This is a genomic window from Thermotoga sp. SG1, from assembly GCF_002865985.1.
In the GTDB taxonomy this organism is placed as follows: domain Bacteria; phylum Thermotogota; class Thermotogae; order Thermotogales; family Thermotogaceae; genus Thermotoga.
Genome location: NZ_LNDD01000001.1, coordinates 1 through 438,062, shown reverse-complemented (window position 1 = coordinate 438,062; position 438,062 = coordinate 1). Strand labels below are relative to the sequence as shown.

Sequence of the window (438,062 nt, the reverse complement as noted above, 5' to 3'; positions counted from 1 at the left end):
ACGTACGTCACTATCGTTCCAAAGGTCGCTTTCCTTCCTTCTGAAAGTAGTTCGCTCAGGTATCCTGTCGAGAAGATGTAAAAGTCGTATCCAGGTACTTTTGCCCAAACTGTGTATTTCTTCTCTCCGTCGTATTCGTACTCTACGTACCTTTCTCCTCCACTCTTTGCTTCATTGAACGCTTTCTCGAATTCCCCAAGTTCTTTCACGTCTTTCATGAAGTTTCCCATGTCTTTGTGAATCAGTACTTTCCCATCCCCCAACACGAGTATGCCGTAGCCGCTTTTGCTCGCTTTCCCCTCTTCTACTATAGTGCGCCAAAGAGTGGAATCTTCTGCAAGGGAAACACCTAAAGCAATCAATCCTGATGGCTCTGTTCCAAAAGTGGTAATACCTTCCATGAAGAGTAAAATCGGGCTTTCACCGATCTTCTCTGCCAAAACAAGTGATGTCTGGTTAGCCTCTTTCAAGAGTTTGAGATATTTCTCGTATTCTGAATAGTTCTTTTCTTCTACCTTTTCAGGCAAGACAAGATAAGCAGATTCGCTCATTTCATCGAGAACAAGGCCCAAAGAAGCTGTATCAGTAGCCCCCTGAAGAACAGATTGAAGGTTTGACGCAATCGTATAACCGCCTATGAGGGAACTGCCAAGGAGAGTCCTCAAGCTCTTTTGAACCTCGTTCAACTTTTGAGAGATATATTTTGAAAGAGATACCACGGACTTCTCCATGTACTCTCTTGCGTTGTTCACAAGAAGGTTCGATGTGTTTTTTTGAATCAAAATGGCACTCAAAACAAAGGACAGGAGAACAACGATCATTACGAAGATGATTCTTACTCTTATGTTCACTCTCAATCTCCCCTTTTTGATTCAGTTTAAAAGCCCCGGCGTTACCGCCGGGGGGAAATCATTGAGGAGTCACTGAAACGTCGTCAAAGTAAATCGTGGTTGGAGCTTCTTTTCCAAGTTCGAAACTGATCTGAACGACTTCATCTGCGTCACTTGGATGTGTATAGGTGAAGGTAAAAGTCTGCCATTCCGTTGTGAGATTGACCGTCTGCGCAAAGTAGTTGATCCATGGATCGTGATTCTGTAGGATCTTCACGTTTATCGGTCTTGGTGTGTCTGCCTTCGCTTTGAAAGAGATGGTGTAGGTCTTTCCTCTATAGAGTCCTATCCACTGGTTGAACTGTATGTGCCAGGTATCTGTTCCAGAGTCAGCTATTGTGATGTACGCATAGCCGTTTGTGACACCATAGTCGGAAACTCTGGCACCACTGATCCCGTAATCGCCAGCCTGCCATATGAACCATTCGTCCGGATTGTTGGCCTGATCGTTCACTATCGGCTCATCGAACGTGCCGTTGTTTATCTGCTCGTATGTCACTTCAGGACCTGTTTGCTCTTGAGCCTGCTCGTACTCACAATCGTCCACTTCTCCTGTGATCGTTTCTGGATTCACATCTTCGTAGACCCTAATGTAATCGATGTACATTCTCTGTGGGAACTGTGTGGTCTCATCTGGATAGCCCGGCCAGTAACCTCCTACCGCAACGTTCAGTATGAGGAAGAACGGATGATCGAAGACCCATTCGAGTCCGAGTTCAGCAAGTTCGTCCTTGCTGAGAACATGATACAGTTGACCATCTACGTACCATTCCACTTCATCTTCATCCCATTCAATGGAAAAAACATGGAAATCATCGGAGAAATCCGGTACCCCTTCTGGAAGATGATAAGCAACACCTATACTCGCACCACCAGAATATCCAGGCCCGTGCGCTGTTCCATAAACGGTTCTGGTATCATGCCCCAACATTTCCATGATGTCTATCTCACCACAGGTGGGCCATCCAACTTCACTGATGTTGTTTCCAAGCATCCAGAGGGCTGGCCAGATACCTTGTCCTTTTGGAAGTTTTGCCCTTATCTCGATCTTTCCGTACTTTATTTCGAATTTCCCTTCGGTGGTCATCCTTGCAGATGTGTAATCGTAGGTTCCGTATTCATCGGATACTTGCTCTTTTCTTGCCTCGATCACAAGACAGCCGTTTTCGATGAACGCGTTTTTGTCTGTGTAATATTCGAGCTCACCATTCCCCCACCCAGGGATTCCTTTTGCATGACCGTTTCCTATTTCAAAGTTCCACACGTTCGGATCGATGCCTCCAACATCGAATTCCTGACTCCAGACAAGTTGCCAGTCTTCCACTTTGTCTTCATCCTCCTCGGTGTAGATCTCGTTCTCCTCACCACTGACTTCGAGTACCCCCACGTCTTCCATCACCACATCGTCTATCCAGACTGTACCTGTCGATCTTCCAAGCTGAAACTCAAAACGAGCGTTTTCGTCTGTTTCCTGCCTCATGACAAACTCGAACTCGTATGTCTGCCAATCCGTTCCCAGTTCAATAACTATTCCACCTGACTCGTCTGTACCAGGATTGTAAGCTGCCCAACCCCTTTCTGCCGTTCCTCCTATTTTCACCCCTATGTTTCTTTGAATGGACGATTTTGCCTTGAAAGAAACTCTGTACTTGTGGAGTTTTTCAACACGTATAGGGGCCTGAATAACTTGAACAGACCAGGTGTGGTCTCCTCCGTTTGCTACTTCAACCACGAGAACACCATTTTCTACTCGCACAGTTCCTTCTCCATTTGAATTTGTGAAGAATATCCAGTTACCTCGGGTGTTTATGGTACCATCCGGAGCAGGTGCTTCAATGTCAACACCGGCGATGAAAACTGGTTCATCGAAGGAAGAGTTTCTCAAGAGGTTTTGAGCGAAAATGAAAACGGGGAAAATCAAGAAAACCAGGATGAATTTACGCATCTTACTCCCCCCTCTTCATGGTTCAAATATCTTCTCTTCCTCCACCAAGAAAGTTCCCTTCAACCTTATGTCCCTCGAAGACGCACCGACTCTGACTTCGTACTCTCCCGCCTCAACAACCCATTCTTTCCCATCGAAACTTGCAAGATCTCTGACGGGTACTTCAAGCACTACTTCTTCAGATTCTCCAGGATTCAAAAGTCTGGTTTTGTGAAAAGCCTTGAGTTCCTGGAAGGGTTTATCTATTTTTCCTTTTGGTGCCTTGATGTAAACCTGCGAGATTTCCTTTCCCGCACGATCGCCAGTGTTTGCTATTCTGTATTGAACCCTGAGTGTTTCACCGTCGAACGAAACGTTCAAATCGCTGTACTCAAAGGTCGTGTAAGAAAGGCCGTAACCGAATTCGTACGCCGGTTCTACTCCAAAGGTGTCGTAGTATCTGTATCCTACGTAGATGTCCTCTTCGTAGATCACTTTCTGAGGATTGTCTTTTGGCTCTCCGGGAAAGGTCCAGGATGGTACGTCTGAGTAATCCTTTGGAAATGTTGTTGGAAGTTTTCCAGATGGGTTGATCCTACCGTTGAGAACGTCGGCAATGATTCTACCAGTTTCCTGTCCTGCCTGCCACACAAGAAGAATTCCATCTACCAAATCTCTCCAGCTAACAACTTCTATGGGACTTCCTATGTTGAGAAGGACAACTACTTTCTTGCCTTGCTCATGAAATTCCTTGGAGACAGTTTTTATGAGATCCATTTCATCATCGGAAAGGTAAAAGTCCCCTTTCACCGGTTTTCTGTCGTAGCCTTCACCGGAAATCCTGCTGATCACGATGACCGCCACGTCGTTCTTTTTCGCCAGTTTGTGTATTTCCTTCTCCGAAAGGAAGTTTTCCGGAAGTTTTGGTTTTATGATCGTTCCCCAGGAGTCTGTTCTTGGTTTGTACTCTTCTGTTTTTCTCATTCTTTCCACGTACTCTTCATAAGTTTTTGCGAGTTCTTCGTCGAAATCCAAACCCCTTTCTTTTATCCCTTCAAGAATGGAAATAGCGTACCTTGGATGAGTATCACCGCTTCCCGTTCCACCTTTTATCGTTTCGATCTGGCCTGTTCCAAAGAGGGCTATCTTCGAGTCTTCAGAAAGAGGCAGAGCCTCTTCGTTTTTCAAAAGGACAACACCTTCTGCACCTGCTTCATAGGCAACCTTTGCGTTTTTTTCAAGATCGGGCTTGTTGGAGTATCTGTATTTTTTGAAAGAAGGAGCGTTCACAAGGACCTTCAGGATGTTTCTCACGCATTCATCGAGAACTTCCTCGCTGAGTTTTCCTTCTCTCAAAGCTTCCATGATCTCTTCTATTTCGTCTCTTCGTTCTGTGTTCACCTGATAGGTCTTTCCAGGCATGATGAGGTCGTTGCCTGATTTGAGTTGTTCCACCGGGTTGTCTCCTGCGTACCAGTCGCTCATCACAAAACCATCAAATCCCCATTCTTCCCTGAGCACCTTTTTCAAGAGCCATTCGTTTTGAGAACAGTGCTTTCCATTGAGTTTGTTGTAAGCACTCATCACGCTCCAGGGTTTTGCCTTTTTCACAGCGATTTCGAACCCTCTAAGATATATCTCTCTGAGAGCACGCTCGGATACGATTGTATCCACAACCATTCTGTTTGTCTCCTGATTGTTCGCCACAAAGTGTTTTATACAAGCCCCAACCCCCTGCGACTGAACACCTTTCACAAAAGAAGAAGCCATTTCCCCAGAAAGAACGGGATCTTCTGAATAGTATTCAAAGTTCCTTCCACAAAGGGGATTTCTGTGTATATTCATCGCAGGAGCAAGGAGCACGTCCACACCGTACTCTCTCACCTCTTCCCCCATTGCCTTTCCCACTTCTTCGAGAAGCTCTTTATTCCAGGTAGAAGCGAGCATGATTTCAACGGGAAAAGCTGTTGTGTAGTATGTATTATCGTCGTTTTCCCTTGTGGGGTTTATTCTAAGACCAGCCGGACCATCTGCTAGAACAAAAGCGGGAATCCCAAGCCTTGGAACAGGATGTGTCTCTCCGGCAGCGCCCGCCACTCTAGAATGAGGATTTCCGAACAGTCCAGGAAGTCCTACCCCCACTACAAGCTTCACTTTTTCCTCCAGAGTGAGCTGAGACAAGAGTTCATTCACCTTTTCCATCTTCATCCCTCCTCTTTTTTTCCCTGACCGCTAGGAATACCAAAAAAGGTACTGTGAAAGCAAGGAGTCCAAAATCAAGATAGAACTCCACAGGTCTAAATCCACGCCAGAGGTAGTACACAAGAACGATAACTTCAAGAACGAGCGCCCAGGAAAAGAGTGTTATTACAGCCCGGGTGAACATCACAGGTCCTCCAGTTTCCTGTAGAGTTTCGGTATACTGCCCACGAGCACTTTCGTGTAATCATGAGAAGGTTCCAGCACCACTTTGTCTGGATGGCCTCTTTCCACGATTTCGCCGTCTTTCATAACGAATATGTTGTCAGAAACGTAGTAAGCAAGCCCAAGATCGTGGGTGATGAATATTATAGAAGTTCCCTGTTCCTCTCTGAGCTCTTCGAGAAGCTTTATGATACCCCCTCTGGAAGATGCGTCTATCATGGAAGTTGGTTCGTCTGCAACGATCAGAAGAGGCCTCAAGATCCAGCATCTTGCAATCATGATCCTCTGTTTCTGACCACCGGATATTTGATGGGGGTACTTACCTAGAACATCTTTGGGGTCTATTCCCACTCTGAAGAGAGATTCTTTTATGAGTTCAAGGGCTTCTTTTTTGTTGGAAGGCTTGTTCTCCAGAAGATTTATCGCTTGCCAGAGAGTTCTTTCGACCGGATAGAAAGGGTTGTAACTCGCGAATGGATCTTGAAACACAGCGTGAACCTTTCTTCTAAATTCAACGAGAGATTCCCTGTCTTTGAGATCCCTCCAGATGTCTTTTCCCTCGAACAGTATCTCTCCAGATGTGGGAGGAAGGAGTCTCAAGATCATCTTTGCGGTTGTCGTTTTTCCAGACCCACTCTCACCCACAAGGGACACTATTTCCTTTTCTTTTACCTCAAAAGAGACGTTTTTCACCGCTTCTACACGACGTTTTGAAAAGAATCCAAGAGAAAAGATCTTCGTAAGATTCTTTACCTCTAGTCTGCTCATACTCTCTCCTCCGTGTAAAGCCAGCATGCTACTTTACGTGAAGGTTCTATTTCCATCAAGGGTGGTTCCTTTTCTCTACATATATCCATCACATGCGGACATCTTGGATGAAATCTGCATCCCGAAGGTGGGTTTATAAGATTCGGCGGTGCTCCGGGAATAGTTGTGATTCCTCTCTTTTTAATCTCTGGCTCTGGTGTTAAAACGGAATTGAAGAGCCCCTGTGTGTAAGGGTGAAGCGGTTTCTCCAGTATAGACTCTACCGGAGAGAATTCCACTATCTTTCCAGCGTACATGATGATCATCCTGTCTGCGATCTGCCTTACAGTCGCTATATCGTGCGTGATGAATATTATACTTTTCACAATTCCTTGCCTTTTCATTTGCATCAGAACTTTCAGGAGGACTTTCTGATTGACAACATCCAGGGCAGAAGTTGGCTCATCTGCTATGAGAAGGCTTGGGTTCAGAATAGTTGCGATTGCGATCACAGCCCTTTGCCTCATTCCTCCACTGAGTTCAAACGGGTACCTTTTAAGCCACATGGGTTTCAATCCAACTTCCTCGAACCTTCGTTTTGTTCTCTCGAGAAGATCGTGCTCATCTATGCCGTGAGATTCGGCAAGATGTCTTACATACTTTTCCATTCTGATCGTTGGCATCAGTGCGTTCATTGCTGCTTGAGGAATGATCGTGATTTCCTTTCCCCAAAATCTCCTTTTCACTTCGTCTCTCGTCATCGAAGAAATTTCTTCGAATTTTCCATTCACTCGAAGGAAGATCTTTCCTTCAACAAGCGTCAAAGGTTTCACCATGTTCATGAAGATTACGTTTGAAAGAGTTGTCTTACCACAACCAGACTCTCCGACAACTCCTATGACCTCATCTTCCAGTATTTCAAAAGACACCCCATCTACGGCCTTGACAGAGGCTTTCTCCAATTTATAGTAAGCTCTCACATTCTCGGCTTTGAGAAGCACTTCTTTCATCTTCACTCCTCCCTCAAGCGTGGATTGAAGACCTCATCCATTGCTGTGCTGATCACAAGCAAAGAAGCGGTAACTGCCACAATGGCCAATCCCGGCGGTACGAACCACCACCAAAGCCCCCTCCTCACTGCTTCCATAAGAACTGCCCACTGAAGCATGATTCCAAGAGAAATTCCTTGGGTTGGACCAAGCCCGATCAAACTCAAGCCAGCTTCTCCCATGATTCCTCCGTTTATGAACAGAACAAACGACATGAAAGCGTACGTTGCTATGGTGGGTATGAGGTCCTCTATCACAAGTCTGAGATCAGAGTAGCCTGCCATTATGGAGAGGTAAACGTACTCCCTCGACATCACACTCATGAGCTGGGCTCTTATGGCCCTTGCAAACCATGGCCACTGGAAAAGTCCGAGAATAACAGCGACCATCTCCATACTTCGTACTTTCAGATAACTAGCTATGAGTATTGCTATAAGTATGGAAGGTGTTGTGAGCACGATATTTGTTATTGCCATCAATGCGTCATCCACTATCCCTCTTTTTACCGCTGAGAGACTACCTATGACCGTTCCTATTACGAGCGAGATGATGGCGGAAAGAAAACCAATGTAGAGAGATGATCGAATTCCATGGAACAGCTGTGCAAGGACATCTCTTCCGTACGTGTCTGTTCCAAGTGGATGCGCAGAGGATGGAGGTTGTTCGTAATCCCATGTCATCTCAGTGGGATCGACCTTGTAAAAAACCGGACCCAGTATTCCAAGAAACAGAAAGAACAGAAAAATGGAAAAGCCTATTATGAACTTTTTGTTCTTAAAAAGCGGTTTTACCATCGTCAAGAACATATCTCATGCCTCCTGTCCCAGTCTTATTCTTGGATCTATCAAAGCATAGACAAAATCGACTACAAAGTTAGCAAGGTAAATGGACGCTATCAGTATTACAAAAATCCCCTGTATCAATGGATAATCGAGTGTTGTTAACGCTCTAAACAATAGATACCCCGTTCCGGGGTAATTGAACACGATTTCAGTGATCAACGCTCCTCCCAAAACTCCTCCTAAGCTCAAAGCAAGTCCCGTGATCTGCGGAAGAAGTGAGTTCCTGAACACGTATCTGAAAATTCTTTTATCTTTCATCCCGATATACTCAGAAAACATCGCATAATCGCTTCCAAGTTCATAGATAACCATGAGTCTCATACCTATCGCCCAGCCACCCATTGCAGAAACAACGATGGACGCAAATGGCATGATGTAATGTTTCAAAACATCTATGAAAAACGCCCAACTGAGATTTGGTATTGTTCCTTGAGAATATGCTCCCTGAACAGGAAGCCATCCAAGTCTCACACCAAAGAAGAATATGAATATCATTCCAAGCCAGTAGTATGGAATCTGGGAAACAATGAGGGATGCTGTGAGTACCCCTTTATCTATCCAGGTATTTCTTCTGTAAGCCGCCAAAGCACCGAGACTGTTCCCCAAAATCCACGCAACAATTGTTGCTGGGAGGAGAAGAACAAGCGTCCATGGAATAACCGGTATGATAAGGTCGATCACTTTCCTCGGATAGAAAGTAATAGATGTTCCAAGATCTCCTCGAAGTGCCTTGGTTATGAATTCAAAGTATTGAACATACCAGGGCTTTCCGAGCCCAAACTCTTCCATTAGTGTTTTTTCAGCTGCCCTTATGGCTTCTGGATTTGCCTGAGCCACTCTTGATAAGTTGGAAAGAATCTGAGAGAGAGGGTTCCCAGGTATGGCTCTTGGAAGTATGAAAACGATTGTTGTTGCGACTATGTAAGTGATCAGGAGGAATATGAAACGCCTTAGAAGGTACTTGAACATAGACTTGGATCCCATTCAATTCTCACTCCCCGCTCGATTTTTGTGAAAACCCGGCCCCGAAGGGCCGGGGGAAGATCACATGGCTGCCTTTTGAAGGTCTTCGAAGATCTTTGCAGTGGGTATTTCTATTCCTCCCTCATCGACCGTTCCAAGCCAGGATGGAACAGGTTGTGGATCGCTCTTTTTGGAGATCACAAACAGAGTCGGCCAGGTGTCTGCGTGCCATGGAGATGGCCTGAACCAGACTGGATTGCTTTCGTTCGGCCAGTTGATCCAGTACTTAGTCGAGTACTCGTACCAGTGGGCCGTGTAGAATGCTGGCACGCTCGGCATGTCCCTGTAGATGATCTGCTGGATCTTGAAGTAAGCCTGTTTTCTCGTCTCAGGATCGAGGGTAGAAACTGCTGTGTCAAGAAGTTTCAGAACCTCATCATTATCGTACCTTTCCCAATCTCCAGCCCAGGTAACTTCTCCAACGGGAGCAGAAAGCCTCTTGTCGAGCACGAATCTGTAGATGTTGAATGGATGATCAAAGCTCGGTCCAACGCTCCAGGAAATGATGAGATCGAACGTTCCTTTGGTCATCCTGTCTGCCCAGACGGAGTAGTCCGGGAACTCTGTTTTCACATCGATACCGATGCTTCTCAGGTTCTTTGCTATCATTTCGCACATCATCATCCAGTCTGTCCATCCGTACGGAACAGAGATCGTGTAGGGGCCAAGCTTTGTTCCATCTGGTCCTACCCTCACACCGTCTGGTCCTTTCTTGTATCCTGCTTCGTCCAGGATCTTGCTTGCCATTTCGAGATTGAACGGTATTCTACCATCCTCTGTTTCGAAGGTCTTCCTTGCGAGGTCATAGTCTATGTATTGTTTGTACGGTTCAAACAGATCGATCACCATGGATGGATGAGCCTGGCTTCCATATCCGAAGTACGCTTTCTTGAGCATTTCGTTGTACGGAATGGCGTAAGCAATTGCTTTTCTCACAGCAGGATCACTGAGGCCCGGCTTGGTGTTGTTCACGTACACAAATCCGACACCGTCAGGAATGAAGTACGGTTCCTTGCTGTACCATGTTCCAACTGGAAGTCCTTTCTTTTCCCAGAGCTCCCACACGCTCGGAATGAAGAGACCGTTCCAGTCGATGTCTCCTCTTTCAAACGCAAGACTTGCACTCGGATTGTCTTTGTAGATGACGTGAGCGATATACTTCGGTCTTGGAAGTCCAAAGATATCTTTGCCCCACCAATTGTCAACTCTCTGGTAAACGACTATATTCGGATCATAATAGTAGAGTTTGTAGGGTCCGGAAACAACCTGCTCTTCGGGCTTGTCGTTGATCCAGTCTTTTATGTTCATCTGCGTTCTGACTCTTTCGTAGACATGCTTCGGCATCGGCTGGGCTCCAAGAGAGTAAGCAAGAAACTGGAAGTAGTTGAGATTTTCTTCTTTTGCCTTGAACTCAACTACTTTGGTGTCAACAGCTTTAACGTATTCAATGTAAGTGTCCCATCCTCCACCGGGTCCTATGCCGAGTTCTTTTGTCAATTCCAGCGCATAGACAAAATCTTCTGCTGTGATCGATACACCGTCACTCCATCTTGCTTCAGGCCTGATGTAGATTCTCAGTGTTTTGTCGTCCACAAATTCGTACTTTTCTGCGATAACGGGTATCCAGGCGTCTCTTCCGAGGTCGTACTGGAAAGCCGGAAGGTACATGAACTGATCAGTACCCCATGTGGACTGCGGTGCATAAAGGTTCCAGGTTGTGGCAGGCCCCCAGATAGCACCACCGACGTAAACGGTATCTTCGCGTGGCAGAGAGACTTGCGCCATCAAACTGGATAGAGCAACGAGGACCAGTAAAAATACCAGGAACTTCTTCATAAAAACACCTCCCTTAAGATAAAGTGAGTTAACCTACATTTTTCAAAAATTCCTCTATCACCAGTACATTTCCACCAACAAGAGATGGTGCTACTTCTTTGAAAATCGTATCTCTTATGAGAACGTCGGAAATCTCTTTATCTGCTATCTTTTCAATCTCTTTCTTTATAAAAGAACCAAACGTTTCCCACAGATCGTTTACAACCCCTCCAAGAACGATCACGCCCGGGTTCAAAAAGTAGATAACGTTTTTCAAAACAACTGCCACACAGCGAAGATAATCTTCCATGATCTTTCTCACGCGCTCTTCTCCGGAAAACCACAATCTTTTGATATGACGAAATTTCTCGTCGAGGAACTCACCTTGTAGATTCACCTTCTTTTCCACTTCAGCGACAAGCTTCGATATGGAGAGAAAATCTTCCACTTCTTTGTTACTGGAGATGTCCAGAACAACGTGCCCTATTTCACCAGCAGCGAAGTTCTTCCCCCTGACGATACTTCCATTCACCGAAATCGCACCGCCGATACCTTCACCAAAATAGAGAAAGAATGAAACACTGGAACTTTTTACATCCTGGGAAAAAAACTCCTCGGCAAGAAGAGAAAGATTTGAATCGTTCTCTACCAGCATTTCAAGATCCAATTCTTCAAACTCCTTTTGAAAATCAATATCCCGCCAGCCAATATTCGGTGCGTGGATCAAAGTTTTTTTCTCGGTATTCACAATTCCTGGAAGAGAGAAAACTACCTTTGAAATTTTTTCGTTTAAGGTGTGGCTTTTGAGTATATTCTCATAGGAAGTAAACACTCTCTGCTTGAATTCTTCGAAATCCTTTGGAGTTGGAAATCTTTCAACTATTCTCCAGGCACCATCTAAGAAACCAACCGCAACGAGGGTTTCAAGTACCTCTACGTTGTATATGACAGATGTGATGAATGATCTTGTTGGACCATAGGTTGTTGCTCTTCTACGTCGTCCTGTGGCCACTCCTTTTTCCTCTATTAAGTCTTCGTTCATCAACTCTTCGACAATTCTCCATATCGCACTCTGTGCAAGCCCCGTCTTTTTTGCGATCTCTACCCTGCTATGTGGACCGCTCTCTATGAGGTATCTCAAAACCATTTTTTTGTTTTCCTGTTTCATGGATCTGGGATTGAGCTTTTTGTGCAAGTCAAGTTTCCTCCTTTCATTCATCCCTTGACTGAACCGGCAAGTAGTCCTCTTATGAAATATTTGCCAAGGAAAATATAGACCTCTTCCGCGATTTTCTTGTTGTAAAACACAACATTTCCTCTGTGAACGTTAACTGGAATGGAGTATATTTCACCATTGTAACTGCACATCTCAAGGATACCTTTGGGGAATTTGTCTATGACACCCCATTCTTCGAGAAGGTCAGTTATGGGAGTCATGTATCCTGGTATAACGTATGTATCGATGAGTTCCATTCCCGCATGAACTTGGAAAGAGTCAGGAGGATTGCCACCAAGCATTCTGGTCTTCAACACTGCCTTGGCATTTGTCCCGGCCCCACCCGCAACGGTTGCGTTTATAACCTCAACATCTGGGTAGTACTTGTTGAAAACTTTTATGAGCGCTTCCAATGCTTCAGCTTCTCCCCCGGCTGTCCACCAACTGAAAATTTCAAGTTGTGATGCTGTTACAACTGCTGAAAGAAGAACTACCATCAAAAGTAAACCCACAAAGCGCTTCATGAAAAACACCTCTCCGTATAGAACTATCTTCCTCAGAAAGAAATTATAGTGCTAAGTATCAGAAAATACAAACACAATTAATGACCATTTTGAGTATTTATAGGAAAATACGGAGAATTATTTGGAATTATCATTTGAATTCTCATGTTTTCTTTGAGTTACAACTGACTTCATCTCCGGAAGATCATTCAACGAATGATATCATTGATTTGAAACAAAGGAGGGGTAATTATGAAGATTACTCTTATCACAAAGGTCTTCCCCGAAGGTGAGAAAGTCTATGCCGTTGTAATCGAATATCCTGTCGAGATCGATGGGTGGAAGCTCTCAGTGGATCAGTTCTCGGTGAAGGTAAAAACGGGTGATACGTACTCTTCAAGAACGATCACAAAGGTGTACGCAAACAACACCGGTGATATTTCATTCAGCATCTTCAGCAATCGAGGAAAGTTTGTGATCCTGGAACTCTCACCCGAGGATCCAAATGCAGGTACTCTGGTGCCCACAGAAACATTTCTCAACACTCGTGTGAAACTGAACCACATCGTTTCACAACTTGTTCCTATTGTGGATGTGAACGGAAACGAAGTGGAACCATTTACGGCAGAGCAGACAGGAGAAAAACACCTTATCATCGACGACTTTCTTTCTTTCACCTTCAAAGATCCAGAAACAGCAATTGAAATACCCTACAGACTCTTTGTTCCAGAGGCAAAATCAGACAAGAAATACCCCCTAGTGGTCTTCCTGCACGGAGCAGGTGAGAGAGGAACTGACAACTACTTGCAACTTGCTGGAAATCGTGGTGCCATTGTCTGGGCACAACCGAGGTACCAGGTGATACATCCAAGCTTTGTTCTTGCTCCACAGTGTCCACCAAACAGCAGCTGGTCCACCTTGTTCACCGATAGGGCAAATCCGTTCAACCCGGAAAAGCCCCTTCTTGCTGTCATAAAAATCATCAAAAAACTTCTTGAGGAATACAACATAGATGAAAATCGAATTTACATCGCGGGTCTTTCCATGGGAGGATACGGTACCTGGAGTGCCATCATGAACTTCCCTGACCTTCTCGCAGCCGCAATACCAATATGTGGCGGGGGAGATATCGGCAAGGTTGAGAAGATAAAAGACATTCCCGTCTGGGTGTTTCATGCGGAAGATGACCCTATTGTACCGGTAGAAAATTCACGCACACTGGTAAAAAAGCTTTCAGAGATAGGTGGAAACGTTAGATACACCGAATACGAAAAAGGATTCATGGAATCTCACGGCTGGGATCCCCACTGGTCATGGGCACCAACTTATGAAAATCAACAGGTCATAGAGTGGTTGTTTGAGCAAAGTAGATAGTTGTGGTAGAATTTAAATGGAAATACAATACCAAGAGAGCCCATCCGGGCTCTCTTTTTGATTCCTGAAGAAGGAGGTATAAACATGCCGGCAAAGGTGTACTTCACCGACATGACGACAAACCCGAACATGAACATGCTTCAAAAGTTAGAACTTCTTTTGAAGAAAGTGGAACTGGAGAAAATTATTGAAAAAGGAAAGTTTGTGGCTGTGAAGTTGCACTTCGGTGAGTATGGAAACCTTGCCTTCATCAGACCTCAGTACGTGAAAGTGATCGTCGATCAGATTAAAAAACACGGGGGCAAACCCTTCCTCACCGATGCGAACACACTCTATACCGGCCACAGATCGAACGCCGTTGATCACCTGATAAACGCTTATTTGAACGGTTTCACATACGAAGTAACGGGAGCTCCTGTTATCATCGCGGACGGTTTGAGAGGAACCGATGAGGTGAAGGTTCGAATCGATGGGAAATATGTGAAAGAAGCAAAAATAGGAGCTGCGATCGCTCTGGCTGATGTGATAGTCGCGGTGACACACTTCAAAGGACATGAGGCAACCGGGTTTGGAGGCACGATAAAGAACGTCGGAATGGGAAGCGCTTCAAGGGCAGGAAAGATGGAACAGCACTCCGATTCGAAACCGTACGTTGTGGAAGAAAAGTGCGTTGCCTGTGGAACGTGTGCGAGATTCTGTCCGGTTGGTGCCATCACCGTTACAAACGTTGCAAGGATAGACTACGATAAGTGTATCGGGTGTGGTCAGTGTATAGCCATGTGTTCTTACGGTGCCATGTCGCCGAGGTGGGACAGTTCAACGGACTCTCTCAGCAAAAAGATGGCCGAATATGCAAAGGCTGTTTTGAAAGACAAGAAGGCAATCTTCATTTCCTTCATCATGAACATCTCTCCGGACTGTGACTGCTGGAACATGAACAAGCCTCCTGTAGCACCAGACATCGGTATCGCGGTGAGCACGGACCCTGTTGCCCTGGACCAAGCATGTATGGATCTTGTGCTCCAAAAGACAGGGAAAGATCCTTTCCTCGAGGTCCATCCGAACGTCACCTGGAAAACCCAGCTCGAATACGCAGAAGAAATAGGTCTTGGAACAAGAGAGTACGAATTGGTTAAAGTGGCTTGTAATTTGAAATAAAAAGTGGTTTAATAGTGTTGTCAACTCACATGAGGAGGTTTTACTGTGCGAAAATTTCTTTTGATCAGTATGGTTTTTCTGACGGCTTTTGTATTTTCCCAGGAAGGATGGGTTACGGAAAGTTTCGGTCCGATCACGTGGCAGCAGCCATCGGACTGGCAGAAGACTCCTTCGCTGGGTTTGAACTCAGAAGGTGTATTCAAAGGAACCAGTGACGGTCAGACTCTCACACAGGGTGTTGGTGTGTTTTTCATCTACGACGTCGGTGTTGAAGAGTCTTTGATTTCGGGTCTTTCTCAGGATGCGTCCCTTGTCGATCAGAAAGAAGTCTCTTGGAACGATTTCAAAGGTCGTTATTACAGGTTTGAAGGAACAAATCTTGTCTTCGATGTCAGGGTGTTTCCAATGGGAATGAAGGATCTCGCCATCTGGAGTTTCATGGCTGGAAATCCTCCAGAAGAAGATCTACAGAGCCTGGAAAGGATTCTTTCTTCCGTTAATGTGAGCGAACACGTCAGTTTCAGCAACTGGAAATCATCAAACGATACCCTCGAGATTTTCCAGAGTAGAAACCACATTGAAGGATTCCTCGGAGAAAGAGTGATAGAAGGGATCATGATCGAAAACAACATCTTCGGCTGGTGGAAGAAGGTGGATTCATTAGGAACGTTGGGGCCTTCAAATTTCTGGGACGGTGTCTTCAGTGGTAGAGTTGAAAATGGCAAGCTGAATCTTTTGTTCTCCGATGTGGAAGACCCGTTTTCCATAACGGATGGTACTTCCGTTGTTTTTGAAAACACTTCTGGCGAAATAAAGCACTTTCCCGAAGAGACTGTCTCCCTCATCGAATCTCTTTTCTGTAGAAGCGTCTACGAAAACACTCCCTTCGCCACCGACGACACGTTCACCCTCTTTGACAAAAGAATCGTCATGTGGAGCAACGCAGATCCCTTTGAAAATTCCCACATATTCAAGTGGGAATGGTACGATCCCAGTGGAAGTCTGAGAGAAACCGTTTACTACATAGTTGCTCCGGCAGTTGAAACAGGGTACGATTACTACGACAGCGTGTGGGGCTGGATACCAGCAGATAGTCTTGGTGAAAACGACCTTGGAAACTGGAAAGTGATGCTCTACATCGATGGTGAAAAAACGGCAGAAGGGTCTTTCAAACTCTCCAGGGATATTTCGATGAAAACCATCGAAACGGATACCTTCAGAGTGGATGTACCAAGTTACACCTACTACGAACTCTCCGAAGGTATTCACTATTTCATATTCGACATCGCTAACTTGACTTTCGCGGAAATCCACTATGAAACCGAACCCCTCGAGAATGGAGGAACCCTCAAAACATCAAATTACGAGGTCAACTTCATAGAAAGCTCCATGCCCGATTACGAAACGGGAAGGAACTTTCTTTTCTGGATTGTACAGTTTCCAGAGAAAGAAGGGCAGTATCTCTACATGAGTTTTTATGCCCCTGAAGAAGATTTCAAGAGACTGGAGAGTGTGTTTGAGAGTATTCTAAACAGTCTGGAACTGAAATGAAGATCCTGATCACCGGAAGGCCAGGTGTTGGAAAGACCACACTCATCAAAAAGATCTCACGCCTCCTGCAGAACGCAGGAGGCTTCTACACTGAAGAGATGAGAGAGAAGGGAAAAAGGATTGGCTTCAAAATAGTCACCCTCGATGGAAGAGAGGGAATCCTTGCAAAGGTGGGATTTCCCTCTCAGCACCGGGTAGGAAAGTACGGAGTGAACCTGAAAGATCTGGAAGAACTGGGAGTCGATTCGGTGGAAAGGGCGCTTGAAGAAAAGAGTGTTGTAATCATAGACGAGATAGGTAAAATGGAACTTCTCTCCGAAAGATTCAAAAGGGTTGTTGAGAAGGCTTTCAACAGCGAAAAAGATCTCGTTGCAACGATTAAAAAATCAAGCGATCCGTTTGTGGAAAAGATCAAAAGCAAAGAAGATGTTATCATCTTTGAGTTGAACGAAAAAAACAGAGACCTTCTCCCCAAGAGAATACTGGACATGTTAAAATTTAATCGAGGTGTCGGAGAATGATAAAGGTCCTCTTCAATTTACTCAAGACCATACCACCCCTGGGAAAACATGCTTTTCAGGTTGCCTTTCTTGCCTTTCAAATCGCCGAAAAACTGAATCTGAACGCCTCAACTGCTCTCCTCTCTGGCTTGCTTCACGATCTTGGTCTGATCCTCCCATACGATGGTGAAAAGACCATTTTGGACGATATGGACAGCACTTTCATCATTGTGAAGGACACCCCCGGAAAACCTCTGCATCTTCACTCCATACTGGGCAGTTTCATAACGGACTATGTGGAAAAACTCAAGCCTCTGTCTCCTATCGTTTTGAAGCACCACTTTCCTGCGTTTTATCTGGATCCATCTAAGGAGGAGGATATACTTGCAAATGTAATTTTTATATCAGATCAGGTCTCAAGATACGTGATGATCAACCACGATACCGAACCAAAAGAGATACTGGTTCCTCTTGAAGAAATGAAGAGTTTTTTCTTCCCGGAAGTTTTTGAAGCCTGCCGCGAAACCCTTCTGAAAGAATTCACCCAGTGGCAACTTGAGTACATCCTCACCGAATCCATGGTTGATTTCCTTCAAGAATACGTGACGAACTGTCCGGAATGCACTGCGGAAGATATGACTCAGTTTGGAAAGATCGTTTCTTTCATAATAGATGCCAAGAGCGAGTTCACCAGCGAGCACACGTGGAGGGTTGCAAACATCGCAAGGGAAATGGGAAAAGCAGCCGGAAAAGATGCCGAAAGCCTCTTCAGAGCGGGGCTGTACCATGACATAGGAAAAATCAGTGTGAACTACAGGATTCTGGAAAAACCAACGAAACTGGATGAGGAAGAGTTTCAGGTGATGAGAAAACACGTGTACTTTTCCTATCTCATACTTCTTCCTGTGAACAAGAAAGAATGGTTTCTGCCCGCTGTAAGACACCACGAAAGGATCGATGGTTCTGGATATCCCTTCAAATTGAAAGGAGAAGAGATGAGTCTTGATGACAAAATCTTACAGGTGGCAGACGTGTTCAGTGCTCTCATGGAAAAACGGCCCTATCGTCCCGCAATGGATGTAGAAGAAGCCATGGGCATCATCCGAGACGAAGTGAAAGAGGGAAAACTGGACAAAGAAGCCTTTGAAATCCTTATATCAACAGTGAAAGATCTGAATTTTGAAGACATGGAAATTGGAAAAAAGCTGAGGCAAGAGATAAGGTCTTTTCTGGACAGAGTCGTTGAAAGGTTTGGAGACTACGTTCTCTAGCAGGGGTGAAAAACATGATTCTAGTGAAAAAATTCTCTTTTGAAGCGGCTCACAACCTGACCAGATATCATGGAAAGTGTGAAAGACTCCACGGTCACACCTACAAACTCATTGTAAAAGTTGAAGGTCCACTGAACGAAGAAGACATGGTTATCGATTTTGCAGAACTGAAAAGAATTGTCGAAGAAAGTGTGTTGTCAAAAATGGATCATGCCTATCTCAACGAGATGTTCGAACAACCCACCACTGAAAGAGTGGCGATATGGATTTGGCAGGAACTTTCAAAGGCTTTTGAAAAAACTAGTATCAGATTACACGAAATAGAACTTTGGGAAACGGAGACAAGCGGTGTTGTGTACAGGGGTGAAGAAGTTTGAAAGACGTTCAGAACGAAAAGGATCCGAGAATGGTACCTTTGAAGAAAGTGGGGATAAAGGATCTGAGCTGGCCCCTCAAGGTGCTTCTCAAAAACGATGGATACCAACCAACGGTTGCGAAGATAACTTGTTCCGTGGATCTTCACCGAGAAAAAAGGGGAATACACATGAGTAGGTTCATAGAAGTTTTGAACAAACTGGAGACTATCACCCCTGACGTCTTTGAAGAGATTTTAGACGATCTCATAGAGATCATGGAAGCGAAAAGAGCACACTTGGAGATTCATTTCCCTTATTTCGTTTGGAAAGAATCGCCCGTCTCTAAAAAGAGATCCCCTCTGAGCATAGAGTGTTTTGTCGAAGCGGAAAAAGATGAGGATTTTTCCTTCAAAATAGGAGTAAGAGTTCCTGTACATACACTGTGTCCATGTTCGAAAGAGATCAGCGACTACGGTGCTCACAATCAAAGAGCGTTCGTTGGAATACATGTGAAGACGAGAAAGTTCATATGGTTCGAAGATCTCGTCGAAATAGCAGAAAGGAATGCAAGTTCCCCTTTGTACACCCTTCTTAAAAGAATTGATGAGAAGTTCGTCACAGAAAAAGCCTACGAGAATCCAAGGTTCGTAGAAGATGTAGCAAGAGACGTTGCCCTCGATTTGGAGAAAGACACCAGAATTGCCTGGTACAGAGTTTACGTAGAAAGCATGGAGAGCATACACAATCACAACGCATTTGCCTGTGTGGAGAAAGGAGATTTCGTTCTGGAGGGTTGATGAACGTGGTGTACACGACTCCTTGGGAGAGAGAACTTGTATTCGACAGAACTCTGATCATGGGTATAATAAACGTTACACCAGATTCCTTCTACGCAGGTTCAAGGAAACAGAGTGTGTTGGAAGCCGTTGAGGCGGCAAAGAAGATGGTGGAAGAAGGAGTCGACATAATAGACGTTGGAGGAATGTCCACTCGCCCCGGCTCAGAACCTGTTGACGAGGAAGAAGAAATGAAAAGGGTTATTCCGGTGGTAAAAGCGATCAGATCTATAACCGATGTACCAATCTCGGTAGATACTTACAGATGGAGGGTAGCGATGAAAGCACTCGAAGCTGGAGCAGATATCATCAACGACATCAGTGGATACCAGTTCGAGCCTGATATAGTGAGAGTGGCAAGTGAAAACAAAGCTCCATACATTCTCATGCACATAAAAGGAACCCCAAAAACAATGCAGGAGAATCCCTTCTACGAAGACGTTGTGAAAGAGATAAAGGAGTATTTCCAGAAAAAAATAGACCACCTCAAAGAGAAGGGTGTAGACCAGATCGTACTGGACCCAGGTATTGGATTCGGCAAAAGATACGAGGACAACCTTGAAATTCTACACAGGATAGACGAATTCAAAGAATTTGGCCTTCCTTTGCTCATCGGTGCTTCAAGAAAATCTTTTATAGGCATCACACTGGGAAACGTTCCACCGGAAGAAAGATTAGAAGGTACTCTCGCCGTTACCGCTTACTGCACAATGAAAGGTGTTGACATCCTCAGGGTACACGATGTACTACCGAACAAAAGAGTCGTAAAAATGCTGGAGGCGATACTCTGGCGAAAGTGGTGATAGCACTGGGAAGCAATCTGGGAGACAGGGAGTTGAACTTGAAAACAGCCCTTGTGAAGATGAAAGAACGCGGTATGTCCATCGAAAAACTCTCCTCGTTCGTTGAAACAGAACCCTATGGATACACCGATCAGCCAAAGTTCCTGAACGCCGTGTGCCTCGTGGAAACGGATCTTTCACCTCGAGCGCTTTTGAACACTCTTCTTGAGATAGAAAGAGAAATGGGAAGGGTCAGAACGATCAAATGGGGACCCAGGGTGATCGACCTCGATATCGTGTTCTATGAAGATCTCGTCGTGAACGAAGAGGGACTGACCATACCGCATCCCGATGCTCACAACAGACTTTTCGTTCTGGAACCCCTGAGCGAAATAGCCCCGGACCTCGTTCATCCCGTTTTGAAAAAGACCGTGCGGGAACTACTGATGGAACTCAAACAACGAATATAGATCTCGGTAGAGTGGTGAGGATTTCGCATCCCTGCTCCTTCAGAACCACATCTTCCTCTATTCTTATGCCGAACTCTCCTTCCAGATAGATTCCGGGCTCTATGGTGACGACCGCGTTCTCGGGAAGGGAAGACTCGTTTCTGAAACTCACCGCCGGTCCTTCATGGACCTCCAGACCTATTCCATGTCCCAGACTGTGTCCGAAGAACTCTCCATATCCCTTCTCAACGATGAACTCTCTTGCGAACGAGTCGAGTTGTTTCCCTGTCAGTCCCGCTTTTGCGTTCTTCAGGGCTCTCTCCTGAGCCTCGAGAACGATTCCGTGTATCTCTTTCACTCGATCAGAGGGTTCGCCTATGCAGACGACGCGTGTGATATCAGCACAGTAGTTCTCGTAAACTGCTCCAAAGTCGATGACGATCACGTCTCCTCTTTCAACGACCTTTTCAGTTGGCTTTCCATGAGGCAGAGCAGAACGCCACCCTGAAGCCACGATGGAGTCGAAAGCCGTTTTTTCTGCCCCTTCTTTCTTCATCGTGTACTCGAGAAGTGCGGCTATTTCCTTTTCCGTCATTCCTGCTCTTATCTGCTGGATCGTCTCGAGGAAGGCCCTCTCAGATATCTCTATCGCCTGCTTGATCCTTCCGATCTCTTTTTCGTCTTTGATCATCCTCAGGTTTTTCACCTCTTCATCAAGACCGATGAACTTTCTCTTTCCAAGGGCGGTTGAGAGCTTTCTGAACATGGAAAGGGAAAGTCTTTCTTCCTCAAGGGCGATCACCTTTATGTTGAGATCCTTTATCACGTTTTTCAAAACTCCGATGAAATCACCGTCTCTTACCTCCCGGACTTCAAAATCCGTTTCCTGCTTGGCCTGACTGGTGTATCTCGGATCGGTGATGAGGAGTCTTGCGCTTTCAGAGATCAGAATGATGGAAAAGGACCCCGTGAAACCAGAAAAGTATATTGAAGAAGCCCTCGAGGAGTTTTCAACGTTCACGATCAGAAAGGCATCCGCTCCTTTTTTCATGGCCAGTTCCATCGCCCTGTCTGCTCTTTCCATCTCGTTTCCCTCCTCAGACGTTTTCAAACTGGATCCGATAGAGCCTGTAATACACACCTTTTCTTCCGAGCAATTCGGAATGAGTCCCTTTTTCCACTGCTCTGCCATCATGAATCACCACTATCTCGTCTGCGTCCCTTACGGTTGAGAGTCTGTGGGCTATCATAATCACTGTTCTTTCTTTTGAGAGTTCTTTCAGGGATTCTTGAATCTTCATCTCCGTTATCACGTCCACGTTGCTTGTGGCTTCATCCAGGATAAAGATCTTTGCATCGAACAACACCGCTCGTGCAAGGGCTATGAGCTGTCTTTCTCCAGCCGATAGAGTGGTCCCCCTCTCCACGATCTCGTAATGAATTCCCCCCGGTAACCTTTCGATTATATCCATTGCGTGTACCTTTTCCAGAGCCCTTAAGACCTCTTTTTCTGATATTCTCTCATCGAAAAGCTTGATGTTATCCAGTATCGTTCCACTGAAAAGCATCACATCCTGAGGAACCGCAGCGATCTGTCTTCTGGCAACTTTCAGATTGTACGCAAGCAGGGGTATTTCATCGATGAGGATTCTTCCCTTCTGAGGAATGTAGAGACCATTTATCAAGCTCATCAGGGTGGACTTCCCTGCACCCGTTTCTCCAACGATAGCGTAGAGTTTTCCAGGATGGAACTCCAGATCAATGTCCTTCAAGATCCAGTTTTCACCATCGTAAGAGAACCAGACGTTTTCAAAACGAAGATACCCTTTTGAAATCCGATCAGGACCATTTGGGTTTCCCTCTGTTTCCCTCTCCTCCTTTAGAAGGTTCAGGATCTTCTCAGAGGATGCCATGGAATTCTGTATTATATCGTACTTTTCAGAGAGATCCCTGAGCGGCCTGAAGAACATGTCAAGGTAAGAAACGAAAGCATAAAGGGCCCCAAAACCCAGGGTACGATCTGCGATGTATCTGGCACCGTACCATATGACCAGACTGACTCCCAGAAAATAGAGGAAGTCCATGAGAGGTCTGAAGATTCCAAAGACATAAAGTTGCTCCATCAGGGATCTGTAATAAGCCTCCGAAACGTGAGAGAACTCTTCTTCTTTGTGTTTTTCGAGATTCAGGATCTTTATGATGTTCACACCCGCTATGTGTTCTGCCAGAAAGGCGTTGAGACGGGCAAGATTGGTTCTGACTTTTCTGTAAGCCCTTCTGTCGAAGTATCTAAAAAGCAGAATCGAAATGGCTATAATTGGGAGAAGATAGTAAACATGACCAAAAAGTTCCTTGCTGATCTGGACGAGAGAAAAAATCACAGCCCCGAGCAGAAGAACATCCATGATCACACTCGTGACGACAGAAGAGAAAAACTCCTGTATGTTCTGAGTATCGTTGACGATTCTGGTGGTGACAACGCCAGAAGGTACCTTCGTGAAGAAAGAGTATGGAAGAGAAACGACGTGAGAAAACACATCCCTTCTCATAAGAAGAACGATCTTTGCACCGGCGTATCCTGTTACGTAAGTGCTGGCGAACCCAAAGAGAAAGGAAAGCCCTCTTATTCCCAGTATGATGAAAGCGGTCGTAACGATTCCCTGAAAACGTTCAGCGGCCGATAGGTCCTTTCCTGTCAGGAAGGTATCGATCGCCGTTTTCATGAGACGGGGTGGAAGAATTTCCAGTACCGTGAGGACAAGTGACAGAACGGTTCCCACAAAAAAAAGGTACCAGTATTTTCCTGCGTATCTCAGCAGAAATTTTTCCGGACTCAATCTCACCACCTCTGACTTGATATTTTACCACTTTCGTGTGCTATAATTGAACGTGAAAAATCTATTACAGGGAGGGAGACAGCATGAAAAAGCTTCTTGTGGTTTTCCTAGCAGTGATCGCAGCTGGTGTGTTTGCCTTCTCGATGGAGGATCTGAAGGTCACAGTTTTTGGAAACTACAACTTTGCTGTTAATGTTTCTTCCACTCCAACAACCGTTGAGGCTTCTGCTGCTAGTTATTTGGATTTCGGCCTCGATCTCACTTATCCTGTGGCAGAAAATCTGGATCTCGGTCTTGGTCTGGGTTTTGCCTGGCTTCTCAAACCTGAAGCAACTCCTCTTCTTTCGGTGGATAGTACACCCAGCCAAAATGCCCTTGATCTTTTTGCTGTTTTCAAGTACTCCGTCGAACTCGACAGGGAGTCCAAGATCGTCATAAGAGGCTTCGGCGGTGCCAGCTGGCCAATGAATGAATTTGCTTTTGACAAATTTGGATGGGTTTTTGGAGCTAGCGCAAATTACACAAGGTATTTTGAGGACTTTGTTGTAGGATTCGGCGCTGGTGTCGAAATGAGGATCTATGGCAAAAACAGTGTGATAGCCGTTCCTGTGGGAGCCAACTTTGAGATCAACTTCTGAGTCACATTCGATACAGATAAAATTGGGGGGCGCTTGCCCCCTTTGTTTTGGGTAGGTGATGGAATTTGGACAAAGAGAAATATATAAAAGGTATTGAAAAAGCTCTACAGAGAATAGCTGTTCGGGATTTGAAAGATGTGGATATCTCCGAGATATGGATAGAGACGGCTCTACCCAGAGATCTCATTAGAGAGATCCTGAAGGAAGAAAGTTTGAATATTCCACCGGGAATTGAGAGCATAAGAGACGGGAGGGAAATCCTCTGGAAAAAGTCTGGTTCCTGAGAACAGAAAACTACGAAGATGCATACTCGAAACTCAAAGATCTTCTTAGCAAGCATTTCTCAGACCTTTTCTCTCCGGGAGATCGCGTGTTTGTCAAACCAAACCTCATCTCCGCAAGAAAACCAGAAGAAGCCGTCACCACACATCCTCTCATTCTAAAAGGTGTGCTTGAGTTTCTGATCGATCTTGGAACAGAGCCCTTCGTGGGAGACAGCCCCGCCTTCAGCAGTTTCAAAAGGGTGATAAAAGTCACGGGTGTTGAGGATGTCTGCGCAGAACTGAAGGTTCCATGTGTTCCTCTGGACGATCCTGTGGAAGTGAACGGCGAAATATTCCAGAAGATAAAGATCTCAAGGAAAATGCTGGAAGCAGACAAAGTGGTAAATCTTCCAAAGCTCAAGACCCACTCTCAAATGGTGATGACCCTCGGTGTGAAAAACACTTTCGGATGCGTGGTGGGACTTGAAAAGTCCTCTTGGCACATGAGAGCGAAAAACTATGACGATTTTGCAAATCTCCTGATAGACATTCACCGCATCGTCTCGCCGGTCCTTACGATACTCGATGGAGTTGAAGGCATGGAAGGAAATGGGCCAACGAACGGTAAAAAGAGATTCTTTGGCATTGTGGGTGTTTCAAAGAACGCTTTTGCACTCGATGATGCCGTCTGCAAGGCACTGGGAATTGATCATCTTGTGTACACCGTGAAACATTCAAGAAGAAGGAAACTGGTTCCTGACTATGAGGTAGTCGGCCACTTTCAGTCCACCATAGAACTCCCTTCTACTGTCTCCACACTCGACAGACTTTCCAGAACTTTTTCAAGATTCTTCGTGAAGTACCCTAGGATAGATACAAACAAATGCATGAAGTGCCGTCTGTGTGAGGAGAGATGCCCCGCCTCAGCGATTGACATCTTCTCCCAGAAAATCGACTATCACAAGTGCATAAGGTGTTATGTCTGCCACGAAGTGTGTCCTCACGACGCCATAAAACTTGTCAGAAATTTCCTGTGATAGACATTATATAAGAAACGTATATATTGAAGACTCCAGAAATTTGATGATATAATTATTCAGGATTTGTTGAGAATGGTTCTCAAAAAGGAGGAAAATCGATGAGACTCTCCAAACTCATACCGGGCGTTCGAGCAAAGATCAAACATCTGGGAATTTCCGGAGAACTTCATGAAAAACTTGTGGGGATGGGATTCATACCGGAAGAAGAGGTAGAGATTGTCCGAGTAGCACCTTTCGGGGACCCAATCGTCTGTAGAATAGGGGAAAGAAACATAACCCTGAGAAAGAAAGAGGCAGACTTCATAGAGGTAGAAGTGTTATCTGAAGAATTGCCATTGCTTCTTACGGAAGATGGAAACTACGAAATCATCGATTTGAAAGGCGGAAGAAGGTTTCTATCCAGAATGAAAGGCCTTGGAGTGGAAAAAGGAAAGAAGATATCAGTTTCAAAAGGCAGGTACTATGTTGAGGGAAAAGAGATACCTCTAGGGCGTGGAGAAACCATGAAGATCTGGGTGAGGAGGATCAATGATGCCAGTGAAAAATACGATTCGCAAAAGTGAGACAGCCACCATCAAAATTGCACTTGCAGGCTGTCCAAATGTTGGAAAGACGAGTCTGTTCAATGCCCTCACGGGCACAAAACAGTACGTTGCGAACTGGCCCGGCGTGACTGTGGAGAAAAAAGAAGGTGTTTTCATACACGATGGCTATAGAATAGGCGTCGTCGATCTTCCTGGTACTTATTCCCTCGGATATTCCTCAATAGATGAGAAGATAGCGCGGGATTACATCCTGAAAGGAGACGCAGATCTAATCGTGGTCGTTGCAGATTCTGTAAATCCAGAGCAGAGTCTCTACCTTTTGCTTGAAATACTCGAGATGGAAAAAAAGGTGATACTCGTCTTAACTGCCATAGACGAAGCAAAAAAACTCGGCATAAAGATTGACCGCTACGAACTTCAAAAACACCTTGGAGTACCTGTAGTCTTCACCTCCGCCGTCACCGGTGAAGGCCTGGAAGAACTCAAATCAAAAATCATTGAATACGCCAGAAAAAATGAGATTCCTCACAGGGTGATCATAGACTACGGGGAAAAAATGGAATCAGAAATATCCAGAGTGAAAAATTTTCTTCAGAACAAGAAGATAAGGGTGAGTCCACGGTACTTTGCTTTGAAATATCTTTCGGGAGATCCGGAATTCTACAGTGAAGGAGTGAAACTTGGGCTTCCAGAGTTGAGCGAAGAAGAAAGAATAGCCTATCAGCTTCTTATCTCAAAGAAAAAACGAGAATACATTGAAAGTGTTGTGAAAGAAGCATACTACAATGCAAAGGGAAAATCTCTGTCTTCGTCAGAAGCGATCGATCACGTCTTGACACACAAATTTCTGGCCTTTCCCCTTTTCTTTGCCCTGATGTATCTTGTGTTTAAATTCACTTTCGACATAGCACAGGTCTTTGCAGATCTTCTCGATCTTCTCTTCTCACATCTTAGCTCTCTTGTGATGACAACTTTCGGAGAAAACCCCGTGACCTCTCTCATCACTGATGGCATCGTAGGGGGCGTTGGAAGCGTTCTAGTGTTTGTTCCCAATATCTTCGCGATGTTTCTTGCTCTTGGTTTTCTGGAGGAGAGCGGGTACCTCCCAAGAGCTGCCTTCGTGATGGACAGGATCATGGAGAAATTTAAATTGAGCGGGAGGGCGTTCATGTCACTCATTCTTGGATTTGGATGCAACGTACCTTCCATCATGGCCACCAGATCTATAGACGACCCGAAAGAAAGACTCGTCACGATACTCATCACTCCATTCATGAGTTGCAGTGCAAGGCTTCCCGTGTACCTTCTCATCCTGAGGATTTTCTTCCCCGATTCTTCTGCCGCCATGCTGTTTTTGATATATTCTTTGAGTATACTCGTTACACTTCTCTCGTCCATTGTCATAAACTGGCTGTTCTACAGAGGAAGAACCTCTCCCTTGATAATGGAACTTCCAAGGTACAGGATGCCCACCTTCAAAAACCTGTACATATACATGTGGAACAGAGGAAAACACTTCTTAAGAAAGGCCGGAACGATCATCTTTGTTTCGGCGATTCTCATATGGATTCTGAGTTATTTCCCGGCAGGCGGAGACGTCGAAAAGAGTTTCTCCGCAATGATAGGAAAGTCTCTGGAATGGGTTTTTAAACCGTTTGGATATTCGTGGAAGATTGTAACATCTCTTTTCTATGGAGCGGTGGCCAAAGAGGTTATCGTCTCAACGATGGCGATGCTTTACGGTTTTGAAGAGGAAACGCTCCTTGGGGCAAAAGAGGCGCTTTCTTTGGAGATGGATCCCGCCACCTCCATTGCCTTTCTTGTCTTTGTGATGGCTTACATTCCGTGCTTTGCAACGATCGCAACGATATACTCTGAGACGGGTAGTTTGAAATGGACTGTCTTTTCAGTTGGATATTCTCTGGCGGTTGCGTACGTGCTGTCTCTGATAACACTCTACGTTGGTAAAATGGTGGTGATGCTGGTATGAATATAGTAATGTTCATTCTGACGTTGATTTCAGGTATTCTTTACTTGAGAAGTGACCTCCTATTCGGTATTTTCCTAGGAGTGATTTCGATGGTTTTTCTCTATGGAACGTTCGAAATTTCCAGAGAAAAATACAGAGCACACCTGTTCGTTGGAAGCCTTATAGTTCTGTTTTTTGCCGGAATCAGTTTTCTTGAGTATCTCACAGGATTTTTGAAACCACTCCTAGGTGAAGAGAAAAGTACACTGACTTTTGGAAACTACGTTCTCTTTCTCACCGGTGCGATTGCCCTCTTCACAGTACTAAAAAGAAAGGTGAAGACGAAATGAAAACGTTTCTCATCGTGACTGTTTTTCTCAGTGTTTCGATGTTCAGTTTTGAACTGATTCTGGAATCCACTCCCACTCTGTACGATGTGGTGGAGTACTATGCGGGCAACTGGTGTATATTCAGGATGGTCTACGATGGAACGATAGATCCAAGTAATCCTCCCCTTCTGGATACAAACGCAACGGTCGTTGGAAAGGTGATAAAGTGGAAAATCCCCGAGGAAAAACTGGTGGAAGTCTACAAAGCTGATTCTTCGATGAACATTGTGGTGATACATGGAATGGATGCCAGAGAGTACACAGAAGAGATGACGCCTTACAAAAGGGAGATCGTGAAAGTTTTCAAAGAGATAGGTGAAAGACTGAAAGTGAACGTTTTCCTCTTTGTGTATCCAACCTTAGTGGCAGATCCTGAAAGATCGGCAGAAAAGTTTCTTGAGATGACAAAAAAGATGCAAAATATCCTCATCTTTGCCCACAGCATGGGAGGAATTGTAGCAGAATATATAGCAAGTAAAAAACCGGAGAATATAAAGGGGATCATCTTTTCTGGAACACCACACCTTGGAAGCCCATTGGCCGACATTCTGTTCACTGACCCGAATAGATACGAAGAAGAACTTTTTGTCTCCAGAAAAGAAGCAGAAAACCTCAGAGCCGCTTTACTCGTCTCTTACACAGGATTCAGTGTGACCTATGCACCTGGATACAGATACCTTTTATGGAGAAGAAAACCTGAAGATTTCACAAAGGTACCGTTTGTGAATCTTGTAGGGATCATTCCTCTTAACGGCATTGAAAGTGTCCCAGAAGTTCTGATGAACATGATCACTACGTCTACATGGGACACGCTGGGACTTGTTGGTTTAAAACTTTTGGCAGATAGCTTATCTGTTTTGAAAGACGAATTCAAAAAGACAGACGGAATGGTTCCTTACGCCAGTGCATCTTACGGTGGAAACGTTCTTGTTTTCAGTGCCGATCATGAGGATCTGTATAAAAAGAAAGATATTGTCTTTGAAGGATTATCTTACCTGCTTTTGAGAATTATGGAAAAGTGGTAAAATAGTTCTTGAACGAAAAGGGGGGATTACTATGAAAATAACTTTGATTTCCATTTTTTTGTTCGGAATTCTTCTGGCAGGTTGTATGCTGACAACAGTTTTTCAAACGCCATCCATCTCTAACCTAGTTCAGGAAGAAGAATTAGTGGAAAGTGTGGTGGAAGAACAATCACCAGAATCAACAACTAGCATCATCTCTGCAGAAGAAAAAGACCTTCCTGAGGCAGGCGATCACGGAACGGTTCTTTATGTCTCCCCTGCCTCAACAAACGTCACCGGATTCATCAGTGTGTGGTTCGATCTCAAAGAAATACTGGAGGATGTCTTTGAAGGTGATACCGTGCGTTTCTACATTGATGTTCTTCAGATCAAAACAGAATCGGCAACCGTCACCATGAACATCTACGAGGAAACATCTGGGAGCACATCCCTCACAGTGATAGCAACTTCCCTTCTAAACAAAAACACATGGACGACCGTGGAGGGGTCCACGATCGTCCCTGATCTTGATGATGTCCAGCGATATCTTCTCGGTATCAAAGCCAGTGAACCTGCTACGCTCGACTTCTACATCGACAATCTCAGGTGGGAAGTTGTACACTCTCAGGAAGGCGGTGCGATCTGATCACGGATATATCTTTCTTCCCCTTTTATCGGGAATACCCGTTCTTCTGTAAAAGTACGTGTTGATCACATCGCGCCATTCCTTTGCGTGTTCAAGCTGCATGTGAAGACGTTCTTTTACCCTTTCAAAAACCTCGGATGGTACTTTGTCTTTCAGTTCTTCCCACTTTCTTATGAACTCTTCAACCTCTTCCACACCTTCGAAATGAAGGTCATATATCGCCTGAATTAGGGTCTTTCCGGATTTCAGTCGATGGTTGTATTTCACCCGATGGAAAAAAAGAAGAAGATCCTCAGGACACGTCTTGATGTCATCGAAGATCTCTCTCCACGGTGAATGGTACTGAAGGGTGTAGCCAGTTCCTCTGGAAGTTCTGTCGACACCTATTGCCTCCCAGTTCGCTCTGTGGTAGGTTCCCCATTTTGAGTACTCATAACCCTCAGGATTTGGTCCATAATGATGTCCTGGATTCACCATCCATCCCAGACCAAAGGGAGTGGTGTACTTTTCGTAAGTTCTGTGCGATTTCAAAAGCATGTAAGAGACGTTCTCCAGGACTTTTTTGTCGTCTCCAAAGGTGAGTCTTATCCACTCTTCAACGATCTTTTCTATGTCTTCGTCAGGATTCCAGGAGAGTTTTCCGAAAGTGTAGAGATTTGCCTGTGCCAGGTCGTGGCCTGTCCAGTTCACACTGTCTCCAACATTGGAAACGCCGGCAAAACCGTTGTTTTCACGACCAAAGAGGGTACCATCAACGATTCTTTTCACATAGGAACCTCTTCCCTTTGCGAACGTGTCGAACTCCAGTATTTCTTTCCAGAGAGTACCAAGGAAACAAAGATGAATCTGCTGTCCTGTGTATTCTTGTGTGATTTGAAGTTCAAGGATTTGATTCGTCTTTTCCAAACCACCGAAAAGAGGATTAACGGGTTCTCTCACCTGAAAGTCCATTGGCCCGTACTTTATCTGAACGATTACGTTATCGTCGAACTTTCCATCCAAGGGTTTGAAGTTATCGTAAGCTGCCCTGGCTCTGTCTGTTTTGTAGTCTCTCCAGTCCTGAAGACAGTTGTAAACGAACGCCCTCCATATCACCACACCCCCAAACGGAGCAAGGGCTCTTGCAAGCATGTTTGCCCCATCTGCGTGGTTTCTTCCAAACATGTGAGGACCAGGATTGAACTCAGAATCGGCTTTGACAAGAAAGCCACCGAAATCTGGGATATAGTCGTATATTTCTTTTATCTTCTCTTTCCACCAACGTGCCACACGCTCATCAAGAGGATCTGCCGTGTCCAGCCCTCCCAGGTACATAGGAGAAGCGAAATTTATACTCAGGTACAACCTGATTCCATACTCTCTGAAAAGATTTGCAAGTCTCTTCAACTTCTTCAAATAAACAGGTTCTATCAACAAAACTTCCTGTTTTTTGACGTTCACGTTGTTTATGACCACACCGTTTATACCGATCGATGCAAGAAGTCTTGCGTAGTCTCTTGTTCTCTGGTTCACAACGATCTTGTTGCCCTTGAAGAAGATGGAGCTACCCGCATATCCTCTCTCGATCGATCCATCGAGATTGTCCCAGTGATTCAGCATACGAAACTTCGCCTTTGGTTTTTCCAGAACGTTCATTTTCTCTATATCCTCACCGAGTCTTATCCTCCTTATCAGATCGAAAACAGCGTACACAAGAGATCTCTTCGTCTTTCCGGTCACAACAAGAATCTTCGATCCGCTCCAGTTTTGTGTTCTCAAAATGAACCCTTCTTCGCCGGGATCTCCTTCGATCTCGAAGGGTAGAGAGTCCAAAGATCCTATCATGATGTACTCTTTCTTTTTTAAAGGTCTGGTGTAGAACCTTGGAGTGATGCCGAGTGATTTTTCAGAAAACTCTCTGATCTCACTCTTTAAAGAAGAAACGTCAGAGTCCAGGATAGAGACACTCGAAAACCACTCCTTCAAGTTCGAAACGATGTTTTCTGGAAATCTTCTGTACTCCAGCCAGCACATCGTGTAGTCCACGTTCCTTCCCTCCCCGAAAAGTTTGAAAACCCCCGGCGAACGCCGGGGGGTTGTTTCATTTCTGTTCGATGAAGAACTGCATCGGCATGGCGTTCAACGGCGATCTCAGTACGTCGTCTGTGACGAGGAACTCAGGTACGTTTCTGAAGTTGTTTTTGACGATCGCAGGCGATAGGTCCTCACCAACGGTTCCTATCATCCAGAGGTTTTCCCTGTGAATCTTCGTTACCTCTTTCATAAGTTCCTTGATCTTTTCAGGATCTGGTGTGGTAGCTATCTGATAGTAGAGGTCGACGAGTCTGTAAACGATCTCGGGTGGTTCGGGCCCTTCTGGAATCTCTTCAGGCTCTTCTCCTCTTATGTTCTTTTCGACATAATAGGAGATCCATCCGCTCCATCCAATGTACCAGAAGTCCGCGATGTCTTCAGAGCCCGGGAAGATGACCATCGGTGAGGACAGCGGCTGGGCTGCCCTATCCATGTTCCAGACCATCGCATCGAAGTTTCCAGCATCCGCCCTTTCATAGAAGAGGGATCTTTCAACATTTTCAACCTCTACCCAGACACCGATCTGTTTCCAGTACTCCTTCACCATCGTCCAGACGTCAACATGGAACTGCCCGGTTACGGTGATCGTGAACCTCAAAGGTCTTCCATCCGGAAGGAGTCTGTACTCGTGCTTATCATCCCACTTCAGTCCCATCTCATCGAGAAGTTTGTTTGCCCTGTCTGGATCGTACTCAACGTACGCTTTTTCCCACTCAGGATCGAAGTAGGGAGATCCACTCACGAGGGACGCTTGTCTTGGTTCCGCAAGACCGTTGAAGAGTATCTCGTTTATCTCTTCTCTGTTGATGGCAAGTGAGAGAGCCTGTCTGAATCTCACATCGTTGAAGACTTTCCTCAGAACTTCATCGGAGTGTGCGTAGTTTAGAGAGATTCTGCTAGCTGAACCATTTGCGGCAATCCATTTCAACACTCTGTAGTCTCCACTCTGGGCGTTCTCCATGAGCAGTGTGAAGTTTCCTGCTCCTGCTCCCAAACCTCCGATGTGTCTCCACTGCATGTCGATTTCACCGGAGATTGCCTTCAGGAGTATGACCTCGTCGTTTTTGACATACTCGTGCCTCACATAGTCAATGTACGGAAGCTGGTTTCCTTCGGTATCAACTGCCCAGAAGTATGGGTTTCTCTCGAGGACGTAGAACTGGCTTGTTGGATCGGTGATCGGTTTCCACGGTGAAAGTGTTGGAAGCTCGAGGTTCTCAAGGAAGTCGTTCTTGTCATCGAAGAGATCCACCCACGTGTTGTGCACACCAGGTACCATCTTTTTCTCTATCTCTTCCATCGGCGTGTACTTCGGATGGAACTGTTTCAGATAGTGCGCAGGAGCTCCGGTGAAACCACCGTAAGGAACCTTCAGAAGGAAGAGGCCATAAGGTTTACTGAATTCGAACTTCACTGTGTAGTCGTCGAGTGCCTCAACCTTGACACCTACATTGTACCAATCGGGTTTCGATGGTGTTATCTCGTCGTTTCCTATGATGTCTTCGATCCAGAACACGATATCGTGGGCCGTATAGGGGTGACCATCTGACCACTTCACACCCTTTCTCAAGTGGAAAATGTAGACTCTTCCGTTTTCAAGAACTTCCCAACTCTTTGCAAGTCCCGGTACGAGCTTTCCTCCTTCTTTGTCCCAAAATGCAAGCTTCACCTCGATGAGTTTGGAAATACCCCACCTGTCGGATGGACCTTTCCATACCCTTCTCCAGGTACCACCGTACTGCCCGATCTTTTCCACTGGCTGGACCACGAGCGGCTCTTCCGGAAGCCTCTGTTCAACAGGTGGGAGTTTTCCTTCTTCAACGAGTTTTGCCAACATTGGTGCTTCGTGGTACTCTGTGATTCTCTTTCCCGTGGCTTTGTAGTAGTCCTCCGGTGTTGCGTAGAAGACCCATGTGTCGTTGGTAGCAAGAGCTAGAACAACTAAGAACACAAGTAACGACAAGACAAACAACCTTCTCACAGTTAACACCCCCTCACAGTGAGATTTTCACACCTCTCAATTTCAAGCTCTCGGCAAAATGACACGCTACATAATGTGGATTTTCCTCCGTTCCAATATTTTTGAACTCCGGGTATTCTTCTTTGCAGATGCTCTTCGCATAAGAACACCTTGGGTGGAAGTAGCAACCAGACGGCGGATTTGCCGGATTTGGAACCTCCCCTTCTATCGGCACGAGTTCTTCTCTGAAATCTGGATCAGGTTTCGGTACAGACCTCAGAAGAGTCTCTGTGTATGGATGCTTGGGATTTTCGAAGATCTCTTCTGTGCTCGAAAGTTCCACGATCTTTCCGAGATACATCACGGCAACCCTATCGGAGATGTGCTCCACCACACTCAGATCGTGCGTGATGAAGAGATAAGTGAGATTGAACTGTTCTTGAAGATCCATCAGAAGGTTCAGTATCTGTGCCCTGATGGAAACATCCAGGGCGGAAGTCGGCTCGTCACACACCACTAGTTTCGGTCTCAAAGCGATTGCTCTTGCTATAACGATTCTCTGTCTTTGACCGCCTGAGAAAGCGTGTGGATACCTTATCATGTACTCTGGTCTCAAACCAACTGCTTTCAGAAGTTCCGCCACACGATCTTCCAGTTCCTTTCCTTTTGCAATCCCGTTCACTAAAAGCGGCTCTCCGATGATTTCTTTGACCTTCATTCTGGGATTCAGGGAGGTGTACGGGTTTTGAAAGATCATCTGCATGTACCTTCTGTATGGTTTCAATTCGTCTCTTTTGAGTTTTGCAAGGTTCACGGATTTTCCATCCACATGGAGGATAACGTCCCCATCTGTAGGATCTATCGCCCTGAGAATGCTTTTGGCGGTGGTTGTCTTCCCACATCCACTTTCACCAACGAGGGCTAAGGTCTCACCCTCTTCTATATCGAAACTTATACCATCAACTGCTTTGACGTATCCCACAACCTTCTTGAAGAATCCTTTTGTCAACGGAAAGTATTTCTTTAGTCCTTTCACTTCGAGTAGTTTCATTCTTTTTCCCCTCCATAAAGGAAACACTTGACTTTGTGTCCGGGCACTACTTCTACCTCGGGAGGCTCCTTCACATCGCACAAACCTTTCATGAATTTCTCACACCTGTTGTGAAATTTACAACCAGTTGGTAGATTGTATGGGTCCGGGACCATACCTTTTATGGTTTCAAGCCTGGTCTTTCTCACACCAATCTTCGGAATGGATCTCAAAAGGGCCTGAGTGTAGGGATGGAGTGGATTTTTGAAGAGTTCAAAGACCTCGGCAGTTTCTACAATGTTTCCAAGGTACATTACGGCAACTCTATCTGCCATCTGAGCCACAACACCCATATCGTGTGTGATCAGGAGGATAGAAGATTTGTATTCTCTCTGCAATTCTTTCATGAGATAGAGTATCTGAGCCTGAATAGTCACGTCCAAAGCGGTTGTGGGTTCGTCAGCAAGTAGCAATGTCGGATTCAAAGACATCGCCATCGCTATCATGCAGCGCTGAAGCATTCCTCCGGAGAGTTCAAAAGGATACATATCCACAACCTTTTCAGCGTTTGGTATCTTCACCTTTTTGAGCATCTCAACAATCCGCCGTCGTGCCTCTTCCTTTGAAACGTTCTCGTGCAGCAAGATCGCTTCCATCATCTGAGCTCCAACTGTGTAAACCGGAGAAAAAGACGCCATTGGTTCCTGAAAGATCATGGATATATCCTTACCTCTTATGTCCCTTATTTCTTCACCTTCAGGATCCAGTTTTGCCAGATCTATCATTTTCCCATTCCTAGAAAACACGATCTCACCCGTTACTATTCGTGCGCTCTCTGGAAGAATCCTCAAAATGGACTGGGCGGTGACACTCTTTCCGCATCCGCTTTCTCCAACCAGTCCCAGGATCTCTCCTCTTCGAATGTCAAACGATACACCATCGACAGCCTTCACCGTTCCTTCTGTCAGATCGAAATAGACCCTCAGATTTCTTATTTCAAGAACTTTTTCCATGACTCTCCTCCCTTCACGTCTTGTATGGATCGGCAGCGTCTCTTAATCCATCCCCAACGAAGTTGAAGCACAAAACGGTGACGATCACAAACAAACCAGGTATCAAAAGCCATGGATAAAGCGCAACGCTTCTGATGTTCTGAGCCTCCTGAAGAAGCACTCCCCAGCTGATCGCAGGCGGCCTCAAACCCAGACCGAGAAAACTGAGTCCCGTCTCACCCAGTATCATTCCAGGAACAGCGAGTGTAGCAGATGCTATGAGATGACTAGTCAGAGATGGCAGCATGTGTTTGAATATGATTCTCCACTCTGAGGCTCCCGCAAGTCTTGCCGCAACAACGAAGTCCTCCTCTTTGAGAGAAAGGAACTTACTCCTCACAACCCTTGCAAGTCCAGTCCAACCTATCAGTGAAAGAATCACGGTGATGGCAAAGTAGACCTTTATCTGAGACCAGTATCTTGGAAGAGCCGCAGCGAGAGCCATCCAGAGAGGGATCGTTGGAATACTGATGATGAACTCTATTACCCTCTGTATGAAGTTGTCTATTTTGCCACCGTAGTATCCGGAGATACCCCCTATGATGATTCCCAGAACCATACTGATGAACACACCCACCAATCCGATCGTGGTGGAGATCCTTGCACCGTACAGGATTCTAGAGAAGACATCTCTTCCGAGCCTGTCCGTTCCAAAGAGAAAGACTACTCCGTCTTCTACTCCAAAGAAATGTATATCTGATTCCCAGACGTTCCAGAGTTTGTACTTGTCACCACGGACAAAGAACTTAATTTCATATATCTTTGTTCTGTCCTCTTTGTATATCCTTCTGAAAGTTTCCGGATCCCTTTCCATCTTGTAGCCATAAACGAACGGGCCTATGAATTTTCCCTCGTGGAAAAAGTGTATCCTCTGAGGAGGAGCGTACACGTATCTTGAAAATATCCGGTTTGGATCGTATGGAGAGAAGAACTCACAGAAGATTCCCAATACGTAGAGAATTCCAAGGATGATCATACCAACGATCGCGAGTTTGTTCCTTTTGAACCTCCACCACATCAATTTCCACTCGGACGCAAGATATAACTCTTCCACTTTTTCTTTGTTCTTCCGCTTCTTCCACACACCTATCACCTCATTCAAATCTTATTCTGGGATCGAGCCAGGCAAGTAGTATGTCAGATATGAGAGTACCTATGATCGTGAACACGCTCAAAATCAGAACAAGACTACCGGCAAGGTACATGTCCTGGGACGTGAGCGCATCGAGAAGGAGTGTTCCCACTGTGGGAAGGTTCAGCACAATACCGGTAATCACCGCTCCCGAGACTATCTGTGGAAGCGCCCAGCCTGCGGTGGAAGCGAATGGAATAACCGCCACCCTCAGGGGATATTTCCAGACAAGCTCCTTTTCATGGACACCTCTAGCTCTTGCAGCGATCACATAGGGTTTGTTTATCTCATCCAAAAGATTTGCTCTCAGAACCCTAATGAGGCCCGCCATGCTTCCTGTTCCTATAACAATCACAGGGATCCATATATGCTTCAAAAGGTCAACGAACTTCGCCCAGGACCAGGGAGCGTGTGCGAACTCTGCAGAAAACAAACCTCCCAGACTCACACCTGTTGTTACAAACACTACCCACAAAAGTATCAATGCGAGCAGGAAGTTCGGTGTAGCAAGTCCTATATAACCCAGTACCGTGAAAACGTAGTCACCTAGAGAATATTGATGTGTTCCAGAGTATACACCTATGAGAAATCCAAAAACCCAGGCAAAAGCAGTTGAGAGAATGGAGATCAGTATTGTCCACCAGACCCTCTGATTCAAAAGTTCGCTAACAGACTTTTCCCACATGAATGAGTAACCAAAATCTCCTCTCAAAATACCGCCTATCCAGTAAAAGTAACGAACTATCACTGGTTTGTCCAGACCATACCTTCTTTTCAGGACTTCCAAAGCTGCCTGATCGATAGTTTCCCCACTCTGCCTGAGAGTCATTACATAGGTAGTTAGATAGTCTCCTGGAGGAAGTTCAATGATGATGAACGAAACGATTGAGATGACAAATAACAGTGGAATAGCATAGAGTACTCGTTTGAATATGTAGGTAAGCACCCAGTACACCTCCTCAGAGGAAGATCAGGACCGAGAAATTACAGTCGTAAGCATTATCTTTTCTTTCTTGTAATAAATTCTATATCATCTCATCTAAAAATTTCAAGTGCGATTATCGTCGATTATTTGTAATTATCTGCGAAAAATACCAATTATTTGAAAATATCATCGCTTTTCTAATTTGAAAGCCTTTTTCACAATTATGGTATAATTTTTCACCGGAGAACGTCATTATTTCTTAGTAAGAAATAACTTAACAATAGGGAGGTGTGTGGGTTCATGCGAAAGAAGAGATGGGGTTTTTTGGATGCTTCGAGCGTAGTTCTGATTGGTATCTTGGCAGGTTTTCTCGGAGTGGTTCTCGCAGCCACGGGTGTTTTGGGATTCGGTGGTGAGGAAGTCTCTCCCTTTGAAACGGCTCTTGCCCTGAGTTTTGAAGGAAACACAGACGGTGCTTCCCCCTTTGGAAAAGACGTGGTTGTCACCGCTTCACAGGATGTTGCAGCAGATGGAGAATATTCACTGAAGGTGGAAAACAGAACCTCCGTGTGGGATGGAGTAGAGATCGATCTGACTGGAAAAGTCAACTCAGGAGCCGATTATCTGCTTTCCTTCCAGGTCTATCAGACTTCCGATTCTCCGCAACTTTTCAGCGTTCTTGCAAGAACAGAAGACGAAAAAGGTGAAAGGTACGAGATACTGGTCGACAAGGTTGCGGTGCCGAATTACTGGAAGGAAATCCTCGTTCCATTCTCACCAACCTTCGAAGGTACTCCAGCGAAGTTCTCTCTGATCATCACTTCACCCAAAAAAACTGATTTCATCTTCTACGTGGACAACGTTCGGGTTCTCACGCCAAAGGAAGCAGGTCCGAAGGTTGTTTACGAAACCTCCTTTGAAAAGGGCCTTGGAGAATGGCAGCCAAGAGGCGGTGACGTGAAGATTTCCATTTCTTCAAAAGTAGCACACTCTGGAAAGAAATCACTTTTCGTCTCTAACAGACAGAAGGGCTGGCATGGTACTCAGATCAACTTGAAAGGAATCCTGAAAACCGGAAAGACCTACGCTTTCGAAGCATGGGCCTATCAGGAATCCGGTCAGGATCAGACGATCATCATGACGATGCAGAGGAAGTACTCCTCCGATGCCAACACACAATACGAGTGGATTAAATCCAGCACGGTACCTTCCGGACAGTGGGTTCAGCTGTCCGGAACGTACACGATCCCTGCCGGTGTGACAGTGGAAGATCTCACACTTTACTTCGAGTCTCAGAATCCGACCCTCGAGTTCTACGTGGACGATGTGAAGGTAGTGGACACCACCTCTGCTGAGATAAAACTCGAGATGAATCCAGAAGAGGAAATACCAGCCCTCAGGGAAGTTCTGAAAGACTACTTCAGAGTGGGCGTTGCTCTTCCATCCAAGGTATTCATCAACCAGAAGGACTTAACGCTCATCACCAAGCACTTCAACAGCATCACCGCAGAAAATGAGATGAAACCTGATAGTCTGCTTGCAGGCATTGAGAATGGCAAACTCAAGTTCAGATTTGAAACAGCAGACAAATACATCGAATTTGCACAGCAAAACGGCATGGTTGTGAGGGGCCACACACTGGTATGGCACAATCAGACGCCCGAGTGGTTCTTCAAAGACGAAAATGGAAACCTCCTCTCCAAAGAAGCGATGACAGAAAGACTCAGAGAATACATACACACCGTCGTTGGACACTTCAAAGGGAAGGTCTACGCATGGGACGTTGTGAACGAAGCGGTCGATCCGAACCAGCCAGATGGACTGAGAAGATCCACCTGGTATCAGATCATGGGGCCTGACTACATAGAACTTGCCTTCAAGTTTGCAAGGGAGGCAGATCCCGATGCGAAACTCTTCTACAACGACTACAACACCTTCGAACCCAAAAAGAGAGACATCATCTACAACCTTGTGAAGAGTCTCAAGGAAAAGGGTCTCATCGATGGAATCGGTATGCAGTGTCACATCAGTCTTGCAACGGACATCAGGCAGATCGAAGAGGCCATCAAAAAGTTCAGCTCCATCCCTGGTATAGAAATCCACATAACAGAGCTCGATATGAGCGTCTACAGAGATTCTACTTCCAACTACCCAGAGGCACCGAGGAACGCACTCATTGAACAGGCTCACAAGATGGCTCAACTCTTTGAAATCTTCAAGAAATACAGTAATGTGATCACAAACGTCACGTTCTGGGGTCTCAAAGACGACTACTCCTGGAGAGCAACAAGAAGAAATGACTGGACATTGATCTTTGACAAAGATTATCAGGCAAAACTCGCTTACTGGGCGATTGTCGCTCCTGAAGTGCTACCACCTCTTTCAAAAGAAAGCAAGATCTCTGAAGGAGAAGCGGTGGTAGTGGGTATGATGGATGACTCCTACATGATGTCTATGCCGATAGAGATCTACGACGAAGAAGGGAACGTGAAGGCGACGATCAGGGCGGTATGGAAGGACAGCACGATCTACGTTTACGGAGAGGTTCAGGACAGGACGAAGAAACCTGCAGAAGATGGCGTTGCGATCTTCATCAACCCAAACAACGAAAGAACACCATACCTGCAGTCAGACGACACGTACGTTGTGCTATGGACGAACTGGAAGAGCGAGGTCAACAGGGAAGACGTAGAGGTGAAGAAATTCGTTGGGCCTGGTTTTAGAAGGTACAGTTTTGAGATGTCGATCAAGATAGCCGGTGTGGAGTACAAGAAAGACAGTTACATAGGATTCGATATAGCAGTGATAGACGACGGGAAGTGGTACAGCTGGAGCGACACGACGAACAGCCAGAAGACGAACACGATGAACTATGGAGTGTTGAAGCTCGAAGGGGTAATGGTGGCAACGGCGAAATACGGAACACCTGTCATCGATGGAGATATCGACGAGATCTGGAACACGACGGAAGAGATAGAGACGAAGTCTGTAGCGATGGGGTCACTGGAGAAGAACGCGACGGCGAAGGTGAGGGTGCTTTGGGACGAGGAGAATCTGTATGTTCTTGCGGTAGTGAAGGATCCGGTATTGAACAAAGACAACAGCAATCCGTGGGAGCAGGATTCGGTGGAGATCTTCATAGACGAGAACAACCACAAGACGGGCTACTACGAGAATGACGATGCACAGTTCAGGGTGAACTACATGAACGAACAGTCGTTTGGGACGGGAGCGAGTGCAGCAAGGTTCAAGACGGCTGTGAAGTTGATCGAAGGAGGGTACATCGTTGAAGCGGCGATCAAGTGGAAGACGATCAAGCCGAGTCCGGACACGGTGATAGGTTTCAACGTGCAGGTGAACGATGCGAACGAGAAGGGTCAGAGGGTTGGTATCATCTCCTGGAGCGATCCTACGAACAACAGCTGGAGAGATCCTTCGAAGTTTGGGAACCTCAGGCTCATCAAGTGAGGGGGACTCCCTCCCCCTCTTTTCTTCTGATCATCATCTGAAATCATGTGGCAGGGGGGTAGATATACATGAAAAAGTGGTTTTTGGTGAGTGTACTGGGAGTTTTTGTCTTTCTTGTGATTCTTTCAGGGTGCGTTTCTATGCCTGGAGCGGAAGGAGGGGTATCGAACAGAGTTCTCAAGGTGGAAACAGGTGACGAAACTTGGAAAACAGCATGGTTCTACAATATAGAAAATTACATCAGCACAGATGCCACTTATACCTACAGCGTCAGGATCTACCATGAAGAGGCTACCTCCGTGAAGTTCAACCTTACACTGAAAACTGCAGAGAATCAATACAAACCCGTGTTCCACGAAAGAGAAGTTCCTCCGGCAACATGGGTGACTATTGAGGCAACCTACATGCTCAATTCCGCCGACGGGGCTCCATCGGACATCTACATCGAACCTCAGACTTCTGGTATCGTCTTTTACTTCGATGACTTTGTGATCAAAGACGAAGCTGGAGAGGTTGTGTTGAAGACCGACTTTGAAGATGGTACACCCCAAGGATGGCAAGGAAACAATTCTACCATTGAAGTTGTGTACGATCCTGCTCAGTGAAGAACAAAACCCCCGCACGAGCGGGGGTTTTTTATATGGTATGGAGGCGCTCACTTCTCAGATACCTGGAGGAGACAAGAAGAAGGGTGCCTGCGATGAGTTTTGAGAAATAACTCACGGCCTCCGATGTTCCTAATTTGTAGCCAACGGAGAAAAAGAACGGTGCCTGAAAACCTGCCCAGACGAGCATGAGCATCCCGGAGACCATGAGAAACGCCCTCAGAAGATCTTTTACACCGCCCTTTGCCTTCTTTCTGAAATAATCCTCACTGAACATGAAAACCCCCAGAAAGACAATGCCAAGAACGATCACCACGAACTTGTCCACGGCGTTTATAGTCTGAACACGAGCGTTTGTGAGCCCAAGAACCGTGAAGAAGAACCTTCTTCCTTCCATGAAAATCACGTAGAATCCAAGTGCCCCCGTCACCACGAGGAAGAGATAGGCGAAAACGTAATTGAGGACCTTTCTCATGTTTTCCCTCCTCATCCGAAGAAGAGCGCCTTCGGACCGTCGTAACAGACGTGTTTCACCAGTTCCTTCGCTTCCCTGATGGGAATCTGGCCCCTTTCGACCATCTCACCGACAACACTCGAGAGAACCCTTCTGAACATCTCCGTTCTGGAACCAAAGGAGAGAAGTTTTCTCGAATCCGTCACCATTCCGGCAAGGTTGTAAAGAAGATCAACTGAGGCAACGTACTTCAGGTGCATCTCCATACCGAACGGGCTGTCGTTGAACCACCAGGGAGCCCCTATGTAGACGTTCGGAAAGGCACGGGCAATGGTCGTCACAGTTGGAAGATGCGTGGGATCGAGCACGTAGAGAACGATCTTGAGTTTTCCGTCGAACTCGTTCAGGAAGTACCTCAGCCCCTCTGCGATCTTCAGAAAGTTCGTTGAGATATCTCCTCCGGAATCCAGTCCAAGCGTTTTGAAAAGGCTGTCCCTGTAATCTCTCAATGCACCTATATGGAGTTGCGTCACCCAGTTCGTTTCCTGGTTCATCTTCCCAAATTGAACCATCATGAACGCCTTGTAGTCCCTGATTTCTTCAGGATCGAGCTTTTTTCCTTTGAACGCCTTTTCGTGGATTTTTCTAGCGCTCTTTTCATCAACAAAGTGTATCGATGGCTCCAGAAGGGCGTGATCACTCGCCACACATCCGTGCTCTTTGAAGTGTTCGTGTGATTTCCAGAGAGCGTTCAGAAACCCTTCAAGCGTGGAGGTATCTTCGTTGTACCTTTCACCGAGTTCTCTTACATATTCTTTCCAGTCATTCTTTTCCACGTTCATCGCCCTGTCAGGGCGCCAGGTGGGAAGTATTGTCACGTCTTTTACCGTCTCTCCGGCCTTTCTGTGATATTCCAGGGTCGAGATGGGATCGTCCGTTGTACAGAGGATCTCCACTTTCATTTCTTTGAGAAGTTTCTGGGGGGGCATTTCGGGGAGCATTCTCTTCGTTTCCTCCCAGATCTCTTCGGCTGTTTCCTCCGAAATCACCTTCTTCACATTGAACCTTCTCCACAGATCAAGATGAATCCACTCGTAGGTTGGATTTCCCACAAATTTTGGAAACACCTTCGCAAGCGCAAGCCACTTTTCTTTGTTGCTTCTGGAGCCCGTTATGTACTCTTCCGAAACCCCACACCTTCTCATGAGTTCCCAAACGTAGTGATCCGTTGCACCTTCTACCTCCCAAATGTCGTTCCAGGGTTTGTTCTCGACGATGTCTTTGGCATCCAGATGGTTGTGCGGATCCACGATGGGAAGATCCTTCACCTCATTGAAAAGCCTCACCGCTGCTTTGTTCGTCAAAAGGTAGTCCTCTCCGAGGAACATAGATCCACCTCCACTGTGAAAATGATTTTCTCAAAAAGAAAATCTTCATGGTATTATTATAATTGATTGTGTTGTGTGAACGAAACCAAGGAGGCGAAAAGTTGAACACTCTCAGAAAAGCCCTGGAAATACTGGATTTTATCGTGAAGAACCCTGGAGATGTGAGCGTCACGGAAGTGGCTGAGAGATTTGGCATGAGCGTTTCGAACGCGTACAAGTACCTCGTCGTTCTTGAAGAAAGAGGTCTTGTTCTCAGAAAGAGAGACAAAAGATACATCCCGGGATACAAACTGGTGGAGTATGGTTCTCTTGTTCTGAGAAGGATCGATCTGAGGGATATCGCCCACGATCATCTGGTTGAGGTGATGAAAAAAACCGGAGAGACCGTTCACCTCATCCTGAAAGATGGACTCGAAGGAGTGTACATCGACAAAGTAGAAGGAGAACACAGTCTTCCTATGGTGTCGAGGGTGGGAATGAAGATAGATCTTTACTCCACGGCCTCCGGAAAAGCGATACTCGCTTTCTTACCAAATGATGAGCTCGAAGAGTATTTGAATCTCATTGAATTGAAACCGAAAACACCAAGCACTATAACGGATCCCAGAGTGTTGAAAAGGGAACTTGAAAAAATCAGAAGGCAAGGATACGCGGTGGACAACGAAGAGAACGAGATAGGTATCATGTGTGTGGGTGTCCCCATCTTCGATCACAGAGAGTATCCCATCGCCGCCATGAGCATCTCAGGAGCAGCGCGGAAGTTCACAAAAGAAAAGATAGAAGAGTACGCGAATCTTCTCGTGGAAGTCGCAGAAAAAATCTCGAAAAAACTTGGATATTGAAGCGTGAAGTTTTTCTGGTATCTTTTTCTATGACCATCAATTAAACATCAAATATCAGGAGGGATGAAGATGGAGGAACTCTTCAAGAAACACCGGATCGTGGCTGTGATGAGAGCAAGCAGCGTAGAAGAGGCGAAAGAGAAAGCACTGGCCGTTTTTGAGGGCGGAGTCCGTATGATCGAAATCACTTTCACAGTCCCGGATGCGGACAAAGTCATCAGGGAAATTTCCTTTTTGAAAGAAAAAGGAGCGGTTGTGGGAGCAGGAACCGTCACAAGCATTGAGCAGTGTAAGAAGGCCATAGAAAATGGAGCAGAGTTCATCGTCAGTCCTCATCTGGATGAAGAGATCTCCAGATTCTGCAAGGAAAAGGGAGTTTTCTACATGCCGGGAGTCATGACACCCACCGAACTCGTGAAAGCCATGAAACTAGGTCACACGATCCTGAAACTCTTTCCCGGTGAGGTGCTGGGGCCCACCTTTGTGAAATCGATGAAAGGACCCTTCCCGGGTGTGAAGTTCGTCCCGACAGGAGGAGTGAACCTGGACAACGTGTGCGAGTGGTTCAAGGCAGGGGTTCTCGCTGTGGGAGTTGGGAGTGCTCTTGTGAAGGGAACGCCAGATGAAGTGAGAGAAAAGGCAAGAGCGTTCGTGGAGAAAATCAGGGGGTGCACAGAATGAAGGTAGTGACGTTCGGAGAGATCATGCTGAGACTTTCACCACCCAATCACAAGAGAATCTTCCAGGCAGACTGTTTCGAAGTCACTTACGGCGGTGCGGAGGCAAACGTGGCTGCATTCCTTGCACAGATGGGAGTTGATGCGTACTTTGTAACGAAACTTCCAGATAACCCGCTGGGAGATGCTGCGATTGGCCATCTGAGAAAGTTCGGTGTGAAGACAGATTACATAGCAAGAGGTGGAAGCAGAATAGGTATATATTTCTTAGAAATTGGTGCATCCCAGAGACCCAGCAAAGTCGTGTACGATAGGGCACATTCAGCTATCTCAGAAGCAAAAAGAGAAGATTTCAATTGGGAAAAGATACTGGACGGTGCGAGCTGGTTCCACTTCTCTGGAATCACCCCTCCTCTTGGAAAGGAGCTTCCTCTCATTCTTGAAGACGCACTGAAAGTTGCCAAGAAAAAAAACGTGACCGTGAGCTGTGATCTGAACTACAGGGCAAGGCTCTGGTCGAAAGAGGAAGCCCAGAAGGTGATGATCCCGTTCATGGAGTACGTGGACGTTCTGATAGCAAACGAGGAAGATATTGAGAAAGTACTCGGCATACCCGTTGAAGGTCTCGATTTGAAAACAGGAAAGCTCAACAGAGAAGCGTACGTGAAAGTCGCTGAAGAGATTTCGAAAAAGTATGGTTTTAAAACGATAGGGATCACACTGAGGGAAAGCGTTTCTGCGACTGTCAACTACTGGTCCGTCATGGTTTACGAAAATGGAAAGCCACATTTCTCAACAAGGTATGAAATACACATAGTCGACAGGGTCGGTGCAGGAGACAGTTTCGCCGGTGCTCTCATCTACGGAAGCCTGATGGGATTTGAGCCACAGAAGAAGGCAGAGTTTGCAGCTGCAGCCTCCTGCCTCAAACATACAATACCCGGTGATTTCGCAGTTCTAAGTGTGGAGGAGATCGAAAAACTCGCATCCGGTGCCACCTCTGGCCGGGTAGAAAGATGAGGAGGTGAGAATGTGCGTCTCAGTAGAGAGACAGTGAATGAAAGACAGGCCTGGGAAAGAATAGGTGTCAGGCCTCCATACTTCGACCTTGATAGTGTGGAGAGAAACACGAAAGAACGACCAAAATGGGTCCACTTCGGTGGAGGAAACATCTTCAGGGGGTTCGTGGCAGCCGTTCTTCAAAACCTGCTGGAAGAAGGAAAGGAAGACACCGGAATAAACGTGATAGAACTCTTCGATTACGAAGTTATTGACAGGGTTTACACACCTTACGACAATCTCTCCATAGCGGTCACCATAAAGCCGGATGGAAACTTTGAAAAGAGAATCATCGCGAGTGTGATGGAAGCACTCAAAGGAGATCCCACACATCCTGACTGGGAAAGAGCAAAGGAGATCTTCAGAAGTTCATCACTTCAAATCGCTTCACTCACCATAACGGAAAAAGGTTACAACATCGAAGACCAGGCTGGGAACCTCTTTCCCCAGGTGATAGAAGACATGAAAAACGGTCCAGCCTCACCCCAGACATCGATGGGAAAAGTCGCCGCTCTGCTTTACGAAAGGTTCAAAGCAGGAAGGCTTCCCATTGCACTTCTCAGTCTCGACAACTTTTCCAGAAACGGTGACAAACTCTACAGTTCTGTGAGGAAGATCTCAGAAGAATGGGTGAAGAACAATCTTGTGGAGAGAGAGTTTCTGGATTATCTGGAAAAAGACGTTGCCTTCCCCTGGAGTATGATAGACAAGATCGTTCCAGGACCATCCGAGTTCATCAAAAAGCACCTGGAAGAACTCGGCATCGAGGGAATGGAGATCTTTGTGACATCCAAAAAGACACACATCGCGCCATTTGTGAACATGGAGTGGGCTCAGTATCTGGTGATAGAGGACAGTTTTCCAAACGGCAGACCAGAACTTGAAGGTGCAGACAGAAACGTCTTTTTAACAGACAGAGAAACTGTCGAGAAAGCCGAAAGGATGAAAGTGACCACCTGTCTCAACCCACTTCATACGGCACTGGCAGTTTTCGGATGTCTTTTGGGATACAAAAAGATCGCAGATGAGATGAAAGATCCCTTGTTGAGGAAACTCGTGGAAGGTGTGGGAGAAGAGGGTATAAAGGTCGTGGTGGACCCTGGAATAATCAACCCCAGGGATTTCCTGAACGAGGTGATAAACATTCGACTGCCCAACCCCTACCTTCCAGACACGCCTCAGAGAATCGCAACGGACACCTCGCAGAAGATGCCCATCAGGTTCGGAGAAACGATAAAGGCATACCACGAAAGACCCGATTTAGATCCAAGGAGTTTGAAGTACATCCCCCTTGTGATAGCGGGATGGTGCAGATACCTCATAGGAATCGATGATGAGGGAAAAGAGATGCAGTTGAGCCCCGATCCTCTGCTCGAAAATCTCAGATCTTACGTTTCGAAGGTAAAGTTCGGTGATCCCGACTCCGTGGATGATCATCTGAAACCGATCCTTTCCAGCCAGCAACTTTTCAGAGTCAACCTGTACGAAGTTGGCCTTGGAGAGAAGGTGGAAGGACTGTTCAAAAAGATGATCACAGGACCTGGTGCGGTGAGAAAAACACTCGAGGAAGTCATCGGGAGGGAAGATGAATGAAACTTGTCTTCAGATGGTTCGGAGAAAAACACGACACAGTAACCCTGGAACAGATACGCCAGATCCCGGGCGTGGAGGGAGTGGTCGGTGCGCTCTTCGACATCCCCGTGGGAGAAGTCTGGCCCCTTGAAGAGATCATGAAACTCAAAGAAACCGTTGAAAGAGCCGGCCTGAAATTGGAAGTCATCGAGAGTGTGAACGTCCACGAAGACATAAAACTGGGACTTCCAACAAGAGACAGGTACATAGAGAACTACAAAGAGACGATCAGAAACCTGGCAAAGGCCGGTGTGAAGGTAGTTTGCTACAACTTCATGCCCGTTTTCGACTGGATGAGAACGGATCTTCACAAAAAACTCCCGGACGGCTCTGAAACGATGGAGTACGACCACAGTCTCATCGAAGGAGTCACACCGGACGAACTCATAAAACGTGTGAAAGAAGGTTCTCAAGGCTTTGTCCTTCCTGGATGGGAGTGGGACAGACTGGAAAAATTGAGGGAGACGTTCGAACTCTACAAGAACGTGGATGAAGAAAAACTCTTTGAAAACCTCGTCTATTTTCTCGAAAGAGTGATTCCTGTTTGCGAAGAATGCGACGTGAAACTCGCCATACACCCGGACGATCCACCTTGGAGCATTTTCGGTCTTCCAAGGATCATCACCAACAAAGAGAACATTGAAAGACTCCTCAAAGCAGTCGACAGTCCATACAACGGTATCACACTGTGTATGGGTTCACTCGGTGCAAACCCGGAAAACAACATCCCTGAGATGATAAGGTACTTCGGAAAGATGGGAAGAATTCACTTTGCACACGTGAGAAATCTGAAGTTCACCGGTGAAAAAAGATTCTACGAAACAGCCCATCCATCCTTCTGTGGCTCGCACGATCTATTCGAGGTGATGAAGGCGTTTCATGATATAGGCTACGAAGGATACATCCGTCCGGATCATGGAAGACTGATCTGGGGAGAAAAAGCACGGCCCGGATATGGCCTCTACGACAGAGCACTCGGTGCCACCTACATCCTCGGTCTCTGGGAAGCGATAGGCAAGATGAAAGAAAGGTACTGCTGAGAAGAAAGGGGGCGATGCCCCCTTATTTTTCTTTCAGTTTTTCTTCCATGACTTCCTTTATCGCATAATAGCATGGCTTTGGATTGTAATTTTCGTCGAAGATCAAAGCCTTGCCATAACCTTTGAAGAAACCCGGCACCCAGGAGTACTTGTCCGTGAATCCCCAGAACTGGATCGCCCTGACGGCAGGGTTGTCCAGACAGATCTCGAAGATCCTCTTGTAAACTTCTGCCTGTTTCTTCAGATAGTATTCTTCCGAACCACTAAGGGGAATCCTCACGTCCATCTCCGTGATGTAGATCTGAAGACCAAGTTCTGCGAATCTTTCCAGGTTTTTCCTGAAACTCTCGTAATTGAGTCCCCTGTAGTCTATGTGCATCTGAAACCCTATTCCATCTATAGGAACTCCTTTTTCCTTCAGATCCTTTATCATGTTGTAGACGAAGTTGGACTTGGCGTTGATCTCTTCGATGCTGTAATCGTTGTAGATGAGAATCGCATCTGGATCTGCTTCCCTTGCCCAGATGAAGGCCTTTTCAATGTACTCAGGACCGATCGTTTTATACCAGATGCTCTCTCTGTAGGTTCCAGAGTCACTCACCGCCTCGTTCACAACATCCCAGATCTTCACTCTGCCCCTGAAGTGAGACACCACCGTTTTTATGTGATCTTCAAGAACGTTCAGGAGTTCTTCTTTCGACCATTCCTGGTCTGTGAGCCATCCAGGGAGCTGGTTGTGCCAGACGAGGGTATGACCGTGTACGATCATGTCGTTTTCCAGTGCAAATTCGACGTGTCTTTCGGCAGGTTCGAAGTTGTATCTGCTTCTTTCCGGATGGATGGTATCCCACTTCATTTGGTTTTCGGGCGTGAGGATGTTGAACTCTCTCTTTGCAGCTTCCATGTACTTTTCTGCGTCGGGAAGAGACCAGAAGTTGTTTCTTGATGCAAATCCGATGTGAATGTTCAACTTTTCTGCGAGCACTCTCAAGGGTACATCCTGTGAGCCAAAGGATGAAACACATCCGATCAGAAATAACAACAGAACAGGCAATCCTTTCATAACATGAAACCTCCTTTTTCATTTGTGTACGGAAATATGATACCAGAAAGAAAAAAAGAGAAAAAAGAAGAAAAACGACAATATTCTGAAATAATCTCTTGCAGGCCGGAATAATCTTCAATATTTATGAAAAACGGGTCTTGATTTTTCAAGGAGATTTCCATTAAAATATTTCCCGAAAGGAAAAAATATACATACAATCAAGGGAGGTGAGTTTTCATGAAGAAGTTTCTTGTGATCCTGTTCGTTGTTTCCATGTTCAGCCTCTTCTTTGCACAACAGCTTCCGCCAGGGATTCCCAGAAACGAGACGTTCATAGCCGACAACCTGACAGGTAGAGCTGCTAACCCCGGTAACTTCAACATCTGGGCCACCTGGGTCTGGAACGACAGGGGTATTCAGAATTTGCTTCTGGAACCGCTCTGGTGCGTTGAGTACGCTACTGGCGAGATCATCAACGCCCTTGCCGCAGAACCTCCAAAGTACAACTCCGACTTCACAGAACTCACCATAAAACTCAGAAAGGGTGTCTACTGGAGCGATGGCGTACCGTTCACAGCAGATGATCTAATTTACACCATCGAACTCGTCAAAAACACACCGGGAATGGGATACAACTCCCAGATGCAGCAGGTAAAAGAGATCGTGAAGGTGGATGATTACACAGTCGTGATTAAGCTTAACGCACCCAACTCCAGATTCCACACCTACTTCCTCGACAGATGGGGTGCCCTGAGACCTCTTCCGAAACACATATTCGAGAAAGTGGAAGATCCTCTCACGTTTGATTTCAACCCACCCGTTGGAACAGGGCCTTACGTTCTCAAAGGATACGATCCTGGAGGATACTGGACGCTCTGGGAAAGAAGAGAAGACTGGGACAGAACACCAACAGGAATGCTCTATGGCATGCCACAACCAAAATACGTGCTCTTCATCACGTACGGTGGTCCCGAAAAGCAGGTTCTCGCCATGGCACAGCACCAGCTCGATGCAGCTGATCTCACGCTTGAAGCACTCAAAGCCGTTCTCAGCAGAGTCAAAACTGCAAGAGCCTGGAGAAGAAACTTCCCGTGGACCGTCAACATCGACCCATGTGTGACAGGGCTTCACTTCAACACAGCCAAAGAACCCTTCAACAATCCTGAAGTGAGATGGGCACTTACGCTTGCGATTGACATCGTCGAATACGCAGCTAACGCATTCGACGGAGCAGTCACCCTGAGCCCCATTCACATTCCTCTCACAACTGCATACTACAACTGGTACTTCACAAAACTTGAAGATTGGCTGAAGAACTTTGAACTCGACCTTGGAAACGGAGAAAAGTTCAAACCTTACGATCCAACAGCAGGATTCAGGCTGGCTGAATACGCAAAGAAGAGAGGATACCCCGTTCCTGACAACCCAGAACTGATCAAAAGGATCTTCGGGCCTGGATGGTGGAAATACGCACCCGATGTTGCGGCGAAACTTCTTGAAAAGAACGGATTCTACAGGGACAAAGATGGAAAATGGCACCTGCCCAACGGTGAACTCTGGAAAATCACCATCACCACGGGAACCAATCCGGCTCACCCGGGTTACAGAAACGCCTTCGCAGCCGCTCAGGCGTGGAAGAAATTCGGTATCGATGTAACGGTCCAGACAACAGATGCAGCGGCAACTCTTGATCAAAGAGGAGAATTCGAAGTCTCAACAGACTGGCCAGCAGCAGAACCGTGGGGTGGACATCCGGATCTGTTCAGAACGCTCGAGCCGTTCCACTCCAAATACATCAGACCCATTGGAGAGAACGCGCCATGGGGTAACTACGCAAGATGGAGCAATCCTGAAATGGACAAAATCATAGACGAGATACAGCAAACAACCTGGGGAGACACGAAGAAACTCATCGAACTTGGAGTTGAAGGTCTGAAGCTTCTCGTCAAAGAAATGCCAACGATACCGACGTTCAACTACCCGGGTGTCATAGCATGGGATGAGTACTACTGGACGAACTATCCAGGAGCGGAGAACATGTATGCACAGCCGTACCATCACTGGCCCAACTTCAAGTACATGCTTCCGTTCCTGAAACCAACCGGTAGAAAATGATGTAAAATATCTTTCAAACGGGGGCCGGGGGGATAACCCCCGGCCCTTTAAAGAGAAAAGGAGGTCAGAGATCTTGAACTTCGTGAGAAGGTATCTTCTCCCAAGACTGATAACGTACTTTCTTGTTATCTGGGTGGGAATCACGATGATCTTTTTCATACCGAGGTTTCTACCTACGGATCCGGTACAGCAGTTCATAAATCGTCTTGTAGCCCAAGGAACGTATATGGACCCGAAGGCGATAGAAGAGATGACAGAAACTCTGAAGGAGCTTTACGGACTGAAAGGAAGTCTGTGGGAACAGTACATAAACTTCTGGAAACGCTTTTTGAAGGGTGATTTTGGTCCTTCTTACTACCAGTTCCCAACGCCTGTGATAATACTGATAAAGCAGTCTTTACCGTGGACAGCATGGCTTCTTTTGGTGACAACCCTTCTTTCCTGGATCATAGGAAACATCCTTGGAGGTCTTGCGGGGTACTTTTCGAACAGAAGATGGGTGAAGATACTCGATGGAATAGCAATGGTGATAAGACCGATGCCGTACTATATCCTTGCCCTCGGACTCCTGATTCTTCTCGCATACATCATTCCCATCTTCCCAATTGGAGGCGGCTTTGCGATAGGGATGCAGTTCACCTTCAGCTGGGAAAACCTTCTGATCCTGTTGAAACACGCGTTTTTGCCGGCTCTGTCCCTGATACTGATCGGTGTGTTCATCTGGTTCCAGGCGATGAAACTCGTCGTTCAGAGTGTGAAGTCAGAAGACTACGTCAAGTACGCCAAGATGGGAGGAATAGAGGAGAAGAGAATCGTTCGAAGGTACGTCATAAGAAACGCCATGTTGCCACAGATAACAGGACTTGCTCTATCTTTAGGTCAGATCTTCGGAGGAGCCTTGATCACGGAGATCGTGTTTTCCTACCCCGGTATTGGAACACTCCTCTACAACGCCATATTCACGGGTGACTACAACCTTTTAATGGGGGTCAGCACACTTTCTATCCTTCTGATCACAACGAGTATCCTTTTGATAGATCTGCTTTATCCCCTGTTCGATCCGAGGGTGAGATACAGATGAAAAGGGAGTGGAAAGAATGCAGGTGTTGAAGGATCTGTTGAGAGATACACGCTTCAGATTCGGTTTTATAGTGTTTCTGGTTCTTGCGGGACTTTCTGTTCTGTCTTTCTTTTCGCCCTACAACCCTTATCTGTGGAACCAGGTTCCAAGGGATCTTCCTCCCCAGTGGCCCCACATACTGGGTACAAACTCCATGGGACAGGATATCTTCTGGAAACTCACCTTTGCCGTGAGGAACTCGCTCATCATGTCGCTCATAGCGGGTCTTGTCTCAAGGATCATAGCGATGATCGTGGGAATGATCGCCGGATACAAGGGAGGAACCGCTGACAGGGTACTGATGTTTCTGAGCGACTCTTTCCTTGTGATACCTCTTTTCATCATAATCGTTCTCATTGCCACGATGGTGAAGGCACGGCTCAGTCTACCCATGCTGGGACTTCTTCTTGGCGTCTTCGGCTGGGCATGGGATGCGAGGGTCATAAGATCCCAGGTTTTGAGTCTGAGAGAGAGGGATTTCACCTACACTGCCCTCCTTTCAGGTTCGAAGGCTCTGGCCATCGTCTTCAAAGAGTATCTGCCGTTTTTGATTCCTCTCATCTTCGCAACGCTCATCGGTAACATGTCCTGGGCGATCGGAATGGAGATCACACTCGCAATCCTGGGTGTTTCCAACCTCGACATTCCAACCCTTGGCACCATGCTCCAGTGGTCGATAAACTACCAGGCACTTCTTCTGGGATACTGGTGGTGGGTATTGACACCGGTCATAACATCAATCTTTCTGTTCATAGCGCTGTATCTCATCTCGGTCAGCATCAGTGAGTACCTTGATCCGAGGATGAGGATACAGAGAATAGGACAGGCATGAGGTGATAGCGGTGGAAGTGTTGAGGACAGAGAATCTCAAATCTTACTACATTCTGGACATATTCGGCAAAAAGAGAGTGGTAAAAGCGGTGGACGATGTGAACATATCGATCAACGAGAACGAGATATACGGCATAGCTGGAGAGAGCGGATGTGGAAAGAGCACGCTTCTCAAAGCGCTCTTTGCTGCGATAGAACCTCCTCAGAGAATCGTGGGAGGAAAGGTACTGTACAGAGAGAACGGAGAAGAAATAGATGTTTACTCTCTGAATGAAGAGGAAAGAAGAAAGTTGAGGTGGAGTTTCATCTCTTATGTTCCACAGGGATCGATGAGCGTACTCAATCCCGTGGTGAAGATAAAAGAAACCTTCAAGGACTTCATAGAGAGTCACACAAGCGGAAAGACAAAGGAAGAGGCCTACGAGATGGCAAAAGAACACATAAAAGAACTTGGCCTTCCGATAGAGATCCTCAACGCCTATCCACACCAGTTGTCCGGTGGTATGAGACAGAGGGTGACAATCGCCCTTGCGACCGTCCTTTCACCGAAGGTGATCATCGCAGACGAACCCACAACGGCCCTCGACGTTGTGACACAGAGAGGTGTGGTGCAACTTCTCAAGGAGATACAGTCCTCAAGACAGAACACCATCGTTCTGGTCACGCACGACATGGGGGTTCATGCAAACGTGGCAGACAGGATAGCGATCATGTACGCAGGAAAGATCATAGAAGAGGCAAAGACTGAAGAGATCTTCGAAAACCCCATGCATCCCTACACGAAATACCTTATATTCTCACTTCCAAAGTTCGGAGACAAAGGAAGAAGAGAGAGCGCCCCAGGAAGTCCCCCTTCCCTTGCAGACCTTCCACCGGGCTGCAGTTTCCATCCAAGGTGTCCCCATGCGTTCGACAGGTGCAAAAAGGAGACACCACCTCTCAAAGAATACCTGCCAGGGCACAAAGTCGCATGCTGGCTGGTAGAGGAGGGAAAGAATGTCGCTTCTTGAGATAAAAAACCTGACGAAGATCTTCACCATAGGGAGCATCTTTTCTAGAACGAAGATAGTGGCCGTGGACAGGGTGAACTTCGACATAAAGGAAGCAGAGATCTTCACCCTGGCTGGAGAGAGTGGCTGTGGAAAGACCACAACGGCAAAGATCATCCTCGGGTTCGAAGAGCCCACCTCCGGTGAGATCATCTACAAAGGAAGGAAGATAGAAAGGGTGCATGAAAAAGAAAGGAAAGAACTCTTGAAGGAGATACAAGCGGTCTTTCAAAATCCGTTTTCCACGTTCAACCCACTCAGGAAGGTGGACAGATACTTCTACGAGACACTCTTCAATTTGGGCATAGCGGACACGAAAGAGAAAGCAGAAGAGATCATCAAGGAGAAACTTTCCGCCGTTGGGATCTCCTTTGAGGAGTTCTCGGAAAAGTATCCAAGCGAATTCTCAGGAGGACAGCTTCAGAGGATCTCCATTGCAAGGGCGCTTCTTACGAACCCATCGCTTCTTGTGGCGGACGAACCCGTTTCCATGGTGGACGCCTCTTTGAGAATGTCCATCGTGAACCTCTTTAAGGACCTCAAGGAACAGTACGGTGTGAGTGTTCTGTACATCACACACGATCTCACAACAGCGTACTATGTCTCAGACAGAATCGCCGTTATGTTCAGAGGAAACATAGTGGAGCTGGGACCGGCAGAAAAGGTCCTCATGGAACCTAGGCACCCTTACACCCAGCTTCTGAGAGAGTCTGTGCCTGAGCCAGATCCAAAGAAGAGATGGAACATCAGAATAAAACTGTCTGAGACAGAACAGACCGAGTACCTCAGACAGGGTTGTAAGTTCGCTGGAAGGTGTCCAAAGGTGATGGATATCTGCAAAAAAGAACCACCTCCGTATTTCGAAGTCGATGGTGTCCAGGTGAAGTGTTTCTTGTACAGATAAGGTGAAAACATGAAAAGACTCCTCTTTCTAATGCTGGCGCTGATCTTTGTGAACTTAGAAGGAAAGATACTTCTTGTTATTGGTCAGGATTTAGATTCAGTCAGAGAATACGTGAGATCCGGATACTTTCCAGTACCTGGTGGGGTGACAACGTACACTGATATCGCAACCCTCAACGGTCTTTATAACGATGCTGACTGGGGAGCCGGGTTGATAAATGCGAAAAAGTGTCTGGAAGAGTTTCCAAACTCTGCTCTTGTGATCGGACTGTACATGGTCAACATGCTGGATGGTGTGATCTCAGGGAAGTATGATCGTCAGATAGAGATTCTTGCTGAGTTCATCAAAGAAGCAAACAGATTGGTGTATCTCAGAATCGGATACGAATTCGATGGAATATGGAACAACTATGATCCAGAAAAGTACAAGGCCACTTTCAGGTATATAACAGAAAAACTCAGGGATTTCCTGGGAGACAAAAAGGATCTTCTCTTCACAGTGTGGCAGTCGTGTTCTTCTCCTTTGAACGTGATTCTTAGAAACTATCGAAAACCGGACATTTCACTCTGGTATCCCGGAGATGATTATGTGGATTTTGTGGGATTGTCCTGGTTTCTGCCTGCGAACGAGAGATATCGAAAGGCACCTTCTCAAAAGGAACTAGCAGAAGAGGTGGTAGCTTTTGCAAGGTTCCACAAAAAACCTGTGATTATAGCAGAGGCATCTCCACAGGGATACAATCTTTCAGAACTTACAAGAGCAAACATCAGTCCTGTTTTGGACGGTCCTGCTGGAGAGAAAAAAGTGAAAAAGACACCTGAGGAGATCTGGAACGAGTGGTTCAAACCTTTCTTCGAATTTGTGTATGAAAATTCAGACGTGATAAAGGTGGTAGCCTATATAAACGCCGACTGGGACTCTCAACCCATGTGGGGACCACCTTATGCAAACGGATACTGGGGAGACAGCAGGGTTCAAATCAATCCCGTAATCAGAGATTTGTGGCTGAAAGAAATCACAAAACCCATATGGAAACATGGTGAATGAGGAGGGAGAGGTATGGAACTCTACAGAGATCCATCACAACCGATTGGGGTGAGGGTGAGAGATCTTCTCTCAAGGATGACACTTGAAGAGAAAGTGGCCCAACTTGGATCGGTGTGGGGCTACGAGTTGATCGACGAGAGGGGAAAATTTGCAAAAGAGAAAGCAAAAGAACTTTTAAAACATGGCATTGGACAGATCACACGACCTGGAGGTTCCACAAACCTTGAACCACAAGAAGCAGCAGAGCTCGTAAACGAGATACAGCGCTTTCTTGTGGAAGAAACTCGTCTTGGAATACCGGCGATGATACACGAAGAATGCCTCACCGGATACATGGGTCTTGGAGGAACCAACTTTCCACAGGCAATAGCAATGGCGAGTACCTGGGATCCAGATCTCATAGAAAAGATGACATCAGCGATCAGGGAGGACATGAGAAAGATTGGAGCCCATCAAGGACTTGCTCCCGTTCTGGATGTGGCAAGAGATCCGAGATGGGGAAGAACGGAAGAAACATTCGGAGAGTCTCCTTACCTTGTTGCAAGGATGGGAGTTTCTTATGTAAGAGGACTTCAGGGGGAAAACATAAAAGAAGGTGTCGTTGCCACAGTGAAACACTTCGCAGGGTACAGCGCCTCTGAAGGTGGAAAGAACTGGGCACCGACAAACATTCCCGAGAGAGAGTTCAGAGAGGTCTTCCTCTTCCCGTTCGAAGCAGCAGTCAAAGAAGCAAGGGTGCTCTCTGTGATGAACTCCTACAGTGAAATAGACGGTGTGCCATGTGCTGCAAACAGAAAACTGCTCACTGATATCTTGAGAAAAGACTGGGGATTCGAAGGTATTGTTGTCTCTGACTATTTCGCGGTGAATATGCTCGGAGAGTATCACAGGATAGCGAAAGACAAGGCAGAATCTGCAAAACTTGCTCTTGAGGCGGGAATAGATGTCGAGCTTCCAAAAACAGACTGTTATCAACATTTGAAGGATCTTGTCGAAAAAGGAATCGTACCAGAATCGTTGATCGATGAGGCCGTTTCCAGGGTGTTGAGACTCAAGTTCATGCTTGGGCTTTTTGAAAATCCATACGTTGACGTGGAAAAAGCAAAGATAGAAAGCCACAGAGAACTTGCCCTCGAGATCGCAAGAAAATCTATCATCCTGCTCAAAAACGACGGTATACTCCCACTTGAAAAGAACAAAAAAGTCGCTTTGATTGGACCAAATGCAGGTGAGGTGAGAAACCTCCTCGGTGATTACATGTATCTTGCCCACATAAGAGCCCTTCTTGACAACATAGACGATGTCTTTGGAAACCCACAGATTCCAAGGGAAAACTACGAGAGATTGAAAAAGAGTATAGAAGAACATATGAAGAGTATTCCTAGCGTTCTCGATGCCTTCAAAGAAGAGGGAATCGAGTTCGAGTATGCGAAGGGCTGTGAAGTGACGGGAGAAGACAAAAGCGGATTCAAAGAGGCAATAGAAGCTGCAAAAAGGTCCGACGTTGCCATCGTCGTTGTCGGAGACAGATCCGGCCTCACCCTCGACTGCACGACGGGTGAATCCAGAGATATGGCAAACCTAAAACTTCCAGGTGTCCAGGAAGAACTCGTTCTTGAAGTTGCAAAGACTGGAAAACCCATCGTCCTTGTCCTTATCACTGGAAGACCCTACTCACTAAAGAACATCGTCGACAGAGTGAACGCCATCCTTCAGGTGTGGCTTCCTGGAGAAGCCGGCGGAAGAGCGATCGTTGATGTCATCTACGGAAAGGTGAATCCCTCTGGAAAACTTCCGATCAGTTTTCCAAGAAGCGCAGGCCAAATCCCTGTCTTCCACTACGTCAAACCCTCTGGAGGAAGGTCTCACTGGCACGGAGATTATGTGGACGAGAGCACAAAGCCCCTCTTTCCCTTCGGACACGGCCTGTCTTACACGAAGTTTGAGTACAGCAACCTGAGGATAGAGCCAAAGGAAGTGCCTCCGGCCGGAGAGGTTGTGATAAAGGTCGATGTGGAAAACGTGGGAGACATGGATGGAGACGAGGTGGTTCAGCTTTACATCGGTCGGGAGTTTGCAAGTGTGACAAGGCCTGTGAAGGAACTGAAGGGTTTCAAGAGGGTTTCTTTGAAGGCGAAGGAGAAGAAGACGGTTGTGTTCAGACTTCACATGGATGTCCTCTCCTACTACGACAGGGATATGAAGCTCGTTGTGGAGCCAGGCGAGTTCAAAGTCATGGTGGGAAGTTCTTCTGAAGACATAAGACTCATCGGCTCTTTCACCGTCACCAGTAGCAAAAGAGAAGTACTTGGAAAGAGAAAGTTCTTCACAGAGGTCTACGAGGAGTGATAAAAAATGGCCTTCTTCGATATGCCGCTTGAGGATCTGAAAAAGTACCGGCCGGAGCGGTACGAAGAAGAAGATTTCGATCAATTCTGGGATGAAACACTCAAAGAGAGTGAAAGGTTTCCTCTGGACCCTGTTTTTGAGAAAGTGGACTTTCACCTCAAGACGGTTGAAGCGTACGACGTTACTTTTTCTGGATACAAAGGACAAAGGATAAAAGGTTGGCTTCTTGTTCCAAAGTTGGAAGAAGAAAAACTTCCCTGTGTTGTACAGTACATAGGTTACAACGGTGGAAGAGGTTTTCCACACGACTGGCTGTTCTGGCCGTCGATGGGTTACATCTGTTTTGTAATGGACACCAGGGGTCAGGGAAGTGGCTGGATGAAAGGAGATACACCGGATTACCCTGAAGGTCCAGTCAATCCTCAGTATCCTGGATTCATGACGAGGGGCATTTTAGATCCAAGAACTTATTACTACAGAAGGGTCTTTGTTGATGCAGTCAGAGCGGTAGAAACAGCTATTTCCTTCCCCCGAGTGGACCCGAACAGAGTGGTAGTGGCGGGAGGCAGTCAGGGTGGAGGAATCGCACTTGCAGTGAGCGTCCTGTCAAACAAGGTGAAGGCTTTACTATGTGATGTTCCGTTCCTGTGTCACTTCAGAAGGGCTGTGCAACTTGTTGATACACATCCATACGTGGAGATCACAAACTTTCTCAAAACTCACAGGGACAAAGAAGAGATTGTTTTCAGAACACTTTCCTACTTCGACGGCGTGAATTTTGCGGCAAGGGCAAAAATACCTGCCTTGTTTTCCGTTGGACTCATGGACACCATATGTCCTCCTTCGACAGTCTTTGCTGCTTACAATCACTACACCGGGCCGAAGGAGATCAGGATCTATCCGTACAACAACCATGAAGGAGGAGGTTCTTTCCAGGCAATTGAGCAGGTGAAATTCTTGAAGAGACTATTTGAGGAAGGCTAGAGGCTTTTTTGTCACAGGATGTGTCAGTACGACAAATTCTGTTTCAAACACACTTCGGAGCACCCCTTCGTCGAGGACCTCGGGGGGTGCTCCGATTTTTATGATCCTGCCGTTTTTCATCACAGCCAGCCTATCACACAGAAGCGATGCCACGTTTATATCGTGAAAAACCGCCACGATGGTCTTCCCGGACTCTTTCAACTTTCTCATCACGTTGCCCACAAGACTCACGTTACTGTAGTCAAGGTGAGCGGTCAGTTCGTCCACAAGGAGGATCTTCGTGTCCTGGGCGATCGCCTTTGAAAACACAACCTTCCTTTGTTCACCAGCACTCAGCGTCCAGAAGGTTCTCGAGGAAAATTTCAAGGTGTTGGTCAGTTCCAGGCTTTTTAAAACGATCTCCTCATCTCTTTTGCTCGTTCCATTCAGAAGGCGCTGATGCGGAAGTCTTCCCATCTCAACGATCTCTTTTACGGTGAAATCGTACGAGGGGAAGAAATCCTGAGAAACGAGGGTGATGGTCTTTGCCATCTCTTTTCTGGAGACCTCCCATGGAACTTTTCCAAAGAGAAGCACCGTTCCTTTCTGAGGCTTCAGAAGTCCCGATAGTATCTTCAAAATGGTAGTTTTTCCAGATCCGTTTGGACCTATTATTCCAAAGAATTCTCCCTCCTCCACGGAGAATTCGATGTTTTCCAGAGAAAAACCCGTCCTGTATCGAAAATACAGATTCTCCACCTTCACCGCCTTCAACTCACACACCCCTTTTCATGAGAAAGGCGAGAAAAGGAGCACCCAACAGAGCAGTTACGACTCCAACGGGAAGTTCCGTTGGGGAAAACAAAGATCTCGATACCGTGTCGCACAGGGTGAGAAGAACTCCTCCCACGATCACACTCGTCAGTGCCGACCTTAGGAAACCAGGGCCCACAAGGTATCTGGCGATGTGAGGAACTATGAGACCAACGAAACCAATGACACCGCTTCTGGAAACGAGAAAAGCCGTGGTGAGGTTTCCAAAAAGAAACGTGATCACCTTCAAGGTCTCCACGTTGATCCCCAAAACAAAAGCCTCTTCTTCTCCAAGAGCCATGGCGTTGAGATGTTTTGAAAAGACCACAGAATAGAGGAGAAAAAATGCGACGACTACGGAGTAGAAAGTAACGTCTTCCCAAACGGTTCCCGAGAAACTTCCGAAAAGCCAGAGAGATATGGTGGTCACGTTTCTTTTGAGGAGAACGATCGTCATGTATGTGAGGGAACTGAAGAGAGTGCTGATCACGACCCCCGCAAGGATGATGGAAGTCACGGGGAAACGGCCTTCCCTCCTTGCAATGAAGAGGGTGAGAAGTGAGGCAATCACTGAAAAACCAAAACTGAGAAGCGGGATGCGGTATATCCAAGAAGCGCCGATGACCTCTGCAAGATAGAGTGAGAGGACCGTCCCGAAAGAAGCCCCAGAAGAAATTCCAAGAAGGTACGGATCGACAAGGGGATTTTTCAGAAGATTCTGGAAGACGTTTCCAACCAGGGAAAGCCCTGCTCCCACAACGAAACTTGCAAAGACTCTGGGGATCCTCAAGGACAGTATTCTTTCAACCAATGGATTTTCTTTCAAACCGAAGAGGACCCCCAAAATTTCGAGGGGGTCCAGTGACACACCACCAAAGAGTATTCCAAAGAGAAAGCTGATCATCAGAATCGGAAGAATCAATTTCTTCACCGGTTGCTTCCTCCGTAGAAATAGTTGTACAGAATGTCGAGGAGTTTGAAGACATCTGGAGATGGCTGAGAGGCGAGGTTGCCATCCACAGTGAACACTTTTTTGTTTTTCACGGCATTTACCTCTCTGAAGGGATCAAAATCGAGGATCTTCTTTATCTCCTCGTCCTCCGTTCCCGGAACATAGACTCCCACGATGATCACATCAGGGTTCTGCGCTACAACGTATTCGAGCGACAGCTGTGGCCAGCCGTTTGGACCTGCAATGCCTGAGGCGATGTTCATTCCACCAGCGAGGGAAATGATCTCGTCCAAGTAAGACCCTTCTCCACAGGTCCATATTTCCTTCACATCAGATCCTGGAGCGGAGATCAGATACAGAACCTTCGGACGTTTTAAGGGAGGAATGTTGTAGGCTTTCTTCCCTATTTCCAGCATTTTATTCTTCAACTCACCTGCTTTTTCAACCGCAAGCTCTGTCTCACCGAAGATCGTTCCAAGAAGCACCACGTCCCTTATGATGTCATCGAGCGAGGTGGGGTTGATCACCAGAACCTTCAGTCCAACCCTCTCAAGCTTTGCAACCTCGGGAAGTTGAAACCCACCGAACATCAGGACAAGATCCGGATTCAGTGCCACCACTTTTTCGACGTTCACCGGAACCATCGCACCGACTCTTTCCGCTTCGTAACTGTCGTAATCTGTCACGCCGACGATTCTATCTTCCAGCCCCAGAAAGATCAGAAACCTTGTCGCGGCAGGAGAGAGGCTGACCACCCTTTCCGGAACAGTCGCGAATTCTACCACTCTTCCTGAGTCGTCAACGACAGTCACGGCAAGTGTGAGGATGGACACCAAAATGAACAAAAGAACACTCAGTTTCCTGTGCACGATCATCCCTCCCTAAAACGAAATATTCCCACCTTCCTGGCACCGAGGAAGGTGGTTCCCTTCACCGCGGGCGGGTTTCCCGGCTTCCGGATCATCCTACTCCCCGCGCCTTCCCAGGGCAAGAGCCCCAGTGGCATCCGTGCGGGTTTCGTCCCCGGTCACGGTGGCGGCCCCGCGCCGGATTCTCACCGGCTTCCCCTTTGAACCCAAAAGGGTACCTCGCGGTGAGGGAGGTTTTCCAAAAGAATCATACCATAGATTTCGCCCGCTCCATCTCTTCAGAGAGAAGGTGTTTTAAATGATAATCTGAGTTCTCCAGTATCACCTGCATCCCTTTCTTTGTCTTCTGTTGGATGATGATCGGAGCCCGGAGATTTATCGTTGCCTCTTCTGGTTTTCCAGGGGGTATTGTCAGAACGCAGAAAAAAAGCAGTTCATCTTGATTCGATACCCCGAGTTTCTCAAGGTCTTCAGACGGTACTACAGGGTCATAATCGGGTCTTACAAGCTTTGGATCCACAACGGGAAGGCCAACATGGCTGTCTTCCAGGGAAAGCAACCACCCTATGGGAAAGGTCTCCTCTGGAAATATCAGTGCGAACTTTTTCAGGTGCTCAAAACCTGGTATTCCTTCCTCGAATACAAAGATCTGGTCATCGGTTATTTCTATCTCTCCGAGTTTTGTACTGTAAACCACATTATCACCTCACAAAATCCACCAGAGTAGCCTGAAGAACCCTGCTTGCCGATTTCAAGGCAGCTTCCAGGACGGATTGTTGCATCGCAAGATCCGTTACAAGTTCTGTTATATCGGCATCTCTTTCCTTGGAAAGGTACTCAGTGAAGAAATAATCAAGATCTTCGATTCTTCCCTCAACCATTTCTATGAATCTGCTCACTCCACCCACCTTTCCCGTTACTTTTGTGACGTTCTCTTCAAATAAAGAAAGATCCTTCAAAGAAACATTCGATATGTGAGAAGATATTGTACTGTCATCAAGGTTTGAGCGCAGAAGGCCGGCCACTTCATCCAGCACCTGAAATATATTCCTTCCATCGTTCAGTTTGAAGATCTCACTTGCTGTGACACCGTACTCTATAGAGTGACCCAAAACGAGCACGGAACGACTCTTGTTGGCAGAAGGAGAAGTTACTATTTTCCAGGAGTTGTTTTCATATCTCACGGCCTCACTAAAAACGTCGTATCCAGAGAAGATGTACTCGTTCCCAATTCTGGTATTTGCTATCTCAACAAGATTGTCCCTTATCTTGTCGATTTCTTCTGCTATTGCCTCACGCTCTGCTTTTGAAAGCGTTCCATTCGCAGCCCTTACGAGCAATTCTCTCAATCTCTGAGAAATAGCAGAAACGGTCTGTAAAGCGCTGTCGTATGCATTCACATAAGTTTGAATATGATCTATGTTCCTCTGAAACTGTTCGAGTTCTCTCTTTCTTGTCATGATGTCGCTTGCCCTTTTGGCAACAACGGCATCATCACTTGGATATCTCACTTTGTAACCCGAAGAGAGCTGATCGTGGAGCTTTGCGATTCTTTTCAAACTCGTCTGTATATTGAACAGCACCCTGTCGCTTATCATCTTGTTCGTTACACGCATCTTATCACCTCACCATGTTTATCACGATCTGTATCATTTCATCCACTGTACTGATGACCTTGGCGGCAGCGCTGAAAGCGTGCTGGTATTCTATCATGTTTGCCATTTCTTCATCGAGGGAAACTCCTTTTACTCTTTCACGTTCGTTGTCTATCTCTTGCTTGAGAATCTCAGTGTTGGTTTTCAAACTACTGGCGGTTTCCGCCTCAACACCAAGTTCCGCGACAACACCTCCGAAGAATTCGTAGAAACTTTCCTTTCCATTTGACAACATCTTTCTGGTATAGAGATTCTGGATCATCTCAAGAAGTTTCGGATTGGCAGCTCCAGTGGGGCTTATATCCACCACATTCCAGTTGGAGTTCTCAAGAGCGTAGCCGATGTCAACAGCGAGATTGTTCGGGTTGGACGACAACGAAGAACTCACCTCAAACTGGTTGACTATGTTCAGAGGTTCGTCGAGCGGTGCCTTGTCGAAAGTCAAGATGTCCGCCACCTTAAACCTTTCTCTCAGTGTATCAAAATTATCGTTTTTCGACACCAGTGTATAAGAATTTGTCCAGTCGAACGTGGTCGGATTGTTGTCTGGATCGATGAGTCCTAGAGCTTCGAAAAACCCTTGTGGACCCTTTATTTCCATCATCCTGAGATCGAAATCGTAGAGTGAGGTGGCCCTGAGAACAAAAGAGTTGTGAGGTGTGAGATCGGCAAGAACTCCCGTACCTTTTTCATTGATCTTTTCAACGATCGTCTCCAGAGTATCCACAGCCGGATCGATCTCTATATCGGTGGAGTTTATCGTAATTGTGAAAGCACTGGTGGGATCGAAACCTGTCTGTCCGTGGAAAACATTCTCCAGTGTGTCTTTGTACTTCAATACTTCGTAATTTCTGATGAAAGCATTCGATTTTGTGAAGAAACTGTCATCACTCAACACGTTCACCGCCGATGGGTCGAAGTTCAGATGCTCATCAGGAACGATCACCAGCATGTTTTCCCCCGTGGCTGGATCAGTGTAGATCTGAGCCATCAAATGCGAGGAGGAATTTATGGAAGATGCGATGTTCGACAGGTTCACACCGGACGAGAGATCTATGGAGATCGTTTCAGTTTGTTTCGATCCATCCTCGAGTGTGTACTCGACGTTCACGTTGTAGACACCAGAGGAAAGTGAAGAAAGATCAGATTCCTTTATGGTGAGAAAACCTCTTGTCTCAGTCTCAAAACCCATCTTCGAAAGAGAATTTCCCAGAGAAAAGAAAACCTTGTTCCTGAGATCTCCAGAAGTGTCCTCCAGATACAGTCTGTACCCTCCTGCGTGCTGGCCAATGTTCAAGGTTGTCCCAAGCAGACTCCAAGACAAAGCAAGATCACCAATGGTCATTCCAGGAGTAACAGCCAGGTTTGATGACGTTCCTCCTCCAAAGGAAAAAATCAGGTCGCTGGAAGTAAAGGTTTTCCCAGTTATTTCCGAAACACTGGTTGCAGAATGAACACCCGTGACCACATGGTAAGGTCCCATCTCAAGTTTTCTGTTACCTTTGAGTCTGAATATCGCTGGATCATTTGAGAAGGACTCGATCTTTTTGAAAAAATCAAGGTTCGTTGTTACACCACCTGCTTCAAATCCATCCCTGTGAATAAGATTGATCGCGTCTGTTGTGAAAAGAACAAATTCATCGAGCTTTCTCATGTATTTCACAATGGTTGAATCTCTCAGATCCAGGAGTGCTTTCAACTTTCCATCGCTGAGAATCAGCTTTGCGTTACCAACAAAGAGCTCGTGATAACCTTTTCCATATGGCCTTTCTAGTGCACGAACTTCGTTATAAGTGGAACCATTCAGAACGATCTGGTTTCCTATTCTCAGTGTGATTTGCCCATCTTCCGCTTCCGTGTAGTTTATATTCACAAGGTCCGACAGTTCATCTAAGATCCTGTCTCTTTCATCGAGAAGATCGTTTGGAGGAGACTTGAGAGTCATTCCTATTCGAATCTTGTTGTTCAGATCGGCAAGTCTTTTTATCATCTGGTTTATCTCAGAAACCCTCTGCACGATCTCATTGTCTATGTCTTCCCTGAGTTGTTCCAGCCTCCCGTAGAGATCCTTCATCTGGGATACCATCTGTTGTGCCCTTGAAACGACTTCTGCCTTGGAAGCGGTGTTGGAAGGATCAGACATAACTTCCTGAAAGGCGTTCCAGAAGTTGTCCACAAGGCTTCTGATACCGTTCTCTCCCGGCTCTGACAAAAGCTGTTCTATGAAGTGTAGGTTGGACAGTGTGGTATCCCAGTAGTTGTACCTGTTGTTCACCTGTCTGTACTGGATATCGAGAAACGCATCTCTCAATCTCACTATCGTTCTGACCCTGGAGCCAGTTCCCATTTGAAGAGGAATGGAGGGCTGGGTCAGTGTGGTCAGAGGAATGGGAGGAGTTGCCTCTATAACGGGACGCTGCCTGGAATATCCCGGTGTGTTTGCGTTCGCTATGTTGTGTCCGACCACGTTCATCGCCAGTTTGTGAGTGTATATTCCGGTGAGTGCCGTGTTGAGGATGCCGAACATGGACATATCAGGCATGTTCAGGACCTCCCAAGGAAAGTGGACGGACCGTCTTCATCGAATGAACCATCTTTTCTGTACGTGACACTGTTTCTTTGAAGCCCGAAGACAAGATCTATGTATCTCAAGTGAAAGTCTATAGCCTGCTTCAACTTTTCTACTTCAAACGTGATCCTGTTCAGGGATTCGAAGAAATCTTTCAAAATCAATATCATCTCTTCATCATCTTTGTACATCTCCAGAAGATCAACGAGTTTCAATCCCTGACTATGCAAATTCAGAGCAGCTTTTAATTCTTCGTTGACCATTTCCATCTGGAAAGACATTTCCTCAATGCGTCCGATAACACCTTCCAGCTTCTTGAAATCCTTCGTTACAATAGCCTCAAGCTTTTCTTGTAGAAGCTCCCTAAGTTTTTCCATAAGATCTATTTTTTTCGTCAGAACGTTCTTCAATTTCTCTCTCTTCATTCGGACAATTCCTCCAGTATCTTCCGAGCGAGTCTTTCCGTATCAACGAAATAGTTTCCACTCTCTATGGCTCTTCTCAGCTCTTCTACGAGTTCTTCTCTCACGGAGGAGATGTTCTTTGCCTCTTTGGAGAGTTCTTCCACACTCCAGGTATGGCGAAGCTCGATTCTGTCTCCCTGCTCGCTCTTTTTCTTCTCCCTTGATTTTTCTACGGAAGGTCCCTTTATTCCTTCAAGAGGATTCACTTCCCTTGGCCCGTTCACGCTATCTATCACCATCTTCACCCCCTTCCGTATAATATTATCGGTTGATTCTCTTCAGATTTGAACCGGGAGGAATCGAAGTGTCCAATCTGAAAAAAACTCTTTCTTTTTCGCTGGGAACCTTCTTATCCAGGATCACGGGCTTGCTTCGAGATATGATACTCGCGGGAACCTTCGGTGCCTCATCTGTCCTCGATGCCTACTACATCGCCATCATTTTTCCTTTTTTTCTGAGAAGGACCTTTGCCGAGGGAGCAATGAGTTCTGCCTTTCTTCCGATCTACAACCAGCTGAAAACCAGAAAAGAAAGAGAAAACTTCGCCTCCGCTGTTCTCACATCTCTGGGGCTTTTTACCGTCGCGATAGTCGTCTTTTCCGAAGTGTTTCCCCATCTCATGGTGACTCTTTTCGCAACAGGATCAGAAGAGAACACAAAGTCACTTGCAGCAAGTCTTCTTCGAATAACATCTCCCTTCATCACCATCGTTTTCGTCTGGGCAGTTTTTTACTCGATTCACAACTCTTCACACAGATACTTTCTGCCCGCTTTGACACCGATGTTCTCAAATCTTGGTGTGATACTGGGCAGTCTCACCGGCGATGTAAAATGGGCAGCCGCTGGCTTCACGCTTGGTGGCCTTGCAGGGTTGATCGTTCTTTTGCCTTGGAAAGAAGGATTCAAGTACAGACCGAGCTTCAAAGGTCTGTCGTACTTTTACAAGCTCTTTTTCGCCACCTTTTTGACTATGGCAGTTTCTCAGGTTACAACAATAGTGGATGTTAACGTGGCCTCTTTTCTGGATCCAGGATCCCTTTCACTGATACAGCTTTCCAGCCGTCTTTATCAACTTCCGCTGGGTATCTTCGGTGTGGCCGTCTCCACCGTTGCGCTCTCGACACTCAGCCAAACGGAGGATTACGACAAAGATCTGAAAGACTTCGTCATGAAGAACCTGTTTCTCACCCTTCCATCATCCGTTGGTCTTTTTGTACTCTCTGAAAGACTCATCTCTCTTTTGTTCGGATACGGGGCATTCACCACAGAAGCCACAAAGAGAGCGGCAGAAATCCTCTCGATGTACGCTGTGGGACTGTGTTTTGTTTCACTTTTTCAGCTCCTTTCACGTGCCCACCACGCCCAGAAAAAAGTCAGATTTCCTTTCAAGGCCACCCTGCTTGTCTCTTTCATAAACATCGTACTGGACATCGTTCTCGGTCTCACCACGGGAGCAAAAGGCATTGCCCTTGCCACCAGTATCTCCTATATGGCAGGGTTCTTCTTTTTGTTTTTCAAAACCAGGTTATCTTTCGACGTGCAGATCCTCAAAATAATCGCTGCGTCAAGCGTTATGGGAACAACACTATCTTTTGCAAAAGAATTTCTTCCAGGAAGAGTAGGAACCATTGTTCTTGTACTTCTTGGAATAGCAGTATATTTTGCCGTCGGAAAGATATTGAGAATAAAGGAAATAAAGGAAATTTTCACGACAGGATCGCACTGAGATAACCCACTACCTCAAGCGTGTCTCCCGACACATCTCCACTTGTGGCGTGTTTCAAAATCCTGACACTGGAAAAGCCAAGGTTCAGAAGAACCGCAACTCCTCCATAACCACACATGCTTATGTCCTCTTTCACAAGGTATTCATAAAGTAACCTGGGATCACGCTTTTCTATCGCCTCTACAACGAGGAAGTCTTTCTTCAGGGTGGTCTTCTGATCCTCGTAATGGTTCAGATCGGTGGAGGCTATTATCAAGACATCACTGAACTTTTTCATCAACTCACGAACGGCGAAGGCAAGATCTTCAGCGACCGTTGAACTCTGATCCATCAGACATACTGGAACTATGGAAAAATCACCGAAGACAAACTGAAGGAAGGGAAGCTGGACTTCGATGGAGTGTTCTCTAAGGTGTGAAAGAGTGTCCTCTTCTGCGTATCTGGAACTGTTCAGCAGAATCTCTACCGCTTCTTTGTTCACAGGAACTCCTCCAAGTGGAGTCTCCCAGAACCCTTCCGGCCAGATCCCCACAGGCTTTCCAAGACCTGTGTGGTTCGGGCCGATTATGACAACAAGTGAGGGCTTTCCAAGCCTTGCTACTTCGAGAAATCCCCAGGCCGCAACTGGACCACTGTAGATGTAACCTGCGTGGGGAGAGACAAGACCGACAGGATTCTGAAGATCCTTTTCAACAGGACCAGGCAGCTCGCCTGGTCCTATCTTTCTGTCGAAAAAGCACATTCTTATCTGCTCGATCAATTCGTCTCTACGAGATGGATAAAAAAGACCCGCCACAACAGGTTCTCTAATCATGGTTCCACCACCCTGACAGTGACGAATATCATAAGATCACGCTTTTCTTTGTTCTCCGATTTTGTCCTGAAGAATTGACCTATTATTGGAAGATCTCCAAAGAAGGGTAGCTTACTTTCACTCACGTTCGTCACTTCTCTGATGAGACCACCTATCACGATGGTACTGTTGTTCTTCACAATGAGATGCGTCTGTGCTTCCCTTGTTCTTTCCCCCGGGACTTCGTTTATGTAATTTCCAGGCTCACTAGCCTTGACAAAGAGGTCCAGTTCTATCGTATCGTCACTCCTCACATACGGGGTTATTGAAAGTTCTATACCAGTTTCAAGGAACTGTACTTCCGGAGTTCCATCGCCATTTGTGTCTGTGACGTACGGTATCCTGTCCCCTATCAGGATCTTCGCTTCTTTTCCGCCGGTTGTGACGATCCTCGGACTTGCAAGGATGTCATCAAGGGTGTCGCTCTTCTGATCAGAGAAACGGAGAGACAGAGAAGAGTTCAGAAGGTCACCGAAGATTTCCTCAAAATCAAGATAATCCGTTACAGAAAAAGACATGCTTGCTCCAGAGGACCCCAGGTTCACTCCTGTACCACCCAGTTCCAATCTCCTCTCTTTGGTCACTATATCTATCAACGATTTGTCCACTATCTTTGCAGAAATTTCCACCTGCTTTGTTGGTCTCTTCAGATTTTCTATGATTCTGTCCAGCTCTTTCTTTATCGTCTCAGAGATTCCCGTCACCACCATGAAGTTGTTCAGAGAATCCACATAAACCGTTCCACCGTAGAACTCTATGAGCGCCTTTATCTGATCGAAATTGTGTGGAATATCGTAGAAATAACGCTTTGCAAGATCCTGTTTGGGCTTAGAAACGACGTACACACCGTTTTTCAAATCGAACAGATATCCATAGTTCTGAGAGACAAGATCGAGAAACTTCTCCCAGGTGATACCATCCACTCTCATTGTGACCGTCTCCGATGGGGAGTCCACGAACATAATAGAAACTCCAAGTTCAGAAGCGGCTTCTCTGATGAGATCGTAAAGTGAAACGTTCTCTGCCCTTATGCTCAGTTTTCCGTTCGATACGGTTACATAATCTTTCTTTGCCCTCGTCAAAGCTTTTTCTCTCTCTTCTTCGATGAGTCCTGCTGCCTTTTCAACTATGTCTTCTGGACCTTCAACAACCATCTGGCCCATCTTCGGAAAGATCGTGATTTCAAGACCATCGAAGAGTTCTTTCAAATACGCAGAAAGTTCTGCGGGATCGACACTAGAAGGTATAGAAACGTTTCTTTTTGCTTTCTTCTTCGACACTTCCTGCTCCTTTTCCAGGAACGAATCGAGGAGCTTTTTCACTTTCCCAGATTGAAAAACCGGAACTTCCACCAGTACCAGATTGAGCCTGTCGAGGTAAACAACCTGCTTGACTTCCGGTATGAGCACTTCAAGGAACGTTTTGAACTGGTCGAACGGAAAGCCGGCAGGTACCTCGAGCGTGAGACGATCTAAAACGTTCTCTTCCAACACCTTCTGGTGCCTTTCATAGAAGGAACGATATATGTCTGAGAGTTTCTCCACAGATTCCGAAGGTCCTTTGAGAACAAGGAGTTTCAATTCGCCAAGGGTAATACACAGAACATCCGGGTACAATTCCTCTGAGAAAGCCACGAACTCGTTGACCGGGAAAGAAGAATCTATTTCAAGAAATTTCACTGTCTCTTCTGTCCGAACTTCCCCCAGTTTTTCCAGGATCACTTTGAACTGCTCCTGGGCCTTTTTCACACTTTCTTCTGGCCCTTCGAGCAAAGCGATACCGTCCATCACTTCATAAACAACTCCCGTGTTTCTAGCAACTATATCTAGTACCTTTTCAGGATCTTGCAGCCATTTTGGAAGTTCAACGAACGTTTGAACCATTTCCTTCGAGCTCAGAATCTTTTGAAGAAGATCCATGGCACTTTTGACTTCAAGTTCGCTTCCAATAACGGCTATCTCATTTCCCAGTTCTTCCACAGAGACATCGTAGAGTTGACTGAGCACCGCCTTCAACCTGTCAGAGGGAACTGTTTCAACCTTTTTCACAAACCGCACTGTTTTCTCCTCAGAGACGATGACTTTCAGTTCTTCAACTGCTTCCTGAACTTTACTTTCGTCCGTACCACTGATCATGAGCATTTTCAACGCGGGGAAGTAATCAATCTCCACATCGTATTTTGCTAAGGCGAACTTTTTCAGATCCTCCAGGCTTTCTTCTTTCAAAGAAATCCTCAGAAATTGAGTGTATCTTGTCTGAATTTTGTTCAGATAATCCACAGCACTATCAACGGAACTTAGAGGTCCTTCAACGAAGACGAAGTTCCCCACTTTGTTCACCAAAACACCGTACATCCTTGAAATGGCCTCGAGCAGTTCCGATTGAACATCCTGCTTCAACTCCAAGGCTCTCACAGTGAAGTTTTTTCTTCTGAATTTCAGGAGCTTTTCCAGAACGGGATAGATTTTTTCGTACACGCTTTTAGGAACAGAGAGAGACACTTTTACATTTTCCCCATCGATGTTCAGAAGTTTCATTCTGGAAACAGGAATACCGAGAAACTGAAGCACCTCTTTCAGGAAAGTCTCTTCACTCTTTTTCACATCAAAGTAGTATGTGTTACCAAGCTCAAGGTTGTTTTGCGCTATGAAGTCCACCAGATCTTTCTCTCTGTCCAGCGGCACCTGACAAATGACAAGGTTCATCTCTTCATAGGCCTGAGCATCTATCCCAAGAATCAATTTAATCAAACTGGCTGCAGCTTTTGGATCATAAGCGTAGAAGACGAATTTTTTCGTGGGAACGGTCTGAGGCTCCATCTGTTCTACACCTGTTTCCAGGATCTTCAAGTACCTTTCAACCTTCGCGATGGTCTCCGAATCTCCCACGAGGATGACTCTTGACACCGGCTTCAAAAGGTGATATTCGAACTGGTAAACACTCTTCAGTGCAGACAACAGTTCTTCCACTTTGCTCGTTTCCACTGAAAAGGAGACTTCTTTCTGCTGGAGAGGGGGAGAGACGGAAAGAAGACTCGCCACAAGGTCGTGCTCTTCTGATGTTCCATAAACAAAGAGCACCGATTTCGAAGGAAGGTAATCTATCATGGCCTCCTGTGAGATGAGGCTCTTTATTCTGTCTGCCACAGTCTGATCTTTCACCTTGTATATTCCCCAAAATCGCTGAAACCTGCCAGAGACCTCTTCGTATTTGCCTATGAACATCGTTCCATCTGGAAAGTAGGCGTAGGCAACCTCTCCAAAGGTCACGAGAAGATCTCTCAAGGCATCCTCTGGTGTGACGTTGTTCAATTTTAGACTCGTAGTTGCGTTTTTCACACTTTCTGAGACTATTACGTTGAGATTCAATCTCTCAGCGAGGTACTTCACCATATCCTCAAAGAGCATGTTCTCAAAGGAGACATCTATTCTTTCTTTGCTTCTTTGAAATTTCATGATCACCCTGTTTCCTTCCAACTCGTAACTTCCCGGAAAAGGAACCAGCAAACTCGCAGACACCATTACACCGTTTCCCACGTTCACAACCCGGACGCCCTCAACGGGGCCGACACCAACCGGAACCATAAACCTGCTTATTTTCATCTGGATTCCTTTCAAAAACACGGAAAACACGGTTCTGGAAGAATTCATCTCCGCTGAGATATCCTCAACTGGAGAAGAAATCTGGATTTCTATGAGCACCTGATCTTCTTCTATCCGCGGCAACACTCCTACAAGTTCAGCGGAAAACAGCGCCCCCACGATTAGAAGGAAAAGACCAAAAAGAACTTTTTTCATGTTCAACACCCCTTTTCACCTTATTGAGAAAAATCTTCCATTTTCAACATCCAGTACCAGCACTCCCAAACTAGAAACGTAGGTGACAACGTACCTTTCGAAAATAGGGTTATTTCCTGAGATCTCAAGGCGCTTTTTGCCGTCGGAAAGAAAGATCTTCACACCATCCGCCGTTTTTATGAAACCAAGAAAATTGTAGTTCAGCGCAGGAAGAGTCATTATGAGGATATCAGCCGCTTCTTTCCCAAAAGCGAGTCTGACAGGATTGAAGACTTTCGGCAGATCTTCAAGAAGGTCTTCGATCACCATCTTCTTCAAACTTGGATCGATACGTATTTTACTCACAAGAGAGACAAAATCCACCATCTTTTCCTGCTGAAGAGTCACTACCGCACCTGAATTCCCTTTGAAGAGATAGAAGAATGCCACTACCCAGACTGCCCCCATCACCACCAGTAAAACGATCGTTCGACGGCTCATTGTTTCACCTCTTCCACATCCAGAGAGATCTTTACTTTCGGCTGAGATGTTGACAGTCCCAGAAAGTCAACAGGTATCACTTCTTTTGCATCGATCACCATCTGTTTCACCGCCACCTTCCTTGTTGATATGAGCTTTCTTATTAGATCTTCTGCCTCCACCACGTTGATTTCCCCGCTTTCTGGCTTTCCGTCAAAATCGGGAGTACTCTCTATAGCTTTCAGAACCTCCATGTACTCTTTTTGTTTTTCACGAAATATTCTGTATGCAGGTGCAAGGTTTGCCAGTTTTTTTTCAACCTTTCTGGTGTTGGACATGAATATCACAAAGTCTGGAACAACCAGGCCAAACACCAGAACCAAAAGCGTAAGGACAGAAAACCAGACGGCGAACTTTCTGTTGATCCCTCTCATTTCTTCGCCACCTCGTACTCCAGCCTGTATTTTTTCATGGTGTATCCTTCTGGCAGATGCTCTTCAAACAGAAGTTTTAGATTTATTCTCTCATCCTTCAGAAAACTCTCTGGCAAAATCTCTTGAGGTTCTCTGGAAACTTCATAAAATTCCAGAACAGCCTTCTCCTGGGAAAAACTCAGGTAACTCAACGTCCTGCCTTGCTTTTTAAAAATCTCTGTGAACAAATGAGAGAAATTCTCCCATCTCTTTCTCTTTTCGAGATAGGCATTCAAAGAATTCACCTTGAATTCCAATGTTTTTATCTGATTCAACAGCACATCCTCAATCCGGGACACCTCTGCCAGATTCCTGGACGAATCGATAGAGAGGTCTATCGAGTAAGCATTGAGAATTTCCGCATACCTGTTCTCCAGATTTTCCACCATCTGTTCCTTGACATATCTGAAGTAAACGTTGAACGAAATCGGTGGAAGCAACATTGCAATGAGGAGAACAGCGAACGTAGTCAACTTCACCTTACGCTTCTTATACGGATAGATGTTTAACTTTTCCAATTTCCCTTCCCCCTCTCAACAGAAGCCCCAGTCCTCCTGTCGACACACTGGATTTCACAGAAGGAATAGGTCCTTCCTTTAAGACCGCACCTTCAAACTTCTGCAAGGCTTGTACGAAAGGATGGAAGAAAACAGGTGGATCGATGATGTAAAAGAACTGGTTTGCCCTATCGAGCGAAACCTCGTCGAGTGATATCTTCACCTCTCTGTCCAGCTCCAGAAGAAAATCTCCAAAGTACGGCTGAAGGAAATCCAGAGAAACTTCTACCATTCCCTCGAACAGTTCTTTCGGTTGTATACCTGTGTTTTCCACTACAACGTCCATGTAGTCCCAGAAGATAGAAAAGACCATCCTGCAGGATCTATAATGATCGTCTTTCAGAACCACAATGGAGTAGTAGTCGTTGAAAAACGAAGCCACAACGAGAACGGTGATTCCCTTTAGGCGCCTCTTGAAATAAAAATCGAAGAATTCCAGATACTTCACAACATCCGGTATCACCACATCCGTTTCAGGAAAGCCTGCTTCCATCAACTCCGAAACGAACGCTTTCACCTGATTCACTTTCGACACGAAGAACAGCCCTTCTCCCTCGTGTATTTCAAGAGGAGCAACGATCAGCTGTTCGGGAACTATTCCGAGGTTCCTGGATATCTCCATGGTGGCATATTCCATAGCGTTCTGCCTGTTCAGAGATGGTGGTACCTTTATCCTCATGATCAGAACGTTCTCCATGGGCATGTTCACAACTACGATGTCTTCAAGGTCTTTCTCCATGCCTTTCATCAAACTGGAAATGGTTTCCTTTCTTTTTTCGTCGTCGAGAGTATCCACCACACTGGACACTTTTTTTAAAACTCTGAGCTTTGAACCTCGTTTTCTGGCACGAACTACCTCTACACAGTGGGAACACAGATTCAACGCCAGAATATCGTTGTAGAAGATCTGCAAACTATCTCCCCCTGTATATCCTCATTCTTCCGGTGACGGGCTCAACCGTTATTCTCCATCCCTCACCGTAAACCGTGCCGGCCGTTGATACAAAACCGTTCATGAAAGTGACGTCTTCACCAGCGTTCGATCCTTCGGATTGAAAAGAAAACGGGAAACGATAGACCGTCGTTTTGTTTTCATGTGGATCGTAAACAGTTATTCTTCCAGTGTCTACTATTGTTAGAATACCATTTTTAGAGACTAATTCTAGAGATTTCATGGCCTTTATCTTGACAACGATCGATTGAACATCCTCTTCTGATTCTTTCCAAAGAATGGGGATGAAAAAGCACATTATCATAAGTGAAAGAGCAAGGACCACGAGGATTTCAACTGTACTCATCCTCCGATACTCCTTTGAAGTTGAAAGACAGTGGTGTAGATAGAATACGCAAGAAAAGCCACGAATCCGCCAACTCCAGCTATCAAAAGTGGCTCCACCAGTGAAACCAGTTGTTTCACACTGTTTCGCACGATGTCCTCGTAGAAATCTGCCACCCTTTCCATCACTTCGTCAACCTTTCCCGTTTCCTCACCTGTTCCTATCATCTCATAGATGAGCTGAGGGAAAACACCACTCTCTGCAAAGGTATCTCTCAATGTCTTTCCTTCCGACACTTTCTGTACCATTTCCTCACTTTTTCCAACGATAGAAGGTGAATTGGAAGCCTGAGCCGCCATCTTGATCGCGTCTGTTATTCTCACACCACTGCTAACAAGGATTCCGAGAGTCCTGGCAAAACGTTCAAGTCCCATATTTTGTCTGAGCTTTCTGACTGGAGGAAACAGGAAAGAAAGGTACTCTTTTATGTAAGTTCCGTACCTTGATTTCATGAGAACGAAGAGTCCAAAGACAGCACCAGCCACAACGACAGAAAACCACGGCCAGTTTTTACTGAGAAATTCGTTCACCTTCAAAAGGGATTGAATCGTGGGTGATAAAGGAATAGAGGTTCCAAAGGCTCGAACAAGATTGGGAAGAATGTAGAAACTGATCACAAGAACGATCACAACGGCAAAGAAAAGGACAAAAAGAGGATAGGCCATTGCGGATTTTACTTCGTCCTGAAGTCTTTTTACACTCTCATAGAAATCCGCTGCCCTCCTCAGGGTTCTGTCCAGCACGCCTCCCTCTTCTCCTGCCTCCAACATACTGATCAACACGTTGTCGAAGACACCCACCTTTCGGAAGGCATCGGCCAGAGTGTCACCGGTTTCCACGTTGATGGCTATCTCCAATATGATCTTTCTGAATCGTTTCGAGAAGACTTCCTGACGAGCGAGTATGTTCAGTGCCTCTTTTATCCTTATACCGGCCGATATCATTATGGAAAGCTGACGACAGAAGGTGGCGATTTCACTGATGGAGATCTGAAAGAATGGAGTGCTCTTTTTTGGACCTTTACGTTCTTCAACGCGAACGACCATCAAACCTCTTTCAGCGAGAAGTGAGATTGCCTTCAACTTGTTTTCCGCTTCTATAACCCCCGTTACTTTCTTCCCGCTCCCCTCCACGGCCACGTACTTGTAAAAAGGCATCCTAAGAGATCATCCCCTTTATCCTCAAAAGTTTCACCACGTGTTGCTTTTCCTGATTTATTATGCTCCTGACAAGATCCTTTGCCCTCTCATTTCTCAGAAGCTCAAGGATTTCGTAGTAAAAGATTATAGTCTCTTTTTCCACGGATATGGAAAAATCGATCGCCTCTTCCACAGATTTTTCTTTCAAATATTTCTCCATCGTGACAGTATCAGGGAAGAACCTTCCCTCCACAAAGCTTTTCAGGTACTCCTCTGCGTCTTCGAGATTCAGGTACGTTTCTTCGTCTACCCCCAGCTCTTCTCCTATGCTCTCAAACGTTCGGGCATGCTCTGCCTCCTGACGAGCCATGTAAGAGAAGAACTCCTTTATATCTGGTTTTTCGAAACGTTCTGCTAGTTTCCTGTAGAACTCTTCTCCATCTTTTTCTACCCTTACAGCAATGTTTAATAGTTCCTTTGCCGAAAACATGTTCACACCTCCTTGAGAAAATTATAAAACATCTCTTTCAAAGTTTGAAGATTTTTTATTTTCATTATCTCATCCCTGAATCTTCTTGATCCCTTCAGATTTCTCGTGTATCCCACCATGAATTTTCTCATCTCTTTTACGGCTTTTTCTTCTCCCTTATCCTCCACCAAAAGGTTCAGATGCATCTCAAAAGACCTTAAAATATCGTCTACAGAGGGCTCAGAATACCTTCCATGCTCCAAGAACTCTTTTATCTGTTTGAACAGCCAAGGCCTTCCAATTGCACCGCGGGCAACGAGAACTCCATGACAACCACTTTCTTCGAGGGCCCGTTTGGCGTCCTCCGGAGAGAATATGTCCCCACTCACGAAGGTGGGAACTTTTTTGTCCAGAACAGAAAGACTCTTCCAGTCGGCTTTTCCAGTGAAAGCCTGAACAACCGTTCTTGCGTGAATGAACACTTCGTCAACACCTTCATCCACAAGGATCTGGTAGATCTTCAAGATCTGGTTTTCATCCCAGCCCAGGCGTGTTTTAACTGTGAATTTTCCTTTCACATGCTTTCTAACTTCTCTCACAACCAACCTGAAAAAATCCAGATCTTTTAAAAGACCTCCTCCTGCTCCTTTTTTAACCACTTTTCTCACAGGACATCCTGCGTTCAGGTCTATCCACGGGTATTTATCAGAAAGTATCCTGGCCGCTCTGGAAAGCTCCTCGGGATCATTTCCAAATATCTGAACGGCCACGTTCTTTTCTTTTGGAGAGGGAAGAAGTTCCCTCGTTTTCCCCGAATCCATAAAAAAACCTTTTGCACTCACCATCTCAGAGAACGCAAAATCTGCTCCCCACTTAAAACACACCGTACGGAAGGCTCTGTCAGTGTACCCTGCCATCGGTGCAAGTCCCACTTTGACCATAGAAGGCTTCCACCTCTTCCCTGATTTCTTCCGGGACAAATCCTTTCAGAGTCTTTCCGGCAAGAGCCCTTTTTCGGATCTCAGTGGAGGAGATCTGAATTATGGGCATATCCAGAAAGATGATCCTGTTCAGATCACCCAGTATTTTTCTGGCATGTTCATGATAAGGCTTTCCACAGTAACGCGGATAAACAACCAGGTTCGCCTTTTCGAGGATATCACGGTACCTGTACCACTTCTCGAAATAAGATAGAGCGTCCTCTCCGACGATGAAGAATGGTTTGGTCTTGTACAGACTGGAAAAATGTTCTATGGTGAAGATCGAGTACGAAACACCTCCCCGCTGCCTTTCATAATCGCTCACTTCTATATTTTCGATGCCACCGAAGACTTTCTTCAGCCATTCGAACCTCTTTTCAAAAGGAATGGACGTTTTCTTGTGAGGAGGATTGTAAGCGGGAACCACGACCAGCCTGTCCAGTTCCAGGATCTCCAGAGTGTACAGACACACAATAATATGACCGACGTGCACAGGATCGAAGGCTCCACCGAATATTCCCACTCTACTCCCTGTACTCGAACTCGAAATTTCCGATCCTGACAACATCTCCTTCTTTCACCCCTGCCTCTTTTAGTTTCTCTTCCAGGCCGTTTTTTTCAAGAATCTGCAGAATCAGAAGCCTTGCATCTCTCTGGTTCAGATCGAATCTTTCCACCCACACTCTGAGGCCTTCTCCTTCAACCACCCATTGTCCGTCTTCTTCCTTCACAATCTCTATTTCAAATCTCTCAGGAAGTTTCCTCCACACGGGAGCAGGTTTTTCCATTGGGTGATCTTTCTTTTCTTTTCTCTCTTCCCTCTCTATTCTCTCCTTTCGAACTATGGAAGCCACCTTGTCAAGGAGAAGATCAACTCCCTCGCCCGTTACGGCAGAAATCGGAATAACTTCCTTTCTTATTGAATTTTCGATCTCCTTTATTCTCTGAGGAAGTTTTTCTCTTTCCAGAAGATCTATCTTGTTTGCGACCACTATCTCCGGCTTTTCCAGGAGGAACGGAGAGTATTTCTTCATCTCCTCTCTTATGATGAAATAGTCTCTTGCTGGGTTTTCCCTTTCAAAGCCACTCACATCGAGCATGTGAACTATCACGAAACACCTTTCAACATGTCTCAAAAAGACGTTTCCAAGCCCAACCCCTTCACTTGCTCCCTCGATGAGGCCAGGAATGTCAGCGACCACAAAACTGAAATCACCGTATTTGACAACCCCCAGGTTGGGAACAAGAGTGGTGAAGGGATAGTTTGCTATCTTCGGCCTTGCGTTACTGATACGTGCTATCAGAGAAGATTTCCCGACGTTCGGATATCCCACGAGCCCCACATCTGCTAAGATCTTGAGTTCAAGTTCCAACCACCTGGCTTCACCCTTTTCACCCTTTTCTGCGATCAAAGGAGCCTGTCTTGTGGGTGTTGAAAAGTGAGCGTTTCCCCTTCCTCCTTTACCTCCACGTGCAACACAAACTACCTTTCCCGGCTCGTCCAAGTCTGCGATGATCTGACCGGTGGAGGCATCCTTGACTACTGTTCCAACCGGAACATCTATGTAAAGATCTCTTCCGTTTCTTCCTTTCATCTTCTTTCCCATGCCGTGTTTCCCATTTTCTGCAAAAAACTTCCTTTTGTTCACAAATTCGATCAGCGTTGAAAGAGAAGGGTTAGCCCTGAGGAACACAAACCCTCCGTCTCCTCCATCACCACCGTCGGGCCCGCCCTTTGGGACATATTTTTCTCTTCTGAAACTCACACAACCGTTTCCGCCGTCTCCTGCCTTCACAAAGATCTTCACACGATCAACAAACTCCGCCTTATTTATGTTCAACTTGAGACCCTCCTGAGCATCTTTTCAATCACATCGAGTTTTTTCAAAAGATCCATATCCTGAATCTTCTCAAAAAATTCCTTTATCAAGACTCTTTCTTTCCTGAATATGTTCAGCTTTACCAGTAGATCCACGGTTCCACAGGTTGTCTCCACTTTTCTGGCTATCAGTGTCTCGAATTTCTTTCTGTTCTCAGAAATAGCATGAAGAGGTGGTAAGTGAAAGTTCTTGCCGTAGTGTATCCTGTCCCCAAAAGGAGAGAGTTCAAGATAAATTTCCTGAGAAGATTCTTTCAGCAGGCTGTAGAGAAACAACACTTCGATTCTGCTCAGATTAAAAGTTTTGAAGAAGTTTCTTGGTTTGATGTACAGTCTCGGATTCTTCGGCGATTTTGGTACTTTCATCCTCTCCATTTCTCTCAACACTTCCGATTTTATGGCGCCAGCCGCAGCTGCAAACAAAACCCCTCCTCCTAGTTCTAGGAGCGTCTGATGCGGAAGAAGAACGCTCTGAACAGCATCAAGCAGAATTTCTGCTTCATCTGAGATTCCCCATATCCTGAGCTCTGAAAATTCCGCATCGATGTGCCTGGACACTTCAAAATACTCCGGGACCTTCTCTTTTACGGTTTTTGTCAACTCTTCCAGCATCTTCGAAAGGGAGTTTTTCAAATGCGGGGGTTCGTTTCTCCATCCAGCACCAAAAACCAGAGAGAAACAGAAGCTTTTTGCGGGTTTCCCTTCGAATATCAACTCCATTCTTTCCATCCCCTCATGATTTCATCGAAGTTGTAACCTTTCAACTTTGCCCTGTTTTCCACGAATCTTAGAAATTCCTCTTCGCTCATCGTCTTCACCTTCAATGCCTTCGCCTTTTCATACTTGGAGCCCGGATTTTCCCCAACGATGAGATAATCGGTGTTTTTGCTCACTGAGTTGACCACTCTGGCTCCCAGTTTTTCCAGGAACTCGATGATCTCCTCTCTTGTGAAGTTTTTCAGCGTGCCGGTAACGGCAAACGTCAGTCCTTTCAACACATCGTACTTTACGGTCTTTTCTTCGAGTTTCACTCCTGCCTTTTTCAGTTTTTCTATGATCTCCTTTGTCTTTGGAATTCTGAAGTACTCCACAATGCTCTTTGCTATTTCCGGTCCGATTCCTGGAATGTCTTTCAACGTTTCATAAGAGGCATCGGCTATTGCCTCAAGAGATTTGAAGTGCTCTGCAAGAATCTTCGCCGTTTTTTGACCCACCATCGGTATTCCAAGGCCGGTTATGAGCTTGTGAAGGGGTCTTTTCTTTGCCTCCTCTATCTCCTGAAGAATCTTTGCGATCGTTCTCTGGCCAATACCAGGTCCCAGTTGAGCAAGATCAAAGGGGGTGAGATAGAAGATGTCAGCTATATCTTTAACCAGCCCTGAGTCCACCAGTCTGTCTATGATCTTTTCACCAAGTCCTTCGATATCCAGTGCTTCCCGGGACACGAACGTCCTTAATGCCCTTTTCAACTTCGCCGGACAGTGAGGATTCAGACATCTGATTGCAACTTCGTCAGGAGAGAGTTTTCCCACTTTTCCACCACAAACTGGACAACTTTGAGGAGGCTTTATCTCCTTTTCATTGCCAGTTCGTAGTTCTGGAATTGATTTAACAATTTGCGGAATGATCCCTCCTGCCTTTTCAACAAAGACGTAGTCACCTATTCGTATATCCTTCTCTCTGATATAATCGAAATTGTGAAGAGAGGCCCTTTTCACGATAGTTCCTGCAAGCTGGACAGGTTCGAGTTCTGCCACCGGTGTCAAGACACCCGTTCGACCAATCTGTATCGTGACATCGAGGATCCTCGTTCTGGCCTGCTCCGCAGGGAATTTGAAAGCGATCGCCCACCTTGGCGCCTTGGAAGTCTCTCCCAGAACTTTTTGGAAATCGAACCTGTTCACCTTCACCACAACTCCATCAACCCAGTAGTCCAGTTCTTTTTTTCTTTCTTTCCACTCTCTCCAGTACTCGATCACCTCCTGTATGTTCCTGCACAGTCTTGAGTGCGGGTTTACTTTAAATCCTATCTCTTTCAAAAAATGGAGCGCTTCCCATTGAGTTTTGAGACCGTAATTTTCGGGATGAACAATGTAGTAGATGAAAGAATCAAGTCTTCTCGAAGCCACAAGAGCGGTGTTCAGTTGTCGGAGAGTCCCCGCCGCCGCGTTCCTCGGGTTAGCAAAGGGAGGAAGTCCTTCTTCTTCTCTCTCTTCGTTCAATCTTTTGAATTCATCCACCGGCATGTAGATTTCTCCTCTCACTTCAATGGTGAGAGGCTTTCTCAACCTCAGTGGAACACTTCGAATGGTCTTCACGTTTTCGGAAACGTCCTCACCCTCCACTCCGTCCCCACGCGTTGCTCCCAAAACGAAGCGACCGTTTTCGTACCTGAGAGCGATCGAAACACCGTCTATTTTCAGCTCGGCAACGTATTCCACTTCAGATTCCCGAAGCATCTTCTTGACACGCTTGTCGAATTCGATGATTTCCTCTTCATTGTAGGTGTTGTCCAGACTCAACATGAGTACAGAGTGCCTGACGGTCTTGAATCCCTCGAGAACCTTCCCCCCGACCCTCTGAGTCGGCGAATCAGGAGTAACCAGTTCTGGATACATCCTTTCCAGTTCTATGAGTCTCCTCATCAATCTATCGTATTCCTCATCGGTTATGACAGGATCGTTCAAAACGTAGTATCTGTAGTTATGGTATTCTATTTCTTCGCGCAGTCTTTCTACTTCCTCTATTACCTCTTTTGGAATCTGTCTCATTTTTTCACCCCCTCTAAAACATTATATCCCGTCTGGTATAATCCCGATTGGGGAGTTGAGAGGATGAAAAAGATCGTTCTGATTCTGACTATCATTCCTCTCCTTGCTTTTTCTCTCGACGTGGAGAAAGTTGTTTCGATGTACAAACAGATGCTGGATGAGTACAGAAGCGGTTCCTATCGGGATCCGTTCGTGGAGTTCGTCCATGAAAATCTTTCCCAGCTTCAAAAATACAGGTTCTTTCGAAGACTTCTTGCTGGTAGTGTAGAGAAGACAGAGTTTGCAAAGACGGCAGGAGATTACCTTTTCGTGATGTACCAAAACTGGAAGGAAGAAAGCTGGGAGAAAAAACTGGCAAACGCTCTTTTCCTTGCTTTCCTTCAGTCTGAAATGTCCGGGTCTGAACCTTCCAGAAGTACTTTGAAGAACTCACCATCGTTCAACTCCTTTTTCGGAGAGTACAAGATGTACGTTCGCTCAAACGCTCTGAACCTGCTGAGATGGATCCTCTCCTACTACACAGGTGGCACGAGCACTCCTCCCCCCGTCGAATTCAACCTTGAAATCAAAAACTTGGGATTTTCCTTTGAGGTAAATCAAAGTGTTCCACAGGACGTCCTCACACTCCTGCCAGAAGATTTCGAAGAGAAGGTAAAAATCGCAATTGATGCTGTTCTCAGTTCAAAAGACCAATCTGAGTACAGAAGGAACGTGAACAGAAATGCCAGCCTTCTGTGGAAAGAGGTAGAAAACAAGATTTCCATCATTCAAAACAACATCGCAGACCTCTTTGAAAAAACCACCCCAAAAAAGGTTCGTCTTCTGTGGCTCAGATACCTTCTTTACAGTTTCCTCCTGGTTGCCTTCAGAAGGAAGTATCGACTGATCCTTCAGCTGATCCTCTCCTCCGAGATTCTGTTTGTATGGGGTTCAAATACGGTTCATTTGAACACGATCGAAAACATTATCTTTTCAAGCATTCTAATTTTTGCTTTCATCTTTTTCAATCTTCTGCTCATCAGAAAGAGAAAGTACGGATACACCTTGCTCACCGCCGCTTTCCTGATACTCCTGTTTGTGCCGTCTTACATCTCTGTTCGTGAACTTGGAATGGACAGAGAGTTTGAAAACTCTCCCTACTACGATCAGTTGAAATCAGAAGTCTTTGAAAGCAATAACTCCAGGGTGAAGGAAATACTCAGGGAAATGTCCGCATTGTCACTCGCAAGCAAAGAGCACACAAAGCAGCTTGTGGAACACCTGAGTCTTGTTCCAGAAAAGTTTTTAAAAGAAGGTGCTTTAAAGGAATTCGAGCCAACCCCGAACGGCATCTTTCTTCTGATCGACGAACAATCTCAGTTCTTCTCCACCTCGAATTTCGAAAGACGACTGGAAATCGCAAGAGAGATGAACACCAGCCTGGAAGACTACCTCTCAGAGGAAAAGTCCAGATACAGGCGCTACAGAAATGCGCTTGAAAGCCTGGAGCATCTGGTGAAGAAAATCTCGACGTACACCTCAAACAGGTTCGTTGAGGATCTTGAAGAGGATCTGAAAGCCTCCTTGGACAGGTATTCACTGATAACCGACGTAACTTTTTCTTTCACCGGAGAGAAGAAATACCCTTCACTGAAACCCCATCAGACGATCTCCGGGTTGAAGGAAATCTTCTGGTTCTTCCTTCTGTTCTTTTCCGCACTTCTGGGAGGAAAGTATGTTCTGATACCGGCTGGAGCAACTCTGTTTGCTGCTCTCTCAACTGCGATCAACTGGAAACACCTGGAAGTGTTCGTGGAAAGCGGAATCTTTCCGATATCCTTTGAAACCTCTGCCGCACACACTTTCCACATGGAGATACTTTTGATCGCTTTTTCTGCAATCATACTTTACAGAAATCTTGTTAAAAGGAGGGTGAAACCATGAGGAAGGTTTTCATGGTGGCTTTTCTGGTATTTGCTATCGCACTGTTTGGGTTCAAAGTTGTCATGGTGACGGACGTTGGTGGTCTCGGTGACAAGTCTTTCAACGATGGAACCTGGGCGGGTATAAAGAAGGCAGCGGATGAACTGGGAATCGAAGCAAAGGTGATACAGTCTTACGAACAATCGGACTACGTTCCAAACCTCAGCAAAGCAGCAGAAGAAGCAGACCTGGTCTTCGCGGTGGGTTTCATGATGACGGATGCCCTCTTCAAGGTTGCAAAGCAGTATCCGGACACGTACTTCGTGGGGATCGACATCACACCACCAGAAGGGCAGGTTCTTCCCAACGTGATCACCTTCACGTTCAAGGAACAGGAAGCCGCTTTCCTCGTTGGATACGTTGCAGCCGCAATGACACAGACGGGAACAGTTGGTTTCGTTGGAGGCATCCCCATCCCACCTGTGGAAAGGTTCAGGTACGGGTACGAAGCAGGAATAAAGACATACTCTGTCCTCCACAGGAAAAACTTGAAGATACTGAGAGGTTACACACAGGACTTCGAAGATCCCAAGAAGGGTAAGGACCTCGCCATGTCACAGTTCGCAGAGGGTGCCGACATCGTGTTTCATGCCTCCGGTGCTTGTGGGAACGGTGTTATAGAAGCTGCTAGAGAGAAATTCTCTGCTCTTGCAGGATCCAGCGATCTTGTCGATCTGATAGATTACTACATGGAGAACAAAAAAGGCTTCTTTGCCATAGGTGTTGATATGGATCAGGATTACGTGGCCCCCGGTGCCGTTCTTGCAAGTGCGATGAAGAGGGTCGATGTTGCTGCTTACTACGGTGTTGTCTGGGCATACGAAGGAACGTTCGAAGGTGGGCACAAGGTCCTTGGAATCTCTGAGGATGCGGTTGGAATAAGCCCGATGAAGTACACGAAAGGGATCGTTCCAAACAGAGTCATAGCGGAGCTTCTGTACCTCGAAAAACTTATGAAAGAAGGTACGCTCAAGGTTCCTGAAACACAGGAGGAACTCGACGCGTTCGAGGTACCGAAGATAGAATTCCCGTTCTGAGGAGGGGGTGTTCCCCCTCCGTTTCCCAGGGGTGATTCGGTGGAATACGCGGTTGTGATGAAAGGTATCGTCAAAAGATTTCCCGGAGTTTTGGCGAACGACCACGTTGATCTCTTCGTGGAAAAGGGAGAGATACACGCCATCGTGGGTGAAAACGGTGCGGGAAAGACCACGCTGATGAAACAACTCTACGGTCTTTTGAGACCTGACGAAGGGGAAATATACATAAACGGGACGAAGGTGGAGTTCTCCGGACCCGCAGATGCCATAAAGCACGGAATAGGCATGGTGCATCAGCATTTCATGCTGGTGGAGAACCTGACTGCCTACGAAAACGTGATAATCGGCATGGAACCAAAAAAAGGATTGATTCTGGACAGGAAAAAGGCAAGGAACGAAGTGAAGAAACTTTCAGAAGAGTACGGTCTCATGGTGGATGTTGACATGAAGATAGAAGACATGCCCGTTGGCCTGCAACAGAGGGTGGAGATCATAAAAACCCTTTACAGAGGAGCAGACATCCTCATTCTCGACGAACCGACAGCGGTCCTGACGCCACAGGAAACAGAAGAACTGTTCGACATCCTGAGAAGGTTGAAGAAAAATGGAAAAACGATCATCTTCATCTCACATAAATTGAACGAAGTCATGGCCATCTCTGACAGAATCACCGTGATGAGACAGGGGAAGGTAACTGGAAATCTCATCACCTCTCAGACTACCCCCCAGGAAATAGCAAGACTCATGGTGGGAAGGGATGTGGTTCTGACCGTTGAGAAAGAACCGAAAAAGCCTGGAGAGACCCTCCTTGAAGTGAAGGATCTGTGGGTCAAGGATAACCGGGGTCTTGATGCGGTGAAAGGTATCTCGCTCGAGGTGAAAAAAGGAGAGATAGTGGGCATAGCGGGTGTTGCTGGCAACGGACAGTCTGAACTGGTAGAAGCGATCACCGGTTTGAGGAAAGTGGAAAAGGGGAAGGTGCTTTTCAAAGGAAAAGAAATAACAGGGTACGATCCAAAACGTCTGAGGAACCTTGGTATCTATCATGTTCCCGAAGATCGTTTGAAAAGAGGCCTCATAGTTGACTTTCCCGCCTACTTCAACACCATCCTCGGAAGGCACATGATAGAACCCTTTGTGAAGAACGGTTTTCTCAACTTCAGGGAGATAAAGTCTTTTTCCAGGAAACTCTTCGAGGAATTCGATATAAGGCCAAGGAACATCGAACTTCTCGCCGGAAGCTTTTCAGGAGGCAATCAGCAAAAGATAATAGTTGCCCGTGAACTGAGTTTCTCACCAGAACTCCTTGTAGTGGCTCAACCGACACGGGGACTCGATGTGGGAGCTATAGAGTTCATTCATAAAACACTCGTATCCATGCGAGACAGGGGTGTTGGAATCCTTCTCATCTCCATGGAACTGGATGAGATCTTTTCCCTGAGTGATCGAATCCTTGTGATGTACGAAGGTCAGATAATGGGTGAGGTAAGACCGGAGGAAACGACCAGAGAAGAAGTTGGTTTGATGATGGCGGGGCACAGACTGGAGGAGATCAGAAAATGAAAGGAAGAATCTGGGCGTTTCTTGTCCCGTTTTTCTCGGTTGTCATAGCTCTTCTGATTGCGGCCGTTGTGATCGTTCTAATAGGACAAAATCCTGTGATAGCCTACAAAGCTATGATCGAGGGGGCTTTTGGAGATCTTCAGGCCCTTGCAGACACGATCATAAAGACCACTCCGCTGATACTGACTGGACTTGCAGTTGGATTCGGCTTCAGAGCAGGCATCTTCAACATAGGGGCAGAAGGTCAGATGATAATGGGTGCCATCCTTGCTACGGTGGTTGGAATGAACATGAGGGGTGTTCCACCATCGCTCGCTATTCCACTGACGATGATCGCTGGGATGCTGGGCGGAGCGGTGTGGGCGTCCATAGCGGGGTATCTGAAAGCAAAGACGGGTGCACATGAAGTCGTCACCACCATAATGTTGAACTGGATTGCCACTTACATCTCTTCTTATCTCATCACCGGACCACTGGCTGTCGGTTCCGGTACACCGAAAAGCCCGGAGATCGCTCCTTCCGCAAAACTTCCTCCCATTGTCACTGTTGGAGCACTCGAGATGACATCGGGCATTGTGATTTCGATCATCACAGCCGTTGTCATATACATCGTCCTTGAAAAAACCAGGACCGGTTACGAAGTGAAAGCGACCGGATTCAACCCATACGCCGCTGAATACGGTGGAATAAGCATTTCGAAGAATATCGTTATGTCCATGGCGATAAGCGGTGCGTTGGCCGGACTTGCAGGAGCATTGGAGGTAATGGGGCTCCACCATAGATTCCTCGGAACCCTCTCGGGAGGAAAGGGTTTCGACGGTATATCGATCGCTCTGATCGGCCAGAATCATCCGATAGGAATCATTTTCGCCTCTTTCCTCATCGCTTCACTCAGGACGGGTTCCAGCAACATGCAGTTTGTGGGCGTTCCAAAACACATCGTAACGATCATACAGGGAATTGTGATATTCCTTGTCGCCGCCGATAGAATCGTCAAAACTCTCTTCAGAGCCAGGAAGGTGAGAAGATGAAAATCCTGGAAGTTCTCTGGAATATATTCACAAACCCTCTCTTCTACAAACTCACACTCACCGCCTCAACACCCCTTCTTTTTGCTTCACTTGGAGGAGTGTTCAGTGAAATCACCGGAGTCGTGAACATCGCCCTGGAAGGTATCATGCTGCTGGGGGCTTTCTCTTCTGTGGTCATCACTTATTACACTGGTAATGTCTGGCTGGGGTTCTTGCTATCCATTCCAATCGGTGTTGGTTTTTCCTGGTTCCACGCCTGGGCCAGTATTAAGTGGAGAGGGAACCAGATAGTGAGCGCAACGGCACTCATCCTCGTGGCACAGGGATTGACGGGCTTCCTCATGGAACCAATCTTTGGCCAGCCCGGTCAAACACCTTACGTTGGCAGAATCAATGAAATAAGCATTCCTGGAGTTTCGAAAATACCATTTCTCAGAGAGGCGATAGGCACGATCAGTCCCATCGTCCTTCTTGCTTTTGCTCTGGTTGCCTTTGCATGGTTTTTGATATACAAAACGCCCCTTGGTTTGAGAATGAGGGCGGTCGGAGAAAATCCGGAAGCGGCAGACACTCTCGGCGTTGACGTCTTCAAGATCAGGTACTTTGGTGTGCTCATGAGTGGCGCCTTGGCTTCCATGGGGGGTGCTTTCCTCTCCATAGGCGAAGTGGGAAACTTCAGAGAACTTATGACAGGTGGAAGAGGGTTCATCGCCCTGGCCGCCATGATACTCGGTAACTGGAATCCCGTCGGTGCCATGTGGGCATGCCTTCTCTTCGGTATGTCCGAGGCCCTTGCCAATCAGCTTCAAAGCAGTCCTTTGCTCAACGTGCCGGCAACTGTAAAACCCCTTTTCAACCTCTTTCCATTCGTTGTCACCCTCGTGGTTGTAGCGGGACTGATCGGAAGAACAAGACCACCCGCCGCCGATGGTGTTCCTTATGAAAAAGAGGAGTGAGACCTCATGAAGTCCAGAACTTTTTTCGTTGCTCTCACATCGTCCTCGTTGTAGAGGAGCATTTGCTTGAGTATTTCCGCATCCTTTGTCTTCCGCCAGGTTTCGTATAGAGAGATTATTTCATAACCGTTCAAAGGAGTTCTCCACTCATAACCGAGATATCTGGCTATTCTCTTGAGAGAGTATGACATGACGGGAAAGACAAAATGACGCTTCAGAATGGAGAAGACATCGAGAAAGGTGAATCTATTAACCATTCTCAGGATTTTCCGCTTCTCTGGACCATGGTAGTGGTAGAACCTTGAACTGCTGTCAAGAGAGTTCAAAAACTCGACCAGTTTGTCCTTCTCCTCCTCAAACAGAAAATATCTGTATTCATCATCTATCAAAAATCCATACAGAAAATCCCTTTCCTCGGCTGGATAGTACTCTATATCCACCACTATTCCCTCCGGCAATCTTTCAGGCGGTTCGATCACTATAACCCGATCTTCAAGGAAGGCACGTGCTGCCAGTATAAATCTTCTTCCTTTCTCTTTTCCAAAGACCTTTTCCATAGTTCTCTGATCGGCGTTTGAAAGATCTTCAATGGTCTCTATTCCCATATCATAAAGAATCTTTCTTGTCTCCTCACCGATACCGTTCACAAGCAACAGGCTTTTTCTTTCCAGCAACTTTTTCTCACAATCTTCCAGAAAATCACAGTACCTACAGTGTCTTCCAACTTTTGGGTCGGGATCTTCCGAGGTTTCCCTCATCTCCAGTAAGATATTTTCAACGACGGGCATCAGATTTCTCCAGTTCTCCATCCTCCGTGAGAAACTATCCGATAGAATCTCCACCCCACTGACAACAAGACCGGCTTTTGTGAACACGAAAGCATGATAAGCAGCTTCCAGAGCATATTTTTCTTTGAACTTTTTTGCTCGCTTTTTCAGAACGATTCTCCACCCACCCTGCTCCTTCACGACCAGATCGGGCCTTGCGATCAGTTTCATGCCTTCAAACTCAGCTTCGACAACGGGATTTTCCAGAGAAAATCCTACAAACAGAAGGTCCTCAAACGTGCTAGAGTAAAAAGGCTCTTGCCCTCTGCTCAGATAGAACTTCCTTGGGCACGTTGTAAAGTTTTCCAGGTCTCTGTAATCGACCACCACTCTCTCACCTCTTTGCCGGCCTTCCATGATAGAATATCGCTAAGTACAGTATATAATATCTCTGAAGAAGTCAGTTGGGGGTGTTCAGTGTGAGTGACAATACAGAACTTCTAAAGAGGATCGAAGAACTTGAAAAAAAACTCAGGCAGTGTCAAGAAAGAGAAAAAGAACTGGAATCACTAATCGAGGAGTACAACGAGGTGTTGAAGAAACAGTTTCAGGTTTTCGATGACTTCTTCGAGAAACTCGGAACCAAGAAGATGATCGATCCTCTGACAAGGGTCTATTCAAAGGATCACTTCCTGAGACTTCTTTCTTATCAGCACCAGAGATCGTTCGAAGAGAACACACCGTACACGATCTTCTTTGTGAAAGTGAAACCTTCTGACACAGAAAAAGAGAGCACACTCATGAAGGTGGGGAAAGTTCTGAAAGAGTGTGTGAGAGTGCCGCTCGACAGCGTTGGAAGGTACTCGGAGGATATCTTCGCACTCTTCGTTGTCGATGTGTCAAAGAGTGTGGCAACGAAGATAGCAGAAAGAATAGAAAACTCCATAAAAGATATACCAGTAGAGTACAAAATCGCTTTTAAGAGTTACCCAGAAGACTTCATGGATCTGGAAAAAACGCTCTCTGAACTTGAAAAGGCGGTGTCGTAATTGGGCAAATTCCTAGTCCAGGGAGAAACAATCCTCGAAGGTGAAGTGGAAATATCTGGATCCAAAAATGCCGCTTTACCCATAATGGCGGCGTCCATTTTGTGTGATGAAGAAATCGTTTTAGAGAACGTTCCAAGGCTTCAAGACGTTTTTGTCATGAAAGATATCTTGACTTCAATAGGTTTTGAAGCCACATTCAACGGCAATAATTTCACCATAAAAAGGGCCAGGGATATATCTCAGGAAGTACCTTATGAGCTTGTCAGAAAAATGCGAGCGTCCTTCAACGTTCTTGGACCAATAGCTGCAAGAACAGGAAGAGCACGAGTAGCTTTACCCGGTGGATGCTCCATCGGTGTAAGACCTGTTGACTTCCATCTGGAAGGTCTCAAAAAACTCGGTTTCTCCATAAAAATGGAGCACGGTTTCGTCGAAGCTGTCCTCGAAAAAAAGGTGGAAGACGTTACGATCACACTCCCGTTTCCAAGCGTTGGAGCAACAGAGCACCTAATGACAACCGCATCTCTTTTGAATGGAGCACACGTTGTCATAGAAAACGCTGCAATGGAACCGGAGATCGTTGATCTTCAAAATTTTCTCAACGCAATGGGAGGCAATGTGAAAGGAGCAGGGACCAGTCGTATAGAAATATTTGGAGCCAAAAAGATGAGAGGAACCCAGTACAGGATCATTCCAGACAGAATAGAAGCGGGGACATATTTAGTTGCCATCGCTGCAAGCAAAGGAAAAGGATTGATAAAAAACTTGAAACCAGAACATCTCACGAACTTTCTTGAAAAAATCGAGCAAACAGGTGTTACTTTGAAGATCTTCCAGAATTCCATAGAAATAAAGATGAGAGAAAGGCCAGAACCGGTAGATATCACGACCAATCCTTATCCAGGCTTTCCCACCGATCTTCAGCCCCAGATGATGGTGTACCTTTCTGTGGCAAAAGGAGTCTCAGTTATCACCGAGAACGTGTTCAAAACAAGGTTTCTGCACGTTGATGAACTGAAAAGAATGGGAGCGGACATAGAGGTATCCGGGAACGTCGCCATAGTGAGAGGTGTGGAGAAACTCAGCGGTGCTCCAGTTGAGGGAACAGATCTGAGAGCAACAGCCGCCCTTCTCATAGCAGGTATCATCGCAGAAGGTTCCACAGAGATAAACAACGTGGAACACATATTCAGGGGTTACGAAAACGTTGTGGAGAAATTCAAAAAATTGGGAGCAGAGATCGAATATGTACCGGGAGAAGTTGAAGAGGATCGAGAAGATTGAAAACATTCTCTGGGAGAATCTGAAAAAATGCCAGCTCTGTCCCAGAAAATGTGGAGTTGACAGATACAGGAAAGCCGGTTTTTGCGGGCTCAACGCTTTCCCAAAACTCTCGAACGCCGTCCTTCATTTCGGGGAAGAGCCTCCCATCTCTGGAAAGACGGGTGCTGGCACGGTGTTCTTCAGTGGGTGCAACATGAAATGCGTGTACTGCCAGAACATGGGATTCAGTCAGAACGACATCGGAACAGAGATCGAAGTGGAAGACCTTGCAGAGATCTTTCTTGTCCTTCAAAGGCACGGTGCAAAAACGCTGAACCTTGTCACTCCCACGCCACACCTGCCGTTCATAGTGTCTGCCATGAAGATTGCTATAGAAGAAGGATTGGAACTTCCCGTGGTCTACAACACCAGCGGATATGAAGATCCAGAGGTACTCAAACTTCTGGAAGGCATCGTGGACATCTATCTTTCCGATATAAGGTACTCAAGCGACGAAGCATCCTTGAAGTACTCAAAAACACCGGATTACTGGTCGGTGGTTCAAAAAGCAACGATCGAAATGTTCAGGCAGGTAGGCCCTTTCAACGAAGAGAAGATGAAGGGCCTCATCGTCAGGGTTCTCGTCCTTCCTGGAAACGTTGTGAATTACTCGGAAATCTTTTCTTTCCTTTCTTCTCTTTCCACGCGCATTCCCGTCTCTATCATGAGTCAGTACCTTCCTCATTTCAATGCCAGAAAATTTCCCGAGATAAACAGAAAGGTTCAACAGGAAGAGTATGAAAAAATTCTGGAACTCGCAGAAAGTTTTGGATTCACCGAAGGATGGTACCAGTCCGAAGAAAAAGAGAGAGTCACCGCCAGGGGTATCAAGGAAATCACAAAAAAATTGAGATTTCTGTGGCTAAATTCTGATAATCGCCGGTAAACGGCTATAAGAATTCACCATCACGGATATTCGACCTTGATTTTAAATTAATTCCTGCATATAATTAATGTGAATATAATTTGAAATCTTCGTGCAGGGAGGTATCGAACTTGAAATACAACTCTCCGAGAATAAAAATTCTCAACAAAAAAACCATCCTAAAGGTGGTACACGAAAATCATCCCCTCTCCAGATCCGACATCTCAGAGATCACGGGGCTCACCCCAAGCAGTGTGACAAGACTGACCAAAGAACTCATAGACGAAGGCTACATAAGAGAGATTGGAACCATGGGAAAAAATTCTCCTGGAAGAAGAAGGGTACTTCTTGATTTGAAGAAGGAGGCTTTTTTGAGTCTTGTCTTCGATATAGGTGTGAACATCACCACCTACGGCATTGGATTTTTCGATGGAGAAGTGGAATTGCGCGGTACGTTCAACACTCCGAAAAATCCAGAAGAGTTCTTCAAAACAGCAAGAGAAATATACGAGCGTATCTCGCGCGAACACAGTATCACGAGGATTTCTTTCTCCGTTCCGGGAATGGTGGATCTGGAAGAGAAAAAGATCCTTCTTGCTCCAAATCTCGGTTGGGAGAACGTGAATATAGAGGATCTTCTGGAAGTTGATGTTCCCGTCCTTGCAGACAACGAAGCGAACCTTTCCATGCTCGCCGAGAAGTACCACTCCGAGGATCTGAGAAACGTCGAAGAAGCCGTGTTCATAATCATCAGAGAAGGTGTCGGAACGGGTTTGATGGTCGATGGAAAGATCTTCAGGGGCCCTTCCTTCACGGCGGGAGAAGCGGGACACATGACCGTGAACATGTACTCCGATAGACAGTGTCACTGCTCAAACTGGGGATGCTGGGAACTGGTCTCTTCCATAAACTGGGCAATTGAACAGTACGGAAAAGAACTCGAAGGAAAGAACTCGATAGAGAAGTTTCAGGCACTCAAGCAGAAAAACGACGCAAAGAGAGTTTTGATGAGATTCGCCGAGAACATAGCGGTCGGCATCGTAAACCTGGTGAACATCCTGAACCCGGAACTGGTGATCCTGGGAGGGGAAGTTGTGGATCTTGGAGACAGTTTCTTCAGTATCATAGAGGATTTTGTCCGCCAGAGAGCCCTGAAAGCGGCGGTGAGGAATTTGAAAATAAGACCCACCGCTTTCAGGAACATCAGCTCGAACCTCGTTGGTGCGGCTGTGCTGGCCGTGGAAGACATCATAGAGAAAGTGAAATGAAGGAGGTGAACGTATGTTCAAGATATCATGTTATCTTCCAACAGAAATAATCTTCAGAGCGGGAGCAGTAGATGAACTGGAAGAGAGGGCAAAGACACTGGGAAAGAAAGCGCTGATCGTCACTGGAAGGTCCAGCACGAAAAAAACGGGTCTTCTCCAGAGAGTTCAGGATCTTCTCAAAAAAGCAGGGGTTGAAAGCATCGTCTTTGACAAGATCGTTCCCAACCCGATATCGGATCATGTGGATGAGGCCGCAGAGATCGTGAGAAAAGAAAAGATAGATTTCATTGTGGGACTTGGTGGTGGAAGCCCTATAGACAGTGCAAAGGCGATCTCCATCACCGCTCCAAACGAAGGAAAATTCTGGGACTACGTTCCCGTGGGAGGGGGAAAGATTCCCGAAAAGTCCATCCCCGTCGTTGCCATTCCGACCACCCACGGAACGGGAACGGAAGCCGACCCATTCGCCGTGATCACAAATCCTGAAACAAAAGAGAAAGTGGGTATCGGATACAGAAACACCTTCCCCGTTCTTTCCCTGGTGGATCCTGAGGTGATGAAGACCCTTCCCAAAGATCAGACCGCTTACACTTCGATGGATGCGTTCTACCACGCCATAGAGGCATTTTTGAACATAAACGCAAATCCTTACTCAGACGTTCTCTCTTTGGATGCCATGAAGAGAATCGTGACGTATCTTCCTGTCGCCTACGAAAACGGAGAGGACATGGAAGCCAGGACGAACCTTGCCTGGGCAAGCACCGAAGCAGGGATCACGGAAACACTGACCGGTGTCATTGCAAACCACGCGCTTGAACACGGTCTCAGTGGATTTTACCCGGAGATCACACACGGTCTTGGACTGTGCATCACGGGACCCTATCTGTTCGAGTACATATTCGACCACGTCTATGAAAGACTCGCCATCATCGGAAGAGAAGTGTTCGGGGTGTACGAAACAGACGACAGGAAAGCCGGAAAACTCGCCATCAAAAAACTCAGAGACTTCCAAGAGATGTTCGGACTGAACAAAAGACTGAGTGAACTTGGTGTGAAAGAAGAGGACATACCGAAGATGGCAGAAACCGGCTACAGAATATTGAATGGAGTTGTCGTTGTAACACCCGGGAATCTGACGGCAAAGGACATGGAGGAGATATTCAGAAGGTGTTACTGAGGGGGGAATAACTTGGCATCGAAGTTCAGACAAAAGGCCTTCAGGGAACTTGGACCTCTTGTTGCCCTCATCAGTCTTGCTGCCTTCACGGCTGTTCTGAATCCTCGCTTTTTGACAACGTTCAACCTTCAGGCCCTTGGAAGACAGATCGCCATATTCGGCCTTCTGGCAATCGGTGAGACCTTTGTGATCATCTCCGGTGGAGGAGCCATCGATCTGTCCCCTGGTTCCATGGTGGCACTCACTGGGGTCATGGTCGCATGGCTCATGACACATGGAGTTCCTGTGTGGTTATCTCTGATTCTCATTCTGTTCTTTTCTATAGGAGTTGGTGCATGGCACGGTCTGTTCGTAACGAAGCTCAAAGTTCCTGCCTTCATCATCACACTCGGCACTCTGACGATCGCTCGCGGTATGGCTGCCGTGATCACGAGGGGATGGCCGATCATAGGCCTTCCCTCTTCTTTTTTAAAGATCGGACAGGGTGAAGTTCTGAAGATACCCATTCCGGTGTGGATTCTTCTTGTGGTGGCTCTTGTTGCAGATTTCTTCCTCAGGAAAACGGTCTATGGAAAACATCTGAGGGCCTCAGGGGGCAACGAAATCGCGGCGCGATTTTCCGGTGTCAACGTGGACAGGGTGAGAATGATCGCCTTCATGGTCTCTGGTTTCCTCGCCGGTCTGGTGGGAATCATCGTGGCGGCCCGTCTCTCGCAGGGACAACCGGGTGTTGGAAACATGTACGAACTCTACGCCATAGCCTCCACCGTGATCGGGGGAACGAGTCTCACGGGGGGAGAAGGAAGCGTCCTTGGAGCCATCATAGGTGCCAGTATCATCAGTCTTCTGTGGAACGCTCTCGTTCTTCTCAACGTTTCGACATACTGGCACAACGTGGTCATTGGTATCGTCATCGTTGTGGCGGTGACACTTGATATCCTAAGAAGGAGGCTTTCGAGCAAGTGAACGTTCGAACACTTTTCGTTTTTCTTCTGATCACAGCGAGTTTGATGTTCGCCGATGAAAACGAAGGGAAAAAACTGGTAGCCCTGACCTTCGACGATGGTCCGGATACGAAACTCACATCGAAAGTTCTTGATACTCTGGAAGAGCTCAACGTTGTGGCCACATTCTTTGTAGTAGGACAAAGATTGAACGAAAACACAAAGGCGATCCTCGAGAGAATGGTATCTATGGGATGTGAAGTGGAGAATCATTCGTGGAACTATGAGCCCCTGGACAGCAAGGGCCAAGAAACGATCAGAGAATATATCGATCGCACAAACGAGTTGATTCTCAAATACACAGGGAAAAAGCCTCGATTTTTCAGGCCACCGAATCTGGCCGTGAGTGATGTCATGTTCGAAGTGATAGACATGCCTTTCATTGGTGGTGTTCTCGGCTTCGACTGGGCAGGTTGCGATAGAGATCCAGGAAAGATCGTGAACAACATACTAAATGGTGTCAAAGATGGAGCAATAATTCTTCTTCACGACGTACAGCCAGAACCACATCCCATCGTCGAGGTTCTCAGGATGCTCATTCCAGAACTCAGAAAACGAGGTTACGAGTTCGTCACGCTGGAAGAACTTTTCAGACGAAAAGGAGTGAATCCTGAAGACCCAAGCTACAGAGGAAAGATGTGGGTGTACGTGGAGTGAATCACTCTGAAGAGGGGGTGTTCTTATGAGAAAACTTCTGGTGTTTCTTTCGGTTGTGCTGATCACAGGTTTATCTCTTGCTCTCACCATCGGTGTCATCGGAAAATCCGTCCATCCTTACTGGTCCCAGGTTGAACAGGGGGTCAAGGCTGCGGGAAGGGCTCTCGGAGTGGACACGAAGTTCTTCGTTCCACAAAAGGAAGATATCAACGCCCAGCTTCAGATGCTCGAGTCGTTCATAGCCGAAGGAGTTGATGGAATCGCCATCGCACCGTCTGATCCAACGGCAGTCATTCCCACGATCAAAAAGGCTCTCGAGATGGGAATACCGGTGATAACGCTGGACACGGATTCTCCGGACAGTGGAAGGTACGTTTACATTGGAACGGATAATTACCAGGCAGGATACACCGCTGGACTCATCATGAAAGAACTCCTCGGTGGAAAAGGAAAGGTTGTCATCGGAACGGGTTCTCTCACGGCGATGAACTCACTTCAGAGGATCCAGGGATTCAAAGATGCCATCGCAGATTCGGATATAGAGATAGTCGACATACTCAACGATGAAGAAGATGGAGCAAAGGCGGTAGCGCTCGCAGAGGCAGCCCTGAACGCTCACCCGGATCTTGATGCCTTCTTTGGTGTTTACGCCTACAACGGGCCCAGTCAGGCACTCGTGGTGAAGAACGCTGGAAAGGTTGGAAAAGTGAAGATAGTGTGTTTCGACACAACCCCGGACATTCTTCAGTACGTGAAGGAAGGCGTTATCCAGGCAACGATGGGACAGAGACCCTACATGATGGGCTACCTCTCCGTCACGGTGCTCTATCTGATGAACAAGATAGGTGTTCAAAACACTCTGATGATGCTTCCCAAGGCCACCGTCGATGGAAAAGTGGACTACGTCATCGACACGGGTGTCGATGTCGTTACACCGGAGAATCTCGATGAATACCTGAAGAAGATGGAAGAACTCGGAATCCCGATAAAATTCTGAGGACACGGGAGGGGAGTTCCCCTCCCTTTCACGAGGTGATGAAAGTTGGAGATCCTGAAAGCAAAGGGTGTGGTGAAAAGATTTCCAGGAGTTCTGGCGGTCGACAACGTTGATTTCGAGGTTCATGAAAATGAAATAGTTTCTCTCATCGGTGAAAACGGTGCAGGGAAATCAACTTTGATAAAGATCCTCACAGGTGTCCTGAAACCCGATTCCGGTGAGATACTGATCAACGGTGAAAGGGTGGAATTTCACTCTCCAGTTGATGCGTTCAAAAAAGGAATCAGTGTCATCCATCAGGAACTGAACCTGTGTGACAACATGACGGTTGCCGAGAACATATTTCTCGCCTACGAGGCGGTGAGAGGTCAAAAAAGAAACCTTTCAAGCAAGGTGGATGAAGATTTCATGTACGAAAAGTCAAAAGAACTGCTCGATCTCATAGGTGCGAAGTTTCCTCCGGATGCCCCGGTAAAAGAACTGACCACCGCACAGAGGCAGATGGTGGAGATATGTAAGGCACTGGTGAAGGAACCCCGTATCATTTTCATGGACGAGCCCACCTCGTCTCTCACTGTGGAGGAAGCAGAAAGGCTCTTCGAGATCATAGAGATGCTTAAGAAAAGGGGTATCTCCGTGGTCTTCGTCTCACACAGATTAGACGAGGTCACAAGAATCAGCGACAGGATCGTTGTGATGAGAGATGGAAAGAGAGTGGGTGAACTGAGAAAAGGCGAGTTCGACGTGGACACGATTATAAGACTCATGGTGGGAAGGGAAGTGGAGTTCTTCCCTCACGGGATAGAAACAGAGCCCGGGGAAGTTGCCCTCAAGGTCGAAAATCTGAAATGGAAAGACAAGGTGAAAAACGTCTCCTTCGAAGTGAGAAGAGGGGAAGTTCTGGGATTTGCGGGTCTTGTCGGAGCCGGACGAACAGAAACGATGCTTCTGATATTCGGTGTGAACAGGAAAGAATCCGGGAAGATATATGTGAACGGAAAAGAGGTTGAAATAGAAAGTCCAGAGGATGCCATAAAACTGGGGATAGGACTCATACCGGAAGATAGAAAACTCCAGGGGCTCGTGCTGAGAATGACGGTAAAGGACAACATCGTTCTTCCATCGCTGAAGAGCATCAGCAAATGGGGTCTTGTGCTCGATGAAAAGAGAGAAGATAAAATGGCCGAAGAGTACGTGGAGAGGCTTTCCATAAAAACACCATCCATATACCAGATCACCGAGAATCTCTCTGGCGGGAACCAGCAGAAGGTGGTTCTCGCTAAGTGGCTTGCCACGAACGCCGACATTCTGATCTTCGATGAACCTACCCGTGGAATAGACGTCGGGGCAAAGGCGGAGATACATAGGATGATCAGAGAACTGGCCGCCCAAGGAAAAGCCGTGATCATGATCTCTTCAGAGCTTCCAGAGATTTTGAATCTCAGCGACAGAATAGTTGTCATGTGGGAGGGTGAGATCACCGCCGTTTTAGACAACAGAGAGAAAAAAGTCACACAGGAAGAAATCATGTACTATGCATCCGGTCAGAGAAGACAGAATGGGAGGGTTGCGTGATGGATCTGTACGTGGGGCTCGATGTGGGAACGACCGGTGTGAAAGGAATCCTTGTGAACGAAAAGGGAGAGATATTGTTTGCGGCAAGCGAAAGACTCTCAATGATCACTCCTCAACCCGCCTGGGCGGAACAGGACCCTCTTTCCTGGTGGGAGGCCGTCAGGAAGATACTGAAGAAACTTTCCGGAAGATCAGAGGAAATCGGAGGGAGAATAAGAGCGATCTCCACCAGTGGACAGATGCACAGTCTTGTGGCGATAGACGAAAATGGAAAGGTTTTGAGAAACGCTATCCTCTGGTGCGATCAGAGAACATACGAAGAATGTGAAGAAGCCACACAGATACTCGGAGGAGAAGAGAACGTTCTCAAGCTGGTCGGAAATCCCATTCTTCCAGGTTTCACACTTCCCAAGATACTGTGGATTCGAAAACGCGAACCAGAGATCTACGAAAAGATCGCAAAGATCATGCTTCCCAAAGACTTCATAAACTACATGCTCACGGGTGCTGTGAAAACAGAGCACTCCGATGCTTCTGGAACGGTGATGTACAGTGTCTCTGAGATGGGATGGAACGAAGACGTTCTGAGGGAACTCAAAATACCAGAACACATACTTCCGGAGATAATTCCATCGAACGGTGTGGTTGGAAGAATGAAACCTGATGTAGCAAGGTCCCTTGATCTTTCCGAAGACACCCTCGTGATAGGAGGAGGTGCAGACAACGCCTGTGCCGCCCTTGGAATAGCCGTTGTGGAACCTGGAGACGTTATGGTGAGTTTGGGTACCTCCGGTACCGTTCTGGCTCCCACGAAAGGAAAAGAACCGGATCCAAAGGGCAGGGTTCATTTCTTCGCCCACACCGTTCCAAATACGAGGTACCACATGGGTGTGATGCTCTCTGCTACGTATTCGCTGGAGTGGTTCAAAGAGAAGTTCTTGAGCGAAGACTACGATACGATCAACGATGAGGTGGAGAAAGTACCGATCGGTTCAAACGGAATCGTCTTCCTTCCTTATCTGAACGGTGAAAGAACACCACACCGTGATCCTTTCGCTAGGGGTGTCTTCTTCGGAATCTCCTCCTACAACACCAAATGGGACATGGTGAGGGCGATTTTTGAGGGGGTTGCCTTCGGTATCAAGGATTCCTTCGATATACTGAAAGAACTTGGAGTGGAACTCAAAAACGTGAGGATCACCGGTGGTGGATCGAAGAGCAAAGTGTGGAACAGAATGCTTGCGGATATGACTGGGCTTAGAATACAAAAACCTGTTGTGGATGAGGGGGCTTCTTACGGAGCCGCCATTTTGGCCGTTTCCGGTGCAACGGAAGAAGACCCTGCGAAGATCTCAAAAGAGTGGTTCAATGTGAAGAGTTACACAGATCCTGTTTCCGAGAACACAGAAGTTTACGAAAAACTGCACGGGAAGTTCAAAAAACTCTACACCTCACTCAAAGAGATGTTCAGAGCATAAGGGACGAATCGCCCCTTTCATTTTTGAAAAAGTTCGAGCAATCTCCTTCTGGTTTTCTCGAAAAACTCATCCTCAAGGGCCCAGGAGAGTCCCAGTCTTTCGTAGAACTCTTTTACGCGCCACCTGTAGTGCATGTCATCTATGAAGACGAAATCTACGTATGGTTTCAGCATCTTCGATAGTTTTTCCGGGTCCATCGGAAGCATGGGACTGATGAAAACACTGGTTCGCACATCGTTTTCCTTCAAGGTTTTCAGAACTTCGATTCTTTCCTCTATGGAAGCCGCGTTGGGTTCAAAGATCCTTCGAATTTCATCGTCATCGGTTGTGACGGTGAGTCCAACTGTGAGTTTCTTCATCTTTTTGAACAGGTCCAGATCCCTCAGAACGAGGGTGGATTTTGTGAGAATCATCAATTCGATCTCCAGAAGGGGAAACTCCAGAAAAACTTCAAGACATTTCTGGGTGAGCCTGTACTTTTCTTCGATGGGCTGATATGGATCACACATGGTGCTCATGAAGACGTATCCTGGCTTTTTTCTGATGATATCTTTTCTCAGAACCTCTGCTATGTTCTTCTTCACTACGACCTCCGATTCCCACTTCATCTCCCTGTAACGTCGTGCGTAGTCTCTGGCGTAGCAGTACACACAGGAGTTGGTACAGCCCACGTAAGGGCTGAGAGTGTACCGTCTTTTGGCCTCAGAAAAAGTCAAAGCGCTTTTTACCTCTATTTCTCTCACTCTCAACTTCTCACCCCCTCAAGGATACCACGGAAAATCTTTAGAAATTTCCCAGGATTGTTTCGGTGTTTTCACAGAAAAATGGAGTATAATTTTTCGGGAAATCCCACCACATGTTGAATTTCTGTGAAAGAATACACAATATGTTGTTAAAAACCAGGAGGGGTATCATGAAACTGTCCAGTCTGATCGAAAAGTGGATCGATGTTGAACCTTCCAGGAATGCGCAAACGATTCTCAAAGATCGATACTTCATGAGAGATTTGGATGGAAAATACCTGGAAACCAGGTGGGAAGACGTGGCAAGAAGGGTGGCAAGGGTGGTGGCAACCGCCGAACTTTTGAACCCGTCTTACAAAAAAGGTGAAAAACTCGACAGGATAAAGGAATGGGAGGATACCTTTTTCAAAATTTTGAAAGCGAGACTGTTCCTTCCCAACAGCCCCACACTCTTCAACGCGGGACTCGGTGTGAGGTACGAACTTCTCTGGAAACCCATCGACCAGATGACCCTAGAAGATTACGAGGAGATCTACAGAACTCGAAACCATCTTCACATGCTCTCTGCCTGTTTCGTTGTACCTGTTGGTGACAGCATAGAAGAGATCTTTGAAGCGGTGAAAGAGTACGCACTCATCACAAAAGTGGGGGGCGGTGTAGGAAGTAATTTCTCCGAACTGAGGCCAAAAGGAAGCTTCGTTGCGGGCACACACGGAAAGGCATCAGGTCCTGTCTCTTTCATGCACGTTTTCAACTCTGCCATCTCCGTTGTGAAACAGGGGTACAGAAGGCGTGGGGCCCTGATGGGTATTCTGAACATAGACCACCCTGATATAGAAGAATTCATAGACGCAAAGAGAGAGAACACGGGCGAGGCGGTGCTGAACTTCTTCAACCTTTCCGTTGGTATCCCGATGGACAAAAAGGAAATACTTAAACTTTACGAAGAAGATGGTGAGCTGGAACTCTCCCATCCAAGAAGCACCATCAGAAAGAGAGTGAAGATAAGAGAACTCTTCAGAAAGATCGCCAGCAACGCCTGGAGGAGTGGCGATCCTGGACTTGCCTTCCTCGGCGAGATGAACAGGTACTATCCCCTTTACCCACACAGGAAGATCAACTCCACCAATCCCTGTGGAGAGATTGGACTCTCCGATTACGAAGCGTGTAACCTGGGTTCGATCGACGTTGCAAAGTTCTACAACAACGGTTTTGTCGATCTGGAAGCCCTTCAGGAACTCGTTCAAATAGCTGTTCGCTTTCTCGATGACGTCATCGACGTGAACGTGTTTCCGATAGACAAGATCACAAAGGCTGTCAAGGAAAGCAGAAGACTCGGTCTTGGAATAATGGGGTTTGCGGATCTTCTCTACAAACTGGAACTCCCCTATGACTCACAGGAAGCACGCGACTTTGCTTCCAACCTCATGGCTTTCATAGCGCTTCACGCCCACAGGGTCTCTTATGAACTCGGAAAAGAGAAAGGGAATTTCCCATTGCTTGAAATCTCCAGATACAGAACAGAAGAAGGATTTGTGCCCTTCGCCATGGGAACCAGCAACTATGACGATGAGATAAGAGAAGTCATGAAGATGACCAGAGAGTACAGAAGAAACGTGGCACTCTTGACCATCGCTCCGACGGGATCGATTTCGAACATAGCCGACACCTCCTCCGGACTGGAACCGAACTTCCTTCTCGCTTACACCAGATACATGACGAAGGAAGATGGAACAAAAGAACCCCTTCTCTACGTGAATCAGGTGCTCAGGGAAAAACTGGATCCGGAGATCCTCAGAAAAATTGAGAATGAACTCATAGAGAAGGGAAGTTTGAAGGACATTCCCAACGTTCCAGAGAAAATAAAAAGAGTCTTTGTGGTTGCACTCGACATAGATCCCATCGATCATCTTCTCATGCAGGATGCGTTCCAGAGATACGTAGACAACAACATCTCCAAAACGATCAACATGCCACAGAGCGCAACGGTGGACGACGTTCTCAACGTATATCTCGAAGCACTCAGAACGAACGTCAGAGGCATCACCATCTACAGAGATGGATCCCTTCAAACACAGGTACTCACGAAGGCCCTTAAAACACCTGAGGCACCGAAGGTACAGTTCTTCGTCGTTGACGAGAAGATGAAACTCCATCCAAGACCAAGAAAGGACACTCTCAGAAGCGTCACGAGAAAGTACAAAAGACCGGACGGGACCACCTACATAACGATATCCTTCGACGACACCGGTGAAGCCGTGGAGATATTCATCTCAAATGGCACCGAAATGGCCGAAGCGATCGGAAGACTCTCCTCCATAGCGCTTAGAGCGGGTGTTTCCATGGACGAAATCATAGAACAACTCTCGAAGGTGAAGGGGGACTACTGCCGGGGACTTGCCGAAGAGATAAAGAAGGCTCTCGATGACTTCGCAAGGCTCTGGCTCAGAACGGGTAAAGAGGAGTCAGAAACTGAAGAAGAGCCGGTAGAAAGAGAAAAATTCATCGTGGCAAACAACCTGAAATGGCAAAACGGATACTACGTTGACGACGAGGGAAACGTTTACTGTCCCGTGTGTCTTTCGAAGAATTCTCTAATAAAGCAGGAAGGATGTGTGAGTTGCAAAAACTGTGGATGGTCGAAGTGTGAGTAAGGAGATGAAAGCATGAAAATCGTTCCGTCTCAAAGACACGTGTATTCTTTTTCGAGTTACATGACGCCAGCAGAGGAAGTGTACCCAGGTGAGCAAGTGATCTTCGAAACGATCGATGCCCTTGGGGGAAACTACGAAAAGATCGATTTTTCAAAGGTGAATCCTGCCACAGGACCTGTCTACGTCAATGGAGCAAAACCTGGTGACACACTGGTCGTCCGGATCAAGAGGATCGAACTTCCAAAGAAGGGTGTGATCGTGACCGGGAAAGGGTTTGGTGTTCTTGGGGATGAGATAGAAGGATTTCACTCGAAAGAACTGGAGATAGAAAGGTGGGCAGTCCTCTTCGATCACATCAGAATACCCCTTCATCCAATGATCGGTGTGATCGGTGTCGCCCCGCCCGAGGGAGAATATCCCACAGGGACCGCCCACAGACATGGAGGAAACATGGATACAAGAGAGATCACAGAAGGATCCACAGTCTATCTTCCCGTTTACCACGAGGGTGCACTGTTTGCCCTCGGAGATGTTCACGCAACGATGGCAGATGGTGAGGTTTGTGTTTCTGCGTGTGAAGTCTCTGCGAAAGTGGTCGTGGAGGTAGATATCGCCAGAGAAGAAATCAAATGGCCCATGGTGGAAACAAAAGATTCCTACTACATCGTTGTTTCGCTACCAGACATCGAGGAAGCCTTGAAGGAAGTAACAAGAGAAGCAGTGTGGTTCATTCAAAGAAGAAAGACCATACCGTTCAAAGATGCCTACATGATCGCGAGCCTCTGTGTGGACATCGAGATTTCCCAGCTGGTGAACCCCAGTAAAACCGTGAAGGCACGTATCCCAAAGTACGTCTTCTCGGAGGTTTGAAAATGCTGTACGATCTTGCAAAAAGGAGAAAGACCGTTCGAAAGTTCGAAAAAGAAAAGCCTCCTCTTGAAGAGAGGCACCTTCTGGCATGAACGCCCAGCCTTGGAGGTTCCTCATCGTGGAAGACGAAAAACTGAAAGGACAGATCAGAAGAGTCTGCGAAAGATCTGAAAAGGCTTTCTATGAAAACGTGAGGGGAAGATTTTCTGGAAGAAGCACCTTACCTTCTACTTGTCTTCTCAGAAAAGAGAGCACCATACTCGAGAGAGTCAGTCTGGCTTGTCGTTGGATACCTTCTTCTTGCCTTGGAAGAAAAAAGAAGCACCCCGCAAGGGGAGCTCTTCAAACCGTGTACTCTTCTATCAATTCTGTGTAATCGTCGAACCAGAAAGCGTTCGGGTTTCTTCTGTAGACCATCACCTTTCTTCTGTTTTCTTCGTCGTGCGCCCTATGATACTTGAAAACGATGAAATTCTTCGTCAGAGCCGCTATCTCTATTTTGCCCGTTCTGTGAGACATGACGTACCTTACCCTCTTGGCAACACCAGAGAGGTTTGAAATAGCTTTTGTGAAGATCTCGTACCCTTCCTCGATTGGCACAGCAAACTTTTTGTTTCCAGAGACCGGCCTGTTTTGAAACACATAGTAAGGTGTCACTCCAACAAAAGATAGCCTGTCAAGTAGCTCTCCCAGGGTTTCCGGTGAGTCGTTTATCCCTCTCAGAAGAGGTGTCTGGTTGCAGAGAACAGCTCCTGCATCTTTCAAAAGATTCACCGCTTCTACTGCCTCTTCTGTCAGCTCCCTTGGATGGTTGAACTGCGTCATCACATATATTTTCTTCTCCTTCGTGCTGTACTTTCTGATCATTTTCAAAAGTTCAGGGTCATCGATTATCCTGTAGGGATTGAACGCCGGGATCTTGCTTCCGATTCTTATTATCTGAACATGATCAATCTCTCTCAGAGAACCGATGATCTTCTCCAGTTTCTCCGTGGACAGAAGTAGAGGATCACCACCCGTGAGCAAAACGTTTGTTATCTCTTTATGTGAGCGGATGTAATTGAGCTGGGGCGTGATGTCCCGTATCACCTCGGCTCCAACGTTTATGAAAAGCCTCTTTCTGAAACAGAATCTGCAGAATCCTCCACACACATCGTTTACGAGAAAAAGGGCCGTGTCTGGATACTTGTGCTGAAGCCCCTTGGCAACCGTGTAAGACCTTTCACCGGATGCGTCCAGTGATCCCCATTCATCGAGTTCATCCTCTTCAGGTATGATGATCTTTCTGATCGGATCATCCGGATCCGACCAGTTGATGAGGCCAAGATAGTAGGAATTCGCCCTGAATCTGAATTTCTCTTCCACTCTCTTCAGTCTTTCTTTCTCTTCAGAACTCAGTTGTTCTACCTGCGTCACGCTCGTATAGTATCTGACCTTCAAACTGGATCACCTCCCGAATTTGTTTTAACAAAGTTAGATATTAAAAATCAGTGCACTTAAAAAATCGAAGAATTCTTCGAGGAGAATGAGGATATGTTGTTTTTCGTATTCATTATACCATAATTCGGCATAGCGTTCAAAACCGACTGATTGCATATTTTAGAACGTCGGTTCTGACTTTTTAGAAATATTGTTTTTACAGACAAAAAGAAGATCCCAGTGGTACAATAATACTTGCAAATGCTTTGCATTTGCAGGTGAGAGCATGAGAATGACAGAGAACAGAAAGAAAATCCTGAAGATCGTCGAAGAGTCGAAAATTCCCCTCACAGCGGAAGAGATTTACAAGAAGGCTGGGGTGAACCTTTCCACAGTCTACAGGGCGTTGAAATTCCTGGAGGAAAGAAAGCTCGTCGGATCTTTCAGTGTGAGCAGAGGTGTGAGGTACTTTTTCAGAAGAGACAACCACTACCACTTCATGGTGTGTGAAAGATGTGGAAAGCTCTTTCCGTTCAAAGAATGTGCCAGAGAACTCATCGACGCACTCCAGAAAAAGTACCGTTTTTCAGAGGAAAGTCACCTGTTCTTGATATACGGTGTCTGTGAAAACTGCAGGAGGTGATCCTCATGAAAAGATTGTTCTTCGTTCTGATACTCACGCTCGGTTTGATCGCTTTTTCTGGAAAGGTTGTGGTCACGATAAATCCGTACTACTTGCTTGTCTCTCAGATCCTGGGAGATAGTTCCAGTGTGGTTCTTCTTGTTCCACCGAACGCGAATCCACATCTTTTCTCGCTGAAACCAACCGACGCCAGAATGCTGGAAGAGGCAGACCTGATAGTGGCGAACGGAATGGGCCTTGAACCTTATCTGAAAAGATACAGTGAAAAGACCGTGTACGTTTCAGACTTCATCCCCAAGATACTCCTGGAGGGTGAGAACCCTCATGTATGGCTCAATCCCTTCTTCCTCAAATACCACATCGTTCCGGGTCTGTGTCAGGTGTTTTCTGAAAGATTTCCAAAAAAATGGCAGGAAATAGAGCGAAACACAAAGCAACTCATCGAAGAATTGAACGAGGTGATCATGGAGTCTTTCAGAATACTCTTCCCGCACAGAGGAAAGATCGTAGTCATGTCGCATCCAAGTTTTCTGTATCTGTTCGAAGAGCTCGGCCTGAAACTTCTTTCTCTTTCCAGTGGGCACGAACACTCAACGAGTTTCTCCACGATCAGAGAGATCCTCGAAAAGAAAAGTCAAATAGTGGCGCTGTTTAGGGAACCCCAGCAACCAAGCGAGATGCTGACATCCCTTGAAAAGGAACTGAAGATGAATAGCTCCGTACTGGATCCTCTCGGAACAGGTGGAGAGAGGACCATCTCGGAACTTTTGAAGAAGAACCTGAAAACGATCGAGGAGGCACTGAGATGAAGATCATAGAAGTGAAAGGCCTCACCTACAGAGTCAGGAATTTTGAGATACTGAAGAACATAACATTTTCCGTCGAAAAAGGGGAATTCGTTGGAATAATCGGCCCAAACGGTGCAGGAAAGACCACCCTGGTGAAAATCCTGGTAGGGGAAATAAGAGGCTACGAAGGAAAGGTTGTGATAAGAGGAAGGATAGGATACCTTCCACAGACTCAAGAGGTTCAAAGGGATTTTCCCATGACTGTGAGAGAGTTTGCCGCCATGGGAATGTACGGAAGGTCAAAAAGAATCGACTGGGAAAAGGTGAGATCCACCCTGATCAACGTTGGAATCTCCCACAAAGAAAACGATCTCATAAGAAATCTCTCTGGGGGGGAGTTCCAGAGATTGTCCCTTGCAAGGGCCCTGCTGTCCGAACCGGACATCCTCGTGCTCGACGAACCAGAAGCCGGTGTGGACGAAATGGGGAAAGCTGCGTTCTACGAACTTTTGAACAGATTGAGGAAGGAAAGGAACATCACGGTTGTGATGGTCAGCCACGATATCGGTATGGTCTTCAGAGAATGCACCACGGTCATGTGTCTCAACAGAACTCTTCATTGTCACGGCCCAACGGAAACCATCAGCCCGGATGATTTGAAGAAGATCTTTACAGATTTTGACATCTGGATCAGAGGACCAAAACACTACGAGATATTTCACAGGGAGGGAAAAAATTGAACTTCTTCCATGATCTCGTCCAGTACGAATTTCTGAGAACGGCTTTCATCGGTGGTGTACTCACCGCCATTCTGGCTGGCATCGTTTCTCCCTTTGTGGTGTTCAAGAGAATGGAGTTCATAGGGGATGGGACGGCGCACGCGGTCTTTGCCGGTCTTGCACTCTCTGCCCTCCTCGGTGGTGATCCCAGACTGATCTCTTTCGCCACAGCGCTGGTTTTTGCTCTGGCCGTGACTCTTTTTTCCCGTTCAAAACTTCACGAAAGCAGCGCCATAGGTATCCTTCTTCCGCTCTTCATGGCCATCGGGGTTGTGCTGTTTTCCGTTTCGGGAAGATACCAAACGGATGTGATGGGATTTCTGTTCGGAGATGTTCTGCTTGTGAACCGTTCAGATGTGATGTTGACATCTCTCATTCTGGTGATAAACACGGTTTTGATATTGCTGTTTAGATGGGAGATCAAGTATTTCATCGTGGATGAGAAAATGGCCCAGTTCTATGGTATCAAAACAGGCTTTGTGCGTCTTCTGATCACCTCTTTCATAGCGATCACCGTGGTTGTAACCGTCAAGGTGGTAGGTGTTATTCTCACGGGGGCCCTTTTGATACTTCCCGGACTGGTTGCCAGAACGTTTGGAAAATCTTTCAAATCGCTGGTTGTGATATCCATTGTGTTCAATGTACTCACCTTCTTTTCTGGTTTTCTTGCCGCCTACATCCTCAACCTACCACCCGGTCCCGTCATTGTGATAGTTGCTTTCGTTTCCTTCATTCCAATGTTAAAATTTTCTTGATGTGGAAAATTGCCGTTGTCGATGACGATGAAAAAATTCTGGAGATCCTCAGGGAAAAGCTTTCAGAACTGGGGCACGTGGAGACCTTTCTCACCGGAGAGGACTTCCTCGACGGTGAGGAAATTTTCCACGTTGTGGTCCTCGACGTGAAACTGCCCGATTACAGCGGATACGAACTCTGTCGGATGATAAAAGAGAAACACCCTGAAACCTGGGTGATACTCCTCACACTGCTTTCGGACGACGAGAATGTTCTGAAGGGTTTCGAAGCGGGAGCGGACGACTACGTAACAAAGCCCTTTAACCCGGATATCCTCCTTGCGAGAGTGAAAAGATTCCTGGAGAGGCAAAAGAAGAACCTCTATGACTTCGGTGAACTGAAGGTGGATGCAACCGGTGCAACCGTTTATCTGAAAGGAAAGAGGATTCATCTTCCCAAAAGAGAGTTCGAGGTTCTTCTTTTTCTGGTGGAAAATGCAGGAAAGGTTGTGACAAGGGAAAAACTCCTGGAAACGTTCTGGGAAGAGCCTGTCTCACCAAGGGCTGTCGACACGGTAATAAAGAGGATCAGAAAAGCCATAGAAGACGACCCGAACAGGCCCAGGTACATAAAAACGGTCTGGGGAATAGGATACACCTTTGTGGGGGGAGGAAGATGATCGCTCTGCGCACGTTTCTCATCACGTTTCTTGTGAACACCACTCTTCTTAGTATCTTCTGGGGTTCCAAAGTGAACTTCATAGACGTTGCCATCTTTTCTTTTTTCTCTGCACTTCTGGTGAGTGTTGCCACGCAGGTTCTTGTGAGCAAACGCCTCCTGAAACTCAGAGAATCCATTTCCAGAAAGCAAACGTTCGATGACTTCCTGAACGACGAGATCACAAAACTCTCGGAGGAAATCAACACACTCGTTCAGAACACTGTCATCCAGGAAAAAGAAACCGAAAGGTTGAAAGATGTTGTAACCGGCTTTGTTCACGATGTAAAATCGCTATTGTGGAACGAAGTCAAGGACGAGAGCCTTCAAAGGATCGTGGAGGAATTCTACGAGTTCGCAAAACTCGAGGCCGGTATCGAAAGACTGAGAAAAGAACCGGTGAACCTGGTGGAACTTGTAAACGACGTTGCGGAAAGATTTCCAGAAAGGGTCTTTCTAGAATACGAAGAAGAAACAACGATCCAGGCAGATCCCACAAAGCTCTTCAGAGCCTTCTACAACGTGATAGAGAACGCCGTGAAATATTCCACAGGACCGGTCCGTATCCACGTGAGAAAGGACAGGGTGATTATAAAAAGCCCCGGACCAGAGATACCCTATGAGGTTCGTGCGAATCTGTTCGAAAAGAAAAAGAAAAGCAAGGGCACAGGCATGGGCCTGTACCTCTCAAGACAGTTCTTCGAAATGCACGGCTTCAAGATCGTCTACAGAAGAGAAGGAGAAAACAACGTCTTCGAAGTTCAGATCGGGTACACGGGCATGTCGTCTGTGAAATCAGAGAGAGACTCCAGATAGTTGAAATCCACACCTATCTTTTCCTCGTATCTTTTCCTCAGAAATTTTTTTCCAACCTCTCCAAGAATGACGGCTACGAGAAGATCTTCGTCCGTCTCTACAAGGACGCCAAGTTCTTCCCTTGCCTTTTCCAGTTCGGGCTCCAGCAGATCAGCGGGCCTGCAGTCTATGGGTTTTTCGTCACCAAGAATCTTTTTCACCAGTTCCGGGTCTATCGGTGCAGGGGGTCTTCCGTAGAGCCCTTTCACGTAGTTTTTTGTCTCGTTGGTTATCCTCTCGTATCTTCCGTAGACGACGTTCAAAAAGGCCTGAACACCAACGATTTGACTCGTCGGTGTGACAAGTGGGGGATATCCCAGGTCCTTCTGAACCCGAGGAACTTCCTCCAGCACCTTATCCAGAAGATGCTCCATTCTCTGTTCTTTCAACTGCTTCAGAAGGTTGGAGTACATCCCTCCTGGAATCTGGGAGAATATGATCCTGGAGTCAGGATACTTCATTCCCACGTCGTACTCGACGTACCTGGCCCTCACTTTGGTGAAGTGTTCCACCAGAAATTTCAGAGCCTCCCTGTCGAAATCTTCTTTTCCGTTTCCTTTGAAGGCGTAGTACATGGATTCAAAAGCAGGCTGAGACGTTCCCATGGAGAAAGGAGAGATGGCCGTGTCGAAGAAATCCGCACCCGCCTCAAAGGCCGCCTGGTACGCAAGAGGTGCGAAGCCGGTTGTACAGTGGGAGTGAACCTCCACAGGAACGGAGAACTTCTCTTTCAGTGCCTTTACAAGTTCGTAAGCCCTCTTTGGCGTGAGAAGGCCTGCCATGTCCTTTATGCAAATGGAATCCACACCCATGTCCACAAGTTTTCTTGCAAATTCAAGGTAGTACTCGAGGGTGTGAACGGGGCTTACAGTGTAACTGATCGCTCCCTGAACGTGAAGACCGTGTTTTTTCGACTCTTCTATCGCTTTTTGGAGGTTTCTTTCGTCGTTCAGAGCATCGAAGATTCTGATGATATCAAGGCCGTATTCTGCCACCTTCTTTATGAAGAGTTCCACCACATCGTCTGCGTAGTGTCTGTAGCCAACAAGGTTCTGTCCTCTCAGAAGCATCTGGATTCTGGTGTTTTTCAATCCTTCTCTTATTTTCTTCAATCTCTCCCAGGGATCCTCGTTCAAGAACCTGACCGCAACGTCGAAGGTCGCACCGCCCCAGACTTCCATGGAGTGAAAGTTCATCCTGTCGAAAGCCTCGAGGGCAGGCAACATATCCTCTGTTTTCATCCTCGTAGCAATGAGTGATTGATGACCATCCCGAAGAGTTGTATCTACAAACATTTTTTCACCTCCGGATCTTTTTCAGAAGATGAACGACAAGGTTCACCCTCTCTTCAAAAAAGTCGATTCTTGCGTATTCTTCCTCAGAGTGCATTCTTCCTCCCGGTATTCCGAGTCCATCCACAGAAGGAACCCCTCTCTGTGAGAAGAACGCCACATCTCCCCCACCTGTGGCCCTCACGAAAACAGGCTTTATCCCGATCTCTTCGGCCGCTTCTTTCACCGTACTGACAAAAACCGGATCTTCTTTCATGGGGGATCTTCTGATCTTTATCCTGTAGGAGATTGTTGCCTCAGGGTGCACGGTGGAGATTTTCTCCAGGGTTTTCTTCAAAAACTCGAATTCTTTGTCCTCGTAGTACCTGATGTCGAAATAAACTTCCGCCTTATCTGGTGTAACGTTGCTTTCGGTGCCTCCTCTAACAATGGTGGGATTTATCGTCAAATTGGGAAACCTCCCGTTCAAAGAAGAAAGTTCCAGTACCTTGAAAGCAATCTCCGTTATGGCGTTCACACCCTCGTCTGGTCTTGAGGCGTGTCCCTTCTTTCCGTGTGCAAACAGCCAGAGAGAGATGATTCCTTTTCTGGAGGAGATGAGTTCTCCGTTTTCTCTTCCCGGTTCAAAGGAAAGACAGTGAGAACTCATCGCAGCAACTTCTTCAAAAGTGTCCCTGCTTACGGGAGATCCAAGTTCTTCATCCACGTTCAGCACAACACAGAGATTCGCTTTGTCTTCCTTCAGAAACCTCTCGAGGGCTTCAAGAAGGACCACTACTCCCCCTTTCATATCACAGACACCGGGACCTCTTGCGATGCTTCCATCCACACTGAAAGGTCTTTTCTTCGATTCTCCTTCGGGAAACACCGTATCGAGGTGACCTATGAGGGTTACGTAGGGGGGCTCTCCAAGGAAGGCAACATGAGCGGCTTTTCTTCTCTCTACCCTGAATCCGAGTTTCTCCAGAATTTCCGCCAGAAACGATGTTCTGTTCAGTTTTTCTTCCATGGAAAGATCGGGACCAGTATCCGTGTTAACGAGCTTTTCATAGATTTCCATCCATTTCATCTTTTCCCCTCCACTCCATTATACTATAATCGAACGCTGCTACATGGAGGGAACTGTATGTCGAAAAAACAGGCCTTTCTGTTCATTGTACTCCTTGGGCTGGTCAGTCTCTTTGCGGATATAACGTACGAAGGAGCAAGAAGCATCGTGGGGCCGTTCATGAAAACCCTCGGAGCGAGCGCTGCAGTGCTGGGTTTCGCAGTGGGATTGGGAGAACTGATAGGATACGCCTTTCGGCTTGTATCTGGTGTTTTGAGCGATGTTACCAGGAAGTACTGGCTCTTCACCATTCTCGGCTACGTTATGAACCTTCTGGCCGTTCCCATGCTTGCCTTTGCAGGAAACTGGCAGGTGGCACTCGCTTTGATTCTAATGGAAAGATTTGGAAAGGCATTGAGAACACCCGCAAGAGACACGCTCCTTTCCTTTGCAGCGGAGGAGATAGGAACAGGCAAGAGTTTTGGAATACACGAAGCGCTGGATCAGGTGGGAGCCATCCTGGGTCCACTTTCGATCACCTTTGCCCTTGCCTTTGGTAAAGGTTACAGATTTTGTTTCTTCGTACTCTTCATACCCGCCCTTGTCGCGCTCGCACTTCTCCTCACGGCACGCATTGTGTTTCCCTCTGCCCGGACCGAAAAGGTGAAGAAAGACAGGTTCACCGATCAAAACCTGGGACGTACATACTGGTTCTACCTGCTGGTTGTTTCGATGATAGCGTTTGGATTTGCCGATTTTCCTCTGATCGCGTACCACATGAAGAACTTTGAAATCGCAAAAGATTTTCTCGTTCCTGCCGTGTATTCCCTTGCGATGGCGGTCGATGCCGTGAGTGCACTCGTTTTCGGGTATCTCTTCGACAAAAGGGGTTTTTCAGCACTCCTTTATCCTGTGCTTCTTTCTGCCTTCTTTCCGATACTTTCGTTCTCCGGATACTTCCCTCTCATCTTTGCAGGAACGGCTCTGTGGGGCATAGGCATGGGTGCTCAGGAATCGATCATGAGGGCAGTCGTTGCGAAGATAGTTCCACAGGAAAAGCGTGGTTTTGCCTACGGAATGTTCTTCACGGTGTATGGAGTGTTCTGGTTTCTGGGATCCTGGATTCTGGGGATCCTTTACGATACCAATCGCCTTTATCTGATCCTTGTTTCTTTCTTCTCTCAACTGATGGCCTTTGCTCTTCTTTTCAGATTCAAAAGAACAGCAGGTTGAAAAAGAGTAACGATCGTGCAAGAATTAAAAAGGAAAGAGGGGATCTTCATGAGGATCGACAATGTCAGTTTGGTGAGATACATAGAACAGTTGTACCCTGAAAGAACGAACAGAACCGTTTACCGGTTCAACTCTGTCTCGGAACTTTCTATCCAGCAGAGGCTGAGAAATCAGATTGAAGGATACAGATCGACCCTTTCGCAGATCTACAGTGGTATAGGACTTCTCAACACAGCAGACGCCGGGCTTGAAAGCATCACGGTAGCCATTCAGAGAGCCAGGGAACTCGCTGTTCAGGCATCCAGCCCAACCCTCACAGAGAACGAAAGATCTCTCCTTCAGGAGGAATACAGCAGGATACTTCAGGGTGTAAGAAGAACGATCCAGCAGACCACGTACAACAACAGAAGGATCTTTGAAGGAGAAAACCTTGTGGTACAGACAGGTCCAAACGAGGGACAGAACATCACGATGAACATACCAGATCTTAGAGAAATGCTGTCAAAGCTTTTCGAAACAGACATTTCAAGGGACTCTCAGCAGGCTCTGAGAACCATCGTTCAGGTTCTGGAAGAGGTTTCTCAGACAAGAGGAAACATCGGTGCCTGGATGAACAGACTGGAAGCTTCCGCCAGAAACGTGCTGAATGCATACTTGGAACTGTTCAGATCAGAGGGCACATTCGAACCAGCGGTCGAAGAGACCATGATGGAACAGATCAAAGACGAACTGCTGAGACAGGTGACGATAACAGGCCTTCTCCACAGAATGGAAAACAGCAGAAACGTACTGAACCTTCTGATGTGAGTATGTTCTATTTCCCTGAACGTGAGAGAAAAAGGTTTTACCTGAACCGCCCCGCCCTTCTCATAATAGACCTTCAGAATTATTTCACCTCCCCCGACTCCCCAGCGTACCTTTGGGGAGTGGAGTTTGCGGTCGAAAACATCAGAAAGTTGAAGGAAGGATTCGAAAAAAACAACTATCCCATCTTTGCAACCGTACACGTGGGAGCCTCTCCCATGATGAAAAGATGGTGGGGAAACGAGGTGGGACGAAAGTGGGCCGTTCCTGTCTTCTCGGACGTGATGATTTTCGAAAAGAATACCTACGATGCTTTCTACTCTACGAATCTTGAAGAAGAACTCAGATCACTCGATGTTCGACAGGTTGTTATAACAGGCGTGATGACGCACCTTTGTTGTGAGACAACAGCCCGAAGTGCTTTCGTGAGGAACTTCGAAGTGATAATGGTGGAAGACGCCCTCTGGGACAAGAACGAGTGGTATCACTTCTCTTCACTCAAAAACCTCGCCCACGGTGTAGCGTACATTGCAAAAACGGAGGAGATACTGTGCGCGTTGGAATCGTTGGAGCAGGACCGGCCGGAGTAGCCGCTGCCGTTTTTTTGAGAAGATACGACGTTGAAGTCGTCGTCTTTGAAAAAAACAGAGTGGGAGGGCTTCTGAGAAACGCTTACCTCGTCGAAAATTTTCCGATATTCCCCCCAGCCCCTGGAGAAAAGATCTGCGAAATCTTAGAGAGCAGACTGAGGGAGTCCGGTGCAGTTTTTCTGAAAGAGGAAGTGATAAAGGTCTCGAATCGAAGGGTCATCACGAAAAAGGGATCTTTTCTGTTCGATTACGTTGTTGTGGCAAGCGGGACCGTTCCAAAAAGAATCCCAGATTTTGAAGTGTCCGATAAAGTGGCTTACGAGTTTTCAAAGCTTCCTGAATTCGAAAAACTCGCCGTATATGGTGCAGGAGACGCTGCCTTCGATGGTGCACTGAAGGCTCTGGAAGAGGGTAAGGAGGTTCATCTGTTCAACCGGGGATCCAGAATCAGGGCACTTCCTCTTCTAGTGAAAAGGACAAGGGATTTTAGAAGATTTTCATATCATGAGAATTGCCCTGTTTTTGGTGTAAAGACTGAAGGAGATCGGTTAAAATTGATCACAGAGAAAGGGGAATTCTTGTTCGATGCCCTTCTCATCTGCATAGGGCGTGTTCCAAACGTTTCCTTTGTGGAAAAGGATGATAAAACCTTCATCGTTGGGGACGCAAGAGGAGGTTTCAGGCAAGCGTCCATTGCCATGGGAAACGCTATAGAAACGGCGATGGAAATCTTGAAAAGAGAGGGAAGAATATGAACTTCAGAAGGTACGTTACGTCGTCTCCTTTTGATGTAAACACCTACGTTTTCGAGATGAACGGAACACTCTACGTGGTGGATCCAGGAGAGGGTATTTCACAGTTTGTAACAGATCCCGTCGTTGTTCTCGTCACCCACGGCCACTGTGATCACATATCGGGGATACCGGAACTTCAGGTGAAGGAACTCTTCATCTCACCTGAGGATGCCCACATGCTGACGAATCCTGAGGAAAATCTTTCACTGAGTTTCATGGATCATCCCGTGGTAGTGGAACTCGACTGGAAGGACATAGATTCCAGTTTCAAGACTTTAAAAGTACCAGGACACACGAAGGGATCTCGCTTCATCATATTCGATGGTGTGGTGTTCACAGGTGACACCGTCTTTTCGGATACGATAGGGCGGATAGACCTTGGTGGATCCGAAGAGGAGATGAGGTTTACCCTGAGCCGGATAGAAGAGTTCTTCAGGAACCTTCCACAGGAGTGGATCGTGTGTCCGGGTCACGGTGAAACGACCACCGTGAAGGATCTTTTGAGAAGAAATCCATTTTTGGGGAGGAACGTGAAGTGAGAATCATCAGAAGGATAGGAAAGGAAGAAGTTGCCTACGTTTACCTTGGAGAGACTTCAAAGGGAAACCTCGTGGAATTTGTGGAATCCATCCAGCCTCCTGTCCCACGCGAGAAAAAGTGGGTACTCATCGTTTCCACTCTGGCCGGGTGTCCTGTCGGATGTCTCATGTGCGATGCAGGTGGATTCTACAGAGGGAAACTCTCCTCAGAGGAGATTCTCGAACAGATAGACTTTCTTGTGGAAAGCAGATACCCGGACAGAAAGGTCCCGGTGGAGAAGTTCAAGATACAGTTTGCCAGAATGGGAGAACCTGCCCTGAACGATGCCGTACTCGATGTACTGGAGGATCTTCCAAAAAGATACAACGCTTTCGGTCTTTTGCCATCGATCTCCACAATAGCACCCCACGGCACAGACAGTTTCTTCGAAAAACTTTTGAAGATAAAAGAAAAACACTACAGGGGAAGGTTTCAGCTTCAGTTCTCCATTCACTCGACGAACGAAGAAGAAAGAGACCGCATCATGCCCGTGAAGAAATGGTCTCTCAGAGAAATATCAGAATACGGCAAGACGTTTGTGAAAGAAGGAGACAGAAAGATCACACTGAACTTTGCCGTAGCCCAAAACTATTCACTGGATCCCGATGTTATCGTTGACCTTTTCGATCCCGAAAAGTTCCTCGTGAAGATCACTCCGGTAAACCCCACCTACCGTTCAAGGGAAAACAACCTCAGGTCTGACGTCGACATCGAAAAGGGTGCACTCATAAAACACCAGGAATTTGTGAGCAGACTCAGAAATGCGGGGTTTGAAGTGATATTGAGCATCGGTGAACTGGAGGAAAACAAAATAGGTAGCAACTGCGGCCAGTACGTTCAAAGACATCTGATGAACCGGAAGAAGTTAGAAGAAGGGTATCAGTACGTTTAAAAAACCCCGCGGCCGCGGGGTCATTCTTCTCCAATGAGTTCTTTCACTCTGGCAACCACTCTCTGTGGTATCTCTTCCTTTTTGCTTTCTTCCATGATCCTTACAAGGGCGCTTCCAACGATCACTCCGTCGGCTATCTCCCACACTTTTCTCACCTGCTCGTGTTTTGATATTCCAAATCCCACAAAAAGCGGAAGTGCTATTTTCTTCTTCACCTTCTTTATGTGTTCCGCAAAGGGAAGGTCTTCCCTTTCTCCTGTGACACCGTATCTGGAGATGTAGTAAACGAAGGGTGCGCGAATCGTGTTTATCGCTTCGAGGTCTTCATCTCTGGTGTTCGGTGCCACGAAAGGAACGATGGGAAAGGATATCTCGACGTTTCTCACTTCTCTTAAAGGAAGATCCGGAATGATGAGTCCTCTCACACCGAGCTTTTTCAACTCGTCGAGGAGCTCTTCTTTTCCCTCAGGATAGTTCACTATCGGGTTGAGGTAACTCATCAGATAGAGTTCGTAATCGACGGAGATCTCTCGGAGCATCTCCAGAATCTTCTTCATGGTAACACCGTTTTTGAGGGCCACACTGTGGGCCAGTTGAATGACCGGCCCATCGGCAACCGGATCGGAGAAGGGAACACCCACCTCCACCCCTGTTATTTTGAGATCGTTGAGAGCGAGCAGAACTTTTCTGGTGGTTTCAAGATCGGGAAATCCGGCTGGAATGTATGCGATGAATCCCTTCATCCTATCCTCTCCCTGATGTACGGATGGTTGAGAACGGACTCCAGATCCTTGTCACCGCGCCCGGAAAGGTTCACGATGACGGTTTTGCCCCCGATGTCTATCTTTCTCAGATAGGCAAGGGCATGGGAACTCTCGAGAGCGGGAATGATCCCTTCGAGTCTGGAAAGTTCAAGGAAGGCATCCAGCGCTTCTTCATCGGTCACAGCATCGTAGAAGACTTTTCCGGTCTCCTTCCAGTAGGCATGTTCAGGACCGACCCCGGAATAATCCAGACCAGCCGATACAGAGTGTGTTATCTGAACCTGACCCCATTCATCTTGAAGAACAAGTGTCTTGCTTCCGTGAAGGTACCCCAACCTTCCCTTCAGAAGGGAAGCGGCGTGTTTTCCCGTGCTGAGACCCTCACCACCTGCCTCCACTCCTATCAGTTTCACCCCACTGTCTATGAACGGATAGAATATCCCAGCAGCGTTGCTTCCTCCTCCAACGCAAGCAACGATGTAATCCGGAAGTTTCCCTTCTTTTTCGAGGATCTGCCTTTTCGTCTCTTCACCTATCACCTTTTGAAAATTTCTCACTATGATCGGGTAGGGATGTGGTCCCACCACGGATCCGATGACGTAGTACGTGGTCTGAAGGTTCGTTATCCAGTCCCTGAGGGCTTCGTTTATGGCATCCTTCAAGGTCCTGCTGCCGCTTTTTACAGGAACCACCTTCGCACCGAGGAGTTTCATTCTTTCAACGTTAGGTTTTTGTCTGATCGTGTCTTCCTCCCCCATGTAGATGACACACTCCATGCCAAAGAGTGCGGCAGCGGTGGCCGTTGCCACACCGTGCTGGCCCGCTCCAGTTTCCGCTATTATCCTCGTTTTCCCCATCTTTTTTGCAAGAAGTACCTGACCGAGTGCGTTGTTTATCTTATGGGCACCGGTGTGGAGAAGATCCTCCCGTTTCAGGTAGATCTTCGCACCGTATTTCTCGCTCAACCTCTCTGCAAAATAAAGTGGGGTGGGGCGGCCCGCGTAGTCCATCAAAAGACGGTTGAACTCCTCCCAGAAGGACTCATCCTTTGTGATGCTTTCGTACGCTTCCTCGAGCTCTTCGAGAGCTGGCATGAGTATCTCCGGAACGTACTGACCACCGTAAGGACCGAAGTAACCTTTCATCTCTCACAGCCCCTTTGCCTTTTTTATGAATTCTCTGACCAGATTGTGATCCTTCTTCCCCGGAGAAATTTCCACGCCGGAAGATACATCGACAGCGAACGGTTTCACCATCTCGATTGCCCTCTCCACGTTCCTGGGGTTCAATCCCCCGGAAAGTACGAGATAGCGAAATTGGTCTCTGTACGGCAAAACAACTGACCAGTTGAAAACCTTCCCGCTACCCCCGTAGCCTGAAACTTTGGTGTCAAGAAGAACGGGAAATTTCCTGTACTCAAGCGCTCGCTTGACATCCTGCTCTTCCGAGATTCCCACGGCCTTTATCACCATGATCTTTTCGTTGAGCTTTTCGCAGAACTCAACACTTTCATCACCATGGAGCTGAACAGCGTTCAACCCTGCATGAAAAGCAATGTCCAGAACACTTTCAAATGATTCGTTCACAAAGACCCCAACTCGGAACACGAAGGGAGGCAGATTGAGAGAAATTTCACGAGCCTTTTCGGGAGAAACATAACGCTTGCTCTTTGGATAGAACACGAATCCTACCGCATCGGCACCACTTTCCACAGAAAACAGGGCATCCTCAAGATTCGTAATTCCGCAGATCTTCACTCTGACCATGCTCTCATCTCTTCGAGGAATCTTCTCGGATTCTTCGCCTTCATGATGGATGTTCCGACGAGAACGGCGTTCACCTTACCTTTCAAGTCTTTCAGCTCCACAGGATCTTTTATGCCACTTTCTGCAACTACCACCACGTCATCCGGTATGAGTGGCAAAAGATCCCAGAGTACGTCTTTCTTTATCTCGAAGGTATCTAGATCCCTCGTGTTGATCCCCACGATCTTTGGCCTGATCACAGAGAAGACCTTCTCAAGATCTTCTCTGGAGTGGACTTCCACAAGACTGTCCATTCCCAGTTCTTCTGCTGTCTCGTAGATGTTCTTTATCTGATCTTCCGTCAGTATGCGAGCGATGATGAGAACGGCATCCGCCCCAGTGCTGGAAGCCAGTTTCACCTGTACAGGATCAAGGTAAAAATCCTTTGCCAGTATCGGTTTTTCTGAAAGTTTCCTGGCAACTCTCACAAACTCGACGTCCCCTTTGAAGAAGTGTTTCTCCGTGAGAATACTTATCGCGTCGGCCAGTTCGTCGTATATCTTTATGTACTCTTCCAGAGAAGCATCGGCATTTATATCTCCCGCAGAGGGGGATGCCTTCTTGAACTCTGCTATGATCTTCACCCTTTCTCTTCCAGAAAGGGCCTTCACGAAGCTGTGGTTTTTCCTCTGCGGAGAGATCTTTTCCTCCATGTTCAAAATATCCTCTTTCTTTTTTTCAACTATTTCCCAGAGTTTTCTGATAGTCCATTACCTCCTCCAGCTTTCTGTAAGCCTGCCCTGAGGTGATCAAATCCAGAGCTTTTTCCACACCGTCTCTGATCGTATCACTCTCCCCAACAAGCCAGAACAGCACCCCCGCGTTCAGCGCAACGGTTTCCACCTGCGTTCTGCTGGCCTCTCCCTTCAGAACACTCTCCATCAAGCGATAAGCTTCCTTGGGGTCAGAAGGACCTTTCAGTTCTTCTGGATCTCCTTTTTTCAAATCAAGTTCCTCTGGATCTACGATCAAAGGTATGATCTCCTCCCGTGTAACCAAAAGAGCCTCGTTTTCACCACACGTGGTGAGTTCATCGGTGAAGCCTCCAGAAACGATCGCAGAACGCTCTGTACCAAGTCTTTGTAGGGCCTGCGCCAGTTTGTGCGCGAAAGAAAAGTCAAAAACACCAACTATCTGGTGTTTCACACGAGCGGGATTCGTGATGGGGCCAAGGAGATTGAAAGCCGTTCTGATTTTGAGCTGTCTTCTTGCCGGCATCACATGCTTCATGGCTGGATGAAGAAGAGGAGCAAAGAGGAAAGAAAAACCTATCTCCCTGAGTTCTTTTTCCATCTCATCTGGTGTCTTTTCGAGTCTATATCCTCCCGCTTCCAGTACGTCGGCACTTCCCACCTTGCTGGAAACCGATCTGTTACCGTGCTTTGCAACGGGTATTCCGGCAGAAGCCACCACGAACGCTGTCGCAGTCGATATGTTGAAGGTTCCAAATCCATCCCCACCGGTTCCACAGGTATCAACGGTGAGAGGAGAGGGCGCCTTAACATGAACGGCCTTTTCTTGCATGACCACTGCCATGCCACCGAGTTCATCCCCGGTTTCTCCTTTCATCCTCAAAGCTACGAGGAACCCCGCTATCTGTGCGTCCGTTGCCTTTCCCGACATGATATGCTCCATCACAAGGCGACTCTCTTCGAAAGAAAGATCCTGAAACTCCACAAGTTTTCTGATGGCCGAGACGATGTCCAGAGCGCTCGTTCCCACTTGCTCCTTCTTCTCACCCAGGTTCAAAAAGTTCTTTATGATCTTCTTCCCTTCTTCCGTCAGAACAGATTCCGGGTGAAACTGGACTCCAAACGTTGGATGCTCTCTGTGTCTCAGTCCCATGATCTCTCCGTCGTCGCTTCTGGCCGTAACTTCAAGATCATCAGGAAGAGAGTTCTCCTCTACGACGAGTGAATGATACCGCGTGGCAACTATGGGATTCTTAAGACCCTGGAAGATATCTCTGCCGTTGTGCAGAATCCTGGATGTCTTTCCATGAAGAATTCTTCTGGCATGGATGATCTTTCCACCGAAAGCGTATCCTATCACCTGATGCCCAAGGCATACACCGAGTATGGGAACTTTCCCGCTGAAGTGCTTCACAACTTCAACAGAAATACCTGCATCTTCCGGTCTTCCGGGACCGGGAGAGATGACGATATGACTTGGGTTCTTTTTCTCTATCTCATCGATCGTTATCTCATCGTTTCTGAAGACCTCTATCCTGCATTCGGGCTCCACTTCTCCTATATACTGCACGATGTTGTAGACGAAAGAGTCGTAATTATCGATGACTATCACCCTTTTCAAGGCAATCCCCCCTGGATCCTCTGGGCGATCTCCAGACTCCTGAAAAGTGCCCTCAGTTTGTTCAGGGTTTCCTGGTACTCACGCTCTGGGACGGAGTCGTAAACGATCCCAGCACCTGCCTGAAGCCACCCTTGTTTTCCTTTGAAGAAAAAGGACCGAATGGTGATAGCGGAATCCATGTTCATCTTTCCGTTTTCGTCTGGGAAGGAAAAGTACCCAACCGCGCCTGCGTACGGCCCCCTTGGAGTCGGTTCTAGCTCTTCTATGATTTCCATGGCTCGCACCTTTGGAGCACCGGAAACGGTGCCAGCGGGAAAGGTGGCTTCAAAAACATCGACAGCGTCTTTGTCCTCTTTCACTTCTCCACTCACCTGCGAAACTATGTGCATAACGTGAGAGTACCTTTCTATTATCATCTTTTTCTCAACACGAACTGTTCCTTCCTTGCAAACTTTGCCAAGGTCGTTTCTTCCAAGATCGACGAGCATCACGTGTTCTGCTATTTCCTTTTCGTCGTTCAGGAGTTCTTCTTCCAGCCTCATGTCCTCTTCGACGGTTCTTCCACGTGGCCTGGTTCCTGCAATTGGTTTCACTGTGGCTTTATTTCCTTCCACCTTCGCCATGGTCTCTGGAGATGACCCCAGAACAACGATGTCTCCAAACTTTAGGTAGAACATGTAAGGAGAAGGATTTATCATTCTCAGGGCTCTGTATATGTAGAACGAATCCAGAGTCGTCTTGAAGGTGAAGCACTGGGAAAGAACCACCTGGAATATATCACCCTCTACAATGTATCTCTTGGCCTTCTCGACGGCTCTGTAGAACCGTTCTCTCTCGAAATTCGACTCCGGTTCCGTCACAAAGATGTTCTTTTCCGGACGACTTTCAAGGGGTTTCAGAATCTTGGCTGCAAGATCCTCTGGGTTTTCACTGATTATGAAGACGTTGTTTTTCAAATGGTCGAAGATTATGAGATGTTCAGGTATTACAAAGTAGAAAGTGGGAAAGATCGACTCCTTGACTTTAATTTTCTCTATGTGAGAGATGTAATCGTAGCTGACAAAACCAACTGCTCCTCCTCTGAAAGAAGGAAGTTCGTCGTGTTTGATCTCGTATCTGTAAATTTCAAGCCAGTCTTTGATCGATTTCAGGGGAGAGGAAGCGTATTCAAATTGCTGACCTGAAGACCTCAAAATTCCCTTTTCGAACACCAGTTCATCTCTTCTTCCAATGCCTATGAAGGAGTGCCTGCCGAAGGCAGAACCGAGTTCCGCACTCTCCAGAAGAAAGGCAAAATCCTCGTTTGCAGATACTTTCATGAAAGTCGAAACGGGTGTTTCAAGATCCGACACAAGTTTGAGCACGTGCATGCTACTCACCCTCTGTGTTTTTCAGTTATTATATCACGAAGCGATTTTTCCCGGAACGTTTGGCTTCATAAAGCTTTTTGTCAGCTTCTTCCACCAATTCAGCAGGAGACGAGTTCTCATCAGAAAAGGCCACTCCACCACTCAGTGTAACTTTTCTTTCTACTTTGAAAATCCTCCTCCAGTCGAAGTTTCGGACACTTTCCATGATCCTGTTCATTGTATCTTCAACCAGATCACGATCACCAGTTTCAAATACAATCATGAACTCTTCTCCACCGTATCTTCCAACTTTGCCATTTGAAACAATTTCTCTCATTGCCTTACTGATAACCTTCAGTACCTCATCACCGACGGGATGGCCAAAGGTGTCGTTTATTCTTTTGAAATCATCGATATCCAGCATGGCAACAGCCACTCTTTCTCTTCTTCTGAGTGTCTCTTCGAGAAATTTCATGATCGCTCTCTTGTTCAGCAATTGGGTGAGAGAGTCAGTCTCCGAAGCGACCATGTAGTCTCTAAAGTCGTTCAGATTTCTGAACAAGACGCTCAGGCTGGAAGCCGAATTTTTCAGGGCAATGTTTAAAAGATACTGATTTTCCACGTCTTCAAAGAGAAGAACACCAAGTTCTGTATTCTCATCTTTCACGACAAAATGAAAGCTGTGCTCAGAGGGTTTCCCTTCCTCACTGAACACCCCATGAAACGACCAGAAGGAAGGGGAAGTTGGCCTTTCCATCCTGGAAAGGAGATAATCCCTCAAGAGTTCCTTTTTCACAGGCTTCCCAAGAGAATAAACTCTTCCTTCACTCGTTGAAAGAAGAAGAACTCTGAACGCACCGAATCCAGAAAAGTATCTGAATAGAATTCCCAGTAAGGAGACGACGTACCTTTCGTCCCTGGTGAATCTCAGATACGATAAAATCTCTTTTTCCAGCATTTCTCTCTTCAACCTGTTCTCAACTATCTGAAAAACGTTTCCAAACTCTTCCAGTTCGCAGCTTTTGTTCGATCTGAAGGGTTTCTCCAGGAAAGCTCTCAAACTATCTTCGATCTCCTCCTTTTTTCCCTTGTCGATGAAGACGTTGGCACCACTTCTTTCAGCCCAGAACTGGTTCACCGTATCGGAAGAACCCGTAAGAATTGCTATTCCGGAATTTTTGAACATCTCGAATTCTCTCAGAACAACGGAGAGATAGATTCCAGAAAAGTCAGGCATGTTGTAGTCGATAATGAAATAATCTGGCCTGTTTCTCAATGCTTTTTGAAGCCCCTCCGTTCCGTTCTCCGCCAGCACAACCTTCGCATCCTTTTCAATCTTTCTCACAATGTCGGAAACCACAAGTCTCCAGAATTTACTGTCATCGACTATGAGAACCGTTTTCATCAAATCCCTCCATTGAGCACTCTTATACAATATGATACAACATCGTTTTTTGCAGTGGGATTCTTTTGATGTTCACAAAATTTTAATCTATAGGACAAAACAACGGTGTTAGAATATCAAACTGGGAGGTGATCATTCATGACCGTGAAGGGATGGATCACCTTCATCTTTTCCATCTGGTTGATCGTCTCAGCCCTGATACCTGGAATTTCGGGATCCAAGGGAGCAAACCTAGCGAACTTCCTGATAGTGGGTATCATCTTTCTGATCACAGGGCTGACCAGCCTGAAGGACTCCAGAGTACCGGCGTGGGTCGTTTTGTTAACAGGAATCTGGCTCATCATCTCCGCTTTCATACCCGGTATAACCGGATCTAGAGGAGCTGCTATCGCAAACGGCATCATCTTCGGCGTTCTGGATCTAGTTCTTTCGTTCTATCTCAGGAAGAGAAAGGAACAGACCAGTTGAACTGAAGTGAACTAGATGGTATCATTTAATTGGTTCGGGGCGTAGCGCAGGTGGCTAGCGCGCCTGCCTTGGGAGCAGGAGGTCGCTGGTTCAAGTCCAGTCGCCCCGACCATTTTTTTATCGAAAAAAGCAATCAGAGGAGGTGAAAAACATGCCAATGTACAGATACGTGTGTGAAGAATGTGGGTACGAAACAACGGTCATGCACGGAATAAACGAGTCCCCAGAAGTTACCTGTGAAGAGTGTGGTGCCAGGATGAAAAGAACGATAGGAAGAGTGGGGATCATATTCAAGGGAAGTGGTTTTTACATCACGGACTCGAGGAGAAGTGAAAGGAAAAAAGAGACGGCGACCTCCTCCGAAAAGAAGGATTAAACACTCAAATTTGGATCTGCGTTCAGATACAAGGGGGAGAAGATCCCCCTTTTCGCTTTTTCGTAGCCTGCCCTGGCAACCATCAGGGCGTTGTCCGTGCAGAGAGAAAGAGGAGGAAAGAAGACCTCGTACCCCCATCTTTTCGCCCGATCGTTCACCTTCTCCCTCAATCTGGAATTTGCGGCCACTCCTCCAACGAAGGCGATCTTCCTTATTCCAAGGTTCCTTGCGAGTCTGAACGTTTTCTCAACCAGGATATCAACGACCGCTTCCTGAAAGGACGCTGCCACATCTTCCACCCTGTAATCTTTTTCTTTCTTCAGAAAATAGAGAACGGCCGTCTTCAAACCCGCAAAACTGAAATTGTAATTCGGTTCATCCATCATGGGACGTGGAAAGTTGTACTTTTCTGGATCGCCCTTCTTCGCCACTTCATCGATGACGGGTCCACCAGGATAACCCAAACCAAGAAGCCTGGCTACTTTGTCAAAGGCCTCTCCAGCCGAGTCGTCCAGAGTCCTTCCGAGTATCTCCATACTGTAGTCCTCGTTCACCCTCATGAGCTGGGTATGGCCGCCGGAGACCATGAGAACCACGAAAGGAGGGGTCAAAGAGGGATTCGCCAGAAACACAGCGTGAACGTGTGCTTCGATGTGGTTTACTCCAACGAAGGGCCTCTTCAGAGAAATGGAAAGTCCCTTCGCCGTAGAAAGTCCCACAAGAAGAGCCCCCACAAGTCCGGGACCGTAAGTAGCCGCCACAACGTCTACAGTTTGTGGATCAATCTTTTTGAAGGTTTCTTTCAAGAGGAATGGTAGGTTTTTGAGGTGGTGCCTGGCGGCCACCTCAGGCACCACCCCACCGAACTTCCGATGAACTTCCACCTGCGAGACGGTGAAGTTCACGATCACATCCTTCCCGTCGTCGAGGACGGCTACCGCCGTTTCATCACAGGAGGTTTCTATGCCGAGAACTCTCATGCAGACTCCCTCATAACGACGATGGGTTTTTCTTTGCCGAGAGCGACCTCTTCGGTTACAACCACCTTCTCCACGTTCTTCAAACTCGGTAGCTCAAACATCATGTCTATCATGAGCTCTTCAAAAACATTTCTCAAAGCTCGTGCTCCGGTTCCTCTCTTCAAAGCCTCTCTTGCAATGACCCTGAGTGCTTCATCGGTCACTTCAAGTTTCACTCCGTCAATCTCGAACAGTTTCTGATACTGTTTCACAACGGCGTTCTTTGGTTCTTTCAATATCCTGATGAGATCCTCCTCTGTCAGATCATCGAGAGTGGCGATCACGGGTAACCTTCCAACGAACTCAGGGATGAGACCGTACTGGACCAGATCGTCTGGTGTCACGTGTCTCAATATCTCTCCTATTCTCATTTCCTTTTTGCTCTTTATCTCTGCTCCGAATCCCATCGTTGTACTCTGAAGGCGTCTTTTTATGATCTCCTCGAGTCCATCGAAGGCTCCACCAACGATGAAGAGGATGTTTCTTGTATCCACCTTTATGAACTCCTGATATGGATGTTTCCTACCACCCTGTGGAGGAACGTTGGCGATCGTTCCCTCGAGTATCTTGAGGAGGGCCTGCTGAACACCCTCACCGGAGACGTCCCTCGTTATAGAGGGATTGGGGGATTTTTTGGCTATCTTGTCGATCTCGTCTATGTAGATGATTCCATATTGGGCTCTCTCCACATCGAAGTTCGCTGCCTCCAGAAGTCTGAGAACAACGTTCTCCACGTCCTCACCCACGTATCCTGCTTCTGTCAACGGCGTGGCATCTGCTATGGCAAAAGGAACGTTCAGTATCTTTGCAAGTATTCTTGCAAGATAAGTCTTTCCTGTGCCGGTTGGACCTATGAGCAGGACGTTGGATTTCTCTATTTCCACATCGTTTGAACTGAGATTGGAAAAAACACGCTTGTAGTGGTTGTAAACTGCAACAGAAAGGATCCTTTTTGCTCTCTCCTGACCTATGATGTATTTGTCGAGTTCTGCCTTTATTTCGGCCGGAGTTGGTATTTCTTTTATTTCGTCCTTTATTCTCACCTTCCTGTCGCTTTTCAGAAGATCATGAAACAAGTCGACACATTCATTACAGATGTAAACGTTGTTCGGACCAGCAATCAGTCTTTCCACCTGACTCATATCTCGCCCACAGAAACTGCAGAACTTACCCTGCATCCTCTCATCCTCCTCAGATTTCTATTCTGTCCGCGTCTATCCACAGACCTTCCAGATCGTAGAAATCCCTTCCCTTTTCGGTGAATATGTGTATTACCACGCTTCCAGCATCTATGATCAACCACTCGTATTGCTCACCTCTGTCGTAGTAAATCAGAGGAAGTGACATCTCCTTTATCAGGTCGACCAACTCATCTCTCAGGGCCTTCATATGAGTGTAGGAGTTTGCAGTGACTATCACGAAGTATTCTGTTGGAACGGGTGTTTTCCTCATGTCAAGAACCACAGGATTTTCTCCACCCTTTTCAGAAATCTTTTCGATGAGTTTTCGAAGAATTTCAATCACCGATTCTCACCTCCAGAAATCACTCAACGGTCACACTCTTCGCTAGGTTTCTCGGCTTGTCAGGATCGAGTCCTTTCATGTCGGCTATGTGATAAGCAAACAACTGTATCACAGGTGCCATCATCAGTGGGTAGAGGCTTTCGTGCGTTGGAGGAACGTGTATGATATCACTCGTGATCTCTTCGAGGCTTTTGTTCCCCTCTGTTCCCAGAACTATCACCTTTGCATTCCTGGATTTTGACTCTATAACATTGCTTTTGGTTTTGAAGAACAGGGAGTCATCCGGCATCACAGCAAAAACAGGAAACTCTGGATCAAGGAGCGCTATGGGACCGTGTTTGAGCTCACCAGCCTGGTATGCAGTGGCGTGAATGTACGTGATCTCTTTGAGTTTCAAAGCTCCTTCGAGCGCCGTTGGATAGCCGTACCCTCTTCCAATGTACATGAAATGCTTGAAATCTTTGTACTTTTCGGAAAGTTCCCTTATCTGCGGATCCTTCCTGAGAACATTTTCGAGAAGTTCTGGCATTCGAACGAGCCTGTCCAGAATCTCATCCGTCTCTTTATTCCAGTATCCGTTTATCTCCATTATTTTCAAACCGAGAAGGTACAGTACCGCAAGCTCGGCCACGTAGGTTTTCGTGGCGGCAACTCCTATCTCTGGCCCCGCGTTCATGAAGAGTGTCACATCGGATTCTCTGTCGAGTGTGGATCCCACCACGTTCACTATGGAGACTATCTTTGCACCGTGCTTTTTTGCGAGTCGAACAGACTCAAGAGTATCCGCAGTCTCACCAGACTGGGAAATCGCCAGTAAAACGTCTCCTTCTTTCACGTGTGGCCTCTTGTATCTGAACTCAGATGAAACCTCCACATCGACGTCTATATCTGTATTATTTTCCACAAAATACTTGAAAACGAGTCCTGCGTAATAACTTGTTCCACACGATACAACACGGATTCTGTCTATGTTTTTGAAGAATTCCTCGTAGTGCTCGAGTTCCTCAAAGAACGGTCGATCGTTCTTTATCCTGCCAACAAGGGCGTTCACAAGAGCCTGTGGATCTTCCATGATCTCCTTGTACATGAAGTGTTTGTAACCGCCTTTTTCTGCGGATTTTTCATCCCAATCAACATGGTAGACTCGCCTGTTCTGTTTCACCCCGTCCATGTTGTAGATTTCAAACCCGTCTTTTCTCAGGACCATAACGTCACCATCTTCCAGAAAGACCACATCCTTCGTGAACCTCAAAAGAGGTGTCACGTCCGAAGCGAGGATACCAACTCCTTCGCCTGCTCCAACAACAAGAGGACTGCCTTTTCGTGCGGCAACGATTGTATCCGGAATACTCCTGTGAACGACCGCTATGGCGTAGGCTCCCTTCAACTTTCTGACCGCTTTCAAAACAGCCTCCAGTAGATCCCCCTCGAACTCCTCTTCTATGAGATGAGCGATCACTTCCGTATCAGTTTCAGAAGAGAAAGCGTGACCTTTCTGTTCCAGAAACTCCTTCAACTCCCTGTAGTTCTCTATTATTCCGTTATGAACAACGGCGATTTCTTTTCTACAGTCCATGTGAGGATGGGCATTCACATCGTTGGGTTCTCCATGCGTTGCCCACCTGGTGTGAGCGATTCCAACAAGAAAACTATCCTTCAGTTTCTGCTTCAGGCCGTTTTTCAAAACGTCTATTTTTCCCCTTCTTTTGTATACATCGAAATGATCTTTCTGCAGGTAAGCAATCCCTGCCGAATCATAACCTCTATATTCGAGTTTCTGAAGGGAGGAGATAAGATCTTCAAGTTTCAAGTTCTCACCGACCATCCCCACTATTCCGCACATGTGGTATCCCCCTTTCAATTTCACGAACGAGGTTCATCATGATTCCTCTTTCAGCCACCCTGATGGCATGTCTTATAGCCTTCGCATCCGAAGAGCCATGAGCCTTCACAACGATACCCCTTATACCGAGTATGAAGGTTCCCCCGTAAGTTCTTGGATCGAGTCTCTCTCTCATTCGATCAAAGCTCTTTTTCATGAGAAATGCTCCAATCAAAGAAAAAAGCCCACCTTCCTTTATAGATTCTTTCATCACTGAGGTGATCAGCTTTGCCGTTCCTTCCATGGTCTTCAGAGCAACGTTTCCGGAGAACCCATCTGTCACCACCACATGAACCGTTCCGAGGTTTATATCGTGTCCTTCCACGTTTCCGTAAAAGTTATCTCCAAGATGTTCTTTCAGAAGGGAGAAGGCCTTCTTCAGATCTTCGTGCCCTTTGTTTTCCTCCGAGCCGATGTTCAAAAGCCCCACTCGTGGTGACTCCACACCCAGCACTCTTGCGTAAGCGATTCCCATGAACGAAAAGTCCAGAAGGTGTTCTGGTCTGACCTTCGCGTTCGCTCCTGCATCGATCAAGACTGTGAAGCCTTTGAGAGAAGGAACTGCCACGCCAAGGGCTGGTCTTTCCACTCCTTTTATCTTCCCCACGATGGAAGTGGCACCGAGAAAAAGGGGCCCAGTTGCTCCGGCACTCACGAATGCATCCACCTTGCCTTCGGCAACCAGTTTCAAACCGACGTGCATGGACGAGTTCTTTTTCCTCAAAACCTCAAGTGGTGGATCATCCATGTTCACGGTCTCTGTTGTTTCGACAAACGGAAGGCCTGTTTTTTCAACTATCTCTCTGGGTCCTACAAGGACAATTTCACTTTCTATTTCTTTTAAAGCCAAAAGAGCGCCCTTCAAAATTTCATCGGGCGCTCTGTCACCACCCATTGCATCGACTGCTATCTTCACCGCATCACTCCGCTATCTCGAGAACCTGTTTTCCTTTGTAGTAACCACAGTGTAGACAGACTCTGTGTGGCATCTTGTACTCACCGCAGTTCGGACACTTTTCTAGTGGAACACTGATTGCTCTGTAGATCTTTGCTCTTTTGTGATGCGTTCTTGATCGGGATCTTTTTTGTTTCGGAACTGCCATGCTTTTATACCTCCCTGTTCTCAAGGTTGTCCTTCAGTTTAGCAAGGATCTCGAACCGACTGTCAACCACAGGAATTTTATCACACTTGTGATCTGGTTCTTCGTTCAAATTGGTTCCGCAATACGGGCACAATCCTTTACAATCAGGTTTGCACAGAACCTTTTCGGGTACACTCACCACTATCGCTTCAACGATTCTTTCTGAAAGGTCGAATTCCGTTTCATGATAGTATATGATATTCTTCAAAGATTCAAGTTTCTCTTCTTTTACATTTTTTCGCATACTCTCTGGAAGATAGAGTGCCTCTATTACACCTTTTATCTCCACGCGCGTTGATTCCAGACATCTGACACACGGATGCTCTATCGCTGTGTGAACGTATCCACCAACGGTGAATCCATCTTTGGTCTTTGCAACAACCATCTTCACCTTAACCGGCTCCAGGAACCTGCAAAAAGCCACATCCAGTTCTATTCCTTCACTCTTGTACTCACCTTCCAGAAAAAATCGTTTCTTCTTTTCGATTTCTGCAAGTTCAACTTTCCAGTCCATTCTTCTCACCTCATGACTATTATACTCTTAGTAGTAGTAGTAGTAATATAACAGACCATAAAGTGGTAGGTTTCTCGAGTTGAAAATTTCTATCCGTTTTTTGGTGTGAGAAAGAATAAAGTCTGCAACTTACCACCCGGGTGGTAGGTTAGTGGTAGGTTAGTGGTAAGTTATTCTATAAGTCGCTTCTGAAGAGGGTTTCAGGTGGTAGGTTTTCTGAAAATCTTTTCTGAAGAGGATTTCAAAAAACGAAGGTTTTGCAGTAAAATTGTTTGTGAGAACTAAAGTACTCTTTTGATGAAGCATACAGAAACCTACCACCTTTAAATTGGCTTTGGAAGATGATTTCAGAGAGAAGTGGTAGGTTGTTTGTGAAAAAAAGAAGCAAAGAACGATTCTTCAGTAGTTTTTCTACTTCATGTTGTGCGTTTTCTGCTCATGGATACTATAAGTAGTGTTCAGAAACCTACCACCAAACCTACCATTTTAGTTTCAGATAAGATATTTTTGTATCTAAATCTCAAAAATTTGTACTTAAGGAGGTGTTTCACTGTGAGTTTGAGAGAAGATCTGTGGCTTTGGAAGAAAGAGAGGATTGCTGAGTATTTGGCTAACAATTTAAGAAAAAAGAAACATGAAGTCTGGGTGGTGAAAGACAGGGAAGAGGTCGTTGAGAAGGTAAAAGAAATCGTTCCGGAAGGCGCAACCGTGGCGGTTGGTGGTTCTCTCACACTGGCTGATACTGGTGTTCTCGATCTTCTGCGCAGCGGAAAATACAACTTCCTTGACAGGTATTCCGCCAAAACCAGAGAGGAAGTGGAGGAAATATACAGAAAGAGTTTCTGGGCCGATTACTACTTCACCAGCGCAAATGCTATAACGGAGGATGGAAAACTGGTCTTTCTCGACGGAAACGGGAACAGAGTGGCAGCGGTTGTCTACGGTCCCAGGAATGTAGTTGTGGTTGCAAGCGTGAACAAAGTGGTAAAAAATGTCGGAGAAGCAAGAGAGAGGTTGAGGTACATTTCTCCGATGAATTCAAAGCGTTTGAACTTGGAAACCCCATGTACCAAGACAGGATTCTGCGCTGACTGTTCTTCTCCCCAGAGAATATGCGATTATTTCCTGGTGGTGGAATCCGGTGTGAGGCAGCCTGGAAGGTTCAAGGTGATCTTGACACTTGAAGACCTTGGACTTTGAAAAAGCGGGGTTGTCCCCCGCTTTAAAAGTTCATGGGAATGATCTTCAGATAATCCTCAAGGGACCCATCGTCGAGGCAGCACTGGATGATCTCTCTTCCGACCGGGTTCAAATCCTCTGTGAGGAATTTTTTGAGTTCTCTCTTGAAGAAGTCTCTGAGTTGCTGTGCTCCTTTTTCGTAGGCTTCCTCTCCCAGTTCCGGTTGCAGATGTGGTTGTAGAAGTTCTTTGGGGATCGTTATTCCTTCGATCTTCATTTCCTTGAGAGAAAATCCAAGCAGAGCGCATTTTGACGGCACGAGCTGGTTCGGTTTGAATTTCACTCCTCCTCTTCTTGAGAGGTACTCCCTTGCGATCCATTCCGGCATGAATCCGACCTTGTAGACTCCTATGTGCTGGTTTGGAACGAGGATGTATCTGGTTCCGGGTGTGTCTATGATCTGTTCAAGAAGAATGTTGGCGAGCCTCACCATTTTCCCGGAAGAGAACGGCCAGAAAGATCCCACACCTTCGCTTGTCATTCCCTTCGTACTAACTATACTCGGGTTGGCGAACCCTCTTGGTGCCACCAGTCTCCAGAGCCATGCTATGGCAGGGGGTAGTACTTGCATAAGGCCGATGATCCCGTACGTTGGCTTTTCTTTCGTACACGGAGGTGTTCTCACACCGAAACTTCTCACATCCACTTCTACGGGATCGGAGATGGCGTTTTTCATGAATCTCTTTGGGATAATGACGCGCGGGTTCGGACAGGGTTTCCCCGGTTCATCTTCGATGTGTTCCCAGATCAGAGCGGTTGAATCTGGAACGGCATGAATGTTGAGAAAAATCAAAGGTTCAGGTGGATGTATCGTCAGCCTTTCCAGGTCTGGAGCACTTCCGTACTCTGTTATGTGGTCCACCCTTATGAACCATCCAGCTTCCGCATCTTTCGCTACAAGTTTTTTCCCCGTTTGGAGTTTCGGATGACACATGAACATGTCGTCGGCCACCGGCTGGAGTGCGCAGGTTTCTTTGAGTTCTATGTAGAACTTCTCTCCCGTTATCAGATTTTCCGCGAGTTTTATCCTGCCGTCAGGTTCTCTGTGGATTTCTTCGAGTATCTCGCTTTTTCCACCACCGCTTGCTCCCTCGTGCATGATGACGAGTTCGTTTTCGTATGGGGTGATCACCTTCACCGCAGAAGCGTGTGCGGTGACCCATTTTTCTTTTTCACCTATGTAGAGTAAAAATCCATAGACTCCTTTCTTTGCGCTTGGCCCCGGATAGAGATTGTAAGAGAATATCTCGTAATGGGAATTGTGCCTGTAATGGACCACCACCTGTTTTCCATCGAAATGGGTGTGTCTGAAGGGGGGTGCCAGGAACATGTACAGCCTCGGCTTGAAATTCTCCGGGATTTTGCTTGCTGGAACGAAGAACTGAAGATCTGCCAGTCCTCCTACAAAAAATCCAGCGTTCTTCGGGGCTATCAGAACGGCCGGATAGCCATAATCGTATCCTCCAGCCATAAAGGGCAGAAGGATCAAGTCCTGTTTTTTCAACCAGTCGAAGGTTTCCTGCCGAATGGGTTCGAAGTCCTTTCCGAATCTGTCCTTGAACCTTGGCTTGTCTGTTTCTTTATCGTCCCCCACCACGAGGGCCTCTGGATCTCTTCTTCTCATGTATGGTTCAGGATAATTCACCACCAGGCCATTTCTGCAACGTGTAACGGTTGCTTCCACTACGAAGCCTTTTCCTGGAACGTCGTATCCCACTTCAAAAACGTCTTTATTGTCCGTTGCAAGTTCAAGAATTTCTTTTCTGCTTTCTGGTATTATTATCTCTGAAGCGCTCTCTACGATATCCTTGACTTCGTCGGAAAACACGAATCTGTCCAGAACGGTTGTTTTCACGTTATCACCCCTCTGTAGAATAGTTTTCAAGCCAAATTATACCATGCTCCTCTTTGCAACTTTATGCGGCGTGTTAATGATTTTTCTCGTGAGGATTAATATATATAACGAAGACGTAGTAAAACAGGGTAATGCTTAAAAATTCCGAAGAACAGAATTTTTAACGGAGGTTGAGAGAGTTGAAGGTGTACGTAAGCGGAAAAGGGGCCCTGACAGATGCTGTGAGAAAAGAACTAGCGGGCAATACTTGGGAACTCACGGATTCGATTCTTGACGCTGACCTAGTAGTATCTGAGAATCTTCCAGATGTGGATCTTTCCGGAAAAGCCATTGTGGACCTTTATCCATTCAAAGATAAGTCTGTGGCGTTCTATAGGGAAAGGTCTGTTCCATTTGTCAGCATCTTCCCTGTTTTTTACAAGGAGTTTGCATTCTCAGAGTTTTACGTCCTCGAAAAGAGCGTAGATGAACGCATCACTACGTTTCTGGACTTTCTGAAGGATCTTGGTGTTATCCTGAAGGACGTTTCCTGGAGCGAATACGAAGAGATTTTGGAGAAGTATTCTGTTCTTCTTTTCCTTGCCCGCACACTGAAAGATCCTTTTCTTATGGGGTATGCTTCTCACCTTCTGAACTGGGAGGAAGAAACTGGTAACTTTCTGGCTCTGGCAGAAAAAGCCATCCCTCGGTTGAAAGACAACGACCTTCCCGTCGAACACAGCGAGTTGATAGGTGAGTTTTCAAAACTCCTCAGATCTCCTGCAAGTTTGAACGAGATGAGGCACAAGATCAGGCTGATAGATTTTGTAACACTGGGTTTGATCGATGAAAGAATGAAAGTTGCAAAAAGAATCGCTGAGGAGAAGAAAAAGACAGATTCTCCCGTGGACATCAGAGAGGTTGAAGAGCAAAAAGTGAAAGAGATTCTGGACAGAACCAGTCTGAACCCCGTGCGTGTAAGACGTGTATTTGAGGAGATTATGAAGCTTGCAAAAGAAGAAGAATACAGACTACTCGGTATTTCAAAGACAGTAGCTGTCCTCGGTCCTATGGGAAGTTTCAGCGATGAGATGGCTTTGAAACTGATCGGCTCGAGGATACCGATAAAGTACTGTGCCTCAACGGATGAGATCATAAAGATGGTGGAAAAAGGAGAGGCAGATTATGGAATCGTTCCAATAGAGAACTCCACCCACGGAACGGTGATTCCTGTGCTGGATGCCCTGCTGAACCACGAAGTGGAGGTATTCGGCGAGGCAAAACTGGAAGTTCATCACTGTCTTGTCGCAAAAAGAAGGCTCGATCTGAAAGAGATCAAAAGGATTTACTCTCATCCCCAGGCGATCTCCCAATCCCTTGGTTTTATCAACGCTTATCTGCCCCACGCAGAGATCCGTTACACTACCTCAACGAGCGACGCGGTGAATCTACTCGACGATGAATCCGCCGCCATCATGTCAGAAAATGCGGCCAGAATGTACGGTCTGTTCATTCTGAGAAAGAGTATCCAGGATTTAAAAGAAAAGAACATCACGAGGTTTTACATCATAAGGCGAAAAACTGGTAAGATGGAGGGAAAGTACACATCTTTGTTCTTCGGTGTTCAAGACAGACCCGGGGCTTTGAAAGCGGTTTTGGATGTCTTTGCAAACAAGGGAATGAACCTGAGAAAACTGGAATCAAGACCGGCCAGGACATTTCTTGGAGATTACGTGTTCTTCGTGGAAGTGGAGGCGCCTCTTGGCAAGGAGGACCTGAAAGATCTTGAAAAGGTAACAGCGTTCTACAAGATAATCGGGGTGTTCGATGAGATCGAGGAACTGGACGTGTTCAAATGAGGGGCACAGGGCCCCTCATTTTATTTCGCAGGTTCTTTCACGAGTGGATACTGAAGGGAGTATCCAGCGAGTTTCATTATGATCTTCGGGATATCGGTGTTGTCCAGAAATCCTGTGAAGTTCTCCGCACCAGGGCCGAATACATAGATGGGGACCGGAACACCGGAGTGTGATGTGGTGGTCCAGCCAACGTTCACCTTTTCACTCAAGACCCTTCCGAGTTCTACTTTGGGATTGTTTGAAGAGGTGATTCTGTCGAGATCCGAGTCGGACAGCGTCAGACCGAAGTATTTTTCGATGGCCTTTTTGAAACTTCCGCTATCTTTCAGAGAGTAGTTCGCCAGGATCCAGTCGGTGGTCTTTGAAAATTTTCTGATTCTGTCCACATCGACCCTGTAGTCACCCGAAGAAAGTGCAAGTCCCCCTGTTTCGTGATCCGCTGTCACGATCACGAGGGTGTCTCCTCTTTTGAGGGCAAAGTCAAGAGCCACCTGAACCGCTCTGTCGAACTCCACGACTTCCTTCCAGACACCGTAGATGTCGTTGTCATGACCTTCCCAATCGATCTGAGAACCTTCCACCATGAGGAAGAAGGGCTCTTCATCACTTGAGAGTATTTCCAGGGCCTTCTTCACCATTTCGTAGAGCATGGGCTGCTCTTCTCTACTGCTTGCCGGATCAAGATGGCTCGGCGCAAAAAGTGCCAGGACCTTTTCAGTGTTCTCTGGAAGTTTCATCAGCTCTTCTTTCTTTGTCACGTAGACGTAGCCCTTTTCCTTTGCTATCTCGATGAGGTTGAGACCGTCCGATCTTTTACCGCCGAGGCTTTCAGGAAGGAAGTTTGCCCATCCTCCTCCCATAACCAGATCCACTGTTTCACTTTCCACGAGTTGTCTTGCGATCTCGTTCTCCTCGCCTCTATTTTTAACGTGTGCATAGAAGGCTGCCGGTGTCGCGTGTGTCACTCTACAGGTGGCAACGATACCCGTTTTGGCTCCATATGCTTTTGCTATCTCAAAGATGGTGGGAACCCTGGTGCCGTTGGGAAGGATGTTGATCATTCCGTTGTTCGTCTTAAAACCGCTTGCCAGAGCAGTTCCCGCGGCGGCAGAATCCGTCACCCAGCTGTCCGCAGAGTGGGTCTTCACAAGACCTATGTAAGGGGTTTTCGTAAAAGAAAGGGGCTTTCCTTCGATCAGACTGGTAATGTAGGCTTGGGCAAGTCCCATACCATCACCAATGAAGTAGATAACGTTCTTCACCTGTGAAAAGGAAAAAGCAACCAGCAAAAGAGCCAGAACCAGCACGGTGAATCTTCTCATCTGAATCACCTCCCAATCCACAGTATGCATGCTAGCTGTTCAGGATATTTTCAAAACTGTTAAAAAAATGAAGGCAGGGAGTTCCCTGCCTTCTATATCAGTCTGTGTTCTCCGAACAGAAGTGGTGGTTCATCTTTCAGCACCTTTTGTCTTCTCACCGTTCCAACGTAGACGATGTGATCTCCCGCTTCGAACCTGCCCGTCTTTTCACACTCAAGGTATGCGATCGTTTCCTCTGGAATCGGAAGGTCTCCTTCACTCATTGTGTATGGGTACTTTTTGAATTTGTCGGTAGTTCTCCCAGAGACTGTTCCGAAGTACTCTGCGATTTCTTTTGCGTCCTTTCCGAGTATGCAGACGGCGAAAGAGTCTGCTTTGTCGAGGAGTTCCCTCGTGTACCTCGTCTTTCCTATGGAAACGGCCACCATGGGAGGTTGCCAGGACACCCTCGTCACCCACGCCACGGTGATGCCATTCAGTTTACCGTCGACGTTCACAGTTACTATGGCGGTAGAGGTATAAAGCTTTCCCAATGCATCCATCATTTCACCCCCCAGAAAATGGTATCATACACCATGATGGAGGTGAAAGTGTGAGTTTTGTTTCCTTTGGAAGAAAGGTCTTCCTTCCTCGAGAACGAATCGTTGCGGTGATGCCCGTCAGCACCGCCATGGAAAAGAAGTTGAAAAATATCGACTTTTACGCAAACAAAATAATAAACGCCACTTTCGGCAAGCAGGCGAAAACGGCGGTCATCATGGACAGCGGTCACGTGGTGCTCATTCCCACAAGGTACAAGATAGCGGTTCGTGTCATATGGGGAAGGAGGAGAAGATGAAGAGAGTCCTGATAACGTTATTGATCGTTCTTGGAGTTTTTCTTCTTTCGATCTTTCTTGCGAAGGTGTTCAGTGGTGAGGTTCTTGTGAGAAGGTACATCTTCAGAATCGGCGGTTTTGAGCTTCGATGGTATTCAACGCTTATCCTAACAGGATTTCTCCTCGGCTATTTCCTGGCCAGAAGGAGAGCAAAGGAAGAAAGAATCGATGTGGAAGAGTTCGACGAACTGGTCTTCTACGGGACGATTTTCGGAATTGTGGGTGCCCGACTTTATTACGTTCTCTTCAACCTGAAATACTACAGGAGTTTCTGGGACGTTTTGAAGATCTGGGAAGGTGGCCTTGCCATACACGGAGCCATAATCGGTGCTTTGATGACGGGCTTTCTCTACATCGTTTTTAAGAGGCCTTCCTTTTCCTTTTTGCAGGCAACGGATCTTTTCACCTCCGTTCTTCCACTGGGACAGGCGATAGGCAGATGGGGGAACTTTTTCAACTACGAGGCCTTTGGTGTGCCAACGAATCTTCCCTGGAAGATGTTCGTGCCCGAACCTTACAGGCCCGTTCTGTACAGGGATTACTCCTTTTTCCATCCGACCTTTCTGTACGAATCTATCTGGGATCTTCTGGTGTTTTTTTTGTTGAGTGTGTATTACAGAAAATACCGAAAGAGACCGGGGGAGATAACCTGCCTTTATTTTCTTTTATACTCCCTTGGAAGGATCATGATAGAAAGGCTCAGGGTCGATAGTTTGATGATGGGTAACATAAGGGCCGCCCAGCTTTTGAGCGCTGTTTTGATTCTTCTGGGTTTCACAGGCTTTCTGATTCTGAGATCTTCGAGAGTATCGAAAACAGTTTTCTGAAAGCCCTGGACCTGTGGCTGAGTTTTTTCTTGAGTTCGGGCATTTCACCAAAGGTCCTGTCGTACCCCTCCGGTACAAAGAAAGGATCGTAGCCAAACCCACCTGTTCCTCTTATCTCTTCGGCGATATAACCTTCTACCCTGCCTTCTACAGAAACGAGAAGATTTTTTTGAGGGTCGAAGAACGTGGCATTACAGACAAAAGCGGCTTTTCTGTCTTTACCTTCCAGCATTTTCAGAATTGTTTTCATTTTCTCCTCGTAGGTGTATTCTTCCATGAAGCGAGCGGACATAACTCCTGGAAATCCTCCCAAAGAGTAGATAACAAGCCCAGAATCATCGGCTATCACGGGAGATTTGAGTTTTTTCCCATAAACGATCGCCTTTTTCACGGAGTTTTCCAGGAAGATCTCTCCGTCCTCGATCACTTCGATTTTTTCCGGAGAGGGTAAGACCTCTACCCACTCTGGAGCGATTTCTCTGATTTCTTCGACTTTATGTGGGTTTGTAGTGGCAACGTAGATTTTGAACATACCCACCATAACCCCTCCTTTTTCAGTTTGATCAACGTCCATTTTAATTCAAAAATTTTGCCACCATCTGAAATTTGGTTGTAGAATATCTCTGGAGCGGAAAAATCTGGAGGGAGGGAAACGTATTGAAGAAGGCCTGGGTGAAGGCTCTTGTTCTAGACAGGGTGAGCAACACACCCGTTGTAATACTGGGGATAGAAGACACCAGCAAGGTACTTCCCATCTGGATAGGAGCGTGTGAAGGTCATGCCCTTGCACTGGCTCTGGAAAAGGTGGACTTTCCCCGTCCTCTGACGCACGATTTACTCCTGAGCATACTTGAGTCTCTTGAAGCTCGAGTGGAAAAAGTCATAATACACTCTTTGAAGGACAACACGTTTTATGCCTCCTTGATACTTCGAGATCTCACCTACACCGACGAAGAGGACGAGGAGGCTGCCCTCATAGAGATCGACTCCAGACCATCCGACGCAATAATACTGGCCGTCAAAACCGGTGCAACCATCTTTGTATCCGAAAACCTCGTAGAAAAGCACGCTATCGAACTGGAGATAGGAGAAGACAAAAACGAAGAGGAGGAATTCAAAAAGTTCATCGAAAATCTCAACATAGATGTGTTCAAGCAGATGATAGAGAAGAAGAGGGAAGAAGATGAAGAAGGAAACGATTGAAAAAAGAATAGAAGAACTGGTAAAGCCACACTTCAACCTTCTCACCGAGAACGCGATGCAGTACTCGGTCACAGCGGGTGGTAAGAGGATTCGTCCTCTCCTCGTGCTCACCGTGGGTGAGGATATCGGGCTGGAAGAGGAGCGTCTCATCGATGTCGCAGTCGCTGTGGAGCTATTCCATACGGCTTCTCTCATTCACGACGATCTGCCCCCCATAGACAACGCGGATTTTCGCCGGGGGAAGCCTTCCTGCCACAGGGCCTATGGTGAAGGGATCGCACTCCTTGCGGGCGATGGCCTGTTCTTTCTGGCCTTTTCACAGGTAGCGAAGGCCAGAGAACCGAAACTCTTTGAAGAATTCTCAGAAACAGCGTACAAACTTCTTCTGGGCGAGGCCATGGACGTTGAATTCGAAAGGCAAGAAAAAGAGATCTCAACAGAAATGGTAGAAAAGATGTACGCTTTCAAAACGGGCGCACTGTTTGCCTTTTGTTTTTCCGCTCCTTTTCTCCTAAAAGGCCTCAACCACACCTTTGTAAAGAAACTCGGTGAGAGGTTTGGAGTTGCTTTTCAGATATACGACGATTTGAAGGATGTCCTTGGCTCACTCGAGAAGTTAGGAAAAGATGTAGGGAAGGATGTTAAAAAGGTCACGCTGGTCAAAAAGATGGGGGTTCAGAAGGCAAAGCAACTTGCCGATAAATACTACGAGGAGGTACTGGAGGCTCTGAAATCAAAAGGACTTTATAGAACCTTCGATTTCCTGGAGAATTTGAAGAAAATGGTGGAGGAAAGATGAACTTGCTGAAAAAGGTCCTGGAGATTCTGTTGAGAAGGAAAATCGTTCTTATATCGTTCTTTGTCGTTCTGGGAGCAGTTTTGATACTGTTCTTTCTTTTTCAGAAAGAGGCTTCCCTCAGGGTTGGGAAAGAGGGAGTAGAATCGGGTTTCATCAACCTCAAAGTGGAAGTACCGAGCGGGGCTTTTGGAAAGCAAAAAGTTCTGAAAATAACCAGAATATCCGGTGATGAGAGAAAAAAGTATTCCGATGCGTTCATAGGTGACCTCTACAAGGTAGAATTTGCCGACGGAGTGAACGAATTCGCTTTAAAGCCTATTCATCTCAAATATTATTTTGACTCCCAGTACTTCAGGGGTGAGAACTACAACAATCTCGCCCTAGCCTACGCAACAGACGATGGAGGATACCGGATCATTCCAGGTTCAATGATAGGAAAAGACGAAAGAGGATACTTTGTTGAGGCTTACACCTATCATCTTTCTGTTTTCGGCCTGGTGATGAAAACTGCTGGTTTTCAGAAGCACGGTGTGACCCTTCTGAGAGAGATGGTAACCAGTCCCGCTCCGGCTGTCCTGATAGTGCCGGGGGAAGATCCTACCTTCAAAGGTTCCGTTGGTGATGGTAACATATGGGAGGCCGTGTTTTCCGATCGAACGCTGATGATCTATGAGTACGCCCTTTACGATTCGAGATCACTTTCCTACAGTGAAGCGTACAGGGAATTTGTGAAGAAGGAAGGGCGAAGAAGCTTCATCGACTTTGAAGCAGACTTTCTCTCGAAAGAACTGCTCGAACTTTCGAGGTACGATTTCGACATTCTTGCCCATGGAACAGGTGGTTTGATTGTTTTGAGGATGCTTCAGCGCCATCCTGAGGTGAAGAACGTCAGAAGAGTCGTTCTTTTTTCTACTCCTGTCCGTGGAACCAACGTGGTCAACCCACTGTACTTTTCCTCGATGTTTTTCGAGAAAGATCCGGAGGTGCTCAGTGGTATCTTTGGAGTGGAATGGACGAAGTTGAAGATGATGACGCTTCACATCAGAAACCTCATAGATACTCTAGGAGAGGTGGCACTAGAAATCCTGCCTGACTCTTCGCTGATAAAACAGCTGGAAAATTTCAACAGGAAGGATGTAGAAATATTTTCCATCTGTGGGGACACTCCCCCCTACGGTGTCGATGTTTCGAGAACTGAACTAGAAAAGTTCTATCCAGAGTTTGTGAAAGAAAACGGCGATGGATTTGTTTCCATCCAATCGTGTAGAATAGGCAAAACCTTGCAGTTAAAAGGAGACTTCTACGATCTTTACTCGCAGAGAGAAAACCTGGCGCGGGTAAAGGAACTTCTGAGCTACGAAACTCCCGCTTTCTCCGGATTCAAAGATGACAGTTACAGAGAGTACCTGCCGGTGCAAAATCCAGAGATCTCTTCAGAGAACCTTAGTACCCAGCCTCAGGAGGAAAAAGTAGCCGTTGAAAAGGAAGTGTTCCCTCAAAAGTTTCAATCGAAGAGTTTCCTGGGGCGGGTTCGATCGCTGACACTATCTTCCTACACAGCAGGATCGGCTCTTGGGAAGGATGTGTATGTCGCCATCGGCTTGGGTGTTCTGATGTGGGACAGAGAGATGTTCAGAGGAAGCGTGAAATTTTTCAAGAAGGTGGACGGTTACATCTCTTTTTTGAGTGAAGGCGATATATACCTGATAGACAGAGTGGGAATAAGTAGGTACGCACCCTTTCCTGTGAACGTTGATGTAGAAGATGCTTTGATGACAAAAGATGCCATTCTTTACGCACAGATGGTTCCAGGCGGTGTGAGGTACTATCTCTTCAAAGATGGAAGAGAGAAACTTCTTGCCACTTCACCTGGAAACGGAGTCTCCATAAAAGAAGAGAATGGAAAGTATCTACTTTTGAGTAACAAGGAGATCATCGTTCTCGATGAAGGTTTCGCTGAAGAAGAAAGGGTACTGAGTTCTTTATTTGGAGCTGGTGCAGACATAGTTGATGGAACTTTTGTGGATGGCGTCCTTTACATACTTTTGAGCGATGGTTCTGTTGTTTATATTTCAGGGGAAAACATGAAGATCAGACAACTGATGCTCTCTGTTCCAAGAAAGATTCTGCGTTTTCAGGAAAAGATATTCGTCATCGGTGAAAATGAGGTGATAAACATAACAGAAGGAGTCAGGCAGAGTTTCACAAGAAAGATCGTTGACGCATTTGCGGGTGAGGAAGGAATTTTCATTGTGTTTGAGGAGAAGGTGGGAGTATCTCTGGAAGAATGGCGTGTAGAAGGTTGATGCTCCTTTTTTTTCTCCTGTTTTCTTTGACGATTTTCTCGAACGATCTTTACACAAACGCCCTGAACGCCTACCTCGAAGGAAATTACAGAAGGGCGTTGGGGTTGTTCGAAGAATCCCTTCAGAAAGATCCGACGATCGAGGAAAGAGATCCTCTTGTGAAGTTGAAAATGGGAATATGCGCTTACGCGATAGGTGACTACGAGAAGGCAAGGACCTATCTATCGAACTTTCCAGACAACGTGATAGCCATAGAGATATTGAACAGACTCAACGTTCCACAGGAAGAGTGGGAAAAGTACGTTAGGTCGAAAGCACCGTCCGGAAAGTCGGAAACCGCCGAAACATCGAAGGGTTTTCCCACTTGGCTTTCAATAGTTGTTTCAGGTGGAACATTCCTGGTCGTCTTTTTCCTGCAGAGGTTGCTTATCAAGCGCATCACAAGAACACCAGAAACTGCAAAAGAAACAGAGGAGACACTCGAAGAATCTGAAGTCATTCCAGAGGAAATTCCCGCTCTGGAAGAGAAAAAAGAAGCAGATGAGAGGCTCGATGTTCTTGAAGAACTTCTTGGAAGAATTCAGGAGGAAAATATTGGAGAGGAAAGCCTTGATGTGGAAGAGGCTTTGAAAAAAGCAAGAGAAATCTACGAAAGCTCCGAGGAAGTACCTGATGACCTGACAGCTGAAGAAGCAAATCTGGATGTAGAGGAAACTCTCAAAGAACTTGAAGCCAAGGAAGAGTACACCGAAGAAGATACTAGAAAACTCGTTCTGGCCTTGAAAAAGAAACTAAGGGAGGAATAAAGGTGTGGTACTTCCTTTCTGGTGTCCTCATGGGAGTAGCGAACATCATACCGGGAGTCAGTGGGGGAACCATTGCGGTTTTGATGGGTATATACGACAGGCTGATAGAGGCGATAAATTCACTGTTTTCAAGAGATTTCAAATCTTTGAAGATTCTCCTTCCCGCTGGATTTGGGCTGCTTGTTGGAGTGTTCGGATTTGCCAGACTCCTTGAGATCTCTCTGATCAGATATCCTGTTCCGACTCACTTCTTCTTCGTTGGTCTTGTGATCGTCAGTTTTTTGAAGGCAAAGGAGTTTTTTTCTCTTTCTTTGAAGAATCTGATTTTTTTCATTCTTGGTATTTTGTGTGTCCTTCTGCTTTCTTTTTCAGGTGGTACTGAGAGCGAAGAAGGACTTTTCGTTCTTCTTGTGGCAGGTTTTGTGGCTGCAGCAGCGATGGTAGTGCCTGGTATCAGTGGTTCTCTGATTCTTCTGATGTTCGGTGTGTACGATTCCATTCTCTCGATGGTTTCCCATCTTCTCATCGATAAATTGCTCGTTTTTGGTTCGGGTGTTGTCCTCGGGATTTTTGTTTCTATAAAGGTCATGGGATTTCTCCTGAGAAGATTCAGAGAAGAGACCTACGGTGTCATAGGGGGGATGATACTGGCGTCTCTCTACCGCGTGTTCCCGAAAGAGATCGTTCTGGAAGACCTTTTTCCGTCCATTCTGGCTCTTTCTGCATCGCTCGTTCTTGGGTTTTTGCTTTTGAAACTGGAAAGAAAATTATCTGCGGCTCAGAATCCTTAATGCTTCTTTGATAACTTCAGACGTGGACATACCGTCCTTGAGCACTTCCTTTATGGCCTTTCTTGCCTGTTTTTCTGGATAGCCAAGGGAAACCAGGGCCTCCAGGGATTCATGGTAGGTCTTCATGTCTTTTAGTACTGTGCTTTCGAATTTTTCCTTCAATTCCATGACGATTCGCTCGGCGGTTTTTCTGCTTATTCCTGGAATCTTTGAAAGCCCCTCAACATCTTGGGAGTTGATCATCGATATCAGGGTGTCCGCGTCTTCACTCGAAAGTATCTTCAGGGCCGTCTTCGGGCCAAGCCTTGAGACTTTCATCAGAGAAAGAAAAAGTTCCTTCTTTTTCTTATCCGAAAATCCATAGAGGGCAACACCATCCTGAGAGACGCTCAGGAACGTGTACAGATAACATTCCCTGTTTTCCTCGAGTTCCTCACATGTCTGTGTATCGCACGCAATTTCGAAAACTATGCCGGAGTTTGTTGAAATAAAAACGGTGTTTCCGTTCTTTTCCACCACTTTTCCGTAGATCCCGGCTATCACAGGTACCACTCCTCACCGATCTTTCCTGTCTCGAGGTACTCTCTGACGTAACCCACAAGAAAGAGCGAGCCGCTGACGACGGTTACTGATTTTTCGTCGGCGATCTTCAGCGCTTCGAGGGGATCCTCGATGATTTCGACGTTTCCCAGTATTTCCTTTGCAATCGCGACAAACCCATCGAGATCCTTCATTCTGGGTGAAGGAACCTGTGTGAGGATGATTCTGTCGAAAACGTTCCTGAATTCTTTCAAGATGCCGGCTCGATCTTTGTCGTCCAGCACTCCGATTATCAGATTCAGGGGCTCTTTGAAATACAGTTTCAGCGATTTCACAAGAGACCTCGCAGCGTGGGGATTGTGCGCTCCATCCAGAACGAATCTTTTTCCGTCTTTTTCAATCACTTCGAATCTTCCAAGGTTTTTTGCCTTCTTCAAACCTTCCCGGATTGCCGACTCGCTCACCGAAAGATCGATCGCCTCCAGCGCCTTCAAAGCAACTCCTGCGTTCGCCAGTTGATGAGGTCCGTTCATCGTCAAAGCAAGATCTTTTAACACTTTTTCTCCCAAGTAGTTGAATCTGTTTTCGAAGAGTTTCAACGATTCAACCTCCACGGTGAAATCTCTGTTGAAAGCGAATACTTTTGATTCCTTCTTTCTTGCCACCTCTTCTATCACTTTCAGTGCCTCTATCTTCTCTTCTCCGGTGACAACGGGGGTTCCGTTTTTTATTATCCCGGATTTTTCCCAGGCGATCTGTTCGATGGTGTTTCCCAGCACCTTCTCGTGATCTCTATCCACTGTAACGATGACCGAGCAGAGTGGGGATACGACGTTTGTGGCATCCAGACGTCCTCCAAGCCCCACCTCCACAACGGCCACATCAACATTTTTTTCTGCAAAGTAGAGAAAGGCCATCGCCGTGACCGTCTCGAAAAAACTGGGAGAAAACACTTCGTCCTCATCCAGACGTTTCAAAACGGGTTCCATTTGCTGGTAGATCGTTTCCACATCATTCTCGGAGATGAACTCTTCGTTCAACCTGATCCTCTCTCTGAAGGTGCTGAGATGTGGTGAGTAATACGAACCCACCCTGTATCCCTGTGATATGAGAACGTTACTGATCATGTTTGTGACGGAACCTTTGCCGTTTGTTCCTCCAACATGAATGACCTGGTACTTCGTGTGGGGATTTCCGAGAAGTGAAAGAAGCAGAGAGATCCTCTCAAGACCCGGTTTTATCTTACCCATGGGGCGCTTGTGGTAGAGATATCTCAAAACGTCCAGGTATCCCATTTATCGACTCTCACCCCATATCAGATTTTTGAAGGACGTTCCATTTTCCAGGAGAGGTACACCGAACATGTCGGCGATCGTCTGTCCAAGATCCGCGAAGGTTTTTCTGACTCCAATGTACACATCGTTCTTCAATTTCCTGCCGTACCCAAGGAGGGGAACCATCTCCCTGGAGTGGTCCGTTGAAGGTGTCGTCGGATCGCATCCGTGGTCCGCTGTTATGAACAGCACATCATCTTCTTCCATAACCTGGAAGATCTCAGGAAGTCTTTCATCAAACTCTTCGAGGGCTCTCGCGTAGGCGACATAGTTGTTTCTGTGACCGTATTTGGTGTCGAAGTCCACCAGGTTCGTGAACACCAGGCACCTGTGTCTTTTTTCTTTCATGAGAAGGATCGTTTTGTCTATTCCATCGCTGTTGTCCTTTGTTTTGTAATTTTCCGTAACACCTCTTCCAGCGAATATATCGGCTATCTTACCCACACCGTAGACGGGTATGCCGTTCTCTGTAAGGATGTCAAGAAGGGTTCTGCCCTCCGGTTCCAGTGAAAAATCCTTTCTCTCTGGTGTTCTGATGTAGTTGGGCCACTCTCCGGTGAACGGTCTTGCGATGACCCTGGCCACCTTGTACCCCTTCTCGTCCAGGAGTTCTCTCGCTATTTGGCAGTATCTGTAGAGTTCTTCCAGAGGTACGATTTCTTTTTTTGCGGCTATTTGAAACACACTGTCGGCGGAGGTGTAAACGATCAATGCTCCTGTTTTTTCGTGTATCGGTCCCAGTTCTTTTATTATTTCCGTTCCCGATGCGGGTCTGTTTCCTATCACCCTTCTTCCTGTTCTTCTTTCGAACTCTTCTATCAGTTCCTCTGGAAATCCTTCCGGAAAGAGGTCAAACGGTTTTTTCAGGATGACACCGGCTATTTCCCAGTGGCCTGTGGTTGTATCTTTGCCAGGGCTCTTCTCCATCATCTTTCCGTAAACACCCTCAGACGGTTTCACTGGTTTAACCCCCGGTATGTTGTCCAGATTGCCAAGTCCAAGCCTTTCCATGTTCGGCAAATGGAGTCCTCCCACTGCCCTTGCCGTGTTCACGAGTGTGTTGCTTCCTTCATCACCGTACAGATGGGCGTCTGGCATCGCACCGATTCCGACACTGTCCAGAACGATCAGAACCACTCGCATACTCTCATCTCCTTTTTCCTGAAAGATTCTATCACGAAGCACTGAGGAATTTGATATTATTATGTAGAGAGTAGAGAAAAATCAGGAGGTGCGTCTATGAAGGAGTATAAGCCCCAGGAAATAGAAGAAAAATGGCAGAGAGTCTGGGAAGAAGAAGGAGTGTTTCACACTCCGCAACGTTCCGAAAAACCAAAATACTACGCTCTTGTAATGTTTCCCTATCCTTCGGGAACACTCCATGTAGGCCATGTGAAGAACTACGTCATAGGAGACATCGTTGCTAGGTACAAGAGGATGAGAGGATACAACGTTCTCCATCCGTTCGGCTACGATGCCTTCGGATTGCCTGCGGAGAACGCGGCGATCGAGAAGGGAATACACCCCGAGGAGTGGACCAGGAAGAACATCTCCACCATCAGAAAACAGGTGAAGAAACTGGGTATAAGTTACGACTGGAACAGAGAAATTGCAACCTGTGACGAGGAGTACTACAAATGGACTCAGTGGATATTTCTTCAACTCTACAAGAACGGTCTTGCCTACAAGAAAAAGGCGGCCGTCAACTGGTGTCCAAAGTGCAAGACCGTCCTTGCCAACGAACAGGTGAAGGATGGAAAATGTGAAAGATGTGGAACGGGTGTGACCATAAAGCACCTTGAACAGTGGTTCTTCAAAATAACCGATTATGCGGAAAGACTGCTGAACGATCTGGAAAAGCTTACTGGTTGGCCCGAACACGTCAAGACGATGCAGAGAAACTGGATAGGAAAGAGCACGGGTGCAGAGATAGAGTTCCCCGTTGAGGGATCGGACACGAGAATAAGAGTCTTCACAACAAGACCTGACACGCTCTGGGGTGTCACCTTCATGGCGTTGGCACCGGAATCTCCACTCGTAGAAGAACTGGTGCCCGATGACAGAAGAGAGGAACTTCAGGCGTTTCTAGAACGTGTAAAACAGCAGGACAGATTCAAGAGAACGTCTGTGGAAGCGGAAAAAGAAGGGTTCTTTCTGGGAAGGTATGTGGTGAATCCGGTGAACGGAGAGAGAGTACCCATCTACGTTGCAAACTACATACTCATGGAGTACGGAACGGGTGCCATCATGGGGGTGCCGGCTCACGATCAGAGGGATTTTGCTTTCGCCAGAAAGTATGGAATACCCATAAGGGTGGTTATAAAACCTGTGGATGGAGAGCTCGATCCGGATAAAATGGAAGAGGCATACGAAGGCGAAGGAATCATGGTGAATTCTGGACCTTTCACAGGAACTCCAAGTAAAGAAGGCATTGAAAAGGTTATAAACTGGCTCGAGGAGAAAGGAATCGGTAAGCGGTCGGTTCAGTACAAACTCAGAGACTGGCTCATATCCCGTCAGAGATACTGGGGGGCTCCCATTCCCATCATCTACTGCGAAAAGTGCGGAACCGTTCCGGTTCCGGAAGAAGATCTTCCGGTCAGACTCCCAAAGGATGTGGAGTTTCTCCCGACCGGGCAGTCTCCCCTCTCTTTCCACGAGGGCTTCAAGAGGACAAATTGTCCGATTTGCGGCGGAGAAGCCCAGAGAGAAACTGATACCATGGACACGTTCGTTGATTCCTCCTGGTACTTCCTCAGGTATGTGAATCCACATCTGGATGACAAACCCTTCGAACCGGACGATGTGAACTACTGGCTCCCCGTGGACCAGTACATAGGTGGAGTGGAGCACGCCATCTTGCATCTGCTGTACTCGAGGTTCATAACCAAAGTACTTCACGACCTTGGATATCTGAATTTCGACGAACCTTTCACCAATCTCTTCACTCAGGGAATGATATACAAAGATGGTGCCAAGATGTCGAAGTCGAAAGGGAACGTGGTATCCCCCGACGACATGATAGAAAAGTACGGAGCAGACACCCTGAGGATGTACATACTCTTCATGGCACCTCCGGAAAAAGATGCCGAGTGGAGCGATGCGGGTATCGAAGGAGTGCACAGATTCATCAGAAGACTCTGGAACACATTCTACACAATTTTGCCGCACGTGAAGGAAGAAACTGCTGAAGGGCTTTCGTTGACAACCCCCGTCGAAAAGGAACTCAGAAGAAAACTGCACAGCATCATCAAAAAGGTGACAGAAGATATCGAAGGCGGATTCAAGTTCAACACGGCCATCAGTGGTCTCATGGAACTGGTCAACCACCTGAATCAGTACCTGAACGGTGTACCAGAAGATCGGTGGAACAAAAAACTTCTGAGGGAGATCGCGGAGAATCTCACACTGGTTCTATCACCGTTCGCACCGCATCTGGCGGAAGAGTTCTGGCACGAGCTGGGACAGGAGAGTCTCGTTGTTCAGCAATCGTGGCCATCCTACGATCCAGAAGCCCTTGAGGTCGAAGAAATGGAGATCGCCATTCAAATAAACGGAAAAGTGAGAGACAAGATCCTTGTTCCGGTGGACATCTCAGAGGAAGAACTGAAGAAGATGGTGATGGAGAGAGAAAGAGTCAAAGAATACGTCGATGGAAAGACCGTGAAGAAGTTCATCTACGTGAAGGGAAGAATAGTGAATATCGTGATATGAGGTGATAGGATGGCAGAGAAGATTCCAAAGCCCGTATCGAAAAGACTGGTCAGCTATTACATGTGTCTTGAAAGGTTGATCGATGAGGGGGTCGAGGTGGTCTCCTCGGAAGAGCTCGCAAAAAGGCTTGATCTCAAGGCAAGCCAGATCAGGAAAGACCTTTCTTATTTTGGAGAGTTCGGAAAACGTGGCGTTGGATACAACGTGGAACATCTCTACAACGCAATAGGAGAAATACTCGGAGTCAAGAAAGAATGGAGGCTCGTTGTTGTGGGGGCCGGAAACATCGGACGGGCAATAGCCAACTACGCCGTTATGCGTGAAAAGGGTTTCAGGATTGTCGGGATATTCGATAACGACCCCTCGAAGATCGGAAAAGAAGTGGCACCTGGTTTGATCGTGAAGGACGTGGACGACCTGGAAAGGTTTGTCGGAGAGGAAGGAGCAGAAATAGGTGTCATCGCAGTCCCTGCTGATCACGCTCAGAGTGTGGCGGAAAGACTGGAAAAGTGTGGAATTCTGGGTATTCTGAACTTTGCGCCGGTCAAGATCAAAGTCTCCGTTCCCGTTGAGAACATAGATATAACGGCAGCTTTGAGGGTTCTCACCTTCGAGATCATAAGGAGGAACGGATGAATGGAGTACGACATATACGTGAGAGTATCCAAAGAGGATGTTCACCTTCTGAATTATCTTCTGGAAGTTGAAGAGCACATGTTCAACATCAGGAAATACGAAGACGGTATTTTGAGAATCATCACCCCCTTTCCAAAAGAAGCGATAGAACTTCTGGAAGGATGTAAAGAAATGGTCGATCTTGAGATCATCGATGTGAGGGAGAATCCTGGAGAAGCATGAAGAGACTGACGCGTGTGAAGAAGGTGGAAGACATCAACTTCGATGAACTGATTCGAAGGGGGTACAGATATTTTCTGTTCGACTTCGACAACACCCTTGCTCCTTGGAAAGAGAGTGAACTTCCAAAGGAGAAAAGAAAGATCCTGGAAAAACTGTCGAGCAAAGCACGGGTGGTGATCGTCTCCAACGGCAAGCCGAGGAAAGTCGAACTTCCAGCGACGTTCATCTGGAGAGCGGGAAAACCTTTGAGTTTCAAAGTGTGGAGATTTTTAAAGAAAGAAAAGATAGATCCCAGACGCTGTGTGATGATAGGAGACCAGCTTTTCACTGACGTTCTGATGGGAAAGATTCTTGGTTTCCACGTGATAAAAGTGGAACCGATCAGTCAGAAAGAATTCTTTGGAACGAAGATATTGAGATTCTTTGAGAAGATACTGGAGGGACGATACGATGAAGACGGGTGAGATGAAGATAAACTGGGTTTCCAGGTACATGCCTTTGCTGAACGAGATATCACGGGAATTTTCTGAGAAAAGGCCTCTCGAGGGTGTGACTGTTGGTATGAGCATACATCTAGAAGCGAAAACGGCCTATCTTGCACTCACACTCGCAAAACTTGGAGCAAACGTTGTTGTCACGGGAAGCAACCCTCTTTCCACACAGGACGACGTGGCAGAGGCTCTCAGGAAAAAGGGAATCACCGTCTATGCGAAGAGAACTCACGATGAAGATGTCTACCGGAGGAATCTCATGAAAGTGCTCGATGAAAGCCCCGATTTCATAATAGATGATGGCGGAGATCTCACGGTCATAGCACACACCGAAAGGACCGATGTCCTTGAGAACCTGAAAGGAGTCTCTGAAGAAACCACAACCGGCGTGAAACGCTTGAAGGCTCTTGAAAAATCCGGGAAATTGAAAGTACCGGTTGTGGCTGTGAACGATTCGAAGATGAAGTTTCTCTTCGACAACAGGTATGGAACGGGACAATCCACGTGGGATGCCATCATGAGAAACACGAATCTTCTGATCGCCGGAAAAAGGGTGGTAGTGGCCGGTTACGGCTGGTGCGGAAGGGGAATCGCCCTGAGAGCCTCCGGCCTTGGTGCAAAGGTGATTGTAACGGAAGTGGATCCCATCAGAGCGGTGGAAGCGATCATGGATGGCTTCGAAGTGATGCCGATGAAAGAGGCTGTAGAACTGGCCGATTTTGTTGTGACGGCCACGGGAAACACTGATGTACTCACCGAGGAAGATATTCTGTCACTCAAAGACGGGGCAGTTCTGGCCAACGCGGGCCATTTCAACGTGGAAATTCCTGTAGAGACACTCGAAAGGCTTGCCGTTGAGAAGTTCGAAGCGCGTCCGAACGTGACGGGTTACGTGTTGAAGAATGGAAAAACGGTCTTTCTCCTTGCCGAAGGCCGACTGGTCAACCTTGCGGGTGGAGACGGACATCCCATCGAAATCATGGATCTTTCGTTCGCCCTTCAGACTTTTGCCATACTGTATCTTCTGGAAAATCACGCCAACATGAAACCAAGAGTTTACACTCTCCCGCCCGAAGTGGATGAGAAGGTGGCCATGATGAAACTAAAATCCATGAACGTGAGAATAGACAGCCTGACGGAGAAACAAAGGAGGTATCTGGAGAGTTGGCAGTGAATTCGAAGTACCACCATTCTTGCATAAACTGCGGAGGGGTGAACACCGACGAGAGAAACGAGAGGGGACTTCCGTGTGAAGTGTGTCTTCCCGAGGAATCCCCTTTTGACATTTATGAAGCCCTTCTTGAGAGAAGAACGTTGAAGGATTATCGTTTCTATCACAGATTCTGGAATGAATACGAGGACTTTCGGAATTTTTTCAAGAAAATGTTTGGAAAAAATCTAACGGGGTATCAACGTTTATGGGCAAAAAGAACGATCCTGGGAAAAAGTTTCACGATGGTAGCACCAACGGGTGTGGGGAAAACGACGTTCGGGATGGTTGCCTCCCTGTGGCTTGCCAAGAAAGGAAAAAGATCTGCACTCATCTTTCCCACAGTGACACTGGTTAAGCAGACCCTCGAAAGATTGAGGAGCATGTCAGAAGACGTAAAAATTGTGGGATTTTATTCCTCAATGGGAAAGGAAGAGAGAAAGAGATTCGAGGAAAGTTTTGAAAAGGATGACTACCACGTACTGGTCGTTTCCACACAGTTCGTCTCCAGGCACAGAGAAGAGCTCTCCAGGAAGAAGTTCGATTTCGTTTTCGTGGACGATGTGGACGCAGTCCTCAAGGCCTCCCGTAACATAGACACCCTCCTCATGATGGTGGGAATCCCGGAAGATGTCATAAAGAAGGCACTCTTTGCCATCAAACAGGGAAAGATCTATGAAAGACCAGACAACTTGAAAACAGGAATCCTGGTGGTTTCCTCCGCCACGGCCAGGCCACGCGGCATCAGGCCCTTGTTGTTCAGAGATCTTCTCAACTTCACCGTTGGAAGGCTAGTTTCTGTCTCCCGCAACATCACGCACGTGAGAATTCCCAGAAAGTCCAAAGAACGTTTGATGGAACTGCTCAGAATGTTCAAAGACGGTGTTTTGATCTTCACGCAGACGGAAGAAGAGGGGAAAAATCTGGTCGATTATCTGAAAGGTCAGGGGATAAAGGTCGAGGGGACCTGGGAAAGGTTCGAGGAAAATTTCGATGCATTCAAAAACGGTGAGATCAATGTTCTGGTGGGTGTACAGGCGTATTATGGGAAACTGACAAGGGGAGTTGACCTTCCAGAGAAGATAAAATACGTTGTCTTTTGGGGAGTTCCCTCCATGAGGTTTTCTCTGGAACCCGATAAAGCTCCGCAGTTTGTCCTCACCAGGCTCCTCAGAGAATCAGGCCTGATAAAAGGTAGAGAGGCGAACGAGGAGAAACTCAGAGAACTCGCAAAATCACATTTTTCTCAGGAAGAATTTGTAGAAAGAGTGAAAGAGATCTTCAGGGGCTCTGCCGTGAGAGGGAAAGAACTCATCATTCCCGATATTTACACCTACATTCAGGCTTCTGGAAGATCATCGAGAATACTGAACGGTGTTCTCGTAAAGGGTCTGGCCGTGATCTTTGAAGAAGACGAGGAAATCTTCGAATCTTTGAAAACCCGTCTTCTCCTCGTAGCAGAGGAAGAGATCCTTGAGGAATCGGAAGCGGATTGGGAAAAACTCGTTCGTGAGGTGGAAGAAAGCAGAAAGAGCTTAAAGAAGGAATTTTCCGACACTTCCCGTTCTCTCCTGATAGTCGTGGAGTCGCCAACCAAAGCGGATACGATTTCGAAGTTTCTGGGAAAGTCCTCTTCCCGAAGAGAAAAAAATATCCTGGTCCATGAAGCCGTAACGGATGAAGGAATCATTCTGTTCACAGCAACAAGAGGACACGTTTACGATCTTGTCACCAGAGGAGGAATTCATGGGGTTGAGGAAAAAGACGGTATTTTCGTTCCTGTTTACAACTCTCTGAAAAGATGCAGAGATTGTGGATACCAGTTCACAGAAGATCGAGAAGAATGCCCCATCTGTTCTTCAAAAAACCTCGATGACAAAACTGAGACCCTCAGAGCACTGAGGGAGATATCGCTTGAGGTTGATGAAATCCTGGTGGCAACAGACCCCGATGTCGAGGGAGAGAAAATATCCTGGGACGTGATGCAGTATCTGATACCCGCCAACGGATCTCTGAGAAGAATTGAAATGCATGAAATCACAAAATACGGCTTCAAAAAGGCAAGAGAGAGTGTTCGTTTTGTCGATTTCAATCTGGTGAAGGCGCAGGTAGTGAGAAGAGTTCAGGACAGATGGATCGGATTTGAGTTGAGTGGAAGACTTCAAAAACAATTCGGCAAACTAAACCTTTCGGCGGGCAGGGTCCAGTCAACGGTTCTGGGATGGATAGTAGATCGAGAAGAAGAGTACAGAAAAAGCGAAAAGGACTTCACTCTCATCACGCTGGAAAACGGCGTACAACTCGAAGTTGAAGGGAAAGTGGCCGTCGATGCCATCAGCGTGTCGAAAGTGGAAGAAACAGAAGAAGACATTACCCCTCCTCCACCTTACACGACTTCTTCTGCGCTCTCGGAGATATCCCAGAGGCTCAGACTGGGTGTTCAGGAGACGATGGATATTCTCCAGGATCTCTTTGAGAAAGGCTTCATCACCTACCACAGGACCGACTCGATCAGGGTCTCACTGGAAGGCCAGAACGTAGCACGCAGCTATCTGAGAAAGATCGGCAAAGAAGAACTCTTCACAGGAAGGAGCTGGTCAACCGAGGGGGCACACGAGGCCATCAGACCGGTGAAACCCATCGACGATAAAGAAATCGAGGAAATGATGGAAGAGGGGCTGATAACGGACCTGACAAAGAAGCACCTGAGGGTTTACTCGATCATATTCAACCGCTTTCTGGCCAGTCAGTCTTCACCCATGAAGGTGAAAAGGCAGTCAGTCTCTTTCGATGTGGAAGGAAAGGAATTGAAGAAGGAATACGTGGTGGAAATTCTGAAGGACGGCTGGAATCTCTTCATGCCGTTAACAATTTCTCCACGATTCGAACACAGAAGCTACAGAATTCTTGAAAGAAAGATTTACAAAAAACACACGGTACCTCTCTTCACTCAGGCTTCTATAGTGGAAGAGATGAAGAAAAGGGGAATTGGCAGACCTTCAACTTATGCAAAAATAGTAGAGGTACTCTTCAAAAGAGGATACGTGTACGAGGATAAATACAGGAGGATCAGACCAACGAAGCTGGGAGTGATGGTCTATTCGTTCCTCAAAGAAAGATACGAAAGGTTCGTAACAGAAGAGACTACTCGCAGACTGGAAGAGATCATGGACAGGGTGGAAAAGGGAGAAGAGGATTATCAATCCACACTCAGGCTTTTGTACGAGGAAATAAAATCTCTCACGGAGGAGGGGTAATGTATGTGGCTGCTCTTTCTCGTTCCTCTGGTTGCACTGGGATTTGCCGCTGCAAACTTCGCCGCCGTTGTTAAAAAACCAGAGGGTACAGATCGAATGAAGGAGATATCTTCCTACATTCGAAGTGGGGCGGATTCGTTCCTTGCGCACGAGACCAGGGCTATCTTCAAAGTTGCCATCGTAATAGCGATACTTCTCATGATCTTCACAACATGGCAGACGGGTGTGGCGTTTCTTTTGGGAGCCGTGATGAGTGCTTCTGCTGGTATCGTGGGAATGAAGATGGCCACAAGAGCAAACGTCAGAGTGGCAGAGGCAGCCAGAACAACGAAGAAGATAGGACCCGCGTTGAAGGTGGCTTATCAGGGTGGAAGTGTCATGGGACTTTCCGTCGGTGGGTTTGCCCTCCTTGGACTTGTTCTGGTTTACCTGATCTTTGGAAAATGGATGGGACAGCTGGACAATCTCAATATATACACCAACTGGCTTGGGATAAACTTTGTTCCTTTCGCCATGACGGTCTCTGGTTACGCCCTTGGGTGTTCCATCATAGCCATGTTTGACAGGGTTGGAGGAGGAGTTTACACGAAGGCAGCGGATATGGCGGCTGACCTTGTTGGAAAGACAGAACTGAACCTTCCTGAAGACGATCCAAGGAATCCCGCCACGATAGCAGACAACGTGGGAGACAACGTGGGAGACGTTGCTGGACTGGGAGCGGACCTTCTGGAAAGTTTCGTTGGTGCCATAGTGTCTTCCATTATCCTGGCTTCTTACATGTTCCCGATATACGTTCAAAAAATCGGAGAAAACTTGGTTCATCAGATCCCGAAGGAGACCATCCAGTCCCTCATCACCTATCCGATTTTCTTCGCATTGGTTGGTCTTGGATGCTCCATGCTGGGGATACTCTATGTAATCGTGAAAAAACCATCTGACAATCCTCAGAGGGAACTCAACATCAGTCTATGGACTTCCGCGATTCTCACAGTTGTTTTGACAGCTTTTTTGACGTACTTCTACCTTAAGGACGCTCAGGGCCTGGATGTTGTCGGCTTCAGGTTCGGTCCCATATCCCCATGGTTCTCGGCGATCATAGGAATCTTTGCGGGAATCCTGGTTGGATTTTGGGCTGAGTACTACACAAGTTATCATTATAGACCAACCCAGTTCCTCAGCAGATCCTCCATCGAAGGCACAGGAATGGTCATCTCTAACGGTCTTTCCCTTGGAATGAAGAGCGTGCTTCCTCCCACTCTAACGCTCGTTCTCGGTATTCTCTTTGCAGATTACTTTGCAGGGCTCTACGGTGTTGCGATCTCCGCTCTTGGAATGCTTTCCTTCGTTGCAACCTCCGTTTCTGTGGACAGTTACGGACCAATAGCGGATAATGCAGGTGGAATAAGCGAAATGTGCGAGCTGGATCCTGAGGTGAGAAAGATAACGGATCATCTCGACGCCGTGGGTAACACAACAGCCGCTATAGGAAAAGGATTTGCCATTGGTTCTGCTATCCTGGCTGCCCTTTCTCTCTTCGCTTCTTACATGTTCTCGCAAATCAGTCCATCGGATGTTGGAAAACCACCTTCTCTCATACTCCTTCTGAACATGGTAGATGCAAGGGTGATAGCGGGTGCACTACTTGGAGCGGCGATCACCTACTACTTCAGTGGTTACCTAATCTCTGCGGTCACGAAGGCCGCCATGAAGATGGTGGATGAGATCAGAAGACAGGCAAGAGAGATTCCTGGTCTTCTGGAAGGAAAGGCAAAACCAGACTACAACAAGTGTATTGAAATCACCAGCGATAACGCTTTGAAGCAGATGGGATATCCTGCTTTCATAGCGATTCTCACACCTCTTGTGACAGGATTTCTGCTTGGACCGGAGTTCGTCGGAGGTGTGTTGATAGGAACCGTTATCAGTGGTGCCATGCTCGCTATTCTGACGGCAAATTCCGGAGGAGCCTGGGACAACGCCAAGAAGTTCCTCGAAGCGGGTAATCTAGAAGGATACGGTAAGGGATCTGAACCGCATAAGGCCCTTGTCATAGGAGACACGGTGGGAGATCCACTCAAGGATACGGTGGGTCCTTCTCTCGATATTCTCATAAAGATCATGTCGGTGGTTTCGGTGATAGCGGTCTCCATCTTCAAACACATTCATCTGTTCTAAAAGGAGGGGGCTTCAGCCCCCTTAAATTGTGGTAGGATTCTTAGGGGGGATGATCTTGGAAAAAGAAAAACTTTTTGCAAAGCTTGTGGAAATAGTTTCAGAGAAGATGGGAAAAGAACTGGAGACGATCGATGAAAATGCTTCTTTTGAAGAGCTTGGTTTTGATTCACTCGATGTAATAGACCTTGTCATGTTCTTCGAAGATGAGTTCGCAATAAGGATAGAGGATGAAAAACTTGAAAACCTTCGCAGAGTAAGAGACCTGATAGATGTTGTGAGCAGAAAACTAGAGGAGGTCGACGATGAGGTATCTGAGGGCGGATGAAAGGTGTTTGATATGCAGTCTCAGACAGGCTGAAAATCTCCTGAGAAAAACCATCAATTCTCCCGAAAAAAGATGGGTGATATTCCGGGAGATTTTCAGAGTCATGAGTGAGATGAAATGGGGAATGAAACCTCTGGAGGTGAACGGGAAGATCCACAGGTTCATAATGGAGTACGTGAAAGAAGAAGATCCATTCAAAGAAGAAAAGGAAAGATCGAACGAGATAGCCATGAAACTCGTTGAAATGTTCCGGGCGGAGATTTTGAATTCGCCTGATCCCGTGTATTCGGCTGCGAAATTGGCTGTTTCCGGAAATTTGATAGATCTTGGTATCCCTGGCTGGAAAATAGAGGACGTTTTTGAAAAATTGCATGAAGCCTATGAAAGACCCTTCGATAGAGAAAATTTTGAGGAGTTCAGAAACGTTCTTGAAAATGCCTCCACACTCTTTTACATTGCAGATAACGCTGGGGAGATCGTTTTCGATAAGTTCTTCATTGAGGTCATGAAGATGCAGAATCCATCACTTGAGGTGATGGTTGCCGTTCGTGGAAAGCCGATAATAAACGACGTCACAGTCGACGATGCAAAGCAGATCGGGCTGGAAGAGGTTGCCACACTGATCGACTCCGGTGTGGAAGAGCCGGGTGTGGTCCTGGACAAAGCTACACCAGAGTTCAGAAGGATGTTTTTCGAAACAGACCTTGTCATTTCCAAAGGACAGGGAAATTTCGAGGGTCTTTACGAGGAAGAAAGAGAAAACCTCTTCTTCCTCCTGACCGCCAAGTGTGATTTCGTAGCGGAGGTTCTGAAAGTTCCCGTAGGAGGAAAGGTGTTCATTTCCTCTTCCTCCCTTTGATCTTTTCTCGAGGAGGTGAGTAAAGTTGATAGAAAAGATCAGGGAGTACGTTCTCAGTACTCTCGGTACTTTGGTTACCGCTGTTGGTGTTGTGGTCTTTCTGATACCGAACAACATAGCTGCCGGTGGTGTGAGCGGTCTTTCGATGATACTTCATCATCTTCTTCCGCTCCCGGTGGGAATCTGGATGTACATTCTAAACGGGCTTCTCTTTCTTGTTGCCTTCTTCACCGTGGGATTCGACTTCAGTGCCAAGACGATTTATTGTACTTTCGTTTTCAACTTCTTTGTGGATTTGTTCGATCGTTTAATCCCTCTACCAAAGTACACGGGCGATGATTTGTTCCTTGCGGTTTCTTTTGGTACGTTACTCACCGCATTAGGGCTTGCCATAACGTTTTCTCAGAACTCTTCCACCGGAGGAACGGACATCATAGCAAGAATCCTGAACAAATATTTCTGGATCTCCATGGGAATGGGGCTTTTGATGGTGGACTTCACCATAGCGGCTCTGGCGGGTGTCACGTTCAACGCGAGAACGGGAATGTACGCTCTTCTCGGTGTGATACTGAACGGTATAATGGTGGATTTCATGTTGAGAGGAATAGAGCAATCGAGTGAAGTAACCATCATTTCCGAGCGGTCTGAGGAGATAAAGGATTTTGTTCTTTACAAACTTCACAGAGGTGCCACTTACGTTCCTGCGAAGGGGGCTTACACGGGCAAGGAAAGAAAAATACTGCTTGTGGTGGTCAGAAGAAGAGAGTTGAACGAACTGATCAGATTCATAAGGAAGGTGGATCCGAAAGCCTTTGTCATAATCAAGGAAGTAAGACAGGCTCTGGGAGAGGGTTTTAAAGAACTGGAGGAGTTGTGATGTACTACGAGGTAGCAGTGTCGGGAACAGGAAGGACGATCTGTGTTCGATCAGAGGAACCGCTGAATCCAGGTGAGAGAATATGGATCGGCTGGAAAGGAGAAAGGACGAAATGTTACGTTATAGGTCCTTCCTCCCAGAAGGACTCCTTCACCGTGAAGGAGCGGGATGGGAGGAGTTTTCTGACAGAAAAGCACGTTGAAATAGCAAAGTGGGTCTCAAGAAGGTTTGGTTCGCCGATAGGTATGGTCTTCGACCTCTTCTTCCCGCCGGGAATCGACGATTACGCAACGGAGAAGGTGATCTCGCAAAGTCCTTTCCTCGGTTTTGAAGAGATGCCTCTTTCCGACTTTGTGAAAAATAAGGGAGAAAAGGTCCTGGAAGAGATGTTGAAGAAAGGGCTCGTGAAGGTCGAAAAGTCTTTCTACATAAAGGAACCCAAGCCACGTTTAAAAAAAAGAGTTTTCCTGAAAGCGTCCATTCCGGAACTGGTACGAACACCGCTGACTCTGAAGCAGAAGATGGTGGTTGAGTACCTTCAGTTCAACAGTGGTGTACTCCTGGAGGACCTTATGAGGGATCTGGAGATCTCAAAAAGCGTGATCGAGTCTCTCCAGGAAAAAGGAATAATAGAAGTTCTTCATCAGGACGTTTCACCGAAAAAGAGATCCCATCGAACCACTTTCAAAGGGGAACTCTCTGATGTGAACCTTTTCTTTGGGCCCGCAGGCAGTGGTAAAACAGAAGCACTCCTTCAACTTGCGAGCGAATATTCCAGAAGGGGAACAGTACTTTTTCTGGTACCTGAGGTTTCCATACTCACGCATCTGCTTTCGCGCTTGAAAGGATTGTTCCCACAGATGAAAGTGGGCATATACCACAGTTACCTATCGAAATCAAGAAAAAACCTGGAGTGGTACAGAACTGTTGAAGGGAAGATCGATGTATTGCTTGGAACAAGAAGTGCCGTGTTCGTTCCCATCAAGAACCTTTCCTTGATCGTGGTTGACGAAGAGCACGACGAAAGTTTCTATCAGTATTCACCTCCTTCCTATGACGCCGTTGAAGTGGCAAGGGAGATTTCCAGGATCTTTGAAGTTCCCCTGGTGATGTCTTCTGCTACTCCAGATTTGAAGACTTATATGGAAGCGAAAGAGGGAAAAATCAAGATGTTCACTTTTGTCAGAAAACACGCAGACGTGTCGATAGAGATTGTCGATATGAGGAAAGAGGAGAAAATAGGAAGCTTTGCCAAGAAAACCCTTGACCTGATGGAAGAAACCTTGAAAGAAAGCCGGAGAGTACTCGTTTATGTGAGAAGAAAAGGGTACTGGGGAAGAGTACAATGTGAAACCTGCGGCCACGTTTTGAAGTGTGAAGACTGCGACGTGTCTCTTGTTTTCCACCTGGATTCTAGATCACTGAAATGTCATCAGTGTGGCAGAGAGTACAGATTCAAAGAAGAATGCCCTGTTTGCGGTGGAAAACTCTCCGGGAAAGGATTTGGCACGGAAAAGATTGAAAGAGAGCTGCAAAGATATTTCCCGGAAAAGAGGGTTGTGAGAGTAGATCGGGAAGTTGTTGAGGACGTAATGGAGGTAGAGGATTACATAAACAGGTTGATTTCCGGAGAAATAGACATTCTTGTTGGAACAAGAATGGTAACGAAGAGTTTCGATGTTCCGGAGATCGGCCTTGTGTGTGTACTTGATGTGGACTCACTCATCTTTCTACCGGATTTTTCAGCTTCGCTGAGGGCGTTTCAGTTGATTATCCAGGTGTTCGGAAGAGCGTCCAGAAAGGGTACGGGAAGAGCAATCCTTCAGACGCACAACCCCGACGAAGAGGTGATCATAAGGGCAATAGAAGAAGATGTGGAAGGTTTCTATGAAAGAGAACTCGAAAGAAGAAAATCGCTGGGTTATCCTCCCTACAAGCACTTGATTCACATCGCACTGAAGTCAAAAGATCCGAACCAGGGAAAAAAACTTCTGACGAGGCTGAGAGACTTCCTTGACGGTGAAGAGGTTCTTGGGCCTGCGGAACACTGGATGTTCAAACTGAAGGGTTTTTATCGACATCATCTGGTAATGAAGACAGACAAGGTGGAAGAAACCCTTTCAAAGGTGGAGAAATACTCAAGGGTACTGGGTTTGGATCCACTGATACTGGTGGATCCGCCTTCTCTGGAGATACCGGATTAACCTTAGTGTAACTTTACCTTATCTTTTACTTAATTGAACTACCGTGGAAGGGGTGCTATTATTAATCTCGGCGACGTTGAGTGAAAGGGTCTTCAGAAAGCGGAAAAAGAGAATAGAACCCGAAAAGAGAAGTTACGTACTCTGGAGTCGAAGCAAACTTCAAGGTTTTTGTCCTCGGGTCATTGAAATATGGATAGCAGCCCCCCGATTTTGTTGAGCCGGATCGAATCTTATATGGAGGGTTTGATCCTGGCTCAGGGTGAACGCTGGCGGCGTGCCTAACACATGCAAGTCGAGCGGGGGAAACTCCCCTTTGGGGAGGAGTACCCAGCGGCGGACGGGTGAGTAACACGTGGGTAACCTGCCCTCCGGAGGGGGATAACCAGGGGAAACCCTGGCTAATACCCCATACGCTCCATCAACGCAAGTTGGTGGAGGAAAGGGGCGTTTGCCCCGCCGGAGGAGGGGCCCGCGGCCCATCAGGTAGTTGGTGGGGTAACGGCCCACCAAGCCGACGACGGGTAGCCGGCCTGAGAGGGTGGTCGGCCACAGGGGCACTGAGACACGGGCCCCACTCCTACGGGAGGCAGCAGTGGGGAATCTTGGACAATGGGGGAAACCCTGATCCAGCGACGCCGCGTGCGGGACGAAGCCCTTCGGGGTGTAAACCGCTGTGGCGGGGGAAGAATAAGGCAGGGAGGAAATGCCCTGCCGATGACGGTACCCCGCTAGAAAGCCCCGGCTAACTACGTGCCAGCAGCCGCGGTAATACGTAGGGGGCGAGCGTTACCCGGATTTACTGGGCGTAAAGGGGGCGTAGGCGGCCTGGTGTGTCGGATGTGAAATCCCACGGCTCAACCGTGGGGCTGCATCCGAAACTACCAGGCTTGGGGGCGGTAGAGGGAGACGGAACTGCCGGTGTAGGGGTGAAATCCGTAGATATCGGCAGGAACGCCGGTGGGGAAGCCGGTCTCCTGGGCCGACCCCGACGCTGAGGCCCGAAAGCCAGGGGAGCAAACCGGATTAGATACCCGGGTAGTCCTGGCTGTAAACGATGCCCACTAGGTGTGGGGGGATAATCCCTCCGTGCTGAAGCTAACGCGTTAAGTGGGCCGCCTGGGGAGTACGCCCGCAAGGGTGAAACTCAAAGGAATTGACGGGGGCCCGCACAAGCGGTGGAGCGTGTGGTTTAATTGGATGCTAAGCCAAGAACCTTACCAGGGCTTGACATGCCGGTGGTACCTCCCCGAAAGGGGTAGGGACCCAGTCCTTCGGGACTGGGAGCCGGCACAGGTGGTGCACGGCCGTCGTCAGCTCGTGCCGTGAGGTGTTGGGTTAAGTCCCGCAACGAGCGCAACCCCTGCCCCTAGTTGCCAGCGGTTCGGCCGGGCACTCTAGGGGGACCGCCGGCGACGAGCCGGAGGAAGGAGGGGATGACGTCAGGTACTCGTGCCCCTTATGCCCTGGGCGACACACGCGCTACAATGGGCGGTACAATGGGTTGCGACCCCGCGAGGGGGAGCCAATCCCCAAAGCCGCCCTCAGTTCGGATCGCAGGCTGCAACCCGCCTGCGTGAAGCCGGAATCGCTAGTAATCGCGGATCAGCCATGCCGCGGTGAATACGTTCCCGGGCCTTGTACACACCGCCCGTCACGCCACCCGAGTCGGGGGCTCCCGAAGACACCTGCCCCAACCCGAAAGGGAGGGGGGGTGTCGAGGGAGAACCTGGCGAGGGGGGCGAAGTCGTAACAAGGTAGCCGTACCGGAAGGTGCGGCTGGATCACCTCCTTTCTAGGAGATTTTTGGGGGGCTGCTATCCATATTCCAATGGCTCGGGGGCTCGTAGCTCAGCTGGTCAGAGCGCACGCCTGATAAGCGTGAGGTCGGTGGTTCGAGTCCACCCGAGCCCACCATTGGTGGGGACGTAGCTCAGCTGGGAGAGCGCCTGCTTTGCAAGCAGGAGGCCAGGGGTTCGAATCCCCTCGTCTCCACCAAGGTGAAGGGTCATTGAAAACTGCATAGGGGAAAGTAGGAGGTCAAGGTACTAAGGGCACGCGGTGGATGCCTTGGCGGCGGGAGGCGATGAAGGGCGTGGCAAGCTGCGATAAGCCCGGGGGAGCCGCAAGCAGGCGTTGATCCCGGGATTCCCGAATGGGGAAACCTGGGTGGCCGTTGAGGCCACTCGCCGCCGAAAGGCGGTGCGACACCGGGGGAAGTGAAACATCTCAGTACCCCGAGGAAAAGAAATCAACCGAGATTCCCCTAGTAGCGGCGAGCGAACGGGGAGGAGCCCAAACCAGCGTGGTGTCAAAGCCCGTGGGCGTTGCCACGCTGGGGTTGCGGGACACGACCGGGCGAGGCCACGGACTCGCCGGGGAGTTACAAATCCCTCCTCTAGCCGAACCACCTGGGAAGGTGGGCCGGAGAGGGTGACAGCCCCGTAGGCGAAAGGGGAGGGACTCCCTGGGTCGTGTTCCCGAGTACCACGGGACACGTGGAATCCCGTGGGAAGCAGGGGGGACCACCCTCCAAGGCTAAATACTACCCGCCGTCCGATAGCGCACCAGTACCGTGAGGGAAAGGTGAAAAGCACCCCGGAAGGGGAGTGAAAGAGGACCTGAAACCGCGTGCCTACAAGAAGTCGGAGCCCCCATTTGGGGGTGACGGCGTGCCTTTTGATTAATGAGCCCGCGAGTTGCCGTCGGTGGCGAGGTTAAGCCGATTGAGGCGTAGCCGTAGCGAAAGCGAGTCCGAATAGGGCGTCTAGTCACCGGCGGCAGACCCGAAGCCGGGTGAGCTACCCCTGGGCAGGGTGAAGGTGGGTTAAAACCCACTGGAGGCCCGAACCGGTGGACAGTGAAAAGTCCTCGGATGACCTGGGGGTAGGAGTGAAAAGCTAACCGAACCCGGTGATAGCTGGTTCTCCCCGAAATGCATTGAGGTGCAGCCTCGGGCGGTCTGTGCAGGGGGTAGAGCACTGATGGGGCTAGGGGGGTTTCCTCCGAACCCCGTCAAACTCCGAATCCCTGCACACAAAGCCCGGGAGTGAGCCCGCGGGGGATAAGCTCCGCGGACGAGAGGGGAACAACCCAGACCGCCGGCTAAGGGCCCGAAGAGGTGGCTAAGTGGTAAAGGATGTGGGGTGCCTAAGACAGCTGGGATGTTGGCTTAGAAGCAGCCATCATTTAAAGAGTGCGTAACAGCTCACCAGCCGAGGCACCCTGCACCGAAAATGTAACGGGGCTCAAGCCACCCCCCGAAGCCGCGGGTCAGTACCTCCGCTGGAGGTACTGGCGGTAGGGGAGCGTTCCGCTGTAGGGTGAAGGCGGACCCGCGAGGGCCGCTGGACGAGGCGGAAGTGAGAATGCGGGCATGAGTACGCGAGAGGAGGGTGAGAATCCCTCCCCCCGTAAGCCCAAGGGTACCTGGGGAAGGGTCGTCCGCCCAGGGTTAGCCGGGACCCTAAGGTGAACCCGAAAGGGGTAGCCGAAGGGAAGCCGGTTAATATTCCGGCGCCACCTGCGGTCGATGGTACGAGGGGTGACGCAGGAGGGTAAGCGCCGGGGGCAAGTGGCATGCCCCTCCAAGCGGTTAGGGCGATGACGGGCGTAGGTAAATCCGCGCCCCGAGCCTGAGCCGTGATGGGGAGGTCCCTTCGGGGACCAACGGCGCCGACCCCACACTGCCGAGAAAAACCTCGCGTACCGCTTGAGACCGCAGGTGCCCGTTCCGCAAACCGACACAGGTGGGCGGGCTGAGAAGGCTCAGGGGAGCGGGTTAACCCTCGCCAAGGAACTCGGCAAATTGGCCCCGTAACTTCGGGAGAAGGGGTGCCGCGCTAGGGTGAACCCGGGGGAAGGGGCAACCCGGAAACCGGGGGAGCCCGAGGCGGTCGCAGTGACAAGGCCCTGGCGACTGTTTACCAAAAACACAGGTCTCTGCTAACTCGAAAAGAGGAAGTATAGGGACTGACGCCTGCCCAGTGCCGGAAGGTTAAGGGGAGGGGTGAGGCTCCCCTTGTGGGAGCGTAGCTCCGACCCGAAGCCCCGGTAAACGGCGGCCGTAACTATAACGGTCCTAAGGTAGCATTCGCTGCCTGCCCACAGGGAAACCTGTGGGGCAATACCCGGCTGTATGCGGGGAAGCCCTTAGAGCCCTTCCTACCTGGGGGTTGCGGCCAGCCCAGGTAAAAATGGAAGGGATTGGGCAATCCGCAGGAAACCCCGTTGAGGGGGATCCTCAGAGACTGTACGCCGGGCATCCAGTCCCCGTGAGAAGGGGTGGAAATCTTGGATCTCAAACCTGACTGGGTCGTTGGGTTCGTCGACGGCGAAGGTTGTTTCTACGTTGGTGTTAGCAGGAATCGCACCATGAAGACGGGTTATCAGGTTCTCCCCGAATTCAGAATTGTCCAGCACAAGCGCGACATACAGGTTCTGTACGCACTGAAAAAGTTTTTCGGATGTGGAGTTGTGCGGAAGAACCATGACGATCGATACGAATTGAGAATCAGAAAAAGGTCGTGCTTGAAGAAAGTTGTAGAATTCTTCGAAAAACACCCCCTAAAGACGAAGAAAAATGTTGATTTCAAAAAGTTCAGAAGGATCCTTCTGATGATGGAACGGGGAGAACATCTCACAAAAGAAGGTCTCATCAAGATACTGAACATCGCCATGAAAATGAACACTGGAAACCACGAAAGGTTGAAACGAACCCTCGAAGAGATCCGGGGACTGGATGAAGATACAGTCCACCCCCACTCCGAAAGGGTGGGATAAGGGTGAGCGAAATTCCTTGTCGGGTAAGTTCCGACCTGCATGAATGGCGTAACGACTGGGGCACTGTCTCGGCGGGGGGCCCGGCGAAATTTCAGTCTGGGTGAAGATGCCCAGTACCCGCGGCTAGACGGAAAGACCCCGTGGAGCTTTACTGCAGCCTGGTATTGGGCTCTGGTGCATCGTGTATAGAATAGGTGGGAGGCTGTGAAGCCGCCTCGCCAGGGGCGGTGGAGCCACCAGTGGAATACCACCCTCGGTGCACTGGAGTCCTAACCTGACCCTGTGAAAAGCAGGGTGGGGACAGTGCCAGGTGGGCAGTTTGACTGGGGCGGTCACCTCCTAAAGAGTAACGGAGGTGCGCAAAGGTCGGCTCAGGTGGGTTGGAAATCCACCGTAGAGTGCAAGGGCATAAGCCGGCCTGACTGCGAGGCCGACAGGCCGAGCAGGGGGGAAACCCGGCCCTAGTGACCCGGCGGCCCCGTGTGGAAGGGCCGTCGATCAACGGATAAAAGTTACCCCGGGGATAACAGGCTGGTCCCGCCCGAGAGTTCACATCGACGGCGGGGTTCGGCACCTCGATGTCGGCTCATCCCATCCTGGGGCTGAAGCAGGTCCCAAGGGTTGGGCTGTTCGCCCATTAAAGGGGTACGTGAGCTGGGTTCAGACCGTCGTGAGACAGGTCGGTCCCTATCTGCCGCGGGCGTAGGAGGCTTGAGGGGGGTCCTCCCTTGTACGAGAGGACCGGGAGGAGGGGGCCTCTGGTGTACCGGCTGTCGCGCCAGCGGCATACGCCGGGTAGCTATGCCCCTAAGCGATAACCGCTGAAAGCATCTAAGCGGGAAGCGCGCCCCAAGATTAGGCCTCCCATCCCGTTAAGGGAGTAAGGCCGGTCCGAGAAGAGGACCTTGATAGGCCGGGGGTGTAAGCGCCGCAAGGCGTTGAGCCCACCGGTACTAATCGGCCGAGGCCTTGACCTCCGAAATCCCCTATGCAGTTTCCAATGATCCTTCGAAGTATCCCCGGGTGCCGATACTGGGGCGGGAAACACCCGGTTCCATTCCGAACCCGGCCGTTAAGCCGCCCTGGGCCGATGGTAGTATGGGGGCAACCCCATGCGAGAGTAGGTAGCGCCCGGGGATTTGTTTTTTATGAAGGGGCTCTTGAAAGAGCCCCTTTTTGTTATAATGATATCAAGGGGGTGATCCTGTGGCGGAAAAGCTTCCTATAAAGACGGTGATGGCTATCCTCGTGGAAAACAGGAGGGAAACGGCTGAGAAGGTTCAGAAAATCCTCACCGCCTGGGGATGTTTGATCAAAACAAGGTTGGGCCTTCATGATGGGGTTCTTGACAACTGCTCGGACGCCGGGCTCATCGTTCTTGAACTCGTGGGAAGCCCGCAGCAGCACAAAGAGCTCTGTGACAAGCTCAACAAACTACCGGGTGTGAAGGCCGACTACATGGAACTGTCTTTTGATGAAGAGTAAGCCCCTCGAAAAGAGGGGCTTTTTTCACCAGGCGGTCCAGGTGACCCGGAGCCTTACATTCTCTATCTCAACGGTCACGGTGGCTCCACCTGTAGAGTCGTAGTTTCTCTGCCCAAAGATCATCCAGAGTGTAACATCATCTTCGTTGTTTATCCTGTTCAGAGCTTCTTTCAAAGCGGGCGAGTCGCTGGTGGAGATGGAAAGAGGATATTCAGTCTGCCTGTCGATTTTGATATCAATATCACCGCTAGTTGGTGTTGATGCTGGCTCGCTGAGGGAAAATCCTATGAATCCATCAAAAACAAGATCTCCTTCCACGGTGATGTTTCCAGAAACCTCGATTTTTTGAAAGTGTACCGTTCCTGGAATACCAGCCTCTTGCTGGGCTTTTCTCACATCTTCTGCCTTAATAGTAAAACTTGTCCACGTTGCATATAAAGTAGTGGAACTTCCAGCTGGGATCTCAAACACCTGAGGTTCGATACCGAGGTTTCCCAGATCGATGGGGATGGGTATTGGAATACAACCAGAGACAAGCAATACCAGATGTTATCAGTGCTGACCAGAGAAGTACCCTCTTCATTCTCTCACCTCCTTTCCTTTAATGGTATCATTTTGAAACTTTTTTCCAAAGCGTGTTAAAATTCCTTTGAGAGGTGATCGAATGCCGGTTACTTTCCTCACGGGTGCCTCGGAAACCAAAAAGGAAGAGCTGATAAAAGAACTTCTGAAAGACGAAAAAACAGAGTACATAAGGATCCATCCGGACGATCCCGATAAATTGAACTTTCTGAGGTCCATCATCAACACAAGAACGATATTTTCTGGGAAAACCGTGGTGGACATCATCGACTTCGATTCGTGGCGCTCTCAGGAGCAAAAGCGTTTTCTTGAACTCATAAAGAGCGTTCCAGAGGATGTCCACATCTTCGTGCGATCCCAGAAGTCAACTACGAAAGGTGTGAACCTTGATCTACCAAAACCCTGGGAGACGGACAGATGGCTCGAGTGGATAGAGAAACGCTTCAGAGAGAATGGGTTGAATATCACAAAGGATGCACTTCAACTTTTCTTTTCTAAAGTTGGAACGAACGATCTTCTCGTAGAAAGAGAGATCGAAAAACTGAAGGCCTACTCCGAAACTGGCAACATCTCAGCAGAGGACGTGGAGGAAGTGGTCTTCACCTATCAGACTCCAGGATACGACGAGTTCTGCTTTGCAGTCTCCGAAGGCAAAAGAAAGCTCGCACACGCCCTTTTATCGCAGATGTGGAAGAGCACAGAACCTGTGGTGATCTCTGCTGTGCTCGTGAATCACTTTCTTGACCTTTTCAAACTGGTCGTGCTCGTCACCAGGAAAAGGTATTACACCTGGCCAGATGTCTCGAGGATCTCAAAAGAACTCGGTATGCCGGTTCCCAGGGCGGCGCGCTTTCTTGGATTTGCGTTCAAGGCTTGGAAGTTCAAGGTGATAAACCACCTCCTCTACTACGATACCACCAAACTCGAGTCGATCCTCAGGAAACTCTACGAACTGGACAGATCCGTTAAAAGCGAAGAGGATCCAAAACCCTTCTTCCACGAATTCATCGAAGAGGTGGCACTGGATGTATATTCTGTTCAGAGAGACGAAGAGTAACTGGTACAGTATCGCCACCCTTCTTTCCACGATATACAGCAGACATCTCAACGTGGAAGCAAGACCTGTAAAATTCGCTGAAATAAAGAACTTCCCTCCCGATGAAACCGTGGTTGCCTACTCTTTCATGAGTTTTGATCTCGAGGTTGTGAAAGAGGAAGTCTCCCAGTTGAAAGAACAAGGCTACACACTCATAGCGGGGGGACCGCACACAAGTGCCGATCCTGAAGGCTGCTTGAGAATGGGATTCGATCATGTTTTCATCGGGGACGGTGAAGAGAACATCCTGAGGTTTCTGATGGGAGAAAGAGAAAGGATCTTCGATGGGATTTCAAAGAGAGTCAATCTGAACCACTACCCGCCTTTTCTTCCTTCAAAGGGAATCTACATGCCCATTGAAATCACAAGGGGATGCCCCTTCTCCTGTGCGTACTGTCAGACCCCGTCCCTTGCAGGAAAACGGGTGAGACATAGGGACGTGGATGTGATCCTTCATTACGCAAGGCTCGGTGTGGAAAGAAACAGAAAACTGGCACGTTTCATAGCACCAAACTCCTTCGGATACGGTTCCAGAAACGGTGTAACACCGAACGTCGAAAAGATCGAAGAACTGCTTTATGGGCTCAAAAAAGTGGGAGTTGAAGAGATCTACTTCGGTACCTTCCCCTCCGAGGTAAGACCCGAATCTGTAACCGATGAAGTGCTGAAAGTGGTGAAGAAATACGTCAAAAACCGATCGATAGTTATAGGTTCTCAGAGTGGAAGCGACAGAATATTGAAGATCATAAAACGCGGGCACACAGTTGAACAGGTGGAAGAGGCAATAGAAAAGATCGCATTTCATGGTTTCACACCGCACGTTGATTTCATATTCGGGTTTCCGTTCGAGACGAAGGAAGACATAGAGATGACGTTCAACTTCATCACAAGGATCGTGGAAAGATACGGTGCGAAAATACATGCCCACACCTTCATGCCGCTTCCTGGAACGGAGCTTTTCAGGGCAGGTCCTGGAAGACTTACGAAAGATCACTACAGGTTCCTTGGAAGGCTTGCCTCAAAAGGTATACTGGATGGATACTGGTTGAAACAGGAAACACTGTCGAGGAAGGTGTACGAAATTGCGAGTAGCCTCGGTTCAGATGCTCCCGACGATTGGGGGATTCGAGGAGAATCTGAATAAAGTAGAGCGCTTTGTAGAAGAAGCTGTTTCAAACGGTGTGGACGTGATCGTCTTCCCTGAACTCACGATCAGTGGTTACACGTGGGATGAAAAGACACTGGCAAAGGGTGTCAGATTCTTTGAGGAAGTTGCCAGAAAAAAACTCTTGAAACTCTCAAGAGAAGGGCAGATCGCCATCGCTGTTGGCACCCCCAGGCTCGTTCTGGGAAAACTTCGAAACTCTCTGGTGATCTTCAAAAAGAAGAGGGAGATTCTTTTCTACGATAAGACACATCTTTTTCGCGGAGAAAAAGATGTCTTCGAACCGGGAGAGTATTTCCTCGTCTTCTCTTACGGGGGAGTGGTTTTTGGTACACTGATCTGTTACGAGATAGGCTTTCCAGAGATCGCCCGGGTACTGACTCTCAGGGGGAGCAAGGTGATTCTTTCCTCCTTTGCTTTTGGAAAGGAAAGAGGGCATACCTACGATATCGCAACGAGGGCGCGGGCGGTGGAAAATGGTGTCTTTATTGTGGCATCGTCCATGTGTGGTAAAGGATTCGTGGAGTTTGTGGGAAGAACAAGGATAGTTGCCCCAAGCGGAAAAGTCCTCAGAGAGCTGGAGACCGATGAGGGTATGATAGTTGAGGACATTGACCCTGACATCGTTTACCACTACAGATACAACGAAGAGGGTGACTCCCACGCTTACCTCAAAAACTACAGGGTCAACATGTACAGTCTACAAAAGGGGAGGTTGTGAAAGTGAAGTACTTCGGAACTGACGGAATAAGGGGTGTTTTTGGAGATACCCTCACCGATGAACTGGCGTTTAAGGTGGGGAAAGCCTTGGGAGAGATCGTTGGAGAAGGGAAAGTGCTCATAGGAAAAGACACAAGGGTTTCTGGAGATTCTCTGGAAGCGGCTCTTGCTGCAGGACTCACCTCGATGGGGGTTGATGTTCTTTCCTGTGGTATCCTTCCCACACCCGCTGTGGCACTTCTGACAAGGATCACAAGGTCCTACGGTGTGGTCATTTCGGCTTCTCACAATCCACCGGAGTACAACGGTATAAAGATAATGAAGAACGGCTACAAGATACCGGACGAAATGGAGGAAGAAATAGAGAGGAGAATGGAAGGAGAGTTTCAGAAACGCTACGTTGTGGGAAAGATTAGGCCTTTCAGGGAAGGAAAAGACATGTACATCGGTGCCGTTCTTGAGATGTTCAAAGATCTCGATCTTTCTGGAAAGAGTGTTTCCCTTGATCTTGCCAACGGTGCCACGACGACCACGGCGAAGGACGTGTTCGAATTTCTCGGTGCCGAGGTTGAGGTTTTCAACACCTCTCAGGATGGCCTTCTAATAAACCAGGGGTGTGGTACCACACACCCGAAGTTTCTTGCAGAGGAGATGAAAAGGGGCCGAATCGGTTTTTCTTTCGATGGTGATGGTGACCGTGTGATCGCCGTGGACGAGGGAAGAAATGTGGTGAATGGCGATAAGATCATAGGAATACTGGCAGAGGGAATGATGGAGGAAGGAAGGCTGAGGGAATCTGTCGTCGTGGGAACCGTCATGACCAACGGGGGACTCGAGGAGTATCTGGGGAAACGGGGAATAAGACTTGTTCGAACGAAGGTGGGAGACAAGTACGTTCTGGAGGAAATGTTGAAATCAGGGGCAAATCTTGGTGGTGAAAGATCGGGTCACATCATAATCCTCGACAGAAGCACAACGGGAGATGGTCTCATAACCGCTCTGGAACTGATGAGAGTTGTTGAAAGGTTGAAGAAAAATCTCTCAGACCTTGCAAAGGAGATACCAGATCTTCCACAGGTCACCAGAAACGTGAAAAGAACAGAAAAAACCTCTCTGGAAAATGGAAGATTGAAGGAGTTGATCGAAAAGCACAGTGCCGAGGGTTATAGAATCGTGGTGAGACCATCCGGGACGGAACCTGTCATAAGGATCACCGTCGAGGGAAAAGACAGGAACAGAGTGGAAAAGATTGCTGAAGAACTTTCAAGGATTCTCGAGGGTTGATATTCCGTACTCTATCCACATTTTGGCGAGGGTGAGCATCTCACCCCAGCCAACTGCACACTCGAATTTTATCTTCATGTCCTCTTCTGTGAACACGATCGTGTGGTCCTCCACACGGACCCACGTTCCGTTGTAACTCGACGGGAAAAACTCCATTTTCACCCTTGATCTGTAGCCGTCTTCGTAGGAGTTCCAGGAGAATTCTATGAGATGGGGTGGTTCGAGTCTGTGGATCACTCCTTCGTCCTTCACCTCTTCTCCGAAGGTCTTTCTCACCCATCGAAAGAAAATCTTCCCCCCCTCTTTCAGTTCCATCTTCATTCCATCTGTAAACCATCCATCCCAACCGTTTTCATTCACGAAGACCTTCCATGCTTTCTCCAGGGGTGCTCTTATGTGAACTCCTGCCACCATGGGTGGAATTCTCATCTTCTTCCCTCCTGTAGACATCAATTATTTCTCTTTCCAGTTTCAGAAAGGCTTTTACAACTTCCGGAGAATAAAACTTTCCTGATAGATCTTCTATTTCTCGAAAGGCCTCTTCCAGCGTTTTTGGTTTTTTGTATGGCCTTCTGGACACCATCGCATCGAAGCTGTCCGCCACCGCTACAATCAAACCGGAAGCAGGGATTTCTTTTCCTTTCAATCCTTTTGGATAACCAGATCCATTCCACCTCTCGTGATGTGTGAGAGCGATCTCCGCTCCAAGTTGGAGGATAGGAGAAGAACTTCGACTGAGGATCCTGAATCCAATGGTGGTGTGTTGTTTCATGATCTCGAACTCTTCCGGAGTGAGAATGCCGGGTTTCAAAAGGATCCTGTCTGGAATTCCTATCTTTCCAATATCGTGAAGAGGTGCCGCAAACTGTATCTCCGTAACGAAGGCCTCATCCATTCCCATCTCCTCTGCTATCCTGCCTGATAGCCATCCCACTCGTTCTGTGTGTTTGTAGGTTTCTGCGTCCCTGTATTCGGAGAGCATGTTCAGTATATCGAGGACTTCAAACAGAAAGTCTTCGTATTCTGTGAAGAACTCTTCTGCAGTCTTTTCAAGAAGGAAAATCTTTTTCTTCAGAGATTTCAGGTAACTGTTTCTGTACAGATGAAACACCCTGTTTCTTAGGGCGTGGGTTATTTTCAATTTCAGAAGTTCCAGGTTAACGGGTTTTTTGATGAAGTCATCGGCACCCGACTCCACGCTCTTTTTCACGGTCTCTGTGTCGTCATACGCGGTTACAACGAAGACCACACAGGAGGGATTTCTCGACTTAATCTCACTCACCAGTTCTATTCCGCTCATTCCAGGAAGTTTCACATCCACCAGTGCAACGTCGATCCTTCTGGAAAAGTCGAGGGCTTTCTCTCCGTTTTCTGCTTCCAGGACGTTGAAACCAGAGAGTCTCAAGTACTGGCTTACGGCCTCTCGTGTGATCTTATCATCCTCTACGACCAGTACTGTCATCACTATCCCTCCTGATGGGAAGGACTATTCTGAAAGTGGTGCCCCCGTCTTCTGAGATCTCCATACTTCCGTTCAGATAGTTCACCAGTTTCCTGACGGTGAAGAGTCCAAAGCCATTCGAAGATTTCAGTCCCGGTCCTGTATCGGAAACGATCAACAAGATTCTATCATTTCTTCTTTCCACCCGGAGGGTTACCCTTCCAGAGGGAGTGTATTTCACAGCGTTCGAAAAGAGGTTTGTGACCAGTGCAAGAAAGGCATCTCTGTCGAGTTCGAGTTCTTCAAAATCCAGAATGAGTTCTACCTCAAGTCCCTTCAACTTGGCCATCTCCAGTGAAGGATTCAGTGCTTCTTCAAGATCGATTTTTTTGACCGTTCTCATTTCACCGATCGACATTCTCAGTATCCTGTCTATCTCCCTGTTCATCTCCTGACAGATTTTCTCTATGTTTCCGGCGATGGATGATGTTTCAGGGTAACGAAGTTTCAAAAGTTGAGAACTCACATAGATGGCGTTCACGGGATTTTTCAGGTTGTGTGCAAGGTTCTTTGTGAGAACAAGGTGCACTTCCTGGAATTTTCTCCTCTCTTCCAGAAAGAGGATGTATTCTTCGACAAATTCAGAGAAGATGCCTTTCAGACGCAGAAGATAGGAAGGCGAATCTTCTGGAAAATACCTGTTGAAGATCTCTCTCACATTCTTTTGATCGTTTTCCCGGATGATCTCCGACATGATTCGAGGGATTTTGACAAGAAAGTCCTGAATGTTTTTGAATGCAATGGAAATTTCTTCAGGAGGAACGTTCATTTCCTCTGAAAGTTTCTCTGCTTCCTTCTTTGGAATATCCACGTATGTCTTCACAAAATGCCATACCAAAAAAAGATTTCCGGAGGTGATGTGATAGGGATAGACGTCTTTGAGGAAAAAGAAGAACAGCGAAGAGATGGAGTAGAGAAAGACACTTACCGTGAGAAAGGTGGAGGGCAATCTTTTGATGAGCAAAACCACAACGAAAAGAGCAAGTGACAAGGTTTCAAGATAAAGCAACAGATCGAATTTCAAAATAGAAAGGACAAAGAGGAATGCGAATGTGGAAAAAAGCGCAATTTTGCATAAATTTTTCCTTCCTTGAACCAGAAAGGAGAGGAAACCTTCGGCAACCAGAAACTTGGAACTGCTCAGGAACATCCACGACTTTTCCGGGTTCATGAGAAAGGCCCGAAGGAAGAAGAAGGAAAGAAGAGAAGAAAAAAGACAGGAAAGAGCAAAAAGTTCCTGCGAGCTGTCTTTTTTCAGGCTCGTGTGATGAATGAAGAAGGAAAGAAAAAGGGCAACAAAATTCAAAGTTGAGACGATCACCACGTTCGCCGCCGCTGGAAAGATGAAATACATGAGCACCATACCAAAAAGTGCGACCACTATAAAGGGTCCATGTTATCCCCTCCTCGATTAATTTAACATACAGATTGGTTTTTCGTCAACAATTTTACGAAGTTGTGTTTTTTAAAATAAGATGTAATGTCTTGTAAAACTCAAAAATATTTTATAGAGCAATTTAACAATATTTCTCCAAAAATGCCATCGTCTCATGATATCATGATATAGAAAACATCACAGGAGGTGACATCGTGGATTTTTGCCTGAAACCGATAGGGGTGATAAGATCTCCCTACAGAAACGTGTCGGAGTGTCCCTTTCAGGGAAGGTTTTCCAAAGAGGATTTCATCATCGAACTGTACCCGGAGTACGAAGAGGGACTGAAGGATATCGACACGTGCTCTCATCTGATAGTTCTCTACTGGCTCCACAAGGCAGACAGGGAAAGACTGATCGCTCTTCCCCCGTTTGATAGAAAGGAACATGGCGTGTTTGCCACGCGCTCTCCTCACAGGCCAAATCCTATAGGGTTTTCCGTTGTGGAACTTTTGAAAGTGGATGGGAGGAGATTGTTTGTGAGGGGTTTCGATGCCCTGGATGGAACACCGGTCGTTGATATCAAGCCATATTCCTCGAAGATCGATTGTGTGGAAAATGCCAGAATAGGATGGTTTGAAGGGGTGAAAATGGATGAGATTTAAAAAATTTTTGCTGGTGCTTCTTATCTTTGTTTCTCTTTCGGGATTTTCCGGAGTTGTGATGGATCTTTTGGGAAGAGAGGTGGAGATCCCTTCTAAAGTTGAGAGAATCGTAGCGGCGAGGCCCGGTGCCCTCAGGTTGATCGTCTATTTGAACGCCACCGATATGGTCGTTGGTGTGGAGGATTTCGAACGTTTGAGACCTCTTGGCAGGCCCTATATACTGGCACATCCAGAACTCAAGGAACTTCCTAGCATAGATCCTGGAGGCCCTGGAAAACTTCCGGATATGGAAGCACTGGTGGCACTGAGCCCGGATGTTGTGTTCATGACCTAAAAACGGCTCAGGATGTTCAGAAAAAGACTGGAATACCTGTGATTGTACTCAGTTATGGAGATCTGGGAACGTTCGACGATGAAGAGCTTTTTGATTCGATTGAACTTTTAGGTAAGATCCTTGGAAAAGAAGAAAGGGCGCGTGAAGTGATCGAGTTCATAAAGCAGATCCAGGAGGATCTTTCGAGAAGAACAGAAAACATTGAAAGTCCCACCGTCTACGTTGGTGGTATCGGTTACAAGGGAGTTCATGGGATCGAAAGCACGATGGCACATTATCCTCCTTTTGTTGCTCTTCATGCCAGAAACGTGGCCGATGAACTGGGAGAGGGGCACAGGTTCATCGATCTTGAAAAGTTACTGGAGTGGAACCCTGAGTACATCTTCGTCGATGAAAATGCTTTGAGTATGGTTCTTGAGGATTACAGAAAGCGCAGAGAATTCTATGAACTGCTAGATGCCGTGAAAGAAAAGAAGGTTTTTGGTATTTTGCCGTACAACTACCACACTACAAACATTGGAACGGCCCTTGCTGACGCGTATTTCATCGGGAAGATTCTCTATCCGAAACGTTTCGAAGACATCGATCCAGAAAAAAAGCAAACGAAATATACGAATTTCTCCTTGGGAAGGCGGTATATGAGGAGATGGCAAAACAGTTCGGAGGATTTGGAAGAATAGATCTTTCCTCGGGAAAAATCCTTCGGGGTGAGTGATGAACTACAGAAGGTACGTCTCAAGAAACATCTTGATCGGTGTGGTTTTGTTAGTTCTTCTTTTCATCACGATGGTGTACGCACTCTCCCATGGAGGATATGATCTTTCCTTTGGTGAGGTCTTGAACGCTCTGTTTGGAAAAAGCGGCAGAAAGATCCATGTTCTCATCTGGAACATAAGACTTCCCAGAGTGCTGGCCGGTATTTTCACCGGTGCCTCTCTGGCCGTTTCAGGTGCGGTTGTTCAGGGGGTTTTGAGAAATCCCCTTGCCAGTCCTTTCACGATGGGAGTGTCGCATGGATCGATGTTCGGAGCTTCCCTTGCGATAATTCTAGGTGCGGGTTATTCGGAGAGCACGGGAAGAATCGTTCTGAGCAACCCTTACGTTATTGTTCTTTTTGCTTTCGCAGGTGCGATGATACCATCGGTTGTTATTTTCATCCTGGGAAAGATGAAGAAGGCAGTACCGGAGACGGTCATCCTGATGGGAATCGCCATGAGTTCGCTTTTCACCGCTGCTACAACGCTGGTTCAGTACTTTGCAGACGAACTTCAACTCGCGACCATGGTTTACTGGAGCTTTGGAGATCTTGGAAGGGCAACCTGGGAAGGAAATGTTCTTCTCCTTGCAGTTTCGATTGCGATCTCCACTTATTTCTTTCTGAAAGCTTGGGACATCAACGCCATGGTCGCCGGGGACGAGGTTGCGAAATCTTCCGGGGTGAGAGTAGAGAGGGTCAGACTGGTGATGGTTCTTCTTTCATCGTTGATGACCGCCGTCGGGGTGGCGCTTGTTGGCGTGATAGGGTTTGTGGGCTTGGTCTCTCCGCATATGATTAGGATTTTCATCGGAGAAGATTACAGATTTCTCGTTCCCTTCTCCGCTCTGCTGGGAGGGTTGATTCTTCTTCTGGCTGATACCTTTGCTTGTCTTCTGTTTTCACCGATGGTTCTCCCCGTGGGAGTGGTGACTTCCTTTCTTGGGGCACCTCTTTTCATATATCTTCTGGTTCGAAGTGATCGCATGAGATGAGTGTTCTGAGGGTGAGGAACCTTTCTTTCGGTTACAGACGAAAAGAGGTTCTGAGGGAAATTTCGTTCGAAGTGAAGAGGAAGGAATTGGTTGCTATTCTGGGGCCAAACGGTGCTGGAAAAAGTACACTTCTGAAGTGCATAGCAGGTATTCTGAAATGTGAAGGTGTGGAGATTTTAGGAAAACCCATCAGTGCTTACACCAGAGAAGAGTTAGCAAGAGTCATTGGATACGTTCCGCAGAAGTTTTATCCGGGTATGATGGGAGTTTTCGATGTGGTCCTTCTTGGAAGGCGACCTTATATGAAACTTGGACCTTCGAGAGAAGATATAGAAGTGGTTGAATCCTTGCTTGAAAGGCTAGGATTATCTCATCTGGCTCTGGAAAATGATAGTAATTTGAGTGGCGGCGAACTTCAAAGGGTGAACATCGCCAGGGCTCTCGCTCAGAATCCTGAAATACTCCTTCTCGATGAACCAACCAGCAACCTCGATCCGAAAAACCAACTGGAGGTTATGCAAATCGTAGAGGACTTCGTGAGAATGGGAAAAACGGCCATCATGGTGGTTCATGATATAAACCTGGCACTCAGATTCGCTACAAGGTTCATTTTCATGAAAAATGGAAAGATCGTGAAGAATGGTGGAAAAGAAACGCTGAAACCGGAAACGTTCGGTGTGGTTTATCACGTGGACGGCTCTGTCGAGAATGTTTCTGGTTTCCCCGTTTTTGTTTTGAAAAGAAGCAGGTCTTGAACAGGAAGGAAAGATTCAGTATAATAGATCACGGATGTGGGGCCGTAGCTCAGCTGGGAGAGCGCTACCTTCGCACGGTAGAGGTCGTGGGTTCAAGTCCCATCGGCTCCACCAAAGAAAAACCCCCGCGTTCGCGGGGGATTTTTTTTATGTGTCTATTGGAATTCAGTCTTTCGGGAAAACGATAAACTTGATGGCCGTTCTTGTCTCGCCGTTGATCTGCACCTCTGTGAAAGCAGGCACACACACGAGGTTGATTCCACTCGGAGCAAGATATCCCCTTGCAATGGCGATGGCCTTCACGGCCTGGTTCACTGCACCGGCTCCGATAGCCTGAAGTTCCGCTTTTCCTTTCTCTCTGATAACACCTGCGAGTGCTCCTGCTACTTTGTTGGGGTTGGAATTGGAAGCAACCTTGAGTACTTCCATGGGTTTCTCCCTCCTCTACGGTGAGTGTTTTTTCTTGTTTTCCTCGAACGCTGGTTTATTGGCTTCGACTGGCGCGCCCGGCAGGACTCGAACCCGCAACCATCGGATCCGAAGTCCGACGCTCTATCCAGTTGAGCTACGGGCGCGCAACTGGGGTGACCAGCGGGACTCGAACCCGCGACCACCTGATCCACAGTCAGGCGCTCTACCAACTGAGCTATGGTCACCACGAAAAAAATGGCGCGCCCGGCAGGACTCGAACCTGCAACCCTCGGATTAGAAATCCGATGCTCTATCCTGTTGAGCTACGGGCGCACCACCATCTTGGAGCGGGCGACGGGACTCGAACCCGCAACCCTCGGCTTGGAAGGCCGATGCTCTACCAGTTGAGCTACACCCGCCCATCAAAGACCCTCCAGGCACTAAAAATATTATCATATTCGTACGGGATCGTCAAGAGAGGTGGTGTTCTTTCATATGATCAACTGATCCTCCTTGTTGAAGAAGGCCCGATACCCCAACATCAAAAACACACTGACACTGATCGTTACTCCTCCGAGGATTCCGAGCATTATGGCAATCTGGTATTTTATAGCGGTTATGGGAGAAGTTCCAGAAAGAATTTGTCCTGTCATCATACCGGGAAGAAAGACAATTCCCATTCCGATCATGGAGTTTATCGTCGGAAGAATGGCAGAATCGAAAGCCTTATCGCTGAAGTATTTTGTTGCATCTTTTGGTCTTGCTCCTAGCATCAGGGCTGCCTCAACGAGAGGTTTTTGAGAAAGAATCGATTCAGAAAGGCTTTTTACACCAAGAGAAACTCCCGTCATGGAGTTTCCAATGATCATCCCAGCAAGTGGTACGACGTATCTTGGATCGAACCATGGACTGATCCTCACCACCACGTAGAGAAAGTAAAAAAGGCTCAGGAGAGTGCCCGAACTCACGGAGATGGCTATGAAAAATTCAAGACGCATCTTCACGTTCTTTGGGAGTGAGAGTCTTGCTCTTCTGTACACGTTGTAGATCGCAAACGCCTCCATAACGATCACGGCCAGGATCGTGTAAAACGGTGTGGGGGTTTCCAGGATGTAACTCAGGATGAAACCGGCCAGTACCAGCTGGATCGTCATGCGAAGAGACGCCATCAGAACATCCTTTTCTCTGGGGATCTTCCGGGCCCTCAGGATCAACATCAAAATCACCACAAAAACGTAGGCACTCAGAAGTTGTACAAAGCTAATGTCCACTGGTCCCATTCAGTACCCTCCCATCCTTCATTTCTATCAACCGGTCTGCGAACTTTCTTAGTTCTGGGTCGTGTGTGACCATGATGAGCGTTTTATTCCTCTTTCGTACAAAGTCAACCACCCTTTTTATGATCTCAATACCAGTTTCCTTGTCCAGAGAAGAAGTGGGCTCGTCCAGAAGAAACACGTCCGGGTCCATCAGCAAAACCCTCGCAAGTGCCAGGCGCTGTTTCTCTCCCCCCGAGAATTTCTCCGGGTCGTCGTTTAGCGATTTTTTCAGCATCACAAACTCCAGAATTTCTCTGAGCCTCTCGTCGGAAGGTCTTTTCTTTTCTGAAAACCTCAAACCCGCTATGAGATTTTCCCTCACATCACCCGGAAAAACCACGGGAAACTGCGGTAACATGACCACCTTTCTTCTGAGGTCAACAGAGTCTATCTTTTCAAGAGACTCTCCTTTGAAGAAGATTTCTCCTCTGTCCGGGGTGATCATCTTGTTCAGTATCTTCAGAAGGGTCGTTTTTCCGGAACCACTTTCACCCGTGATGACGGTGATCATCTTTTCAGGGATGTACAGTTCTTCGATTTCAAGAATGTTTTTGTGCTTCACGTTTTTGAGAAGGAACATACTCTTTCTCCCCTTGAATATATTCGAGGGTGCTGTTATAATAGAAAACAGGTGGAGAGGTGGCCGAGCGGCCTAAGGCGCTTGCCTGCTAAGCAAGTGTGGGGGTTTCCCCACCGTGGGTTCGAATCCCACCCTCTCCGCCAGTTTTTTATATGTGCCCGTAGCTCAGTTGGATAGAGCGCCAGACTGCGGATCTGGAGGTTGGGGGTTCGAATCCCCCCGGGCACGCCATCTCTTTTCAATGATCTCCCAGACGATGCCATACCTGTATCCCTTCGTGCTCACCGTCATCTTCGGTGAGTATTTCTTCAAAAGAGCGATCGTCACGATTCCACCTGCAAGTATCGTTTTTTCCCTTCCTTCCGGCAGTATCTTCAGCTTCCTGATATCTTCGAAGTTCATTTTTCTGATCTGATCGACGATCTTCTGTACCCTTTCTATCTCCAGAGTGCTTCCGTGTATGGACTTCAGATCCCATTTACCCTTCATCAGAGCAGCCAGCGCTACGAAACTTCCTCCCACCCCGAACAGCTCGCTTTTGTCCAGATCCGGTAATTTATCCATTACGTATTCAACCATATCGTCCACAGATTTTCTGAATGGAAGTGTTAAGGAAAAGATACGATTCAAAACGTGGGTTCCAAGTTCAAGACTCGTGTATCCATTTTTCCATGCAAGTTCAAGACTTCCGCCTCCAAGGTCTGCTACCAGAATGTCTTCTTTTCCAAAATCTTTCGCCACAGAGATATAAGAATAACGTGCTTCCTCTTCCTCTGGCAGTATCTTCCCTCTGCCACCTGTTATTTCATAAAAAACATCGGGGTTCTTTCTGAAGAACGCTGTACCGAATATGTGAAGATCTGCTCCCAACTCTTCCGACTTTCTCACGCATTCTTTGAACACCTCTTTTGCCTTCTGAAGATTTCCGGATGCGATCCCCACCTCGTGTATCTCTTCGAGAATCACCTCTCCCTCTTCGGAGACGATGAGGAGAATGAAGGAGTTACTTCCCATGTCAAGCAATGTTATCATGCCATTCCCCCCTGATGTTAGAATATTTCTGGGAGGTGAAAACATGAGTGTACAGATCGAAGTTGTGGATGTCACCATTCCCGAAGGTGCGAACATCATTCTGGGACATTCTCATTTTATCAAGACCGTTGAGGATCTTTACGAGGTGATGGTGACGACCAATCCCAATCTGAAGTTCGGTATAGCCTTCAACGAAGCGAGTGGACCCTGTCTGGTCAGATACGAGGGAAACGACGAAGAACTGGTGAAGCAGGCGATCGAAACAGCAAAGAAGATAGGGGCCGGCCACACCTTCGTGATCTACATAAAGGGAGGATACCCCATCAACATACTGAACCAGATCAAGAACGTTCAGGAAGTATGTAGAATCTACACTGCAACCGCCAATCCTCTTCAGGTGATCGTTGGCATAACCCCTCAGGGAAGGGCGGTTCTGGGAGTCGTCGACGGTTACTCACCGAAGGGTGTGGAAGGAGAGGAAGACAAAAAGAAACGCCACACGTTCCTCAGGGAGGTAACGAAGTACAAAAAATGATCCCCCGCTCATGCGGGGGCTTTGTTTTTTCTCTTTTCTACCTGTTTTCTCAAACGGCAGAAAGAACATACCTGAGCTGTCGTTGGATACCCGCACTCTTCACATTCTCTCAGGTTTTCCACTTCGTATTTGGGTTCTTTCTTTCTTTTCAGGAAACCGAGGTAGAAGTTCAATGTGATACCAGGCTGATCTTCTTCGAGTTCTCTTAAAACTTTTTTGTACACAAGAGACGTTGCTCCCACCGAGAACGGACAGGCCATTTCGAGGTGGGGTATCTCATTGAGCGTTGCGTACAGTTTTATGTCCTCTTCATAATTGAGCACGAGGGGTTTGGCTTTTGGAACGAGTTTTTCGTGTGTCTTTGGAAGAAGAGGCCACTGCCTTTCAAGGTATCCTTCCTGCCAGTGCAGGATGTTCCCCAGAAGAACGGATGCTTCATCGTTCAGATTGTGACCTGTTACCACCACGTCGTATCCGTTTTCGTAAGCGAATTTGTTCATAAGGTATCTTCTCACGACACCACAGATCGAGCACACAGGTCTTCTCAACATGATGGAAATTTCCTGAGTAGAAAGTCCCTCGAAGTACTCTGTTGCATCAACGATGTGAAGCTTTGTTCCAAGAAGCTCTGCGTTTTTTTCAACGATCTCCTGGGCTTTCTGAACCATTCCGCTTCGTCCTGCTCGTATGAACAGGGCGTCCACTTCGTATCCTAGTTTTTTCAACATGTGCCACAATGAAACGCTGTCTTTTCCGCCGGAGACGGCTATCAGTATCTTCGAGTCTCTTCTGAACATTTTAAACTTTTTTATTGCCTTTTCTACTCTTCCTTCTATGAACTCGTTGAAGTGTTCTTTGCAGAGCTTGATGTTGTAGTGTCTCAGTTTCACCGAGGCGGCTCTTTTACACTTCGTACACTTCATTCTTTCCCTCCTTTCTGAGAAACAGGAGTTTGAATTCGGTTCGATTAAATTGTACCATACTGGCCACAAATCTCTGTTTTTTCAGAGAAGATCGAGTGTGAATTTGGTGAGGATAATTTTTACTTTCTCCTTTCTTTTCAAACACATTTTGAACATTTTTGAAAGGTACCATGTCCATAAGGGTGATATAATGAAATTGAAAGACCCGGAGGTGAGACTATGTTTGATAAGTTCTCAGAAAAAACGGCTCAGATCTTTGTGACCGCCCAGGAAGAGGCAAAAGAACTCGGGCATTCTTACGTGGGAACAGAACACCTTCTGCTCGCAATCCTGAAGGTAGATAAAGGCCCCGCTGTGGAAGTTCTTGAAGAGATGGGCGCATCTTACTCGAAGGTAAGATCGGAGATCATCTCCATGGTTGGCATGGGAATGAGAGGTTTTGTTCCCTCACCTCAGATGACCCCCAGAGCCAAGAGGGTGACTGAGCTTGCCTATGAAGAGGCAAAGATCCTTGGAAGCGACAAGATAAATCCCGAGCACATTCTCCTTGGCATCCTCAGAGAGGGTGAAGGGATAGCGATCCACATACTGAGAAAACTGGGAGTGGATCTCAACGCTTTGAGAAGGGAGATCATAGACCTGTACTCTTATTCTTCGAACAGGAGCCTGGAATACGAAGAAGAAGAGGACTTCACCTACAGGTCTGTGAAACAACTCGAGGGATTCGGTGTCAATCTCACAGAACTTGCTGCAAAGAAAGAGCTAGATCCGGTTATAGGAAGAGACGAGGAAATAGAGAGGGTCATGCAGGTTCTTGTGAGAAGGAAGAAGAACAATCCAGTTCTGATAGGAGATCCAGGAGTTGGTAAGACCGCTATCGTCGAAGGGCTCGCCCAGAGGATAGTAGCGGGCGACGTTCCGGAGATTTTGAGAAACAAGGTTATCTTCTCGCTGGACGTCGCCGCTCTGGTTGCCGGCACAAAGTACAGAGGAGAGTTTGAAAAGAGAATGAAGAAGTTGCTTCAGATAGTGACGAAGGACAAAAACATCATACTCTTCATAGACGAGATACACACGATCGTTGGGGCAGGTTCAGCCGAGGGTGCCATCGACGCGGCGAACATTCTGAAACCCGCTCTTGCTCGAGGGGAGATAAGCTGTATAGGTGCAACCACGCCGGATGAGTACAGAAAGTACATAGAAAAAGATGCGGCTTTGGAAAGAAGGTTCCAGAAGATATACGTGAAAGAACCAACCGAGGAGGAAACACTCGAAATCTTGAAAGGTCTGAAGAAGAAATACGAATCGCACCACAGGGTGATATACACGGACAAAGCACTGGAGGCAGCGGTTTACCTGTCCAAAAGGTACATAACCGATCATTTCCTCCCAGACAAGGCGATCGACGTGATCGATGAAGCAGGAGCCCGGGCAAGGCTCAAGGTCTTCATTATTCCTCCTGAGTTGAAATCAATCAAAAACGAACTGGAAAAGATAAGAACCGACAAAGAACTTGCCGTTTTGAATCAGGATTACGAAAAGGCAGCAAAGTTGAAAGAGAAGGAGATGGAGCTTGAGGCGGAGTACAGAAAGAAATACACTGAATGGAGAAGGAAAGCAGAAACGGCCGTTGTGAAGGTGGATGTCGATGATATAGCAGAGGTTGTGTCCTCCTGGACAGGAGTGCCTCTCAAGAAAATCGAGGAGACAGAAGTGGAAAAGCTTCTCAATCTTGAAGAAGCGCTCCACCAGAGGATCGTTGCCCAGGATGAGGCTATAAGGGCTGTTGCGAGGGCTATAAGAAGAGCGAGAAGCGGTTTGAAAGATCCAAGAAGACCAATTGGTGTCTTCCTCTTCCTCGGACCGACGGGAGTTGGAAAAACAGAACTTGCAAAGGCCCTCGCAGAGTATCTGTTTGGTGACGAAAGAGCGCTCATAAGATTCGACATGAGCGAGTACATGGAGAGATTCTCTGTCTCCAGGCTCATCGGAGCACCTCCCGGATACGTGGGTTACGAGGAAGGAGGAACGCTCACTGAGAAAGTGAGAAGAAGGCCGTTCTCCGTCATTCTGTTCGACGAAATAGAAAAGGCTCATCCAGATGTTTTCAACCTGCTTCTTCAGATCATGGATGATGGAAGGCTCACCGACTCCCAGGGTCGCGAGGTTGATTTCAGAAACACCATAATCATCATGACAAGCAACATTGGAAGCTCCTACATCAATAAGTCCAAGAGGACCCTTGGCTTTGTCAGCGACGATGACGAAGAAAAAGAATTCGATAAGATAAAGGAACTCGTGCTCGACGAGGTGAAGAGGACTTTCAGACCGGAGTTCCTGAACAGGATCGATGAGACCATCATCTTCCATCCACTCAGGAAGGAACACATAGAGCAGATCATCGATATACTCCTGAGGGATCTCAGAAAGAGACTGGCGGAGAAGAACATGAAACTTGTCCTGACAAAGAGTGCAAAAGAATTTCTGGTTGAGAAGGGATTCGATCCAGTGTACGGTGCCAGACCCTTGAAGAGAGCGATTCAGAGATACGTTGAAGATCCTCTCTCCGAAGAAATACTGAAGAGCAAGTTCGAAGAAGGAGACACGATCGTCTGCAGGGCTCACAAGAACGGTTTGAGATTCACGAAGAAGAAGGAAAAGAAAGAGAAGGTGGTTCAGTGAAGAAGTTTGTGTGTTCCAGTTGTGGTTACGTTTCTCCGAAATGGTTTGGAAGATGTCCCCAATGTGGTGAATACGATACGGCTGAAGAAGTTCTGGAAAAAAAAGGCAGGGAGGGGAAACCCTCCCTGTTTTTGAATCTGGAGGTAGCTGGTGAAGTTTCCTTGCAGAGAATTGCCACTGGGTTTTCAGAAATGGACAGGGTGTTCAAGGGAGGATTCATACCAGGGCAGGTGATTCTTCTTTCTGGAGAGCCGGGCATAGGAAAAAGCACCCTTGCCCTTCAACTTGCAGAAACGTTTGCACAAAGTGGACTGGTTGTTTACATCTCCGGTGAAGAATCTCCACAGCAGTTGAAAATGAGGGCAGACAGACTGGCCATCAGGGGAAAGAAGAACATATTGCTTGCGGTAGAAAACGATCTGGAAGAGTTGATACCGGTACTCCAAAGGGAAAAGGTCAAATTCGTGATCGTTGATTCACTCCAGACGGTTTTCTCTTCGGAACTGGGAAGTAGCCCCGGCAGTATCTCTCAGGTGAAAAACGTGACGATGAAGATGATAAACTTTGCGAAGAAAAAGAACGTGCCTGTTCTGCTGATAGGACACGTGACGAAGGAAGGGGAAATAGCCGGACCGAAGCTCGTAGAACATATGGTGGACACCGTCGCCTACTTCGAGGGTGACAGACGCACAGGTCTGAGACTGTTGAAGATCACAAAGAACAGGTTCGGCCCCTCAGACGAGGTTGCCGTTTTCGAACTCGGTGAAAAAGGATTCGTTCAGGTCGAAAATCCCTCTTTCACAGAGGGTGATACCGACCTTCCAGGGAACGTTCTCACCTGTGTCTTCGAAGGGACAAAACCCTTTGTCGTTCAGATACAGGCGCTCGTTTCCAAGAACAAAACCTTTTCACCGAAGAGGGTGTGCAAGGGAGTGGACGTGAACAGGGTTATGCTTTTGATAGCGGTTCTCAGCAAACTTCTGAAGCTTCCAGTGGAGACGCACGATGTTTATGTGAACGTGGTAGGAGGGCTCAGGATAACCGATCCCGCCGCAGATCTTGCCATCGCCCTTGCTATCGTCTCTTCGTATCTGGAGGTGTCCCTTCGAGATACGGTGGCCATCGGAGAGATAGGTTTGGACGGAAGGGTGAAAAAGGTTTACAATATTAATAGAAGATTGAACTCGTTGAAGGGTTTTGGCAAAATCATTGCTCCTCCTTTTGAAGGAGAAAAAGAAGGGGTTTTCATCGTTCATGACCTGAAGGAGGCAGTTTCTCTGGTCGGGGGTGAGTCTTTTGGTCCCACAGGAACTGATTGAAAAGATCAAACTCATCTCACCCGGAACAGAGTTGAGAAAAGCGCTTGATGACATCATAAGTGCCAATTTCGGGGCCCTCATTTTCCTTGTCGATGATCCGAAAAAATACGACGATATCATTCAGGGGGGATTCTGGCTGGATACGGATTTTTCTGCGGAGAAGGTTTATGAACTTTCGAAGATGGATGGCGCCATCGTGCTCTCTGAGGACCTCACACGAATATATTATGCAAACGTTCATCTTGTCCCCGATCCAACCATACCAACAGGAGAGACTGGAACGAGACACAGAACAGCCGAAAGGCTGGCGAAACAGACAGGGAAGGTTGTCATAGCGGTCTCCAGAAGGAGGAACATCATCTCTCTCTACTACAAGAATTACAAGTACGTTGTGAATCAGGTGGACTTTTTGATCTCGAAGGTGACACAGGCGATCAGCACTCTTGAAAAGTACAAGGACAACTTCGACAAGTTGCTGTCCGATCTTGAAGTACTTGAGCTGGAGAACAGGGTTACACTCGCAGACGTGGTGAGAACGCTGATGAAGGGTGTGGAACTTTTGAGGATAACCGAGGAAACACGTCCTTACATTGTAGAACTCGGAGAAGAGGGAAGACTCGCAAGGATGCAACTCAGAGAACTGACAGAGGATGTGGATGACCTGATGGTTCTTCTCATAATGGATTACTCTTCCGACGAGGTGGATGAAGAAACAGCACAGGCTATTTTACAGGATTTTGTAACAAGAAGAGAACCTTCTCCTGTCTCAATATCCAGAGTGCTTGGGTACGATGTTCAGCAGGCCTCTCAACTGGACGATATACTCGTTTCTGCAAGAGGGTACAGACTGCTCAAGACCGCAGCAAGAATACCCATCAGTATTGGCTACAACGTTGTCAAGATGTTCAAAACCCTGGACCAGATCAGTAAAGCCTCCGTGGAAGATCTCAAAAAAGTTGAGGGAATCGGTGAAAAAAGAGCAAAAGCCATATCGGAAAGTATCAGTTCATTAAAACACAGAAGAACTTCCGAATGATTGTGGTAATATATTTCATGAAGTAGTTTTTTTAAAAACAATTTGAGAATTTTATCACAAAATCGTGAAACCAATTCCATGGGGAGGTGCTTTGCTTTGGCTGAGGTGGCGGTTGTCATAAATGGAAGGACTTTGAGTGTACCGGACAATCTCACCGTTCTGGAAGCTTGTGAAAGGGCAGGAGTGGAGGTCCCTGCGCTGTGTCACCATCCAAGACTTGGTGAGTCGATCGGTGCCTGCAGGGTGTGTATCGTTGAGGTGGAGGGAGCCAGGAATCTCCAGCCAGCATGTGTGACGAAAGTGAGAGATGGTATGGTCATAAAGACCTCCTCTGAAAGAGTGAAGACCGCAAGAAAGTTCAACCTCGCTTTGCTCCTCTCTGAGCACCCCAACGACTGTATGACCTGTGAGGCGAACGGAAGGTGTGAGTTTCAGGATTTGATCTACAAGTACGATGTGGAACCTATTTTTGGCTACGGTACAAAAGAGGGCCTGATCGACAAAAGTAGTCCTGCTATCGTGAGAGAAATCTCCAAGTGTATCAAGTGTCAGAGGTGTGTCAGGGCATGTTCTGAGATCCAGGGAATGCACATCTACTCTATGGTGGAAAGAGGTTACAGGACCTACCCCGGAACGCCCTTCGACATGCCCGTTTACGAGACAGACTGTATCGGTTGTGGACAGTGTGCCGTGTTCTGTCCAACGGGTGCCATCGTTGAAAACTCCGCGGTGAAGGTGGTCCTTGAAGAACTTGAAAAGAAAGAAAAGATCCTGGTCGTTCAAACGGCACCTTCTGTGAGGGTTGCGATCGGTGAGGAATTCGGCTACGCTCCCGGCACAATTTCGACAGGTCAACTTGTCGCCGCTCTCAGACGACTCGGTTTCGATTACGTCTTCGATACGAACTTTGGAGCAGACCTCACCATAATGGAGGAAGGAAGCGAATTCCTGGAAAGGTTAGAGAAGGGAGACCTCGATGATCTTCCCATGTTCACTTCGTGTTGTCCTGGATGGGTGAACCTTGTAGAGAAGGTGTATCCTGAGCTCAGAACAAGACTCTCCAGTGCCAAGTCTCCGCAGGGAATGCTCTCTGCTATGGTGAAAACGTACTTTGCAGAAAAACTCGGAGTGAAACCAGAAGACATTTTCCACGTATCTATCATGCCTTGTACGGCGAAGAAAGACGAGGCAATGAGGAAGCAACTCATGATAAACGGTGTGCCCGCGGTGGATGTTGTCCTCACCACGAGGGAACTCGGAAAATTGATCAAAATCAAGAACATACCGTTTGCAAACTTGCCTGAAGAAGAGTACGACGCACCTCTTGGAATCTCGACAGGTGCCGCTGTACTGTTCGGTGTCACTGGTGGTGTGATGGAGGCTGCCCTGAGAACAGCGTACGAGCTCAAGACGGGAAAGACTCTTCCAAAGATCGTTTTCGAAGATGTCAGGGGATTGAAGGGTGTTAAAGAAGCAGAGGTCGATCTTGACGGCCAGAAGATCAGAATAGCCGTGGTTCACGGCACGGCCAACGTGAGGAACCTCATTGAAAAGATTCTCCGGAGAGAAGTGAAGTACCACTTTGTCGAGGTCATGGCGTGTCCCGGTGGTTGTATCGGTGGAGGAGGTCAACCCTACAGCAGAGATCCCGAAGTGCTCAAAAAGCGGGCTGAGGCGATCTACAACATCGATGAAAGAATGACCATCAGAAAATCTCACGAAAATCCGGCCATCAAGAAACTCTACGAGGAATACCTCGAACACCCTCTCAGTCACAAAGCGCATGAGCTCTTGCATACCTACTATGAAGACAGGTCGAGGAAGAAAAAACTTGCGATAAAGTGATACGGGAGGGTTGTCCCCTCCCTTTCTTTTTTGGGGGTGATCCATATGAAAAGGATGACTCTTGTTCTGATCCTTCTGTCGGTTTCTTTCCTTTTTGGACTCACCGTTCTCAACCCCTTCGGTCCTGCACTGATCCCCGTTGTGCCGATAATGAGTGGAAAGGTTTCGGATGATGTGAACATCGAAATTTGGAAAAATCCAGAAGAGGCTGTAGCAAAGATCGTTTCTGGAAAAGTTGACTTTGCGGTGCTTCCTGTGACCGTCGGAGCGAATCTTTACGCTAAAGGTATTGGAGTTCAACTCGTGGGTGTACACGAGTGGAAGGTGTTCTATCTTGTTGCTGCAAGTGATGCTAGTTTCGATGGCTGGGAGAGTCTTCGGGGAAAGGAAGTCTACACTCCACATGGAAGAGGACAGACCGTTGATGTCCTGATGAGGTATTTCCTGTCGAAGTCAGGCTTGAAACCCGATGAAGACGTGAAGATTCTCTACGCTCCCCCTCAGGAGATAGTGGTCCTTTTCAAGGCTGGGAAAGTGAAGTATGCGGCCCTGCCTGAACCCTTCGTCTCCATGTGTCTTGACAGAGGGAAGGTGGTGCTTGATTTTCAGGAGGAGTGGGGAAAAGAAACGGGAGTTCTCGGAAGAATTCCGATTGCGGGTCTTTTTGTGAGAGAGGGAGTGGATGAAGGAACGGTCAGGAAAGTTGAAGAGGTTCTCTCGGCCTCGATAGAATGGATGAAGAAAAATCCCGAAGAGACCGTTCGGCTCTCTTCTGAAAGGCTTGGCATTCCGTATGAGATCCTCAGGGCTTCACTTGAGAGGATAGAGTTTCAGTATGTACCGTCGAGGGAATGCAAGGACGAGGTCTCGCTCTTTCTTCGAAAACTGAACGAACTCTATCCGGAAGGTCTTCAGAAGGTGCCGGACGAAGGATTCTACAGGAAATGAAGATACTCTTTGGAATCGTTTTCGTTCTCTTTGTGTGGTATCTTCTTCATCTTCTCTTTCCCTCTTCTCTGATTCTTCCCGGTCCTCTGGAGACTTTTAAAGTTTTCGTTGAAACGCTGAACAGAGAAACACTCGAGGCTTTTCTGAGTACACTGTGGAAAGGTGCACTTTCCACAGTGGTTGTCATTGCTGTGGGACTTCCGGTGGGATTTCTCATGGGAACTAGTGATAGGGTGTACGAATTTTTGCGCCCTGTGATCACGGTGATACAGGCGGTACCGGTCATTTCTTGGCTTGCCGTTGTGATTTTCCTGTGGGGTATAGGATGGCAGGGGCCCGTTGTCATATCCATCCTTTCCCTCCTTCCGATTGCCATCTTCACAACCGTATCGGGTGTCAGAAGTGTCGACAGAAAACTTGTGGAAGTGATGAGGGTTTACAGAGTACCCCGAACAAAGGTTCTGAAAGAGGTGTACCTCGGCTCGCTCTGGCCGTTCGTCCTTTCCATCCTCGAGGTTTCCTCCGGGAACGTCTGGAAAGCGGTTGTCATGGCAGAGTATCTCTGTGGTGACAGGGGACTCGGTGTTCTGATCTCCTGGGCAAGGCAGTACGTGGATGTGCCTCGTGTGTACGCTCTCACCATCTTCACCGTGGCTCTTGGAATATCTTTCGAGAGACTTGTGAGAGTACTCACGGGGAGGGTGTGGAGAAGGTGGAGACTCTCCTGAGAGTAGAGAATTTGAAGAAAGACTTTGATGGCGTTGCGGTGATAGAAGACTGGAACCTTGAAGTAAAGAAAGGAGAAAAAGTGGCCCTCCTTGGACCGTCCGGCTGTGGGAAGACCACGTTTTTGAGGATAATCGCTGGTCTTGAGAGTTTCCATGGAAGGGTGGAGATTTTCACAGAAAGGATAGGATACGTGTTTCAGGATCCCAGGTTGATTCCATGGAAAACGGTCATGGAGAACCTGAAACTGATCAGAGACGATCCAGAAAGGATAAGGTCTTTCCTGGAAAAAGTGGGTTTGAAGGGTTTTGAAGGACACTATCCCTGGCAACTCAGCGAGGGGATGAAGCAGAGGGTGAACTTCGTGAGAGCTTTCCTTGTGGAGCCGGATCTTCTCCTTCTCGATGAACCTTTTGACGCCCTGGACTTGAAGACGAAAATACGGGTGATGGACCTTTTGATGGAACAGTGGGAAGAGAGAAATTTTTCCATTGTCTTTGTGACTCACGATGTGAAAGAGGCTGTTTTCATAGCAGACAGGATCTTCTTTCTTTCTGGAAGGCCCTCCAGGATCGTCGATGAAGTAACGCTGGATGAACGGGCAATGGATCTCACTGATGAAAGACTGTTCGAAATGGAAAAGAGGGTGATCGAAAGACTCCTCAACCTACCTCTATGAGTTTTATTTCCTCTGGAAGATTTATTTTGTCGACATCGATCTCTTGAACATCCTCTCTTGCCCACTCGAGAAGCTTCAGGTCCCTGTAGAGATTCGCCACTTTGAAGCCGCTCATACCATGCTGTTTGAGTCCGAAGAACTCTCCTGGTCCCCTTGTCTTTAGATCGTACTCTGCTATCTTGAATCCATCTGTGTTGAGTGTGAAGAACCTGAGCCTTTCCATGGCTTCCTCTCCCACGTCGCCCACCACAAGGAAACAGTAAGCCTCCTGGCCCCCTCTTCCAACCCTTCCGCGAAGCTGGTGAAGCTGTGCAAGACCGAACCTTTCGGGGTTTTCTATCACCATAACGTTTGCCCTCGGAACGTCTATACCGACCTCTATAACGGTCGTGGATACGAGGATGTCGTATCTTCCCTCTGCAAATTCCATCATCACCCTGTCTTTCTCTTCCTGAGAGAGCTTGCCGTGCATGAGACCTACACGAAATTCCGGGAACACCTCCTTGGAGAGATACTCGTACATCTCAACAGCGGATTTTACGTTTAACTTGTCGGATTCTTCGATCAACGGGTAAACAATGAAAGCCTGGCCTCCTCTCATCACCCCCTGCCTCACAAACTCGTACACCTCGTTTACCCTGTCCATTGAAACAAGGATGGTCTGTACCTCTTTGCGCCCGGGGGGCATCTCATCTATCACGGTGACGTCCAGATCTCCGTAAAAGGCAAGGGCCATACTTCGAGGAATCGGTGTGGCACTCATCACCAGCGTATCTACCATCCGGCCCTTGTTCATGAGGGCTTCTCTCTGTCTCACCCCAAAACGATGTTGTTCATCGATTATGACAAGACCGAGATTCTTAAAATGAACGTCTTCCTGTATCAGGGCGTGCGTCCCTATCACAAGATCTATCTGACCGTTTTTGAGACCAGATTTTATCTTTTCTTTCTCAGACAGAGAAGTTGCCCCGATGAGAAGTGCCACCCGAATATCGAATCTGGAGAAGCTCTCAACGGTTCTTCTGTAGTGCTGTATCGCAAGGATCGAGGTTGGGACCATGAAAGCGGCCTGAAACCCTGCTTCGTGGTTGTCCAGAATGGCAAGTTGGGCAACCACCGTTTTTCCAGAGCCAACATCCCCCTGAAGAAGACGGTTCATGGGCTTTTCGGAGACCATGTCTCTTCGTATTTCTTCGTGAGCCCTTTTCTGGGCGCCTGTGAGTTGAAAGGGCAGAGATTTTATGAACTCCTCTGCCAGTCTTCCTTCTATTTTCTTTGGAATTCCTCCGTGTTTTTCTCTTTCCCTTCTCACTTTCTGGAAAGCAAGTTGCAACGTGAACAGTTCCTCGTAAGCCAGCCTTTCTCTTGCCTTTTCAAGATGATAGAGGGTCTTTGGAAAGTGCATACCATAGTAAGCGTCTTTTATACTGAGAAGATTCCTTTTCTTTATGATCCTTTCCGGGAGGGTCTCTTCAAGAGAACAGCAAAGAGAGGGTATGTTTTCCTCAAAGATTCTTCTCATCTGTTTCTGGGAAATACCGGAAGTCAGTCGGTAGATAGGGAATATCCGCCTTATGATTTCCCTTTCCTTTGGAAGGACTTCGGCGTTGTGGATTTCGTATTGACCGGTGTAAGGGTTCAACTTCACAATCCCTGTCACAAAGACTTCCTTGCCAATGAGCTGTTTCAGCTGGGTGTGGAGAAAGTCCTGGTTGAACCACTTGAGCAGCACGTGCATCAACCCATCGGACAGAACGGCTACCAGTATGTTCATGTTCTGAAATTTTTTCTTCTCCACACTCGAGATTTTTCCCTGCGTTGTTACCTTTCTTCCCGGTACCAGCTCGTTCAGTTTCAGAACCTTTCTTCTGTCTTCGTAGTCTCTGGGAAAGAATTCGAGAAGGTCCTTTAGGGTTTCTATTCCAAGTTTTTTGAGCTTCTTTTTTCTTCCAGGACCAACTCCTCTGGCGTACTGAACGTCCGTTGAAAGGTCTATCTTTTCTGCTGAAAAGCAGCTCAGATACTCTACGAGATACCACCTTCTGAGCTTTTCTATCATCTCAAAGGTTTTCCCAACTCTGTATCTTTTTCTCGGTTCTGGAAGATGGGGTATCTCTTTCACGTATTCCACAAAGGCAAAAAGTTTACTTTTGAGATCTTCGTTTTCCAGTAAAGGATCATCCAGCTCCCTGTGGAGCTGGAGGATCTTCTTTTCGTCGATTTGATCCTTCAACATACGCTCGATTTCGTCGAGAAACTCCTCCAGAAGTACAGGCAGAAGGATTCACCCCACCAGAAAGGAGAGGATGTAGAGTATTTGAAATATTATGAAAGAAACTATCGAAAGAACAACCAAAGCGAAGATGAGAACAAATCCCTTATTCCACATAACCGATGTACGGAAGGTTTCTGAATTTTTCATCCACGTCCAGACCGTACCCGACGAGAAATTTATCATCCACTCTGAAACCAACAAAGTCCAGAGGAACACCGTGGTCATGAACCATTTTTTCTATGAGAGTCACTATCTTGAAGTCCCTGGGATCGTACTTCTTCAGGTATCTGACTATGTGCTGGAGTGTAAGACCCGTGTCGACGATGTCTTCCACCAGAAGCACGTACTCGTCGTGTATGGATTCATCGATCCAGGATTTCACCCTGATTCTTCCCGTTGAGGAGGTTCCCTGGTAACTCGATACATGAATGAAAGAGTACTTGACGTTCAGGTTCCTCATGTTCAGCACGAGATCACTGAAGAAGTGTATGGAACCCTTCAGGATGCACACGGCGTGGATGGTGTCTGTTTTGTCTTTGTAGTATTCTTCTATTTCCTGAGCAAGTTCCTTCACTCTCTTCTTCAGCGTCTCTTCGTCTATCAGCACCTTTATCATCACTGCACCTCCATGACGACAATTTTTCGCTCGGTGGGTTTTTCGAAGAGCTCCAGTATGTTCCCGACACGCTCGTGTTTTTCAAACAGTTTCAAAAATTCGTCGACGGGCAGAAGATTGAATTTCAGGTATTTTGTCTTGTAATGCATGGGAATGATGAATTTTGCCTCAAGCAACCCCGAAACTTCCTTTGCCTCACGCGGACCTATGGTGTACGTTCCTCCAACCGGAACCAGTAGCACGTCGACCTCTCCTATCTCCTTCACCTGAGATGGTGTGAGCACATGTCCCAGATCACCCAGATGACAGACCCTCAACCCTTCACCTTCGAAAACGAAGGCGATGTTCTTTCCCCTTTCTCTTCCGTGTGAAGAATCGTGGAAGGTCTCTATACCCTTTATCTTCACACCGTCCACGGTATAACTTCCAGGAGAGTTGATCAGCCGAAAGTTCCCTTTAACAAGGTGGTGGGCGTTGTGATCGAAATGCTGGTGGCTTTCCGTAACAACGTTGGCAGTGACATTTGGGATGGGATATCCTACACTCTCATCGAACGGATCGGTGACGATGGTTATTCCTTCGATTTCCAGGGAGAAACACGCGTGACCGAACCAGGTGATCTTCATGCCAATCCCCCCTCACTCCACCTTCAACACCCTTATGGTGTTCGTCGTTCCCACCTTCCCGGGCACTCCGGAAGTGAGGACCACGAGGTCTCCCTTTTCGACCAGTCCCATCTCTTCGACCTTTTTCAGACCCTTTTCGATGAATTCTAGTTCCTGTGAGCATCTTTCAGCGAGAACAGGGATCACCTTTCTGACGATGGAGAGTCTGTAATAGGTTTTCTCTTCAGGAGTCAGAGCCACGATGGGCTGTGACACATTGTACTTTGAGATCCTGATGGCCGTGCTGCCGGAGATGGTGGGTGTGATGATCAACTTTGCTTTCAGGGAATTGGAAAGCTGCCAGCATGCATGGGAAATGGCTTCGGAGACGTCATTTGTATCGTATTCCAGTGTTCTGAAAAATTCCGATTTCTTCTCCACCTCTTCCGCCACTTTACTCAGGACCTTTATCGCCTCTATTGGATACTTCCCAACGGCAGTTTCGGCCGTCAGAAGCAGGGCATCCGCACCGTCGAAGATGGCGTTCGCTATATCCGTGACCTCTGCGCGCGTTGGATACGGGCGTTCTATCATCGATTCAAGGATCTGTGTTGCCACCACGACGGGCTTGGAGTAGTACTTGGAGATCTTCACGATCTCTTTCTGAACGATCGGTACCTCTTCTATGGGGATCTCCACACCCAGGTCTCCACGGGCTACCATGACGGCATCGCTCACCTTTATTATGTCTTCCAGACGTTCCAGGGCCTTCCTCGTTTCTATCTTCGAGATTATGGGTATATCCTTCCCGTGCTTTCTGATCTCTTCCCTCGCTTTGAGAACATCCTCTGGTTTTCTCACAAAGGAGAGTGCGAAAAATTCCACATCGTGGAGTGTGCCGAGTTTGATGAATTCTCTGTCTCTGTCTGTGATGGATTCGACTGAAAGGTCTGCCGTTGGAACGTTCACACCCCTTCTGTGTGTGATCTTTCCACCAACCTTCACAACCGTTTTCACATCCGTGTCCGTTGTTTCGAGTACTTCAAGGACGATCTCTCCGTCGCTCAGAAGGATGGTGTCTCCTTTTTTCACATCCTTTGGAAGAGTGCTCAGGTTGACAGATACGATCTTCTCGTTTCCCAGGATCTCCTTTGTGGTCAACGTGAAGATCTGGCCTTCCTTCAATTCCACGAACTCTTTTTCGAAATAGCCTGTTCTGATCTTTGGTCCTGCAAGATCGATCATGATCGCCACAGGTTTTTTCTTCTTCTCTCTCAGGTCCTTTATCTTCAAAATCTTCTGTTCCTGCTCGTTCCAGTCTCCATGGGAGGTGTTGATTCTGAAAACGTTGACTCCAAGATCGATCATTTTTTCTATCATTTCATAGCTGTCCGTTCTTGGCCCGACTGTGCAGACGATCTTGGTGCTCCTTGTCACTTTTTTCACCTCGTTTCACGAGAGTAAATGTGCGATTTCATATAGCTTCTTGTCGATGGTCTTCTTGGTTGAGAGCGCCTCCATGATGGGAACCCTGACAAATTTGTTTCCCTGGAGAGCGATCATCACATCCGCTTCACCGCCCAGAAGGGCTTCAACGGCTTCTACTCCCATGCTCAGGGCGAGTCTTCTGTCGAACGCCGTTGGAGAACCACCTCTTTGAACGTGTCCCAGTATCGTGATCCTCGTCTCGTAGCCTATCCTGTATTCGAGGTGTCTAGCAACGGTGTACGCGCTCGCCGCACCCTCTGCAACAACGATGATACTGTTTATCTTTCCTCTTCTTCTCTCCTGGAGTATCCTGTCTGCGAGTTGAGAGTAATCCACGGGGATTTCCGGAATTATGATGGCTTCTGCTCCCGTTACTAGACCTGCCATGAGCGCAATGTAACCAGAGTGCCTTCCCATAACCTCCACGATGAACGCCCTTTCGTGGGAGCTCGCCGTGTCCTTCAACTTCTGAATGGCATCCATTACAGTGTTCAAACATGTGTCGACTCCAATGCACATGTCGGTGAGTCCGATGTCGTTGTCTATGGTCGCAGGAATTCCCACAACGGGTACATTGTGTTCTTCATAGAGAAGGTGTGCTCCTGTGAGACTTCCTTCGCCACCGATGACGACAAGACCTTCTATTCCGTGTTTTTTTAACTGTTTTGCCGCTGCTTCTCTACCTTCTTCTGTTTTGAATTCCTCGCATCTTGAGGTCCTCAGAATCGTACCGCCTTTCTCTGTGATACCTGCTACGTCTTTGTACTCGAGTTTCACAAAATCTCCATCGATGAGTCCAGAGTATCCTCTCCTCACACCTATGACTTCCAGACCGTTTTTGATTCCATATCTCACAACAGCTCGCACTGCAGCGTTCATACCGGGGGCATCTCCTCCACTCGTGAGCACTGCTATTTTCTTCAAGGCTATCGTCCTCCCTCAAAAGTTTATTTGTTAACCTCAATTGAGAGTTTAGCATATGTGGCAGAAGGTGATAAAATCTGATTGGAATCCCTATGTCAATTTACCACTTCTGTGGAGCGTTAACACATTGTGAATCATAGTGTAAGGAGGTTTCAATCTTTGGAGTGGAGTGTTTTAATCGAGGGAAGCGAACTGGAGATCCGAATGGTAGAGAGTCTTTTGAAAGAAAACGACATACCGTACATAATCGAAACATGTGATGACGTTACTCCCCGAGCCATCTTTGGTTCATCCGCTCTTGTTCAGGTAAAAGTACCGAAGGATCTTCTGGAGAAGGCGAAAAAGATTCTGGAGGGAATACAGAATGAATAGGACTCCTCTCTATGAAAGGCACATTGCTTTGGGGGCAAAAATGGTCGATTTTGCAGGCTGGACCATGCCTCTTTATTACTCATCCATATTCGAGGAAGTAATGGCCGTCAGAAAATCAGTAGGGGTGTTCGACGTTTCACACATGGGCGAGATCGTCGTGGAAGGTCAGGAAACTGTGGACTTTGTGAATTTTCTTGTCACGAACGATTTTTCCTCCGTTCCTGAAGGAAAGGCGATGTACACTGTGATGTGTAACGAAGCAGGGGGAATCGTTGATGATCTCGTGGTTTACAAGATCTCTCGTGAAAAAGCGATCATGGTTGTGAACGCTGCGAACATCGAGAAAGATTACGAGTGGATAAAAACGCATTCGAAAAATTTCAACGTCGAAGTGAGAAATGTCTCCGATGAAACGGCGCTTGTGGCCTTTCAGGGGCCGAAGTCTCAGGAGGCACTTCAAAGGGTTGTGAATGTTGATCTTGAAGGAATTGGTTATTATTCGTTCCAGTGGGGAAGATTGGATGGAGAAAGCGTTCTTGTGTCTCGAACGGGATATACAGGAGAAGATGGATTCGAGTTGATGATGAACGCGGAAAGTGCTGCGAGGATCTGGGATACGCTCGTAGAGATTGCTGGTGCCGTGGATGGGAAACCCGCCGGTCTGGGGGCTCGGGATGTGTGTCGTCTTGAAGCATCTTACCTCCTCTACGGACAGGATATGGATGAGAGCACCAATCCGTTCGAAGTGGGACTCTCATGGGTGGTGAAGATGAACAAAGACTTCGTCGGAAAAGAGGCACTGCTCGAACTGAAAGAAAAGGTCGAAAGGAAACTCGTGGCACTGGAACTTTCGGGAAGAAGAATCGCAAGAAAGGGTTACATCGTTTTGAAAGAAGGAAAAGAGGTAGGAACGATAACAAGTGGGAACTTTTCACCCACCCTTGGAAAATCGATAGCCCTGGCTCTCGTATCTAGGTGTGTGAAGACCGGTGATCGACTGGAAGTTGCATTTCCTGGAAAGAATGTGGAAGCCCATGTTGTGAAAAAACCTTTCTACAGAGGAAGTGTGAGAAGGGAGGCGTGAGGATGAAGAAGTACACCAGAACCCACGAGTGGGTCGAGATCGAAGGAAAGGTGGCAACCGTTGGAATCACAAACCACGCGCAGGAAGAACTGGGAGACGTGGTTTATGTGGATCTTCCGGAAGTGGGAAAGGAAGTGAAAAAGGGAGATGTTGTGGCCAGTATAGAATCTGTTAAAGCCGCTGCGGATGTTTACGCACCACTCAGTGGAAAGATCACAGAGGTGAACGAAAGGCTTGAGACTGAGCCTGAGCTCATAAATAAAGATGCTGAAGGAGAAGGGTGGATTTTCAAGATGGAAATCGCCGATGAAAGTGAGCTGTCGGATCTTCTCGATGAACAGGCGTACAAGGAATTCTGTGAGCAGAAGTGAGTTTTCCGGAGGTGTATAGATGTTGAAACATCCCTACATTCCTCATACGGAAGAAGATATACGTGAGATGCTTGACTTCATAGGAGTTTCATCGATAGACGATCTGTTTTCTGAAGTTCCAGTTTCTACGAGGTCTTCTCTGAATCTTCCAAAATCTCAAGATGAGTTCACCGTTTTCACTCATCTCAAAGGAATTTCTAAGAGGAACGCAGATCTTGAAGAATACACCGTTCTTCTTGGAGCGGGTATCTACAAAAGATACGTTCCATCGGTCGTTTACGATCTTGCCATGAAGCCAGAGTTCCTGACGGCCTACACACCCTATCAGGCGGAGATTTCCCAGGGAACACTCCAGGCACTCTTCGAATACCAGACCATGGTCTGCGAGTTGACAGGAATGGAAGTGGCAAATTCTTCCATGTACGATGGGGCAACCGCTCTTGCCGAGGCTGTTTTGATGTGTTTTCGCCTCACGGGAAAAGAGAAAGTTCTTGTTGCAAGATCTGTCCATTCGGAGTACAGAGAAGTTCTCGGAACTTATCTTAAAACTCGCGGTTTCAGGATAGACGAAATAGGTTACGATGACACAGGAAGGGTCGTCCTCGAAGATATCGACGATGAAACGGCGGCTGTGGTGGTTCAGTATCCAAACTTCTTCGGGGTGATAGAGGATCTTGAGTACGTGAGGAAAAAAACGCAGAATACCATGATGGTGGTCGTTGTGGAGCCTGTTTCGCTGGCGATTCTGGAACCTCCTGGAAACTTCGGAGCAGATGTTGTCGTAGGAGAAGGGCAATCTCTTGGTATACCGATGTGGCTTGGGGGTTACTCTCTTGGAATCTTCGCCACAAGAGAAAAATACGTCAGACAGATGCCCGGAAGGTTGATAGGAGAAACCGTTGACGCAGAAGGGAACACTTCTTACACGATGATCCTTCAAACAAGAGAACAACACATAAGACGTGCAAAGGCCACCTCCAACATCTGTTCGAACCATGCCCACGCTGCTTTGATCGCAGCTGTGTATCTCAGTGTGATGGGACCGGAGGGCTTGAAAGAGGTGGCAAAACGCTCCTACGATGCGGCGCACTACCTTCAGGAGAAACTGGAGGAAAGAGGTTTCAGAAAGAAATTTTCGGGGGATTTCTTCAGCGAGTTTGTTTTCGAGGTTCCCGAAGACTACCCCGAAAGATGGAAGAAGATGATGGAAAAGAAGATTCTTGGTCCTCTGCCTCTGGAAAGGATGTATCCTGAGCTGGGCAGCGTTGCCCTTGCGTGTGCCACAGAGATGACCACCAAAGATGACATCGAAAGGTTTCTGGAGGCGATGAGATGACGATATTCGATAAATCAAAAAAGGGAAGAAGGGCTTTCACCCTTCCAGAAAAGAGTGTTCCGGAGTACTCTCTTCCTGAACGATTTGTTCGTCGGATGCCTCTGAGACTGCCAGAGGTGAGCGAGCCCGACGTTGTGAGACACTACACAGAACTTGCCCACAAAAATTATGCGGTAGATGTGGGAATATACCCGCTTGGTTCGTGCACCATGAAGTACAATCCCAAGTTGAACGAAAAGGTGGCGAATCTACCGGGTTTCAGAAACGTGCATCCATACCAGCCTGAAGAAACGCTTCAGGACTGTTTGCAACTGATGTACGAATTGAAAGCGATGCTGTGTGAGATCACCGGAATGGATGACATGACGCTTCAACCTGCGGCAGGCGCTCACGGTGAACTCACTGGCATGCTCATAGTGAAGAAGTTCTTCGATGACAGAGGGGACACGAGAAGAAGAAAGGTACTGGTCCCAGACTCTGCCCATGGGACAAATCCTGCATCTGCTTCCATGGTAGGTTTTGAGGTAGTAGAGATAAAGAGTAAAGATGGCATGGTGGACGTGGAGGATTTGAGAAAGCATCTAGACGATGAGGTTGCAGCCGTCATGCTCACAAATCCCAACACGCTCGGTCTCTTCGAAAGGGATATTTTGAAGATAGCAGAGTTGACTCACAACTGTGGAGCACTCCTTTACTACGATGGAGCAAATCTCAACGCCATCATGGGTAAGGTGAAGCCGGGTGACATGGGGTTCGATATCGTTCATCTGAACCTTCACAAGACGTTTTCCACACCACATGGTATGGGGGGACCCGGCTCAGGGCCCGTCGGCGTGAAGCGGCATCTTGTCGACTTTCTACCGTTTCCAAATGTGGAGAAAGAAGAAGATCGTTACAGACTCACCGTCCCGAAGAAGACCATAGGGCGCGTGAGGAGTTTCTTCGGAAACTTTCCTGTTCTTGTCAAAGCTTACAGTTACATCCTGATGATGGGAAGAGATGGCCTTGAAAAAGTCAGTGAAATGGCCGTTTTGAATGCGAACTATTTGAAGAAAAAGATTTCCAGATTCTTGAGGGTGCCCTATGACGGTTTCTGCATGCATGAATTTGTAGCCAGTGCCGAAGAGGTGTTCAAAAAAACAGGAGTTAGAACCCTGGACATCGCAAAGCGGATTCTGGACAATGGGGTCCACCCACCGACGGTGTACTTCCCGCTGATAGTACCAGAAGCCCTCATGATAGAGCCAACCGAAACAGAGAGCAAGGAAACACTGGACAGGTACGCAGAGATTCTCGAAAAAGTGGTCAAAGAAGCGTTCGAAAATCCGGATGTTCTGAAAAACGCACCTCACAGAACCCCCGTTCGAAGGGTGAACGAAGTGCTCGCCTCGAGAAAGCCTGTTTTCAGATGGAGGGGAGAGTATGAAGCGGGTGATCGAAACCAACAGGGCACCTAAGGCCATAGGCCCCTACTCTCAGGCGATAGTTGCCGGTAACATGATGTTCGTCTCCGGACAGATCCCCGTGGATCCCGAAACGGGTGAGATCGTTGAGGGTACGATCGAAAAGAAAACAGAGAGGGTTCTGGAAAACTTGAAGGCGATCCTTGAGGCCGGAGGATTTTCCCTGGAAGACGTGGTGAAGGTGACGATATTCACCACCAGTATCGAGCATTTCTCGAAGGTCAACGAGGTGTACTCACGTTACTTCTCCTCGCACAAACCCGCCAGATCCTTTGTGGCGGTTGCCCAGCTTCCAAAGAACGTGGAAATAGAAATAGAGGCCATAGCCGTGAAGGAAGGGGAGTGAGGGATGTATCTTCAGGATGTGATAATGAAATTAAACGAGTTCTGGGCCTCCAGAGGATGCCTTCTTGAACAACCGTACGATCTCGAGGTGGGAGCGGGAACCTTTCATCCTGCAACCTTCTTCGGCAGTTTGAGGAAAGGTCCATGGAAGGTTGCCTACGTTCAGCCAAGCAGAAGGCCGACTGATGGAAGGTACGGGGAAAATCCAAACAGATTGCAGAGATACTTCCAGTACCAGGTGATCATAAAGCCTTCCCCCGAGAACTCTCAGGAACTCTATCTTGAATCACTGGAGTACCTGGGAGTGAACCTCAGAGAGCACGATATCAGGTTCGTAGAAGACAACTGGGAATCTCCTACGCTTGGTGCCTGGGGTGTTGGCTGGGAAGTGTGGCTGGATGGCATGGAGATCACGCAGTTCACCTATTTCCAGCAGATAGGAGGAATCTCGCTCAGGGAGATCCCCCTTGAGATCACCTATGGGCTTGAAAGAATCGCCATGTATCTTCAGGGGGTCGACAACGTTTTTGAAGTGAAGTGGAACGAGCACGTAAAATATGGAGATGTCTTCCTTGAAAACGAAAGGGAGTTTTCCTTCTTCAACTTCGAAGAGGCAAACGTGGAACTTCTGTTCAGACACTTCGATGAATTTGAGAGTGAGTTCTACAGGCTCATAGAAAAAAAGCTCTATCTTCCCGCTTACGACTACGTTTTGAAGTGTTCCCACACCTTCAACCTTTTGGACGCTCGAGGGGCGATAAGTGTATCCCAGAGACAGACGTACGTGAAGAGGATTCAGGCGATGGCACGAAAGGTTGCAAGAGTTTTCCTGGAGGTGCAAGAGCATGAGAACAGCCCTGCTTGAGGTTGGACTCGAAGAACTTCCAGCGAGTGAATTTTATAACATTCTGGAACAGCTCGAAACGAGAACAAGGGAGTTGTTGAAAGCGAACAGAATCCAGTGCGATTCGATAGAGGTGTTCGTCGGCAGCAGACGGTTCGGAGTGCTCCTTCGTGGTCTCTCAGAAAGGCAGGAAGGTTTCGTGGAAGAGAAGAAAGGGCCTCCACTGAGTGTGGCTTATGACTCAAAGGGTGCTCCCACCAGGGCACTGGAAGGATTTTTGAGAAAAAACAACGCCACCGTTGAGGACGTCGTGGAGAGGGATGGTTACGTCTACATATCGAGGAAAATAGAGGGAAAAGCCGTCGAAGAGGTACTCCCTGAAATCTTTGAATCTCTCGTGATGGGGATGAATTTCAAAAAGCCCATGAGATGGGGAACAGGAGAGTACGAGTATGTGAGACCCGTTCACTGGATCGTCGCCATGCTGAACGACAGGGTTTTAAACCTCACTCTCTTCGGTCTCAGGGCTTCACATTTTTCCTATGGGAAAAGGTACCATTCTGGTTCTCTGGAGATAAACACTCCGGACGAGTATTACGATGTCCTCAGATCGGGATACGTGATAGCTTCTCATAGAGAAAGGAAGAAAAACGTTTTGGAACAGTTGGAAGATTTTGAAAAGAACTACGGAATGAAGGTCGAACGTGATGAAGATCTCATCGATGAGATCGTTGCGATAACGGAGTATCCAACGATTCTTGTGGGGCGGTTTGACCAGAAGTATCTCGAACTTCCAGAGGAGATCATCGTCACAGCTGTGAAACATCACCAGAGGGCCTTCGTCGCTCATAAAGATGGACTGACGAACTTCTTCGTGGCGTTTCAGGATGGTCCCCAGCCTTCTGAGAACGTTGTCAAAGGGTATGAGCGTGTGATAAACGCTCGTCTGGAGGATGCCCGTTATTACTTCCACAAGGATCTGGAGATGTCTCTTGAGGAGATGAACGAAAGGTTAAAGGGCATCGTCTTTCAGGAAAAACTCGGCACGTTGTACGACAAAGTGGAGAGGATTGTGAGGATCTCAAGAAAGATATGTGAGGATCTGAAATTTCCTGAAGATTTCACTGACAAAGTGTTGAAAGTAGCATCGGTGTGTAAAGCTGACATCGCTTCAAAGGTAGTGTACGAATTTCCAGAACTTCAGGGAGTCATGGGAAGAATCTACGCTTTGAAGGAAGGAATGGATGAAGAACTCGCGTTTGCCATCGAAGATCATTACTCTGAGACCCCAGAAACCGTAATAGGGTCAGTGCTGGGGATGGCGGATAGACTGGACACCATCGTGGGCAATTTTGCGATAGGAAACATCCCCACAAGTTCGAAGGATCCGTACGGATTGAAAGGTAAAGCGGACACCGTTTTCAGGATAGTGAGGAAGAACGAATGGGATGTCTCACTCGAAGAACTTTTGAATTTCGCAGCGTCCCTGGTCGGTTTCCGTCTTTCCAATGAGTTGGAAGAATTCTTTTCAAGCAGGTTCTACCAGTTCCTCATCAACGAGATCGGAGTATCCTACGATGTTGCAAGGGCGGTGAATCATCTGTGGAAAAGACCCCTGAGAGGAACACTCGCAGCGGAGGCTCTTCAAAAGATATCAGAGAGATCGGAGTTTCAGGATCTGTTCGTTGGATTCGAGCGTGTACACAACATAACGAAGAAACACGATTCCAGGGAATTCGATGGTGCACTTTTTGAGAAGGAAGAGGAAAAGAGACTGATGAACAAGTTCTTCGAGGTGAAGGAGAAGGTTCTAAAAGCCCTGGAAAGGCTGAACTACGAAGAGGCACTCCAATATTTGATAGAACTGAAACCGTATATCGACGACTACTTCGACAACGTCTTCGTGATGGTGAATCGGGATGATCTGAGGATGAACAGATTGGGATTTCTGAAGAACATCGACGAGCTTTTCATGATGATAGGAGACATGTCCCATCTAGTCAAGAGAACGTGAAGAAAGTTCAAGAAGCCTCTGGACGGTTTCTTCGAAAGAGGATTTCTCGAAGATTCCCTGTCTCAGGAACGCGTTGATATCCTCTTGCATTTCAATCACTTTGTCGACAAGAGGATTGGTTCCTTTTTTGTAAGCACCTATCTCTATCAGGTCTTTTGCTGACTCGTAAGAGGAAAGTAATGCCCTGAGGCGGTTTGCCGCCTCTTTGTGTTCTTCTGAGACCACGTCGTTCATCAGCCTGCTCACACTCGCCAGCACATCGATCGCTGGATAATGATTCGACTCTGCGAGTCTCCTTGAGAGAACGATGTGGCCGTCCACGATGGATCGGACCGTATCGGATATGGGTTCGTTGAAGTCATCTGCCTCAACGAGGACCGTATAGACGGCTGTTATACTTCCTCTGTCTGAGTTTCCTGCTCTTTCGAGTATCTTTGGAAGTCCTGCGAACACACTGGGGGGATAGCCCCTGGTAGTCGGGGGCTCTCCTATGGCAAGGCCGACCTCTCTCTGTGCCATGGCCCATCGGGTGAGTGAATCCACCATCAAGAGCACATCGTAGCCAAGATCCCTGTAGTACTCCGCTATGCTGGTGGCTGTGAGAAGGGATTTCACCCTGGTGAGGGCTGGTTGATCGGAAGTGGAAACCACAAGGATAGAACGCTTCAAACCTTCCTCTCCGAGGTCTCTTTCTATGAATTCCCTAACTTCTCTTCCTCTCTCACCAATCAGCGCAAGTACACACACGTCTGCCGTTGTGTTCCGTGCGATCATACCAAGAAGTGTGCTCTTTCCAACCCCACTACCTGCGAATATCCCGATTCTCTGGCCCTTTCCTATGGTGATGAAGCCATCGATTGCCCTGACACCGACTGAAAGAGGATCCTTTATTCTTTTTCTTTTGAGAGGATGTGGTGGTGAGTTTGTCAGGGGGTATCGCGCTTCTGGAACGAAGGATCTTCCATCGAGTGGTCGGCCCAGTCCGTCGAAGACCCGACCGATCATGTTTCTGCCCACACCGATTTCCAGCACTCTGTTTGTTCTTATCACCTCGCAACCCATCTTCAGTCCTGAGACGTCTTCGTAGGGCATCAGAACAACGTTCCCCTCTTTGAAGCCGACAACCTCTGCCAGGGCGTTCTTTCCGTTCTGCAGGGAGATCTTGCACATCTCCCCCAGAAACGCATCGGGTCCGTGCGATTCGACGGTGAGACCGACAACACGTGTCACTCTTCCGTTGAAGCGATTGAAGTCCTCTTCATTCAGTCTCCTCTTCAATTCTCTGAGAAGATCTTTCAAAACCCACCACCTCTTCGAATATGTCCTCGACCAGCCTCCATTGGTAGGAGAAAGTCTTGTCCAGAACACCGTACTCCGTCTCGAGGATCACTCCGCCCTTTTCGACGTTGGGATCCGGTATCACCTGCTTGCCTTCCAACTCTTTCAGATCGACTTTATCCAGATCCTCCGGATGTATTCTTATCCTCACATTCTCGATACCGGCCACTTTAGAGAGAGCGGACCTGAGTTTTCTCTCCACCACGGACTCGTCCATTTCCTTCTCGAGAATCTTTCTGAAGAGCACCCTGAGAACCTCAACGATGTCGGGAAGGATCTCCTCCAGTTTTTGGTGGATCTGCGTTTGAATCTGTTTTTTCAGCGAGAGAATGTACTCGGAGAACTTCTGTTTTTCCTTTTTCTTTTCTTCTAGTAGTCTTTCCGCTTCGAGTTTCAACCTCTCCGCTTCTTCTGAAGCGTTCTTCAATATTTCTTCTGCCCTTTTTTCTGCCTCTTCTAATATCTTTCGGGCCTCTTCTCGGGCCTGGGAGATGATCTGTTCTTTGATCCTGTTGAGCTGTTCCCTTGGATCTTCTTTGACCTCTCTGGACTCTTTGGACTCTTTCTCCTCTGTTTTGATCTTTTTTGGAAGGTCTATGTAGAATATCTCGTCTCTTCTGAGGAGCATGTTACATGATCAACTCCTCTCCACCGCCCCTTGCTATTACGATTTCTCCTGCCTCTTCGAGTCTTCTGATCACGTTTATGATCTTCTGTTGGGCTTCTTCGACGTCTTTTATCCTCACGGGGCCCATGTATTCCAGTTCGTCTTTGAGCAGTGCGGCTGCCCTCTTGGACATGTTTCTGAAGATCTTCTCCTTCAATTCATCTGAGGCACCCTTCAGGGCAAGGGCCAGATCCCGCGTATCAACTTCTCTCAGGACGAGTTGGATCGATCTGTCATCGAGTTTGAGAATATCTTCGAACACGAACATTCTCCTTCTTATCTCGTCGGCAAGTTCGGGATCTTCCTGTGCCAGTTTGTCCATTATGTTTTTCTCTGTACTTCTGTCTATGTTGTTCATGATTTCGGCTGCAGTGTCCACTCCTCCTACTTTACTGAAAGTCTGGCTCACAAAGCCGGATATTTTCTTCTCGAGATTCTTCTCGATCTCCTTCACAACCTCCGGCGATGTTCTCTCAAGAAGGGCGATTCTCTTCAAAACCTCACTCTGCAGATTCTCCGGGAGGGCTCCCAGTATCTGGGCGGCGACTGGTGGATCAAGGTAGCTCAGAACGACCGCTATGGTCTGAGGATGTTCTCCCTGAAGAAAGTTCACAAGCTGAACAGGATCCGTGTCCTTTATGAAACTGAAGGGCTTCACCTGAAGAGAGGCAGTCAGTCTTTCTATGATTTTTCGGGCCTTTTCTGGTCCAAACGCTTTTTCTAACACTCTCTTTGCGTACTCTATGCCACCCTCTGAGATCATCTCCTTTGCCTTGGCAATGTTCAGAAACTCCTCTAACACCTGTTTCTTTTCTTCCTGGGAGACCTTACCTATGTTTGCTATTTCCACCACCAGCTGTTCTACCGTTTCCTCATCGAGATGTTTCATCACCTGAGCGGCTTTTTCTGGTCCAAGCGCCACCAAAAGAACGGCTGCCTTTCTCTTCCCATCCATTTTTCTTTCGGGCATGATATCATCCCCTCTCGAAGAACCACAGACGGACTATCTCAGCGATATCAGCGGGTGATCGGATGAAGATGTTCTCCAGCTCTTCTATGAGTTCCATCAGTTCCTTCTCTTCGGGTAAGAGTTCTTTTTCTTCTTTCATCTCTTCCTGGAGGACTTCTTTTATCTCTTCTTCGAGCTTTCTTCTTCTTTCTTCTGCCAGTTTTCTGGCCCTGATTCTTCGGATCTGCACTATCAGGATGTACACGAGCAGAAAGGTGAGAAAACCAAGGATGGCGATTCCAAGCGAGTACATGGTGAACCTCTTTCTTGCCTGAAGCTGCTCCAATTCCCTCTGCAGGGTTCTTTCAATCGTTCTGTCGAAAGGCAAGAACGCCACCGCAACGCTCAAAGAAGCGGAAGAGGTGACAGAACCGATCCCCTTCTCCACCAGGTCGTTTATGATATTGTTCCAGTTGTTGTTGCTTTGAAGAACTGTGGAGGAAGCGTCGATTATGACAGCAACAGAAAGAGACGATATCTCCCCTTCGTGGTTCTGAAGGATCTTCTGATAGATCTCGTTCAACTCGTAGTTGGTGATGGTGTGGGTTCTCTCGTATGTACTCGTTCCCTCGCCGCTCACGGATGGATAGCTAAGAGGAGGTATATTCGACTCAGTTCCGACTTCACCGCCACTAACAGGCAGATTTTGGCTTCTTTCAGTCTCTGTCTCCTGACTTCTGACCAGTCCTTCTCTTCTGGCCGGTGCTTCGTACCTTTTCATTTCCGTTTCTATCTTCGTCCAGTTCAGAGAAACATCGGGAATCACCTCTACCCTTCCTGGACCAAAAACGCTCTCAAGTGCTTTCTTCAACTTGTTTTCGTAGTATTTCTCAAGTTGCTGTTTCAGTTCCAGTTTACTGGACGCCAAAAAGGTTCCTTCGTCACTTTCCAGCATGTCACTGAGCGATCTGGAGTAGTTGTCCACCACTCTTACATTTTCTGGTTTCAACCCCTCAACGGCTCCCGAGACGAGTTCAACGATTCCTCTTACCTGCTCTCGTGTGAGCTCAGCACCGGGTTCCAGCACAACGAGGACGGAGGCACGTGGTTCAGCCATCTCTCCGCGGACGTAATAGGTGTACTTCGGCAAAACCAGGTGGACCCGGGCGTCTTTGACTCCCCTGATGGTCATGATACTTCTTTCAAGTTCCTGTTGTAGAGCGATCTGGTATTTCACCTGTTTGTCAAAGCTGGTGGCCCCGAACGAGTTTTCGCTGAGTATGGAGAAACCCCGTCTTGTTCCTCCAAGTATTCCTTCGGAAGCGAGTTTCATTCTCAACTCGTAGACGTTGTATTTGTCGGAGATGTAAATGTCTCCACTTGGGGAGACTTTGTAGAGAATGTTCATCTCTTCGAGTTTCTGAATGATCGTTCCCGCCTCTTCTTCGCTGAGGCCAGCAACAAGGAGTCTGTAGTGTGGGGTGGCGGCTATTATTGCAAAGAGAACGATAGATATTATGAGGGCCGCTGCGATGCCCCCTACCAGAAATCTTCTTTCCCGCGGCATGGAGTTCCATAAATCGGAGATCTTCTTCCAGAGATTTTTGATTTGCTCGAAAAGATTCATCCTTCTGTTCACCTCTCGTTAAATTTTACCACGTATGTGGCTGAAGAGACGGTCGGTCTTTGTTATAATTTTCAACATGAAGATCGAAGTCGTCAACGTCACCTATGTCTTTTACCGTGGAACCCCTTTGGAGAGAATCGCACTCAGAGATATCGATCTTGCGATCGAGGAGGGAGAGTGTCTCCTCGTTGCTGGAAACACCGGATCTGGAAAATCCACCCTCCTTCAGATCATTGCGGGTTTGATAGAGCCTACCGGTGGACAGGTGCTGTACGATGGAAGACAGAGAAAGGGTTACGAGGTGAGAAAACACATAGGCATAGCGTTCCAGTATCCAGAAGATCAGTTCTTTGCAGAAACTGTTTTCGATGAGATCGCTTTCGCTGTGCGGAACTTTTACCCTGATGAAGATCCCGTTCCCTTCGTGAAGAGAGCGATGGAATTTGTTGGGTTGAACTTCGATGAGTTCAAGGATAGAATACCCTTCTTTCTATCCGGAGGTGAAAAGAGGAGGGTCGCCATTGCCTCTGTGATCGTGCACGAGCCGGACGTTCTAATGCTTGATGAACCGCTTGTGGGACTCGACAGGGAAGGAAAGGGCGATCTTTTGAAGGTAATAGAGAAATGGAAGAGACTGAAAAGAACGGTTGTCATCATCTCGCACGACATAGAGACGGTGATAAAGCATGTGGATCGTGTGGTGTTTCTGGAAAATGGAAGAAAGATCTTCGATGGTTCAAGAGAAGATTTTTTGAGAGAAATCGATGTTCATTACCTCACGACCAGGTTGAAGACGATGAGAAGGCTTCTTCTATCGGGTGAAGATCCTTTTTCGATGGGAGATGAAGAGTTGATAGACAGGGTGTATCGGATATGAGGCTGGATGTGTTCCTGAAGATCTCGGTCGTAAAGAGAAGGACCGCTGCACAAAAACTTTTGAAGGGACAGATGGTTCTGGTGAATGGAAGACCGGCCAAAGCCTCTTACGAGGTGAAAGACGGTGATGTGGTGGAGGTGTTCCTTCCCACAAAGAAGGTGAAACTGAGAGTGGTGGGAAACGGAGGGTACGAAATTCTCAGTGAAGAGAGAGTGAATAGACCTTCCTGACACCTTCATCGGTTTCGACGAGCAGATGATCTGGCAGGATTTTCAGGATCTTTCCTCTCTTTTCCTGGTTGTTTTCTGAAAAGGTAACGATGTTTCCTTCCTTCTGGAGCAGGTGTCTTTTCCAGATCCTCGTCAGTGCCTCTTTTTTCCTGGTGTATTTTCTGAAAAGCATCCGGGCATTTTTCAGTATCAATCCCAGTAGTTTCATCAGAGGTATTTCCCTACCGAGGATTTCCTTCAGACTGACCGCCCTCGTTTTCAGTTCATCCGGAATTTCGTTGTTCACATTCATACCCACTCCCACAACTATCGCCAGCGGCTTTTTTCCTTCGAAGATCCCCTCTGTAAGAATTCCTGCGAGTTTTCTGCCGCGTACGTAAATGTCGTTTGGCCATTTTATGTCCGCATGAACTTTGAAGGTCTCCAGTGCTCTCACAACAGCAACGGAAAACACCCTGGTATAGAAGGTTGTGTCTACCTGTTTTCTTGGCTTGAATAGTACGGAAAACCACAGACCACCCTTTGACGAATACCATTTTCTTTTGTTTCTACCGTATCCCGAAGTTTGTTCCAGGGCAACTACAACCGTTCCACTGGGGTATTTTGAGAAATATTCTTTCAGAAATCGGTTCGTGGAATCTATCGTTTCAAACGAGATGATCTTCTCTCCGATCATTTCAACATCCCTCCGTGTTACAATTCTAACAAACGAAAGGAGGGGTGGTTATGAGAATCGATCTTGCCATCAAGCCAACTCCCGTTCAATTTTTGAGGAAAATCTCGGCAGAGTACGGATTCGATCTCTACATCAAAAGAGACGATCTCACAGAGCTTCTTGGTTCTGGAAACAAGATCAGAAAACTTGAATACCTGATGGGAGATGCTCTGAAACAGGGAGCGACAACAATTTTCACCTGTGGGGGTCTTCAATCGAACCATGCCAGGGCAACTGCGTACGTTTCCAAAAAACTCGGGCTAAAACCCGTTCTGTTCCTCAGAAAAGGTGAAAAAGTCTTGAACGGAAATCTCCTGCTGGATATGCTCCTTGGAGCAGAAATCGTGGAGGTATCTTCCGAAGAGTACGATAACATCGACGAGATCTTTTTGGAGTACAGGAAAGAGAGGGAAAAGAGGGGAGAAAGAGTCTACATCATACCGGAGGGAGGATCGAACGCCCTGGGAGCCCTCGGTTATTTCAACATGGTGATGGAGTTGAAGGATCAGATTGATGTAGAATCGTTCGAGGCAATCGTTTGTGCCGTGGGAAGTGGTGGAACGATAGCGGGAATCTCGACAGCTCTTTCTTTCCTGGGCTATCGTGTACCGGTGATCGGTGTGAACGTCACAACGAAAAATGCAGATTACTTCGTTGAAAAAGTGAAGAAGATCGTTAGGGATATGGAAAAACTCGGCGTGGAGGTGAAAGAACCCAGATTCGAGATAGTGGATTCGTTCAGAGGACCGGCCTATGCCGTTCCTTCCGATGAAGATGTGAACGTTATAAAGGAGATCGCAGCGAAGGAAGCGATCGTTCTTGACCCAGTATACACCTCGAAGGCCTTCAGAGGAACACTGGAGATGTTCAGGTCTTCTGGAAAGAAGATTCTATTCGTCCATACAGGAGGAATATTCGGTGTGTTCGCGCAGAGCGGGAGGTTGGCATGATGTTCCACTACGCCGTCATTTTGAACTCTCTTGGTGTACTTCTTGGTGCTTTTATCGGTGCTATATTCAAGAGGAAGATTCCTCAAAAGCTCCACGAAATTCTTTTCACGGTGATTGGGCTCACCACCCTGGGAATAGGTGTGCGCATGATCATCCAGGGAAACGACTTTTTGTTGATACTGCTTTCTCTTGTCGCTGGAGGAGTAATTGGAGAGCTTTTGAGAATCGAGGACAGAATAGAAAACCTCGGCAGAAGGTTTAAAGATTCTCGTGGATTTGCAGAGAGTTTTCTTGCGTCTTCTTTGCTTTTTCTCGTTGGTCCAATGACGATCATCGGTTCTATAAACATAGGGATCTCTGGAAACGCCGAGTTGATACTCATAAAGACGGTCCTGGATACCGTTTCCGCCGTTGTACTCACGGCAACCCTGGGATCGGGGGTATTTCTGTCTGCTTTTTCCGTGTTCATCGTTCAGGGGTTGCTGGTTGTCTTTGCACGAAGTCTCACTTTCCTCACTGGTGACGTCTTCATAGCCGATTTCGTTGGAACAGGAGGAATCATGATACTTGGCCTTGGAATAAGGATCCTCGAGCTGAAAAAAGTGAGGGTGGGAAATCTTCTTCCAGCACTCGTTCTGATACCGTTCTTTGACTGGTTGAAGAACCTTTTCTGAATGTGCGGCTAGAAGTGGTATAATTTTCTATGAATAATTGTGAAATTTTTGACGAAGGGGGAAGGTACATGAGGAAAGCAGTAGTTGAGATCATCCAGAAGGCAAAAGAATCGGCGGAAGAGAGAGATATCCTGATAAACACCCTTCACGAGATCCAGAAGCGTTTCAAAAACTTCATACCACCCGAGGCAGCCGAAATCGTTTCGGAAGAGCTCAACGTTCCCCTCTCAAAGGTCTACGAAGTGCTCACCTTCTACACGATGTTCTCCACAAGGTCGAAAGGAAAGTACGTGATCAGAGTGTGTGAGAGTCTTCCGTGTCACGTGGAAAACGGAAGAGAAGTGGTGAAGGCGTTGAAAGAGATCCTGAAAATAGACTTCGGTCAGACCACTCCCGACAACATGTTCACCCTTGAGATGACAAGCTGCTTGGGACTTTGCGGTGTGGCACCTGTGATCATGGTGAACGACGAGTACTACGGAAACATGACACCGGAGAAAGTGAAGAACCTCATAAACAGATTGAGAGGTGAAGAAAAATGAAACCGATCACCGTTCTCATTTCGGTGGACTCCAACAGTGTTCTGATGGGGGCACGTCACTTTCTCAATTACCTGAGAGATCTTGTCAGAAATCACAATCTGTCGGATTTTGTAGACGTGCTGGAAACGGGAAGCATGGGAGTTTATCCTGAGGGTGTGATCGTTTCCATTCTTCCGGATGATGTCTACTACGTTGTAAAGAGTGAAAACGATGTGAAGAGGATCTTCGAAGAACACATATTGAAGGGAAGAAGAATTCTAGATCTTGAGGTATCGAGAGATCAGATAAAGGGAACAGTGGAGGCGGAAAAGGTATCGGAAGAAACACGTATCGTCCTGAAGAACGTGGGAGAAATAGATCCCACGCGCATAGAAGAGTACATAGCAAGGGACGGATACTTTGCCCTCGCAAAGGCCCTTCAGATGAAACCGGAGGAGATAATAGAAGAGGTAAAGCGGAGTGGTCTCAGAGGAAGGGGTGGTGCAGGATTTCCAACGGGCTTGAAGTGGGAGTTCACCTACAAGGCTTCTTCCGATCAGAAGTACGTTCTCTGTAACGCGGACGAGGGAGAACCCGGTACCTTTAAGGACAGGCTCATCATGGAGGGAGACCCGCATTCCCTGATAGAGGGCATGATCATAGCAGGATATGCAGTTGGAGCGAGAAAGGGATACATATACATCAGGGGAGAGTACTACAGTTCCATCGAGATCCTGAAGAGGGCGATAGAGCAGGCTTACGAGTACGGATTTTTGGGTGAAAACATCCTTGGAACAGGCTTTTCTTTTGATCTGAAGATCAGACTCGGCGCCGGTGCTTATGTGGCGGGTGAGGAGACCGCACTGATAGAGTCTATAGAGGGAAAGCCCGCGCGTCCCAGACTGAAGCCTCCATATCCACCGACCTCAGGCCTTTTTGGAAAACCCACAGTCGTGAACAACGTCGAAACCTTCGTGAACGTTCCAAGGATCATTCTGAACGGAGCGGACTGGTTCAGGAAGTTCGGCACGGAATCGTCGCCCGGCACCAAGGTCTTTTCACTTGTGGGAAACGTGGTGAGGAAGGGGATCGTAGAGGTACCCATGGGTGTAACGGTCAGAGATTTGATCTTCAAATTCGGCGGAGGTGTGGAGAAAGGAAGGAAGTTGAAACTGATTCAGACAGGAGGAAGTGCGGGAACGTTCATAGGTCCCGATAAGCTCGACGTACCTCTGGATTTCGATTCGTACGCAAAATACGGCGTTTCTCTTGGTTCTGGTGTCATACTCGTTGCGGACGAATCACACTGTGCGGTGGATCTTGCACTCACCGTCATGAGGTTCTTTGAACACGAATCCTGTGGTAAGTGTACACCGTGCAGGGAGGGTACGAGGATCGCCGTTGAAATTCTCGAGAGAATAAGCAGGGGAGAGGGAAGGAAAGAGGATCTGGATCTTCTCAGAAAGGTGGCAGAAAACGCGGGTGAAACATCGTTTTGTGGGCTTGGCCAGAGCATCCCGGTGCCGCTGCTTTCGATCGTCGACAACTTCGAAGACGAATTCAGAGTACACATTGAATCTAGGGAGTGCCCTGCGGGCGTTTGTGAATTCAAAAAGAAAAAAGCCACGAGAAAGATAAGTGTCAAGAACAGATAAAGAGGGCGCCAAGAAGGCGCCCTTTCTGTTTGATAAAATTCTACCAGGGGTGCAGTGAATGGAGTTTTCAATCGTGATACTGATTGGGTACCTGACGAAGAGATTCTTCGAGAAAGAAACGGGAAAGATCCTGTCGAAGCTGGTGGTGAACTTCACCCTGCCGGCGGCCGTCTTTTACAGTCTGACCACCGCGCGGTTTCACTTTTCCAAGTTTGCCTTCACAGCGACTGGGGTGCTGAGCAATCTGGTTTTGATTTCGGTTGCATTGCTCGTCTTTTCAAGAATAGAGGATCCGAGAGTGAGGATTCCCATCGTTTTGTCTTTTGTGGGGTTCAACACGGGTTTGTTCATGTACCCTCTGGCCGAAAGCCTCTGGGGAGTCGATTCTGTTGTGAATTATGCTCTCTTCGATCTGGGAAACTCTTTTTTCATATTCGGGGTGGGCAAAGCAGTGGCGGAAAGATCAGGTGTGAAGGGAGTTCTGAAAGTCTTTGAGTTTCCGCCCTTTCTTGTTCTTATGTTGAGTTTGACCCTCAACCTGTTCGGGTTTTCTCCTCCGGGGATGGTCCTCAAAGTTGCACAGACGATAAAGAACGCCAACGCTTTTCTGGTTTTCTTCCTCGTTGGATATTACCTGAGTTTCAAGTCGGTCTTCAGGAAGGCCCGGTTGATAGCGGTGGCGGGTGCTGTGAAGTATCTTCTGGGATTCATCGTGTCTTTTCTTGCGGTAAGGATGTTTACACTCTCGTCGTTTGAAAAGATGAACCTGTTTCTTTCTCCGCTTCTTCCATCTGCCATTATGACTCTTGTCTACTCCATAGAGAAGGACTACGATTCCGAACTGGCGAGTGGGTTGATCACCTTCTCCACAATCGTTTCATCGGCTATCATCTTGCTGACAGATCGTTTCTGGGGGTGAGGTTATGTGGTTGATTTTGAGTGACTCCCACGATAACATGAAGGTTTTGGAAAAGGTTGAGAACCTGATCTTTGAGAAAAAGGTGAAGAGGATATTTCACTGCGGAGATTTTGTGGCACCCTTCGTTCTGGGAAAGCTCCTGAAAGAAGGAGTGGAATTTCACGGGGTGTTTGGAAACAATGATGGAGAAGTTCTGCTCCTTCACAGAAGAAGCGATGGAAGGATAGTGAAGCCACCCTCTGTTGTCGAAGCAGATGGCCTGAAGGTGGTGATGATGCACGAGCCCATTCTGATAGAAACCGTTGCAAATTCCCAGGAGTACGATCTGGTGCTCTACGGTCACACTCATCGAATCGATGTGAGGAAAGTGGGAAAAACCCTGGTTATCAATCCAGGGGAGCTATGTGGATATCTCACTGGAAGATCGACCGTTTACCTTTTCGATCCAGAAACGCGCGAAGGAGAGTTGGTGGAGCTCTGAAGCGCCTCCACGAACTTTTTTGAGTAGTGAACGATATCCCCTGCTCCAACGAACAAAAACACGGTGTTGTCTCTGGGAACGATAACGCTGTTCAGCCGAGAAAGATCATCCACAAATTTTGCCTCTTTTCCAAGGCCCAACAGTGAATCCCAGATGGTCTTCCCGGAGACGTTGGGTTTTCTTTCTTCGAACGCATCGTAGACTTCTGTCACTATCACCTCGTCCGCCAGCTGAAGTGCTCTTGCGAAGTTTCCATCTTCCCTTTCCAGACGCGAATAACGATGGGGCTGAAAGATCACCACGACTTTTTCGTTTTCGAAGACTTCTTTTGCCGTTCGAAGAAGGTTTTTAATCTCTTCTGGGGTGTGCGCGTAGTCATCGACCACGTATATGTTGTTCTCCGGGTCATGATACGATATCGAAAATCTCCTTCGAACACCAGGGAATTTTTCCAGAGCTTTCAGAATTTCTTCCAGGTCGTATCCCAGAGAATCGAAGAGGGCCACCAATGCCAAAGCGTTCAGTATGTTGTGAAAGCCTGGAATCTTGAGTTTCAGTTCCGCGTATCTCTTTCCGTTTTTTTCGACAATCGCTCTCTGGCCAAGGCGGGACGCACTTCTCATTTCCAGTGTGTACATTCCCTTTCTCACACCGAAAGTTACATCACCAAGATGTGATGTGATCTCGTCTTCAGCAAAGGTTATCACCAGATCTGAATTCTTGCTGATTCTTTCGAATGCGGCTCTGTACCTTGAAATCGAGCTTCCATAGTTTTCTAGATGGTCTCCTCTGGCGTTTGTGATGATCAGATAGTTCGGGGAAAATTCCGAAAAAGTCTCTTCACTCTCGTCGAGTTCGTACACAACAGGTCCTTTTCCACTTTCATAGTTACCGTGTTCCAGCGAATCCATGATCCCTCCGAGAAACACCGTGGGAGATCTGTTCAATTCTTTCAAAACGTGGGCGATCATGGCCGTTGTGGTGGTTTTCCCATCCGTTCCTGTGACAGCAAATTCTTCCCTGTTTTCCCGCTTGAGGATCACTTTGAAGTAAGAAAGCCTGTTTTCGACCGGTACGTTCTCTTTCCTTGCGCGGATTACCTCAGGATTGTCTTCGCGAACGGCCGGTGTTTTGACCAGGACATCCGGGTCGAACCAGTTTTCCTCAGAGTGAGGGATGAAGACGGATATTTTCAACTTTTTTAGATACGTGGTTCTTTCCGTTTCCTCTATGTTGGAACCATAAACTTCGTTCCCACTGAAAAATTCGTGCAGTGCAAGTGCGCTCATTCCGATTCCACCGATACCAACAAAGTGAATTTTCACCTTATCTCCCCCAGTATTTCTCTCGAGATTATCGTTGCAGGGTTTTCCTTCATCTTCTCTATTTTACCTTTTTTCATTGTTTTATCAATAGCCTCAATTATCTTCTGAGGAGTGGCTTCCTTTTCCCTCACAACGATCGCATAACCGAGCCTTTCAGCTTCCAGGGCATTTTCGAGCTGGTGTGATTCTGCCGAACCTTCCCAGGGTATGAGAACACCGGGCACTCCGTAGTAGATCATTTCACCTATCGTGCTCGCACCCGCTCTGGAGATGGACGCGTGTGCCTTTTTCCAGAAAGAAGACATGTTTTCTATGTAAGGATGCGCCGTGACGTTCGGAAACACAGAGAGCCTTTCTGCCCATCTCTGAGATCCCGTAGAGTGGACAAAACGAACACGGGAGATCCTGCGGTACACTTCCTCCATCAGGCTGTTTATCAGGTCACTCCCCAAACTTCCACCAAGAACAAGGACAAAGTCTTCCAGATTTACCTCCTCTTTTGTTTCTCTCACAGGACATCCTGTGAAGACGACCCTGTCCTCCCACTCTGTCATGAACTCTCTTGTTCTCTCGAAAGAGACGAATATCTTTCTAGCGTACTTTGCCACAGTTTTCACCGCAAGACCGGGTACCACGTTCTGCTCGTGCAAGAAGATGGGAACTCCCATGTTTTTTGCCGCAAGTCCCACAACTCCTGAAACGTATCCACCGGTGAGAACAATCACATCGGGTTTGAACCGGTGAAGTTCTTTTTTTACTTTCAAAATCGCGTTGACCACCTTCGCGCCCCGCCAGAAGTTCTTTGGATGGTAGAGTGGCCTGAAGAAGCCTCTAACGTCCAGGGTGACTACCTCGTACTCTGGATGTTGCTGTTTCACGACTTTTTCGTCTATCTTTCCCCTCACGGCAAAGAACAAAACTTTTGCTTCCACATCTCTGGAGAGTGTTTCGAGTATGGCAAGCAAAGGGTAAAGATGCCCGCCCGTACCTCCACCGGCGGCTGCCACCCGTATCATTCTCTTTCACTCTCCAGGATCATGTTACCGACTATGCCAAACCCTATCATCGTAGCAAGAAGAGAACTTCCTCCATAACTCACCAGAGGAAGTGTCACCCCTGTTACAGGGAAGATTCCAGATATAACACCGACGTTCACCATCACCTGAAGCATGGTCAGAATCGCAAACCCTGAAATGAATGTTTTAACAGAAAGTACAGGCTGCATTCTTGAGACCACTTTCACGAGGCTGTGTATTAATCCGTAGAAGGAGAAGAGAACCACACCAAGACCGATGTAACCAAGTTCTTCTCCAACTATCGCCAGTATGAAGTCACTGGTCACAACCGGAACAAAAAGCTTTTCTTCTCCCAGAACAAGACCCTTCCCCACAGCCCCCCCACTTCTTATCGCCTCAACGGCTCTCATCACCTGCTCTGAAACGTTTCCTTTCAGATAAGAAACGATTCTTTGCATCTGATAGCTCCTCAGGATGTTATCCAAAATCCCCATTTTATACGTGTAGATGAAGGAAATCACACCTATCAGGAAAAACGCCAGAACGTATACACCACGTGTTTCGGCAACGTAGAGAGTCAGCAAAACGGTGAGAAGAAGCAAAACAAAGGTGCTGAAATCTGGCTCCACGAGTATGAGAAAAAGAAACGGAGACACCAGAAGTAAAGGTTTCAGAAATCCCCTGAACAGACGTTTCATGTACAGCTGGTTTTTTTCAACATACCATGCCAGAAAGAGGATCGTGTATATCTTGACCAGTTCGGAAGGTTGAAAGGAAAAATAGCCAAGATCGATCCACCTGTGTGCTCCTGTCTCTCCACTTGGAAGAATCAGCACAACCACCAACAGTGCCAGGGAAAGGATGTATCCACCCACTATCACCTGTTTTGAGAAGAGTAGTCTGTGGTCGGTGTACAGAAAAACCACGAAGAAAGCAAGAGCCACCGTCAGTTTCAGAAGGTGATTCAAGATCACAGAACGCTCACTTGTGGGTCTTATGTAGTCCTGCACCATTTCGAAACTGCTGAGAGCCATGAAACCAACACACAGAAGGACGATTATAAAGAACACGAGGGATCTTTCGTTCAAGACTCACCCTCCTCTTTTTTGTATCTTTCGAAGATTTCTCTGAAATGTTCCCCCCTCTTTGCGTAGTTTTCGTACATGTCGAAACTGGCACCGCCCGGGCTGAACAGGACCACGTCTCCTTCTTCTGACACCTCGAATGCCTTTCTGAACGCCTCTTCCAGATCAGAGGCAGTGCTGTAAGGAACATCGTTCAGAAACGGTTTGAGATCTCTGTAAATCTCACCGAACACGATCAGATGTTTCACTCTGGGTTTTGCCCTCTCTATGAACACAGAGTAGTTTTCCTTTTTTCCGATGCCACACATTATCAAAACGACTCTGTCGAAGTTCGAAAGAGCCCCTAAAACAGCGTGGGTGGAAGTTGCCTTGGAATCGTTGTAGAAGGATCTTCCCTTTATCTTTCCGAGAAACTCCATCCTGTGAGGAAGGAGTTTGAAACTTCTGAGAGAGTCCAGAAATCCTTCTACATCACCGAAAAGTTCATTGTACAGAACGGAAACCGCCAGGATGTTCTCCTTCATCTGGTGCGGATAGGATCCTGGTAGTGGAAAACTTCTTCCCTGGAGGACCAATCTGTTTTCTTCAACGAAGGTGTCCTCTGTCCAAAACGGGATCTTTTTCGATTTCACTCTGCTCAGGTCTTCCAGAGTCTCTATGTTCTTGTTGTACACGAATGTGTCCTTCTCTTCTTGGAAGAAAGCGGGTTTCAATTTCGAGTTGAGATACTCTTTGAACGAAGAATGCCAGTCCAGATGATCCTCCGATATGTTCAAAAGTACAAACCTGGAAACTCGAGGTCTTTCACACCAGAAGAGTTGAAAACTGCTCATCTCCAGAACGTAATAGTCGTAATCTTCTCCGAGCGCCTCCACAGCGGGTGTTCCGAAGTTTCCACCCAGAAAGACCTTCAGCCCCTGATGTGAGAGGGCATGGTGCATTAAAGCAGCAGAAGTGCTCTTTCCGTTCGTTCCGGTGATGCCTATAACCTTTTCTTTGTCTGCTCTGTCCAGAAAAAACTGAAGTTCTGTGGATATGTTCACACCACCTGCAAGCAGTTTTTTGACGATGTCCGAGCGAGGTTTCACACCGGGACTGACGTACACGACATCACAGTCCAGAAGTTTCTCGGTGTTGCCTTCCTCCTCAAAATCAACGCCGCACTTTCTCAGATAACTCTTCGTATCGTCATCGAGTCTTTTCTCTTCGCTCACGAAGATCTCAACTTCCCCATTTTCCAGAAGATAGTCCAGAAGTGCTCTGTTGCTCTTTCCGAATCCAAGAAGACCTATCCTCATCCTATCACCCCGAAGGCCTCGAGGGCTATCAGAGAAGATATCAGATTGAAAACGGTGAAGACCGCCACGATCTTTTCTTCCTTCCAGCCGAGAAGCTCGAAATGATGATGAAGGGGTGACATCCTGAAGATTCTTCTTTTGAAGAGTTTGAAGGACAGAACCTGAAGGATCACGCTCAGTGTTTCAACAACCAGTATCGGGAAAAACAGGATCAGGTAGAACTCCGTCTTGGTGAGAACGGAGACAACACCCAGCGTCCCACCCAGTGCAATAGATCCCGTATCACCCATGAAGATCCTGGCTGGTTTAGAGTTGAAGATGAGAAAAGCCAGAACTCCCGCACACAGAAGGATGATGATGTTCTCTGAAAAACCCTTCTCTTTGAGAAAGAACCAGTACGGAATGGCTCCACTGATGTAGACCCATCCTGCAAGGCCATCGAGCCCGTCGGTCAGGTTCATTGCGTTCGAACTTCCCACGATCACGATCAGTGCAAGCAGGTAGTACCAAACGCCCATTTCCAGTTTGATACCGAAGAAATCGACGGCCATTTCTGGCCGGGCAAAAGCGATCACAACGGAAGCAGCGACGAGTTGAAGGAGAGCCTTCTGATACGCTCTCAGACCGGTGGAGTTTTTCTTTGCAATGCTGAGGAAATCATCGAGAAAACCTATGAGAAAGAACAAAAATGCTCCGGTGAGGATCACACTATTTTCTTTTAAAAGCGCGCCAAACAAAAGTCCGATCAGGACGAACAGAATGCCTCCCATCGTCGGTGTTCCTTCTTTGTATCCATGAAGATCGGGGCCTTCCTTTCTTATGTACTGTCCCACACTCTTTTTTCTGAACAGGTTTATCAGGAACGGATAGATCAGAAGGTTCAAAAGAAAGCTTGCTGCTATCATCCTTTTTTCAGCTCCCTTTCGAAGATCTCCAGAACTCTTTCTATTCTAACCGCTCTGGAGGCTTTGAAGAGCACAGCGTCTCCTTTCCTGACTTTCGTGGAGAGATCTCTGGCGATCTCCTCCGCACTGTCTGTTTCGAGCACCTTCTTTCTGGTTTTTATCCACCCCGCCTCGGGTTCCGTTGAAAACACGTACACACCATCCAGAGCATCGAGTTGTTTTCCAAGCATTTCATGAAGTTTCTTCGATTCCTCTCCAAGCTCTTTCATCGCTCCCACAACGGCGAACTTTCTGCCGGGGAATTTGAGAAGCGCCTCTATCGCCATTTGAAAGGCTTCTGGACTGGCGTTGTAGGTGTCGTCGATGATCCTCACTCCTTCCACTTCCTTCACGTTGAATCTCCCCGGAACGACCTTCAGGTTGGATAACTCGATAATGTCCACCTTCTCTCCAAGGATCCTCATGACACAGAGTGAGGCAGCGAGATTGAGAAGTTGTCCTCTGTTCCAGAACCCCGGTAATTTGATCGTGAAAGATGAACCGAACATCCGGTACTCAGAGATGGTGGAGTTTTCGTAGTACCACCAGTCTTCTAAAAAGACATCTCCACCCTTTGTTCCAAAGAACAACACGTTTTCTCTAAGAATTGGCACCTTCTTTCTCAGGTCGTCATCGTCAAAGAGTGTGACGACAGTAGAATCTTTCTTCGAGTGTTTTACGATTTCGAGTTTGGCTTCCATGATGTTTTCCCTGCTTTTGAAGAATTCCAGGTGGGCACTTCCCACGTTCAGCAAAACCGCCACGTCGGGGGGTGCTATACTACACAGATGTGCGATGTCCCCTTTTTTGTTTGCGGCCATCTCAAGAACAAGAATCTCCTCTCCACCGTACTCGTTCAGTATGGAAAGGGGAAGGCCATACTCCGTGTTCATGTTGCCGGGGGTTTTGAAAACACTCCTTTTTCTCTTCAGAAGTTCGTAAAGGATTTCCTTCGTTGTTGTTTTTCCGTTCGAGCCTGTTATTCCAATTATCGTTTTCGGAGAGACGTTCAATTTCAGGCGGGCAAGTTCTGCCAACGTTTCCACCGTGTTTTTGACAAGAACGATCCTGTCCGAGCGCATTACTGCTCTTTCTGCTATGACAGCATGAGCACCGCGTTTTAGAGCCTCATCTATGAAATCGTGACCATCGAATCTTTTTCCCTTTACAGCGACGAAAACGTCTCCTTTCTTCACCTCTTTTGAGTTCAGAACGAATCTTCTTCCAAGGAGCTCCTTCACTGGACGAATTTCCTCCCCCTCAATTTTTCTCTCAGTATCTCTTCAATCACCTCTCTATCATGGAACGGGATCTTCTTTTCGTCACTTATTATCTGGTACTTTTCGTGACCCCTACCGGCGACGACAACGGTGTCTCCCCTGTTCGCTATCGTGAGGGCTGTCTCTATGGCTTCCTTTCTATCGAAGAGCACAAGATAGGGCTTGTTCTTGTCCACCCCTTTTATCAGATCCTCCATTATTTGTTCTGGATCTTCACCTCTTGGATCGTCCGTCGTGAGTATCACCACATCTGCAAGTTCGGAAGCAATCCTCGACATCATGGGGCGTTTGCCTCTATCGCTGTTCCCCCCCGCCCCGAACACAACGATCACTCTTCCCTTCGATATCTTTCTGACGTTTTTTAACAGTTTTTCCAGGGCATCCGGTGAATGGGCGAAATCAACGATGACGTTGAAGCCCAATTTTTTTGCCGCTTTCACGACCTCAAATCTTCCTTCAACCCCCGTGAAACTCTCCAGGGATTCGGCGAGTTCTTTTGGATCAAACCCCAGTTGGTGAAGAGCGACTATGGCCGCTGCTGCATTGTACGCGTTGAAATCACCTATGGCTCTTGTGAAAACCTTCAGAAAGCCATCCGGCGTTTCCAGTACGAAGGATGTTCCCTCCCAACTCACTTCGATGTTCCCCAGTCTGTAGTTTGCATTTCTGGATGTACCGAAAGTGACCTTCCTTACCCTTCGATGAAGGGCATCGGACAAAGATTCGTTCAGAACGGCAAAACCATCGTCCTTCAAAAGATCGAACAGATGGAGTTTGGCCTTCAGATAATTTTCGAAAGTTCCGTGGAAATCCAGATGATCACGTGATATGTTGGTGAAGATGCCAACGTCGAACCTCACACCTTCCACTCTCTTCTGTACGAGTGCGTGGGAGGAAACTTCAAGGGCAAAGAACTTTCCTCCACCGTCTTTGTTTTCCTTCATGGCAGAGAGAACGGTGATCGCATCGGGAGTGGTGATATCTTCGTAATAGGTTCTTCCAAGAACGTTCTTTACCACTGTGGTGAGGGCGCTCCCCTTCACTCCCATCGATGTGAGCATGTGATAGATCATCAACGTTGTGGTTGTTTTCCCGTTCGTGCCCGTGATTCCGAAGGTGAGGGTATCCTTCCAGGGATCCTCGAAGAACAGACTCGCCAGCTTTGCTTCAAAGTACCTCGAATCGAAGACCAGGATGCTTGGAACATCGAAATTCACTTCTCTTTCCACCGCAACGGCCACAGCTCCTTTTTCGATTACTTCTGGAATTATCTCATGGGAGTCGAACTTTTCTCCCTTTCTGCAGATAAAAAGATCTCCTCTCTTTACCTTGGAAGTGTGGTTGGAGATTCCAGAGATTTCCAGATCCATAGGGGCGTTGACCTTCAGAATTTGATCTTTCAAAATCGAGACGATTGTTGATATAGTCATTATTGAACCACCCCTGAAGGAATTCTAACACCTTATTTAAAACTTTTCCAGAGAGGTGAGAAGGTTATGATTGTAACCTATCATCTGGAGAAATGGCAGGGCAGGGAAATCATCAGACTGGAACTGGTGGAGGGAAAATTCAAAGGAATCTCCTCAATCGTTCCGGAAAGAAGTCTGGGGGAAAACTACAAGATAGTGGTTGCTGTGCTGGAAGAGTACGAAGCACTTCTGAAAGAAGCAAAATCCGCGCAGATATTTGGTCTTTTTGAGAAACTCGAAGAGTATTTTCCAGAACACCCCAAGGTGCTTTTCTCTCTTTCCTGTGCCATGCTGGACCTTTTCTCCAAACGCTACGGTGTGAGCCTCGAAGAGATGCTCGATGTACCGGAACGAACGGTTGAAGAAGTGGAAAGAGCAGATGTTCTGGTGTTTCCGGAGGCGGTGGGGCATGTCCTCAGGGTAGCGGGTTTCCTGTCTGCTATGAGAAGTGTTGGAGAGAGGGTCTTCCTTGTCATCAGGGAATATCCCGATCCTGTGACCAATTCCATCCTCAACCTTTTGAAAAAACTCTCCAACGGTTTCGTTGAGGGAAGCTGGGGGTGATAGAATTTCGATGAGGAAGAAGAGAGGTGAAGAAGATGAGAGTGCTCGGTTTGATCCTCGCTGGTGGAAAGAGCGACAGATTGTGGCCTCTGACGAAGGTCAGAGCCAGTGCTGCTGTTCCTGTTTTCGGAAAGTACAGAGCGATAGATTTCACGTTGAGTAACATGGTGAACTCCGGTATCAGAAAAGTCGGTATCCTGACCCAGTACAATCCAAGAAGCCTCATGGATCATCTGGGGGCCGGGAAAGAGTGGGACCTCGACAGGAAAAGCGGTGGTCTCTTCATCCTTCAACCCTACGTTGGACCGAACAGGGAAGTGTGGTACAGGGGAACGGCGGATGCCATCTTTCAGAACATGACCATCTTGAGGCGAGGGGAAGAAGATCACGTTCTCATAGGATCGGGAGATCACATCTACAAGATGATCTACAAGGATATGTTCAATTACCATCTCAAAAGAGGGGCGGACATCACACTGCTTGTGAAAGAACTGGATGAAACCTACAACTTGAGCGAGTATGGAATCGTACAACTCGATCAGGATATGAGGGTTGTGGAGATAGAGGAAAAACCCGCAAAACCGAAGGGGAACATTGCGTTTCTCGGAGTTTATTTTCTCAACAAAGAGCTTCTCAAAGAACTTCTTTACGCGACCGTTCCACAGGGAAAATACGATCTTCTACTCGATGTGGTGATACCAAATCTGGACAAATTGAAGGTGTACGCTTACAGGTTCGATGGGTACTGGAGAAATGTGAAGAAAGGAATACACGAATACTACAGAATAAACATGGACATCTTGAAAAAGGAAGTCCGTGATGAACTGTTCTACAGAAACGGCAAGGTATACACGAAGCTGAAGGATCTTCCACCTCCAAAGTTCACATCGACCGCCATTGTGGAAAACTCCCTGATAGCCGATGGAAGCGTGATCGCCGGTACCGTGAGAAATTCTGTTGTGTTCAGAAACGTCAGAATAAAGGTTGGTGCGGTCGTGGAGAACTCGATAATCATGGAAAACACGGTTGTGGAGGAAGGTGCGGTTCTGAGAAACGTGATAATCGATAAGAACTGTATTGTGCGGGAAGGACGGGTCGTGGAAGGCAGTGGTGATCTTCCTGTTTTCGAGAAAAGGGCTGTTCTGTGAGGTGAGATATCATGGGAAACGTAGTTGCGATGATCTTGGCAGGTGGGCAGGGAACGAGGCTCGGTGTTCTCACTGAAAGGGTAGCAAAACCCGCTGTACCGTTTGGGGGGAAATACCGCCTCATAGATTTCACGCTGAGCAACTGTGTGAACTCCGGTATATACAGAGTAGGAGTACTCACGCAGTACAGACCACACGTTCTGGCAAAACACATAGGAATAGGTAGACCCTGGGATCTGGACAGAAAGGACGGAGGAGTGGAAATCCTGCCACCTTACGTTGGAAGAAACGAATCTGACTGGTACAAGGGAACGGCGAACGCGGTGTATCAGAACCTGGAATTTCTGGAAGAAAACGATGCAGAGCTCGTTCTGGTTCTATCCGGTGACCACGTCTACGCGATGAACTACAACGACTTGATAGACTATCATCTGTTGAAAGGAGCAGACGGTACGATAGCCTGTATGGAGGTGCCTCTGGAGGAAGCGAGTAGATTCGGTATCATGATAACGGACGTCGAAGGGAGAATCGTGGACTTCGAGGAAAAACCACCAAAGCCTCGCTCAAATCTTGCTTCCCTTGGAATCTATGTGTTCAACTATGAATTCCTGAAGAGGGTTCTCATAGAGGACGAAAACGATCCGAACAGTTCGCACGATTTCGGAAAAGATGTGATACCGAGGATTTTAAGAGAAAACAAAGGGTCCCTCTATGCGTTCAGGTTCGATGGATACTGGAGGGATGTGGGGACCATCAGATCTTACTGGGAAGCAAACTTGGAACTCGTTCTTCCCGTTCCTTCCTTCAACCTTTACGATCCAAATTGGAGATTCTTCACCCATTCTGAAGAGATGCCACCGGCGTACGTGGCACCGGAGGCGAAAACTTCCACTTCTCTTGTTAGCGAGGGTGCAGAAGTGTACGGAGAAGTTTTCAATTCTGTGATCTTTCAGGGAGTAAGGATCGGGAAGGGTACCGTCGTGAAAAACTCGGTGATAATGACGAAGACAGAGATAGGAGAAAATTGTTATCTGGAAAACGTGATAGTGGCAGAGAATGTGAAGATAGGAAACAACGTGAAAATGGGAGTGGGTGAGGACGCAGAAAGCAAACTTGATTCCAAGATCTACACGGGACTTTTGACGGTGGTGGGAATGAATTCAACGATACCGGACGGCGTGGTAATTGGGAAAAACTGTGTAATAGGTGTTGGTGTAAAGCCCGAGGACTTTAAAACAAAGAAATTGGAGTCAGGAGACTTTGTCTTGCCCAGGGAGGAATGATGGGTGGATCTCTATTTTGTGAAGTTCAGGGCAACCTCAAAGCTGACATCGGAAGTCGTCCAGGGTTATTTTCTTGGAAAATTGAATCAGGTTCCTGAATACGACTTCTTCGTTGTCCCTGGCCGATACGCAAGGAAGTACTCTGTCGACCTTACTGGAGGTTTCGAGGATTTTCTCGAAGATTTCAGAATAAAAAAGGAGAAAGCACTGGTGGATGTTGCGGAGAGCTCTACTCTGACGGATGAGTTCTTCGACTTCTGGTTGATACAGTCCAGAAGACAGAACCTCCGTCTCATCGGAAGCGAGCTGTTCAGGCTCACCGAAAATGGTGATCACGAAGCCTTGAGAGTGTTCATCTCCGATATCCTGAGGGAGTGGTCTGAAAAGTCTGAGGTGGAAATTGTCGCCACCCCATTGAACTTCGAAGAAGTATCTCTTGAGGCGGTGAAGCAACACTTCGAAAAACTTTCGACGGAGGCGGTGTTCAGCGTCCTCCAAAGGGAAGATCTCAAAAACCTCCCCGAGATCTTTCCCGTTCTCGACCCCTTGAACGGTGTCACCATAAAGGAGATAGACGTTGAAGACGTGGTGGATTTTGTGATCCTCAACTATGGAAATGGCGAAATTTCTGAAAAATTCAAGAATTTTCTCAGAGAGAGGTTTGGAACAGAGAATGTGGCGAGTCTTCCAGGAAAGCTGATATCGAAAGAACTCATAAAGACGAAAAGTGGCAACTTTTACCTTCTAAAAGTTGAATTCGACGAGGGCATCTACGGAAAGGCCATAGTGTCGCCAAACCTGAAGATAAAGTACGGTGAAAACAGGGTGAAGACTTCCGATGAAGAATGGATGGAAAAAATCGGGGAAATACTGGAAGGGAAGAAAGCATCAAAAGAGAAAAAAAAGCCGCCTTCAAGAAAGTACGCACAACCTGTTCAGGCGGTGACGAGTTCGGATTTCTTCCTGGCATTCGTTCTGGCTTTGCTCGTGATGGGGATACTTCTGATCCTGTCTTATCTTCTGTTCAGTTAGGTTCGTTGATTCTCGAAACTCTCTTTGCCCTGTTCATTGTGACGATGGCCTTTTTGATGGTTTGTGAAGTTGCGGTTCAGGCCAGGAAGAGGTTTGTGTTGTACAGAGAACGGGAGATCGCAAAAAGAACGGCAAACGGTGTTCTCATGAGGATCGAAGCGGGTCAAACTGTTCCCGGAACGTACAACGGCTTCGAAGTATCTGTGAAGGACGGCTTCATATATCTGAAAAAATCTGGAAGAGTGTACAGGTTCGAGGTGGAGCAATGATACTGAGGGCCTCAGTAGGAACACTTCAAAGGTTGGAAGGGAAAACTGTCTTCGGTATGGACACAGCATACCTCATGCTCGGTGAGAGGTGTGTGTACAATTGTCTATACTGTTCCCAAGCAAGGTCTTCCACTTCCCCTTCACATTTCCTCTCCCGGGTTGTCTGGAAAGAGATCTCCAGTGATCTTCTTGACAAACTGAACGTTCATTTCAAAAGGGTGTGTGTTCAAGTCATCTCCCAGCCAGGTTACAGGAAGGCTCTCCGTTCTATCGTTCCAAGGTTCACAATACCTGTCTCTCTGAGTGTAAGGCCAGTCAGTTTGGAAGAGGTGTCAGAGTACTTCGAACTGGGAGTCGATAGAGTGGGAATCGCTGTGGACGTTCCGAGAAAAGATCTCTTCGAGAAGATCAGAGGTGGAAACTACGAAAGACATCTTTCCATCCTTGAGAAAGCCTCGGAAATGTTCCCGGGGAAGATCACAACGCACGTTATAGTGGGACTGGGAGAGAGAGATAGAGATATCATCGAATTTTTCCTCTGGACAAAGGAGAGAAAAATCACCTTCTCTCTTTTTGCCTTCACTCCCATAAAGGGTACCGCTCTGGAGAAGAAAGGAAAGCCTTCTCTGGAGCGTTACAGAAGGATCCAGCTTTCGATATATCTTTTGGAAAAGGATCTGATAACACCGAAGGATATCATTTTTGATCAAAATGATAGAATAATTGACGTCAGATGGTTTGGTGGTGTTCCAGAAGAGGCGTTCAGAACTAGAGGCTGTCCACATTGTACACGCCCTTATTACAACGAAAGCCCAAAGGGACCAGTTTACAACGTGCACTGGAGGTGAAAGCGTGCTCACTTTCAAAGGAGGAGTACATCCTCCACAGTTGAAAGATTGGACAAAGGAAAAACCAATCGAAAAGATGCCACTTCCTCAGAAAGTCTACGTTTTTCTGTTGAACCATGCCGGAAGTCCCTCCAAAGCACTAGTTTCACCCGGTGATGAGGTGAAAACGGGACAGATCATTGGAGAGCCAGATGGTTTCATCTCGGCTTACCTTCACTCTCCTGTGACGGGAAAGGTGATCGAGATAAAAAAGATCCTTCATCCAGTCGCTGGAAAACCCGTTGAAGCCGTCGTGATCGAAAGAACCTCCGATGACGAATGGGTGGGGCTGGAAACAGGTGATTTCGAACGCATGTCGGAAGAGGAGATACTGGACGTTATCAAGAAGGCGGGAATAGTTGGACTCGGTGGAGCCATGTTTCCCACCCACGTGAAACTCTCACCACCTCCTGAGAAGAAGATAGACACCCTGATCATCAACGGTGCAGAATGTGAACCCGTCCTCACAATAGATCACAGACTGATGTTGGAGAAGGCAGAAGACATACTCCAGGGAATTTTGATCATGATGAAAGTGCTGGGAGTTCAGAAGGCAGTGGTCGGAGTGGAAAGCAACAAGATGGATGCCTACAATCACTTGAAGAAGGTCTTCAAAGGACATCCCGTTGATGTGGCACTTCTCAAGACAAAGTACCCTCAGGGAGCAGAAAAGCAGCTCATATACGCCATCACAGGAAGGAAGGTCCCAAGAGGCGGTCTTCCTATGGACGTCGGGGTAGTCGTTCAAAACGTTGGAACCTGTGTTGCTGTGAAAGAAGCGGTCGTTGATGGAAAACCCCTTGTAGAAAGAGGCATGACGGTCAGCGGTGACGCTGTCAGAGATCCGAAAAATCTCATTGTCAGAATCGGAACACCCGTAAAAGACGTACTCGAGTACTGCGGTGGGATCGATGAATACACGGAACGGGTCATTCTGGGTGGTCCCATGATGGGAATTTCTATAACAAGCCTTGACACTCCCGTTATGAAGGGAACCTCCGGAATAACGGCCTTTCTTCCAAAAAAACCCCAACCTCAGAAACCCTGTATAAGATGTAGTGAGTGTGTTCAGGTGTGTCCGATGAATCTTCAGCCCTATCTGCTTTATCTTCTTTCCACGAAGAGAAGATACGATGAGGCAGTGGAAAACGGTCTCATGGACTGTATAGAGTGTGGATCCTGCACGTACACCTGTCCGTCCAAGATAGAGCACGTGAGATACATAAAACTTGCCAAAACCGTCTATCGGGCCACAAGGAGGGGTAGAAAATGAAGTTGACGAGCGCTTACGCACCCCATCTTCGGGAAAATGACGATGTGAGAAAGGTCATGATAGACGTTCTCATCGCCCTCTCTCCTGCTGTTGCCGGAGCGGCCTATTTTTTCGGGTGGTACGCATTGCTTCTTTGCGTTTCAGGGGCGTTGCTTGGGGAACTTTTCGACATATTCGTCATGAGATACCTGAGGGGTATAAAAGATTTTGTTCCTGATGGAAGCGGAGCCGTGACCGGGTTGCTTCTTGCGATGAACGTGAGCACAAGGCTTCCCTTCTGGGCCTTTCTGGTGGGACTCGTCTTCGCACTGGGATTGGGAAAGCACGCGTTTGGAGGTCTTGGACAGAACGTATTCAATCCGGCGCTTGTCGGCAGGGCCTTCCTTCTTATTTCTTTCCCCACCTACATGACCACGTGGGTTGTACCCGGTGCGGGATTCTTGAAATCCCCAGCAGACGTGATGACAGCGGCCACTCCTCTTGCCCTCTTCAAGGAACACGGTGTGATTATCTCCTACTGGGATCTGTTCATAGGGAATGTGGGGGGATCTCTTGGTGAAACGAGTGCACTTCTTCTCCTTGTGGGATTTCTCTATCTTCTTCTGAGAAAGAGGGTGAAGATCTTCATACCCATTTCTTACATAGGAACTGTTTTTCTGTTTTCTTCCATAGCCTATCTGGTGAACCCGAGATTTGGAGATCCTCTCTTTCATCTCCTCAGCGGTGGTCTCATGCTCGGTGCTCTCTTCATGGCCACCGACATGGTGACGAGCCCGATCACCGCAAAGGGTCAGTTGATCTTCGGTGTGGGATGCGGTGTTCTCACCATGGCGATAAGGCTCTTTGGAGCATATCCAGAGGGTGTTTCATTTTCGATTCTCTTTATGAACGCACTGGTTCCTCTGATAGATAGGTACACCAGACCACGTATCTTCGGCGAGGTGAAAGAATGAAAGACATCATCAAAACTGGTCTGATTCTAATGATCTTTACAGCGATATCGGGACTCTTTCTTGGTTTTGTGTACGTAGGAGTGAAAGGAAAAATCCAGGAGGCAGACAACGCAGCGAAATTGGTAGCCATCAAATTCGTTCTGAAAGATCCTTTTACAGGAGACTATTTGGTGGATGAAGAAATGATCGAGGAAGTGGTTAAAAAAACAGGAATAGACACGATCACTTTGAAGGAATACAAAGAAGGTGCTGTACTGGGTCCAATCTACAAGTTCAAAACAAAAGATGGGAAGAGCGCATATGTTCTGTCAGGTTACGCGCCGGGTTTTGGAGGGAACGTAACCGTGGTGGCCTGCTTTCTTGAAACGAAAAATGGTTTGATGCTCAACTCCGTGAGGGTGATCGACTACTCTCAAGAAACACCTGGCCTTGGGGCAAAGATAGGAGAGGAAGATATTCAGAAGAGATTCTTTCCCATCCCATCGGAGGGTTTGAAGGATGGACTGAAGGTGGACAAAGATGCAGGTCTTCCAAAAGGTACTCCCGATGAGTTGAAACAGAAAGGAATTGTGAAGGTGAGCGATGTTATGACGGGTGCAACCATCACACCCAGAGCGGTTGTAACAGCTCTGAACCTCATGTACAGGTACCTGACCGAGGAGGTGTTGAAATGAGCCGTATCAAGGAGTTCACAAAGGGTTTCATAAAGGAAAATCCAACGTATGTTCAGGTCCTTGGGATGTGCCCCACCCTTGCTGTCACCACGAGTGCGATCAACGGTCTGGGAATGGGTCTTGCCACCACGGCGGTTCTCACCATGTCAAACGTGGTCATTTCTCTCATAAGAAAACTCGTTCCTGAAAAGATCAGAATTCCCATATTCATCGTTGTCATAGCATCTTTTGTCACCATGATAGATCTTCTCATGCACGGATTCACTTACGAACTGTGGAAGACACTTGGTCTTTTCATTCCACTCATCGTCGTCAACTGTATAATCATGGGAAGGGCAGAAACTTTTGCTTCTAAACACGGAGTTTTCGATTCTTTCCTCGATGGTCTGGGGATGGGACTTGGCTTTACGGGTTCTCTTGTTTTGCTCGGCAGTGTAAGGGAGTTCTTTGGAAACGGAACGATCTTTGGATACGAAATCTGGAAAGTTAAAATCTTTCTGGAAATACTTCCGCCTGGCGCTTATATAACACTAGGACTTCTTTCGGCTCTTTTCACTTACGTTGGTATGAGAATGAAGAAGAGAGGTGAAACGAAATGAAGGTCTTTTTGCTTTTCTTCTCTGCCATTTTTGTAAACAACTTCGTTCTCGCCAGGTTCCTGGGGATATGTCCCTTTCTTGGGGTCTCCAAAAGACTGGAAACGGCAACCGGAATGGGTATCGCCGTTACCTTCGTCATGACGATTTCTGCTGCGATCAGTTGGTTTTTAGATAGACTCCTCATCTCCACTGGACTCGAATTTTTGAGAACGATCGTTTTCATTTTGGTTATTGCCTCATTCGTTCAATTCGTTGAACTCTTCCTGAAAAAATCGAGTTCCGATCTGTACGAAGCCCTTGGAATATTTCTTCCTCTCATCACAACGAACTGCGCGATTCTTGGAATGGTACTTCTGAATAGTCTCATGAAGTTGACCTTTGTTGAGGCTGTCTTTCATGCTCTTGGGTCGGGTTTGGGATTTGCTCTTGCACTGGTGATTTTTGCTGGTATAAGGGAAAAACTCGATCTCTACGATCTTCCAGAATCCTTCAAAGGAACCGCCATCGCTCTGATCACCGCTGGTCTTCTTTCTCTGGCGTTCATGGGTTTCCAGGGTATGGTGAAACTATGAGGAGGTGACGGAGTTGGTTGTTCTTTACTCTACACTTCTTCTCGCTATTCTGGGATTTGGATTCGGCGTTTTTCTTGCTTATTCTGCTCAAAAGTTCAAGGTGGAAGAAGATCCTAGAGTGAAGATGATAGTGGAGGTTCTTCCCGGTATAAACTGTGGTGCTTGTGGATTTGCCGGCTGTGAAGCCTATGCGAAGGCGATAGTGAAAGGGCAAGCAGAAACCAACAGATGTCTTCCCGGAAGACCACAGGGTGTGGAGGAAAAGATAAAGAAGATACTCGAGGAGCACAGAAATGACGCCCCTTGAGATAGCGTTACTCGTTTACCATGGAGGATACAGATTTTCAGAACTGGAACCCCATCTTGAGCTGAAGGCCTTTTTAGAGCACTCCGATCCAAAAAAGGCACAAAAGTTCCGGGAAAGATGCAATGAGGAAGAATTTGAAAGACAGAAATTTCTCATAGAAAAATACGATGTGAGACTCATCTCTTTCTGGGATGATTCTTATCCTGAGTCTCTGAGAAAAAGCAAGTTTCCACCTGTCGTTCTCTTCGTTCGGGGAGATGACAGTCTTCTCAGAAAGAGCTGTGTAGGAGTTGTGGGAACAAGAAAACCAACGGGTTACGGAATCAGTGTAACAAGGCGTTTTGTGGGACTTTTGTGTGAGCGTTTTGTGATCGTTTCTGGGATGGCTCTTGGAATAGATTCTGTTGCTCACAGAGAGGCTCTGGAAAGAGGGGGAAAAACTGTTGCGGTACTCGGCACAGGAGTGGATGTGATCTATCCGAAGTCGAACAAGGATTTGTTCATCAGGATATTGGAGAGTGGGTGTGTTGTTAGTGAGTATCCGATGGGGATAAGACCTCAAAAGTATCATTTCCCGGCGCGAAATCGTATCATAGCAGGGCTTTCCAAAGCGATCATCGTCACGGAGGCTCCTGTGAGGAGTGGTGCGCTAATAACAGCAAAGTTTGCTGTGGAAAATGGAAGAGATGTGTTCGCGGTCCCCGGTGATATAGACAGGAGTACGAGTGAAGGAACGAACTATCTTGTCAAGTCTGGAGCGTATCCTCTCACAGACGAAGAAGACCTGAGACTTTACTTTGGAATTGCCTCAAAAAAGGATCTTTCACTCGATCCGGCGCAAAAGATGGTTTTCGAATCTTTGAAGGTTTCTCCAAAGTCCGTGGATGAGCTGATAGAAGAACTGAAATGGGATGTGTCGGAGGTTCTCAGAGTGATTTCTGAACTGGAACTTATGGGGCTTGTGGAGTTTACCGGTGGTACCTACAGAACACTGGGGTGATAGTATGCTGGTTCTCACGAGAAAAGTTGGAGAAAAGATCGTGGTTGGCAATGATATAGTGATAACCGTTCTGAAAATCGAAGGAAATTCTGTTAAAATCGGAATAGAGGCCCCAAAGCATGTGAAAATTTTGAGAGAAGAGCTCTATGAAGAGCTCAAAAACGAGAACATAAAAGCGGCCAGTGTTTCAAAGGACGATCTCAAGGAGGTTTGGAAGAATGATAAAGGTTACAAAAGACCTGGTCCTTCATCTTGAAAACCTGGCAAGGCTCGAGCTTTCGGAAGAGCAAAGAGAAAGTCTCATGAAAGATTTTCAAGAAATACTTGATTATGTGGAGCTTTTGAGTGAAGTGGACGTTGAAGGTGTCGAACCGATGTACACACCAGTCGAAGATGTTGTCGTACTCAGAACGGGTGAACCCAGATTTTTCGAAGATAGAGATCTCATAAAGAAAAACTTCCCTGATGAAAAAGATGATCACATAAAAGTTCCCGGGATTCATCGATGATGGACTGGAAAGCAGCTGAAGATATCGCATGCAACTTTCTGAAGAAGAAGGGATACAAGATCCTGGAAAGAAACTACCGAACAAAGTACGGAGAGATAGACATAATAGCTCGTTGTGGAAAAGAAATCGTGTTCGTGGAAGTCAAAAGTGGTGAGGGAAGGGTGGATCCTCTCGAAAGGATTGATATGAGAAAGGTTCGAAACATAGAAAAAGTGGCAAGACTGTACGTACTCCAGAAAAAATTGAAAGGACCTGTGAGGGTAGATTTCGTGAGGGTGACACCAAACGGGATAGACCATTTTGAAGGTCTTTGGCTGGGGTGAGAGAGTGAAAATCGTGGCTACAAACAAAAAGGCCTATACAGACTACGAGATTCTTGAAACGTACGAGGCGGGTATCGTTCTTACTGGAACTGAAGTGAAGTCCCTCAGAAACGGCTCGGTCAGTTTCAAAGATTCCTTCTGCCGGTTCAAAGACGGAGAACTTTACCTTTTGAACCTCCACATACCACCGTACAGTCACGGTGGAATACACAACCACGATCCAGAAAGACCCAGGAAACTCCTTCTTCACAAGAGAGAACTCAAAAGGCTCATGGGAAAGGTGCAGGAGGAAGGAATCACCATAGTCCCCTTGAAGATATATTTCAACGATAGAGGAATAGCGAAGGTAGAGATAGCCGTTGCACGGGGAAGAAAGAAGTACGACAAGAGAGAGGCGATAAAGAGAAGAGAGATGGAAAGAAAGATAAGAGAGTACATGAAGTACTCCAGATAACTGTGGTATACTCATGAAGAGAGAAAACAGATCCACAGGAGGTCGTGATCATGGCAAAAAGGTGTGAAGTGTGTGGAAAGGCACCCAGATCTGGAAACAACGTGAGTCATTCCAACAAGAAGACCGGCAGATGGTTCAGACCGAATCTTCAAAAGGTGCGAGTCGTGCTTTCGGATGGAACCATCAAGAGAATGCGAGTCTGCACTTCTTGCTTGAAGGCCGGAAAGGTGAAGAAATACGTAGGTCAGGTTTCGGAGGTGTGAGCGGGCGTTCCGCCCGCGTTGTTCATGACAATAAGGTTCAGAACACCTTTCTGGTACAAGTTTGCCTTGCTCGCCTTATGGGTTGTGAGTTTTGATCTCACAATTTTCCTTTTATACAAACCCCTCTTGGCTTTTCTGAGGTATCTCTTCCTGATTCTGGATATAATCTTCGGTGTGTGGGTATTTTCCATATTCAAAAGAGAAATCGTTGTCGATCAGGAAGCAGACGCGTTGAGATTGGGGAAAAAAGTCTTCAGGCTCTCTTCGGTGAAGGGTGTGGAGAAGAGGGCCTTGTCTGTCGTTTTCTACTTTGAAGATGGAACATCGGTTGTTTTTCCACATCCTGTTGAGGATTTCAATTTTTTGAAGAAATTGATCGTTGAGAAAGGAAGTGAGTGAATTGAAACTGGGAGATCTGATGCCGAAAGATCTGCTTGGTCGGGAACTCTTCGTTCAAGATCTCAAAGATCACATCAACGATAACGTTGAAATCGTTCTGAAGATTCGAAGCAAAAAGCTTCAGGAAACGAAGGACAACAAGAAGTTTCTGATAATGACCCTGGAAGATCGAACAGGGGCAGTGAGGGCCGTTGACTGGTACAACGCTGAGCTGAACGATCAAAGGTTGAAAGAAGGAAGTGTTGTCAGGGTGAGGGGAAGAGTCGTCTTTTTCGAAAATAGAATTCAGATAAACGTGGAGAACGACTACAACGCTATCAGAGTTTTGAAGAAGGATGAATACGACTTCACAAAATTTGTAGCCCAATCAAAGAAAGACCCTGAGGTTATGAAGAAGAAATTGTTCTCGTTGATAGATCAGATCAGAGATCGGGATTACAAGAGATTGTTGAGAGCGTTTTTCGTGGAAGATGAGAAGTTTTCGGAGGAGTTCTTCAAATCACCCGCAGGAATGAGGGTTCATCATGCCTACATAGGTGGCCTTCTTGAACACAGTCTCACGGTTGCAGAAATATGCAGGGAAATCAGCAGGTATTACCCACTGGATCGAGACCTTCTCATAACTGGGGCACTTCTTCACGACGTAGGGAAGGTGAGAGAGTACGTCGTGACAGAATCTGGGATTGATGTGACCACAGAGGGAGAATTGAAGGGGCACATATCGATAGGTGCCATGATGGTGAGGGAGAAAGCAAAAGAACTTGGCCTTCCTGAGAAAAAGGTACTGGAGGTGGAACACATCATCCTTTCTCATCACGGAGAACTGGAGTGGGGATCTCCCGTTGTACCGAAGACCATAGAGGCGTTGATCGTTCACCATGTGGAAAATCTCGACTCAAAACTTGCCAGGTTCTTTGAAATCATAGAGAACGCCGATTCGGATCAGGTGTGGACGGAGTACGACAAGAACCTCAAAAGAAGGATATTCATAAGAGGTGAGGAGCTGAATGAGTAAAAAGAAGTACATAATAGTGGAATCTCCGGCGAAGGCAAAGACGATAAAGGGAATTCTGGGACCCGAGTACGAGGTTTTCGCCTCGATGGGACACATCGTGGATCTTCCAAAGAGTAAGTTCGGCGTTGATTTGAAGAACAACTTCGAACCACAGTTCACCGTGATAAAAGGAAAGGAAAAGATCGTCGAAAAGATAAAGGCTATTTCGAAAGAGGGAGAGATATTCATCGCTTCCGATATGGACAGAGAGGGTGAAGCCATCGCGTGGCATGTGGCCAGACTCACAAACACCCTCGGAAAGAGAAACAGAATCATCTTCTCAGAGATCACCCCCAGGGTCATAAAGGAAGCGGTCAAAAATCCCAGGAAAATAGATATGAATAAGGTTCATGCCCAGCTTGCAAGGAGGATTCTGGATAGAATCGTTGGCTACTCTCTAAGTCCTGTGCTTTGGAGGAATTTCAAATCCAACTTGAGTGCCGGTAGGGTTCAGTCTGCTACTTTGAAACTTGTGTGTGACCGGGAAAGGGAAATACTGAGATTTGTACCGAAGAAATACCATCGCGTTGTCGTTAAGTTCCATGGTCTGGAAGCCGAGATGATAACGAAGGAAAAGACCCTTCTGGAAGAGGATGTACTCAAAGAGTTGCAGTCCATAGAGGAACTGGTTGTGGAGGAAAAGACCGTCTCCAGAAAGAAGTTCTCACCACCAGAACCCTTCAAGACCAGTTCACTCCAACAGGAAGCCTACGCGAAACTGGGTTTTTCTGTAGCAAAGACCATGTTACTCGCCCAGCAGTTGTACGAAGGGGTGGAAACAGAGGAAGGACACATCGCCTTCATCACCTACATGAGGACGGACTCCACTCGCGTTTCAGACTACGCTAAAGAGGACGCCCGTGAACTTATAGAAAAGGATTTTGGAAAAGAATACATCGGAACTGGAAAGAGAAGGAGGACCAATACAACCAACGTACAGGATGCCCATGAAGCCATACGTCCAACGAACGTTTTCATGACACCCGAAAAGGCCAGCAGGTATTTGAACCCAGATCAGAGAAAGCTTTATGAACTGATATGGAAGAGATTTCTCGCCTCTCAAATGAAACCATCAGAGTACGAAGAAACACGTTTTGTGTTGAAAACGAAAGACGGGAAATATCGGTTCAAAGGATCGATCTTGAAAAAGATCTTTGATGGTTACGAGAGAGTGTGGCAAACGGAGAGGAACGTTGGTGATTTTCCTTTCAAAGAAGGGGAGATCGTAAAACCAGTGGATGTAGAGATAAAAGAACTGGAGACAAAGCCCAAGCCTAGATACACCGAAGGTACTCTGGTGAAAGAGATGGAAAGACTCGGAATAGGACGTCCCAGCACCTATGCTGCCACGATAAAACTTCTTCTTTCCAGAAAATACGTGAAGAAAATCAGAGGATACCTCTATCCCACGGTTATCGGAAGTGTTGTTATGGATTACCTGGAAAAGAAGTACGCCGACATCGTGGATGTTTCTTTCACCGCTGAGATGGAGAAAGAACTCGACGAGGTAGAACAGGGCAAGAAAACTGACAAGGGAGTTCTACAAGATTTCTATCGAACCTTTTCAAAGGTCTTTGACAGGAATGACAGGATTGCTGTCAATTATCCAACGGATCAAAAATGTTCCTGTGGGAAGGACATGGTTCTTTCTTTCGGAAGGTATGGGTTCTACTTGAGGTGTGAATGCGGAAAAAGCAGAAGTGTGAAAGATGATGAGGTTGCTGTTATAGAGAATGGAAAGATATTCATCGGGAGGAAGTACGATGAAGATAGCACTACTGATGGGGGGAACATCAAGAGAAAGAGAAATCTCACTGAGAAGCGGAGAAAGGGTAAAAAAAGCTCTTGATGCTCTGGGATACGATTACGTTGTCTTCGACGTTGGCGAGGATTTCTTGGAAAAGGCGCCGAAACTGAAAGAATTCGACCTGGTATTCAACGTGCTTCACGGAACGTTTGGGGAAGACGGTTCACTTCAGTCTATACTGGATTTTCTCGGGGTTCGGTACACGGGTTCTGATGCTTTCTCTAGCATGCTCTGTTTCGACAAACTTCTCACCTACAGGTTCTTGAAAGATCTTGTCAAAATACCGAACTTCGTTGAACTCAAAGAATACCTCGACTCATCTCCTATCGGATATCCCTGTGTGGTGAAGCCACGAAGGGAAGGTTCCAGCATTGGTGTTTTCATCTGTGAGTCAGACGAGGAATTTCAGAGGGCGCTGAAAGAGGATCTACCGCTCTACGGCAGTGTGATCGTTCAGGAATACATCCCGGGGCGGGAAATGACGGTATCCATAATAGAGACCGAAAGAGGATTCAAGGTTTTGCCTATATTGGAGCTGAGACCAAAGAGGAGGAAATTCTACGATTACATCGCAAAGTACACAAAAGGTGAGACGGAATTTCTGCTACCAGCCCCATTGGAACCAGATGAGGAACGGCTAGTGAAAGAAACAGCCCTCAGAGTGTTCACTGAAGCTGGTTGCAGAGGTTTTGGTCGTGTGGATGGGATCTTCTTCAATGGAGAATTTTTCTTCCTTGAGATAAACACGGTTCCAGGGCTTACAGAACTTAGTGACCTTCCTGCGAGTGCAAAGGCGGCTGGCATCGACTTTGAGGAGTTGATAGATATAATCATAAAGAGTGCCTTCTTGAAAGGAGAGTGAGATCATGAGGTTCATAGAAAAGATGATACCTGAGGAATCCCCGATTCAGTTGCTCATTGACCTTGCTCGACGGGGAGAAACAGCGGTGGTTTTGCTCAAGGATGCCATCCAGGACTATTTTGAAAAGAAATTCGGTGAAGGACACCTCAACCGTGTCATCGACCTGGAGAGAGACGCTGACCAGTTGAAAGCAAAGCTGAAGAGGATCTACCAGAAGATCAAATACTCCTACTTCGAGAAGGATGATTTCCTCTACATAGTGCACAAATCGGACGAAATACTCGACATCGTAAGAGATGTGGTCATCATGCTCGACATGAACAGAGTTGATGATGTGCCAAAGGAGGTAAAAGACCGCTTCCTGGAACTCGTTGACAGTGTTCTCAACACGATCAGAGAAACGGTGGAAGCTGTTGAGCAACTGAAGGTTCTGGCAGAAACGGACTTCTCCCCAATCGAAGAGGAGAAGGAAAGGAGGGAAGTGTTTGACGTCTCAATGGAGGAAAGAGAGGTGGACACTATCTCCAGAGATCTTGGAAAGAAACTCTACTCTTTGAAGAATTCCATGAATCCAGTCGATCTCATCTTTCTGAACAAGATAGCACGTCTTGTTTCGAAGATCGCGGACCAGGGAAAGGACATAACGAAGAGGATAAACTCTGCAATTTTGAAATAAAGGAGGGAGTATTGTGTTGATACTCGTTGTGGCAGGAGTTCTCGGATTCATAATGGCGTTCTCCATAGGAGCCAACGACGTGGCAAACTCCATGGCGACTGCTGTGGGTGCCAGAGCCATCACCGTAAAGCAGGCTTCTTTGATAGCCATGTTGCTGGAGTTTCTGGGGGCTGTGATGTTTGGATCTCACGTTTCACAGACAATAGTGAAGGGAATCGTGGAGATCGAAAGGATACAACCGGTCGAACTCATGTACGGTTCTCTTTCGGCGCTGATAGCAGCTTCTTTGTGGATTCTCGTTGCCACGAACTGGGGTTATCCCGTGTCAACAACACACTCGATAGTTGGAGGCATGCTGGGATTTGGAATTGTAGCAGCGGGTTTCAACGGAATAAATTGGAAGGTGTTTTTCTTCATAGTCCTGTCCTGGATCGTTTCGCCTCTCCTGGGTGGAGCACTGTCTTTTGTTGTTTTCAAACTGATCTCCTTCACCATATTTCACACAAAAAACCCGAAAAGATCTTCTATTTTCGCCGTTCCCTTTTTCATATCCTTGGCCATCTTCACCATGGCATCCCTCTTTGTGAAAAAAACCCTGAAACAGCCATTGTCTGAGTCTTTGATCTTGGGAGTGATCCTTGCCGTAGTGACTTTTATCTCACTGCATCTGATCGTCAAGAGGTTGCTTCGAAACAGCAAGAACGAATACGACGTGGTGGAAAATGTGTTCAAACGTGCTCAGATTCTGACATCTTGCTACGTTTCTTTTTCGCACGGTGCAAACGACGTGGCAAACGCTGCTGGTCCAATAGCCGCAGTCATGATTGTTGCATCAACGGGTGTTATCCCCAAAACCGTTGAAATTCCCTTTCTGGCACTTGCTTTGGGTGGAATCGGTATCTCCATGGGGGTTTTCTTTCTCGGGCAGAAGGTCATGGAGACGGTGGGCGAGAAGATAACCACCCTGACGAACTCAAGGGGATTCACTGTTGACTTTTCAGCGGCAACGACGGTTCTACTTGCATCCTCACTGGGTCTTCCTGTTTCCACCACGCACGTGGTTGTGGGAGCGGTCACCGGCGTGGGGCTGGCCAGAGGGATTGAGGTTGTGAACGTCGGTGTTCTCAAGAACATTGTTATTTCCTGGTTTCTGATCGTTCCCACCGTCGCTGCGACTTCTGCGGGTGTGTATTCTATTTTGAAACTCGTGTTAAAATTCTAATGGGGGTGTAAAGATGAAGATCGTGACCACCACACTGGAACTGAAGGACAAGGTAACGATAGCATCAAAAGCACTCGCAAAGAAATCGGTCAAACCGGTCCTTGCCGGTTTTCTCTTCGAGGTGAAGGACGGAAATTTCTTCATCTGTGCTACAGATCTTGAAACGGGTGTTAAGGCATCTGTTAACTGCGCTGAGATCTCCGGGGATGCTCGATTTGTGGTGCCGGGGGATGTTTTTCAGAAACTTGTGAAAGTTTTGCCAGATGAGACTACTGAACTTTCCCTCGAAGGAGACAATCTGGTGATCACGTCGGGAAGTACTGTTTTCAGGATAACAACCATGCCGGCCGATGAATTTCCGGACATTGCCCCCGCGGAATCTGGAATATCCTTCGAAATCGACACATCACTCCTGGAGGAAATGGTTGAGAAGGTCGTATTTGCAGCAGCAACAGATGAGTTCATGAGAAACCTGAACGGTGTGTTCTGGGAACTTCACAAAGGTTTTCTCAGGCTCGTGGCAAGCGACGGTTTCAGATTGGCACTGGCCGAAGAGCAAATAGAGAACGAGGAAGAGACGAACTTCCTGCTTTCTCTGAAGAGCATGAGGGAAGTCCAGAACGTTTTGAACAACACAACGGAACCGACAATGGTTGTGAGATACGATGGACGAAGGGTTTCCCTCACAACGAACGATGTTGAAACCGTGATGAGAGTGGTGGACGCGGAGTTCCCCGATTACAGAAGGGTGATACCCGAGACCTTCAAAACGAAGGTGGTTGTTTCGAAGAAGTCCCTTCAGGAGTCTTTGAAAAGGGTGATGGTGATTGCCAGCAAAGGAAGCGAATCCGTGAAGTTTGAGATAGAAGAGAACACGATGAGACTTGTGAGTAAGAGTCCGGACTACGGTGAAGTCATCGATGAGTTGGAGGTTCAAAAGGAGGGTGAAGACCTCATCATAGCGTTCAATCCGAAGTTCATAGTGGATGCTCTGAAGCGCATTGAAACGGAAGAACTGGAGATGAACTTTGTGGACTCAACCAGTCCCTGTCAGATAAATCCTCTCGATATCTCCGGCTACATCTACATTGTCATGCCCATAAGACTGGCATGAGGTGAGAATTTGAGACCAGACGATGATAGAGTCTATGACATCATAGTGGTGGGTGCCGGTCATGCCGGTATAGAAGCGGCTCTGGCTTCTGCTCGAATGGGTTTCAGGGTACTGGTGCTTACCGTGAATCCCGACACGGTGGGCTGGGCTCCTTGCAACCCAGCCATAGGCGGCCCCGCAAAGGGTGTTGTTGTTCGTGAAATCGACGCTCTCGGTGGCGAGATGGCCAAAACCACCGATGAGACGATGATCAACGTGCGAATGCTGAACGTGAGTAAAGGTCCGGCTGTAAGAGCTCTGAGAGCTCAGATAGACAAGATCTCGTACAGCAGAACCATGAAGAGAAAACTCGAAACTAACCCGAACGTAGTTTTGAGACATGGAATCGTTGAGAGGCTTCTTGTGGAGAAAGGCAAAGTCGTCGGAGTTGTTGACAACTACGGAATAGACTATCTGGGGAAGGTCGTCATCATTACAACCGGCACGTTTTTGAGGGGAAAGATCTTCATAGGTCGATCGGTCTTTCCTGCAGGCAGAATGGGAGAGTTTCCGGCCGCAAAGCTCACGCAGAATCTGATCGAACTGGGTTTTGAGGTTGGAAGATTCAAAACAGGCACTCCCGCTCGGGTTTTGAAGCGCAGCATAAACTTTTCTGTCATGGAGAGGCAGGACACCTCAGACGAGCCTCTTGCATTTTCCTTCTTCAGCGAGCCAAAAGTCCTTCCAAAAGATTATCCCTGCTGGCTGACCAGAACAAATCCCGAAACCCACAACATAATAAGGCAGTACCTGGAGTTTTCGCCACTCTACGGAACCGTAAAACTCATAGAGGGTGTTGGACCAAGGTATTGTCCATCGATAGAAGACAAGGTGATCAAATTCAGGGACAAGGAATCCCACCAGGTCTTCGTTGAACCAGAGGGCAGAGACACGGAAGAGTACTACCTGAACGGTCTGAGTACGAGTCTTCCGTATGAAGCCCAAATAAAGATGATAAGGAGCGTGAAGGGGCTGGAAAACGCCATCATCACACGACCTGCTTACGCTATCGAGTACGACTACATAGATCCAAGACAACTCTATCCAACACTCGAGTCGAAGATCGTGGAGAACCTGTTCTTCGCAGGGCAGGTGAACGGAACGAGCGGCTACGAAGAAGCGGCTGGTCAGGGCTTAATAGCCGGTATAAACGCCGCTTTGAAGTTGAGAGGGGAACCTCTCCTGATTTTGAAAAGGTCGGAAGCCTACATCGGAGTTCTCATAGATGACCTGGTAACAAAGGGTGTAGATGAGCCCTATAGACTTCTCACCTCAAGGGCGGAGTATCGCCTTCTCTTAAGACACGACAACGCTCACCTCAGACTGGCAAAACACGGTTATCGTGTTGGATTGATCCCGAAGTGGTTCTACGAAAAGGTGCTGAGTCTGGGGAGAAGAGTCAAAGAAGAGATGGAGAGGCTCAAAAAGGTTGTGATCAAACCCTCAGGCAGAATCAACGACATTCTGATGGCCGAAGGCACAACTCCTCTGAAAGAAGCAACCTCTCTCTACCAGCTCTTGAAACGACCAGAGTTGAGTTACGAGACGCTGAAGAGATTCGACCCGAATCCCATAGACGATCCAGAGGTTGTGGAACAGGTGGAGATCAACGTGAAGTATGAAGGATACATTCAGAAGATGTTTGAAGAGGTGGCGGTATTCGAAAAGTACGAAAGTTACGAGATACCTTCAGACATAGACTACGACGTTGTTCCAAACCTCTCCACCGAGGCAAGGGACAAGTTGAAGAGGATCAGACCAAGATCGATAGGACAGGCCATGAGGATCCCGGGCATCAATCCTTCCGATATATCCAACCTCATCATCTATCTGGACGGAAAGAAAAAATGAGACTGGATAGATACCTCTCAAACAGGGGGATAGGAACAAGAAAAGAAGTAAGGGCGATAATAAAACACGGAAGGGTAACCGTCAACGACAGAACAGTCCTTGATCCCGCTTACAAACTCTCGGATAAAGATGTGGTGAAAGTCGATGGAAAGGTGATCGATCTTCCCGAAAAAGTCTACATCCTCTTCTACAAACCCGCCGGCTACGTTACAAGCACCAGAGATCCTCACTCGGAAACTATCATGGAGTTTTTACCGGATATAAAGGGTATATTCCCTGTGGGAAGACTCGACAAGGATGCAGAGGGGCTTCTTCTGGTGACCAACGATGGTGAGTTTGCCCACAGGGTGATCTCTCCAAAATGGAAGGTCGAGAAAGAGTATGTGGTCAGAGTGGAAGGTGAAATAACGGAGGATAAACTGGAAAAACTGAGAAGAGGTGTGAGTTTAAGGGATGGTTTCTTTGCAAAGGCAAAGCACGTGGAGAAAATCTCGAATGATACGGTGAAAATTGTCATAACAGAGGGAAAGTATCATCAGGTGAAAAGAATGACAGCGGCAGTTGGTTTGAAAACGATCCATTTGGAGAGAGTCAGAATAGGTGGGCTCAGACTTCCCCAGGAAATGAAACCGGGTGAGTACAGGTTCCTCAGTGAGGAGGAGGTGAGGCAGGTCTTTGAGGGAAACGATCAGAAAGAAGATCGAACTGGCACCGGATGATCCGGGAGTTTACCTGTTCAAAAAGGGTGGAACTCCCATATACATAGGAAAGGCAAAGAGGCTCTCTTCCAGATTGAAAAGTTATCTCAATCCCTCTTTGGAGAAGGTTAAAAGGATAGTAGAAGAGGCGGACGATCTGGAAACGATCGTGGTAACAACAGAAAAAGAAGCGCTTCTTCTGGAAGCAAATCTCATAAGAAAATACAGGCCAAAGTACAACGTTCGACTAAAAGACACGGAGTTTTACCCTTACATCCGGATATCGAATGACGACATCCCTTATGTGGAAATCGTGAAGAGAAGGCTGAAAGATGGTACCTATTTCGGCCCCTACACGACGGTTCGTTTCGTTCGAGATCTTCTTGAGACGCTTCAAAGGATACTGGGCTTTAGAACGTGCAAGTTCAATCTGAACAGGGTGAAAAGACCCTGCTTTCTCTTCCATCTGAAAAGGTGTGTTGGTCCGTGCGCCGGTAACGTCGATCAGCACAGGGAAGCGATAGAGAAACTGAGAGACTTTCTTTCTGGAAACATGCGGGACGTTTTCGATTATCTGCGCAGAAAGATGGAACTTCACAGCAGGATGCTGGATTTTGAGAATGCCGCAAAGTACAGGGATCTGCTTTTGAACCTTTCGAGTGTTCTGGAATCGCAGGGAGTTGCTTTTGAAGAGAAGATCAACTGTGACGTTGTAGTTCACGCTCAGGGATTGTTCGTGGTTTTGAGGGTAAGGGATGGCTATCTGATCGGAAAGATCTCTTTTGAGATGGAAGGAGGAAACCTGGACGACTTCATAAGAGAATACTACGTGTCTGGAAGGGGAGATGTGCCAAATTCTCTCATAGTGGAAAGCGACCTGGACGAAATGGACTACACTTCACTGGGTTTCCAGTATGTTGGAAAACCTCGATCTCAACCGGAGAAGGATCTGCTGGAAAAAGCCAGAAAAAATCTCGAAACTGAGCTGAGTATGAGAGGGCTTAAAAAAGAAGCGCTGAAGGAGTTGATGAAACTGCTGAACCTGAAAGAATTCGTCTATAGAATAGAAGGGATGGACGTTTCTCATCTTCAGGGCAAACACACCGTTGCTTCCCTTGTGGTATTCGAGGATGGCCTCCCGAAAAAGAGCGAGTACAGACGGTACAGGTTGAATCTGGAACGGCCGGACGATTACGAAGCGATAAGGGAGGTTGTAAGAAGACGTTACAGCAAACATCCTCTTCCGAACCTTTTGTTTGTGGACGGTGGAAGGGGACAGGTAAACGCCGCCCTTGAAGCGTTGAAAGATCTGGGGAAAGCATGTCCTGTTGTCGGTCTTGCAAAGAAAGAAGAGATCATCGTGACTGAGGAAAAGGATATCGTGCTTCCTCAAGATCATCCTGTTTTGAGACTTCTCATCCAGGTGAGGGACGAAACTCATAGATTCGCCGTCAGCTACCACAGGAGAAAAAGGGAAAAAGAGTCCCTCAAATCTGTTCTGGACGAAATTCCCGGGGTGGGACCCATCAGAAAAAAGAAGCTTCTTGAGCACTTTGGTTCTATAGAGAGCATTCACTCCGCTTCCGTGGAAGAAATAGCGAGGGTAATAGGAAGCGTTGAGGTGGCAAAGAGAATCCTGGAGAGATTGTAAACTTTTAGTAAAAAATCTAATTTTTTTCTGTGTGATATCCAAATCCACTTCTGATGCTGGTTTTGGAATTCAAAATCTTCGAATCGCTTTTGTATAGAGACTTGCAAACCCCTCGCACAAAATGGTATATTTACAAGCAGTGAGGAGATTGCTTCACAACCCTAGGAAGGAGGGGGTTTCATGAACAAGAAGGAACTCATTGACAGGGTGGCGAAGAAAGCGGGTGCGAAGAAGAAGGACGTGAAAGTGATCCTCGATGCAGTTCTCGAGACGATCACGGAAGCTCTTGCAAAGGGCGAAAAGGTTCAGCTAGTTGGATTTGGGAGCTTTGAAGTGAGGAAGGCAGCCTCCAGGAAAGGCGTGAACCCACAGACCAAGAAACCCATTACCATTCCCGAAAGGAAAGTTCCAAAGTTCAGACCCGGAAAGGCTCTCAAAGAAAAGGTCAAGTGATGGGGAAGGGGAGTCCCTTCCCCTTTATTTTCCCACGCAGAAGGTCGAGAATATCGTGTCCAGAAGATCCTCCCTGAAACTCCTGCCGGTGACTTCGTCGAGAACATGAAGTGCTCTCTCCAGATCGATGGATACCAGATCGATAGGTGTTTTGTTCTTCAAAGATTCGATGGCGCTTTCCAGAGATTTTTTCACGTTTTCAAGCAGCTGTTTTTGACGAAGATTCGTTATCAGAGAACCAGAACCCTTCTCGAATATTTCCTGTGTTTCCCTATAGATGGCTTCTTCCAGTTTCTCCAAGCCTTCACCTTTCAGTGCTGAGATCTTAACTATGTGCCTGTCGGTTCCGAGTTTTCTTTTCAGTTCTTCCTCGTCTATTCTTTCGACGATATCCACCTTGTTTATCACCACAAGGTATCTTTTGTGCTTTATTCTCTCGAGAATCAATCGGTCCTCGTCGTCCAATGGTGACGATGCGTCGAGCACGAAGAGAACGATATCGGCCTTTTCTAACTCCTGGAAAGTCCTCTCTATTCCCAGCCTTTCCACCAGATCTCTCGTTTCGGATCTCACTCCCGCTGTATCCACAACTCTGAACAGAATGCCTTTTATAACGATCTCTTCGCTTATCACGTCCCTTGTGGTCCCAGGTATGTCGGTAACAATCGCTCTGTCTTCTTTCAGAAATCTATTCAGAAGAGTGGATTTTCCCACATTAGGCTTTCCCACTATCACCATCCTAAGACCCCTGTTCAACATGATTCCCGCGTCCGCTTTTTCCAGTTCTTCTTTCAGTCTTTCGTGAATCGATTCGATCTTTGTTTTGACAATTTCCACATCCGTTTCCACATCATCGGGATAGTCCAGTTCTACCCTGATCTCCGCGAGGACGTTTATGAGTTCTTCCCTCAGTGTTTCAACAAATTGTCTCAGACCACCTTTCAGATTTTTCAGAGAAAGCATCAGGCTTGCTTCACTCTTTGCTTCTATAAGATCCCGCACTGCCTCGGCGGAGGTGAGATCCATCTTTCCGTTCAGAAAGGCTCTCTTTGTGAACTCACCCGGCTCTGCCATCCTCGCCCCTGCATTCAAAAACACGTCAAGGAGCTTTTTCACGACGAGTGGCCCACCATGGCACATCACTTCTACCATGTCTTCCCCGGTGTAGCTCTTTGGAGACCTGTAGAAGATCACCACCACTTCATCTATGTCTTCTCCGTTTTCCCGTATCCATCCATGGATTGCTTTTCTTGGGACGATGTTCGAGCGGGTTTTGAAGTGTTTTCTTACAATGTCCCAGCTTTCAGGGCCACTCAATCTTAAGATCGCTATCGCTCCCTTTCCGGGCGGCGTGGCAACTGCCACTATCGTATCCATATTCTCATCTCCCAAGAGACTTCAATATCTTCACAGCCTCAGAAGCGTTCTTCGCATAGTAATCGGCTCCAAGTTCTTTCGCCAGTTTTTCGTTTAAAGAAGCACCTCCTACTATAACCGGGACTTTCAATCCTTTCTTTTTGAGACTTTCGACGACCTCTTTGATCCTTCCCACGGTGGTCGTCATCATGGCAGAAAGTCCCAGTGCAACCGGTTTTTCTTTTTCCACCGCTTCCACTATTCTTTCAGTATCGACATCTTTTCCCAAGTCCATCACTCGATATCCGCTGCTTCTGATGACGGACGCTACGATGTTCTTTCCTATGTCGTGTACGTCTCCTTTCACAGTCGCTATGATGAAGGTTTCTCCCTGGTTTTCGGATGAGAGCATCGATGCTAGTTTGTCAAAGATGGGTTTTACAGTCTGAGCTGCAAGAATGAGTTGGGGAAGGAATATTTTTCCTTTGTCGTAAAGCAAACCGATCTTCTCCATGGCCGGTCTCAGGTGTTCCTCTATTATCGAGAGGGGATCTTTTTCTTTCAAGAGGTTCTCCACTTCTTTTTCAACGTCTTCTCTTTTCCCTGAAAGTATCGCTTCCACCAGTTTTTCCTCTTTTACTTCGGCTTTTGGAAGATCCTTCTTTTCAAGTATCACGAGTGTGCTGTCCAGGGTTTTCATCAGGTTCTCATCGAGCGGATTCATGATGGCTGAACTCAATCCCTTTGATATTCCAAGAACGAGGAAAGCCGTGTTGTAAAAACTCCTGTCGGGCAGGCCAAAGGAGAGATTGGAAAGACCTACGGTCGTTTTGAAACCCATTTCCGAGATGTACTCTACGGTCTTCAATACCTCGGTGGGCCTTCCTTCTGCTCCAAGAGGCAAAACTCCTGGATCGAACAGTACTCTGTCCAGAAAATGGTGTTCTTCAAGGATTTTCAGAGCTTTCTCGAAGTTTCTCTTCCTCTCTTCAAAAGTCTTTGGAACATCCTTTCCCATGAGAAGAACGATGAGAACCCCTCCGTATCTTTTCAACATGTTTATCTTCTCTTCGAGATCTTTTTCTGTGACCTTTGAGGAGTTGAACAGGGGTCTTCCGGGGTATACTCTCAGGGATCTTTCTGCAAGGTTTAAACTCTGAACGTCCAGAGACAGGGGAACGCTTGCTGTATAGGGAAGTGACTGTACCACTTTTTCCACATAAGATGGATCCACTTGGGTTTCTATGCCGAAGTTGACGTCGAGGACCTCTGCACCTTTTTCTACCTGGATTTTTGCCTCGTTCATCACTACGTTCAGATTTCCTTCCTGCATTTGTTTCCACAGTTTCTTTCTTCCCGCTGGATTTATTCTCTCCCCTATCACCACAAAGTGGTCAAAAGTCACAAGCTTTGAGGGAGAAGAGATAGCGACGATCTTTTTCTTCTTCCTCTGGAGTGGTTTTCTGTTTCCGAGCACCTTTCTGAACAATTTGATGTGTTCAGGGGTGGTACCACAGCAGCCACCAAAGATGTTCACACCCGCTTCATAGTAGGAATCGATGTGAACGGCAAAATCTTCTGGTTTCAACGGGTAAACTGTCTTTCCGTTTTCCAGGATCGGTTTTCCCGCATTCGGTTCTACGACGAGGAACTTGTCGGTGTAATGAGACAATTCCTGAAAAATGGGAAGAATTTCCTCTGGGCCGAGTGAACAATTTATGCCCAGGGCATCGACATCCATCTCATCGAAAGTGAGGGCAAAATTCACTGGGTCTGTTCCCGTGAGGCTTCTTCCTTTCTCATCGAACGTCATGTGTGCTATGAGGAACACATCCTTTGAAACATCTCTCACCGCGAGAACCGCCGCTTTCAGTTCCAGAATATCGGAAAACGTTTCTAGAATGATTCCGTCCACGCCCTCTTCCACCATGATCCTGGCTGTTTCTCTGAAATTTTCGTAAAACTCTTCGAATAGAACGTCTCCGAGTGGGAAAGGAAGCTCTCCCGTTGGACCGATATCGCCGAAGACGAGCTTTTCACCGGCAGCTTTTCTTGCGATCCTCACTGCGTTTCTGACAATGGGATCTAACTTCCTTTCCAGCCCATGCTTTCTCAGTTTCATTTTCGTGGCACCGAAGGTGTTCGTTAGCACTATATCGGCACCACTCTCTATGTACGTTTTGTGAACCTTAAAAACCACCTCAGGTGCTTTTATGTTCAGTTCTTCTGGAAGTTCTTCGTGTCCTAGTTTCATGAACTCTGTTCCATACGCCCCATCCAGTAGCAGAACCTTCTCCGACAGTATTTTTGCGATTTCATGTCTGCTCCTCATTCTTTTCCCTCCATCCCACGAGTCCTGTGATGGTTTTTCTGGGAACAAGAACGTAGGAATCTTCGATCACGTTAACATCCACTTCATCCTTGAAAATTCTTACTATCTCCTTGTTCAGTGAGAGCGGCAAGTCTCCATAACCCGGTGATATCCTGAAGCTTCCTTCGAGATGGGGGCGTTTTGTCCTCAGATCGGAGTCGACCTTTCTGAGAGCGTACTCCACCATCTCCGATGCGATACCATCTATGAAGAATCCAAGAAGGTCGTTTCCCTCTTTGAAGCATTCTTCTATTTTCTCATCCACCCTTTTTCCTAGTGTGGCAAGAAAAACAGTGATGATCTTGCTACCTGCTAAATGTTTCTTCGCCAAATCACCCCTGAGTTCTATACCGTTGAAGAAAAGTGATCCCTTTGTTTCGTTTGTTTCGAAATCCTTCCACAAAACGACGGGCTTTGCAACCTTGATCAACTCTTCATAAGCCTTCATCACATATTCCTTGAAATGCTCTGGAATTTTCTTGGCCTTTCCGAATCCAAGTTTCGCTCTCAAAACGTTGTCCGGGATCTTTATTTCCCTCGGATCTAGTTCAACCTTTGACAACCTCCACCACCATCCTTATCTTTTCGAGATCCTTCACAACAGCCACTATGTAGAAACCGTCGACAAGATTTTTGGTTTCCTCGACGAACCTCAGAACAGCTTCAAAACTTTTTTCCTTCACATGTTCATCGCCCTTTTCGGCCGACTCGATTATTTCCTCTGGTATTTCTATTCCTGGAACACCAGAAAAGTGGTTCATTTGCTTTGCGTTTTCGAAGAACGCTATCGAAACAAGGATTTTCGTGTTCAATTTCTCCTTGATGTTTTGTGCTACATCTTTCTGGAAAAGAGGTTGTGTAACGAGAAAGTCCACCCCTGCTTCGATTTTTTGTTTTGCCCTTTCTATATCCTTTTCACTGAATGGATTCAACGCACCTCCAACGAAGAAATTTGTCTTTCCGTACATCCTGTTTCCCGCAAGATCCGTTCCCTCGTTCAGAAGCTTTGTGAGTCGTATAAGATCCAGTATATCCACGTCGTTCACAGAAGTTGTCCCTGGATAGTCCCCATGAGACGGGTCATCTCCTGAGAGAAGTAAAAGATTCTCTATTCCAAGGGCGTGGCACCCCAGAAGGTCGGACTGTATCCTTATCATGTTTCTGGTGTTCCTTGTGAAATGCATGAGAACTTCTTTCCCGCTCTCGACAAGCAAGTGAGAAACTGCCCATGGTGCCATCCTCACCCTGCCCATAGGCATATCTGTCACCGTGAACGCGTCGATACCCGTTTCCCAGGCTTTTTCGGTGAAATCCAGAAACTTTTTTAGATTCGTCCCTCGCGGTGTCAGAACCTCCAGAACCACACACTTTCCTGATTCAAGAGATTTCCTCAACTTGCTACCTCCTTTCTTGTGTTATCATAAGGATTGGTGAAGAAAAATAAGGAGGAGGTCCTCGTTATGAGAAAGTGGCTCGTTTTCATTTCGGTGTTGATCGCTGTCCTTTCTTTTTCACAAATATTAAACTATGTCCCGACCGATTTCAAGGCTGTTCGGTATGTGAAAAATCTCTCGGACTTCTACGGTGAACTCAAAAGCCTCCCCACCGGAAGATTCCTCACAGAAACTCTTGGTCTGGAGATGATGGTTCAGGGTGTTCTGGAATCCCAGCTTCTCAGCAGAAACATAGAGCCTTCAGACTTCTATGATCTTTTCTCCCATGAACTCCTTTACGTACAACTCGACGATGAAGACAACTGTTTTATCCTGGGACCTTCCAGTAAGGCGAAGAGCTTAAAAGACAGTGTGAAATCCCTCGTGGCTGATCTTTTTGGAGCAGAGAACGTTGTTGTGACAGAAAAAGATGGTTACCTTTTCATAGGTACGAGCAAAGCAGTGAGCGCCGCTTTGAAGGGCGGAAGAAGTGTTCCTGAGGAGCTGAAGAACCTTGATTTCTTCAATTACGCCAGAGTTCATGTGAAAGACTATTCATTCACAATTGTGAGCAGGAAAGAACAGGTCGAGGATCATCTCACCATAGAGACAGAAGTGATTCCCAATGATGACACCTCTAGGGATTTCTTGGAAGAAGTTGGCCAACCAAAGAACATCTCACAAGATTATTACGTGTACGGTGAGCTGACACTCATATTCAATACGGCAGATTACGATGGTTTGATGGATGTGATTTCTGGCGCAGGTTTTAACCTTTCCAGTGAGGACATGGAAATGCCTATCCAGCTTCCTGACGAAAAGCTCGGAAAAGTTATAGAGGATCTTTCGAAAAAGCTGGATACCCCCATGTTCATCAGTGCCAACATCTCTTCGTCGCTCATGGACTTTATTTCAGGGGCGACACCTACCAATCTTGAACTTGTGGCAAAGGCCAGGATAAAAGATCCAGAAGCCATCGAAGAGGCTCTGAAAGAGTCCAGTGTTCAGTACGAAAAGAAAGGAGAAGAGTTCATCCTGCAGAACAATCTGCGCCTTGTTGTAGAAAACGGCACGGTCGTTTTGAAGAGTGAGCAGTTCACACCGAAAACTCCCGGTGAACATCCGGGTGAAAAGGATGTTTTCTTCCTGTTTCTGGACATGAAAGCTGTGATGGAGGCACTCGTTGGAGAGGGTGAAGAAGCCTATGTGCTTGTGAGAGGATTCTACGATGATGGAAAAATGGTTCTCTATGTTAACGTGAAATGATACCGAAGTTAATCGTGGGTTTTTGTGCTTATAATAGATCTTGGATTACGAAGAGAAAAGGAGGGAGTCAGAAGATGGCCAAGAAATACGTGTACTTCTTTGCAAACGGTAAAGCAGAAGGCCGGGCAGACATGAAAGATATCCTCGGTGGAAAAGGTGCCAACCTCGCTGAAATGACCAACCTTGGTATACCCGTTCCTCCCGGTTTCACCATCTCCGCAGAGGTGTGTAAGTACTACTACGATCACGGAAGAACTTATCCAGAAGAACTCAAGGAACAGGTTGAAGAGGCAATGAGAAGACTCGAAGAGGTCACCGGGAAGAAGTTCGGTGACCCTAACAATCCACTTCTTGTTTCCGTCAGATCCGGTGCAGCCATTTCGATGCCTGGAATGATGGATACAGTCCTCAACCTTGGATTGAACGATGAAACAGTGGAAGGACTCGCCAAATTGACCAACAACGAAAGGTTCGCTTACGACGCCTACAGAAGATTCCTTCAGATGTTCGGTGACGTCGTTCTCAAGATACCTCACGAAAAGTTTGAAAAGGCTCTCGAGGAAATCAAGAAAGAAAAGGGTGTGAAACTCGACACAGAACTCGACGCGGAGGATCTCAAAAAACTCATCGAAAGATACAAGCAGATCTACAAGGAAGAGGGTAAAGAGTTCCCACAAGATCCCTGGAAACAGCTCTGGCTCGCTATAGATGCTGTGTTCGGCAGCTGGATGAACGAAAGAGCTATAAAGTACAGGGAAATCCATGGAATCAAAGAAGGAGATCTTCTCGGAACGGCTGTGAACATTGTTGCGATGGTTTTTGGAAACATGGGTGAGGATTCTGGGACTGGAGTTGCATTCACAAGGGATCCGAACACAGGAGAAAAGAAACCTTATGGAGAGTTCCTTCCCAACGCTCAAGGTGAGGATGTCGTTGCCGGTATAAGAACTCCGTTGAAACTCGAAGAATTGAAGAACAGAATGCCTGAAGTATACAATCAGCTCCTCGAAATAATGGATAGGCTCGAAAAACACTACAGGGATATGCAGGATATTGAGTTCACCATCGAAAAAGGAAAGCTCTATCTCCTTCAGACAAGAAGCGGAAAGAGAACATCTCAAGCTGCTATAAGAATCGCCGTTGACATGGTTCACGAGGGGCTCATTACCAAGGAAGAAGCCGTTTTGAGGGTCAGACCAGAGGACGTTGAACAGGTGCTTCATCCCGTGTTCGATCCAAAGGAAAAGGCCCAGGCGAAGGTCATCGCAAAGGGTCTTCCAGCGTCACCTGGAGCCGCAACTGGTAAGGTTGTCTTCAACGCCAAGAAAGCAGAAGAACTCGGAAAATCCGGAGAACTCGTTATCCTTGTAAGGCCGGAGACCAGTCCCGAAGACGTTGGTGGAATGGCAGCTGCACAGGGAATTCTCACCTCCAGAGGAGGAATGACATCTCACGCTGCCGTCGTTGCAAGAGGAATGGGTAAACCCGCTGTTGTTGGAGCAGAATCCATAGAAGTTCACCCAGAAGAGGGATACTTCAAAGTCGGGGACGTCACTGTGAAAGAAGGGGAATGGATCTCCATCGATGGAACGACCGGAGAGGTTCTCCTTGGAAAGGTGACGACCATAAAACCACAGGGACTCGAAGGTCCTGTTGCTGAGCTTCTTCAGTGGGCTGACGAAATCAGAAGACTCGGTGTGAGAACCAACGCGGATATTCCAAGGGATGCTGAAGTTGCCAGAAAATTTGGTGCAGAAGGGATCGGTCTGTGTAGAACTGAGCACATGTTCTTCGAAAAAGACAGAATACCAAAAGTGAGAAGGATGATCCTTGCCAAGACAAAGGAAGAAAGAGAAAAGGCATTGAATGAACTCCTTCCTCTCCAGAAAGAAGACTTCAAAGGACTCTTCAGGGTGATGAGAGGGCTTCCAGTCACTATAAGGCTCATAGATCCTCCTCTTCACGAGTTCCTCCCACAGGAAGATGAACAGATCAAAGAGGTCGCAGAGCAGATGGGAGTTTCCTTCGAAGAACTCAAGAACGTGGTTGAAAACCTCAGAGAACTCAACCCAATGCTTGGACACAGAGGTTGTAGGCTCACCATCACGTACCCCGAGATCGCTGTGATGCAGACCAAAGCGATCATCGGAGCAGCCATCGAACTCAAGAAAGAGGAAGGAATAGACGTCATACCCGAGATCATGATACCTCTTGTGGGACACGTCAACGAGATCAGGTACCTGAAGAAGATCATCAAAGAAACAGCCGATGCACTGATCAAAGAGGCAGGGGTCGATCTTACCTACAAGATAGGAACTATGATCGAAGTTCCAAGAGCTGCTGTCACCGCACACCAGATCGCAGAAGAGGCCGAATTCTTCAGTTTTGGAACAAACGACCTCACACAGATGACCTTTGGATTCAGCCGAGACGACGTTGGAAAGTTCCTGCCGGAGTACCTCGAAAAGGGCATCCTCGAACACGATCCGTTCAAATCTCTCGACTACGATGGTGTGGGAGAACTGGTGAGGATGGGAACGGAGAAGGGAAGAAGCACAAGACCGGATCTCAAGGTCGGAGTCTGTGGAGAGCACGGAGGAGATCCAAGATCGATCCTCTTCTTCGACAGAATTGGACTTGACTACGTGTCCTGTTCTCCTTACAGGGTTCCCGTTGCCAGACTCGCGGCGGCTCAGGCAGCTTTGAAGAATAAACAGTGACAATCGGGCCGGGCCTGTCCCGGCCTTTACCTTGAAGGAGGTGCGATAATGCCCTACGTGAAGAATACAAAAGAGATACTGGATAAGGCCAGCAGGGAAGGTTATGCCATCGGTGCGTTCAACTTCAACAACATGGAGTTCCTTCAGGCGATCCTTGAAGCAGCAGAGGAAGAAAAAGCTCCTGTCATCGTTGCCACATCCGAAGGTGCGATAAAGTACATAGGAAATGGTGACATAGAAACCGGAGCAAAACTCGCCGTTGAGATGGTCAGAACTTACGCGGAGAAACTCTCTGTTCCCGTGGCTCTCCATCTGGACCATGGTAGGGACTTCAACGTAATCATGGCCGCCATAAAGGCCGGTTATTCTTCGGTGATGATAGATGCGTCTCACCTGCCGTTTGAAGAAAATCTCAAAGAAACCAAAAAAATCGTGGAGATCGCTCATGCCGTTGGTATCAGTGTGGAAGCAGAGCTTGGAAAGCTCAAGGGAATAGAGGACAACGTTGTGGAGAAGGAATCCGTCCTCGTTGATCCAGAGGAAGCAAAGATCTTTGTGAAAGAAACAGAGGTGGATTTTCTTGCCCCCGCTATTGGAACAAGTCATGGAGCGTTCAAATTCAAGGGAGAGGCACAACTTGACTTTGAACGACTCAAAAAGGTGAAAGAGTACACTCAGATTCCTCTTGTCCTTCATGGAGCCTCCATGGTTCCACAGGACGTTGTTAAACTGGCAAACGAATACGGTGCGGAACTCTCCGGTGCGAAGGGTGTTCCCGAAGATATGCTGAAAAAGGCCATAGAACTTGGAATCAACAAGATCAACACGGATACCGATTTGAGAATTACTTTCGTTGCTTATCTGAGGAAAGTGCTTTCTGAGGACAAATCGCAGATAGATCCGAGAAAGATCTTCAAACCCGTCTTCGAGCAGGTGAAAGAAATCGTCAAGGAGAGAATCAGAATCTTTGGATCCAGCGGAAAGGCGTGAGGTGAAGGAAATGAAGGTACTCGTGATAAACTCTGGAAGCTCTTCTATAAAATACCAACTCATCGAGATGGATGGGGAAAAAGTCCTGTGCAAAGGTATAGCTGAAAGAATAGGTCTCGAGGGTAGCAGGCTCGTTCATAGGGTAAACGAAGAAAAGCACGTGATAGAAAAAGACCTTCCCGATCACGAAGAAGCGTTGAAACTCGTCCTGAACACCCTGGTTGATGAGAAACTCGGTGTTATAAAAGATCTCGAAGAGATAGATGCCGTTGGGCACAGAGTGGTCCACGGTGGTGAGAAGTTCAAAGAGTCCGTGCTTGTAAACGAAGAGGTGATCAGGGCAATAGAAGAGGTATCACCACTTGCTCCTCTCCACAACCCGGCAAACCTCATGGGAATTAAGGCAGCAATGAAGCTTCTTCCCGGAGTTCCTAATGTTGCGGTCTTTGACACGGCATTTCACCAAACGATCCCTCAAAAGGCTTATCTCTATGCTATCCCCTACGAATACTACGAAAAGTACAGGATCAGACGCTACGGCTTCCACGGAACGAGCCACAGATACGTCTCAAAAAGGGCAGCGGAGATCCTTGGAAGGAAAATGGAAGAACTCAAAATCATCACCTGTCACATAGGAAACGGTGCTTCCATAGCGGCCGTGAAACATGGAAAGTGTGTCGACACTTCCATGGGATTCACACCTCTCGAAGGGCTCGTCATGGGTACAAGATCCGGTGATCTCGATCCAGCCATTCCCTTCTTCATCATGGAAAAAGAAGGTATTTCTCCTCAGGAAATGTACGATATACTGAACAAAAAGAGCGGTGTCTACGGTCTTTCGAAGGGTTTCAGTTCCGACATGAGAGATATCGAAGAGGCCGCTCTGAAGGGAGACGAGTGGTGCAAGCTCATTCTCGACATCTACCACTACAGGATCGCCAAGTACATTGGTGCGTACGCTGCAGCGATGAACGGAGTTGATGCTATAGTCTTCACGGCTGGTGTTGGAGAAAACTCTCCTATAACAAGGGGAGACGTCTGTTCTTATCTGGAGTTCCTTGGAGTAAAACTCGATAAACAAAAGAATGAAGAGACCATAAGAGGAAAAGAAGGTATAATCTCCTCGCCGGATTCTCGTGTGAAGGTTTTGGTCGTTCCGACGAACGAAGAACTCATGATTGCGAGGGACACGAGAGAAATAGTGGAAAATCTCAACAGATAACAAGAGGTGATCCGAGATTCTTCCAAAGTACAGAATCATAGAGAAGTTTCTGATCGAGGAGATAAAATCAGGAAAATACAAGCACGGAGACAAACTTCCCACAGAGAAAGAGTTGATGGAAAGATTCAACGCCAGTCGAGAAACGGTGAGAAAGGCCCTCGAAAGGCTGGTAGTGAAGAACCTGGTCGTCAGAAAGCCAGGACTTGGTACGTTCGTGAACATCGAAAAAAAGAACAAAGTCGTAGGAATCCTCGTTCAGCAAATCACGAGTTACATTTTTCCGTACATAACACTCGGTGCAGAAGAGGTTCTTTTCACCAACGGTTACAAGATGCTTCTTGGAAACGCATCCGAAGATCCACACAAAGAAAGGCAGATCATAAACGAATGGCTTGAAATCGGTGTGGATGGTCTCATAATAGACCCCGTATGCAGTGCCACCAGGCGCTCGAACAGGGATCTAGTAGAGGATATTGTAAGGAGAGGAACAAAGGTTGTTCTTGTGCACACCAACTGGGATATAAAGGGTGCAGGAAGCGTCGTTCTGGACGACTGGTACGGTGGAGAAAAGGCAGCAGAGATCTTTTATCAGTACGGCCACAGAAACGTCGCAGTGTTGTACAAGACGATACACTTACCCAGCGTTGTCAGAGCACAGGCCTTCTTGAAGCGAGGACGGGAACTTGGATTTGAGAAGATCCATGAGAAATCGTTTCATGTGTCTGAGTTCACGGGTATTGTAATGCAAAGCGCGTTTGAGCTTCTTTCGCTTCCCAAGGAACAGCGCCCCACTGCGGTTTTCTGTTACAACGACGCAACAGCTTTGCAGTTCTTTCTTGCGGCCAGAAGAATGGGACTGAAGATACCGGACGATGTCTCTGTCATAGGATTCGACGATGCTCCCATAGGTGACATCAGGGAAATCCTGACCACGTTCGAACATCCAAAGGAGGAAGTTGGAAAGAAGGCTGTTGAAATACTTTTGAAGATGATCGATGGCGAAAAACCTGAAAAGTACGTTTTCAAACCAAAATTGATCATGAGAGAATCCGTCACGTATCCAAAAAAATGAGGGGCAAGAGCCCCTCATTCATCTTTTCAAGATCCCCCAATAGAGTTCGTTCCATCTCAGTTCCTTTTTGAAGTTCTCCAGATCCAGATTTTCATCTATGACAAGATACTCTATCTCCAAAGCTTCCGCCCAGTCGATGAGGTACTCCACATCCACCGCCGTTGAGAAGGCTGTATGATGTGATCCTCCAGCGAGAATCCACGCGGTCGTCGCCCTCTTGAAATCAGGAAGCGGCTTCCACAATACCCTTGCCGTTGGAAGTTTGGGCATTTTTCTTTCTATAGGAACAGACAACACCTTGTTCACAACCAGTCTGAATCTGTTTCCCATGTCAACGATCGATGCGTTTACCGCGGAACCTTCTTGTCCGTCGAAGACAAGGCGTGCGGGATCTGCTTTTCCACCGATACTGAGGGGATGAACCTCTATTCGAGGTTTTTCTTTAGCAATCGTAGGACACACTTCAAGCATGTGTGCCCCAAGTACGAGTTCGTTTCCGGGAGTGAGATGGTAGGTGTAATCTTCCATGAAGGAAGTTCCACCAGGAAGACCCGTTCCCATGACCTTCAGGGCTCTCACAAGCCCCGCTGCTTTCCAGTCTCCCTCAGCACCGAATCCGTATCCTTCTTCCATGAGCCTTTGAACCGCAAGACCTGGAAGTTGTGGAAGATCGTGAAGATCTTCGAAAGTGGTGGTAAAGGCGATGGCGTTCTTCTCTTTCAGAAACTCCCTCAGTGCGATCTCTATCTTTGCTTGCTCTTTTATCGCTTTGAGACTGTATTCGTCCTCTGGCATGATGTACCTTTCTCTGTACTCTTTCAACAATTCTTTCACTTCGTTTTCTGGAACTTCTTTCACCCTTTCGGCGAGTTCTCCAACGCCCCAGGTGTTTATAGACCAACCGAGTTTTATCTGTGCCTCCACCTTGTCTCCCTCGGTGCTGGCAACTTCTCTCATGTTATCGCCGAACCTTACGATCTGACCCGTTCTTCCGTCCTGTATCGCACACGCAACTCTCATCCATTTTGCTATCTTTTCCCTGACCTCTCTGTCTTCCCAGTGTCCCACCACGACCTTCCTTGGAAGTCTCATCCTTGCGTGGATGTATCCGTGTTCTCTGTCACCGTGTGCGGATTGGTTCAGGTTCATGTAGTCCATATCGATCGTATCCCACGGGATCTCCCTGTTGTACTGGGTGTGTAGGTGAAGCAGGGGTTTTTTATTGATGGAAAGCCCTCTTATCCACATCTTCGAAGGTGAGAACGTGTGCATCCACACGATGACACCGGCGCATTTTGGTTCCGCATTTGCCTTTTCGAAGATCTCCCTAATCTCGGCGGAGCTTTTCAAAACGGGTTTCAGAACGATCTTTGAGGGAAAAATGGGGTCATCGTTCAGTGCCTCAACTATCCTGCCTGCCTGCTGCTCTACCTTTTTCAACGTTTCCAGACCGTAAAGATACTGGCTGCCGACAAGAAACCAGAACTCGTATTGCTTGAGATCGATCATTCTCCAACCTCCCTTCTGATGTGTTCATCATCATAGTATAGCACAAAAGTACGTACCTTTATACGTATCCTAACAGAATGACCGGGAAGCAAATGTTAACAAATTGACTGTAGGATGATTCTTTATTGACAGATGTGATATACTTCAACTGGTACGTACCGTTACCAACCATTTTTGAGTGGGGGGGATTGTTATGAAAAGACTTTTCCTGGTGGTCTTCCTCGTTGTAGCAGCCCTCATCTTCTCGGTTAAGATCTCGGTTCTTTGCTCTCCAGACAACGCAGACGCTTTGAAATGGCTCGCACAAGAATTCATGAAGCAAAACCCTGATATCCAGGTGGAGATCGTACCTCTCTCATGGGAAGTGTTGTACCCGAAACTTCTTCAGGATCTCAGATCCCAGGCAGGATCGTTCGATGCGTTCACCTACGATGTCATGACCACAGGAGCAGTTTCTTTTGGTCTGGTAGATCTTGGTGAGTTCATGAAACAGCACCCAGAACTCGTTCCAGAAGATTACGATCTGGACGACTTCATACCGCAGGTTCTGGAAGAATCTGGAAAGTGGCAGGGAAGGCTCATAGGTCTTCCGTTCTACAACAACACGATGCTCTTCTACTACAGAAAAGATCTCTTCGAAGATCCGAAGATAAAACAGGCGTTCAAAGAAAAGTACGGTAGAGAGCTCACACTGCCGACAACCTGGGAGGAAGTGGTAGAGATAGCACAGTTTTTCACCAAGAAATACAACAAGAACTCTCCTACCGAATACGGAATCGCTCTCATGTTCCCAAGAACGCACACTCTTTTCTACATGTACTTGCTGTTCTTTGGAGAGTACAGAAACGCTCCTCTTGGCATCATGAGGCACGGAACCGCCGATCTTGAGTACGGAGAGTACTTCACCGCCGACCACAAACCTGCCTTCAACAGCGAAGAAGGATTGAAAGCCCTCGAGATGATGAAGAAACTCATGCCCTACAGCCCAGATCCGCTCGGTTCTGACTACGGTGAAACGATCGAATACTTCAACCAGGGGCTCGTTGCTATGGTACCCCAGTGGACAGGACCGTACTTGATCTTTAAAAACACGCTTGGAGAAGATAAAGTTGGAATCATTCCTATGCCAGGGCGTTCTGTGAGCGGTCAGTGGGCACTCGGTATCAACAAGTTCATACCCGAAGAAAAGAAGATAGCAGCGTTCAAGTTCATCGTCTTTGCTACCAGCAAATGGGCAGACAAGAACAAATTCTTAAGATTTGCAGTCGCACCGGCCAGGATCTCAACCCTCAAGGATCCAGAAGTGAGAGCAGCCGATCCCAGAGTGCCAGCCCTTGAGGTGACGTACGTCACGCAGACTCACAGACCAAGGATTCCGGAAGAACCAAGACTCGAAGACATCACCGTTGAAACCTTCTCCAAGATCCTCTCCGGAGAACTTCCACTCTCCATGGAAACGTTGAACGATCTTGCAAAGAAGTGGGAAGAGATTCTCGGAAAATAAGGAGGTGAAGAGGGGGCTTCTGCCCCCTTTCCATATGAAACGAAGAATCGTTCCCTGGTTGATGGTCCTTCCTGTTCTTGCTCTCTTTCTTGCGATGACGATATATCCCTTTGGTTTCATGATCTGGGCTTCTTTCAGGGATTACGACCTGTCAAAAAGTGCCGAGACACATTTCATTGGCCTTTCGAATTATTTTCAGATTTTCAGAGATTCAACAGCCATCGAATCTATGAAATTCACTGTCAAACTACTTGCAATCGCTGTTCCACTGGAATTGGTTCTTGGAGTTCTCATTGCTTTTTTGATAAGAGGAGTCAAAGGAGAAAAAATCATCAGATCCTCTCTTCTCATTCCCATGATGATTCCACCAGCCGTTTCCGGTGTTGCCTGGAAAATGCTCTACAACTTCGCGTTTGGACCAGTGAATTGGTTTCTTTCTTTCTTCGGTGTTCCCAAGATCTCGTGGCTCGGTGATCCATTCTACGCGCAACTTGGAATCATAATAATAGACATCTGGCAGTGGACTCCTTTCATCTTCCTCATGATCTATGCTGGTCTTCAATCCATCCCTCAGGATCTCATCGATGCAGCCCGCGTGGATGGTGCTGACTGGGGAAAGGTATTTCTTCATGTGGAGTTTCCCCTTCTAAGGCCTTTGATTCTTGTTGCTCTTGTCCTGAGGATCATCGACTGCCTGAAAACCTTCGATATCGTCTTCATGACCACCTGGGGTGGTCCAGGTTCTGCAACCCACACCTACAGTTTTTACATCTACAAGATTGGGATCTCGTTTGGATGGAACATCGGCTATGCGTCAGCGCTGAGTGTGTTGCTTTTGATCGTAGCCATAGTCCTTGTGAACGTGGTCTTCAGACTTGTGAGGATGAGGCAGCAGTTGGGATTCGGGGGTGAAGAATGATGAAGAAAATCCTTAAAGTTGTAAGATACATCCTCGTTGTTGTTTGTCTGATATTCTTCCTGTTTCCTGTGTACTGGCTTGTTATCACGGCCTTCAAGTCTTCGAACGAGTGGTTCACCATGCCGCCGAAGTTCTTTCCGACAAGGCCCACCCTTTCCAACTTTTTTGGAGCAAAGGAAACGGAGGTGTTCGGTGGTACGACAGGCTCCATTGAGAACATCTTTCCATACCTTAGAAACAGTATCGTTGTCGGTGTTTCCGTGGCCCTCATAGGAACGGTGATCAGTGCCCTTGCTGCTTACGCTATAGCACGCTACAAAGTGGGAGGTCCATTCCTTGCGGAGTGGATCATTTCCATCAGGATGCTACCGCCCATCGTTTCTGCCGTTCCGCTGTACGTGATATTCACAAAGCTGAGACTCATAAACACCTGGTGGGCGCTCATACTTTCCCATCTTGTCATAGTGGTACCCCTTGGTGTGTGGCTTCTCATAAGCTTCTTCAGGGAGATTCCAAGAGAGATAGATGAAGCGGCCTATGTAGACGGTGCCACTCCTTTTCAAGCCTTCTTCTACGTGGTCCTTCCTTTGAGTGCTCCTGGACTTGCGGCGGTTGCCGTTCTCTCACTCATACAGAGCTGGGGAGAGTTCCTCTTAGCCTTGGTTTTAACGAACGACGCACGTGCTCAAACACTTCCCATCTTCCTTGGAAGGTACATCACGGGATGGAGAGTCGCATGGGGACCACTCTCCGCCGCCGGAATAGTCACAATGCTTCCGGTTGTGTTATTCGCCATCATCGCTCAGAGATATCTCATCAGAGGACTCACCTTCGGAGCGGTGAAAGGATAAAAGGCAAAGGAGGTTTGCTCATGTCTAAGATCATCAACGTTTCCAAAAGTCCTTATGCAAAACTCAAAACAGTACCTGTTGGTTCTGTGAGGGTAAATGGATTCATGGGTAAATATTTTGAAACCCTCGTCAACGTCACTCTTCCTACTCAATACGATCTTCTAGAAAGCACAGGAAGACTGGATAACTTCAGGATCGCCTCTGGAAAGATGAAAGGTTCTTACAGAACACTCTTTCCCTTCGATGATACAGATGTTTACAAATGGTCTGAAGCAGTCTCTTTTGCTTTGGCGAACAGAGAAATACCAGAACTGGAGAGGATCCTTGACAGCGTGATAGAAGAGGTAAAAGCAGCACAGGATGAAGACGGCTACCTTGGAACATACCTTTCTGGAGAAAGGAAGAAAGAACGTTGGACGAACCTTGCATGGAACCACGAACTCTACAACGCAGGACACCTGATTCAGGCTGCCGTTGCACACAAAAGGGTAACCAGTAAAGACACACTCTTCAATGCAGCAAAGAGGTTTGCAGATCATATCTACAACACCTTTGGACCTGGAAAGAAGGAAGGAGCACCAGGGCATCCCGAAGTGGAAATGGCACTCGTTGAACTCTACAGGGAGACGGGAGAGAGGAAATATCTGGATCTTGCAAAATACTTCATCTACGCACGTGGAAAAGGGCTCGCCAGTGTACCAAGAAATCCTGGGCCGGAATACTTCATCGATCATAAACCCTTTGTAGAACTGGAAGAGATCACGGGACACGCTGTGAGAGCACTCTATCTTTGCGCTGGTGCCGCCGATCTTTATCTTGAGACAGGTGACAAGAAGATCTGGCAGGCTCTCAACAGGCTCTGGGAAAATTTTGTGACAAAGAAGATGTACATCACAGGGGGTGCTGGTTCAAGGCACGATTGGGAGTCTTTCGGTGAAGAGTACGAACTTTCGAACAAAAGATCGTACGCTGAATCTTGTGCATCGATAGCCAATTTTATGTGGAACTTCAGGATGCTTCTTGCAACAGGCGATGGAAAATTTGCAGATGTGATGGAACAGGTTCTCTACAACGGGCTTCTCTCAGGAATATCCCTCGATGGGAAACATTACTTTTATTTCAATCCACTGGAAGATTTCGGAAGAACAAGAAGACAAAAATGGTTCGACTGTGCATGCTGCCCTCCAAACCTTGCAAGATTCATCGCATCTTTCCCGGGGTACATGTACACCACATCAAGCGATGGAGTGCAGGTCCATCTGTACGAAAAAAGCACAGCAGCGGTGGATTTCAAAGGATCGACCGTGAAGATAGAACAGGAAACGGACTATCCCTGGAGTGGTGAGATAGTTTTAACTATCGAGACCGATATTGAAGAACCATTCTCCGTGCATCTCAGGATCCCTTCCTGGGCAGATGACTTCACTTTGAGGGTGGATGGTAAGGCGCTGGATCTTGAACCGCAGAATGGCTACGTGAAGTTGAGTCGAAATTGGAAAGGAACACACAGGGTAGAACTGTTGCTTCCTATGAAACCAGAACTTCTTGAAGCACATCCGTTTGTGAGGGACGATCTTGGGAAGGTCGCTGTGAGAAGAGGTCCTGTCGTCTACTGTGTCGAACAGGTAGACAATCCTGACTTCCACGTATGGACACTCGTGGTGGATTCGATGGATTTGAGAGAAGAAAAAGGAGAGATACTCGACAGAAAAGCGGTGTTTCTCAAGGGAAAAGGAAGAGCGCTGAGCATTTCTGAATGGGAAGGGAAATTGTACAGAAAGATCTCTGAGCCCAAGGAAAGAGAGGTAGAATTCACCCTTGTTCCCTATCACATGTGGGCAAACAGAAAGCCCGGTGCTATGGCGGTGTGGTTGTTGAGAAAGGTTTAAGGCATCAATATTTCTGGAGGGGGTGTTAACTTATGAAAAGGTTGATTGTGCTTTTAGGTTTACTGGTAGGACTTGTTTTGATGGGATTGGCGGATGAAACCATCGTTATTCGTTACGCTCACTGGAATGCCCTACCACCAGATCCATACAATTATGTGAAGGCTTTTGAAGAAAAGTATCCTAATATCAAGGTAGAGTTCATACAGATACCCGAAGCTGAGTACTCTCAAAAGCTCAGAACCATGGCGCTCGCAGGAAATGCTCCCGATGTTCTTTGCTTGTGGGAGGCAGATCTTGCGGATTTTGCCAGAGCAGGGTGGATAATACCTCTTGATGAGTACGTTAAACAAAGCAAGGAATTGAGCTTGGATGACTTCATTCCAGCAGTTAAAAAGTTGATGGAACTACAAGGACATCTTTACGGTCTGCCATGGTGTTTTGCGACTGAGATAATGTACTACAACAAAGATCTGTTCGATAAAGCAGGCGTGCCGTATCCAAATGAGAACTGGACGTGGAAAGATTTCGAAGAAGCTGCGAAAAAGTTAATAGTTATAAAAGACGGGAAAGTTGTTCAATACGGTTGTGATGCGTTGAGTTTCCAAGGCCTGTGGTACTCGCTGATAGGCACATTCGGGGATAAAATAGTAGACGAGCAAGGAAGATTTGCCATCGGAGAAGGAGCCAGAAAGTTCTTGAATTGGTGGTACGATTTAACGAACAAATACAAAGTAGTAGCATCACCTCAAATTTCTACATCGGGTGTTGTATCCGCTGATCTTTTCATGGCCGGGAAAGCTGCGATGGCCTTCAATGGAAGTTGGATGACATCTGTTTACAAGGACATAACGGACTTCAGCTGGGACGTAGCTCCTATTCCTAAGGGTGTAAGGCAATATTCAACTCTTCATACCGGTTTCTTTGCCATCAATGCTAAAAGCAAAGTAAAAGATGCCGCGTGGAAGTTCATAGAGTTTTGCATGAGTGAAGAAGGGCAGAAACTGATCAATACAGCGTACAGTAATCCATCGGCTCGCCTTTCCATTCTTAAGAAGGGTTACTACAAGGTGGAAGGACCGAAAGGACCTAGAAACTGGAGTGCTATAGAGAAGACGGCAGAATTTGCCGAATGGGGCTACACGTTGTTACCTCCTGGTTTGACCTTTGATCTCGTGAAAGATTTCAACGCTGCTATTCTTGGCCAAATATCCGTTGATGACGTTATCAAGAGAGCAATAGAAAAAGCAAAAGACATCCTGGGTGAGGATAGGGTAGTGGTCCAGTAAATGACCTGCGGGGGCGTCTGCCCCCGATTTGAAAACGTCACTCACGTTACACCAAGGAGGTATACCATGGGAAAAAGAAAAAACGTTATAGCCTATCTTTTTGTGTCTCCATGGATCATAGGTTTCATTCTTTTCACTGGAGGACCTATTTTAGCAGTTATCCTCCTCAGCTTCTGTAAATGGGATTTAATAGCACCTCCAAGGTGGGTTGGTTTAGAGAACTATATCAAGATGTTTCGGAGTGAATCAGAATTCTGGATGGTCCTTAAATTCACACTTTTCTATACGTTACTCTCCGTCATTGTGTCTGTTGGTTGGGCACTCTTTACCGCTCTCCTTTTGAATCAAAAAGTGAAAGGAGTCAGAGTATTCAGTTTCTTCTATTTCGTGCCTGCCGTAGTACCGATGATTGCTTTAACTTTCGCGTTTCAGTTGATTTTCAACAAAGAATTGGGAGTGGTGAATTATCTGTTAACATTAATAAGGATTAGAAATACACCAAACTGGTTGATGGATCCAAATTATGTAACGTGGTTAGTTGCTGTTCTCAACATCTATACTTTCTACACGGGTCAGATGATGCTCATATTTGACAGTGCTTTGAAAGAGGTTCCCAAAGAACTCTACGAAGCGGCAGAGATAGATGGTGCAGGACCTTTAACAAGATTCTTTAGGATCACGTTACCAACGATATCTCCTATCCTCCTTTTCAACCTAGTTACTGCTACGATAAATTCTTTGAGTGCTTCATTCACCCTCATATATCCCCTCACAGGTGGTGGACCGGGGAAGGTCACTCAAGCGATAAGTTTGGATATATACTACAACGCCTTTAAAACTTTCAGATTGGGTTACGCGAGTGCGGAAGCAGTAATACTATTCTGTATTTCCGCGGTAGTGTCTTTATTGATGTTCATTTTGTCGAAAAAATGGGTCTACTACGAAGTCTAATGGGGAGGAATTTACAACATGAAGAGAAGAATGATTGGTTTCCAATATGCTTTGATGATAATTGTTGCTATTATCATGTTCTTTCCTATACTATGGATAATCAGTTCTTCTTTTAAACCGCTTATAGAATTCAGTTCTTATCCTCCAAGGTTGTTTGCCAAAACTTTCACTTTAAAGAATTACCAAGAGGTTCTCACTAACAGTAAGCTTCCTATTTATTTACGAAATACTTTGATACTTATGCTGGGTAATACTGTTGGCACTCTTCTCTCAAGTTCTTTGGTTGCTTATCCCTTGGCACGAATGGATTTTAGAGGAAAGAAATTGATATTTGCTTTGATACTTGCTACCATGATGGTTCCGAGTTATGTCACGATAGTTCCCCAGTACATCCTGTTCAGGTATCTCGGGTGGCTTGATTCTTTCTTACCAATAATAGTTCCTGCCTTTTTTGCTTACCCTTACAACGTATTTCTTTTCAGGCAGTTTTATAGAACAATTCCTCGTGAACTGGACGAAGCAGCCAAGATCGATGGATGTAATGAATGGCAAATTTTCTGGAAGATAATAGTTCCCATTTCCAAACCCATCTTTATAACCATAGGTGTTCTTTCCTCGATATATTGGTGGAACGAGTTCTTCGTTCCCATGGTTTTCATCAATTCAGAGGAATTGAAACCGTTGAGTGTTGGTATATACAGTTTTTCGAGAACAACCTTCATCGTCCGCTGGGACCTAATAATGGCGATGGCGACGATCATGATAATACCACCCATGATACTTTTCTTGCTAGCACGCGAGTACATAACCGCAGGAATAAAGACAACGGGTTTGAAGTAGAACTTGAAGCCTCCAAGAAGGGCTCTAAAAATAGAAAGAAGGCCCCGGTTCCGGGGCCTTTTCGTTGTCTCTTATTTTCCCTGTTCATACAATGCCTTTACTTCTTCCACCGTCAGTGGTCTATCGTAGATCCTGAGTTCATCCATCATTCCTTTGAATGGTGGATCCCAGAAGTTCACCCCCAGTGAAAACACCCCTCCTGGACCCACAGAGAACACATCTGGTACCAATCCATCAGGGTTAGGTTGACCATTGATCTGTATCTTGAGGGGGACTTCTTTTCCATCGATGAACAAACGTGCTTTTCCTTTGTCTACAACTATCACAACGTGGTACCATTTGTCTTTCTCAAGATTGAACGGAGGTATTCCATCAAACCATATGTCTTTTCTATCGTTTCTGGCCCACAGGAGAGTGCCGTTGTTCCAGCCATATGGTACGAAACTCAACCAGTAGAAGTAGTTTTCTTCATCTATGTAGCATCCAAAGAAAGTGGTTGTATGCTGTGTAAATGCTTCGATTTTGAGCCAGAAAGAAACAGAATAATCGTAGTCGGTTATGAGATCGTTTCCAAGAACCACACCTTTTTTTCCATCGAAAACCAGAGCTTGTCCTACCACTCCCTCGTCGAATTTCGGATTTCCAAGTGCTGGAACGTTTATCCTGTTTCCAACAAGGTATCCTTCCTCGAAATTTTCCGTTCTGTCTTTCAGGTCTCCATCGAATGGATAGTAAGCTATCAGACCCTTATTCAGATCTATAGCTGCCCCCAGCGAGAGTACCCATATTGTTAAAACGATCAGAAAAGGTTTCTTCAGCACAGGAAATCACTTCCTCCCATAATTGTAGAGTGTCTTCACCTCGCCAGGGCCCAGGGCTCTATCATATATTCTGAGTTCATCAAACATCCCATCAAATGGGGCGTCCCAATAGTTAGCTCCAAGTGCGAACACTCCTCCTGGTTTCAAACTGAACACATCCGGTAGTTTGCCCGTCAGGTTTTCCTGACCGTTTATTTGAATCTTCGTGAGAACCTGCTCTCCGTTGATGTAAACTCTGACAATACCGTTCAACACGGAAATTGCCACGTGGTACCATTTTCCAGGTTCAATGTTTTTGCTGAGGATACCATCGTACCATACGTTCTGTGCTTCATCTCTTGCCCAGAGCATCGTACCGTTGTTCCAACAGAAGGGAACAAAACTGATCCAGTGGATTTTCAAATTGGTGTCTATATAGGCTCCGAAGAACGTTGTAGTGAATCTTGTGAGTTTGTTAGCGTATACCCAGAAAGCCACTGTGTAGTCGTAATCTCTTATGAGGTCTTCTGGAAGAAGAAGTCCCCTGCTTCCAGGAAGCTTTACAGCCTGTCCAACAACACCGTCAACGAACGTTATCTGTCCCCTACCAACACTTCCTATGGTTCTACCAGTTTTGACAGCCTCTCCAAAGTGACCGGTTATATCTTTCAGACTCCCGTCGAATGGAAAGTAAGCGATCAGGGAAGGATCGTTGTTTGGATCAAAAGCAAAAACCACGCTGAGCATCACTCCTAAAACGAGCAAAAACAATACCCTTTTCATGTTTCACACCTCCATACTTAAGATATTGAGATCATTCCGTCCTTATTCCCCACACGGACACTCCGTGGTTGGAAAGAGCTGTAAAAACCGTTACCCATCTTTTCTCTGAGTAGTGCCATTGTTTCAAAACGACACCTTTATATACAGAGGTAATGCCTCCTTCGTTGATCTCCAGTGTGATGTAGTACCCTTTCTTTTTCCACTTCCCTTCAACAGCTCCCGTTATTGTTCCATCCTGGTTCAGACGAATTCTCACAGGTTGTTTGATATCACTTGTGATTTCTTTTCCGTGGTTTATGAACTGGTACTCTCCTTCAATCTCTTCGACTGGAAGATCAGACGTTTCACCTGCGTAAGGAAAAGGAGACATGACGAACCATCCATCTTCGTTTAGAAAGATCTGATGAACCCTGAGTTGATACGTTTCGCCTCTTCCAGGGAACCTTGTGTGGAAGAAAATGAAGTACTTACCCGTTTCAGGATCGTAATAAGCGGAGTTATGACCGGGAGAGACGTATCCAAATGCTTTGAAGTCGATGGTAGCGGTTTCACTCAAAGTGAAGTTGCCAACAAGTTTGGCTCCATAGTTGGCAATCACTGTCTTGTTTCCCATACAGTTTTCCATGCTTTTTCCCTCGGGGTCGTAGTACGGGCCATCTGGATTTTTAGATCTTGCAACTCTGATGTTGTATCCTCCTCTGTAATCTAGCCCGCCAAAACTCAAAAAGAGATAGTAATAATCTGTTTCTGGACTGTACAGAACGAAGGGGCCTTCCATGGAACTGTGATTTCCTCCTGCAAGTCTTTTTCCATAGCCCTGACCAGGAAGGGGAAGGCCAGTTTGGGGGTCAAGTTTGAGAATGTAGATTCCTCCAAACCACGATCCATAGACCATCCACAGATTTCCTTCTTTGTCATAGAAAACAGCAGGATCCAGCGCGTTTGGATGCTTTCTGGAATCGTACGGTGTTCCATCTTCACTCGGACCATCCACGGAATAAACCTGACCGGATTTCACGATCACCGCGTAATGTTTATATGGACCTTCTACATTATCAGAGACGGCAATTCCTATAGCAGACCTTGGTGAACCGAAGGTTGAGGCACAGTAGTACATGTAGTACCTTCCATCGGAGAGTTGAATAACCTGGGGCGCCCAGATGTCGTTTCTTGTTCTTGCCCAGCTGAGAGCTTCTTTCAATTCTTCATTTATATTGGGTATTATAGGGTTTCTATTGTGTGCACTCGTACTTATTTGGTCCCAGTGCATTAAGTCCTTCGATTTTGCAACCTGAAGGTGTGTACCAAAGACGTAATAAACGTCGTTTACTTTGATAACCGAAGGATCGTGCACTACCGCCCATCGAAATGTAGGTTGGGTTTCAGCGAAAACGAATCCTAGCAGCATTGTGAAAACGATGGAGAAGGCAAGAAACTTCATTGTTATACCTCCCTGAATGATTTTGTACGTACATATATTATATAGAATGTGACATCCAAACGCAAAATGATAAACAAGAATGAAAAAATGAGAAAATGGCGAATAATTATTTCTAATCGATCATAATTGCCTCTAAAAGAAGATATTTCCAAAAATTCCACCTTGAAATGTTTAAAGGAGGAAGGTTATAATTCAGTTGAGATTTGGTACGTACCTATCTTTGAGTATACTTGAATGGAGGTGAACATTCATGAGGAAATTGTTGGTGTTTCTGAGTATCTTGGTTCTTACCCTTCCACTCATGGCAAAGATCCAGATCACGTTCATGACACCTCTTTCTGGAGCCGATGGGGCGTACATGGATCAGATCATTCAAAAGTTCAACGAAACACATCCTGATATCGAGATCGTTCATCTTGTTGTGGGAAGTTCCTTGGAATACAAGCAGAAGCTTGCTACGGGTATTTCCACGAAATCTGCTCCCCAGGTTCTGTTTATTAGGAAGCATGACATGCCGCTGTTCCTTGATCACTTCAGAACCTTCACAAAAGAAGAGCTCCAACAGTGGGGTATCGATATCGATGATATTTATCCCTCTGTCCTTGAAGGACTTGTAACAAAAGACGGTAAGTATTACGGAATACCAATTGACGTCTGGATTTTCTACATGGCTTACAGGAAAGACAATTTCAAAAAGGCTGGTCTTGATCCAGACCTTCCGCTGAAAGAAGGTCCGCTCAATCAGGAGCAGTTTGTGAACGTTCTTAGGGCTCTTAAAAAGGTTACTCCTGAAGGTTCATACCCGTGGTGTGAGTCTCCGAGCTGGGACTGGGAGTTTGTACATCTTCTGTGGCAATTTGGTGGAGATATTCTGACACCTGATTTCAAGAAACCAGCGTTCAAAGAAGCTGGTATAAAAGTGCTCAAGTTCCTTCAGGAACTTCAAAAAGAGGGATTGTATCCTGATCAGCCAATCGATCCCGGTCCGACTTTCGAATCTGGCGCAGGGTCCATTTTGATAACCGGTATCTGGACGATCAATCCATGGCGTGAATTGTTAGGAGACGACTTTGGTTATGCTCCAGCTCCACAACTTGGTACGGTTAAATCCGTGTTCGGTGGATCGCATGTGATAGCTCTTCCCAAAGTGATGGTGGAAGACGAAGAAACCTTCAATGCTGTGATGACGTGGGTGAAGTACCTGTGGGACCATGCGATCGAATGGTATGCAGCGGGACAAACACCTGCAAGAAAATCCATAGCTCAGAGCGAAGAGTTCAAGGAGAAATTCCCACACCTGTACGTTGCGGCTCAGCAGGTATCTTATGTTAAAACCTTCCAGATGTTCCCGTACATAGCCGAGATCCTTGCCGAGATAGTGCCATATATTGAAGAAGTGCTTATCAACAAGAGTATGACACCTGAAGAAGCAATGGAGGAAGCAGAAATAGTTGCTCAGGAAATAATCGACGACTACTGGGCAACTGTTGGAGAGTAAGTGGTGGAGGGATAAAATGACAATGACTGAAAAAAGAGAGGTACTCACAGAGAAGCAAATGAAGAAAATGAAATTAAAACGTGTTTTGAAAAGAGAATTGGGAGCGTGGGGGTTTCTGCTCCCCCACTTCTTTTTCTTCGTCCTTTTCATCGTTATTCCAGTTGTTTACGGTTTTATAATGAGTTTCTACAGATGGAGTCTACTGGGAACAACTCGATTCATAGGATTAGACAATTACGTGAGAATCTGGAACGATTCTAGGTTCTGGCAGTCGGTCAAAAACACTGTAATGTTTGCGATCATCAGTATACCACTCGTCATGGGGGTTTCTATGATATTTGCGCTTCTTCTAAAGGAAAAATGGTACGGCAAGTTGTGGCTTCTTGTTGCTTTCGTTTCACCGACATTTTTCAGTTCAGTTGGTGTTTTGACAACATGGAGGTGGATCTTTTCATCCGCTCCGAATGGTCTTTTGAATTACTATCTAACCAAGATAGGTCTTCTCAAACAACCAATTTCGTGGTTCGAAACATCAGCCCGTGCATGGGCATGTATCATTGGTGTTACCATCTGGTGGATCATTGGTTTTAGTGTCTTGCTCTATCTTGGAGCTCTTCAGAGGATTCCTCCTGAACAATACGAAGCGGCAAAGATCGATGGAGCAGGGCCATGGGCACGTTTCATCTACATAACACTTCCGTGGATGAGAAATGTTCTATTTTTCGATGTTGTGAGACAGGTTCTTCTGGCTTTCGGTTTGTTTGACCAGGTGTACTTCTTTACTGGTGGAGGACCGGCAGGTAGTACAAGAACCATGGTTTATTACCTCTACATGGTGGGTTTTGAAAGACAGCAGCTTGGGCGTGCCGCTGCTATTTCCTGGTACATGTTCATCATTATTTTCGGTTTTGCACTCATAAACCTTTTCATTTTGACCAGATCGATCCGTGGAGCGGAGGGAGAATAAGATGTCGAAAAGAAAAGGAAAAATAATGAGGGTTGTCATTTCTGTAGCATTGTGGCTTTTTGCAGCTCTCTGGTATGTTCCCATCTTTTGGATGTTCTCCACATCTTTGAAAGAATCAATTACGGCAACTTCTGAGTATCCCCCAAAATGGATACCAGACAATCCTACACTGGACAACTACAAAAGAATCTTCGCACCTGCAAGTGGTATCAGTGTTTCGAGGGGAATAGTTAACAGTTTGATCGTTTCCATACTTGGAACAATAGCAGGACTTGTTGTAGCAATTCCAGCGGCCTATGCACTCTCCAGGTTGAAGTTCAAGGGGAAAAAAGCTGTATTTTGGAGTTATGTAGCAGTTTTGGCCTTTCCTGGAATCATCTTCTTGATACCTCACTATTTCATCATCTATCGTTTAGGCCTCATGGATACGTTGGCTGCTCTTATTCTTCCGGGTCTTGGGGGGACTTTTGGGGTCTTTCTTCTAAGACAGTATATGCTCGGTATACCCAGAGAGTTAGAGGATGCTGCCTGGATAGATGGTTGTTCAAAACTCAGGTTTCTTGTGACCATAGTGATACCCTATATCAGGCCTGCTTTGATCGTTCTGGGATTGATGTCTTTTCTAGGATATTGGAACAGTTTTCTCTGGCCTCTCCTTGTTCTATCCTCACCTGAAAAGTTCACCCTTCCAATAGCTCTTGTGCGATTCAATGCAGGATGGGGAGATCCTTACAGAGGAATAGGAACGCTCATGGCCGGTGCTTTCATTTCCGTAGCACCCGTTCTTGTGATATTCATCGTCTTCAGGAAGTATCTCATGCAAGGAATCTACCTGGGATCCGTTGGAAAAGAGTGATCTGTGAGGTGGGAAGATGAAAAAGTTTGTCTTTATTCTGCTTCTTTTGGTTTCAATATCTCTTCTTGGGGAAGTCCAGCATGTTCTGACAATCGACTTTTCTCAGCAGGGACCAAGAATTCCAGAAACGCTCCATGGAATATTCTTCGAGGACATAAATCACGCAGTCGATGGTGGACTTTACGTGGAACTTGTAAGAAATAGATCGTTCGAACAAGAAACTAGAAGGTATGAGGGGTGGAGGGTCGAAAGAGGAGATTTTGTGAGATCTTCAATAGAAGAAACATATCCTCTCAACGAAAACAACACTCGTTACCTTGAGATGAGATTTTCCGAAACCGATAGAGCAACTCTCACGAATCTGGGCTACGGTGGAATCGCAGTGTTTCAAGGTCAGGAATACACTTTCTCCACTTATCTCAGTGGAGGTTTCTCTGGAACGATCACGGTGATGATCGTTGACGATGATGAAATTCTTGCTTCAGGAAGAATCTTGCTTCAACAACCTGTTGGTGACTGGAAAAAATACACGTTGGACCTTGTTCCCACAAAGACATCCACCAACTCGGAACTTTCGATCGTTATTCTGGGTAAGGGAATTCTCAGAATCGATATGGTCTCTCTGATGCCGAAAGACAACTGGAACGGTATGAGAAAAGACCTTGTAAAGATGATTGAAGAGTTGAAACCGGGTTTCATGAGGTTTCCAGGTGGATGTTTGGTTCAGGGAAATACTTTGGAGAATGCCTACCGATGGAAGGAGAGTATCGGACCGATTGAGCAAAGAAAAACGAAATGGAATTTCTGGGGATACTATCAAACACTTGGCATCGGCTTTTACGAATATCTCCTCCTCTGCGAAAAACTGGGAGCAGAACCTGTTCCCATATTCAATCCTGGAATATCTTTTCAGATAGAATCTCCAGAATACGCTTCTGAAGAGGAACTTAAAGAATGGATACAGGATGTTCTGGACTTCCTCGAGTTTGCCAACGGTGCAACAGACACGTACTGGGGTGGAGTTAGAGCATCTCTTGGACATCCAGAACCTTTCAACGTGAAATACATCGGTGTTGGTAACGAAAACTGGGGCCCAAGGTACTGGGAGAATTTCGAAAGGTTCAGAAGAGCGATCAAAGAAAAATATCCCAACGTGAAGATCATTTTCAGTGGCCCGCCGTCTTATGAAGGAACCGACTTCAGACAGGCGTGGCGCTGGGCAAGGGAAAACAACGTGGAGATCTTCGACGAGCACATCTACGCCTCCCCGGAGTGGATGCTGGCGAACACCGACAGATACGACAAATACGATAGAAACGGTCCAAAGGTGATGCTCGGAGAGTATGCAGCGCATACAGATAGAAGAAGGAACAACTGGCAGGCGGCACTCGCTGAGGCAGCTTTTCTTACGGGTGTTGAAAGAAATTCCGATGTTGTTATAATGGCTTCTTACGCTCCTTTGTTCAACAGGGTGGGTTGGTCACAATGGGTACCAGATTTGATATGGTTCGATAACTACAGAGTCTTTGGCACACCGAGTTACTACGTTCAGAAGATCTTCGCTGAAAACAAAGGTGATGTGGTGGTTTACTCTGAGCTCACCAACGAAGAGTACAGGATGTTCGGCTATAGATACAAGTATCTCTACCAGGTGGTGACGTACGATGAAAAATCCCAAGAACTGATTATAAAAATTGTCAACCCTTGGTCGGAGGATAGATCTGTGAGAGTAGATGTTCGGGGGATAACTCTCGATGGGACTGGAAAAGAGATAACATTAAAAGGCGATCCAAAAGATGAAAACAACTTTGATGAACTCAGAATTGTTCCAGAAGAAAAAATAATAACCGGTCTCAAAAATTCCTTCGAATACACCTTCAAAGCCCATTCGGTGACCGTCTTGAAACTGAAGGTGGAAGAATGAGGTGGATTGTGATGATTCTTTGTTTCTCCACATTAGTTCTGGGAAACGAATTTGTCTTCGATCTCTCTTGGACTAGCGGACCTCTTGGTCTTGGAGCAGTGGGTGCTCACTACGCTCTATCTGAACCGGACGTTCCATCCGTTATCTCGCTGATCCCCATAAAGGTGAAAACGGTGAACCAGAAACCACCAAAAGGGCTCCAGCATCCCGGTGCCGATGCTTTCAGGGTTATGGAAAGTTTTGTAAAGGCAGGAGGGAGTTATCTTCAGGTTTATCTTCAGGATATCTATCTACACTGGCCATACGAAAAGAATCCAGATAACAACAGAGACTACGTTCCAGATGACTATCTAGAGAAGGTGAGAAAGTCTGTTCAGATCATGGAAACTCTGCCCTACAAAGACAGAATCGTCTACGTTCCCTTCAACGAGCCCGATGCGATCTGGTACGGAGGGTTGTTCTGGTCCACCAAGAGGATGAAAGAGTTTTTCACAGCATGGAAGACTGTCTACAATGAAATAAAAAAGATCGCGCCGGACGCGAAAATAGCAGGACCGAACACGACCACCTACAATCCAAGGTTCTTGAAGAAATTCCTTGAATTCTGTTTGCAAGAAAACTGTCTACCCGATCTGATAACCTGGCATGAACTGAATCTCATGGACGTAGAAGCAGGTCATGCCTACTACCAGAATTTCCGAAAGATCGAAGAAGAACTAGGAATAGGACCACTACCAATCTGTATCAATGAGTACGCTCTAGGAAAAGAACTCTCTGTTCCTGGAAGACTCGTAAAATGGCTTGCCAGGCTGGAACAATCGAGAACAGATGGATGCCTTGCGTACTGGCATGCTGCGGGGAACTTCTCTGGACTTGTTGAAGGAAACGTTCCAAACGGTGCGTGGTGGTTGTTCAGAGAATATGTGAACATGTCAGGAGAACTTGTTGCAGCGTCACCGAGTTATATGTCTGTTTCTACACTGGCTGTGTACGATCGAGATAGAAAGGCACTGAAGGTTCTTCTTGGTGGAGACGATCAAAAAGAATGCACTCTCACGTTCAAAAACGTTCCTTTTGAAAAAGAAGCCTACTACGAAGTCTGGGAAATCGAGTGGTCTGGTTATACGGGAATTTATACTTCTCCAGATCTTCTGTTAAAAGGCATCACAAAAGTTCAAGATGGTGTGTTATCTCTTACATTGCGCGATTTGAGTGAGATGTCTGCTTATCTTGTGATTGTGAAAGAAAATGAGGACAATCGATCTGTGTATCAACCCGTGTGGAAGTGGAGAAAAGAAGCAGAAGAAACTATCCTTGAAAACTGCACAGTGGAAATCCACGGAGGTGGAAACAACCCGCCTTACTCCGGAGAAAAGATTGTGTTCCTTGACAATCCAAAGAGTACTCTTTCTTTCGATGTTGAGGTGCCAGAAAGTGGTCAGTATCTTCTTGAGATATGGTACGTAAATGGAAGCAAAAAAACGGTGGAGTATGGAATGACGATCGACAACAAAGCTTTTGAGTTGGTTTTCCCACCCACGTTATCTGGTAGTTATGTCGGAAAGACAGAAATGACGATCCATCTTGAGAAAGGAGCGCACGCTATAGAGATATTCAAGAAAGACAACTCACCGAGTGTCGGCATAGATCGCGTAGGTTTGAGAATCTATTCAGGAGAAAAGAAGATTTTGATAGGAGACCATTTGGTGTCAACGGATGGTGTTTTCGACGGCAATAAAACCGTCCTGGAAAAAGGCAAAGAACTTGAGTTCTTTGTTGTTGTGAAGGAAGACGGTTATTATTCAGTGAAGATGAATGGAGAAAATCTTAATCAATTTGAACTAGTAATCAACCGATCCGCAAGGAGGCATGTAACTGGCAATCAGTTCACCGTGTTCCTTCAGAAGGGAGTGAATCTGATAAAATTGAAGAACTTTTCCGAAAAAGCGATAGTACTGAATTCTGCTGAACTGATGAAGACGGATATCGACATTGGAACCTACGAAACGGAAGAAGGAAATCTTGCAGGAAACGTCCGGGTAGAAAGATCGGACTTTGCTTCATCTGGAAAATTCGTCACCGGGATAGGAAGAGGAAAAGAAAACGCTCTTGAGATGAGGTTCTCTGTACCCAAGGATGGTTATTACTCCTTTGTGATTCGCTACAGCAACGAAGAGACACTGGGAACTCACGCTTACAACCTCAACGTGGTTGATAGATACTGCAAACTGATCATCGATGGAGAAGAAAAAGATCTCTTTTTCAGGTACACAGGCGGAATTGATGGTTTTTCCACAAATGTTCTTTACCTTTATCTGAAAGAAGGAGAGCACACCATAAGATTTGAAAATCCAAACACTGAGGTTTCACCAGCAACTGTTTCTGTATTTGGACCAAATGTTGACTGTGTTTCAATAACACCAACCTTTATGGAGTGAGGAGGGAAAGGAGTATGTCCTACAAGATCATTGTTGATCCAAAGAAAGTAGTCAAGCCGATCAGCAGGCACATCTACGGTCATTTCACGGAGCATTTGGGAAGATGTATCTATGGAGGAATCTACGAAGAAGGTTCACCGCTCTCCGATGAGAGGGGTTTTAGAAAAGACGTTTTAGAAGCGGTGAAGAAGATAAAAGTTCCGAACTTGAGATGGCCAGGTGGAAACTTCGCATCGAACTACCACTGGGAAGATGGTATCGGTCCCAAGGACGAAAGACCTGTCAGGTTCGATCTTGCGTGGCAACAAGAAGAACCAAACAGGTTCGGAACGGATGAGTTCATCGAGTACTGTCGTGAGATAGGAGCAGAGCCCTACATATGTATCAACATGGGAACTGGAACACTCGATGAGGCCCTTCACTGGCTCGAGTACTGTAACGGAAAGGGTAACACCTACTACGCCCAACTCAGAAGAAAATATGGTCACCCAGAGCCCTACAACGTGAAGTTCTGGGGAATAGGAAACGAGATGTGGGGAGAGTGGCAGGTAGGTCACATGACGGCAGATGAGTATGCAAGAGCAGCCAAAGAATACACCAAGTGGATGAAAGTGTTCGATCCGACCATCAAGGCTATCGCCGTTGGTTGTGATGATCCTATCTGGAATTTGAAGGTTCTTCAAGAGGCGGGTGACGTTATCGATTACATTTCCTATCACTTCTACACGGGATCTGACGACTATTACGAGACCGTTTCTACCGTTTATCTTCTCAAGGAAAGACTCATCGGGGTGAAGAAACTCATCGACACGGTTGAGGTTGCAAGAAAAAGGGGAGTGAAGATCGCTCTGGACGAGTGGAACGTGTGGTACAGAGTATCTGACAACAAGCTCGAAGAACCTTACGATCTCAAAGATGGCATCTTCGCGTGTGGAGTTCTTGTGCTTCTTCAGAAGATGAGTGACATTGTGCCGCTTGCCAATCTTGCTCAACTTGTGAACGCACTCGGAGCCATACACACCGAAAAGGATGGTCTCGTTCTCACACCTGTCTACAAGGCCTTCGAACTCATCGTGAATCACTCCGGAGAAAAACTCGTCAAGACCCACGTTGAATCGGAGACTTACAGCATAGAAGGTGTCATGTTCATCAACAAGATGCCCTTCTCTGTGGAGAACGCTCCTTTCCTAGATGCCGCTGCCTCCATCTCAGAAGATGGCAAGAAACTCTTCATAGCTGTTTTGAACTACAAAAAAGAGGACGCATTGAAGGTACCGATCAGAGTCGAAGGTTTGGGACAAAAGAAGGCGACAGTCTACACACTCACAGGACCGGATGTGAACGCAAGGAACACCATGGAAAATCCCAACGTTGTTGACATTACCTCTGAAACCATCACCGTCGACACTGAGTTTGAATATACCTTTAAACCTTTCTCTTGCAGTGTGATCGAGGTAGAATTGGAGTAAAGAAAACCACTTTCAGGGGGAGAAAAGGATGGACTATCTTATGTGCCACATTGAAAAGGAGTTCTTCGGAACAACATTTGAAGGGATTCCTATTTATCAGTATACACTCGTAAACAAAAACGGCGCGATGGTGAAGATCATCACCTATGGTGCTATAGTGAGAGAACTCTGGGTGCCAGGCCGCTCTGGCACCCTTTTCGATGTCGTATTGGGATTCGACTCTCTTCAAGAGTATGAAGAAAAAAACGCGAGTTATTTCTTCGGAGCGATCGTGGGAAGGTACGCAAACAGAATAGCAGGTGGAAGTTTCAAGATCGATGGTGTGACCTATCAACTTGCTTTGAACGATGGTGATCGCCCCAATGCACTCCACGGTGGTGTGAAAGGGTTTTATACTAGGGTTTTCAAAGCTATTCCTATGAAGACACCCAAAGGGCCCTCTCTCGTTCTGAAGTATCTGAGTCACGATGGTGAGGAGGGCTATCCTGGAAATCTGGATGTCACCGTTATCTACACTCTCACAAACGAAAACGAGTTGAAGATAGAATACCGTGCCACAACGGATAAACCCACCGTTGTGAATCTCACACACCATTCCTACTTCAATCTCTCAGGTGATGGAACAATACTAGATCATGAAATCATGATAAATGCCGATCACTACACTCCGGTCGACGAGAACCTCATACCAACAGGAGAAATATCGTCGGTTGAGGGAACCCCTTACGACCTGAGGTCTTTCAAAAGATTGGAAGATGCTATCGAACCACTGAAAGATACTCCAACCAGGGGATTCGATATAAACTACGTTCTGAACGGCAAGGATGGTGAATTGAAGCTTGCAGCGGTTTTGAAGAGCAAAAAAACCAGCGTAAGGATGGAAGTCTATACGACGGAACCTGGGCTCCAATTTTACACGGGAAATTTCCTTGATGTAAAAGGAAAGGGTGGAAAATACTACAGTCCTTACTCTGGTTTGTGTTTGGAGGCGCAGCACTTTCCTGACTCTCCGAATCATTCGAATTTCCCAAGTACCATTTTGAGGCCCGGGGAAGAATATAGACAGATTACTGTTTACAAGTTCTCGATGGAGGGTTGAAATTGGAAGGTTGAAAAAGATAAGAGTTTTTCTATACGAAAAATTTTGACTGTACGTTTACCCATAAAGGAGGTAAAAACTATGTACGAAAAAGAGCGAAAAGAACTCTACGATGCCCACATGATACTGGAAAAATACGGTCTTGTTGCTTACACGAGTGGAAACGTCAGTGTGAGGATAGGTGATCACGTGTTGATAAAACCCTCCGGTGTTCCCTACACCGTTTTGAAACCAGAAGATTTCGTCGTGGTAGACCTGGAAGGAAACGTGGTGGAAGGTGAGAAAAAACCATCTGTCGACACTGCAACACATCTTTATCTGTACAAACACCTGGACTGGGCAAAATCTGTGATCCATACCCACTCCACCTTCGCCATGGTGTGGGCGATTCTGGAAAAAACCATCCCCGTTCTTTGCACAGCCCACGCGGATGTGTTCGGAGAGGAGATTCCGCTGACAGAGTACGCTCCCGTTGGATCTGAAGCGATAGGAAAAGCAGTACTGAAGGTGATCGGAAAATCCGGTGCTGTTCTTCTCAGAAAACACGGTGTAATGGTCGTGGGGACCTCCGTGGAGGACGCTGTGAAGAAGGCCATCTTTCTGGAAGAGGTTGCAAAAGCGGCTTACTTTGCAACACTTGCAGGAAAACCAGAACCTCTACCACCTGAAGAGGTCGATCGTCTTTACAATCAGTATCACACCAAATACGGGCAGAAGTGAGGGGGGAGAACATGTACCTCATCGGAAGTGATATAGGAACACAGGGGACAAAGTCTGTTATCGTGAACGAAAAAGGAGAAGTACTCGCGGAAGCCTTTAAAGAATATGAAGTGATCACCCCAAAACCGAACTGGGCTGAGCAGTGGCCGGATGTGTGGGTGAAAGCGGTCTTCGAAACGGTAAAGGAGGTAGTGGAAAAATCCGGAGTCCCAAAAAAGGAGATCGCCGGGATCGCAATAAGTGGACTCTACGGTGGATCTGGAATACCTGTCGACAAGAACATGCAACCTCTGAGACCCTGTCTCATCTGGATGGACAGAAGAGCAGTGAAGGAGACAGAGTGGGTGAAACAGAACGTTCCCAGGGAAAAACTCTTCGAGATCACGGGAAACTATGTGGATTCTTACTTTGGTTTCACCAAGATCATGTGGATCAGAAACAACGAACCTGAGATATGGAAGAAGATCTACAAGTTCATCACCCCAAAAGATTACGTGATCTACCAGATGACGGGAGAGATCGTCATAGATTACTCCTCTGCGGGAAACCTCGGAGGTGTCTTCGACATCAAAAAACTCACCTGGTCAAAGGAGATGTGCGATATACTGGGTATTCCAATCGAGTTTCTACCAGAGAGGATCGTGAAGTCTTCGGATATAGTTGGAAGGGTGACAAAGGAAGCTTCTGAACTGTGTGGTCTTCTTGAAGGAACACCCGTGGTCGCAGGGGGAATAGACGCTCCTGTAGCGCAGCTTTCTGCTGGTGCTCTCGAAGAGGGAGAACACGTGGCAATGGTGGGAACATCCACCTGCTGGGGGACCGTGCACGATGGATCAAAACTTGCCTTTGGTCTTGTGAACTATCCGTACGTGGTCTACGATACCGAGAGGATCTACACGTTCGGAGGATCCGCCACAACGGGAGCTCTTGCAAGGTGGTTCAAGGAGCAGTTCGGAGAAAGTGAAACGATTGTCGGCGAAAGAACGGGCATATCACCGTATCAACTTTTCGACAAAGAAGTGAAGGATATTCCTGCTGGAAGTGAAGGCATCGTTGTTCTTCCCTACTTCATGGGAGAAAGATCCCCGATCTGGGATCCCACTGCAAGAGGTGTGTTCTTCGGTGTCACTCTTTACCACAAAAGAGCGCACCTTTACAGAGCACTGATGGAGGGAGGAGCGTACGCTCTAAGGCACAACATGGAAGAAGGACTGAAGGCTGGTTTGAAACTGAACGACGAGTGCTGGATTGTCGGAGGTGTTTCGAAATCCTCCGTCTGGGTTAAAATATTCGCAGACGTCACCGGTTTCAAAATGAGACAGGTGGCGAGTCTTGTGGAGGCTCCTTACGGGGATGCTTTCCTCGCAGGACTGGGAACGGGTGTCATCGACAAACCGGAGAGAATAAAAGAATGGGTGAAGTACAAGGATCCGGTAGAACCGGATCAGGAGAACAAGAAAGTGTACGACAGGTACTACGAGATCTACAGGGAGCTCTACGAGAGAACAAAAGATCTGATGGCGAGGCTGTGAAAAAATGAGAGACATTCTTGGAAAGACCTTTGAGTGTACCTGTGGAAGAATTCATGAGGTTCCAGACATAGAAATTGTAGGGTCGTCTATAAAAAGCGCACCAGACATCTTCCCGGAAGCGTTTTTCATAGCGGATTTGAACACCGCTTCTCTGGTGAATCTGCCAGAGAAGCGGTCTTTTGTCTTTGCAGAAAAAAGACCTCTCACCACCATGGAGAACGTGAAAAGAGTGATCGAAGAGTCCGGTGATTTTCCGGAAATTGTCTCGATCGGATCGGGCAGCCTCACCGACATAGCAAGGTACGCTGCGTACCTTTCCGGAAAACAGTTCTCGTGTGTTCCCACGGCTCCCTCTGTTGATGCGTACACCTCCACCGTTGCCCCCGTTCTGGTGGATGGTGTGAAAAAGACGTTCAAGGCAATACCACCACGGAAGATTCTGATCGACATCGACGTTTTGAGAAACGCACCGATCGATCTTCTGAGAGCAGGTGTTGGAGATATCATCGCGAAGGTTTCGGCGAGGATGGATTGGATCCTATCACATATCGCAAACGACGAGTACATCTGCGACTTCGTCTGGGATGATATAAAGGACCTTCTGAAAGAGGTCCTGCTGAGATCCGAAGACATCTTGAAAAGAGAAAAGAGCGCTGTCAAGACTCTCATGGATGCCCATCTCGCCTCGGGTTTGAACATGGTGATCGTGGGAAATTCGAGGCCGGCGTCCGGTGCTGAACACATGGTGTCTCATCTCATAGAGATGTTCCACGAAGAAAGGGGAGAACTCCCCCCATTCCATGGTCTGACCGTTATGATAGGGGTTTTCGTTTCCACGAAGGCGTACGAGATATTGATGGAAGAAAAGAACCTACCTGTGGAGGATTTTTCCATAGACGAGAGAAGAAAAGAGCTTTTGGAACTTTTCGATGAGAAGAAAGTGAAGGAGTTTTTGGAAACCTACAAGGGGAAAAAGATTCAGGGAGTCGATCTGGAAAAGATCAGAAAAGCACTGGAGGATATCTACAGTGAATTTTTCCCGCTTCTCAAAAAAGCCCTTGAAACGATAGATGTGACTTCGATGATCAGAAAGTACAGGAGAGACTTCCTGTCGAAGATCGTGAGGCTCTCAAACACCATCAGAGACAGGTTCACCATCCTGGATGTTTTCGACGAAATGAAACTTTTGAAGAGTTTCTCCAGAGAAATATTTTGAAATGTTTCTGGATATCGGTTATAATTTCTGTTGAACAAATAATCTAAAGATATATCTGGTGATAATCATGCGAGATATCAAAGGACACCTTAAGTTTTTGGTTCTTCATGTTATCTCTCAGGAGCCATCGCATGGATACCACATAATGAAGAAGATTTCTCAGATCATGGGGGCAGAGCCTCCAAGTCCTGGTGCCCTCTATCCTGTTCTTTCTTCCCTCAGAAAACAGAGATACATAGAGACACACGAAGAGGGAAAAAAGAAGATCTACCGCTTGAGTGAGAAAGGAAGAAAATTTCTGAAAGAGCATGAAAAGGAGATAAAAGAAGCACTGGAGTTTGCCGAAAGGTTCAGGATGTTTTCCGAAATATGCGGATCTTCCATAAGGAATGTGATGGATGTGATCTTCAAGAACGTGAAGAACCTGAGTTCAGACCAGAGAAGCAAGCTGAAACAGATCACGGAAGAGTTCGAAAAGAAGGTGTACAGCATCGTTTACGGAGGGAAGAATGAGAAATGAGAACGCTTGCACGCTACCTTAAGCCTTACTGGTTGTTCGCCGTTCTTGCACCCCTTTTCATGGTCGTGGAAGTGATATGTGATCTTTCACAACCAACTCTTCTGGCACGCATCGTCGACGAAGGAATAGCTCGAGGAGATCTTTCCGTGGTTTTGAAAACAGGAATTCTGATGCTGATAGTAGCTCTGATCGGAGCGGTTGGGGGAATTGGCTGCACCATCTTTGCAAGTTACGCCAGCCAGAACTTCGGTGCTGACTTGAGGAAAGATTTGTTCAAGAAGGTGATGAGTTTTTCTGTCTCCAACGTGAACAAGTTTCATACATCTTCTCTGATCACACGTCTCACCAACGATGTCACACAGCTTCAAAATCTGGTGATGATGCTTCTCAGGATCGTTGTGAGGGCTCCTTTGCTCTTTGTGGGTGGGATAGTGATGGCAGTGTCCATCAACGCCCGACTTTCTTCTATATTGCTCTTTCTGATACCACCCATAATTCTTCTTTTCGTGTGGCTCACCAGAAAAGGAAGTCCTCTCTTTCGGAAGATACAGGAGAGCACCGACGAAGTAAACAGAGTTGTGAGAGAAAACCTCATGGGAATCAGAGTAGTTAGAGCATTTCGCAGAGAAGAACATGAAAATAAAAACTTCCAACGAGCGAACGAATCCCTAAAGAGATCCATCGTCAACGCCTTCTCTTTGATCGTCTTTGCCCTGCCTCTTTTTATCTTCATAGTGAACATGGGAATGATCGGTGTTCTCTGGTTTGGAGGTATCCTGGTAAAAAACAACCAGATGGAGATAGGAAGCATCATGGCATACACGAACTATCTCATGCAGATCATGTTCTCTCTCATGATGATCGGAAACATACTCAACTTCATAGTCAGGGCGGGTGCTTCGGCAAAGAGAGTTCTTGAGGTATTGAACGAAAGGCCTGCAATCGAAGAGGCAGAGAACGCTCTGGCTTTCTCCAGTGCGAAGGGGGAGGTCTCTTTTGAAAACGTTGAGTTCAGATACTTCGAAGGGGCAGAGACAGTCCTCAGCGATGTGAACTTCTCTGTAGAACCTGGCGAAGTCATCGCCGTTCTGGGAGAAACGGGTTCCGGGAAGACCACCCTCATGAACCTCATACCAAGACTCATCGATCCGGATCGTGGACGTGTGAAGGTTGATGAAACAGATGTAAAGATGGTGAAGCTGAAAGATCTGAGGAAACACATATCCGTTGTTCCTCAGGAGACCATCCTTTTTTCCGGTACCGTGAAAGAGAACCTGAAGTGGGGTAGAGAAGACGCCACGGACGAGGAGATCATTGAAGCAGCGAAGATAGCTCAGATACACGATTTCATAGCTGGTCTGCCCGAAGGTTATGATTCTCGCGTTGAAAGAGGCGGGAGGAATTTCTCGGGAGGCCAAAAACAAAGGCTCTCCATAGCACGGGCTCTCGTGAAAAAACCCAGGATTCTGATATTGGATGACTGTACAAGTTCCGTCGATCCCATAACGGAAAAAAGGATACTGGGAGGTTTAAAACACTACACAAAAGAGTGCACGACGTTCATCATCACACAGAAGATCCCAACGGCACTCCTTGCCGACAAGATTTTGGTTCTCCACGAAGGAAAAATCGCCGGGTTTGGCCTTCACGAAGAGCTCCTGAAGAACTGTAAACCTTATCGTGAAATATACGAGTCCCAGTTCGGAAATGGGGTGATGAACGGTGCCTGAGATCAGAAGACGTCCACACGGTCCCGTTCTGGAAAAATCGGCACTAAAGAATCCAAAAGCTACTTTGAAGAGATTTCTTGGTTATCTGAGACCACACGTTCTCACCCTGACACTGGTCTTTGTCTTCGTCACCGTGTCTTCTTTTCTTGGAATACTCTCGCCGTACCTGATAGGAAAAACGATCGATGAGGTCTTCGTTCCAAGGGCGTTCGATCGATTGCCTAAGTACGTGCTTGTTCTTGGATCAATCTATGTGCTCACTTCTTTTCTCTTCTGGCTTCAGGGAAAACTCATGCTGAAACTTTCCCAGGATGTTGTCTTTCGCATGAGAAAGGAACTCTTTGAGAAACTCCAGAGAATACCGGTTGGTTTTTTCGATAAAACACCCCATGGAGACATCATGAGCAGACTCATAAACGATGTGGACAACATAAACAACGTCCTTGGAAACAGCATTGTCCAAGTGTTTTCCGGGATCGTAACTCTCATCGGTGTTGTGATCATGATGTTCAAGGTCGATATTGTGCTTTCACTCGTAACACTCTCCATCGTTCCTCTGACAGTTCTGATCACCAGGATCGTCTCCAGCCGAACAAGGAAGTACTTCTACGAAAACCAGAAAGTCCTGGGTGAACTCAACGGGATAATAGAGGAAGACATCTCCGGGCTTTCCGTTATAAAACTGTTCACCCGCGAGGAAAAGGAAATAGAAAAGTTCAACCGTGTGAACGAAGTTCTCAGAAGAGTTGGGGCGAGGGCACAGATCTTCTCAGGAATTCTGCCGCCCCTGATGAACATGGTCAACAACCTCGGGTTTGCTCTGATCAGTGGTTTTGGGGGATGGCTCGCCCTCAGAGGGACGATCACGGTGGGTACGATCGCCACCTTCATAGGGTATTCCAGACAGTTCACAAGACCGTTGAACGAACTTTCGAACCAGTTCAACATGATACAGATGGCACTCGCCAGCGCAGAGAGAATATTCGAAATTCTCGATCTCGAAGAGGAAAAGGATGATCCCGAAGCCATTGAACTGAAAGATATGAAAGGAGAGATCGTGTTCAGAAACGTCTGGTTCTCCTACGACAAAAAAACACCCGTTCTCAAGAACATAACCTTCCACATAAAACCTGGTCAAAGGGTCGCTCTGGTGGGACCCACCGGTTCTGGAAAGACGACCATAGTGAACCTCCTCATGAGATTCTACGAGGTGGATGAGGGACAGATCCTCATCGACGGCGTGGACATAAAGAGGATAAAGAAAAGCTCTCTGAGATCCAACATAGGAATCGTCCTTCAGGATACCATACTGTTCTCCACAACTGTGAAAGAAAACCTGAAGTACGCAAATCCCGATGCAACGGATAAGGAGATAGAAGAGGCAGCGAAACTGACGCACGCCGATCACTTCATAAAGCACCTTCCGGAGGGATACGACACGGTTCTCACGGACAACGGCGAAGATCTGAGTCAAGGGCAAAGACAACTTCTTGCCATAACCAGGGCCTTTCTTGCAAATCCAAAGATTCTGATACTGGATGAGGCAACAAGCAACGTCGACACGAAGACAGAAAAGAGTATACAGTCGGCCATGTGGAAGCTTATGGAAGGAAAGACCAGTATCATCATAGCCCACAGGTTGAACACGATCAAAAACGCAGACCTCATTATCGTTCTGAAGGATGGTGAGATCGTAGAGATGGGAAAGCACGACGAGTTGATACAGAACAGAGGTTTTTACTACGAGCTCTTCACGAGTCAGTACGGTATGATCCTGGAAAAAAAGTGAGCCCCGGAGGGGCTCATGGAAGTTCTGTCGTGTGCCAGTATTTCTTTTTGAATTCTTCCGGTTCCATCTTTGCAAGTTTTGCCAGTTTCTCCAAGGTGTTTTGGTCCTCAAGGTCCTTTTTTTCCAGCCTTATCATGTACTTTCTTGCCACTCTATAATCTTCAGAGTGAACATCCACCAATCTCACCTTGGTTCTGCCGGTCTTCGGATCCATGAAGGCATCGAACGGCAGGATCTTTATCCTTCCTCCGACAACGCACACCATGCCACCTGGAAGGTCCGAGTAGTCTCCAAGGAGAAATCTCACTGCACCGTATCCGAGTGTTCTGGTGTAGACGATGTCGAACGGAATTGGTCTTGCGCTTCTGAGCTCGTAACCTATCGTGACATCGACGATGCGGATCCTTTCTCCCCTCTCAGCAAACCTTTTCTCTATGGCCCTCTTCAGGATCGTTGCAAGTGGGATTTCAGCGAGCCTCAGATGGCCGTGTGGATCTTTTTCCACTATCACTCCCGGAATGTTGGCAAGTTCTTCTGGATCCATCTTTTCTGCAATTCCTTCACCTATGATAGCTACTCCGTCGTTTCTTCCCATGAGTTTTCTCTTCAGGATCGCCCCGTCAAGAACGTCGCACACCTCCTCAAGGGTCACACCTTCTCTGAATTCTTCGGGAATGATGGTGATCGTTGCACTTGCTGCCTTTCCCACACCTAGGGCAAGATGTCCCGCTTCTCTTCCCATCATCGCCACAAAGTACCATCTATCTGTTGTTCTTGAGTCCTGCATGAGGTTGTAGACAAGCTCTGTCGCCACGTGTCGTGCCGTTTCGAAACCGAAGGTGGGCATGTTCTCTGGAAGAGGAAGGTCGTTGTCTATCGTCTTTGGAACGTGGACCACCTTTATTTCGCCTTTGGATCTTTCACACACCTTGCTTGCAGAGAAAGCGGTGTCGTCTCCTCCGATTGTAACAAGGTATTTTATTCCGAGTTTTTTCAAAGCCTGAACGGTCTTTTCAAGTGTCTCTTCGGATTTTGCTGGGTTCACCCTTGAGGTTCTGAGGATGGATCCTCCTTCGATGTGTATTCTGGACACATCCTCGATGGTGAGCTTTTTCACCATGTTCGTTTTTCCTTCCACCAGATGTTTGAATCCATCGTAGATGCCGATCACCTCAAGGCCGTTGTTTATGGCTTCGATGGTGACCGCACTGATCACACTGTTGATACCAGGTGCCGGTCCTCCTCCGACGAGTATTCCCAACCTTTCAGCCACTTCTACCCCTCCCCGTGCTTAATGTCTTCAAAACATATTCTACCAATTTTTCTGCGGAAATGTTAAATCTTCTTCTCAAACCAAAGCATTAAAATGCCAGATTTTCTATGTGTGATGGTTTAACTTCAACTTCAAATTCGTATGATAAAATTTCCCAAAGCCCTCCTTCATTTTTAATCATCCCGGTGTATAGTTATACAACACGGAGGTGTTATTTTGATACAAAAAGGATTGGAAGGCGTCAAGATATGCAAAAGTTCAATATGTTATCTGGATGGTATCAACGGGAGACTCTTCTATCGGGGTATACCGGTCGAAGAACTGGCGGAAAAATCGACCTTTGAAGAGACAGCGTACCTGCTCTGGTACGGGAAGCTTCCCACCAAAAACGAACTGGAAAAGTTCAAAAAAAAGATGGCAGAGTACAGAGACCTTTCCGATGAAGCGGTTAACATACTCTACCATCTTCCCAGAAATCTTCACTACATCGATGTTCTGAAGATATTCCTCTCAATACACGGTTCAACGGACGGGGTGGATGAAGATCTCAAGGAGAAAGCGATAAAGATCGCAAGTGTTTTTCCTACCATTCTCGCGTATTACTACAGGTATTCAAAAGGGGAGGAACCGATAAAGCCAAGGAAAGATCTGTCGCACGTGGAGAACTTCTACTACATGATGTTTGGGGAGATGAACGGAAAGGTTCGCCTTCTGGAATCTGCTTTCATTCTCCTGATGGAGCAAGACATAAACGCCTCCACCTTTGCTGCCCTCGTGATAGCCTCCACCCTCTCCGATCTTTACTCGTGTATCGTAGGGGCTCTAGGTGCTCTCAAAGGACCTCTCCACGGCGGAGCGAGCGAAAAGGTTCCACCCATGCTGGAGGAGATCGGCAGTGAAGACAGGGTAGAAGAATTCGTTCAGAAGTGCCTGAAAGAGAAAAGAAAAATCATGGGTTTTGGACACAGGGTCTACAGGACGTACGATCCAAGGGCGGTCTACCTGAAAAAGGTTCTACAGAGGCATTTTCAGGACAGCCGGCTTTTCAAAATTGCCAGTAAACTTGAAGATTACATAGTTTCAAACAGGATAAAGAACATATATCCCAACGTGGATCTGTACTCCAGTATCCTGTTTGAGGAGTTCGGATTTCCAAGGAACATGTTCACCGCCCTGTTTGCTACCGCGCGTGTCGTGGGCTGGACGGCCCATGTGATCGAGTATGTGAGTGACAACAAACTCATCAGGCCAACGAGTGAATATGTGGGTCCTCTGAACATCGAATACATTCCCATCGAGCGGAGGGATGAGAATGGGTAAGACGATGGCAGAAAAGATCTTTTCCGAACACGTTGGAAAGGATGTGAGGGCTGGAGAGATCGTCCTCGCCAAGGTGGATGTGGCCATGGCCCAGGATGGAACCGGTCCTTTGATGATAAAAGAGTTCAGGGAACTCGGTTTCAAAGAGGTGAAGGTTCCGAAGGCCTTTTTGTTCATCGATCACGCTTCTCCAAGTCCGAGAAAAGAGCTTTCAAACTCACAGAAATTGATGAGAGAGTTCGGCAAAGAGATGGGAGTTACCGTCTTCGATGCGGGAGATGGTATTTCCCACCAGATTCTTGCGGAAAAATACGTGAAGCCAGGAGATCTTGTAACCGGTGCGGATTCACATACCTGTACAGCGGGTGGCCTCGGTGCCTTTGGGACAGGAATGGGTTCCACAGACGTTGCGATCGTGTTTGGCCTCGGTCAGAACTGGTTTAAAGTGCCTGAGACGATAAAGATCGTGATAGAAGGAAAGCTTCAAGAAGGGGTCTATGCAAAAGACATCATCCTCGAGATTGCACGCATCTTGAGGAGCGATGGGGCGACCTACAAAGCGCTCGAGTTCCATGGAAGCTGCATCGAAAACATGGATGTGGAAGATAGACTCACCATCTCCAACATGGCAGTGGAAGTCGGGGCCAAGGCAGGGCTCATGCCGTCCGATGAAAAAACAAGGGAATTTCTGAAAAGAATGGGAAGAGAGGAGGACTTCAGAGAACTGAAGGCAGATCCGGATGCAACCTACGAGATGGAACTGGCAATAGACGCGTCTTCTCTTGAACCCCTTGTGTCTCTGCCTCACTATGTGGACAACGTGAAAAAGGTGAGTGAAGTAGAAAAAGAAAAAATAAAGATAGACCAGGTGTTCATAGGTACCTGCACCAATGGAAGGCTTCAGGACCTTGAGATTGCCCTGAAGATTCTGGAAAAACATGGAAAACATCCGGATGTGAGACTCATCGTCGGGCCGGCTTCGAGGAAAGTGTACATGGATGCCCTTGAAAGGGGAATCATCAAAAAGTTCGTAGAACTCGGTGCTGCTATCATTCCGCCGGGGTGCGGTCCTTGTGTGGGAATCCATATGGGCGTTCTCGGAGATGGAGAGAGGGTTCTTTCCACTCAGAACAGAAACTTCAAGGGAAGGATGGGTAACCCCAACGCGGAGATCTATCTTGCATCTCCTGCAACGGCAGCTGCTACAGCAGTGACCGGATACATCGCAGATCCCAGAAGGTTCATCTGAAGGAGGGTAGAACATGATAAGGGGAAGGGTATGGAAATTCGGCGACAACATATCCACCGATCACATAGCACCAGGAAGGTACTTTCATCTGAGAAACAACCTCGAAGAACTTGCAAAGCACGTTTTAGAGGATGCGATGGAGGACTTTGCAAAAAAGGTCCAGAAAGGCGACATCATAGTTGCAGGAAAGAACTTTGGACTTGGTTCCTCCAGGGAACACGCGGCACGAATCATAAAAATTGCGGGAGTTTCCTGTATCGTGGCAAAATCCTTTGCGAGGATCTTCTACAGAAACGCCATCAACGTGGGACTTCCTGTCATAGAGTTGAAAGAAGTCGACGAGATCAACCAGGGAGATGAACTGGAGATAGACCTCGAAAATGGTGTTTTGAAAAATCTCACTACCGGCAAAGAGTACAGATTCAACCCAATACCGAAGTTTCTTCTTGAAATCCTGAGAGAAGATGGTATCGTGAACTATCTGAAAAGACACGGCACCTTTCCGAAAGTTTAGGGGGTGAGGACTGTGGAAGAACTCCTTGAAAAGGCCAGAAAGGTCCGGGAGGCCTGGGACGTTCTGAGAAATGCGGAGACGAAAAAGAAAAACGATGCCATAAGAAAAATCGCCAGAAAGCTCGACGAAAAAAGAAAAGATATCCTCGAGGCAAACAGAATAGATGTGGAAAATGCACGTGCGCGTGGTGTGAAGGAGTCTCTGGTGGACAGGCTTGCTTTGAACGACAAGAGGATCGATGAGATGATAAAGGCGTGCGAGACGGTGATCAGTTTGAAGGATCCCGTCGGAGAGGTGATCGATTCCTGGGTGAGGGAAGACGGTCTCAGAATCGCAAGGGTAAGGGTACCCATAGGCCCCATAGGGATCATCTACGAGTCAAGACCAAACGTCACCGTAGAGACATCCATCCTTGCCCTGAAGAGCGGAAACACGATCCTTCTCAGAGGGGGATCCGATGCCCTGAACTCGAACAAAGCCATCGTTTCCGCTATGAAGGAAGCGCTCAGGGAGTCTGAAATTCCGGAAAGTTCCATCGAATTCATAGAGAACACGGACAGATCACTCGTTCTTGAAATGATTCGCCTCAGAGAGTATCTTTCCCTTGTTATTCCACGCGGTGGGTATGGTCTCATCAGCTTCGTCAGGGACAACGCAACCGTTCCCGTCCTGGAAACAGGGGTTGGAAACTGTCACATCTTCGTCGATGAGAGTGCCGATCTGAAGAAGGCGATCCCTGTCATCATCAACGCCAAGACCCAGAGACCTGGCACCTGTAACGCTGCTGAGAAACTCCTTGTCCACGAAAAGATAGCAAAAGAATTCCTTTCTGTGATCGTGGGGGAACTTAGAAAGCACGGAGTTGAAGTTCGTGGTTGTGAAAAGACAAGAGAAATTGTGCCGGACGTGATCCCTGCAACGGAGGAGGACTGGTCCACTGAGTATCTGGATCTCATCATCGCGGTGAAGGTGGTCAGGGACGTGGATGAGGCGATTGAACACATAAAGAGATACTCCACGGGTCATTCGGAGTCGATCCTGACGGAGAACTACTCGAACGCAAAGAAATTCGTCTCAGAAATAGACGCTGCGGCGGTCTATGTGAACGCTTCCACCAGATTCACGGACGGAGGACAGTTCGGTTTTGGTGCAGAGATTGGAATCAGCACCCAGAGGTTTCACGCAAGAGGACCGGTTGGTCTCAGAGAACTCACCACGTACAAGTTCGTTGTTCTCGGTGACTATCATGTGAGGGAATGATATGAAGATCGTCGTGAAAGTCGGAAGCAACCTTCTTGTTGGAAGTTCTGGTCTGAAGAAATCTTACATCGCAGAACTCTGTCGTGAGATCGCTCACCTGAAAGAACAGGGACACGAAGTTGCCATCATCACTTCTGGTGCCCGCGCAGCGGGCTTTACTTATCTTGGAAAGGGGAAAAAAACACAGGATCTTCACACAAAGCAGGCTCTCTGTGCGGTGGGACAGGTGCAACTCATGAAGGTCTACGAGAACGCTTTCGACTTTTATGACATCAAGATCGCACAGATCCTGCTCACAAGGGACACCTTCTCGGACAGAAAAAGGTACCTGAACCTCCGAAACACGCTGATAGGGCTTTCTGAGTTCGACGTTGTGCCGATAGTGAACGAGAACGACACCGTTGCGACCGAGGAGATCACGCTCGGTGACAACGACACACTCGCCGCGATGTTTTCGATAGCGTGGGATGCAGATATTCTTGTACTCTTCACAACGGTGGACGGAGTTATAGACAAAGAAGGAAAACTCGTCGAAAGGTTCGACGAATCCGTGGAGTTGAAGGATCTTGGAAAAAGTAGCTGGGGAACAGGTGGAATCAGATCCAAGATAGAAGCCGCTTTGATGGCTTCAAAGTGTGGAGTGAAGGTGACGATCTGCAACGGAAACGATCTCTCCAACCTCACCAGGTTTGTGAGAGGAGAATCCGTTGGCACGGTCTTTGAACCCAGGGAGCGACTGAGGGCGAAAAAGGCATGGATCGCCTTTCTTTCGGAACCATCCGGGAAAATATACGTAAACGAGGGAGCAGAACAGGCTCTCAAGAGCGGGGGGAGTCTGCTTCCCGTCGGTGTTGTTCGTGTTGAAGGAAACTTCGATGTAGGAGACGTGGTGGAGATACTGAACGAAAAAGGGGAACTTGTGGGCCGCGGGATCGTGAACTACTCCTCATCGGATCTTGAGAGGATATCTGGCCATAGAAGTTCTGATTTGAAGAAGATACTGGGCTACGAGGGAAGCAAGGTGGTCGTGCACATAGACAACATGTGGCTTGCATGAAAAAAGCCCGCCAGAAGCGGGCTTTTTATTTCTTCAGGTTCTCCAAGTACTTTTTCCAGTCGCTCATGAAACGCTCTATACCAAGGTCTGTCATCGGATGTTTGAAGAGCTTCTCAAGGACATTAAAAGGCATCGTCACGATGTCCACACCCATGAGAGCAGCTTCCACCACGTGCATTGGGTGTCTGATGCTTGCAGCGATGATCTCTGTTTCGAAACCGTAGTTTTCGTAGATCTCAACGATCTCTGCAAGCATTCTCATTCCATCGTTCGAGAGATCGTCCATCCTTCCAATGAAAGGACTCACGTAAGTTGCACCTGCTTTGGCTGCAAGAATGGCCTGTGCCGGGCTGAACACGAGTGTCACGTTCGTCTTGATACCTTCTGCGGAGAGTGTCTTCACCGCTCTGATCCCATCGGGTGTCATGGGTATCTTGATCACAACGTGTTCACTGAGCTGGGCAAGTTCCCTTGCTTCTTTCACCATGCCCTCATAATCGAGGGAAACAACCTCTGCGGAGACAGGTCCCTTCACCAGATCACAGATTTCCTTCACCCTCTGCTTGAACTCGGCACCTTCCTTTGAGATCAGCGTGGGATTCGTTGTCACTCCGTCGACGATACCCCATTCGACACCTTTTTTGATCTCCTCTAGATTTGCCGTGTCCAGAAAGATCTTCATCTTTCCACCTCCCAGAGGCTATTTTCTCTCATCTTCTTTAAGAGCCGACTGGGAATTTTTAGAAATTTTGGTTGGTTTTTGGTTAATAAAATATCAACTCAACGTTTCTGGTTCGATAGAAAGGTTTCGACTTCATCTAACGTGGGCATCGCATCCACCCCACCTATTCTCGTGATAACGATGGCCGCAACGGCGTTTGCGAACCTTCCCATCTCAACGGCATCTTCAATCGTTTCTGGCTTTTTCTCCAGGTATTTATGTATCAAAGCGGCTGTGAAGGAATCACCACATCCTGTTGCATCGATCGGTTTCACTTTAAAGGAAGGTACCAGACGCTTTTCTCCCTTGAACTTCACAAGACATCCCTTCTCTCCCATTGTTACAAAGAGCACTGCATCTTCTCTTATCGGAATCTTCTCAACAGAAGTCTCCAGATCTTCCTGGAAGATGTATTCAAGATCTTTGTCGCTGAGTTTTACGATGTCGACTTTAGATGAGATCTCAAGAAAATCTTTGACAAACGACTCTCTATCTTCTATCAGCGATGCCCTCACGTTCGGATCGTACGAGACAGGCTTTCTCGCCTTGAGGAATTTTTCCATCACTTTCAAATAGGTGCTGCGGGAAGGTTCCACAGCGAGGGAGTAAGATCCAATGTGGAGGAAAGAAAAATCCTCCGGGTTGATTTTCACCTCTTCAGGTCTCAAATTTGTGTCCGCCGGATTTTCCCTGAAGAAGACGAAATCCGGGTTTCCCATCTCGTCCCTTGCTACAAAGGCAAGTGTTGTTTTGCAGAAAGGATCCACAACCACGTGTGTTGTGTCTATGCCTTCCTTTTTCATCACTTCGAGGAGAAACGAGGAGAACTGGTCTTTCCCGAGTTTCCCAAGAAAAGAAACGTGCCTTCCCAGTCTTCGAAGTGCAACGGCAACGTTCAGAGGAGAACCTCCTGCTTTCTTTCTGAAGAGCTCGCTCTGAGAAAGATTTTTCCCTTTGTCTTCCGAGATGAAGTCTATGAGGATCTCACCGGTACAGAGAACGCTCATTCACCTTACACCTCCTGTGTTCAAGAAGCGTATTCTTTAACTCAATTATACTTACGCGAATTCAATCGTAGTGTGTTAATATTGTGTTGAAACAATCGGTGCCGGGAGGAGAAACCATTTTCTTGCAAGTCCTGCCTCGGATTATATGACCGGTCACGATCTTGTAATAGATGGAGAGTACACCGTCTGGTAAGGAGGGGAAGTTATGAAAGCACTTCTTATAGAAAGTCCTGGTGATTCGAAGGTTGTGGATCTGGAAACGCCCGTTCCTGGAAAAGGACAAACACTTGTGAAAGTCCTTGCTTGTGGTATCTGTGGAACTGATTACAAGATTTTCTCAGGAGAAACGAACGCGAACTATCCGGTTGTTCCAGGGCATGAAATTGCAGGTGTTGTCGAAAAGTCCGATGCTTTTGAAAAGGGCCAGATGGTCGTGATAGATCCCAACAGGGCTTGTGGAGAGTGTGAGTACTGCAGAAAGGGTATGCCTCAGTTCTGTGAGCGTCTTCAGGCAACGGGAGTAACAGAACCGGGTGGTTTTGCGGAGTACGTTCTTGTGGAAAATTCGCAGGTTTATCCCTTGGAAAATGTACCGGTGGAGAGGGCGGTGTTTGCAGAACCACTCTCCTGCGTTCTCGAAGGAGTGAAGATGGTAAAGCACGGGTTTTTCGACAGGATCCTCATAGTGGGGGCAGGCAGTATAGGTGTGATCTTTGGTTTGATGTTCAAAAAGATCTTTCCAGGTGCAGAGATTGTCCTTTCAGAGAGGGACGAAAAACGGGCAGAATTCGTCACTCAAACGTTTGAGTTGAGGGTGGATGAACCGAAAGGTGAATACGACCTTGCCGTCGAATGTTCTGGAACAGCAGAGGGTTTCAAGGTGTGTTTCGATCATGTTGGAAAGGGAGGAATGTTTCTTCAGTTTGGCGTCATAGCAAAGGACAAAACAGTCGATATCTCACCGTTTGAGATCTATCGAAAGGAGATGAAAATTCTGGGCTCTTATCTCAACCCGTTCACCATGAAAGAAGCGGTGAAGATCATAGAATCGGGGGAGTTCCCTTTTGAAAAACTCGTCACCGACCGACTGGATCTCAACGGAGTAAGAGAGTATCTGTCGTTTCATAAAAAGGCGTTGATGAAAGGGATTTTTGCCCTCTGAAGGATAGGAGGGACTGTTCGTGCACTGTGGGATAGACGTGGGGACAACCAACACAAAGATTCTGGTGTTCGATGATGATTTCAAAATTGTGTTTTTGAGAAAATTCAAAACTCCGGTGATTTCCAGCAAAGAGGGGGATCTTTTGTCAGCAAAAAAGCTCTTTGAAAGGATATTGAGATCTCTCAAAGAGATTCCTGAGGAGATAAAAAAGAAGATAAAAGCTATCGGTATCTCTTCACTTGGGGAAACGGTGTTTCCAATTTCGCAGGATGGAGAAGTACTACAGGATGGGATGATGTGGTACAACAAGAACGTGCAGGAAGAGTACAGAGAGTTTTTAAAAAGAGTTCCATCAAATGTGATATTCAAAAAAACAGGATTGTGGCCTTCATGGATATACTCGGTTTTCAAAATGAAGAGGTTCTACAAAAAAAACGAAGAACTGGTCCAGAGAGTTTACAAATGGCTCGATGTGACAAGCTTAATAGCCTTTTTGTTGACGGGAAACGTCGCGATGGATAGGGTACACTCCTCAAGAACACTTTTGATGAATATACTTACCGGGAAGTGGGATGAAGAACTGGTGGAAGCATCTGGCATTCCGAAAGAGCATCTTCCAGAGGTTGTCGATAGTGGTGTCCTTCGAGGAAGAATAAGAAAAGAGATTTCTGAAGAAACTGGTCTTCCAAAGAACACAGTTGTGACCACAGCTGGGCAGGATCATATAACCGCTTCCTATGCTGCTGGTGTTCACGATGAAACCAAGGTGTTGGACTCCTCCGGTACGACAGAGGCTGTACTCTGGACAGTTAGCAAAGAAACTCTAAAAGAGTACTTGAAAAAGGCTCCGAGTATATTTTAGGCTGGCTTTCACTGTATCCCCGGTAAATACTATCTTCTCACAGGACTTCCCACAGGTGGGTTCTGTATCGATTGGCTTCTAAACAAAATTCTCAAAGAGGATTACTCTGTTTTCAGAACGTTTAGGTATCAAGAGAACACAGTCTTTTTCTTTCCCTATCTTCGTGGTATGTTCAACAAGGAAGAGATCGGTGGAGCGTTCTTTAACTTGAAAGATACAGATGATCGAGATATTATCATCTCAGCTGTTCTTGAGTCAACTGCTTTTGAAATGAGAAGCTGTCTGAATGAGTTCGAGAAACTGGGATTGAAAGACTATGAGATTGTGGCAACGGGCGGTGGCAGTCAACTAAGGGAGTGGTTGGAGGTAAAAGCAAATGTCTTCGGCAGTGTTGTAAAGGTCCTTTCTGTCCATGAGAGTGTTGCCCTTGGTGCTGCCATGATAGCCATGATCGCAAAGACTAGCCAGAAGAACTGGGGAGAGTTTTTCAAGGAAACTTCGAAGAACTTTGAGTACGAGCATTTCCAGCCAGATAAAAATGATTATTTCCAGAAAAAATACCTTGAATATCTAAAACTCAGAAACAGAATTTACGGGTTTTAAAAAGAGATGAGATTCTCATTTTTAAACCCGAAATCCGATAGATCTCTAATCGTTGCTCTAGATCACGGCCTAATATTTGGAAATGCAAAGTGATTGGAAAATCCTGTGAAAACTTTAAAGAAAGTGATATCCTGTGGTGTGGATGGAGTTCTGTTGAGTCCCGGTATAGCGAAGTTGACGGAACACTTGTTCGAGGGAAAAAATGTCCCTGATCGAATTTTGACAATAGATTTCCCAGTGGGTTCATCTACTCCAGGAAAATTTGAAAAAGTATTCGCCCATAAGTTGATAAGTTCTGTGGAGCAGGCAGTGAAAAAGGCAGTAGATGATGTGAAGGTTCTTTTCCCATGGAGATTAGAAAAGAGCACACGATCTGAGGTTGTTCAGGTGATTGTTGAAACCATCGAAGAGTGTGAGCGATGGGATATGCCGTTGATGGTCGAGCCGGTTCTGTGGGGGGATAATTCTTCAGGAAAAAGCGATTCTGACCTCATAGAATCCCCTGCAAGGATAGCTGTGGAGATGGAAGCGGACATTTTGAAAATTCAGTTCTTGGGAGAAGACCGTCTTTCTCGTATAATTCATAGGTTCCATGTTCCCGTCTTTATGCTGGGAGGGCCAAAGTCGGATGATCTGAAGCAGATTCTGAAAACAGTCCAGGAATCGATGAAGTCAGATGCAAAAAGGGTGATTTTCGGAAGAAACGTGTGCCAAAGAGAAAACATGGAGGAAGTTCTAACGGCTTTAAAATCCATCATACACGATGGATTGAAATATGAGGAGATCGTTCAGAGGTACGATCTGTAACAAAGAGGTGATGAGCAATGAAACCCCGCTACAAACCCTATTGGGAATCACTGAAAGAACACGTGCTTCCAAAATGGTTTGACGAGGCAAAGTTTGGAATTTTCATCCATTGGGGGATCCATTCTGTCCCTGGCTGGGCAACACCCACGGGAGAACTTGGAAAGGTACCGATGGATGTGTGGTTTTTTCAGAACCCGTACGCCGAATGGTATGAAAATTCACTCAGGATCAAGGGAAGCCCCACCTGGGAATATCATGTGAAAACCTACGGTGAAGATTTTGAATATGAGCGTTTTGCAGATCTTTTTACAGCTGAAAAATGGGACCCACAGGAATGGGCGGATCTTTTCAAGAAAGCGGGTGCAAAATACGTTATACCAACCACGAAGCATCACGATGGATTCTGCCTTTGGGGAACAAAATACACGGATTTCAACGCTGTAAAGAGAGGTCCAAAGAAAGACCTCATAGGAGAACTCGCAAAGGCCGTAAGGAAAGCAGGCTTGAGATTCGGAGTGTACTACTCCGGTGGTCTGGACTGGCGCTTTACGACCGAGCCGATAAGGTATCCTGAGGATTTCTCCTACATAAGACCCAACACCTATGAATATGCAGACTACGCATACAAACAGGTTATGGAACTCATAGATTTGTATCTGCCCGACGTTCTCTGGAACGATATGGGCTGGCCCGAGAAGGGCAAAGAAGATTTGAAATATCTCTTCACTTACTATTACAACAAACATCCAGAAGGTGTGGTGAACGACAGGTGGGGTGTCCCGCACTGGGATTTCAAAACGGCAGAATACCATGTGAACTATCCAGAAGATCTACCAGGTTACAAATGGGAATTCACAAGGGGAATAGGGCTTTCCTTTGGCTACAACCAAAACGAAGGCCCAGAACACATGCTCTCTGTTGAGCAACTCGTGCACACACTGGTGGATGTGGTGAGTAAAGGTGGAAATCTTCTTTTGAACGTAGGTCCAAAAGGAGACGGAACCATTCCCGATCTTCAGAAAGAAAGACTCCTTGGCCTTGGAGAATGGCTTGAAAAGTACGGCGATGTGATATACGGTACCACTGTCTGGAGAAAATGCTGTGCGAAAACAGAAGAAGGTATGGAAATTCGTTTCACCAGAAAGAACAACAGGTACTACATCATCTTTCTTGGAATTCCAGATGGGGAGAAAGTTGTGATCAGAGACCTCATTCTGTCGGGAACGGTAAGGCATTTTCTGACAGGTGAAAGAGTGAAATTCAACAACGCAGGAGAAAATGTAGAAATCTTTGTTCCACGAAAACTTCTTGAAACAGACAGCATAACCCTTGTCCTAGAGGCGGTGGAAGAATGAAGGAAAAATACAGAGTAGGACTCATCAGTTTTTCCGATGGAAGAGAATACGTACACAAAGAATTGGAAAGAATCGTGAGGGGTTTCGAAGACAAAATAGCAAAAACACTGGAAGAGACAGGTGAAGTGGAGGTCATCAGGGCAAAAGAAGTCGTGTGGAAACCATCGATAGTGAAAAAAGAAGCAAAAAGGCTGGCAGAAGAGGGGGCAGAGGTGACGATATTCAACTACGCAGTGTGGGCGTTTCCACATTTTACAGTACTTGCTAGCAAATTTGCACCGGGGCCTTTTCTTCTCTTTTCCAACATAAATCCCCAGTATCCTGGGATGGTGGCGATGCTTTCTGCAGCGGGAGCACTGGAACAGGATGGAACGAAACACTACAGGATGTGGGGAGACATAGAAGACGAAAAAGTTCTCAGAAAAGTTCTGGCGTTCATCAGGGCAGGAAGTGCGTACAAGAAGTTGAGAGGACAAAGATACGGTATGTTCGGTGGAAGGTCGATGGGGATGTACACGGCGGTACCGAACGTAGATCTGTGGAACAAGATCTTTGGAGTGGATGTGGAACACATAGACCAGTTTGAGATCGTTCGAAGGAGCCAGTCGATACCGGACGAGAGAGCAAGGAAGGGAAGGTTGTGGATAGAAGAGAAGGCAAAAGCTGTACATTACGATGGGAAGTATCTCACACCTGAGAAGCTCGAACTTCAGATAAAGAGTTACCATGCTGTAAGAGAGATCGTAGAGGAGATGGAATTGGACTTTGTTGGAATAAAGGGTCAGCTCGAACTCACAGAACACTTCGTCACCATGGATGTGACAGAGGCCTTCCTGAACGATCCCTACGACTGGGAAGGAAAGCACGAGCCGATCGTGTGTGCAACAGAAGCAGATTCTGACGGTGCACTCACGATGCAGATATTCAAACTGATTGCAAAAACACCGGTGCTCTTTGCAGACGTGAGGCACTACGTAAAAGAATACAACATACTGGACCTGTGCAACTCAGGAAACCACGCCACATACTTTGCGGCCAGATCGTTCGATCCAGATGAAAACATGAAGAAGGTAGAGTTCTATCCACAGACTTTCTACTTCCCGGCAGGGGGAGCTGCGGTGAAACACATAGCAGCTCCTGGAAGGGTGACACTCGGAAGACTCACAAGGGAAGATGGAAGATACAGGTTCACAGTCGTTCCTGGAGAGTTTGTGGACTTTGGAGAGGAGAAGAACTACGAGATAGCAGACAGCATACAGAACAACTGGCCACACGCGTTTTTGAAGATGGAAACACCGATAGACGAGTTTCTGTCGAAGTATTCTTCGAACCACATCCACGGTGTCTATGGGGACTATGTGGAAGAGATCAGAATCTTCTGTGAGATCACTGGTATCGATTTTGTCCTGATGAAATGAGGGCGCATGGCGCCCTCATTTTGTTTTCAAGATGGCTCTCTGAGATCTGAGAGTTACTGATGTTCCTTTCTCTGTCTCTTCTATTTCTGCTCCTTCAGTGTTTTCAATCTTTTCATTCCAGAAAAACAGCTTCCAGGGTTTTCCGGAGTCCTTCAAGACTTCAACGTGTATTTCGTTTTCCTTTCTTTCCACTCTCACAGACAGTTCCACCTCACCTGAGGTGTTGTAGACGTTCACTGTCTTCTCGGAGATTTCAAAAACGTTCAACGTTACACCGTCTGCGTAGTCGTAGTCTGGCCTGCTGTCTGTGTTTCCCGTGGGAAGAACGGTGTTCGGTCTCACAAAGAGAGGAAGTCCGAAATAGTCGTACTTTTCCGTTCTCCATCGTCCTCCTTCTACCTTTTCTCCCGTGAGAAGATGTGTCCAGACACCATCTGGAAGATAATAAGTCACTTCTCCAGTTTCACTGAAGATCGGTGCAACAAGGAGCGATTCTCCGAGCATATACTGTCTGTCCAGATAAGAGCAGGTGGGATCGTCTGGAAACTCCAGAATCATGGGCCTCATGACGGGTATTCCTTTCTTGTGTGCTTCAACTGCACAGGAGAAGATGTACGGCATCAGTTGGCATTTCAATTTCGTGAAAAATCTGAGAACCTCTACTGCCTCTTCGTCGAAGTTCCAGGGAACTTTGTACATCGAGTTACCGTGAAGCCTGCTGTGTGAAGAAAGAAGCTCAAAAGCAACCCACCTTTTGTAAAGATCAGGAGTTGTGATGTCTTCAAAACCTCCTATATCGTGACTCCAGAAGCCAAAACCACACAGCGAGAGAGAAAGTCCCCCTCTCAGGGTCTCTGCCATCGACTCGTAGGAGGCAAGACAATCTCCTCCCCAGTGAACGGGGAATTTTTGACTTCCTGCTGTTGCAGACCTCGCGAAAACAACGGCATTTCTCTTTCCGAATTTTCTCTCAATGGTTTCAAAGACCGTTTTGTTGTACAGGTAGGTGTAGTAGTTATGCATCTTCTCTGGATCGGATTCATCGTAATAGATCACATCTGTGGGAATTCTCTCTCCAAAGTCCGTTTTGAAACAGTCAACTCCCATATCTATCAGTTTTTCCAGTTTTGAGGAGAACCACTTCCTCGCCTCTGGATTGGTGAAATCAACGATAGCCATTCCAGGTTGCCAATCGTCTGTCTGCCAGACGTCTCCGTTCGGTTTCATCAAAAAGTATCCTTTCTCCTTCCCTTCATCAAAGAGACTGGAGAACTGAGAAACATATGGGTTTATCCAGACACAGATCTTCAATCCCTTTTCTTTCAGTCGCCTCAGTAGACCTTCCGGATCAGGAAAATTTTCTCTGTTCCATTCGAAATCAACCCAGTGAAACTCTTTCATCCAGAAACAGTCGAAGTGAAAAACACTAAGAGGGATATCCCTCTCTTTCATTCCTTCCACAAACTCCATCACCGTTTTTTCATCGTACTGTGTGGTGAAGGACGTCGTAAGCCAGAGTCCAAAACTCCAGGCAGGTGGAAGTTCTGGTCTTCCCGTGAGGAGTGTGTAACGTTCCAGAACTTCTCTCAGATTTTCTCCCGCAATGACGAAGTAATCCAGCGTTTCTCCTTTCACACTGAACTGAACCTTTTCCACATGTTCTGTTGCTATCTCGAAATCCACCTTTCCAGGATCGTTCACGAAAACCCCGTACTTTCTGTTACTCACGTAAAAGGGGATGTTCTTGTACGTCATATCGGAGATCGTCCCTGCATCTTCGTTCCACATAATGACCCTCTGTCCGTTTTTCACAAACGGAGAGAACCTTTCCCCAAGGCCGTACACGCACTCTCCAACACTCAGATGGAGTCTTTCAAAACAGAACCTTCCCTCCGGCGCAATTGCGTACCCGGGACTCGATCCTGTGAGGAATCGATCTTCATAAAAGAATTTGATACTGAAGGGATCTTTATTTATAACGGCTTTTGTTTTTCCTGAGGAGAAAATCAGAGTGCTGTTTGTTTCAGTGACCTCTGGAACAAAACTTTCATTCTGATACGTTTCAAAGTGAGGAAGCCTTTCCTGAACTCCTTTGAAGTGTTTGAACTGTACCCTTATCACGTTTTCAAACGGCGAGGAAAGTTCGATCTCAAAAACCGGACCCTGAAGGGTTTGTCCGCGACTCACCACTCTCTGGAACGGTACGTGAAGAACAAGTTTTTTTCATCATGGAAGTATTCATATATCTGCTTCGCACTGAACACCTGAACCCCTTCCCTCAACCTCCAGAGTCCCTCCATAAAACGCATGTTATCCCTCCTCGAGCGATGTTGATTTTTAATCAAGATTATCATGAAAATGTTTTCATACAAAGATGAAGTTTTCAAATCAGGAAATACTGTTTCAAATTAAAGATCGAATGATAAACGACGATAATCTATGATAATGGTGAATAAACCGGGGAAATTGACTTTTTCTGTGTTTGTTTTTCTGATAGGAATGGTGGTAATATAATAGCCGGGAAAATTGTTTGGTAGAAAAAAAGAAACGATCTCTCATTCGTCAAAGGGGGTGTGGTTGTATGAGAAGGGTCTTCACTTTTTTGATGATCTCGTTGCTTGTTGCGGTAGGACTTTCCTGGAGTGTCTACGCAACGCCCGAAGACTACTACAAAGCCACAGGAAAGAAGATCGAGAAATTCCACGAAGCACCCATGCTTGTAGAACTTGTAAAACAGGGAAAACTTCCACCCATCGAAGAAAGACTTCCAAAAGAGCCGCTCGTTGTGGTTCCTGAAGAGAGTGTGGGGCAGTACGGTGGTACATGGAGAAGGGTCTGGAAAGGACCTTCCGACAGATGGGGGATTCCCAGGATCAACCAGGCAAGCCTTGTGTTCTGGGATAAGAACGGAGAAAAATTCGTTCCGGGACTTGCAAAAGGATGGGACATTCTCGAGGGCGGAAAGATCTACGTCTTTCATCTGAGAGAGGGAACGAAGTGGTCAGATGGACATCCTTATACTTCGGAAGACATTCTGTTCTGGATAGAAGACATCCTAGGAAACGATGACCTCACCCCTGCAAAGCCCGCCTGGTACAGACTCCTCGATAGGGTTGAAGCACCTGATCCCTACACGGTGAAGTTCATATTCAAGCAGCCTTACGCTCTGTTCTTACTTCAGGTGGCCAACAGAGGATTCACGGGTGCTCCGAAGCACTTCTTGAAGCAGTTCCACCCGAAGTACACACCGATGGAGGAGATAGAAAAGAAGATGGTACCTGGTGTACACAACACATGGGTTGATCTCTTCAACGACAAGAGTGATTTCCTCGAAAGTCTCGATCTTCCCGTTTTGACACCGTGGAAACCAGTGACGGATCCCACCGATCAGTTCTACATCCTCGAGAGGAACCCGTACTTCTGGGCGGTTGACATCGAAGGGAATCAATTGCCTTATATCGACAGGATCAGACATGAGTACGTTCAGAGCAGCGAAGTCATAATGTTGAAAGCGATATCTGGAGAGATCGACATGCAGTGGAGACACATAGGTCTTCTGGGACCTGGTCCGGGTGTTCTGCCACTCCTTCTTGAGAACGCAAAAACTGGTGGATACAAAGTACTGCGGTGGAAAACTGACAACGGATCTGTGAGCATGGTGATGCTGAACATTTCTGATCCGCCAGATCCTGTTCTGGGTGAAGTCTTCAGAGATGTGAGATTCAGACAGGCTCTCTCACTTGCCATCAACAGAGAAGAGATCAACGAGATACTCTTCAACGGCCTTGCAGAACCAAGACAGGCATCCTTCGTGAGTGGATCTCCATACTACGATCCTGAGTGGGAAAAAGCCTACGCAGAGTACGATCCAGACAGGGCGAACAAATTGCTCGATGAGATGGGACTGAAGTGGGGCGAGAAACACGAATACAGACTCCTTCCAGATGGAAGACCTCTGAGGTTCACGATACAGGTAACAGGTCAGACACACGTTGATGTCTGGACGATGGTGAAGGAGTACTGGAAACAGATCGGTGTGTGGGTCGAGATAGAAAACCTCGAAAGGTCCCTCTACGATTCGAGGCTTAGTGCCCACGAGTTCGATGCCCAGGCGTGGGTGATGGACAGAGCGAGTCAGCCTCTTGTGGATCCCCTGTGGATCATCCCCGGAAGCACAGAGTACGCGGCTGCCTGGTACATCGGCTGGGCTGAATGGGCTGGCTCTTACCTTGAAGGAGAAGAATCTCTAAAAGAGTATCTCCAGCAGGAGGATGCAATCGTGCCACCTGAGGGAATAAGAGAGCCACTCGAAAGACTACTCGACCTCTGGAAAGAGATTCAGAATACCCCCGATCCAGAGAAGATAAAAGAACTCATGAAAGAAGTGACGAAGATCCACAGAGAAAACCTCTGGATGATAGGGACGGTCGGAGAAGACACTTCACCTGCAATTGTGAAGAACAACTTCAAAAACGTACCCGAAGAACTGGTGACCGCAACTCCGTTCTTCAGTCCGTGGAACGCCATGCCGATACAGTTCTACATAGAACAGAAATGACGACTCACCCCGGCGCTCGCCGGGGTTTTTAGGAGGTGAACACTGAGTGATCAATCCGAAACTTCCCGTGATCTGGTACGGTGGGGACTACTATCCAGAGCAGTGGGATGAGAAAACCTTTGAAAGAGACATCGAGATGTTCAAAGAAGCAGGGATCAATGTGGTAACACTGGGTGTCTTTTCGTGGACTCTGGTGCAACCGGATGAGAACACCTACGATTTTTCGTTTTTCGAAAAGGTGATGGATCGACTGTACCAAGAAGGAATCTACGTCTGTCTTGCGACACCGACGTCTGCTCCTCCACATTGGATGACGCAGAAGTACCCGGAGATACTCCTCACGGATGTGAACGGTGTGAAAAGAGAAAAGGGCGGCAGACAGAACTTCTGTCCCAACAGTGAAAAGTACAGATATTTCGCAAGAAACATCGCAGAGAAACTGGCAGAGCACTTCAAGGATCATCCCGCGCTTGTTTTGTGGCATGTGAACAATGAATATCTGAACTACTGTTACTGCGACACGTGCAAAGCAAAGTTCCAGAACTGGCTGAAGGAAAAGTACGGTACCCTCGATGAACTGAATCGAAGGTGGTACACAAGATTCTGGTCACAGACGTTCACAAGCTGGGAAGAAATTCCCGTTCCGACAACAAAAAGCGTCCTTTTCTGGAGAAAAGATCGATACCAATCTGTCCTACCGGAGCTGTATCTTGATTATAGACGGTTCATGACTCAGAGCATGCTCGAGTGCTTCCTTGAGGAATATCAAGCCATAAAGAAACACACTCCAGACATTCCAGTCACGACGAATTTGATCGCAGCAACGTTCAAGGAGTGGAACTACTTCGAATGGGCAAAACACATGGACGTTGTGGCATGGGACAACTACCCCGGATACAGAGAAGATTTCTCTGTGATCTCGTTGAGACATTCACTGATACGCGGGTTGAAAGAAGGTCAGCCCTTTGTTCTGATGGAACAGTCCCCTTCTCAGGCGTGCTGGAGATGGTACAATCCTCAGAAAAGACCTGGGGAGATGAGGTTTTGGAGTTATCATGCCCTCGCTCACGGAGCAGAGACCCTCATGTTCTTTCAGTTGAGACAGTCGAAGGGTGGTGTGGAGAAGTTCCACGGGGCCGTCATCACGCACGTTGACAGTACTGAAACGAGGGTGTTTCGGGAAGTGAAGAAATTGGGAGAAGAAATAAAATCCCTATCGAATCTTCTTGATACACGGGTTGTCTCACAGACTGCTCTTCTTTTCGACTGGGAAAGTTGGTGGGCGATGGAAGACACCCTCACACCGAATGTAGATTTCAGATATTTAAGCGAGGTGCAAAAATATTTCAAAGCACTGATGAAGACTGGTCTTGGCGCAGATGTTGTGGGAAGGGACCAAGCTTTTGAAAGATACAGATTGATCGTCGCACCTGCACTTTACATGGTTGACAAAAAACTTGCTCAGAAATTGAAAGATTACGTTTCAAGCGGTGGCATTCTGGTTCTTACAACCATGAGTGGAATCGTTGATGAGAACGACCAAATTGTTCTTGGTGGATACCCAGGCTATCTTCACGATCTTGTGGGGGGCTATGTGGAGGAGATAGATGCTTTACCACCAGAGGAAAAGAACGAAATCTTGATGTTTGGTAGGTCCTATGAATGTAATCTTGTTTTTGATTACATAAAGGCCACCACGGCAGAGGTTCTTGGAAGGTTCAGGAAGGATTACTACGCGAGTGAGCCTGCCGTTTTGAGAAACAAATATGGCAAAGGATGGGTTTACTACGTTGGTTCTTCCGTGTCTTTCGACCTCGTATGGGACCTCGTGAAGTTCATAGAGAAAGAGCATGGTTTGAAGGCAGACATCACACCAGCAGATGATGTGGAAGTGGTGAAGAAGATCAAGGATGAAAAAACGTTCTACTTTCTTTTCAACCATTCCAGTGAAAGAAGGATCGTGGATCTTCCGGAGGGAAGATTCAAAGATATGATAACGGGTACTATATACGAAGAGAAGGCAGATCTGGGACCACGTGACGTTTTGATTCTTTTAAAGGAATAAAGACAAGTTCAACGGTATATCTTTGAGGGCGGGTTACCGCCCTTTTTTTTGTTAGAATTGTACTAACTTTTCCTGGGGAGGAGAGAGAATGATCTGGAAGGCTCTGATTTTCCTTGGTATCTATGCGGTACTTCACTTTGGTTACGAACTTTCCGGATGGGAATTTCTGAGACCCTTCTGTGGTGTTGATGAATCTGTTTTCGAGCATCTGAAAATCGGTTTCTGGGCGTATCTTTTCACGAACATCGTCGAATATTTCATCTCGAAGAAAAAGAAGTTCAGGTTCTGGTATCCCCGGATCTTCTCCACAACGCTTCTTCCCTGGTTCATCGTGTTGATCTGGTACATGCTCCCTGCTTTCTTTGGACACATCGAATCTCTCGCTGTTGATCTTGCATGGGCGTTCACTGTGACTTTCCTGTCTGCCATCATGGCGGTTGTCTTCGAAAGAGAACTGGAGAGGTATTCTACGGGAACGGCTTTCAGATTCGTCGTTACGGTTCTGTTTGTCCTTTCTGTTATCTTTTACACCGTCTTTTCATTTGAAAAACCATGGATAGATCTTTTCGTTGAACCTTGAAATGGAAACGTTTTCAAATTATAATGTGGTAAAATATCAGAGGATAGAAGGTGATGGTTGTGGAAAAGGTACGGCTCGGTATCGTGGGGTGTGGAATCGCCGCCAGAACGCTTCATCTTCCTGCTCTGAAGAAGCTTTCTCACCTTTTTGAAATCACAGCAGTCACCAGCAGAACGAAAGAACACGCAGAAGAGTTTGCAGAAATGGTGGGAAATCCCAGAGTCTTCGAAAACTACGAGGACCTTCTGGACTCTGGTCTTGTCGATGCCGTTGATCTCACACTTCCCGTGGAGTTGAATCTTCCTTTCATTGAAAAAGCTCTCCAAAGGGGTGTTCATGTGATCTGTGAGAAACCCATTTCTATCGATGTAGAGACGGGAAAAAGGGTTGTTAGACTGGCCGGAAATTCAGATAAAACTGTGTATATCGCAGAGAGCTTCAGACATGTTCCTGCTTTCTGGAAAGCAAAAGAGTTGATCGAAGAGGGAAAAGTGGGAGAGCCGGTCTACATGAATTGGCAGATCTGGGTGGGTATGGACGAAAGTAACGAATACGTTCATACCGACTGGAGAAGGAATCCAAAACACGTTGGAGGATTTCTCTCGGACGGTGGAGTACACCATGTTGCGGCGATGAGATTGATCCTGGGTGAGGTAGAATGGGTTTCTGCTATCGTAAAGGATCTTTCTCCTCTTCTCGGCGGTATGGACTTTCTTTCGTCGATTTTTGAGTTCGAAAATGGTGTGGTTGGGAACTACACAGTTTCTTACTCTCTGAAAGGCAACGATAGATTCGAGATCGCTGGAACGAAGGGAAGGATGGAGATATTCTGGGACAAGATAGTTCTTAACGGAAAAGAGATAGAAGTTCATCATGAAGACAGCTATCAAAAAGAATTTGAAGATTTCTACCGTGTGATTACAGGAGAAAAGAAGAACGATCTGGGGGATCCTCTAGAAGCACTGAAGGATCTTGCCTTCATAGAAGCATGTGTGAGATCTCAGGGAAGCAGAGTGTCTGTTTCCAGTTTGTTGTGAGGAGGTGTTTTGTATGGAGTATAGGAAAGTCGGAAAATGGGGTATAAAGATAAGCGAACTTTCACTCGGATCGTGGCTCACTTTTGGAAAACAGCTAGATCTTGATACGGCCACTGAAGTGGTGAAAAAGGCCTTCAACAGTGGAATAAACTTCTTCGACACGGCAGAGGCATACGCAGGCGGGATAGCAGAAGCTATGCTTGGAAAGATTCTCAAGAATTTCAGAAGGGAAGATCTTGTCGTCTCCACGAAGATCTTCTGGGGAGGAAGTGGGCCAAACGACTTGGGACTGTCGAAGAAACATCTTCTTGAGGGAACGTGGAATTCTTTGAAGAGACTCCAGATGGACTATGTTGACATACTGTATTGTCACAGACCTGATCCGAACGTTCCCATGGAAGAAGTCGTCTTTGCCATGGATTACATCTTGAAAGAAGGTCTTGCGCTCTATTGGGGAACATCTGAGTGGAGTGCAAGGGAGATAGAGGAAGCTCACAGAGTCTGTAAAGAACTGGGTGTCATGCCACCCATCGTGGAACAACCACAGTACAACATGTTTGTGAGAGAGCGTGTGGAAAAAGAGTACGCCCCTCTCTATGAAAAGTACGGCATGGGTCTCACCACTTACTCTCCTCTCGCTTCAGGGCTTCTTTCTGGAAAGTACAACAACGGTATCCCGGAAGGATCGAGACTTGCCACGTTCCCGCAGGTGAGAAAGTGGCTGGAAGAAGGTGGGCTTCTCAACGAGAAGACATTTGAAAAACTCAGAAAACTTCAAAAGATAGCAGATCAACTTGGCGCCAGCCTTCCGCAACTCGCTATCGCGTGGATCCTTAAGAACAAAAACGTGAGCAGTGTGATTCTTGGAGTGAGTAAACCAGAGCAGTTGGAAGAGAATTTGAAGGCAGTAGAGATAAAAGAGAAACTCACAGAAGATGTGATGAAAGAGATAGAAAATATCCTGAACGAATAAAAGGCGCCGAACGGCGCCTTTTTTTAATCTTTCAATGACAACATCCGTGACCATGTGACTTTTCCTGGTGTGCATACTGTTCTGGATTGTCTTTAAACTTTTCAGCACACTCGTGAGAACAGAAGTAGTACTCTTTCCCCATGTACTCGATCTTTTCTGCTGCCTCTTCCCTTTCGATCTTCATTCCACAGACGGGATCCTTCACTTTCATAAAATCCACCTCCTTGCTGGAAAATTTCGACTTGAATTAGGCTCTCATAATGTGCTACAATTAGTATAGCATAATTTGAAAGGAGGAGTCAACAATGTGTCCTTTTTGCTTTTGGAGCTGGGGCTTCTGGCCCTGGAACTGGGGAGGAGGAGTTATCATGATGATTTTCTGGGCAGTTATTCTGGTGGTTCTCTTCGCCTTTCTCTTCAGGTGGCTTGGAGGAGAAAGACATGAGAAAACGGAAGGAAGAACCAGTAGCAGAAGGGCTCTTGAGATACTGAAGGAAAGGTTTGCCCGCGGTGAGATCACCGAAGAGGAGTACGAAAGGATGAAAAGGAGAATCCAGGATGAGTGAATTTGAACGCTGGAGAAAGGAATTCCCTGAAGTGAGCGGTGCCGTTGTAAGAATGAGAAATAAGGCTTTCGCTGATGGTTCTATCCCTGCAAAGTACAAGGTGTTAACAGCCCTGGCCATAGCGGTTGTGGAAAAGTGCAAACCTTGTGCTCAGGGATATTATCAGAAAGCGATCGAAATGGGAGCCACAAAGGATGAAATAAAAGAGATCCTCGAAGTTGCTATCACCATGGGAGCATGCATTGCAGAAACCTGGGCGAGGGAGGTGTGGCAGGATGGCCGATCAGAGGACAATGGAAGATCGTGCTGTGAAGAATGAAGAGATAAAGAAGACCTTCACCGTAACGGGAATGACGTGTGCCACATGTGCAAGAACCGTTGAAAAAGCTCTGAGAAAACTCGACGGGGTGAAGTTCGCAGCGGTGAATCTGGCAACCTCCACGGGTTTCATCGTGGCAGAAAGAGAGATATCTTTCGAGGAAATCAGGAAAGCGGTGGAAGAGGTAGGTTATGGAGTCAGTACAGAATCACCAGAGGACGTGGAAAGAAAGCGTTACGAAGAATCGAAAAGAAACCTGATTCTCGCCTGGCTCGTTACGGCTCCTCTTGCCCTCCTCATGATTTACCACATGTTTGTTTCTGAGGTGCCATATTTCACCTGGATAGAGGTCTTCGCAGGTGCGTTCGTTACGTTCTATGTGGGTAGAGGGATGATCAGAGGTGCGTGGATAGCCCTCACACATAAACACACAAACATGGATACACTCATCTTCTTCGGTGCGGTGACTTCCTGGGTAACGGCTGTTCTTGACAGTGCTGGACTTCCTGTGATGTCTTTTGGTGCCATTGGTGCCATGATCGTGGCCTTCCACATCACAGGACGTTTCATAGAATCTTATCTGCGTGACAGGGCCAGCAAAGAAATCAAAGCCCTTCTGAAACTTCAAGCAAAAGAAGCCCGTGTCATCACCGATGAAGGAGAAGTGATGATGCCGATAGAGGCAGTGAAAGAAGGGTTCATCGTACTGGTAAAACCCGGCGAAAGAATACCCGTGGATGGAGTGATCGTGGAAGGCCAATCTTCAATCGATGAATCCGTAGTAACGGGAGAATCCATACCAGTTTTGAAGAGAGAAAACGATGAAGTGATCGGTGGTTCTTTGAATGTATCGAGTCCTATCAAAATAAAAGTCACAAAAGTAGGAGAAGACACCTTTTTGTCTCAAATGATCAAATTGATTCAGGAAGCGCAGGGTTCGAAGGTACCGATTCAGGCTCTCGCCGATAGAATCACCATGTGGTTTGTCCCCACGATCATCGCCCTTGCGATAGCCAGTGCCCTGGTGTGGTACTTCAATTACGAACGGTTCCTTCCCTTTGTAGAAAAGGCAAGAGAAATCTTCCCCTGGATCATACAAACCAGTGACCCGTTGACCTTTTCCATCTTCGTCTTCGTTGCAACGATCGTCATAGCGTGTCCATGTGCTCTTGGTCTTGCAACTCCTATGGCCCTTGTAACTGGAACGGGACTTGCAGCCAAAAAGGGTCTCCTCATAAGAAACGCCGAGGCGATTCAGACATCGAAGGATATAGGAGTGGTGCTCACAGACAAAACAGGAACACTCACCGAAGGTAGTCCGAAAGTGGTGAATCATAACCTCTCCGACGAACTGGTGAGAATCGTGGCGAGCGTGGAGAGAAATTCGAACCATCCTCTTGCAAAAGCAATTTCTGAACTCTCTCAGGATGTGATTGAGATAGAAAACGTGGAAGAGATCCCAGGAGAAGGGGTAAGGGCACTTTACAAGGGAGAAGAGTATTTTGTTGGAAAGCCTCTGGATTACTCAAGGTACGAGTCTCTTCTAGAAGAGGGAAAGACCGTGGTTGAGGTGAGGAGAAACGGTGAAGTTGTGGGATTCCTCGCAATAGAAGATCCGATCCGAGAAGACAGTCCCGAGGCTGTGAGAAGGCTCAAGGGGATGGGAATAGAACCTGTCATGATAACGGGAGACAACGAAAAGACTGCAAGAGCGGTTGCAAGACGCCTTGGTATAGAGAGGTTCCACGCAGGAGTGAAGCCTTCCGAAAAACTGGACCTTGTGAGGTCCTATCAGGCTCAGGAAAAGAAAGTCGCAATGGTGGGAGATGGTATGAACGACGCCGCCGCTTTGAAAGGGGCAGATGTTGGAATAGCGATAGGTTCAGGGACTGACCTCGCTATCGACAGTGCAGACATCATCATAACAAAAGGTGGTATATCGAAAGTCGTCGATGCCATCGAAGTATCAAGAAAAACCTTCAGAATCATAAAACAGAACCTGTTCTGGGCCTTCTTCTACAACGTGATAGCCATTCCAATGGCGATGATGGGACTGCTTCATCCGGTGATCGCAGAACTCGCCATGGCGTTCAGTTCCATCACCGTGACCCTCAATTCCATGAGGGTGAGAGAGTGAGTGTCGAAAAGAAATACGACAGATTCGCAGCACTGTACGATAGGTTCGAAGGTTTTATCGAGAAAAAGTTTTTCTCACGGTTTCGTGAAGAACTCTTCAAAAGAGTGGAAGGGAAGAGAATATTGGAAGTCGGTATTGGCACTGGAAAGAACGTTCCGTACTATCCGGACGATGTGGACGTTGTGGGTGTAGATGTCAGTGAAGGAATGCTCAGGGTGTGTCAGGAGAGATTGAAAAAGTTTCCAGAAAAAAAGGTGAAGTTGTTGAGAGCGGACGTTCAGAATCTTCCTTTTTCAGACGGAGAGTTCGACTGCGTTGTTTCCACGTTCGTCTTCTGTACAGTGCCGGATCCCATGAAGGGTTTGAAGGAGGTCCACAGAGTCCTCAAACCCTCTGGAAGAGCCGTTTTTCTCGAACACATGAGAAGTAGAAAATGGTACGTTAACGCGATGCTGTTTGTGATGCACATCTTCACAAAGTCGCTTTTGGGAACGAGCATGCTCAGAAAGACAGTTGATAACATAAAAAAAGCAGGGTTTATGATCGAGGAAGAAAAACACCTTCTGGGCGATGTGGTACGTTTGATAACTGCCAGAAAAGGAGGTGAGGAAAGTGATTGAGAAGATAAGAGAGGATACCACTCTCAAGGAAATCATGGAAGCCCATGAAAGACTGGAAAGGGTACTTAGAAAATACGGTTTTGACACCTGCTGTGCGAAGATGGAAAGTTTAAAGGACGCCTGTGAAAAGAAAGGGCTGGATGTTGAAGAGGTTCTGGAAGATCTCAACAGAGTCGTGGAGGAGATCAACGAGGAAGAAAGGATAATAAAAGAAATAGAATCTCAGTTTTGAGGAGGTGTTGTAATGAAGTACGTTCTCTACGTACCAGATATTTCCTGTAACCACTGCAAAATGAGGATTTCAAAGGCACTGGACGAACTTGGAGTTAAAAATTACGAGGTGAGCGTGGAAGAAAAGAAAGTTGTTGTTGAAACAGAAGATCTGAACAATGTTCTGAAAAAACTTGAAGAGATCGACTATCCAGTGGAAAGCTACCAGGAAGTTTGAACTATGAAAGAAGAAAGAGTATTTCTCAAAAAGTTTCTGAAAGTTTCATCCCTCAGGCCCTCACCGTGGGCGGGTGTGAGGGCCAGAATTTTTCCTTCGTGGAATCTTCTTGTCCAACCAGCGATGGAAACACCGTTTTTTGATTCACTCCAGAGGAATATCTTCACATCCGAGTACAAATCCACAAAGTAGTGCTCGTCTATCAACTCGAATTCAATCCCCTCACCGTAGTATTTCACTCTTTTCTGTGGAGGATGGTGAATGAACCTTCCGCCGACGAGTCTGTTGTAACTTTCAGGAAAACGAGCAAGTCCAGAGTGCCAGACAAAGAGTTTCCCGCCTGCTTTGATGTATTCTTCAAGAAGTCCCACTTCTTCTTCGCCCAACCAAGTCTTCTCATCGTCTACAAGATTCCATCTTCCTATGACAAGAAGATCTGGAAGTTTCTTGATTTCAGAGAATCCGTCTGGTGAAAGGTCATAAATGTTTTCATTCAAGACACTTTTCAACGTTTCCAAAAAAAGATCGTGATCGTGGTATTTGTCACCAAGAAAAGCAAAGATCTGCATACTGATCCCTCCCCATCGATATCCTATCATCACACTATGTAACAGAGATGTTAACCATTGACTTCGCATCCTTGAGTGACATAAAATTTTTTTGCAAAATATGATGTGCATCCTCATAAGAAAAAAATATTTTTATGTGAGGAGGTGTGGGATGGTGAGCAGGAAGATTCTTCTAGCGGTGATTCTGGGTGTATTTCTCGTGTCTGCTGTGTTCGGTGCCAGGTGGACTCTGAGATTCGGTCACGTTCTTGCTCCAGGTGAACCCTATCATCAGGCGTTTCTGAAGTGGGCAAAAGCCGTTGAAGAGAAAACAAACGGTGATGTCAGAATTGAAGTCTTTCCGAGTTCTCAGCTTGGTGTGGAAGAAGACATCATCGAGCAGATCAGAATGGGAGCACCTGTGGGATGGAACACCGACTCCGCAAGGCTTGGAATGTATGTGAAAGACATCGGTGTCATGAACCTTGCCTACTTCATCGATTTCATGGGGGCAAAAACACCTGAAGAAGCCATCGAGATACTGAAGAAGATCAAACAGTCTCCAACGATGCAGAAGTGGTTGAAAGAGCTTGAGCAGAGATTCAACATAAAAGTTCTCTCCTTCTACTGGGTGCAGGGTTACAGACACTTCGTAACGAACAAACCCATCAGAAACCCTGAAGATCTCCAGGGACTCAGAATCAGAACACCGGGTGCTCCAGCGTGGCAGGAGTCCATAAGGGCCCTAGGAGCAGTGCCGGTTGCCATCAACTTTGGAGAAATCTACACGGCAGTCCAAACGAAAACAGTCGATGGGGTGGAACTCACCTACGCGAACGTCTACAACGGTGGTCTGTACGAAGTTTTGAAGTACATGTCTGAGACAGGACACTTCCTCCTCATCAACTTCGAGATCGTCAGCGCAGACTGGTTCAACAGTTTGCCACCTGAGTATCAGAAGATAGTTGAGGAAGAAATGGACAAAGCAGGTATAGAAGTCTCTCTCAAGATCATGAAAGAGCTCGAAGAAGACTTCAAACAGAAATGTATCGAAAAGGGAATGACGGTGATACCGGCATCTGAAATCGACAAAGAAGCCTTCATAGAAAGAGCAAAACAGGCTTACAAGAACCTCGGGCTTGAAAACGCCCTCAATCAGTTGATGAAAGAAGTAAAGGGAGAGTGACCATCAGCCCGGCCCCTTCGGGGGCGGGCTTTCATCCTATCTGTCAGAGGTGAGAGACGTGAAAAAACTGGACCAAATCCTTTTGAAGTTCGAAAAACACTCCGCTAAGATCCTCCTCATGGCGATGATTGTTCTTGTCTTTGCTTCTGGAGTAGCGAGATTTCTCAAACATCCAATAAATTGGGCTGTCGATGTCAGCAGTTTTCTATTTGCGTGGGCGTGTTTCTTTGCTGTTGATGTTGCCTGGCGGGAAAACAAGATGATGTCAGTAGACATCCTTGTGAGGAAGTTCTCCGAGAGAACCCAAAAGATCATCAGAATAGTGAACTACTTCATCATCCTTGCCTTCGTTGTCTATCTAATCGTGTGGGGCTTTTATCTTTCCTATAAAACAAGGTACAGAACCTTTGTGGGAATACCGAATTTCAGTTATACGTGGGTTACTCTGAGTGTTCCGGTTGGCGCACTCCTTCTCTTCAGAACCACTGTTTTGAAATTGATAGAAGAATTCAAGGGCAATAAGAAGGAGGAAAAATGAGATGATCATAGTGCTCATCGCCTTCGCAGTTTTTCTCATCTTAGGCATGCCCGTTGCCTTTGCTATAGGAATCTCCGGTTTTCTTTGGTTCTTGCAACATCCAGAACTTCCCATCACAATCCCGATTCAGAGATTGTTGTCTCAAACGGTGAATTTTACGCTCCTTGCGATTCCCATGTTCATAGTGGCTGGGAATGTGATGAATTCTGCAGGTGTGACGAAAAGACTTTTGGATTTCGCCTCCACGCTCGTTGGTCATATGAGAGGAGGACTCGGTCAGGTTTCGGCTGTTCTTTCCACATTGATGGGAGGAGTTTCTGGATCGAGTATAGCGGATGCGGCTATGGAAACAAGGATGCTCGGACCTGAAATGTTAAGACGTGGATATCCAAGAGGTTTTGCCGTGGCTGTCAATGTCTGGACATCTCTTATCACACCGATCATACCACCTGGTATCGCTTTCATCATCTACGGTACGATCGGACAGGTCTCCATAGGTAGGCTCTTTGCAGCGGGAATAGGTCCAGGTCTCCTCTTGATGGTTGTGTACATGATCACCATATGGTTCGTTGCGAAGAGGTTGAACCTGGAACCAGAAAGAGAAGGGCGGACTCCAATCGGTGAAATATTTAGAACGCTGGGAAAGAGCATCTGGGCACTTATCTTTCCCGTCCTGTTGATCGTGGGGCTCAGAGGAGGTATTTTCACCCCATCAGAAGTAGGATCGTTCGCTGTGTTATACGGTTTGCTTGTAGGGTTTGCAATTCATAGAGAAATGTCTCTCAAGATACTTTATTGGGAGACGCTGGAGAATTCCCTCGGTGATATTGGAAGTGTAATGTTCATACTTTCGATGTCGAACATATTCGGCTATGGAATGATTTGGGAGAGGATACCAGAGAAATTGGCGGAATTCCTTCTTGGAATATCCTCCAACCCAAACATTCTGATGATAATGATCGCTATCTTCCTTGTGTTTGCTGGATTGTTCGTGGATGCAACGGCTCTAATTCTCATGCTCACGGCGATACTTCTTCCTGTGGCAAGACAAGTAGGAATAGATCCCGTTCATTTTGGTCTGGTGTTCATTCTGTCTGCCGCCATGGGTAATCAGACGCCACCAGTAGGGGCTTCAATGTACGCGGGTTGTTCGGTCCTTGGTGCAACAATAGAAGAGTACATACAGGCATCCTGGCCGTTCCTGTTCGTAACAATAGTGGCGATATTGATGATTATTTTCTTCCCGCAGATCGTGCTGTTCATACCGAACCTCATCTTTGGATAAGGAGGGATTGAAACCATGAACTTTCAGGGGAAGGTGGTTTTGATAACAGGAGCAGGTTCTGGAATAGGGAAAAAAGCTGCGATCATGTTTGCAGAAAGAGGGGCGAAGGTGGCGGTGAACGACATTTCTGAGGAAAAAGGAAACACAACTGTGGAACTGATAAAGAGCAAAGGTGGAGAAGCCGTGTTCATCTTTGGAGACGTAACAAAGGATGCAGAACAGATAGTGAAAAAGACGGTAGAAGCGTTTGGAAGGCTCGATATCCTTGTGAACAACGCGGGTATAGTTCCCTATGGAAACATAGAAGAAACTTCAGAAGAGGACTTCGATAGAACGATCGCTGTGAACGTCAAGGGGCCGTTCTTGCTCTCAAAATACGCGGTCGAGCAGATGAAAAAACAAGGCGGAGGAGTGATAGTGAACGTTTCTTCTGAAGCGGGGCTTGTAGGAATCCCAAGAAGATGTGTTTACAGTGTCTCAAAGGCAGCTCTTCTTGGACTCACAAGATCCCTTGCAGTCGATTATGTAGATTATGGTATCAGGGTCAACGCGGTGTGTCCCGGTACCACACAATCTGAAGGATTGATGGCAAGGGTGAACGCATCTCCAAATCCTGAAGAGCTTCTGAAGAAAATGACCTCCAGAATTCCTATGAAGAGACTTGGAAAAGAAGAGGAAATCGCCTTTGCTATCTTGTTTGCTGCGTGTGACGAAGCGGGTTTCATGACCGGAAGTATCATAAGTATAGATGGAGGTTCCACTGCTGTGTGAGGAGGTCTTAACGTGGATGTCATTCAGATGATCAAGGAAAAATACGATGAGTTCACGAATGCAGAAAAACAAATAGCCAATGTTATTCTTTCGGATCCAAGAGGGATCATTGAGGATTCCATCAGTGATCTCAGTAAAAAAGCGGGTGTAAAAAGTGAAGCCTCCGTGGTGAAGTTTTACAAGAAACTGGGACTGAACAGCTTCCAGCAGTTCAAGGTGCTTCTGGTTCAGAGTATCTCCAGGGCACCTCTTGAGATCGTCTACGAAGATGTCGCCAGTGAGGACGATACTCGAACCATCACCGAAAAGATCTTCAAAGCCACGGTGAGGGCCATTCTGGACACTCTGAATTCACTGGAAGTGGAATCTATAGAAAAAGCCGTTGAAATGTTCAAAAGCGCCCAAAGGATCATATTCATTGGTTTTGCGGCTTCTGCTGCCGTTGCTTTCGATGCGTTCCACAAGTTCACTCGAATCGGAAAAAACTGTTTGTTCTCCAACGACGAACACATCATAGCCACCATCCTTGCCACCGCGTCTTCCAGTGATCTCCTTGTTGCCGTTTCACACACGGGGGAAACAATATCCGTGGTGAACTTCGCCAAGAAAGCCAAAGAGATGAAGATGCCGGTTGTTGCGATAACGGGAAATAGAAAGTCCACCCTCGCAAAGTACTCAGACGTTGTCCTTGTAACGAACACGAAAGAGACGAAGATAAGAACAGACGCAATGACCTCCAGAATCGTTCAACTTGTCATACTCGACACAATTTACACGCTTCTTGCAGCAAGAGATCCAAAAGCCATAGAGAATCTGAACAAGAGCAGGCTAGCCGTCTCAGAGCTAAAGTACTGAACGTGGAGGGAAAAATATGAAGAAAGTACTTATTGTGACACGAACTTTTGGCAAGTATTCTCAAGAACCCATTGATTTTCTCAGAAAAAATGGATTCGAGACAATCAGAGCTGATACCATAGATCCAGATGTTTTGAAAGACGTGGATGCTTTGATCGTAGGCACACATCCTGTTACGGCTGAGATGATAGAAAACTCCCGTCTCAAAATCATAGCCAAGCACGGGGTGGGAGTGGACAACATAGATCTGAATGCGGCAAAGAAGAAAGGAATCCCCGTTACCATCACATCCGGTGCGAATTCGCTTTCTGTTGCTGAACTCACCATAGCCTTCATCTTCGCACTCAGCAGAGGTCTTGTGTGGGCACATAACAGGTTGTTTCAAGAGAAAAAGTGGGAAGGAACAATTGGGCAGGAGGTTTCTGGAAAAACACTCGGTGTGATAGGTTTTGGTGCAATAGGCAGGGAAGTGGTTAAGAAGGCAGTGTGCCTTGGTATGAACGTACTCGTTTACGATCCATACGTGAGCAAAGACAGTGTGAGATTGTCAGAGGCCACTCCGGTCGACGATCTGGACCATCTTCTCGGGGAGAGTGACTTTGTATCGCTCCACGTTCCACTGAACGAAAGTACAAGAAACATGATAGGAGAAAGGGAAATTTCCCTGATGAAGAAATCTGCTTTCCTGATCAACACCTCCCGTGGTGGTCTGGTGGACGAGGAAGCACTTGTGAAGGCTTTGAAGGAGGGGAAAATCGCTGGAGCTGCACTGGATGTCTTTTCCGAAGAGCCACCAGATTCCAACTCTCCTCTTTTTGAATGTTCTAATCTCATCACCACGGCCCATATAGGAGCTCACACAAAGGAGGCCATCTACAGAATGAACATGATGGCCGCTCAAGCAGTGGTGGATTTCTTCAGCGGGAAAATTCCCAAATATGTGGTAAATGAAGAGGTGATAGATCTTTTGAAACGTAAAGGTCTGCAGGAGATATCTTGAATCACAAGCGACAATGTGTTAAAATAACCCTAGCAGCGAGCAGGCGTAGCTTCAAGCGGTGGAGCGCCGCCTTGGTAAGGCGGAGGGTGTGGGTTCGAGTCCCACCGCCTGCTCCATTTTTTATTTTCATCCCCACCTTGGGAGATGGTAACATGGGTAAAAAGAAGAGCACAAGAACGAGTTCTTTCGGTGTGAAGGGAAGAGAAAACCACGATGCTTCACCGTTTTACAGCAGAGCATTGTATTCTGAATTTTCCCCCCAAAACCTTCCAAGGAAGACCTCGCCGAAAATTCCCTCTCTGAAGATTTTCTGGATAAAATAATCGTCGGAGACGCAAGAGAAGTTTTGAGAAGAATACCCGATCGTTCCATTCATTTAATGGTTACTTCTCCTCCATACAATGTTGGGAAGGAATACGATGAAGATCTCACCCTCGAAGAGTACCTCGGATTCATCGAGGACGTGATGAGAGAGGTCTTCAGGGTCCTTGTGTGGGGCGGAAGGGTTTGTTTCAACGTGGCGAACCTTGGAAGAAAACTGTACATACCGCTCCATGCGTATCTTATAGAGCTGTTTGAACGAGTAGGTTTTCTAATCCGAGGTGAAATCATCTGGGACAAAGGAGAAGCAGTGGGTGGTTCTTCTACTGCATGGGGAAGCTGGATGTCTCCAGTGAACCCGGTTCTCAGGGATCAGCATGAGTACATCATCGTTCTGAGTAAAGGAAGCTTCAAAAGAGAAAGGCCAGAAAAAGACGGTGCAATTTCCACAATAACGAAGGAAGAGTTCCTTGAGTTCACAAGGAGCATATGGCGTTTTCCACCAGAATCAGCAAAGAAAGTGGGACATCCCGCTCCTTTCCCGGAGGAACTTCCTTACAGATGCATACAGCTTTACACTTTCAAAGGAGATGTTGTCCTCGATCCCTTCGCGGGTGTTGGAACAACGTGTGTAGCGGCTGCAAAAACGGGAAGGCATTTCATTGGAATAGAGATAAATCCAGAATATGCAAAGAAGGGTGAAGAGAGGATTAAAGAAGCGATCAATCAACCATCGCTCTTTTCTCCACGGTGATATTTTTCAGCAATTTTCTTTACCAGGTCGTACCAGTTTTCAAAGTATTCTTTTTGGGATTCAACTTTTTCTTTCCCTGTGAACGGTTTGTGTTCAACTTCAACGTAATTTCCCCTGTTTTTAAATTTCTCGACGGGTTTTTTCACAGTTCTTCTTCTGAGACCGAATCCTCTGGGATTTGTGTTCTCTTTGGGTATCGACCAGTATTCTCTCAATTTTGATGGATTATTCTTTATTTCTCTTTGTAGGGAGTTGAGTGTTTCTGCGTCGATAACACATATCTTGATTTTGTTTCCTTCTTTCGCAACGTAAAGAAGATTCGATTTAAATTCAAAACTCAGAAAGCGTTCCTCAGATGGGAAACCATCCCAGGCCATTTTTATACTTGAAAATCCCTCCGTTGTTTTGAGGTTGTATCTTTTCACCAGGCTGCTTTGGAATGTCACTTTGATGTCCCATCCTTTTTCTTTACTGGGCGCCTGTTCAACAGACAAAATCTCGTCTGGAAATTCTTTTCTGAGCATTTCAACGATGAAGTTTTCACGTCTCTTTCCAACGTCCGGGGCGTTTCCTTCAAAATACAGAACATCCCAGACTTCTCCCAAAATTTCTACCTTCTCGATATTTCTCTAGAAAATTTCTATCAGAGGATCAACCATAAACCTTCCACCCCTCCACGAACACAGCCACGGGATCGTCCTCGAAAAGAAGAGGATCTCTCTCGTACAGACAGAAATCTGCTCTGAAGCCCTTTTCTATCCTTCCTGTCTTTATCCCCACCTGCTTTGCTCCCGCTTCTGTCAGAAGATAGAAAGTTTCTTTTCTGGAAAAACCCATCTTCAAAGCATGTTCAGCGATGTACTTTGGATCGCACGGAGAAACCGGAGAATCCGATGAGAAGGAAATGGAGATTCCCATCTCAAACATCTTCCTGAAGGGGTACAAGAGAGCGTTCACTTTCACATTCTTCAGAAGGGGTTGATCTTCGAAGTAGAAGTGTGGTTGAACGGAAAAGGATGTATTTTTGGCTCTTTTCAGGTCTTCTTCCTTCACAAATTGGGCGTGTACGATCCTGTGACCAGGGTATCTTTCAAGAACGTCCAGGGCCAGACTCACCGCCTCATCTCCTATCGCGTGGATGTTCAGAACAAGGCCGTGCCTGTCACAGAATCTGGCAAGTTCTTCGAGTTTCTCTTTTGTGAGAAGCTGAACACCGTGTGTTCCGTCATCGTACTTTCCTGAAATGAGAGCGGTTCTGGCCCCCAGGGAACCATCCATGAAGACCTTTACACCCTTCACATGGACCTTCGAGTTGAGGTCTCCAAAGAATTCTGGTTTCAGTCCCTTGGGTTTCAATTTTTCAAAGAGCCTTACTCTGGAATTTTTCAGTACACCAAGAAGTTCTTCCACACTCACACCGTAGAGATCGTCGCTTTGAACGAAGGTCACACCGTGTTTGAGGAATTCTTCCTCACCTGATCTGTAGAATTTTGATATGTTCTTCTTGAACACGTGTTCGTAGATCGCTTCCAGGTTCTCCAAAAGGTATCTTTCTTTCACATTCAAAACTTCCATCGCTTTTTTGTTCAGGAGTGCCTTGTGGCCGCAACGTCTGATGAGAAAAACTGGTTTTTCTATCCTGTCCAGTCTTTGAAAAACTGCCTCATCTGGCTCTTCAAACCACCCTCTTCCGACAATCAAATCACCTTTCAGATTCTTTTTGAAGAACTCGTCCCAGGTACTGAAAGAAACGCTGAACCTGGCAAAACCCGTTCCCACAACGTGAGCGTGAGAGTCCACAAAACCCGGGACAAGAAAGTATCCGCGTGCATCAAGAACGGGTCCAGCCGATTTTTCAACAAATTCTCCATTTTCTACGAACAGATCTTTTTGAACAAATTTTCTACCGTTCCATACCAGCGCACCTTTTATGATCATTTATTTCAATCCCTTACTTCCTGGTTTTTCAGCGGGTATTCCCTGTTTGCAGAGAGGACAGTCATTGGGTTCATAGACTGGAAGATCCAGTTTGAGAAGACTTTCAAAAGGCACGCCAAAATCCACTCTTCCACCAGAGCGATCTATGATCGATCCCACACACACCACGTTCGCTCCAAGACTTTTCAAAAGTTCTATCACTTCCTTCACAGACCCTCCCGTTGTCACCACGTCTTCGACGACCGCTACTTTTTCACCGGGTTTCACGGTGAATCCCCTTCTGAGCTTCATTACTCCGTTTTCTCTCTCAGTGAAGAGAGATCTTGCCTTCAGGTACCTTGCAACAACGTAGGAAAGAATCACTCCCCCCATTGCAGGGCCAATCACCGTCTCTGCATCGTACTTTTTCAAAAGTTCTGCGAGTTTCTTCCCAACGATGTCTCCGTACTCTGGAAATTCGAAAAGGCGGGCGCATTGAACGTACCTGGAAGAATGCTTACCGGAAGAGAGAACGAAGTGTCCTGAAAGAAGCGCTCCCGTTTTTTCTAGAATCTCCTCTATCACATTATCATCTCCTTTATCTTTTCGATCTTTTCTCTTGGATTTTCACTGAGGTAGATTTCTCTTCCAAGAACGGCAAAATCTGCGATTTCTTTTATTTCCTCCGGTGTCACCACATCTTTCTGGTCGTCTGCTTTCACTTCCATTCTGATTCCGGGAACGAGAATCTTTCCTTTGATTTTCTCTCTTAGAACTTTTGCCCATGGCCCCGGAAGTACGAAATCGCATCCCAGTTCGTTCAGTCTTTCTATTTTATCCAGGTAATCTTCCAAAGATCCTTCCATGGAAGTTAGTTTCACTACAACGAACACGTGTTTCTTCGTTGCCTTAAGGGCCCTTTCTACACTTTCGTATCCCGCGCAGGAGTGAACAGTGAAACCGATGATGGCCGGATGGTCCCAGCTTTTTATGGAGCGCTCCACGGTTGAAGGTATGTCACAGAACTTCAGGTCGAGGATGATCTTCAGGTTTCTTTTTTCAAGTTCGTCGAAGATCTTCTTTCCATGAACGACGAGGTTGTGTCCCACCTTCACCACATCGAAACTGCCGTTTTCTTCGATGAATCCGATTGGATCCTCCATGTCGAGGCTCAAAACAGGTATCATCTTCTCACCTCCATCAAGTATTTCCCTATCTCTTCGACGATACCGGGATCTTTGAAAAGGGCACTTCCTATCCCTATCACGTCCGCACCCACACTCAGAAATTCCTTTGCATCTTCTACAGAGTACACACCGCCGCTTGCAATCACAAAGAGTTCTGGAAACCTTCTTTTCACCTCATACACCGCTCTGAGAGCGATGGGCTTCAAAATGGGTCCTGAAAGACCTCCCAGAATCACAGTGTCTTTTTCAAAGTGCAATCCCCTCACCGTGTTCACAAGTGTGATCCCTTCCCACCCTGCGTCTTTCACCATTTCTGCTGCTTCTTCCACAAAGATCCCTTCTATCCCCACTTTTGCTATCAAAAAAGACTCGGGGAGTACCCTTCTGAGTTCTCTCAGAAGGTCGCTCCACCTTTCTCTGTTTCTGACGATGGAAAGTCCTCCTTCCTTCACGTTCGGACAGGAAAAGTTAAATTCCACAGCACAGAATCTGTCTGCCACCTTTTTGAACACATGTGCCACTTCCAGGTACTCTTCGAACGAGTCACCACCAAGACTTGCGATCATGGGGATAGGAAGTTCAGGAAGATCTTCAACGAATCTGTGTATTCCCGGGTTTTCCAGTCCGATCCTGTTTATCACGTAAAAATCTCCATCTGCCATCCTAGGAGTGGGATTTCCTTCTTTGGGATGGAAAGTGATCGTCTTCAAAATAGCTCCACCAACGTATTTGTGATCTATGAGTTTTAAATACTCCCCGAAACCTGCCGGCCCAGAGAGGAGAACAAGAGGGGGAGTTAGTTCCAGCACAGTTCATCACCTCTGAATATCGGACCATCCGTGCAGACGTGTTTCACACCACTTTTTGTGAAAACGGCACACGACTTGCAGGCACCTATGCCGCATCCCATGTATTCTTCGAGTGAGAAGTAGACTTCTTTTCCCTTCAGGTGTTCCCAGCAAACTTTCTCCATACCTTTGGATCCAGAGACGAGGTACCAGTCGTACTCAGGAAGTGATGAGAGTTTTTTCAAAAATTCATCGTTTCCGATAGCACTTTCATACTCCAGGGATATGAAAATAGGCGTTCTGCTTCCAACGAGAACGTCCACGTTCATGGCTCTTTCGAATGCTTTTGCCATAGTGAGACAGGTTGGAGAGATGATGAGAAGTCCTCTTCCGTCTTTTTTGAAACCGTTTCCAAGGGGTCCATGTCCCTTTATCTTTTCTGCTTCTTCCACGATCCATCTTGTTCCCTTTCCTTTCACCTGAACGGAAACAGCAAGACTATCTTCCCACCAGCCAAGGACGAAGGGTTTTCTGACGAGTTTGGGGGTCTCAAGCATCACAAACTGCCCCGGTGAAAAATCGATCTGTTCTTCAAAGAGAACGATCCAGGTGTCCTCGTTCACTCTGATCGTTTTCTTCTTGGTCAGGCAGAACCTCTCCATCCATCATCACCCATCTTCCTTTGAGTTTCATCGCAACGACTTTCCCTTTCAGTTTGACACCGTCGAACATCGTGTTCTTTCCTTTGCTCTTGAATTTCCCTGCATCCACCACGAACTGCGCATCGGGATCTATGAAGACAAGATCCTCCTCGGTGAGACTTTCTCTCATCCCAAGAACGCCGAGGGGAACTTTCGTCATCTTTTCTATCACCGTTTCAAGGTCTTCAAGAACGGTGTAGTACACAGAGAAGGCAATCTCTATGGAAGTCGATCCATAAGGAGCGGAGGCAAAATCGTCAGGTTTTTCAGGATGGGGAGCGTGGTCTGTTGCAAGAACATCGATCACATCTTTCTTCACCGCTTCGATGAGGAATTTTCTGTCCTCAGGGGATCCGAGGGGTGGGTTGATCTTGAAGTTGGTGTTTTTGATGTCTTCGTAACAGAAAAACAGGTGATGGGGTGTTACCTCACAGGTGACCCTGGCGAGTTTTTTCAGAAAAGAGAGCATCTCCACCGAGTATCTGGTTGTCACGTGCTGGATGTGGAATCTTTCAAAGCCGTACTCTATACCTGTGAGGACGGTTCTCGCAATCGCCACCGCTTCACTTGAGCGGGGACGCTTCGGAAGGTCAAAATCTGTTCCCTCGTAAAAGATCCCATCTATCTCGTACATCTGGCTGTGATCGAACCAGAGTGCTTTTTTTCTTTTCTTCATCGTCTCAACGAGTGTGGGATAGTCGTACTCTATCCCGTCGGTTGAAAAACCTACAACCCTTTCACCCTCTGCCTCAAGAGAGCCAAAGGGAGACACGGTGAAAAGAAACGTCACCTTTCTGTTCTTGGAAAGTTTCAGGTGTTCATCCAGAATCTCTTTTCTGTCTATAGCCGGCCTGGTGTTTGGCTGTATCACCACTTTATAAAAGCCTCCCACAAGGGAGGCTTCTTCTAAAGAATCGTAGTCTTCTCCACCGTTGAGGCGAACGTGAACGTGAAGATCGACAAAAGGCGATGTGGCCACCAGCCCTTTTGAAGGAAAAGGCGTTTTTATTTCCTCTTCCATCCATTTTCCTCTGAATGGGTCGTAGATCCTCACTCTGTTCCCTCCAGTTCCTTTTCCATCTATTTTACCATCCACTCCACGATCGCATCTATCACCCGTCTGTCAACGTGTCCTTTCTTCATGTACTCAACGGGTGTTGATTTCCCTTCTCCTGTCATCATGAGGTGGTTGAGATCTTCAAAGACTACGATCTTCACGTTTTCTTTGTCTGAAAGTTCTCTCAACCAGATTTTTCGATCTTTTTCGCTCACCTGGTAGTCCCTTCCACCGAAGATCAAAAGCATGGGAATAGAGAGCCTTTTTGCTGTCAAAACGGGTTGTCTTTCTCTCAGGTCGTAGAAGTACTTTGCAGGTGCTCCAAGAACAATTTCATCAGGTGGAAGTTCTTTTTTTCTGAGTTTTTCCAGAGTCTTCAAAATTTCTTCTATGTTTTCTGCAAGACCCAGAGACTGAAGATATTTCAACTGATCCTCCATGAGATCTTCGAGTGGACGTGCAGGGGGTGCCAGCATGATAACACCATCTGCTTTTGATCTTTCTGCGATCTCTGGTGAAAGCATAGCACCGAGACTGTGACCGAGAACGTACACCGTGGAGACATCCTCTCTCTGTTTCAAAATCTTCACCGCTTCCTGAGCATCTTTTATGACCTCTTCTTCAACAGTCAGAGTGGCAGGATCCATCTTCTCCACAAACGTTCTCTTGTGGTATCTGAGAACGATGATGCCGTTTGAAGACAGCCCGTAGGCAATATCTTTGAAGATCTTGTTGGGGCCTATCGTCTCATCCATGTCGTTTGGTCCGGATCCATGGACAAGAACAACGGCCGGAAAGGGACCTTTTCCTTCTGGAATGGTGAGCTTTCCAGGAAGTCCGTTCACAGAAATGTCTTTTTCTTCGAAACTTTCCAGGTTTGCATAATCGGGAGGTTCGTACTCTGCCCCCGCAGACTGTGTGAAGAACAGGCCGGCGACTTTTCCTTCCTTGTCCATGGTGACCAGCGCTGAGATCTCACCTTTTTCGAATCTTAGAGTGAAGTTGTATATCTCGTATTCACCCTGAGTGGTCTTTTCGTAAGCGATAATCTCTTTGAAGTCACCAAGTTGACTTTTCAGGGAATACCAGATGCTCGAAAGGTTCTGAAGACTGAGTTGCTTTCTCATCTGGTCTGTACACATGGACAGGGCAGTTTCGAAGTCTTCAGTTGTGAGTCTCTGAACGAAGAGGTATGCTTCTTGTTCGAATGCACCGAAGACCATCACCCCAAGAAGTACAAGAAAGAAAATGGTGAATCTCATTTTTCTTCCCTCCTTTTCTTGAATAAAACATTCTCCTTCATCCTGTTTCTCACTTTCAAAGATTTTTCTACATACACCTTCTCGCCGGTGAACGGATCTATTCCGGAGTAGTACATGGCGGTGCTCACCGTTCCGGGGGTGGGTGTAAAGATTTGTATCTGCTGCGGAAAGTAGCCAAGATACTTCAGGATGAAATCTCTCAGATAGTTGTTCTCCTTCCAGCCCTCTCCCGGATGTCCCACTATGAAGTAGCCGATCACGTACTTTCTCTTTCCCATCTTCCGTGCGAATGTCTCGAACCTTCTTTTGAATTCCAGAAACAGTTCCACCGGAGGCTTTCTCATCAGAGAAAGCACCTTTGGATGGGCGTGTTCCGGGGCAAGTTTCAGCTGGCCGGGGGTGTATTTCACGAGTTCTCTGATGAAGATGTCTGGGTTGTTCTCGGCGAAAACAAAATCGTGTCTGATACCTGAAGAGACAAAGACGTTCTTCACGCGGGGCAGTCTTTTTATCGACTCAAGGAGTGCGATGAACCTGTCGTGATCTGGCTGAACGATCCTGCAGACACCAGGATAAAGGCAAAATTTCTGGCACTGCCCTCTGGTTTCTCTGACGGTGCATCTTGAACCGTAAAGGTTCGCGGTGGGACCTCCGACATCCGTGATGGTACCTTTGAAATTTCTCCTTCTGGTAAGAAGTTTCACTTCTTCCAGTATGGAATCTTCACTCCGATAGGAGACGTGCGTGGTCTGATGCTGCGTAAGAGCACAGAAAGAACATCCACCAAAACAACCACGAACGGCCGTGATGGAGAACTTCACCGTCTCTATTGCCTTCACCCTTCCCATTCTCGCATAAAACGGATGAACTTCTCTTTCGAAAGGAAGAAGGTAGATCTGGTCAAGTTCCTCCTGGGAAAGTGGAGGTTGCGGGGGATTCTGAACAACGTATCTTGTGTCCTGTCTCTGGTAGATCAGAGTGTTCCTGTATGGATCCGTGTACCAGGTCTGAAGTTTTATAGCCTCTGCGTACTTTTCTGGGTTTTCTGAGATTTCATCAAAAGAGGGAAGTTCCACACCCTCAATGGGTTTCTGAGAGGTCCACCACACAACTCCACGGATGCTCTTGCACTTCTCTATGTCGCCAGTCTCAGCAAGGGTTTTTGCGATTTCAAGAACTGCTTTTTCTCCCATTCCGTAAACGAGAAGATCTGCCTTTGAATCGACAAGGACAGACTTTCTCACTCTATCGCTCCACCAGTCGTAATGTGCGAATCTTCTCAAACTCGCCTCTATTCCACCAAGAACAACAGGCACACCCGGAAAGAATCTCCTTATCAGGTTGGTGTAGACTATCGTCGCCCTGTCGGGTCTTCTTCCGAAAGTTCCACCCGGTGTGTAGTCGTCTGTTTTTCTTTTCTTCATCGAGGCCGTGTAATTTGCCACCATCGAATCAACGTTTCCGGCGGTGACACCGAAGAAGAGTCGAGGCTTTCCAAGACGCGTGATGTCCTTTCCCGATTTCCAGTCAGGTTGGGCAATGATTCCCACTTTGAAACCGTGAGAGACAAGATAGTGGCCGATGAGCGAAACACCAAAGGAAGGGTGGTCCACGTAAGCATCTCCCGTAACGAGGATTATGTCGAGTTCTTTCCAGCCCAGCTTTTCCATTTCTTCACGCGTTGTAGGAAGGAACACGGTATCACCCTATGTATTTTAAAACGAAAAAGCCTCCTGTCGAGGCCTGGTTTAAAAAAAATGAGAGCACACGAGAGCGATGTTTACTTCTTCTTTGTCTGTCCTACTTTTTCGTTGTGAATGGCTATCAACACGTCCACCGGTATCAGTACGATCATCTTCTCCACCTCCTTTTTGAGAATCATTCTCATTTCTCATATGTAAGCATAACACCGGAAATTTAAGAATTCAATAAGGCCGTGCTAATTATTCGTAAAGATCCTGTTCCATCCGAACGGGGATGCTCGACCAAATTTTTTGGGTACTTGACAAAATATTTGGATAGATTGTAAAATATTTTTGCGGGAGGTGACAAAATATGTTGCCCAAATGTCCTGTATGCGGAAGAGAAATGATGGTAACGGAACTTCACTGTGATAGAGACGATGTCACGGTGAAGGGTCGATTCAGAGCGAGTCCGTTTGACTTTCTCGACAGAGAAGAACTCGAGTTCGTCATCCTTTTCTTCAGAGCAAGAGGAAACCTCAAGGAGATGGAACGTTATACAGGACAGGGCTACTTTGCCTTGAGAGGGAAACTGGAAAAGATTCTTGAGAAGATGAAACTTCAGCCACTTGGCGAGGTGAAAGAAGAGGTCTCAGACGAGGATCTCTTCAAGCAGGTGAAGGAAGGAAAGATCAGTGTCGAGGAGGCGCTGGAACTTCTCAAAAGAAAGAAAAAAGGAGGGGAGGGCGATGTCTGAAGAGATCAGAAAGATTCTTGAAGCTGTGGCAAAAGGAGAGATCAGTCCAGAGGAAGGAGAAATGCTGATAAAGGCCCTGAAAGAGAAGGAAAAAGAAGAACAAAACTGGTCGGAGGATTTCTCGGAAAAGGATTTCGTTCTGAGGGAAGACGAAGTGATGGAAGGAGATCTCGTTCTCTCAAGAAAGAAAGCATTCATAAAAGGTAAGGTGGAGGGAGACCTTGTTCTCATCAACTGTGAGACGTTCTTTTCAGGGGAGGTGGAAGGCGACCTTGCCGTCATCAGTGGAAGGATCGAGTTCAACGGGGGAAAAGTGAAGGGAGATCTTGCACTCGTTGGTGCAAAAGAATCTGGAAGAAGACCTTCGGTGGACGGGGATGTTGCAAGAATATCGAACTTCTTTATCAGCGGAATGATGAAGATGTTTTCCCCCTTCATCAGCAACATCTCCGTTTCCTCGAGAAAGAAAAAAGGCGAAAGGGAGGAGTGATTGCCCATGAGGGTGTACCTGATGATTTCGGCGATTCTTGTAGCAGGGCTGTTTTCTTTGATATGGTTGTATGTACTACTTTTTCCCGCTACAAGAACAGTCTCATCTTCACAGATGGTTTAGGAACCAGTTATCACAGAAACATCCCGTACGACGGTGACTGAAGGTTCCTGATTTCAACAAGGAGGGAGTGTGGTGAACGATATTACCTTCTGGAAGAGAAACTTTGTCCTTCTTGCTCTAGGAAGATTTGTTTCGATTCTTGGTAGCTCCGTCCAGGCGGTTGCGATTCCCATCTTTGTTCTTGATCTGACACATTCCGGAACGGCAGTTGCCACAATGAGCATTGCCTATATGCTTCCAAGGATACTACTCATGCCCATAGCCGGAATCGTTGGAGATCGAGGAAACAGAAAGTTTCTCATGGTGTCGATGGATTTTCTGAGGGGAATTCTCATATGTTTCCTCTCGTTTCTTGCATTCAGAAACGCCATTACTCTTTCTGTTCTTTACGTTTCACAGGTTGCCATGGCGATCATGGACAACCTTTTTGATATACCAACGGGCGCGATGTTTCCGGACATCGTACCGGAAGATTTTCTCATGAGGGCAAACTCCATAATGGGTATGGTGAGGATCTTCCCACAGATCCTCGGACCTGCACTCGGAGGGGTGATCTACGGTTTCTACGGCATAGCGATCGTGTTTCTTGTGAACGGAGTGTCCTTCATTCTCTCTGCCATCAGTGAGATCTTCATAGTCTATTGGCAAAAGATTGAGAAGAAACCTTCTCATTTCAAGCAGATAGTTCTGGATCTCAAAGAAGGTTTTCTTTTCATCTGGAATCACTCGCTCATAAGGATCATCCTTATCTTTGCTCTCTTTCTGAATCTTCTCATTTCTCCACTCTTCATGGTTGTCTATCCTTACACGATCAGGGAAGTGATGAAGTTTTCCGCTCAGGAGTTTGGCTTTCTTGAGACCTCGTTCACTCTGGGGGCACTCTTTGGGAACCTTCTGATCGCATCTTACCTGTCAAAAAGAAACATGTGGAAGGCAATGAAGATTTCCATCTTCCTCTTTGAACTTCCTATTGTTTTTCTTGGTGTTCTCGTCATGCCAGATTTTTCCTCAAGTGTGGAAAGACTGGTTCTTTTCATTTTGTTCTTCGTGACGTTTTTGATAATGGGCTTTTTGAATCCAATAATCAACGTTCCTCTTGACACGGCCTTTCAGAAGATGACACCTTCGCACATCAGAGCGAGGGCGTTCTCCTTCCTTGTTCTTGTGGCAAACGGAGTAACTCCACTTGGATCTGTGCTCTACGGATATCTTGTTGATAGGGTAGCGATTCACTTACTTTACTACACCGTTGGTGTTCTCTCCTTTTTGATCGCTGTGCTTCTTCTGGTGGCTCTCAGAGGAAAAGAACTTCCCACTTGATTTTTCTGGCATGCTTTGCTAGAATAGTAACCAAACAGGGGTGAAAGATTATGCAAAACGAACATGTGTTATGCATCAAATCCATTGAACACAATTATTATTACTTTTGGTTTAACAGGGGCACCTGTCCGTGAGTGCAACCGCTCCGGGCAGGTGCCTCTTTCGGTATCTGCCCGGAGCGATAGAAAACACCAGAGGGCTCCGGGCAGCGGAGCCCTTTTTTTATTATCAAAACTTCGGGAGGTGGTAGGTCTATGATAGTGGTTTTAAAGCCCGGTTCTACGGAAGAAGATATAAAGAAGGTGGTGAAGTTGGCAGAGAGTTACAATCTGAGGTGTCACGTTTCCAAAGGTCAGGAGCGTACGGTGATAGGTATCATAGGTGATGACAGATACGTGGTGGCAGACAAATTCGAGTCGTTGGATTGTGTTGAGAGTGTTGTGAGAGTTCTCAAACCCTACAAACTCGTCTCGCGAGAGTTCCATCCAGAAGATACGGTGATAGACCTTGGAGGCGTGAAGATAGGAAACGGATACTTCACCATCATGGCAGGGCCCTGTGCAGTGGAAGACAGAGAGATGCTCATGGAGATCGCACACTTTCTAAGCGAATTCGGTGTGAAGGTGTTGAGAGGAGGAGCCTACAAGCCTCGAACATCACCCTACTCCTTCCAGGGGCTCGGAGAAAAAGGACTGGAGTATTTGAGAGAAGCTGCAGATAAGTACGGTATGTACGTTGTGACAGAGGCACTCGGTGAGGAAGAACTTCCAAAGGTGGCTGAATACGCCGATATCATCCAGATCGGTGCAAGGAATGCTCAAAATTTCAGGTTGCTTTCAAAAGCGGGAAGTTACGACAAACCCGTTCTTCTGAAAAGAGGTTTCATGAACACCATCGAAGAGTTTTTACTCTCAGCAGAGTACATAGCAAATTCAGGAAACACAAAGATCATCCTGTGTGAGAGAGGAATAAGGACGTTCGAGAAGGCAACAAGAAACACCCTCGACATCTCTGCTGTTCCGATCATCAGGAAAGAATCGCACCTTCCCATTCTTGTGGATCCGAGCCACTCGGGTGGAAGAAGAGATCTTGTCATCCCTCTTTCCCGCGCAGCAATAGCCGTCGGTGCACACGGAATCATGGTAGAGGTTCATCCAGAACCTGAAAGAGCACTTTCTGACGGAAAACAAAGCCTTGATTTCAAGCTCTTTGAGGAACTGGTCCGGGAGATGAAAGAACTTGCCAAGGCCCTGGGGGTGAAGGTGAATTGAGGATCTCTGTACTGGGGGCAGGATGTATAGGGGGATCTATCGCTCTGAAGTTGAACGAAAAGCACCGGGTTCTCGCCTTCGATCAAAGCAGGGATGTGATAAGGGCCCTTGAGGAAAGAGGGATAAAAGTTGTTTCGAAACAGGAAGAACTCTTCGACACCGATCTTCTCATCCTGGCGCTTCCAATGGCTGCTGAAGAGCGCTTTTTGAGAGAGACTGAGTTCACAGGAAAGATCTTGGATGTGGCAAGCGTGAAAACCCCCTTCATGGAAATAGCAAAAGAAAGGGGTCTGAACTTCATCGGAGGACACCCCATGGCGGGAAACGAGAGGAAGGGAAAAGCAGGATGGGACCCCGAGATGTTCATCGGAAGGATCTTTTTTCTCTGTTCTCCCGATGGAAAGGAAGACGACGTCGTTGAAGGTGTTGTGGAGGATCTTGGATCCAGGCCAGTCTGGATAGATTACAGAGAACACGACAAGATCGTTGCCGCTGTGAGTCATGTACAGTATTTGATCTCTTTGAGCGCTCGGTTCATGGGAAAGCCTTTTGAAGAATACGCAGGACCGGGCTATCAGTCGAACACGAGGCTTTCAAGACAGAACATGGAAATGGCGATGGATATGATCAGATATAATAAAGAAAACATCCTCAAGTACCTTGAAAATGCAAGAAATTTCCTGAACACTCTTTACAATCTCATAGAGAGAGAAGACTTCGAGAGTCTGAAAAAAATCATAAAGGAAGTGGTAGCATGAAGATTCTTCCCACAGAAAGAATCTTCGGAACGCTGAGTGTTCCTCCGGACAAATCCATAACCCACAGAACGCTCATCCTTTCAGCCCTTGCAGAGAGCGAAAGCACTCTCTACAACCTTCTGAGGTGTCTGGACACGGAGAGAACACATGACATTCTAGAAAAGCTCGGTACACGTTTTGAAGGTGATTGGGAAAAGATGAAGGTCTTTCCAAAACCGTTCTCCGAGCCAATTGAACCTCTTTTCTGTGGAAACTCGGGGACCACAACAAGGTTGATGAGTGGAGTTCTTGCCTCGTACGAGATGTTCACGGTTCTCTACGGGGATTCTTCTCTTTCCAGAAGGCCGATGAGAAGGGTTATAGAACCCCTGGAGATGATGGGCGCACGCTTCATGGCAAGGCAGAACAACTTTCTTCCAATGGCCATAAAGGGGAATCACCTTTCGGGTATCAGTTACAAAACACCGGTGGCTAGTGCTCAGGTGAAGAGTGCCATTCTTCTAGCAGGGCTCAGGGCAAGCGGAAGAACGATCGTCATTGAGCCATCAAAGAGTAGAGACCACACAGAAAGAATGCTCAAAAATTTAGGAGTTCCCGTCGAAGTGGAAGGAACACGAGTGGTTCTGGAGCCGGCCACGTTCAGAGGGTTCGAGATGAAGATACCGGGGGACATATCGTCTGCTGCATTCTTCATCGTTCTTGGTGCGATCCATCCAAACGCCCGCATAACAGTAACCGAAGTGGGATTGAACCCAACTCGAACAGGTCTTCTTGAGGTTATGAAACTCATGGGGGCGAATATAGAGTGGGAGGTCACAGAAGAAAATCTCGAGCCGATAGGAAACGTGAGGGTGGAAACTTCTCCGAACATGAAGGGAATCACCGTACCGAAAGACATGGTACCACTCATGATAGACGAACTCCCACTTGTTGCACTCCTTGGTGTTTTCGCGGAAGGTGAAACTGTTGTTAGAGGAGCCGAAGAGTTGAGGAAAAAAGAATCAGACAGAATAAGGGTGCTTGTGGAAAATTTGAGGAAGATCGGTATCGAAATAGAAGAGTTCACAGATGGTTTTAAGATCACTGGGAAGCAGAGAATAAAGGGTGGAGTGGTGGATCCAGAAGGCGATCATAGAATGGCCATGCTCTTTTCTATAGCAGGTCTTGTGAGTGAAGAAGGAGTTGAGGTGAAAAACCACGAATGTGTGGCTGTTTCGTTCCCGAATTTCTACGAAACGCTGGAGAAGGTGATGAAATGAGATTTTGCATCATTGGATATCCGGTGAAGCACAGTATATCTCCTCGACTGTACAACGAGTATTTCAAGAAAGCAGGAATGGATCATCAGTACACCATGGAAGAGATACCACCGGAAAACTTCGATGCCGAGATAAAAAGAGTTTTAAAAGAATACGATGGATTCAACGTTACCATTCCACATAAAGAAAGAGTGATTAGCTATGTGAATCTCTCCGAAGACGCAAGAAGAATAAAAGCGGTCAACTGCGTTTTTCGTAGAGAGGGATACAATACGGATTGGGTCGGTGTTGTGAGATCGCTTGAAGGTGTGAAGGTGAAAGAGCCCGTCGTTGTTGTGGGAGCAGGTGGCGCGGCGCGAGCAGTGATTTACGCTCTTCTTCAACTGGGAGTTAGAGACATCTGGGTAGTGAACAGAACGCTCGAGAGGGCAAAAAACCTGGGCTTTCCTGTAAAGGTCTTTTCCCTCGATCGTCTCGATGAAATGGTGAGGGAGGCAAACAGTCTTTTCAATACAACTTCGGTTGGTATGAAAGGAGAAAAGCTTGCCATTTCTGATGATTCGTTGAAAAACTTGGATCTTGTTTACGATGTCATCTACTTCGACACGCCGCTTACTATGAAAGCGAGAGAACTCGGTGTAAAACACGTTATAAAGGGAAATCTCATGTTCTACTACCAGGCGATGGAGAACTTAAAGATATGGGGAATCTACGTTGAAGAAGTATTCAGGGGCGTATTCGGGGAGGTTTTGAGATGAAGCTTACAATAGCGGGGGATTCCCATGGTAAATACATGGTCGCAATTCTGGAAGGTCTGCCTTCGGGGATAAGAGTGGATGAGGATCTCATAAGAAGGGATCTTTTCAGAAGGAGAAACTGCTACGGTAGAGGAAAGAGAATGAAGATAGAAGAGGACGCGTTCGAAATAGTCTCAGGATTGTGGAAAGGAATCACAACGGGTGCACCGGTGACCATTCTCATTCCCAACAAAGCGGCAAACCCAGTAAAGGACGTTCGAAGTGTCCCAAGACCTGGTCACATCGATTACGCCGCATGGGTGAAATACAAACTCCCTGATCTGAACATCTACGTGGAACGATCCAGTGCAAGATGGACAGTAGCTCTCACAGCGGCAGGTGCTCTCTTGAAGAGTCTTCTCAGAGAGTTCGGTGTCGAAGTGTTGGGATACGTCACAAAACTTGGTAACGTCGAAGCAAGAGATATACCAGATAACTTCGAGGAATTGAAAAAAAGAAGAGACGAATCGGAGGTTTTCTGCCCCGATCCTGAAGCAACGAAAGAGATGATCGCCGAGATCGATAGAGCGAAAGAAGAAGGAAACACCCTCGGTGGAAAGGTCAGGGTTATTGCAAAGGGTGTTCCAGCGGGACTGGGAAGTTACTCGGATTTGTTTGAAAAGCTCGATTCGAAAATAGGCGCACTCTTTTTTGCCATTCCTGCCGTTAAGGGAGTTTTGATTGGAAGTGAAGAGATGTGGTACGGGTTTGATTATCTGGACGAGTTTGAGATAGAGAATGGTCGGATAAAGAGAAAAACGAACAACCTTGGTGGAATAGAAGGTGGGATTTCCAATGGAGAGGATATCTGGGTGAACGTCTACATAAAGCCCATTCCCACCACAGGAAAACCTCTGGATTCTGTTGATCTGAGAACGATGAAACCCGAAAAAACACCGTACGTGAGGTCGGATGTGACCGCAGTGCCTCCCGCTTCTGTTGTGTGCGAGGCGGCTCTTTCTGTGGTAGTTTCGGCCGTTTTGCTCGATCACCTGGGCGAAGGAAACATTAACGACCTGAAAAGGAGGTTCGAGAATGAGGATTTTCCTTGTTGGGATGATGGGTTCTGGAAAGAGTACGATCGGTAGGAAGGTTTCAGAGGTTCTCGATCTTGAATTTGTAGACATGGACGATGAGATAGAGAAGAGAGAAGGAAGGAGTATCAAAAGGATTTTTGAAGAGGACGGGGAAGAATACTTTCGGCTGAAGGAGAAAGCGCTTTTGAAAGAACTCGTTGAAAGGGACAACATCGTTGTGTCAACGGGTGGAGGTGTGGTGATAGATCCGGAAAACAGGGATATCCTGAAGAGGGGGAAGACCATTTTTCTCTACGCTCCTCCCGAAGTACTGATTGAGAGGGTGACGGAGGAAAACAGACCTCTTCTCAAGGAGGGTAAAGAAAAGATATACGAGATCTGGGAGAAAAGAAAACACTTCTACGCGGAGTTCAAGAGGATCGACACTTCCAAACTGAACGAATGGGAAACAACCGCTCTTGTTGTGCTTGAGGCAATGGACGAAGTTGAAGTTTCGGCGATGGAGAAGCCCCATCCTGTGAAGATCGTTCTTGGGGGATTCAAGAGGGTAAAAAACGAAGATCTGGTTTTCACCACGGAGAGGGTAAAAAAGATTTACGGGAGATATCTTCCTGAAAACTGCCTTGTCTTTCTTGATGGAGAAGCGGTGAAGACGCTGGAGCATGTTTCAAGGGCATATTATGAACTTGTACAGATGGATTTTCCAAGAGGAAAGGTCATTGCCGGTGTGGGAGGAGGGGCTCTTACCGATTTCACCGGTTTTGTGGCGAGTACCTTCAAAAGAGGTGTGGGACTTTCTTTCTATCCCACCACCCTTCTTGCTCAGGTTGATGCCTCCGTCGGAGGAAAGAACGCCATCGATTTTGCAGGGGTAAAGAATATCGTTGGGACTTTCAGGATGCCGGACTACGTGATCATAGATCCCGTTGTCACTCTCTCAATGGATGAGGGAAGGTTTGAAGAGGGGGTGGTGGAAGCCTTCAAGATGATACTTCTTTCTGGGAGAGGGCTGGAACTCTTCGATGAACCACAGAAGATAGGAAAAAGAAATCTTAGGATACTCAGTGAGATGGTAAAGATATCGGTGGAGGAAAAAGCAAAGATAGTAATAGAAGATCCCTGCGACAAAGGTTTGAGACACGCTCTGAATCTGGGACACACCCTTGGGCATGTCTACGAGATGCTTGAAGGGGTCCCACACGGTATAGCAGTAGCGTGGGGAATCGAAAGAGAAACGATGTATCTGTACAGAAGAGGGATCGTTCCAAAGGAGACCTTCAGGTGGATCGTTGAAAAAGTCAAAGAGATCTTGCCCATTCCTGTCCCATCCGTTGACAAAGAAAAGGCTAGAGATCTCATCCTGAACGACAAAAAGATTGTGAAAGGAACTAGAGTGAGACTTCCTTACGTGAAGGAAATTGGAAAGGTGGAGTTCCTTGAAGTAGACCCTGTTGAGCTTTTGGAGGTGATAGATTGAAACTACTCGTTGTGAACGGTCCGAATCTGAACATGCTGGGAAAAAGAGACAAAAATGTGTATGGAAGCTTTACCTACAACGATCTGGTGAAGATGATAGAAGACTGGTCCAAAAAGAACGGTGTGGAAGTGGAGATCTTTCAGTCGAACCATGAAGGAGAGATTATAGATAGACTACATCGATTTGATTTCGACGGTCTTGTGATAAATCCTGGTGCGTTTACGCATTATAGTTACGCTATAAGAGACGCTCTTGAGATTGTAAAAGTTCCCAAGGTCGAAGTTCATATATCTAATATACACAGGAGGGAAGAGTTCAGAAGAAAGAGCGTCACCGCGGAAGTTTGTGACGGTCAAATTAGTGGGCTGGGAGTTTACGGTTACATACTTGCGCTAGAGTACGTGAAAAAAGTCTCCTTTGAAAGCAAAGATTAAGAAGTAAACACCAAACCCTATCAAGATCATCGACATGGATACAAGGACAATCCTGTACACGTTTTTCCATGAAGGCCTTTTAAGAAACTGTCCAGCAACACCCAGGAAGGCATACCAACTTATGTCTGAAAGTATGTGACCAAAGTAGAACAGAAGAATACCAAGGAAAAGGTACTCTCTTGTCTGAAAAAGGAATGTACTGCCGACCGAAAACCACCACAGAAGAAAATAGGGATTTGAAAGAGAAACAAGAGCTCCTTGAATAGGCAGTGGAAGTTTTGTGTCTTTTGCTTTCATGTTCAAAGATGGATTTTTTGCTTCAAAAAATTGGGAAACTCCCATATACAGAAGAAAACTCCCTCCTGCCAGGGAAATCGTCCTCATGAAGAGTGGAAAAATTGCCTGAACACCGACCAACAGTAATAGCACCAGAATGGCTTCCAGAAGAACATGACCTGTTATCAACTTCAGGGGTGCTTTCCAGTCTTTTGCACTTTTTGAAATGGCAATTGCCATTAGGGGTCCTGGTGCCATCGCACCGGAAAGCCCAACAAGGAAACTCCCAAGGAATACGGAAAGCATGCTTTTCCCTCTTCATGCTTTTTGAAAAATTCTACCACTCATCCTCTATTTCTAAATATTAGTGTGAAATATATTGGTTTAGAAACACACAGTTTTATTCACTAAACCATGGTAAGTTCCATTCATTCACAAAGTAGGGTATGTTTGTATTTAGCATTAGAAAGGAGATACAGAGTATGCAATTACCGGTAACGAAAAATTTCATGCGCCTTTGTGGTACCGGAAGCTATGCAATAAAAAAGGAATAATGAGCGAAAAAGGAAAACAACTACTCAGAAATAACTTGAACATGAACTTATGATTTGACGACAAATAAAGAAGCGACATACTTATCCTTTAACACTTTAAGGTAGACCTTTTTGCGAGAATTTGTGAAAACAAGAACTAGTTGATTTTCCCCTGAAACACCCCAAAATGGCCTGACCTAGGTTAGGGTAATTTATCTTTTGTTTTTGCCATGGTTTAGGCTTTTCATTGACTATGCAATTATTCCATTTTTCCAAACAGTACTTGACTGACCCTTTCTGTGTGTTAGAATCACCTATGATGAAACATCCTCTCTATCTTCTTATATACTCTTGCTTTCTGATATGTTCTGTGGTATAATTTCTTTGAAATCCAACGGGTTTCAATACTTCCTTAGAGGTATGGAAACTCTTCTTGACCGTGTCGACCTTGAGAGACTCGCAGAGTTTCAATACTTCCTTAGAGGTATGGAAACCAAAAAAGGTGGGACAAAAGAAAACCGGGGAGTTTTCCCGTTTCAATACTTCCTTAGAGGTATGGAAACAATCGAGACTTGCACAAGAGATTCAGTTCCACTTTGTTTCAATACTTCCTTAGAGGTATGGAAACCATGCTCACCGATGATCTTCTTGTAATCCTTGGGTGGTTTCAATACTTCCTTAGAGGTATGGAAACTAGTTGTACCCCAACCCCATTTCCCGCAATAGTCTGTTTCAATACTTCCTTAGAGGTATGGAAACATATATAGGCAAGAACGATAAGGGAGGGATTGAATGAGTTTCAATACTTCCTTAGAGGTATGGAAACCCTCCTTCGGGGTATAATACCTTGAATCGAGGATGAGTTTCAATACTTCCTTAGAGGTATGGAAACTACCCAACAACAGTTGAACCTGTTGAAGCTACAACAAGTTTCAATACTTCCTTAGAGGTATGGAAACACAAAAAACAAACGCGGGAGGGAATAAACCCTCCCGGTTTCAATACTTCCTTAGAGGTATGGAAACTTTTATGTTTTTTCATACCCCGCGCTTGACGAAGTTGTTTCAATACTTCCTTAGAGGTATGGAAACAAAATTTGGAAACTTGGGAAGGCGGAGTGCTTTACGGTTTCAATACTTCCTTAGAGGTATGGAAACTTTTCTTTTTTATCCAACCGCGCTGTCTTGCAATTGTTTCAATACTTCCTTAGAGGTATGGAAACAAAGGCATCGCAAAAAGCACGGAAGAACAGGTCAGGTTTCAATACTTCCTTAGAGGTATGGAAACTATCCCAACCACGAAGGGACCGTCACGAGGAAAAACGTTTCAATACTTCCTTAGAGGTATGGAAACATAGGAATAATAAAGGTCCTTTGCCCAATTGACGACGTTTCAATACTTCCTTAGAGGTATGGAAACCAGACAAAACCTTGACGGGCTCCTCAGGTGTAGACGGTTTCAATACTTCCTTAGAGGTATGGAAACCAAACTGAACGTGCAAAAATAAAAAAGCCGGGGATGCGTTTCAATACTTCCTTAGAGGTATGGAAACTAAATTCGTTCCTCATGTCACTCACCTCCTCTCAATGTTTCAATACTTCCTTAGAGGTATGGAAACCCTGAAGCATATCTTTTTAATTCGCTTTCCGCATAAGCGTTTCAATACTTCCTTAGAGGTATGGAAACGCGTCCAGGATGCCGAGTTCCAATGCGCCCTCCAGTAGCGGTTTCAATACTTCCTTAGAGGTATGGAAACACGGCGATATCTACCTCACAGCCCACACGCATCAGGTTTCAATACTTCCTTAGAGGTATGGAAACAAGCGAAACTGGGAGCCTCGAAAGGATGGAGTGAGTTTCAATACTTCCTTAGAGGTATGGAAACCAGCTTCCGTATCCTTCTCCGACGATGAATCCGTCTCGTTTCAATACTTCCTTAGAGGTATGGAAACGGATCTCCAATTGCTAGAAATACTCTGGGTCCCTCGTTTCAATACTTCCTTAGAGGTATGGAAACTGCCGCCACCTTTTTCAAAGAGAATATGGCGGATTTGTTTCAATACTTCCTTAGAGGTATGGAAACCACAAGCCTACATCCTTCCGGCAATTTATGGTTCTGTTTCAATCCTTCTAAAGGTACGGAAGCAAGAAATCCCAGAACACCAAGTCGTTCTTGGTGATTTGTTTCAACCATACCTTGGAAATATGGAAACTTTTCCTACATTGCAAGTTTTCCATAACAAGGTGGGAACACTTGAAGATTGAATATCCTTCAGTGGAAAAAGAAGATCCCTGCACCCAATGAGGTGCAGGGAAAAGGTTGTTACTCGTACCTTAAAGCCTCTATTGGACTCAATCTGGAAGCTCTGTATGCAGGGTAGAATCCAAAAAACAAACCAACACTTGCGGAGACACCAAAGGCAATGATCACAGAGATGGGATCTATGAAGGCTTTCAATCCATAGGAACTTCCAAAGGTGTTGACAATCGTGTTTGATCCGAGTATTCCAAGGGCAACCCCTATAGCACCTGCAACGAAGGTGATAACAACACTTTCCACGAGAAATTCAAGGAGAATTCTGAGTCTTGAAGCACCTATTGCCATCTTTATACCTATTTCTCGGGTTCTTTCAACAACGGATACCAGCATGATGTTCATAATACCTATACCGCCAACGACCAGTGACACAGCAGCGATCGCAACAAGAACAAGATTGATGATAGAAACACTCTCAGACACAACATTCAAGATAGCTTGTTGACTTATGATGTTGTAATAGCTTTCTTCCTCGTGGAATTTTGTATAAAGTAAATGGTCTATTTCCATAACAGCTCTTTGAGCGACCTCTGGTGATTTACTCGTCGCAAGAATCATCGAAATGTTTCCGTGTGTCTGGAAAACTCTGAACTTTCCAGTTTCGTAAGGGATGAGGATCATGTTGTCTGGATTGAACATGAGAATGCTTCCAGTTCTTTCGAAAACACCGATAATTTCGAAGATGAGTTTTCTGTTTCCCTGAACAAGATAGATTTTCTTTCCCACAGGGTTTTCACTTTCAAAGAGGTTGTACGCTACCTCCTGGCCAATGATGGCAACGTTGGCCGTGCTGTCTTCTTTTGTAAAGGTTCTGCCAGAGGACACTTTAAGATTCAATATTTGAAATATCTCATAAGGTGCTGCGTAGACGTTTGATCTTGAGTTTGTCTCACTGTACTGAACGAGGAAACTTCCATTCACAAGACCGATGGCTTTGTCAATACTGGGACACATGTTCAGGATATCTGACACGTCTTCTTCGTTGAGAGCTTCCACTGACTGGGCTATCGTTCCCCCTCTTCCTCCAACAAAGCCCGGTGTGACCATGATGATGTTCGAACCAAGAGAAGTGAGTCTTTCAGTTACACTTTCTCTCATTCCAGCACCAAGGGACATGACCATGATAACGGCAGTCACACCGATCACGATGCCGAGCATAGAAAGGAACGTTCTCATCTTGTTGGCAAGCAGAGATCTCAAGACCTCTTTAAGTATCTCCATACACAACACCTCGGCGTTCTACATCTTCTATCTTCCCATCCCTTATTCTCACGATGCACGTTCCTTCATCCACCATTTCAAGGTTGTGTGTGACGACAACCAGGGTCTTTCCCATCTCGTGAAGTTTTCTGAAAAGTTCCAGGATCTCTTCTCCGGTTTTTGTGTCGAGATTTCCCGTGGGCTCGTCAGCAAGAATGAAAACAGGATCGTTTGCTAGTGCCCTTGCTATCGCCACCCTTTGCTGCTGACCACCTGAGAGCTGGTTGGGACGGTGATGGAGTCGATCACCAAGTCCGACGAGTTCCAGAAGTTCTTTTGCTCTCTTTCTTCTTTCTTTTGCTGGAATACCCGCGTATATCATGGGAAGTTCCACATTTTCAAGAGCGTTGAGACGGGGAAGAAGGTTGTAACTCTGAAAGACAAATCCAATCTTTTTGTTTCGGACTTGGGCGAGTTTCCTATCATTCATTTTCGATACATCTTCTTCCTCGATGAGAACCTTTCCTTTCGTTGGCCGATCAAGACAGCCCAGTATGTGAAGAAGTGTAGATTTTCCACTTCCAGAAGGTCCTATTATGATCACGTACTCTCCCTGAAAAACCTCAAAGGAAACTCCACGCAGGGCCTCCACCTTTACTTCTCCTAGATCGTAGACTTTCCATACATCGACGAGCCCCATCACCTTTTTCATCTTGCTCGACCTCCAGGGCCAAATATTGGAAGCCCCTGCCTTGTTTTCAACCTTTGTATCTCCTCCTGAGATGGGACAAGAAGAAGGACATCTCCTTCAGAGACACCTTCTTTGATCTCTATTTTTTCGTTCACTTCCTCTCCGATCTCCACGTATGCCTTCTGTGGCCCCTCAGGTGTTTGTTTCATCACGTAGTATCCACCCTGGTCTTGTCTGATTGCTTCTTTAGGAACAAAGAAAGAATCTGTGGCTTCCCTCACGATGATCTCCACGTCACAGGTGAGTCCCGGGATCACAATTTCAGGTGGTGTTTGATCGAAAGAGAACTCAACGGGTATCACTGTGACTCCACCAGAAGTTTCTGCAACGGGACTGATTCTCTTCACCTTCCCGGTTAGGGTGAGTCCAAGCTGCTCAAAGGTGAAAATTACTTTCATTCCCTCTTTGACGTTTTTCAGATCGTATTCGTCGATCGATCCTTCGACTCTCAGCGTATCGGTTTCCACAACTTCAACAATGGCTGTTCCCACAGAGACCCTGTCTCCTTCTTCCACATTGACAGATCGCACCACTCCACTCACCGGAGAAGTCACGATGGTGTTTTCTAGGTCCTTTTTTGCCTTCTCTAGATTCAAACGATTGATCTCAGTGGGAGAGGTTTTGTAGCTGTTCAAAGCAGAAAGATATTCGATCTGATAATCTGTGTCGTCTATCTTTGCTATCTTCTGGCCTTCCTGAACGCGCTCTCCTTCTTGAACGTAGAGTTTCAGAACATCTCCAGAGACCTTGGAAGAAACGCTTCTAGTATCGGCTGTGACCTGTCCTACGATCTCAACGGTTTCATTTTCTTTCGTCACAGTGTAGGTGAGAAAGACAGGGAGCTGTGTGGAGGTTGCGGTGTTTTCAGAAATGCTCTGAGCACTGGCTTTGTTCAAAAAGATCACAACGATCAGCAGAACCACGAGTATCGCTATGATCAGAAGTGTTATCCACTTTTTCAATTCAGATCACCTTCCTTGAGAAATTTCTCAAGATCATATCCCAGGGTGCTTATGTAGTTCAGTTTCTCCAGGATCAGCGAATTTTCCAGATTTTCCACGGTGAGTTTTCCTTCCATGTAATCAAGCTCTGAAAGGATGAAATCCTCTTCACTCAAAAAGCCTTTCTTAAACAGTTGCCTGTTCGTTTCATAGATCTCTTCAAGGTCGTTTAAATTCATCTCTTCTTGTTTCATCTGGGACTGAAGGTTTTCGATGTTTATCAGTACTTTGCTTATCGAATCTTTTACTTCTCTTGTTTTCTCCTCGTATTCCAGCAAAGAAATCTGAGATTTTCTTTTCTCTGATTCCAGATTTCTTTCTCCAAAATCCCAGAGAGTGAGTTGAAGACCGATTTTTATCGACCAGTTGCTCTCTTCAAAATCGTAGTTGAAGGAAAAGCTAAGATCTGGAAGATAAGGCAAAAACCACGTCTTTTTTTCGATTTCTTCTGCTTTTTTCTGTAACTCGAGTGCTTTCAGATCTTCTCTGTGCTCCAGTGTGGTGGCAGGAAGTGTAATTTTTGATAGAGACTCTTTTGTTTCTTTATAGATTTCCTCGTTTATGCCTTTTGTGTGAATGGACTTAAGTTCCAGCTCCGCGTTTCTCAGAGTTTGCTCAACCGAGAGAATCTGCTTTTCCAAAGATTCTCTTTCATCTTCGTCGATCGCTTTACTGAGCTTTTCTCTCAACACCTGAAGTTTCTGCGAGAAAATCTTTTTCTTTTTCGTGTAGTAGTACCAGTCGAACACATCCTGAACTGTCTGAAGAAAGACACTGTTTTTCGTAGATTTCAGAGAATACTGCGCAGAAAGATACCCTGCTTCTGCTTTCAGTCTGTTTACAGTGTAATCTGCTTTGAGATCCCTTGAGATGCTCAGTTGTGTGCCTTCGAAATTAATTGACCAATCTTTCGGGTTCACCGAGATCGGAAAAGAAAGTCCGAGTTTAAATCCATATACGTTCACAAAGTTTACGTTGGGAATCACGGAGAAATTCTGAATTCCATCCTCTGTTATGGTGATTCCATCTGTTCCAAGCGAAACAGAAACCGCCGGATTCCAGAAACTCGTGTAACGCTTGTAGGAAATTTCTGCTTCTTTGAGTTTTTCCACACTGGTCCAATAACTTGATGAGTTTTTCAAATTCTCTTCAAACAGATCAAACACGCTTCCTGCAAGAAGAACTGGAAAGACAAGAAACAAAAGGAGAAACCTTTTCATTATTTATCACCTTCTTCAAAAAGAAACTTCTTTTCCAGCATCTATGAGAAGATTTATGATTGTGTTGTAGTAGTTTTGAAGTGCGCTCAGGTAGTTTTTTCTTGCATTGAGAAGATTGATCTTTTGGGTGTTCAGTTCTTTTTTCGAGATAAGGCCCTTTTCATACCTGTCCTGATAGTCTTTCAAAATGTCCTCATTGAGATCCACTCTTTCCTTCAGAACCTTAAGATTTGAAAGCATAACTTCAAGAGAGTTGATGGTACTTCTGTAAGTGTTCTTTGCCTCCTTCAATGCCTCTTCGTAGTTCATCTTTGCCTTTTGGTAAGCCAGTTCTGCGGTTCTTCTCTCGTACCTGGAAGCGGCGGCGGAGAGGTTGTTGAGGTCATACTCTGCGATCTTCATGTTTGTCTCTGCAATCTTTACAGAAAGAAGGTTATCCAGGTATTCATCTTCGCTCACAAGATCGTGGAAATCAACCAAAGGAAGTTCTATTTCGCTTACGTTTAGGCTAAAGAGTTCTTCGTAGTTTCTTTTTGCCTCATCAAGATCGTTCTTTGCAGAAAGAAGGCTGTTACTTGCTTCCTCAAGGGTGAGTTCGGAGCCTTTCAGATCGTTTTCTGAGATGAGATTCTTTTTGAACAGTTCCTGATTTGTTTTGTGATCTTCCTGAGCGTTTTCAAAGTTTATCTGGGCACTCTCGTGAGAAATTTCGGCGATCAGAAGATCGAAGATCCTTCCAAGAATGTCCTGATAGGATGATTTCAATGAATTCCTGTAGCTCTGCAAGTTGTTGTAGTAACTGAGTTCTGCAGAAAGTTCAGCTTTCTTGGTTGCTGCTTCGAGTTTAGCTTTTTCGTAGTCCATCGTAGCTGTTTCTAGATCGATCTGGGCAATCTGATAGTCTGTACTACTTGCAAGAGCGGTTTGAAGGACATCGTTCAATGAAGCAGAAAAACCTGCCACAGAAACGACCAGCATCAGTGCTACAAGGAGATTTTTCATGTTTATACCTCCTCTTTAAAATGTTTGCTGATGAAATTCTATACCGGTTTCTGTGAAAAAAACGTGAAGCTCTTTCTGAGGTGTACAATTCAATGGGATTGAAAGGAGGTGTTTTTGTGGTCACTTTGAAAGATATCAGAGAAGCACAGACGATTCTAAGAGGTGTTGTTCATAGAACAGCTCTCACCTACAGTTCTGTTCTGAGCGAGATCACAGGCAGCGAGGTTTACCTGAAGATGGAAAATCTTCAAAAGACGGGAGCTTTTAAAATAAGAGGAGCTTACAACAAAATAGCCCATCTTAGTGAAGAGGAGAGAAAAAAGGGTGTGGTTGCAGCATCAGCCGGAAATCACGCTCAGGGGGTGGCGCTCGCTGCCAAGGTTTTCGGTGTTCCCGCAACAATTGTGATGCCAAGGTACGCACCACTTTCAAAGGTCACAAGAACGAAAAAACTCGGAGCCCAGGTGATTCTAGAAGGAGATGTGTTCGATGAGGCATACGAAGCGGCACTGAGGATTCAGGAAAGAACAGGTGCGATCTTTGTTCATCCGTTCAACGATCCTCATGTAATAGCGGGTCAGGGAACCATAGGGCTTGAAATAATGGAAGACCTGTCTGATGTGGAGATGATAATTGTTCCAGTGGGTGGAGGAGGTCTGATCTCCGGTATTTCCATTGCTGTCAAATCCATAAATCCGAACGTTCGAATAGTAGGTGTCCAGACAGAAAACATGCCCTCCATGATCGCATCTTTGAAAAGAGGAAAGGTGGAGAAAATAGAGGGTAAACCCACTCTGGCCGACGGGATTGCAGTGAAAAAGCCTGGAGAGTTGACTTTTGAGATCATAAAAAAGTACGTCGATGACATGGTTGTGGTGAACGAAGAAGAGATAGCGGACGCCATTCTGTTCCTTCTGGAACAGGCAAAGGTAGTGGCCGAAGGAGCAGGAGCAGTGGGAGTAGCTGCGCTTTTGAACAGACTGAATGTGAGTGGGAAAAAAGTGGCGGTTGTTGTAAGTGGGGGAAACATAGATGTGAACATGATAGACAGGATTATAAACAAGGGACTTGTAAAGAGTGGAAGGAAGGTGTTCATCGAAACGTTTGTGATGGACAGACCCGGTGCCCTCAAGGAACTTCTCGGAATCGTTGCGGAACTTGGTGCAAACGTGCTCTCTGTCTTCCACAACCGGTCCGCAAAGGACGTTCCTATCGGATTTGCGAAGATAGAACTCGAGCTTGAGACGGTTGATGAAAAACACGTCGAGGAGATAGAGAGGGTTCTTATTGCAAAGGGGTATGAGGTGAGAATCATTGTATGAGAAAAGTTTCACATATGTAATTGTTATGAAATTCACAATAAATGAGAGAAGTGGTACTATAAGAATCGGGAGGTGATAAATTATGTGGACCAAAGAGATCAACATCAAAAATGTGATCGAATTGAGAACAAAAACGATTTGTTACTTTGGAATCGGCGCTCTGGACAAGATTGAAGATATACTGGATCTTTTGAAAAGAAAAGGAATAGAGTCTATAGTGGTTGTCAGTGACAAAGTTGCGTACAAAGTCACAGGTGCGTGGGATAGGGTGAAACCCGCTCTGGAAAAAAGAGGTATGAGATACGTCGTTTACGACGATGTCACGCCGAATCCCACAACCAAACAAATAAACGAAGCTACAAAAAAGGCGCTTGAAATAAATGCACAGGCTGTGATGGGAATAGGAGGAGGAAGCCCCATTGATACGGCAAAAAGTGTTGCAATCTTGCTTGAGTACCCTGAAAAAACCGCTGAAGAGCTGTATGAACAAAAGTTTGCACCCGAAAAAGCGAAACCCATAATTGCCATAAACACAACACACGGCACAGGAACAGAAGTCGACAGATTTGCTGTAGCGTCCATTCTGGAAAAAGAATACAAACCACCAATAGCTTACGACTGCATTTATCCCACATTCTCCATTGACGATCCAGAACTGACCAAGAGCCTTCCAGAAAAGCAGAGTGTTTACACCGCTCTGGACGCTCTGAATCATATAACGGAGGCTGCTACAACTATCCTAGGCAATCCCTTCTCTATAAATCTTGCAAGGAATACAGTAGAGTTGATAGCTGAATATTTGCCAAGGGTTCTTGAAAAACCCGATGATCTTGAGGCACGTTACTTTCTAATGTACGCTTCTGCAATCGCTGGTATTTCCTTCGATAACGGTATGTTACATCTTACACATGCTCTCGAGCATCCACTGAGTGCCGTCAAACCTGATCTTGCTCATGGTTTGGGACTTGCAATGTTACTTCCTGCTGTTTTCAAATACACTTACAAGGCAAAGCCGCAGATACTTTCTTATGTGTATCAACCGATAATACCTGATTTGAAAGGAACACCGGATGAAGCTGAAGAAGCTGCGGTAAAGCTTGAGCAGTGGATATTCAGACTTGGCGTCAAAGAAAAACTGGCAGACGTTGGATTCTCCGAAAAAGATATCCCCAAACTTGTAAAACTCACCTTTGAAACTCCTGCTTTGGATCTTCTTTTGAATCTGGCTCCGATGAAAGTAAACGAAGATCTGGTGGAAGCGATCTACAGAGAATCCTTGAGACCGTATTGAAAAAAGAAGAAGGAAAAGAAAGGGCAGGAAGATCCTGCCCTTTTTTGGTAGAATATCCTCTGCGGAGGTGAAAGGTTGAGATTCATCTCAGATCTTTTTTTCTTTACAGGCTTTGGGACCCTTTTTGTTTCGATCGTCTTCTTCGACCTTGGAACAAGAGCCATCAAGAAAAAGCAGCCCCGGAAGAAAAAGTTCTACGACAAAAAAGGATGGCAATTTCTCGCTGCAAGTCTTGCTTTCTTTGCAACATCTATAATGCTGGCACTTTTTGGAAGGGGATAGATGTGTTTTTGATATACAACCCTGCTGCAGGTGGAGGTAGGGCCAAGAAATTCTGGACGAAAGTGAAAGATCTTCTGGAAAAATACGAAATAGACTACGAAGTTGTTTTCACAGAAAGGCCAGGACATGCAATGGATCTTTCAAGAAAAGCCTTTGAAAAGGGCCACAGACAGATTGTGGCGTTCGGTGGCGATGGCACTGTGAACGAAGTGGTGAACGGTATCTTTCTTGGTGAATTCAATCTTGAAGGAGTCACCTTTGGATGGATTCCGTTCGGAAGTGGAAGAGATTGGGCAAGAACAATCGGTGTTCCTTTGTCGATTGAAAATGCGATAAAAACCTTGAAAGATGGAAAGGTATTCGTTCAAGATCTCGGAGTTGTCGAGTACGAAACGTCCGCTGGAGAGTCAAAAAAACGAGCGTTCGTCAACGTTGCCGGACTCTTCTTCGATGGTTTTGTAACACACAGGACGAATCTTCTGAAGAAGAAAAACCGCGTCTCTTACTTTTCAAAGATCTTCTCTTCCATAGTCGCCTACAAACCGCCTATCGCAAGGATTCAGATAGACAAGAAAATTTGGGAAAAGAAGGTTTTCTCCATGAACGTTGGAATCTGCAGGTACAACGGTGGAGGTATGAATCAACTTCCCCATGCCGTTCCAGACGATGGGCTTTTGGCTGTTACCGTGATAAACGATATAGGAAAGCTAAAAATCTTGGCGAATCTGCACAGGGTGTTCAACGGAACGCTTCTTGAACATCCAGGGGTGGAAGGCTATCAGGCAAGAAAAGTAATCGTGGAATTTCAGAGAGATGAACCAATAGAACTCGATGGGGAGTCTTTTTGGGCAAAGAGAGCATCTTTTTCCATCGTGCCAAGAGTGTTGAATGTTCTTGTGAAAAAATGAGGGGGATATCCCCCCTCATTTGTTGATCGATCTTGCAAGGACCAAAAACTCTTGTGCTATTTTATCCCCACCATACTTTTCCACAAAGTTTCTCACTTCTTTTTTTATGTCTTCCACTAGTTCTTTGTCCAATATCAGAAGTTCCAATTTGTGTACCAGGTCGTGTATGTTCTTGTACTTCACAATGGGACCAAATCCGTACGCATCAGTCTCGATGGTTTCGACGAATCTGCTGTCTCTGATAACGATGGGAGTCTCACTTGCTATGACCTGGTAAAGGGTGGAAGAGACCACAACGTTTGGAGTGTTTCCTTTCGGGAGCAGATGTACATTCGATCCTTTCAGATAGCTGTAGAGTTTTTCAACGGGTGGTCTTTTTTGCCACTGTGTGATCCATTCCGCCTCATACTCAACCTTTCCATCGGATCTGATGATCCAGTAGTGAAGGTTGTCAAATTTCTTTTTCAGTTTCTTCAAAGCGTTCAGGAAATCACTGTACTCTTCGATAGGCTGTCTTCCAAAAGAGAAGAAGAGGAATTTATCATCACTAACAGGTCTTTCCGGTTCTACTATGTAGGGTTTCATCACAGGATAACTGATCACTTCCACCTTTTCTCTTGGAATTTCGTAAAACTCGAGAATCTCATCGTAAAACCTTCTGTCGAACACGACAATTTTATCGCAAGGTAACTTCACCACTTCCTTTGCTTTGAAAATGTTCGCTTCATGAAAGACAGAAATGACAGGAATTTTCAGTTTTTCTATGAGTTTTGTGAGAGGCTTCACAGGAATTCTCCAGAAGGTTTCTACTATGAGCAGGTCCAGGTTTTCTTTCAAAATCTCCTCCTCTTTCACCCAGCCTTCTTCGGTCACGTTGTCCACTTCCGTGTAGATTTCCCTTTTGACAAAATCCGGATCCTGAGCTTCGGTTCTCTTGTAGTATTTGACTTCCTTTTTAGCACTCCCTTCGGTCGGAGCGAAAACCACCACTTCGTGTCCCATGTTGATGAACTCTCTGGCGAGTATCTCAGCATGCATACCAACCCCGCATGTGGCACCCCACCTGCTGAGAAAGCCGATTTTCATGTGATCACCTCCTTTTTTGGATTGTTTTGTGGCCGTAAATCTCGAAGAGAAACTATAATATAGTATAGAACACGTCTAATACAGGAGGTTGAATATTTTGAAAGAAATTTTGAGTATGAAAACAAGAGAACTGATTCTTAAAGCCAGCACGATGGTCAGCAACACCAGATTGGATATTTGTAGCATTGTGAACGCAAAATCTGGTATCTGTGATCAAGACTGTAAATTCTGCGCCCAGAGTTCTCTTTACAGCACTGGAGTGAAGAGATACCCTCTTCTGGATAAAGAAAGTATCCTTGAGAGAGCAAAAGAAGCTGAGAAAATGGGAGCTGTAAGATTCGGTATTGTCACCTCTGGGAAAAGACCCACCAGGAATGAGGTGTTGAAAATAGCAAGTATCATAGAATTTTTGAAAGTTACCACCAGTTTGAAAATCTGTGCCTCTCTTGGAACCCTTGAGAAAGACGAACTCAGTTATCTGAAAGACCACGGCCTTGACAGATACCACCACAACCTGGAAACTTCACCGGGGTTTTTCCAGAACATCTGCACTACTCACACTTTCTATGACAGAATGAGGACCGTGGAAAACGCGAAAAGCACCGGACTTGAGGTTTGCAGTGGAGGGATATTCGGACTTGGAGAAAGCTTTGAGGATCGTCTGGAACTGGCGAAAATTTTAAAGGATCTGGAGGTAGATTCTGTTCCCATCAACTTTCTCATCCCGATAAAAGGAACTCCCCTTGAGAACTTCCCGGAACTTGATGTTGTAGAGAGAATAAAGACGATAGCAGCGTTCAGGATCGTTCTCGGTGAAAACGTGACGATAAAGATCGCAGCAGGAAGAGAAAAACTCGGAGATTTTCAGGCGCTCGCCTTTTTTGCCGGTGCAAATGGAATGATCGTAGGAGGCTATTTGACTGTGAAAGGAAGAAGTTACGATGATGATAGAAGACTCATCGATGGGCTGAAGGAGTTGATAGGATGGTAGAAAAACTTTTTGAAATCATCGAAAAAAGTCTGGAAAAGTGCCCCTGGCTGGAAAGACAGAGCATCGATTCTCTTCTTGACGCACTCGCCTCTGAAGTGAAAGAGATAAAGGATGCGGTAAAGAAAAAAGACCTGACCAATCTTGAAGAAGAGATAGGAGACCTCATCTACGATGCCTTTCTTGTAGGAGCGGTGGCCCAGAGAGATTACGGCGTTGATCTCGAGCGGGCCATTCAGAGGGTAGTGGAGAAGATCTCTCATAGAAAGCCCTGGCTGTTCTGGGACGAAAAGATCTCACTGGAAGAAGCAGAGAGAATCTGGAAGGAGCGAAAAAGCAGAGGCTAATCCATTTTCTCCATGGGTTTTTCTCCAAAGAGTTTTGCGACAAGGAAGAACACTGGAGAAGAGAGTTTTTTGTTGAACTTTTCAACTTCTGAGTTGTATTCCTCTTTTGCTTTCTTTAAAAGTTTCAGGATTTCGTTGTGCTTTTCTTCAACGTAGGTGTTGCCGGATTCTATCTCTTTTCTGAACAGTTTTTCTCTTTCTTCGAGTTCCATGATATCTCTTTCTATGTAACCTATGATTCTTCTGTGACGAATGAGAAAAGCCCAGGTGTAGAATGAATATATGGTGAAGCCAAGAACTATGAGAGCAACGGTCCACATGTTTTCACCTCCGAGAGAATAATACCACGGCCGATGGTCAAAAAGGGGGAAAAAAGATGATAAAAATAGGCGCTCATATGCCGATTTCGAAGGGATTTGACAGGGTACCAAAAGATACGGTTGATATCGGAGGAAATTCCTTTCAGATTTTTCCTCATAACGCCAGATCTTGGCAGGCCAAACTCCCTGCAGATGAAATGGCCACGAAATTCAAAAGAGAGATGAAAAAGCACAGAATCGACTGGGAGAACGCCTTCTGTCACTGTGGATACCTTGTGAATCTTGCCAGTCCAAAAGAAGACATCTGGCAAAAATCTGTAGATCTTCTGAAGACAGAAATAGGAATCTGCAGAAAACTGGGCATAAAATACCTTAACATCCACCCAGGAAGCCACCTTGAAACAGGTGAAGAAGAAGGAATAGACAGAATCGCCCGTGGATTGAACGAGGTACTGAACGCCACGGAGGATGTGATCATTCTCCTTGAGAACGTTTCTCAAAAAGGGGGAAACATCGGCTACAGACTGGAGCATCTGAAGAGAATCATCGATCTTGTTGATCAGAAAGATCGTGTTGCGATCACTTTCGATACGTGCCACGGATTCGACTCCGGATACGACATAACAAAGAAAGATGGGGTAGAAGCCTTTTTGAATGAGATCGAAGATCTTTTTGGATTGGAGAAGCTCAAAATGATACATCTCAACGATTCAAAGTATCCACTCGGCGCAGCAAAGGACAGACACGAGAGGATAGGAAGTGGTTTCATTGGCGAAGAAGGTTTTGCGGTGTTTTTCTCCTTCAAAGAGATTCAAAAGGTTCCTTGGATACTAGAAACACCTGGTGGGAATGAAGAACATGCAGAAGACATTAAGAAGGTGTTTGAAATCATAGAAAAATATGGGATAGAGGTCGATTGAAGTGCCGCTAGATGGCGTTTTGCTTTACAAAGTGACTCAAGAGATAAAGAAAATAGAAGGGAAACATCTCAGGCAGATCTATCAACCCACATCGGTTGACTACTACTTTCTGTTTCGAAGTTCCACCGTGAGGGTGTGTTTGAAACCAGACGTTTCTCACATCTCGCTGGCCGAAAAGGAAAAGGCATCCGAAAAGATGCCTTCTTCTTTCACAATGCTTCTGAGAAAGGAGTTGAAAGGTGCAAAACTTCTGAAAGTGGAACAGATCGGTATGGACAGATCGATCCGATTTTTGTTTGAAAAGTTCGATGAGATAGAGGGAGTTGTTCGGAAGGAGCTTTTCGTCGAGATAATGGGTATGCATTCTAACATGATCCTTGTAAAGGATGGAAGGATTGCCGATGCACACAAAAAGATAGTGACGAGAAGAAGGGAGATCCTTCCAGGAAAGGACTTTTCGATCTTTCCTTCCGGGAAGATTTCCATTTTCGATCTCAAGGAACTTCCCGGTGAAAGTGAAAAAAGCGTTCGAAACGTTCTTCTTTCCACTCTAGAAGGTTTTTCACCGACATCTGTGGAAGAAGTGATCCATCGTGCCGGGTACGACCCGGACGTTCCATGGAAGGATGTGAAACATGAAAGAATTCTTGGAGTTCTTGAAGAGGTGAAGAAAGAACTGGAGATTCCCGGTGTGTTCGTCTATTACGAAAAGGGTCATCCCGTAGAGGTATCTGCTTTCAGACTCACCATGCTGAACCTCAAAGAACGCTACTTCGAAAGGCTCTCCGAAGGGATCAACGAATTTGTACGCTGGAAAGAGGAAAAATCCACGTTCGAGAACACCAAAAACCGTCTTACTCGGGTGATCATGAAGAGAATAGAAGATCTTGAGGATCTGGAAGAGAAACTTATGAAAGAAATTGCCGAAGTAGAAAAAGCGGAGGAGTATAAAAAGATCGGAGATCTCATCGTTCAAAACCTCTGGAACATAAAGGGAAAATCCGGTGAGGTGGAACTCACAGACTGGGAAACGAACGAAAAGATCGTTGTGGATGTGGGAAAAGACCCCACTCGAACGGCCCAAAAGCTTTACAACGCTTACAAAAAACTCCTGAGAAAAGGAGAGCAGTTGAAAAAAAGGATCGAGGAGATCCAAAAAGAAAAAGAATACCTCTACCAGTTGTGGCAGACGATTGAAGATGCAGAGGACACAGGAACACTTGAAGAGATAGAAGAAGAGATGAGAGAGGTTGGACTTTTGAAAGAGAAAAAAGAAGAGAAAAAAGAGAAACGGAAGTCTCACTTCAGAGAAACAAATTACATGGGCTTTAAAATCCTGGTGGGTAGGAACAATCGACAAAACGACGAACTCGTGAGGAATTCTTCAAAAGAGGACTTGTGGTTCCACGCCCACGAGATGCCAGGTGCCCATGTGGTGGTGAAAACAAACGGAAGAAAGATTCCTGAAGAGGTGATAGAGTACGCTGCAAGTCTTGCTGCAGGCTATTCGAAGGGAAAAAACTCCGGAAAGGTACCGGTTGATTACACTTTCATAAAGTACGTGAGAAAGCCAAAGGGTTTCAAACCGGGTATGGTCATATACACGAACTACAAAACCATCTTTGTTGAACCAAGGAGGATAGAGGGATGATAGGCTACCAGATCTACGTGAGATCATTCAGGGATGGGAATCTCGATGGAGTGGGAGATTTTGAGGGACTGAAAGGTGCGATTCCTTATCTGAAAGAATTGGGTGTTGATTTTGTCTGGCTCATGCCTGTCTTTTCCTCCATTTCCTTCCACGGATACGATGTGGTGGATTTTTACTCCTTCAAAGCCGAGTATGGAAGCAAAAAAGACTTCAAAGAGATGATCGAGGCGTTTCACAACAACGGCATAAAAGTCGTTCTGGATTTTCCCATTCATCACACCAGTTTCCTCCACATGTGGTTTCAGAAGGCTCTGAAAGGAGACTCACGCTACAGAGATTATTACGTATGGGCGAGTGAAAAAACGGATCTGGATGAAAGAAGAGAGTGGGACAACGAAAGGATCTGGCATCCTCTGGAGGACGGGAGGTTCTACAGAGGACTCTTCGGTCCTCTCTCGCCCGATCTGAACTACGACAATCCACAGGTCTTTGAGGAGATGAAAAAAGTAGCTCATCACCTTCTTGACATGGGAGTGGATGGCTTCAGGTTCGACGCGGCAAAGCATATGAGAGACACTTTGGAACAGAACATTCGTTTCTGGAGATATTTTCTCTCTGATATTGAGGGAATATTCCTTGCGGAGATCTGGGCAGAAGCCAGAGTTGTGGACGAACACGGCAGGATATTCGGCTACATGCTGAATTTCGACACCTCGCACTGCATCAAGGAAGCAGTGTGGAAAGAAAACTTCAAAGTGTTGATCGAGTCGATCGAAAGGGCTCTGGTTGAGAAAGATTACCTGCCTGTGAACTTCACATCGAACCATGATATGTCAAGACTTGCAAGCTTCGAGGGGGGACTGAGTAAAGAAAAGGTGAAACTCTCGCTTTCTATCCTGTTTACACTTCCTGGAGTCCCTCTCATATTCTATGGAGACGAATTGGGAATGAAAGGAATATACCAGAAACCGAACACAGAAGTCGTACTGGACCCATTTCCCTGGAGTGAGAATATGTGTGTCGAGGGTCAGACATTTTGGAAATGGCCAGCCTTCAACGGTCCATTTTCCGGTGTTTCCGCAGAATACCAGAAGAAAGATCATAATTCGATCCTCTCACACACAATGAGGTGGGCAAGGTTCAGAAGGGAAAACTCCTGGCTGGATAGGGCAAACATCGAATTTCTGTGCAAAGAAGAAAAATTGCTTGTGTACAGATTGTCTGACAAAGAACGTTCTTTGAAGGTATTCCACAACCTGTCGAATGAGGAAGTGATGTTCGAAGGGGTGCGTGTACAACCTTACAGCACGGAGGTGGTTTGAATGAAGATGGAGAAGAAGAATGTCTGGCATCATAGGAACAAAGAAGAGGTCGAATCCTTTTCGAAAGAATACATGGATTTCATGGGCAGAGCAAAAACAGAAAGGCTCGCCGTTAGAGAAATCAGGGGATTTTTAGAAAAAGAAGGGTTTGTTCCCATTGAAGATTTCGCAGGAGATCCCATGGATATGGCAGTCTATGCGGTGAACAGAGGAAAGGCGATCGCAGCCTTCAGGGTAGTTGATGATCTAAAAAAAGGCTTGAACCTTGTTGTCGCACACATAGACTCTCCTAGGCTGGATTTCAAGCCAAGTCCTTTGGTGGAAGATGAGCAGATAGCACTCTTCAAAACACATTATTACGGCGGTATAAAGAAATATCACTGGTTCAACATACCTCTTGAGATACACGGTGTTCTCTTCAGAGGGAATGGAGAGGAGATAGAGATTCATGTAGGAGACAAACCGGAAGATCCAGTTTTCACAATTCCGGACCTTCTTCCGCACCTCGACAAGGAGGACGCAAAGATCTCTGAAAAGTTCAAAGGCGAAAACCTGATGCTCATCGCTGGTACCATTCCTCTCAGTGGAGAGGAGAAAGAAGCGGTGAAGATGAACGTCCTTAAAATCCTGAACGAAATGTACGGCATCTCGGAGGAAGATTTCGTGAGCGGTGAGATAGAGGTGGTTCCTGCCTTTCCACCGAGGGAAGTGGGAATAGACAGAAGTCTCATAGGAGCTTACGGCCAGGATGACAGGATATGTGCCTACACAGCACTTCGAGCGTTTCTGGAGGCAAACCCAAAGAAATCGATCGGTGTGGTCTTTCTCGATAAGGAAGAGATAGGAAGCGACGGAAACACCGGTGCAAAGGCAAGATTTTATTTGAGAGTTCTCAGGCAGATTTTGAAGATTCAGGGTGCCAGGGATTCAGAGTTTGCCCTCGATGAAGTACTGGAAAGATCTGCCGTGATCTCTGGCGACGTTTGTGCCGCCGTGAACCCACCTTACAAGGATGTTCACGATCTTCACAACGCACCAAGACTGGGATGCGGTGTGGCCCTTGTCAAGTACACAGGTGCAAGGGGAAAGTACTCAACGAACGACGCCCACGCAGAATTCGTGGCTCGTGTGAGACAGGTTCTCAACGAAAGAGGTGTCATCTGGCAGGTGGCAACGCTTGGAAAGGTTGATCAGGGTGGTGGAGGAACGATAGCCAAGTTCTTTGCCGAAAGAGGAGCAGACGTGATCGATATGGGACCTGCTCTTCTTGGTATGCATTCTCCGTTTGAGCTCTCTTCGAAAGCGGATCTTTTCGAAACATACAGAGCCTACAGGGCTTTACTGGAAGATCTGTGAGGTGAAAGTTTGATAGAAAAAATCGCAAAAGAAATCATAAAGCGTTTTCCAAGGGATCACAAGGAAACGGATCCCTTTAAGGTCCTTATTTCAACTGTTTTGAGCCAGCGAACACGCGATGAGAACACTGAAAAAGCAGCAGAAAAACTCTTCGAGGTGTACAGAACCCCTGAAGATCTGGCAAAGTCAAAACCCGAGGATCTCTACGATTTGATAAAAGAGTCAGGAATGTACAGACAGAAGGCAGAGAGAATTGTGAAGATATCGAAGATCATAGTGGAAAAGTACGGTGGAAAAGTTCCTGACACCCTGGAGGAGCTGTTGAAACTACCCGGTGTTGGGAGAAAAACAGCGAACATAGTGCTCTGGGTGGGATACGGGAAACCTGCCCTTGCGGTCGACACCCACGTTCACAGGATCAGCAACAGGCTCGGCTGGGTGAAAACGAAGACACCAGAGGAAACAGAAGAAGCACTGAAAAAACTCCTTCCAGAGAAACTCTGGGGCCCCATCAATGGCTCTATGGTGGAGTTTGGAAGAAATGTGTGCAGGCCCGTGAATCCCAAGTGTGAAGTTTGTTTTTTGAAGGAGCACTGTGAGTACTATCAGAAAAGGAGGAAAGACGATGAGGTACGAAATAGCCCTGAAGGGTAGTTACGCTCTCCTGAGGGTGTTCTTATCGGGTGGAGAAAGCGTTGTGGCAGAGCCCGGTGCGATGGTTTACGTGAAAGGACCAATCGAGGTTCAAACTTCAGCGGTAGGGGGTGTGTGGAAGGCACTCAAAAGGGCTATCTTCGGAGGGGAGAACTTTTTCATGAACACATACGTTTCCCGTGGGGAGGGTGAGATCGGTTTTGCTCCACAACTTCCCGGAGACATCGACGTGATTCCTATGAGCGGAATTCTGTACGTTCAATCAACCTCCTACCTAGCTTGTGATCTTTCTGTGGAGATAGATGTCTCTTTCGGTGGTTTCAAGAGCTTTTTCGCAGGAGAGGGAATATTCCTTTTGAAACTGCTTGGTGAAGGAGATGTAGCGGTTTCTTCTTTCGGTGGAATCAGGTCGGTGACCCTTCAACCGGGAGAAGAGATCACGGTTGACACAGGACATGTTGTTGCCTTCGACGGTACATTGAGGTGGGATGTCAGAACGTTTGGAGGGTTGAAATCCACGCTTTTGGGTGGAGAGGGACTCGTGTGCACCTTCACTGGACCAGGAAGGGTGTACATCCAGACGAGGAATTACCCCGCTTTTGTTGATTGGATAAAGTCACTTGTTCCCAGACAGACGGGCAGCAGGTGATTTTACATATACAAGGTTTTTTAGATTCTGCTCTTCTGATGTTTGATGTTTGTCTTTGTTGTGGTAAAATAATTCACATACCGAACTAAATTGCTGGAGGTCGTGCGAATGCTTTTTCTCACCAATGTCCTTCGATCGATGGGTACGATGAGCTTCAATCTCTTGATTCAACTTCGCATGAAAGAAATAGGAGCAACCCTCTTTTTGATAGGCCTTCTTTCCAGCCTCAGGGGAGCGGTGAACACCTTTTCAAACGTATTCTGGGGAAGAATTTCGGACAGAACTGGAAAAAGAAAAGTGTTCATCATATCAAGCCTTGTTCTGGCATCTGCCTTTTATCCTCTGTACGCGGTCATAGATGTTCCCTTTGCCATTCTGATCGTTTCCATGATCATAGCCTTTTTCAACGGAATGTATCCTCCTGCCGCGATGGCACTCAGCAGTACTGCAAAGAAAATGTCACTTGGGTTTTCACTTTACAACTCTTCGAATTCACTTGGAATGTTTCTCAGCAGACTCTTCATTGGTTTTCTGTTGGTGTTCATGGATTTGAAGCTTGCTTTCGTTTTCTTTTCGATAGTTGTAGCGACGGCGGTGATTCCTGCCCTCAGGATAAAAGAGGAAGGTGTTCAGAAAAAAAAGGAGAAAACACACTTTAGAAAACAGATCTTGAAACACGGAACATGGGCACTGTATCTGGGAAGTCTTTTGAGGCAGATGGGGACTTCTGGATCCATGTCTTTGATTGCTGTTTATCTGAACGACACGTTTCATTATAGCGCTTCAACCATCGGTTTTATCACCGCCGTCAACCCGCTCATACAGATACCCTCTCACTTTTTCTTCGGAAAGCTAGTCGAGAAGGTAGAACCGAAATTCATAAGCGCTCTTGGAATTTTCATGTCCTCTCTGACTCCTTTTCTCATGATGGTACCGAAAACCTGGGCACCGATACTGGCTTATGCCTTCCTAGGGGCAAGCTTTGGTGCGTTTATGAACGGCTCAAGTAACTTTCTTGGCAGAAGATTCCATTATCTTCAGAGGGGAAGAGCACTCGGACTTTTGAGTTCTGCAAGGTTTTTTGGAGCCACACTGGGTCCTTTCCTGGCAGGTGTTCTCGCAGAAAAGTCGTATTCACTCATGTTTCTGGTTCTGGGAATTGCCATTCTCTCTGGAGGAGTAGTTGTTCTGTTGTTTACAAAAGACGGGGAATGAATCCCCGCCTTAAAGTTTCTGAATGACGTTTTCCAATTTTTGTTTCACCTCTTCGAGTTCTTTTTTGATCTCCTGGAGTTTTTCGTCGCTTGTGGTCGTTGCCGAAATACCTTCACCTATCAATCCTTCCGCGCTCAGTTTTCCTTCTTTCAGAAGTTCGTAGGTTTCGTTCACCAACTTTCCAGCTTTGGTTTCTCCTTTCACGTGCTCTCTGATCGTTGTTTCGGTTCTTCCGAGCTCTTCTGCGATTTCAGAAACAGTCATTCCTGCTTTTGCCCTTGCAAGTGCTCCTGCCGCAACCGCCAGGCTATCCACCCAGGTGAGCCTTTCAGAGGAGTTCCTGATCTCCTCAAGCACTTCCTTTCTGAAAAGAGTTCCGACAAGCAGAGCCGTTTCGAGCTGATGAATTTCCTCTTTCGTCAACGGGTTGAAGTTGAGCTTCATTTCTCTTCACCCCCCTCCGAGGGATGTATGACGATACCTCTGTCGGTTATTTCGAACGGGTGCCTTCTCATGGAATGTGACGTTCCTCTCATCTTCCAGACTATCAGGCTTCTTTTGAGTTCACCGTCTATTTCGTCCAGATCGAGCCTGATGATTCCATCCACACCATGTTCGACACCGGGTCCACCAAAGCCCTTCTCCGTTACTGACACCTGACTCACAAAGAGTGAGGTGCAGCCAAGTCCTGAAAGGATTCTTTTGAGCTGGAATATGATGCTCCTTGCCATCGCCGGCTTTGTTATGTAAAGGGTCGTGACAGAATCGATCACCACCCTTTTGGCCTGGGTTTCTCTTATCGCTCTTTTCAAAACTTCAGCGAGTTCCCTGACATCGTCTATGTCTTTCAACACGTACTTTTCTTTCTCTGCGTACTCACCTATCCCTCCTGTGAACGCATCCACTATGGCGAACTTTCCTTCCTTTTCAAAATCATCAACCTTCCAGCCGAAGACTTCCATGTTCTTTTTCACCTGCACCGGATGTTCTTCGAGAGCCACGTATATTCCAGGCTCTCCCATCTGAAGTCCGTTCCATATGAACTGCTGTGAAAAGATCGTCTTGCCGGTACCTGGCCCTCCGGAAATGAGAACTATATTTCTTTCTGGAATTCCCCCATGAAGGATCTCATCCATCCCCGGTATACCCGTTTTGACCCTCTTGATCATTCTTTTCACCCCTAAGATATATTAGCACTCATTAGTATCGATTGATAAAAGTAAATGTTACTCTTTAATTACCAAAACAAAAACAAATGAATTTTTCTTCCAACTGTGTTATATTTATGCTGTATAATTGTATGTGTTTTCAATCTGAAAGATGGAGGTGTTCGACTTGAAGGTGTCGAAAAAAAGAAGACAGGAACTCATAAAGAAGATCATACACGAAAAAAGAATAAGCAACCAGTTTCAAATCGTCGAGGAACTGAAAAAATACGGTATAAAGGCCGTTCAACCCACCATCGCTCGGGATCTGAAAGAAATCGGAGCGGTGAAGATAATGGATGAAAGCGGTAATTACGTTTACAGACTCTTGGATGAAACACCGGTGATCGATCCCTGGAAAGAGTTGAAGAGAAACTTCAAGTCCTTTGTTGAAAGCATAGACAGGGCTGGGAACCTCATAGTCATAAAAACGATACCGGGAACCGCCAGTGGAATCGCCCGTGTCATAGACAGACTCGACATAGACGAAATCGTTGGAACGCTGGCAGGAGACGACACCATATTCGTTGCCGTACGAGATCCGGAAAGTTGTGAGAAAATCGTGGAAAAACTCTCGTCTATACTCTGATTTTCTTTCTCACAAGGGTGTAGATCACGGGTATTACAAAGAGTGTGAACAGCATGGATATTAACAAACCAAAGACCACAACCCACGAAATGGGTGATTCTATCTCTGCACCCTCTCCCTGACTCAACGCGGTGGGAAGCAAGGCCACGATGGTGGTGAAGGTGGTCATAAGAATGGGTCTCAATCTGCTCTGAGCACCCTCAAAAACGGATTCCAACAGGTCTTTTTCCCTTCTTATCTGTTCTATTCTCGTTAACATCACGATGGCGTTGTTCACAACCGTTCCAGAGAGGGTCAAAAGCCCTACAAGAACAGGAACGTCGAGAGAATATCCGTTCACGAGTACGGCAAAAGCAACTCCAACGATCGCGAAAGGAACGGTGAAAAATATGACAAAAGGCAGCACAAAGGATTCGAACTGAGCTGCAAGGATCATGTAGACAAGGGCTACTGCCATATAGACCACAGATTTGAGCTCTGAAAAGGCTTCATCCATGAATTCTTTCTGTCCTGAAATATCCACTTTAACGCCTGAGAGGTTTATTTCACTCAGAACTTCTTCTACCTTCCTTGAAACATCACCTATCGCACCATCTATACTCACTAGATCCACGTAAATAACACGCTCGCCATCAGAATGGTCAATCATCGAAGGAACATCCTTTTGAGTGACGGTCGCAATGGCTCCGAGCGGAACTTCTCCCTTCAATCCCTCAAGGGGTGTTCTGGGAAGATCCTCCAAGGATAACGACTCTGCTTTTTTAAGAACGATCGGCAATGTTCCTTGACTCGTTTTCAAAGTTCCAATGTTTTTCCCAAGCATGTAGGTTTGCAGGTCCAGGAAAACCTGGCCTGCCACCACACCGTTCATGAGGGATTTGTTCCTGTCTATCCTCACGTGTAAAACGCTCTTTTCATAAGAGTTCCGGATCTGGATTTTTTTAACCTCGGGAAGGTTCTTCAAGCGTTCGAATATCTCCTCGGCTTTTTCCTGAATGAGAGAGAGGTCTTCTCCTCTTACCTCAACCGTTATCGGATAGCCCAGAACCTCGTACAACTGCTGTGACTGTTCCAGAACCTCTATCTTTGTACCGGGGATCTTCAGAGATGTGATGGCTTCTTTCAACCTTTCTCTGTTTTTTGCAAACTCTTTTCTGCTTCCTCCGAGGTTCACCATTATTCTTGCTTCGTTCTGTCCTCGCCCCATTATTTGTGAGTACTCACTGGTTATTCCCACTTCTGAGTAGAAAGAAGAAATGTTGTAGGTGGATCTATGTTCGTTAAGATATTCTTCTATTTTCTGAACCACTTCGGATGTTCTTTCGTAGGAAGCTTGAGGTGGCAGTTTCACGTCTATAACCAGAAGGTTTGTCTGGAAGGAAGGAAGAAATCCCATGGGTTTTGAAAGTAGAAACACAGCCGACACGATAACGAGGGTGAAAGCCACTGCAAGAACCAGGCCCTCTCTATTCATACACCATTCCAAAGCTTTTCGATAGGACTCCTGAAGCTTTTCGGTGAGTTTTCCTTTCCTTGGTCTTATCCATCTTGTACCGGCTGGAACGATGACGGTTGAAACGAAAAGAGAAGAAGAAAGGGCAAGAACAAAAGCGAGAGCAAAGTATTTGAACAGCCTCACCACAAAGCCGGTGAAGAACACTATGGGTAAAAACACAGAAACGGTGGTGAGTGTGGAAGCAAGAATTGCCAGCCAGACTTCTCCCGTTCCTTCTCTTGCGGCATCTGGAATGGACCTTCCCAGAGAACGATGGCGGTATATATTCTCAAAGACAACGATGGAGTTGTCCACCAGCATTCCCAGTGCCATGATGAGACCACCGAGGGTCAGTGTGTCAAGGTTTAACCCGAACGCGTACAGAAAGACGAAGGTGACGGTGAGAGAAAGCGGTATAGAAAAGGACGTGACGAGTGTGGAGATGAAATCCTTCAGGAAGATCAGGACCACAGCGAATGCTGCTATGAATCCATAGAACAGATTCTTGAGAAGGTTGTCGATGGCTCTTTCCGTGTAGTAAGCCTGGTTCATGGCCTCTATGTAACCTATTTTGGAATCACTCAGTATTTTCTTTATCTCACGAACGGTCTTGACGGTGTTCGCACCGCTTCTTTTGTAGATGGCGATGAGAGATGCCTTTTTCCCGTTGACCCTGACTTCTCCCTGAGCGCTCTCTTCTGCTATCTTCACCTCTGCTATGTTTTTCAGGCGAACTGGAATCAAAAGTTTTGGTATTTCACCTCGAAGCAGGGACTGGTATTTCACTCCTCTGAAACCCACGATGGTGTTTTTCAGATCCTCGAGGTTCTCGAAACGCCCATCGACAGAAACAGGATAGATGTTTCCCTCAGAATCCTTCACGTATCCAAACGGATAAACCAGATTTCCTGAGAGAATGGTTTCTATCAGTGAAGGATCAGCGTCGAACTTCTTTATCTTCTCGTGATTCAGAACGATTTCGACGATTTTCTTCGGTTCGCCCATCACTTCAACGCTGGCAACATCCGGAAGTCTTCTGATCTTTGAGACAACCTCTTCGTAATCTTCTTCAGTTGAGAAAGCATACACCGGAAGCAGAGACGGATCGAATTCCACAACGACTGGCTTGGCTTCTTCCGGGAGTTCTCGAGAAGCAAGTTCCACATACCTGGACAACCTTCCCACAGCATCGGTTGTTTTCACATTCCACTCAAACTCTACAAGGATGAAGGAAACAGAATCCATGGACATAGAGGTAAACCTTCTAACACCCGGTGTGGACGAGATGTACTCTTCAAGAGGAAAAGTCACGAGTTCTTCTACCTCTTCCGCACCTGCACCCATGTAAGTAGTCAGAACAACCGCATAGGGATATTCGATCTGTGGAAGAAGATCTAATTTGAGGTGCTGGAAAGATATGAATCCGAGGAACACTATAGCGGTCAACAGCATCAATATTGTTACTGGTCTTTTCGATGATATCTCTGCTAGTTTCATCTGGATCCCTCCCCGGCCGGTTCAATTATATATCATTCCTTGAAGGAAAACTCATTATCATTCATAAGTTTCGTTTGCTATACGATATAATTACAAATAAATTATGACATCTCATTAATAGATAAAAAACACAATTCAAAAACGAACGAATTATCAACCGGAATCTTGACACATCGTTCAAGGCTTTCTATAATTTCACACGGAGAAAGAAATCGAGGAGGTGGAACGATGGCGGAAAAGAAAGAATTCGTTGTTGGTATAGACCTTGGAACGACGAACTCCGTGATTGCCTGGATGAAACCAGATGGTACAGTTGAAGTGATACCAAACGCAGAGGGAAGCAGGATAACACCATCCATCGTTGCCTTCACAAAGAGTGGAGAAATTCTTGTGGGAGAACCCGCAAAAAGACAGATGATTCTCAATCCCGAAAGAACAATAAAGTCTATAAAGAGAAAAATGGGTACCGACTACAAGGTCAAAATAGATGACAAAGAGTACACACCGCAGGAGATCAGCGCACTTATCCTGAAGAAACTCAAGAACGATGCTGAAGCGTACCTCGGTGGCGAAATAAAGAAGGCTGTCATCACCTGTCCTGCCTACTTCAACGATGCTCAGAGGCAGGCCACAAAAGAGGCAGGAATCATAGCCGGGCTTGAAGTGTTGAGGATCATCAACGAACCCACCGCAGCCGCTCTCGCGTACGGTCTGGACAAATCGGGAAAGGAGCAAAAAGTTCTAGTCTACGACCTCGGTGGTGGTACGTTCGATGTATCAATCCTGGAAATCGGAGATGGTGTCATTGAAGTTATCGCAACCGCGGGTAACAACCACCTCGGAGGAGATGATTTCGATCAAAGGCTCATAGACTGGATGGCTGAGGAATTCAAGAAACAGCATGGAATAGATCTCAGAGAGGACAGGCAGGCCCTGCAGAGATTGAGGGACGCTGCAGAGAAAGCCAAGATAGAACTCTCGACGAAGATGGAGACAGACGTGAGTCTTCCGTTCATAGCGGTTTCTCCAAGTGGACAGCCACTTCACCTCGAAATGAGGATCACCAGAAGTCTCTTTGAGTCGCTGACGAAGGACCTCGTCGAGATGACAAGGGGTCCGATAGAACAGGCACTCAACGACGCAAAACTCTCACCAAAGGACATAGACGAGATCATACTCGTTGGTGGAATGACCAGGGTTCCGATGGTCCAGAGGTTTATAAAAGAGTTCTTCGGAAAAGAGCCGAACAAGAGTGTCAATCCGGATGAAGCGGTTGCCATCGGTGCAGCAATTCAGGCAGCCATCCTTGCAGGAACAGAGGGTGCCAAGGGAAGAGATATCGTCCTCGTGGATGTCACACCGCTCACGCTTGGAATAGAGGTTAAAGGAGGTCTGTTTGAACCGATCATACCGAGAAACACAAAGATCCCTGTGAGAAAGAGCAAGATCTTCACCACTGTTGAAGACGGACAGACCGAGGTTGAGATCAGAGTCTATCAGGGTGAAAGGCCGATCGCAAGAGAAAACATCTTCCTTGGAAGCTTCAAGCTTGTTGGTATACCACCGGCACCAAGAGGTGTTCCTCAGATAGAAGTCACGTTCGACATAGACAGCGATGGAATAGTCCATGTTTCAGCAAAAGACCTCGGTTCTGGAAAAGAGCAATCCATGGTGGTAACGGGAAGACACAAACTTTCTGAAGAAGACATAAAGAGAATGATAGAGGACGCGAAAAGATACGAAGAACAGGACAGGCGACTCAAAGAGGAGATCGAACTCAAAAACAGAGCAGACGACCTCGCGTACAGTGTGGAAAAGACCCTCAGAGAACATGGAGACAAAATACCGGTAGATCTCAAGTCCAGGCTTGAAGATATGATCAGAGAACTCAGAGACGCCATCAACAGAAACGACATACCAAGGGTGAAGATGCTCTTCGATGATCTCCAGAAAGAAAGCATGAAGATAGGAGAATACCTCTACAAGTCTGCAACAGGAGGAGAGGCAACAAACCAGTGAAGGGGGGTGACACGATGCTCCTTGGAAGAAGGGAAGACATCTTCAGGCCGTTCAGGGAACTCCAGAGGGAGATAGATAGACTCTTCGAGGACTTCTTCAAAACTGAGATCAGACCATCCAGGGAGGTCTTTGCACCGGACATGGATGTGTACGAAACAGACGACGAAGTAGTGGTGGAAGTGGAAGTGCCAGGTCTTGACAGAAAAGACATCAAAATAACAGTTGAGGAAAACATTTTGAAGATCTCTGGAGAGAAGAAGATCGAAAGAGAACAAAAAGGCAGGAACTACTACTTCGTCGAAAGAAGCGCAGGTAAGTTCGAAAGGGCCATAAGGCTTCCAGATTACGTAGACGTGGAAAAAATCAAGGCAGAGTACAAGAACGGAGTCCTCACAGTCAGAATACCGAAGAAAGAAGAGAGGAAAAAGAAAGTGATCGAGGTGGAGGTTCAGGAGTAAGGGGAGCGTGCGCTCCCCTTTTCACTTTCTAGAACTCCACAATGTAGACAAAATCTCCTGTGTTGAGCATGGCGGCGTTTGCCTCGTCCGTGTCCACATGGAATTCCAGAGCAAAATCTTCTCTCACCCTTATGAGAACATCGTCGAATATCAACCTTCTGTCTCCGTTTTCAACGATCACCTTTACTATGTCCTTGTCTTTCACACCGTAGTGTTCTGCGTCCTTTGGGTGCATGTGTATGTGTCTTTTTGCTATGATGACTCCTTTTTCCTTCACCAGGATTCCGTTTGGGCCTATGATGACGATTCCCGGGGTTCCTTCAAGATCCCCAGAGTCTCTAACGGGAGGTCTCACACCGAGCCTGAAGGCATCCGTTCTGGAGATCTCCACCTGAGTTTCTTTTCTAACGGGACCAAGCACACGAACGTTCTCAATAGCACCTTTTGGACCAACTATGGTGACGGTTTCCTTCGCAGCGTACTGACCGGGCTGTCTGAGTTCTTTCACCGGTGTTAGCTCGTAACCTTTTCCAAAGAGTGTTTCTAGGTCCTCTCTGGAAAGATGGACGTGTCTGTTGCTCACTCCAACGATTATCCCTGGTTCTTTCTTGAGCAATTGATGCACCTCCCTAACCTTATGCATTATTCCATCCGTTATCATCTCACTTTTCTATTTCTTTCTGGTTGAAAGTTAATTAAAAAACGTATCTTATTCCAACGACGATCACTGCTGCAAAGACGATCCATCTCACCCACTTTGCTCCCTTTTTAACAGAAAAACTGGCTGCAATCCAGGCTCCCGTCATGTTTCCAAGGGCAAGGACCAGACCGTATGGAACGTTCACCTTCCCGTTCAAAAAGAATATTACCAGCGACACCAAGTTGTAAGAGGCCACGATGAACACCTTCACAGCGTTCGTTTTGACCAGTTCATATCCAAGAAGTAGCGCAATCGCCGGCATGAGAAGAAAACCCACTCCCGCCTGTATGAATCCACCGTATATTCCTATCAAAAAGAAGACGATGTATATGAGAATCCAGTTTCTTTTAACCTCCCTGTCTTCCACCCAGATTTTTGGTTTCCACACCAGCGAAAACGCCATGACAAGAAAGATAACACCCACAATTCTCTGAAGGACTTCCTTTTCTATCTGAGCCGCTATGGAACTTCCGATCAGTGCTCCTGCGATGGTTGGTATGGAAACCAGAAGTGCCTCTTTTGCTTTCAGGACATTTTTCGATCTGAATCTTTCGATGGCAACGAGGTTTTGGAGAATGATTGCTATTCTGTTCGTGCCGTTTGCCACGTCTATTCCCAGGCCGAGTGCTGTGAGGATAGGAAGTGTTATCATGGAACCACCACCTGCCATCACGTTCAAAAACCCAGCGAGGATTCCTCCAAGAAAAGCCAGAAATAGCACAGTCAGGCACCTCCTCTTTTGATGTATCACAGTAGTTATGATAGCATTATGTTCAAAGGAGGGATACGTTTGGAAATTCTGAAGGTTGTAAACCTCAAGAAGTACTATGGTGATGTGAAAGCGGTAGATGGAATAAGTTTCACAGTGGAACGCGGGACTGTTTTTTCCCTTCTTGGCCCCAACGGTGCTGGAAAGACCACAACTGTGGAAATCCTTGAGGGTCTCAGAAAGAAAGATGAGGGGGAGATCTACTATTTCGGGGAAAAGAAAGAGTCTCTAGACAGTGAAACCAAAAGAAAAATCGGTGTGTGTCTTCAGAAAAGTGCTTTTTTCGACAACCTTACCGTTCTGGAAACGCTGAAACTCTTCCGTGGCCTTTACGGAAAAGGGCTGAAACTGTCAGAGGTGGTGGATCTATTTCAAATGGAAAAGATCGAAAGAAGAAGAGTTAAGACACTCTCTGGAGGTCAACTTCAGAGACTGGCTGTTGCCGTTGCCTTCATCAACGATCCTGAGATCGTGTTCCTAGATGAGCCAACAACAGGGCTTGATCCACAGGCAAGAAGACAGATCTGGAGCGTCATAGAACACTTCAAAAATCAGGGAAAAACGATCTTTCTCACAACTCACTACATGGAAGAAGCAGAAAAACTCTCCGATCACGTTTGCATAATGGACCACGGAAAGATCATAGCAGAAGGATCGCCGTCTTCCCTCATAAACTCTTCCGGGTTGAAAACCGTAGTTGAATTCGACAGTGATCAGAACGTGGATGTGAAATATCTGGAGAAAAAAGACGGTCATTACGTTGTTGAGACAGACACTCCCGAAGACCTCATAAAAGAACTTTTGAGAAGATGGAATGTCTCGAACATAGTGATAAGAAAACCCAACCTCGAAGACGTCTTTCTGAAACTCACAGGCAGGGATTTGAGAGAATGAAGGCTCTGATTGTTTCCATTCTCAAGAACGACTACTTCAGAGACAAAGGCGCTATCTTCTGGAACTTTCTGTTTCCGCTGCTTCTCTATCTGATCCTTGTGTCGATTTTCGGGAACATGGGTTCGAACATGAACCTGAAAATCGGTGTTGTGGGAAAAAGTGAAACGCTGGAGAGTGTCCTCAGAAGCCTTCCCTCCGGCATAGAAGTCGTCGAAGTGAAGGATGTAGAGCAGGATCTGAAGTATGGAAAAGTAGATGTGTGCATCGTTTTGCCTGAGAGTTTTGACTTTATTTTTACAAGAGCGCTTCTTCTTTCCAGAACGAAACTTTCCGTGCCGGTTGAAGTGGAGGTTCTCTACGCTCCAGAAAGAAGGGAATCTGTGATCCTTGCAAACGTTGTGGCGAACATCTTGGAGTCACTCGATCTCTACATCAGAAAAGCAAGCGAGGTGAAGGTGGAGTACAGAAGGAAAGAAAAGCAAGATTTCAACTATTCACACTACGTGTTTCCTGCCATACTGCTTGTGGGTGTGATGTCCGTAGGTCTTTTCACCGTTCCATACCAGATCGCCCTTCATAGGGAACAGGGTGTTATGAAAAGGTTCTTCGCCTCTCATCTGAAAAGCTATCACTATCTCATTTCGACCATAACCTGCGGCTTTTTTGCGATGGTGATATCTTCTTCCCTTATAATCGTCTTTGCGAAGATACTGTACGGAGTTTCAGTTTCTGGTTCTTCCTTTCTGATCGGAACAGTGATTTCCTTTTTGACGTTTCTGAGTGTTTCTTTGCTCATGGTTTCTCTTTTTAAAAGTTTTTCTGCACTGAACGCTGCTTCCCAGGTCTTCAATCAGGTGTTCATGTTCATGGGAGGGTTCTACTTCGATGTTTCAAACATCTCCTGGCCGCTGAAGGCGATCGTTGTTGGAAATCCAGCGACCTACCTTGTGGACTATTTGAGAGGGTGTCTTGGTTACAAAATGGCTTACACAAATCACTTTCTGGTTCCTATCCTCTGGATTGTCGTGTCTCTTGTCCTCTTTTCGTTGAACTGGAGGCGGGTGATGGTAGTTGAGTGAATTTCTCTCGCTCTTTTCGGCGATGTGGAAAGAATCGTGGAGGGACAGAATCGCCACTTTTTTCAGCGTTGCTTTTCCTGTGATGTTTCTTTTGATATTTGGCTTCATCTTCGGTGGATCTGGAGAGTCGGTGAAGACGGCCGTTGTGGCTGTCGAATACGATCTTTCAGACTTTGGGGACGTGTACCTTTCTCTGGAGGAAGTGGAAGGTTACTATCATGAAGTGGCCGTGGTGGAGAGAGACAGAATCGTCTTCATAAGAAACACCACGGACGAATACTACCAATCTCTTCTTGATTCCTGGGAGATGTCACTCAAAAACAAGGTAGAACGGCTCCTCAACGGGCTGAATCCTGTGATCGTGGTGAAAAAGAAACCTTTGGAAACCACAAGGCAACTCGCGGCCTTCGATTACACTCTCACGGGTGTTATAGCCATCTCTTTGCTCTCCATCGGGCTTTTTGGCACGGTGGATGTGTTTTCTCACTATCGGGAGAGAGGATTTCTGAAAAGACTCAGGGCAACACCCGTTGGAAACTTTTCTTTTGTCTTTGGTCTTGTATCGGCAAGGATGGCGTACGGCATCTTGAGCACAACTATCATAATGATCCTTGGAGTGCTTCTCTTCAAAGCCAGATACGAGTTGAACGTCCCTTTATTTTTGCTGTCAGTCATGAGTTCTGTTCTGTGTTTTATAGCATTCGGTGCTCTGATTTCTATTCTGTTCAAAAAATCAGAGGTTACAACACAGGTTTCCATTATCCTGTTCACCATAATGATGTTCCTTTCAGGAGTTTACTTTCCGATCTCGTTCCTTCCCGCTTATCTGAGAACAGTTGCTCTCTTTCTTCCGGTGAAGTACGGTGTGGAGGTCATCAGATACTCACTTGGCTTTGAGATCTTTCCGTTCACTAGGTATCTTTTCACCGTCTCCATCATGTTTGGTGCGGGTCTTGTCTTTGTTTTCTACACTTCTTCTCTCATCCTGAGAAAGGAGGATTAGAGATTCCATCTTACAATCTCGGAAAGATCTTTTCTCACCCTTTCTGAGTGTTCAATTTCCCTGTGTTTCTCTGAAAGTTCGTTTTCGTCTCCCAGATACCCCACAGCGATCAGAGTTATAAGGACATGGTCTTCTGGTATCCCAAGAATCTCTTTTACCTTCACAGGATCGTAGCCTGCGACGGGATGTGCCACAAGTCCCATCTGTGTTGCCTGAACAAGAAGGTTACCAACAGCAAGGCCTGTGTCGAATAGGAAATACTCCCTGTTGTCCGAGAGAACACAGTCGAAATCTCTTTTGCTGTGGACTGCTATCAGAACGGGGGCGTTTTTCATCCAGTAGTTTCCACCCGGCAGAGCTTCGTGTAATCTTCTGAGAACATCTTCGTTGTCCACCACGACAAATCTCCAGGGTTGGTTGTTCATACAGGATGGAGCAAGGTGTGCAGCCCTTATGAGTGTTTCTATCTCGTCCCTTGGTATCCTGTCTTTCTTTAAAGCCCTTCTTGCCCTTCTCCATTCTATGTGTCTGTTGAGTGAAAGGTCTTCTTTTAGCATTTGATCAAGTGTCTCTTTCACTTCCTGAACGTGTCCTTCGACCTTCACCTTTCTCCACTCTCTTCTCACAAACCCCCATCTGTCCAGAATGAACGTGGATCTCACTGTTTTTCCGTTTTCTAGAACGTTGAAGAATTCGTGGAGTTCTCCTTCTGGGTCTGAAAGAAGAACGATCTTCAGGTTGTTTCTCTCTCTGAACCTTTTCAGAGACTCAACACTATCCCTTGAAATGCCCACAACCTGGGCTTTTTCGAAGTTTTCCCTGGAAAATTCAACGGCCTCTCTTGTGCAACCACTCGTTCCTGCCTTTGGGAAGAAAAATAGGATCGTGTACTTTCCATAAAGATCGACATGGGTGAAAGGCTTTCCTTCGTCCGTCAGAAGTTCGAAAGGTTTCACTCTCATGGTACTCACCTCCAGAAAGTTGAAACTAATTCTCAATAATTATTGTACCACAAAAATACCCCGCCGATGGCGGGGCGCACTTCACTTTCTCACGATCGTTGAACTGTAGAATTGTCTTCTGGGATATTCTATCTCTCTTCTTTCTTTGTTGAAGGCCGAGACAGGAACAAGATACCCAACGATCCTCACGTACTCATCTACCTTCTTTTTTCCACAGACGGGACATCTTTCTCCGTAGAACGCATGGTTGTGTTCGCAGACGCTGATCTTCGTGTTGAACGCAAAGTACATCACACCCATGTCGGCGATCATCTTCACCATGTTGAAGGATTCCTCTTCCGTTTTGAAAGGTTCTCCAAGGTTGATATGAAGGATCGCTCCGCCGCTGACCTTTCTGTCCCACATGCCAGAGTAGCGTATTCTGTTCAAAACATCGGTGTTTGCGGCAAGCGGTACCCATTGGTTGGAGTAAATCTCAAACGGTTGTTTTTCACCAAAGAGAAATCTATCTTTCTGTGCAAGTGTCACCGCGGCTTTCTCTGCCGGAACCTGTTCTATGTTGAAGGTGAAGCCGTATTCGCTGTACCCTTTTTCTGCCTCTTCTCTTATCAGATCGAGGACGGTGTTCACGAATCTTTCTCCTTCTTTCGTGTATTTGAGGCCGTCGACGTCTTCTGTTGTCAAACCCATGATAGTGGCGCTCTCCCACACACCGGTGATACCGATCGTTCCGTACTGCCTGCTCAAAAGCATGAGTTCGTTCTCGTAGAGAGGAAGAAGACCTTCTGATATTCTCTCTTTTATGATCTCCCTGATCGAAGCAAGTGACTTCTTGACAAGATCAACTCTTCGTTTCAGTATCTGAAGGAACCTGTCTTTGTCTCCTTTGCTTTCGAGAGCGATCCTTGGAAGGTTGATAGTGATGACTTTGAAAGATCCTATGTTCAGGTCTGAGCCACCGATGGAGTTCATTCTTCCCTTGAGTTTCTCATTTTCACTGGAGAGAGAAAATTTCTTCAGCGTCTGTGTGGAAGAGGTGAGTCTGCAGCAAGAGGCCACCGCGTCGATTGAGTCGGAGATGTACCAGTTCGTGTCTTGCCATTTCATGTTCACTCTGTTTATGAAACGGGCACTGTCTTCATCGAGGAACTTTCCATCTTTGTAGAGAAGGCTTGCAGTCAGAACCGGGAAGGTGAACATCTGACGTTCTCTTTCCTTTGACACCCACTCCCAATAGTGCTTTTGAAGTTTTATTATGTCCTCCACATGATCCGTGATCAGAGAGCCATCTGGGTATCTTTCACCTTCGAAGATGGCCTTTATGTAGTTTCTGTCAAGGTAGGTGAAGTTCGTGTATGGAGACTGTGTTGTTCTGATCGGCTGGTTCAGAGAGTAGGTGAGTATCTGGAAGTGCTGCTCGATGTACCAGTCCAGTTTGTCCTTTGGAATGATTTCCTCTTCAAGGTCTTTCTTGACGAAATACCACATCCACACGAAAAAGTCAGGAAGGCCAACCGCTCCTGAACTCTGATTCGAGGCGAACATGACAAACTGTATCACATGCTGAATAAACGTGGAAAGATGTTTTGCTGGCTCGGACTTTATCGTCTTTATGAAGGGAAGCCCCCTCTCCACGATCGGCTTCAAGGTGTAGGCAAAACAATAAGGCATGAGTGCTGCATGGTGCCTGTCGTGAAGGTATATGGCACCGTTTATCTGTGACTCTACGAACTCGTCTGCTACGCTTTTGCCGTACATCTCCTTCATCTTCTGCCAGATTCTGTAGAGTGAGTACAGGTAGGTGTGAGGTTTTGAGATCTCGATGAAATAAGTGCTGATGTTGGTAACCCTGACGTTTGCATTAGCGTCGATGGTGGATTCGATGATTCCTTGCTTTACGAAGTTTTCTGTGAATTTCACCACATCCAGTTGATCACCCAGGCCATCCATCTGGAACATCTCGTAGCCGTATCTGGAAAGGAGTTCCTTCAACAACTCTTCGAAATCACTTTCGAACGAATAACGAACTACCATGATGTTCCCTCCTCTTCACAGCACTGATCATCTTCTCAAAGGTTTCTCTGTTTACGTGAAGTTGATTTTGGGAAGCAGGAAAGCCTTCTCTGCGATAGGTGTGAAGGTATCTTCCCATGACAAATTCATCCACGTACTGAACGTATTTTAGAAGGTTCTCTTTCACGATGTCTTTTGGAAGTCTCCAGGTGAAAAGAACAACGACCAGTCTGTTCTTGAACTTTTCTTTGAAGGTCTTCGAAAGAAAAAGAGCATCCTCCCTGTTGTAAGGCGCAAGGGGCTCACCACCCAGAAGAACGAGTGCAACCTTTGGAAAGTACCTCAGAAGATCTGAGAGTTTCTCGTCGATGGTTTTCACCACATCTTCTGGATCTCTTTTGAATCTCTCAGAGAGGTACCACGTTTCCGGATTGTGGCACATGTGACACTTGGGCTTTGCATCACAACCTTGAAAGTAAACAGACACCCCGTAGAGATCTGGATGATCCCGGAGAGTACCGATTCTGTTTATGTACAAGGAAGATCCCCCTTTCGGCGGGTTCTGAGGAGATTATACCACAATATGTTGTGGTATTATGAGTTACATCTCAATAAATTGTTGATGGAGATTCTAAGATGGTGGCTCTTTTTGTTAATGTTTGTTACCATTTTTCGTAGTGGATCCTCTCGGGCTTGAACCTGTCCTCTAAGATGGGTTGCTCTGCAGGATATCCCATAGGAACGAGTGCAAAGGGGATCACATGATCCGGTATTCCAAGAAGTTTCTGGAAACTTTTCACCCTGTCTTCTCTCGGATACACACCGCACCACACAGCACCAAGGCCGAGTTCTGCCGCTCTCAAAAGGAGATTTTCCACCGCAGCAGAACAGTCCTGAACCCAGAACCCCTTGCACTTTTCAAGAGAGGGATCTCCGCAAACCAGAATGGCAACCGGTGCCTCCAGTATCATCTTTGCATGAGGATGTATCTCCGCCACTTTCTTCCTGGTCTCGGCATCTTTGATCACAACAAAGTGCCAGGGCTGCTGGTTGCAGGCAGAAGGTGCGTGCATGGCCGCCCTTATGACTTCTTTTACCAGTTCGTCTGGTACGTCCTTTTTCTGGTATTTTCTGATGCTCCTTCGTTTGTATACGATGCTCATAGAATCACCCCCGTTATAATTTTAAGTATGAAACTGGAAAAACTCTATGAGAAACTGAGATCGATCCACGGTTCGGTCGGTAAATGGTGGCCGGGAACACCCGAAGAAATCATGGTGACCGCCATTCTCACCCAGAACACAAACTGGAAAAACGTCGAGCGCGCAATGAAGAACATAGAAAAAACTCTCGGAAAGAACGATATTCTAAGAAAACTGTCCTCCCTCTCCACTGAAAGGATAGCACATCTCATAAAACCTGCGGGATTTTTCAACATAAAGGCTGAGAGATTGAAGACCCTGCTTGAGTTTTTGAAAGAATACAACTTCAACTTGGAACTTCTGAGAGAAATGCCTCTAGAGAATCTTCGAGAGTTGCTTTTAAAAATAAAAGGCATCGGCAAAGAAACAGCCGATGCCATACTGCTCTATGCCCTTGAGAAACCCATCTTCGTTGTCGACAGTTACACTAAAAGGCTTCTGTTGCGTATTTTCAACATCGAGTTGAAAGACTACGACGAAATACAGAAACTCTTCATGTCTTACTATCCGCCCGATGTTTTCCTCTATCAGGAACTGCACGGTCTCATAGTGGAACACGCCAAAAGATTCTGTAGCAAAAAACCAAAATGCGGAGAGTGTCCGTTGAATAAAGAGTGTTTTTATTCACAGATGAATGGGCTTTCCTGAGACTCCCTCCAGGGCTCCAAGGATCGTTTCGGTGAGTGTTGGATGGGGATGAATGGCCTTTTCGAGGTCTTCTGCCTTCATTTTGTATTTCACCGCTATGACCCCTTCCATGATCATATCCGTTGCCGATGGAGAAACGATGCTCATTCCAAGGACAACACCGTTTTTGTCGGCAACGACTTTGACGAACCCGATGTTTTCCAGCATCGTTCTTGCTCTACCGTTGGCAGACACGGGAAACTTGGAGATCACAACTTCTTCCGGATTCACATCTTTTTCCTTCAAACCAACTGAGGCCACTTCCGGTGAGGAGAATATTATGTTCGGAACTGCCGAGTAATCCATCTCTTCTTCCATCTCTGCTATGTTTTTTGCAGCAACTATTCCTTCGTACATGGCAACGTGTGCCAGCATGATCTCTCCGCGGATGTCCCCTATCGCGTAGACCCCCTCGATGTTCGTTCTCATTTTCCTGTCGGTCACAACACCTCTTTTTATTTCCACTCCGAGGGCCTTCACGTCCTCTGGAATGTTTGGCTTTCTTCCCACAGCAAGCAGAACCTTTTCTGCCTCCAGCGTCTCTCCCGTTTCCAGGGTTGCTTCAAAACCACTCTCTATTTTCTTCAGTGAAGTTATCTTTGCTTTTTCGAGGATTTTCACGCCATTTCGTTTTAGAGATTTTTTGACTTCTTCTGCCACGTCTACGTCTTCGTAGGGAAGAATGTGATCGGCAACCTCCACTACGATGACGTTCACTCCAAAACTGCTGAAGAACGTTGCAAACTCCACACCTATGACACCACCGCCCACTATCAGAAGAGACTTGGGAAATTCTTTCAGATTGAAAACATCATCGCTTGTCCAGACGTCTTCCACATCGAAGGGAGGAAAAACACTGGGAACAGAACCGTGTGCAAGAACAAGGTTCTTGGTCTCCAGTTTTGTCCCTGTTTCTTCAACAACGACGGTGTTTCTGTTTTCAATTACTCCTGTTCCCATGAACACGTCCACGTTGTTTTTCTTCATAAGATACTCTATTCCCTTTCTTGACATCAGAACGCTCTTTTCCACGTGCTTCATTATGGAGGGGACATCAAACTCCACACCGGAGATCTTCAATCCGTACTTTGAAGCCTTATCCTTTATTTCACTCATCAGGTGAGATACCGTGAGCATCGCTTTCGTTGGGATACACCCTTTGTTGGTGCACGTTCCACCAAGAGCCTCTTTTTCCACGAGTGCCACTTTCTTTCCAAACTGGGCGAGTTTTATGGCACAGACGTATCCTCCAGGACCACCACCGATAATTACGGCATCGTACATGCTTTTCCCTCCTGAGAAAACCCCTCTCGTGTGGGAGGGGTGAGGTTATTTTTCGAGAAATTCCAGAGCCACTTCGTAAGCCTTCAGGCCGTACATCAGGGCAGGACCTCCACCCATACAAACTGCCACCTTTATCGTGTCGAGGATTTCCTCTTCTGTTGTACCGACCCTCACGGCTGCTTCTGTATGCCATACGATGCAGGGTTCACATCTGACTGCTAGGGCAATGCCAAGAGAGATGAGTTCCTTTGTCTTCGTATCGAGTGCCTTTGGACTCTCTGCTACATGGACGTACTCTGCGAACTTTCCAATCTCAGGGGCTTTGCCTATAACTTCCTGGAGTTGTTTTCTGATCTGCTGAGTTTTTCCTTCGCTGCCATTTAAAACACCTCCCAATAAAAGATTTATCACAGGACCATTTCGGACGCCTTTGCGAGAGGATAAACCGTTGGGGCAGAGGTCAGAAGTGGATGAGTTCCTATCTGCATGGTGAACAGATCGTTCGCTGTGACTCCTTTCTGCATTCCAAGGCTGAGGATGTTCACGATCTCTCCAACGCTTTTTCCTCCACACACCTGTGCACCGAGCAATATCTTGCTGTCTTCTGAAAAGATCAGTTTCACGATAAGTTTGGTGGTGTCTTCGAACTTTCCGGGGTGTCTATCTGGTGCTTCTGCTTTTCCAACAACGATTTCAAAGCCTTCTTCCTTTGCGACCCTTTCAGTTATACCAACGGAGCCGAACGCCTTGTTTCCGATGACCGTTGAGTAGGCGTTCAGTGAGCCTTTGTTTGTTCTTATGACTTTCAGTCCGTAGAGGTTTGATGCGGCGATCCTTGCATCGAACACGGCGGCAGAAGCAAGCATGAGTCTGGAGGGTTTTCCAGTAAGAAAATCTCTGTGCTGCACACAATCTCCTGCGGCGAACACATCCGGTTTGGATGTTCTCATGTATTCGTCTGTTTCTATGAAGCCGTACTCTGTCACTTTCAGGTCCAGTTTCTTCGCAAGATCGGAATTGGGCCGGTATCCCGTTGCAAGTATGACAAAATCGGCCGGTATCGTTTCTCCGCTATCGAGCCTGACACCCTCTACTTTTCCTGATCCGTAGATTTCCGTTACTTTTCTTCCTGTCAGAACCTTCAGGTTTTCCGCTTCGATTTCTTTTCTTGCGATCTCACCGAAGTCGGGATCAAAGGACACAGGAAGCAAACTGTCCATGATCTCAACCAGTGTGACGTTCTTTCCGGATTTCTTCAACTCGTCTGCCACTTCGACTCCTATGAATCCGCCACCGATGATGATCACGTTCTTTGAGTTCCTTATCTTTTCGTGCAATAGTTTAAGGTAATTTTCATCCTTTGGCACAGTAAACACACCTTCCAGATCGACACCAGGAATGTTTGGAACATTCGGTACAGAACCGGTTGCGATGATCAGTTTTTCATAAGAGATCTCTTTTCCACTCTTTGTGAAGATTTTCTTTTCGTCAACGTTTCCATCAACAACTTCGTCTATCAGAAGGTCCACACCTGCGCTTCTGAAGCGCTCTTCAATACCCATGTAGTCATTCTCAACACCACCGAGTGTGTGGAATATGTAGGGAATCCCGCACGGGACCATTTCTTTTTCTGTTTTCTTCACAACGAGAACCTTTTTGTCTTTGTAGAACCTTCTGGTGGTGAACGCTGCCACGAGTCCTGCAGGTCCTCCACCGATAACAACCACATCGTATTTCATATTTTCACCTCCCATATAAAGAGAAAATTTTCACAATCAACCATAAAACATTATAAGGGTTTTCAAGTTAAATTTCAACATAAAAGGTAGAAATTTTTCTTGAAGTTCCTGGCATCAATCACTCCAAAATTCTTCTTTCAGGCTTCTTCCCATCAGATCTTTCATCGATTGAAAAGGAGATTTTCCTTCATAAATGACACGATACACTTCCTCCGAAATAGGCATCTCTATTTTTTCTTTTCTAGCCTCTTTCACCACAGCTTTCACTGTGAAGGCACCTTCTACAATTTGATGGGAACTTTCGAGAAGCTTTTGTGGATCGAATCCTTTTGCAATCAACTCACCAAACCGTCTGTTTCTACTGTATTTACTGTTACATGTAACCATAAGGTCTCCAATACCTGCAAGTCCCATGAAGGTTTTCTGATCTGCTCCAAAATGAATCCCAAATCTTGCTATCTCATAGATTCCTCGCGTTTCGAGGGCAGCCTTTGCATTGTCCCAACCGCCGAGTCCGTCGAGAATCCCTGAGGCTATCGCTATGACATTTTTCAGCGCGCCAGCAATTTCCACCCCCACGACGTCTTCACTGGTATAAACTCTGAAATATTCGTTCGAAATCCTCCTCTGAAGCTCTTTGGCATTCTCTCCAGCGAGTGTGACGGCTGTTGGAAGTTTTCTGGCAACCTCTTCAGCGTGGGAAGGTCCAGAAAGAACCGCGTAAGGACACCCTAAGATCTCTTCGACAATTTGAGAAACTCTTTTTCCTGATTCTATCTCAATTCCCTTGGAAAGATTCAACACCATGTATGGTTTCACAGAAAGTTTGTTAAGGTACTCTCTTACGTGTTGTACAGGTGTGGCAATAACCAGAATATCGCTACTTTTCAGTTCTTCAAGATCGTTCGTTGCTCGAACAGTGATTTTTAACCCTTCGAGATAGGGACTTGTATGATAATTGTTTATCAAATCCGCAATTTCTCTTCTTCTTGCCCACAACACCACTTCTTCGTTGTTTTCCTTCAACATCTGTGCAAAAACCGTTCCCCAACTCCCAGCACCGAGGATGAAAAATCTCATCTTATATCCCCCTTGAATGCTTTTTTCTCAAATTTTAGCAAATTAATGAAAAATGAGGGAACCATAAGGAGTATAGAAACATTGAAATGAAACCGAAAGAAAAGCGTTTACATGCATTATCGAAACACAGTGCAGCAAGCGAAAAAAAGGTGGGACTCTGTACTACTTCTAAGGAAGGATTGAAACATAGGCACATTTAATCAGCGTTTCAGAAAAGGAGAGTTTCCATACCTCTAAGGAAGTATTGAAACCATGCTCAACTCCCTTTCCCCGCAAAACGAACCCATGTTTCCATACCTCTAAGGAAGTATTGAAACCAAAAAGTTCATCGCGTGGGGGTGAGAACATGATTCCGTTTCCATACCTCTAAGGAAGTATTGAAACGATTGTGGGAAGGGGGGATGGTTAGATGGCTATTACAGTTTCCATACCTCTAAGGAAGTATTGAAACTTGACTGGAAGCCCCTTTCAATGTCACCGCAGGAATTGTTTCCATACCTCTAAGGAAGTATTGAAACAGGGCTTGCTCGAGGATTTGGATTCTGATCTCAGGGTTTCCATACCTCTAAGGAAGTATTGAAACCTTTCTCGACTGCTCAGATGCCGAGGACTATATCCTGTTTCCATACCTCTAAGGAAGTATTGAAACATGCCAAACTTATGCCGAACTACGCCGAAGCAGTAGGTTTCCATACCTCTAAGGAAGTATTGAAACTCATAGACACAAGCGGAAGTATCTCCGCCGGGGAGTGTTTCCATACCTCTAAGGAAGTATTGAAACAAGGAATCTTTGCTACTGGAAGTCACACAAGAGGACAGTTTCCATACCTCTAAGGAAGTATTGAAACTTGAGGATCCAGAGGAGGATACATATTATATAGACACGTTTCCATACCTCTAAGGAAGTATTGAAACGCAAATTTGCGCAGAAAATACCGCAGTGGACAACGGTGTTTCCATACCTCTAAGGAAGTATTGAAACGGTACCCGCTTTTTTTATTCTTGCCCCTTCTGTTTTTGTTTCCATACCTCTAAGGAAGTATTGAAACTCTACTTCTCTTTCTAACTGCTCTCTGGAGTATATGGTTTCCATACCTCTAAGGAAGTATTGAAACATCACCAGGTACAACAGGCAACCGGCGGGAAATATGAGTTTCCATACCTCTAAGGAAGTATTGAAACGTGTTCATACTCAACTCCAAATACGGTCACGACTGGTGTTTCCATACCTCTAAGGAAGTATTGAAACCTGTTGTGCAAGACCTTCAGCTTTTTGTTTGTCACCGTTTCCATACCTCTAAGGAAGTATTGAAACCAGAATACGAGGAGTATCAGATTGGGAAAGTACTATGTTTCCATACCTCTAAGGAAGTATTGAAACGGGGGACATCTGCCAAAAAATGTTCCCTCTTTGGGTTTCCATACCTCTAAGGAAGTATTGAAACTCCTCCCATTCTTCAAGCTCGGGGTATGCAAAAATGGTTTCCATACCTCTAAGGAAGTATTGAAACACTTGAGGAGGTAGTAGAATGGGTAGAAGAAGCAGAAGTTTCCATACCTCTAAGGAAGTATTGAAACTATAATGATCGTTCTTCGATCTTTTTGGAAGCGCAAGGTTTCCATACCTCTAAGGAAGTATTGAAACGTAGGTGGTGTTACCAAAACCCTCTTTCCATTAATGTGTTTCCATACCTCTAAGGAAGTATTGAAACCCATTGGATTTCAAAGAAATTATACCACAGAACATATCAGAAAGCAAGAGTATATAAGAAGATAGAGAGGGTGTTTCATCATAAGTGATTCTAACACACAGAAAGGGTCAGTCAAGTACTGTTTGGAAAAATGGAATAATTGCATAGTCAATGAAAAGCCTAAACCATAGCAAAAACAAAAGATAAATTACCCTAACCTAGGTCAGGCCATTTTGGGGTGTTTCAGGGGAAAATCAACTAGTTCTTGTTTTCACAAATTCTCGTAAAAAGGTCTACCTTAAAGTGTTAAAGGATAAGTATGTCGCTTCTTTATTTGTCGTCAAATCATAAGTTTATGTTCAAGTTATTTCTGAGTAGTTGTTTTCCTTTTTCGCTCATTATTCCTTTTTTATTGCATAGCTTCCGGTACCACAAAGGCGCATGAAATTTTTCGTTACCGGTAATTGCATACTCTGTATCTCCTTTCTAATGCTAAATACAAACATACCCTACTTTGTGAATGAATGGAACTTACCATGGTTTAGTGAATAAAACTATAATTTGTTATTCTTACAATATTTTGTCTAATACAGACAAGTAGAAATACCCTATTGAACTTTTTCTTCAGTGTGATATGATTAAATGTGTATTAATTCAGGTTACGAATAAATAAGGAGGAGTCGGTATGGATGTCAAACTGAGGGAAAGAAGTATAGAAGAATACAGGCCAATAATTCACAACGAAGTGGACACGATCAGAAAACTCGCAGAACCATTGAAAGGTATGAAGATACTCCACGTGAACGCAACGGCCTACGGAGGAGGAGTCGCTGAAATTCTCCACAACCTCGTTCCATTAATGAAATCGGTGGGTCTTGACGCTAAATGGAGAGTTATAGAAGCACCTGATGAGTTTTTCAACGTCACAAAGAAATTCCATAACACTTTGCAGGGTGCAGAGATAGAAATTTCAGACGAAGAATGGGACTTCTACGAGAAGGTTTGTCAAGAGAACATTGGTTTAATCCAAGATGAAGAAGTGATAGTGATACACGATCCTCAGCCCGCCGCAGTGAGAAAGTATGTAGATTCGAACGATAAAAAGTGGATCTGGAGGTGCCATATCGATCTTTCCACTCCAAACAAAAAGATCTGGGAGAGATTTTCCCATTATCTGAAAGGATACGACAAACTCGTGTTTCATCTGGAAGAATACTTTCCAGAAGACTGGAAAGAGAAAAGCATTGCTTTCCCACCGAGCATAGATCCACTGAGTGAAAAAAACCGCGATCTTGACGAAGATACGATAAAGAGTGTTCTTGAAAGATTGGAAATAGATTCAACAAGGCCACTGATCACAGTCGTTGCGCGTTTTGACCCTTGGAAAGATCTTTTCAGTGCTATAGATGTTTACAGGCTCGTGAAAAAGGAAATTCCCGAGGTTCAACTTGCTATAGTTTCCGCTATGGCAACGGATGATCCGGAGGGCTGGTTTTTCTACGAGAAAGTGCTTCGTTACGCAGGAATTGACGAAGATATAAAGTTCTGCACCAACTTGAAAGGGGTTGGAAACATAGAAGTGAACGCCATCCAAAGGGCTACAACTGTCGCATTACACACGGCAACAAGGGAAGGTTTCGGTCTTGTGATAAGTGAAGCACTTTACAAGAAGGTTCCGGTTGTTGCAAGACCTGTTGGAGGAGTTAAGATACAAGTGAAGCACGGAGAGAATGGTTATCTGGCATGGGAAAAAGAAAAGCTGGCAGAATATGTGATAAAGCTTATAAAAGATGAAGAGCTTCGAAAAAGAATGGGAGAAAACGGAAAGAAAACCGTCGTTGAGAACTTCATCATCACCGTGCATCTTAAGAATTACCTGAAAACTTTTCTGGACCTTCTGAGGTGAGAGTGTGCCCTCTCCTTTGCTTCGAAAAGAGAACAAGTTGAAGGTTATAAAACACATACTGGAAAGTGGAAAGGTTACCCGGAGCGATCTTTCGCAAGAACTGGGACTTGCCCACAGCACTTTGAGTTACATTATCGATGAGTTGAACGAAGAAAACTTTCTCTTAATCGAGGAAGTCAAATCAAAAAAAGGAAGACCTTATCAGATTTTGAGTGTAAATCCTGAAAGATTCAGTGTGATCGGAGTGAAAGTTGGTCGAGAGGAAGTGCGCGGTGTGCTCTTTGATGCATTCCTGAATCCTATTAGAGAGCATAGAGTAAGTATTCTCGCACCGATGAGAAACAACGAAGGTTACACGGAAGCACTCAGAGAAACGGTTGAGAATCTTTTCTCGGAGAATCTGCTTGGAATAGGTATTTGCTCTTCTGGACTTGTGAAGGATCAAGAGGTAGTCGTTTCTCATGTGATGAACGTGAGAAACTGGAGGCCAAAGGATGTTCTGGAAGATTTTGAAAGAGTAATTGTAATGAACGATGCTGACGCTTTGTGTCGTGAGATTTCTCAAAGAACAGATTCTGACTTTCTTCTCATAAGCTACGGAGTGGGAATAGGTGCAAGTCTTTTCAAAAACGGAAGGATCGAGCATCTGGAAATGGGCCACGTGATAGTATCATCCGACGGGAAATGTTATTGTGGACAGACAGGATGTCTGGAGTATCACTCGTCTGAGTACGCTGTCTTGAAGTCCTATCTTGGATCAGAGATTGATTTTGAGGATTTCATTTCGAACGAAGAGGAAAAATACAGATCCTTCATTGAAGAGATAAGAAAAAAGGCGAAGGAGAATTTTGAGTCGGTGAAGAAACACTACGAAGAAGCTTTCAAACATCTTTCTGTTGCTGTGGGCGATGTTCTCATGAGCACGGGTGTTTCTCAGGTTTTTCTTGTAGGAGAAGGTGCTGTGAGTGAAGACATGGCAAAGTTGCTAGAGAAAATGATTAAAGAGCGTTTCAATCGAGAGTTCATAGACGAAGTGGAATATCATTTGGCGAGCGCAAGCTGGATGCTCGGCGCGGCTCGGGCGGTTGTTGAGAGGTACCTTTCCGACATTTTGAAATGAAAACTCCCGGCATCTGCCGGGAGTATTTTTAATAAGCATACAACCTTCCATAAGGCCTGTGGGTGTATGGTTTTAGGAGTATGAATTCCTCACTCAGTATTTCTTCTAGATCGTATCCGAAGAGTTTGCAGAATTCTTCAATATACGGTCTGATTCGTTTCATATCTTCTTCAGAGGGCTGGAAGATCTTCACTTCTTTCCCTAGTTTGTGTTCTTCTATGGTTCCTCTCAAAAATATTTCTCCGCCGTGCATTCCCGTTCCAACATAGTTGCCAGCGATGCTTTCATCCTCATCTTTTTCCAAACCCAGAACTATGAGTAGACCTCCTGCCATGTATTCTCCCAGAAAGTCTCTTGCGAACCCTCCAATCACAATTACGGGATAGTTCTCCTTGTAAGCCTTCATGTGTATACCCACTCGATATCCAGCGCTTCCTTTTATGTAGATATGTCCGCCTCTCATGGCGTATCCTATGATGTCTCCCGCATGGCCGTGTACCACGATCTTGCCGGCGTTCATGGTGTTTCCTACACCGTCTTGAGCGTTTCCGTTCACCACGATCTCCGGACCATCCATGAAAACACCAAGATCGTTCCCTGGGACCCCATTTATCTCTATCTTGACCTTCTTTCTGATACCTGCTCCTATGTATCTCTGTCCACAGACGTTATCGAGAATGATCTCTGTCTCACCGTTTTCTATCGCTTCCCATATCATGTCGTTCAGCTTTTTGTAGTGAACTCCTTTTGCGTCTATTCTAACCATATCTTGACTTCCCCCTCCAGCATCTTCTTTCTGAACTCCTTCGGAAGGTACACAAGGCCAAAGTTTTCGTTGAGTAGTTTGTCTTTGAAAGAAGACACATCCAGTTTCTGAAGAATGAGTCCTGTGTAAATTCCCGCCCTGTCTATATCGTTAACGAGAACAGCACCTATGAGTTTGTTGTCCTTTATGACCATCTTTTTGTAGGTGTTTCCTTCTTCGTAAGTGAGGATCTCATACTCGTCACCTTCGACGTTGGTGTGTCCAACGGATATGGTGGGAATTCCTGCAAGTTCGACAGAGTTCATAGGAATACCACCGGGGTATCTCACGTTCCCACCTGCCATGTTATAGCCTGCGACTCTTCCCTGAGCAACGGCAACGGGCCAGATGGCTATCGTTTTTCGCTGACCATCGATCAAGTCGTAGAACTCTGCGCAGTCTCCTGCCGCGTAGATATCCTTTTCACTTGTTTCCATTTTTTCGTTCACCACGATACCCCTGTTGATCTCTATACCAGAATCTTTGAGAAAATCTACATTTGGCCTAACACCTATAGCAACGATGAGAAGTTTGGTGGGAATTTCCTTTCCACTTCTCAGAACAACAGAAGATACTGTGTTTTCACCTCTCACTGCCACAACGGTGTCGTTTGTGATTACATCGCATCCCTCTCTTTTTAGCGCATTGGTGATGATCTCAGAGGCTTTTTTGTCGAACGTAACGGAGAGAATTCTATCTGCAAGCTCAACGATGGTCACCTTCACTCCAAGTTCCATCAACGCCTCTGTCGTCTTAAGACCGATCAATCCTCCACCAAGCACAACAGCTTCTTTCACGTTGCTTTCTTTTATATATCTTTCTACTTCTTCTTCGTCTTCCCAGGTGGTGAAGGTGAAAACTCCTTTCTTTCCCTCAAGGCCCTCTATCTTTGGAACAAAGGGTTTTCCGCCTACGGCAAGAAGAAGTTTATCGTATGCTATCCTTTCCCCCTGGCTGGTTACAATGATTTTTTCTTTTGGGATCACCTTCTCTACCCTCGTGGCAGGTTTTAACAAAACTCCCATTTCTTTCAGATAATCCTCTGTTCTGTAGTACATCTTCTCTTCTGTGACTTTTCTTCCTAGAAGATAGGTGATGAGAGGTCTGGAGTATCCAACGTACTTTTCTGTAGTTATGAGGAGAATTTCTCCATCTTTATCGAGTTCCCTGATCGCCTCTATCGCATTCAAACCGGCTGGTCCTGATCCGACCACAACGTACCTCATACTCTCACCTCAACAAGAACAAGGGCTTCGTTCGGACAACCTTCAACACAAGCAGGGGTTCCTCTGTCGATGCAGAGATCACATTTGGAAGCCACCTTCTTCTCCTTCGTACTTCTCCTTACAGCACCAAACGGACATGCCATGATACACATCCAGCATCCAACACATTTTTCCTGGTTCACCTTTATGGCTCCCGTTTCTGGGTCTCTGTGCATTGCCCCTGTCATACAGGCCTTCAGACACGAAGGATCATCACAATTTCTGCACTGAAGTGCGAAAGTGACGTAGTCGTGCTCTTCAATGATCACATTCGGTTCAGGAAGTTCCGGGACATATTTGTAAACCTTTATGAGATTTCCCGTCCCCACCTGGGCCGCCACACAGTTTATTTCACAGAGTTTGCACCCCATACAGTACTCTTCTCTGATGAGAATTCTCCTCACAGTTATCACCACGCCTCTCCCGCGGGTTTGATTCCTAGGAGTTTCAATTCGTATTCGTGAAGTCCAACTCCCCTGAGTGCCTCCCTGTTACCCCTGAGGGACTCTATGGCGTTGATTCCCATTCCACCGAGGATCTCTTTTATCTCGTGAGCCCAGGCCCTCAGGAGGTTTGCTGCCCTCCTTGCTCCTATCTCCGGGTTGAGTCTCTTTGTGAGCTTTGGATCCTGAGTGGCTATACCCCAGTTACACTTTCCAAGGTAACACGTCTGACATAGATGACAACCAAGAGCAACCAGTGCCGCTGTTCCTATGTAGACCGCGTCCGCTCCAAGTGCGATTGCTTTTATAACGTCCGCACTGTTCCTGATACCTCCTGCCACAACGATCGATGCCATGTGTCTTATACCCTCTTCTCTGAGCCTCTGGTCAACCACAGCGATGGCAAATTCTATGGGAATTCCTACGTGGTCTCTTGTCACCTTGGGAGCAGCACCTGTTCCCCCTCTGATACCGTCTATCACGATGTAGTCTGCCCCTGCTCTGACCATACCGGCTGCTATGGGAGCCACGTTGTGCACCGCTGCAATCTTGACTCCGACCGGCTTTTCGTACCTTGTGGCTTCTTTTATGGCGTAGATAAGCTGTCTGAGATCTTCTATGGAGTAGATATCGTGGTGTGGGGCGGGAGATAGAGCATCGGTTCCAACGGGAATCATCCTGGTTTCAGAAATGGGTTCTGTGACCTTTTCACCAGGAAGGTGCCCTCCGATACCTGGTTTTGCACCCTGTCCTATCTTTATCTCGACGGCCGATCCTGCGTTCAGATAATCTGCACTCACACCGAAACGCCCGGAGGCAACTTGAACGATCATGTTGTCCTTGAACTCTCTGAGCTCTTTTGGGAGGCCTCCTTCACCTGTGTTGAAGAAGGTTCCAATTGTTCTTGCTGCCCTCGCCAGAGACAGAAGGGCGTTCAAACTGATCGAACCGTAGGACATAGCGGTGAACATGACGGGAACTTCTAGTTTCAACTGGGGGGCTATCTCTGTTTTGAGAGCTACGTTTCCATCTGAATCTTCTTCTATTTCCAGTCTTGCCTCTTTTCTTCCTATGTAGGTTCTGATCTCCATCGGTTCTCTGAGAGGATCTATCGATGGATTTGTCACCTGACTTGCGTTGAGAACGATCCTATCAAAGTAGCTGAAGTAAGGACGATCGTTTCCCATGCTGGTGAGTAAAACTCCACCGGTGTCTGCTTGCTTCATGATGCCTATAAGGTGTTCAGGGGTCCAGTGTGCAAGGGGTCTGATGTCGAAATTGTTCCTTCGAACCGTTATGGCTTCAGTTGGACAAATGGCTTCACAGAAGTGACATCCAACACATTTGTAATTTTCCGTGTAAACTTTGTTGGCATTTTCATCGTAATAATTTGCTCCATATGAGCACACTCTGACACAGGCAAGACACCTTATACATTTATAATCATCACGTTCCACCACAAATTCCGCTGGTACTTTCCTCTTAGCCATTTTCTCCCTCCAATGCCACCCGGACTTTTTCGGCGGATTTCAGAACTCCCACAACGGGTTCTCCCGCCTTGGGAGCCCATACCTCGTCTGGATCGGGACAAACAGCCCTTATGGCAGACTCCTCGGAGGCTATATAGAGGAAATCATCTTTTGTAGCAGCTACAAGGGGTCTGAGTTTTATTCTGTCGTTCAGTCCCATCATCATGTTGTTGTTTGCCACAATAATAGCAAAGGGACCGTTGAGGAGTGCTCCACCGTAATTCATCCTCAAAGCGGTGTAGAGTTTTCTTTCTTCTTCTGGCATGAGATCTATGTCTTTCCACAGAGGGGCAGCGAGTATTTTAGCGGTGATTCTTGGACTGTATCCAAATCTTCTCATGAACAGATCCACAAGATAGGCCACAACTTCGGTATCCGTCATGAGAGTACACTTGTAGCCGTATGCTTCCAGAAATCTTCTGTTTATACCATAGGACGAGATCTCTCCGTTGTGAACAACTGTCCAGTCGAGAATTCCGAAAGGATGGGCCCCACCCCACCAACCGACGGTGTTCGTTGGAAATCTGTTGTGTGCTGTCCAGATGTAACCCTTGTACTCGTCTATCCTGTAAAAGTCAGCTATGTCTTCAGGGAAACCAACACCTTTGAAGACTCCCATGTTCTTACCACTGGACATCACAAAGGCGCCTTTGATCTTTTCGTTTATGAACATAACCGTATCAACAACAAAATCTTCTTCGGTGGCGCCCTCTGGTATACCCTTTGGTTTCAAGAAGTATCGCCAGAGGATGTGAACTTCTTTGATATGGGGGTTCTTTCTGGTGGGAATGGGTTCGCTTTCGATGATTTCGTAGTGGGATTTTATGTACTCTTCTGCGTTTTTCTTGTCCATATCACTGTCGTAGAGCATGTGAAAGCAGTAAAAATCTTTGAGCTCAGGATATATGCCGTAGGCAGCATAACCTGCTCCAAGGCCGTTTCCTCTTTCGCGCATTAAAACCATTGTTTCAACTATTGTGCTTCCGCTGAATCTTTTTCCAGATGTGTTCATTATTCCAGAGACACCACACGCGGATGGAACCTTAAAATCCCTGTCGGGTATCAAACGGGGGAGGTCATAGGGCAAGGTATTCACCTCCTAACGAGCGGAAAGGCATGAATATAAAATCTTGTGTATAACATTTATACCATAGAGGAGTTCTATTTGCAATAAATGTAGCATAAATTTTTCATTTGAGAAATGTAGGGTGAGATTGTGAAAAATGACCGTAATTATTCCAAATACAGCATAAAAATAAATCTATGAGAAATGTGATATCCTAAAGTATTGGTACAGATTAGGACTTTGAGGGGTGATCTGATGAAAGAGAAAAATGAAAAAATTTCGGAAGATTTTTGTGAGTTGTGTCAATTAACGGAAGAAGCAAGATTTTTTCTTAAAAGTACCCCTCTTGAAGAAGAAACGGTGTATGCCTTGGCGGAGCTATTTAAAACTCTTTCAGATCCTACTCGGGTAAAAATACTTTATGTTTTAAAGGATTCAGAGTATTGTGTGCACGATATCGCAAAAATTCTCGGAATGAGTCCTTCGGCCGTTTCACACCAGCTCAGGATCCTCCGAGACAAACGTTTGGTTAAACGAAGACGATCAGGAAAGTCTGCTTATTATTCGCTCGATGATGATCATGTCCTTTGTCTTTTCATTCAAGGACTTCAACATGTGATGGAGGAAAAATGATTTTGAACATTTGTTTCAAATGAGTCCTACACACTTCAGCTTTTGATTATTCTAAGGCTGTTGAAAATAGCAATCAATGCTACTCCTACATCGGAAAACACAGCTTCCCACATGTTGGCCAATCCAAAAGTACCAAGGCCGAGGAAAAGAAGCTTTACTCCTATTGAGAAGATTATGTTTTCTAAAACGTTCTTCCTTGTGAAACGAGCAATGTCTAAAGCTGTGATGATTTTCTTTAGTTCATCTGTCATTATCACAATGTCGGCAGTTTCTATGGCTGCGTCAGTTCCAAGAGCACCCATGGCTATACCCACATCTGCCCTTGCTAGAGTGGGTGCATCGTTCACTCCATCACCAACAAACGCGAGTTTTCCATCCGTTTTTTTTCAACAGACTCTCTATTTTTTCTAATTTCTCGTGAGGAAGAAGTTCACTGAAAAACTCTTCTATTCCAAGTTCATCTGCTACTTTTCTGGCTACCTCTTCTCTATCACCAGTCAACATAACAACTTTTATGTTGCGTTTTTTCAGAGTTTCTATAGTTTCTCTGGCATCTTCTTTTATTTCGTCGGATACTACTATGTAGCCTGCCAACTTCCTGTTTATAGCAACAAAAGTGATTATGCCAGTGTCTTCAACCTTTTCAATTTCTACACCAGATTTTTTCATTAACTTATAGTTGCCCACCAGCACCTCTTTAGATTCGATTCTGGCTGTTACACCAAAACCTGGTGATTCGTGAAAATCTTCAATTTTTGAACTGTCGATAGCACCATTGTATTTTTCAAGTATTGCCTTGGCAACTGGATGGTTTGAGAAAAACTCTGCATACGCTGCTGTTTCTAGAACTTCTTTCTCTTCAAAACCATTTTTGGAGACCATTTTTATTACCTTGAAAACACCTTTAGTCAAAGTACCTGTTTTATCAAGAGCAATCACTTTCACAGTATTAAGAGCATCAAGGTAGTTTCCTCCTTTGACCAAAATTCCCTGACGAGCAGCTTTTCCTATTGCGCTGAAGAATGTAAGAGGGACAGATAGAACCAGTGCGCAAGGGCAAGAGATCACGAGAAAAACGAGAGCTCTGTATACCCATGTAGTCATTTTTGCCCCAGGAATGACCAGGGGTGGGAACACTGCGATGGCAAGTGCTGAGAAAACTACGAAAGGAGAGTAGTAACGTGAAAATTTGGTTATAAAGCGCTCTACGCGTGCTTTTCTGGAGGAAGCATTTTCAACCAGTTCGATAATTTTGGATACTGTAGAATGGGAGAAATCTTTGGTTACCTGTAAAGTGATAACACCATGCATGTTGATAGAACCGCTTAAAACGGTATCTCCTTGTCTCACTTCACATGGAATGGATTCACCGGTGAGAACTGACGTATCGATCACCGAATGTCCATCAACCACTTTTCCGTCAAGAGGTATTTTCTCACCAGGTTTCACTATTATCAAATCACCTACTTTTATTTCACTTGGATGAACTCGTTTTGTTGTATTTCCAAACTTTCAAATTGGCATACTCTGGTTTTATATCCATCAACTTTTCTATGGATCTGCGAGATCTATCAACTGCTTTTTCTTGAAGCATTTCTCCTATTTTGTAAAAGATCATGACGGAAACTGCTTCTGGAAACTGTTTTATGAAAAGAGCTCCAACAGTAGCCACTGTCATTAAGAAGTTTTCGTCAAAGATTTGACCTTTGGTGATGTTCACAATTGCTGCTCTCAAAATTTCCCAACCCGTGAATAAATAACTGAGAATGTAGATAACTGCTCGAAACCATTCAGGAAAATCGAAGAGTTTAAATTCAAATACTGTGATCGAAAATATGAACATGAGAGCTCCTACAATGAAAGGTCTTTGAGTTGAAAGCTCATTAGATTCTTTGGGATCTTTTGTTTCTCTTTGAACTTTCACGCTTGGTTCTATATTTTTCACGATTTTTTCTATTTGCTTAACATCCACATCGTAGCCAGATATCTTCAGTTTACCGGTTGCAAAATCTAGATTCACAGATTTAATTCCCGGAAGGTTTGATACTTCCTTCTGGATTCTGGCGGCACATTTTGGGCAGTTTAAACCTTTAAGAAGAAATTCTTCACTATTTTCTCCGTGAATTTTTTCGTTGTACACAATTTCACCTCTAATTGCTCATATGAACAAATGTTCAAATGTTCATCATACCTATTTAAAAAAATACCATGTCGTGTTTAAAAAAATACCATTTTCATGTTAAGGATATTTTTCAGTGAAAAAAGAAAAGGGGAACTGAGTTCCCCTTTTGATGTATGGCTGGGAGGGGAGGACTCGAACCTCCACCAGCGGATCCAGAGTCCGCCGTCCTACCGTTAGACGACCTCCCAAACTCCTGCTTTTCAATTATACAATAAAGATGATGGAATTTCAAGGGAGAGAATCTCCACGACTTTTTCACGTTCAAACTGATAGAATTTTCATATCGGGGTGATAGAATGAGAGTTCTCCTTGTGGAAGACGAAAAAGATCTCGCTGATTTGATCGCCGAAGCATTGAAAAGGGAGATATTCACCGTTGATGTCTGCTACGACGGTGAAGAGGGAATGTATATGGCTTTGAACGAAGAGTTCGATGTGGTGATTTTGGACATCATGCTTCCTGTTCATGATGGTTGGGAGATTTTAAAGGCCATGAGAGAAAAAGGCATCGATACGCCTGTTTTGATGCTCACAGCGCTTTCAGATGTGGAATATCGGGTGAAAGGTCTCAACATGGGAGCCGATGATTATCTTCCAAAACCTTTCGATCTCAGAGAACTCATTGCCCGGGTGAAAGCCTTGATCAGAAGAAAAGCAGAGAACAAAAATGTCAAACTAGTTTGTGGGGACTTGATTCTGGACACTGCTGCCAGGAAAGTTTTCAGGGGAGGAAAAGAGATCGATCTTACGAAAAAGGAATATCAGATACTGGAGTATCTCATGATGAACAAAAACAGGGTGGTTACAAAGGAGGAACTGCAGGAACATCTCTGGAGTTTCGATGACACCGTCTTTTCTGATACACTCAGAAGTCACATAAAGAACCTGAGAAAAAAGATCGATAAGGGTTTCAAAAGAAAAATTATCCACACTGTGAGGGGAATTGGTTATGTCGTCCGTGATGAATGAGAAGAAGGCTTTCAGAAAAACTCACCTCACATGGACTCTCATTTTCACGCTTTCCATCGTTTTTGTTGTTGCGGTGGTCGCGGGGGCCGTTTTCATGGTTGAAAAGAACAGAATCACCAGACAGTTCGATGGTGATCTTGTGAGAACCGCTGAGTTCATCGAAAGAAGACTCAGCGCTCCAGGAATGATGGGAATGCTTCGCATGATGAAAGGAATGCCTCCTCTTTTTGTCCCACGGGGTGAGGCCTTTCAACTTCTTCTCTCATCAGGTGAGGTGTTTCTGGAAGTTGGTGAGAAACTCGACACTCCTGAAGTGCCTGTAAAGGGGGGATTTTCCACAGAGGGAAACTACAGGGTATTCACAAAGAAGATCGACATTGGAGATTCCACCATATTTCTGAGAGTGGGAAAGGATATATCTGATCTTGTAGAGCGTAGCAGGAGGCTTTTGTCCATGTATCTTCTTTTGATCGTTCTCACGGCTGGAGGTGCTTGGATATTCGGATATTTCATTTCAAAAATGGCGCTTCTTCCTGTGAAAAATGCGTACGATAGTTTGAAAAGGTTCTCAATAGATGCTTCGCACGAGTTGAAAACACCACTCTCTGTTTTGAAAACCAGTCTTGATGTACTGAAATACCAGGAGAACGTACCTGAAGAGGTGAAAAGTAAACTTTCAATTATGGAAAAGAACGTGGAGAAGATGAAAAAACAGGTTGAGCAACTCCTTCTTCTTGTAAAAAGCGGTGAGATGTTCAAAGACGCTGTGAAGGAAAGAATAAACCTGAAGGTGTTTCTGGAAGAACTGACAGAGACATTTGCACCGAAGGCAGAAGCGAAGAATTTGAAACTGAAAGTCGAGTGCCCGGATGACCTTTTTGTGGAGACGGAGAAAGATGTCCTGAGGGTTGTCCTGGAAAACTTGATAGACAACGCTATAAAATTCACAGAAAAAGGGGAAGTAATCGTCGGTGCCTTCAGTGACGGTAGAGTAACAATATACGTGAAGGACACGGGACCTGGCATTCCGAAGAAGGAGCAGAAAAAGATCTTTGAAAGATTCTACAGACTTTCACGAAACACAGAAGGATCGGGCCTTGGCCTTTCTATAGTGAAAGAACTCACCGCAAGGTTGAAGGCAAAAATAGTTCTAGAGAGCGAAGAAGGAAAGGGTAGCACTTTCAAGATCATCTTTTGAGAGCGTTGAAACAATCCCTGCAGACTGCTATGTATTTCTCCTGGCCGCCGACATCGATCTCTTCTTCACCACCGGCTATTTTCAGTGTGAGTGTGGCGCTGTACTCACCGCATTTTTGACAGACTGCCTTCTTCTTTATCACGGTGTCCGCAAGGCTCAAAAGCATGGCCGTAGTTTCGAACGGATTCTGTTTGTGGGTGAGATCGAGGCCCGCACAGAAGACGTCTATTCCTCTGTTCAGAAGATCTTTTACCACGTTGAACAAGTCGATATTGAAAAACTGAACCTCGTCCACAAACACTCCTTTTGTTTCTTCGTCGATGTATTTCCACATCTCCTCTGGTCGTTCTACAACAAACGCGTCCACACCATCACCAGAATGGGATACGATCTTCGTTGAGTGGTACCGGTTGTCGATTTTTGGTTTGAAAACCGCAACCTTTTTTCTTCCCAGCCTGTATATTTCCACGAAAGAGAGAAGTTCTGTTGTTTTTCCAGAGTACATTGGCCCTGTGATCACGGTGAGTTTTCCGGACACATCGATCCCTCCCCAACGATTATACAACTCTTCGTGTTAACACTCTGCTCACCTAAACTGAAACATTCTCATAATTGACAGTGTACTTTGAGGCTGATACTATTAGAGCATATAAAAGACATCCAGAGAATTTTTCCCGGAAATCCACAACAAAATATCCAACCATGTATGGGGTTCGTGCCCTCAAAAGGCGGACTCCATAGGGTATTTGTTTTTTGCGTTTCTAAAAAGAAGTTATTTATATTCACATTAATATATAAATCAACACTATTAGGAGGAGGTGTTCTCATGCGGAGGAAGTTACTCTTTTTGATGCTCGCCTTTGTTCTGCTCTCCCTCGGTTTCGCTCAGAGCAGCAGCGTGGATGTTGAATGGTCCCTGGATATGGTCTGGCTTCTTGTTTCTGCAGCACTGGTCTTCTTCATGCAGGCAGGTTTCGCCATGGTGGAGTCAGGTTTCACTCGTGCAAAGAACACAGTGAACATCGTCATGAAGAACCTCATGGATTTTTCGATCGGATCTGTGATCTACTTCTTGTTCGGCTACTGGGTCATGTTCGGCACACATCCTCTCACTTTCGATCCTTCCACGAAAGAGGGCTTGTGGGAATTTGCCATGTGGATGTTTCAAATGGCCTTTGCTGGAACGGCAGCAACGATCGTGTCGGGGGCGATGGCGGAGCGCACCAAATTTTCCGCATACCTTGCCTACACGGGTTTCATAACGGGTATCATCTACTCGGTCGTTGGAAGGTGGACATGGGGTGGTGGATGGCTCGCCCAGAGAGGCTTCATCGATTTTGCGGGTTCCACCGTTGTTCACTCTGTTGGTGGCTGGGCTGCCATGATAGGTGCTGCCCTTCTTGGTCCCAGGTTTGGAAAGTACGACAGTCAGGGAAATCCCAGGCCCATTCCTGGCCACAACATTCCCCTTGCGGCACTCGGAACCTTCATCCTTTGGTTTGGATGGTTCGGGTTCAACGGAGGAAGCACCCTTGCCGGAACAAACGGTGCAATAGGAATGATCATACTGAACACCAACCTCGCCGCTGCCGCCGGGGCACTCACTGCGATGATCACCGTGTGGATGAGGTATGGCAAACCAGATGCGAGTATGACGATGAACGGTGCCCTGGCTGGTCTTGTTGCCATCACCGCACCGTGTGCTGTGGTGTCTCCCGTGAGTTCACTGATCATAGGAGCGATCGGTGGTGTGGTAGTTGTCTTTGCAGTTGAATTCTTTGACAAGATTTTGAAGATCGATGATCCCGTTGGTGCCATATCTGTTCACGGTGTCAACGGTGCCTGGGGAACGCTCGCCGTGGGGCTTTTTGCGGAGAGTAAGTATGCTCTCGCAAGTGGAATGGGGGATGTGAAGGGTCTCTTCTTCGGTGGAGGAGTACACCAACTTGGAGTACAGTTTCTGGGAGTTATCAGTGTGTTCGCCTGGACGATTGTGACCAGTTTCCTCGTGTTCTGGTTCATCAAAAAGACCATCGGTTTGAGGGTGGACAGAGACACAGAACTGAAGGGGCTGGACATAGACGAACACGGTATGGAAGGGTACGCCGACTTTGAAATCTTCACCACAAGATGAAGGAGGTGACAGCATGAAACTGATCATGGCCGTTGTACAGCCTCACAGGTTACCGGACGTGAAAAAGGCACTCTTCGACGCTCAGGTTCACAAGATGACCGTGATGAACGTTCTTGGATGTGGGCAGCAGAAAGGCTACACAGAGACATACAGAGGTGAAATAGAAGAAGTGAACCTTCTCAAGAAAGTGATGCTTCTCATAGCGGTCAACGAAGATTTTGTTGAACCAACCATTGAAGCGATTCAAAAGGGGGCAAGAACGGGAAACATAGGAGACGGGAAGATTTTCGTTCTGGACCTTCTGGACTGTATCAGAATCAGAACGGGGGAGAGAGGACGGGAGGCCATAGGGTAGATTTGCTCTCGGGAGGAGACACCTCCTCCCCTTTTTTCCCGCCCTCCTCGTATGACGTCCGGGACTGAAATTATACTACAGAGAGCGGGGGCATGTAAAGCCCTCGCTTTTACTGTGATACAATCTCATAAGGGTGAGCGTGTGGGCAGACTGGAAGAGTACCTGAACAACCTGAAAGTAGAGAAAAAGCCCGACGATAGAGAATCCTGGGACTCTTACTTCATGAGAATCGCCAGGATGGTCAGCGAAAGATCCACGTGCTTCCACAGAAAAGTGGGAGCTGTGATCGTGAAAGACCATCGAATCCTCGCCACTGGATACAATCAACCTCCCTCGAAATTCCCTCACTGCAACGAAGTGGGATGTATTCGTGATGATCTTGGAATAAATTCCGGAGAACATCAGGAGATATGCTACGCACTCCACGCAGAGCAAAACGCCCTCATGCAGGCTGCAAAGTTTGGAATTGCTGTAAACGGTGCCACCATCTATGTGACGCACAAGCCTTGTTCCATCTGTGCAAGGCTTCTTGTGAATGCTGGAATAAAGCGTGTAGTCTATGAAAAAGACTACCCGGACCCTCTGACGGATTTCTTCTTCAAATTCACGGGTGTGGAAAGTGTTCGCTTCGAAGGTGATCAGAGGTGAAAACCAGAAGGCTCGTTTCCTATCTGAGACCCGGCAGATGGCCCAGTGTCTGGTGTCCGGGTTGTGGAAACGGAATCGTTCTGAGAGCGTTCCTCGAAGCGGTCGACGCTCTTTCTCTTCCAAAAGAAAAAGTTGCTGTCGTCTCAGGGATCGGATGTTCTTCCAGGGCAACAGGGTATCTCGATTTCAATACATTGCACACCCTCCACGGAAGAGCAATCGCGTTCGCAACCGGGGTGAAACTGGCAAAACCAGATTTTGAAGTGGTGGTCATGGGAGGAGACGGGGATTTACTGTCTATAGGGGGAAACCATTTCATCCATGCTTGCAGAAGGAACATAGACATAACCGTCATCGTCTTCAACAACATGATCTACGGTATGACAGGAGGACAGGTTTCCTCCACTACTCCTATCTATCATCAGACCTCTACTACACCAATGGGATCGTTTGTGGAACCGCTCGATGTGGTTGAGTTGGCCCTTTCAGCTGGGGCCACTTTTGTTGCAAGAAGCACCGTGTACCATTACGATCATCTCGTGGAGATACTGAAGAAAGCTCTCAGACATAGAGGAATATCTGTGGTCGATGTTTTGACGAATTGTCATACTTACTTTGGAAGGTACAACGGCATGCCAGAGCCTTATCAGATGATGGAATATTTCAAGAACAATACCTGCTTCCTTGAGCGATCTGAGGAAGGTAAAATAAGAATAGGAATCTTCAGGGATGAAGAGAAAGAGGATTTTCTAACCGTTTACAAGCGATTGACGAGGCGAGAGGGTGCGATGGAATGACAGAGCCTGTTTCTATCAGAATAGCGGGAATCAGTGGGCAGGGAAACATCCTCGCTGGTTTGATTCTCTCAAAGGCCCTCGTTTATGAAGGAAAGTGGGTTGTTCAGACGCAGTCCTACACCGCTCAGGTGAGAGGTGACGTGAGTTACTGTGACGTGCTGTTCGACGACAATCCCATAGATTACCCGGAGGCCGAGTACTTCGATGTTCTGTGCGTGATGCACCAGAAGGCGATGGACGAACTTCATCGCTCGCTCAAGGTGAACGGGGTACTGATTCTGGATCAAACGTTGGTGAAGAACGTTCCCGATTTTGTGAAGCGAATCACCCGAAAGATACTGTTTGTTCCTGCAACAGAGAAAGCCATATCGAATTTCAAAACCCCTCTGGTTTCCAACATGATAATGGTGGGAGTCCTTGCGAAGGTTTGCAACATAGTGAAACTGGAATCTCTGAAAAGATCTTTGAAAGACTATGTGAAGAGACCCCTTTGGGAGATGAATTTGAAAGCCCTGGAGATGGGCTACAACATGTTCGACAAGCAGTTCAAGATAAAGACAGAGAGGGTGTGGAAGAGACTTGCGGCGGGATTCGAATAATATCCTGAAGTCCTTCAGAAATGCCTTCGAAGGTATAGAGAGTGCCTTAAAACTTGAGAGGAATCTCAAGATACATTTCCTCATAGGAATCGCTGTGGCTGTTTTTTCTCTTTTTTTGCCCTTGAGTGAGAAAGACCTGCTGTGGGTGTATTTTGCTATCTTTTCGGTCATAGGTGCAGAACTTCTGAACACGGTTATCGAGAAGTTTCTCGATCTGTTCTTCGAGGACTACAGTGAATCTGTGAAACTGGTGAAGGATATAGCGGCCGGTGTCGTTCTCTGGTACTCTTTGTTCTCCGTGGTCGTGGGAATTCTGATACTGGGAAGGGCTCTTTTTTCGTGGTCTCCATCCTTTGTGAAGTTATTTGTCTCTGGAGTTCTGATATTCTTCCCATTGTTCTCTGCTGTTGCGAGGAGGTATAGGAATGTCGGAAAAAACGATAAGAGTTCTGGTGGTAGATGATTCCGCCTTCATGAGGATGGTTTTGAAGGATATCATAGACTCTCAGCCCGACATGAAGGTGGTGGGCTTTGCCAAAGACGGGCTTGAAGCAGTTGAGAAGGCCATCGAGTTGAAACCAGATGTGATCACCATGGACGTTGAGATGCCAAACCTGAACGGTATAGAAGCCCTGAAACTCATAATGAGAAAGGCACCAACCCGTGTCATAATGGTGAGCAGTCTCACCGAAGAGGGTGCAGCCATTACGATAGAAGCCCTCAGAAACGGTGCAGTTGATTTCATCACCAAACCTCATGGTTCAGTTTCAATGACCTTCAGACAGGTTGCACCGGAACTCTTGGAGAAGATCAGGCAAGCTATGAACGTGGATCCACGTACGCTCCTTTTCAGACCGAAGGTTTCACGTCTTACTATAAACAAACCCGCTGTGGGCGGAAAGATAGTCGTCATCGGTTCCTCAACAGGAGGACCCAGATCTCTGGATATGATCATTCCGAACCTTCCAAAGAATTTTCCTGCTCCAATCGTTGTTGTTCAGCACATGCCACCTGGATTTACAAAATCGCTTGCTATGAGGCTTGACAGTTCTTCTGAACTTTCCGTAAAGGAAGCAGAAGAAGGTGAAGAGCCAAAACCAGGTTACGTTTACATCGCTCCTGGTGACTACCACCTTGGGTTGAAAGTACAAAACGGTAAGGTTTCTTTTTACCTCGACAGATCTGATAAAATAAACAACGTAAGGCCTGCTGCTGATTTCACACTCGACAAGGCAGCGGAGATCTACAAATCCAAAACTATAGCAGTTATTCTCACAGGAATGGGAAAGGATGGAACCAAGGGTGCTTTCAAAGTCAAATTCTACGGTGGAAAGGTGATAGCAGAGTCCGAAGAAACGTGCGTTGTTTTTGGTATGCCAAAGTCGGTGATAGAGGAGGGATACGCAGATTACGTTCTTCCAGCGTACAAAATTCCAGAGAAGTTGATAGAGCTCGTGTGAAAGGATGGGGAGAATGAAAAGGAGAGTCATTCTTTTTCTTCTCATTGCATCACTTGCTGTCTGTGGGTTTTCGTCTTATTTTTTGATACACTATAGAGTTCAGAAAAATGACACTCTGTACAGTATCTCTTTGAATTTCGGTGTTTCTCCCTCTCTCATTCTTGACTGGAATCCTGGTATCACTCCCGCAAGTCTCAGAGTAGGGCAGGAGATCGTGATACCTCAACCTCCCGGTTATCTGTACACAGTGAAAAAAGGTGACACCCTCGACATAATTGCAAAGAGGTTTTTCACCGTGGCTTCTTTGATAAAAAAAGCAAATAACTTGGTATCAGACATCATCTACGCAGGTCAGAAACTCTTCATCCCTGAGAGCATCATAGGAAAGGCATTCAACGATGAGAAATTTTTCATATGGCCTGTTTACGGTGCCATCTCTTCTGGATTTGGCTGGAGGATACATCCTATAACTGGAAAGTACTCATACCATTCGGGGATTGATATAGCTGCACCCGAAGGAACTCCCATATTTGCTGCAGAGAGCGGAATAGTTGAATTTGCCGGAGAGAACGGAGGATACGGTCTCATGATAAAGATAAAGTCTTCCTCGTACGAACACGTGTACGGACATCTTTCTCAGATAGACGTTTATGAAGGACAATTTGTGAAGAAAGGTCAGATCATAGGGCGAGTTGGAAACACGGGCCTGAGTACAGGTCCCCATCTTCATTTTGAGGTCAGGGTAAATCAAAAAGCTACAAATCCTATGAATTACCTGCCAAACAAAATCTGGGTGTTGAAGAAAGAGTTCGTAAGTGTAGGCGGAGAATGAGGATACTGGTCAGTGCATGCCTTCTTGGTCTTCCTACCAGATACGACGCTCGTTCTAAGGCGAACAGAAGGATTCTGGAACTTCTCAAGGACCATATCTTGATACCAGTATGTCCAGAACAACTGGGTGGTCTTCCCACACCACGTCCTCGATGTGAAATACTCGGGGGACACGGCTGGACAGGAAACGAGCGTGTTGTCGACGAATTTGGAAACAACAAGACTGAAAATTTTCTCAAGGGAGCAGAGATCGCCCTCCAGATCGCCCGCCTTTTAAACGTGGATCTTGCCATCTTGAAGTCAAAGAGTCCCTCCTGCGGGAAGAACCTCGTGTACGATGGATCTTTTTCTGGAAGGCTTGTTCCAGGAAAAGGTGTTACAGCCTTTCTGCTGGAGAAAAACGGACTGAAAGTCTTCGAAGAAGACGAAGTATTCGTGAATAACAATGATCTTCTTTGAAAAGCGGCCCTTTCAGACAGTTATTTCCTTTTAATGAGAGGAAACGTTTGTTTCTTTCTCTTTTCTTATTTTTCCTTGTGTTGACAAATTGATTATAATATGGTTGGTTAGTAAATGAAAACAAACCTACTGGGGGATTTCGATGCTGGGTGAGGTCGAAAGAAGGATTCTTCAGACAATCAAAGACAGAGGGCAAATATCGAGAGTGGAAATAAGCAAGATTTTGAACATCAGCAAACCCGTGGTATCTCAGGTCGTGAGCAAGTTGATAGATCTGGGCTTCGTGAAAGAAATAGGTAAAAAAGAAAGCTCTTCAAAAGGTGGTAGAAGACCGATTTTGCTTTCTTTTGTTTCTGAGAGTAGATACGTTGTGGGAATGGATATTGGAGGAACGAAGATTGATGCGGTTCTCACAGATCTAGCAGGTAACATCCTGAAAAAGGAACACGTTGTTCTTCCTTCCAACCTGAACAAAGAAAAACTCCTTGAAGAAATTAAAAGGGTCATGGATCCGCTTCTCAAGTACGACAAAATTCTGGGAATCGGAATAGGAATACCGGGAACGGTCGATGAAAACCAGCTGATAAAGCGCATACCTGCGTTCGGTATCACAAATTGGGATTTGAAAAAGGAACTAGAAAATTCTACCGGTTATCCTGTTTTCATTGAAAACAACGCAAATCTCGATGCTTTCGCAGAGACCAGAGTGGGGGCGGGGAAGGGTTTTAAATGTGTTTTTCTCATATCCATAGGCTGGGGTATTGGCTCTGGTATTGTCTACGAGGGAAAAATCTTCAGAGGAGCGCGAGGAAAAGCAGGAGAGTTCGGCCACATGATAACAGATTGGACAATGGACAAAACAGTGGTACCAGAGAAAGGTTTTGGCCATCTTGAAGAGTGGTTCTCCGGTTATTCTCTGAAGAAAAAGTTTGGGAAAACCGTTGAGACTGTGTTCGACCGAAGTCCAGAGGAATTGAGAAAGAGCCTTGAGCACCTTGGAGTTGCGATAGCAAACGCCATGGTGATACTAGATCCAGATGTGGTGATCATAAAGGGAGGAATAGGGTTTCATCAGTTCGATAAGATAACACCTATTGTGAAATCGATCGTAGAGCAAATAGTTCCAAAAGACATCTTGGAAGACGTTGTTATCAAAAGAGGGGAGATAGAAGAATACGGTGTTGCGATCGGAGGAGCTCTGTATGTGATCGAAAACGCTCTGGGATTGAAATGAAGGGGGTGGTTCTATGAAGGCCGTGAGACTTCATGCAAAGTGGGACCCAAGGCCTGGTTTCAAACTGGGACCCAAAGATGTTGAAGGAAAACTCACCTGGCTTGGAAGTAAAGTGTGGAGATATCCGGAGGTGAAGGTGGAAGAAGTTTCAGAGCCAAAGATCGAAAAGCCCACGGAGATCATCATCAAAGTGAAAGCTTGTGGGATCTGTGGCAGTGACGTGCATATGGCCCAGACCGATGAAGAAGGCTACATTCTTTACCCAGGTCTTACCGGCTTTCCCGTCACTTTGGGACACGAGTTTTCCGGTGTTGTGGTGGAGGCAGGACCAGAAGCCATCAACAGAAGAACGAACAAAAGATTCGAGATCGGAGAGCCAGTCTGTGTGGAGGAAATGCTCTGGTGTGGCCACTGCAGGCCCTGTGTGGAAGGTTTTCCGAACCACTGCGAAAACCTGAACGAACTGGGATTCAACGTCGATGGAGCTTTTGCAGAGTACGTGAAGGTCGATGCCAAATACGCCTGGAGCCTCAGAGAACTGGAGGACAGATACGGAGACAGACTCTTCCTTGCGGGAAGCCTTGTGGAACCCACCTCCGTTGCTTACAACGCGGTGATTGTGAGGGGAGGAGGAATCAGGCCGGGGGACAACGTGGTGATACTTGGAGGAGGCCCCATAGGACTTGCGGCCGTTGCAATTTTGAAACATGCGGGAGCAGCGAAAGTGATCCTGTCGGAGCCTTCCGAAACAAGAAGAAACCTTGCCAGAGAGCTGGGGGCAGATCACGTGATAGATCCCACAAAGGAGAACTTCGCAGAGGCAGTGCTTGACTACACTAATGGCCTTGGGGCAAAGCTTTTCCTCGAAGCAACAGGTGTTCCTCAGATCGTCTGGCCACAGATAGAAGAGGTAATCTGGAGAGCCCGCGGTATAAACGCCACCGTGGTGATCGTGGCAAGGGCAGACGCGAAGATACCCCTCACCGGGGAGGTGTTTCAGGTCAGAAGAGCGCAGATCGTGGGTTCTCAGGGACACTCAGGTCATGGAACCTTCCCAAGAGTGATCAGTCTCATGGCATCTGGGATGGATATGACGAAGATCATCACCAAAACAATCTCCTTGGAGGAAGTGCCTGAGTACATAAAGAGGCTCCAAACCGACAAGTCCCTTGTGAAGGTTACCATGGTGAACGAGTGAGGTGAGAACTATGGGTAAGTGGCAAATTCCACCTGAAGGAGGTCACATGGAAAGGCCAACGGGTGTCTATTACCAGACGATGACGATGAAGCAGATAAAGGAAAGACTGAAAGAATGCGACCTCATAATAATTCCTGTGGGAAGCACGGAAAACCACGGACCGAATGCACCAACAGGAGAAGATACCTTCCTCGTCACGAGAATGGCCGAACAGGTCGCATTGAAAACAGGCTGCACAGTCGCAGAGCCCATCTGGTATGGATACCATCCATATCACCACATAGGAATGCCAGGAACGGTTCCTGTGAAAGATGAGGCGTTCATAGACTATCTTGTGAGCGTCATAGCAGGATTCTGGAACACCGGTTTCAGAAAGCAGATTCTTCTGAATGGTCACGGCCAGGAGTTCGTGATTCCTGTGGCCATCCACAAGTTCGCAAAGATTTTCCAGGTTCCTGCCATCATCATCAACCTCAACTGGTATCACGCCATACAGGACAAGTTCAAGACGAAGGAAGAAGGAGGCCCCTATGAAACACCGTTCATCCACGCAGACGAAGTGGAGACGTCCTGGAGCCTTGCACTCTTTCCGGAACTCATGCACCAGGAATGGGCAGTCGACACGGAGCCGAAAGGGTTCCTACCGGAAGGACACATAGACAAGGCAGGAAATCTCCTCCACAGACCCATTGCGTGGTACGGACACGTGGGAGGAGGTCCCATAGAGGTCGTGGCGTATCCTGAGGGGGTTGTGGGAAAGGCAACTCTCGCATCTGAAGAAAAGGCCAGAGAAGGAGTTGAAGCCCTTCTCGATTATCTGGAAAAACTCGTGAGGGACATCATGGAAAGGTTCCCGCCAGGGAAACTGCCACCTTCAGAGATGCTGTCTCAGAGGCCAAAGGAAGAACTCGATGCTCTTACGAAAGAGCCCCTTACGGAAGGCTGGAGGAATCTGTACACGGCTGGGAACCTGTGGGGATGAGACCGTGAAAATTGGAATAATTGGTTTGGGTCGCATAGGAACGATACATGCCGAAAACGCAAAACTCTTAGAAGACGTTGAACTGGTGGCGGTGTCCGATATAAGGCTTGAAAGGGCAAAGGAAGTGGCCGAGAAACTGAAGGTGAAAAAGGTCTTTGCCAGCCCGGAAGACCTTATACATGATCCAGAAGTGGAAGCGGTGATGATCTGTTCCAGTACCAACACGCACGCACCACTTGTTCTCGAATGTGCCAGAGCACGAAAACACGTGTTCTGCGAAAAACCCCTCTCTCTGGATCTGGCGGAAGTGGACAGGATGATAGAGGCAATGAAAGAGGCTGGAAGGATCCTCTTTGTTGGATTCAACAGAAGATTCGACAAGAATTTCAAAAGGGTAAAAGAAGCAGTAGAGGAAGGAAAGATAGGAACACCCCATGTTTTGAAGATAACGAGTCGGGATCCCGAGCCACCTCCGATAGAGTACGTGAAAGTTTCAGGGGGAATATTCCTCGACATGACCATACACGACTTCGATATGGCACGTTACATAATGGGTGAAGAAGTGGAAGAGGTCTACGCAAGTGGTTCTGTGCTTGTGGATGGGGAGATAGGAAAAGCGGGGGACGTGGACACGGCCGTGGTTGTTCTGCGTTTTAGAAGCGGTGCTCTTGGTGTGATAGACAACTCCAGAAAGGCCGCCTATGGCTACGATCAGAGGCTGGAAGTCTTTGGAACAAAGGGAAAGATCATCGTCGACAACGTCAGAGAAGACACCACCGTGCTCACAGATGAACAGGGTGACCACGGTTCGAAGTATCTTTATTTCTTCCTGGAAAGGTACAGAGAGTCGTATCTGGAAGAGTTGAAAACGTTCGTTAAAAATGTGGCAGAGAACGAACCACCGGCCGTGAATGGCGAGGACGGAAAAATGGCTCTTCTGCTGGGATACGCCGCAAAGAGATCTCTGGAAGAAAAAAGGGCCGTGAGACTGGAAGAGGTGATTACATGATAACCTTCATGGGGCACGTGTCGAAGGACATTAACGTGACACGTGGAAAAAAGGAAATAGCGTACGGTGGAGGAGTGGTGGCTGGTTCCATCACCGCAGCACTTCTTGGGGTGAAAGCGAAGGTAGTTACAAAGTGTGCAAGGGAAGATGTCGTACACTTTGAATTTTTGCGTGAAAATGGTGTTGAAGTGGTCTTTCTGGAAAGTACCAGGACAACCAGTATAGAGAATAGATACAAAGCCGGTCCGGATGAGAGGGAAAGTTTCCTGATTTCAACAGCCGATCCGTTCACAGAGGAGGATCTTCTACACGTTGAAGGAAAGGTTTGCCACGTGAATCCCCTGTGGTACGGTGAGTTTCCAGAAAAACTCATAACAAAACTGCGCAAAAAAGTGGATTTTCTGTCCGGAGACGCACAGGGTTTCGTCAGAGTTCCAGAAAACGAAAAACTCGTCTACAGAGACTGGAGAAAAAAAGAGTACCTGAGATTTTTTGATCTCTTCAAGGTCGATATCAAAGAAGCATCGGTTCTGACAGGAACAAAGGATCTAAAAGATGCGTGTAGAATCATTGGCTCTTTCGGTGCCAAGATTGTACTCGCAACTCACTCCGCCGGTGTTCTTGTGTTCGATGGAGAGTTCCATGAAGCACCTTTTGAAGGATGGACTATGGAAGGGCGAACAGGAAGAGGTGACACGTGTACTGCCGCGTTTCTCGTTGCTTTTCTCTTCAAGGGAATGAGTGTGGATGAGGCCACACGATTTGCGGCAAGGGTTACTTCTGTTAAGATGAGACATCCAGGACCTTTGAGGAGGGATGATGTTGAAACTCTCTTTGGTGATCAGCACCTCTGATGCAGCCTTCGACGCACTGGCTTTCAAAGGAGACCTGAAAAAAGGAATGGAACTTGCAAAAAAGATTGGCTATCAGGCAGTGGAGATCGCTGTCAGAGATCCATCCGTTGTGGACTGGGGCGAAGTGGCCAGGCTCTCAAAAGATCTGGAGCTTCCTATCTGTGCCATAGGAACCGGTCAGGCCTTCCTCGCCGACGGGCTTTCTCTGACGCATCCAGATGATAAAGTCAGAAAAAAGTCGATTGAGAGGGTCAAGAAGCACGCGGAGGTTGCAGAGTTATTTGAAGCTTTTGTTATCATCGGCCTTGTTCGTGGAAAAAGAGATGGAAGGTCGTATCGAGAGGTAGAGAAGATCTTTCTTGAGAGCATGGACTCTCTACTGAAGAATACGCAGAAGGTGAGATTCGTCATAGAGCCTCTCAACAGGTACGAGACGGATTTCATAAACACCGTTGAAGAGGCACTGAGGGTGATTGAAAAAATCAACTCCGACAGGGTGGGAATCCTCGCAGACACCTTCCACATGAACATAGAAGAGGTAAACGTTTCAGAGAGTCTGAAAGTGGCGGGAAAGAAACTGTACCACTTCCATGTGGCAGACAGCAACCGATGGGCACCGGGATGCGGACATTTTGACTTTTTGAGTACTTTCAGGACTCTGAAAGAACTCGGCTACGATGGATACGTCTCCGTTGAGTGTCTTCCTCTCCCAGAAGGGATGGAAAGAGCAGCAAAAATTGCTCTCAGGGTGCTGAAAGAACTGATTGTTAACTTAAGATGACATTGAATGGGCAGTATTGATTAATATTGAGAATAATGATAAACTAATTATCGCGTCATCCATCCCTGCAAAATTCGGAGAAGGAGGTAGAAAGCCATGCATCCCGGTGCCTTCCTGGTAACACTCAGAGAGGCTCTGGAAGCCAGTGTTATCATTGCGGTGATCCTTGCCTATTTGAAAAGAACCGGTAGAGGATCTCAAGCAAAGGACGTCTGGCTGGGAACATTTTTCTCCATTTTCGCAAGCATTGTTCTTGGAGCAATCGTTGTCTGGTTCTACGGAGGTATTGAAGAAAAAGAGCTTTTCGAAGGTGTGGCTTCTTACATTGCGGTGGTGGTACTCACAAGTATGATCTACTGGATGGTTACGAAAGGGAGAAACATCAAGTCAGAGATAGAGAAAAAAGTTAGCAAGGCTATCAGTAGATGGGCATTGATAGGATTTGCTTTTATTGTTGTCTTCAGAGAAGGTTTTGAAACGGTGTTATTTGTTACACCCTTCATGACACAGGATCTTGCAGGAACTGTTTTTGGTGTGGTTCTAGGTTTGATAAACGCGATGGCAATCGCTTTTATTTCCTACGTTGTGGGATTAAAGATCAACCTGAGAAAGTTCTTCTATTACAGTTCCATTCTGTTGATTTTTGTTGCTGCCGGACTTGCTGGTTATGGAACGCACGAATTCATTGAGTGGGCAGAAGAGGAAGGAGTTGATCTTGGCTTTTTCCAGAAAGAGGCTTACAATCTAGGAATTACCGAAGACAATGTGTGGCATCACAAGGGACTCTTGGGATCCATTCTGGCGGTTCTTTTTGGATACTCCACAAAAATGGAATGGGGCAGAGTTTTCGTTCAGTTTGGATATCTGATCGTGGCGCTCTATCTGATTCTGCGGGCCTACAGGAAAGAAATTTGATGTTTTTTAACGAAAATTAAAAAAATAGTGATAAAATTAATAAAACGGGGGGGGTGAAAGCATGAGGAAACTTTTACTTTTGATCATCTTGGCTGTGAGTCTTTTGATGTTTGCAGAGGAGATCATCATCACCGCGTGGACCGTGGGACCCGACAATCCGTCTTACTACAGGTTCGACAATCTGAAAACAGCCGCAGAAAGGTTGAACAAGATTTTGAAAGATCTTGGCGTCGATCTCACGATCAAAGTCGACGGTTATTTTGACACCACAGACTGGAGTTCTTTTAAACAAAAAGTCGTCTTTGGAATCAAATCTGGCCAGACGGTGGACATCATCTGTTCGGGACACGACGACATAGGAGCCTGGGCGAAAGCAGGTTATATCATTCCTCTAGACGACTACGTGAAGAAGTACTGGGACGAAGTGTACTACGACTTCATCCCATCACTTTGGGAGGCAACAAAGTACAAGGGAAAGATCTACGGAATACCACAGGACACAGAAGCAAGGCCCTTCTACATCAACAAGCAAGTTCTGAAGAGGCTCGGCTGGTCGGATGAAGAGATCAATTCTTTGCCGGACAGGATTGCCAAAGGAGAGTTCACCTTTGAAGACTTCATTGAAGTGGCAAGAGAAGCCGTTGAAAAGGGTCTTGTGGAATGGGGACTTTACCACAGGCCGAAAGCAGGTATCGATTACTACCAGCTCATGATCAGCATGGGTATCGACTTCTACGATGAGGAAAAGGCTGTGTTCGTTTACAACGTGGAAGAGATGAAAGACTACTTCAAGCTCCTCTACGACCTTGCGAACACCTACAAGATCCTTCCAAAAAACATGATAGGAACACCGTGGACCTCCGTCCACAAAGACTTCACGAGCGGAAAAGTCTTTGCGTGGATGGGTGGAACGTGGAACTGGGCTGAATGGAAGAAAGATTATGGAAAAACAGAAGAAGAACTTCAGAATATGTTCATCCTTGCTCCCGTTCCGAAGTTCAGAGACAGAGGAAGACCGAACACCCTGTCCCATCCAATCGTTTACATGATCCCAAGCACGAGTAAATATCCGGACATAGCATTCTTGCTCATAACCTTGGCTTCTGCACCGGAACTCAACATGAGACACGCTGTTGAGAGTGGGCACCTGCCAATCAGATGGCAGCAGACAGTGCTTCCTGAATATACGAAAGAATTCATCATGGTGGAAGGAACAAAGCTTTTGCCGTACTCTGGTTTCATTCCAAACGATGACATGTTCAATCTCTACAACCAGATCATCTTCGAAGGTATGCAAATGGCCGAAAGTGGAATGGATCCAGAGAAAGTAGCGGAGGACGTAGCAAAGAGGTTGAAGTCTCAGCTGAAAGACCGGGTTGTGATCGTGGAGTGAGGGAGCTTTCCCTCACTCTTTTTGCGAGGTGAACGGGGTGAAGAGATTGAAACCGCTGCTTTTGCTCTCTCCTCTTCTTGTTCTTGTAGTCATCTTCTTTGTGATTCCTGTTGTTCTCACCATAGTGATCGCGTTCACAGATATGGACTATTCGTTCGTATGGAATTTTGTGGGGTTTCAGAATTTCAAGGATATCTCCACGGATTTCATCATTCCACGTGTGATTGCGAACACCTTCATATACACTTTTGGTACACTGGGACTTTTCAATCTTGGAACGGCCCTACTCATATCACTTCTCACCACATCGATCAGCGATAGGTGGGGTAACTTTTTCAGAACTCTCTGGATGCTTCCCAGACTCACACCATCTGTTGTCTATGGACTTCTCTGGCTCTGGATGTTCGATCCTACAGAATACGGGCTTGTGAACTTTCTTCGGGGATTCTTCGGTCTCCCTCCCCAGGACTGGCTTCACAGCGCTCCCATGTGGATGGTGATCTTTGCCAACGGTTTCATAGGTGCTTCGATGGGAATGCTCGTTTTCACAGCGGCGATAAAATCCATACCAGAGGATTACTACAGAGCAGCTTGCATCGATGGGGCAAGCTGGTTCATGGTGGTGAGGAGAATCACACTTCCTCTGATAAAATGGCATCTTCTCTTCGTGACAGCATACCAGACACTTTCCCTTCTCGCATCCTTCGAATACATACTCATCATCACGGACGGTGGACCTGTTTACAGAACGGAGGTGTGGGCGCTCTACACATACCACAACGCCTTTTCACATTTCAGATTTGGATACGGTGCAGCCCTTTCGGTCATCCTTGTTATCATAGGTGTGGTTTCCGCTCTCGTTTACATGAAGTTTTTCGGTTTTGAATCTCTTATGGAAAAACCGAAGGTCGAGGTGGAATGATGAAACTCTCGTTCTGGCAAAAAAATTCGGAAAAAATCAGAAATTTTGTGATAATCCTTGTCCTTTTTCTCATAACCTCACCGATTCTGGTGGGATACGTGTGGCTCATTCTGAGATCTTTCAGTGAAGATCTTGTAAACGGCTTTGTTCCTACAAAACTCACCCTGAAAAACTGGAGATTCCTCTGGCAGGAGATCAAGGGATATCCGAACATCTGGCACACTACGCTGAACACCGCTTTGCTGGCACTCGGTGTGATGGGAGTAGAGGTGTCGATCACAAGTCTTGGTGGATACGCCCTTTCCAGGTACGACTTTCCGGGAAGATCCTCTATGATGAAGTTCATTCTCGCACTTCATGCTTTTCCGGCAATATCTCTCATGACGGCTGTGTTTTATCTTCTTTGGACGCTTAGGCTGCTGGATACCCTCTGGGGAGTGATACTCCTCAAAGTCTCTCTGGAAGTGCCGTGGGGCACCTGGATAATGAAGGGGTTTTACGATGGTATCCCCTGGGAACTCGAGTGGGCAGGGCTTGTTGATGGCTACAGCAGATTCGAGGTGTGGAGAAAGATTCTTCTTCCACTTGTAAAGCCAGGGATCGCTGTAACTGCCATTTTTGCCTTCCTTTCCGGATGGTCTGAATTTGTTTTTGTGAACACCTTCATCTTCTCGCAGAACCTGTGGACGCTCTCAAAGTACGTGAAGGGATTCATCGGAGACTACAGATTCGCAGACTACGGTCTTGTAACCGCCGTGGGATTGTTCTACATGATACCAACGATCATCTTCTTTTTCTTCGTCAGCAAACACATGATAAAACTAACCATCGGGGGAGTGAAGGGATAATGCCCAGCATCAGGGTTGTGAATTTGAAGAAATATTTCGGGAAAGTGAAAGCGGTTGACGGTGTGAGTTTCGAGGTGAAGGATGGAGAGTTCGTTGCGTTGCTCGGTCCGTCTGGCTGTGGCAAAACCACCACTCTTCTGACGCTTGCTGGCATCTACAAACCCACGTCGGGTGAGATATACTTCGACGATGTTTTGGTCAACGACGTTCCACCGAAATACAGAGAAGTGGGAATGGTTTTCCAGAACTATGCGCTCTATCCTCACATGACAGTTTTTGAGAACATCGCCTTTCCCCTGAGGGCAAGAAAGATGCCAAAAGAAGAGATAGAAAAAAGAGTCGTTGAAATCGCTCAAAAACTCCTCATAGACAACCTTCTCGAAAGAAAACCTTCTCAACTCTCCGGTGGCCAGCAGCAGAGGGTAGCACTCGCAAGGGCATTGGTGAAGCAACCGAAGGTGCTCCTTTTTGATGAGCCTCTCTCGAATCTCGATGCGAACCTGAGAATGCTCATGAGGGCAGAAATTAAGCATCTTCAGCAGGAACTAGGAATCACATCTGTATATGTCACACATGACCAGGCAGAGGCGATGACGATGGCATCGAGAATTGCGGTCTTCAACCAGGGAAAACTCGTTCAGTACGGAACACCGGATGAGATATACGAAAACCCGAAGAACATGTTCGTTGCCTCGTTCATAGGTAATCCCCCGACGAATTTCCTGAAGGGTTTTTCTGTGGAAGTGGAAAAAGGCCAGACAATTCTGAAAAGAGACGATGTGGTTTTGAAGATTCCAAAAGAGTTGAAAGTGAACCTGAAAGAGGTGGTCGTTGGTATAAGACCGGAACACTGTGAAGTGATTTATACTAAGCAAGAAAACGCAATTCCCGGTACAGTTTACGTGGTCGAGCCCCTTGGGAGAGATATAATAGTAAACGTTCAGACCGACAGAGGAGAACTCATAAAGGTGTTCGGAAATCCAGAGCGGATTCCATCTGTTGGAGAAAAGGTGTTTCTTGTTCCGCACCTAGAAAAGATTCATCTTTTCAACCCGGAAACGGAGGAGACGATCTTATAGAGAAGAAGGTGTAGAAGATGATAAAAGGTATTGGAACAAACGTTGATACAAGAAGGGTGAACGGATCGATAAAGAGACTGGTGAGTGAACTGGAGTTCTTCAAAAGTATTGGATTTGACTATGCGGAGATTCCCGCTGCCGGGCTTGACGTGATAGCAAGAGGGCGCATCATAAAGAAAAGGCTTGAGAGGGTAAAAGAGATACTCTCCAATTACAACTTCAGGTACACGGTGCACGCACCGGACGTTATAAACCTCAAGAGGAAGACAAATCCCTGGCATTACAAAGTGATGGAAGCGGTTATAGAGTTTGCCGGAGAGATAAACGCTGAAGTCATCGTCTATCATTACAACGAAGTGGATCATTCAATCGACGTCCCAGAGAGAATACAGCATCGAGCGGAGATCCTGGCCCTTCGGGAACTGGCGGACTTGGCAAAAGAAAAAGGCATTGTCATCGGTGTGGAGAACGTCCAGCATTCTGTTTCCGAAGTTCTGGAACTGGTGAAGCAGGTGAACCATCCGAACGTGAAACTCACCGTAGACATTGGGCACTTGTTCATACTCACAAGCTATCGAGGCCTTAACTTCTACGAGGAGTTGAAAAAGGGCCTGCCCTACGCTGTGGAACTCCACGTCAGTGACAATTTCGGTGAGTCTTCTCAAACGTACCAGCAAATACCCGATGTTGAAGCATTCAGATTCGTGTACGGAATAGGGGATCTCCACCTCCCCATCGGGGAAGGGGACATCCCCTACAATAGAGTCTTCAAGACAATAAGAGAGTCTGGTTTTAGCGGGATCGTCATTCTGGAGATAAACTCCATGGACAGGTTCGCAGACGAGTACACGGACTCTCTCAACCTTCTGAGAAGGCGTCTGATTCTTGCGGCAAACAACAACAAGACGAAAAAAAGAAGAAAAGTCAAGTGAGGTTTTTCCTCATTTTTCCGTATCTGTCCGCTGCTTTCAGAGCAAAGAACACGTCTTCTGGTGTCACAGGACGGGGTTCGTTGTGTATCGTTTCGTTCTTGTCGCAGGCCTTTTCTGCCACTTTCATCAGATCCTCGTCTGAAACATCACCGAGCCCTATCTCTGCCAGGGTTGTGGGCAGTCCCACTTCCTCACAGAAGGAGTAGACTTCCTCGATCATCTCTCTGGGTTTGTCTGTCAAAAACAGCGAGGCGAGGACCCCTATTGCAACCTTCTCTCCGTGTAGATACTTGTGAGTTTCTTCCAGAACGGTGAGGCCGTTGTGTATGGCGTGGGCAGCTGCCAGCCCTCCACTTTCGAACCCCAGACCGCTCAACAGTGTGTTTGCCTCGACGATCCTTTCAAGAGCCGGTGTGACAGACTTTTCCTCCACAGATCTCTTTGCGAGCATGCCGTACTCGAGGAGTGTTTCGTAGCAGAGCCTTGCCAGTGCGTAAGCGGTCATTGAACCGATCCTTCCTGTCATGTTCGGTGCGTGCTTTTGTTTGCACGATTCTGCCTCAAACCACGTGGCAAGGGCATCTCCCATTCCGGCAACAAGAAATTTTGCAGGGGCTTTCGCTATGATCTTGGTGTCGACAAGAACGACATCTGGATTTTTTGGCAAGAACAAGTATCTTTTGAACTCACCACTCGGTGTGTAAATCACGGAAAGAGCGCTGCATGGAGCATCCGTAGAGGCAATGGTTGGAACTATCACAACGGGTCTTTTCAACTCATAGGCGACCGCTTTGGCTGTATCGAGAGTTTTTCCGCCACCTATGCCCACCACCACGTCTGTTTCCTCTTTTGCGAGACCTGAAAGTCTTTCTATCTCTTCGTCTGAACACTCTCCACCGAAGATCTGTTTGTTTACCCTGACCCTTGTGAAAGAACCGAAGAAATCTTCTCCCAGCACGTTCTTGTCTACAAAACCGTCGATCACCACAAACGCCCTCTCTCCAAAGCGGAAAAGTTCTTCTTCCAGAACATCAATCGCCCCTGCTCCCTGAACGTACCTACCCGGGAATATGGTGGTTGTGATCATCACATCACCTCCCGGTTCCATTTTAAACTCTACATGTTACGTATTTCACAATGTGGGGAAAATTTTTCGGGAAGATCAACCGAAGATCTTTTCGAGCAAAACTGCCCAGATGGGAAGGGTGAATATAGCAAAGAAGGTGGTGAGGGTAACACCGTAGCCCACCGTTTCGCTGTCACCACCCAGAGCGGAGGTGAGAACAACTGCGTTCACGGCAGCGGGCATGGCCGTTTCCAGAACGAACACCTTGGCGGTGAGTCCCTCGAGTCCGTAGACCATCGCAAAGATCAGTGCAAGAAGTGGTGCAAGAAAGAGTTTGTTCACAACAATGATTCCTCCTACCCTTGAGAGATGTCTGCCCAGTTTCAATCTGGAAACAGACATTCCCACATAGAGAAGAAGATACGGTATGGCAGATTGTTTCAGCATGAGCACGGTATCTACAATCCACTCTGGAAGTTCTCTATAACTCCATCCCATCTTTCCTGTGAGAAATCCAGCAAGCAAGGCGTATATGTAAGGAAGTTTAAAAAGATTTTTGACATTTACTTTTTCTCCCAGAAACATGGGAAGAACGGCAGAAAACATGATGATGTTTAAAGTGGCGTAGACCACTCCCAGGGAGAGCGCTTCTTCCCCCCACAGCGAAAGAAGGATGGGATATCCCAGATATCCTACGTTTGCTGTCACGGCGGTGATGTGAATCACCTCTTTTTTCTCTTTAAAGAGTCTGGAGTAGAGATAGAAGACAACAAAAATTATGGCCACTCCAAGACCAAATTCTCCAAGGATTGAAAGGCTGGGAGTGTACTCGTTTATGAAAGTGAACGTCACCGTTGGCACCATCACCCAGATTGCAACCTTTGAAGCAAGTCCCATGACCTCTCTAGAAAAAACCTTCCCCACCGTGTAGCCGATGAGGATGATTAGAAAGGAAGGAATAATGGCAGTGAATGTCGTGTAGAGCATATATTTTCCTCCTTTAGATCTGAACGATCCGCCCCGTGTCCGCTGAAAGTCTTGCTTTCAGAGCAACTTCCGTGGTGAGAATTGAATCCTCTGGTGTCACCATGCACTTTCCCTGACCACGTATTTCTTTCAGGAAATCCCTGAAGATCTGTCCTTCTTCCACCAGGGGAACTTCTCTGTGGCCTTTGTCATCGGTCAGGAAAACCCTTTCGTGGATAACTTCGACAATTCCATCGGTTCCCACTATTCTCATTCTATCATCGTCATGGGTGGGAGCCCCCTGGGGTCTGAGATAATCTATAGTGAGTGAGGCAAAAATCTCTTCTTCCAAAGTGAAGTGACAGAGTGCGGTGGTTTCCAATTCCCCGTGGTCCAGGTTATGGCGGCGTGAATGGGTGGCATAGACGGAAAGGAACCTTTTTCCAACGATCCAGTGTATCCAATCGATCGCGTGTATCCCAACCCAGGGAATCGTACCACCGAAGGTTTCTCTTTTTTTGTAAAAATCCGGTCTTTTGCCCAGTTTATAGGATTTCTGCGTGTTCACAAGCCTTATCTCACCGATTGCACCTTCATCGACTAACCTCTTAGCGGTAAGAAAGTGAGATCTGTATCTAATACCGAACATGGCAGCAAAAAAGACTCTGCCTTTCACTTTCCGGTATGTATCTTTGATTCTTTCAAGATCCTCAAAGGTTGTGGCTATGGGTTTTTCTACGAAGGAATGAATACCTCTTTCAAGAGCCTCGAGCAGAATCTTTCCGTTCAGAGAGAAGATCGTGTTTATGACAAGGATGTCTGGTTTTTCCTCATCTAACATTCTTCTCCAATCTTCGTACCTTTTCGGGGTGATGTTCATCTCGAGCAGAGTTTTTTCCAGTTTCGACATGTCTTCCTCTGGCGTTCCGGGGGAGATTCCTATGATTTTACATCTCTCGTCCAGGCCTTTCAGGACGTAGCCAAAGTGACCGGAGGAACCTACGATACATATCTTCAGCATGTTATCTCTCCTTCAAGACCCTCGAAGTTCCCAAGTCTCACTTCTTCTCCACGTTTTGCCCAGGGAAGACCAAGTTCTGAGAAGATCTTCTCATTTTTGTACGCCTTTTCCATCGCTTCTTTCAATCCTTCTACCCAGATCAGAGGCGGGTTGCCCTCAACTCTCTTCATTTCGTCTGGAAAATCCTGTATCCCTTTCATGGAAATGTGAGCTCCGTTTATAGCGATCGTGTGAGCCATGGCCGACTCGAGAGTGCAGATGAATTCCTCTTTCCCCCTAGCAACCTCCACCGCGATCCAGAGCTTTCTCATACTTCCATGATCTGTGGGTCCGTAGACCTCCTTTTTTCCGTCGTTGTAAACCACCAGAAGGTTTTCTGCGCTTTCTGGATACTCTGGATAGTTGCAAAGAACGCGTGCCTTTTCGAATCTGTACTCAAAGACCGGTCCTATGCGTTCCTTCACCGCATGGGTTGCAAAAAAGAAAACCGGTGTATCTTTCACCATCATCTTCAAAGCGCACGTATCGAAACTCTCTATATCGTTTGCCCTGTAAAGTTCTGCCACGATGCTGTCTGGGTAAGCACTGCCCTCCATTTTCTCACCCAGCAGGAAGAACATGTTGTGAAGGAAGTGGGCTGTCGCGTTTCCTGCCACACTGTCCAGAACCCATCGGCCGTTCACTTTCATCTTTCCAGCCCAGGAATTTCTCCTGTAGTAAGCGGTGTCTCTGGGCCATAGAACGATCGTTTTGAATAGAACAGGCCTTCCGAATCTTCCTGAGAGTATGTCTTTCTTCAATCTGAGAACCGCCGGATTGTAGGACCACTGGTAGCCTATCGCAACGATTTTTTTATATCTGTCTCTACACTCGATCATTCTTTTGACTTCTTTTACCGTTGCTGCGGCCGGTTTTTCACAGAGTACATGACTGCCATTTTTGACGGCAAGGCATGTCTGTTCACAATGATAGTGTATGGGAGAAGATACGATGGCAAGATCCACTGTGTGGTGTGAGTAGAATTCCTCAAGGGAATCATATATGGGAACATTCAAAGATCTAAGTTCCTCGTAAAATCTGCAATTTTGAGGAGATGGATCGACCGCCCCTGCTATCTGCACTCCTCTTTCTCTTCCTTCTTTTAGAATGTGTTCAACGTATTTGTTTCCGTATCCTCCAATACCCACAAGCACAACGGATACTTCTTTCATACTTTTTTCCTCCTTACCTGAAAATCTCTCGTCTCATGAAGCTGTTCCACACCGTCTCGAACCAGGTATCTTCTCTTGGAATTTCCTTCACTGGATCCCAGAAGAACTCGCACTTGCCATCTTTGTATTCGACTCTTTGAATCTTTCTGTTGAAGGATTCATCCGCCAGACTGTATCTGAACATCTCTGGCAGGTTTGGAACCGGTAGTTCTCCATTCGGATCGTAGACGATATAAGATCCTCTGCTTCTTCCACCGGACTCTATGTAGTTTTCAACGGCAGAGATGTACACGTACTGGGTGAGAAGGATGTCGTGTAACCTGAAAGCGAAAGGAAGCTGTTTTATCGAAGAAATTTCTATCCTGTCGACCAGAGTGTTGAGATCCTCCAGTGCCTCGTTCTTTCCCCTTCTTGCTTCTTCGAGAGACCTTACAATCCCCATGCTTTTCATAGAACGATCGCTTGTTCCTTTGAGGATGAACGATATGTTCGACCTTCCGATGATCCTTTTTGCAAAGCGTTCACCCAGTTCGATCTTTTTGAGAATTTGTTCCCTTGCTTCTTCCAAGAATTCTTCCTCTTTCAATGGATCACCAGAATAGTTTTCCACCACGTACTGGGCGGCCCTTATTCCGCCCACCTGTCCAGAATTTAGAGCGCTTCCGCCCGGTCTGTAAACACCGTGGGTTCCGTTTACCTCTCCCACCGGGAAAAAGTGTTTCAAGTTACTTTCCCACCAGATGTTTCCATGAAGGCCTCCGTTGTTGTGCTGGGCGCACACTCCGATTTCCAGATAATCCTTTCTCAGATCTATTCCATGTTGTAGATAGATCTCTATGGCCGGTCTGTTCATTTTTTCGAGTCTGTCTATGGGGCGTCCAAATAGTGCTCCCGAGTTTTTCAGATACTCGTAAGCCTCTTTTCCAAGGAGAGAAAAATCCAGTTCACCGTTCTTGCTTCCCCAGCTCGGATTTCTTGTGAAATCGAGCCACACTCTTCTTCCTTTGATCACCGTTTCGTAAAAGACGAGGATGTCTATCAGTGAGGAGCCGTAGTTTTTCACTTTTCTTACGTCGAACGGCCATTGATAACCTTTCAGAAAGATAGCTGTGAGCATCGTTGAAGGGTCGGGGAAGTATTCTTCAAGGAACTCCTTTTCATCGTTTCCGTTCTCATCCGTGGAAACGTACCTTGGGATAACCTGCTGGTACGTACCAGAGAGATTCCATCTGAACTTTCTGGAGGCAATCCCGAACTGCCACTCCGTGAGATTCTTTCCCCAGACACCCGCTTCCAAGGCAGCACCTGTGGCACCGAAATGAACGGGGGGATAGACCGAATGGAAGTAGAACATCCCGGCGGGTCCACCCGTGGCGTAAATCACGTTTCTGGTGTTGAAAAGAACGTACCTCTTCTCCGGATCGTTGATGTTTTTCAGATCGAGGGCGATCAAGCCGATTACTTTTTCTTTGTTTTTATCTGTTAGAACACCTATCACCTGGTATCCTTCAAAGATTCTGATGCCTTTTCTTCTGACCTCTTCAAGGAGTCTCTCACACATGTAATAGGAAGTCAAAGGACCAGCAGAAGTTGCTCGCTGCTTAGGGTCGTGATCTGTTTTGTATCCCACGTACTCTCCGTATCTTGAATGTGGAAAGGGCACTCCGATCTCTACAAGTCTGAAGAAGGCACGTGTGGAAAGGGCAGCCTCGACGAGGGCGATGTCTCCATCCATACTTCCACCGTTGAAGAGTGTTTCTGCAAGATCGTAAACGGAATCCGGTGTGTCTCCTGCAAGTGTGAGTTTGTAATAAGTTTGCTTGTCAGAGCCGGTGTTTCTGGAAGTTCCCCATTTGAGGTTTTCGGTCACAAGAGCCACGTCTTTTTGCCCGAGTGAAAACACCCTATCTGCTGCGTTCAAGCCGGCAGCGCCAGATCCCACCACAACTGTGTTGAGCGAGAAAACTCTGACGGTGTGGCCGTTCAACTTCACGGTGGATTTTCTCATTTTTTCTGGCTCTCCTCCATCTTTTTGTATATGGGAAGGTAAACCTCACTGTCTCTGATCACACATCCACAGCTTTCTCCTGCGGCTTTCAACTCTGCACATTTGTTACAGGTGATGCAGACTCTCTTTGGATCGAGACTTCCTTTGAGAAGGATATCCTTCGGATAGTCTGGGTATGCGAAGGTCATCCTTCCGAATCCTACGAAATCGCACCAGTAGTTTTTCAAGACACCGGCCGCAACATAAGGTGCAAGCTGTCTAAACCAGGTGAATCCGCTGGCAACTACGAGGGTTTTCGTGAGGGTTTCCTTTGCCAGTTTCGCTAGATTCAAAAGGCGTGCGACCCCAACGATGGGATGTTCGGGAGGGTTGTACTTTCCTATTTCATCGTAAGGTCTGTTTATATGGGGTTTCAGATATGGTGTGGATGCGGTGACGTTGATGATTTTCGCTTCGAGATCTTCCAGTTCTCTGAGAAGTCTTTTCGGTTCGGTGAAATTGAGTGATCCTTCCTCATTTGAACCCCATCCATACGGATAAGGTATGAAATCGGAAAGGTTCAGTCTCACCGTTATGTCTATCTTGGTTCCCTCTTTTATCAATTTGATGATATCTTTCAAAAGTTTTGTTCTGTTTTCGTAAGAACCACCGTATTTTCCTTCTCTCGTGTGAGCCGCCAGAAGTTCAGAAAGAAGGTATCTGTGGCATGCCTTTATATCCACAGCGTCAAATCCTGCTTTCTCCGCAAGTTTTGCCGCCTTCAGATATTCTTGTTTCAGATTTTCCAACTCTTCATCGGACATAATCGGGAAGTCTTTCGTTATACCGTACTTTTCGTCCAGGAATTTGTCATGAAAGAGGATCTTCTTGTTCTTTCCAAACCTTCCGGGATGAGTGAGCTGTGCTACAACGTAGGGTTCAAAACCGTTCACTTTTAAAGAGACATCTTTGATTTCGGCCACAAAACTTCTGAAAGCATCGACTGTTTCATCTATCAGCATCAGTTGCTTATCGTTTCCTCTCACTTCTTTGGAGATGGCGATGGCTTCAACCCAAATGATACCTGCTCCACCTTCGGCGAGCCTTCTGTAGCGTCTCAGAGTGAGAGGACCGGGCGTTCCATCGATCTGGGCGTCGTTTCCTTCCATGGGCTGATCGACGAACCTGTTCGGGATTGTCTTTGAACCAAGATCAACAGGCTGTTTGAAAACATCGAAATCATCAGAAAAGGGAATATCAATACCAAGGGAGATCGCTTCCCATCGCATCTCATCCAGTGTTTTGTATTTGAACCTCTTTTTCACAGTGTCCACCTCACACCCTGAACTTTTGAACGAGCGAGGAAAGATTCTCGGAAAGTTCAGAAAGTCTCTCTGCTGCCTCACTGACTTTTGCAGAGGAGCTGGTCTGGTTTTCGATGAGGGACTCCATTCTTGAGAGACTTTCCACAACTTTCTCCACAACCTTTGTGACGTTGTCCATGGCACTCGCCATCTCTTCCGCCGCAGCTCCCTGCTCCTGAGCTGTTGCCGCCGTGTTCTCTATCATGCTGTTGATCTCTTCTATCCTCCCAAGGATCTCTTTGAACCTCTTTGTGATCTCTTCCCCCTTCACCGCTATCTCATCAA

At 46.5% G+C, this 438,062-nt stretch carries 413 protein-coding genes, 12 tRNA genes, 3 rRNA genes, 3 pseudogenes, 2 CRISPR repeat arrays and 1 riboswitch; of the genes and pseudogenes, 269 read left to right on the top strand and 162 right to left on the bottom strand.

What is annotated here, in order from left to right:
* The 11 genes and pseudogenes from AS006_RS02140 to AS006_RS02090 all read right to left on the bottom strand — a co-directional run.
* A pseudogene (locus tag AS006_RS02140) lies at nucleotides 1–851 on the bottom strand (methyl-accepting chemotaxis protein); the annotation flags it as partial.
* A gap of 58 nt (nucleotides 852–909) precedes the next feature.
* Nucleotides 910–2,835 carry a carbohydrate binding domain-containing protein gene (locus tag AS006_RS02135; RefSeq protein WP_101512719.1) on the bottom strand — a complete coding sequence of 642 codons (1,926 nt, stop codon included), beginning with the start codon at nucleotides 2,833–2,835 and terminating at the stop codon, nucleotides 910–912.
* Between the two features lie 15 nt (nucleotides 2,836–2,850).
* The gene (locus AS006_RS02130) at nucleotides 2,851–5,016 is read right to left on the bottom strand and encodes a glycoside hydrolase family 3 protein (protein ID WP_101512718.1); all 2,166 of its coding nucleotides are present in this window, start codon (nucleotides 5,014–5,016) and stop codon (nucleotides 2,851–2,853) included.
* Nucleotides 5,000–5,200 carry a hypothetical protein gene (locus tag AS006_RS02125; protein WP_101512717.1) on the bottom strand — a complete coding sequence of 67 codons (201 nt, stop codon included), beginning with the start codon at nucleotides 5,198–5,200 and terminating at the stop codon, nucleotides 5,000–5,002. Before AS006_RS02125 ends, AS006_RS02130 begins: the two co-directional genes overlap by 17 nt.
* Nucleotides 5,200–6,006, bottom strand: coding sequence for an ABC transporter ATP-binding protein (locus AS006_RS02120; RefSeq protein WP_101512716.1), 807 nt, complete (start codon nucleotides 6,004–6,006; stop codon nucleotides 5,200–5,202). Before AS006_RS02120 ends, AS006_RS02125 begins: the two co-directional genes overlap by 1 nt.
* Nucleotides 6,003–6,995: an ABC transporter ATP-binding protein gene (locus AS006_RS02115; RefSeq protein ID WP_101512715.1), complete on the bottom strand. Its 993-nt coding sequence runs from the start codon at nucleotides 6,993–6,995 to the stop codon at nucleotides 6,003–6,005. Before AS006_RS02115 ends, AS006_RS02120 begins: the two co-directional genes overlap by 4 nt.
* A gap of 2 nt (nucleotides 6,996–6,997) precedes the next feature.
* Nucleotides 6,998–7,840 (bottom strand): ABC transporter permease, encoded by an 843-nt coding sequence (locus AS006_RS02110; protein WP_101512714.1) that lies wholly within the window; start codon nucleotides 7,838–7,840, stop codon nucleotides 6,998–7,000.
* A gap of 3 nt (nucleotides 7,841–7,843) precedes the next feature.
* Nucleotides 7,844–8,860, bottom strand: a complete 1,017-nt coding sequence (locus AS006_RS02105) for an ABC transporter permease (protein WP_101512713.1) — start codon at nucleotides 8,858–8,860, stop codon at nucleotides 7,844–7,846.
* 60 nt (nucleotides 8,861–8,920) lie between these two features.
* Nucleotides 8,921–10,735: an ABC transporter substrate-binding protein gene (locus AS006_RS02100; RefSeq protein ID WP_101512712.1), complete on the bottom strand. Its 1,815-nt coding sequence runs from the start codon at nucleotides 10,733–10,735 to the stop codon at nucleotides 8,921–8,923.
* A 28-nt stretch (nucleotides 10,736–10,763) separates the two neighbouring features.
* Complete coding sequence (locus AS006_RS02095; protein ID WP_101512711.1) at nucleotides 10,764–11,909, bottom strand: ROK family transcriptional regulator; 1,146 nt, start codon at nucleotides 11,907–11,909, stop codon at nucleotides 10,764–10,766.
* A 20-nt stretch (nucleotides 11,910–11,929) separates the two neighbouring features.
* The gene (locus AS006_RS02090; RefSeq protein ID WP_233185590.1) at nucleotides 11,930–12,454 is read right to left on the bottom strand and encodes an ABC transporter substrate-binding protein; all 525 of its coding nucleotides are present in this window, start codon (nucleotides 12,452–12,454) and stop codon (nucleotides 11,930–11,932) included.
* 231 nt (nucleotides 12,455–12,685) lie between these two features.
* Here AS006_RS02090 and AS006_RS02085 point away from each other — a divergent pair, with 231 nt between their 5' ends.
* From AS006_RS02085 to folK, 9 genes are all read left to right on the top strand, one after another.
* Nucleotides 12,686–13,807, top strand: a complete 1,122-nt coding sequence (locus AS006_RS02085) for a prolyl oligopeptidase family serine peptidase (RefSeq protein WP_101512710.1) — start codon at nucleotides 12,686–12,688, stop codon at nucleotides 13,805–13,807.
* 84 nt (nucleotides 13,808–13,891) lie between these two features.
* Entirely contained in the window at nucleotides 13,892–14,965 is a 1,074-nt protein-coding gene (locus AS006_RS02080) for a DUF362 domain-containing protein (protein ID WP_101512709.1), read from the top strand.
* A gap of 45 nt (nucleotides 14,966–15,010) precedes the next feature.
* Complete coding sequence (locus tag AS006_RS02075) at nucleotides 15,011–16,516, top strand: hypothetical protein (protein ID WP_101512708.1); 1,506 nt, start codon at nucleotides 15,011–15,013, stop codon at nucleotides 16,514–16,516.
* Complete coding sequence (locus tag AS006_RS02070; RefSeq protein ID WP_101512707.1) at nucleotides 16,513–17,037, top strand: NTPase; 525 nt, start codon at nucleotides 16,513–16,515, stop codon at nucleotides 17,035–17,037. Before AS006_RS02075 ends, AS006_RS02070 begins: the two co-directional genes overlap by 4 nt.
* Nucleotides 17,034–18,287, top strand: a complete 1,254-nt coding sequence (locus tag AS006_RS02065; RefSeq protein WP_101512706.1) for an HD-GYP domain-containing protein — start codon at nucleotides 17,034–17,036, stop codon at nucleotides 18,285–18,287. Before AS006_RS02070 ends, AS006_RS02065 begins: the two co-directional genes overlap by 4 nt.
* 14 nt (nucleotides 18,288–18,301) lie before the next feature.
* Nucleotides 18,302–18,664 carry a 6-carboxytetrahydropterin synthase QueD gene (gene queD / locus AS006_RS02060; protein WP_101512705.1) on the top strand — a complete coding sequence of 121 codons (363 nt, stop codon included), beginning with the start codon at nucleotides 18,302–18,304 and terminating at the stop codon, nucleotides 18,662–18,664.
* A complete protein-coding gene (gene folE2 / locus AS006_RS02055; protein ID WP_101512704.1) occupies nucleotides 18,661–19,440 on the top strand; it encodes a GTP cyclohydrolase FolE2 in 780 nt (259 codons plus the stop codon). The genes queD and folE2 overlap by 4 nt, the downstream gene beginning before the upstream one ends.
* A gap of 5 nt (nucleotides 19,441–19,445) precedes the next feature.
* Nucleotides 19,446–20,282 carry a dihydropteroate synthase gene (gene folP / locus AS006_RS02050; RefSeq protein WP_101512740.1) on the top strand — a complete coding sequence of 279 codons (837 nt, stop codon included), beginning with the start codon at nucleotides 19,446–19,448 and terminating at the stop codon, nucleotides 20,280–20,282.
* On the top strand, nucleotides 20,276–20,731 hold the full coding sequence (folK, locus tag AS006_RS02045) for a 2-amino-4-hydroxy-6-hydroxymethyldihydropteridine diphosphokinase (protein WP_233185589.1): 456 nt from the start codon (nucleotides 20,276–20,278) through the stop codon (nucleotides 20,729–20,731). Before folP ends, folK begins: the two co-directional genes overlap by 7 nt.
* Here the strand turns inward: folK and AS006_RS02040 are convergent.
* Both AS006_RS02040 and AS006_RS02035 read right to left on the bottom strand, forming a co-directional pair.
* Nucleotides 20,715–21,794: an aminopeptidase P family protein gene (locus AS006_RS02040; protein ID WP_101512702.1), complete on the bottom strand. Its 1,080-nt coding sequence runs from the start codon at nucleotides 21,792–21,794 to the stop codon at nucleotides 20,715–20,717. The genes folK and AS006_RS02040 overlap by 17 nt on opposite strands.
* 13 nt (nucleotides 21,795–21,807) lie before the next feature.
* Entirely contained in the window at nucleotides 21,808–23,547 is a 1,740-nt protein-coding gene (locus AS006_RS02035; RefSeq protein ID WP_199167287.1) for an ABC transporter ATP-binding protein, read from the bottom strand.
* An 83-nt stretch (nucleotides 23,548–23,630) separates the two neighbouring features.
* Between AS006_RS02035 and AS006_RS02030 the strand changes: the two genes are divergently transcribed.
* The 8 genes from AS006_RS02030 to AS006_RS01995 all read left to right on the top strand — a co-directional run bounded on the left by AS006_RS02030 (nucleotide 23,631) and on the right by AS006_RS01995 (nucleotide 30,041).
* Complete coding sequence (locus tag AS006_RS02030; RefSeq protein ID WP_101512700.1) at nucleotides 23,631–24,185, top strand: hypothetical protein; 555 nt, start codon at nucleotides 23,631–23,633, stop codon at nucleotides 24,183–24,185.
* Between the two features lie 65 nt (nucleotides 24,186–24,250).
* On the top strand, nucleotides 24,251–24,469 hold the full coding sequence (locus AS006_RS02025; protein ID WP_101512699.1) for a hypothetical protein: 219 nt from the start codon (nucleotides 24,251–24,253) through the stop codon (nucleotides 24,467–24,469).
* Nucleotides 24,470–24,555: 86 nt separating this feature from the next.
* Nucleotides 24,556–25,485, top strand: coding sequence for a DUF362 domain-containing protein (locus AS006_RS02020; protein ID WP_101512698.1), 930 nt, complete (start codon nucleotides 24,556–24,558; stop codon nucleotides 25,483–25,485).
* A 101-nt stretch (nucleotides 25,486–25,586) separates the two neighbouring features.
* A complete protein-coding gene (locus AS006_RS02015; RefSeq protein ID WP_101512697.1) occupies nucleotides 25,587–26,051 on the top strand; it encodes a ferrous iron transport protein A in 465 nt (154 codons plus the stop codon).
* Nucleotides 26,020–28,023 carry a ferrous iron transport protein B gene (gene feoB / locus AS006_RS02010; protein WP_101512696.1) on the top strand — a complete coding sequence of 668 codons (2,004 nt, stop codon included), beginning with the start codon at nucleotides 26,020–26,022 and terminating at the stop codon, nucleotides 28,021–28,023. Before AS006_RS02015 ends, feoB begins: the two co-directional genes overlap by 32 nt.
* Nucleotides 28,024–28,112: 89 nt before the next feature.
* Nucleotides 28,113–28,352, top strand: coding sequence for a hypothetical protein (locus tag AS006_RS02005; RefSeq protein WP_233185588.1), 240 nt, complete (start codon nucleotides 28,113–28,115; stop codon nucleotides 28,350–28,352).
* Nucleotides 28,349–29,416 carry an alpha/beta fold hydrolase gene (locus tag AS006_RS02000; RefSeq protein WP_101512694.1) on the top strand — a complete coding sequence of 356 codons (1,068 nt, stop codon included), beginning with the start codon at nucleotides 28,349–28,351 and terminating at the stop codon, nucleotides 29,414–29,416. Before AS006_RS02005 ends, AS006_RS02000 begins: the two co-directional genes overlap by 4 nt.
* A 31-nt stretch (nucleotides 29,417–29,447) precedes the next feature.
* Complete coding sequence (locus tag AS006_RS01995; protein ID WP_101512693.1) at nucleotides 29,448–30,041, top strand: carbohydrate-binding protein; 594 nt, start codon at nucleotides 29,448–29,450, stop codon at nucleotides 30,039–30,041.
* Here the strand turns inward: AS006_RS01995 and aguA are convergent, their stop codons facing one another.
* Genes aguA through AS006_RS01965 form a run of 6 tightly spaced genes read right to left on the bottom strand, consistent with a single transcriptional unit; the run spans nucleotide 30,042 to nucleotide 38,234 of the window.
* A complete protein-coding gene (aguA, locus tag AS006_RS01990) occupies nucleotides 30,042–32,066 on the bottom strand; it encodes a xylan alpha-(1->2)-glucuronosidase (RefSeq protein WP_101512692.1) in 2,025 nt (674 codons plus the stop codon).
* Between the two features lie 55 nt (nucleotides 32,067–32,121).
* Entirely contained in the window at nucleotides 32,122–34,095 is a 1,974-nt protein-coding gene (locus AS006_RS01985) for an ABC transporter substrate-binding protein (protein WP_199167285.1), read from the bottom strand.
* Nucleotides 34,096–34,108: 13 nt separating this feature from the next.
* The gene (locus AS006_RS01980) at nucleotides 34,109–35,125 is read right to left on the bottom strand and encodes an ABC transporter ATP-binding protein (RefSeq protein WP_101512690.1); all 1,017 of its coding nucleotides are present in this window, start codon (nucleotides 35,123–35,125) and stop codon (nucleotides 34,109–34,111) included.
* Entirely contained in the window at nucleotides 35,122–36,117 is a 996-nt protein-coding gene (locus AS006_RS01975; protein ID WP_101512689.1) for an ABC transporter ATP-binding protein, read from the bottom strand. Before AS006_RS01975 ends, AS006_RS01980 begins: the two co-directional genes overlap by 4 nt.
* A gap of 13 nt (nucleotides 36,118–36,130) precedes the next feature.
* Entirely contained in the window at nucleotides 36,131–37,249 is a 1,119-nt protein-coding gene (locus tag AS006_RS01970) for an ABC transporter permease (protein WP_369819743.1), read from the bottom strand.
* Nucleotide 37,250: 1 nt separating this feature from the next.
* Nucleotides 37,251–38,234 carry an ABC transporter permease gene (locus AS006_RS01965; RefSeq protein WP_101512688.1) on the bottom strand — a complete coding sequence of 328 codons (984 nt, stop codon included), beginning with the start codon at nucleotides 38,232–38,234 and terminating at the stop codon, nucleotides 37,251–37,253.
* Between the two features lie 279 nt (nucleotides 38,235–38,513).
* On the opposite strand from AS006_RS01965, the gene AS006_RS01960 reads away from it, so the two are divergent.
* Together AS006_RS01960 and AS006_RS01955 are read left to right on the top strand one after the other, a co-directional pair.
* A complete protein-coding gene (locus AS006_RS01960) occupies nucleotides 38,514–41,681 on the top strand; it encodes an endo-1,4-beta-xylanase (RefSeq protein ID WP_101512687.1) in 3,168 nt (1,055 codons plus the stop codon).
* 68 nt (nucleotides 41,682–41,749) lie between these two features.
* Complete coding sequence (locus AS006_RS01955) at nucleotides 41,750–42,286, top strand: carbohydrate binding domain-containing protein (RefSeq protein ID WP_101512686.1); 537 nt, start codon at nucleotides 41,750–41,752, stop codon at nucleotides 42,284–42,286.
* Nucleotides 42,287–42,317: 31 nt separating this feature from the next.
* On the opposite strand, the gene AS006_RS01950 is transcribed toward AS006_RS01955, so the two are convergent.
* Together AS006_RS01950 and uxaC are read right to left on the bottom strand one after the other, a co-directional pair.
* A complete protein-coding gene (locus AS006_RS01950; protein ID WP_101512685.1) occupies nucleotides 42,318–42,761 on the bottom strand; it encodes a hypothetical protein in 444 nt (147 codons plus the stop codon).
* An 11-nt stretch (nucleotides 42,762–42,772) separates the two neighbouring features.
* Nucleotides 42,773–44,128: a glucuronate isomerase gene (gene uxaC, locus AS006_RS01945; RefSeq protein WP_101512684.1), complete on the bottom strand. Its 1,356-nt coding sequence runs from the start codon at nucleotides 44,126–44,128 to the stop codon at nucleotides 42,773–42,775.
* A gap of 101 nt (nucleotides 44,129–44,229) precedes the next feature.
* Between uxaC and AS006_RS01940 the strand changes: the two genes are divergently transcribed.
* The 5 genes from AS006_RS01940 (at nucleotide 44,230) to uxuA (ending at nucleotide 49,378) form a co-directional block, all read left to right on the top strand.
* Nucleotides 44,230–44,970 (top strand): IclR family transcriptional regulator, encoded by a 741-nt coding sequence (locus AS006_RS01940; RefSeq protein ID WP_101512683.1) that lies wholly within the window; start codon nucleotides 44,230–44,232, stop codon nucleotides 44,968–44,970.
* Between the two features lie 69 nt (nucleotides 44,971–45,039).
* Entirely contained in the window at nucleotides 45,040–45,651 is a 612-nt protein-coding gene (locus tag AS006_RS01935; protein ID WP_199167281.1) for a bifunctional 4-hydroxy-2-oxoglutarate aldolase/2-dehydro-3-deoxy-phosphogluconate aldolase, read from the top strand.
* Complete coding sequence (locus AS006_RS01930) at nucleotides 45,648–46,667, top strand: sugar kinase (RefSeq protein WP_101512681.1); 1,020 nt, start codon at nucleotides 45,648–45,650, stop codon at nucleotides 46,665–46,667. The genes AS006_RS01935 and AS006_RS01930 overlap by 4 nt, the downstream gene beginning before the upstream one ends.
* Before the next feature lie 12 nt (nucleotides 46,668–46,679).
* Nucleotides 46,680–48,299 (top strand): D-mannonate dehydrogenase UxuB, encoded by a 1,620-nt coding sequence (uxuB, locus tag AS006_RS01925; protein WP_101512680.1) that lies wholly within the window; start codon nucleotides 46,680–46,682, stop codon nucleotides 48,297–48,299.
* Nucleotides 48,296–49,378, top strand: a complete 1,083-nt coding sequence (gene uxuA / locus AS006_RS01920) for a mannonate dehydratase (protein WP_101512679.1) — start codon at nucleotides 48,296–48,298, stop codon at nucleotides 49,376–49,378. Before uxuB ends, uxuA begins: the two co-directional genes overlap by 4 nt.
* Before the next feature lie 22 nt (nucleotides 49,379–49,400).
* Here uxuA and AS006_RS01915 read toward each other — a convergent pair whose 3' ends face one another.
* Nucleotides 49,401–50,441 carry an endo-1,4-beta-xylanase gene (locus AS006_RS01915; RefSeq protein WP_101512678.1) on the bottom strand — a complete coding sequence of 347 codons (1,041 nt, stop codon included), beginning with the start codon at nucleotides 50,439–50,441 and terminating at the stop codon, nucleotides 49,401–49,403.
* A gap of 219 nt (nucleotides 50,442–50,660) precedes the next feature.
* On the opposite strand from AS006_RS01915, the gene AS006_RS01910 reads away from it, so the two are divergent.
* The 8 genes from AS006_RS01910 to AS006_RS01875 all read left to right on the top strand — a co-directional run bounded on the left by AS006_RS01910 (nucleotide 50,661) and on the right by AS006_RS01875 (nucleotide 60,822).
* Complete coding sequence (locus AS006_RS01910; RefSeq protein ID WP_101512677.1) at nucleotides 50,661–52,538, top strand: ABC transporter substrate-binding protein; 1,878 nt, start codon at nucleotides 50,661–50,663, stop codon at nucleotides 52,536–52,538.
* Nucleotides 52,539–52,611: 73 nt separating this feature from the next.
* A complete protein-coding gene (locus AS006_RS01905) occupies nucleotides 52,612–53,619 on the top strand; it encodes an ABC transporter permease (protein WP_101512676.1) in 1,008 nt (335 codons plus the stop codon).
* A gap of 16 nt (nucleotides 53,620–53,635) precedes the next feature.
* Nucleotides 53,636–54,490 (top strand): ABC transporter permease, encoded by an 855-nt coding sequence (locus AS006_RS01900; RefSeq protein WP_199167279.1) that lies wholly within the window; start codon nucleotides 53,636–53,638, stop codon nucleotides 54,488–54,490.
* Nucleotide 54,491: 1 nt separating this feature from the next.
* On the top strand, nucleotides 54,492–55,499 hold the full coding sequence (locus AS006_RS01895; protein WP_199167277.1) for an ABC transporter ATP-binding protein: 1,008 nt from the start codon (nucleotides 54,492–54,494) through the stop codon (nucleotides 55,497–55,499).
* Nucleotides 55,486–56,442 carry an ABC transporter ATP-binding protein gene (locus AS006_RS01890; RefSeq protein WP_101512673.1) on the top strand — a complete coding sequence of 319 codons (957 nt, stop codon included), beginning with the start codon at nucleotides 55,486–55,488 and terminating at the stop codon, nucleotides 56,440–56,442. Before AS006_RS01895 ends, AS006_RS01890 begins: the two co-directional genes overlap by 14 nt.
* 9 nt (nucleotides 56,443–56,451) lie before the next feature.
* Nucleotides 56,452–57,489: a glycosyl hydrolase gene (locus AS006_RS01885; protein ID WP_101512672.1), complete on the top strand. Its 1,038-nt coding sequence runs from the start codon at nucleotides 56,452–56,454 to the stop codon at nucleotides 57,487–57,489.
* Between the two features lie 12 nt (nucleotides 57,490–57,501).
* A complete protein-coding gene (locus tag AS006_RS01880) occupies nucleotides 57,502–59,838 on the top strand; it encodes a glycoside hydrolase family 3 N-terminal domain-containing protein (protein WP_101512671.1) in 2,337 nt (778 codons plus the stop codon).
* A gap of 6 nt (nucleotides 59,839–59,844) precedes the next feature.
* Nucleotides 59,845–60,822: an acetylxylan esterase gene (locus AS006_RS01875; RefSeq protein ID WP_101512670.1), complete on the top strand. Its 978-nt coding sequence runs from the start codon at nucleotides 59,845–59,847 to the stop codon at nucleotides 60,820–60,822.
* Here AS006_RS01875 and AS006_RS01870 read toward each other — a convergent pair.
* The 8 genes from AS006_RS01870 to flgM form a co-directional block, all read right to left on the bottom strand.
* Nucleotides 60,805–61,566, bottom strand: a complete 762-nt coding sequence (locus AS006_RS01870; protein ID WP_233185598.1) for an ABC transporter ATP-binding protein — start codon at nucleotides 61,564–61,566, stop codon at nucleotides 60,805–60,807. The two genes, AS006_RS01875 and AS006_RS01870, sit on opposite strands and share 18 nt — an antisense overlap.
* 10 nt (nucleotides 61,567–61,576) lie before the next feature.
* Nucleotides 61,577–62,545, bottom strand: coding sequence for an iron ABC transporter permease (locus AS006_RS01865; RefSeq protein ID WP_101512668.1), 969 nt, complete (start codon nucleotides 62,543–62,545; stop codon nucleotides 61,577–61,579).
* Complete coding sequence (locus AS006_RS01860; protein ID WP_101512667.1) at nucleotides 62,542–63,435, bottom strand: cobalamin-binding protein; 894 nt, start codon at nucleotides 63,433–63,435, stop codon at nucleotides 62,542–62,544. Before AS006_RS01860 ends, AS006_RS01865 begins: the two co-directional genes overlap by 4 nt.
* Before the next feature lie 51 nt (nucleotides 63,436–63,486).
* Nucleotides 63,487–63,673, bottom strand: a riboswitch (cobalamin riboswitch).
* 9 nt (nucleotides 63,674–63,682) lie between these two features.
* Nucleotides 63,683–64,132, bottom strand: a complete 450-nt coding sequence (fliW, locus tag AS006_RS01855) for a flagellar assembly protein FliW (protein WP_101512666.1) — start codon at nucleotides 64,130–64,132, stop codon at nucleotides 63,683–63,685.
* A gap of 4 nt (nucleotides 64,133–64,136) precedes the next feature.
* Nucleotides 64,137–65,051 (bottom strand): flagellar hook-associated protein FlgL, encoded by a 915-nt coding sequence (gene flgL, locus AS006_RS01850; RefSeq protein ID WP_101512665.1) that lies wholly within the window; start codon nucleotides 65,049–65,051, stop codon nucleotides 64,137–64,139.
* A 4-nt stretch (nucleotides 65,052–65,055) separates the two neighbouring features.
* Nucleotides 65,056–67,632 (bottom strand): flagellar hook-associated protein FlgK, encoded by a 2,577-nt coding sequence (gene flgK, locus AS006_RS01845; protein ID WP_101512664.1) that lies wholly within the window; start codon nucleotides 67,630–67,632, stop codon nucleotides 65,056–65,058.
* A 2-nt stretch (nucleotides 67,633–67,634) separates the two neighbouring features.
* Entirely contained in the window at nucleotides 67,635–68,084 is a 450-nt protein-coding gene (flgN, locus tag AS006_RS01840) for a flagellar export chaperone FlgN (protein WP_101512663.1), read from the bottom strand.
* Entirely contained in the window at nucleotides 68,081–68,362 is a 282-nt protein-coding gene (gene flgM / locus AS006_RS01835; protein ID WP_101512662.1) for a flagellar biosynthesis anti-sigma factor FlgM, read from the bottom strand. The genes flgN and flgM overlap by 4 nt, the downstream gene beginning before the upstream one ends.
* A 65-nt stretch (nucleotides 68,363–68,427) precedes the next feature.
* On the opposite strand from flgM, the gene murJ reads away from it, so the two are divergent.
* Entirely contained in the window at nucleotides 68,428–69,849 is a 1,422-nt protein-coding gene (gene murJ / locus AS006_RS01830) for a murein biosynthesis integral membrane protein MurJ (RefSeq protein ID WP_199167273.1), read from the top strand.
* Here murJ and amrB read toward each other — a convergent pair.
* From amrB to ligA, 14 genes are read right to left on the bottom strand one after another with little or no spacing between them, the layout of a single operon-like run.
* Nucleotides 69,830–70,663, bottom strand: a complete 834-nt coding sequence (gene amrB / locus AS006_RS01825; RefSeq protein ID WP_101512660.1) for an AmmeMemoRadiSam system protein B — start codon at nucleotides 70,661–70,663, stop codon at nucleotides 69,830–69,832. The genes murJ and amrB overlap by 20 nt on opposite strands.
* Complete coding sequence (locus AS006_RS01820; protein ID WP_199167271.1) at nucleotides 70,660–74,499, bottom strand: type II secretion system protein GspD; 3,840 nt, start codon at nucleotides 74,497–74,499, stop codon at nucleotides 70,660–70,662. The genes amrB and AS006_RS01820 overlap by 4 nt, the downstream gene beginning before the upstream one ends.
* 15 nt (nucleotides 74,500–74,514) lie before the next feature.
* Nucleotides 74,515–74,979 (bottom strand): hypothetical protein, encoded by a 465-nt coding sequence (locus tag AS006_RS01815; protein WP_101512658.1) that lies wholly within the window; start codon nucleotides 74,977–74,979, stop codon nucleotides 74,515–74,517.
* Nucleotides 74,976–75,392 (bottom strand): hypothetical protein, encoded by a 417-nt coding sequence (locus tag AS006_RS01810; RefSeq protein ID WP_101512657.1) that lies wholly within the window; start codon nucleotides 75,390–75,392, stop codon nucleotides 74,976–74,978. Before AS006_RS01810 ends, AS006_RS01815 begins: the two co-directional genes overlap by 4 nt.
* A complete protein-coding gene (locus tag AS006_RS01805; RefSeq protein ID WP_101512656.1) occupies nucleotides 75,389–75,949 on the bottom strand; it encodes a hypothetical protein in 561 nt (186 codons plus the stop codon). The genes AS006_RS01810 and AS006_RS01805 overlap by 4 nt, the downstream gene beginning before the upstream one ends.
* A complete protein-coding gene (locus AS006_RS01800; protein ID WP_101512655.1) occupies nucleotides 75,921–76,901 on the bottom strand; it encodes a hypothetical protein in 981 nt (326 codons plus the stop codon). Before AS006_RS01800 ends, AS006_RS01805 begins: the two co-directional genes overlap by 29 nt.
* A 1-nt stretch (nucleotide 76,902) precedes the next feature.
* A complete protein-coding gene (locus AS006_RS01795; RefSeq protein ID WP_101512654.1) occupies nucleotides 76,903–77,286 on the bottom strand; it encodes a hypothetical protein in 384 nt (127 codons plus the stop codon).
* Nucleotides 77,283–78,482 carry a type II secretion system F family protein gene (locus AS006_RS01790; RefSeq protein WP_101512653.1) on the bottom strand — a complete coding sequence of 400 codons (1,200 nt, stop codon included), beginning with the start codon at nucleotides 78,480–78,482 and terminating at the stop codon, nucleotides 77,283–77,285. The genes AS006_RS01795 and AS006_RS01790 overlap by 4 nt, the downstream gene beginning before the upstream one ends.
* Before the next feature lies 1 nt (nucleotide 78,483).
* Nucleotides 78,484–78,954: a ferritin family protein gene (locus AS006_RS01785; RefSeq protein ID WP_199167269.1), complete on the bottom strand. Its 471-nt coding sequence runs from the start codon at nucleotides 78,952–78,954 to the stop codon at nucleotides 78,484–78,486.
* Nucleotides 78,955–78,956: 2 nt separating this feature from the next.
* A complete protein-coding gene (gene dusB / locus AS006_RS01780) occupies nucleotides 78,957–79,874 on the bottom strand; it encodes a tRNA dihydrouridine synthase DusB (protein ID WP_101512651.1) in 918 nt (305 codons plus the stop codon).
* Nucleotides 79,834–80,481 carry a nicotinate (nicotinamide) nucleotide adenylyltransferase gene (nadD, locus tag AS006_RS01775; RefSeq protein WP_101512650.1) on the bottom strand — a complete coding sequence of 216 codons (648 nt, stop codon included), beginning with the start codon at nucleotides 80,479–80,481 and terminating at the stop codon, nucleotides 79,834–79,836. Before nadD ends, dusB begins: the two co-directional genes overlap by 41 nt.
* Entirely contained in the window at nucleotides 80,438–81,754 is a 1,317-nt protein-coding gene (gene obgE / locus AS006_RS01770; RefSeq protein ID WP_101512649.1) for a GTPase ObgE, read from the bottom strand. Before obgE ends, nadD begins: the two co-directional genes overlap by 44 nt.
* Nucleotides 81,751–82,512, bottom strand: a complete 762-nt coding sequence (locus AS006_RS01765) for a hypothetical protein (RefSeq protein WP_199167267.1) — start codon at nucleotides 82,510–82,512, stop codon at nucleotides 81,751–81,753. The genes obgE and AS006_RS01765 overlap by 4 nt, the downstream gene beginning before the upstream one ends.
* Nucleotides 82,503–84,563, bottom strand: coding sequence for an NAD-dependent DNA ligase LigA (gene ligA / locus AS006_RS01760; RefSeq protein ID WP_101512647.1), 2,061 nt, complete (start codon nucleotides 84,561–84,563; stop codon nucleotides 82,503–82,505). The genes AS006_RS01765 and ligA overlap by 10 nt, the downstream gene beginning before the upstream one ends.
* A 63-nt stretch (nucleotides 84,564–84,626) precedes the next feature.
* Here ligA and AS006_RS01755 point away from each other — a divergent pair, with 63 nt between their 5' ends.
* From AS006_RS01755 to AS006_RS01735, 5 genes are read left to right on the top strand one after another with little or no spacing between them, the layout of a single operon-like run.
* On the top strand, nucleotides 84,627–86,486 hold the full coding sequence (locus tag AS006_RS01755; RefSeq protein WP_101512646.1) for a hypothetical protein: 1,860 nt from the start codon (nucleotides 84,627–84,629) through the stop codon (nucleotides 86,484–86,486).
* On the top strand, nucleotides 86,483–87,562 hold the full coding sequence (locus AS006_RS01750; protein ID WP_101512645.1) for a BMP family protein: 1,080 nt from the start codon (nucleotides 86,483–86,485) through the stop codon (nucleotides 87,560–87,562). The genes AS006_RS01755 and AS006_RS01750 overlap by 4 nt, the downstream gene beginning before the upstream one ends.
* A gap of 39 nt (nucleotides 87,563–87,601) precedes the next feature.
* On the top strand, nucleotides 87,602–89,125 hold the full coding sequence (locus AS006_RS01745) for an ABC transporter ATP-binding protein (protein ID WP_101512644.1): 1,524 nt from the start codon (nucleotides 87,602–87,604) through the stop codon (nucleotides 89,123–89,125).
* Nucleotides 89,122–90,156, top strand: coding sequence for an ABC transporter permease (locus AS006_RS01740; RefSeq protein ID WP_101512643.1), 1,035 nt, complete (start codon nucleotides 89,122–89,124; stop codon nucleotides 90,154–90,156). The genes AS006_RS01745 and AS006_RS01740 overlap by 4 nt, the downstream gene beginning before the upstream one ends.
* Nucleotides 90,153–91,112, top strand: a complete 960-nt coding sequence (locus AS006_RS01735; RefSeq protein ID WP_101512642.1) for an ABC transporter permease — start codon at nucleotides 90,153–90,155, stop codon at nucleotides 91,110–91,112. Before AS006_RS01740 ends, AS006_RS01735 begins: the two co-directional genes overlap by 4 nt.
* Here AS006_RS01735 and AS006_RS01730 read toward each other — a convergent pair.
* Nucleotides 91,094–92,269, bottom strand: coding sequence for a TM0106 family RecB-like putative nuclease (locus AS006_RS01730; protein ID WP_199167265.1), 1,176 nt, complete (start codon nucleotides 92,267–92,269; stop codon nucleotides 91,094–91,096). The two genes, AS006_RS01735 and AS006_RS01730, sit on opposite strands and share 19 nt — an antisense overlap.
* A gap of 89 nt (nucleotides 92,270–92,358) precedes the next feature.
* Between AS006_RS01730 and AS006_RS01725 the strand changes: the two genes are divergently transcribed.
* The 10 genes from AS006_RS01725 to xylB all read left to right on the top strand — a co-directional run bounded on the left by AS006_RS01725 (nucleotide 92,359) and on the right by xylB (nucleotide 103,272).
* Nucleotides 92,359–92,928: a diguanylate cyclase domain-containing protein gene (locus AS006_RS01725; protein WP_101512640.1), complete on the top strand. Its 570-nt coding sequence runs from the start codon at nucleotides 92,359–92,361 to the stop codon at nucleotides 92,926–92,928.
* Nucleotides 92,929–94,212 carry a UDP-N-acetylglucosamine 1-carboxyvinyltransferase gene (gene murA, locus AS006_RS01720; RefSeq protein WP_101512639.1) on the top strand — a complete coding sequence of 428 codons (1,284 nt, stop codon included), beginning with the start codon at nucleotides 92,929–92,931 and terminating at the stop codon, nucleotides 94,210–94,212. It abuts the gene before it with no gap.
* On the top strand, nucleotides 94,175–95,137 hold the full coding sequence (locus AS006_RS01715; protein WP_101512638.1) for a radical SAM protein: 963 nt from the start codon (nucleotides 94,175–94,177) through the stop codon (nucleotides 95,135–95,137). The genes murA and AS006_RS01715 overlap by 38 nt, the downstream gene beginning before the upstream one ends.
* 110 nt (nucleotides 95,138–95,247) lie before the next feature.
* Complete coding sequence (locus AS006_RS01710) at nucleotides 95,248–96,384, top strand: ROK family transcriptional regulator (RefSeq protein WP_101512637.1); 1,137 nt, start codon at nucleotides 95,248–95,250, stop codon at nucleotides 96,382–96,384.
* A 13-nt stretch (nucleotides 96,385–96,397) separates the two neighbouring features.
* The gene (locus tag AS006_RS01705; protein WP_101512636.1) at nucleotides 96,398–97,561 is read left to right on the top strand and encodes an iron-containing alcohol dehydrogenase; all 1,164 of its coding nucleotides are present in this window, start codon (nucleotides 96,398–96,400) and stop codon (nucleotides 97,559–97,561) included.
* A 12-nt stretch (nucleotides 97,562–97,573) separates the two neighbouring features.
* On the top strand, nucleotides 97,574–98,527 hold the full coding sequence (locus AS006_RS01700) for an ABC transporter permease (RefSeq protein WP_101512635.1): 954 nt from the start codon (nucleotides 97,574–97,576) through the stop codon (nucleotides 98,525–98,527).
* The gene (locus tag AS006_RS01695; RefSeq protein ID WP_233185587.1) at nucleotides 98,524–99,222 is read left to right on the top strand and encodes a polysaccharide deacetylase family protein; all 699 of its coding nucleotides are present in this window, start codon (nucleotides 98,524–98,526) and stop codon (nucleotides 99,220–99,222) included. Before AS006_RS01700 ends, AS006_RS01695 begins: the two co-directional genes overlap by 4 nt.
* Nucleotides 99,223–99,247: 25 nt before the next feature.
* On the top strand, nucleotides 99,248–100,219 hold the full coding sequence (locus AS006_RS01690) for a sugar-binding protein (protein WP_101512634.1): 972 nt from the start codon (nucleotides 99,248–99,250) through the stop codon (nucleotides 100,217–100,219).
* Between the two features lie 45 nt (nucleotides 100,220–100,264).
* Entirely contained in the window at nucleotides 100,265–101,794 is a 1,530-nt protein-coding gene (locus AS006_RS01685) for a sugar ABC transporter ATP-binding protein (RefSeq protein WP_101512633.1), read from the top strand.
* The gene (xylB, locus tag AS006_RS01680; RefSeq protein WP_101512632.1) at nucleotides 101,794–103,272 is read left to right on the top strand and encodes a xylulokinase; all 1,479 of its coding nucleotides are present in this window, start codon (nucleotides 101,794–101,796) and stop codon (nucleotides 103,270–103,272) included. The genes AS006_RS01685 and xylB overlap by 1 nt, the downstream gene beginning before the upstream one ends.
* A gap of 17 nt (nucleotides 103,273–103,289) precedes the next feature.
* Here the strand turns inward: xylB and AS006_RS01675 are convergent, their stop codons facing one another.
* The gene (locus AS006_RS01675; RefSeq protein ID WP_233185597.1) at nucleotides 103,290–104,015 is read right to left on the bottom strand and encodes a DUF5131 family protein; all 726 of its coding nucleotides are present in this window, start codon (nucleotides 104,013–104,015) and stop codon (nucleotides 103,290–103,292) included.
* A gap of 170 nt (nucleotides 104,016–104,185) precedes the next feature.
* Between AS006_RS01675 and AS006_RS01670 the strand changes: the two genes are divergently transcribed.
* The 3 genes from AS006_RS01670 to AS006_RS09555 all read left to right on the top strand — a co-directional run bounded on the left by AS006_RS01670 (nucleotide 104,186) and on the right by AS006_RS09555 (nucleotide 107,915).
* Nucleotides 104,186–106,669: an adenosylcobalamin-dependent ribonucleoside-diphosphate reductase gene (locus AS006_RS01670; RefSeq protein WP_101512630.1), complete on the top strand. Its 2,484-nt coding sequence runs from the start codon at nucleotides 104,186–104,188 to the stop codon at nucleotides 106,667–106,669.
* 12 nt (nucleotides 106,670–106,681) lie between these two features.
* Nucleotides 106,682–107,539: an acetamidase/formamidase family protein gene (locus AS006_RS01665; RefSeq protein ID WP_101512629.1), complete on the top strand. Its 858-nt coding sequence runs from the start codon at nucleotides 106,682–106,684 to the stop codon at nucleotides 107,537–107,539.
* Between the two features lie 88 nt (nucleotides 107,540–107,627).
* Nucleotides 107,628–107,915, top strand: coding sequence for a hypothetical protein (locus AS006_RS09555; protein ID WP_369819741.1), 288 nt, complete (start codon nucleotides 107,628–107,630; stop codon nucleotides 107,913–107,915).
* Here the strand turns inward: AS006_RS09555 and AS006_RS01655 are convergent.
* On the bottom strand, nucleotides 107,882–108,979 hold the full coding sequence (locus tag AS006_RS01655; RefSeq protein ID WP_101512628.1) for a KamA family radical SAM protein: 1,098 nt from the start codon (nucleotides 108,977–108,979) through the stop codon (nucleotides 107,882–107,884). The two genes, AS006_RS09555 and AS006_RS01655, sit on opposite strands and share 34 nt — an antisense overlap.
* 265 nt (nucleotides 108,980–109,244) lie before the next feature.
* Here AS006_RS01655 and AS006_RS01650 point away from each other — a divergent pair, with 265 nt between their 5' ends.
* From AS006_RS01650 to AS006_RS01625, 6 genes are read left to right on the top strand one after another with little or no spacing between them, the layout of a single operon-like run.
* Complete coding sequence (locus tag AS006_RS01650) at nucleotides 109,245–109,601, top strand: Fur family transcriptional regulator (protein WP_101512627.1); 357 nt, start codon at nucleotides 109,245–109,247, stop codon at nucleotides 109,599–109,601.
* A complete protein-coding gene (locus AS006_RS01645) occupies nucleotides 109,598–110,410 on the top strand; it encodes a metal ABC transporter substrate-binding protein (RefSeq protein ID WP_369819740.1) in 813 nt (270 codons plus the stop codon). The genes AS006_RS01650 and AS006_RS01645 overlap by 4 nt, the downstream gene beginning before the upstream one ends.
* Nucleotides 110,407–111,129, top strand: a complete 723-nt coding sequence (locus AS006_RS01640; protein WP_101512625.1) for a metal ABC transporter ATP-binding protein — start codon at nucleotides 110,407–110,409, stop codon at nucleotides 111,127–111,129. The genes AS006_RS01645 and AS006_RS01640 overlap by 4 nt, the downstream gene beginning before the upstream one ends.
* Entirely contained in the window at nucleotides 111,126–111,923 is a 798-nt protein-coding gene (locus AS006_RS01635; RefSeq protein ID WP_101512624.1) for a metal ABC transporter permease, read from the top strand. Before AS006_RS01640 ends, AS006_RS01635 begins: the two co-directional genes overlap by 4 nt.
* Nucleotides 111,923–112,582 carry a response regulator transcription factor gene (locus tag AS006_RS01630; RefSeq protein WP_233185585.1) on the top strand — a complete coding sequence of 220 codons (660 nt, stop codon included), beginning with the start codon at nucleotides 111,923–111,925 and terminating at the stop codon, nucleotides 112,580–112,582. The genes AS006_RS01635 and AS006_RS01630 overlap by 1 nt, the downstream gene beginning before the upstream one ends.
* Nucleotides 112,579–113,436 (top strand): sensor histidine kinase KdpD, encoded by an 858-nt coding sequence (locus AS006_RS01625; RefSeq protein WP_101512622.1) that lies wholly within the window; start codon nucleotides 112,579–112,581, stop codon nucleotides 113,434–113,436. Before AS006_RS01630 ends, AS006_RS01625 begins: the two co-directional genes overlap by 4 nt.
* Here AS006_RS01625 and AS006_RS01620 read toward each other — a convergent pair.
* Nucleotides 113,382–114,770: a pyruvate carboxylase subunit B gene (locus tag AS006_RS01620; protein WP_101512621.1), complete on the bottom strand. Its 1,389-nt coding sequence runs from the start codon at nucleotides 114,768–114,770 to the stop codon at nucleotides 113,382–113,384. The two genes, AS006_RS01625 and AS006_RS01620, sit on opposite strands and share 55 nt — an antisense overlap.
* A 4-nt stretch (nucleotides 114,771–114,774) precedes the next feature.
* Nucleotides 114,775–115,836: a M20 family metallopeptidase gene (locus AS006_RS01615; protein WP_101512620.1), complete on the bottom strand. Its 1,062-nt coding sequence runs from the start codon at nucleotides 115,834–115,836 to the stop codon at nucleotides 114,775–114,777.
* A 57-nt stretch (nucleotides 115,837–115,893) separates the two neighbouring features.
* Here AS006_RS01615 and AS006_RS01610 point away from each other — a divergent pair, with 57 nt between their 5' ends.
* Genes AS006_RS01610 through AS006_RS01585 form a run of 6 tightly spaced genes read left to right on the top strand, consistent with a single transcriptional unit; the run spans nucleotide 115,894 to nucleotide 120,707 of the window.
* Nucleotides 115,894–117,048: an MFS transporter gene (locus AS006_RS01610; protein ID WP_101512619.1), complete on the top strand. Its 1,155-nt coding sequence runs from the start codon at nucleotides 115,894–115,896 to the stop codon at nucleotides 117,046–117,048.
* A gap of 48 nt (nucleotides 117,049–117,096) precedes the next feature.
* The gene (locus AS006_RS01605; protein ID WP_199167263.1) at nucleotides 117,097–117,855 is read left to right on the top strand and encodes a flagellin; all 759 of its coding nucleotides are present in this window, start codon (nucleotides 117,097–117,099) and stop codon (nucleotides 117,853–117,855) included.
* 2 nt (nucleotides 117,856–117,857) lie between these two features.
* Nucleotides 117,858–118,442: an isochorismatase family protein gene (locus AS006_RS01600; RefSeq protein ID WP_101512617.1), complete on the top strand. Its 585-nt coding sequence runs from the start codon at nucleotides 117,858–117,860 to the stop codon at nucleotides 118,440–118,442.
* A complete protein-coding gene (locus AS006_RS01595) occupies nucleotides 118,403–119,197 on the top strand; it encodes an NAD(P)/FAD-dependent oxidoreductase (RefSeq protein ID WP_101512616.1) in 795 nt (264 codons plus the stop codon). The genes AS006_RS01600 and AS006_RS01595 overlap by 40 nt, the downstream gene beginning before the upstream one ends.
* Nucleotides 119,194–119,775 (top strand): MBL fold metallo-hydrolase, encoded by a 582-nt coding sequence (locus AS006_RS01590; protein WP_101512615.1) that lies wholly within the window; start codon nucleotides 119,194–119,196, stop codon nucleotides 119,773–119,775. Before AS006_RS01595 ends, AS006_RS01590 begins: the two co-directional genes overlap by 4 nt.
* Nucleotides 119,772–120,707 (top strand): radical SAM protein, encoded by a 936-nt coding sequence (locus AS006_RS01585; RefSeq protein WP_101512614.1) that lies wholly within the window; start codon nucleotides 119,772–119,774, stop codon nucleotides 120,705–120,707. Before AS006_RS01590 ends, AS006_RS01585 begins: the two co-directional genes overlap by 4 nt.
* 20 nt (nucleotides 120,708–120,727) lie before the next feature.
* On the opposite strand, the gene trpA is transcribed toward AS006_RS01585, so the two are convergent.
* The 7 genes from trpA to AS006_RS01550 are packed head-to-tail and all read right to left on the bottom strand — an operon-like array spanning nucleotide 120,728 to nucleotide 128,343.
* On the bottom strand, nucleotides 120,728–121,450 hold the full coding sequence (gene trpA / locus AS006_RS01580; RefSeq protein ID WP_101512613.1) for a tryptophan synthase subunit alpha: 723 nt from the start codon (nucleotides 121,448–121,450) through the stop codon (nucleotides 120,728–120,730).
* Nucleotides 121,447–122,616: a tryptophan synthase subunit beta gene (gene trpB / locus AS006_RS01575; protein WP_101512612.1), complete on the bottom strand. Its 1,170-nt coding sequence runs from the start codon at nucleotides 122,614–122,616 to the stop codon at nucleotides 121,447–121,449. Before trpB ends, trpA begins: the two co-directional genes overlap by 4 nt.
* A gap of 3 nt (nucleotides 122,617–122,619) precedes the next feature.
* A complete protein-coding gene (locus AS006_RS01570; protein ID WP_101512611.1) occupies nucleotides 122,620–123,237 on the bottom strand; it encodes a phosphoribosylanthranilate isomerase in 618 nt (205 codons plus the stop codon).
* Nucleotides 123,225–123,980, bottom strand: a complete 756-nt coding sequence (locus AS006_RS01565; protein ID WP_101512610.1) for an indole-3-glycerol-phosphate synthase — start codon at nucleotides 123,978–123,980, stop codon at nucleotides 123,225–123,227. The genes AS006_RS01570 and AS006_RS01565 overlap by 13 nt, the downstream gene beginning before the upstream one ends.
* Nucleotides 123,955–125,580 carry a bifunctional anthranilate synthase component II/anthranilate phosphoribosyltransferase gene (locus AS006_RS01560; RefSeq protein WP_233185596.1) on the bottom strand — a complete coding sequence of 542 codons (1,626 nt, stop codon included), beginning with the start codon at nucleotides 125,578–125,580 and terminating at the stop codon, nucleotides 123,955–123,957. The genes AS006_RS01565 and AS006_RS01560 overlap by 26 nt, the downstream gene beginning before the upstream one ends.
* Before the next feature lie 5 nt (nucleotides 125,581–125,585).
* Nucleotides 125,586–126,959: an anthranilate synthase component I family protein gene (locus tag AS006_RS01555; protein WP_101512608.1), complete on the bottom strand. Its 1,374-nt coding sequence runs from the start codon at nucleotides 126,957–126,959 to the stop codon at nucleotides 125,586–125,588.
* A 28-nt stretch (nucleotides 126,960–126,987) separates the two neighbouring features.
* Nucleotides 126,988–128,343 (bottom strand): diguanylate cyclase domain-containing protein, encoded by a 1,356-nt coding sequence (locus AS006_RS01550; RefSeq protein WP_101512607.1) that lies wholly within the window; start codon nucleotides 128,341–128,343, stop codon nucleotides 126,988–126,990.
* Nucleotides 128,344–128,481: 138 nt separating this feature from the next.
* On the opposite strand from AS006_RS01550, the gene AS006_RS01545 reads away from it, so the two are divergent.
* The 3 genes from AS006_RS01545 (at nucleotide 128,482) to AS006_RS01535 (ending at nucleotide 129,187) form a co-directional block, all read left to right on the top strand.
* Nucleotides 128,482–128,811 carry an SPW repeat protein gene (locus AS006_RS01545; RefSeq protein ID WP_101512606.1) on the top strand — a complete coding sequence of 110 codons (330 nt, stop codon included), beginning with the start codon at nucleotides 128,482–128,484 and terminating at the stop codon, nucleotides 128,809–128,811.
* A 35-nt stretch (nucleotides 128,812–128,846) separates the two neighbouring features.
* Nucleotides 128,847–128,923: transfer RNA gene (locus AS006_RS01540), tRNA-Pro, on the top strand.
* 39 nt (nucleotides 128,924–128,962) lie between these two features.
* The gene (locus AS006_RS01535) at nucleotides 128,963–129,187 is read left to right on the top strand and encodes an FmdB family zinc ribbon protein (RefSeq protein WP_101512605.1); all 225 of its coding nucleotides are present in this window, start codon (nucleotides 128,963–128,965) and stop codon (nucleotides 129,185–129,187) included.
* On the opposite strand, the gene tsaD is transcribed toward AS006_RS01535, so the two are convergent.
* From tsaD to AS006_RS01500, 7 genes are read right to left on the bottom strand one after another with little or no spacing between them, the layout of a single operon-like run.
* Nucleotides 129,184–130,167, bottom strand: a complete 984-nt coding sequence (tsaD, locus tag AS006_RS01530) for a tRNA (adenosine(37)-N6)-threonylcarbamoyltransferase complex transferase subunit TsaD (RefSeq protein ID WP_101512604.1) — start codon at nucleotides 130,165–130,167, stop codon at nucleotides 129,184–129,186. The two genes, AS006_RS01535 and tsaD, sit on opposite strands and share 4 nt — an antisense overlap.
* Entirely contained in the window at nucleotides 130,164–131,384 is a 1,221-nt protein-coding gene (gene clpX, locus AS006_RS01525; RefSeq protein ID WP_101512603.1) for an ATP-dependent Clp protease ATP-binding subunit ClpX, read from the bottom strand. Before clpX ends, tsaD begins: the two co-directional genes overlap by 4 nt.
* Nucleotides 131,385–131,397: 13 nt before the next feature.
* Nucleotides 131,398–131,730, bottom strand: a complete 333-nt coding sequence (rsfS, locus tag AS006_RS01520) for a ribosome silencing factor (RefSeq protein ID WP_101512602.1) — start codon at nucleotides 131,728–131,730, stop codon at nucleotides 131,398–131,400.
* A gap of 19 nt (nucleotides 131,731–131,749) precedes the next feature.
* A complete protein-coding gene (glmS, locus tag AS006_RS01515; RefSeq protein ID WP_101512601.1) occupies nucleotides 131,750–133,573 on the bottom strand; it encodes a glutamine--fructose-6-phosphate transaminase (isomerizing) in 1,824 nt (607 codons plus the stop codon).
* Nucleotides 133,545–134,528, bottom strand: coding sequence for a phosphate acyltransferase PlsX (gene plsX, locus AS006_RS01510; RefSeq protein WP_101512600.1), 984 nt, complete (start codon nucleotides 134,526–134,528; stop codon nucleotides 133,545–133,547). Before plsX ends, glmS begins: the two co-directional genes overlap by 29 nt.
* Before the next feature lie 4 nt (nucleotides 134,529–134,532).
* On the bottom strand, nucleotides 134,533–134,715 hold the full coding sequence (gene rpmF, locus AS006_RS01505; RefSeq protein ID WP_038066753.1) for a 50S ribosomal protein L32: 183 nt from the start codon (nucleotides 134,713–134,715) through the stop codon (nucleotides 134,533–134,535).
* 4 nt (nucleotides 134,716–134,719) lie between these two features.
* On the bottom strand, nucleotides 134,720–135,268 hold the full coding sequence (locus AS006_RS01500) for a DUF177 domain-containing protein (protein WP_101512599.1): 549 nt from the start codon (nucleotides 135,266–135,268) through the stop codon (nucleotides 134,720–134,722).
* Nucleotides 135,269–135,820: 552 nt separating this feature from the next.
* On the opposite strand from AS006_RS01500, the gene AS006_RS01495 reads away from it, so the two are divergent.
* On the top strand, nucleotides 135,821–136,468 hold the full coding sequence (locus tag AS006_RS01495) for a lactate utilization protein (RefSeq protein WP_101512598.1): 648 nt from the start codon (nucleotides 135,821–135,823) through the stop codon (nucleotides 136,466–136,468).
* 22 nt (nucleotides 136,469–136,490) lie between these two features.
* On the opposite strand, the gene AS006_RS01490 is transcribed toward AS006_RS01495, so the two are convergent.
* Complete coding sequence (locus AS006_RS01490) at nucleotides 136,491–138,362, bottom strand: DUF4914 family protein (protein ID WP_101512597.1); 1,872 nt, start codon at nucleotides 138,360–138,362, stop codon at nucleotides 136,491–136,493.
* 185 nt (nucleotides 138,363–138,547) lie between these two features.
* Here AS006_RS01490 and pheA point away from each other — a divergent pair, with 185 nt between their 5' ends.
* Entirely contained in the window at nucleotides 138,548–140,200 is a 1,653-nt protein-coding gene (pheA, locus tag AS006_RS01485) for a prephenate dehydratase (protein ID WP_233185595.1), read from the top strand.
* Between the two features lie 20 nt (nucleotides 140,201–140,220).
* On the opposite strand, the gene AS006_RS01480 is transcribed toward pheA, so the two are convergent.
* On the bottom strand, nucleotides 140,221–141,522 hold the full coding sequence (locus AS006_RS01480) for an alkaline phosphatase (protein ID WP_101512595.1): 1,302 nt from the start codon (nucleotides 141,520–141,522) through the stop codon (nucleotides 140,221–140,223).
* A 92-nt stretch (nucleotides 141,523–141,614) separates the two neighbouring features.
* Nucleotides 141,615–142,064, bottom strand: coding sequence for a flavin reductase family protein (locus AS006_RS01475; RefSeq protein ID WP_101512594.1), 450 nt, complete (start codon nucleotides 142,062–142,064; stop codon nucleotides 141,615–141,617).
* A 50-nt stretch (nucleotides 142,065–142,114) separates the two neighbouring features.
* Here AS006_RS01475 and AS006_RS01470 point away from each other — a divergent pair, with 50 nt between their 5' ends.
* Together AS006_RS01470 and lgt are read left to right on the top strand one after the other, a co-directional pair.
* Nucleotides 142,115–142,360 (top strand): DUF370 domain-containing protein, encoded by a 246-nt coding sequence (locus AS006_RS01470; RefSeq protein ID WP_101512593.1) that lies wholly within the window; start codon nucleotides 142,115–142,117, stop codon nucleotides 142,358–142,360.
* Entirely contained in the window at nucleotides 142,357–143,226 is an 870-nt protein-coding gene (gene lgt, locus AS006_RS01465; protein WP_101512592.1) for a prolipoprotein diacylglyceryl transferase, read from the top strand. Before AS006_RS01470 ends, lgt begins: the two co-directional genes overlap by 4 nt.
* On the opposite strand, the gene rdgB is transcribed toward lgt, so the two are convergent.
* Nucleotides 143,174–143,758 carry an RdgB/HAM1 family non-canonical purine NTP pyrophosphatase gene (gene rdgB, locus AS006_RS01460; RefSeq protein WP_101512737.1) on the bottom strand — a complete coding sequence of 195 codons (585 nt, stop codon included), beginning with the start codon at nucleotides 143,756–143,758 and terminating at the stop codon, nucleotides 143,174–143,176. The genes lgt and rdgB overlap by 53 nt on opposite strands.
* A gap of 125 nt (nucleotides 143,759–143,883) precedes the next feature.
* Here rdgB and AS006_RS01455 point away from each other — a divergent pair, with 125 nt between their 5' ends.
* From AS006_RS01455 to AS006_RS01435, 5 genes are read left to right on the top strand one after another with little or no spacing between them, the layout of a single operon-like run.
* Nucleotides 143,884–144,429, top strand: coding sequence for a bifunctional nuclease family protein (locus AS006_RS01455; RefSeq protein ID WP_101512591.1), 546 nt, complete (start codon nucleotides 143,884–143,886; stop codon nucleotides 144,427–144,429).
* Nucleotides 144,410–145,228, top strand: a complete 819-nt coding sequence (locus AS006_RS01450; protein ID WP_101512590.1) for a polyprenyl synthetase family protein — start codon at nucleotides 144,410–144,412, stop codon at nucleotides 145,226–145,228. Before AS006_RS01455 ends, AS006_RS01450 begins: the two co-directional genes overlap by 20 nt.
* Nucleotides 145,225–147,534, top strand: coding sequence for a hypothetical protein (locus tag AS006_RS01445; RefSeq protein WP_101512589.1), 2,310 nt, complete (start codon nucleotides 145,225–145,227; stop codon nucleotides 147,532–147,534). Before AS006_RS01450 ends, AS006_RS01445 begins: the two co-directional genes overlap by 4 nt.
* Complete coding sequence (locus AS006_RS01440; RefSeq protein ID WP_233185584.1) at nucleotides 147,534–148,340, top strand: tol-pal system YbgF family protein; 807 nt, start codon at nucleotides 147,534–147,536, stop codon at nucleotides 148,338–148,340. Before AS006_RS01445 ends, AS006_RS01440 begins: the two co-directional genes overlap by 1 nt.
* 2 nt (nucleotides 148,341–148,342) lie before the next feature.
* Complete coding sequence (locus AS006_RS01435) at nucleotides 148,343–149,131, top strand: DUF368 domain-containing protein (protein ID WP_101512587.1); 789 nt, start codon at nucleotides 148,343–148,345, stop codon at nucleotides 149,129–149,131.
* Here AS006_RS01435 and ruvA read toward each other — a convergent pair.
* Genes ruvA through AS006_RS01420 form a run of 3 tightly spaced genes read right to left on the bottom strand, consistent with a single transcriptional unit; the run spans nucleotide 149,108 to nucleotide 152,148 of the window.
* Nucleotides 149,108–149,674: a Holliday junction branch migration protein RuvA gene (gene ruvA / locus AS006_RS01430; RefSeq protein WP_199167261.1), complete on the bottom strand. Its 567-nt coding sequence runs from the start codon at nucleotides 149,672–149,674 to the stop codon at nucleotides 149,108–149,110. The two genes, AS006_RS01435 and ruvA, sit on opposite strands and share 24 nt — an antisense overlap.
* Nucleotides 149,671–150,966: a folylpolyglutamate synthase/dihydrofolate synthase family protein gene (locus tag AS006_RS01425; RefSeq protein ID WP_101512585.1), complete on the bottom strand. Its 1,296-nt coding sequence runs from the start codon at nucleotides 150,964–150,966 to the stop codon at nucleotides 149,671–149,673. The genes ruvA and AS006_RS01425 overlap by 4 nt, the downstream gene beginning before the upstream one ends.
* The gene (locus AS006_RS01420) at nucleotides 150,967–152,148 is read right to left on the bottom strand and encodes a phosphopentomutase (protein WP_101512584.1); all 1,182 of its coding nucleotides are present in this window, start codon (nucleotides 152,146–152,148) and stop codon (nucleotides 150,967–150,969) included.
* 96 nt (nucleotides 152,149–152,244) lie between these two features.
* Between AS006_RS01420 and leuS the strand changes: the two genes are divergently transcribed.
* The 17 genes from leuS to AS006_RS01335 all read left to right on the top strand — a co-directional run bounded on the left by leuS (nucleotide 152,245) and on the right by AS006_RS01335 (nucleotide 173,239).
* The gene (leuS, locus tag AS006_RS01415; RefSeq protein ID WP_101512583.1) at nucleotides 152,245–154,719 is read left to right on the top strand and encodes a leucine--tRNA ligase; all 2,475 of its coding nucleotides are present in this window, start codon (nucleotides 152,245–152,247) and stop codon (nucleotides 154,717–154,719) included.
* A gap of 9 nt (nucleotides 154,720–154,728) precedes the next feature.
* Entirely contained in the window at nucleotides 154,729–155,355 is a 627-nt protein-coding gene (locus tag AS006_RS01410) for a redox-sensing transcriptional repressor Rex (protein WP_101512582.1), read from the top strand.
* Complete coding sequence (locus tag AS006_RS01405; RefSeq protein ID WP_015919012.1) at nucleotides 155,356–155,577, top strand: DUF4911 domain-containing protein; 222 nt, start codon at nucleotides 155,356–155,358, stop codon at nucleotides 155,575–155,577.
* Nucleotides 155,574–156,041, top strand: a complete 468-nt coding sequence (locus AS006_RS01400; RefSeq protein WP_101512581.1) for a YqeG family HAD IIIA-type phosphatase — start codon at nucleotides 155,574–155,576, stop codon at nucleotides 156,039–156,041. Before AS006_RS01405 ends, AS006_RS01400 begins: the two co-directional genes overlap by 4 nt.
* Entirely contained in the window at nucleotides 156,028–157,242 is a 1,215-nt protein-coding gene (locus AS006_RS01395) for an adenosylhomocysteinase (protein WP_101512580.1), read from the top strand. The genes AS006_RS01400 and AS006_RS01395 overlap by 14 nt, the downstream gene beginning before the upstream one ends.
* Entirely contained in the window at nucleotides 157,239–160,535 is a 3,297-nt protein-coding gene (rgy, locus tag AS006_RS01390; RefSeq protein ID WP_233185594.1) for a reverse gyrase, read from the top strand. Before AS006_RS01395 ends, rgy begins: the two co-directional genes overlap by 4 nt.
* Nucleotides 160,536–160,538: 3 nt before the next feature.
* Nucleotides 160,539–162,710, top strand: a complete 2,172-nt coding sequence (locus tag AS006_RS01385) for a sodium-translocating pyrophosphatase (RefSeq protein ID WP_101512578.1) — start codon at nucleotides 160,539–160,541, stop codon at nucleotides 162,708–162,710.
* Nucleotides 162,711–162,765: 55 nt separating this feature from the next.
* A complete protein-coding gene (locus tag AS006_RS01380; protein ID WP_101512577.1) occupies nucleotides 162,766–163,035 on the top strand; it encodes an acyl carrier protein in 270 nt (89 codons plus the stop codon).
* Entirely contained in the window at nucleotides 163,013–163,894 is an 882-nt protein-coding gene (locus tag AS006_RS01375; RefSeq protein ID WP_101512576.1) for a DUF89 domain-containing protein, read from the top strand. The genes AS006_RS01380 and AS006_RS01375 overlap by 23 nt, the downstream gene beginning before the upstream one ends.
* A 25-nt stretch (nucleotides 163,895–163,919) precedes the next feature.
* Complete coding sequence (locus AS006_RS01370) at nucleotides 163,920–164,771, top strand: YitT family protein (protein WP_101512575.1); 852 nt, start codon at nucleotides 163,920–163,922, stop codon at nucleotides 164,769–164,771.
* The gene (gene priA / locus AS006_RS01365) at nucleotides 164,771–166,975 is read left to right on the top strand and encodes a primosomal protein N' (RefSeq protein ID WP_101512574.1); all 2,205 of its coding nucleotides are present in this window, start codon (nucleotides 164,771–164,773) and stop codon (nucleotides 166,973–166,975) included. Before AS006_RS01370 ends, priA begins: the two co-directional genes overlap by 1 nt.
* A 231-nt stretch (nucleotides 166,976–167,206) precedes the next feature.
* A 16S ribosomal RNA gene (locus tag AS006_RS01360) occupies nucleotides 167,207–168,767 on the top strand.
* Between the two features lie 45 nt (nucleotides 168,768–168,812).
* Nucleotides 168,813–168,889: transfer RNA gene (locus AS006_RS01355), tRNA-Ile, on the top strand.
* A gap of 5 nt (nucleotides 168,890–168,894) precedes the next feature.
* Nucleotides 168,895–168,970 (top strand) — tRNA-Ala (locus tag AS006_RS01350).
* Nucleotides 168,971–169,010: 40 nt separating this feature from the next.
* Nucleotides 169,011–172,731 (top strand): 23S ribosomal RNA (locus AS006_RS01345).
* 42 nt (nucleotides 172,732–172,773) lie between these two features.
* Nucleotides 172,774–172,890, top strand: a 5S ribosomal RNA gene (rrf, locus tag AS006_RS01340).
* The 16S, 23S and 5S rRNA genes sit together here with 2 tRNA genes alongside, the layout of an rRNA operon.
* Before the next feature lie 70 nt (nucleotides 172,891–172,960).
* Nucleotides 172,961–173,239 carry a hypothetical protein gene (locus AS006_RS01335; RefSeq protein ID WP_101512573.1) on the top strand — a complete coding sequence of 93 codons (279 nt, stop codon included), beginning with the start codon at nucleotides 172,961–172,963 and terminating at the stop codon, nucleotides 173,237–173,239.
* 24 nt (nucleotides 173,240–173,263) lie between these two features.
* Here the strand turns inward: AS006_RS01335 and AS006_RS01330 are convergent, their stop codons facing one another.
* The gene (locus tag AS006_RS01330; protein ID WP_233185583.1) at nucleotides 173,264–173,635 is read right to left on the bottom strand and encodes a hypothetical protein; all 372 of its coding nucleotides are present in this window, start codon (nucleotides 173,633–173,635) and stop codon (nucleotides 173,264–173,266) included.
* Nucleotides 173,636–173,903: 268 nt separating this feature from the next.
* Here AS006_RS01330 and holA point away from each other — a divergent pair, with 268 nt between their 5' ends.
* From holA to glmM, 4 genes are read left to right on the top strand one after another with little or no spacing between them, the layout of a single operon-like run.
* On the top strand, nucleotides 173,904–174,878 hold the full coding sequence (gene holA / locus AS006_RS01325) for a DNA polymerase III subunit delta (protein WP_101512572.1): 975 nt from the start codon (nucleotides 173,904–173,906) through the stop codon (nucleotides 174,876–174,878).
* Complete coding sequence (locus AS006_RS01320) at nucleotides 174,847–176,061, top strand: TIGR04013 family B12-binding domain/radical SAM domain-containing protein (RefSeq protein ID WP_101512571.1); 1,215 nt, start codon at nucleotides 174,847–174,849, stop codon at nucleotides 176,059–176,061. Before holA ends, AS006_RS01320 begins: the two co-directional genes overlap by 32 nt.
* On the top strand, nucleotides 176,021–176,803 hold the full coding sequence (locus AS006_RS01315; protein WP_369819742.1) for a carbon-nitrogen hydrolase family protein: 783 nt from the start codon (nucleotides 176,021–176,023) through the stop codon (nucleotides 176,801–176,803). Before AS006_RS01320 ends, AS006_RS01315 begins: the two co-directional genes overlap by 41 nt.
* Nucleotides 176,800–178,086 (top strand): phosphoglucosamine mutase, encoded by a 1,287-nt coding sequence (glmM, locus tag AS006_RS01310; protein ID WP_101512569.1) that lies wholly within the window; start codon nucleotides 176,800–176,802, stop codon nucleotides 178,084–178,086. The genes AS006_RS01315 and glmM overlap by 4 nt, the downstream gene beginning before the upstream one ends.
* Here glmM and AS006_RS01305 read toward each other — a convergent pair.
* Genes AS006_RS01305 through AS006_RS01295 form a run of 3 tightly spaced genes read right to left on the bottom strand, consistent with a single transcriptional unit; the run spans nucleotide 178,066 to nucleotide 180,950 of the window.
* The gene (locus tag AS006_RS01305; RefSeq protein ID WP_101512568.1) at nucleotides 178,066–178,515 is read right to left on the bottom strand and encodes an SRPBCC domain-containing protein; all 450 of its coding nucleotides are present in this window, start codon (nucleotides 178,513–178,515) and stop codon (nucleotides 178,066–178,068) included. The two genes, glmM and AS006_RS01305, sit on opposite strands and share 21 nt — an antisense overlap.
* A complete protein-coding gene (locus AS006_RS01300) occupies nucleotides 178,439–179,548 on the bottom strand; it encodes a cyclic di-GMP phosphodiesterase (protein ID WP_101512567.1) in 1,110 nt (369 codons plus the stop codon). The genes AS006_RS01305 and AS006_RS01300 overlap by 77 nt, the downstream gene beginning before the upstream one ends.
* The gene (locus tag AS006_RS01295; RefSeq protein WP_101512736.1) at nucleotides 179,523–180,950 is read right to left on the bottom strand and encodes a sensor histidine kinase KdpD; all 1,428 of its coding nucleotides are present in this window, start codon (nucleotides 180,948–180,950) and stop codon (nucleotides 179,523–179,525) included. The genes AS006_RS01300 and AS006_RS01295 overlap by 26 nt, the downstream gene beginning before the upstream one ends.
* Nucleotides 180,951–181,177: 227 nt before the next feature.
* Here AS006_RS01295 and tsaA point away from each other — a divergent pair, with 227 nt between their 5' ends.
* From tsaA to AS006_RS01270, 6 genes are all read left to right on the top strand, one after another.
* A complete protein-coding gene (tsaA, locus tag AS006_RS01290) occupies nucleotides 181,178–181,627 on the top strand; it encodes a tRNA (N6-threonylcarbamoyladenosine(37)-N6)-methyltransferase TrmO (RefSeq protein WP_199167259.1) in 450 nt (149 codons plus the stop codon).
* Complete coding sequence (locus tag AS006_RS09550; protein ID WP_233185582.1) at nucleotides 181,617–181,961, top strand: hypothetical protein; 345 nt, start codon at nucleotides 181,617–181,619, stop codon at nucleotides 181,959–181,961. Before tsaA ends, AS006_RS09550 begins: the two co-directional genes overlap by 11 nt.
* Before the next feature lie 38 nt (nucleotides 181,962–181,999).
* Entirely contained in the window at nucleotides 182,000–182,641 is a 642-nt protein-coding gene (locus AS006_RS09545) for an ABC transporter substrate-binding protein (RefSeq protein WP_233185581.1), read from the top strand.
* Nucleotides 182,642–182,675: 34 nt separating this feature from the next.
* Nucleotides 182,676–183,710, top strand: a complete 1,035-nt coding sequence (locus AS006_RS01280) for an iron ABC transporter permease (protein ID WP_233185580.1) — start codon at nucleotides 182,676–182,678, stop codon at nucleotides 183,708–183,710.
* Nucleotides 183,707–184,465 (top strand): ABC transporter ATP-binding protein, encoded by a 759-nt coding sequence (locus tag AS006_RS01275; RefSeq protein ID WP_101512565.1) that lies wholly within the window; start codon nucleotides 183,707–183,709, stop codon nucleotides 184,463–184,465. The genes AS006_RS01280 and AS006_RS01275 overlap by 4 nt, the downstream gene beginning before the upstream one ends.
* 38 nt (nucleotides 184,466–184,503) lie before the next feature.
* Nucleotides 184,504–184,579: transfer RNA gene (locus AS006_RS01270), tRNA-Ala, on the top strand.
* Nucleotides 184,580–184,630: 51 nt separating this feature from the next.
* On the opposite strand, the gene AS006_RS01265 is transcribed toward AS006_RS01270, so the two are convergent.
* The 7 genes from AS006_RS01265 to AS006_RS01235 all read right to left on the bottom strand — a co-directional run bounded on the left by AS006_RS01265 (nucleotide 184,631) and on the right by AS006_RS01235 (nucleotide 186,775).
* The gene (locus tag AS006_RS01265; RefSeq protein ID WP_015918989.1) at nucleotides 184,631–184,894 is read right to left on the bottom strand and encodes a stage V sporulation protein S; all 264 of its coding nucleotides are present in this window, start codon (nucleotides 184,892–184,894) and stop codon (nucleotides 184,631–184,633) included.
* Between the two features lie 69 nt (nucleotides 184,895–184,963).
* A tRNA-Arg gene (locus tag AS006_RS01260) sits at nucleotides 184,964–185,040 on the bottom strand.
* A 5-nt stretch (nucleotides 185,041–185,045) separates the two neighbouring features.
* Nucleotides 185,046–185,121, bottom strand: a tRNA-His gene (locus AS006_RS01255).
* 11 nt (nucleotides 185,122–185,132) lie between these two features.
* A tRNA-Arg gene (locus AS006_RS01250) sits at nucleotides 185,133–185,209 on the bottom strand.
* 10 nt (nucleotides 185,210–185,219) lie between these two features.
* Nucleotides 185,220–185,295 (bottom strand) — tRNA-Gly (locus AS006_RS01245).
* Between the two features lie 72 nt (nucleotides 185,296–185,367).
* Nucleotides 185,368–186,156 carry an iron export ABC transporter permease subunit FetB gene (gene fetB / locus AS006_RS01240; protein ID WP_101512564.1) on the bottom strand — a complete coding sequence of 263 codons (789 nt, stop codon included), beginning with the start codon at nucleotides 186,154–186,156 and terminating at the stop codon, nucleotides 185,368–185,370.
* On the bottom strand, nucleotides 186,137–186,775 hold the full coding sequence (locus AS006_RS01235) for an ATP-binding cassette domain-containing protein (protein ID WP_101512563.1): 639 nt from the start codon (nucleotides 186,773–186,775) through the stop codon (nucleotides 186,137–186,139). Before AS006_RS01235 ends, fetB begins: the two co-directional genes overlap by 20 nt.
* Nucleotides 186,776–186,828: 53 nt before the next feature.
* On the opposite strand from AS006_RS01235, the gene AS006_RS01230 reads away from it, so the two are divergent.
* Nucleotides 186,829–186,918: transfer RNA gene (locus AS006_RS01230), tRNA-Ser, on the top strand.
* 11 nt (nucleotides 186,919–186,929) lie between these two features.
* Nucleotides 186,930–187,006 (top strand) — tRNA-Arg (locus AS006_RS01225).
* Between the two features lie 66 nt (nucleotides 187,007–187,072).
* Here the strand turns inward: AS006_RS01225 and AS006_RS09705 are convergent.
* Nucleotides 187,073–187,789, bottom strand: a pseudogene (locus AS006_RS09705) (guanosine polyphosphate pyrophosphohydrolase); the annotation flags it as partial.
* A 61-nt stretch (nucleotides 187,790–187,850) separates the two neighbouring features.
* On the opposite strand from AS006_RS09705, the gene AS006_RS01215 reads away from it, so the two are divergent.
* Complete coding sequence (locus AS006_RS01215; protein ID WP_199167257.1) at nucleotides 187,851–188,342, top strand: adenosine-specific kinase; 492 nt, start codon at nucleotides 187,851–187,853, stop codon at nucleotides 188,340–188,342.
* Nucleotides 188,343–188,350: 8 nt separating this feature from the next.
* Here the strand turns inward: AS006_RS01215 and ttuA are convergent, their stop codons facing one another.
* Complete coding sequence (gene ttuA, locus AS006_RS01210; protein ID WP_101512562.1) at nucleotides 188,351–189,265, bottom strand: tRNA-5-methyluridine(54) 2-sulfurtransferase; 915 nt, start codon at nucleotides 189,263–189,265, stop codon at nucleotides 188,351–188,353.
* 219 nt (nucleotides 189,266–189,484) lie between these two features.
* Between ttuA and AS006_RS01200 the strand changes: the two genes are divergently transcribed.
* From AS006_RS01200 to AS006_RS01170, 7 genes are all read left to right on the top strand, one after another.
* Nucleotides 189,485–191,947 carry an ATP-dependent Clp protease ATP-binding subunit gene (locus AS006_RS01200; protein ID WP_101512560.1) on the top strand — a complete coding sequence of 821 codons (2,463 nt, stop codon included), beginning with the start codon at nucleotides 189,485–189,487 and terminating at the stop codon, nucleotides 191,945–191,947.
* On the top strand, nucleotides 191,944–193,266 hold the full coding sequence (gene radA / locus AS006_RS01195; protein WP_101512559.1) for a DNA repair protein RadA: 1,323 nt from the start codon (nucleotides 191,944–191,946) through the stop codon (nucleotides 193,264–193,266). Before AS006_RS01200 ends, radA begins: the two co-directional genes overlap by 4 nt.
* Complete coding sequence (disA, locus tag AS006_RS01190; RefSeq protein ID WP_101512558.1) at nucleotides 193,244–194,302, top strand: DNA integrity scanning diadenylate cyclase DisA; 1,059 nt, start codon at nucleotides 193,244–193,246, stop codon at nucleotides 194,300–194,302. The genes radA and disA overlap by 23 nt, the downstream gene beginning before the upstream one ends.
* 96 nt (nucleotides 194,303–194,398) lie before the next feature.
* Nucleotides 194,399–196,147, top strand: a complete 1,749-nt coding sequence (locus AS006_RS01185; protein WP_199167255.1) for an NADH-dependent [FeFe] hydrogenase, group A6 — start codon at nucleotides 194,399–194,401, stop codon at nucleotides 196,145–196,147.
* A gap of 45 nt (nucleotides 196,148–196,192) precedes the next feature.
* Nucleotides 196,193–197,095: an ABC transporter substrate-binding protein gene (locus tag AS006_RS01180; RefSeq protein ID WP_101512556.1), complete on the top strand. Its 903-nt coding sequence runs from the start codon at nucleotides 196,193–196,195 to the stop codon at nucleotides 197,093–197,095.
* Nucleotides 197,092–197,823: an ABC transporter permease gene (locus tag AS006_RS01175; protein WP_101512555.1), complete on the top strand. Its 732-nt coding sequence runs from the start codon at nucleotides 197,092–197,094 to the stop codon at nucleotides 197,821–197,823. The genes AS006_RS01180 and AS006_RS01175 overlap by 4 nt, the downstream gene beginning before the upstream one ends.
* Nucleotides 197,808–198,500: an ABC transporter ATP-binding protein gene (locus tag AS006_RS01170; protein ID WP_101512733.1), complete on the top strand. Its 693-nt coding sequence runs from the start codon at nucleotides 197,808–197,810 to the stop codon at nucleotides 198,498–198,500. The genes AS006_RS01175 and AS006_RS01170 overlap by 16 nt, the downstream gene beginning before the upstream one ends.
* Here the strand turns inward: AS006_RS01170 and recG are convergent.
* The 5 genes from recG to pfkA form a co-directional block, all read right to left on the bottom strand.
* Entirely contained in the window at nucleotides 198,484–200,736 is a 2,253-nt protein-coding gene (recG, locus tag AS006_RS01165) for an ATP-dependent DNA helicase RecG (protein WP_233185578.1), read from the bottom strand. The two genes, AS006_RS01170 and recG, sit on opposite strands and share 17 nt — an antisense overlap.
* Nucleotides 200,737–200,878: 142 nt before the next feature.
* Entirely contained in the window at nucleotides 200,879–201,391 is a 513-nt protein-coding gene (hpt, locus tag AS006_RS01160) for a hypoxanthine phosphoribosyltransferase (protein WP_199167253.1), read from the bottom strand.
* On the bottom strand, nucleotides 201,391–202,017 hold the full coding sequence (locus tag AS006_RS01155; protein ID WP_101512552.1) for an MBL fold metallo-hydrolase: 627 nt from the start codon (nucleotides 202,015–202,017) through the stop codon (nucleotides 201,391–201,393). Before AS006_RS01155 ends, hpt begins: the two co-directional genes overlap by 1 nt.
* 12 nt (nucleotides 202,018–202,029) lie before the next feature.
* Nucleotides 202,030–203,433, bottom strand: a complete 1,404-nt coding sequence (pyk, locus tag AS006_RS01150; protein ID WP_101512551.1) for a pyruvate kinase — start codon at nucleotides 203,431–203,433, stop codon at nucleotides 202,030–202,032.
* Nucleotides 203,434–203,448: 15 nt separating this feature from the next.
* Nucleotides 203,449–204,408 (bottom strand): 6-phosphofructokinase, encoded by a 960-nt coding sequence (gene pfkA / locus AS006_RS01145; RefSeq protein ID WP_101512550.1) that lies wholly within the window; start codon nucleotides 204,406–204,408, stop codon nucleotides 203,449–203,451.
* Nucleotides 204,409–204,567: 159 nt separating this feature from the next.
* Between pfkA and AS006_RS01140 the strand changes: the two genes are divergently transcribed.
* Genes AS006_RS01140 through glyS form a run of 8 tightly spaced genes read left to right on the top strand, consistent with a single transcriptional unit; the run spans nucleotide 204,568 to nucleotide 212,237 of the window.
* Entirely contained in the window at nucleotides 204,568–204,780 is a 213-nt protein-coding gene (locus tag AS006_RS01140) for a putative signal transducing protein (protein ID WP_101512549.1), read from the top strand.
* Nucleotides 204,773–205,864: a glycine cleavage system aminomethyltransferase GcvT gene (gene gcvT, locus AS006_RS01135; protein WP_101512548.1), complete on the top strand. Its 1,092-nt coding sequence runs from the start codon at nucleotides 204,773–204,775 to the stop codon at nucleotides 205,862–205,864. The genes AS006_RS01140 and gcvT overlap by 8 nt, the downstream gene beginning before the upstream one ends.
* A complete protein-coding gene (gcvH, locus tag AS006_RS01130; protein ID WP_101512547.1) occupies nucleotides 205,861–206,235 on the top strand; it encodes a glycine cleavage system protein GcvH in 375 nt (124 codons plus the stop codon). The genes gcvT and gcvH overlap by 4 nt, the downstream gene beginning before the upstream one ends.
* 22 nt (nucleotides 206,236–206,257) lie before the next feature.
* Entirely contained in the window at nucleotides 206,258–207,571 is a 1,314-nt protein-coding gene (gcvPA, locus tag AS006_RS01125) for an aminomethyl-transferring glycine dehydrogenase subunit GcvPA (RefSeq protein ID WP_101512732.1), read from the top strand.
* Nucleotides 207,568–209,028 (top strand): aminomethyl-transferring glycine dehydrogenase subunit GcvPB, encoded by a 1,461-nt coding sequence (gcvPB, locus tag AS006_RS01120; protein ID WP_101512546.1) that lies wholly within the window; start codon nucleotides 207,568–207,570, stop codon nucleotides 209,026–209,028. Before gcvPA ends, gcvPB begins: the two co-directional genes overlap by 4 nt.
* Nucleotides 208,994–209,380: a RidA family protein gene (locus AS006_RS01115; RefSeq protein ID WP_101512545.1), complete on the top strand. Its 387-nt coding sequence runs from the start codon at nucleotides 208,994–208,996 to the stop codon at nucleotides 209,378–209,380. Before gcvPB ends, AS006_RS01115 begins: the two co-directional genes overlap by 35 nt.
* A 3-nt stretch (nucleotides 209,381–209,383) precedes the next feature.
* Nucleotides 209,384–210,244 (top strand): glycine--tRNA ligase subunit alpha, encoded by an 861-nt coding sequence (locus tag AS006_RS01110; protein WP_015918964.1) that lies wholly within the window; start codon nucleotides 209,384–209,386, stop codon nucleotides 210,242–210,244.
* Entirely contained in the window at nucleotides 210,225–212,237 is a 2,013-nt protein-coding gene (gene glyS / locus AS006_RS01105; protein WP_101512544.1) for a glycine--tRNA ligase subunit beta, read from the top strand. Before AS006_RS01110 ends, glyS begins: the two co-directional genes overlap by 20 nt.
* Here the strand turns inward: glyS and fliI are convergent.
* Genes fliI through fliF form a run of 4 tightly spaced genes read right to left on the bottom strand, consistent with a single transcriptional unit; the run spans nucleotide 212,220 to nucleotide 216,818 of the window.
* Complete coding sequence (gene fliI, locus AS006_RS01100; protein ID WP_101512543.1) at nucleotides 212,220–213,536, bottom strand: flagellar protein export ATPase FliI; 1,317 nt, start codon at nucleotides 213,534–213,536, stop codon at nucleotides 212,220–212,222. The genes glyS and fliI overlap by 18 nt on opposite strands.
* Nucleotides 213,496–214,203, bottom strand: a complete 708-nt coding sequence (locus AS006_RS01095) for a FliH/SctL family protein (RefSeq protein ID WP_101512542.1) — start codon at nucleotides 214,201–214,203, stop codon at nucleotides 213,496–213,498. The genes fliI and AS006_RS01095 overlap by 41 nt, the downstream gene beginning before the upstream one ends.
* A 1-nt stretch (nucleotide 214,204) precedes the next feature.
* The gene (gene fliG / locus AS006_RS01090) at nucleotides 214,205–215,212 is read right to left on the bottom strand and encodes a flagellar motor switch protein FliG (RefSeq protein ID WP_101512541.1); all 1,008 of its coding nucleotides are present in this window, start codon (nucleotides 215,210–215,212) and stop codon (nucleotides 214,205–214,207) included.
* A 4-nt stretch (nucleotides 215,213–215,216) separates the two neighbouring features.
* Entirely contained in the window at nucleotides 215,217–216,818 is a 1,602-nt protein-coding gene (fliF, locus tag AS006_RS01085; protein ID WP_101512540.1) for a flagellar basal-body MS-ring/collar protein FliF, read from the bottom strand.
* A 34-nt stretch (nucleotides 216,819–216,852) separates the two neighbouring features.
* Between fliF and AS006_RS01080 the strand changes: the two genes are divergently transcribed.
* Entirely contained in the window at nucleotides 216,853–217,695 is an 843-nt protein-coding gene (locus tag AS006_RS01080; protein ID WP_101512539.1) for an energy-coupling factor ABC transporter ATP-binding protein, read from the top strand.
* Entirely contained in the window at nucleotides 217,692–217,925 is a 234-nt protein-coding gene (locus tag AS006_RS01075) for a S4 domain-containing protein (protein WP_101512538.1), read from the top strand. Before AS006_RS01080 ends, AS006_RS01075 begins: the two co-directional genes overlap by 4 nt.
* Here the strand turns inward: AS006_RS01075 and AS006_RS01070 are convergent.
* On the bottom strand, nucleotides 217,894–218,601 hold the full coding sequence (locus AS006_RS01070) for a biotin--[acetyl-CoA-carboxylase] ligase (protein ID WP_101512537.1): 708 nt from the start codon (nucleotides 218,599–218,601) through the stop codon (nucleotides 217,894–217,896). The genes AS006_RS01075 and AS006_RS01070 overlap by 32 nt on opposite strands.
* 50 nt (nucleotides 218,602–218,651) lie before the next feature.
* Between AS006_RS01070 and AS006_RS01065 the strand changes: the two genes are divergently transcribed.
* The 6 genes from AS006_RS01065 to AS006_RS01040 all read left to right on the top strand — a co-directional run bounded on the left by AS006_RS01065 (nucleotide 218,652) and on the right by AS006_RS01040 (nucleotide 223,840).
* Entirely contained in the window at nucleotides 218,652–219,590 is a 939-nt protein-coding gene (locus tag AS006_RS01065) for a D-cysteine desulfhydrase family protein (protein ID WP_101512536.1), read from the top strand.
* Nucleotides 219,590–220,264 carry a DUF554 domain-containing protein gene (locus AS006_RS01060; protein ID WP_101512535.1) on the top strand — a complete coding sequence of 225 codons (675 nt, stop codon included), beginning with the start codon at nucleotides 219,590–219,592 and terminating at the stop codon, nucleotides 220,262–220,264. Before AS006_RS01065 ends, AS006_RS01060 begins: the two co-directional genes overlap by 1 nt.
* Before the next feature lie 68 nt (nucleotides 220,265–220,332).
* On the top strand, nucleotides 220,333–220,806 hold the full coding sequence (nuoE, locus tag AS006_RS01055; RefSeq protein WP_101512534.1) for an NAD(P)H-dependent oxidoreductase subunit E: 474 nt from the start codon (nucleotides 220,333–220,335) through the stop codon (nucleotides 220,804–220,806).
* Nucleotides 220,803–222,440: an NADH-quinone oxidoreductase subunit NuoF gene (nuoF, locus tag AS006_RS01050; protein WP_101512533.1), complete on the top strand. Its 1,638-nt coding sequence runs from the start codon at nucleotides 220,803–220,805 to the stop codon at nucleotides 222,438–222,440. The genes nuoE and nuoF overlap by 4 nt, the downstream gene beginning before the upstream one ends.
* A 58-nt stretch (nucleotides 222,441–222,498) precedes the next feature.
* On the top strand, nucleotides 222,499–223,359 hold the full coding sequence (locus AS006_RS01045) for an AEC family transporter (protein WP_101512532.1): 861 nt from the start codon (nucleotides 222,499–222,501) through the stop codon (nucleotides 223,357–223,359).
* A 4-nt stretch (nucleotides 223,360–223,363) separates the two neighbouring features.
* The gene (locus AS006_RS01040; RefSeq protein ID WP_101512531.1) at nucleotides 223,364–223,840 is read left to right on the top strand and encodes a metallophosphoesterase; all 477 of its coding nucleotides are present in this window, start codon (nucleotides 223,364–223,366) and stop codon (nucleotides 223,838–223,840) included.
* Here the strand turns inward: AS006_RS01040 and murC are convergent.
* From murC to AS006_RS01005, 7 genes are read right to left on the bottom strand one after another with little or no spacing between them, the layout of a single operon-like run.
* On the bottom strand, nucleotides 223,792–225,165 hold the full coding sequence (gene murC, locus AS006_RS01035; RefSeq protein WP_101512530.1) for a UDP-N-acetylmuramate--L-alanine ligase: 1,374 nt from the start codon (nucleotides 225,163–225,165) through the stop codon (nucleotides 223,792–223,794). The two genes, AS006_RS01040 and murC, sit on opposite strands and share 49 nt — an antisense overlap.
* Nucleotides 225,162–226,181 (bottom strand): undecaprenyldiphospho-muramoylpentapeptide beta-N-acetylglucosaminyltransferase, encoded by a 1,020-nt coding sequence (murG, locus tag AS006_RS01030; RefSeq protein WP_101512529.1) that lies wholly within the window; start codon nucleotides 226,179–226,181, stop codon nucleotides 225,162–225,164. Before murG ends, murC begins: the two co-directional genes overlap by 4 nt.
* Nucleotides 226,178–227,269: an FtsW/RodA/SpoVE family cell cycle protein gene (locus tag AS006_RS01025; RefSeq protein ID WP_101512528.1), complete on the bottom strand. Its 1,092-nt coding sequence runs from the start codon at nucleotides 227,267–227,269 to the stop codon at nucleotides 226,178–226,180. Before AS006_RS01025 ends, murG begins: the two co-directional genes overlap by 4 nt.
* Nucleotides 227,266–228,564 carry a UDP-N-acetylmuramoyl-L-alanine--D-glutamate ligase gene (gene murD, locus AS006_RS01020; protein WP_101512527.1) on the bottom strand — a complete coding sequence of 433 codons (1,299 nt, stop codon included), beginning with the start codon at nucleotides 228,562–228,564 and terminating at the stop codon, nucleotides 227,266–227,268. Before murD ends, AS006_RS01025 begins: the two co-directional genes overlap by 4 nt.
* Nucleotides 228,561–229,469, bottom strand: a complete 909-nt coding sequence (gene mraY / locus AS006_RS01015) for a phospho-N-acetylmuramoyl-pentapeptide-transferase (RefSeq protein WP_101512526.1) — start codon at nucleotides 229,467–229,469, stop codon at nucleotides 228,561–228,563. Before mraY ends, murD begins: the two co-directional genes overlap by 4 nt.
* Complete coding sequence (murF, locus tag AS006_RS01010) at nucleotides 229,466–230,749, bottom strand: UDP-N-acetylmuramoyl-tripeptide--D-alanyl-D-alanine ligase (RefSeq protein WP_101512525.1); 1,284 nt, start codon at nucleotides 230,747–230,749, stop codon at nucleotides 229,466–229,468. The genes mraY and murF overlap by 4 nt, the downstream gene beginning before the upstream one ends.
* Entirely contained in the window at nucleotides 230,746–232,218 is a 1,473-nt protein-coding gene (locus AS006_RS01005; RefSeq protein WP_101512524.1) for a UDP-N-acetylmuramoyl-L-alanyl-D-glutamate--2,6-diaminopimelate ligase, read from the bottom strand. Before AS006_RS01005 ends, murF begins: the two co-directional genes overlap by 4 nt.
* A 66-nt stretch (nucleotides 232,219–232,284) precedes the next feature.
* Between AS006_RS01005 and AS006_RS01000 the strand changes: the two genes are divergently transcribed.
* From AS006_RS01000 to hup, 29 genes are all read left to right on the top strand, one after another.
* On the top strand, nucleotides 232,285–232,821 hold the full coding sequence (locus tag AS006_RS01000) for a hypothetical protein (protein ID WP_101512523.1): 537 nt from the start codon (nucleotides 232,285–232,287) through the stop codon (nucleotides 232,819–232,821).
* 35 nt (nucleotides 232,822–232,856) lie between these two features.
* The gene (glgD, locus tag AS006_RS00995; protein ID WP_101512522.1) at nucleotides 232,857–233,969 is read left to right on the top strand and encodes a glucose-1-phosphate adenylyltransferase subunit GlgD; all 1,113 of its coding nucleotides are present in this window, start codon (nucleotides 232,857–232,859) and stop codon (nucleotides 233,967–233,969) included.
* 11 nt (nucleotides 233,970–233,980) lie between these two features.
* Entirely contained in the window at nucleotides 233,981–235,252 is a 1,272-nt protein-coding gene (locus tag AS006_RS00990) for a glucose-1-phosphate adenylyltransferase (RefSeq protein ID WP_101512521.1), read from the top strand.
* A 3-nt stretch (nucleotides 235,253–235,255) separates the two neighbouring features.
* A complete protein-coding gene (locus tag AS006_RS00985) occupies nucleotides 235,256–236,284 on the top strand; it encodes a DUF4899 domain-containing protein (protein ID WP_101512520.1) in 1,029 nt (342 codons plus the stop codon).
* Nucleotides 236,285–236,289: 5 nt separating this feature from the next.
* The gene (locus AS006_RS00980) at nucleotides 236,290–236,553 is read left to right on the top strand and encodes a hypothetical protein (protein WP_199167249.1); all 264 of its coding nucleotides are present in this window, start codon (nucleotides 236,290–236,292) and stop codon (nucleotides 236,551–236,553) included.
* Complete coding sequence (locus tag AS006_RS00975) at nucleotides 236,550–237,401, top strand: radical SAM protein (protein ID WP_101512519.1); 852 nt, start codon at nucleotides 236,550–236,552, stop codon at nucleotides 237,399–237,401. The genes AS006_RS00980 and AS006_RS00975 overlap by 4 nt, the downstream gene beginning before the upstream one ends.
* A gap of 4 nt (nucleotides 237,402–237,405) precedes the next feature.
* Nucleotides 237,406–238,713 (top strand): electron transport complex subunit RsxC, encoded by a 1,308-nt coding sequence (rsxC, locus tag AS006_RS00970; protein ID WP_101512518.1) that lies wholly within the window; start codon nucleotides 237,406–237,408, stop codon nucleotides 238,711–238,713.
* Nucleotides 238,710–239,666, top strand: coding sequence for an RnfABCDGE type electron transport complex subunit D (locus tag AS006_RS00965; protein WP_101512517.1), 957 nt, complete (start codon nucleotides 238,710–238,712; stop codon nucleotides 239,664–239,666). The genes rsxC and AS006_RS00965 overlap by 4 nt, the downstream gene beginning before the upstream one ends.
* The gene (locus AS006_RS00960; protein WP_101512516.1) at nucleotides 239,663–240,340 is read left to right on the top strand and encodes an RnfABCDGE type electron transport complex subunit G; all 678 of its coding nucleotides are present in this window, start codon (nucleotides 239,663–239,665) and stop codon (nucleotides 240,338–240,340) included. Before AS006_RS00965 ends, AS006_RS00960 begins: the two co-directional genes overlap by 4 nt.
* On the top strand, nucleotides 240,337–240,939 hold the full coding sequence (rsxE, locus tag AS006_RS00955) for an electron transport complex subunit RsxE (RefSeq protein WP_101512515.1): 603 nt from the start codon (nucleotides 240,337–240,339) through the stop codon (nucleotides 240,937–240,939). Before AS006_RS00960 ends, rsxE begins: the two co-directional genes overlap by 4 nt.
* Complete coding sequence (rsxA, locus tag AS006_RS00950) at nucleotides 240,936–241,511, top strand: electron transport complex subunit RsxA (RefSeq protein ID WP_101512514.1); 576 nt, start codon at nucleotides 240,936–240,938, stop codon at nucleotides 241,509–241,511. Before rsxE ends, rsxA begins: the two co-directional genes overlap by 4 nt.
* Nucleotides 241,512–241,515: 4 nt before the next feature.
* The gene (locus AS006_RS00945; RefSeq protein ID WP_101512513.1) at nucleotides 241,516–241,818 is read left to right on the top strand and encodes an RnfABCDGE type electron transport complex subunit B; all 303 of its coding nucleotides are present in this window, start codon (nucleotides 241,516–241,518) and stop codon (nucleotides 241,816–241,818) included.
* Complete coding sequence (gene dprA / locus AS006_RS00940; protein ID WP_101512512.1) at nucleotides 241,805–242,818, top strand: DNA-processing protein DprA; 1,014 nt, start codon at nucleotides 241,805–241,807, stop codon at nucleotides 242,816–242,818. Before AS006_RS00945 ends, dprA begins: the two co-directional genes overlap by 14 nt.
* Before the next feature lie 4 nt (nucleotides 242,819–242,822).
* Nucleotides 242,823–243,074 (top strand): carbon storage regulator CsrA, encoded by a 252-nt coding sequence (csrA, locus tag AS006_RS00935; RefSeq protein ID WP_101512511.1) that lies wholly within the window; start codon nucleotides 242,823–242,825, stop codon nucleotides 243,072–243,074.
* Complete coding sequence (gatC, locus tag AS006_RS00930; RefSeq protein ID WP_101512510.1) at nucleotides 243,037–243,327, top strand: Asp-tRNA(Asn)/Glu-tRNA(Gln) amidotransferase subunit GatC; 291 nt, start codon at nucleotides 243,037–243,039, stop codon at nucleotides 243,325–243,327. Before csrA ends, gatC begins: the two co-directional genes overlap by 38 nt.
* On the top strand, nucleotides 243,324–243,650 hold the full coding sequence (locus AS006_RS00925; protein ID WP_101512509.1) for a YraN family protein: 327 nt from the start codon (nucleotides 243,324–243,326) through the stop codon (nucleotides 243,648–243,650). The genes gatC and AS006_RS00925 overlap by 4 nt, the downstream gene beginning before the upstream one ends.
* 4 nt (nucleotides 243,651–243,654) lie before the next feature.
* Nucleotides 243,655–244,104 carry an SsrA-binding protein SmpB gene (gene smpB / locus AS006_RS00920; protein ID WP_199167245.1) on the top strand — a complete coding sequence of 150 codons (450 nt, stop codon included), beginning with the start codon at nucleotides 243,655–243,657 and terminating at the stop codon, nucleotides 244,102–244,104.
* A gap of 50 nt (nucleotides 244,105–244,154) precedes the next feature.
* The gene (gene rpmB / locus AS006_RS00915; protein ID WP_101512507.1) at nucleotides 244,155–244,367 is read left to right on the top strand and encodes a 50S ribosomal protein L28; all 213 of its coding nucleotides are present in this window, start codon (nucleotides 244,155–244,157) and stop codon (nucleotides 244,365–244,367) included.
* A gap of 126 nt (nucleotides 244,368–244,493) precedes the next feature.
* Nucleotides 244,494–244,766, top strand: coding sequence for a hypothetical protein (locus AS006_RS00910; protein WP_233185577.1), 273 nt, complete (start codon nucleotides 244,494–244,496; stop codon nucleotides 244,764–244,766).
* Nucleotide 244,767: 1 nt separating this feature from the next.
* On the top strand, nucleotides 244,768–245,781 hold the full coding sequence (locus AS006_RS00905; RefSeq protein ID WP_199167293.1) for a 3'-5' exoribonuclease YhaM family protein: 1,014 nt from the start codon (nucleotides 244,768–244,770) through the stop codon (nucleotides 245,779–245,781).
* Nucleotides 245,774–247,669 (top strand): type I DNA topoisomerase, encoded by a 1,896-nt coding sequence (topA, locus tag AS006_RS00900; protein ID WP_101512505.1) that lies wholly within the window; start codon nucleotides 245,774–245,776, stop codon nucleotides 247,667–247,669. Before AS006_RS00905 ends, topA begins: the two co-directional genes overlap by 8 nt.
* Nucleotides 247,584–248,489: a D-alanine--D-alanine ligase gene (locus AS006_RS00895; protein WP_101512504.1), complete on the top strand. Its 906-nt coding sequence runs from the start codon at nucleotides 247,584–247,586 to the stop codon at nucleotides 248,487–248,489. Before topA ends, AS006_RS00895 begins: the two co-directional genes overlap by 86 nt.
* A 4-nt stretch (nucleotides 248,490–248,493) precedes the next feature.
* Nucleotides 248,494–249,165 (top strand): DUF47 domain-containing protein, encoded by a 672-nt coding sequence (locus AS006_RS00890; protein WP_101512503.1) that lies wholly within the window; start codon nucleotides 248,494–248,496, stop codon nucleotides 249,163–249,165.
* A 13-nt stretch (nucleotides 249,166–249,178) separates the two neighbouring features.
* On the top strand, nucleotides 249,179–250,387 hold the full coding sequence (locus tag AS006_RS00885) for an inorganic phosphate transporter (RefSeq protein WP_101512502.1): 1,209 nt from the start codon (nucleotides 249,179–249,181) through the stop codon (nucleotides 250,385–250,387).
* Between the two features lie 13 nt (nucleotides 250,388–250,400).
* Nucleotides 250,401–251,501, top strand: a complete 1,101-nt coding sequence (gene dnaN / locus AS006_RS00880; protein WP_101512501.1) for a DNA polymerase III subunit beta — start codon at nucleotides 250,401–250,403, stop codon at nucleotides 251,499–251,501.
* Nucleotides 251,502–251,510: 9 nt separating this feature from the next.
* Nucleotides 251,511–253,391 (top strand): tRNA uridine-5-carboxymethylaminomethyl(34) synthesis enzyme MnmG, encoded by a 1,881-nt coding sequence (mnmG, locus tag AS006_RS00875; protein WP_101512500.1) that lies wholly within the window; start codon nucleotides 251,511–251,513, stop codon nucleotides 253,389–253,391.
* Nucleotides 253,388–254,110: a pseudouridine synthase gene (locus AS006_RS00870; RefSeq protein ID WP_101512499.1), complete on the top strand. Its 723-nt coding sequence runs from the start codon at nucleotides 253,388–253,390 to the stop codon at nucleotides 254,108–254,110. The genes mnmG and AS006_RS00870 overlap by 4 nt, the downstream gene beginning before the upstream one ends.
* Complete coding sequence (uvrC, locus tag AS006_RS00865) at nucleotides 254,067–255,740, top strand: excinuclease ABC subunit UvrC (protein ID WP_101512498.1); 1,674 nt, start codon at nucleotides 254,067–254,069, stop codon at nucleotides 255,738–255,740. The genes AS006_RS00870 and uvrC overlap by 44 nt, the downstream gene beginning before the upstream one ends.
* Nucleotides 255,741–255,920: 180 nt before the next feature.
* Nucleotides 255,921–256,193, top strand: a complete 273-nt coding sequence (hup, locus tag AS006_RS00860; protein ID WP_101512497.1) for a DNA-binding protein HU — start codon at nucleotides 255,921–255,923, stop codon at nucleotides 256,191–256,193.
* Between the two features lie 24 nt (nucleotides 256,194–256,217).
* Here the strand turns inward: hup and mnmE are convergent, their stop codons facing one another.
* From mnmE to AS006_RS00840, 4 genes are read right to left on the bottom strand one after another with little or no spacing between them, the layout of a single operon-like run.
* The gene (gene mnmE / locus AS006_RS00855; protein ID WP_101512496.1) at nucleotides 256,218–257,570 is read right to left on the bottom strand and encodes a tRNA uridine-5-carboxymethylaminomethyl(34) synthesis GTPase MnmE; all 1,353 of its coding nucleotides are present in this window, start codon (nucleotides 257,568–257,570) and stop codon (nucleotides 256,218–256,220) included.
* A gap of 4 nt (nucleotides 257,571–257,574) precedes the next feature.
* Nucleotides 257,575–259,881 carry a homocysteine S-methyltransferase family protein gene (locus AS006_RS00850; protein ID WP_101512495.1) on the bottom strand — a complete coding sequence of 769 codons (2,307 nt, stop codon included), beginning with the start codon at nucleotides 259,879–259,881 and terminating at the stop codon, nucleotides 257,575–257,577.
* Nucleotides 259,865–260,482, bottom strand: a complete 618-nt coding sequence (locus AS006_RS00845; protein ID WP_101512494.1) for a methionine synthase — start codon at nucleotides 260,480–260,482, stop codon at nucleotides 259,865–259,867. Before AS006_RS00845 ends, AS006_RS00850 begins: the two co-directional genes overlap by 17 nt.
* Complete coding sequence (locus AS006_RS00840; protein WP_101512493.1) at nucleotides 260,469–261,314, bottom strand: methylenetetrahydrofolate reductase; 846 nt, start codon at nucleotides 261,312–261,314, stop codon at nucleotides 260,469–260,471. The genes AS006_RS00845 and AS006_RS00840 overlap by 14 nt, the downstream gene beginning before the upstream one ends.
* A gap of 66 nt (nucleotides 261,315–261,380) precedes the next feature.
* Here AS006_RS00840 and AS006_RS00835 point away from each other — a divergent pair, with 66 nt between their 5' ends.
* The 5 genes from AS006_RS00835 (at nucleotide 261,381) to AS006_RS00815 (ending at nucleotide 268,623) form a co-directional block, all read left to right on the top strand.
* Nucleotides 261,381–262,619 (top strand): hypothetical protein, encoded by a 1,239-nt coding sequence (locus tag AS006_RS00835; protein WP_101512492.1) that lies wholly within the window; start codon nucleotides 261,381–261,383, stop codon nucleotides 262,617–262,619.
* Nucleotides 262,620–262,693: 74 nt separating this feature from the next.
* Nucleotides 262,694–265,339, top strand: coding sequence for a pyruvate, phosphate dikinase (gene ppdK, locus AS006_RS00830; RefSeq protein ID WP_101512491.1), 2,646 nt, complete (start codon nucleotides 262,694–262,696; stop codon nucleotides 265,337–265,339).
* A 48-nt stretch (nucleotides 265,340–265,387) separates the two neighbouring features.
* A complete protein-coding gene (gene fba / locus AS006_RS00825; RefSeq protein ID WP_101512490.1) occupies nucleotides 265,388–266,329 on the top strand; it encodes a class II fructose-1,6-bisphosphate aldolase in 942 nt (313 codons plus the stop codon).
* A gap of 10 nt (nucleotides 266,330–266,339) precedes the next feature.
* The gene (ackA, locus tag AS006_RS00820; RefSeq protein ID WP_101512729.1) at nucleotides 266,340–267,551 is read left to right on the top strand and encodes an acetate kinase; all 1,212 of its coding nucleotides are present in this window, start codon (nucleotides 266,340–266,342) and stop codon (nucleotides 267,549–267,551) included.
* 16 nt (nucleotides 267,552–267,567) lie between these two features.
* Nucleotides 267,568–268,623 carry a GntR family transcriptional regulator gene (locus AS006_RS00815; RefSeq protein WP_101512489.1) on the top strand — a complete coding sequence of 352 codons (1,056 nt, stop codon included), beginning with the start codon at nucleotides 267,568–267,570 and terminating at the stop codon, nucleotides 268,621–268,623.
* 18 nt (nucleotides 268,624–268,641) lie between these two features.
* Here the strand turns inward: AS006_RS00815 and araA are convergent, their stop codons facing one another.
* Nucleotides 268,642–270,132 (bottom strand): L-arabinose isomerase, encoded by a 1,491-nt coding sequence (araA, locus tag AS006_RS00810; RefSeq protein WP_101512488.1) that lies wholly within the window; start codon nucleotides 270,130–270,132, stop codon nucleotides 268,642–268,644.
* A gap of 193 nt (nucleotides 270,133–270,325) precedes the next feature.
* On the opposite strand from araA, the gene AS006_RS00805 reads away from it, so the two are divergent.
* From AS006_RS00805 to AS006_RS09535, 7 genes are all read left to right on the top strand, one after another.
* Nucleotides 270,326–271,636 (top strand): sugar ABC transporter substrate-binding protein, encoded by a 1,311-nt coding sequence (locus AS006_RS00805; protein ID WP_101512487.1) that lies wholly within the window; start codon nucleotides 270,326–270,328, stop codon nucleotides 271,634–271,636.
* Between the two features lie 34 nt (nucleotides 271,637–271,670).
* Nucleotides 271,671–272,555, top strand: coding sequence for a carbohydrate ABC transporter permease (locus AS006_RS00800; protein ID WP_101512486.1), 885 nt, complete (start codon nucleotides 271,671–271,673; stop codon nucleotides 272,553–272,555).
* Nucleotides 272,555–273,406 (top strand): carbohydrate ABC transporter permease, encoded by an 852-nt coding sequence (locus AS006_RS00795; RefSeq protein ID WP_199167236.1) that lies wholly within the window; start codon nucleotides 272,555–272,557, stop codon nucleotides 273,404–273,406. Before AS006_RS00800 ends, AS006_RS00795 begins: the two co-directional genes overlap by 1 nt.
* Before the next feature lie 20 nt (nucleotides 273,407–273,426).
* Nucleotides 273,427–275,295, top strand: coding sequence for a glycoside hydrolase family 127 protein (locus tag AS006_RS00790; RefSeq protein ID WP_101512484.1), 1,869 nt, complete (start codon nucleotides 273,427–273,429; stop codon nucleotides 275,293–275,295).
* Between the two features lie 32 nt (nucleotides 275,296–275,327).
* A complete protein-coding gene (locus tag AS006_RS00785) occupies nucleotides 275,328–276,581 on the top strand; it encodes a sugar ABC transporter substrate-binding protein (RefSeq protein WP_101512483.1) in 1,254 nt (417 codons plus the stop codon).
* A gap of 66 nt (nucleotides 276,582–276,647) precedes the next feature.
* On the top strand, nucleotides 276,648–277,532 hold the full coding sequence (locus tag AS006_RS00780) for a carbohydrate ABC transporter permease (RefSeq protein WP_101512482.1): 885 nt from the start codon (nucleotides 276,648–276,650) through the stop codon (nucleotides 277,530–277,532).
* An 18-nt stretch (nucleotides 277,533–277,550) separates the two neighbouring features.
* Complete coding sequence (locus AS006_RS09535; RefSeq protein WP_101512481.1) at nucleotides 277,551–278,372, top strand: carbohydrate ABC transporter permease; 822 nt, start codon at nucleotides 277,551–277,553, stop codon at nucleotides 278,370–278,372.
* 71 nt (nucleotides 278,373–278,443) lie between these two features.
* Here AS006_RS09535 and AS006_RS00770 read toward each other — a convergent pair whose 3' ends face one another.
* The 3 genes from AS006_RS00770 to AS006_RS00760 are packed head-to-tail and all read right to left on the bottom strand — an operon-like array spanning nucleotide 278,444 to nucleotide 281,396.
* Entirely contained in the window at nucleotides 278,444–279,193 is a 750-nt protein-coding gene (locus AS006_RS00770) for a LamG domain-containing protein (protein WP_233185574.1), read from the bottom strand.
* A gap of 6 nt (nucleotides 279,194–279,199) precedes the next feature.
* Complete coding sequence (locus AS006_RS00765) at nucleotides 279,200–279,955, bottom strand: LamG domain-containing protein (RefSeq protein ID WP_101512480.1); 756 nt, start codon at nucleotides 279,953–279,955, stop codon at nucleotides 279,200–279,202.
* A gap of 31 nt (nucleotides 279,956–279,986) precedes the next feature.
* On the bottom strand, nucleotides 279,987–281,396 hold the full coding sequence (locus AS006_RS00760) for an arabinan endo-1,5-alpha-L-arabinosidase (protein ID WP_101512479.1): 1,410 nt from the start codon (nucleotides 281,394–281,396) through the stop codon (nucleotides 279,987–279,989).
* A 250-nt stretch (nucleotides 281,397–281,646) separates the two neighbouring features.
* On the opposite strand from AS006_RS00760, the gene AS006_RS00755 reads away from it, so the two are divergent.
* The 13 genes from AS006_RS00755 to AS006_RS00695 all read left to right on the top strand — a co-directional run bounded on the left by AS006_RS00755 (nucleotide 281,647) and on the right by AS006_RS00695 (nucleotide 299,154).
* A complete protein-coding gene (locus AS006_RS00755; RefSeq protein WP_101512478.1) occupies nucleotides 281,647–282,894 on the top strand; it encodes an extracellular solute-binding protein in 1,248 nt (415 codons plus the stop codon).
* 16 nt (nucleotides 282,895–282,910) lie between these two features.
* Nucleotides 282,911–283,861 (top strand): carbohydrate ABC transporter permease, encoded by a 951-nt coding sequence (locus tag AS006_RS00750; protein WP_233185573.1) that lies wholly within the window; start codon nucleotides 282,911–282,913, stop codon nucleotides 283,859–283,861.
* A gap of 1 nt (nucleotide 283,862) precedes the next feature.
* Nucleotides 283,863–284,717, top strand: coding sequence for a carbohydrate ABC transporter permease (locus AS006_RS00745; RefSeq protein ID WP_101512477.1), 855 nt, complete (start codon nucleotides 283,863–283,865; stop codon nucleotides 284,715–284,717).
* A 16-nt stretch (nucleotides 284,718–284,733) separates the two neighbouring features.
* Nucleotides 284,734–286,641, top strand: a complete 1,908-nt coding sequence (locus tag AS006_RS00740; RefSeq protein ID WP_101512476.1) for an alpha-L-arabinofuranosidase C-terminal domain-containing protein — start codon at nucleotides 284,734–284,736, stop codon at nucleotides 286,639–286,641.
* The gene (locus AS006_RS00735) at nucleotides 286,638–289,079 is read left to right on the top strand and encodes a hypothetical protein (protein ID WP_233185572.1); all 2,442 of its coding nucleotides are present in this window, start codon (nucleotides 286,638–286,640) and stop codon (nucleotides 289,077–289,079) included. Before AS006_RS00740 ends, AS006_RS00735 begins: the two co-directional genes overlap by 4 nt.
* A gap of 14 nt (nucleotides 289,080–289,093) precedes the next feature.
* Nucleotides 289,094–290,548: an alpha-N-arabinofuranosidase gene (locus AS006_RS00730; RefSeq protein WP_101512475.1), complete on the top strand. Its 1,455-nt coding sequence runs from the start codon at nucleotides 289,094–289,096 to the stop codon at nucleotides 290,546–290,548.
* 28 nt (nucleotides 290,549–290,576) lie between these two features.
* The gene (locus AS006_RS00725) at nucleotides 290,577–291,647 is read left to right on the top strand and encodes an aldose epimerase family protein (RefSeq protein WP_101512474.1); all 1,071 of its coding nucleotides are present in this window, start codon (nucleotides 290,577–290,579) and stop codon (nucleotides 291,645–291,647) included.
* Between the two features lie 81 nt (nucleotides 291,648–291,728).
* On the top strand, nucleotides 291,729–292,367 hold the full coding sequence (locus AS006_RS00720) for an L-ribulose-5-phosphate 4-epimerase (RefSeq protein ID WP_101512473.1): 639 nt from the start codon (nucleotides 291,729–291,731) through the stop codon (nucleotides 292,365–292,367).
* An 11-nt stretch (nucleotides 292,368–292,378) separates the two neighbouring features.
* Nucleotides 292,379–293,899: an FGGY-family carbohydrate kinase gene (locus tag AS006_RS00715; RefSeq protein ID WP_101512472.1), complete on the top strand. Its 1,521-nt coding sequence runs from the start codon at nucleotides 292,379–292,381 to the stop codon at nucleotides 293,897–293,899.
* A gap of 4 nt (nucleotides 293,900–293,903) precedes the next feature.
* Entirely contained in the window at nucleotides 293,904–295,115 is a 1,212-nt protein-coding gene (locus AS006_RS00710; protein ID WP_101512471.1) for a sn-glycerol-1-phosphate dehydrogenase, read from the top strand.
* 67 nt (nucleotides 295,116–295,182) lie between these two features.
* On the top strand, nucleotides 295,183–295,635 hold the full coding sequence (locus tag AS006_RS00705) for a PadR family transcriptional regulator (RefSeq protein ID WP_101512470.1): 453 nt from the start codon (nucleotides 295,183–295,185) through the stop codon (nucleotides 295,633–295,635).
* On the top strand, nucleotides 295,632–297,365 hold the full coding sequence (locus AS006_RS00700) for an ABC transporter ATP-binding protein (protein ID WP_101512469.1): 1,734 nt from the start codon (nucleotides 295,632–295,634) through the stop codon (nucleotides 297,363–297,365). The genes AS006_RS00705 and AS006_RS00700 overlap by 4 nt, the downstream gene beginning before the upstream one ends.
* Nucleotides 297,358–299,154 carry an ABC transporter ATP-binding protein gene (locus AS006_RS00695; protein WP_101512468.1) on the top strand — a complete coding sequence of 599 codons (1,797 nt, stop codon included), beginning with the start codon at nucleotides 297,358–297,360 and terminating at the stop codon, nucleotides 299,152–299,154. The genes AS006_RS00700 and AS006_RS00695 overlap by 8 nt, the downstream gene beginning before the upstream one ends.
* 13 nt (nucleotides 299,155–299,167) lie before the next feature.
* On the opposite strand, the gene pfp is transcribed toward AS006_RS00695, so the two are convergent.
* Complete coding sequence (pfp, locus tag AS006_RS00690) at nucleotides 299,168–300,427, bottom strand: diphosphate--fructose-6-phosphate 1-phosphotransferase (protein ID WP_101512467.1); 1,260 nt, start codon at nucleotides 300,425–300,427, stop codon at nucleotides 299,168–299,170.
* Between the two features lie 216 nt (nucleotides 300,428–300,643).
* On the opposite strand from pfp, the gene AS006_RS00685 reads away from it, so the two are divergent.
* Genes AS006_RS00685 through proB form a run of 5 tightly spaced genes read left to right on the top strand, consistent with a single transcriptional unit; the run spans nucleotide 300,644 to nucleotide 305,827 of the window.
* On the top strand, nucleotides 300,644–301,747 hold the full coding sequence (locus AS006_RS00685; protein WP_101512466.1) for a citrate synthase/methylcitrate synthase: 1,104 nt from the start codon (nucleotides 300,644–300,646) through the stop codon (nucleotides 301,745–301,747).
* A complete protein-coding gene (locus AS006_RS00680; protein WP_101512465.1) occupies nucleotides 301,740–302,996 on the top strand; it encodes a 3-isopropylmalate dehydratase large subunit in 1,257 nt (418 codons plus the stop codon). The genes AS006_RS00685 and AS006_RS00680 overlap by 8 nt, the downstream gene beginning before the upstream one ends.
* Nucleotides 302,997–303,009: 13 nt before the next feature.
* Entirely contained in the window at nucleotides 303,010–303,510 is a 501-nt protein-coding gene (locus AS006_RS00675; protein ID WP_101512464.1) for a 3-isopropylmalate dehydratase small subunit, read from the top strand.
* A gap of 12 nt (nucleotides 303,511–303,522) precedes the next feature.
* A complete protein-coding gene (locus AS006_RS00670) occupies nucleotides 303,523–304,770 on the top strand; it encodes a glutamate-5-semialdehyde dehydrogenase (RefSeq protein WP_101512463.1) in 1,248 nt (415 codons plus the stop codon).
* Nucleotide 304,771: 1 nt separating this feature from the next.
* Nucleotides 304,772–305,827: a glutamate 5-kinase gene (gene proB / locus AS006_RS00665; protein WP_101512462.1), complete on the top strand. Its 1,056-nt coding sequence runs from the start codon at nucleotides 304,772–304,774 to the stop codon at nucleotides 305,825–305,827.
* A 25-nt stretch (nucleotides 305,828–305,852) separates the two neighbouring features.
* Here the strand turns inward: proB and fsa are convergent, their stop codons facing one another.
* Nucleotides 305,853–306,509, bottom strand: coding sequence for a fructose-6-phosphate aldolase (gene fsa, locus AS006_RS00660; protein ID WP_101512461.1), 657 nt, complete (start codon nucleotides 306,507–306,509; stop codon nucleotides 305,853–305,855).
* 98 nt (nucleotides 306,510–306,607) lie between these two features.
* Complete coding sequence (locus AS006_RS00655) at nucleotides 306,608–307,555, bottom strand: carbohydrate kinase (RefSeq protein WP_101512460.1); 948 nt, start codon at nucleotides 307,553–307,555, stop codon at nucleotides 306,608–306,610.
* A 205-nt stretch (nucleotides 307,556–307,760) separates the two neighbouring features.
* On the opposite strand from AS006_RS00655, the gene AS006_RS00650 reads away from it, so the two are divergent.
* The 6 genes from AS006_RS00650 (at nucleotide 307,761) to AS006_RS00630 (ending at nucleotide 313,762) form a co-directional block, all read left to right on the top strand.
* Nucleotides 307,761–308,717, top strand: a complete 957-nt coding sequence (locus AS006_RS00650) for a mannitol dehydrogenase (protein ID WP_101512459.1) — start codon at nucleotides 307,761–307,763, stop codon at nucleotides 308,715–308,717.
* Between the two features lie 19 nt (nucleotides 308,718–308,736).
* Nucleotides 308,737–309,579 carry an L-fuculokinase gene (locus AS006_RS09530; protein WP_233185571.1) on the top strand — a complete coding sequence of 281 codons (843 nt, stop codon included), beginning with the start codon at nucleotides 308,737–308,739 and terminating at the stop codon, nucleotides 309,577–309,579.
* A 15-nt stretch (nucleotides 309,580–309,594) separates the two neighbouring features.
* Entirely contained in the window at nucleotides 309,595–310,182 is a 588-nt protein-coding gene (locus AS006_RS09525) for an FGGY-family carbohydrate kinase (protein ID WP_255408700.1), read from the top strand.
* 105 nt (nucleotides 310,183–310,287) lie between these two features.
* Nucleotides 310,288–310,989 (top strand): class I fructose-bisphosphate aldolase, encoded by a 702-nt coding sequence (locus AS006_RS00640; protein WP_255408699.1) that lies wholly within the window; start codon nucleotides 310,288–310,290, stop codon nucleotides 310,987–310,989.
* Between the two features lie 17 nt (nucleotides 310,990–311,006).
* Nucleotides 311,007–312,344 carry an alpha-L-fucosidase gene (locus AS006_RS00635; RefSeq protein WP_101512457.1) on the top strand — a complete coding sequence of 446 codons (1,338 nt, stop codon included), beginning with the start codon at nucleotides 311,007–311,009 and terminating at the stop codon, nucleotides 312,342–312,344.
* Nucleotides 312,341–313,762: an L-fucose/L-arabinose isomerase family protein gene (locus AS006_RS00630; protein WP_101512456.1), complete on the top strand. Its 1,422-nt coding sequence runs from the start codon at nucleotides 312,341–312,343 to the stop codon at nucleotides 313,760–313,762. Before AS006_RS00635 ends, AS006_RS00630 begins: the two co-directional genes overlap by 4 nt.
* A 15-nt stretch (nucleotides 313,763–313,777) precedes the next feature.
* On the opposite strand, the gene yicI is transcribed toward AS006_RS00630, so the two are convergent.
* Both yicI and AS006_RS09690 read right to left on the bottom strand, forming a co-directional pair.
* Complete coding sequence (yicI, locus tag AS006_RS00625) at nucleotides 313,778–315,949, bottom strand: alpha-xylosidase (protein WP_233185569.1); 2,172 nt, start codon at nucleotides 315,947–315,949, stop codon at nucleotides 313,778–313,780.
* Nucleotides 315,946–316,071 (bottom strand): hypothetical protein, encoded by a 126-nt coding sequence (locus AS006_RS09690; RefSeq protein WP_255408695.1) that lies wholly within the window; start codon nucleotides 316,069–316,071, stop codon nucleotides 315,946–315,948. Before AS006_RS09690 ends, yicI begins: the two co-directional genes overlap by 4 nt.
* Nucleotides 316,072–316,343: 272 nt before the next feature.
* On the opposite strand from AS006_RS09690, the gene AS006_RS00620 reads away from it, so the two are divergent.
* The 5 genes from AS006_RS00620 (at nucleotide 316,344) to AS006_RS00600 (ending at nucleotide 322,975) form a co-directional block, all read left to right on the top strand.
* Nucleotides 316,344–318,320 carry an ABC transporter substrate-binding protein gene (locus AS006_RS00620; protein ID WP_101512455.1) on the top strand — a complete coding sequence of 659 codons (1,977 nt, stop codon included), beginning with the start codon at nucleotides 316,344–316,346 and terminating at the stop codon, nucleotides 318,318–318,320.
* A 46-nt stretch (nucleotides 318,321–318,366) separates the two neighbouring features.
* Nucleotides 318,367–320,385: a beta-galactosidase gene (locus AS006_RS00615; RefSeq protein WP_101512454.1), complete on the top strand. Its 2,019-nt coding sequence runs from the start codon at nucleotides 318,367–318,369 to the stop codon at nucleotides 320,383–320,385.
* An 88-nt stretch (nucleotides 320,386–320,473) separates the two neighbouring features.
* Complete coding sequence (locus AS006_RS00610; protein WP_101512453.1) at nucleotides 320,474–320,965, top strand: DUF6512 family protein; 492 nt, start codon at nucleotides 320,474–320,476, stop codon at nucleotides 320,963–320,965.
* Nucleotides 320,966–321,024: 59 nt separating this feature from the next.
* The gene (locus tag AS006_RS00605) at nucleotides 321,025–322,002 is read left to right on the top strand and encodes a Gfo/Idh/MocA family protein (RefSeq protein WP_199167291.1); all 978 of its coding nucleotides are present in this window, start codon (nucleotides 321,025–321,027) and stop codon (nucleotides 322,000–322,002) included.
* A 13-nt stretch (nucleotides 322,003–322,015) separates the two neighbouring features.
* Nucleotides 322,016–322,975 (top strand): aldo/keto reductase, encoded by a 960-nt coding sequence (locus AS006_RS00600; RefSeq protein WP_101512451.1) that lies wholly within the window; start codon nucleotides 322,016–322,018, stop codon nucleotides 322,973–322,975.
* 31 nt (nucleotides 322,976–323,006) lie between these two features.
* Here AS006_RS00600 and AS006_RS00595 read toward each other — a convergent pair whose 3' ends face one another.
* Nucleotides 323,007–323,186, bottom strand: coding sequence for a YHS domain-containing protein (locus AS006_RS00595; RefSeq protein WP_101512450.1), 180 nt, complete (start codon nucleotides 323,184–323,186; stop codon nucleotides 323,007–323,009).
* A 94-nt stretch (nucleotides 323,187–323,280) separates the two neighbouring features.
* On the opposite strand from AS006_RS00595, the gene AS006_RS00590 reads away from it, so the two are divergent.
* From AS006_RS00590 to AS006_RS00565, 6 genes are read left to right on the top strand one after another with little or no spacing between them, the layout of a single operon-like run.
* On the top strand, nucleotides 323,281–323,541 hold the full coding sequence (locus tag AS006_RS00590; RefSeq protein WP_101512449.1) for a PLB family transporter: 261 nt from the start codon (nucleotides 323,281–323,283) through the stop codon (nucleotides 323,539–323,541).
* The gene (locus AS006_RS00585; RefSeq protein ID WP_101512448.1) at nucleotides 323,534–323,860 is read left to right on the top strand and encodes a carboxymuconolactone decarboxylase family protein; all 327 of its coding nucleotides are present in this window, start codon (nucleotides 323,534–323,536) and stop codon (nucleotides 323,858–323,860) included. Before AS006_RS00590 ends, AS006_RS00585 begins: the two co-directional genes overlap by 8 nt.
* On the top strand, nucleotides 323,817–325,997 hold the full coding sequence (locus tag AS006_RS00580) for a cation-translocating P-type ATPase (protein ID WP_101512447.1): 2,181 nt from the start codon (nucleotides 323,817–323,819) through the stop codon (nucleotides 325,995–325,997). The genes AS006_RS00585 and AS006_RS00580 overlap by 44 nt, the downstream gene beginning before the upstream one ends.
* Entirely contained in the window at nucleotides 325,994–326,617 is a 624-nt protein-coding gene (locus tag AS006_RS00575) for a class I SAM-dependent methyltransferase (protein ID WP_101512446.1), read from the top strand. The genes AS006_RS00580 and AS006_RS00575 overlap by 4 nt, the downstream gene beginning before the upstream one ends.
* Nucleotides 326,610–326,849 (top strand): DUF542 domain-containing protein, encoded by a 240-nt coding sequence (locus AS006_RS00570; RefSeq protein ID WP_233185568.1) that lies wholly within the window; start codon nucleotides 326,610–326,612, stop codon nucleotides 326,847–326,849. The genes AS006_RS00575 and AS006_RS00570 overlap by 8 nt, the downstream gene beginning before the upstream one ends.
* A gap of 12 nt (nucleotides 326,850–326,861) precedes the next feature.
* Nucleotides 326,862–327,065 (top strand): heavy-metal-associated domain-containing protein, encoded by a 204-nt coding sequence (locus tag AS006_RS00565; RefSeq protein ID WP_101512444.1) that lies wholly within the window; start codon nucleotides 326,862–326,864, stop codon nucleotides 327,063–327,065.
* On the opposite strand, the gene AS006_RS00560 is transcribed toward AS006_RS00565, so the two are convergent.
* Entirely contained in the window at nucleotides 327,050–327,634 is a 585-nt protein-coding gene (locus tag AS006_RS00560; protein ID WP_101512443.1) for a ThuA domain-containing protein, read from the bottom strand. The genes AS006_RS00565 and AS006_RS00560 overlap by 16 nt on opposite strands.
* Before the next feature lie 151 nt (nucleotides 327,635–327,785).
* Between AS006_RS00560 and AS006_RS00555 the strand changes: the two genes are divergently transcribed.
* The 9 genes from AS006_RS00555 (at nucleotide 327,786) to AS006_RS00520 (ending at nucleotide 334,323) form a co-directional block, all read left to right on the top strand.
* The gene (locus AS006_RS00555) at nucleotides 327,786–328,799 is read left to right on the top strand and encodes a C4-dicarboxylate TRAP transporter substrate-binding protein (RefSeq protein ID WP_369819739.1); all 1,014 of its coding nucleotides are present in this window, start codon (nucleotides 327,786–327,788) and stop codon (nucleotides 328,797–328,799) included.
* Between the two features lie 58 nt (nucleotides 328,800–328,857).
* A complete protein-coding gene (locus AS006_RS00550; protein ID WP_101512442.1) occupies nucleotides 328,858–329,337 on the top strand; it encodes a TRAP transporter small permease in 480 nt (159 codons plus the stop codon).
* Between the two features lies 1 nt (nucleotide 329,338).
* Nucleotides 329,339–330,622 carry a TRAP transporter large permease subunit gene (locus AS006_RS00545; RefSeq protein WP_101512441.1) on the top strand — a complete coding sequence of 428 codons (1,284 nt, stop codon included), beginning with the start codon at nucleotides 329,339–329,341 and terminating at the stop codon, nucleotides 330,620–330,622.
* 15 nt (nucleotides 330,623–330,637) lie between these two features.
* Nucleotides 330,638–331,393: an SDR family NAD(P)-dependent oxidoreductase gene (locus tag AS006_RS00540; RefSeq protein ID WP_101512440.1), complete on the top strand. Its 756-nt coding sequence runs from the start codon at nucleotides 330,638–330,640 to the stop codon at nucleotides 331,391–331,393.
* 12 nt (nucleotides 331,394–331,405) lie between these two features.
* Complete coding sequence (locus tag AS006_RS00535) at nucleotides 331,406–332,248, top strand: MurR/RpiR family transcriptional regulator (RefSeq protein ID WP_101512439.1); 843 nt, start codon at nucleotides 331,406–331,408, stop codon at nucleotides 332,246–332,248.
* A 16-nt stretch (nucleotides 332,249–332,264) separates the two neighbouring features.
* Complete coding sequence (locus tag AS006_RS00530; RefSeq protein ID WP_101512438.1) at nucleotides 332,265–333,248, top strand: phosphoglycerate dehydrogenase; 984 nt, start codon at nucleotides 332,265–332,267, stop codon at nucleotides 333,246–333,248.
* Between the two features lie 39 nt (nucleotides 333,249–333,287).
* A tRNA-Thr gene (locus tag AS006_RS00525) sits at nucleotides 333,288–333,364 on the top strand.
* A 36-nt stretch (nucleotides 333,365–333,400) separates the two neighbouring features.
* A complete protein-coding gene (locus AS006_RS09520; protein WP_233185567.1) occupies nucleotides 333,401–333,571 on the top strand; it encodes a hypothetical protein in 171 nt (56 codons plus the stop codon).
* Between the two features lie 23 nt (nucleotides 333,572–333,594).
* Nucleotides 333,595–334,323, top strand: coding sequence for a site-specific DNA-methyltransferase (locus tag AS006_RS00520; protein ID WP_233185566.1), 729 nt, complete (start codon nucleotides 333,595–333,597; stop codon nucleotides 334,321–334,323).
* Here AS006_RS00520 and AS006_RS00515 read toward each other — a convergent pair.
* From AS006_RS00515 to AS006_RS00475, 9 genes are read right to left on the bottom strand one after another with little or no spacing between them, the layout of a single operon-like run.
* The gene (locus AS006_RS00515; protein ID WP_233185565.1) at nucleotides 334,296–334,928 is read right to left on the bottom strand and encodes a hypothetical protein; all 633 of its coding nucleotides are present in this window, start codon (nucleotides 334,926–334,928) and stop codon (nucleotides 334,296–334,298) included. The two genes, AS006_RS00520 and AS006_RS00515, sit on opposite strands and share 28 nt — an antisense overlap.
* Before the next feature lie 46 nt (nucleotides 334,929–334,974).
* Complete coding sequence (locus tag AS006_RS00510; RefSeq protein ID WP_101512437.1) at nucleotides 334,975–336,261, bottom strand: amidohydrolase family protein; 1,287 nt, start codon at nucleotides 336,259–336,261, stop codon at nucleotides 334,975–334,977.
* Nucleotides 336,262–336,825 carry an orotate phosphoribosyltransferase gene (pyrE, locus tag AS006_RS00505; protein ID WP_101512436.1) on the bottom strand — a complete coding sequence of 188 codons (564 nt, stop codon included), beginning with the start codon at nucleotides 336,823–336,825 and terminating at the stop codon, nucleotides 336,262–336,264.
* Nucleotides 336,822–337,427, bottom strand: coding sequence for an orotidine-5'-phosphate decarboxylase (gene pyrF, locus AS006_RS00500; protein ID WP_101512435.1), 606 nt, complete (start codon nucleotides 337,425–337,427; stop codon nucleotides 336,822–336,824). The genes pyrE and pyrF overlap by 4 nt, the downstream gene beginning before the upstream one ends.
* Entirely contained in the window at nucleotides 337,424–338,236 is an 813-nt protein-coding gene (locus AS006_RS00495; protein ID WP_101512434.1) for a tRNA-dihydrouridine synthase, read from the bottom strand. The genes pyrF and AS006_RS00495 overlap by 4 nt, the downstream gene beginning before the upstream one ends.
* Nucleotides 338,224–338,877 (bottom strand): dihydroorotate dehydrogenase, encoded by a 654-nt coding sequence (locus AS006_RS00490; protein ID WP_101512433.1) that lies wholly within the window; start codon nucleotides 338,875–338,877, stop codon nucleotides 338,224–338,226. Before AS006_RS00490 ends, AS006_RS00495 begins: the two co-directional genes overlap by 13 nt.
* Complete coding sequence (locus tag AS006_RS00485) at nucleotides 338,807–339,970, bottom strand: dihydroorotase (RefSeq protein ID WP_101512432.1); 1,164 nt, start codon at nucleotides 339,968–339,970, stop codon at nucleotides 338,807–338,809. Before AS006_RS00485 ends, AS006_RS00490 begins: the two co-directional genes overlap by 71 nt.
* Before the next feature lie 26 nt (nucleotides 339,971–339,996).
* Complete coding sequence (locus tag AS006_RS00480) at nucleotides 339,997–341,235, bottom strand: alpha/beta fold hydrolase (RefSeq protein ID WP_101512431.1); 1,239 nt, start codon at nucleotides 341,233–341,235, stop codon at nucleotides 339,997–339,999.
* Nucleotides 341,232–342,932 carry a YgiQ family radical SAM protein gene (locus AS006_RS00475; RefSeq protein ID WP_101512430.1) on the bottom strand — a complete coding sequence of 567 codons (1,701 nt, stop codon included), beginning with the start codon at nucleotides 342,930–342,932 and terminating at the stop codon, nucleotides 341,232–341,234. Before AS006_RS00475 ends, AS006_RS00480 begins: the two co-directional genes overlap by 4 nt.
* Before the next feature lie 358 nt (nucleotides 342,933–343,290).
* Here AS006_RS00475 and AS006_RS00470 point away from each other — a divergent pair, with 358 nt between their 5' ends.
* The 10 genes from AS006_RS00470 (at nucleotide 343,291) to aroQ (ending at nucleotide 352,640) form a co-directional block, all read left to right on the top strand.
* Nucleotides 343,291–343,674, top strand: coding sequence for a DUF2089 domain-containing protein (locus AS006_RS00470; protein WP_101512429.1), 384 nt, complete (start codon nucleotides 343,291–343,293; stop codon nucleotides 343,672–343,674).
* Nucleotides 343,667–344,164 (top strand): hypothetical protein, encoded by a 498-nt coding sequence (locus AS006_RS00465; protein ID WP_101512428.1) that lies wholly within the window; start codon nucleotides 343,667–343,669, stop codon nucleotides 344,162–344,164. Before AS006_RS00470 ends, AS006_RS00465 begins: the two co-directional genes overlap by 8 nt.
* Nucleotides 344,165–344,359: 195 nt before the next feature.
* Nucleotides 344,360–345,607: an MFS transporter gene (locus AS006_RS00460; RefSeq protein WP_101512427.1), complete on the top strand. Its 1,248-nt coding sequence runs from the start codon at nucleotides 344,360–344,362 to the stop codon at nucleotides 345,605–345,607.
* Nucleotides 345,608–345,861: 254 nt separating this feature from the next.
* Complete coding sequence (aroF, locus tag AS006_RS00455) at nucleotides 345,862–346,878, top strand: 3-deoxy-7-phosphoheptulonate synthase (protein WP_101512426.1); 1,017 nt, start codon at nucleotides 345,862–345,864, stop codon at nucleotides 346,876–346,878.
* Nucleotides 346,875–347,636: a prephenate dehydrogenase gene (locus AS006_RS00450; RefSeq protein WP_101512425.1), complete on the top strand. Its 762-nt coding sequence runs from the start codon at nucleotides 346,875–346,877 to the stop codon at nucleotides 347,634–347,636. Before aroF ends, AS006_RS00450 begins: the two co-directional genes overlap by 4 nt.
* Entirely contained in the window at nucleotides 347,633–348,895 is a 1,263-nt protein-coding gene (gene aroA, locus AS006_RS00445; RefSeq protein ID WP_101512424.1) for a 3-phosphoshikimate 1-carboxyvinyltransferase, read from the top strand. The genes AS006_RS00450 and aroA overlap by 4 nt, the downstream gene beginning before the upstream one ends.
* On the top strand, nucleotides 348,892–349,653 hold the full coding sequence (gene aroE, locus AS006_RS00440; RefSeq protein ID WP_101512423.1) for a shikimate 5-dehydrogenase: 762 nt from the start codon (nucleotides 348,892–348,894) through the stop codon (nucleotides 349,651–349,653). Before aroA ends, aroE begins: the two co-directional genes overlap by 4 nt.
* Nucleotides 349,650–350,780 carry a chorismate synthase gene (gene aroC / locus AS006_RS00435; protein ID WP_101512422.1) on the top strand — a complete coding sequence of 377 codons (1,131 nt, stop codon included), beginning with the start codon at nucleotides 349,650–349,652 and terminating at the stop codon, nucleotides 350,778–350,780. Before aroE ends, aroC begins: the two co-directional genes overlap by 4 nt.
* Nucleotides 350,728–352,206, top strand: a complete 1,479-nt coding sequence (gene aroB, locus AS006_RS00430) for a bifunctional shikimate kinase AroK/3-dehydroquinate synthase AroB (RefSeq protein WP_101512421.1) — start codon at nucleotides 350,728–350,730, stop codon at nucleotides 352,204–352,206. Before aroC ends, aroB begins: the two co-directional genes overlap by 53 nt.
* Nucleotides 352,203–352,640 (top strand): type II 3-dehydroquinate dehydratase, encoded by a 438-nt coding sequence (aroQ, locus tag AS006_RS00425; protein WP_101512420.1) that lies wholly within the window; start codon nucleotides 352,203–352,205, stop codon nucleotides 352,638–352,640. Before aroB ends, aroQ begins: the two co-directional genes overlap by 4 nt.
* On the opposite strand, the gene AS006_RS00420 is transcribed toward aroQ, so the two are convergent.
* The 6 genes from AS006_RS00420 to AS006_RS00390 all read right to left on the bottom strand — a co-directional run bounded on the left by AS006_RS00420 (nucleotide 352,599) and on the right by AS006_RS00390 (nucleotide 360,940).
* Nucleotides 352,599–353,222 (bottom strand): LysE family transporter, encoded by a 624-nt coding sequence (locus tag AS006_RS00420; RefSeq protein WP_101512419.1) that lies wholly within the window; start codon nucleotides 353,220–353,222, stop codon nucleotides 352,599–352,601. The two genes, aroQ and AS006_RS00420, sit on opposite strands and share 42 nt — an antisense overlap.
* A 625-nt stretch (nucleotides 353,223–353,847) precedes the next feature.
* Nucleotides 353,848–355,597: a CRISPR direct-repeat array (repeat unit 30 nt; unit sequence GTTTCAATACTTCCTTAGAGGTATGGAAAC).
* Between the two features lie 175 nt (nucleotides 355,598–355,772).
* Nucleotides 355,773–356,987 carry an ABC transporter permease gene (locus tag AS006_RS00410; RefSeq protein ID WP_101512418.1) on the bottom strand — a complete coding sequence of 405 codons (1,215 nt, stop codon included), beginning with the start codon at nucleotides 356,985–356,987 and terminating at the stop codon, nucleotides 355,773–355,775.
* Nucleotides 356,974–357,678, bottom strand: a complete 705-nt coding sequence (locus AS006_RS00405; RefSeq protein WP_101512417.1) for an ABC transporter ATP-binding protein — start codon at nucleotides 357,676–357,678, stop codon at nucleotides 356,974–356,976. The genes AS006_RS00410 and AS006_RS00405 overlap by 14 nt, the downstream gene beginning before the upstream one ends.
* Nucleotides 357,675–358,679 (bottom strand): efflux RND transporter periplasmic adaptor subunit, encoded by a 1,005-nt coding sequence (locus AS006_RS00400; protein WP_101512416.1) that lies wholly within the window; start codon nucleotides 358,677–358,679, stop codon nucleotides 357,675–357,677. Before AS006_RS00400 ends, AS006_RS00405 begins: the two co-directional genes overlap by 4 nt.
* Nucleotides 358,676–359,938, bottom strand: coding sequence for a TolC family protein (locus tag AS006_RS00395; RefSeq protein WP_101512415.1), 1,263 nt, complete (start codon nucleotides 359,936–359,938; stop codon nucleotides 358,676–358,678). Before AS006_RS00395 ends, AS006_RS00400 begins: the two co-directional genes overlap by 4 nt.
* A 15-nt stretch (nucleotides 359,939–359,953) precedes the next feature.
* Nucleotides 359,954–360,940 (bottom strand): TolC family protein, encoded by a 987-nt coding sequence (locus tag AS006_RS00390; protein WP_101512414.1) that lies wholly within the window; start codon nucleotides 360,938–360,940, stop codon nucleotides 359,954–359,956.
* A gap of 116 nt (nucleotides 360,941–361,056) precedes the next feature.
* Here AS006_RS00390 and ilvA point away from each other — a divergent pair, with 116 nt between their 5' ends.
* The 4 genes from ilvA to AS006_RS00370 all read left to right on the top strand — a co-directional run bounded on the left by ilvA (nucleotide 361,057) and on the right by AS006_RS00370 (nucleotide 364,743).
* Nucleotides 361,057–362,262: a threonine ammonia-lyase gene (gene ilvA, locus AS006_RS00385; RefSeq protein WP_101512724.1), complete on the top strand. Its 1,206-nt coding sequence runs from the start codon at nucleotides 361,057–361,059 to the stop codon at nucleotides 362,260–362,262.
* A gap of 82 nt (nucleotides 362,263–362,344) precedes the next feature.
* On the top strand, nucleotides 362,345–363,553 hold the full coding sequence (locus AS006_RS00380; RefSeq protein WP_101512413.1) for an iron-containing alcohol dehydrogenase: 1,209 nt from the start codon (nucleotides 362,345–362,347) through the stop codon (nucleotides 363,551–363,553).
* A 75-nt stretch (nucleotides 363,554–363,628) separates the two neighbouring features.
* Nucleotides 363,629–363,835, top strand: a complete 207-nt coding sequence (locus AS006_RS00375) for a hypothetical protein (protein ID WP_101512412.1) — start codon at nucleotides 363,629–363,631, stop codon at nucleotides 363,833–363,835.
* Between the two features lie 2 nt (nucleotides 363,836–363,837).
* Nucleotides 363,838–364,743 (top strand): diacylglycerol kinase family protein, encoded by a 906-nt coding sequence (locus tag AS006_RS00370; protein ID WP_233185564.1) that lies wholly within the window; start codon nucleotides 363,838–363,840, stop codon nucleotides 364,741–364,743.
* A gap of 15 nt (nucleotides 364,744–364,758) precedes the next feature.
* On the opposite strand, the gene mds is transcribed toward AS006_RS00370, so the two are convergent.
* Complete coding sequence (mds, locus tag AS006_RS00365; RefSeq protein ID WP_101512410.1) at nucleotides 364,759–365,829, bottom strand: GDP-mannose:di-myo-inositol-1,3'-phosphate beta-1,2-mannosyltransferase; 1,071 nt, start codon at nucleotides 365,827–365,829, stop codon at nucleotides 364,759–364,761.
* A 97-nt stretch (nucleotides 365,830–365,926) separates the two neighbouring features.
* On the opposite strand from mds, the gene bioB reads away from it, so the two are divergent.
* Together bioB and AS006_RS00355 are read left to right on the top strand one after the other, a co-directional pair.
* The gene (gene bioB / locus AS006_RS00360) at nucleotides 365,927–366,820 is read left to right on the top strand and encodes a biotin synthase BioB (RefSeq protein ID WP_233185563.1); all 894 of its coding nucleotides are present in this window, start codon (nucleotides 365,927–365,929) and stop codon (nucleotides 366,818–366,820) included.
* Nucleotides 366,814–367,164: a MazG nucleotide pyrophosphohydrolase domain-containing protein gene (locus AS006_RS00355; RefSeq protein ID WP_101512409.1), complete on the top strand. Its 351-nt coding sequence runs from the start codon at nucleotides 366,814–366,816 to the stop codon at nucleotides 367,162–367,164. The genes bioB and AS006_RS00355 overlap by 7 nt, the downstream gene beginning before the upstream one ends.
* On the opposite strand, the gene AS006_RS00350 is transcribed toward AS006_RS00355, so the two are convergent.
* The gene (locus tag AS006_RS00350; protein ID WP_101512408.1) at nucleotides 367,161–367,484 is read right to left on the bottom strand and encodes a hypothetical protein; all 324 of its coding nucleotides are present in this window, start codon (nucleotides 367,482–367,484) and stop codon (nucleotides 367,161–367,163) included. The two genes, AS006_RS00355 and AS006_RS00350, sit on opposite strands and share 4 nt — an antisense overlap.
* A 56-nt stretch (nucleotides 367,485–367,540) precedes the next feature.
* Here AS006_RS00350 and AS006_RS00345 point away from each other — a divergent pair, with 56 nt between their 5' ends.
* From AS006_RS00345 to AS006_RS00315, 7 genes are all read left to right on the top strand, one after another.
* A complete protein-coding gene (locus tag AS006_RS00345) occupies nucleotides 367,541–368,404 on the top strand; it encodes a deoxyribonuclease IV (RefSeq protein WP_101512407.1) in 864 nt (287 codons plus the stop codon).
* A gap of 1 nt (nucleotide 368,405) precedes the next feature.
* The gene (locus AS006_RS00340) at nucleotides 368,406–370,055 is read left to right on the top strand and encodes an NFACT family protein (RefSeq protein ID WP_101512406.1); all 1,650 of its coding nucleotides are present in this window, start codon (nucleotides 368,406–368,408) and stop codon (nucleotides 370,053–370,055) included.
* A complete protein-coding gene (gene mgt / locus AS006_RS00335; protein ID WP_101512405.1) occupies nucleotides 370,052–371,377 on the top strand; it encodes a 4-alpha-glucanotransferase in 1,326 nt (441 codons plus the stop codon). The genes AS006_RS00340 and mgt overlap by 4 nt, the downstream gene beginning before the upstream one ends.
* A complete protein-coding gene (locus AS006_RS00330) occupies nucleotides 371,378–372,733 on the top strand; it encodes an aminopeptidase (RefSeq protein WP_101512404.1) in 1,356 nt (451 codons plus the stop codon).
* A gap of 9 nt (nucleotides 372,734–372,742) precedes the next feature.
* A complete protein-coding gene (gene nth / locus AS006_RS00325) occupies nucleotides 372,743–373,387 on the top strand; it encodes an endonuclease III (protein WP_101512403.1) in 645 nt (214 codons plus the stop codon).
* Nucleotides 373,359–374,036 (top strand): TIGR00266 family protein, encoded by a 678-nt coding sequence (locus tag AS006_RS00320; RefSeq protein ID WP_101512402.1) that lies wholly within the window; start codon nucleotides 373,359–373,361, stop codon nucleotides 374,034–374,036. Before nth ends, AS006_RS00320 begins: the two co-directional genes overlap by 29 nt.
* Nucleotides 374,037–374,144: 108 nt before the next feature.
* On the top strand, nucleotides 374,145–375,251 hold the full coding sequence (locus tag AS006_RS00315; RefSeq protein WP_101512401.1) for an MFS transporter: 1,107 nt from the start codon (nucleotides 374,145–374,147) through the stop codon (nucleotides 375,249–375,251).
* Between the two features lie 9 nt (nucleotides 375,252–375,260).
* Here the strand turns inward: AS006_RS00315 and AS006_RS00310 are convergent, their stop codons facing one another.
* Nucleotides 375,261–375,695, bottom strand: a complete 435-nt coding sequence (locus AS006_RS00310) for a transcriptional regulator (protein WP_101512400.1) — start codon at nucleotides 375,693–375,695, stop codon at nucleotides 375,261–375,263.
* Nucleotides 375,692–376,420 (bottom strand): KaiC domain-containing protein, encoded by a 729-nt coding sequence (locus tag AS006_RS00305; RefSeq protein ID WP_101512399.1) that lies wholly within the window; start codon nucleotides 376,418–376,420, stop codon nucleotides 375,692–375,694. Before AS006_RS00305 ends, AS006_RS00310 begins: the two co-directional genes overlap by 4 nt.
* Before the next feature lie 166 nt (nucleotides 376,421–376,586).
* Here AS006_RS00305 and argR point away from each other — a divergent pair, with 166 nt between their 5' ends.
* Nucleotides 376,587–377,045: an arginine repressor gene (gene argR, locus AS006_RS00300; protein ID WP_038066495.1), complete on the top strand. Its 459-nt coding sequence runs from the start codon at nucleotides 376,587–376,589 to the stop codon at nucleotides 377,043–377,045.
* On the opposite strand, the gene AS006_RS00295 is transcribed toward argR, so the two are convergent.
* The gene (locus AS006_RS00295) at nucleotides 377,035–380,037 is read right to left on the bottom strand and encodes an efflux RND transporter permease subunit (protein ID WP_101512398.1); all 3,003 of its coding nucleotides are present in this window, start codon (nucleotides 380,035–380,037) and stop codon (nucleotides 377,035–377,037) included. The genes argR and AS006_RS00295 overlap by 11 nt on opposite strands.
* Before the next feature lie 228 nt (nucleotides 380,038–380,265).
* Between AS006_RS00295 and dnaK the strand changes: the two genes are divergently transcribed.
* Both dnaK and AS006_RS00285 read left to right on the top strand, forming a co-directional pair.
* On the top strand, nucleotides 380,266–382,056 hold the full coding sequence (gene dnaK, locus AS006_RS00290) for a molecular chaperone DnaK (RefSeq protein ID WP_101512397.1): 1,791 nt from the start codon (nucleotides 380,266–380,268) through the stop codon (nucleotides 382,054–382,056).
* A 14-nt stretch (nucleotides 382,057–382,070) separates the two neighbouring features.
* Complete coding sequence (locus AS006_RS00285; RefSeq protein ID WP_101512396.1) at nucleotides 382,071–382,514, top strand: Hsp20/alpha crystallin family protein; 444 nt, start codon at nucleotides 382,071–382,073, stop codon at nucleotides 382,512–382,514.
* A gap of 28 nt (nucleotides 382,515–382,542) precedes the next feature.
* Here the strand turns inward: AS006_RS00285 and AS006_RS00280 are convergent, their stop codons facing one another.
* Together AS006_RS00280 and AS006_RS00275 are read right to left on the bottom strand one after the other, a co-directional pair.
* Nucleotides 382,543–383,175, bottom strand: coding sequence for a phosphate propanoyltransferase (locus AS006_RS00280; protein WP_101512395.1), 633 nt, complete (start codon nucleotides 383,173–383,175; stop codon nucleotides 382,543–382,545).
* A 34-nt stretch (nucleotides 383,176–383,209) separates the two neighbouring features.
* Nucleotides 383,210–383,935: a sulfite exporter TauE/SafE family protein gene (locus AS006_RS00275; protein ID WP_101512394.1), complete on the bottom strand. Its 726-nt coding sequence runs from the start codon at nucleotides 383,933–383,935 to the stop codon at nucleotides 383,210–383,212.
* Nucleotides 383,936–383,983: 48 nt separating this feature from the next.
* Between AS006_RS00275 and AS006_RS00270 the strand changes: the two genes are divergently transcribed.
* From AS006_RS00270 to AS006_RS00260, 3 genes are read left to right on the top strand one after another with little or no spacing between them, the layout of a single operon-like run.
* Nucleotides 383,984–384,877 (top strand): ABC transporter ATP-binding protein, encoded by an 894-nt coding sequence (locus AS006_RS00270; RefSeq protein ID WP_101512393.1) that lies wholly within the window; start codon nucleotides 383,984–383,986, stop codon nucleotides 384,875–384,877.
* Entirely contained in the window at nucleotides 384,874–385,956 is a 1,083-nt protein-coding gene (locus AS006_RS00265) for an ABC transporter permease (RefSeq protein ID WP_101512392.1), read from the top strand. The genes AS006_RS00270 and AS006_RS00265 overlap by 4 nt, the downstream gene beginning before the upstream one ends.
* The gene (locus tag AS006_RS00260; protein ID WP_101512391.1) at nucleotides 385,949–386,959 is read left to right on the top strand and encodes an ABC transporter permease; all 1,011 of its coding nucleotides are present in this window, start codon (nucleotides 385,949–385,951) and stop codon (nucleotides 386,957–386,959) included. Before AS006_RS00265 ends, AS006_RS00260 begins: the two co-directional genes overlap by 8 nt.
* Here the strand turns inward: AS006_RS00260 and AS006_RS00255 are convergent.
* The 4 genes from AS006_RS00255 to AS006_RS00240 form a co-directional block, all read right to left on the bottom strand.
* Entirely contained in the window at nucleotides 386,956–387,921 is a 966-nt protein-coding gene (locus tag AS006_RS00255) for a nitroreductase family protein (RefSeq protein WP_101512390.1), read from the bottom strand. The two genes, AS006_RS00260 and AS006_RS00255, sit on opposite strands and share 4 nt — an antisense overlap.
* An 81-nt stretch (nucleotides 387,922–388,002) precedes the next feature.
* Nucleotides 388,003–389,955, bottom strand: coding sequence for an anaerobic ribonucleoside-triphosphate reductase (locus tag AS006_RS00250; RefSeq protein WP_101512389.1), 1,953 nt, complete (start codon nucleotides 389,953–389,955; stop codon nucleotides 388,003–388,005).
* Complete coding sequence (nrdG, locus tag AS006_RS00245; protein WP_101512388.1) at nucleotides 389,927–390,472, bottom strand: anaerobic ribonucleoside-triphosphate reductase activating protein; 546 nt, start codon at nucleotides 390,470–390,472, stop codon at nucleotides 389,927–389,929. The genes AS006_RS00250 and nrdG overlap by 29 nt, the downstream gene beginning before the upstream one ends.
* Before the next feature lie 124 nt (nucleotides 390,473–390,596).
* Nucleotides 390,597–391,097 carry a nitroreductase family protein gene (locus tag AS006_RS00240; protein ID WP_101512387.1) on the bottom strand — a complete coding sequence of 167 codons (501 nt, stop codon included), beginning with the start codon at nucleotides 391,095–391,097 and terminating at the stop codon, nucleotides 390,597–390,599.
* Between the two features lie 27 nt (nucleotides 391,098–391,124).
* Between AS006_RS00240 and AS006_RS00235 the strand changes: the two genes are divergently transcribed.
* Nucleotides 391,125–391,784: an endonuclease III domain-containing protein gene (locus AS006_RS00235; RefSeq protein WP_101512386.1), complete on the top strand. Its 660-nt coding sequence runs from the start codon at nucleotides 391,125–391,127 to the stop codon at nucleotides 391,782–391,784.
* On the opposite strand, the gene lpdA is transcribed toward AS006_RS00235, so the two are convergent.
* The 4 genes from lpdA to AS006_RS00215 all read right to left on the bottom strand — a co-directional run bounded on the left by lpdA (nucleotide 391,761) and on the right by AS006_RS00215 (nucleotide 395,926).
* The gene (gene lpdA / locus AS006_RS00230) at nucleotides 391,761–393,107 is read right to left on the bottom strand and encodes a dihydrolipoyl dehydrogenase (protein ID WP_101512385.1); all 1,347 of its coding nucleotides are present in this window, start codon (nucleotides 393,105–393,107) and stop codon (nucleotides 391,761–391,763) included. The genes AS006_RS00235 and lpdA overlap by 24 nt on opposite strands.
* A gap of 45 nt (nucleotides 393,108–393,152) precedes the next feature.
* A complete protein-coding gene (locus AS006_RS00225) occupies nucleotides 393,153–393,518 on the bottom strand; it encodes a carboxymuconolactone decarboxylase family protein (protein ID WP_233185562.1) in 366 nt (121 codons plus the stop codon).
* The gene (locus AS006_RS00220) at nucleotides 393,515–394,846 is read right to left on the bottom strand and encodes an FAD-dependent oxidoreductase (RefSeq protein WP_101512384.1); all 1,332 of its coding nucleotides are present in this window, start codon (nucleotides 394,844–394,846) and stop codon (nucleotides 393,515–393,517) included. The genes AS006_RS00225 and AS006_RS00220 overlap by 4 nt, the downstream gene beginning before the upstream one ends.
* Before the next feature lie 114 nt (nucleotides 394,847–394,960).
* Complete coding sequence (locus tag AS006_RS00215; protein WP_101512383.1) at nucleotides 394,961–395,926, bottom strand: NAD(P)H-dependent glycerol-3-phosphate dehydrogenase; 966 nt, start codon at nucleotides 395,924–395,926, stop codon at nucleotides 394,961–394,963.
* Between the two features lie 156 nt (nucleotides 395,927–396,082).
* Nucleotides 396,083–397,638: direct repeats of the CRISPR family, unit length 30 nt; unit sequence GTTTCCATACCTCTAAGGAAGTATTGAAAC.
* Nucleotides 397,639–398,302: 664 nt separating this feature from the next.
* On the opposite strand from AS006_RS00215, the gene AS006_RS00205 reads away from it, so the two are divergent.
* Entirely contained in the window at nucleotides 398,303–399,523 is a 1,221-nt protein-coding gene (locus AS006_RS00205; protein WP_101512382.1) for a glycosyltransferase, read from the top strand.
* A gap of 4 nt (nucleotides 399,524–399,527) precedes the next feature.
* The gene (locus AS006_RS00200) at nucleotides 399,528–400,643 is read left to right on the top strand and encodes an ROK family transcriptional regulator (protein ID WP_101512381.1); all 1,116 of its coding nucleotides are present in this window, start codon (nucleotides 399,528–399,530) and stop codon (nucleotides 400,641–400,643) included.
* Nucleotides 400,644–400,671: 28 nt separating this feature from the next.
* On the opposite strand, the gene AS006_RS00195 is transcribed toward AS006_RS00200, so the two are convergent.
* From AS006_RS00195 to AS006_RS00175, 5 genes are read right to left on the bottom strand one after another with little or no spacing between them, the layout of a single operon-like run.
* On the bottom strand, nucleotides 400,672–401,409 hold the full coding sequence (locus tag AS006_RS00195) for a hypothetical protein (protein WP_101512721.1): 738 nt from the start codon (nucleotides 401,407–401,409) through the stop codon (nucleotides 400,672–400,674).
* Nucleotides 401,397–402,674 carry an NAD(P)/FAD-dependent oxidoreductase gene (locus AS006_RS00190; RefSeq protein WP_101512380.1) on the bottom strand — a complete coding sequence of 426 codons (1,278 nt, stop codon included), beginning with the start codon at nucleotides 402,672–402,674 and terminating at the stop codon, nucleotides 401,397–401,399. Before AS006_RS00190 ends, AS006_RS00195 begins: the two co-directional genes overlap by 13 nt.
* A complete protein-coding gene (locus AS006_RS00185; RefSeq protein ID WP_199167234.1) occupies nucleotides 402,671–403,126 on the bottom strand; it encodes a 4Fe-4S dicluster domain-containing protein in 456 nt (151 codons plus the stop codon). The genes AS006_RS00190 and AS006_RS00185 overlap by 4 nt, the downstream gene beginning before the upstream one ends.
* A complete protein-coding gene (locus AS006_RS00180; protein WP_101512378.1) occupies nucleotides 403,123–404,646 on the bottom strand; it encodes a glutamate synthase-related protein in 1,524 nt (507 codons plus the stop codon). Before AS006_RS00180 ends, AS006_RS00185 begins: the two co-directional genes overlap by 4 nt.
* On the bottom strand, nucleotides 404,639–405,772 hold the full coding sequence (locus AS006_RS00175) for a glutamine amidotransferase family protein (RefSeq protein WP_101512377.1): 1,134 nt from the start codon (nucleotides 405,770–405,772) through the stop codon (nucleotides 404,639–404,641). Before AS006_RS00175 ends, AS006_RS00180 begins: the two co-directional genes overlap by 8 nt.
* A 234-nt stretch (nucleotides 405,773–406,006) precedes the next feature.
* Here AS006_RS00175 and AS006_RS00170 point away from each other — a divergent pair, with 234 nt between their 5' ends.
* Nucleotides 406,007–406,384 carry a metalloregulator ArsR/SmtB family transcription factor gene (locus AS006_RS00170; RefSeq protein WP_101512376.1) on the top strand — a complete coding sequence of 126 codons (378 nt, stop codon included), beginning with the start codon at nucleotides 406,007–406,009 and terminating at the stop codon, nucleotides 406,382–406,384.
* A 35-nt stretch (nucleotides 406,385–406,419) separates the two neighbouring features.
* On the opposite strand, the gene AS006_RS09490 is transcribed toward AS006_RS00170, so the two are convergent.
* The 4 genes from AS006_RS09490 to AS006_RS00160 all read right to left on the bottom strand — a co-directional run bounded on the left by AS006_RS09490 (nucleotide 406,420) and on the right by AS006_RS00160 (nucleotide 408,754).
* Complete coding sequence (locus AS006_RS09490; protein ID WP_199167232.1) at nucleotides 406,420–406,731, bottom strand: hypothetical protein; 312 nt, start codon at nucleotides 406,729–406,731, stop codon at nucleotides 406,420–406,422.
* Between the two features lie 4 nt (nucleotides 406,732–406,735).
* Nucleotides 406,736–407,833 (bottom strand): heavy metal translocating P-type ATPase, encoded by a 1,098-nt coding sequence (locus tag AS006_RS09485; protein ID WP_233185591.1) that lies wholly within the window; start codon nucleotides 407,831–407,833, stop codon nucleotides 406,736–406,738.
* A gap of 25 nt (nucleotides 407,834–407,858) precedes the next feature.
* Nucleotides 407,859–408,524, bottom strand: a complete 666-nt coding sequence (locus AS006_RS09480; RefSeq protein ID WP_199167230.1) for a heavy-metal-associated domain-containing protein — start codon at nucleotides 408,522–408,524, stop codon at nucleotides 407,859–407,861.
* A 156-nt stretch (nucleotides 408,525–408,680) separates the two neighbouring features.
* Nucleotides 408,681–408,754, bottom strand: a tRNA-Gln gene (locus AS006_RS00160).
* A gap of 108 nt (nucleotides 408,755–408,862) precedes the next feature.
* Between AS006_RS00160 and AS006_RS00155 the strand changes: the two genes are divergently transcribed.
* Both AS006_RS00155 and AS006_RS00150 read left to right on the top strand, forming a co-directional pair.
* The gene (locus AS006_RS00155; protein WP_101512375.1) at nucleotides 408,863–409,534 is read left to right on the top strand and encodes a response regulator transcription factor; all 672 of its coding nucleotides are present in this window, start codon (nucleotides 408,863–408,865) and stop codon (nucleotides 409,532–409,534) included.
* Nucleotides 409,515–410,732: a HAMP domain-containing sensor histidine kinase gene (locus AS006_RS00150; RefSeq protein ID WP_101512374.1), complete on the top strand. Its 1,218-nt coding sequence runs from the start codon at nucleotides 409,515–409,517 to the stop codon at nucleotides 410,730–410,732. The genes AS006_RS00155 and AS006_RS00150 overlap by 20 nt, the downstream gene beginning before the upstream one ends.
* On the opposite strand, the gene AS006_RS00145 is transcribed toward AS006_RS00150, so the two are convergent.
* On the bottom strand, nucleotides 410,722–411,270 hold the full coding sequence (locus AS006_RS00145) for a thymidine kinase (RefSeq protein WP_101512373.1): 549 nt from the start codon (nucleotides 411,268–411,270) through the stop codon (nucleotides 410,722–410,724). The genes AS006_RS00150 and AS006_RS00145 overlap by 11 nt on opposite strands.
* 288 nt (nucleotides 411,271–411,558) lie before the next feature.
* Here AS006_RS00145 and AS006_RS00140 point away from each other — a divergent pair, with 288 nt between their 5' ends.
* The 21 genes from AS006_RS00140 to AS006_RS00040 all read left to right on the top strand — a co-directional run bounded on the left by AS006_RS00140 (nucleotide 411,559) and on the right by AS006_RS00040 (nucleotide 430,162).
* Nucleotides 411,559–412,866, top strand: a complete 1,308-nt coding sequence (locus tag AS006_RS00140) for an ammonium transporter (protein ID WP_101512372.1) — start codon at nucleotides 411,559–411,561, stop codon at nucleotides 412,864–412,866.
* Between the two features lie 13 nt (nucleotides 412,867–412,879).
* Nucleotides 412,880–413,221: a P-II family nitrogen regulator gene (locus AS006_RS00135; protein ID WP_101512371.1), complete on the top strand. Its 342-nt coding sequence runs from the start codon at nucleotides 412,880–412,882 to the stop codon at nucleotides 413,219–413,221.
* A gap of 51 nt (nucleotides 413,222–413,272) precedes the next feature.
* Nucleotides 413,273–413,869: a cytidine/deoxycytidylate deaminase family protein gene (locus tag AS006_RS00130; protein ID WP_233185560.1), complete on the top strand. Its 597-nt coding sequence runs from the start codon at nucleotides 413,273–413,275 to the stop codon at nucleotides 413,867–413,869.
* Nucleotides 413,866–414,666 carry a 2-oxoacid:ferredoxin oxidoreductase subunit beta gene (locus tag AS006_RS00125; RefSeq protein WP_101512369.1) on the top strand — a complete coding sequence of 267 codons (801 nt, stop codon included), beginning with the start codon at nucleotides 413,866–413,868 and terminating at the stop codon, nucleotides 414,664–414,666. Before AS006_RS00130 ends, AS006_RS00125 begins: the two co-directional genes overlap by 4 nt.
* Nucleotides 414,663–415,265, top strand: coding sequence for a 2-oxoacid:acceptor oxidoreductase family protein (locus tag AS006_RS00120; RefSeq protein ID WP_101512368.1), 603 nt, complete (start codon nucleotides 414,663–414,665; stop codon nucleotides 415,263–415,265). Before AS006_RS00125 ends, AS006_RS00120 begins: the two co-directional genes overlap by 4 nt.
* A complete protein-coding gene (locus tag AS006_RS00115) occupies nucleotides 415,246–415,728 on the top strand; it encodes a diacylglycerol kinase family protein (RefSeq protein WP_101512367.1) in 483 nt (160 codons plus the stop codon). The genes AS006_RS00120 and AS006_RS00115 overlap by 20 nt, the downstream gene beginning before the upstream one ends.
* Nucleotides 415,691–416,725: a chemotaxis response regulator protein-glutamate methylesterase gene (locus tag AS006_RS00110; RefSeq protein WP_101512366.1), complete on the top strand. Its 1,035-nt coding sequence runs from the start codon at nucleotides 415,691–415,693 to the stop codon at nucleotides 416,723–416,725. Before AS006_RS00115 ends, AS006_RS00110 begins: the two co-directional genes overlap by 38 nt.
* A gap of 4 nt (nucleotides 416,726–416,729) precedes the next feature.
* Nucleotides 416,730–417,557, top strand: coding sequence for a peptidoglycan DD-metalloendopeptidase family protein (locus AS006_RS00105; RefSeq protein WP_199167228.1), 828 nt, complete (start codon nucleotides 416,730–416,732; stop codon nucleotides 417,555–417,557).
* Nucleotides 417,554–418,015 (top strand): DUF523 domain-containing protein, encoded by a 462-nt coding sequence (locus AS006_RS00100; RefSeq protein WP_101512364.1) that lies wholly within the window; start codon nucleotides 417,554–417,556, stop codon nucleotides 418,013–418,015. Before AS006_RS00105 ends, AS006_RS00100 begins: the two co-directional genes overlap by 4 nt.
* A 142-nt stretch (nucleotides 418,016–418,157) precedes the next feature.
* Nucleotides 418,158–419,249 (top strand): ROK family transcriptional regulator, encoded by a 1,092-nt coding sequence (locus tag AS006_RS00095; protein WP_101512363.1) that lies wholly within the window; start codon nucleotides 418,158–418,160, stop codon nucleotides 419,247–419,249.
* Nucleotides 419,250–419,262: 13 nt separating this feature from the next.
* Entirely contained in the window at nucleotides 419,263–420,447 is a 1,185-nt protein-coding gene (iolM, locus tag AS006_RS00090; RefSeq protein WP_101512362.1) for a scyllo-inosose 3-dehydrogenase, read from the top strand.
* Between the two features lie 10 nt (nucleotides 420,448–420,457).
* Nucleotides 420,458–421,429, top strand: a complete 972-nt coding sequence (gene iolN, locus AS006_RS00085) for a 3-dehydro-scyllo-inosose hydrolase (protein WP_199167226.1) — start codon at nucleotides 420,458–420,460, stop codon at nucleotides 421,427–421,429.
* A 4-nt stretch (nucleotides 421,430–421,433) separates the two neighbouring features.
* A complete protein-coding gene (gene iolG, locus AS006_RS00080; RefSeq protein WP_101512361.1) occupies nucleotides 421,434–422,438 on the top strand; it encodes an inositol 2-dehydrogenase in 1,005 nt (334 codons plus the stop codon).
* Nucleotides 422,435–423,292, top strand: coding sequence for a PfkB family carbohydrate kinase (locus AS006_RS00075; RefSeq protein WP_101512360.1), 858 nt, complete (start codon nucleotides 422,435–422,437; stop codon nucleotides 423,290–423,292). Before iolG ends, AS006_RS00075 begins: the two co-directional genes overlap by 4 nt.
* Complete coding sequence (gene iolO / locus AS006_RS00070) at nucleotides 423,261–424,073, top strand: 5-keto-L-gluconate epimerase (protein ID WP_101512359.1); 813 nt, start codon at nucleotides 423,261–423,263, stop codon at nucleotides 424,071–424,073. Before AS006_RS00075 ends, iolO begins: the two co-directional genes overlap by 32 nt.
* A 96-nt stretch (nucleotides 424,074–424,169) precedes the next feature.
* Nucleotides 424,170–424,988 (top strand): FTR1 family protein, encoded by an 819-nt coding sequence (locus AS006_RS00065; protein ID WP_101512358.1) that lies wholly within the window; start codon nucleotides 424,170–424,172, stop codon nucleotides 424,986–424,988.
* Nucleotides 424,989–425,049: 61 nt separating this feature from the next.
* Nucleotides 425,050–426,381, top strand: a complete 1,332-nt coding sequence (locus tag AS006_RS00060; RefSeq protein ID WP_101512357.1) for an ABC transporter substrate-binding protein — start codon at nucleotides 425,050–425,052, stop codon at nucleotides 426,379–426,381.
* Between the two features lie 37 nt (nucleotides 426,382–426,418).
* Nucleotides 426,419–427,303 carry a carbohydrate ABC transporter permease gene (locus tag AS006_RS00055; RefSeq protein ID WP_101512356.1) on the top strand — a complete coding sequence of 295 codons (885 nt, stop codon included), beginning with the start codon at nucleotides 426,419–426,421 and terminating at the stop codon, nucleotides 427,301–427,303.
* Nucleotides 427,303–428,151: a carbohydrate ABC transporter permease gene (locus AS006_RS00050; protein WP_233185559.1), complete on the top strand. Its 849-nt coding sequence runs from the start codon at nucleotides 427,303–427,305 to the stop codon at nucleotides 428,149–428,151. Before AS006_RS00055 ends, AS006_RS00050 begins: the two co-directional genes overlap by 1 nt.
* Complete coding sequence (locus AS006_RS00045; protein ID WP_101512354.1) at nucleotides 428,151–429,230, top strand: ABC transporter ATP-binding protein; 1,080 nt, start codon at nucleotides 428,151–428,153, stop codon at nucleotides 429,228–429,230. The genes AS006_RS00050 and AS006_RS00045 overlap by 1 nt, the downstream gene beginning before the upstream one ends.
* A 17-nt stretch (nucleotides 429,231–429,247) precedes the next feature.
* Complete coding sequence (locus AS006_RS00040) at nucleotides 429,248–430,162, top strand: TIM barrel protein (protein WP_101512353.1); 915 nt, start codon at nucleotides 429,248–429,250, stop codon at nucleotides 430,160–430,162.
* Here AS006_RS00040 and AS006_RS00035 read toward each other — a convergent pair.
* The 7 genes and pseudogenes from AS006_RS00035 to AS006_RS00005 all read right to left on the bottom strand — a co-directional run.
* On the bottom strand, nucleotides 430,155–431,249 hold the full coding sequence (locus AS006_RS00035) for a glycerol dehydrogenase (protein ID WP_101512352.1): 1,095 nt from the start codon (nucleotides 431,247–431,249) through the stop codon (nucleotides 430,155–430,157). The two genes, AS006_RS00040 and AS006_RS00035, sit on opposite strands and share 8 nt — an antisense overlap.
* Nucleotides 431,250–431,324: 75 nt before the next feature.
* Nucleotides 431,325–432,215 (bottom strand): AEC family transporter, encoded by an 891-nt coding sequence (locus tag AS006_RS00030; RefSeq protein ID WP_101512351.1) that lies wholly within the window; start codon nucleotides 432,213–432,215, stop codon nucleotides 431,325–431,327.
* Nucleotides 432,216–432,228: 13 nt separating this feature from the next.
* Nucleotides 432,229–433,215 carry a Gfo/Idh/MocA family protein gene (locus tag AS006_RS00025; protein ID WP_101512350.1) on the bottom strand — a complete coding sequence of 329 codons (987 nt, stop codon included), beginning with the start codon at nucleotides 433,213–433,215 and terminating at the stop codon, nucleotides 432,229–432,231.
* On the bottom strand, nucleotides 433,209–434,426 hold the full coding sequence (locus AS006_RS00020) for a Gfo/Idh/MocA family protein (protein ID WP_101512349.1): 1,218 nt from the start codon (nucleotides 434,424–434,426) through the stop codon (nucleotides 433,209–433,211). The genes AS006_RS00025 and AS006_RS00020 overlap by 7 nt, the downstream gene beginning before the upstream one ends.
* 13 nt (nucleotides 434,427–434,439) lie before the next feature.
* Nucleotides 434,440–436,434, bottom strand: a complete 1,995-nt coding sequence (locus tag AS006_RS00015; RefSeq protein ID WP_101512348.1) for an FAD-binding protein — start codon at nucleotides 436,432–436,434, stop codon at nucleotides 434,440–434,442.
* Nucleotides 436,431–437,738: an NADH:flavin oxidoreductase gene (locus AS006_RS00010; protein WP_101512347.1), complete on the bottom strand. Its 1,308-nt coding sequence runs from the start codon at nucleotides 437,736–437,738 to the stop codon at nucleotides 436,431–436,433. Before AS006_RS00010 ends, AS006_RS00015 begins: the two co-directional genes overlap by 4 nt.
* Before the next feature lie 10 nt (nucleotides 437,739–437,748).
* A pseudogene (locus AS006_RS00005) lies at nucleotides 437,749–438,062 on the bottom strand (methyl-accepting chemotaxis protein); the annotation flags it as partial.

Excerpts from the sequence above, each read along its gene's own strand:
- AS006_RS00310 (WP_101512400.1), bottom strand. The coding sequence starts at position 375,695 with ATGAAGCTCAACTTCAACCCGTTGACGAAAGAGGAAATTCATCAGCTC.
- AS006_RS01235 (WP_101512563.1), bottom strand. The coding sequence starts at position 186,775 with ATGTTCCTTCTCAAAAACGTGAAGCACAAAAACATTCTTGAAATCGAA.
- AS006_RS00265 (WP_101512392.1), top strand. The coding sequence starts at position 384,874 with ATGAAGGCTCTGATTGTTTCCATTCTCAAGAACGACTACTTCAGAGAC.
- AS006_RS02005 (WP_233185588.1), top strand. The coding sequence starts at position 28,113 with ATGGTTTTTCTCTATGGAACGTTCGAAATTTCCAGAGAAAAATACAGA.
- ackA (WP_101512729.1), top strand. The coding sequence starts at position 266,340 with ATGAAGGTACTCGTGATAAACTCTGGAAGCTCTTCTATAAAATACCAA.
- AS006_RS00030 (WP_101512351.1), bottom strand. The coding sequence starts at position 432,215 with ATGCTCTACACGACATTCACTGCCATTATTCCTTCCTTTCTAATCATC.
- AS006_RS00150 (WP_101512374.1), top strand. The coding sequence starts at position 409,515 with ATGTCGTCCGTGATGAATGAGAAGAAGGCTTTCAGAAAAACTCACCTC.
- uxaC (WP_101512684.1), bottom strand. The coding sequence starts at position 44,128 with ATGTTCCTCGGAGAGGACTACCTTTTGACGAACAAAGCAGCGGTGAGG.
- AS006_RS01880 (WP_101512671.1), top strand. The coding sequence starts at position 57,502 with ATGGAACTCTACAGAGATCCATCACAACCGATTGGGGTGAGGGTGAGA.
- clpX (WP_101512603.1), bottom strand. The coding sequence starts at position 131,384 with ATGCAGGGTAAGTTCTGCAGTTTCTGTGGGCGAGATATGAGTCAGGTG.
- amrB (WP_101512660.1), bottom strand. The coding sequence starts at position 70,663 with ATGATTAGAGAACCTGTTGTGGCGGGTCTTTTTTATCCATCTCGTAGA.
- AS006_RS01395 (WP_101512580.1), top strand. The coding sequence starts at position 156,028 with ATGAAGACGGGTGAGATGAAGATAAACTGGGTTTCCAGGTACATGCCT.
- AS006_RS01570 (WP_101512611.1), bottom strand. The coding sequence starts at position 123,237 with ATGGTCAGAGTGAAGATCTGCGGAATTACGAATCTTGAGGATGCCCTG.
- xylB (WP_101512632.1), top strand. The coding sequence starts at position 101,794 with ATGGATCTGTACGTGGGGCTCGATGTGGGAACGACCGGTGTGAAAGGA.
- AS006_RS00100 (WP_101512364.1), top strand. The coding sequence starts at position 417,554 with ATGAGGATACTGGTCAGTGCATGCCTTCTTGGTCTTCCTACCAGATAC.
- AS006_RS00630 (WP_101512456.1), top strand. The coding sequence starts at position 312,341 with ATGAAGGAAAAATACAGAGTAGGACTCATCAGTTTTTCCGATGGAAGA.
- AS006_RS00595 (WP_101512450.1), bottom strand. The coding sequence starts at position 323,186 with ATGAAAGTGAAGGATCCCGTCTGTGGAATGAAGATCGAAAGGGAAGAG.
- AS006_RS01790 (WP_101512653.1), bottom strand. The coding sequence starts at position 78,482 with ATGCCTTTTTACAAGTACGTGGCCGTGGAGGGGAGCGGGAAGAAAGTA.
- AS006_RS00235 (WP_101512386.1), top strand. The coding sequence starts at position 391,125 with ATGAAACTGGAAAAACTCTATGAGAAACTGAGATCGATCCACGGTTCG.
- AS006_RS00465 (WP_101512428.1), top strand. The coding sequence starts at position 343,667 with ATGTCTGAAGAGATCAGAAAGATTCTTGAAGCTGTGGCAAAAGGAGAG.
- AS006_RS00590 (WP_101512449.1), top strand. The coding sequence starts at position 323,281 with ATGTGTCCTTTTTGCTTTTGGAGCTGGGGCTTCTGGCCCTGGAACTGG.
- fetB (WP_101512564.1), bottom strand. The coding sequence starts at position 186,156 with ATGGGACCAGTGGACATTAGCTTTGTACAACTTCTGAGTGCCTACGTT.
- AS006_RS02080 (WP_101512709.1), top strand. The coding sequence starts at position 13,892 with ATGCCGGCAAAGGTGTACTTCACCGACATGACGACAAACCCGAACATG.
- AS006_RS00700 (WP_101512469.1), top strand. The coding sequence starts at position 295,632 with ATGAGAACGCTTGCACGCTACCTTAAGCCTTACTGGTTGTTCGCCGTT.
- AS006_RS01065 (WP_101512536.1), top strand. The coding sequence starts at position 218,652 with ATGAGAATCGATCTTGCCATCAAGCCAACTCCCGTTCAATTTTTGAGG.
- AS006_RS01935 (WP_199167281.1), top strand. The coding sequence starts at position 45,040 with ATGGAGGAACTCTTCAAGAAACACCGGATCGTGGCTGTGATGAGAGCA.
- AS006_RS01000 (WP_101512523.1), top strand. The coding sequence starts at position 232,285 with ATGATTGTAACCTATCATCTGGAGAAATGGCAGGGCAGGGAAATCATC.
- AS006_RS01885 (WP_101512672.1), top strand. The coding sequence starts at position 56,452 with ATGAAAAGACTCCTCTTTCTAATGCTGGCGCTGATCTTTGTGAACTTA.
- AS006_RS00530 (WP_101512438.1), top strand. The coding sequence starts at position 332,265 with ATGAAGAAAGTACTTATTGTGACACGAACTTTTGGCAAGTATTCTCAA.
- mnmE (WP_101512496.1), bottom strand. The coding sequence starts at position 257,570 with ATGGATACGATAGTGGCAGTTGCCACGCCGCCCGGAAAGGGAGCGATA.
- AS006_RS01930 (WP_101512681.1), top strand. The coding sequence starts at position 45,648 with ATGAAGGTAGTGACGTTCGGAGAGATCATGCTGAGACTTTCACCACCC.
- AS006_RS09550 (WP_233185582.1), top strand. The coding sequence starts at position 181,617 with ATGAGATTTAAAAAATTTTTGCTGGTGCTTCTTATCTTTGTTTCTCTT.
- tsaD (WP_101512604.1), bottom strand. The coding sequence starts at position 130,167 with ATGAGAGTTCTCGGCATAGAAACCTCCTGTGATGAAACGGCGGTAGCC.
- AS006_RS00580 (WP_101512447.1), top strand. The coding sequence starts at position 323,817 with ATGGCCGATCAGAGGACAATGGAAGATCGTGCTGTGAAGAATGAAGAG.
- AS006_RS01755 (WP_101512646.1), top strand. The coding sequence starts at position 84,627 with ATGAAAAAGATCGTTCTGATTCTGACTATCATTCCTCTCCTTGCTTTT.
- AS006_RS00045 (WP_101512354.1), top strand. The coding sequence starts at position 428,151 with ATGCCCAGCATCAGGGTTGTGAATTTGAAGAAATATTTCGGGAAAGTG.
- AS006_RS01740 (WP_101512643.1), top strand. The coding sequence starts at position 89,122 with ATGAAAGGAAGAATCTGGGCGTTTCTTGTCCCGTTTTTCTCGGTTGTC.
- aroC (WP_101512422.1), top strand. The coding sequence starts at position 349,650 with ATGAAGCTTACAATAGCGGGGGATTCCCATGGTAAATACATGGTCGCA.
- AS006_RS00760 (WP_101512479.1), bottom strand. The coding sequence starts at position 281,396 with ATGAAGTTTCTTGCCTTCTCCATCGTTTTCACAATGCTGCTAGGATTC.
- AS006_RS00895 (WP_101512504.1), top strand. The coding sequence starts at position 247,584 with ATGAAGATAGCACTACTGATGGGGGGAACATCAAGAGAAAGAGAAATC.
- AS006_RS00560 (WP_101512443.1), bottom strand. The coding sequence starts at position 327,634 with ATGCAGATCTTTGCTTTTCTTGGTGACAAATACCACGATCACGATCTT.
- AS006_RS00850 (WP_101512495.1), bottom strand. The coding sequence starts at position 259,881 with ATGAGGAGCAGACATGAAATCGCAAAAATACTGTCGGAGAAGGTTCTG.
- csrA (WP_101512511.1), top strand. The coding sequence starts at position 242,823 with ATGCTGGTTCTCACGAGAAAAGTTGGAGAAAAGATCGTGGTTGGCAAT.
- AS006_RS00610 (WP_101512453.1), top strand. The coding sequence starts at position 320,474 with ATGATCTGGAAGGCTCTGATTTTCCTTGGTATCTATGCGGTACTTCAC.
- AS006_RS01385 (WP_101512578.1), top strand. The coding sequence starts at position 160,539 with ATGTGGCTGCTCTTTCTCGTTCCTCTGGTTGCACTGGGATTTGCCGCT.
- fliF (WP_101512540.1), bottom strand. The coding sequence starts at position 216,818 with ATGAATCTTTTCGAGCAAATCAAAAATCTCTGGAAGAAGATCTCCGAT.
- AS006_RS00650 (WP_101512459.1), top strand. The coding sequence starts at position 307,761 with ATGAAAGCACTTCTTATAGAAAGTCCTGGTGATTCGAAGGTTGTGGAT.
- aroF (WP_101512426.1), top strand. The coding sequence starts at position 345,862 with ATGATAGTGGTTTTAAAGCCCGGTTCTACGGAAGAAGATATAAAGAAG.
- AS006_RS01070 (WP_101512537.1), bottom strand. The coding sequence starts at position 218,601 with ATGATCGGAGAGAAGATCATCTCGTTTGAAACGATAGATTCCACGAAC.
- AS006_RS01080 (WP_101512539.1), top strand. The coding sequence starts at position 216,853 with ATGTGGCTGAAGAGACGGTCGGTCTTTGTTATAATTTTCAACATGAAG.
- AS006_RS00075 (WP_101512360.1), top strand. The coding sequence starts at position 422,435 with ATGATAACCTTCATGGGGCACGTGTCGAAGGACATTAACGTGACACGT.
- queD (WP_101512705.1), top strand. The coding sequence starts at position 18,302 with ATGATTCTAGTGAAAAAATTCTCTTTTGAAGCGGCTCACAACCTGACC.
- AS006_RS01995 (WP_101512693.1), top strand. The coding sequence starts at position 29,448 with ATGAAAATAACTTTGATTTCCATTTTTTTGTTCGGAATTCTTCTGGCA.
- rpmF (WP_038066753.1), bottom strand. The coding sequence starts at position 134,715 with ATGGCAGTTCCGAAACAAAAAAGATCCCGATCAAGAACGCATCACAAA.
- AS006_RS00480 (WP_101512431.1), bottom strand. The coding sequence starts at position 341,235 with ATGAGATTCACCATTTTCTTTCTTGTACTTCTTGGGGTGATGGTCTTC.
- ppdK (WP_101512491.1), top strand. The coding sequence starts at position 262,694 with ATGGCCAAGAAATACGTGTACTTCTTTGCAAACGGTAAAGCAGAAGGC.
- AS006_RS01820 (WP_199167271.1), bottom strand. The coding sequence starts at position 74,499 with ATGAAAAAAGTTCTTTTTGGTCTTTTCCTTCTAATCGTGGGGGCGCTG.
- murG (WP_101512529.1), bottom strand. The coding sequence starts at position 226,181 with ATGATACGGGTGGCAGCCGCCGGTGGAGGTACGGGCGGGCATCTTTAC.
- AS006_RS00730 (WP_101512475.1), top strand. The coding sequence starts at position 289,094 with ATGTCCTACAAGATCATTGTTGATCCAAAGAAAGTAGTCAAGCCGATC.
- AS006_RS01600 (WP_101512617.1), top strand. The coding sequence starts at position 117,858 with ATGTTCTATTTCCCTGAACGTGAGAGAAAAAGGTTTTACCTGAACCGC.
- AS006_RS02100 (WP_101512712.1), bottom strand. The coding sequence starts at position 10,735 with ATGAAGAAGTTCCTGGTATTTTTACTGGTCCTCGTTGCTCTATCCAGT.
- rdgB (WP_101512737.1), bottom strand. The coding sequence starts at position 143,758 with ATGTTCAAAATCTACGTTGCCACTACAAACCCACATAAAGTCGAAGAA.
- gcvT (WP_101512548.1), top strand. The coding sequence starts at position 204,773 with ATGAATAGGACTCCTCTCTATGAAAGGCACATTGCTTTGGGGGCAAAA.
- murD (WP_101512527.1), bottom strand. The coding sequence starts at position 228,564 with ATGAGGATAGGTCTTCTTGGATTCGGAAAGAGCAACAGAGCACTTCTG.
- AS006_RS00680 (WP_101512465.1), top strand. The coding sequence starts at position 301,740 with ATGGGTAAGACGATGGCAGAAAAGATCTTTTCCGAACACGTTGGAAAG.
- AS006_RS02065 (WP_101512706.1), top strand. The coding sequence starts at position 17,034 with ATGATAAAGGTCCTCTTCAATTTACTCAAGACCATACCACCCCTGGGA.
- AS006_RS00215 (WP_101512383.1), bottom strand. The coding sequence starts at position 395,926 with ATGAGATTTTTCATCCTCGGTGCTGGGAGTTGGGGAACGGTTTTTGCA.
- AS006_RS00635 (WP_101512457.1), top strand. The coding sequence starts at position 311,007 with ATGAAACCCCGCTACAAACCCTATTGGGAATCACTGAAAGAACACGTG.
- AS006_RS00510 (WP_101512437.1), bottom strand. The coding sequence starts at position 336,261 with ATGATCATAAAAGGTGCGCTGGTATGGAACGGTAGAAAATTTGTTCAA.
- AS006_RS01715 (WP_101512638.1), top strand. The coding sequence starts at position 94,175 with ATGTACCGGGAGAAGTTGAAGAGGATCGAGAAGATTGAAAACATTCTC.
- AS006_RS00120 (WP_101512368.1), top strand. The coding sequence starts at position 414,663 with ATGACAGAGCCTGTTTCTATCAGAATAGCGGGAATCAGTGGGCAGGGA.
- AS006_RS01665 (WP_101512629.1), top strand. The coding sequence starts at position 106,682 with ATGAAAATCGTTCCGTCTCAAAGACACGTGTATTCTTTTTCGAGTTAC.
- ttuA (WP_101512562.1), bottom strand. The coding sequence starts at position 189,265 with ATGAAGTGTACGAAGTGTAAAAGAGCCGCCTCGGTGAAACTGAGACAC.
- AS006_RS01315 (WP_369819742.1), top strand. The coding sequence starts at position 176,021 with ATGCTCCCGACGATTGGGGGATTCGAGGAGAATCTGAATAAAGTAGAG.
- AS006_RS01320 (WP_101512571.1), top strand. The coding sequence starts at position 174,847 with ATGTATATTCTGTTCAGAGAGACGAAGAGTAACTGGTACAGTATCGCC.
- AS006_RS00750 (WP_233185573.1), top strand. The coding sequence starts at position 282,911 with ATGACAATGACTGAAAAAAGAGAGGTACTCACAGAGAAGCAAATGAAG.
- AS006_RS00305 (WP_101512399.1), bottom strand. The coding sequence starts at position 376,420 with ATGATCAAGAGGGTCAAAACGGGTATACCGGGGATGGATGAGATCCTT.
- AS006_RS00295 (WP_101512398.1), bottom strand. The coding sequence starts at position 380,037 with ATGAAACTAGCAGAGATATCATCGAAAAGACCAGTAACAATATTGATG.
- AS006_RS01705 (WP_101512636.1), top strand. The coding sequence starts at position 96,398 with ATGTTCAAGATATCATGTTATCTTCCAACAGAAATAATCTTCAGAGCG.
- AS006_RS00870 (WP_101512499.1), top strand. The coding sequence starts at position 253,388 with ATGAGACTGGATAGATACCTCTCAAACAGGGGGATAGGAACAAGAAAA.
- AS006_RS02040 (WP_101512702.1), bottom strand. The coding sequence starts at position 21,794 with ATGGAAAGAGCAGACAGGGCGATGGAACTGGCCATGAAAAAAGGAGCG.
- lgt (WP_101512592.1), top strand. The coding sequence starts at position 142,357 with ATGAAGAGAGTCCTGATAACGTTATTGATCGTTCTTGGAGTTTTTCTT.
- AS006_RS09520 (WP_233185567.1), top strand. The coding sequence starts at position 333,401 with ATGGGTAAAAAGAAGAGCACAAGAACGAGTTCTTTCGGTGTGAAGGGA.
- AS006_RS02030 (WP_101512700.1), top strand. The coding sequence starts at position 23,631 with ATGAAAAAGCTTCTTGTGGTTTTCCTAGCAGTGATCGCAGCTGGTGTG.
- AS006_RS00470 (WP_101512429.1), top strand. The coding sequence starts at position 343,291 with ATGTTGCCCAAATGTCCTGTATGCGGAAGAGAAATGATGGTAACGGAA.
- AS006_RS00390 (WP_101512414.1), bottom strand. The coding sequence starts at position 360,940 with ATGAAAAATCTCCTTGTAGCACTGATGCTGGTCGTTTCTGTGGCAGGT.
- AS006_RS00990 (WP_101512521.1), top strand. The coding sequence starts at position 233,981 with ATGGGAAACGTAGTTGCGATGATCTTGGCAGGTGGGCAGGGAACGAGG.
- AS006_RS01300 (WP_101512567.1), bottom strand. The coding sequence starts at position 179,548 with ATGACAGTACTGGTCGTAGAGGATGATAAGATCACACGAGAGGCCGTA.
- trpB (WP_101512612.1), bottom strand. The coding sequence starts at position 122,616 with ATGAAAGGTTACTTCGGTCCTTACGGTGGTCAGTACGTTCCGGAGATA.
- AS006_RS02120 (WP_101512716.1), bottom strand. The coding sequence starts at position 6,006 with ATGAGCAGACTAGAGGTAAAGAATCTTACGAAGATCTTTTCTCTTGGA.
- AS006_RS01950 (WP_101512685.1), bottom strand. The coding sequence starts at position 42,761 with ATGAGAAAGGTCCTCAATTACGTTTTCGCCTATCTCTTCCTCGTGGTG.
- AS006_RS00180 (WP_101512378.1), bottom strand. The coding sequence starts at position 404,646 with ATGGCTAAGAGGAAAGTACCAGCGGAATTTGTGGTGGAACGTGATGAT.
- AS006_RS01555 (WP_101512608.1), bottom strand. The coding sequence starts at position 126,959 with ATGCACGTGCTCAAACTTGTGTCGGATCTTGAAACACCCGTTTCGACT.
- glgD (WP_101512522.1), top strand. The coding sequence starts at position 232,857 with ATGAGAGTGCTCGGTTTGATCCTCGCTGGTGGAAAGAGCGACAGATTG.
- AS006_RS01915 (WP_101512678.1), bottom strand. The coding sequence starts at position 50,441 with ATGAAAGGATTGCCTGTTCTGTTGTTATTTCTGATCGGATGTGTTTCA.
- AS006_RS00965 (WP_101512517.1), top strand. The coding sequence starts at position 238,710 with ATGAAGTTGACGAGCGCTTACGCACCCCATCTTCGGGAAAATGACGAT.
- AS006_RS01200 (WP_101512560.1), top strand. The coding sequence starts at position 189,485 with ATGTTTGATAAGTTCTCAGAAAAAACGGCTCAGATCTTTGTGACCGCC.
- flgK (WP_101512664.1), bottom strand. The coding sequence starts at position 67,632 with ATGCCTGATATGTCCATGTTCGGCATCCTCAACACGGCACTCACCGGA.
- AS006_RS00250 (WP_101512389.1), bottom strand. The coding sequence starts at position 389,955 with ATGGTAGTTCGTTATTCGTTCGAAAGTGATTTCGAAGAGTTGTTGAAG.
- AS006_RS01425 (WP_101512585.1), bottom strand. The coding sequence starts at position 150,966 with ATGGGATACCTGGACGTTTTGAGATATCTCTACCACAAGCGCCCCATG.
- AS006_RS00105 (WP_199167228.1), top strand. The coding sequence starts at position 416,730 with ATGGGGAGAATGAAAAGGAGAGTCATTCTTTTTCTTCTCATTGCATCA.
- iolM (WP_101512362.1), top strand. The coding sequence starts at position 419,263 with ATGAAGGCCGTGAGACTTCATGCAAAGTGGGACCCAAGGCCTGGTTTC.
- trpA (WP_101512613.1), bottom strand. The coding sequence starts at position 121,450 with ATGAAGGGATTCATCGCATACATTCCAGCCGGATTTCCCGATCTTGAA.
- AS006_RS01095 (WP_101512542.1), bottom strand. The coding sequence starts at position 214,203 with ATGCTCCTCAGAAGAGACGAGATATTCTACATAGACCTTCCAAAAAAG.
- AS006_RS01795 (WP_101512654.1), bottom strand. The coding sequence starts at position 77,286 with ATGAGTACAGTTGAAATCCTCGTGGTCCTTGCTCTTTCACTTATGATA.
- AS006_RS00255 (WP_101512390.1), bottom strand. The coding sequence starts at position 387,921 with ATGAGAGTGAAACCTTTCGAACTTCTGACGGACGAAGGAAAGCCTTTC.
- AS006_RS00140 (WP_101512372.1), top strand. The coding sequence starts at position 411,559 with ATGCGGAGGAAGTTACTCTTTTTGATGCTCGCCTTTGTTCTGCTCTCC.
- holA (WP_101512572.1), top strand. The coding sequence starts at position 173,904 with ATGCCGGTTACTTTCCTCACGGGTGCCTCGGAAACCAAAAAGGAAGAG.
- AS006_RS01410 (WP_101512582.1), top strand. The coding sequence starts at position 154,729 with ATGGCAGAGAAGATTCCAAAGCCCGTATCGAAAAGACTGGTCAGCTAT.
- proB (WP_101512462.1), top strand. The coding sequence starts at position 304,772 with ATGAAGATCGTCGTGAAAGTCGGAAGCAACCTTCTTGTTGGAAGTTCT.
- AS006_RS00655 (WP_101512460.1), bottom strand. The coding sequence starts at position 307,555 with ATGAGCGTTCTCTGTACCGGTGAGATCCTCATAGACTTCATCTCGGAA.
- AS006_RS00345 (WP_101512407.1), top strand. The coding sequence starts at position 367,541 with ATGATAAAAATAGGCGCTCATATGCCGATTTCGAAGGGATTTGACAGG.
- AS006_RS02090 (WP_233185590.1), bottom strand. The coding sequence starts at position 12,454 with ATGAAGCGCTTTGTGGGTTTACTTTTGATGGTAGTTCTTCTTTCAGCA.
- mgt (WP_101512405.1), top strand. The coding sequence starts at position 370,052 with ATGATAGGCTACCAGATCTACGTGAGATCATTCAGGGATGGGAATCTC.
- AS006_RS01610 (WP_101512619.1), top strand. The coding sequence starts at position 115,894 with ATGTCGAAAAAACAGGCCTTTCTGTTCATTGTACTCCTTGGGCTGGTC.
- AS006_RS01620 (WP_101512621.1), bottom strand. The coding sequence starts at position 114,770 with ATGTTTGTAGATACAACTCTTCGGGATGGTCATCAATCACTCATTGCT.
- AS006_RS01440 (WP_233185584.1), top strand. The coding sequence starts at position 147,534 with ATGCTCCTTTTTTTTCTCCTGTTTTCTTTGACGATTTTCTCGAACGAT.
- AS006_RS00035 (WP_101512352.1), bottom strand. The coding sequence starts at position 431,249 with ATGATCACAACCACCATATTCCCGGGTAGGTACGTTCAGGGAGCAGGG.
- AS006_RS00720 (WP_101512473.1), top strand. The coding sequence starts at position 291,729 with ATGTACGAAAAAGAGCGAAAAGAACTCTACGATGCCCACATGATACTG.
- AS006_RS00050 (WP_233185559.1), top strand. The coding sequence starts at position 427,303 with ATGAAACTCTCGTTCTGGCAAAAAAATTCGGAAAAAATCAGAAATTTT.
- AS006_RS01640 (WP_101512625.1), top strand. The coding sequence starts at position 110,407 with ATGAAGATCATAGAAGTGAAAGGCCTCACCTACAGAGTCAGGAATTTT.
- AS006_RS01115 (WP_101512545.1), top strand. The coding sequence starts at position 208,994 with ATGAAGCGGGTGATCGAAACCAACAGGGCACCTAAGGCCATAGGCCCC.
- AS006_RS01900 (WP_199167279.1), top strand. The coding sequence starts at position 53,636 with ATGCAGGTGTTGAAGGATCTGTTGAGAGATACACGCTTCAGATTCGGT.
- AS006_RS09535 (WP_101512481.1), top strand. The coding sequence starts at position 277,551 with ATGAAGAGAAGAATGATTGGTTTCCAATATGCTTTGATGATAATTGTT.
- iolN (WP_199167226.1), top strand. The coding sequence starts at position 420,458 with ATGGGTAAGTGGCAAATTCCACCTGAAGGAGGTCACATGGAAAGGCCA.
- AS006_RS00015 (WP_101512348.1), bottom strand. The coding sequence starts at position 436,434 with ATGAGAAAATCCACCGTGAAGTTGAACGGCCACACCGTCAGAGTTTTC.
- AS006_RS09690 (WP_255408695.1), bottom strand. The coding sequence starts at position 316,071 with ATGCGTTTTATGGAGGGACTCTGGAGGTTGAGGGAAGGGGTTCAGGTG.
- AS006_RS00765 (WP_101512480.1), bottom strand. The coding sequence starts at position 279,955 with ATGAAAAGGGTATTGTTTTTGCTCGTTTTAGGAGTGATGCTCAGCGTG.
- AS006_RS00795 (WP_199167236.1), top strand. The coding sequence starts at position 272,555 with ATGAAGAAAATCCTTAAAGTTGTAAGATACATCCTCGTTGTTGTTTGT.
- AS006_RS01475 (WP_101512594.1), bottom strand. The coding sequence starts at position 142,064 with ATGGATGCATTGGGAAAGCTTTATACCTCTACCGCCATAGTAACTGTG.
- AS006_RS01005 (WP_101512524.1), bottom strand. The coding sequence starts at position 232,218 with ATGACTATATCAACAATCGTCTCGATTTTGAAAGATCAAATTCTGAAG.
- AS006_RS01960 (WP_101512687.1), top strand. The coding sequence starts at position 38,514 with ATGCGAAAGAAGAGATGGGGTTTTTTGGATGCTTCGAGCGTAGTTCTG.
- AS006_RS00925 (WP_101512509.1), top strand. The coding sequence starts at position 243,324 with ATGATGGACTGGAAAGCAGCTGAAGATATCGCATGCAACTTTCTGAAG.
- AS006_RS02135 (WP_101512719.1), bottom strand. The coding sequence starts at position 2,835 with ATGCGTAAATTCATCCTGGTTTTCTTGATTTTCCCCGTTTTCATTTTC.
- AS006_RS01735 (WP_101512642.1), top strand. The coding sequence starts at position 90,153 with ATGAAAATCCTGGAAGTTCTCTGGAATATATTCACAAACCCTCTCTTC.
- AS006_RS00285 (WP_101512396.1), top strand. The coding sequence starts at position 382,071 with ATGCTCCTTGGAAGAAGGGAAGACATCTTCAGGCCGTTCAGGGAACTC.
- AS006_RS00620 (WP_101512455.1), top strand. The coding sequence starts at position 316,344 with ATGAGAAGGGTCTTCACTTTTTTGATGATCTCGTTGCTTGTTGCGGTA.
- AS006_RS01480 (WP_101512595.1), bottom strand. The coding sequence starts at position 141,522 with ATGAGAAGATTCACCGTGCTGGTTCTGGCTCTTTTGCTGGTTGCTTTT.
- feoB (WP_101512696.1), top strand. The coding sequence starts at position 26,020 with ATGCCAGTGAAAAATACGATTCGCAAAAGTGAGACAGCCACCATCAAA.
- AS006_RS00205 (WP_101512382.1), top strand. The coding sequence starts at position 398,303 with ATGGATGTCAAACTGAGGGAAAGAAGTATAGAAGAATACAGGCCAATA.
- AS006_RS01110 (WP_015918964.1), top strand. The coding sequence starts at position 209,384 with ATGTATCTTCAGGATGTGATAATGAAATTAAACGAGTTCTGGGCCTCC.
- AS006_RS01910 (WP_101512677.1), top strand. The coding sequence starts at position 50,661 with ATGAAGAAGTTTCTTGTGATCCTGTTCGTTGTTTCCATGTTCAGCCTC.
- AS006_RS01450 (WP_101512590.1), top strand. The coding sequence starts at position 144,410 with ATGAAGAAGGAAACGATTGAAAAAAGAATAGAAGAACTGGTAAAGCCA.
- AS006_RS00755 (WP_101512478.1), top strand. The coding sequence starts at position 281,647 with ATGAGGAAATTGTTGGTGTTTCTGAGTATCTTGGTTCTTACCCTTCCA.
- AS006_RS00270 (WP_101512393.1), top strand. The coding sequence starts at position 383,984 with ATGTTCAAAGGAGGGATACGTTTGGAAATTCTGAAGGTTGTAAACCTC.
- AS006_RS01535 (WP_101512605.1), top strand. The coding sequence starts at position 128,963 with ATGCCAATGTACAGATACGTGTGTGAAGAATGTGGGTACGAAACAACG.
- AS006_RS01305 (WP_101512568.1), bottom strand. The coding sequence starts at position 178,515 with ATGAGAATTCCACCCATGGTGGCAGGAGTTCACATAAGAGCACCCCTG.
- AS006_RS00725 (WP_101512474.1), top strand. The coding sequence starts at position 290,577 with ATGGACTATCTTATGTGCCACATTGAAAAGGAGTTCTTCGGAACAACA.
- AS006_RS00745 (WP_101512477.1), top strand. The coding sequence starts at position 283,863 with ATGTCGAAAAGAAAAGGAAAAATAATGAGGGTTGTCATTTCTGTAGCA.
- AS006_RS00065 (WP_101512358.1), top strand. The coding sequence starts at position 424,170 with ATGCATCCCGGTGCCTTCCTGGTAACACTCAGAGAGGCTCTGGAAGCC.
- fliG (WP_101512541.1), bottom strand. The coding sequence starts at position 215,212 with ATGCCCGAAAGAAAAATGGATGGGAAGAGAAAGGCAGCCGTTCTTTTG.
- AS006_RS00585 (WP_101512448.1), top strand. The coding sequence starts at position 323,534 with ATGAGTGAATTTGAACGCTGGAGAAAGGAATTCCCTGAAGTGAGCGGT.
- AS006_RS01295 (WP_101512736.1), bottom strand. The coding sequence starts at position 180,950 with ATGGTGCTCATGTATTTCATCTTTCCAGCGGCGGCGAACGTGGTGATC.
- mraY (WP_101512526.1), bottom strand. The coding sequence starts at position 229,469 with ATGATAGCAGCAAGCTTTCTTTTGAACCTTCTGATCTATCCGTTCCTG.
- AS006_RS00020 (WP_101512349.1), bottom strand. The coding sequence starts at position 434,426 with ATGAAAGAAGTATCCGTTGTGCTTGTGGGTATTGGAGGATACGGAAAC.
- AS006_RS00600 (WP_101512451.1), top strand. The coding sequence starts at position 322,016 with ATGGAGTATAGGAAAGTCGGAAAATGGGGTATAAAGATAAGCGAACTT.
- fsa (WP_101512461.1), bottom strand. The coding sequence starts at position 306,509 with ATGAAGATCTTTCTGGACACGGCAAATCTAGAGGAGATCAAAAAAGGT.
- AS006_RS00405 (WP_101512417.1), bottom strand. The coding sequence starts at position 357,678 with ATGAAAAAGGTGATGGGGCTCGTCGATGTATGGAAAGTCTACGATCTA.
- AS006_RS00420 (WP_101512419.1), bottom strand. The coding sequence starts at position 353,222 with ATGCTTTCCGTATTCCTTGGGAGTTTCCTTGTTGGGCTTTCCGGTGCG.
- AS006_RS00130 (WP_233185560.1), top strand. The coding sequence starts at position 413,273 with ATGACGTCCGGGACTGAAATTATACTACAGAGAGCGGGGGCATGTAAA.
- AS006_RS01625 (WP_101512622.1), top strand. The coding sequence starts at position 112,579 with ATGATCGCTCTGCGCACGTTTCTCATCACGTTTCTTGTGAACACCACT.
- AS006_RS01690 (WP_101512634.1), top strand. The coding sequence starts at position 99,248 with ATGAGAAAACTTCTGGTGTTTCTTTCGGTTGTGCTGATCACAGGTTTA.
- priA (WP_101512574.1), top strand. The coding sequence starts at position 164,771 with ATGTACTACGAGGTAGCAGTGTCGGGAACAGGAAGGACGATCTGTGTT.
- AS006_RS00040 (WP_101512353.1), top strand. The coding sequence starts at position 429,248 with ATGATAAAAGGTATTGGAACAAACGTTGATACAAGAAGGGTGAACGGA.
- AS006_RS01175 (WP_101512555.1), top strand. The coding sequence starts at position 197,092 with ATGAAGATACTCTTTGGAATCGTTTTCGTTCTCTTTGTGTGGTATCTT.
- AS006_RS00280 (WP_101512395.1), bottom strand. The coding sequence starts at position 383,175 with ATGATAACGGATGGAATAATGCATAAGGTTAGGGAGGTGCATCAATTG.
- AS006_RS00735 (WP_233185572.1), top strand. The coding sequence starts at position 286,638 with ATGAGGTGGATTGTGATGATTCTTTGTTTCTCCACATTAGTTCTGGGA.
- AS006_RS02115 (WP_101512715.1), bottom strand. The coding sequence starts at position 6,995 with ATGAAAGAAGTGCTTCTCAAAGCCGAGAATGTGAGAGCTTACTATAAA.
- AS006_RS00155 (WP_101512375.1), top strand. The coding sequence starts at position 408,863 with ATGAGAGTTCTCCTTGTGGAAGACGAAAAAGATCTCGCTGATTTGATC.
- topA (WP_101512505.1), top strand. The coding sequence starts at position 245,774 with ATGAGTAAAAAGAAGTACATAATAGTGGAATCTCCGGCGAAGGCAAAG.
- leuS (WP_101512583.1), top strand. The coding sequence starts at position 152,245 with ATGAAGGAGTATAAGCCCCAGGAAATAGAAGAAAAATGGCAGAGAGTC.
- gatC (WP_101512510.1), top strand. The coding sequence starts at position 243,037 with ATGATAAAGGTTACAAAAGACCTGGTCCTTCATCTTGAAAACCTGGCA.
- nuoE (WP_101512534.1), top strand. The coding sequence starts at position 220,333 with ATGAGGAAAGCAGTAGTTGAGATCATCCAGAAGGCAAAAGAATCGGCG.
- AS006_RS02110 (WP_101512714.1), bottom strand. The coding sequence starts at position 7,840 with ATGTTCTTGACGATGGTAAAACCGCTTTTTAAGAACAAAAAGTTCATA.
- rsxE (WP_101512515.1), top strand. The coding sequence starts at position 240,337 with ATGAGCCGTATCAAGGAGTTCACAAAGGGTTTCATAAAGGAAAATCCA.
- AS006_RS01215 (WP_199167257.1), top strand. The coding sequence starts at position 187,851 with ATGAGTGTACAGATCGAAGTTGTGGATGTCACCATTCCCGAAGGTGCG.
- glyS (WP_101512544.1), top strand. The coding sequence starts at position 210,225 with ATGAGAACAGCCCTGCTTGAGGTTGGACTCGAAGAACTTCCAGCGAGT.
- AS006_RS00710 (WP_101512471.1), top strand. The coding sequence starts at position 293,904 with ATGAGAGACATTCTTGGAAAGACCTTTGAGTGTACCTGTGGAAGAATT.
- AS006_RS02085 (WP_101512710.1), top strand. The coding sequence starts at position 12,686 with ATGAAGATTACTCTTATCACAAAGGTCTTCCCCGAAGGTGAGAAAGTC.
- AS006_RS01545 (WP_101512606.1), top strand. The coding sequence starts at position 128,482 with ATGACCGTGAAGGGATGGATCACCTTCATCTTTTCCATCTGGTTGATC.
- AS006_RS00410 (WP_101512418.1), bottom strand. The coding sequence starts at position 356,987 with ATGGAGATACTTAAAGAGGTCTTGAGATCTCTGCTTGCCAACAAGATG.
- AS006_RS02070 (WP_101512707.1), top strand. The coding sequence starts at position 16,513 with ATGAAGATCCTGATCACCGGAAGGCCAGGTGTTGGAAAGACCACACTC.
- aroB (WP_101512421.1), top strand. The coding sequence starts at position 350,728 with ATGAGGATTTTCCTTGTTGGGATGATGGGTTCTGGAAAGAGTACGATC.
- AS006_RS01875 (WP_101512670.1), top strand. The coding sequence starts at position 59,845 with ATGGCCTTCTTCGATATGCCGCTTGAGGATCTGAAAAAGTACCGGCCG.
- AS006_RS01615 (WP_101512620.1), bottom strand. The coding sequence starts at position 115,836 with ATGAAATGGATGGAAATCTATGAAAAGCTCGTTAACACGGATACTGGT.
- araA (WP_101512488.1), bottom strand. The coding sequence starts at position 270,132 with ATGATCGATCTCAAGCAATACGAGTTCTGGTTTCTTGTCGGCAGCCAG.
- AS006_RS00240 (WP_101512387.1), bottom strand. The coding sequence starts at position 391,097 with ATGAGCATCGTATACAAACGAAGGAGCATCAGAAAATACCAGAAAAAG.
- AS006_RS00095 (WP_101512363.1), top strand. The coding sequence starts at position 418,158 with ATGCTGGGTGAGGTCGAAAGAAGGATTCTTCAGACAATCAAAGACAGA.
- AS006_RS00785 (WP_101512483.1), top strand. The coding sequence starts at position 275,328 with ATGAAAAGGTTGATTGTGCTTTTAGGTTTACTGGTAGGACTTGTTTTG.
- AS006_RS02105 (WP_101512713.1), bottom strand. The coding sequence starts at position 8,860 with ATGGGATCCAAGTCTATGTTCAAGTACCTTCTAAGGCGTTTCATATTC.
- AS006_RS00555 (WP_369819739.1), top strand. The coding sequence starts at position 327,786 with ATGGTGAGCAGGAAGATTCTTCTAGCGGTGATTCTGGGTGTATTTCTC.
- AS006_RS01155 (WP_101512552.1), bottom strand. The coding sequence starts at position 202,017 with ATGAAGATCACCTGGTTCGGTCACGCGTGTTTCTCCCTGGAAATCGAA.
- AS006_RS01405 (WP_015919012.1), top strand. The coding sequence starts at position 155,356 with ATGGAGTACGACATATACGTGAGAGTATCCAAAGAGGATGTTCACCTT.
- AS006_RS01500 (WP_101512599.1), bottom strand. The coding sequence starts at position 135,268 with ATGGACTGGAAAGTTGAACTTGCAGAAATCGAAAAGAAGAAACGATTT.
- dusB (WP_101512651.1), bottom strand. The coding sequence starts at position 79,874 with ATGGTCAAAGTGGGACTTGCACCGATGGCAGGGTACACTGACAGAGCC.
- AS006_RS01420 (WP_101512584.1), bottom strand. The coding sequence starts at position 152,148 with ATGCGAGTGGTTCTGATCGTTCTGGACAGTGTCGGAATCGGTGCGATG.
- nadD (WP_101512650.1), bottom strand. The coding sequence starts at position 80,481 with ATGTTGTCAGGATCGGAAATTTCGAGTTCGAGTACAGGGAGTAGAGTG.
- AS006_RS00565 (WP_101512444.1), top strand. The coding sequence starts at position 326,862 with ATGAAGTACGTTCTCTACGTACCAGATATTTCCTGTAACCACTGCAAA.
- AS006_RS00705 (WP_101512470.1), top strand. The coding sequence starts at position 295,183 with ATGCGAGATATCAAAGGACACCTTAAGTTTTTGGTTCTTCATGTTATC.
- AS006_RS00060 (WP_101512357.1), top strand. The coding sequence starts at position 425,050 with ATGAGGAAACTTTTACTTTTGATCATCTTGGCTGTGAGTCTTTTGATG.
- AS006_RS00540 (WP_101512440.1), top strand. The coding sequence starts at position 330,638 with ATGAACTTTCAGGGGAAGGTGGTTTTGATAACAGGAGCAGGTTCTGGA.
- lpdA (WP_101512385.1), bottom strand. The coding sequence starts at position 393,107 with ATGTACGATGCCGTAATTATCGGTGGTGGTCCTGGAGGATACGTCTGT.
- aroE (WP_101512423.1), top strand. The coding sequence starts at position 348,892 with ATGAGATTTTGCATCATTGGATATCCGGTGAAGCACAGTATATCTCCT.
- AS006_RS01890 (WP_101512673.1), top strand. The coding sequence starts at position 55,486 with ATGTCGCTTCTTGAGATAAAAAACCTGACGAAGATCTTCACCATAGGG.
- recG (WP_233185578.1), bottom strand. The coding sequence starts at position 200,736 with ATGTTGAAGGATCAAATCGACGAAAAGAAGATCCTCCAGCTCCACAGG.
- AS006_RS00350 (WP_101512408.1), bottom strand. The coding sequence starts at position 367,484 with ATGTGGACCGTTGCTCTCATAGTTCTTGGCTTCACCATATATTCATTC.
- AS006_RS01650 (WP_101512627.1), top strand. The coding sequence starts at position 109,245 with ATGAGAATGACAGAGAACAGAAAGAAAATCCTGAAGATCGTCGAAGAG.
- AS006_RS01670 (WP_101512630.1), top strand. The coding sequence starts at position 104,186 with ATGAAACTGTCCAGTCTGATCGAAAAGTGGATCGATGTTGAACCTTCC.
- rpmB (WP_101512507.1), top strand. The coding sequence starts at position 244,155 with ATGGCAAAAAGGTGTGAAGTGTGTGGAAAGGCACCCAGATCTGGAAAC.
- mds (WP_101512410.1), bottom strand. The coding sequence starts at position 365,829 with ATGAAAATCGGCTTTCTCAGCAGGTGGGGTGCCACATGCGGGGTTGGT.
- AS006_RS01815 (WP_101512658.1), bottom strand. The coding sequence starts at position 74,979 with ATGAGCCGTCGAACGATCGTTTTACTGGTGGTGATGGGGGCAGTCTGG.
- flgN (WP_101512663.1), bottom strand. The coding sequence starts at position 68,084 with ATGAAGAGAGAGAAATTGAAGAACGTTCTGACGAAAAAAATAGATCTT.
- AS006_RS00675 (WP_101512464.1), top strand. The coding sequence starts at position 303,010 with ATGATAAGGGGAAGGGTATGGAAATTCGGCGACAACATATCCACCGAT.
- hup (WP_101512497.1), top strand. The coding sequence starts at position 255,921 with ATGAACAAGAAGGAACTCATTGACAGGGTGGCGAAGAAAGCGGGTGCG.
- nuoF (WP_101512533.1), top strand. The coding sequence starts at position 220,803 with ATGAAACCGATCACCGTTCTCATTTCGGTGGACTCCAACAGTGTTCTG.
- AS006_RS00110 (WP_101512366.1), top strand. The coding sequence starts at position 415,691 with ATGTCGGAAAAAACGATAAGAGTTCTGGTGGTAGATGATTCCGCCTTC.
- AS006_RS00320 (WP_101512402.1), top strand. The coding sequence starts at position 373,359 with ATGAGGTACGAAATAGCCCTGAAGGGTAGTTACGCTCTCCTGAGGGTG.
- ligA (WP_101512647.1), bottom strand. The coding sequence starts at position 84,563 with ATGAGACAGATTCCAAAAGAGGTAATAGAGGAAGTAGAAAGACTGCGC.
- AS006_RS01630 (WP_233185585.1), top strand. The coding sequence starts at position 111,923 with ATGTGGAAAATTGCCGTTGTCGATGACGATGAAAAAATTCTGGAGATC.
- pyrF (WP_101512435.1), bottom strand. The coding sequence starts at position 337,427 with ATGATACCTGTTTTGAGCCTCGACATGGAGGATCCAATCGGATTCATC.
- AS006_RS01955 (WP_101512686.1), top strand. The coding sequence starts at position 41,750 with ATGAAAAAGTGGTTTTTGGTGAGTGTACTGGGAGTTTTTGTCTTTCTT.
- AS006_RS00800 (WP_101512486.1), top strand. The coding sequence starts at position 271,671 with ATGAAACGAAGAATCGTTCCCTGGTTGATGGTCCTTCCTGTTCTTGCT.
- AS006_RS00960 (WP_101512516.1), top strand. The coding sequence starts at position 239,663 with ATGAAAGACATCATCAAAACTGGTCTGATTCTAATGATCTTTACAGCG.
- AS006_RS00330 (WP_101512404.1), top strand. The coding sequence starts at position 371,378 with ATGAAGATGGAGAAGAAGAATGTCTGGCATCATAGGAACAAAGAAGAG.
- AS006_RS00975 (WP_101512519.1), top strand. The coding sequence starts at position 236,550 with ATGATACTGAGGGCCTCAGTAGGAACACTTCAAAGGTTGGAAGGGAAA.
- AS006_RS09555 (WP_369819741.1), top strand. The coding sequence starts at position 107,628 with ATGAACGCCCAGCCTTGGAGGTTCCTCATCGTGGAAGACGAAAAACTG.
- AS006_RS00355 (WP_101512409.1), top strand. The coding sequence starts at position 366,814 with ATGGTAGAAAAACTTTTTGAAATCATCGAAAAAAGTCTGGAAAAGTGC.
- AS006_RS01040 (WP_101512531.1), top strand. The coding sequence starts at position 223,364 with ATGTGGTTGATTTTGAGTGACTCCCACGATAACATGAAGGTTTTGGAA.
- AS006_RS01590 (WP_101512615.1), top strand. The coding sequence starts at position 119,194 with ATGAACTTCAGAAGGTACGTTACGTCGTCTCCTTTTGATGTAAACACC.
- AS006_RS02125 (WP_101512717.1), bottom strand. The coding sequence starts at position 5,200 with ATGTTCACCCGGGCTGTAATAACACTCTTTTCCTGGGCGCTCGTTCTT.
- AS006_RS01275 (WP_101512565.1), top strand. The coding sequence starts at position 183,707 with ATGAGTGTTCTGAGGGTGAGGAACCTTTCTTTCGGTTACAGACGAAAA.
- AS006_RS01810 (WP_101512657.1), bottom strand. The coding sequence starts at position 75,392 with ATGAGAGGGATCAACAGAAAGTTCGCCGTCTGGTTTTCTGTCCTTACG.
- uxuA (WP_101512679.1), top strand. The coding sequence starts at position 48,296 with ATGAAACTTGTCTTCAGATGGTTCGGAGAAAAACACGACACAGTAACC.
- AS006_RS00395 (WP_101512415.1), bottom strand. The coding sequence starts at position 359,938 with ATGAAAAGGTTTCTCCTTTTGTTTCTTGTCTTTCCAGTTCTTCTTGCA.
- AS006_RS00380 (WP_101512413.1), top strand. The coding sequence starts at position 362,345 with ATGTGGACCAAAGAGATCAACATCAAAAATGTGATCGAATTGAGAACA.
- AS006_RS01280 (WP_233185580.1), top strand. The coding sequence starts at position 182,676 with ATGAACTACAGAAGGTACGTCTCAAGAAACATCTTGATCGGTGTGGTT.
- hpt (WP_199167253.1), bottom strand. The coding sequence starts at position 201,391 with ATGATAAAGGTGCTGATAGACGAAGAGACGCTGAAGAAGAGAGTGAAG.
- AS006_RS00490 (WP_101512433.1), bottom strand. The coding sequence starts at position 338,877 with ATGGAGAGGTTCTGCCTGACCAAGAAGAAAACGATCAGAGTGAACGAG.
- AS006_RS01375 (WP_101512576.1), top strand. The coding sequence starts at position 163,013 with ATGAGGTATCTGAGGGCGGATGAAAGGTGTTTGATATGCAGTCTCAGA.
- AS006_RS01400 (WP_101512581.1), top strand. The coding sequence starts at position 155,574 with ATGAAGAGACTGACGCGTGTGAAGAAGGTGGAAGACATCAACTTCGAT.
- AS006_RS01750 (WP_101512645.1), top strand. The coding sequence starts at position 86,483 with ATGAGGAAGGTTTTCATGGTGGCTTTTCTGGTATTTGCTATCGCACTG.
- flgM (WP_101512662.1), bottom strand. The coding sequence starts at position 68,362 with ATGGTGATAGATAGCGTGAACGGGCCAAGGGAAGTGAATCCTCTTGAA.
- AS006_RS00315 (WP_101512401.1), top strand. The coding sequence starts at position 374,145 with ATGCTTTTTCTCACCAATGTCCTTCGATCGATGGGTACGATGAGCTTC.
- AS006_RS00135 (WP_101512371.1), top strand. The coding sequence starts at position 412,880 with ATGAAACTGATCATGGCCGTTGTACAGCCTCACAGGTTACCGGACGTG.
- AS006_RS00890 (WP_101512503.1), top strand. The coding sequence starts at position 248,494 with ATGAGGTTCATAGAAAAGATGATACCTGAGGAATCCCCGATTCAGTTG.
- AS006_RS01445 (WP_101512589.1), top strand. The coding sequence starts at position 145,225 with ATGAACTTGCTGAAAAAGGTCCTGGAGATTCTGTTGAGAAGGAAAATC.
- AS006_RS02000 (WP_101512694.1), top strand. The coding sequence starts at position 28,349 with ATGAAAACGTTTCTCATCGTGACTGTTTTTCTCAGTGTTTCGATGTTC.
- dnaN (WP_101512501.1), top strand. The coding sequence starts at position 250,401 with ATGAAGATCGTGACCACCACACTGGAACTGAAGGACAAGGTAACGATA.
- dprA (WP_101512512.1), top strand. The coding sequence starts at position 241,805 with ATGACGCCCCTTGAGATAGCGTTACTCGTTTACCATGGAGGATACAGA.
- AS006_RS00740 (WP_101512476.1), top strand. The coding sequence starts at position 284,734 with ATGAAAAAGTTTGTCTTTATTCTGCTTCTTTTGGTTTCAATATCTCTT.
- AS006_RS02130 (WP_101512718.1), bottom strand. The coding sequence starts at position 5,016 with ATGGAAAAGGTGAATGAACTCTTGTCTCAGCTCACTCTGGAGGAAAAA.
- glmS (WP_101512601.1), bottom strand. The coding sequence starts at position 133,573 with ATGTGCGGAATAGTGGGGATGGTCGGTGAGAACTTGAAACTTGAAGAT.
- dnaK (WP_101512397.1), top strand. The coding sequence starts at position 380,266 with ATGGCGGAAAAGAAAGAATTCGTTGTTGGTATAGACCTTGGAACGACG.
- AS006_RS00790 (WP_101512484.1), top strand. The coding sequence starts at position 273,427 with ATGTCTAAGATCATCAACGTTTCCAAAAGTCCTTATGCAAAACTCAAA.
- AS006_RS01060 (WP_101512535.1), top strand. The coding sequence starts at position 219,590 with ATGTTCCACTACGCCGTCATTTTGAACTCTCTTGGTGTACTTCTTGGT.
- AS006_RS01975 (WP_101512689.1), bottom strand. The coding sequence starts at position 36,117 with ATGGAAAAAGTTCTTGAAATAAGAAATCTGAGGGTCTATTTCGATCTG.
- AS006_RS01765 (WP_199167267.1), bottom strand. The coding sequence starts at position 82,512 with ATGGAGTTGATATTCGAAGGGAAACCCGCAAAAAGCTTCTGTTTCTCT.
- AS006_RS01550 (WP_101512607.1), bottom strand. The coding sequence starts at position 128,343 with ATGAAAACGGTTCTCATAGTCGATGACAGTAAATTCTGGAGACTTGTG.
- AS006_RS01265 (WP_015918989.1), bottom strand. The coding sequence starts at position 184,894 with ATGGAAGTACTCAAGGTTGCTTCCAATTCCAACCCCAACAAAGTAGCA.
- AS006_RS01605 (WP_199167263.1), top strand. The coding sequence starts at position 117,097 with ATGAGGATCGACAATGTCAGTTTGGTGAGATACATAGAACAGTTGTAC.
- AS006_RS01045 (WP_101512532.1), top strand. The coding sequence starts at position 222,499 with ATGGAGTTTTCAATCGTGATACTGATTGGGTACCTGACGAAGAGATTC.
- AS006_RS00170 (WP_101512376.1), top strand. The coding sequence starts at position 406,007 with ATGAAAGAGAAAAATGAAAAAATTTCGGAAGATTTTTGTGAGTTGTGT.
- AS006_RS00805 (WP_101512487.1), top strand. The coding sequence starts at position 270,326 with ATGAAAAGACTTTTCCTGGTGGTCTTCCTCGTTGTAGCAGCCCTCATC.
- AS006_RS00190 (WP_101512380.1), bottom strand. The coding sequence starts at position 402,674 with ATGAGGTACGTTGTGGTCGGATCAGGACCAGCCGGTTTGAATGCGATA.
- AS006_RS01180 (WP_101512556.1), top strand. The coding sequence starts at position 196,193 with ATGAAAAGGATGACTCTTGTTCTGATCCTTCTGTCGGTTTCTTTCCTT.
- aroA (WP_101512424.1), top strand. The coding sequence starts at position 347,633 with ATGAAGATTCTTCCCACAGAAAGAATCTTCGGAACGCTGAGTGTTCCT.
- fba (WP_101512490.1), top strand. The coding sequence starts at position 265,388 with ATGCCCTACGTGAAGAATACAAAAGAGATACTGGATAAGGCCAGCAGG.
- AS006_RS00835 (WP_101512492.1), top strand. The coding sequence starts at position 261,381 with ATGAGAAAGTGGCTCGTTTTCATTTCGGTGTTGATCGCTGTCCTTTCT.
- AS006_RS00220 (WP_101512384.1), bottom strand. The coding sequence starts at position 394,846 with ATGAAATACGATGTGGTTGTTATCGGTGGAGGACCTGCAGGACTCGTG.
- AS006_RS01980 (WP_101512690.1), bottom strand. The coding sequence starts at position 35,125 with ATGAAACTACTCGAAGTGAAAGGACTAAAGAAATACTTTCCGTTGACA.
- flgL (WP_101512665.1), bottom strand. The coding sequence starts at position 65,051 with ATGCGTGTAACGAACAAGATGATAAGCGACAGGGTGCTGTTCAATATA.
- AS006_RS00545 (WP_101512441.1), top strand. The coding sequence starts at position 329,339 with ATGATCATAGTGCTCATCGCCTTCGCAGTTTTTCTCATCTTAGGCATG.
- AS006_RS02015 (WP_101512697.1), top strand. The coding sequence starts at position 25,587 with ATGAGACTCTCCAAACTCATACCGGGCGTTCGAGCAAAGATCAAACAT.
- AS006_RS00715 (WP_101512472.1), top strand. The coding sequence starts at position 292,379 with ATGTACCTCATCGGAAGTGATATAGGAACACAGGGGACAAAGTCTGTT.
- gcvPB (WP_101512546.1), top strand. The coding sequence starts at position 207,568 with ATGACGATATTCGATAAATCAAAAAAGGGAAGAAGGGCTTTCACCCTT.
- AS006_RS01785 (WP_199167269.1), bottom strand. The coding sequence starts at position 78,954 with ATGTTTTCGGCAAAGGAACTATTAAACATTGCTGTAAGGGTAGAAAAA.
- AS006_RS00195 (WP_101512721.1), bottom strand. The coding sequence starts at position 401,409 with ATGGTTAGAATAGACGCAAAAGGAGTTCACTACAAAAAGCTGAACGAC.
- AS006_RS00025 (WP_101512350.1), bottom strand. The coding sequence starts at position 433,215 with ATGCTGAAGATATGTATCGTAGGTTCCTCCGGTCACTTTGGCTACGTC.
- AS006_RS00780 (WP_101512482.1), top strand. The coding sequence starts at position 276,648 with ATGGGAAAAAGAAAAAACGTTATAGCCTATCTTTTTGTGTCTCCATGG.
- rsxA (WP_101512514.1), top strand. The coding sequence starts at position 240,936 with ATGAAGGTCTTTTTGCTTTTCTTCTCTGCCATTTTTGTAAACAACTTC.
- AS006_RS01075 (WP_101512538.1), top strand. The coding sequence starts at position 217,692 with ATGAGGCTGGATGTGTTCCTGAAGATCTCGGTCGTAAAGAGAAGGACC.